The sequence below is a fragment of the Pseudonocardia autotrophica genome (genome assembly GCF_003945385.1).
GTDB classification, from domain to species: domain Bacteria; phylum Actinomycetota; class Actinomycetes; order Mycobacteriales; family Pseudonocardiaceae; genus Pseudonocardia; species Pseudonocardia autotrophica.
The window spans coordinates 1,874,858-2,336,230 of the sequence record NZ_AP018920.1 but is presented as its reverse complement, the minus strand read 5'-3'; the positions used below and the strand labels follow the sequence as shown (position 1 = coordinate 2,336,230).

General features: G+C 72.7%; 403 protein-coding genes, 1 tRNA gene and 3 rRNA genes (2 of these 407 only partly in view). 148 read left to right on the top strand and 259 right to left on the bottom strand.

Features of this window, described 5'->3' with window-relative positions; genetic code table 11:
- Window positions 1–3,295: the 5' portion of an indolepyruvate ferredoxin oxidoreductase family protein gene (locus tag Pdca_RS11015; RefSeq protein ID WP_085914260.1), read on the bottom strand. Its footprint begins 311 nt before the window's first position; only the first 3,295 of its 3,606 coding nucleotides appear in the window; the start codon lies at window positions 3,293–3,295; its stop codon lies off the left edge, out of view.
- A 153-nt stretch (window positions 3,296–3,448) separates the two neighbouring features.
- Between Pdca_RS11015 and Pdca_RS11010 the strand changes: the two genes are divergently transcribed.
- Complete coding sequence (locus tag Pdca_RS11010; RefSeq protein ID WP_085914261.1) at window positions 3,449–3,886, top strand: Lrp/AsnC family transcriptional regulator; 438 nt, start codon at window positions 3,449–3,451, stop codon at window positions 3,884–3,886.
- A gap of 211 nt (window positions 3,887–4,097) precedes the next feature.
- Here Pdca_RS11010 and Pdca_RS11005 read toward each other — a convergent pair whose 3' ends face one another.
- From Pdca_RS11005 to Pdca_RS10975, 7 genes are all read right to left on the bottom strand, one after another.
- Window positions 4,098–4,592 (bottom strand): Rv2732c family membrane protein, encoded by a 495-nt coding sequence (locus Pdca_RS11005; RefSeq protein ID WP_085914262.1) that lies wholly within the window; start codon window positions 4,590–4,592, stop codon window positions 4,098–4,100.
- A 105-nt stretch (window positions 4,593–4,697) separates the two neighbouring features.
- Window positions 4,698–5,099, bottom strand: a complete 402-nt coding sequence (locus tag Pdca_RS11000; RefSeq protein ID WP_085914263.1) for a zf-HC2 domain-containing protein — start codon at window positions 5,097–5,099, stop codon at window positions 4,698–4,700.
- A gap of 4 nt (window positions 5,100–5,103) precedes the next feature.
- Window positions 5,104–5,787, bottom strand: a complete 684-nt coding sequence (locus Pdca_RS10995; RefSeq protein WP_085914264.1) for a GntR family transcriptional regulator — start codon at window positions 5,785–5,787, stop codon at window positions 5,104–5,106.
- 14 nt (window positions 5,788–5,801) lie between these two features.
- Window positions 5,802–6,227: a VOC family protein gene (locus Pdca_RS10990; RefSeq protein WP_085914265.1), complete on the bottom strand. Its 426-nt coding sequence runs from the start codon at window positions 6,225–6,227 to the stop codon at window positions 5,802–5,804.
- Window positions 6,228–7,209: 982 nt separating this feature from the next.
- A 5S ribosomal RNA gene (gene rrf, locus Pdca_RS10985) occupies window positions 7,210–7,326 on the bottom strand.
- Between the two features lie 85 nt (window positions 7,327–7,411).
- Window positions 7,412–10,511, bottom strand: a 23S ribosomal RNA gene (locus Pdca_RS10980).
- A gap of 315 nt (window positions 10,512–10,826) precedes the next feature.
- Window positions 10,827–12,346 (bottom strand): 16S ribosomal RNA (locus Pdca_RS10975).
- Together the 16S, 23S and 5S rRNA genes form the textbook arrangement of a ribosomal RNA operon.
- Before the next feature lie 998 nt (window positions 12,347–13,344).
- Here Pdca_RS10975 and Pdca_RS10970 point away from each other — a divergent pair.
- From Pdca_RS10970 to Pdca_RS10955, 4 genes are all read left to right on the top strand, one after another.
- On the top strand, window positions 13,345–13,629 hold the full coding sequence (locus Pdca_RS10970; RefSeq protein WP_085916493.1) for a hypothetical protein: 285 nt from the start codon (window positions 13,345–13,347) through the stop codon (window positions 13,627–13,629).
- 12 nt (window positions 13,630–13,641) lie between these two features.
- Window positions 13,642–15,453 carry a glutamine--fructose-6-phosphate transaminase (isomerizing) gene (glmS, locus tag Pdca_RS10965; RefSeq protein ID WP_085916490.1) on the top strand — a complete coding sequence of 604 codons (1,812 nt, stop codon included), beginning with the start codon at window positions 13,642–13,644 and terminating at the stop codon, window positions 15,451–15,453.
- Entirely contained in the window at window positions 15,450–15,926 is a 477-nt protein-coding gene (locus Pdca_RS10960) for an MOSC domain-containing protein (protein ID WP_232021511.1), read from the top strand. The genes glmS and Pdca_RS10960 overlap by 4 nt, the downstream gene beginning before the upstream one ends.
- Window positions 15,927–16,057: 131 nt before the next feature.
- A complete protein-coding gene (locus Pdca_RS10955; RefSeq protein WP_232021510.1) occupies window positions 16,058–16,594 on the top strand; it encodes a L,D-transpeptidase in 537 nt (178 codons plus the stop codon).
- Between the two features lie 7 nt (window positions 16,595–16,601).
- On the opposite strand, the gene Pdca_RS10950 is transcribed toward Pdca_RS10955, so the two are convergent.
- On the bottom strand, window positions 16,602–16,910 hold the full coding sequence (locus Pdca_RS10950) for a hypothetical protein (RefSeq protein ID WP_085916487.1): 309 nt from the start codon (window positions 16,908–16,910) through the stop codon (window positions 16,602–16,604).
- Between the two features lie 176 nt (window positions 16,911–17,086).
- On the opposite strand from Pdca_RS10950, the gene Pdca_RS10945 reads away from it, so the two are divergent.
- The gene (locus Pdca_RS10945) at window positions 17,087–19,354 is read left to right on the top strand and encodes a WD40 repeat domain-containing protein (RefSeq protein WP_085916486.1); all 2,268 of its coding nucleotides are present in this window, start codon (window positions 17,087–17,089) and stop codon (window positions 19,352–19,354) included.
- A gap of 181 nt (window positions 19,355–19,535) precedes the next feature.
- On the opposite strand, the gene Pdca_RS10940 is transcribed toward Pdca_RS10945, so the two are convergent.
- A complete protein-coding gene (locus Pdca_RS10940) occupies window positions 19,536–21,176 on the bottom strand; it encodes a long-chain fatty acid--CoA ligase (RefSeq protein WP_085916485.1) in 1,641 nt (546 codons plus the stop codon).
- Window positions 21,177–21,506: 330 nt separating this feature from the next.
- On the opposite strand from Pdca_RS10940, the gene Pdca_RS10935 reads away from it, so the two are divergent.
- Window positions 21,507–22,175, top strand: a complete 669-nt coding sequence (locus Pdca_RS10935; protein WP_085916484.1) for an ANTAR domain-containing protein — start codon at window positions 21,507–21,509, stop codon at window positions 22,173–22,175.
- Window positions 22,176–22,179: 4 nt separating this feature from the next.
- On the opposite strand, the gene Pdca_RS10930 is transcribed toward Pdca_RS10935, so the two are convergent.
- Window positions 22,180–23,052, bottom strand: a complete 873-nt coding sequence (locus Pdca_RS10930; RefSeq protein WP_085916483.1) for a universal stress protein — start codon at window positions 23,050–23,052, stop codon at window positions 22,180–22,182.
- A gap of 183 nt (window positions 23,053–23,235) precedes the next feature.
- On the opposite strand from Pdca_RS10930, the gene Pdca_RS10925 reads away from it, so the two are divergent.
- Window positions 23,236–24,525, top strand: coding sequence for a S8 family serine peptidase (locus Pdca_RS10925; RefSeq protein WP_174824406.1), 1,290 nt, complete (start codon window positions 23,236–23,238; stop codon window positions 24,523–24,525).
- Window position 24,526: 1 nt separating this feature from the next.
- Window positions 24,527–24,736 (top strand): hypothetical protein, encoded by a 210-nt coding sequence (locus Pdca_RS10920; protein ID WP_085916481.1) that lies wholly within the window; start codon window positions 24,527–24,529, stop codon window positions 24,734–24,736.
- An 83-nt stretch (window positions 24,737–24,819) separates the two neighbouring features.
- Here the strand turns inward: Pdca_RS10920 and Pdca_RS10915 are convergent, their stop codons facing one another.
- Window positions 24,820–25,887, bottom strand: coding sequence for a Glu/Leu/Phe/Val dehydrogenase dimerization domain-containing protein (locus Pdca_RS10915; RefSeq protein WP_085916480.1), 1,068 nt, complete (start codon window positions 25,885–25,887; stop codon window positions 24,820–24,822).
- Between the two features lie 350 nt (window positions 25,888–26,237).
- On the opposite strand from Pdca_RS10915, the gene Pdca_RS10910 reads away from it, so the two are divergent.
- On the top strand, window positions 26,238–26,549 hold the full coding sequence (locus Pdca_RS10910; RefSeq protein WP_085916479.1) for a hypothetical protein: 312 nt from the start codon (window positions 26,238–26,240) through the stop codon (window positions 26,547–26,549).
- Between the two features lie 190 nt (window positions 26,550–26,739).
- On the opposite strand, the gene Pdca_RS10905 is transcribed toward Pdca_RS10910, so the two are convergent.
- The 7 genes from Pdca_RS10905 to Pdca_RS10880 all read right to left on the bottom strand — a co-directional run bounded on the left by Pdca_RS10905 (window position 26,740) and on the right by Pdca_RS10880 (window position 33,220).
- Entirely contained in the window at window positions 26,740–27,978 is a 1,239-nt protein-coding gene (locus Pdca_RS10905; RefSeq protein WP_373865547.1) for an NRAMP family divalent metal transporter, read from the bottom strand.
- Between the two features lie 137 nt (window positions 27,979–28,115).
- The gene (locus Pdca_RS10900) at window positions 28,116–29,090 is read right to left on the bottom strand and encodes a winged helix-turn-helix domain-containing protein (protein ID WP_085916478.1); all 975 of its coding nucleotides are present in this window, start codon (window positions 29,088–29,090) and stop codon (window positions 28,116–28,118) included.
- Between the two features lie 75 nt (window positions 29,091–29,165).
- Window positions 29,166–30,095, bottom strand: coding sequence for a 5-oxoprolinase subunit C family protein (locus Pdca_RS10895; RefSeq protein WP_085916477.1), 930 nt, complete (start codon window positions 30,093–30,095; stop codon window positions 29,166–29,168).
- Window positions 30,095–30,742 carry a 5-oxoprolinase subunit B family protein gene (locus Pdca_RS10890; RefSeq protein ID WP_232021509.1) on the bottom strand — a complete coding sequence of 216 codons (648 nt, stop codon included), beginning with the start codon at window positions 30,740–30,742 and terminating at the stop codon, window positions 30,095–30,097. The genes Pdca_RS10895 and Pdca_RS10890 overlap by 1 nt, the downstream gene beginning before the upstream one ends.
- A gap of 145 nt (window positions 30,743–30,887) precedes the next feature.
- Entirely contained in the window at window positions 30,888–31,826 is a 939-nt protein-coding gene (locus Pdca_RS10885) for a MinD/ParA family ATP-binding protein (protein WP_085916476.1), read from the bottom strand.
- 45 nt (window positions 31,827–31,871) lie between these two features.
- Window positions 31,872–32,018 carry a hypothetical protein gene (locus Pdca_RS35460; protein ID WP_158092354.1) on the bottom strand — a complete coding sequence of 49 codons (147 nt, stop codon included), beginning with the start codon at window positions 32,016–32,018 and terminating at the stop codon, window positions 31,872–31,874.
- A gap of 62 nt (window positions 32,019–32,080) precedes the next feature.
- On the bottom strand, window positions 32,081–33,220 hold the full coding sequence (locus Pdca_RS10880; RefSeq protein ID WP_085916475.1) for a nucleotide-binding protein: 1,140 nt from the start codon (window positions 33,218–33,220) through the stop codon (window positions 32,081–32,083).
- A 486-nt stretch (window positions 33,221–33,706) separates the two neighbouring features.
- On the opposite strand from Pdca_RS10880, the gene Pdca_RS10875 reads away from it, so the two are divergent.
- The gene (locus Pdca_RS10875) at window positions 33,707–34,645 is read left to right on the top strand and encodes a helix-turn-helix domain-containing protein (protein WP_085916474.1); all 939 of its coding nucleotides are present in this window, start codon (window positions 33,707–33,709) and stop codon (window positions 34,643–34,645) included.
- A gap of 9 nt (window positions 34,646–34,654) precedes the next feature.
- Here the strand turns inward: Pdca_RS10875 and Pdca_RS10870 are convergent, their stop codons facing one another.
- Window positions 34,655–62,545, bottom strand: a complete 27,891-nt coding sequence (locus tag Pdca_RS10870) for a hypothetical protein (RefSeq protein ID WP_125911357.1) — start codon at window positions 62,543–62,545, stop codon at window positions 34,655–34,657.
- 671 nt (window positions 62,546–63,216) lie between these two features.
- Here Pdca_RS10870 and Pdca_RS10865 point away from each other — a divergent pair.
- Both Pdca_RS10865 and Pdca_RS10860 read left to right on the top strand, forming a co-directional pair.
- Window positions 63,217–64,284, top strand: coding sequence for a hypothetical protein (locus tag Pdca_RS10865; RefSeq protein ID WP_085916117.1), 1,068 nt, complete (start codon window positions 63,217–63,219; stop codon window positions 64,282–64,284).
- Window positions 64,285–64,485: 201 nt separating this feature from the next.
- Window positions 64,486–64,758, top strand: coding sequence for a helix-turn-helix domain-containing protein (locus Pdca_RS10860; RefSeq protein WP_085916116.1), 273 nt, complete (start codon window positions 64,486–64,488; stop codon window positions 64,756–64,758).
- A gap of 9 nt (window positions 64,759–64,767) precedes the next feature.
- Here Pdca_RS10860 and Pdca_RS10855 read toward each other — a convergent pair whose 3' ends face one another.
- The 3 genes from Pdca_RS10855 to Pdca_RS10845 all read right to left on the bottom strand — a co-directional run bounded on the left by Pdca_RS10855 (window position 64,768) and on the right by Pdca_RS10845 (window position 67,014).
- On the bottom strand, window positions 64,768–65,355 hold the full coding sequence (locus Pdca_RS10855; protein ID WP_085916115.1) for a ClpP family protease: 588 nt from the start codon (window positions 65,353–65,355) through the stop codon (window positions 64,768–64,770).
- Window positions 65,352–65,960: a ClpP family protease gene (locus tag Pdca_RS10850; RefSeq protein WP_085916114.1), complete on the bottom strand. Its 609-nt coding sequence runs from the start codon at window positions 65,958–65,960 to the stop codon at window positions 65,352–65,354. The genes Pdca_RS10855 and Pdca_RS10850 overlap by 4 nt, the downstream gene beginning before the upstream one ends.
- A 175-nt stretch (window positions 65,961–66,135) precedes the next feature.
- Entirely contained in the window at window positions 66,136–67,014 is an 879-nt protein-coding gene (locus tag Pdca_RS10845) for an aldo/keto reductase family oxidoreductase (protein ID WP_085916113.1), read from the bottom strand.
- A 124-nt stretch (window positions 67,015–67,138) separates the two neighbouring features.
- Between Pdca_RS10845 and Pdca_RS10840 the strand changes: the two genes are divergently transcribed.
- Complete coding sequence (locus Pdca_RS10840) at window positions 67,139–67,633, top strand: winged helix-turn-helix transcriptional regulator (RefSeq protein ID WP_085916112.1); 495 nt, start codon at window positions 67,139–67,141, stop codon at window positions 67,631–67,633.
- 10 nt (window positions 67,634–67,643) lie between these two features.
- On the opposite strand, the gene Pdca_RS10835 is transcribed toward Pdca_RS10840, so the two are convergent.
- The 3 genes from Pdca_RS10835 to Pdca_RS10825 all read right to left on the bottom strand — a co-directional run bounded on the left by Pdca_RS10835 (window position 67,644) and on the right by Pdca_RS10825 (window position 70,225).
- Window positions 67,644–68,294 (bottom strand): LuxR C-terminal-related transcriptional regulator, encoded by a 651-nt coding sequence (locus Pdca_RS10835; protein ID WP_085916111.1) that lies wholly within the window; start codon window positions 68,292–68,294, stop codon window positions 67,644–67,646.
- Window positions 68,234–69,445: a sensor histidine kinase gene (locus Pdca_RS10830; protein WP_158092327.1), complete on the bottom strand. Its 1,212-nt coding sequence runs from the start codon at window positions 69,443–69,445 to the stop codon at window positions 68,234–68,236. Before Pdca_RS10830 ends, Pdca_RS10835 begins: the two co-directional genes overlap by 61 nt.
- A 522-nt stretch (window positions 69,446–69,967) precedes the next feature.
- Complete coding sequence (locus tag Pdca_RS10825; protein WP_085916109.1) at window positions 69,968–70,225, bottom strand: hypothetical protein; 258 nt, start codon at window positions 70,223–70,225, stop codon at window positions 69,968–69,970.
- Between the two features lie 41 nt (window positions 70,226–70,266).
- Here Pdca_RS10825 and Pdca_RS10820 point away from each other — a divergent pair, with 41 nt between their 5' ends.
- Complete coding sequence (locus tag Pdca_RS10820) at window positions 70,267–70,956, top strand: DUF899 domain-containing protein (RefSeq protein WP_085916108.1); 690 nt, start codon at window positions 70,267–70,269, stop codon at window positions 70,954–70,956.
- A 26-nt stretch (window positions 70,957–70,982) separates the two neighbouring features.
- Here the strand turns inward: Pdca_RS10820 and Pdca_RS10815 are convergent, their stop codons facing one another.
- Both Pdca_RS10815 and Pdca_RS10810 read right to left on the bottom strand, forming a co-directional pair.
- Entirely contained in the window at window positions 70,983–71,426 is a 444-nt protein-coding gene (locus Pdca_RS10815; protein WP_085916107.1) for a CBS domain-containing protein, read from the bottom strand.
- On the bottom strand, window positions 71,423–73,597 hold the full coding sequence (locus Pdca_RS10810) for a molybdopterin-containing oxidoreductase family protein (protein ID WP_085916106.1): 2,175 nt from the start codon (window positions 73,595–73,597) through the stop codon (window positions 71,423–71,425). Before Pdca_RS10810 ends, Pdca_RS10815 begins: the two co-directional genes overlap by 4 nt.
- 308 nt (window positions 73,598–73,905) lie before the next feature.
- Between Pdca_RS10810 and Pdca_RS10805 the strand changes: the two genes are divergently transcribed.
- The 3 genes from Pdca_RS10805 to Pdca_RS10795 are packed head-to-tail and all read left to right on the top strand — an operon-like array spanning window position 73,906 to window position 76,055.
- Window positions 73,906–74,259, top strand: coding sequence for a cupin domain-containing protein (locus tag Pdca_RS10805; protein WP_085916105.1), 354 nt, complete (start codon window positions 73,906–73,908; stop codon window positions 74,257–74,259).
- A gap of 9 nt (window positions 74,260–74,268) precedes the next feature.
- Window positions 74,269–75,405 (top strand): GAF domain-containing sensor histidine kinase, encoded by a 1,137-nt coding sequence (locus Pdca_RS10800; RefSeq protein ID WP_085916104.1) that lies wholly within the window; start codon window positions 74,269–74,271, stop codon window positions 75,403–75,405.
- On the top strand, window positions 75,402–76,055 hold the full coding sequence (locus Pdca_RS10795) for a response regulator (RefSeq protein ID WP_085916103.1): 654 nt from the start codon (window positions 75,402–75,404) through the stop codon (window positions 76,053–76,055). Before Pdca_RS10800 ends, Pdca_RS10795 begins: the two co-directional genes overlap by 4 nt.
- Before the next feature lie 19 nt (window positions 76,056–76,074).
- On the opposite strand, the gene Pdca_RS10790 is transcribed toward Pdca_RS10795, so the two are convergent.
- From Pdca_RS10790 to Pdca_RS10760, 7 genes are all read right to left on the bottom strand, one after another.
- Window positions 76,075–77,307 carry an alpha/beta hydrolase gene (locus Pdca_RS10790; RefSeq protein WP_085916102.1) on the bottom strand — a complete coding sequence of 411 codons (1,233 nt, stop codon included), beginning with the start codon at window positions 77,305–77,307 and terminating at the stop codon, window positions 76,075–76,077.
- Window positions 77,304–77,552, bottom strand: a complete 249-nt coding sequence (locus tag Pdca_RS10785; protein ID WP_085916101.1) for a hypothetical protein — start codon at window positions 77,550–77,552, stop codon at window positions 77,304–77,306. Before Pdca_RS10785 ends, Pdca_RS10790 begins: the two co-directional genes overlap by 4 nt.
- Window positions 77,549–78,181 (bottom strand): VOC family protein, encoded by a 633-nt coding sequence (locus tag Pdca_RS10780; protein ID WP_085916100.1) that lies wholly within the window; start codon window positions 78,179–78,181, stop codon window positions 77,549–77,551. The genes Pdca_RS10785 and Pdca_RS10780 overlap by 4 nt, the downstream gene beginning before the upstream one ends.
- A 90-nt stretch (window positions 78,182–78,271) precedes the next feature.
- Window positions 78,272–78,988 (bottom strand): TetR/AcrR family transcriptional regulator, encoded by a 717-nt coding sequence (locus Pdca_RS10775; RefSeq protein WP_085916099.1) that lies wholly within the window; start codon window positions 78,986–78,988, stop codon window positions 78,272–78,274.
- A complete protein-coding gene (locus Pdca_RS10770; RefSeq protein ID WP_085916098.1) occupies window positions 78,985–79,761 on the bottom strand; it encodes a maleate cis-trans isomerase family protein in 777 nt (258 codons plus the stop codon). Before Pdca_RS10770 ends, Pdca_RS10775 begins: the two co-directional genes overlap by 4 nt.
- Window positions 79,758–81,431 (bottom strand): (2,3-dihydroxybenzoyl)adenylate synthase, encoded by a 1,674-nt coding sequence (locus Pdca_RS10765; RefSeq protein ID WP_085916097.1) that lies wholly within the window; start codon window positions 81,429–81,431, stop codon window positions 79,758–79,760. Before Pdca_RS10765 ends, Pdca_RS10770 begins: the two co-directional genes overlap by 4 nt.
- Complete coding sequence (locus Pdca_RS10760; protein WP_085916120.1) at window positions 81,428–82,975, bottom strand: FAD-dependent monooxygenase; 1,548 nt, start codon at window positions 82,973–82,975, stop codon at window positions 81,428–81,430. The genes Pdca_RS10765 and Pdca_RS10760 overlap by 4 nt, the downstream gene beginning before the upstream one ends.
- Before the next feature lie 174 nt (window positions 82,976–83,149).
- On the opposite strand from Pdca_RS10760, the gene Pdca_RS10755 reads away from it, so the two are divergent.
- The 7 genes from Pdca_RS10755 (at window position 83,150) to Pdca_RS10725 (ending at window position 92,847) form a co-directional block, all read left to right on the top strand.
- Window positions 83,150–85,285 (top strand): hydantoinase/oxoprolinase family protein, encoded by a 2,136-nt coding sequence (locus Pdca_RS10755; protein ID WP_085916096.1) that lies wholly within the window; start codon window positions 83,150–83,152, stop codon window positions 85,283–85,285.
- Window positions 85,282–87,579 carry a hydantoinase B/oxoprolinase family protein gene (locus Pdca_RS10750; RefSeq protein ID WP_085916095.1) on the top strand — a complete coding sequence of 766 codons (2,298 nt, stop codon included), beginning with the start codon at window positions 85,282–85,284 and terminating at the stop codon, window positions 87,577–87,579. The genes Pdca_RS10755 and Pdca_RS10750 overlap by 4 nt, the downstream gene beginning before the upstream one ends.
- A gap of 89 nt (window positions 87,580–87,668) precedes the next feature.
- Complete coding sequence (locus tag Pdca_RS10745) at window positions 87,669–88,733, top strand: acyl-CoA dehydrogenase family protein (protein ID WP_232021508.1); 1,065 nt, start codon at window positions 87,669–87,671, stop codon at window positions 88,731–88,733.
- Window positions 88,733–90,019 (top strand): bifunctional PIG-L family deacetylase/class I SAM-dependent methyltransferase, encoded by a 1,287-nt coding sequence (locus tag Pdca_RS10740; RefSeq protein WP_085916094.1) that lies wholly within the window; start codon window positions 88,733–88,735, stop codon window positions 90,017–90,019. Before Pdca_RS10745 ends, Pdca_RS10740 begins: the two co-directional genes overlap by 1 nt.
- Window positions 90,016–90,762, top strand: a complete 747-nt coding sequence (locus Pdca_RS10735; protein WP_085916093.1) for a glycosyltransferase family 2 protein — start codon at window positions 90,016–90,018, stop codon at window positions 90,760–90,762. The genes Pdca_RS10740 and Pdca_RS10735 overlap by 4 nt, the downstream gene beginning before the upstream one ends.
- 81 nt (window positions 90,763–90,843) lie before the next feature.
- A complete protein-coding gene (locus Pdca_RS10730; RefSeq protein ID WP_085916092.1) occupies window positions 90,844–91,503 on the top strand; it encodes an HAD family hydrolase in 660 nt (219 codons plus the stop codon).
- 195 nt (window positions 91,504–91,698) lie between these two features.
- Window positions 91,699–92,847, top strand: a complete 1,149-nt coding sequence (locus Pdca_RS10725; protein ID WP_125911356.1) for an aromatic ring-hydroxylating oxygenase subunit alpha — start codon at window positions 91,699–91,701, stop codon at window positions 92,845–92,847.
- A gap of 313 nt (window positions 92,848–93,160) precedes the next feature.
- Here Pdca_RS10725 and Pdca_RS10720 read toward each other — a convergent pair whose 3' ends face one another.
- Both Pdca_RS10720 and Pdca_RS10715 read right to left on the bottom strand, forming a co-directional pair.
- The gene (locus Pdca_RS10720) at window positions 93,161–93,955 is read right to left on the bottom strand and encodes a class II aldolase/adducin family protein (protein WP_158092364.1); all 795 of its coding nucleotides are present in this window, start codon (window positions 93,953–93,955) and stop codon (window positions 93,161–93,163) included.
- 100 nt (window positions 93,956–94,055) lie between these two features.
- Window positions 94,056–95,063 carry a ketopantoate reductase family protein gene (locus tag Pdca_RS10715; RefSeq protein ID WP_085916582.1) on the bottom strand — a complete coding sequence of 336 codons (1,008 nt, stop codon included), beginning with the start codon at window positions 95,061–95,063 and terminating at the stop codon, window positions 94,056–94,058.
- Window positions 95,064–96,051: 988 nt separating this feature from the next.
- On the opposite strand from Pdca_RS10715, the gene Pdca_RS10710 reads away from it, so the two are divergent.
- Genes Pdca_RS10710 through Pdca_RS10690 form a run of 5 tightly spaced genes read left to right on the top strand, consistent with a single transcriptional unit; the run spans window position 96,052 to window position 102,531 of the window.
- Entirely contained in the window at window positions 96,052–97,062 is a 1,011-nt protein-coding gene (locus Pdca_RS10710; protein ID WP_085916581.1) for an ABC transporter permease, read from the top strand.
- Window positions 97,059–97,916, top strand: coding sequence for an ABC transporter permease (locus tag Pdca_RS10705; protein ID WP_085916580.1), 858 nt, complete (start codon window positions 97,059–97,061; stop codon window positions 97,914–97,916). Before Pdca_RS10710 ends, Pdca_RS10705 begins: the two co-directional genes overlap by 4 nt.
- Window positions 97,913–99,601 carry a dipeptide ABC transporter ATP-binding protein gene (locus tag Pdca_RS10700; protein ID WP_085916579.1) on the top strand — a complete coding sequence of 563 codons (1,689 nt, stop codon included), beginning with the start codon at window positions 97,913–97,915 and terminating at the stop codon, window positions 99,599–99,601. The genes Pdca_RS10705 and Pdca_RS10700 overlap by 4 nt, the downstream gene beginning before the upstream one ends.
- Entirely contained in the window at window positions 99,598–101,163 is a 1,566-nt protein-coding gene (locus tag Pdca_RS10695; RefSeq protein WP_158092363.1) for an ABC transporter substrate-binding protein, read from the top strand. Before Pdca_RS10700 ends, Pdca_RS10695 begins: the two co-directional genes overlap by 4 nt.
- 33 nt (window positions 101,164–101,196) lie before the next feature.
- The gene (locus tag Pdca_RS10690; RefSeq protein WP_085916577.1) at window positions 101,197–102,531 is read left to right on the top strand and encodes an NtaA/DmoA family FMN-dependent monooxygenase; all 1,335 of its coding nucleotides are present in this window, start codon (window positions 101,197–101,199) and stop codon (window positions 102,529–102,531) included.
- Between the two features lie 63 nt (window positions 102,532–102,594).
- Here the strand turns inward: Pdca_RS10690 and Pdca_RS10685 are convergent, their stop codons facing one another.
- The 5 genes from Pdca_RS10685 to Pdca_RS10665 all read right to left on the bottom strand — a co-directional run bounded on the left by Pdca_RS10685 (window position 102,595) and on the right by Pdca_RS10665 (window position 108,944).
- Window positions 102,595–103,824: an aminotransferase class III-fold pyridoxal phosphate-dependent enzyme gene (locus Pdca_RS10685; RefSeq protein ID WP_085916576.1), complete on the bottom strand. Its 1,230-nt coding sequence runs from the start codon at window positions 103,822–103,824 to the stop codon at window positions 102,595–102,597.
- Window positions 103,821–104,855, bottom strand: a complete 1,035-nt coding sequence (locus Pdca_RS10680; RefSeq protein WP_085916575.1) for a transketolase family protein — start codon at window positions 104,853–104,855, stop codon at window positions 103,821–103,823. The genes Pdca_RS10685 and Pdca_RS10680 overlap by 4 nt, the downstream gene beginning before the upstream one ends.
- Window positions 104,852–105,667: a transketolase gene (locus Pdca_RS10675; protein ID WP_166665931.1), complete on the bottom strand. Its 816-nt coding sequence runs from the start codon at window positions 105,665–105,667 to the stop codon at window positions 104,852–104,854. The genes Pdca_RS10680 and Pdca_RS10675 overlap by 4 nt, the downstream gene beginning before the upstream one ends.
- 62 nt (window positions 105,668–105,729) lie before the next feature.
- Window positions 105,730–107,895 carry a N,N-dimethylformamidase beta subunit family domain-containing protein gene (locus Pdca_RS10670; RefSeq protein WP_085916573.1) on the bottom strand — a complete coding sequence of 722 codons (2,166 nt, stop codon included), beginning with the start codon at window positions 107,893–107,895 and terminating at the stop codon, window positions 105,730–105,732.
- Window positions 107,892–108,944 carry an ABC transporter substrate-binding protein gene (locus tag Pdca_RS10665; protein WP_085916572.1) on the bottom strand — a complete coding sequence of 351 codons (1,053 nt, stop codon included), beginning with the start codon at window positions 108,942–108,944 and terminating at the stop codon, window positions 107,892–107,894. The genes Pdca_RS10670 and Pdca_RS10665 overlap by 4 nt, the downstream gene beginning before the upstream one ends.
- A gap of 243 nt (window positions 108,945–109,187) precedes the next feature.
- Between Pdca_RS10665 and Pdca_RS10660 the strand changes: the two genes are divergently transcribed.
- Genes Pdca_RS10660 through Pdca_RS10635 form a run of 6 tightly spaced genes read left to right on the top strand, consistent with a single transcriptional unit; the run spans window position 109,188 to window position 114,411 of the window.
- Window positions 109,188–110,120, top strand: a complete 933-nt coding sequence (locus Pdca_RS10660) for an ABC transporter permease (RefSeq protein WP_085916571.1) — start codon at window positions 109,188–109,190, stop codon at window positions 110,118–110,120.
- The gene (locus Pdca_RS10655) at window positions 110,117–110,908 is read left to right on the top strand and encodes an ABC transporter permease (RefSeq protein WP_085916570.1); all 792 of its coding nucleotides are present in this window, start codon (window positions 110,117–110,119) and stop codon (window positions 110,906–110,908) included. The genes Pdca_RS10660 and Pdca_RS10655 overlap by 4 nt, the downstream gene beginning before the upstream one ends.
- A complete protein-coding gene (locus Pdca_RS10650) occupies window positions 110,901–112,001 on the top strand; it encodes an ABC transporter ATP-binding protein (RefSeq protein WP_085916569.1) in 1,101 nt (366 codons plus the stop codon). The genes Pdca_RS10655 and Pdca_RS10650 overlap by 8 nt, the downstream gene beginning before the upstream one ends.
- Complete coding sequence (locus Pdca_RS10645; protein WP_085916568.1) at window positions 111,998–112,642, top strand: class II aldolase/adducin family protein; 645 nt, start codon at window positions 111,998–112,000, stop codon at window positions 112,640–112,642. Before Pdca_RS10650 ends, Pdca_RS10645 begins: the two co-directional genes overlap by 4 nt.
- A complete protein-coding gene (locus Pdca_RS10640; RefSeq protein ID WP_085916567.1) occupies window positions 112,639–113,634 on the top strand; it encodes a carbohydrate kinase family protein in 996 nt (331 codons plus the stop codon). Before Pdca_RS10645 ends, Pdca_RS10640 begins: the two co-directional genes overlap by 4 nt.
- Window positions 113,635–114,411 (top strand): IclR family transcriptional regulator, encoded by a 777-nt coding sequence (locus Pdca_RS10635; RefSeq protein ID WP_085916566.1) that lies wholly within the window; start codon window positions 113,635–113,637, stop codon window positions 114,409–114,411.
- Between the two features lie 117 nt (window positions 114,412–114,528).
- On the opposite strand, the gene Pdca_RS10630 is transcribed toward Pdca_RS10635, so the two are convergent.
- The gene (locus Pdca_RS10630; RefSeq protein ID WP_085916565.1) at window positions 114,529–115,479 is read right to left on the bottom strand and encodes a zinc-binding dehydrogenase; all 951 of its coding nucleotides are present in this window, start codon (window positions 115,477–115,479) and stop codon (window positions 114,529–114,531) included.
- 229 nt (window positions 115,480–115,708) lie between these two features.
- On the opposite strand from Pdca_RS10630, the gene Pdca_RS10625 reads away from it, so the two are divergent.
- The gene (locus Pdca_RS10625) at window positions 115,709–116,455 is read left to right on the top strand and encodes a MerR family transcriptional regulator (protein ID WP_085916564.1); all 747 of its coding nucleotides are present in this window, start codon (window positions 115,709–115,711) and stop codon (window positions 116,453–116,455) included.
- A 497-nt stretch (window positions 116,456–116,952) separates the two neighbouring features.
- Here the strand turns inward: Pdca_RS10625 and Pdca_RS10620 are convergent, their stop codons facing one another.
- The 5 genes from Pdca_RS10620 to Pdca_RS10600 all read right to left on the bottom strand — a co-directional run bounded on the left by Pdca_RS10620 (window position 116,953) and on the right by Pdca_RS10600 (window position 122,762).
- Window positions 116,953–117,963, bottom strand: a complete 1,011-nt coding sequence (locus tag Pdca_RS10620; RefSeq protein WP_125911267.1) for an IS3 family transposase — start codon at window positions 117,961–117,963, stop codon at window positions 116,953–116,955.
- Entirely contained in the window at window positions 117,960–118,436 is a 477-nt protein-coding gene (locus Pdca_RS36030; protein WP_179956585.1) for a transposase, read from the bottom strand. Before Pdca_RS36030 ends, Pdca_RS10620 begins: the two co-directional genes overlap by 4 nt.
- A 21-nt stretch (window positions 118,437–118,457) precedes the next feature.
- On the bottom strand, window positions 118,458–120,434 hold the full coding sequence (locus Pdca_RS10610; protein WP_232021664.1) for a DUF2357 domain-containing protein: 1,977 nt from the start codon (window positions 120,432–120,434) through the stop codon (window positions 118,458–118,460).
- 2 nt (window positions 120,435–120,436) lie between these two features.
- Window positions 120,437–122,005, bottom strand: a complete 1,569-nt coding sequence (locus tag Pdca_RS10605; RefSeq protein WP_085916040.1) for an McrB family protein — start codon at window positions 122,003–122,005, stop codon at window positions 120,437–120,439.
- A 316-nt stretch (window positions 122,006–122,321) separates the two neighbouring features.
- Window positions 122,322–122,762 carry a MarR family winged helix-turn-helix transcriptional regulator gene (locus Pdca_RS10600; protein WP_085916039.1) on the bottom strand — a complete coding sequence of 147 codons (441 nt, stop codon included), beginning with the start codon at window positions 122,760–122,762 and terminating at the stop codon, window positions 122,322–122,324.
- A 95-nt stretch (window positions 122,763–122,857) separates the two neighbouring features.
- Here Pdca_RS10600 and Pdca_RS10595 point away from each other — a divergent pair, with 95 nt between their 5' ends.
- Window positions 122,858–123,679: an SDR family NAD(P)-dependent oxidoreductase gene (locus tag Pdca_RS10595; protein ID WP_085916038.1), complete on the top strand. Its 822-nt coding sequence runs from the start codon at window positions 122,858–122,860 to the stop codon at window positions 123,677–123,679.
- Between the two features lie 68 nt (window positions 123,680–123,747).
- Here the strand turns inward: Pdca_RS10595 and Pdca_RS10590 are convergent, their stop codons facing one another.
- The 3 genes from Pdca_RS10590 to Pdca_RS10580 form a co-directional block, all read right to left on the bottom strand.
- Window positions 123,748–125,007, bottom strand: coding sequence for an acyl-CoA dehydrogenase family protein (locus tag Pdca_RS10590; protein WP_085916037.1), 1,260 nt, complete (start codon window positions 125,005–125,007; stop codon window positions 123,748–123,750).
- 103 nt (window positions 125,008–125,110) lie between these two features.
- On the bottom strand, window positions 125,111–125,560 hold the full coding sequence (locus Pdca_RS10585; RefSeq protein WP_085916036.1) for an RrF2 family transcriptional regulator: 450 nt from the start codon (window positions 125,558–125,560) through the stop codon (window positions 125,111–125,113).
- A gap of 190 nt (window positions 125,561–125,750) precedes the next feature.
- Window positions 125,751–127,058 (bottom strand): acyl-CoA dehydrogenase family protein, encoded by a 1,308-nt coding sequence (locus Pdca_RS10580; protein ID WP_232021507.1) that lies wholly within the window; start codon window positions 127,056–127,058, stop codon window positions 125,751–125,753.
- 216 nt (window positions 127,059–127,274) lie between these two features.
- Between Pdca_RS10580 and Pdca_RS10575 the strand changes: the two genes are divergently transcribed.
- The 5 genes from Pdca_RS10575 (at window position 127,275) to Pdca_RS37965 (ending at window position 131,902) form a co-directional block, all read left to right on the top strand.
- Window positions 127,275–128,027, top strand: coding sequence for an FkbM family methyltransferase (locus Pdca_RS10575; RefSeq protein WP_085916035.1), 753 nt, complete (start codon window positions 127,275–127,277; stop codon window positions 128,025–128,027).
- A gap of 29 nt (window positions 128,028–128,056) precedes the next feature.
- Window positions 128,057–130,414: a CDP-alcohol phosphatidyltransferase family protein gene (locus tag Pdca_RS10570; RefSeq protein ID WP_232021506.1), complete on the top strand. Its 2,358-nt coding sequence runs from the start codon at window positions 128,057–128,059 to the stop codon at window positions 130,412–130,414.
- Between the two features lie 97 nt (window positions 130,415–130,511).
- Window positions 130,512–131,378, top strand: coding sequence for an SAM-dependent methyltransferase (locus Pdca_RS36350; RefSeq protein ID WP_158092325.1), 867 nt, complete (start codon window positions 130,512–130,514; stop codon window positions 131,376–131,378).
- 133 nt (window positions 131,379–131,511) lie between these two features.
- The gene (locus tag Pdca_RS37970) at window positions 131,512–131,712 is read left to right on the top strand and encodes an alpha/beta hydrolase (RefSeq protein WP_158092324.1); all 201 of its coding nucleotides are present in this window, start codon (window positions 131,512–131,514) and stop codon (window positions 131,710–131,712) included.
- Window positions 131,687–131,902 carry a DUF1345 domain-containing protein gene (locus tag Pdca_RS37965; RefSeq protein WP_197719966.1) on the top strand — a complete coding sequence of 72 codons (216 nt, stop codon included), beginning with the start codon at window positions 131,687–131,689 and terminating at the stop codon, window positions 131,900–131,902. Before Pdca_RS37970 ends, Pdca_RS37965 begins: the two co-directional genes overlap by 26 nt.
- On the opposite strand, the gene Pdca_RS10555 is transcribed toward Pdca_RS37965, so the two are convergent.
- Window positions 131,862–132,311: a GNAT family N-acetyltransferase gene (locus tag Pdca_RS10555; protein ID WP_085916034.1), complete on the bottom strand. Its 450-nt coding sequence runs from the start codon at window positions 132,309–132,311 to the stop codon at window positions 131,862–131,864. The two genes, Pdca_RS37965 and Pdca_RS10555, sit on opposite strands and share 41 nt — an antisense overlap.
- Before the next feature lie 66 nt (window positions 132,312–132,377).
- On the opposite strand from Pdca_RS10555, the gene Pdca_RS37500 reads away from it, so the two are divergent.
- Together Pdca_RS37500 and Pdca_RS10545 are read left to right on the top strand one after the other, a co-directional pair.
- A complete protein-coding gene (locus tag Pdca_RS37500) occupies window positions 132,378–133,097 on the top strand; it encodes a TetR/AcrR family transcriptional regulator (RefSeq protein WP_085916033.1) in 720 nt (239 codons plus the stop codon).
- Complete coding sequence (locus Pdca_RS10545; protein ID WP_085916032.1) at window positions 133,094–134,377, top strand: DUF418 domain-containing protein; 1,284 nt, start codon at window positions 133,094–133,096, stop codon at window positions 134,375–134,377. The genes Pdca_RS37500 and Pdca_RS10545 overlap by 4 nt, the downstream gene beginning before the upstream one ends.
- A gap of 158 nt (window positions 134,378–134,535) precedes the next feature.
- Here Pdca_RS10545 and Pdca_RS10540 read toward each other — a convergent pair whose 3' ends face one another.
- Window positions 134,536–135,513, bottom strand: a complete 978-nt coding sequence (locus Pdca_RS10540) for a LysR family transcriptional regulator (protein WP_085916031.1) — start codon at window positions 135,511–135,513, stop codon at window positions 134,536–134,538.
- A 128-nt stretch (window positions 135,514–135,641) separates the two neighbouring features.
- Here Pdca_RS10540 and Pdca_RS10535 point away from each other — a divergent pair, with 128 nt between their 5' ends.
- From Pdca_RS10535 to Pdca_RS10520, 4 genes are read left to right on the top strand one after another with little or no spacing between them, the layout of a single operon-like run.
- A complete protein-coding gene (locus Pdca_RS10535) occupies window positions 135,642–136,121 on the top strand; it encodes an NAD(P)H-dependent oxidoreductase subunit E (RefSeq protein ID WP_085916030.1) in 480 nt (159 codons plus the stop codon).
- Window positions 136,118–137,743: a formate dehydrogenase beta subunit gene (locus Pdca_RS10530; protein WP_085916029.1), complete on the top strand. Its 1,626-nt coding sequence runs from the start codon at window positions 136,118–136,120 to the stop codon at window positions 137,741–137,743. The genes Pdca_RS10535 and Pdca_RS10530 overlap by 4 nt, the downstream gene beginning before the upstream one ends.
- 2 nt (window positions 137,744–137,745) lie before the next feature.
- A complete protein-coding gene (gene fdhF, locus Pdca_RS10525) occupies window positions 137,746–140,565 on the top strand; it encodes a formate dehydrogenase subunit alpha (protein ID WP_085916028.1) in 2,820 nt (939 codons plus the stop codon).
- A gap of 3 nt (window positions 140,566–140,568) precedes the next feature.
- Complete coding sequence (locus Pdca_RS10520; RefSeq protein WP_085916027.1) at window positions 140,569–140,787, top strand: formate dehydrogenase subunit delta; 219 nt, start codon at window positions 140,569–140,571, stop codon at window positions 140,785–140,787.
- Between the two features lie 162 nt (window positions 140,788–140,949).
- Here the strand turns inward: Pdca_RS10520 and Pdca_RS10515 are convergent, their stop codons facing one another.
- The 9 genes from Pdca_RS10515 to Pdca_RS10475 all read right to left on the bottom strand — a co-directional run bounded on the left by Pdca_RS10515 (window position 140,950) and on the right by Pdca_RS10475 (window position 149,662).
- Window positions 140,950–141,267 (bottom strand): hypothetical protein, encoded by a 318-nt coding sequence (locus Pdca_RS10515; protein WP_085916026.1) that lies wholly within the window; start codon window positions 141,265–141,267, stop codon window positions 140,950–140,952.
- 69 nt (window positions 141,268–141,336) lie between these two features.
- A complete protein-coding gene (locus tag Pdca_RS10510; protein WP_085916045.1) occupies window positions 141,337–142,578 on the bottom strand; it encodes a glutaminase in 1,242 nt (413 codons plus the stop codon).
- Window positions 142,578–143,003, bottom strand: a complete 426-nt coding sequence (locus tag Pdca_RS35445) for a hypothetical protein (RefSeq protein WP_085916025.1) — start codon at window positions 143,001–143,003, stop codon at window positions 142,578–142,580. Before Pdca_RS35445 ends, Pdca_RS10510 begins: the two co-directional genes overlap by 1 nt.
- 179 nt (window positions 143,004–143,182) lie before the next feature.
- A complete protein-coding gene (locus Pdca_RS10500; RefSeq protein WP_125911354.1) occupies window positions 143,183–145,144 on the bottom strand; it encodes an MmpS family transport accessory protein in 1,962 nt (653 codons plus the stop codon).
- Between the two features lie 50 nt (window positions 145,145–145,194).
- Window positions 145,195–146,019: a 3,4-dihydroxy-2-butanone-4-phosphate synthase gene (locus tag Pdca_RS10495; RefSeq protein WP_085916023.1), complete on the bottom strand. Its 825-nt coding sequence runs from the start codon at window positions 146,017–146,019 to the stop codon at window positions 145,195–145,197.
- Window positions 146,012–146,791, bottom strand: coding sequence for an enoyl-CoA hydratase/isomerase family protein (locus Pdca_RS10490; RefSeq protein ID WP_085916022.1), 780 nt, complete (start codon window positions 146,789–146,791; stop codon window positions 146,012–146,014). Before Pdca_RS10490 ends, Pdca_RS10495 begins: the two co-directional genes overlap by 8 nt.
- Entirely contained in the window at window positions 146,772–147,944 is a 1,173-nt protein-coding gene (locus Pdca_RS10485; RefSeq protein ID WP_085916021.1) for a CaiB/BaiF CoA transferase family protein, read from the bottom strand. Before Pdca_RS10485 ends, Pdca_RS10490 begins: the two co-directional genes overlap by 20 nt.
- Window positions 147,941–149,101, bottom strand: coding sequence for an LLM class flavin-dependent oxidoreductase (locus Pdca_RS10480; RefSeq protein ID WP_085916020.1), 1,161 nt, complete (start codon window positions 149,099–149,101; stop codon window positions 147,941–147,943). The genes Pdca_RS10485 and Pdca_RS10480 overlap by 4 nt, the downstream gene beginning before the upstream one ends.
- Window positions 149,102–149,149: 48 nt before the next feature.
- Window positions 149,150–149,662, bottom strand: a complete 513-nt coding sequence (locus Pdca_RS10475; protein ID WP_158092323.1) for a flavin reductase family protein — start codon at window positions 149,660–149,662, stop codon at window positions 149,150–149,152.
- A gap of 153 nt (window positions 149,663–149,815) precedes the next feature.
- Between Pdca_RS10475 and Pdca_RS10470 the strand changes: the two genes are divergently transcribed.
- Window positions 149,816–151,081 carry a PucR family transcriptional regulator gene (locus tag Pdca_RS10470; protein WP_125911353.1) on the top strand — a complete coding sequence of 422 codons (1,266 nt, stop codon included), beginning with the start codon at window positions 149,816–149,818 and terminating at the stop codon, window positions 151,079–151,081.
- Here Pdca_RS10470 and Pdca_RS10465 read toward each other — a convergent pair.
- Complete coding sequence (locus tag Pdca_RS10465; RefSeq protein WP_085916017.1) at window positions 151,044–151,955, bottom strand: LysR family transcriptional regulator; 912 nt, start codon at window positions 151,953–151,955, stop codon at window positions 151,044–151,046. The genes Pdca_RS10470 and Pdca_RS10465 overlap by 38 nt on opposite strands.
- 71 nt (window positions 151,956–152,026) lie before the next feature.
- Between Pdca_RS10465 and Pdca_RS10460 the strand changes: the two genes are divergently transcribed.
- A complete protein-coding gene (locus Pdca_RS10460) occupies window positions 152,027–153,049 on the top strand; it encodes a YeiH family protein (RefSeq protein ID WP_085916016.1) in 1,023 nt (340 codons plus the stop codon).
- A 56-nt stretch (window positions 153,050–153,105) separates the two neighbouring features.
- Here the strand turns inward: Pdca_RS10460 and Pdca_RS10455 are convergent, their stop codons facing one another.
- Window positions 153,106–154,242, bottom strand: a complete 1,137-nt coding sequence (locus Pdca_RS10455; protein WP_232021505.1) for a YbfB/YjiJ family MFS transporter — start codon at window positions 154,240–154,242, stop codon at window positions 153,106–153,108.
- Between the two features lie 113 nt (window positions 154,243–154,355).
- Window positions 154,356–155,759 carry a short-chain fatty acid transporter gene (locus tag Pdca_RS10450; protein ID WP_085916014.1) on the bottom strand — a complete coding sequence of 468 codons (1,404 nt, stop codon included), beginning with the start codon at window positions 155,757–155,759 and terminating at the stop codon, window positions 154,356–154,358.
- Between the two features lie 621 nt (window positions 155,760–156,380).
- Between Pdca_RS10450 and Pdca_RS10445 the strand changes: the two genes are divergently transcribed.
- Window positions 156,381–156,929, top strand: coding sequence for an acyl-CoA dehydrogenase family protein (locus Pdca_RS10445; protein WP_197719964.1), 549 nt, complete (start codon window positions 156,381–156,383; stop codon window positions 156,927–156,929).
- A 72-nt stretch (window positions 156,930–157,001) separates the two neighbouring features.
- Here Pdca_RS10445 and Pdca_RS10440 read toward each other — a convergent pair whose 3' ends face one another.
- Both Pdca_RS10440 and Pdca_RS10435 read right to left on the bottom strand, forming a co-directional pair.
- The gene (locus Pdca_RS10440) at window positions 157,002–157,628 is read right to left on the bottom strand and encodes a DJ-1/PfpI family protein (RefSeq protein ID WP_085916013.1); all 627 of its coding nucleotides are present in this window, start codon (window positions 157,626–157,628) and stop codon (window positions 157,002–157,004) included.
- A 122-nt stretch (window positions 157,629–157,750) separates the two neighbouring features.
- Window positions 157,751–158,350 carry a GyrI-like domain-containing protein gene (locus tag Pdca_RS10435; protein ID WP_085916012.1) on the bottom strand — a complete coding sequence of 200 codons (600 nt, stop codon included), beginning with the start codon at window positions 158,348–158,350 and terminating at the stop codon, window positions 157,751–157,753.
- Between the two features lie 140 nt (window positions 158,351–158,490).
- Here Pdca_RS10435 and Pdca_RS10430 point away from each other — a divergent pair, with 140 nt between their 5' ends.
- The 8 genes from Pdca_RS10430 to Pdca_RS10395 all read left to right on the top strand — a co-directional run bounded on the left by Pdca_RS10430 (window position 158,491) and on the right by Pdca_RS10395 (window position 165,211).
- Window positions 158,491–159,471 carry a helix-turn-helix transcriptional regulator gene (locus Pdca_RS10430; protein WP_085916011.1) on the top strand — a complete coding sequence of 327 codons (981 nt, stop codon included), beginning with the start codon at window positions 158,491–158,493 and terminating at the stop codon, window positions 159,469–159,471.
- A 199-nt stretch (window positions 159,472–159,670) separates the two neighbouring features.
- Window positions 159,671–160,015 (top strand): nucleoside triphosphate pyrophosphohydrolase family protein, encoded by a 345-nt coding sequence (locus Pdca_RS10425; RefSeq protein WP_085916010.1) that lies wholly within the window; start codon window positions 159,671–159,673, stop codon window positions 160,013–160,015.
- 157 nt (window positions 160,016–160,172) lie between these two features.
- Entirely contained in the window at window positions 160,173–161,744 is a 1,572-nt protein-coding gene (locus tag Pdca_RS10420) for an amidase (protein ID WP_085916009.1), read from the top strand.
- A gap of 85 nt (window positions 161,745–161,829) precedes the next feature.
- Window positions 161,830–162,468: a nitrile hydratase subunit alpha gene (gene nthA, locus Pdca_RS10415; RefSeq protein ID WP_085916008.1), complete on the top strand. Its 639-nt coding sequence runs from the start codon at window positions 161,830–161,832 to the stop codon at window positions 162,466–162,468.
- 19 nt (window positions 162,469–162,487) lie between these two features.
- Complete coding sequence (gene nthB / locus Pdca_RS10410) at window positions 162,488–163,123, top strand: nitrile hydratase subunit beta (RefSeq protein WP_085916007.1); 636 nt, start codon at window positions 162,488–162,490, stop codon at window positions 163,121–163,123.
- A gap of 96 nt (window positions 163,124–163,219) precedes the next feature.
- A complete protein-coding gene (locus Pdca_RS10405) occupies window positions 163,220–164,449 on the top strand; it encodes a GTP-binding protein (RefSeq protein WP_085916006.1) in 1,230 nt (409 codons plus the stop codon).
- Window positions 164,450–164,488: 39 nt separating this feature from the next.
- Window positions 164,489–164,818: an ArsR/SmtB family transcription factor gene (locus Pdca_RS10400; RefSeq protein WP_232021504.1), complete on the top strand. Its 330-nt coding sequence runs from the start codon at window positions 164,489–164,491 to the stop codon at window positions 164,816–164,818.
- Between the two features lie 105 nt (window positions 164,819–164,923).
- A complete protein-coding gene (locus Pdca_RS10395; protein ID WP_085916005.1) occupies window positions 164,924–165,211 on the top strand; it encodes a hypothetical protein in 288 nt (95 codons plus the stop codon).
- Window positions 165,212–165,499: 288 nt separating this feature from the next.
- On the opposite strand, the gene Pdca_RS10390 is transcribed toward Pdca_RS10395, so the two are convergent.
- The 21 genes from Pdca_RS10390 to Pdca_RS10290 form a co-directional block, all read right to left on the bottom strand.
- On the bottom strand, window positions 165,500–166,432 hold the full coding sequence (locus Pdca_RS10390; RefSeq protein ID WP_232021503.1) for a nucleoside hydrolase: 933 nt from the start codon (window positions 166,430–166,432) through the stop codon (window positions 165,500–165,502).
- Between the two features lie 201 nt (window positions 166,433–166,633).
- Window positions 166,634–167,671 carry a ribose-phosphate diphosphokinase gene (locus Pdca_RS10385; protein WP_232021502.1) on the bottom strand — a complete coding sequence of 346 codons (1,038 nt, stop codon included), beginning with the start codon at window positions 167,669–167,671 and terminating at the stop codon, window positions 166,634–166,636.
- Window positions 167,668–168,324, bottom strand: a complete 657-nt coding sequence (locus Pdca_RS10380) for an HAD family hydrolase (RefSeq protein WP_085916003.1) — start codon at window positions 168,322–168,324, stop codon at window positions 167,668–167,670. The genes Pdca_RS10385 and Pdca_RS10380 overlap by 4 nt, the downstream gene beginning before the upstream one ends.
- A 107-nt stretch (window positions 168,325–168,431) precedes the next feature.
- Entirely contained in the window at window positions 168,432–169,895 is a 1,464-nt protein-coding gene (locus tag Pdca_RS10375; protein ID WP_125911352.1) for a nicotinate phosphoribosyltransferase, read from the bottom strand.
- A gap of 461 nt (window positions 169,896–170,356) precedes the next feature.
- Window positions 170,357–171,292 (bottom strand): ribokinase, encoded by a 936-nt coding sequence (locus tag Pdca_RS10370; RefSeq protein WP_085915295.1) that lies wholly within the window; start codon window positions 171,290–171,292, stop codon window positions 170,357–170,359.
- Window positions 171,292–172,296 (bottom strand): LacI family DNA-binding transcriptional regulator, encoded by a 1,005-nt coding sequence (locus Pdca_RS10365; protein WP_085915294.1) that lies wholly within the window; start codon window positions 172,294–172,296, stop codon window positions 171,292–171,294. Before Pdca_RS10365 ends, Pdca_RS10370 begins: the two co-directional genes overlap by 1 nt.
- A 270-nt stretch (window positions 172,297–172,566) precedes the next feature.
- Window positions 172,567–173,349, bottom strand: a complete 783-nt coding sequence (locus Pdca_RS10360) for a glutamine amidotransferase (protein ID WP_085915293.1) — start codon at window positions 173,347–173,349, stop codon at window positions 172,567–172,569.
- Window positions 173,350–173,953: 604 nt separating this feature from the next.
- On the bottom strand, window positions 173,954–175,411 hold the full coding sequence (locus Pdca_RS10355) for an aldehyde dehydrogenase family protein (RefSeq protein ID WP_085915292.1): 1,458 nt from the start codon (window positions 175,409–175,411) through the stop codon (window positions 173,954–173,956).
- Between the two features lie 373 nt (window positions 175,412–175,784).
- A complete protein-coding gene (locus Pdca_RS10350; protein WP_085915291.1) occupies window positions 175,785–177,275 on the bottom strand; it encodes an aldehyde dehydrogenase in 1,491 nt (496 codons plus the stop codon).
- Between the two features lie 54 nt (window positions 177,276–177,329).
- A complete protein-coding gene (locus Pdca_RS10345) occupies window positions 177,330–177,656 on the bottom strand; it encodes an NIPSNAP family protein (RefSeq protein ID WP_085915290.1) in 327 nt (108 codons plus the stop codon).
- 71 nt (window positions 177,657–177,727) lie between these two features.
- Entirely contained in the window at window positions 177,728–178,819 is a 1,092-nt protein-coding gene (locus Pdca_RS10340) for an LLM class flavin-dependent oxidoreductase (RefSeq protein ID WP_085915289.1), read from the bottom strand.
- A gap of 130 nt (window positions 178,820–178,949) precedes the next feature.
- Window positions 178,950–179,135, bottom strand: a complete 186-nt coding sequence (locus tag Pdca_RS10335) for a tautomerase family protein (protein WP_085915288.1) — start codon at window positions 179,133–179,135, stop codon at window positions 178,950–178,952.
- An 89-nt stretch (window positions 179,136–179,224) separates the two neighbouring features.
- Window positions 179,225–180,517 (bottom strand): metal-dependent hydrolase family protein, encoded by a 1,293-nt coding sequence (locus Pdca_RS10330; protein ID WP_085915287.1) that lies wholly within the window; start codon window positions 180,515–180,517, stop codon window positions 179,225–179,227.
- 467 nt (window positions 180,518–180,984) lie between these two features.
- Window positions 180,985–181,953, bottom strand: coding sequence for a DUF6461 domain-containing protein (locus Pdca_RS10325; RefSeq protein ID WP_125911351.1), 969 nt, complete (start codon window positions 181,951–181,953; stop codon window positions 180,985–180,987).
- 481 nt (window positions 181,954–182,434) lie between these two features.
- Entirely contained in the window at window positions 182,435–184,486 is a 2,052-nt protein-coding gene (locus Pdca_RS10320) for an AIPR family protein (protein ID WP_085915285.1), read from the bottom strand.
- Window positions 184,487–184,599: 113 nt separating this feature from the next.
- Window positions 184,600–186,114 (bottom strand): class I SAM-dependent DNA methyltransferase, encoded by a 1,515-nt coding sequence (locus tag Pdca_RS10315; RefSeq protein ID WP_085915284.1) that lies wholly within the window; start codon window positions 186,112–186,114, stop codon window positions 184,600–184,602.
- Window positions 186,111–187,445, bottom strand: a complete 1,335-nt coding sequence (locus Pdca_RS10310; RefSeq protein WP_125911350.1) for a restriction endonuclease subunit S — start codon at window positions 187,443–187,445, stop codon at window positions 186,111–186,113. Before Pdca_RS10310 ends, Pdca_RS10315 begins: the two co-directional genes overlap by 4 nt.
- Window positions 187,442–190,918, bottom strand: coding sequence for a DEAD/DEAH box helicase family protein (locus tag Pdca_RS10305; RefSeq protein WP_125911349.1), 3,477 nt, complete (start codon window positions 190,916–190,918; stop codon window positions 187,442–187,444). Before Pdca_RS10305 ends, Pdca_RS10310 begins: the two co-directional genes overlap by 4 nt.
- Before the next feature lie 153 nt (window positions 190,919–191,071).
- Window positions 191,072–191,143 (bottom strand) — tRNA-Val (locus Pdca_RS10300).
- A 15-nt stretch (window positions 191,144–191,158) separates the two neighbouring features.
- Window positions 191,159–191,620 carry a peroxiredoxin gene (locus Pdca_RS10295; protein WP_085915281.1) on the bottom strand — a complete coding sequence of 154 codons (462 nt, stop codon included), beginning with the start codon at window positions 191,618–191,620 and terminating at the stop codon, window positions 191,159–191,161.
- A 147-nt stretch (window positions 191,621–191,767) separates the two neighbouring features.
- Window positions 191,768–192,199 carry a DUF3052 domain-containing protein gene (locus Pdca_RS10290; RefSeq protein ID WP_085915280.1) on the bottom strand — a complete coding sequence of 144 codons (432 nt, stop codon included), beginning with the start codon at window positions 192,197–192,199 and terminating at the stop codon, window positions 191,768–191,770.
- A 416-nt stretch (window positions 192,200–192,615) separates the two neighbouring features.
- Between Pdca_RS10290 and aceE the strand changes: the two genes are divergently transcribed.
- The gene (gene aceE, locus Pdca_RS10285) at window positions 192,616–195,408 is read left to right on the top strand and encodes a pyruvate dehydrogenase (acetyl-transferring), homodimeric type (RefSeq protein WP_085915305.1); all 2,793 of its coding nucleotides are present in this window, start codon (window positions 192,616–192,618) and stop codon (window positions 195,406–195,408) included.
- A 239-nt stretch (window positions 195,409–195,647) separates the two neighbouring features.
- Complete coding sequence (locus Pdca_RS10280) at window positions 195,648–195,851, top strand: cold-shock protein (protein WP_085915279.1); 204 nt, start codon at window positions 195,648–195,650, stop codon at window positions 195,849–195,851.
- A 138-nt stretch (window positions 195,852–195,989) separates the two neighbouring features.
- Here Pdca_RS10280 and Pdca_RS10275 read toward each other — a convergent pair whose 3' ends face one another.
- The gene (locus Pdca_RS10275) at window positions 195,990–196,751 is read right to left on the bottom strand and encodes a pirin family protein (protein WP_085915278.1); all 762 of its coding nucleotides are present in this window, start codon (window positions 196,749–196,751) and stop codon (window positions 195,990–195,992) included.
- A 9-nt stretch (window positions 196,752–196,760) separates the two neighbouring features.
- Here Pdca_RS10275 and Pdca_RS10270 point away from each other — a divergent pair, with 9 nt between their 5' ends.
- The 5 genes from Pdca_RS10270 to Pdca_RS10250 all read left to right on the top strand — a co-directional run bounded on the left by Pdca_RS10270 (window position 196,761) and on the right by Pdca_RS10250 (window position 201,692).
- Window positions 196,761–198,047: a PucR family transcriptional regulator gene (locus tag Pdca_RS10270; RefSeq protein ID WP_085915277.1), complete on the top strand. Its 1,287-nt coding sequence runs from the start codon at window positions 196,761–196,763 to the stop codon at window positions 198,045–198,047.
- Window positions 198,048–198,189: 142 nt separating this feature from the next.
- Window positions 198,190–199,113, top strand: coding sequence for an ACP S-malonyltransferase (locus Pdca_RS10265; RefSeq protein WP_085915276.1), 924 nt, complete (start codon window positions 198,190–198,192; stop codon window positions 199,111–199,113).
- Window positions 199,110–200,099 (top strand): beta-ketoacyl-ACP synthase III, encoded by a 990-nt coding sequence (locus tag Pdca_RS10260; protein WP_166665930.1) that lies wholly within the window; start codon window positions 199,110–199,112, stop codon window positions 200,097–200,099. Before Pdca_RS10265 ends, Pdca_RS10260 begins: the two co-directional genes overlap by 4 nt.
- Window positions 200,100–200,155: 56 nt before the next feature.
- Window positions 200,156–200,398, top strand: a complete 243-nt coding sequence (locus tag Pdca_RS10255; protein WP_010231572.1) for an acyl carrier protein — start codon at window positions 200,156–200,158, stop codon at window positions 200,396–200,398.
- A gap of 46 nt (window positions 200,399–200,444) precedes the next feature.
- Window positions 200,445–201,692 (top strand): beta-ketoacyl-[acyl-carrier-protein] synthase family protein, encoded by a 1,248-nt coding sequence (locus Pdca_RS10250; RefSeq protein ID WP_085915275.1) that lies wholly within the window; start codon window positions 200,445–200,447, stop codon window positions 201,690–201,692.
- Window positions 201,693–201,774: 82 nt separating this feature from the next.
- Here Pdca_RS10250 and Pdca_RS10245 read toward each other — a convergent pair whose 3' ends face one another.
- The 4 genes from Pdca_RS10245 to Pdca_RS10230 all read right to left on the bottom strand — a co-directional run bounded on the left by Pdca_RS10245 (window position 201,775) and on the right by Pdca_RS10230 (window position 204,886).
- Complete coding sequence (locus tag Pdca_RS10245) at window positions 201,775–202,320, bottom strand: hypothetical protein (RefSeq protein WP_085915274.1); 546 nt, start codon at window positions 202,318–202,320, stop codon at window positions 201,775–201,777.
- Between the two features lie 46 nt (window positions 202,321–202,366).
- Window positions 202,367–202,858, bottom strand: coding sequence for a DUF3145 domain-containing protein (locus tag Pdca_RS10240; protein ID WP_166665929.1), 492 nt, complete (start codon window positions 202,856–202,858; stop codon window positions 202,367–202,369).
- A 234-nt stretch (window positions 202,859–203,092) separates the two neighbouring features.
- Window positions 203,093–204,157 carry an MBL fold metallo-hydrolase gene (locus Pdca_RS10235; protein ID WP_085915272.1) on the bottom strand — a complete coding sequence of 355 codons (1,065 nt, stop codon included), beginning with the start codon at window positions 204,155–204,157 and terminating at the stop codon, window positions 203,093–203,095.
- Window positions 204,158–204,226: 69 nt separating this feature from the next.
- Window positions 204,227–204,886, bottom strand: a complete 660-nt coding sequence (locus Pdca_RS10230) for a transglutaminase-like domain-containing protein (protein WP_085915271.1) — start codon at window positions 204,884–204,886, stop codon at window positions 204,227–204,229.
- 213 nt (window positions 204,887–205,099) lie between these two features.
- On the opposite strand from Pdca_RS10230, the gene Pdca_RS10225 reads away from it, so the two are divergent.
- From Pdca_RS10225 to Pdca_RS10215, 3 genes are read left to right on the top strand one after another with little or no spacing between them, the layout of a single operon-like run.
- Complete coding sequence (locus Pdca_RS10225) at window positions 205,100–205,312, top strand: helix-turn-helix domain-containing protein (RefSeq protein WP_174824379.1); 213 nt, start codon at window positions 205,100–205,102, stop codon at window positions 205,310–205,312.
- 10 nt (window positions 205,313–205,322) lie between these two features.
- On the top strand, window positions 205,323–206,075 hold the full coding sequence (locus Pdca_RS10220) for a methyltransferase domain-containing protein (RefSeq protein ID WP_085915270.1): 753 nt from the start codon (window positions 205,323–205,325) through the stop codon (window positions 206,073–206,075).
- 36 nt (window positions 206,076–206,111) lie between these two features.
- Window positions 206,112–206,351 (top strand): hypothetical protein, encoded by a 240-nt coding sequence (locus Pdca_RS10215; protein WP_125911348.1) that lies wholly within the window; start codon window positions 206,112–206,114, stop codon window positions 206,349–206,351.
- Here the strand turns inward: Pdca_RS10215 and Pdca_RS10210 are convergent.
- Window positions 206,348–206,818 (bottom strand): NUDIX hydrolase, encoded by a 471-nt coding sequence (locus tag Pdca_RS10210; protein ID WP_085915302.1) that lies wholly within the window; start codon window positions 206,816–206,818, stop codon window positions 206,348–206,350. The two genes, Pdca_RS10215 and Pdca_RS10210, sit on opposite strands and share 4 nt — an antisense overlap.
- 110 nt (window positions 206,819–206,928) lie before the next feature.
- On the opposite strand from Pdca_RS10210, the gene Pdca_RS10205 reads away from it, so the two are divergent.
- The gene (locus tag Pdca_RS10205) at window positions 206,929–207,927 is read left to right on the top strand and encodes an alpha/beta fold hydrolase (RefSeq protein WP_125911347.1); all 999 of its coding nucleotides are present in this window, start codon (window positions 206,929–206,931) and stop codon (window positions 207,925–207,927) included.
- A 9-nt stretch (window positions 207,928–207,936) separates the two neighbouring features.
- On the opposite strand, the gene Pdca_RS35440 is transcribed toward Pdca_RS10205, so the two are convergent.
- From Pdca_RS35440 to Pdca_RS35435, 5 genes are all read right to left on the bottom strand, one after another.
- On the bottom strand, window positions 207,937–208,689 hold the full coding sequence (locus Pdca_RS35440) for a hypothetical protein (protein WP_085915268.1): 753 nt from the start codon (window positions 208,687–208,689) through the stop codon (window positions 207,937–207,939).
- 148 nt (window positions 208,690–208,837) lie between these two features.
- Window positions 208,838–211,750, bottom strand: a complete 2,913-nt coding sequence (locus tag Pdca_RS10195; RefSeq protein ID WP_166665928.1) for a vitamin B12-dependent ribonucleotide reductase — start codon at window positions 211,748–211,750, stop codon at window positions 208,838–208,840.
- 163 nt (window positions 211,751–211,913) lie between these two features.
- A complete protein-coding gene (gene nrdR, locus Pdca_RS10190) occupies window positions 211,914–212,402 on the bottom strand; it encodes a transcriptional regulator NrdR (protein WP_085915266.1) in 489 nt (162 codons plus the stop codon).
- Window positions 212,403–212,836: 434 nt separating this feature from the next.
- On the bottom strand, window positions 212,837–213,472 hold the full coding sequence (locus tag Pdca_RS10185) for a hypothetical protein (protein WP_085915265.1): 636 nt from the start codon (window positions 213,470–213,472) through the stop codon (window positions 212,837–212,839).
- A gap of 195 nt (window positions 213,473–213,667) precedes the next feature.
- Window positions 213,668–213,952, bottom strand: coding sequence for a hypothetical protein (locus Pdca_RS35435; RefSeq protein WP_158092273.1), 285 nt, complete (start codon window positions 213,950–213,952; stop codon window positions 213,668–213,670).
- 212 nt (window positions 213,953–214,164) lie between these two features.
- Between Pdca_RS35435 and lexA the strand changes: the two genes are divergently transcribed.
- On the top strand, window positions 214,165–214,899 hold the full coding sequence (lexA, locus tag Pdca_RS10175; protein WP_085915263.1) for a transcriptional repressor LexA: 735 nt from the start codon (window positions 214,165–214,167) through the stop codon (window positions 214,897–214,899).
- Between the two features lie 232 nt (window positions 214,900–215,131).
- Here lexA and Pdca_RS10170 read toward each other — a convergent pair whose 3' ends face one another.
- From Pdca_RS10170 to Pdca_RS10160, 3 genes are all read right to left on the bottom strand, one after another.
- Entirely contained in the window at window positions 215,132–216,205 is a 1,074-nt protein-coding gene (locus tag Pdca_RS10170; protein WP_125911345.1) for a hypothetical protein, read from the bottom strand.
- 101 nt (window positions 216,206–216,306) lie between these two features.
- Window positions 216,307–217,776, bottom strand: coding sequence for a GTPase HflX (gene hflX, locus Pdca_RS10165; protein WP_085915261.1), 1,470 nt, complete (start codon window positions 217,774–217,776; stop codon window positions 216,307–216,309).
- On the bottom strand, window positions 217,769–218,335 hold the full coding sequence (locus Pdca_RS10160; RefSeq protein WP_125911344.1) for an ArsR/SmtB family transcription factor: 567 nt from the start codon (window positions 218,333–218,335) through the stop codon (window positions 217,769–217,771). The genes hflX and Pdca_RS10160 overlap by 8 nt, the downstream gene beginning before the upstream one ends.
- 53 nt (window positions 218,336–218,388) lie before the next feature.
- Here Pdca_RS10160 and Pdca_RS10155 point away from each other — a divergent pair, with 53 nt between their 5' ends.
- A complete protein-coding gene (locus Pdca_RS10155; RefSeq protein WP_085915260.1) occupies window positions 218,389–219,624 on the top strand; it encodes an MFS transporter in 1,236 nt (411 codons plus the stop codon).
- Window positions 219,625–219,637: 13 nt separating this feature from the next.
- Here Pdca_RS10155 and dapF read toward each other — a convergent pair whose 3' ends face one another.
- From dapF to Pdca_RS10140, 3 genes are read right to left on the bottom strand one after another with little or no spacing between them, the layout of a single operon-like run.
- Window positions 219,638–220,510: a diaminopimelate epimerase gene (gene dapF / locus Pdca_RS10150; protein WP_085915259.1), complete on the bottom strand. Its 873-nt coding sequence runs from the start codon at window positions 220,508–220,510 to the stop codon at window positions 219,638–219,640.
- A complete protein-coding gene (miaA, locus tag Pdca_RS10145; protein ID WP_085915258.1) occupies window positions 220,507–221,442 on the bottom strand; it encodes a tRNA (adenosine(37)-N6)-dimethylallyltransferase MiaA in 936 nt (311 codons plus the stop codon). The genes dapF and miaA overlap by 4 nt, the downstream gene beginning before the upstream one ends.
- Complete coding sequence (locus Pdca_RS10140; protein WP_085915257.1) at window positions 221,439–222,140, bottom strand: class III extradiol ring-cleavage dioxygenase family protein; 702 nt, start codon at window positions 222,138–222,140, stop codon at window positions 221,439–221,441. Before Pdca_RS10140 ends, miaA begins: the two co-directional genes overlap by 4 nt.
- 407 nt (window positions 222,141–222,547) lie before the next feature.
- Here Pdca_RS10140 and Pdca_RS10135 point away from each other — a divergent pair, with 407 nt between their 5' ends.
- Window positions 222,548–223,771, top strand: coding sequence for a DUF349 domain-containing protein (locus Pdca_RS10135; protein ID WP_373865535.1), 1,224 nt, complete (start codon window positions 222,548–222,550; stop codon window positions 223,769–223,771).
- Between the two features lie 21 nt (window positions 223,772–223,792).
- Here the strand turns inward: Pdca_RS10135 and Pdca_RS10130 are convergent, their stop codons facing one another.
- Complete coding sequence (locus tag Pdca_RS10130; protein WP_085915255.1) at window positions 223,793–224,239, bottom strand: Rv2732c family membrane protein; 447 nt, start codon at window positions 224,237–224,239, stop codon at window positions 223,793–223,795.
- Window positions 224,236–225,741, bottom strand: coding sequence for a tRNA (N6-isopentenyl adenosine(37)-C2)-methylthiotransferase MiaB (gene miaB, locus Pdca_RS10125; RefSeq protein WP_085915254.1), 1,506 nt, complete (start codon window positions 225,739–225,741; stop codon window positions 224,236–224,238). The genes Pdca_RS10130 and miaB overlap by 4 nt, the downstream gene beginning before the upstream one ends.
- 63 nt (window positions 225,742–225,804) lie before the next feature.
- On the opposite strand from miaB, the gene Pdca_RS10120 reads away from it, so the two are divergent.
- Window positions 225,805–226,779 (top strand): TAXI family TRAP transporter solute-binding subunit, encoded by a 975-nt coding sequence (locus Pdca_RS10120; RefSeq protein ID WP_085915253.1) that lies wholly within the window; start codon window positions 225,805–225,807, stop codon window positions 226,777–226,779.
- Between the two features lie 65 nt (window positions 226,780–226,844).
- On the opposite strand, the gene Pdca_RS10115 is transcribed toward Pdca_RS10120, so the two are convergent.
- Together Pdca_RS10115 and Pdca_RS10110 are read right to left on the bottom strand one after the other, a co-directional pair.
- On the bottom strand, window positions 226,845–228,299 hold the full coding sequence (locus Pdca_RS10115; RefSeq protein ID WP_085915252.1) for a sensor histidine kinase: 1,455 nt from the start codon (window positions 228,297–228,299) through the stop codon (window positions 226,845–226,847).
- A gap of 4 nt (window positions 228,300–228,303) precedes the next feature.
- Entirely contained in the window at window positions 228,304–228,987 is a 684-nt protein-coding gene (locus Pdca_RS10110) for a response regulator transcription factor (RefSeq protein WP_085915300.1), read from the bottom strand.
- Window positions 228,988–229,120: 133 nt separating this feature from the next.
- On the opposite strand from Pdca_RS10110, the gene Pdca_RS10105 reads away from it, so the two are divergent.
- From Pdca_RS10105 to Pdca_RS10090, 4 genes are all read left to right on the top strand, one after another.
- Window positions 229,121–229,849 carry an amino acid ABC transporter ATP-binding protein gene (locus tag Pdca_RS10105; protein ID WP_085915251.1) on the top strand — a complete coding sequence of 243 codons (729 nt, stop codon included), beginning with the start codon at window positions 229,121–229,123 and terminating at the stop codon, window positions 229,847–229,849.
- A 60-nt stretch (window positions 229,850–229,909) separates the two neighbouring features.
- Window positions 229,910–230,794 carry a glutamate ABC transporter substrate-binding protein gene (locus Pdca_RS10100; protein WP_085915250.1) on the top strand — a complete coding sequence of 295 codons (885 nt, stop codon included), beginning with the start codon at window positions 229,910–229,912 and terminating at the stop codon, window positions 230,792–230,794.
- A gap of 78 nt (window positions 230,795–230,872) precedes the next feature.
- Window positions 230,873–231,520 carry an amino acid ABC transporter permease gene (locus tag Pdca_RS10095; RefSeq protein WP_085915249.1) on the top strand — a complete coding sequence of 216 codons (648 nt, stop codon included), beginning with the start codon at window positions 230,873–230,875 and terminating at the stop codon, window positions 231,518–231,520.
- Window positions 231,517–232,377 carry an amino acid ABC transporter permease gene (locus Pdca_RS10090; RefSeq protein WP_085915248.1) on the top strand — a complete coding sequence of 287 codons (861 nt, stop codon included), beginning with the start codon at window positions 231,517–231,519 and terminating at the stop codon, window positions 232,375–232,377. Before Pdca_RS10095 ends, Pdca_RS10090 begins: the two co-directional genes overlap by 4 nt.
- Window positions 232,378–232,386: 9 nt before the next feature.
- Here the strand turns inward: Pdca_RS10090 and Pdca_RS10085 are convergent, their stop codons facing one another.
- Genes Pdca_RS10085 through Pdca_RS10075 form a run of 3 tightly spaced genes read right to left on the bottom strand, consistent with a single transcriptional unit; the run spans window position 232,387 to window position 235,136 of the window.
- A complete protein-coding gene (locus Pdca_RS10085; protein ID WP_085915247.1) occupies window positions 232,387–233,109 on the bottom strand; it encodes an AAA family ATPase in 723 nt (240 codons plus the stop codon).
- Window positions 233,110–233,163: 54 nt separating this feature from the next.
- A complete protein-coding gene (locus tag Pdca_RS10080; protein ID WP_085915246.1) occupies window positions 233,164–233,664 on the bottom strand; it encodes an SCO family protein in 501 nt (166 codons plus the stop codon).
- Window positions 233,661–235,136 (bottom strand): linalool dehydratase/isomerase domain-containing protein, encoded by a 1,476-nt coding sequence (locus tag Pdca_RS10075; RefSeq protein ID WP_125911343.1) that lies wholly within the window; start codon window positions 235,134–235,136, stop codon window positions 233,661–233,663. Before Pdca_RS10075 ends, Pdca_RS10080 begins: the two co-directional genes overlap by 4 nt.
- Window positions 235,137–235,248: 112 nt before the next feature.
- Here Pdca_RS10075 and Pdca_RS10070 point away from each other — a divergent pair, with 112 nt between their 5' ends.
- The 3 genes from Pdca_RS10070 to Pdca_RS10060 are packed head-to-tail and all read left to right on the top strand — an operon-like array spanning window position 235,249 to window position 238,536.
- On the top strand, window positions 235,249–236,790 hold the full coding sequence (locus tag Pdca_RS10070) for a class I adenylate-forming enzyme family protein (protein WP_197719961.1): 1,542 nt from the start codon (window positions 235,249–235,251) through the stop codon (window positions 236,788–236,790).
- Window positions 236,791–236,818: 28 nt separating this feature from the next.
- Window positions 236,819–237,940, top strand: coding sequence for a GAF domain-containing sensor histidine kinase (locus Pdca_RS10065; protein WP_085915298.1), 1,122 nt, complete (start codon window positions 236,819–236,821; stop codon window positions 237,938–237,940).
- Window positions 237,934–238,536 carry a response regulator transcription factor gene (locus Pdca_RS10060; RefSeq protein ID WP_373865550.1) on the top strand — a complete coding sequence of 201 codons (603 nt, stop codon included), beginning with the start codon at window positions 237,934–237,936 and terminating at the stop codon, window positions 238,534–238,536. The genes Pdca_RS10065 and Pdca_RS10060 overlap by 7 nt, the downstream gene beginning before the upstream one ends.
- A 26-nt stretch (window positions 238,537–238,562) precedes the next feature.
- On the opposite strand, the gene Pdca_RS10055 is transcribed toward Pdca_RS10060, so the two are convergent.
- From Pdca_RS10055 to Pdca_RS10045, 3 genes are read right to left on the bottom strand one after another with little or no spacing between them, the layout of a single operon-like run.
- Window positions 238,563–240,566, bottom strand: coding sequence for a S9 family peptidase (locus Pdca_RS10055; protein WP_232021501.1), 2,004 nt, complete (start codon window positions 240,564–240,566; stop codon window positions 238,563–238,565).
- 17 nt (window positions 240,567–240,583) lie between these two features.
- Entirely contained in the window at window positions 240,584–240,922 is a 339-nt protein-coding gene (locus tag Pdca_RS10050; RefSeq protein ID WP_085915243.1) for a hypothetical protein, read from the bottom strand.
- Window positions 240,923–240,929: 7 nt separating this feature from the next.
- On the bottom strand, window positions 240,930–241,610 hold the full coding sequence (locus tag Pdca_RS10045) for an alpha/beta fold hydrolase (protein ID WP_085915242.1): 681 nt from the start codon (window positions 241,608–241,610) through the stop codon (window positions 240,930–240,932).
- A gap of 106 nt (window positions 241,611–241,716) precedes the next feature.
- On the opposite strand from Pdca_RS10045, the gene Pdca_RS10040 reads away from it, so the two are divergent.
- Window positions 241,717–241,953, top strand: a complete 237-nt coding sequence (locus tag Pdca_RS10040) for a hypothetical protein (RefSeq protein WP_085915241.1) — start codon at window positions 241,717–241,719, stop codon at window positions 241,951–241,953.
- 16 nt (window positions 241,954–241,969) lie between these two features.
- Here the strand turns inward: Pdca_RS10040 and Pdca_RS10035 are convergent, their stop codons facing one another.
- The 7 genes from Pdca_RS10035 to Pdca_RS10005 all read right to left on the bottom strand — a co-directional run bounded on the left by Pdca_RS10035 (window position 241,970) and on the right by Pdca_RS10005 (window position 250,485).
- Entirely contained in the window at window positions 241,970–242,563 is a 594-nt protein-coding gene (locus Pdca_RS10035; RefSeq protein WP_373865551.1) for an LOG family protein, read from the bottom strand.
- Window positions 242,564–242,736: 173 nt separating this feature from the next.
- Window positions 242,737–243,384: an HAD family hydrolase gene (locus Pdca_RS10030; protein WP_085915240.1), complete on the bottom strand. Its 648-nt coding sequence runs from the start codon at window positions 243,382–243,384 to the stop codon at window positions 242,737–242,739.
- A gap of 91 nt (window positions 243,385–243,475) precedes the next feature.
- Complete coding sequence (locus Pdca_RS10025) at window positions 243,476–244,939, bottom strand: nicotinate phosphoribosyltransferase (RefSeq protein WP_125911342.1); 1,464 nt, start codon at window positions 244,937–244,939, stop codon at window positions 243,476–243,478.
- A gap of 560 nt (window positions 244,940–245,499) precedes the next feature.
- A complete protein-coding gene (locus tag Pdca_RS10020; protein ID WP_232021500.1) occupies window positions 245,500–246,516 on the bottom strand; it encodes a LacI family DNA-binding transcriptional regulator in 1,017 nt (338 codons plus the stop codon).
- A gap of 419 nt (window positions 246,517–246,935) precedes the next feature.
- A complete protein-coding gene (locus Pdca_RS10015; protein ID WP_085912507.1) occupies window positions 246,936–247,712 on the bottom strand; it encodes a succinate dehydrogenase/fumarate reductase iron-sulfur subunit in 777 nt (258 codons plus the stop codon).
- Complete coding sequence (locus tag Pdca_RS10010) at window positions 247,709–249,664, bottom strand: fumarate reductase/succinate dehydrogenase flavoprotein subunit (protein ID WP_085912537.1); 1,956 nt, start codon at window positions 249,662–249,664, stop codon at window positions 247,709–247,711. Before Pdca_RS10010 ends, Pdca_RS10015 begins: the two co-directional genes overlap by 4 nt.
- A gap of 8 nt (window positions 249,665–249,672) precedes the next feature.
- Window positions 249,673–250,485, bottom strand: a complete 813-nt coding sequence (locus Pdca_RS10005; protein ID WP_085912506.1) for a hypothetical protein — start codon at window positions 250,483–250,485, stop codon at window positions 249,673–249,675.
- 288 nt (window positions 250,486–250,773) lie between these two features.
- Here Pdca_RS10005 and gdhA point away from each other — a divergent pair, with 288 nt between their 5' ends.
- The gene (gdhA, locus tag Pdca_RS10000) at window positions 250,774–252,111 is read left to right on the top strand and encodes an NADP-specific glutamate dehydrogenase (protein ID WP_085912505.1); all 1,338 of its coding nucleotides are present in this window, start codon (window positions 250,774–250,776) and stop codon (window positions 252,109–252,111) included.
- A gap of 119 nt (window positions 252,112–252,230) precedes the next feature.
- Here gdhA and Pdca_RS09995 read toward each other — a convergent pair whose 3' ends face one another.
- From Pdca_RS09995 to Pdca_RS09985, 3 genes are read right to left on the bottom strand one after another with little or no spacing between them, the layout of a single operon-like run.
- Window positions 252,231–252,980 carry a succinate dehydrogenase/fumarate reductase iron-sulfur subunit gene (locus Pdca_RS09995; protein ID WP_085912504.1) on the bottom strand — a complete coding sequence of 250 codons (750 nt, stop codon included), beginning with the start codon at window positions 252,978–252,980 and terminating at the stop codon, window positions 252,231–252,233.
- A gap of 11 nt (window positions 252,981–252,991) precedes the next feature.
- Window positions 252,992–254,989, bottom strand: a complete 1,998-nt coding sequence (locus Pdca_RS09990; RefSeq protein WP_085912503.1) for a fumarate reductase/succinate dehydrogenase flavoprotein subunit — start codon at window positions 254,987–254,989, stop codon at window positions 252,992–252,994.
- A 4-nt stretch (window positions 254,990–254,993) separates the two neighbouring features.
- Entirely contained in the window at window positions 254,994–255,704 is a 711-nt protein-coding gene (locus tag Pdca_RS09985) for a succinate dehydrogenase cytochrome b subunit (protein WP_085912536.1), read from the bottom strand.
- An 87-nt stretch (window positions 255,705–255,791) separates the two neighbouring features.
- Here Pdca_RS09985 and Pdca_RS09980 point away from each other — a divergent pair, with 87 nt between their 5' ends.
- The gene (locus tag Pdca_RS09980; RefSeq protein ID WP_085912535.1) at window positions 255,792–256,751 is read left to right on the top strand and encodes a LysR family transcriptional regulator; all 960 of its coding nucleotides are present in this window, start codon (window positions 255,792–255,794) and stop codon (window positions 256,749–256,751) included.
- A gap of 599 nt (window positions 256,752–257,350) precedes the next feature.
- Here the strand turns inward: Pdca_RS09980 and Pdca_RS37770 are convergent.
- From Pdca_RS37770 to Pdca_RS09965, 3 genes are all read right to left on the bottom strand, one after another.
- Window positions 257,351–258,475, bottom strand: coding sequence for a regulatory protein RecX (locus Pdca_RS37770; protein ID WP_125911341.1), 1,125 nt, complete (start codon window positions 258,473–258,475; stop codon window positions 257,351–257,353).
- Window positions 258,476–258,477: 2 nt separating this feature from the next.
- Window positions 258,478–259,530 carry a recombinase RecA gene (recA, locus tag Pdca_RS09970; RefSeq protein ID WP_085912501.1) on the bottom strand — a complete coding sequence of 351 codons (1,053 nt, stop codon included), beginning with the start codon at window positions 259,528–259,530 and terminating at the stop codon, window positions 258,478–258,480.
- A 254-nt stretch (window positions 259,531–259,784) separates the two neighbouring features.
- Window positions 259,785–259,973, bottom strand: a complete 189-nt coding sequence (locus Pdca_RS09965) for a DUF3046 domain-containing protein (RefSeq protein WP_373865479.1) — start codon at window positions 259,971–259,973, stop codon at window positions 259,785–259,787.
- A gap of 80 nt (window positions 259,974–260,053) precedes the next feature.
- Between Pdca_RS09965 and Pdca_RS35430 the strand changes: the two genes are divergently transcribed.
- Window positions 260,054–260,215 carry a hypothetical protein gene (locus Pdca_RS35430; RefSeq protein WP_166665926.1) on the top strand — a complete coding sequence of 54 codons (162 nt, stop codon included), beginning with the start codon at window positions 260,054–260,056 and terminating at the stop codon, window positions 260,213–260,215.
- 38 nt (window positions 260,216–260,253) lie between these two features.
- On the opposite strand, the gene Pdca_RS09960 is transcribed toward Pdca_RS35430, so the two are convergent.
- Window positions 260,254–261,504, bottom strand: a complete 1,251-nt coding sequence (locus tag Pdca_RS09960; RefSeq protein ID WP_085912534.1) for an MFS transporter — start codon at window positions 261,502–261,504, stop codon at window positions 260,254–260,256.
- Between the two features lie 83 nt (window positions 261,505–261,587).
- Here Pdca_RS09960 and Pdca_RS09955 point away from each other — a divergent pair, with 83 nt between their 5' ends.
- The 5 genes from Pdca_RS09955 to Pdca_RS09935 all read left to right on the top strand — a co-directional run bounded on the left by Pdca_RS09955 (window position 261,588) and on the right by Pdca_RS09935 (window position 270,118).
- Window positions 261,588–262,094, top strand: a complete 507-nt coding sequence (locus Pdca_RS09955; RefSeq protein WP_085912499.1) for a hypothetical protein — start codon at window positions 261,588–261,590, stop codon at window positions 262,092–262,094.
- A 60-nt stretch (window positions 262,095–262,154) separates the two neighbouring features.
- Window positions 262,155–267,038 carry an ATP-dependent helicase gene (locus tag Pdca_RS09950; protein WP_085912498.1) on the top strand — a complete coding sequence of 1,628 codons (4,884 nt, stop codon included), beginning with the start codon at window positions 262,155–262,157 and terminating at the stop codon, window positions 267,036–267,038.
- Window positions 267,039–267,185: 147 nt separating this feature from the next.
- Window positions 267,186–267,569, top strand: coding sequence for a DoxX family protein (locus Pdca_RS09945; RefSeq protein WP_085912497.1), 384 nt, complete (start codon window positions 267,186–267,188; stop codon window positions 267,567–267,569).
- Window positions 267,570–267,711: 142 nt separating this feature from the next.
- Window positions 267,712–269,205: a glycosyltransferase family 39 protein gene (locus Pdca_RS09940; RefSeq protein ID WP_085912533.1), complete on the top strand. Its 1,494-nt coding sequence runs from the start codon at window positions 267,712–267,714 to the stop codon at window positions 269,203–269,205.
- 97 nt (window positions 269,206–269,302) lie between these two features.
- Window positions 269,303–270,118, top strand: coding sequence for a DNA-formamidopyrimidine glycosylase family protein (locus Pdca_RS09935; protein ID WP_085912532.1), 816 nt, complete (start codon window positions 269,303–269,305; stop codon window positions 270,116–270,118).
- Window positions 270,119–270,306: 188 nt separating this feature from the next.
- On the opposite strand, the gene Pdca_RS09925 is transcribed toward Pdca_RS09935, so the two are convergent.
- The 4 genes from Pdca_RS09925 to Pdca_RS09910 all read right to left on the bottom strand — a co-directional run bounded on the left by Pdca_RS09925 (window position 270,307) and on the right by Pdca_RS09910 (window position 274,061).
- Complete coding sequence (locus tag Pdca_RS09925; protein WP_085912496.1) at window positions 270,307–271,158, bottom strand: PspA/IM30 family protein; 852 nt, start codon at window positions 271,156–271,158, stop codon at window positions 270,307–270,309.
- A 183-nt stretch (window positions 271,159–271,341) separates the two neighbouring features.
- Complete coding sequence (locus Pdca_RS09920) at window positions 271,342–271,722, bottom strand: helix-turn-helix domain-containing protein (RefSeq protein WP_085912495.1); 381 nt, start codon at window positions 271,720–271,722, stop codon at window positions 271,342–271,344.
- A gap of 171 nt (window positions 271,723–271,893) precedes the next feature.
- Complete coding sequence (pgsA, locus tag Pdca_RS09915) at window positions 271,894–272,502, bottom strand: CDP-diacylglycerol--glycerol-3-phosphate 3-phosphatidyltransferase (RefSeq protein ID WP_085912494.1); 609 nt, start codon at window positions 272,500–272,502, stop codon at window positions 271,894–271,896.
- Window positions 272,499–274,061 carry a MiaB/RimO family radical SAM methylthiotransferase gene (locus tag Pdca_RS09910; protein ID WP_085912493.1) on the bottom strand — a complete coding sequence of 521 codons (1,563 nt, stop codon included), beginning with the start codon at window positions 274,059–274,061 and terminating at the stop codon, window positions 272,499–272,501. Before Pdca_RS09910 ends, pgsA begins: the two co-directional genes overlap by 4 nt.
- Before the next feature lie 60 nt (window positions 274,062–274,121).
- Between Pdca_RS09910 and Pdca_RS09905 the strand changes: the two genes are divergently transcribed.
- Both Pdca_RS09905 and Pdca_RS09900 read left to right on the top strand, forming a co-directional pair.
- Window positions 274,122–274,655, top strand: coding sequence for an amino-acid N-acetyltransferase (locus Pdca_RS09905; RefSeq protein WP_232021499.1), 534 nt, complete (start codon window positions 274,122–274,124; stop codon window positions 274,653–274,655).
- A gap of 84 nt (window positions 274,656–274,739) precedes the next feature.
- Window positions 274,740–275,570 (top strand): helix-turn-helix domain-containing protein, encoded by an 831-nt coding sequence (locus Pdca_RS09900; RefSeq protein ID WP_085912492.1) that lies wholly within the window; start codon window positions 274,740–274,742, stop codon window positions 275,568–275,570.
- On the opposite strand, the gene Pdca_RS09895 is transcribed toward Pdca_RS09900, so the two are convergent.
- Window positions 275,557–276,432 carry a YceI family protein gene (locus tag Pdca_RS09895; RefSeq protein WP_232021498.1) on the bottom strand — a complete coding sequence of 292 codons (876 nt, stop codon included), beginning with the start codon at window positions 276,430–276,432 and terminating at the stop codon, window positions 275,557–275,559. The two genes, Pdca_RS09900 and Pdca_RS09895, sit on opposite strands and share 14 nt — an antisense overlap.
- A 194-nt stretch (window positions 276,433–276,626) precedes the next feature.
- Window positions 276,627–279,206: a DNA translocase FtsK gene (locus Pdca_RS09890; protein ID WP_085912490.1), complete on the bottom strand. Its 2,580-nt coding sequence runs from the start codon at window positions 279,204–279,206 to the stop codon at window positions 276,627–276,629.
- Window positions 279,207–279,850: 644 nt separating this feature from the next.
- Between Pdca_RS09890 and Pdca_RS09885 the strand changes: the two genes are divergently transcribed.
- On the top strand, window positions 279,851–281,059 hold the full coding sequence (locus Pdca_RS09885; protein WP_158092130.1) for a helix-turn-helix domain-containing protein: 1,209 nt from the start codon (window positions 279,851–279,853) through the stop codon (window positions 281,057–281,059).
- Here Pdca_RS09885 and Pdca_RS09880 read toward each other — a convergent pair.
- The 4 genes from Pdca_RS09880 to Pdca_RS09865 all read right to left on the bottom strand — a co-directional run bounded on the left by Pdca_RS09880 (window position 281,045) and on the right by Pdca_RS09865 (window position 285,405).
- A complete protein-coding gene (locus Pdca_RS09880; RefSeq protein WP_232021497.1) occupies window positions 281,045–281,848 on the bottom strand; it encodes an alpha/beta hydrolase in 804 nt (267 codons plus the stop codon). The genes Pdca_RS09885 and Pdca_RS09880 overlap by 15 nt on opposite strands.
- Before the next feature lie 75 nt (window positions 281,849–281,923).
- Window positions 281,924–283,633, bottom strand: a complete 1,710-nt coding sequence (locus Pdca_RS09875) for a ribonuclease J (protein ID WP_269462865.1) — start codon at window positions 283,631–283,633, stop codon at window positions 281,924–281,926.
- A gap of 92 nt (window positions 283,634–283,725) precedes the next feature.
- Complete coding sequence (gene dapA, locus Pdca_RS09870; RefSeq protein ID WP_085912486.1) at window positions 283,726–284,751, bottom strand: 4-hydroxy-tetrahydrodipicolinate synthase; 1,026 nt, start codon at window positions 284,749–284,751, stop codon at window positions 283,726–283,728.
- 27 nt (window positions 284,752–284,778) lie between these two features.
- Window positions 284,779–285,405, bottom strand: a complete 627-nt coding sequence (locus tag Pdca_RS09865; RefSeq protein WP_085912485.1) for a TIGR03085 family metal-binding protein — start codon at window positions 285,403–285,405, stop codon at window positions 284,779–284,781.
- A gap of 280 nt (window positions 285,406–285,685) precedes the next feature.
- On the opposite strand from Pdca_RS09865, the gene Pdca_RS09860 reads away from it, so the two are divergent.
- Together Pdca_RS09860 and Pdca_RS09855 are read left to right on the top strand one after the other, a co-directional pair.
- Window positions 285,686–286,942 carry an MFS transporter gene (locus Pdca_RS09860; RefSeq protein WP_232021496.1) on the top strand — a complete coding sequence of 419 codons (1,257 nt, stop codon included), beginning with the start codon at window positions 285,686–285,688 and terminating at the stop codon, window positions 286,940–286,942.
- A gap of 155 nt (window positions 286,943–287,097) precedes the next feature.
- Window positions 287,098–287,838, top strand: a complete 741-nt coding sequence (locus tag Pdca_RS09855) for a Crp/Fnr family transcriptional regulator (RefSeq protein WP_085912483.1) — start codon at window positions 287,098–287,100, stop codon at window positions 287,836–287,838.
- Here the strand turns inward: Pdca_RS09855 and Pdca_RS09850 are convergent.
- From Pdca_RS09850 to thyX, 4 genes are all read right to left on the bottom strand, one after another.
- The gene (locus Pdca_RS09850) at window positions 287,783–288,496 is read right to left on the bottom strand and encodes a response regulator transcription factor (protein WP_085912482.1); all 714 of its coding nucleotides are present in this window, start codon (window positions 288,494–288,496) and stop codon (window positions 287,783–287,785) included. The two genes, Pdca_RS09855 and Pdca_RS09850, sit on opposite strands and share 56 nt — an antisense overlap.
- Complete coding sequence (locus tag Pdca_RS37495) at window positions 288,487–289,710, bottom strand: sensor histidine kinase (RefSeq protein WP_197719959.1); 1,224 nt, start codon at window positions 289,708–289,710, stop codon at window positions 288,487–288,489. Before Pdca_RS37495 ends, Pdca_RS09850 begins: the two co-directional genes overlap by 10 nt.
- Entirely contained in the window at window positions 289,695–291,146 is a 1,452-nt protein-coding gene (locus Pdca_RS09840) for an alpha/beta hydrolase (RefSeq protein ID WP_085912481.1), read from the bottom strand. Before Pdca_RS09840 ends, Pdca_RS37495 begins: the two co-directional genes overlap by 16 nt.
- Window positions 291,147–291,233: 87 nt before the next feature.
- Window positions 291,234–291,998: an FAD-dependent thymidylate synthase gene (gene thyX / locus Pdca_RS09835; RefSeq protein ID WP_085912528.1), complete on the bottom strand. Its 765-nt coding sequence runs from the start codon at window positions 291,996–291,998 to the stop codon at window positions 291,234–291,236.
- An 89-nt stretch (window positions 291,999–292,087) separates the two neighbouring features.
- Here thyX and Pdca_RS09830 point away from each other — a divergent pair, with 89 nt between their 5' ends.
- Window positions 292,088–292,618, top strand: a complete 531-nt coding sequence (locus Pdca_RS09830; protein WP_085912480.1) for a toxin-antitoxin system HicB family antitoxin — start codon at window positions 292,088–292,090, stop codon at window positions 292,616–292,618.
- Window positions 292,615–293,601, top strand: a complete 987-nt coding sequence (locus Pdca_RS09825) for a DUF4097 family beta strand repeat-containing protein (RefSeq protein WP_085912479.1) — start codon at window positions 292,615–292,617, stop codon at window positions 293,599–293,601. The genes Pdca_RS09830 and Pdca_RS09825 overlap by 4 nt, the downstream gene beginning before the upstream one ends.
- A gap of 282 nt (window positions 293,602–293,883) precedes the next feature.
- Here the strand turns inward: Pdca_RS09825 and Pdca_RS09820 are convergent, their stop codons facing one another.
- Window positions 293,884–295,131, bottom strand: a complete 1,248-nt coding sequence (locus tag Pdca_RS09820; protein ID WP_085912527.1) for a winged helix-turn-helix domain-containing protein — start codon at window positions 295,129–295,131, stop codon at window positions 293,884–293,886.
- Between the two features lie 238 nt (window positions 295,132–295,369).
- Between Pdca_RS09820 and Pdca_RS09815 the strand changes: the two genes are divergently transcribed.
- Entirely contained in the window at window positions 295,370–295,900 is a 531-nt protein-coding gene (locus tag Pdca_RS09815; protein ID WP_085912478.1) for a GNAT family N-acetyltransferase, read from the top strand.
- Between the two features lie 4 nt (window positions 295,901–295,904).
- On the opposite strand, the gene dapB is transcribed toward Pdca_RS09815, so the two are convergent.
- The 6 genes from dapB to Pdca_RS09785 form a co-directional block, all read right to left on the bottom strand.
- Entirely contained in the window at window positions 295,905–296,654 is a 750-nt protein-coding gene (gene dapB / locus Pdca_RS09810; RefSeq protein WP_197719958.1) for a 4-hydroxy-tetrahydrodipicolinate reductase, read from the bottom strand.
- Between the two features lie 66 nt (window positions 296,655–296,720).
- On the bottom strand, window positions 296,721–297,200 hold the full coding sequence (locus Pdca_RS09805) for a DUF456 domain-containing protein (RefSeq protein ID WP_085912476.1): 480 nt from the start codon (window positions 297,198–297,200) through the stop codon (window positions 296,721–296,723).
- Window positions 297,201–297,301: 101 nt separating this feature from the next.
- The gene (locus Pdca_RS09800; RefSeq protein WP_179956596.1) at window positions 297,302–298,612 is read right to left on the bottom strand and encodes a M16 family metallopeptidase; all 1,311 of its coding nucleotides are present in this window, start codon (window positions 298,610–298,612) and stop codon (window positions 297,302–297,304) included.
- Between the two features lie 70 nt (window positions 298,613–298,682).
- Window positions 298,683–301,001, bottom strand: a complete 2,319-nt coding sequence (locus tag Pdca_RS09795) for a polyribonucleotide nucleotidyltransferase (RefSeq protein ID WP_085912475.1) — start codon at window positions 300,999–301,001, stop codon at window positions 298,683–298,685.
- A 266-nt stretch (window positions 301,002–301,267) separates the two neighbouring features.
- Entirely contained in the window at window positions 301,268–301,537 is a 270-nt protein-coding gene (gene rpsO, locus Pdca_RS09790) for a 30S ribosomal protein S15 (RefSeq protein WP_085912474.1), read from the bottom strand.
- A gap of 212 nt (window positions 301,538–301,749) precedes the next feature.
- On the bottom strand, window positions 301,750–302,346 hold the full coding sequence (locus tag Pdca_RS09785) for a TetR/AcrR family transcriptional regulator (protein WP_085912473.1): 597 nt from the start codon (window positions 302,344–302,346) through the stop codon (window positions 301,750–301,752).
- Window positions 302,347–302,456: 110 nt separating this feature from the next.
- Between Pdca_RS09785 and Pdca_RS09780 the strand changes: the two genes are divergently transcribed.
- On the top strand, window positions 302,457–303,461 hold the full coding sequence (locus tag Pdca_RS09780; RefSeq protein WP_085912472.1) for an ABC transporter substrate-binding protein: 1,005 nt from the start codon (window positions 302,457–302,459) through the stop codon (window positions 303,459–303,461).
- Between the two features lie 3 nt (window positions 303,462–303,464).
- Here the strand turns inward: Pdca_RS09780 and Pdca_RS09775 are convergent, their stop codons facing one another.
- The 5 genes from Pdca_RS09775 to Pdca_RS09755 form a co-directional block, all read right to left on the bottom strand.
- Window positions 303,465–304,019 carry a 2'-5' RNA ligase family protein gene (locus tag Pdca_RS09775; protein ID WP_085912525.1) on the bottom strand — a complete coding sequence of 185 codons (555 nt, stop codon included), beginning with the start codon at window positions 304,017–304,019 and terminating at the stop codon, window positions 303,465–303,467.
- An 83-nt stretch (window positions 304,020–304,102) separates the two neighbouring features.
- Entirely contained in the window at window positions 304,103–304,639 is a 537-nt protein-coding gene (locus tag Pdca_RS09770) for a hypothetical protein (RefSeq protein ID WP_085912471.1), read from the bottom strand.
- 64 nt (window positions 304,640–304,703) lie between these two features.
- Complete coding sequence (locus Pdca_RS09765) at window positions 304,704–305,666, bottom strand: bifunctional riboflavin kinase/FAD synthetase (protein ID WP_085912524.1); 963 nt, start codon at window positions 305,664–305,666, stop codon at window positions 304,704–304,706.
- A 50-nt stretch (window positions 305,667–305,716) separates the two neighbouring features.
- Window positions 305,717–306,613: a tRNA pseudouridine(55) synthase TruB gene (gene truB / locus Pdca_RS09760; protein ID WP_232021495.1), complete on the bottom strand. Its 897-nt coding sequence runs from the start codon at window positions 306,611–306,613 to the stop codon at window positions 305,717–305,719.
- A gap of 25 nt (window positions 306,614–306,638) precedes the next feature.
- Window positions 306,639–307,298 carry a response regulator transcription factor gene (locus Pdca_RS09755; protein WP_085912469.1) on the bottom strand — a complete coding sequence of 220 codons (660 nt, stop codon included), beginning with the start codon at window positions 307,296–307,298 and terminating at the stop codon, window positions 306,639–306,641.
- Between the two features lie 117 nt (window positions 307,299–307,415).
- Here Pdca_RS09755 and Pdca_RS09750 point away from each other — a divergent pair, with 117 nt between their 5' ends.
- Both Pdca_RS09750 and Pdca_RS09745 read left to right on the top strand, forming a co-directional pair.
- The gene (locus Pdca_RS09750; RefSeq protein ID WP_085912468.1) at window positions 307,416–308,891 is read left to right on the top strand and encodes a cation:dicarboxylate symporter family transporter; all 1,476 of its coding nucleotides are present in this window, start codon (window positions 307,416–307,418) and stop codon (window positions 308,889–308,891) included.
- Between the two features lie 118 nt (window positions 308,892–309,009).
- Window positions 309,010–310,692, top strand: coding sequence for a sensor histidine kinase (locus Pdca_RS09745; protein WP_158092129.1), 1,683 nt, complete (start codon window positions 309,010–309,012; stop codon window positions 310,690–310,692).
- A 41-nt stretch (window positions 310,693–310,733) separates the two neighbouring features.
- Here the strand turns inward: Pdca_RS09745 and Pdca_RS09740 are convergent, their stop codons facing one another.
- The 9 genes from Pdca_RS09740 to rimP all read right to left on the bottom strand — a co-directional run bounded on the left by Pdca_RS09740 (window position 310,734) and on the right by rimP (window position 319,933).
- A complete protein-coding gene (locus Pdca_RS09740) occupies window positions 310,734–312,098 on the bottom strand; it encodes an MATE family efflux transporter (RefSeq protein WP_085912466.1) in 1,365 nt (454 codons plus the stop codon).
- Window positions 312,099–312,101: 3 nt separating this feature from the next.
- Complete coding sequence (locus tag Pdca_RS09735; protein WP_085912465.1) at window positions 312,102–312,731, bottom strand: class I SAM-dependent methyltransferase; 630 nt, start codon at window positions 312,729–312,731, stop codon at window positions 312,102–312,104.
- A 119-nt stretch (window positions 312,732–312,850) separates the two neighbouring features.
- Window positions 312,851–313,858 carry a DHH family phosphoesterase gene (locus Pdca_RS09730; RefSeq protein WP_085912464.1) on the bottom strand — a complete coding sequence of 336 codons (1,008 nt, stop codon included), beginning with the start codon at window positions 313,856–313,858 and terminating at the stop codon, window positions 312,851–312,853.
- The gene (gene rbfA, locus Pdca_RS09725; protein ID WP_085912463.1) at window positions 313,855–314,301 is read right to left on the bottom strand and encodes a 30S ribosome-binding factor RbfA; all 447 of its coding nucleotides are present in this window, start codon (window positions 314,299–314,301) and stop codon (window positions 313,855–313,857) included. The genes Pdca_RS09730 and rbfA overlap by 4 nt, the downstream gene beginning before the upstream one ends.
- 67 nt (window positions 314,302–314,368) lie before the next feature.
- Window positions 314,369–314,665: a DUF503 domain-containing protein gene (locus Pdca_RS09720; protein ID WP_085912462.1), complete on the bottom strand. Its 297-nt coding sequence runs from the start codon at window positions 314,663–314,665 to the stop codon at window positions 314,369–314,371.
- A 76-nt stretch (window positions 314,666–314,741) separates the two neighbouring features.
- Window positions 314,742–317,765, bottom strand: coding sequence for a translation initiation factor IF-2 (infB, locus tag Pdca_RS09715; RefSeq protein WP_085912461.1), 3,024 nt, complete (start codon window positions 317,763–317,765; stop codon window positions 314,742–314,744).
- A 97-nt stretch (window positions 317,766–317,862) separates the two neighbouring features.
- Window positions 317,863–318,240 carry a YlxR family protein gene (locus Pdca_RS09710; RefSeq protein ID WP_085912460.1) on the bottom strand — a complete coding sequence of 126 codons (378 nt, stop codon included), beginning with the start codon at window positions 318,238–318,240 and terminating at the stop codon, window positions 317,863–317,865.
- 53 nt (window positions 318,241–318,293) lie between these two features.
- Window positions 318,294–319,334 carry a transcription termination factor NusA gene (nusA, locus tag Pdca_RS09705; protein WP_085912459.1) on the bottom strand — a complete coding sequence of 347 codons (1,041 nt, stop codon included), beginning with the start codon at window positions 319,332–319,334 and terminating at the stop codon, window positions 318,294–318,296.
- The gene (gene rimP / locus Pdca_RS09700) at window positions 319,331–319,933 is read right to left on the bottom strand and encodes a ribosome maturation factor RimP (RefSeq protein ID WP_232021494.1); all 603 of its coding nucleotides are present in this window, start codon (window positions 319,931–319,933) and stop codon (window positions 319,331–319,333) included. Before rimP ends, nusA begins: the two co-directional genes overlap by 4 nt.
- Before the next feature lie 273 nt (window positions 319,934–320,206).
- Between rimP and Pdca_RS09695 the strand changes: the two genes are divergently transcribed.
- The 3 genes from Pdca_RS09695 to Pdca_RS09685 all read left to right on the top strand — a co-directional run bounded on the left by Pdca_RS09695 (window position 320,207) and on the right by Pdca_RS09685 (window position 321,630).
- Complete coding sequence (locus tag Pdca_RS09695; protein WP_125911339.1) at window positions 320,207–320,689, top strand: hypothetical protein; 483 nt, start codon at window positions 320,207–320,209, stop codon at window positions 320,687–320,689.
- A gap of 25 nt (window positions 320,690–320,714) precedes the next feature.
- Window positions 320,715–321,197, top strand: a complete 483-nt coding sequence (locus tag Pdca_RS09690; RefSeq protein ID WP_085912457.1) for a ferritin-like domain-containing protein — start codon at window positions 320,715–320,717, stop codon at window positions 321,195–321,197.
- A 127-nt stretch (window positions 321,198–321,324) separates the two neighbouring features.
- The gene (locus Pdca_RS09685; RefSeq protein ID WP_085912456.1) at window positions 321,325–321,630 is read left to right on the top strand and encodes a hypothetical protein; all 306 of its coding nucleotides are present in this window, start codon (window positions 321,325–321,327) and stop codon (window positions 321,628–321,630) included.
- A gap of 55 nt (window positions 321,631–321,685) precedes the next feature.
- Here Pdca_RS09685 and Pdca_RS09680 read toward each other — a convergent pair whose 3' ends face one another.
- The gene (locus tag Pdca_RS09680; RefSeq protein WP_373865478.1) at window positions 321,686–322,753 is read right to left on the bottom strand and encodes an aminotransferase class V-fold PLP-dependent enzyme; all 1,068 of its coding nucleotides are present in this window, start codon (window positions 322,751–322,753) and stop codon (window positions 321,686–321,688) included.
- 37 nt (window positions 322,754–322,790) lie between these two features.
- Here Pdca_RS09680 and Pdca_RS09675 point away from each other — a divergent pair, with 37 nt between their 5' ends.
- Both Pdca_RS09675 and Pdca_RS09670 read left to right on the top strand, forming a co-directional pair.
- The gene (locus Pdca_RS09675) at window positions 322,791–323,201 is read left to right on the top strand and encodes a secondary thiamine-phosphate synthase enzyme YjbQ (RefSeq protein ID WP_085912455.1); all 411 of its coding nucleotides are present in this window, start codon (window positions 322,791–322,793) and stop codon (window positions 323,199–323,201) included.
- An 80-nt stretch (window positions 323,202–323,281) separates the two neighbouring features.
- Window positions 323,282–324,052: a hypothetical protein gene (locus tag Pdca_RS09670; protein WP_085912454.1), complete on the top strand. Its 771-nt coding sequence runs from the start codon at window positions 323,282–323,284 to the stop codon at window positions 324,050–324,052.
- A gap of 13 nt (window positions 324,053–324,065) precedes the next feature.
- On the opposite strand, the gene Pdca_RS09665 is transcribed toward Pdca_RS09670, so the two are convergent.
- Window positions 324,066–325,823, bottom strand: coding sequence for a proline--tRNA ligase (locus Pdca_RS09665; RefSeq protein WP_166665923.1), 1,758 nt, complete (start codon window positions 325,821–325,823; stop codon window positions 324,066–324,068).
- Window positions 325,824–326,104: 281 nt separating this feature from the next.
- On the opposite strand from Pdca_RS09665, the gene Pdca_RS09660 reads away from it, so the two are divergent.
- A complete protein-coding gene (locus Pdca_RS09660) occupies window positions 326,105–326,527 on the top strand; it encodes a PPOX class F420-dependent oxidoreductase (RefSeq protein WP_085912452.1) in 423 nt (140 codons plus the stop codon).
- An 83-nt stretch (window positions 326,528–326,610) separates the two neighbouring features.
- Here Pdca_RS09660 and metX read toward each other — a convergent pair whose 3' ends face one another.
- A complete protein-coding gene (gene metX / locus Pdca_RS09655) occupies window positions 326,611–327,747 on the bottom strand; it encodes a homoserine O-acetyltransferase MetX (protein WP_085912451.1) in 1,137 nt (378 codons plus the stop codon).
- Window positions 327,748–327,760: 13 nt separating this feature from the next.
- Window positions 327,761–329,071, bottom strand: coding sequence for a bifunctional o-acetylhomoserine/o-acetylserine sulfhydrylase (locus tag Pdca_RS09650; RefSeq protein ID WP_085912450.1), 1,311 nt, complete (start codon window positions 329,069–329,071; stop codon window positions 327,761–327,763).
- Between the two features lie 305 nt (window positions 329,072–329,376).
- Between Pdca_RS09650 and yaaA the strand changes: the two genes are divergently transcribed.
- Window positions 329,377–330,126 (top strand): peroxide stress protein YaaA, encoded by a 750-nt coding sequence (gene yaaA / locus Pdca_RS09645; RefSeq protein WP_085912449.1) that lies wholly within the window; start codon window positions 329,377–329,379, stop codon window positions 330,124–330,126.
- 104 nt (window positions 330,127–330,230) lie between these two features.
- Here the strand turns inward: yaaA and Pdca_RS09640 are convergent, their stop codons facing one another.
- The gene (locus Pdca_RS09640; protein WP_125911338.1) at window positions 330,231–330,701 is read right to left on the bottom strand and encodes a hypothetical protein; all 471 of its coding nucleotides are present in this window, start codon (window positions 330,699–330,701) and stop codon (window positions 330,231–330,233) included.
- A 700-nt stretch (window positions 330,702–331,401) separates the two neighbouring features.
- On the opposite strand from Pdca_RS09640, the gene Pdca_RS09635 reads away from it, so the two are divergent.
- A complete protein-coding gene (locus tag Pdca_RS09635) occupies window positions 331,402–332,634 on the top strand; it encodes a DEAD/DEAH box helicase (protein ID WP_197720044.1) in 1,233 nt (410 codons plus the stop codon).
- Window positions 332,635–332,773: 139 nt separating this feature from the next.
- Here the strand turns inward: Pdca_RS09635 and Pdca_RS09630 are convergent, their stop codons facing one another.
- On the bottom strand, window positions 332,774–333,406 hold the full coding sequence (locus Pdca_RS09630; protein WP_085912447.1) for a TetR/AcrR family transcriptional regulator: 633 nt from the start codon (window positions 333,404–333,406) through the stop codon (window positions 332,774–332,776).
- Between the two features lie 75 nt (window positions 333,407–333,481).
- Between Pdca_RS09630 and Pdca_RS09625 the strand changes: the two genes are divergently transcribed.
- The gene (locus Pdca_RS09625; protein ID WP_085912446.1) at window positions 333,482–334,222 is read left to right on the top strand and encodes an SDR family oxidoreductase; all 741 of its coding nucleotides are present in this window, start codon (window positions 333,482–333,484) and stop codon (window positions 334,220–334,222) included.
- Window positions 334,223–334,257: 35 nt separating this feature from the next.
- Window positions 334,258–335,157 carry an SDR family oxidoreductase gene (locus tag Pdca_RS09620; RefSeq protein WP_085912445.1) on the top strand — a complete coding sequence of 300 codons (900 nt, stop codon included), beginning with the start codon at window positions 334,258–334,260 and terminating at the stop codon, window positions 335,155–335,157.
- Between the two features lie 16 nt (window positions 335,158–335,173).
- Here Pdca_RS09620 and Pdca_RS09615 read toward each other — a convergent pair whose 3' ends face one another.
- The 3 genes from Pdca_RS09615 to Pdca_RS36780 all read right to left on the bottom strand — a co-directional run bounded on the left by Pdca_RS09615 (window position 335,174) and on the right by Pdca_RS36780 (window position 338,504).
- A complete protein-coding gene (locus tag Pdca_RS09615) occupies window positions 335,174–336,265 on the bottom strand; it encodes a Gfo/Idh/MocA family protein (RefSeq protein ID WP_085912444.1) in 1,092 nt (363 codons plus the stop codon).
- Between the two features lie 70 nt (window positions 336,266–336,335).
- Window positions 336,336–337,307, bottom strand: coding sequence for an aldo/keto reductase (locus Pdca_RS09610; RefSeq protein ID WP_085912520.1), 972 nt, complete (start codon window positions 337,305–337,307; stop codon window positions 336,336–336,338).
- Window positions 337,308–338,057: 750 nt separating this feature from the next.
- Window positions 338,058–338,504: a LapA family protein gene (locus Pdca_RS36780; protein ID WP_125911337.1), complete on the bottom strand. Its 447-nt coding sequence runs from the start codon at window positions 338,502–338,504 to the stop codon at window positions 338,058–338,060.
- Window positions 338,505–338,697: 193 nt separating this feature from the next.
- Between Pdca_RS36780 and Pdca_RS09600 the strand changes: the two genes are divergently transcribed.
- A complete protein-coding gene (locus tag Pdca_RS09600) occupies window positions 338,698–339,621 on the top strand; it encodes an SCO6745 family protein (RefSeq protein WP_125911336.1) in 924 nt (307 codons plus the stop codon).
- Window positions 339,622–339,748: 127 nt separating this feature from the next.
- On the opposite strand, the gene Pdca_RS09595 is transcribed toward Pdca_RS09600, so the two are convergent.
- Window positions 339,749–340,210 carry a GNAT family N-acetyltransferase gene (locus Pdca_RS09595; RefSeq protein ID WP_085912441.1) on the bottom strand — a complete coding sequence of 154 codons (462 nt, stop codon included), beginning with the start codon at window positions 340,208–340,210 and terminating at the stop codon, window positions 339,749–339,751.
- A 53-nt stretch (window positions 340,211–340,263) separates the two neighbouring features.
- Here Pdca_RS09595 and Pdca_RS09590 point away from each other — a divergent pair, with 53 nt between their 5' ends.
- Window positions 340,264–341,655, top strand: coding sequence for a mycothione reductase (locus Pdca_RS09590; RefSeq protein WP_085912440.1), 1,392 nt, complete (start codon window positions 340,264–340,266; stop codon window positions 341,653–341,655).
- Window positions 341,656–341,712: 57 nt separating this feature from the next.
- On the opposite strand, the gene Pdca_RS09585 is transcribed toward Pdca_RS09590, so the two are convergent.
- Window positions 341,713–342,522 (bottom strand): lysophospholipid acyltransferase family protein, encoded by an 810-nt coding sequence (locus tag Pdca_RS09585; protein ID WP_232021493.1) that lies wholly within the window; start codon window positions 342,520–342,522, stop codon window positions 341,713–341,715.
- A 311-nt stretch (window positions 342,523–342,833) separates the two neighbouring features.
- On the opposite strand from Pdca_RS09585, the gene Pdca_RS09580 reads away from it, so the two are divergent.
- The 7 genes from Pdca_RS09580 (at window position 342,834) to Pdca_RS09550 (ending at window position 349,634) form a co-directional block, all read left to right on the top strand.
- On the top strand, window positions 342,834–343,565 hold the full coding sequence (locus Pdca_RS09580; protein WP_232021492.1) for an alpha/beta fold hydrolase: 732 nt from the start codon (window positions 342,834–342,836) through the stop codon (window positions 343,563–343,565).
- 37 nt (window positions 343,566–343,602) lie between these two features.
- The gene (locus Pdca_RS09575) at window positions 343,603–344,883 is read left to right on the top strand and encodes an NAD(P)/FAD-dependent oxidoreductase (RefSeq protein ID WP_085912438.1); all 1,281 of its coding nucleotides are present in this window, start codon (window positions 343,603–343,605) and stop codon (window positions 344,881–344,883) included.
- On the top strand, window positions 344,880–345,620 hold the full coding sequence (locus tag Pdca_RS09570) for a DUF1365 domain-containing protein (RefSeq protein ID WP_085912437.1): 741 nt from the start codon (window positions 344,880–344,882) through the stop codon (window positions 345,618–345,620). Before Pdca_RS09575 ends, Pdca_RS09570 begins: the two co-directional genes overlap by 4 nt.
- 2 nt (window positions 345,621–345,622) lie before the next feature.
- On the top strand, window positions 345,623–346,918 hold the full coding sequence (locus Pdca_RS09565; protein ID WP_232021659.1) for an SAM-dependent methyltransferase: 1,296 nt from the start codon (window positions 345,623–345,625) through the stop codon (window positions 346,916–346,918).
- Window positions 346,915–348,276 (top strand): SAM-dependent methyltransferase, encoded by a 1,362-nt coding sequence (locus Pdca_RS09560; protein ID WP_085912435.1) that lies wholly within the window; start codon window positions 346,915–346,917, stop codon window positions 348,274–348,276. Before Pdca_RS09565 ends, Pdca_RS09560 begins: the two co-directional genes overlap by 4 nt.
- Complete coding sequence (locus Pdca_RS09555) at window positions 348,273–349,091, top strand: DUF1295 domain-containing protein (RefSeq protein WP_085912434.1); 819 nt, start codon at window positions 348,273–348,275, stop codon at window positions 349,089–349,091. The genes Pdca_RS09560 and Pdca_RS09555 overlap by 4 nt, the downstream gene beginning before the upstream one ends.
- Before the next feature lie 78 nt (window positions 349,092–349,169).
- Window positions 349,170–349,634, top strand: a complete 465-nt coding sequence (locus tag Pdca_RS09550; protein WP_085912433.1) for a peroxiredoxin — start codon at window positions 349,170–349,172, stop codon at window positions 349,632–349,634.
- A 128-nt stretch (window positions 349,635–349,762) separates the two neighbouring features.
- On the opposite strand, the gene map is transcribed toward Pdca_RS09550, so the two are convergent.
- From map to dxr, 8 genes are all read right to left on the bottom strand, one after another.
- Entirely contained in the window at window positions 349,763–350,620 is an 858-nt protein-coding gene (map, locus tag Pdca_RS09545) for a type I methionyl aminopeptidase (RefSeq protein ID WP_085912432.1), read from the bottom strand.
- Window positions 350,621–350,697: 77 nt separating this feature from the next.
- The gene (locus Pdca_RS09540) at window positions 350,698–351,084 is read right to left on the bottom strand and encodes a DUF3054 family protein (protein WP_232021491.1); all 387 of its coding nucleotides are present in this window, start codon (window positions 351,082–351,084) and stop codon (window positions 350,698–350,700) included.
- Window positions 351,085–351,195: 111 nt separating this feature from the next.
- A complete protein-coding gene (locus tag Pdca_RS09535; protein ID WP_158092128.1) occupies window positions 351,196–353,034 on the bottom strand; it encodes a penicillin-binding transpeptidase domain-containing protein in 1,839 nt (612 codons plus the stop codon).
- Window positions 353,035–353,112: 78 nt separating this feature from the next.
- Window positions 353,113–353,946 carry a GNAT family N-acetyltransferase gene (locus Pdca_RS09530; RefSeq protein ID WP_085912429.1) on the bottom strand — a complete coding sequence of 278 codons (834 nt, stop codon included), beginning with the start codon at window positions 353,944–353,946 and terminating at the stop codon, window positions 353,113–353,115.
- Window positions 353,947–353,975: 29 nt separating this feature from the next.
- The gene (ispG, locus tag Pdca_RS09525; protein ID WP_174824285.1) at window positions 353,976–355,124 is read right to left on the bottom strand and encodes a flavodoxin-dependent (E)-4-hydroxy-3-methylbut-2-enyl-diphosphate synthase; all 1,149 of its coding nucleotides are present in this window, start codon (window positions 355,122–355,124) and stop codon (window positions 353,976–353,978) included.
- 74 nt (window positions 355,125–355,198) lie between these two features.
- Window positions 355,199–355,687, bottom strand: a complete 489-nt coding sequence (locus Pdca_RS09520; protein ID WP_085912427.1) for a phosphatase domain-containing protein — start codon at window positions 355,685–355,687, stop codon at window positions 355,199–355,201.
- Complete coding sequence (locus tag Pdca_RS09515) at window positions 355,684–356,997, bottom strand: M50 family metallopeptidase (protein ID WP_085912426.1); 1,314 nt, start codon at window positions 356,995–356,997, stop codon at window positions 355,684–355,686. Before Pdca_RS09515 ends, Pdca_RS09520 begins: the two co-directional genes overlap by 4 nt.
- Entirely contained in the window at window positions 356,994–358,139 is a 1,146-nt protein-coding gene (dxr, locus tag Pdca_RS09510) for a 1-deoxy-D-xylulose-5-phosphate reductoisomerase (RefSeq protein ID WP_085912425.1), read from the bottom strand. The genes Pdca_RS09515 and dxr overlap by 4 nt, the downstream gene beginning before the upstream one ends.
- 77 nt (window positions 358,140–358,216) lie before the next feature.
- Here dxr and Pdca_RS09505 point away from each other — a divergent pair, with 77 nt between their 5' ends.
- From Pdca_RS09505 to Pdca_RS09495, 4 genes are read left to right on the top strand one after another with little or no spacing between them, the layout of a single operon-like run.
- Window positions 358,217–358,477 (top strand): DUF2631 domain-containing protein, encoded by a 261-nt coding sequence (locus Pdca_RS09505; protein ID WP_125911335.1) that lies wholly within the window; start codon window positions 358,217–358,219, stop codon window positions 358,475–358,477.
- A 7-nt stretch (window positions 358,478–358,484) separates the two neighbouring features.
- On the top strand, window positions 358,485–359,471 hold the full coding sequence (gene ligD, locus Pdca_RS09500) for a non-homologous end-joining DNA ligase (RefSeq protein WP_085912424.1): 987 nt from the start codon (window positions 358,485–358,487) through the stop codon (window positions 359,469–359,471).
- A gap of 9 nt (window positions 359,472–359,480) precedes the next feature.
- The gene (locus Pdca_RS35425) at window positions 359,481–359,633 is read left to right on the top strand and encodes a hypothetical protein (protein ID WP_158092127.1); all 153 of its coding nucleotides are present in this window, start codon (window positions 359,481–359,483) and stop codon (window positions 359,631–359,633) included.
- A gap of 28 nt (window positions 359,634–359,661) precedes the next feature.
- The gene (locus tag Pdca_RS09495) at window positions 359,662–359,841 is read left to right on the top strand and encodes a hypothetical protein (protein WP_085912423.1); all 180 of its coding nucleotides are present in this window, start codon (window positions 359,662–359,664) and stop codon (window positions 359,839–359,841) included.
- Between the two features lie 123 nt (window positions 359,842–359,964).
- Here the strand turns inward: Pdca_RS09495 and mug are convergent, their stop codons facing one another.
- Window positions 359,965–360,534, bottom strand: a complete 570-nt coding sequence (gene mug / locus Pdca_RS09490; protein ID WP_085912422.1) for a G/U mismatch-specific DNA glycosylase — start codon at window positions 360,532–360,534, stop codon at window positions 359,965–359,967.
- Between the two features lie 435 nt (window positions 360,535–360,969).
- Between mug and Pdca_RS09485 the strand changes: the two genes are divergently transcribed.
- Window positions 360,970–362,040: an ATP-dependent DNA ligase gene (locus tag Pdca_RS09485; protein ID WP_085912421.1), complete on the top strand. Its 1,071-nt coding sequence runs from the start codon at window positions 360,970–360,972 to the stop codon at window positions 362,038–362,040.
- Window positions 362,041–362,198: 158 nt separating this feature from the next.
- Complete coding sequence (locus Pdca_RS09480) at window positions 362,199–363,068, top strand: DUF559 domain-containing protein (RefSeq protein ID WP_085912420.1); 870 nt, start codon at window positions 362,199–362,201, stop codon at window positions 363,066–363,068.
- Between the two features lie 199 nt (window positions 363,069–363,267).
- Here the strand turns inward: Pdca_RS09480 and Pdca_RS09475 are convergent, their stop codons facing one another.
- A complete protein-coding gene (locus Pdca_RS09475) occupies window positions 363,268–364,260 on the bottom strand; it encodes a LacI family DNA-binding transcriptional regulator (RefSeq protein ID WP_174824287.1) in 993 nt (330 codons plus the stop codon).
- Window positions 364,261–364,460: 200 nt separating this feature from the next.
- On the opposite strand from Pdca_RS09475, the gene Pdca_RS09470 reads away from it, so the two are divergent.
- From Pdca_RS09470 to Pdca_RS09455, 4 genes are read left to right on the top strand one after another with little or no spacing between them, the layout of a single operon-like run.
- The gene (locus Pdca_RS09470; protein ID WP_085912418.1) at window positions 364,461–365,873 is read left to right on the top strand and encodes an ABC transporter substrate-binding protein; all 1,413 of its coding nucleotides are present in this window, start codon (window positions 364,461–364,463) and stop codon (window positions 365,871–365,873) included.
- On the top strand, window positions 365,870–366,847 hold the full coding sequence (locus tag Pdca_RS09465; RefSeq protein WP_085912417.1) for a carbohydrate ABC transporter permease: 978 nt from the start codon (window positions 365,870–365,872) through the stop codon (window positions 366,845–366,847). The genes Pdca_RS09470 and Pdca_RS09465 overlap by 4 nt, the downstream gene beginning before the upstream one ends.
- Window positions 366,847–367,719 carry a carbohydrate ABC transporter permease gene (locus tag Pdca_RS09460; RefSeq protein ID WP_085912416.1) on the top strand — a complete coding sequence of 291 codons (873 nt, stop codon included), beginning with the start codon at window positions 366,847–366,849 and terminating at the stop codon, window positions 367,717–367,719. Before Pdca_RS09465 ends, Pdca_RS09460 begins: the two co-directional genes overlap by 1 nt.
- Before the next feature lie 30 nt (window positions 367,720–367,749).
- Window positions 367,750–368,874, top strand: a complete 1,125-nt coding sequence (locus tag Pdca_RS09455) for an ABC transporter ATP-binding protein (RefSeq protein ID WP_085912415.1) — start codon at window positions 367,750–367,752, stop codon at window positions 368,872–368,874.
- Window positions 368,875–368,924: 50 nt separating this feature from the next.
- Here Pdca_RS09455 and Pdca_RS36775 read toward each other — a convergent pair whose 3' ends face one another.
- The 4 genes from Pdca_RS36775 to Pdca_RS09440 form a co-directional block, all read right to left on the bottom strand.
- Window positions 368,925–369,128: a DUF1345 domain-containing protein gene (locus Pdca_RS36775; RefSeq protein ID WP_408635071.1), complete on the bottom strand. Its 204-nt coding sequence runs from the start codon at window positions 369,126–369,128 to the stop codon at window positions 368,925–368,927.
- Window positions 369,122–369,256, bottom strand: a complete 135-nt coding sequence (locus Pdca_RS37490; protein WP_269462853.1) for a hypothetical protein — start codon at window positions 369,254–369,256, stop codon at window positions 369,122–369,124. Before Pdca_RS37490 ends, Pdca_RS36775 begins: the two co-directional genes overlap by 7 nt.
- Before the next feature lie 67 nt (window positions 369,257–369,323).
- Window positions 369,324–370,436, bottom strand: coding sequence for a dual-specificity RNA methyltransferase RlmN (rlmN, locus tag Pdca_RS09445; RefSeq protein ID WP_085912413.1), 1,113 nt, complete (start codon window positions 370,434–370,436; stop codon window positions 369,324–369,326).
- Window positions 370,437–370,468: 32 nt separating this feature from the next.
- Entirely contained in the window at window positions 370,469–371,047 is a 579-nt protein-coding gene (locus tag Pdca_RS09440; RefSeq protein WP_085912412.1) for a hypothetical protein, read from the bottom strand.
- A gap of 186 nt (window positions 371,048–371,233) precedes the next feature.
- Here Pdca_RS09440 and Pdca_RS09435 point away from each other — a divergent pair, with 186 nt between their 5' ends.
- A complete protein-coding gene (locus Pdca_RS09435) occupies window positions 371,234–371,719 on the top strand; it encodes a Rieske (2Fe-2S) protein (protein ID WP_085912411.1) in 486 nt (161 codons plus the stop codon).
- Between the two features lie 9 nt (window positions 371,720–371,728).
- On the opposite strand, the gene Pdca_RS09430 is transcribed toward Pdca_RS09435, so the two are convergent.
- The 5 genes from Pdca_RS09430 to rpsB all read right to left on the bottom strand — a co-directional run bounded on the left by Pdca_RS09430 (window position 371,729) and on the right by rpsB (window position 375,916).
- A complete protein-coding gene (locus tag Pdca_RS09430; RefSeq protein WP_085912410.1) occupies window positions 371,729–372,508 on the bottom strand; it encodes a class I SAM-dependent methyltransferase in 780 nt (259 codons plus the stop codon).
- The gene (locus Pdca_RS09425; RefSeq protein WP_085912409.1) at window positions 372,505–373,440 is read right to left on the bottom strand and encodes a phosphatidate cytidylyltransferase; all 936 of its coding nucleotides are present in this window, start codon (window positions 373,438–373,440) and stop codon (window positions 372,505–372,507) included. Before Pdca_RS09425 ends, Pdca_RS09430 begins: the two co-directional genes overlap by 4 nt.
- Before the next feature lie 6 nt (window positions 373,441–373,446).
- Complete coding sequence (gene frr / locus Pdca_RS09420) at window positions 373,447–374,004, bottom strand: ribosome recycling factor (RefSeq protein ID WP_085912408.1); 558 nt, start codon at window positions 374,002–374,004, stop codon at window positions 373,447–373,449.
- Window positions 374,005–374,107: 103 nt separating this feature from the next.
- On the bottom strand, window positions 374,108–374,923 hold the full coding sequence (tsf, locus tag Pdca_RS09415) for a translation elongation factor Ts (RefSeq protein ID WP_085912407.1): 816 nt from the start codon (window positions 374,921–374,923) through the stop codon (window positions 374,108–374,110).
- A 108-nt stretch (window positions 374,924–375,031) separates the two neighbouring features.
- Window positions 375,032–375,916, bottom strand: coding sequence for a 30S ribosomal protein S2 (gene rpsB, locus Pdca_RS09410; protein WP_085912406.1), 885 nt, complete (start codon window positions 375,914–375,916; stop codon window positions 375,032–375,034).
- A 1,052-nt stretch (window positions 375,917–376,968) separates the two neighbouring features.
- Between rpsB and Pdca_RS36770 the strand changes: the two genes are divergently transcribed.
- Entirely contained in the window at window positions 376,969–377,217 is a 249-nt protein-coding gene (locus tag Pdca_RS36770; protein WP_232021490.1) for a M23 family metallopeptidase, read from the top strand.
- 64 nt (window positions 377,218–377,281) lie between these two features.
- Here the strand turns inward: Pdca_RS36770 and Pdca_RS09400 are convergent, their stop codons facing one another.
- The 26 genes from Pdca_RS09400 to Pdca_RS09270 all read right to left on the bottom strand — a co-directional run bounded on the left by Pdca_RS09400 (window position 377,282) and on the right by Pdca_RS09270 (window position 406,414).
- Window positions 377,282–378,328: a FliA/WhiG family RNA polymerase sigma factor gene (locus Pdca_RS09400; RefSeq protein WP_232021489.1), complete on the bottom strand. Its 1,047-nt coding sequence runs from the start codon at window positions 378,326–378,328 to the stop codon at window positions 377,282–377,284.
- Window positions 378,303–379,241, bottom strand: a complete 939-nt coding sequence (locus Pdca_RS09395) for a tyrosine-type recombinase/integrase (RefSeq protein WP_085912405.1) — start codon at window positions 379,239–379,241, stop codon at window positions 378,303–378,305. Before Pdca_RS09395 ends, Pdca_RS09400 begins: the two co-directional genes overlap by 26 nt.
- Before the next feature lie 31 nt (window positions 379,242–379,272).
- The gene (dprA, locus tag Pdca_RS09390; RefSeq protein ID WP_085912404.1) at window positions 379,273–380,445 is read right to left on the bottom strand and encodes a DNA-processing protein DprA; all 1,173 of its coding nucleotides are present in this window, start codon (window positions 380,443–380,445) and stop codon (window positions 379,273–379,275) included.
- The gene (locus Pdca_RS09385) at window positions 380,442–381,962 is read right to left on the bottom strand and encodes a YifB family Mg chelatase-like AAA ATPase (protein ID WP_085912403.1); all 1,521 of its coding nucleotides are present in this window, start codon (window positions 381,960–381,962) and stop codon (window positions 380,442–380,444) included. The genes dprA and Pdca_RS09385 overlap by 4 nt, the downstream gene beginning before the upstream one ends.
- Complete coding sequence (locus Pdca_RS09380; protein ID WP_085912402.1) at window positions 381,962–382,324, bottom strand: YraN family protein; 363 nt, start codon at window positions 382,322–382,324, stop codon at window positions 381,962–381,964. Before Pdca_RS09380 ends, Pdca_RS09385 begins: the two co-directional genes overlap by 1 nt.
- A gap of 149 nt (window positions 382,325–382,473) precedes the next feature.
- A complete protein-coding gene (locus tag Pdca_RS09375) occupies window positions 382,474–382,797 on the bottom strand; it encodes a DUF2469 domain-containing protein (protein ID WP_085912401.1) in 324 nt (107 codons plus the stop codon).
- Window positions 382,794–383,597, bottom strand: a complete 804-nt coding sequence (locus tag Pdca_RS09370; RefSeq protein WP_085912516.1) for a ribonuclease HII — start codon at window positions 383,595–383,597, stop codon at window positions 382,794–382,796. The genes Pdca_RS09375 and Pdca_RS09370 overlap by 4 nt, the downstream gene beginning before the upstream one ends.
- An 89-nt stretch (window positions 383,598–383,686) precedes the next feature.
- Window positions 383,687–386,269, bottom strand: coding sequence for a signal peptidase I (lepB, locus tag Pdca_RS36765; RefSeq protein ID WP_232021488.1), 2,583 nt, complete (start codon window positions 386,267–386,269; stop codon window positions 383,687–383,689).
- A 42-nt stretch (window positions 386,270–386,311) separates the two neighbouring features.
- On the bottom strand, window positions 386,312–386,671 hold the full coding sequence (rplS, locus tag Pdca_RS09360) for a 50S ribosomal protein L19 (protein WP_085912400.1): 360 nt from the start codon (window positions 386,669–386,671) through the stop codon (window positions 386,312–386,314).
- Between the two features lie 352 nt (window positions 386,672–387,023).
- Entirely contained in the window at window positions 387,024–387,800 is a 777-nt protein-coding gene (gene trmD, locus Pdca_RS09355) for a tRNA (guanosine(37)-N1)-methyltransferase TrmD (RefSeq protein ID WP_085912399.1), read from the bottom strand.
- Between the two features lie 59 nt (window positions 387,801–387,859).
- Window positions 387,860–388,396: a Clp protease N-terminal domain-containing protein gene (locus Pdca_RS09350; RefSeq protein ID WP_085912398.1), complete on the bottom strand. Its 537-nt coding sequence runs from the start codon at window positions 388,394–388,396 to the stop codon at window positions 387,860–387,862.
- A 13-nt stretch (window positions 388,397–388,409) separates the two neighbouring features.
- Window positions 388,410–388,625: a helix-turn-helix domain-containing protein gene (locus tag Pdca_RS09345; RefSeq protein WP_085912397.1), complete on the bottom strand. Its 216-nt coding sequence runs from the start codon at window positions 388,623–388,625 to the stop codon at window positions 388,410–388,412.
- Window positions 388,626–388,729: 104 nt separating this feature from the next.
- Entirely contained in the window at window positions 388,730–389,302 is a 573-nt protein-coding gene (rimM, locus tag Pdca_RS09340; RefSeq protein WP_085912396.1) for a ribosome maturation factor RimM, read from the bottom strand.
- A complete protein-coding gene (locus Pdca_RS09335; protein WP_085912395.1) occupies window positions 389,299–389,538 on the bottom strand; it encodes an RNA-binding protein in 240 nt (79 codons plus the stop codon). Before Pdca_RS09335 ends, rimM begins: the two co-directional genes overlap by 4 nt.
- A 34-nt stretch (window positions 389,539–389,572) precedes the next feature.
- Window positions 389,573–390,070 (bottom strand): 30S ribosomal protein S16, encoded by a 498-nt coding sequence (rpsP, locus tag Pdca_RS09330; protein ID WP_085912394.1) that lies wholly within the window; start codon window positions 390,068–390,070, stop codon window positions 389,573–389,575.
- Window positions 390,071–390,218: 148 nt separating this feature from the next.
- Entirely contained in the window at window positions 390,219–391,034 is an 816-nt protein-coding gene (locus Pdca_RS09325; RefSeq protein WP_085912393.1) for a CPBP family intramembrane glutamic endopeptidase, read from the bottom strand.
- A complete protein-coding gene (locus tag Pdca_RS09320; protein WP_085912392.1) occupies window positions 391,031–392,146 on the bottom strand; it encodes an amidohydrolase family protein in 1,116 nt (371 codons plus the stop codon). Before Pdca_RS09320 ends, Pdca_RS09325 begins: the two co-directional genes overlap by 4 nt.
- A 15-nt stretch (window positions 392,147–392,161) precedes the next feature.
- On the bottom strand, window positions 392,162–393,730 hold the full coding sequence (ffh, locus tag Pdca_RS09315; protein WP_085912391.1) for a signal recognition particle protein: 1,569 nt from the start codon (window positions 393,728–393,730) through the stop codon (window positions 392,162–392,164).
- A 10-nt stretch (window positions 393,731–393,740) separates the two neighbouring features.
- On the bottom strand, window positions 393,741–394,301 hold the full coding sequence (locus tag Pdca_RS09310) for an AAA family ATPase (protein ID WP_085912390.1): 561 nt from the start codon (window positions 394,299–394,301) through the stop codon (window positions 393,741–393,743).
- Between the two features lie 1,451 nt (window positions 394,302–395,752).
- On the bottom strand, window positions 395,753–398,155 hold the full coding sequence (locus tag Pdca_RS09300; RefSeq protein ID WP_085912389.1) for a [protein-PII] uridylyltransferase: 2,403 nt from the start codon (window positions 398,153–398,155) through the stop codon (window positions 395,753–395,755).
- Window positions 398,156–398,294: 139 nt separating this feature from the next.
- A complete protein-coding gene (locus Pdca_RS09295) occupies window positions 398,295–398,633 on the bottom strand; it encodes a P-II family nitrogen regulator (protein WP_085912388.1) in 339 nt (112 codons plus the stop codon).
- Window positions 398,634–398,636: 3 nt separating this feature from the next.
- Window positions 398,637–399,902 (bottom strand): ammonium transporter, encoded by a 1,266-nt coding sequence (locus tag Pdca_RS09290; protein WP_085912514.1) that lies wholly within the window; start codon window positions 399,900–399,902, stop codon window positions 398,637–398,639.
- A 276-nt stretch (window positions 399,903–400,178) separates the two neighbouring features.
- Complete coding sequence (ftsY, locus tag Pdca_RS09285) at window positions 400,179–401,849, bottom strand: signal recognition particle-docking protein FtsY (protein WP_085912513.1); 1,671 nt, start codon at window positions 401,847–401,849, stop codon at window positions 400,179–400,181.
- Window positions 401,850–401,936: 87 nt separating this feature from the next.
- Complete coding sequence (gene smc, locus Pdca_RS09280; RefSeq protein ID WP_085912387.1) at window positions 401,937–405,530, bottom strand: chromosome segregation protein SMC; 3,594 nt, start codon at window positions 405,528–405,530, stop codon at window positions 401,937–401,939.
- Window positions 405,531–405,609: 79 nt separating this feature from the next.
- Complete coding sequence (locus tag Pdca_RS09275; RefSeq protein WP_085912512.1) at window positions 405,610–406,029, bottom strand: VOC family protein; 420 nt, start codon at window positions 406,027–406,029, stop codon at window positions 405,610–405,612.
- Between the two features lie 94 nt (window positions 406,030–406,123).
- Entirely contained in the window at window positions 406,124–406,414 is a 291-nt protein-coding gene (locus tag Pdca_RS09270) for an acylphosphatase (protein WP_085912386.1), read from the bottom strand.
- Between the two features lie 22 nt (window positions 406,415–406,436).
- On the opposite strand from Pdca_RS09270, the gene Pdca_RS36760 reads away from it, so the two are divergent.
- Complete coding sequence (locus tag Pdca_RS36760; RefSeq protein WP_232021486.1) at window positions 406,437–407,225, top strand: CAP domain-containing protein; 789 nt, start codon at window positions 406,437–406,439, stop codon at window positions 407,223–407,225.
- An 88-nt stretch (window positions 407,226–407,313) separates the two neighbouring features.
- On the opposite strand, the gene Pdca_RS09260 is transcribed toward Pdca_RS36760, so the two are convergent.
- From Pdca_RS09260 to kdpA, 5 genes are all read right to left on the bottom strand, one after another.
- A complete protein-coding gene (locus Pdca_RS09260) occupies window positions 407,314–408,009 on the bottom strand; it encodes a response regulator (protein WP_085912385.1) in 696 nt (231 codons plus the stop codon).
- The gene (locus Pdca_RS09255; protein ID WP_232021485.1) at window positions 408,006–410,537 is read right to left on the bottom strand and encodes a sensor histidine kinase; all 2,532 of its coding nucleotides are present in this window, start codon (window positions 410,535–410,537) and stop codon (window positions 408,006–408,008) included. Before Pdca_RS09255 ends, Pdca_RS09260 begins: the two co-directional genes overlap by 4 nt.
- Window positions 410,534–411,193: a potassium-transporting ATPase subunit C gene (locus tag Pdca_RS09250; RefSeq protein WP_085912384.1), complete on the bottom strand. Its 660-nt coding sequence runs from the start codon at window positions 411,191–411,193 to the stop codon at window positions 410,534–410,536. Before Pdca_RS09250 ends, Pdca_RS09255 begins: the two co-directional genes overlap by 4 nt.
- A gap of 3 nt (window positions 411,194–411,196) precedes the next feature.
- The gene (gene kdpB, locus Pdca_RS09245; protein WP_232021655.1) at window positions 411,197–413,260 is read right to left on the bottom strand and encodes a potassium-transporting ATPase subunit KdpB; all 2,064 of its coding nucleotides are present in this window, start codon (window positions 413,258–413,260) and stop codon (window positions 411,197–411,199) included.
- 86 nt (window positions 413,261–413,346) lie between these two features.
- A complete protein-coding gene (gene kdpA, locus Pdca_RS09240; protein ID WP_085912383.1) occupies window positions 413,347–415,017 on the bottom strand; it encodes a potassium-transporting ATPase subunit KdpA in 1,671 nt (556 codons plus the stop codon).
- A 393-nt stretch (window positions 415,018–415,410) separates the two neighbouring features.
- On the opposite strand from kdpA, the gene Pdca_RS09230 reads away from it, so the two are divergent.
- A complete protein-coding gene (locus tag Pdca_RS09230) occupies window positions 415,411–416,460 on the top strand; it encodes a magnesium and cobalt transport protein CorA (RefSeq protein ID WP_085912382.1) in 1,050 nt (349 codons plus the stop codon).
- 42 nt (window positions 416,461–416,502) lie between these two features.
- Here the strand turns inward: Pdca_RS09230 and Pdca_RS09225 are convergent, their stop codons facing one another.
- The 7 genes from Pdca_RS09225 to Pdca_RS09195 all read right to left on the bottom strand — a co-directional run bounded on the left by Pdca_RS09225 (window position 416,503) and on the right by Pdca_RS09195 (window position 421,603).
- Window positions 416,503–417,735, bottom strand: coding sequence for an HAAS signaling domain-containing protein (locus Pdca_RS09225; protein ID WP_085912381.1), 1,233 nt, complete (start codon window positions 417,733–417,735; stop codon window positions 416,503–416,505).
- Window positions 417,735–418,052 (bottom strand): PadR family transcriptional regulator, encoded by a 318-nt coding sequence (locus tag Pdca_RS09220; RefSeq protein WP_085912380.1) that lies wholly within the window; start codon window positions 418,050–418,052, stop codon window positions 417,735–417,737. The genes Pdca_RS09225 and Pdca_RS09220 overlap by 1 nt, the downstream gene beginning before the upstream one ends.
- Before the next feature lie 123 nt (window positions 418,053–418,175).
- Window positions 418,176–419,057 carry a bifunctional DNA-formamidopyrimidine glycosylase/DNA-(apurinic or apyrimidinic site) lyase gene (gene mutM / locus Pdca_RS09215; RefSeq protein WP_085912379.1) on the bottom strand — a complete coding sequence of 294 codons (882 nt, stop codon included), beginning with the start codon at window positions 419,055–419,057 and terminating at the stop codon, window positions 418,176–418,178.
- Window positions 419,058–419,068: 11 nt separating this feature from the next.
- Window positions 419,069–419,839 carry a ribonuclease III gene (rnc, locus tag Pdca_RS09210; RefSeq protein ID WP_085912378.1) on the bottom strand — a complete coding sequence of 257 codons (771 nt, stop codon included), beginning with the start codon at window positions 419,837–419,839 and terminating at the stop codon, window positions 419,069–419,071.
- Window positions 419,840–419,849: 10 nt separating this feature from the next.
- Window positions 419,850–420,032, bottom strand: coding sequence for a 50S ribosomal protein L32 (gene rpmF, locus Pdca_RS09205; protein ID WP_085912377.1), 183 nt, complete (start codon window positions 420,030–420,032; stop codon window positions 419,850–419,852).
- 71 nt (window positions 420,033–420,103) lie between these two features.
- On the bottom strand, window positions 420,104–420,691 hold the full coding sequence (locus Pdca_RS09200; RefSeq protein ID WP_085912376.1) for a YceD family protein: 588 nt from the start codon (window positions 420,689–420,691) through the stop codon (window positions 420,104–420,106).
- 132 nt (window positions 420,692–420,823) lie between these two features.
- Entirely contained in the window at window positions 420,824–421,603 is a 780-nt protein-coding gene (locus tag Pdca_RS09195) for an AraC family transcriptional regulator (protein WP_085912375.1), read from the bottom strand.
- A gap of 66 nt (window positions 421,604–421,669) precedes the next feature.
- On the opposite strand from Pdca_RS09195, the gene Pdca_RS09190 reads away from it, so the two are divergent.
- Window positions 421,670–422,173, top strand: coding sequence for a VOC family protein (locus Pdca_RS09190; RefSeq protein WP_085912509.1), 504 nt, complete (start codon window positions 421,670–421,672; stop codon window positions 422,171–422,173).
- A 49-nt stretch (window positions 422,174–422,222) separates the two neighbouring features.
- On the opposite strand, the gene Pdca_RS09185 is transcribed toward Pdca_RS09190, so the two are convergent.
- From Pdca_RS09185 to Pdca_RS09150, 8 genes are all read right to left on the bottom strand, one after another.
- Window positions 422,223–422,984, bottom strand: a complete 762-nt coding sequence (locus Pdca_RS09185) for a DivIVA domain-containing protein (RefSeq protein ID WP_085912374.1) — start codon at window positions 422,982–422,984, stop codon at window positions 422,223–422,225.
- A 109-nt stretch (window positions 422,985–423,093) separates the two neighbouring features.
- Entirely contained in the window at window positions 423,094–423,579 is a 486-nt protein-coding gene (coaD, locus tag Pdca_RS09180) for a pantetheine-phosphate adenylyltransferase (RefSeq protein ID WP_085912373.1), read from the bottom strand.
- A 29-nt stretch (window positions 423,580–423,608) separates the two neighbouring features.
- Window positions 423,609–424,343 (bottom strand): GntR family transcriptional regulator, encoded by a 735-nt coding sequence (locus Pdca_RS09175; RefSeq protein ID WP_085912372.1) that lies wholly within the window; start codon window positions 424,341–424,343, stop codon window positions 423,609–423,611.
- Between the two features lie 58 nt (window positions 424,344–424,401).
- The gene (locus Pdca_RS09170) at window positions 424,402–425,193 is read right to left on the bottom strand and encodes a glucosamine-6-phosphate deaminase (RefSeq protein WP_085912371.1); all 792 of its coding nucleotides are present in this window, start codon (window positions 425,191–425,193) and stop codon (window positions 424,402–424,404) included.
- A gap of 21 nt (window positions 425,194–425,214) precedes the next feature.
- Window positions 425,215–426,423, bottom strand: coding sequence for an N-acetylglucosamine-6-phosphate deacetylase (locus Pdca_RS09165; RefSeq protein ID WP_085912370.1), 1,209 nt, complete (start codon window positions 426,421–426,423; stop codon window positions 425,215–425,217).
- Entirely contained in the window at window positions 426,423–428,105 is a 1,683-nt protein-coding gene (locus tag Pdca_RS09160; RefSeq protein WP_085912369.1) for a putative PEP-binding protein, read from the bottom strand. Before Pdca_RS09160 ends, Pdca_RS09165 begins: the two co-directional genes overlap by 1 nt.
- Entirely contained in the window at window positions 428,102–428,368 is a 267-nt protein-coding gene (locus Pdca_RS09155) for an HPr family phosphocarrier protein (RefSeq protein WP_085912368.1), read from the bottom strand. The genes Pdca_RS09160 and Pdca_RS09155 overlap by 4 nt, the downstream gene beginning before the upstream one ends.
- 26 nt (window positions 428,369–428,394) lie before the next feature.
- Window positions 428,395–429,810: a PTS transporter subunit EIIC gene (locus tag Pdca_RS09150; RefSeq protein ID WP_085912367.1), complete on the bottom strand. Its 1,416-nt coding sequence runs from the start codon at window positions 429,808–429,810 to the stop codon at window positions 428,395–428,397.
- 156 nt (window positions 429,811–429,966) lie between these two features.
- Here Pdca_RS09150 and Pdca_RS09145 point away from each other — a divergent pair, with 156 nt between their 5' ends.
- Genes Pdca_RS09145 through Pdca_RS09135 form a run of 3 tightly spaced genes read left to right on the top strand, consistent with a single transcriptional unit; the run spans window position 429,967 to window position 431,305 of the window.
- Window positions 429,967–430,197 (top strand): PTS sugar transporter subunit IIB, encoded by a 231-nt coding sequence (locus tag Pdca_RS09145; RefSeq protein WP_085912366.1) that lies wholly within the window; start codon window positions 429,967–429,969, stop codon window positions 430,195–430,197.
- Window positions 430,194–430,652, top strand: coding sequence for a PTS sugar transporter subunit IIA (locus Pdca_RS09140; protein ID WP_085912365.1), 459 nt, complete (start codon window positions 430,194–430,196; stop codon window positions 430,650–430,652). The genes Pdca_RS09145 and Pdca_RS09140 overlap by 4 nt, the downstream gene beginning before the upstream one ends.
- A complete protein-coding gene (locus tag Pdca_RS09135) occupies window positions 430,649–431,305 on the top strand; it encodes an HAD family hydrolase (protein WP_158092126.1) in 657 nt (218 codons plus the stop codon). The genes Pdca_RS09140 and Pdca_RS09135 overlap by 4 nt, the downstream gene beginning before the upstream one ends.
- Here Pdca_RS09135 and rsmD read toward each other — a convergent pair.
- Window positions 431,290–431,847: a 16S rRNA (guanine(966)-N(2))-methyltransferase RsmD gene (rsmD, locus tag Pdca_RS09130; RefSeq protein ID WP_085912363.1), complete on the bottom strand. Its 558-nt coding sequence runs from the start codon at window positions 431,845–431,847 to the stop codon at window positions 431,290–431,292. The genes Pdca_RS09135 and rsmD overlap by 16 nt on opposite strands.
- A gap of 78 nt (window positions 431,848–431,925) precedes the next feature.
- Window positions 431,926–435,312, bottom strand: a complete 3,387-nt coding sequence (locus Pdca_RS09125) for a pyruvate carboxylase (protein ID WP_085912362.1) — start codon at window positions 435,310–435,312, stop codon at window positions 431,926–431,928.
- A gap of 185 nt (window positions 435,313–435,497) precedes the next feature.
- On the opposite strand from Pdca_RS09125, the gene Pdca_RS09120 reads away from it, so the two are divergent.
- On the top strand, window positions 435,498–436,343 hold the full coding sequence (locus tag Pdca_RS09120) for a hypothetical protein (RefSeq protein ID WP_085915705.1): 846 nt from the start codon (window positions 435,498–435,500) through the stop codon (window positions 436,341–436,343).
- Between the two features lie 92 nt (window positions 436,344–436,435).
- Here the strand turns inward: Pdca_RS09120 and recG are convergent, their stop codons facing one another.
- Complete coding sequence (gene recG, locus Pdca_RS09115) at window positions 436,436–438,610, bottom strand: ATP-dependent DNA helicase RecG (RefSeq protein ID WP_085915704.1); 2,175 nt, start codon at window positions 438,608–438,610, stop codon at window positions 436,436–436,438.
- Window positions 438,611–440,437, bottom strand: coding sequence for a DAK2 domain-containing protein (locus Pdca_RS09110; protein WP_085915703.1), 1,827 nt, complete (start codon window positions 440,435–440,437; stop codon window positions 438,611–438,613). It abuts the gene before it with no gap.
- A gap of 162 nt (window positions 440,438–440,599) precedes the next feature.
- On the opposite strand from Pdca_RS09110, the gene rpmB reads away from it, so the two are divergent.
- Window positions 440,600–440,791 carry a 50S ribosomal protein L28 gene (rpmB, locus tag Pdca_RS09105; RefSeq protein WP_085915702.1) on the top strand — a complete coding sequence of 64 codons (192 nt, stop codon included), beginning with the start codon at window positions 440,600–440,602 and terminating at the stop codon, window positions 440,789–440,791.
- Window positions 440,792–440,890: 99 nt separating this feature from the next.
- Here the strand turns inward: rpmB and Pdca_RS09100 are convergent, their stop codons facing one another.
- The 5 genes from Pdca_RS09100 to Pdca_RS09080 form a co-directional block, all read right to left on the bottom strand.
- Window positions 440,891–441,490 carry a DUF1707 SHOCT-like domain-containing protein gene (locus Pdca_RS09100; RefSeq protein ID WP_232021484.1) on the bottom strand — a complete coding sequence of 200 codons (600 nt, stop codon included), beginning with the start codon at window positions 441,488–441,490 and terminating at the stop codon, window positions 440,891–440,893.
- A gap of 104 nt (window positions 441,491–441,594) precedes the next feature.
- Window positions 441,595–442,005 carry a hypothetical protein gene (locus Pdca_RS09095; RefSeq protein ID WP_232021483.1) on the bottom strand — a complete coding sequence of 137 codons (411 nt, stop codon included), beginning with the start codon at window positions 442,003–442,005 and terminating at the stop codon, window positions 441,595–441,597.
- 71 nt (window positions 442,006–442,076) lie between these two features.
- A complete protein-coding gene (locus Pdca_RS09090) occupies window positions 442,077–442,718 on the bottom strand; it encodes a DUF3558 family protein (protein ID WP_085915701.1) in 642 nt (213 codons plus the stop codon).
- Entirely contained in the window at window positions 442,678–443,358 is a 681-nt protein-coding gene (locus Pdca_RS09085; RefSeq protein WP_085915700.1) for a uracil-DNA glycosylase, read from the bottom strand. The genes Pdca_RS09090 and Pdca_RS09085 overlap by 41 nt, the downstream gene beginning before the upstream one ends.
- Complete coding sequence (locus tag Pdca_RS09080; protein ID WP_085915699.1) at window positions 443,358–443,882, bottom strand: gamma carbonic anhydrase family protein; 525 nt, start codon at window positions 443,880–443,882, stop codon at window positions 443,358–443,360. The genes Pdca_RS09085 and Pdca_RS09080 overlap by 1 nt, the downstream gene beginning before the upstream one ends.
- A 182-nt stretch (window positions 443,883–444,064) precedes the next feature.
- On the opposite strand from Pdca_RS09080, the gene mbhE (Pdca_RS09075) reads away from it, so the two are divergent.
- Genes mbhE (Pdca_RS09075) through mnhG (Pdca_RS09050) form a run of 6 tightly spaced genes read left to right on the top strand, consistent with a single transcriptional unit; the run spans window position 444,065 to window position 449,783 of the window.
- Window positions 444,065–446,926, top strand: a complete 2,862-nt coding sequence (gene mbhE / locus Pdca_RS09075; RefSeq protein ID WP_085915698.1) for a hydrogen gas-evolving membrane-bound hydrogenase subunit E — start codon at window positions 444,065–444,067, stop codon at window positions 446,924–446,926.
- A complete protein-coding gene (locus Pdca_RS09070; RefSeq protein WP_085915697.1) occupies window positions 446,923–447,228 on the top strand; it encodes a sodium:proton antiporter in 306 nt (101 codons plus the stop codon). Before mbhE (Pdca_RS09075) ends, Pdca_RS09070 begins: the two co-directional genes overlap by 4 nt.
- Window positions 447,225–448,751, top strand: a complete 1,527-nt coding sequence (locus tag Pdca_RS09065; RefSeq protein WP_085915696.1) for a monovalent cation/H+ antiporter subunit D family protein — start codon at window positions 447,225–447,227, stop codon at window positions 448,749–448,751. The genes Pdca_RS09070 and Pdca_RS09065 overlap by 4 nt, the downstream gene beginning before the upstream one ends.
- Window positions 448,748–449,131, top strand: coding sequence for a Na+/H+ antiporter subunit E (locus tag Pdca_RS09060; RefSeq protein ID WP_085915695.1), 384 nt, complete (start codon window positions 448,748–448,750; stop codon window positions 449,129–449,131). The genes Pdca_RS09065 and Pdca_RS09060 overlap by 4 nt, the downstream gene beginning before the upstream one ends.
- Window positions 449,128–449,391 carry an MrpF/PhaF family protein gene (locus Pdca_RS09055; protein ID WP_232021482.1) on the top strand — a complete coding sequence of 88 codons (264 nt, stop codon included), beginning with the start codon at window positions 449,128–449,130 and terminating at the stop codon, window positions 449,389–449,391. Before Pdca_RS09060 ends, Pdca_RS09055 begins: the two co-directional genes overlap by 4 nt.
- Complete coding sequence (mnhG, locus tag Pdca_RS09050) at window positions 449,388–449,783, top strand: monovalent cation/H(+) antiporter subunit G (protein ID WP_197719957.1); 396 nt, start codon at window positions 449,388–449,390, stop codon at window positions 449,781–449,783. Before Pdca_RS09055 ends, mnhG (Pdca_RS09050) begins: the two co-directional genes overlap by 4 nt.
- Here mnhG (Pdca_RS09050) and mnhG (Pdca_RS09045) read toward each other — a convergent pair.
- The 10 genes from mnhG (Pdca_RS09045) to Pdca_RS09000 all read right to left on the bottom strand — a co-directional run bounded on the left by mnhG (Pdca_RS09045) (window position 449,681) and on the right by Pdca_RS09000 (window position 460,880).
- A complete protein-coding gene (gene mnhG, locus Pdca_RS09045; protein ID WP_085915694.1) occupies window positions 449,681–450,172 on the bottom strand; it encodes a monovalent cation/H(+) antiporter subunit G in 492 nt (163 codons plus the stop codon). The two genes, mnhG (Pdca_RS09050) and mnhG (Pdca_RS09045), sit on opposite strands and share 103 nt — an antisense overlap.
- A complete protein-coding gene (locus Pdca_RS09040) occupies window positions 450,154–450,420 on the bottom strand; it encodes an MrpF/PhaF family protein (protein WP_085915693.1) in 267 nt (88 codons plus the stop codon). The genes mnhG (Pdca_RS09045) and Pdca_RS09040 overlap by 19 nt, the downstream gene beginning before the upstream one ends.
- On the bottom strand, window positions 450,417–451,598 hold the full coding sequence (locus Pdca_RS09035) for a Na+/H+ antiporter subunit E (protein ID WP_085915692.1): 1,182 nt from the start codon (window positions 451,596–451,598) through the stop codon (window positions 450,417–450,419). The genes Pdca_RS09040 and Pdca_RS09035 overlap by 4 nt, the downstream gene beginning before the upstream one ends.
- The gene (locus Pdca_RS09030) at window positions 451,595–453,286 is read right to left on the bottom strand and encodes a Na+/H+ antiporter subunit D (RefSeq protein WP_269462850.1); all 1,692 of its coding nucleotides are present in this window, start codon (window positions 453,284–453,286) and stop codon (window positions 451,595–451,597) included. The genes Pdca_RS09035 and Pdca_RS09030 overlap by 4 nt, the downstream gene beginning before the upstream one ends.
- Complete coding sequence (locus Pdca_RS09025; RefSeq protein ID WP_085915691.1) at window positions 453,283–453,735, bottom strand: Na(+)/H(+) antiporter subunit C; 453 nt, start codon at window positions 453,733–453,735, stop codon at window positions 453,283–453,285. Before Pdca_RS09025 ends, Pdca_RS09030 begins: the two co-directional genes overlap by 4 nt.
- Before the next feature lie 2 nt (window positions 453,736–453,737).
- A complete protein-coding gene (locus Pdca_RS09020) occupies window positions 453,738–454,352 on the bottom strand; it encodes an MnhB domain-containing protein (RefSeq protein WP_085915690.1) in 615 nt (204 codons plus the stop codon).
- On the bottom strand, window positions 454,349–456,739 hold the full coding sequence (gene mbhE / locus Pdca_RS09015) for a hydrogen gas-evolving membrane-bound hydrogenase subunit E (RefSeq protein ID WP_232021481.1): 2,391 nt from the start codon (window positions 456,737–456,739) through the stop codon (window positions 454,349–454,351). Before mbhE (Pdca_RS09015) ends, Pdca_RS09020 begins: the two co-directional genes overlap by 4 nt.
- Window positions 456,740–456,895: 156 nt before the next feature.
- Window positions 456,896–457,384, bottom strand: a complete 489-nt coding sequence (locus Pdca_RS09010) for a GNAT family N-acetyltransferase (RefSeq protein WP_232021480.1) — start codon at window positions 457,382–457,384, stop codon at window positions 456,896–456,898.
- A gap of 93 nt (window positions 457,385–457,477) precedes the next feature.
- Window positions 457,478–458,638, bottom strand: a complete 1,161-nt coding sequence (locus Pdca_RS09005; protein WP_085915688.1) for an MFS transporter — start codon at window positions 458,636–458,638, stop codon at window positions 457,478–457,480.
- A 94-nt stretch (window positions 458,639–458,732) separates the two neighbouring features.
- Complete coding sequence (locus Pdca_RS09000) at window positions 458,733–460,880, bottom strand: malate synthase G (protein WP_085915687.1); 2,148 nt, start codon at window positions 460,878–460,880, stop codon at window positions 458,733–458,735.
- A gap of 180 nt (window positions 460,881–461,060) precedes the next feature.
- Here Pdca_RS09000 and Pdca_RS08995 point away from each other — a divergent pair, with 180 nt between their 5' ends.
- On the top strand, window positions 461,061–461,373 hold the 5' portion of the coding sequence (locus Pdca_RS08995; protein WP_085915707.1) for an FAD-binding oxidoreductase. Its footprint extends 1,136 nt past the window's final position; only the first 313 of its 1,449 coding nucleotides appear in the window; it begins with the start codon at window positions 461,061–461,063; its stop codon lies off the right edge, out of view.

Here is a 461,373-nt window from a genome sequence, read left to right as displayed (position 1 = left end):
CGTAGCCGAAGACGTCCAGCGCAGTCCCGCGCAGCCGCCGCGCCGCACGCAGCGCCCGGAACGCCGGGCCCGCCACCCGGCCGTCGAGCCGGATCTTGCGGTGCATCCCCATCGCCCGCAGCACCGGCGGGTGCAGCATGACCGTCACCCGGGCGTCCGAACCGTAGGTCTCCTCCCGGCGGGCGACCTCGACCGGGTCCAGGTGCAGCCGGGCGACCTCGTACTCGTCCTTGTAGGCCATCAGCGTGTGCAGTCCGCGGGCGTAGGCGAGCGCGATCCGGTCGCCGCCGACGTCGCCCGCGCGGGCGGTGGCGATCGCGGCGACCCGGCGGACCTCCTCCGCGTAGCGGGCCGCGTACCCGGCGTCCTGGTAGCCGGTGAGATCGGCGATCCGGGTGGCGAGCACGGCCTCGAGATCGGTCCCCGCGGCGACCGACGCGGCGAGCACCGCGGAATCGGCGTCGACGGCTACGGTGGCCCGCTGCGGCCCGGCCAGCGCGGCCCGCACGGCCGCGGCGTCGATCGCGGCGGCGCGGCCCCAGCGGAACGCGGTCAGCGTCCGCTCGACCGCGGCGCCGTTCACCCGGATCGCTGCCTCGATCGCCTGCTCCGACACCGGCAGCACGCCGTGCTGGAAAGCGGCGCCGAGCAGCAGCATGTTGGCCGGGAGATGATCGTCGAACAGCGCCTCGGAGATCGTCTGGGCGTCGACCGCCAGCAGGTCACGGGTGCTCCGCGCGATCTTGTCGACGGCGTCGTCGGTGGATCCGGGCAGCACGACCCGGCCGGTGATCATCGCCGCGGTCGGCACCAGCGAGGTGTTGACGACGGCCACCGTGTGCCCGGGCCGCGCGACCGACAGGTTGGCGTCGGTGGCTGCGCCGACCAGGTCCATCCCGATCAGCACGTCGGCGGTGCCCCGCGAGGCGCGCAGGATCCCGTCCACCGGCTCCTTGGAGATGCGGACGTCGGAGACGACCGGACCGCCCTTCTGGGCGAGGCCGACCTGTTCCAGCCCGGCCGCGCACAGCCCGTCGAGGTGGGCCGCCATCTGCAGCACCGCCGAGGCGGTGACGACGCCGGTGCCGCCGATCCCGGGCATCCGGATCAGGGTGGAGTCGGCGCCGACCCTCGGCTCCGGGTCGGTCAGGGTGACCGGCAGCGCCGGGATCTCCCGCTTGCGCGGGGTCCCCGGCTCCACCATCAGGAACGACGGGCAGTCGCCCTTGAGACAGGACAGGTCGGAGTTGCACGAGGGCTGGTGGATCCGGGTCTTGCGGCCGAACTCGGTGTCCACCGGCAGTACCGACAGGCAGGTCGACTTGTCGCCGCAGTCCCCGCAGCCCTCGCACACCCGCTCGTTGATCACGACCTTCTCGGCCGGGGTGGGGAGCTTGCCGCGCTTGCGCATCCGGCGCTCCTCGGCGGCACACCGGTCGTCGTGGATCAGGACGGTGACGCCGTCGAGCGCCCCGAGCTCCGCCTCGGCGGCGGGCAGGTCGTCGCGGTGCCGCAGCGAGGCGATCGGATCGAGGGTGATCCCGCGGTAGCGGGCCGGCTCGTCGGTGGTCACGACGATCCGCCGCACCCCCTCCAGCGCGAGCGAGCGGGTGATCTCGGGGACGCCCATCCGCCCCTCGGCGCGCTGCCCGCCGGTCATCGCGACGGCATCGTTGTAGAGCAGCTTGTAGGTCATCGTCACGCCGGCCGCGACCGCCGCGCGGATCGCCAACGAACCGGAGTGGTGGAAGGTCCCGTCCCCGAGGTTCTGCACCAGGGTGCGGTCGTCGGTGAACGGGGCCAGCCCGAACCACTGGGCGCCCTCGCCGCCCATCTGGGTCAGCCCGATCTGCCTGCCGCGGTGCCCGCCGTCCAGCGCGATCATCGCGTGGCAGCCGATCCCGACGCCGACCAGCGTGTCGTCGGAGGTGCGGGTCGAGGTGTTGTGCGGGCAGCCGGAGCAGAAGTACGGCGTGCGGGCGCCCAGGTCACCGGCCTTGGCCAGGCCCAGCTCGATCCGGGACGGACGCGGCGGCGCGAGCGCGTCGAGATGGGCTCGGGCGGGGCCGGGCAGCTCCGCACCGACCGCGGTGAGCCGGGCCGCGACGGCGCGGGCGACGTCCTCGGCGGACAGCTGACCGCGGGCGGTCAGCAGCGGCCGCTGCCGGTCGTCGCGCCGGCCGGTGATCACCGGCTGCTGCGCGCGGCCGTAGAGGGCGTCGCGCAGGTGCCCCTCCAGGAACGGGACCTTGTCCTCGACGACGAGCACCTCGGCGAGCCCGTCGGTCAGCGCCGCGAGGGCGTCGCGGTCGATCGGGAACGGCATCGCGAGCCGGATCAGCCGGATGCCGAGCGCATCGAGGTCTCCCTCGCCGAGCCCGAGATCGTCCAGCGCACGGAGCACGGTGGCGTATCCGGTCCCGGATGCGAGCACACCCAGCCGGGCCCGCCGGGCATCGAAGGTGATGCGGTTCAGTCCGGTCTCGCGGGCGTACTGGCGGGCCAGGTCGAGACGCCGGGTGAGCTGGTCGTGCTCGGCCTCCACCGCGGCCGGGCCGACCATGGCGCCGGCCTGGGCCCGGTCGGTGGCGGGCGGGTGCGGGATCCCGAGCAACTCGGGGCGCAGCGCCCCGAGATCGACGGTGGACGACGCGTCGGCGACGTCCGCGATGATCTTCAGTCCGGTCCAGAGGCCGGTGGCCCGGGACAGTGCGACGGCGTGCAGCCCGAACTCGACGACCTCGGACACCGAGCCGGGTGCGAGCAACGGCAGGTTCAGGCTCTGCGCGATCGGCTCGCAGGAGCTGGGCACGGTGGACGACTTGCAGGACGGGTCGTCGCCGATGATCGCGACCGCGCCGCCGAGCCGGGCGGTGCCGGCGAGGTTGCCGTGCCGGATGGCGTCCGCGGCCCGGTCCAGTCCGGGGTTCTTGCCGTACCAGTAGCCGACGACGCCGTCGTACCGTCGCCCCGGGACGGCGTCGAGCAGCTGGGTGCCGGCGACGGCGGTCGCGGCGAGCTCCTCGTTGAGCCCCGGCCGGAACACGATCCGGGCCGGGTCGAGGTGCCGTGCGGCGCGGCCGAGTTCGGCATCGAGGGTGCCCAGCGGGGATCCCTGGTAGCCGGAGACGAACGACGCCGTGTCCAGCCCGCGGGCCGCGTCCAGGCGGGCCTGCTCCAGGGTGAGCCGGACGAGGGCCTGGATGCCGGTCATCGGGGCACGGCCGCGGTCGGAGACGTACTTGTCGTCGAGCACGGTGGTGGTGGCGGTGCGGGCGTCGATCGGGCCGTTCATGGGGCGCGGCTCCTCGGTGAGTCGGGTGCGGCTGCGACCAGGACAACGTGACCGCAGCCACCCGCGCAACGTCCGACGCAGAACTCGCGCCGCAGACGCAATGGATACGCTCTGCCGGACCGATCAGCGGAGTTCTGTTGCACAGGAGGCAGCATGCAGGAGCTCGACGACATCGATCACACGCTGCTGCGGCTGCTGCACGAGGACGGGCGCCGGACCTTCGCCGACATGGCCGCGACGGTCGGCCTGTCGACCGCTGCGGTGAAGCGGCGGGTGGACCGGATGCGGGAGTCCGGGGTGATCACCGGGTTCACCGTGCAGGTCGACCACAAGAAGCTCGGCTGGGCGGTGGAGGCGTTCAGCGAGATCCGCTACGCGGGGACGGCGAGCATCTCCGACATCGTCGACTCGGCGGCCCGTCAGCCGGAGGTGCAGGCCGTGTACACGCTTGCCGGGGATCTGGACGCGCTGGTGCAGGTCCGGGTCCGCGATCTGGCGCACCTGCAGGAGGTGATCGACCGGATCCGGCGCAGCGGGACGGTCACCGGAACCCGGACGCTGATGGTGCTGGGGCGGTGGACCCGAGGCTGATCCGGGTAGGGACCGTGCAGGTCGGTGCTGCCCAGCTGGGCGCTGCTCAGGTCGACGCTGCTCGGGTCGACGCTGCTCGGACCGGCACCGCATGGATCGGCGCTGCTCGGGCCGGTGCTGCTCGGATCGGCACCGCTCAGGTCCGTACTGCCCGACTCGGCGCCGCTCAGGTCCGTACTGCCCAGCTCGGCACCGCTCAGCTCGGCACCACTCAGGCGGGGCGGACGGTCGCCGCGCGCGGGCCCGCCGCGACGACGATCCACGCCCAGGTGACGAACAGGACGCTGATCGCGAGCACCGTCACCACCAGGCCCGGGCCGATGTCGGCGCCGGCGGCCGTCTGCCGGGACCAGACCGCCCACAGCCCGGACAGCGCCGCGATCCCGCAGACCGTGGCCGCGGTCCAGGCGAGCGGCCAGTGACGGGTGAACAGGGCGAGCGCCGAGGCGACCAGGCCGACCACGACGGCGATGGTGAACAGCCGGGGCAACGGACCCATGTCGACGTGCCCGGTGAGTATCTGCCAGCCGTCGGCCCGGACCGACCACGGCATCAGCAGCGACGCCGACACCGCTGCGACCGCTGCTCCCACGACGACGGCCGCCGGGCCCGGGTCGATCCAGCGCTCGACCCGCCACGCGATCCGGGTCAGCTCGTCGGACAGCTCCGGTGCCGCCACGGTGCGGGAGGTGCGCCGCTCGCTCATCCGGTCCTCTCCTGTGCACCGCGGGTCGGTTGTGGGGAGAAGGGTACGGCCGCCGGACCCCCGCCGTCAGCACCCACCCTCGACCGATCCGGGGCGTACGGACGGTCAGGCCGCCCGGGTGCTGCACCGGCAGGCGGAGCCCTGCTGGCAGCCGCAGCCGCAGGTGGCCGGGCAACCGCAGGCCGACCGGGGCGCCGCTGCGGCTTCCGGCTGCGGTGTCGCGCAGCAGCCTCCGCTGTGGCAGGTCAGCTCCGGGACCGCCGGGGCCACGGGCTCCGGCGGATCGGGCTCCACGATGCCCAGTGAGGCCAGCAGCGGGGTCACGACGTCCGGCACGTCGCCGGCCGGCCGCACCCGGCTGAGGCGGGTCACCCGGTCAGCGCTCGCGGCGTAACGGCGGCACGCGTCGCACCCGAGCAGGTGCGCATCGGCGCCCGCCTGCTCGTCCGCGGTGGCCTCGCCGTCGAGGGACGCGGACACCACGTCGCGGCACTGCTGACAGTCCATACCCTCACTGTCGTACACGGGGGCCGTTCGGTTCCATCCGACCCCCGTCCGGTGGAACGCGGCGTGGTCGCAGATCCTCGATGTGCGTTGCGAGCGCGTCCCGCAGTGCTGCGCCGTCACGCCGCTCGAGCAGGTCGAGGAGCCGGTCGTGTTCGTCGGCGAGGCCGAGCATGTGCTCGCGTCCGGTCGGCACCCCCTGGCGTGCCAGCCGGACGAACGCGCCGAGCCGGCCGAGCAGCAACGACAGGGTCGGCATCCGGGCGAGTCCGGCGAGGTCGCGGTGGAACTCCTCGTCCAGCGTCAGGAACGCCTCGACGTCACCGCGGCCCGCGATCCGCCGCTGCCGGTGCACCGCGGCGCGCAGCGCGTCGATCTCCTGCTCCTCGTGCACCTCGCACGCCTCGACGGCGGCCGTCCCCTCCAACGCGACGCGCAGCAGGGCGACCTCCCGCACCCGGGCACCGTCGCGTATGTCGGACAGCTCGACGACCTGCATCTGCCGTCGCGGACCGGTGTCGAGCAGGCCTTCGCTCTGCAGCCTGCGCAGCGCCTCCCGGACCGGCGTCCGGGACGCGCCGAACGTCGCGGCGAGCTCCATCTCGTCGAGCAACGCGCCCTGCTCGCGCCGCCCGGCCAGGATGTCGTCGCGCAGCGCGTGATGGATGACGTCGGCCTTCGTCGGTGGCATCGGATGCGCCCGGGTTACGTCGCGAAGATCTGGGACTCGTCGGCGAACGCCTTGAACTCCAGGTTGTTGCCCGCCGGATCGGTCAGGAACATCGTCCACTGCTCCCCCGGCTCGCCTGCGAAGCGCTGGTACGGCTCGATGACGAACCGGGTTCCGGCCGCCCGCAGGCGTTCCGCGAGCTCGTGGAACGCGGGGACCGGGAGCACGAGACCGAAATGCGGGACCGGCACGTCGTGCCCGTCGACCGGATTGTGCGCCGGTGGAGTCGCCCGGGGTGCGACGTGCGTGACGACCTGGTGCCCGTGGAAGTTCCAGTCGACCCAGCTCTGCGACGAGCGCCCCTCGGGCAGGCCCAGCACCTCACCGTAGAACCGGCGGGCCGCAGCGAGATCGTCCACCGGGACGGCGAGGTGGAAACACGGACGGACTTCGGTACTCATGGAGACCTCTCAGGACGACGACAACAGCCCAAGCATACAAGACCTCAATATGTATACATACAGGTCCGTACGTGCCGAGGACGCCGCCCACGCACCGGCCGCCGCCGACGGCCGAACAGGAGCAGACCCAACCGCGCCCAGGCCCGGACCACCCATCGCTCCTCGACAGTCACACCAGTGCTGTCCGCCTGGCCGTCCAGGACTCTGGTGTACCTCTCGGAACATCCGCCCCCGCAGGGATCCCCGCGGACGGGCACACATCTGGTGCGCACCAGCGCCCACCAGGGCGTGCACCGGGGCGGGCACCGGGGCAGCAGCCGCGCGCGGGCCCGAACTCGGGCATGTAACTGGCCGGCAGGCGCGCGGGCCCGCATCCGGGCGTGCGCCTGCGCACCGGGTCTGTTGTGGTCCCAGCGGCTGCGCTGCGACCTGGCCGCTCTGCCGTATCGCGACCGTGTCACCGGCGTCGGCCGGGTCGGCGTCGACACGCTGCCTCGTCCCCGCGCCTCCGACTTACGCACCGCGCACCGCGCACCGCGCACCGCGCACCGGTCGACCGTCACACCAGTGCAGTCCACGGGGCGTCTCACGACCCTGGCGTAGCCCTCGGAACTCCCGGCCACGTGGGACGCCCGTCCACTGACGGCCGCACCCCCGGGCGCCCACCGACACACACGCACTGGGGGGGAGCGCGCTGGGAGCGCACTGGCGAGCCGGCGCATCGGCGCATCGGCGCATCGGCGCATCGGGCGGGCATCCCCATACCGGGTGCGCACTCCGCGAGCATCAGGCCGACACCGTGCGGCCATCCGGGCGGGCCCTGCGCGGGCACCACGCGCGCAGCGGGCGAACACCGCATGGGCATCGGGCGCACATCCGAGCGGGCAACTACGCCCACACCCGGGCCGGTCAGCATAAAAAAGGCCTGGAAATGCGGAAATGCCCCGGACCGAAGTCCGGGGCATCCCCTACACATGTTGAATGTCGGCAGCGACCTACTCTCCCACACCCTGTCGAGTGCAGTACCATCGGCGCGGAAAGGCTTAGCTACCGGGTTCGGAATGGGACCGGGCGTTTCCCTAACGCTATGACCACCGACAACACTATCAACTTCTCTTCAACCCACCACACAACCAAAACTGGTTGTGGGCTCAGGGTCACACAGTGGATGCGAACAAAATGTTGTGAGCAAGCCCTCGGCCTATTAGTACCGGTCAACTCCACCCCTCACAGGGCTTCCATCTCCGGCCTATCAACCCAGTCATCTCCTGGGAGCCTTACCCACTCAAGGTGGTAGGAGACCTCATCTTGGAACAGGCTTCCCGCTTAGATGCCTTCAGCGGTTATCCCTCCCGAACATAGCCAACCAGCCGTGCCCCTGGCGGGACAACTGGCACACCAGAGGTTCGTCCGTCCCGGTCCTCTCGTACTAGGGACAGCCTTCCTCAAATCTCCAACGCGCGCGGCGGATAGGGACCGAACTGTCTCACGACGTTCTAAACCCAGCTCGCGTACCGCTTTAATGGGCGAACAGCCCAACCCTTGGGACCTACTCCAGCCCCAGGATGCGACGAGCCGACATCGAGGTGCCAAACCATGCCGTCGATATGGACTCTTGGGCAAGATCAGCCTGTTATCCCCGGGGTACCTTTTATCCGTTGAGCGACACCCCTTCCACAAGGTGGTGCCGGATCACTAGTCCCGACTTTCGTCCCTGCTCGACCCGTCAGTCTCACAGTCAAGCTCCCTTGTGCACTTACACTCAACACCTGATTGCCAACCAGGCTGAGGGAACCTTTGGGCGCCTCCGTTACTCTTTGGGAGGCAACCGCCCCAGTTAAACTACCCACCAGGCACTGTCCCTGAACCAGATCATGGCCCGAGGTTGAGACACCCAATTCGACCAGAGTGGTATTTCAACAACGACTCCACACCCACTAGCGTGAACGCTTCACAGTCTCCCACCTATCCTACACAAGCCGAACCGAGCATCAATACCAAGCTATAGTAAAGGTCCCGGGGTCTTTCCGTCCTGCCGCGCGTAACGAGCATCTTTACTCGTAGTGCAATTTCGCCGAGTCTGTGGTCGAGACAGCGCCCAAGTCGTTACGCCATTCGTGCAGGTCGGAACTTACCCGACAAGGAATTTCGCTACCTTAGGATGGTTATAGTTACCACCGCCGTTTACTGGCGCTTAAATTCTCCGCTTCGCCCCGAAGGACTAACAGGTCCTCTTAACGTTCCAGCACCGGGCAGGCGTCAGTCCGTATACATCGTCTTGCGACTTCGCACGGACCTGTGTTTTTAGTAAACAGTCGCTTGGGCCTGGTCTCTGCGACCACCCACCCCTAGCCTGCAAGAGGCCTCAAGGCAGATGGCCCTCCTTCTCCCGAAGTTACGGAGGCATTTTGCCGAATTCCTTAACCACAGTTCTCTCGATCGCCTCGGTATTCTCTACCTGACCACCTGTGTCGGTTTGGGGTACGGGCCGCAACAGCACTCGCTAGAGGCTTTTCTCGACAGCATGGGATCACCCTCTTCGCCTCAATCGGCTACGCATCACCTCTCACCCTTCACGATCCCCCGGATTTACCTAGGAAATCAGGCTACAGGCTTACACCACGACAACCACCGCGTGGCGGAGCTACCCTCCTGCGTCACCCCATCACTTGCCTACTACCAGATCGGATCCCACGCTCCCCCACAAACACAACTCCCGAAGGAGCCGAGGTGGGTTCGGATGGTTAGCATCACCAGATTCAGCATGGACGCACTATCACGAGCACGGGAATATCAACCCGTTGTCCATCGACTACGCCTGACGGCCTCGCCTTAGGTCCCGGCTCACCCTGGGCGGAACAACCTGGCCCAGGAACCCTTGGTCATCCGGCGGCAGAGATTCTCACTCTGCATTCGCTACTCATGCCTGCATTCTCACTCCCACACCCTCCACCCGTCAATCACTCCCGGGCTTCACCAGATGCAGGACGCTCCCCTACCCAACAACACTCTACGTGTCATTGCCACGGCTTCGGCGGTGCGCTTGAGCCCCGCTACATTGTCGGCGCAGGACCACTTGACCAGTGAGCTATTACGCACTCTTTCAAGGGTGGCTGCTTCTAAGCCAACCTCCTGGTTGTCCGGGCGATCCCACATCCTTTCCCACTTAGCGCACGCTTAGGGGCCTTAGCCGGTGATCTGGGCTGTTTCCCTCTCGACCACGAAGCTTATCCCCCGCAGTCTCACTGCCGCGCTCTCACTCACCGGCATTCGGAGTTTGGCTGACTTCGGTAAGCTTGTCGGCCCCCTAGGCCATCCAGTGCTCTACCTCCGGTGAGAAACACACGACGCTGCACCTAAATGCATTTCGGGGAGAACCAGCTATCACGAAGTTTGATTGGCCTTTCACCCCTACCCACAGCTCATCCCCCAGGTTTTCAACCCTGGTGGGTTCGGGCCTCCACGACGTCTTACCGACGCTTCACCCTGGCCATGGGTAGATCACTCCGCTTCGGGTCTACACCCCGCGACTCCACCGCCCTATTCGGACTCGCTTTCGCTACGGCTACCCCACACAGGTTAACCTCGCCACGAAGCATAACTCGCAGGCTCATTCTTCAAAAGGCACGCCATCACCCTGCCCCACAAAGAGACTTCAGGCTCTGACGGCTTGTAAGCACACGGTTTCAGGTACTATTTCACTCCCCTCCCGGGGTACTTTTCACCTTTCCCTCACGGTACTTGTCCGCTATCGGTCATCAGGTAGTATTTAGGCTTGACGGGTGGTCCCGCCAGATTCACAGCGAATTTCACGGGCTCGCTGCTACTCGGGAACAACATTCATGACAGACACTGCATTTTCGCGTACGGGGCTCTCACCCACTCCGGCGACCCTTCCCAGAAGTCTTCCGCTAACACAGCACCACATCATCCCACCCTCGGCAGAAGGTGAACAACACGTCCCAACAACCCCGCACCCGCAACACCTGCCGGCTTGACACGGACACGGTTTAGCCTCTTCCGCTTTCGCTCGCCACTACTCACGGAATCACTATTGTTTTCTCTTCCTGTGGGTACTGAGATGTTTCACTTCCCCACGTTCCCTCCACGCACCCTATGAATTCAGGTACGGGTAACACCCCATGACGGGTGCTGGGTTTCCCCATTCGGACACCCTCGGATCACAGCTCGGTTGACAGCTCCCCGAGGCCTATCGCGGCCTCCCACGTCCTTCATCGGCTCCTGATGCCCAGGCATCCACCATGTGCTCTTAACAACTTGACCACAACAAGATGCTCGCATCCACTATGCAACACTCAACCCACAACCACACCAACCCGGACAGCAACCACCACACCCCACACAAGGAACGCGTTAGGAAACCACCAGACGGACGGCCAGAAGACAACACCCAACCGGATGTCCCCTCAGGACCCAACAGTGTGCCGAACTCAGCCTTGACGCCTCATGTTCCACCCAGACACACCCCGGAACACGAACGGCCCCGACAGGCATGATCTCGAATAAGGAACCAACACAATCCACACAAAACAACGTGCGTAAAACGTTGGCGCCTCACCACTCGGTGAGACTCCTTAGAAAGGAGGTGATCCAGCCGCACCTTCCGGTACGGCTACCTTGTTACGACTTCGTCCCAATCGCCAGTCCCACCTTCGACAGCTCCCTCCACAAGGGTTGGGCCGCCGGCTTCGGGTGTTACCAACTTTCGTGACGTGACGGGCGGTGTGTACAAGGCCCGGGAACGTATTCACCGCAGCGTTGCTGATCTGCGATTACTAGCGACTCCAACTTCACGGGGTCGAGTTGCAGACCCCGATCCGAACTGAGACTCACTTTAAGGGATTCGCTCCACCTCACGGTCTCGCAGCCCTCTGTATGAGCCATTGTAGCATGTGTGAAGCCCTGGACATAAGGGGCATGATGACTTGACGTCATCCCCACCTTCCTCCGAGTTGACCCCGGCAGTCTCCCATGAGTCCCCACCATTACGTGCTGGCAACATGGAACAAGGGTTGCGCTCGTTGCGGGACTTAACCCAACATCTCACGACACGAGCTGACGACAGCCATGCACCACCTGCACACAGGCCACAAGGGAAACGACATCTCTGCCGCGGTCCTGTGCATGTCAAACCCAGGTAAGGTTCTTCGCGTTGCATCGAATTAATCCACATGCTCCGCCGCTTGTGCGGGCCCCCGTCAATTCCTTTGAGTTTTAGCCTTGCGGCCGTACTCCCCAGGCGGGGCGCTTAATGCGTTAGCTGCGGCACAGAAACCGTGGAATGGTCCCCACACCTAGCGCCCAACGTTTACGGCGTGGACTACCAGGGTATCTAATCCTGTTCGCTCCCCACGCTTTCGCTCCTCAGCGTCAGTATCGGCCCAGAGACCCGCCTTCGCCACCGGTGTTCCTCCTGATATCTGCGCATTTCACCGCTACACCAGGAATTCCAGTCTCCCCTGCCGAACTCAAGTGATGCCCGTATCGACCGCACGCTCAGAGTTAAGCCCCAAGTTTTCACGATCGACGCGACACACCGCCTACGAGCTCTTTACGCCCAATAATTCCGGACAACGCTCGCACCCTACGTGTTACCGCGGCTGCTGGCACGTAGTTGGCCGGTGCTTCTTCTCCAGGTACCGTCAATTGCTCTTCGTCCCTGGCGAAAGAGGTTTACAACCCGAAGGCCGTCATCCCCCACGCGGCGTCGCTGCGTCAGGCTTCCGCCCATTGCGCAATATTCCCCACTGCTGCCTCCCGTAGGAGTCTGGGCCGTGTCTCAGTCCCAGTGTGGCCGGTCGCCCTCTCAGGCCGGCTACCCGTCACCGCCTTGGTAGGCCATCACCCCACCAACAAGCTGATAGGCCGCGGGCCCATCCCCCACCGAAAAAACTTTCCACACGAAGACATGCATCAACGTGTCCTATCCGGTATTAGACCCAGTTTCCCGGGCTTATCCCAGAGTGGAGGGCAGGTCACCCACGTGTTACTCACCCGTTCGCCGCTCGTGTACCCCCGAAAGGGCCTTACCGCTCGACTTGCATGTGTTAAGCACGCCGCCAGCGTTCGTCCTGAGCCAGGATCAAACTCTCCAACAAAACCCTGACAAACACCATGACCAGCCGACGGGATCGACCAGCCACAGCCAAACAAACTGGCATAAAAACGCCAAAACTATATAAATAGCTCGACACACTGTTGAGTTCTCAAAAGACACCCGCACCACACCACCGGCCTCACAACCGGATCCGAAGGCGGATCGCCTTGACCCCACCACCATAAACACCCGAGAAAATCGGACATCCACCGGGGGGATCTCTGTGGCCAGCGGGCCTGTTGACCGGGCTCTCAGGCCCGTTCTGTCCGGCTCACTCGCTGACCTGGATAAAGTTACAGCAGCCCTCAGGGCACGCGAACAGGGGGGTCTGTTTTCGGTGTCGTCGCAGGTCACGGGCCGTTTCGAGCGCTGCCCGGCGTGATCGTCCGGTGCGACGGCGCGACCGGGTGGGCGGCGGTGTCGGGCCGAGACACCGTCGAAACGGTGCTCCGGCGAGCTGACGCCTCGCCGCGCGAGTGCCTCCGCGGTCGGTTGTCCCGTCGGGCGGTTGTCCCGTCGGGTGGATGTCGCGTCGGGTGGATGTCGCGTCGGGTGGATGTCGCGTCGGGTGGATGTCGCGTCGGGTGGATGTCACCGCGTCGTCGCCTCACCGTGTGGGTGCCCCGTCGCGTGGTACCCCGTCAACCGGATGCCTCGTCGGACTGTGGCCTGGAGCCGGCGCCCCTCCCCCGGCGACAGCTCGCCCCCACCCCGTGGCGATCGGACGCCCTGCGGGGCCTGCTCCTCCCGCACCCGATGGGCCACCGCCACGCACCTCGCCCCGGCACCCGCCCGGTGCGCGACCCCGGGTTCGCCGACGCACACCACTCGTTCCGGCACCGCCTCCGTCCGGCGGCGCACCGAGCGGAGTGGGCCCACACACCCCGCCGCGGGTGCCGCGGCGAGTGTCATCGGATCTCGGGGCGAGTCACTCAGGCGGGCGTTCCGCTTCGTGTCGGGCCCATCCTTGCCCGGATCCGGGCAGGAATGTGGCCGTCGATGCCTCGGACAGTCAGGATCGGGGCCGTGGATCCGGATCTCGTGCGACACGTCGTTGCGACGACCGGTCTACCGCGGGAGGTCGCGGCGCGTGTCGTCGCCGATGTCGTCGCGCACTTCGCCGAGACCACCGAGCAGTTCGTCCGGCGCAAGCACCGCGAGCTGCAGGCCCGTGGGCTGCGCAACGACGAGATCTGGCCCCGGATCGGTGCCGAGCTCGGCACCCGGGTGGTCGCGCCCGGCGAGGTCTCGGCGCGCCGCCTGCGCAGGATCGTCTACGGCTGAGGAGGACGTCGCATGTGCGGCATCGTGGGTTACGTCGGGTCGCGGGAGGCCGCCGTCGTACTGCTGGACGGTCTGGCGCGACTGGAGTACCGGGGTTACGACTCGGCGGGTCTCGCGCTCGTGCACCGGCGGAAGGTGACGGTGCGGCGCACCGCGGGCCGGGTCGAGGACCTGCGGGACCTCCTGGGCGAGAACCCACCCCGCGGGCGGACCGGCATCGCGCACACCCGCTGGGCGACCCATGGCGAGCCCAGCGACCGCAACGCGCATCCGCACACCGATACGTCCGGCCGGATCGCCGTGGTGCACAACGGGATCATCGAGAACGCCGATGCGCTGCGCAGCGCACTGACCGCGCGCGGTGTGGCGCTCGCGTCGGATACCGACAGCGAGGTGCTCCCCCATCTCGTCGCGGAGGCCCTGGAGGCGGGTGCCGGGTCGCTCGCCGAGGCCGTCCGCGCCGCGCTGGCTCAGGTCGAGGGGACCTACGGCCTGGTGGTGCTCGACGCCCGGGCGCCCGACGAGCTGGTCGTCGCCCGCAACGGGAGCCCGATCGTGCTGGGCCTCGGCGACGGCGAGATGGTCGTCGCGTCGGACCTGGCCGCCGTCGTGCGGCACACCCGGCAGGTCGTGTTCCTCGACGACGGCGAGCTGGTCACCGTCCGCGCCGACGGTATCGAGGGCTCGACCCGCATCGCGCCCACCACGGTCGACGCCGACACCGGTGACTACGCGCTCGGCGGGCATCCCGACTTCCTCGCCAAGGAGATCGCCGAGCAGCCCGACGCGGTCCGGCGCGCGCTGGCCGGGCGGCTCGACACCCGTTTCGCCACCACCCGGCTCGGTGGCCTGGAGCTGGATCCTAGGGACCTGCGCGGGGTGCGCCGGGTGCTGTTCCTCGGCTGCGGCTCCGCCTACTACGCCGGCGAGATCGGCGCCGGACTGGTCGAGGAGCTCGCCCGGATCCCGGCGGCGGCCGAGCCGGCGGGCGAGTTCCGGTACCGGAACCCGGTCGTCGACCCGGACTGTCTCTACGTCGCGGTCAGCCAGTCCGGCGAGACGGCCGACACCCTCGCCTCGGTGCAGGAGCTGCGCCGCAAGGGCGGCCGGGTGATCGGCGCGGTGAACGTGATCGGGTCGGCGATCGCCCGCGAGTGCGGGAACGGGATCTTCCTGCACTCCGGACCCGAGGTGTCGGTCGCCTCGACCAAGGCCGTCACCAACATGGCGGTGTCGTTCGCGATGCTCGCCGTCCTGCTCGGGCGGGTGCGCGACCTGTCCGTCGCCGACGGCCGCCGGCTGGTCGAGGGTCTGCAGTCACTCCCCGGGCACATCGCCGAAATCCTGGAACGGGACGGCGAGATCGCCGAGATCGCGAAGCGGCACGCCGGCGCGTCGTCGATGTTCTTCGTCGGCCGCACCCGCTGCCGCCCGGTCGCCCGGGAGGGCGCGCAGAAGCTCAAGGAGATCTCCTACATCCACGCGGAGGCCTACCCGGCGTCCGAGCTGAAGCACGGCCCGCTCGCGCTGGTCACCCCGGAGATGCCGAGCGTCGTCCTGGTCCCCGACGACGAGCTGCTCGCCAAGAACGTCGGCACCATCGAGCAGATCCGTGCCCGCGGCGGCCCGGTCGTCGCGGTGACCGACGCGGAGCTCCCGGACGGGCTCGCCGACGACGTCCTGCGGGTGCCGCGGACCGAACCGGAGCTGGCGCCGATCCTGCTCGCCGTGCCGTTGCAGCTGTTCGCCCGTCATCTCGCCGTCGCGCTGGGCCGCGACGTCGACAAGCCGCGCAACCTGGCGAAGTCGGTGACCGTCGAGTGAGCCCGGACGGGCCGATGCGGGTCGCCGCCGTGCACGTCGCACCGGAGCGGGGCGCGCCGATGCGCGCGGTCGAGCAGGTCGAGGCATTCGCCGGGCAGGGCCTCGCCGGCGACCGGTACCTCGGCACCCGGCACCGGCACGTCACGGTGCAGAGCCGCACCGAGCTCGACGCCGCCGCCGAAGCGCTCGGCGCGCCGGTCGAACCCGGCCGCACCCGGCGCAACATCACCGTCGACCGGGGTGCGATCCCCACCGAGCCGGGCACCCGGATCGTCGTGGGCGGGCCGGACGGTGTGCTGCTGGAGGTGGTCCGCCGCGCCGCACCGTGCCGGGTGATGGAGACGGCGGTCGGGCCGGGAGCGCGACGCGCGCTGCACGACCGGGGCGGTGCCGTCTGCCGGGTGCTCACGTCGGGCACCATCGCGCCCGGGGACCCGGTCACGGTCGCCCGCACCGGCATCACCCGTTCGTGAGTCAACCGCGGCACCGGTCGCGGCGTCCTCCGTCACGGAGGACGAGCTCGCGCGTTGAACACGTTCGAGGGACCACGATCAGGGGAGCTGCACAGGTGCGAAGCAGGACGGTACGCCGGGTCAGGAGCACGGTGGCGGTGCTGGCCGGGACCGTCGTGCTCGCCGGGGTCGCGACGGCGGGTGTCGCGATGGCCGGCGCGGAGGCCGAGAGCAGCGACGTCGCGCGCCAGGTGCACACCGAGAAGCAGGTCGCGGGAACCCCCTGCTCGGTCTCCGCACGGGCCTGCGTCGACCTGGAGTCGCAGCAGGCGTGGCTGATCACGAACGGCGAGATCACCCGCGGCCCGGTCCCGATCGCGTCCGGCGGGGCGGGCCAGGAGACACCGATCGGCCACTCGTTCCGGGTGTACCGCAAGGAGGCCGACCATCGCAGTGGCGAGTTCGAGGCGCCCGGTGGCGGCCCGGCGCCCATGCCGTGGTCGGTCTTCTTCGCCGACGGCGGCATCGCGTTCCACGGTGGTGACCGCGACCGGGCGTCGGCGGGCTGCGTGAAGCTCGACACCGCGCAGGCACGCGCGTTCTTCGACGATCTGCAGGTCGGCGACAAGGTCCAGGTGCTCGACGCCGCGACCGAGCGGGCCGAGCGGGAGAAGCTCGCCGCCGTCTGACGGCCGGCTACCGGCGGCCGAGCCGCCGCGCGTTGCTCCGTACCGCGGCCCGGATCGGCGCCAGCGCCCTGGCCGCTGTCGCCGGCCCGGGCACCGAGGTCCCGGCGATGACCGCGGCCCGGGAGAACGCATCGAGCTTCTCGGTCCACATCCGGGTGATCTCGCGCCGCTCCCGGGGCCCCGGCGGCCAGCCGCCGACGACCAGCTGCGCGGTTCGCTGCGCGATCACCACCGGCGAGGTGACCGCGATCCCGGCGAGCGCGAGCCAGGGGGCGACGAGCGCGCCGGCGGTGCCGGCACGAGAGGTACGAGCCATGAGCCGGACGGTAGACCTGCCCCCCGACATCGTCCGATCGTGGCGCAACGGTCCGCCGGTCACCGAGTGATCACGACCGGTCACCGCCGGTCGGTCCGCGACACCCCCTTCCTCGTTAACGATGCCTCGCGGGGCTCCGACACGGAACCGACCACGACCCCGGGGAGGACCACCGCATGCCCGTCGAGACGTTCTGGGACGGCCTGGAGCGGCGCATCGCCACCGGTGACGCGCTGTCCGGCGGCCTCGAGGGGCTGAACCCGCCGCCTGGCGTGACGCCCGAGGCGCTGCGCCGGATCCTGGATCTGGAGGCGCACCACCTGCGCGATCCCGATCTCGCGGGCCGGCCGGCGGCACTGCCCCAGCAGCTGCTCGCCCGGGCGGTCGCCACCGGGGAGAGCGCGCTGGCCGGTGCCGCCCGGAAGCGGATCGACGCGCGCGGGCTGCTGGTGCTGGCCACCCGGTGGCGGACCCGGCCCGCGTCGGCCGCCCTGCGGCGGATCCTCGACGGCCACGGCGACGCCGTCACCGGACTGATCCTCGAACCGGGTGGCCGGCTGCTCTCGGTGGACGCGTCCGGATCCGTACTCGCCTGGGACACCGGCACCGGGCTGCCCGCCGGGACCGATCCGGTCGCGGGTGCCTGCGGTCCCCGGCCCGCGCTCTCCTCTCCCCCGGTCCGCGCGCTCGCCGTCTCCGACGACGGCGGGTTGATCGCGGTGGCACAGGCCGGTGACGTGGTCCGGGTGCTGGCCGGGCACGGCGCCGAGGTCGGCACACTGACCGCGTCCGGGGATCTCGAGGTGCTCACCTTCGCCTGCACGGCCGCCGGGGCGACCCGGCTGGCCGGCGGCGCAGCCGACGGCACCGTCCGGATCTGGGACGTGATCGACGGTACGGCGGTGGCGAACGGTGCTGCGGTCACGATCCGCGAGGGGCACACCGGCCCGGTCCGGGCGCTCGTCGCCGGCGGGCCCGGCACGATCGTGTCCGGCGGTGCCGACGGCGCGCTGCGGGCGTGGGACGTCGCGTCCGGCGCCCTGCTCGCCGGGCTGGAGGGTGACGCCCCGGTCACCGGGCTCGCCCGCAGCGGGGCCGCCGAGCTGCTGGTCACCACCGCCGACGGTGGTGTGCACCTGCTCGATCTGGTCGCGGGCGTCCCGCAGGGGCCCGAACGGCTCGGCGGGGGGACCTCCGCGACGGCGGCCGCCGCGGCCGGGACCGGGAGCGCGCTCGTCGCCCGTGCCGACGGCGTCGTCGAGCTCTGGCGGACCGGTGCCGACGAGGAGGCAGCGCCGGTGCTGCTGGCCGGGCACGGCTCCGCCGTCCGCGCCGCCGCACTGGGTGCCGACGGGACGACCGCAGCAACCGGCGACGACCACGGCCGGATCCTGGTGTGGGACACCACCGGGGTCGTCGACCGCGGGGACCGGCCGGGGCTGCCCGCCGAGGTCGGGGCGATCGCCGTCGCCGGGGATCTCGTCGTGTCCGCCGCCCGCGACGCCGGGCTGCTGCTGGCCCGCGACCGGCACACCGGTGACGAGCGCTGGCGGTGCTCGACCGGCGCCGAGCACGTGTGGTCGGACACCGGCGGGACGCGGCTGTTCACCGTCGCCGACGGGTCCGCCGGCCGGATCGACGAGCGGCACGCGGCCACCGGCGTGCGGGCCGGATCGGTGGGAGTGAAGGGGACCGTGCTGACCGGGCGGGGCACGCTCGTCGTGCTCGGCGGCACCGGTCAGGAGGCCGATCGGGTCGCCGTCGCCGACGCCCGCACCGGCCGGGAGTTCCGCTCCGTTCAGCTGCCCGCCCCGGCGCGCCGGGCCGCGCTCACACCCGGCGGAAGCACCGTGCTGCTCGGCTCCGACACCGCCCTCACGGTGTGGCACACCGCGTCCGGTGAACTGCAGCAGGTTCCGCTGCCCGGCTCGCAGCTGGTCGGCGTCGCGATCGACGACGACGGATGCCACGCGGTCGCCGCGGACGCGAACGGCCGGGTGCACGCCTGGGCGATCGGGGCCGCCACGGTGACCACGGTGCGGGCCGATCCGGTGCTGCTGCGGGCGGTGACCGGGATGGCCGGGCACCGGGCCGTCACCGCGGGCTCCGGCGGGAGCGTCCTGCTGTGGGACCTGACCCGCCCCGGTGTGCTCGGCCGGGCCCCGCTGGACGCCCCGCTCACCGCGGTCGCCGCGATCGCCGGGCAGATCGCGGTCGGCGACGCCTGCGGTGACACGCACTGCCTGGACGTGCTGGAAGGCGCGCCGCTTCCGGCGGGCACGATCCCGGAGCAGGGCCCCGGCGCGTCCGGCCGGTCCGCGATCCCCGGGCCGCGGGCGGCCGACGCCGAGCCGTCGGAGAGCGAGCTCCCCGAGAGCAGCGCCGGGGACGCGGAGCCGGGCACCGGCCGGACCCCGCTGCTCCGCAGGTTGCTGCGGAGCTGAGCCGTCCGGGCCGGCGGGGCCTGCTCCGGTGGCGCGCCATGATCCCTGTTTCGGGAGCGTGGCGTGCCCGTAGGCGCACCGACACTCCCGAAACAGGGATCATGAACGCCGGGTCACGGTGGCACCGCACGACGCCGGTCGATCCCGGCCCCTACCGCGGGGCCGGGATCCGGTCAGGCGCCTATCGGGCGTCCGGGGCGGTGACCTGGTAACCGCCGAACTTTTCCCGCAGCGTCTTCTTCGAGAACTTGCCGACGCTCGTCTTGGGCACCTCGTCGATGAACTCGACGGCATCGGGCAGCCACCACTTGGCTACCCGCCCGGCCAGGAACTCGATCAGCTCGTCGGCGGTGAGCTGCTCACCGCCCTTCACCACGACGCAGGCCAGCGGGCGTTCCACCCACTTCTCGTGCGCCACCGCGATGACCGCCGCCTCGGCGACCTTCGGGTGCGCCATGATCTCGTTCTCCAGATCCACCGAGCTGATCCACTCGCCGCCGGACTTCACCAGGTCCTTGGTGCGGTCGACGAGCTTGACGTAGCCGAGCCGGTCGACCACGGCGACGTCGCCGGTGCGCAGCCAGCCGTCGTCGGTGAACTGGCCACCACCGCCCTCACCGCCGTAGTACTCCTTGGCGATCCACGGCCCGGCCGCCTGCACCTCGCCGGTCGCGACGCCGTCCCACGGCTGCTCCTCGCCGGTCTCCGGATCGGCGATCCGCAGCTCCACCAGCGGGACGGCCGGGCCCTGCTGCGCCCGCACATCGGCCTTCCCGTCGTCGGAGAGCCCGTCGTGCTCGGCGCGCAGCACCCCCAGTGCCGCCAGCGGGGACGTCTCGGTCATCCCCCAGCCCTGCAGCACCGGCAGCCCGATCGCCTCCCGGAAGCCCTCGGACAGCGACTTCGGCACCGCCGAGCCGCCGCACAGGACCGTCCGCAGCGAGGACACGTCGTACTCGGACAGCTTGGGGAGCAGCCCCATCCAGATCGTCGGGACGCCGGCCGCGAGCGTCACCCGGTGTTCGGCGATCAGCGAGAGGATCGCGTCCGGCGTCATCCCCGGCCCGGGCAGCACCAGCGACGAACCGGCCAGCAGACAGCCGTAGGGCAGGCCCCAGGCGTTGGCGTGGAACATCGGCACGACGGGCAGCACGACGTCGCGCTCGCAGAGCCCGAGCCCGTCGGCGAACAGGGTCGCCAGCGAGTGCAGCAGCGTGGACCGGTGCGAGTAGACGACGCCCTTCGGGTTCCCGGTCGTGCCCGAGGTGTAGCACATCGCGGCGGCGGTGTTCTCGTCCTCGACGACGAACCGGCCGGTGACCGGCTCCGCCGCGGCCAGCAGCTCCTCGTAGTCGGACACCCGGGGGTCGTCCGGGATCTCCGGGCCGGCCCCGTCGTCGATGACGACCACGTGCCGCACCGTCTCCAGCCGGTCGATGTGCTGCCAGAACAGCCCCAGCAGCGACCGCTCGACGAAGACCACCTCGTCGCCCGCGTGGTTGGCGACGTAGACCAGCTGATCGGGGAACAGCCGCAGATTCAGCGTGTGCAGCACCCGCCCCGTGCACGGCACCGCCAGATAGAGCTCCAGGTGCCGTGTGGTGTTCCAGCAGAACGTGCCGACCCGGCCGTCCGGCGAGATCCCGAGCGTGTCGAGTACCGCGGCCAGCCTGCGGACCCGGACGGCCCAGTCGGCGATCGTGGTCGTCTCCGTCGTCCCCGCTGGTGTCGCGGTGATCAGTTCCTTGTGCCCGAAGTACTGCTCCGCACGGTGGAAGACGTGCGGCAGCGTGAGCGGGCGGTCCTGCATCAGTCCGAGCATCGGTGCTCCTGGAGCCGTGGTGTCCGGTGAGGTGGGTCACGACGAGGCTACCGTCGCCCCGGCGGTACACCGGAGATTCCCGGCAATCCGTACGGCGTATCCGCGGTCGGCATGCGGCGCAACGGGGATGCCGCCGCGCCGGGTCCGGATCCGGTGTCCTAATGTCCTACGGGTGCGCACCGGCCGATCCGGCCGTGAGTGCCACGGAAGGGTCGAGAAGCCGGCCCGGCGTTCCCCACGGGGAACTGTTCGCGTACGCACGGAAGTGCCGCGGACCGCGCCGGGCGGCAGCCGCCGACCGGATGCCGTCCGCGGTGGCGGAGGTCGGAGATGCTCACCGGATCCTCGGGCACACAGCTCCTGCGCGGCTGCGGCGACGACCCCGCGTTCCGCGCCACCCGTTCGCCCTATCTGGTCCTCGACCCGGATCTGCGGATCGTCGCCGCGAACCCGGCGTACTGCACGGCCACCTTCCGCACGCCCGAGGAGCTGGCCGGACGCCCGGTGTTCGAGGTGTTCCCGGACAACCCGGATCTCCCCGGCGCCGACGGCGTCACGAACCTGACGGCATCGCTGGAGCAGGTGCTGCGGTTCGGCAGGCGCGACCGGATGGTGGTCCAGCGCTACGACGTGCGGATGCCGGCCGGTGACGACGGGTTCGTCGAACGGGTGTGGCTGCCGGTCAACTCACCGCTGCGCTGCCCCGACGGCCGGGTGATCGGCGTGCTGCACCACGTCGAGGACGTGACCGAGGTACTGGCCGCCGGATCGGGTGCCGAGATCGCCGGAGCCGCGCTCCGGTCGCTGGCGGAGGAGAACGCCTCGCTGCGTGACCGCTTCGCCCGGCACACGAGCATCGAGCAGGCCAAGGGGGTGCTGATGGCGAGCCGCCGCTGTACCGCGGACGAGGCGTTCCACCTGCTCCGCAAGCTCTCCCACGACACCAACACCAAGCTGTACACGGTCGCCGAGATGCTGCTCGCGGAGCAGGCCGGGTAGCCGGTCAGCCGCGGACGACCAGCACCGGGCACTGCGCGTGCCGCAGCACGGCCTGCCCGACCGAGCCGAGCACCAGCCCGGCGAGCCCGCCGCGGCCCCGGGACCCGACGACGACCAGACCGGCGTCGGCCGAGTGCTCGACGAGTGCGTGGGCCGGCCGGTCCCGCACGACGATGCGCTCCACCTCGACGTCGGGGAACGTGGCGGACCATCCGGCCAGACGCTCGGCGAGCAGTGCCCGCTCCTCGGTCTCCCACGCCTGGTGATCGATCAGGACGGCGACCGCCGGATCGACGACGACGTCGGACCAGGCGTGCAGCGCGCGCAGCGGCACCGACCGCCGGGACGCCTCGGCGAACCCGGTCCCGACGGCCGCCTCACCCGCCGGTGACCCGTCCACCCCGAGCAGCACCGGCAGGCCGGAGCCGGGCTTCCGGTCGCCGCGCACCACCAGTACCGGCGAGTCGCCGTGCGCGGCGAGGGACACCGCGACCGAGCCGACCAGCAGGCCGGTGAAGCCGCCCAGCCCGCGGCTGCCCACCACGGTGAGCACCGCCGAGCGGGACTCGTCGGTGAGGACCTGCGCCGGGTAGCCGGTCCGCAGCTCGGAGTCGATCTCGATGCCCGGCGCCGCACCGGCGGCCACCTCGGTGGACAGCTCCAGGGTCGCGCGCAGGGAGGCCGAGACCTGCTCCAGGTAGGCGGCGGTCAGTCCCATGTCGTGCCGCGGGGCGGCGGGCAGCGGGGAGAACACGGCGACCAGGCGCAGCGGCACGTTCCGGGAGGCCGCCTCGGCGGCCGCCCACCGGACCGCGTCGAGTGCGGACTCCGATCCGTCGACACCGACGACGACCGGGCCGATGTGCTGTGCGGCCATGCTCCCGCTCCTCCCCCGGCGACCGGTCGTGTCCGGTCCGCCCGATGTCCAGGATGGCACCGCGGGCGCGGTCGGGGCCCGGGCCGTCCGGCCCCGGCGGGCAGGACCGACGGCCCCGTCCGGATGCCCGGAGTGCACCGTTGCGGCACGATGAGTGACTCCACGTCGATCGTCGGAGGCACCATGACCGAACCCCGCCCGACCGATACCGACCGCCCCGGAGCGACCTTCACCGGCCGCTACCTGCTCGTGCTCGGCGACGATCTGCTCGGTGACGACGACACCGCGGCCCGGACGTGTGTGCGGGAGCTGACCGGGCAGGCCGAGATCACGAGCAGCCGCGACGCGCTGCCACTGGCCCCGTCGGGCTTCCACCCGACGCTGCTCGCCCGGCTCGGGGTCGCGGTCGCCGAGCTCGACCCGGACCGGCTGCGGGCCGCCCGCGCCGACCGGCGCCTGCTCGCCGTCGAACCGGAACGCGTGCAGCGCACACTGGGCACCGGTCCGGCCGGCGGGCTGTCCGCCGAGTACCTGCGCGGGTTCGCCGACGCCGCCACCTTCCTGCGTGACCGGGCGGTCGCCGCCGGCACCACCGACGCACCGGCACCCGCCCGGTTCGGTGACACCGACCAGCTGACCTGGGGGCTGCAGGCCACCGGGGTCGACGCGGTGCCCGAGACCGGGGCCGGGATCGGCGTCGCCGTGCTCGACACCGGACTCGATCTGGACCATCCCGACTTCGCGGGCCGCGACATCGAGTCCCGCTCGTTCGTCGACGGCCAGCAGGTCCAGGACGTCAAGGGGCACGGCACGCACTGCGCCGGCACCGCGTGCGGGCCGCTCACACCGGGCTCCGGCCGCCGCTACGGCATCGCGTACGAGTCCCGGATCCTGATCGGGAAGGTCCTCGGCGACGACGGCGCCGGCGCCGACGCCGGGATCCTCGAAGGCATCGAGTGGGCCATCACCAGCGGCGCGCAGATCATCTCGATGTCGCTCGGCGTCGATCTCGACGAGGTCTCCGCCGCCTACGAGAACGCGGGCCGACGGGCTCTCGACGCCGGGGTGCTGATCATCGCCGCGGCCGGGAACAACGCCGAGCGTTCGGCCGGGGACGCCGGCTTCGTCGGTGTCCCGGCGAACAGCCCGTCGATCATGGCGGTCGGCGCGGTGGACGCAGCGCTGGCGATCGCCGACTTCTCCGCGGCGAGCTCCGCGGTGGACGGCGGGCAGGTCGACATCGCCGGCCCCGGGGTCGACGTCCACTCGTCGTGGCCGATGCCGCAGCGCACCGAGTCGACCTCCGGGACCTCGATGGCCGCCCCGCACGTTGCCGGGATCGCCGCACTGCTGTCCCAGCGGACCGGTGCCCGGGGCCGGGACCTGTGGACCGGGCTCACCCAGGCGGCGCAGCGGCTCCCGCTGCCCTCCGGTGACGTCGGCGCGGGGCTCGTCCGCGCATCGGGGAGCTGAGATGGCCAGGGTGCTGGTGTCGGTGGGCCGGGGGTACTCGGCGGACGAGGTGGCAGCCACCTGCACGGCGGCCGGGTTGCGGGTGGAGAAGGTGCTGCACGCGGTCGGTGTCGTCATCGGGACCTGCGACGACGAGCACCCGCCGGACCTGGCCGGGCTGCCCGGCGTCGGCTCGGTGGAGCCGGACGGCGAGGTACACCTCGACCGGTGACCGGTGACCGGTGACCGGTGGTGGCGGGGATGGCGGTGGAGCGCCGCTTCCGATCGGCGGTCGTGCCGCTCCACCACCGGTGCTCACACCAGGGCGGGGAACGCCGGGCGGGCCGCGGCCCGGGCGGCCAGCCGGGCCCGGGCCAGCTCGTGCGCGACGGTGACGGTGTCGGTCCCCCGCCGGTCCGCGTCGTCCAGGATCCGGACCGCGGTGGCGCCGATCGCCCGGATCTTGCCGGCGATCTCGTCGTCGAGCCCGGGGCCGCCGCCGAGCACCTCGGCCTCGCACACGATCACACCGCCCGCGTTGGCGACGAAGTCCGGGACGTAGTCCACGCCGCGCCCGGCCAGCGTCACCGCGAGCGCCGGATCGGCGAGCGGGTTGTTCGCGCCCGGGACGATCGCGCGGGCCCGCAGCGCGTCGAGCACCACCGGGGTGAGCACTCCACCGGCCGCGCACGGGCACAGCACATCGACGTCGGCGGCGAGGATCTCGCCGACCGGCACCGCGACCGCACCTGCGGTGTCCCGGGCGGCCCGCACCCGGTCGTCGTCGACATCGGCGACCAGCACCTCGGCTCCGGCCGCACGCAGCATGCCGGCCAGCGACGACCCGACCTTGCCCAGTCCCTGCACGGCGACCCGGCGCCCGGCGAGGCCGTCGTGACCGGCCCGCTCCAGGGTCGCCCCGATCGCCCGCAGCACACCGCGGGCGGTGAACGGTGACGGGTCCCGCCGGCTGGACACCACCGGCACGTCCTTCGCCAGAACCTCCATGTCGGACGCGTCGGTGCCCATGTCGGCCCCCGGGACGTAGCGCCCGCCCAGCGAGGCGACGTGCCGGGCGTACACCGGCAGGAACGCCGCCTTGTTCGCCGGCGTGGGCTCGGCGTCGATCACGCTCTTGCCGCCGCCGAGCTCCAGCCCGGCCAGCGCGGACTTGTAGGTCATGGCGCGGGCGAGTGCCATCGCGTCCCGGACGGCGTCGTCGAGCGACGGGTACGCGCGCATCCGCACCCCGCCCAGCGACGGGCCCATCGTGGTGTCGTGGATCGCGACCGCCGAGCGGATCCCGGACTCCGGGTCCCGCACGACGGTCAGCTGTTCGAAGTCGTCGGCGTCGAAGGTCGTGAGGGTGTCGGGGAAGCTCATGGACTCTCCACGGGGCGGCGGCAGCGGCGGCCCGGATCGGGACCGTCCGCACCAGTGCACTGCCGGCCCGGACAGCGAAGCAAGATCCGAAACCGATCAGGCCGATCACACGCAAAGAAAGTCGACCACAGATGATATCAGCGTTCGATTATTGTGTGATCTGGAGTCATTCGGTATCGGGAGCCTTATCGGGTCGACGGGAGTCGTCACAGCGCCTACCGTGGTCGGCGATCGCACGGGCCGTCATCCGGCCCGATTGCCGGTCGCGCAGGGCGCCGCCCCGCGACCCGCCCGGCGCCGTTCGCACCACAGGACGGCGCGACCGGGCACCACCCTTCAACGAATCGATCATGACCGTGCACGCCTCACTGCTCCATCCCTACGACCCCTCCGTCGGTGACTCCTCCGTCCGTGACTCCTCCGTCCGTGACTCCTCCGTCCGTGACGCAGTCGACCGGCTCACCGTCGAGTTCGCCGGACATCTCCCCGCCTCGCTCGTCGAACACGTCGTGCGGGGCTCCCGCGACGATCTCGACTCCGTCCCCACCCTCGCCCTGCCCGAGATGGTGGAGCGATTGGCCCGGCAGCGGCTGATCGAGCGGGGCGACCAGGCCGAGATTCACCCGGCCACCGCGCCTCAGCGGCTCGCCGCGCGGAGCTGACGGACCACCACCGACATCCGGTCGAGACCGGATGCGGGGTCCTGCCGGTCCTCGTCGATCTCGCCGAGGACCGCCCGGACACCCGTGCAGCCGCGCCCGGACGTAGCGGTGCAGGCGCTCCACACCGACCGGGGCCGACAACGGCGACGACCGCCCTCGTCGCCGGGGCTCGGCCGGGACCGGGTTCGGCTCAGGACCAGAGACTGCTCAGGCCGAGCACCGCCTGCCAGCCGATGACGATCGTGATCAGCCAGGCGAGCACCCCGATGGCGAGCAGCCAGCGCGGGTACCGGTAGCCACCGAGCAGGTCACGGCGCCGCCAGGCCACCCAGAGCACGACCGTGAAGCCGAACGGGAGGATCAGCCCGTTGAACGCCCCGGCGAAGATCAGCAGCGTGACCGGGGTCGTGCCCGCGATCAGGAAGATGATCGCGCTGACCGAGATGAAGCCCGCGGTGAGCAGGGTCCTGGTGCGGGCCGGCGTGCTCGGGGAGGTCAGGAACGACACCGAGGTGTAGGCGGCGCCGATCACCGAGGAGATCCCGGCGGCCCAGAGGATCATGCCGAACAGCCGGACGCCGATCTCACCGGCGGCCGCGCCGAACGCCGTCGCCGCCGGGTTGTCGGTCGCGAGGTCCACGCCGGTCGTGACGACACCGAGCACCGCCAGGAACAGCACCACCCGCATCACCGCGGTCACCAGGATCCCGTGCACCGAGCTGCGCGTCACCTGCCCCACGTTCTCCGGGCCGGTCAGGCCGGTGTCGAGCATCCGATGTGCGCCGGCGTAGGTGATGTAGCCGCCGACGGTGCCACCGATCAGCGTCGTGATCACCAGGAAGTCGATCCGCTCCGGAAGCACCGTGTTGCGCAGTGCCTCACCCACCGGCGGGCCGGACACGATCGCCACGTAGGTGGTCAGGATGATCATCATGACGCCGAGGACGATCATGATCCGGTCCAGCGCGACGCCGGCCCGGCGGATCACGAAGACCGCGATGGCGATCGCCGCGGACACCGCGCCGCCGATCGCGGTGTCCAGTCCCAGCATCGCGTCCAGGCCGAGGCCGGCACCGGCGACGTTGCCGATGTTGAACACCAGGCCACCGGTCACGACCAGCACCGTCAGCACCCAGCCCGCCCCCGGCGCGACCTTGTTCGCCAGCACGTGCGCCCGGAGCCGGGACACCCCGATCACCCGCCAGACGTTCATCTGGACTGCGATGTCGACCAGGATCGACACCAGGATCGCGAAGGCGAACGCGGCGCCGAGCTGCGCGGTGAAGGTGGTGGTCTGGGTGATGAAGCCGGGCCCGATCGCGCTCGTCGCCATCAGGAAGATCGCGCCGAGCAGGGCGCTGCGGGTGCCCGGCCCCGGCTTCGCCGCCGGTGCGACCACCGAGGGCTCCCGGATCTGGTCTTCGCTCACTGTGTCCTCCTGATCGGTCCACCGGGAAACGCCCGGGCCGCAAGTCTTGTGGATCGTCCTACAATCCTTCAATCCGATCGGTGCATCCTTTGCGATACTCCGAAACGGACGCGACCGGCGGATCGGCCCGAGGCGCCTCACGCGCGATCGAGGACCCCGTAGAGATCGAGCAGCGCATCCCCGCGCGGGGTGCGCTGCACCCAGATCCGACGACCGTCCCGGCGCCGCCGGACCAGGCCCGCGGCCTCGAGCGCGCCGACCTGATGGGTCGCGGTCGCCGGAGCGGTGTTCATCAGCCCGGCGATCTCGGACATCGAACGTTCGACGCGGAGCCGGCCGAGCAGGTCGGCCCTGGTCGGGGTGAGCAGCGATCCGAGCCCGCCCGCGTCCCGCTGGTCCGCCGCGGGCCGGGCCCCGGACGGCGCGGCGAACCACAGCGCGTCGTCCCGTTCCAGGTTGCACAGGGCGACCGGGAGCCCGCTGAGCAACGGCGCCAGCACGACGACCCGCCGGCCCGACTCGACCGTCACCGCATCCGGGTCCGGGATCTCCAGCCAGCCGTCGGCCGCCCGGGCACCGCGGAACATCTCGGAGAGTGCCACGTCGACGGCCCCGCGCGACGCGGCCACGCCGAGTCGCTCGGCCTCGCGCTCACGCAGGTCCGCCTGCCGTGTCCAGAGCGGTTCGACGCGCTCCCAGATCGCCTGCAGGCCGTCCGCGAGATCACCGGCCCAGCCGGACAGCGATCCCTCCAACCGTTGCCAGCGGGTGGGCAACCGGCCGGAGAAGGTCCGGACCAGGTCGTCGCGCAACTCGCGATCGGACATCCCGCGCAGCCGGTCCAGCTCGTCGCCCACCCGGATCGGCCGGCCCGGCGTGCCGGGACCGACACAGTCGGGAGCCAGCGATCCGTCGGTCGGTATCAGCCGGGCGACCGCCCTGACCTCCGGTTCCCGGAGCACACCCAGCAGCCGGGATGCGCCGGTCCGGCGTCCCGCCCTGCGGTCCCGGACGCCGGCACAGGCCACCGCGAGCACGCTGCTGTAGGGATCGGCGACGACCCGGACGGCGACGTCGTCGCCGAGCCGGATCCGGGTGATCGGTCCTCGCACCTTCTCCTCCGGGGGGTGGAATCACGAGCGAACCGCCCTCGCCGGCTACCCGGACGAGGAGACGGCGCCCAGGGGTCAGCGGGTCGGCCAGAACCGGATCCGCTGCCCCGGCCTGGCCTGCGCGGCCAGATCGACGTCGCGGTCGGCCAGCACCGCGGCCACCGGGTATCCACCGGTGACCGGATGGTCGACGAGGAACACGATGGGCAGCCCGGACGCCGGGACCTGCACGCTCCCGCGCACCACGCCCTCGCTGGGCAGCTCCGTGGAGGCCAGCACCGGCCGGCGCTCCATCGGCGGCCCGCTCAGGCGCATACCCACCCGGTTGGTCTCGTTGCCGACCTCCCAGTCGGTGCGGAACAGCCGGTGCATCGACTCCTCGGTGAACCAGTCGTGCCGCGGGCCGGGCATCGCCCGCAGCGTCAGCACCCCGGCGCCGGGCGCGCTGACCGGTGCTCCGTCCAGGCTGGGCACGCCGTCGGCGGGCTCCGGCCCGACCGGAAGCAGCGAGCCGCCCGAGAGCGGGTCGGGCCCCAGCCCGGCGAGCACATCGGTGGAGCGACTGCCCAGGACGGGATCGACGTCGACGCCACCGCGCAGCGCCAGATAGGACCGCAGCCCGTGCACCGGAGGACCCAGCCGGAGCTCGTCCCCGTCGGCGAGCACGATCGGACGCAGCGCTCCCGCCGGGCGGACATCACCTCCCCGGCGGACCGTGACGGGGGTGCTCGCACCGGTGACCGCGACCGTCACGACACCCTGTGCGCGGATCCACAGACCGCCGAAGGTGACCTCGACGGCCGCGGCCTCCTCGGGATTACCGACCAGCCGGTTCGCCAACCGGAACGACGTGCGGTCGGCCGCGCCGGAGACACCGACGCCGAGCGTGCCCAGACCGGGGCGACCGGCGTCCTGGACCGTCGCCAGCGGACCGGTCGCCAGCACCAGTACGCCGCGCGCACCGGCCGTACCCGGGGCGTCCGCCACCACCGCGGGAGCCACCATCACGGCCGGCCGACCGGGACGAACCGGACCCGGGCACCGGGCACCAGCAGCGCGGGCGGCCTCCGGTCGAGATCCCAGACCCGCAGGTCGGTACGCCCGATCAGCTGCCACCCGCCGGGTGACTCCCGCGGATAGACCCCGCTGTACCGCCCGGCGAGCGCGATCGAACCCGGCGGGACCGCCGTCCGGGGCACCGCCCGCCGGGGTACGTCGAACCAGTCGTCGCCGCCGGCGAGGTAGCCGAACCCGGGCGCGAACCCCACGAAGGCGACCACCCAGACCCGGTTGGCGTGCAGGGCGACGACCTCGTCCGGGGTGCGGCCGAGCAGCTCGGCGACGGCGGGGAGGTCCGCACCGTCGTACACGGCGGGGATCTCGACCGGGTCCGACGACGTCCCGACCGGGATCCCGACCGCGGTGCCGAGCCCGCGGATGTGCTGCTCGACCGCCCGGAGATCGGTGCCGGGCCGCACCCGGACCAGGACGCTGCACGCGGCGGGCACGAGATCGAGCACGCCGGACGGCGGGGCGGCCCGGAGTGCGGCGTGCAGGTCCAACGCCGCATCGAGATCACCGACCTCGACCAGTAACGCGGCATCACCGCACGGCCGGATCATCGGGTCGGGGGCGACCGTGGAAGCGGTCATGACGTCCTCCTGGGCATCGCGCCGGCAGCGTGGCGATCCCGTCGCGTCCGGCGTTGGATCGCTCAACGTAGGATTGTTGAACAATCCTGTGCGCGGGTCAACGCTCTTTCGTCATCGGGCGGGTGCAGGTTCGGGGCGGGGCCGGTCAGCGGGTCGCGAAGTCGTCGGAGACCGACGCGGCGATCCGCAGGAACGCCTCCCGGGTGGGCTCCCGAAGCAGGTCGAGGTCGATCCGTCCGCCTGCCGCCAGGTGCGGATCGGACGGGACCGAGTGCACGGCCCGGCAGCGCTGGGCGAAGTGGTCGTGGATCTTCTCGGCGTCGACCTCGTGGCTGGCCCGGTCCTGGGAGAGCACGACGATCGCGTTCTCGGCGTGTTCGCGGTGCCCGTGCGCGGCCAGCCAGTCCAGTGTCTTCCCGGCCCGGCTCGCGCCGTCCACGGTCGGCGCCCCCACCACCACGACGGTGTCGGCCAGTTCGAGGGTGCCCTCCATCGCCGAGTGCACCAGCCCGGTGCCCGAGTCCGTCAGCAGGATGTTGCAGAAGCGCGAGAGGACCGTCGAGATCCGGGTGTACTCCTCCCGGTTGAATCCCTCGCTCATCGCCGGGTCCTGGTCGCTCGCCAGGACCTGCAGGCGTCCCGCCAGGCTGGTGTAGCGACTCATCTCGGTGAGCGAGTCGATGTCGTCGATCTTCTCCAGCATCTGCCGGACGGTGATCGACGTCTCGCCGGTGAGCCGGTCGGCCAGCGTGCCGGCGTCCGGGTTGGCGTCCAGGGCGACCACCCGGTCCCCGCGGTGCTCGGCCAGCGTCAGCCCCAGGCAGGCCGTCACGGTCGTCTTCCCGATCCCGCCCTTGATCGAGGTGACCGCGATCCGGTGGGCGCCCGGGAGCTGGCGGCCGATCCGGCGCAGCAGCACGTTCCGCCCCGCCTCGTCCTCGCTGATCCCGGGGTTGTAGCGGCCGCCGGTGGCCTCGTAGAGCACCTTGCGCCAGCCCCGGCGCGGCCGTTCGGCGGTGCGCCGCATCAGCGAGTCGTGGGTGATCTCGTCGGGGCCGGCCTGCCCCTCGCCGTGGTCGGTCATCAGGTCTCCTCAGGTGCCCGGCAGGGCGGTGGATGTCGGGGCGGATCAGGCCGGGTCGGGCAGCGGCCCGAGATCGGGCAGCGGGGTCATGTCCGGGGTGGTGACCAGCAGCGAGGCGAGGAGCGCCAGGACCAGCACGATCATCGCGAGCAGCACCAGCACCCGCCACCTCCGCCGGTGGAGCATCGTCACCGGCCGGTCGTCGGACGGCCGCCTCCGGTAGCCGCGCCCGGAACGTCTCGATCGGCGCGCGCTCATCCGGACGACCCGCCCGTCCTGCTCCGGGCCACCTCCAGGACGTGCGCGGCCAGCTCGAGGAACCGGTCGCGGGTGGACTCGGCGAGCCGCTCGTACTCGATCGGCCCGCCCGATCTCAGATGCGGGTCGTAGGAGATCTCCAGCGGGCCGCGGGCCCGCCGCGCGAAGTGCGACCGGACCAGCTCCGCGGATACGTCCGGACGCCGGTCGCAGGTCAGCACGACGAGCGCGTCACCGGGGCGGTCGGTCGTCCCGGAGTCGGCGAGCCAGCGCAGCGTCGTCGACGCCCGGCTGGCGTCGTCCACCGCGAACGACCCGACCACGACGACGGCGTCCGCCGCCGCAGCGGCGGCGGACGCCGCCCCGTGCCGCACGCTCGGCCCGCAGTCGGCGACGACGACGTCGAAGAACCGCGCCAGGTGCGCGTCGACCCTCCGATAGTCCTCGACACCGAAGCCGACGTCGTCGGCCTCGTCGGTGGAGCCGATCACGGTCAGCCGCCCGGAGGTGCCGCTCGCGGCGACCAGCTCGCCGAAGGTCTCGACCCGGGCACGCCCGGCCAGCTGTTCCCGGGCGCCGGGAACCGACCCGGTCAGCCGTTCGGCGAGGGTGCCGGGGTCCGGCGCGACGTCCAGCGCCGCGATCCGGTCCCCCCGGTGCTCGGCCAGCGTCAGCCCGAGCCCCGCGGCCACCGTCGTCTTACCGACACCGCCCTTGACCGACAGCACGGCCACCCGGACGGGCCCCCGCACCGGGACCGCGACCCGTTCCCGGAGTTCGGCACGGCGACTCTCCGCGTCCTGGCCGGGGTCCCGGTCCAGCCAGTCCCCCAGCGGTCGCGCGGCCGGGAGGACGGAGGGGGCGCGGCCACCGGCCGGGCGGACCAGCGAGTCGTGGCTCAGCTCGGCGGTGGTGCGGTCGGGCGGACCGGTCGACCGGTCCGGCGGGTGTCCGCGGGCTGGGGTGCCCCCGTCGCCGGGCCCGCCGTCCCGCCCACGCCGGGCGTGCGCGGACCGCAACCGGCGGGCCGCCGCCCGGTGCTCGGGAGTGCAGTACAGCCGCGCGGACCGGTTCTCGGCCTGCGCCACACGGGCGCCGCACCCGGGCAGGGCGCACACCCGCTGCACGGTGTCCATGATCGGTCCTCCCCCATCGTGATCCCCGGCCGTCGCGGCGAGCCCTCCGTGCCGGTGCGCCGTGCACGGCGCAGCCGCCGGCGGTGGCGTCCCGCGGCGGACAGGTCCCCGTGCACCGCACGGCAGGCGGCTCGTCCCCCGATCCGCCGCCACCCGGTGTATTGCCGAGCGAAACAGCGCGGACGGCCCGTTGTCTTGCGCCGGTGCGCAGTGGACTGGCGCGAATGCGCACTGCACGGATCGGCTCGGTGATCCACCCGGTGGCGACGCCGTCGACGAGCCCGGCCGGGGTACCCGTCGGACCGCCCGCGCCGGCCCCTGCCGGATGGGGCCGTCGTGAACTTTGGACGGGTTCGAAGCATTCAGGATGCTGGCTACGATCGCCGTGATCACCGGCACTCCGGCGCATCCGGGCAGCGTCCGCGCGCCGGCGTCCGGGAGCCGGCCACCGCCGTCCGGCGGCTGCTACCTGTGGGGGTGGGACCGATGTACCGGATCGACAGCCTGACCACCAGCACCGACCGCCGGCGGCAGCGGGCCGAGAAGGACGCGTGGCGCGAGTGGTGCAATCACGTGCACGGCGCGATCGACGTCGGCCTCGGCACGGACCACTACAACGGTGCGGTCACCCGGCAGCAGACGTCGCGGTACCAGCTGGTCAGCTGGCGGGCGGACACCGAGCGCCTGACCCGGCACCGCCGTCACGTCCGGGCGGACCCACGCGGGGTGTTCGAGTTCGTCGTCCCGCTCCGGGGATCGCTCTACCTCGGTGAGGACGAGCCCGGCGCCACGACCCTCGCCCCGGGGTCGATCGCCATGGTGCCGATCGACCAGCGGCTCAGCTTCGCGCACGGCGACGGCTCGGTGGCCCTGTCCATGATCGTGCCGTACGAGCGCGTCGAGCACCGGTTCGGCCTGCCCGTCGCCGCCGGCATCATCCGATCCGACAGCGGCATCGCGAAGGTCGGCCGCGACCTCCTCGTCGGGCTGGTCCGGCAGCGCGACTCGCTGACAGCGGCCGACTTCGACACGGCCTGCGAGCACGCGACCGACCTCATCTGCCGGGGCCTGAGCGGGGACCCCCAGCCGGTGGACGCGGCCGGTACCGACCTGATCCACGAGCAGGTGCTGCGCTACGTCCGCGAGCACGCGACGGATCCCCAGCTCACCGTCCGCTCGCTGGCCGTGGCACTGGGCTGGTCACGCCGGCACATCCAGGCCGTGCTCGCCCGCCGGGGGACGACCGCCATCGACCTGATCCGCAACGAGCGGCTCGACCTGGCACGGTCCAGGCTGGCGAGCCCACGCTTCGCCGGGCGGACCATCGCCTCGATCGCGCACTCGGTCGGCTTCACCTCCCCCAGCGCGTTCAGCCACGCGTTCCGGCAGCGTTTCGGCTGCCCGCCGCGCGACGTCCGCCGCTGACCGGGGCGCTCACCCGCCGTTCCCGTCGATCCGGTGCGGCACGCCGCCCGGGTCGGGCGCGACCGCCGGCGGCGCCGAGACGAACAGCAGACCGGCCGCGACCCCGAGCACCAGCACGGCCCGGGCGACCCGGCGGACCGGGCCGGGCATCGCCGGGCGGGCCACGACCCGGGCCGGGTGCCGCAGCAGGTGCCGCACCGTGGCCGACGACGACCCGAACAGCCGGGCGATCTCACGAACGGTCAGCCCGGCCGCGTGCGCGGCGGTCACCGCCCGGTGACGTTCCCGCGTCAGGTCGGCGGGCAGCTGCCGCAGGACCGCCAGACGCTCCCAGTCCCGCCAGAGCCGGACCGTGTCGACGAGCAGACCGGAGTGCACGACGTAGCGGTCACCGGCGGCGACTACGTCGTACCAGACGTCGGTGGGCCGGTACGGCAACGGGAGCACCGCCTCGCTGGTCCGGCGGAACCGGACGTGGTTCCCGATCGCGACCCTCAGCTCGGCCAGTGCCGCCGGGGTCGTGAGCAGCCGCCGGGCCAGTACGACCGGGAGCTGCGGCAGCGCGCGCAGCCACCGCCCGAGATCGGGTGCCGGGTGACGCGCGCGCACCCCGGCACCGGTCAGCCCGCCGACACCGACACCGACCGTGAGCAGGCCGGCCCCGACCGCCACCGCGGTCCCGGCCGGTGCCGCGCCCGCCCACGCCGCGGCCCCGGCCGCGACAGTGCCTGTGCCCACCAGCGCGGCCCCCGTGGCGTGCCGGGCCAACGCGGTCGCCACCGCGGTACCGGCCGACCGGAACCACCTGAGCGCCACCACCGCGGCCACGACACCGAGGACCCCACCGGTCAGCAGCGGCGCCGGGTGAGCCGCCACGACGTCACCGACCGCGAGCACGAGCAGCACCAGCGACCCGCCCTGCGCGACCGTCGCGAGCGCGACCCGCTCGGCGAACCGCTGCCGCAGCGATGGTGTCGTGACCCGCTCGACCAGCCTCGCCGACAGGCCAGGGCCTGCCGCCCCCAGCGCCGTGCGCAGGTAGAACACGGCGATCGCGGTGTAGCCGGGGACCAGCAGTGCCGTGCCCACCCACTGCAGGACCGACCCGTCGACCGGGTACACCGCCCCGGGCGTGGCCAGGTACGCCGTGAGGTGCAGGGCCAGCTGCCAGATGTACACCCCGTACATCGCCGCCGCCGACAGCAGCAGGACCGCCGTCGCCCGGCGGACGACGCGACCAGCCACGACCGACGCCCACCGATCGGCGAGCACGGTGCCCGCGACCTCCGGCGGGACCGGCCGCGCAGCACCGTCCGGGTCCACAGCCGGCGAGCCGCTCCCGGCGGGTCCGGGCGGGGCGGCGGTCACCGCCGAGGGAGCGGTGCCCGCCGTGCGCCGCACCCGGTGCAGCGTCACCTCCGTCACCAGGGCGGCGATCCCGACCAGCGCGGCCGCGGCGAACGGACCGGTCACCACCGTGCCGAGCACCGTCCCGCCCACGACCGCGGCCAGTACGGCTCCGGCCGCGGGCACGACCGGAACCCGCGCGATCCGCACCGGGGCCGCCTCCGCCGTCCGGACCGCCTCCGCGGTCTCCACCCACCGGACCGCCTCCGCGGTCTCCACCCACCGGACCGCCTCCGCGGTCGACGCCACCACGACGGTCAGCGCCGAGGCCACGACCGCTCCGGCCCACAGCGGAAGATCCCCTCCCGTGACCACCTCGTGCACGACACCCGGGCCCCGGCCGACCAGCATCGACACCGACCCGAAGAGCACCAGGCCGACCACCGTCCGTACGTCCGGGAGCCACGACCGCACGAGCACACCGGCGCGCACACGCAGCAGGTCGACCGGGCGGAGCGGGCGTTCCCAGCCGCGGAACCGGTAGGAGAGCGCCCACGCCGCGCCGAGCACCGGTCCCGCCGCGGTTCCCAGCACCTGTGGCCACGACACCCCGGCGGCCCACGCCGCCACCGATCCCGCCGTCGAGGCCGGCACGCCCACCGCCGACGCCCCGATGGCGGTCATCGCCGACGACAGCACCCACGACAGCACCCACGACAGCGCTGACGAGAGCTCCGACAACAGCGCCGCATCGCCGCCGAGGCCGAGTGCCGTCACCGGGCCGAGCACCGCTGTGACACCGACGACGGCACCGAGCAGGGTACCGACCGTTGCCCGCCCGGCGTCGGCTCCCGGTCCGGCCCGGCCGTCCTCCTCCGTCCGGCTCGCGGGGCCGGCCACCTCGCCGTACCGGTCGGCGGCGGACGCGGTGGACCGCATCACGACCACCCCACGGCCGGCAGGTCCGCCGCCGTGGTGTGCCTCGGCCAGCCGGGCCACGGCCGCTGCGAGCAGCGGTGCGGGTAGCGCCCGCGCCGGGCCGTAGGGGTCGGTGGACAGGTGTATGCCGACGAGGCGGTCACCGTGCAACACCGGGCCACCGGAGTCACCGGGACCGGTCGGCACCCCCGGCCCGGTCCCCCGCCAGGGCCCGACCCGGATCCGGCGCTGCCCACCCCAACGGCCGACCTGCAGGACCGGGGTGTGCTCGGCCGGCGCGACGGCGGCGGGGACCACGATCTCCGGTCCGTCACCGGGGCCGTGCAGGTCGGCCAGGCCGGGCACGACCAGCAGGGCCACGTCGACGGTGCCGCGGTAGCCGACGCCCTCGAGTCCGGAGAGGCCGGCCGCCCGCAGCAGGGCCGGGGCCTGCTCGGGCCGCAGCGAGTACACCCGGGTGACCGGCAGTCCCGGCCCGCTCTCCCCGGTCACGCGCAGATCGGGGAAGGGGCGCGACGTGCCCTCGGCCAGGTGCAACGCGGTCAGGACTAGTTCGGGACCGATCCGCACCCCGGAGCCCCGGGCCGCCACGTTGACCACCCGGACCTCGGCGCCGACCCGCTCGGCGGCGCCGGGGGCCGGGTCCGTGGCCGGCCCGGCGTACGCGTTGTCGAGGCGGTGCCGGCCGTCGCGGTCGCGACGCAGCACGAACTCCATCCCGGCCTGCGTCGCGGCCCGGGTGCCGGGCAGCGGCCGGGAGTGCACGAGGTAGAGATCTTCGGTGACCCGTCGGGGAGCGCCGTGGACGCCGTCGGCCCACCCGGTCGCCACCAGGGGCAGCACCGGTGTGGGGTGCACCGGGCCGTCCCAGTCCGGCGGAGCCGCCCAGCCGGCGTTGACCGCGCCGAGCCGCTCCAGCGCCGTCACCGCCCGGCCACCGGCACGCTTCGACGACGCCATACCGACGATCTCCAGGCCGGGTCCGCCCGGTCGGTCGACGACGAGTTCCAGCCGGCCCCCGCGGACCCGAGGAACGAACCCGGCACGCACGACAGCCGGGTCGAGCTCCCACACCCAGCGGCCGTCGGTACCCAGCCACGGGTGCCTGCGGACGATCCCCGCCAGCCAGAGCACATCGACTCCGAGCAGCCCCACCAGCTCGACGGCCTCGGCCACACCGCGGCGCCTGTCGAGGATCTCCTCGACGACCCGCCCGGCCAGGACCCGCCCGTACGCGTCCCGGTCGTCCGGCAGCGGCCCGGACGGTGCGGTCCCGTCCCAGCCGGCCAGCGCACCCCGCAGCCACCGGTCCCGCCGCCCGGCGGGTATCCCGGCCGCGACGTCGGCGTCGATCGCCAGCAGGGTCGACGACCGCACCCATCCCAGTCCCTCGGTCATCGTGATGCTCCGGGAGCGCCCGGCCACCACGGCCCGCCCGTCGAGCCCGTCGAGCAGCACCATGCGCCACAACTCGACCGGGAGCTCGGTGCGCGACAGCCCCGCCCAGGCCGCCAGCTCCGCGCGCCCGAACCGGGCCAGGACCGGTGACCCGGCCAGCGCCGCGACGACCGCCTCGCTGAACGGGCCGTGGGGCACCGGCCCGTCCTCGGTCACCAGCTGTCCGTGCGCGCGCAGCCCCAGCTCCGTACGCCGGTAGCCGCCCAGCAGATCCGGCTCGTGTCCGTGCGGCGCACCCACCGGTGCGGCCCTGCGCCTGCGGGCGTCCTCGAAATGCCGAAGCAGCTCCGCCGCGTGCGCACCGTCCTGGGCGCGGCGGCGGCCACGGGCCCGGTCGGTGCCGTAGGCCAGCGCCGCATGCACCCACAGCGTCGACAACGAACCGTCACGCAGGTATCCGGAGATCTCGGCCAGCCGTGCCCTGGTCAGCACGATCTCGCCGTCCCACACCGCCAGGACCAACCGGTCCACCAGCTCCAGTCGCGCGGCACCCCGCAGGCTCTGCGGTGCCTGCTGTGTCTGCTGTGTCTGCTGTGTCTGCTGTGTTGTCAGTGCCAGCAGCAGTGTCGCGTCGTCGACCACCCGCACCGGCGCCCCGCCCGGCCGCACGGGCAACGCCCCCGACTCCAGCCGCGGCGCGTGCACCACACCCACCGCCAGCGCCGCCTGCAACGACAGCTGCCCCGCGACGTCGTCGTCGCCCGGCCCGCCGGGAAGCACCAGCCGATCCGCCGGATCGGTCGGGTCGCGGGGCAGCGCTCCCAGCACACCGGTGGCGGCCAGGCCGGCGGCGCCCCACATCGCGAACCCGGCCCCCGACGCCGCCGCGGCGCCGGCCGCGACCGCCGGTGCCGCCGCCACCAGCAGCGCGGCGGCCGCGCCCCCCAGCACGACCGCGGCGCGAGCGATCCAGCGGCCGGGACCGGCCCGCAGCACACCGGCCCGCAGCACACCGGCCGCGGCGCCGTCCGGGACCGCGGCACCGGTGAGACGGGCGATCGTGTGCGGCCCCAGTCCCGCCCTGGCCGCGGCCACGAGCAGCCGCCGCTGCTGCTCCTGCGCCGCGACGAGCCGGGAGCCGGCGGCCTCCTGGGCGTGGCGCGCCTGCTCACCCAGCCGCCACACCGCGTCGGAGATCGCCTCGGCCAGCTCCGCGGCGGTGTGACCGGGCCGGGCGAGCACCCGGATGACCTCGACCGGAAGCACCACGCCACCGGGCACCGGCCCGGCCGGTGCGTCCCGGACGGTGTCGGCCGGGCCGGGCAGGCGCGCAACCAGCACCGCCTCCGCCGCCGACGGTGACAATCCCGCCTCGACCAGCCGCCATCCCAGCCCCGGCACCCATCCGCGGGCCGGCGCCTGCGCCGCCGACACCGTCGCGGCCCCGGCCACCGCGGCGCGTGCATCGTCGAGAACCGTTCCGGTCCGGATCCACCGCGTCCGGAGCCACACCCGCGCCCGGTGCCGGCGCAGCAGCGGCCCCGGGACGGCTCCCCGCGCGAGCGCACGGACCACGTCCCGCACGCCCGCCCACCGGTGGGCCCGCCCGGTCACCGGTGGAGCCCGAGGCCCACCCGCACCGCCCCGGCGCCACATCCCGGCGATCACCACCGCCGTGAACGCCCCGGCCAGCACGATGAGCACCGGCAGATCCCCGGCCAGATACAGGGCCCCGTAGAGCGCGACCGAGCCTGCGCCGGCGACGCCGACCGCCCTGGCCACCCGCGGCGACGGGACGTAGCCGGTGGACCGGGACGCCCGCCACGACGTCCACAGCGTGTGCATCGCCTGCCCGCCGAACCCGGCGAAGGTCGCCACCACGGGCCAGAACAGTGGCCCCTCCGGCACCGTGCCGGGCTGGGTGAACGCCGCGAACACCATCACCGGGATCGCCGCGACCATCGTCGCGGCCCCCACCAGGTCGGCGCGGGCCAGCGCGCGCTCCCAGCCCGCCCCGGCACCGCGCGGCCGGCTCCCGTCGTCCCACAGGTCGGTCGCGGTCCGGCTCAACGAGGTCACGATGGTGACGCTGACCAGCGCGAACATGCCGGAGATCGTCCGGTCCACGCCCGTGCGGGCCAGGTCGAGCGCTCCGTGGACCTGCTGGGGAAGGTTCACCGTCACCGTCGCCGCGATCAACATCGCACGCGCCGTCGCCGCTCGCCGCTGCTGCGACAGCCACGACTCGAACGCGTAGAAGGTCCCGCGGATCTGAAACGCGGCCAGTCCCGCGGCAGCCGGCAGCGTCTGGATCAGCGTCCCGCCGGTCCCGAGCAGCACCCCGGAACCCCCGGCCGTCCAGACCAGCCCGGTGGTCGTGGCGCCCGCCCACGTCGCAAGCCGTCTCCAGAGCCGCGCCCCGGTGACGACCCGATCCCGGGCCACCGTCGCCCACCACTGCGGGGTCCACTCCAGCGGCCAGCGCTCCCACAGCCCGGCCGTCGCCGGACCGGCCCCGAGCACCGGCCGGAGACCCGTTCCGACCGCGAGGTGCTCCAGCACCACCACCGACAGCACCCGAGCACTCCCGGCCCCGCGCGACAGCCGCCCCGGGGCAGCCTCCACGGCCCTGCCCGCCGCAGCAACGCCCGCCGTGCCGGCCCTGCCCGCCGCGCCGACGAAGGCGCCGACCACCCTGCCCGCCGCTGTACCGGCGACAGTGCCGACCGCCGTGCCGACCGCGGTACGGATCGTGGCCGCCGCGGCGCGGGCTGAGCCCTGGACGCTCCGGGCGAGCCGGGTGAGTCGGGCGAGCACGCCGGGGGGCACCATCAGCACCCCGGCCAGCGCCGTGGCGGGCACCGCACCTGCGCTGACGCCGGCCGCGACGGCGCCCGCGACCAGGACCCCGCCGGTGACGAGCACCGTCGTCGTCCACCGGCTCCGGGGACGGTCCGGGCCGGAGCGGGCCACCCGTTCCGCCGGTGCCGTGGCCGACGCCGGTGCCGCACCGCCCGTCGTGGGCTGCTCAGCCGCACCGGGCCGCAGTCCCTGCCGCAGCAGCTCGCGCTGCCCGCGGGTCCAGGACACCCCGGCCCGGTCGGCCAGCCGGGAGACCAGCTGCCGCCCGGTCATGCCGGTCGGACGGCGAACGCCATCGAACACCCAGCCCGCCTCGGCCGGGGACAGCGCACCGTCCCCGAGGGCCCGCACCAGGTCGGCACGGACCCGCACCGGGACTCCCCCGGCTCGCAGCCGGTCGAGCCCGCCCGCGAATCGCCAGGGCGTCGTCGCGGCCCGCGGGAGCCCGGTGAGCGCGTCGGCCAGCACCTGCAGCGGCACCCCGGCGGCGTGCAGCCGGTCCAGCTCACCGACCAGCACCGACACCGGGTGCCCCTCGGCCCGCAGCCCGATGATCACCGAGGCCAGCACCTCGGCCGGGCTCCCCGCGCCCCCGGCGGTCCGGTACAGGCCGATGAGCATCCCGGCCGGGACGCCCGCCAGACGCAGAACCTCCAACGGCTCCAGGGCTTCCCGGCCGCCCGGTGCGGCACGCGACACCCCACCGGGGGCGCGCCCGGGTGCGGTGACCGGGCGAGCACCCGCCTGCGCACCGGGCAGGTGCCCGCCCGCCACCGCGGCCGGATGCGCAGCGTGGGCTCCGCGCCCGGAACCCAAGTCCGGCAGGTCGGCGGGCCCGCTGCGGCCGCCCGCGGCGGCGCGCACCGGTGGCTGCCACCCGGACTCCCGTCCCGGGACGAGACCGAACCCACCGGTCGTGCTGCGCACGGTGAACCAGGTCCCGGGCTGCAGCGGGTCCGGCACGTCGCTCGAACGGATCCGGGCCAACGCCTCGCGCAGCGCCTCGCGGTCCCCGCGCGACCAGCGCAGCCCGTGCCGGTCGGCCAGCCCGGTCACGGCCTGCCGGGCGCTCGCCCGGCCGGGACGCGGCGCACCGTCGAACAGCCAGGCCGCCACGGACGGCGCGAGTGCGCCGCCCGCCCGGAGCCGGACGAGATCGACCAGGACCCGCTCCGAGACACCGGCCGCCCACAGGTTCCGGACGCCATCGCCCAGCTCACGCACCGCCGGGTGGCCCCCGGCGTGCTCGCGCAGCGCGGCGAGCACCCGGGCGGGCAGCCCGTCCGCACGCAGGGCGGCCAGCAGCGCCTCGGCCTCGGCACCGGCCCGCTGCGGGCGGGGCTGCACACGCTCCCGCGAACGATCCCGGTGCGGACCCGCAGGCGATGTGCGGACCGGGCCGCTGGCGCCGGCCGCGGGGTCGAGCGCGCTCGGCGGGCCGCGGATCCGCCTGCTGCGCCAGGTGTCGAGCTTCGAGAGGGCCACGTTCAGCACGAGCAGCGCCGCGCCTCCGGCCAGGACCTCGGCGCCGTGCGCGGGCAACAGGTGCACCAGCCCGTAGCCGAACAGCCCGAGACCGAGCCCGACGTTGGCACCCGCGCCGAAGCGGGGTGCGGGCCTGCCGAGGTCGAGCTCGATGGTGGCGCCCAGCTGGGTCAGGTAGAGCGCCGACCCGGCGATCAGCAGCCCGGGCAGCACGGCCACACCGCCGCCGAGGACGACCAGCACCCCACCGGCCGCGGCCAGCGGCATGGCCCCCAGGTGTACCGCCTTGCGCAGGAACGGATGCTGGCTGACGTCGACCCCGGCCCAGCCCCACGCCATCGCCGGCAACGCCTGGACCAGGAAGAACCCGGTCACCCCGACGAACACCCAGCTCGTCGCGGCGGCCAGCAGCGTGCTCGCGGCCAGCGCCGCGGGGACCAGGTAGCCGACGTTGAGCAGGTAGGTGAGGGCCTGCAGGGTGTTGAGGACCTTGCCCTGCAGGCCGGCGGCCGGGCCGAGGCCCTGCAGCGAGGGCGCCTGCACGCCCAGCGCGACGCTGGCCTTGTCGATGTACTGGGAGAACACCGTCAACGCCAGCTGCCGGCGGCTCTGCGCGGACTCGGTCAGCCTGGTGTGCCACAACCTGGTCGCCGCGTGCTCGAAGTCGTTCGTCACCCGCTCGAAGGCGGCCCACTGCTCGTCGGTGACCAGCCGGTCCAGCGCGGCGTACTTGCGCATCACCCCGGTCAGCACCCGGATCGTGTCCGGATAGGACTGGCTGCGCTCCATGATCGATTCCATGAGCACGCGCAGCAGCTGGATGTAGAGACCACGATGGGTGGTCATGACCCCGCGCAGTGACGTCGCCGCATAGTGCAGCGGTGCGGGCACCGAGAACAGCACCGCCCAGCCCCAGCCCAGCCCCGCACCGGCCACCGCCGCGGCGAGCCCGGTCAGCACCAGGCCCGCGCGCAGCGTCGTCCGCCTGGCCAACGCCGCGCGACCGCGGTCGTCCTGAACCTGCTCCAGCTCCGTCCGCTGGACCTGGTCGAGGACCCACGTCCGGCCGCCGGGGTCGAGGAGCGCGCGACCCGCCTCGTGGGCGGCCACCAACGCCTCGACCTGGTAGGGCAGGCCGGCATCGTCGACCAGGCCGAGCTCGGCGGTGTCGCTCGCCCGGGCCAGACCGCTGCGCCGCCGCTGCGCCGCCTTCGCCTGCGCCCTGTCGGAGGCGATCCTCGTCCGCTGCACCTGCAGCGCATGGCGCAGCAGCTGCCACCGCAGCCGCTTCCCGCCGGCGACCGGCGGGGTGACCGCGTTGTACCAGCCGACCGCCTCACGCGCCTGACGCCCGGCCGCGCCCTCGGCCTCCCACCAGCGTCCCGGATCGGGCAGGCCCGCCTCGCGCCGCGCCCCCGTGATCGGGCCGGGCTGCTCCAGCGCGTACCGCCGCATCCACTGCTCGACCAGGGCATTGCGGGCCGGGCTCAGCGCCGCCGCCCGCCAGCGCGCGAACTCCGGGTCGCGGTTCTGGGCGTATGCCCACCGCCACACGTCGGCCTGCGCGGCCAGCAGGCGTCGCTCCAGGTTCGCGTGCCGCACGTCGTGATAGGCCTCGACGCCGACCTCGGAGCGGATCAGCCGGAAGATCGGCTCCATGTCCTTGGCCCACCGGGAGTACTGGGCCAGGCTCTGCGCGAACACCGCGTCCGAGCCGCCGTGCAGCCGCCGGTGGTGCGCCCCCACCAGCTCGACGAAGCGGCCGGTGACGGTGCTCTCCGTCAGCAGGTGCCGGACCAGGTCGTTCCACGAGATGTCGAAGTCGACGTGGGCGAACCGCGGGTCCCGCAGCACCCCGTCGATCACACCGAGGTGCTCCGTCGTCATCGTCGTGTACTTGCCCACCCCCAGGTGCGCCAGCGTGATCCGGGCCTTCGGGTACTCGGCCAGCAGGTTCAGCAGCGGCATCCCGAAGCGCTCGTCCGGGGCCGCCTCCCCCATCCGCGCGTTCGACAGGATCCGGGCCAGCCCGAAGTCGTTGTGCAGCACCACCAGGAAGCCGAGCTCCTCGGCGGCGGCGAGCAGCTCACGCAGGTGCGGGTTGTAGATGTCGAGAGCACGCTGCCGGTCGGCCGGGAGCAGCCCGTCCGAGGCCCGGCGCTGACCGGCCGCGACCAGCCCGGTGCGGATGTCGTCGACGTGGGCCACCAGCGTCTGCACCAGGTGGGCCGCGACCCGGCGGGGATCGGACCGGTCCCCGGCCAGGACCTCCACCAGGCCCGCGGGCAGGACGGCCGCGACCTCTGCGCGGTCCGGGCCCTGCAGTGCGCTCCGCAGCAGCCCCGCCGCGGTGACCAGCCGCTCGACCTGCGCCATCCACTCCGGGTTGATCGTCCAGATCCCCTGCTGCGACAGCATCGTGCGGACGATCTCCTTGGCGATCGTCGTCTCCCCGATCATCGTGACCTCGTCGGGGTTGAGCGCCGCCAGCAGCCGCAGGTAGTTCTGCGCACCCGGGATGTCCATCCGGGCGCCCACCGAGCCCATCACCGCCCGCCACCGCAGGTTCGGGGGGAGGGAGCGCACCGCGTCGAGCAGCAGGACGTCCTGCAGCTGGCCCGCCATCTGCAGCATCGGCGCGTGGTAGAGCAGGGCCGGCCCCAGCGCAGCCTGCACCGCGTAGTAGTTGGTCGCACCGGCCGGAGCGAAGCCCTTGCCCCGCTGCGGGATCGCGTGGAAGGTGATCACGCCCTGGATTCCGGCGGCGACCAGGGCGTTCAGCAGGGACTCGACCTGGCCCTGCACTCCGCGAGCCGCGTCGTAGGCGATCGGGTGGTAGTGCCCGTCGGCCATGTCGAACATCGCCAGCCGCTCCGAGCCGATCAGCGCCGTCAGCTCGCCGTCGACGGCGACGCCGATCAGCTCGCCGCCACCGGCGTAGTAGTCGTCCAGCCAGGTCCGCGACACCAGGCGTCCGTCCGGAAGCAGCAGCGGCAGGTCCGCCGACCCCCGCGCCCAGACCGCCACGGTCTTCTCCCGCACGGCGTCGACCCGGCGCAGCCGCAGGGTCGGATCCGGCTCCCAGCGCCCCACGATCTGGGCGACCCGGTCGGATGCCGACTCCGTGCCGTACACCGCACGGGCGATGATCCGGTGCGGTAGCCCACCCGCGGCCGCCGCCGTGACGGCCGGGCGCAGCGCGGTGTCCCAGGCGATCCGGGCATCGTCACGAGTCCTCGTCGCCCGTCGCAGCTGCCGGTTCGCGGCGTCCAGCCCATCCGTCGCCGGGGCGTGACCGGCATCGGCCATCGCCCACAGCCCACCTGCGGCCGCCTCGAACGCGTCGAGTGCGACGGTGCGCTCCGCCAGGGATGCGGCCAGCTCCGTCTCGGCACGCTGCCAGGCGTTCCACCGCTCCCGGTGCGTGTCCCGCTCAGTGCGCAGCACCCGCCCCGCACCACGCAGCCCGGCAAGGCCCAGCCCTGGTGGGCCGCGGATCGGATCGGCCGAGCGGTTCCGCCGGCCGGGGCCGTCCTGCGCCGGACCGGGCTGCACGTCTCCCGCATCGGAGCCGGCCTGCGGCACGCCGGGCCCGCCACCGGCCGGCTCCGGAGCGGGCGCGCCCCGGGCGACCGCGCGGGCCTCGGCCACCGTCCATCCCGTCAGTACCGCCGCAGCGGCAGCCGGGACGCCCAGGGCGCTCGCAGCCCGCACCGCGAGCTCCAGCTCGCCGCGATGGGTCCGCACCGCGCCCGGCCACGCGGCCCGCAACCGGTCGCGTTCCTGCACCGCACGCGCCCGGGTGGCACGCAGCTCCACCAGCCGCCGCTCGACCAGCTCCAGGTCCCGGGTGAAGCTGCGGTGCCGGTCCGGGGCGTAGCCCAGCGCGCGGGGGCTGTCGGCGAACACTCCGGAGCCCGTGCCCGCGCCCTCGGCGACGGCATCCACCCACACCCGCGACACGTGGATCCCCCGGTCGGCCAGTGCCCCGACGATCCGGTCGCGGTGTGCCTCGGTGCGCAGCGCCTCCGGTCCCCGCAGCGCGGCCTCGGCCGGGTTCAGCAGCCACTGCACCGACTGCCCGAGCAGCACCTCGAACTCCCGGGTGTAGAACCGGGCGTCGTCATCGGCGGCGGCGACCGCCGACCGCGCCCGTTCCAGCTCGGCCCGCGAGTGCTCGACGACCTGCCGCAGCCGGTCGGCGACCGGGACCGACGTCGAGAGGACCCGCGCCCACGGCACCGCCACGGTGACCGCGGCGACCACCGTCGCCCAGGGCAGGGCGCCGGTCGGCAGGTTCTGCCACCACGTCAGCCCCTGCTCCACCGACGGCGTCGCGACGGCGGGTGTCGTCGCTGCCGAGTGGGCCGGGGCAGCCTGCATCCCCACGAGCGCTGTGAGCGCGCCGCCCAGCACGATCGCGCCGCGCAGCACGGCGGCGTTCCGCGACGACCCGCGGGCCCCACCACGGTCCTCGGCGAATGCCGGCGTGCGCAGGACGTCGACGGCCTGCTCCACCGTGGCCGCGTCCCAGTCGACGCCGTGTCGCCCGGCCCACGCCGCCACCCGCATCCGGGCCCGGTCGAGGTCGTCGCCACGGGCGCCGCGCACCAGGGCACGCAGCTGCGCGCCGAGCCGGCGCGCCTGCGCCGGATCGGACCAGGCCGGCCGCAGCGTCAGGTCCGTCACCCACGCCGGAGGGGCACCCGTCGTCACCGGGAACACACCCCACAACCGGTGCACGAACGACGACGCCGCAGTGGCCGATCCGGCCCGGCCACGCCGGTGCGTCGCAGACTGCCGGTGCAGCACCACGCTCTGATACCAGCGCGACCGCAGCTCCGCGCGGCGGTCCCGTGCCTGCGCCGATGCCTCGCTCACCTCGGCCAGCGACGCCGCGACCGACTCCGCCACCGCCCGCGCCCGGTCCGCCTCGCGCCCGGCCTGCTCGGCGAGCTCGATCTGCCGGCGCGCATCGGGCTCGCGGCTCCAGCTCACGTGCCGGCCGCGGTGGGCCTCCGGCCGGGAGAGCCTGCTGTGCAGCGGCGCCACCAGCGCCTGCAACCGCTGGTACCGCGACCGGAGCTCGCCGGCCCGGACCGCCCGGCGGTCCCGGTCGGCCGCCAGCCTGTCACCCAGCTGCTCCAGCGCCGCGACCTGCGGGTCGAGCCGATACGACTCGGCCCACCAGGCCACCAGCTGCTGCTGCTGCGCACGCGAGAGCCAGGTCGGCGTCGCCGCCACCACGGGCCGGGCGTCCCGATCCCGGGCGGCGGCCTCCCGGGCCTGCTCCAGCCGATCCGACACCGCCACCGACACCGCCGACGGCGCCTGCCCGGTCCGGTACCCGGCGTAGGCGTCCGCGGACTCCAGCACGTCACGCTGCAGGGCGGAGAGCTCCTGCTCCTGCGCGGCGCGTGCACGCATCCCCTCCGCGGCAGCCCGCAACCGCTCGGCCTCGATCCGTGCGGTCACCGCCCGCGCAGGGGAGGTCGTGACCAGCTCGGCCACGGCCGACGCCTCTTCTGCCCGCCGCTGCGCTTCCGTGGCCGAACGTCGCAGCTCGAGCGCCCGCGCGCGGTGATCCTCCATCCGCTGCCGCACGGCATCGGCCCGGGAACGCCATCCCGAACGGTCGGCCTCCCGCGCCGCCGCCGCCTCTGCGGTCAGCGCCTCCAGCCGACGGCGCAGCTCGGTCTCGGTCCCGGCCCAGTTCTCGATCAGCTCCATCGCCACCGCGGCCTGATCACGCTGGAACGGCTCCGCCAGTGCCACACCGCCGAAACCGGCCAGCATCTCGCGGGCACCGCCCGCATGGCCGTCGCGGTGCAGCTGCAGAGCTCGCTGCACCACGTCGGCCGCCACACCGCGCGTCTGCGGGCCGGTCAGCACCGACAACGACGGCGGCGCCGGCAGGTCGCCGCGCCGGGACGCCTCGGTCAGCTCGGCCCAGTCGCGCGCCTGCTCGGGCGTGAGTACCGCCCGCGGCGCGAAGGAGCCGCTGTGCAAGGCCGTCGCCGTCGCGCCCAGCAGCGCCGCCTCCCGATCGGCCGACCAGCCCGCGCGCAGCCCGTGCTGTGCGGCGAACCACCGCACCCGCCCGACCGCGCTCGCCTGCGACGCCGGGTTCAGCCCCGACGAACCCACGTACAGGTGCGCCAGATCGGCCAGGCTCGTCGAACCGGCCCGCATCCGCGACGCGACCGTGTCACGGACGTGCCCGGCGGGCAGCCCCCGCAGCAGCTGCTCACCGACCACCGCCTGCCGGGTCTCGGCACGCTGCTGCGCGTGGGCCCGGTAGAGATCGCCGATGTGATCATCGTGGCGACCACGCGAGGACTCCGCGAGCGGAGCCGTGAGCGCCAACGCCTCGGCGACCGCGCCGTGCACACCGCTGCGCGGCCTCGTCCGCCCCCCGGACGAGCCCTCTTCGACCCGCCGCTGCTCCATCGGACGCAACGCAATGGTCGGTGGCTCGGCGGCCGTACGCACCGGGTCGTCGTCACCGGCCGTGGTGGCCTGCCCGGGCCCGGCCGGAACCACCGGCGGCTTCCCGGTGGCGCCCTCGCCGGGCCCGCCGGCGCGTGCTCCCCCGGGCAGCACGGTCGCGGCGTCGCTGTTCGCGGGCGCGGCGCGGCCCGGTCCGGTGCCACCCACCGGCGCCCGCTCACCGGCACCGGACGTCCCGGCGCCCGGTGCTGCCCCCTGCCCGCTCCCAGCGGGCTTGGGCTGGGCACCGGCCGTCGCCGGTCCACCCGTGGCCTCGGCGGCCGCGACGCTGCGCGACCCCGGCATCTCCACGGCGCGGACCACCCCGGTCGGAGCCATCGCACCCGTCGGGGCGGCCTGCGGCCCGCCGACGGTCAGCGCCAGTGCCAGGCGCCCTGCCTGGAGCCTGCGATACGCCCAGCTCACCGGCTGCCGGGTCCACCCGAACCTCGTGCCGAACCGCTGCGCCGGGGTGAACCGGTACGGCGCCTTCGACCCCGCCGCACCGTTCGTCCTGCCCGAGACGCCGGCATGCGGCGCGCCACTCGGGCGCCACCCCGTCTCACCGGTTCGCGGCGACGGGCTCGTCGAGTTCCTGCCCTGGATCAGGGCCGGTGTCCTCGGCCCGGAGGTGTTCACCGGCCGGGGCCCACCGGGCGCCGGCCGGAAACCCGACCCGGCGGGCTTCATCGCCGGAACGGACCCGGGCAGACCACGGCCGGCATCGACCGAGTTCGGCCGGGCACCGCCGAGGCCCTTGCCCCAGCCCCCGACCTTGACCGGGATGGTCAGGTCACCACTGCGGAGCGTCCCCTCGGCCCCCACGGCAGGGGTGCGCGGTCCGGTCGGCGCCGGAGCCTCGGGCAGCGAGCCCCCGGCGGGCCGTCCTGGCGCGGTGCGACGGGCCGCCAACGCCGCCCCCGCCCGCGACATCGCGAAGGGCATGCCGAGCATGGACCACGACAACACGGTGTCACCCCACGCCCTGGCCTTCCGACCGGTCGAGTACCGGTCGTCGGTGGTGATCGCCCAGGTCTGTCGGGTCTGGTCGGCCGCGGCCACCCCGAAGACGGTCATGCCGCCCCGGAAGCCGACGGTGGCAGGCGTGGACGAAACCACTCCTGTTCCCCGGTTGCCGATGGCCATCGCTCGTGGCCCGAGCTTCGACGCGATCGCTCCCCCTCCGATCAGGCCGGAGCCGGCGAGCTGGAACCACGCCGACCGTGCGACCGGAGAACCGAGGCCGAGGCTCTGCTCGTGCAGGCGACGTTCGATGAGGGTGTGGCCGGCGTCGCCGATGCTGTAGGCGAGCGTCCCGTAGAGGACCACCGCGCCGACCGCCGCGGTGCCGCCGGTGCCGACCGTCACGGCGGCTGCGCCCGCCACCGTCGCCCCCATGAGGACGTAGCCCCTGGACTTCTCCCAGGTGCTGTAGTTGCGGCCCTTCGCGGTCGTGAGCTCCGACCCCGCCGGATCGGCCCAGTCCGTCGTGGTGAGGATCCGGCTGCTGTCGTCGTAGATGTCGTTGTGGTCGAGGAAGTCCTCACGGCTGTCGTAGACGCCGCCGTCGCGGTCGACGTAGCGCCGGTCGGCACCCTGTCCGGTCGCATAGACCGGGTCACCTTCGTAGACCTTGCCGTCCTCGCCCTCCACCATGATCCGGATCCGGTACGCCTCGGAGCCGACCTTCTCGCGGGCCGCCGAGGGGATCTCGTCGAGCTCGTCCCCGGTCAGCTTCTGCTGCTCCCGGTAGGGGGCCAGGAACGTCTCGAGGCCTTGCGCCGCGACCTCGGCGCGGCGATCCGGGACCGAGCGACCGAGCGCGGCGTTCCCATCGATGAGTGCCCGCTTCATGCGGTCGTCCACGGCGTCGACCAGCGGCCGCTGTTCCACCGAACGAGTGGCCAGGTACACGTCGGGACGACCGCTGGAGGGCAGCGCGAGATCTCCCAGGTGGCTGAACCGGGGCCGGGAGCCGTGGTCGCGGGCGATCGTGTCGTAGGTGTTTCCGATCGTGCGGTCCAGCGGTTCGAGGTGCTTCTCCGCGATCTCCTGCTGGACGGGGTCGCCGGAGGCGAGCATGTCCGCATGCAGATCGGAGACCTCGACCTGCAGGTCGTCCCACTGCTGCAGGCGCGGCTTCAGGTTCCCGATCCCGTCGACCGCAGCCCGATCGTGGGCACGCAACGTGTCCCTGTCGGCCAGCCGCTCGCCGCCGAGCCCGCGCGTGACCTTCTGGGTCTCGTCGATCCGGGACCGCACTTCCCCGATCGCGTGCACCTCCTCATCGAGGGCCTTCTCCCGGCGATCGAAGGCGGCGATCTCCGACGGGGAGGAGCCTCCTGCCTTGTTGCGCGCCGTGATGTCGCGGTTCAGGTCGGCTTCGGCCTCCGCCAGCGCCTTCTCCCGTGGGATCAGCGTCATCCCCGCGATCCGGGCCCCGGCCGCCCGGTCGCGCTGGGCGGGGGTCGGCGTCCGGATCGGGTCGCCTCCCGCGTCCAGCCCGAGTCCGGCCAGGCCCTCGGCGGAGGTGGGCAGACCCGGCTTCCTGCCGATGGTGCTCTCGTCGTGGCTCATCGTGCCGCGCGGATACATCCCGCTGATCCCGTCGATGAGCCGACGCTCACGGTCCATCGCGGCGTCGTGCTTCGCGGCCTTGTCGATCGTCTTCAGGTGCGGAGCGATCTCGCTGCGGGACATGCCGTTCGCGCGTGCCTCGGAGAGCGCCTCGATGGCCTTCTTCAGCCCGGGCACCTGCTCGTCCATCGCGTCGGCGCGAGTCTGCAGCGAGCTGAGGGTGCGACCGACCTCCAGGATCGCGCTGCTCTCCTGCTTGTCGGTGAGGGCAGGAAGCTGCTCCTGGTACTCCCGGTACCTCTGCGGGTCCTCCTTCTTCAACTCGTCCAGCGCCGGCAGGTCCAGCGGAGGCAGTGGATCCCCCGGCTGGACGTCGTCGCGCCCGAGGTGCTCGGCGAGCGCCCGGTCGACGCCGGTGTCCTGTGCGGGACGCGTGTAGTCGGGATCGAGGCCCGGCATCCAGCTCGGGTCCGGGTCGGCGATCCAGCCCAGCTCCTTCAGATCGGCCGAGGCCACGCACTGCTGCTTGCTCGCCCGGCAGCCGAATCCGGTGTTGGTCTCGATCGTCACGCCGTCGTCGTTCTTCCGGCGGACCGGGTGCAGCAGGTAGCCCTCGCCCTTCAGGAACCGGCCGTCGGCAAGTCTGCTGTGGCAACCCTCCCCGCGGCAGACGGTGCCGCCCCCGGGCCCGTAGTCCATGCCGATCTCGCAGCCGCCCCTGATCGAGCAGCGAGCCGAGTTGCCGTAGGGGTCCACCCAGCCGGACTCGGCCTCCGGGTCCGTCCCGGCGTACATGTTGTGGCCGATGCTGAACTGGGCCGTGTCGTCCGAGGTCTGGCCCTTGCGGACCAGCAGCGGTTCGCTGATCGTGCAGTTCGCACATGCCCCGGGCTGCGCCGCCCAGGTCGGCCGGGTGTGGTCGCAGTCGCCCACGCACTCGGCGGAGCCACCGTTTCCGTCCCCGTCCGGGGTGACGACGCTCAACCGGTCCTGCGCCCCGATCAGCCGGGACTGGGCGATGTTGTAGTGGCCCTCCAGGGCGGCCGCTTCGGCCGGGTCCACGTCCAGCGTCGCGATGCGGGCACCGCGGGTCTGCTCGAAGCGGAAGCCCTCGTGCAGGGAGATGCTGCCCGAGTCGCCCTCGGCGATGCGGTACGAACCCGACGAACCGTCCGCTCCCCGGGTCCGGATGCGGGTGATCTCGTCGCCGCGCCCGACCGCGGCCCTCCCGTCGGCCGTGACGACGTCACCCTCGGCCGAGGTGAAGACGCCCGCACCCTGGAAGTCGATCTGTCCCGGACTTCCGTCCCGGCCGCGGTCGATGATCTCGGCCCAGTCACCCTTCGCGTCCAGCTCGTCGGCGCCGGGCTTGCCCGTGATGTTCCTGTCCGAACCACCGGAGCGGGTGCACGGTCCCTCGCACCGGGTCCGGGCGCCCTGCCCGGACGGGCCGGCCATCCGGAACGTGCTCGGCGGGGCGGCGGCGTCACCCGTCCCGTGGAAAACGGTCGTCTTCCCGGTGCGCCCGTCGACGGTCCGCCCCGTGCCCTCGACCCAGCCGCTGGTGTTCCCCTTCCGGTCGGTGTTGAGTCCGGCCCCGCCGCTGCCGGCGGCCTCGTGGACCCCGCTGCCGCTCTTGCCGCCGTCGGTGCGACCGCCGGTGACCGGAACGGAGACGTGGTGCGGGTTGTCGCGGTCGGGGTCGTACCCGGCGACCGGGTGGTCCTCGGCGTTCGTGTCGCTGTCCGGGTCGCCGGTGGTGAGCTCCGCACCCGCCTTGCACGGGGTCGGGCAGGTCGTGCTCCGGCCCTTGTCACCGGCTTCCTTGACGCCGAGCAGGATGTCGCCGTTCTCGTCCTTGTAGGAGACGGCGCCTTCCTCGTCCTTGCCGAGGTCCTCGAAGTCGACGATGTCCCCGTCGCTGTTGACGACCTTCCCGGGCGGGAGCTCCTTCCCCGGTGCGTTCCTGCTCTCCTTCTTGCTCTCCTCGACGCGCGGCCGGACCAGTTGCGGGGCCGTCACGACGAATGCGCTGGGGCCGCCGGCGAGCGCGGTGAACCGGTCCACGTCGCCGTAGGCCTGCGCACCGCCGCTGCCCCCCGGGCCCGCGACCGCCCAGGCGACGACGCCACAGCCCGCGCCGGTGCTGACGCAGCGGCCGGCCCCGGCCGCCGTCCAGTACCCGCCGGGGGCGTCGTAGCTGGCGGGGGTCTCGGCCGTGCGGTCACTGGTCGCGGCCTGGGCCTCGCCGTAGCGGCTGCAGGAGGCGGGGTTCGAGCAGCCCAGCTGAGTACCTGCGTCGACCGAACCGTCGGGGTTCTCGACCACGTAGGCGTGGGCGGAGACCCACCCTCCGGAGCTGCCACGCCCGGACAGGCCGCCGGAGTCCGATGCCCGCGCGTGAGCCCACGAGGTGCCCGGTCCCCGAGCCGGGTCGCCCGCGACGTCCGATGCCGAGACGCTCCAGTGGCCGCTGCAGGCGGTCCCCGCCGAGCCGGCGCAGGAGATGGCGGCGTCGGCGTAGTTGCCGGTGCCTGCGGCGCTCGCCGAGACCATCGTCCATCCGGAACCGGTGGCCCCGGATCCGTGCCCGCGCACCCGGGCCTCGGCGCCCGGCGCCGACGCGCTGCCGCTCGCGGAGTAGCGGTAGCTGCAGCCCGAGCCCGGGCTGCCCGCGCACTCCGCACCTGCCGTCGCCGTATCCGGCGCTGCCTGCGCGAACGCCGCGGTGGCACACCAGCCGCCACCGGAGCCGGCCGAGGTACCACAGCGGGCTGACGCATCGGCCCGATGTCCCGCCACAGCATCCGACGCCGACGACGACGCCGAGTACGAGTGCCGGCAGCCGGAGCCCGTCGAGCCCGCACACTCGGCACCTGCCGTCGCCGCACCCGGCGCTGCCTGCGCGAACGCCGCGGTGGCACACCATCCGCCACCCGAACCGGCCGAAGCACCACAGCGGGCTGACGCATCGGCCCGATGTCCCGCCACAGCATCCGACGCCGACGACGACGCCGAGTACGAGTGCCGGCAGGTGGAGCCCGTCGTGCCGGCGCACGAGGCCGACACCTGTGCGGCACCGGGCGCGGCGCCGGCCTGCCCGCTGCTGCGGCAGGCACCGTCACCGCCGGCCACGCACGACGAGCTCGTGCGGGCACGGTTCGGCCCGTCGACGGCGACGGCCCGGGTGCGGGTGCGGCAACCGTCCCCACTGCACTCGGCCATCAGCTCCGCGTTGTCCGCCGCGGCGGCACCACCGGTCGCGGCCTGGCAGCCGGACCCGGTGCATCGGGCGTTCGCCACACCGTGCGCGATCCCCGGTGCGGCGCGGACGGTCCCGGCGCGGCTGTCCGCGGCGAGCGTGCCGGGGTCGTCGGTGGACACGGTGATACTCCGCGCGTCGACCGGACAGTCCCCGGCGCCGGACTCGCACGCTCCGGACGCGGACGCGGTCGTCGTGCCCATCGGTGTCGCCCCGCCGGCGAGCCCGACCGAGCCACCGGAGCCGACCACCGCCCGGCAGTCCCGCGCGCCGGCGGCGCAGGTGGTCGAGGACGTCGCGAGGCTGACCGCGGCCGCGTCGCCCGAGGTGTCGGGCACCGTGATCGCGTCGACGGCCTCCTGCGCCTGCCGGGCCTGCGCGGCGGCGAGGCGAGCGGCGGCCCGGTCGGTGGCACGTCCCGACGCGTCGGCGGTCTTCTTCGCCTGCTCGGCCTTCGTCTGCGCGGCACGGGCGGTGCGGTCGGCGGCGGCCAGCTCCTGGCCGGCCCGGGCCGCGCCGATCGCGGCGGCCGCGTCCCCACCCGGTACCGACGCCGAGGCGGTGTCGGCGGCGGCATCGGCGCGGCAGGAGACGTCGGGGCAGTCCACCATCGCCGAGGCGTCGGTGCTGCCGGACAGGGTCTCGCGCGCCACCGGGTCGGTCGTCGCCGACGCACCTGCCTGCACCGCGCATCCGGTCTCGCCGGGTGTGCAGGTGGCGCGGGAGCGGGAGTCCGACGCCGCGGCCCCGTCCGGGGTGGCGGTCCGGGAGTGGGCACCGACGGTGGCGGTGCACCCGGCGCCGGCGCATTCACCGGTCGCGGCGGACTCGCTCAGGGCGGCCGGGGCGTTCGTCACCCGTGCCCGGGCGAGCTTCTCGGCGGCGGTGGCCGAGGTGTCGGCCGCGGTCGCCTGCCGGGTCGCGGTCGCGGCGGCCTCGTCCGCGGTCGTCCGCGCGGTGACGGCCTCGCGGCGTTCCCGGGCGCTCGCGCCGGGGTCGTCGGCGATCCGGCGGGCGTGCTCGGTGGCGGCCTGTGCGTCGTCGTCGGCCTGTCGTGCCCGGTCCTGGGCGGTGTCGGCGGCCTCGCGGGCCTGCTGCGCGGCGTCACGTCGCTGCAGGACGATCACGTCCGCGACGACCTGCCCGCTGCCCGCGGTGGAGGTGCTGGTACCCCGGCACGCGGGGCCGGATGTGGTGCAGGTGCTGTTCGAGGAGCTCTGGTCGGCCGGGGGGCCGCGCGCGCCCTGCGTGTCGACCGCGCGGCCCGGGTCCTCGGTGCCCGACGCCGCGCTGCGCACGGTGCCACGGCAGCCGCCCGCGTTCCCGGCGCAGTCGAGGGTGGCCGAGGCGTTCGTCCACGCCGAGGCACCCGACACGCTCGGCGACACGTTCGCGCCCGCCCCCGGCGAGCCCGCCGGCGGCACCGCGGGCGGCTGCTCCTGCCCCTGCCCGGCGCCACGCTCCCCGGCGGGACCCTGCTCGCTCTGGCTGCTGCTCTGACTGTTGCGGACGACGGCGTTGGTGCTGGACTGCCCCTCGACCAGCGGCGCGATCACCGACGCGTCCGGGCCCGCCGAACCACCCGAGTTCGACAACGCGCGGCAGCCGTCGGCGGCGCCGTCGCAGGAGCCGCTGCCGTGCGAGCCACGGCCGCGATCACCGTCGGAGCCCGAGGCGGCGCTGCGGACGGTGCCGTCGCACACGGTGCCGGGGGCGCACTCCAGGGCCGCACCGGACGCCGACGCCGCCGACGCGCCGGCCCGCTGCGCCGCGGGGGTCTGCGACGGGTCCTCGGACAGGCTGCGCGCCGCACCCGGACCGGTCGAGGCGACCGAGATCGTCTGCGGGGCACAGCCGCCACCGGTACCCGAGCACGACGCCCGGCCGTTGGTGGTCTTCAGCGCGCCCGTGGCCGGGTCGTGGCTGGTCGCGGTGCTGGTCGCGGTCCCGGAGCACGGCGTGCCGGGTGCGCACTCCACCCGCGCCGACGACGTCGAGACCGCCGACGGACCGCTGCCCGCCTGCTGCCCGGGCAGGGTGTGCTCCGGCGCGGTCGAGCCCTGCGAACGGGTCTCGGCGCCGCAGCCGCCACCGGTCACGGTGCAGGTGGCACCGCCGGTGCTGGTCTTCGCCCGTCCGTCGTCGACACTCGCGTCGGCGGCGCCGACCTTGCTGGTGACCGCGCCCGAGCAGGTCCGGTCGCCGGTGGCGCAGTCGGCCGAGCCGGTCGCATCCGCGGAGCTGACCAGCTGCGCGGTGATGACGCCGGGCAGCACCCGCATGCCGGTCTGCGCGACCGAGTTCTGGGTGCACTCGCCGCCGGTGGTCGTGCACGACGCCGATCCGGTCGCGGTCTTCGTCGTCGCGGCCGTGATCCGGCCGGTCTGCGGGTCGGTCACCCGGTCCCCGGCGCCGGCGCTGCGGGTCGAGGACGTCCCCTTCCCGGTGCAGCCCTGCGTACCGGCCGTGCAGTCCACACTCGACGACGCCCGGCTCACCGTGTCGGCGCCGTCGGTGCCGACAGTGGTGATGCCGTTCTGCTGCGGGGTCGTCGCGTCCGAGGAGCTGCCGGCGGTGCAGCGGCCCGCGTCGACGGTGCAGTCCGCGGTACCCGACGTCGTCCGGCTCACCGGCGCGCTGCTCGCCGTGGTCTCGGTCTTGTTCTTGGTCTCGGTCTTGTTCTTGGTCTCGGTCTTGTTCTTGGTCTCGGTCTTGTTCTTGGTCTCGGTCTTGTTCTTGGTCGCCGGGTCGGCCTCGGTCGTGACCGGGCGCTCACCGGCGGCCTTCGTGGTGGCACGCCCGGTGCCGGTGCAGTCCTCCCGGCCGGTGCAGTCGATCACCGCGTCGGCCTGGCTGCGGCCGGGGCGGTCCGTACCGGTCGCACCGAACCACCCCTGGCCGACGGCCGGCTCGCCCGGCAGCGACGCGCTGCGTGCCTGGCAGCCGCCACCGGTGATCTCACAGCGGGCGGAGCCCTCGGTGGATCCCGTCACCGGCGCGTCAGCCGCCGCCTTCGTGGTGGCCGCCTTCCTCGCTGCCTCCGCCGACGCCGCCTCCGTGGTGGCCGCCTTCGCCGACGCGGCCTTCGTGGTGGCTGCCTCGGTGGCGGCGGGGGTGGTCTCGACGTGGCCGTCGGTGTCGACGACCGCCCGGCCGCTGCATCCCTGCTCGGCGGCGCACTGCACCGCGCCCTCGGCGCGGGCCGGGGTCCAGGCGTCTCCCGGCGACGCGGTGACCCGCAGCCCACAACCCTGCTCGTCGGCGGTGCAACGCGCCGACGCCGACGCCGAACGCTCCGTCTCGCTGCCCCGGTCCGTGCCGGTCGCCGCACGGTCCGCGGCCTGCTCCGCCGACACCTGCCCTGCGCAACCGTCACCGGTGCAGGTCGCCGTCGCCCCGCGGGCGTCCACGGTGGAACCGAGCCGGCAGTCGCCGTCCGCGATGTCGCAGGCGGCGTTCGCCGCGGTCTTCGCGGTCTCGGCCTCGTCGTGGGCGGCTCGGGTGGCACAACGCGGGTCGGACCCGGCGAGGGTGCAGGACGCCGAGACCTCGTACTCCCCCGCACCGGCGGTGACCCCGCAGGACGAGACGCCGCGCAGTGCGCGGCAGTCCCGCACGTCATCGGTGTCTCCTCCGGCACGGAGGTGCTGCGCGGTGTCCGGATCACGGTCGGCGCCACGGTCGCCCTCGCGGCCACGACCGACCCCGGAGTCACGGTCACCGTCGCGGTCGGCGCCGGAGTCGCGGGCACCGTCGCGGTCCGCGCCGGCGTCACGGGCACCGTCGCGGTCCGCGCCGGCGTCACGGGCACCGTCGCGGTCGGCACCGGAGTCGCGCTCGGCACCGGTGCCCGAGCCGGCGTTCGCGCCGGAGCCGGAGCTGCCGGGGGCGAGCTCGCCTGCGGCGCGGGCGGCACACGATCCGAACGCCCCGCTGGTCGTGCATCCCGCGGCGGTGTCGCCGTCGAGATCCACCCCGGTGTCGTGACCGGTCGCCTCGGCCAGACGGTCGGTGTCGTCGTAGACCTCGCGAGCCCGCTCGTCACGGGCGGCCTCGGCCTCGTCGAGGCGGGCCTGGCTCAGGGTGCCGTCCGTCACCTGCTTGCGCTGGGCGGCGAGCTTCTTGTCCGTGGAGCTGAGCTCACGGTGTCCCTCGACCACGTCGTCGACCAGGGCGGCGCGCTCGGGCGAGAGCATCGCGGCGTCGTCGTCGACCCGCTGCTCCAGCCGGCGCTGCTCGGCCTCGGCCTCGGTGTAGGTTGCCTTCTTCGCGTCCCCGGAGGAGACCTTCTTCTTCGTCGCCGCGAGATCCTTGCGGCCCTGCTCGACATCCAGCCGGCCGTCGAGCACACGCTCGGTCTGCTCGGGGGAATCGTCGACGTACCGGCCATCGGGGAACCAGCCCCGGAACGGAGGACCACGGCTGTCGCGCGTCAGCTCGTCACGACCGTCCCGCGAGTCCCCGTCGCCGCAGCCGTGGCCGGCACAGCCCAGCCCGGCACGGGCCCGGGGGGACTCCCCGAGCAGGTCGGTCGCGGGGCCGTCGACACCGGAGTCGTCGCGATCCGAACCCGGCGACACCCGGTCGGGCTCCTCGTTCCGCTGCGCGAGCAGCGCATCGGGCACCCGGTGATGACCGGACTGCTCCCGCGCGCCCTCCGGCCGGTCACCGAGGTTCGCCGACAGGATCCGCTCCGCCAGCCGCAGCCCGGCGTCCACCGCACCCTGCGCGATATCGATCACCGCGTCGGCCGCCGCGGCCCCGTGCCGCTCGGCCACCGCGCCGGCCCGCTCGAACGCCTGGTCCGCTGCCGCGCGGGCCTGCGCCAGCCCTTCCCGGATCGCGCGCACCGACTCATCGGTGCTCGCTCCGGAGCGGTCGGCGTCGCCGTGGGCGTTCTGGACCGCGCCGCGCACGAGCTCACGCTGCTCGCCGTACTCGCCGGAGCCCCTGCCGTCACGCCCGGCCCGGTCGCCCTCTCGCTCGACCCGGTCACCGTCGGCGTTCCGGTACCGATCGGCCCGGTCGCCGTTCCGGTCCCGGTCGGCCCGGCCCCGGTCGGCCCGGCCCCGCTCGGCTCGGTCCCAGTCGGCCCGGTCCCAGTCGGCCCGGTCCCAGTCGGCCCGGCCCCAGTCCCGGTCGGACCAGCCACGGTCGGACGCCTCGGACCAGTCACGGCCGGTCCGGCCAGAGCCGTCCCCTCCGCGGTCTGCCCGGTCGACTGCGTGGCGGACACGATCCGCCCGGTCGACGGCGTCCCGGAGGTGGAACCACTGCGCACCGTCCAGATCGAGCACCGAGGACATGGCACGACCGGCGTGCCGTTCGATCGCCCACTCCCACCGGGAAGCGTCGAACCCGGCCGCACGCAGTTCCTTCAGAATCCGCTCACCTGCTGAGCGGTTACCGGCGTCGGACACACCGGCGGTGTGCCCGTCAGCCGTGCTCTCGTCGAGGGCCCGCTGGATCCGGGCCTCCGCGTGCCGCCCGACACCGTCGAGCACCGCCGCGACACCGTCGGCCGTGTGCGGCCCGCGGTCGAGGATCGCGCGCTGGACCGCTGCGGTCAGCTCGGTCTCCAGCCGCGTGCCGGCCATCGTCGCGCCCTCGGTCGCCCGCTCGACGCTCTTCTCGAGTCGGGCCACGGCCTCCTCCGACAGCCCTCCGGCGCGTGCACTCTCGATCAGCTCGGCTGTGTCCGGCGCCCGCTCCCGACCAGCCCGCACCGCGTCGCCGGTCGTCCGCTCGACGTCCTTCGCGAGCCGCGCCACGATGTCCGCGGAGATGCCCTCGGTCGTCACACCATCGATCAGCTCGCCCTTCGCGAGTTCCCGACCGGCCCGCACCGCATCCTCGACCGCCCGCTCGACGCCTCGCTCGATCCGCGCGATCGCGCCCTCGGGCAGCCCCGCTGCAGCGGTGCGGTCGATCAGTTCGGCGGCACGGTGCGTGGCAGCCCGCGTCGCCTCGTCAGCAGCGCGGGTCCACTCGTCGGCCCGGCCGTCACGGTCGAGCGCCGACTCCACGATCCGCCCGGTCAGCTCCAGCGCCCGCTTCGACGCGGCGCTCTGCTCGTCGTGCCCGCCGTGCTGCCGCTGTGCCGTGACAGCCCGCTCGACGCTCTGTGACACCTGCTGCGACGCGTGCTCCACCGACTTCCGCGCCTCGGCGGTGATCCGTCCGCCGTCCGCCACGCCGGCGGCACCCGCGGCATCGGAGGCACGCTCACGGTCTCCGCCGGAGACGCGCTCGATCACCCGCCGGAGCACCTCGTCGCGAAGCTCGGTGGCTCGGTCCCGGGTCGCCTCGGCCGAGTTCTTCTCGCCGGCAGCGCTCGCGTGCCGCGTCTCGTCGCGCTCGCCGGTCACCGTCACGCCGCCGGAGACCGCGCGCTCGGCATCCCGTCGAGCCTCGGCCAGCGCCTCCGCGGTGACCGAGTCGCCGGCCTTCAGTGCACTCGCGACCGCGTCGCGCACAGCAGTGGCCGTGGCGCCGTCGCTCCCGCCAGAGGTCTTCCGCTCGATCCGCTCGATCGTGTCAGCGGTCTTCTTCGCCGCCCGCTCCTGCTTCTCGGCGACCTTCTTCTCGATCCGATCGGTCTTGTCGGCGACCTTCTTCTCGACCCGATCGATCGTGTCAGCGACCTTCTTCTCCGACGTGCCGCCGGACCGCTTCTCCGACGTGCCGTCCGAGTTTCTGCCCGACTCACCGGCAGACTTCTTCCCGGACTCGCCGCCGGGCTTCTCGGCCGCCTTGCCGCCGGACTTCTTACCCGACTCGCCGCCGGGCTTCTTCGTCGACTTGCTGTCCGACTTCTTCTCGGCCTTGACGTCGGACGTGGTTGTCGACTTGCCGTCGGACCGCTTGTCCGAGTCGCCCGCCGAATTCTTCTCCGACTTGCCGGGCGACTTCTCACCGGACTCAGCGCCGGACTTCTTCGTCGACTTGCCGTCCGACTTCTTCTCGGCCTTGGCGTTCGACTTCTTGTCCGACTTGCCGCCGGCGTCACCGGACTTCTTGCCGGACCCGCCGTCCGAGTTTTTGTCCGACTTCGCACCGGGATCACCGGACTTCTTTCCGGTATCGCCGTCCGACTTCTTGCCCGATTCTTCGCCGGACTTGCCGGACTTCGTCGATTCGCCCGACTCCGCCGATTCGCCGTTCGGCTTCTCGTCAGACTTCTCGCCAGACTTTCCGTCCGACTTCTTGTCCGAACTGCTCTCCGACTTGCCGTCGGACTTCTTGTCGGACTTTCCGTCGGACTTCTTTTCCGACTCCGACTTGCCGGTCGACTTTTCATCGGACTTCTTCGAGTCCGACTTCTTGGCCGAGTCGCCGTCCGGCTTCTTCTCGTCACTCCCGGAGTCGCCGGAGTCCGATGCCAGCCGCTCGATCTCCACCGAACGAACGGGCTCCGCGGGAGCCAGCAGCCAGGCGGTCGCGACCCCACCCAGAACCACTGCCGCCACGAGGGTCGCACGCAGCACGATCGACAGCAGGACACCGAGGCGTCCCCTGCCGATCATGTCCGTGCGACCCATCGGACTCACTCCACTTCTGCAACGAGTTGACGCCGGCGATGACCGCCGGCCCGTGCCCGAGACCGGGCAACATCTGGGACTCCGATAGAAGAACTGCAGGTCACAGACCCGCAGTGAGCAGATCCGGCCAACCGCGGTCAACCTCACGCAGGGGCCGGGGCGCCGCCGACACACAACGGGGCCACGCTCCACAGACCGGTTCCTGCACGCGAATCGTCAGCATGCGATCACCGAACTGCAGACTGGACGCTACGACGTCCGGCGCGCCGCGTCAGCACACTTCCACGATCTTCTGAACGACCCGCCGCAACGGCTCGCCGACCGATCCCCTTCGCCCCGCACCGGCACCCGCACCGGTCGCGGCCCCGGTGGCGGTGGCCGGTGCATCCCGGGCGCTTCCGCCGCGGGTCCGCGGCCCGGAGCACGAGCTCGAGAGCTTCACCGGCGGCCTGAAGCCTGAACCCGGAACCGCCGCCGACCGCCACCCGTTTCGGCGCGCACGCCGGTGGAGAACAGTGGATCCGGTCGACTACCGTCGAACGCGTTCGCATTCGAACTGTGCCGACACCGCGCTCGCGGCTCCATCTCAGGGCACGAACCCACGCGTTCCACACAGGCCCCGGAATCCATCGGCGAGCGCATCGGTGTCGACCCGCACCCACGGAGGAACGATGACCATCCACGACGCCCCGGCCGCTCTCCTGGTCGGCAGCGTGAACCTCGACAACGCGGACGAGGTATTCGACACGGTCGGCAGACATCTCGGCGGGCTCATCCGTTCGGTGCCGGACGGGGAGACCGGCGATCGACTCGGATGGGTCATGTGGCAGTGCGACCGGCTCCGCCGGATCCCGGAACTCGACGTCGTCCAGGCACTGGAATTCACGAGCCCCGGAACCGGCCGGGTGGAGACGACGACATTCCTCGCCCCGGCCGACGGCGTCGATCTACGGGATGTCCGGCTCGGCCCACTGGGTTACGCCGACCACGCCCTCCGGTCGTATCGGAGCTTCGTGGCGGCGAAGCGTTCCGGCGCGCTCCCGGACGAGGTCCGATTCCAGGTCAGTCTCCCCACGCCGATGATGCTCGCGATGCTGTTCCCCGGGCACCGGGCCGATGCGCTCCCCCTGTTCGAGAAGGAACTGGCATCGGAGCTGATCCGGATCGCGCAGACCGTTCCGCACGACGAGCTCGCCATCCAATGGGACATCGCGGGCGAGACCCAGCACGCCGAGATGCTGCGGTGGCACAGTTCCGGTTGGACCGGCGAGCGATGGCCCATCGACGACGCGGTCGACTCGATCGCACTCGTCTCCGCGTTCGTACCGGACGCTTCGACCCTCGGGGTCCACCTCTGTTACGGCGACGCGGGCGGTGCCCATCTGATCGAGCCGATCGACACCTCCGCGATGGTCGATCTGGCCGGCAGGCTCCTGCGGAATGTGTCGCGACGGATCGACTGGGTGCACATGCCGGTTCCGCTGGAGCGCGACGACGAGGACTACGTCGCCCCGCTGGCGGACCTGCACCTGCCCCCGGCGACGACGCTCCATCTCGGGCTGGTCCACCGCGAGGACGGCGTCGACGGAGCCCGCAGACGGGCCCGGTCCGCGGCCCGTGTCGTCGACCGTTTCGGCGTCGCCACCGAGTGCGGCATGGGCCGGGAGAAGGCCGCGGACATCCCGGGTCTGCTCGACATCCACCGGATCGTCGCGGCCGACGGGCACCCGCGCGGCTGACGCGTCCGCACCCGGCGCACGCTCAGCGCGCCGTGGTCGCCGACCCGGCCCCGCCGCCGTCGGAGGAGGTCTCCGGGTGATCGTCACGTGGTGGAGGATCGGCGCCACCACCGGCACCGATCCTCCACCGGCCGGTGATCACCCGTCCGCTCTGAGCGGAACGACGGCCGCCACCGGCCGTACCCCGCCTAGGCTCCGGCGATGACCCCCGAACCGCTGTGGCGGCATCTGCTCGGCGACCAGCTCCGGTCGATCCGCCACCGGCGTGGCGACACGCTGGAGGAGACCGCGCGGCGGGCCGGGATCTCGCCGCAGTACCTCTCCGAGATCGAGCGCGGGCGCAAGGAACCGTCCAGCGAGATGATCGCCGCGGTCGCCGGGGCACTGGGGCTGACACTGGCCGAGCTGATCCGCGCCGTCGCCGGGAACCTGCGCGGGCCGACCTGCCGGGCGGGGTACGCACTGGCGGCATGAGCACCGGGCTCATCGGTCCTCCAGCACGATGTCGAGCAGCCCGTACTCCCGCGCCGCGGCCGCGGTGAAGATCCGGTCGTGGTCGGTGTCGGCGCGCAGCGTCTGCACGCTCTGCCCGGTGTGCCGGGACAGGATCGACTCGATGTCGGCCCGGATCCGGACGAGCTCGTCGGCCTGCAGGATCAGATCCGGGATCGTCCCGCGGCCCTGCGCGGCGGGCTGGTGCAGGATCACCCGCGCGTGCGGCAGCGCGGCCCGCTTCCCCTCGGCGCCCGCGGCGAGCAGCACCGCGCCGACCGCGACGGCCTGCCCGACACAGGTCGTGGCGACCGCCGGGCGGATGTGCCGCATCGTGTCGTAGATCGCGAGCATCGCGCTCGGGTCGCCGCTGTCGCAGTTGACGTAGAGCTGGATGTCACGCTCCGGGTCGTCGGCCTCCAGGTAGAGCAGCTGGGCGATCAGCGCGTTGGCGACACCGGAGTCGATCCCGGTGCCGAGGTAGACGACCCGCTCGGTGAGCAGGTGCGAGTAGACGTCCATGATCCGCTCGCCGCGCGGGCTCCGGTCGATGACGTTCGGGATGGTGTAGCTGCTCATCGGACGCTCCCGAAGCCGGCGGGCTGGGAACTGCGGCGCGGTGTGATCTCGTCGAACCGGGAGACGACGGCGTCGACGAAGCCGTACTCCAGTGCCTCGGTGGCGGAGTACCAACGGTCGTGCAGCGAGTCGGTGAAGATCCGCTCGATCGGCTGCCCGGTGTCCTCGGCGATCAGCCCGAGCACGGTGTCCCGGGTGTGCCGCAGGTCGTCGGCCTGCAGTTCGATGTCGACCGCGGTGCCGCCGATCCCGGCCGAGCCCTGGTGCATCAGGACCCGCGAGTGCGGCAGCGCCCGGCGTTTGCCGGGGGCTCCCGAGGACAGCAGGAACTGCCCGGCGCTGTAGGCGATCCCGAGCACGAGCGTCGACACGTCGCACGGGACCAGCCGGATGATGTCGCGCAGCGCCAGCATCGCCGGGACCGAACCGCCCGGCGAGTGGATCCAGAGCGCGATGTCGGCGTCCGGATCCGTCGCGCCGAGCGTGATCAGCTGGGTGCTGAGCAGGGTGCCGTTGTCGTCGTCCAGCGGGCCGTCGAGCACGAGGACGCGCTGCTCGAACAGCTCACGGCGGGCCCGCTCGTCGAACAGTGGGGTGTCGGTCATGGACCCACCGTGCCGAGCGCGGCCGCCCGGCGGTCGCGATTCTGCCGACAGCAGCTTCGCCCACGGCACAACTGCAGCTCAGAGCCCCGGTCCGGGACCGTGCGTCCGGTCGGCGGGCCGCAGGGCGGGAACCTTCAGCCGGTACCGGGAGACCGCGCCGTCGCGGCCCATCGGGTCACGGCCTGCGGCCGATCCGGTCCAGCTCGGCCAGGTCCTGCTCGGAGAGCTCGGTCCCGGCACCGGCGGCGTTCTCCCGCAGGTGCGCCACCGACGACGTGCCGGGGATCAGCAGGATGTTCGGCGAGCGCTGCAGCAGCCAGGCCAGCGCGACCGCGATCGGCGTGCCGCCGCGGCGTGCGGCCACACCGGCGAGCAGCGACGACTGCAGCGGGGTGAACCCGCCCAGCGGGAAGAACGGCACGTAGGCGATGCCGGCGGCGGCGAGCTCGTCGATCAGCTCGTCGTCGTGCCGGTGGGCGAGGTTGTACATGTTCTGCACGCACACGACCGGTGCGATGGCCCGTGCTTCGGCGACCTGCTCGGGGGTCGCGTTGCTGACGCCCAGCTGCCGGATCAGGCCCTGGCGCTGCAGCTCGGCGAGTATTCCGAACGCCTCGGCGAGCGAGCCGGGGCGGGGCCCCTCGGCGTCACCGAGCCGGAGGTTCACCAGGTCGAGGGTGTCGACGCCGAGGCTGCGCAGGTTCTCGGTGACGGCACGGCGCAGCGACTCCGGGTCGCGGGCGGGCGGCCAGCCACCCTGCGCGTCGCGGGTCGCGCCGACCTTGGTCGCGATGTGCAGTGGCCCGGGATACGGGTGCAGCGCCTCGCGGATCAGCTCGTTGGTGACGCGCGGCCCGTAGGCGTCGCTGGTGTCGATATGGGTGATGCCGAGCTCGACGGCCTCGCGCAGCACGGCCAGCGCACCGTCGTGATCGGCGGGTGGGCCCATCACCCAGGGGCCGGCGAGCTGCATGGCGCCGTAGCCGAACCGGGTGACGGTCAGGTCGCCCAGTTCCCAGGTGCCACCGGGGAGTGCGGTGGAGAGCGTGCTCATCGTGCGTCCTCTCGTCGTGCGGGCTGGCGCCGGTCGGCGCCCTGCTTCACGATGGGCGGGTTACTCACTGATGGGAAGCAGGCACCTCGAAGTGCGTAGGGCACCCGAGGGAAAGTGGGACGGGATGGCCACGACGACGGCGGCGGAACAGCGGGCACAGGCCAAGGCGGAGTACGACGCCTTCCTGGCGGTGTGTCCCAGCAGGCAGCTGCTCGACCGGATCTCCGACAAGTGGGTCACGCTGATCCTCTGCGCGCTCGGCAGCGGCGAGCCGCTCGATCAGCACAGCGGCGAGCCGCTCGATCAGCACAGCGGCGAGCCGCACGGACAACACAGCGGCGAGCCGATCGATCAGCACAGCGGACCGCGGCCGATGCGCTACTCCGAGCTGTCCCGGCGGCTGGCCGGGGTCAGCCAGAAGATGCTCACCCAGACGCTGCGGTCACTGGAGCGCGACGGCCTGCTCACCCGCACCGCGACGGCAACCGTGCCGGTGACCGTCACCTACGAGCTCACCGACCTGGGCATGTCCCTGCACGAGACGATGCGTGGTCTCAGGGCCTGGGCCGAGACGCACATGGACGATGTACTCGCCCACCGCGCGAGCCACGAGGGCTGAGCCCGGCGGTTCACCCCCGGTGCTCCAGGTAGGCGAGTACGGCGAGCACCCGCCGGTTGTCGTCCTCCCCGGGGGCCAGGCCGAGCTTGTCGAAGATGCTCGCGCTGTGCTTGCTGACGGCTTTCTGGCTGACCGCCATCCGGGCGGCGATCCCGGCGTTCGTCCGGCCCTCGGCCATCAGCGCCAGTACCTCGGCCTCCCGGGCGGTGAGCCGGTGCAGCGGATCGTCGCGGGTCCGCGGGGCGAGCAGCTGTGCGATCACCTCCGGATCGATCGCGGTGCCGCCGGCGGCGACGGTGCGGACCGCCTCGACGAACCGGCCGACGTCCATCACCCGGTCCTTGAGCAGGTACCCGATCCCGCCGCTGCCGTCGGCCAGCAGGTCGCGCGCGTAGAGCGGCTCGACGTGCTGGGACAGCACCAGTACCGGCAGGCCGGGTGTGCGGGCGCGGGCCGCGATCGCCGCGCGCAGCCCCTCGTCGGTGAACGAGGGCGGCAGCCGGACGTCGACCACCGCCACGTCGAACACGTGCCGGGCCAGCGCGTCGACCAGCAGCGGGCCGGTGCCCACGGCGTCCACCACCTCGACACCGTGTGCGGTCAGGAGACGGACGATCCCGTCCCGGAGGAGGGCGAGATCCTCGGCGACGACGGCTCGCACGGCACCTCCATCCGGATCTCGGTCGGTCCCCCGCCGGGGCTGGTGATCTCGACCCGGCCGTCGAGCGCGCCGAGCCGGGTGCGGATGCCGTCCAGGCCGCCGCCGGGGGTGGCCGCAGCGCCACCGGTGCCGTCGTCGACGAGGCCGGCGTGCACCGCGCCGTCGGAGTGGCACAGGGTGAGCCGGGCGTGCTCCGCCCCGGAGTGCCGGTTGACGTTGGTGAGTGCCTCGGCGAGCGCGAAGTACACCGCGGTCTCGACGGTCGGCGCGAGCGCGGGTACGTCGACGTGCTGCTCGACCGGCACCCGGGAACGCAGGCAGAGTGCGCGGACCGCGTCGGCGAGTCCGCGTTCGGCGAGCACCGGCGGCCGGATCCCGCGCACGGTGGTCCGCAGCTCCTGCAGGGCCTGGGTGAGGGTGCGTTCGGCCTCGGCCAGCAGCTCGTCGGCCCGTGCCGGGTCGGCACGCAGCACCGAGCGGGCCAGGCCGATCGTCATCCCGGTGGCGACGACGTGCGCCTGGGTGCCGTCGTGCAGGTCCCGCTCGACCCGGCGGATCAGCGCATCCTGTGCCTCGACGGTCTCGGTACGCGACCGGGCGAGCTCGGCCACCCGGTGCGCGAGCAGCTCGTCCGGACGGGCGCCGAGCAGCCGGCGCGACATCCCGGCCAGCAGCAGGCAGATCGGGTGCATCGCCAGCAGCGGCGGGACCAGCAGCGCGTACCCCGGCAGGAGGAGCACCGGGGCCGCGCTCCCGACCATCAGGCTCGCGGACATCAGCACGACGCAGACCAGCAGCACGACGGTGACCGCCGCGACCGTCTCCCACGCCAGCCAGCCCAGCTGACGCCGGAAGGTGCGGCGGCGCTGCGTCCGCAGGAACCGGTGGCGCGACGGCGGCTCGTCGATCCCGGGATCGGCGTCGGGCGGCTCGTCGATCCCGGTCCCCAGCATCGTGCCGGCCCACCGGCGTTCGGCCCCGGCCAACCGGCCGACCAGCTCGCGCGTGCCTCGCAGCACCGGCACGCCCAGGCCCAGTACCGGCAGCAGCACCACCCCGATCAGGAGCAGGACCAGTAGCAGCGCAGCCGCGACACCGGACAGGACCAGCCTGCCGATCCCGGCCAGCCCGGTCCCGATCCGCCACAGCACGGGTCCATCGTGGCCCACGACGGCCCCCGGCGGGGTGGAGGAAACTCCACCCCGGCCGGGGTCGCAGCGCCCTCCCGTGGGCCGCGGCCGCGGCCGACGCTCGGATCATGAACGGAACGACCGCACGACACCGGGCAGGACGACCGTGACCGGGTTGCTGGAAACGTTGCTGGAAACGCTGGTGGAGACACTGCCCGGCCCGCTGCTGCTGGTGGTCCTGGCCGCAGCGCTGACCGTGGAGGCCGGCCTGCTCGCCGGGGTCCTGGTGCCCGGGACCGCGCTGGCCCTCGGGGCGGGCGCGCTCGCCGCGCCGCTGGGGCTGGGCCTGCCGTCGGTCTGCGCGGCCGCCGCCACCGGCGCGGTGCTGGGCGGGCAGCTCGGGTATCGGCTCGGCAGGCGGCGAACGGGGCGTCCGGCCCCGTTCGCCGGGACCGGGAGGGTCCCGTTCGGTCTCTGGACGCGGGCCGCCGGTGCGCTGCGCCGCCGTCCGCTCGCCGCGGTCGCCGCCGGGCAGTGGCTCTCCTACGGCCGGATCGTCGTGCCGCGGACCGCCGGCTGGGCGGCGGCCACCCCGGCCGGCCGGTTCACGGTCGTCCAGTCGGTGTCCGCGACGACCTGGGCGACCACCCTGACCACGATCGGCCACCAGGCCGGGGAGGCGGCGCGGGACGGCGTCGCGCTCGCACTCGGGGTACCGGCGCTCGTCGTGGTCGCCGGGGTGGCCGCGGTGGCCGCGCTGCGGTCGCGGCGGCGGCGACCGATGAGTCCGGCGGGCGGCACCGGTCCACCCGGTGAACAGCCCACGACCGAAGGGACCCACCATGCCCGAGAACGCCCTGCCGCCCGTGGTCGACTCCGAGACGTGGCAGCGCGAGCTCGCCGCGCTGCGGGTGCGGGAGAAGGCCGCCACCCGCGAGCTCGACGCGATCGCCGCGCAGCGCCGCCGGCTGCCGATGGTGCAGATGCCCGGCTACGTCCTCGACGGCGCCGACGGCCCGGTCCGGCTCGCCGACGTCTTCGACGGCCGGACCCAGCTGGTCGTCTACCACCACATGTGGCATCCGGGCGCGCAGTGGCAGTGCGGCGGCTGCACCGGGTTCACCTCGCAGTTCACCCGGCTGGAGTTCCTCGCGAACCTCGACGCCCGGTTCGTGATCGTCACCCAGGGACCGATCGACGAGGCGCTGGGCTACGCCGAGCGGGTCGGGAACACGATGACCTGGTACTCCACCGCGAACAGCCCGTTCGGTGCCGATGTCGGTGCCCCGTCCGGCGGTGGGTTCGCGGTGAACGTGTTCCTGCGCGACGGGGACACGGTCTACCGGACCTGGCACACCGACGGGCGCGGCACCGAACAGCTCTCCTACACGTTCCCGCTGGTCGATCTGCTCCCCTACGGGCGGCAGGAGCAGTGGCAGGACTCGCCGCAGGGCTGGCCGCAGTCGCCGGCCTACCACTGGTGGCCCGACTCGCCGGACATCGCGGCGGCCTACGGCGGCGCCCGTACCTGACCCCGGCCGGGCGCCGCCGGACACCGTCAGGGCGGACGTCCGGCGGTGCCGGCCGCCGACCGGGACCGGACGTCGTCGGCCGAGCAGAATCCCCGGCCCGATCGCTTGAGGCACAACAGGCCGAGCAGCCGCGCACCGTCGTCGACCACGGCCAGCCTGCGGATCCGGTGGCGCCGCATGTGTTCGAACACGGTGTCGAGGTCCGCGCCCGGGCCGACGGCGCGCCCCGCCAGCGCGCCGAGTCCGGCCGCGACCGCCCCGCCGCCGGCTGCGGTCGCCGGCAGGTCGGCCCGTACGAGCACGGCGATCAGGATGCCGCGGTCGACGACGAGCAGGGCGTGCACGTGCTCGTCGTCGAACATCCGCCGGGCGGCGGCGACCGTGGTGCCGGGCGGGCACACCTTCGGGTCCCGCAGCATCCGTTCGGCGACGGTCGGCGCGTGCACCGCGACCGGATCGGCGAGCGTCATCCCGCGACGGGATCGGTGGCCTTCACCACCTCGACGAGGTTGTCGGAGTACACCCCCGCGTTCCCGAGCTCGTTGTGCCGGTCCAGGGTGATGGTGTTGACCGTGCTGCCGGACGCCTTGTCCTGCCAGTGCCCCACGTTCGCCATCACGAGGCCGGGGAGCACGATGTCCTCGACCACGGCCGGCCCGTGGAACTCCCCGCGGTCGTTGAACACCCGCACCGGATCGCCGGTGGCGATGTCGCGTTCGGCCGCGTCGTCGGGATGGATCCACACCCGCTGCTCACCCTGCACGTCCTGCTTGTCCGCGGCGTTCGCGTACTGGCTGTTGAGGAAGGCGTGCGGCTTCGGCGACACGATCGACAACGGGTACCGCTGCGCCAGCTCCGGGTTCGAGTCGGCCGACTCGAACGGCGGGACGTAGTCCGGCAACGGATCCAGGTACCCGCCGGGCTGGAACGCCTCGTACATCGACCGCCACACCGGCACCACGAAGTTCCCGCCCTCGGCCAGCGACGACCGGAACTCGCACTTGCCCGACGGGGTCGGGAAGTTTCCCTCGGCGTGCGGGGCGCGCTCGTGCGGCAGCCCCACGTTCAGCCGCGCCCAGCCGGTCTCGACCAGCGAGTCGTAGGTGATGCCCTGCAGCGCAGGAGCGTCCCAGTCGTGGAAGTCGCGCAGCATCTGCTCGTCGGTGCGGTCCCAGTAGTCGTCGGTGAAGCCCATCGTCGCGGCGAGCCTGCGGAACAGCTCCGAGTTCGGGACGCACTCCCCCGGCGGCGCGATCGCCGGCTGGTTGAGCGAGATGTACAGGTGTCCCCAGGTCACCATGATGTCGAGCTGCTCGGCCTGCATGGTCGCCGGCAGCACGAGATCGGCGAACTTCGCGGTGTCGTTGACGAAGTGGTCGCTGACCACGGTGAACAGGTCCTCGCGGGCGAGACCCGCCATCGTCTTGGCCTGCGCGGGGCCCTGCGAGACCGGGTTGGAGTTGTAGACGAACAGCGACTTGATCGGCGGATCGAGCTCCATCTCGCCGGTCAGCGCCATGCCGAGGTCCAGCTCGTTGATCACCCGGGTGCCCTCGGGGATCCACTCCGGCATGCAGATCTTGTCGAAGCGCGTGGGGAACTCCCAGATCGGCATCTCCATGGTGCCGCCGCCGACGTGCCGCCAGGCCCCGACCAGGGCCGGCAGGCAGGTGATCGCGCGGATCGCCTGGCCGCCGCCGCGGCTGCGCTCGATCGCGACGCCCTGCCGGATCGCGGCCGGCTGGGCGGTGGCGTACTCGCGGGCCAGCGTGCGGACGTCGTCGGCGGGGATCCCGGTGATCTCCTCGACCCGCTCGGGCGGGTACTGCGCGGCCCGCTCGGCGAGCTCGGCGAAGCCGACGGTGTAGCGCTCGACGTAGTCGGTGTCCACCAGGCCCTGCGCGACGATCTCGTGGATCATCCCCATCGCCAGCGCACCGTCGGTGCCCGGCCGGATCGGGATGTGCCAGTCGGCCTGCCGGGCGGTGCGGGTCCGCACCGGGTCGATCACCACGATCTTCGCCCCGTGGTTCTTGCGGGCCTGGAGCAGGAACGGCCAGCCGTGCAGGTTCGTGCTGGTCATGTTCATGCCCCAGACGATGATGTAGCGCGAGTGCGCCATCGACTCGACGTCCAGGCCACCGGTTCCGCCGACCGTCATGTGCCAGGCGGTCGACGATCCGGACTCGCAGTAGGTCTTCTCCGCGACGCTCGACCCGAGCCGGTTGAAGAACGCGTCGCCCGATGTCAGGCCGTTGATCACACCCTGGTGTCCCAGATAGGCGTGCGGCATGATCGCCTGGCTGCCGTATCCGGCGATGATCTCGGTCCACCGGTCCCGGATCTCGGCCAGCGCCTCGTCCCAGGTGATCCGTTCGAACTCCCCCGCGCCCTTCGGCCCGACCCGGCGCATCGGGTGCAGCAGCCGGTCGGACTGGTAGTGGTGCTCCGGGAAGTTCTTGAGCTTCACGCACAGCCCGCCGCGGGTCATCGGGTGGTCGGGATCGCCCTTCACGTCGACGAGCCGGCCGTCCTCGACGTGGAAGAACATCGCGCAGGTGTCGGGGCAGTCGTGCGGGCACGCCCCGCGGACGACGGTCTCGTCGGTTCGTGTGGTGCCGGATTCCGGGGCGAGCGTCATGGTGGGACCTCCGCGTCAGGGATTCCTCGGGAACTCAAGTCACGCAGCGGCCCATGACTGCACCATTGCGCATCTGTAACGCCCTGTAAATTGCCGTCGGCGGCCCGGTCGAACTATCCGCAACTGCAGATACCGACGAATAACCGGGCGGATCACATGCGTTTCATGGCCGTAAACCATGCAGTTCGGAGCCGCATCGGCGTCGAGTATCGGCATTTGCAGCTGTCCGCTCGCTCGGATCCGGGATAACGTCGAACCCTGCCGCAATGCACACTTTCCGCTCAGCACAGAAATGAGGCATCGGGATCATGACTCCGATCCGGACCGACGAGTACACCCGCTCCACCGCGACCGCACAGGACTGGGAGCCCTTCGTGGTCGGCGGGGAGGCGATCGGCGAGGTGCACTGGATCCGCACCGAGGGTGCCGAGGGCGCCACGCTGCACGTCGGGCTGTGGCGGTCCGAGCCGCAGAGCTTCCCCTATCCCTTCACCGCCGACGAGACCATCCATGCGCTCGACGGCGAGCTGGTGATCGATCTGGTCGACAGCGGTGAGCAGGTGGTGCTCAAGCCCGGCGACATCGCTTCCTTCACCAAGGGCACGAAGTCGACGTGGACGGTGACCGAGCCCTTCCGGAAGCTGTTCGTGATCAGCGGCTGAGAACCCGTCGTGTGCTACACGGTCAAGTCCATCGAGGACGTCCGCAGGCTGGTACTGGCGACCAGGGGGCTCTCCGGCCTGGCGAACGGGCCGACCCTGGTCACCAGGGCCTGCCGGCGGATGTTCGAGCTGGTGGACGCCGACGTGACCGCGATCGCGCTCGACGACGGCACCGGCACCCTGGTGCTGCGTTCGGTGGAGGGGGCCGCACTGCCCGACGTCCGGCTCCCCACCGGCACCGGGCTGGGCTGGCGGGCACTGGCCCGGTCGATGCCGGTGACCACCGGTGACTGCGGCACCGAACCACCGGACGATCTCGTCACCGCACTCGCCGCGGCCGGGATCCGTGGGCTCGCCGCCGTCCCGCTGACCTTCGGCGACAGCGTCCTCGGCGTGCTGTTCGCCGGGGCCCGGGGGCGCCGGATCGCGCCGCGCACGACACTGCTGATGACCGAGTTCGGCGCATCGCTGGCCCCGTTGCTGGTCACCGCGCTGCGGGCCGACCGGGCGGGCCGGCTCGCGGTGGAGGAGGAGCGGCAGCGGATCGCCCAGCAGCTGCACGACACCGCCGGCCAGCTGCTCTTCCAGATCTCGATGTCGGCCAAGGAGATCCAGCTCTGCGCCTGGACCGACCCGGATGGCGCAGCGGGTGCGGCCCGGCACATCGAGAGCACCGCCGCGCAGGCGTCGAGCCACCTGCGGGAGGCCATGCACAGCCTGCTCCCGGCCGTCGACGCCCTGCCCGTCACGCTGCGCCGGGACGCCGCGGCCTTCGCCGCGCGCACCGGTATCGCCGCCGAGGTCGTCACCCTCGGAAGCCCGTCGCACGCGGGCGCCGAGCGGGAGGCCGTGCTGGTCTCGGTGCTGCGGGAGGGACTGCACAACGTCGAGAAGCACGCCGGGGCGGGAGCGGTCCTGATCTCGCTGGTGTACCAGTCGCACCAGGTCACGCTCGCGCTCTCGGACGACGGCAAGGGCCTGCCCGAGGGCTTCGCCCTCAACCCGCTACCGGGCCGCTCACCCGGACTCGGGATCCCCGGCCTCCTGCAACGGGCCGCCGGCGCCGGCGGGGCGCTGCGGATGGACCGCAACGACGACGGCGGTACCAGCCTGCGGGTGTCACTGCCGCTCGTGGAGCCGGCGTGAGCCCCGGCGCCGGCATCCACCGCCGGTCGGTGCTGATCGCCGACGACCATCCCCTCGTCGCCCACGGGATCGAGCGGGTCCTCGCCGGGGACGAGTTCGACGTCGTGGCCGCCTGTCACTCGGGGGCCGAGACCCTGGCGGTCGCCCGGCGGCTGCGGCCCGAGCTGGTGCTGCTCGACGTCCGGCTCGGCGACATGAACGGCGCCGACGTGTGCCGCGGGCTCGGCGACCAGGTGCCCGGTGCGAAGGTCGTCGTCCTCACCGCGTTCGGCGACACCGACAACCTCCGCCGCTGCCTGGAGTCCGGTGCGGCGGGAGTCCTCCTCAAGGGCACCCTCGACCTGGACCTGACCGCGGCCCTGCACGACGTCGCCCGCGGCCGGATGGTGATCGATCCCGGGATCGCCCGCGCACTGGAGACGGCGAGCGGGATCCTCGCTCCGGACGGCCGGACCGTCCCCCCGCTGCGCCCGCGCGAGCTGGAGGTGCTGCGCCTGATGGCGGCCGGGACCACCACCAGGGACATCGCCGCCGAGCTGGAGCTCAGCCTCAACACCATCCGCACCTACACCCAGTCGCTGATGACCAAGCTGAACGCGCACACCCGCGTGCAGGCCGTCGTGTTCGCCCAGCAGATGCAGCTGATCTGAGGCGTGCGGCGCAGCTCGGTCAGCCGAACCGCTCCGCCAGCCAGTCGACGATCCGGCCCGCGGCCAGCTCGTTGCCGGTGGGCTCGCCCTCGGCCACGGCGCCACCGAAGTGCAGACCCCGCACGGCGGTGACGGTCCGGTCGGCGGCACCCAGTGCACCGGCCATCCGGCGCGAGTCCGCCGGGAACGCGGCCTGGTCCCCGGTGAGCTCGACGAACAGCGTGGGTGCCACCACCCCCGGGGCGCACCGGACGAAGTCGGCGTTCGAGCTCAGCCCGGACCACGTCGACAGCCACGCCTCGGGCGTGGTGAGCCTGCCGAAGCCGACCTGGCCGTAGTTGATCAGATCCGGCCGGCGGCCGAACAGCGAGCCGTACGGCCGGTCGCTCGGGTCGAGCGACAGATCGACGGTGCGCGGATCGGCGTCGGTCCGGAACACGGTGATCACCTTCGGCGCGAGCGAGCGGCGCCGGTCGATCGCCGAACCGGTACGCCGGAACGCGCTGCGCGCCTCGCCGGTGCGGGCCAGGTGCGCGCGGGCCACGGCGTCGATCCGGGTGACCCGGTCACGTTGCGCGGCGCGATAGCGGGCCAGGAACTCCGGGTCGTACGACGAGCTCGCCGGCGGTTCGGCGAACCCGTTGGCCGGGTCGTAGGGATCGAGCTCGGGCACCACCGAGAGCGGATCGGACTCGTCGGCGACCGAGGGATCGATGCAGCCCAGCAGCAGGGCGCCCTGCCCGGGATGCGGTGCGAGGAAGACCGCGGCGTCCGGGACCGGCATCGGCGCCCCGGCCAGGTCGACCGGGCGTCCGCCGGGGGTGGTGGCGATCCGCCGGTCCGGCGCCAGGCCCGCCTGCTCGTGGTAGAAGGCGTACAGCGTGCCGCCGCCGGAGTGCCCGAGCGTCACGACCGCGTCGAACCCGCGCTCGCGCAGGAACACCGTGCCCGCGGCGACGTCGAGCAGAGCCTGCTCGTGCACCAGGGTGAGGTCGTTGTTGACCGAACGGGTCTGCTGGGTCCACACCGCGACCCGGGCCTGCAACAGCAGCGGGACCAGCGGATGGTGCGTGAGGTCCTGGCGGGGGTGCATCAGGCACAGCACGGTGCGCGCGCCGGGCACCGTGGCCAGCACCCCGCGGACGGTCGCGCCGTCGTGCGTGGTCAGCTCGTGCACGGTGCTGACGGTGCGCTCCGGGCGGCAGCCGGGTTCCAGGTACCGGCCGGCGCCGAGCCGGGTGCTGCCGGTCATGCCGGTGTCACCCGCAGCGCGTCCTTGTCGTGCTGGACGACCCGGCTGTCCGCCGGCACCCCGGCGATGCAGGAGTACCAGACGGCGTGCCGGCACCCGGTGGCCCGGCGGTCGATCACGATGTCCCGCTCGGACCGGAGCTCGAAATACGGTCCGATCCGGTCGACGGTGACCTCCGGATCGGCTGCGGCAACCTTCGCCACCGCGGTGTTCTCCGGAACGTCGAGCACGTAGAGGACGGTCATCGCGGCGCAGCCTCCCAGTCCGCGGCCCGCTCGACGATCAGCTCGGCCTTGCGCGCCATCAGCTTGCCGAAGCTCGGCTCCGGGGCGTCGACGACGTCGAGCAGCGCGTCGATGGTCAGGTTCGCGTCCAGGTCCTCCTGCGGCGTGACCGGCCGCATCGCCCGGGTGATCTCGAAGAAGTAGCCGTTGGGGTCGTGGGTGTAGATCGACTCGATGGTCTCGTGCTGGATCTGCATCTGCACCGGCCACTCGCTGTCGTCGAGCCGGCGCCGGTACTCCAGCAGATCGGCCTCGTTCTCGACGTGGATGGCCAGGTGCCGGGAGCGCACGAAGAACTCCGGGACCTCGGCGCCGAAGCGGGCGTAGACGTCGCCCTTCGCACCCGCCGCGCCGCCGACCGACGGATCGGTGCCGAAGTAGTAGAAGAACGCGATCCGGTCGTCGTTGCCGATGTCGAAGAAGAAGTGGATGAAGTCCGGATGCTGTTCGGGACCCCAGCCCGCCGCGCAGATCGAGTGCACCACCGGGAAACCGAGGACGTCCCGGTAGAAGCGCACCGTCGCTGCCGGATCGAAGGTCGGGAACGCGACGTGGTCGACGCCCCGCACCCGATGGTCCAGCTCGGTCATGTCCTACCTCCGTCGTGCTGCGTTCGCCTCTCACATCGAGGCTACGCAGGCGTCAACGACTGCGTCAACAGTTTGACGAGGTAGATGAACTCAGCCGTCGAGGAGTCGTTCCAGGTGGTCGAGGTCCTGCCGGAGCAACTTCAGCGCCGCTGCCGGGCCGTCACCGTCCGGGACCCGGTCGTCGGCCCGTTGCAGCGCGCCGACCGCCATGTCAGCCAGCCCCTCGGCGACCGCCGCCGGATCGTCGCGGCCACCCGGGTGGAACCACCAGGCCACCCAGTTGCACATGCCCAGCACGCCCAGCGCGGCGAGCCGCGGATCGACCGGGCGGAACCGGCCGGCCCGCACGCCCTCGTCGACCACCCCGGAGACCGCGGCGAGCACGGCGCGCCGGCTCGCCGTGTAGGCCTCGGTGAGCTCCTCGGGCAGCTCCGCCTCCGAGCGGATCAGCAGCCGGAACCGTTCGGGCTGCCGGGTCTGGCGCGCCACCAGCACCGACACCATCCCGCGCAACTTCTGCACCGGATCGGTGCCCGGGCGCTCGACGACCTCCGCGATGTCGGCCAGCGGACCCTCGGTGACCTCGGTGACCAGCTTGGCGAGCAGCTCGTCCTTGCTGCGGACGTAGTAGTACAGCGCGGGCCGGGTGATCCCGAGTGCGTCAGCGATGTCCTGCAGGCTGGTGCCTGCGAACCCGCGCTCGGCGAACAACCGGGTGGCGTGCTCGTAGATCTCGTTCTCCACGAGCTCGCGGCGCGCGGTGTTCGCCCGGGCGCCGCCTGACCTGCGGGGAGCACTGGCACTCATGGCGCCCGATCGTAGAGGTGGGGTGCACCGCCCACCGGATCGAGCAGGCTCCCGGCGCCCGGCAGCACCGGCGGTTCCCCGAGTGCGCGCAGCAGCGAGTAGGCACCCGCCGTCGCCGCCGAGAGCACCGGCAGGCCGAACTCCCGCTCGGCCGGCGCGACCAGATCCAGCGACGGCATCTGGACGCAGGCCGAGATCACCAGGGCGTCGGCGGTGGAGCGGTCCAGGCCGCGGGCGGCGGCCAGCACCCGCTCGCCCGGGATCGCACCGACCGCGGCGTTGTCACCGACCTCCAGCGCCGCGAAGTCGGCGACCTCGAACCCCTCGGCCTCCAGGTACCCGACGACCTGCTCGGCCAGTGGCCGCAGGTACGGCGTCACCAGCACGATCCGGCGGGCGCCGAGCGCGCTCAGCGCCTCGACCAGTGCCCCCGCGCTGGACCGCACGGCGGGGCTCTGCCCGGCCGCGGCCAGCTGCTCGGTGACGGCGGACTCGGCCCGCCGGTGCTCCCCCGGCCCCTGCGCCATCAACGCGACCAGGCAGGCGTAGAGCAGGGCGTCGACACCGGCGTCGGCCAGCTCGTCGATGCAGCGCTCGCGCTGCGCGTTCATCGCCCGCAGCTCCTCCGGGGAGACGGTGTGCATGCGCATCCGGCTGGAGTGGAAGGAGAACCGGGCGGTGGAGTGCCGGGCCAGCAGGGCCGGGATCTCGGTCTCCACGGTGACGTTCGAGCTCGGGACGACGAGCCCGATCCGGCGGACGGCGGTGGTCATGCGGTCTCCTCCGTTGCCACGATCGCGACGATCTCGGCATGCAGGCGCTTCTTGTCGGTCTTGCCCACGCCGGTGCGCGGGATCTCGGGCCGGTGCTCGATCCGCTCCGGCCACTTGAAGGTGGCCACGCCGAGCCCCGCGAAGTGCGCACGCACCTGGTCGAGGGTCAGCTCCTCGCCGTCCACGACGACGTAGGCGCAGGTCCGCTCACCGAGCCTGCGGTCGGGCATCGCGACCACGGCGGCCGCGCGGATCCGCGGGTGACGCAGCAGGAGCAGCTCGATCTCCTCGGCATTGATCTTCTCGCCGCCGCGGTTGATGACGTCCTTGATGCGCCCCTCGATCGAGACGAACCGATCGCCGTCGATCGTGCGCAGCGCCGCGAGATCACCGGTGCGGTAGAAGCCGTCGGAGGTGAAGGCGCGCCCGTTGTGCTCCGGCGCGGCCAGGTAGCCGGGCAGTGTGTAGGGGCCGCGACAGCACAGCTCGCCGGTCCCGCCGTCGGCCACCGGGTCCTCGGTGCCGGGTTCGAGGATCCGGATCTCGTCGTGCGGGGACAGCGGCGTACCGACCGTCTCCGCCCTGGCCGCGCGCGGCGCGCCGGGCCGGGTGGTGAGGAACAGCCCCTCCCCCATCCCGAACAGCTGGCCCGACCACAGCCCGAGCTCCTCCAGCCGGTCGAACAGCGCGGGCGGCACCTTGGATCCGGACAGCACGACCTGCTCCAGTGCGACCGCGGCGCCGGCGAACCCGGGATGGTCGACCGCACCGAAGTGGCCGTGCCCGAACAGCACGTGGGTGACCCGCTCGTCCGCCATCAGCGGGAGCGACACATCGAGATCGGGCGGCCCGAGCACCAGCGCGGCGCCGACGCTGTGCGGACCGTGCACGGCGCAGACCACACCGGCGTTGTGGATCACCGGGATGAGGTGCGCGACCCGGGTGTCCGGGGTCCAGCCCCAGGACTCCGCGTAGGCCGCGGCATTGTACCAGTACTCGGCGTGCCGGCGCGGGATCACCTTGGGCACCCCGGTGGTGCCGCCGGAGAGCTGCAGGACGGCGACGTCGTCGGGATCGATCCGGTCCTGGATCCCGGCGACCAGCTCCCGGGCCGCCGACGGATCGGTCACCGCGAGCGCGTCCAGCCCGGTCCCGCGCGGATCGTCACCGATGACCAGCAGGTATCGCAGGGTGGGGTGGTCGAGGGCCTGCTCGACGGCGAACCCGGCCAGGTCGAATTTTCCGCCGGCCTCGACCAGGTGCGCGACCGCACCGACCCGCCTGCTGATCTCGCCGATCTCGTGCGCCCGGTGCGCGGCCAGTGTCGCCACCGGCACCAGGCCCGCCTTGAGCACCGCGTACCAGGCGACGACGGCGGCCGCGGTGTTGTGCACCTGGAACAGCACCGGATCGCCGGGCTCCAGCCCGGTCCGCAGAAGCCCGGCCGCGATCAGGTCGCTGCGCCGGTCCAGCTCGCGATAGCTGAGGCGCGCGCCGGGCGCCACCACCGCGTCCCGGTCCGGGTGCGCGAGCGCGACCCGGTGCAGCTCCTGCGGGATCGTCGCGGTGCCCCACAACCCGGCAGCCCGGTAGGCACCGGCGCGCTCCGGGTCGAAGCCGACCAGTGCCCCGCCCCAGCGGGCGGTGCCGCCGCCCCGGTGCACGCTCATGCCGGCTCCTCGATCGGGTTCACCAGGTCGGTCCGGCCGGACACCAGCGCGGCGGCGAGATCGTCGCGCAGTCCGGCGGGCGCGTCCACCACGACCAGCCCGCCGACCTCGGTACGGATCCGCTCGGCCAGGTCGAGCCGGGTGAGCACGGACGGCCGGTCGCCGTCACCGGTGAGCCGGAAGCCGACCGCGCCGCGGGCACGTGCCGCGCGGGCGTCGTCGAGCAGCGCGTCGCCCGGTGCGTCCCACGGGTCGGTGAGGGCGACCTCGACCGGATGCAGGGCGGTTCCCGGCGGCGCGGCGCGGGACCCGAGATCGAGGTCGTCGTGGCGCAGCGGCTGGTCCAGCACCCGGTCGGTGACCGGCCGGCCGTCGTCGGGCACCGGGGGGCTGCCGGACTCCGCCGCGTAACCCGCGACTGCGCGGCCGACGACGTCCGGGGCGGTCTCGGCGAACCGGTCCAGCGGCACGTTCCCGGCCCGGGTCATGTACGCCACCATCAGCCGGTCCACCGGGAGATGGGTACGCGCGGGGAACGACTCCCACCACAGCCTGCTGCGCCGGGCGAGCTCCTGCAGCCGTTCCACCGCTGGCCGGCGGACCGACTCGTACCGGGCGAACGCGGCGGTCGGGTCGTCCGCCCCGGCCAGCGCCTCGACCAGGCCGATCGCGTCCTCCATCGCCAGCTTGGTGCCCGAGCCGATGGAGAAGTGCGCGGTGTGCGCGGCGTCGCCGAGCAGCGCGACCCGGCCCGCGGTCCACCGTGCACAGTGCACGGTCCGGAAGCGCAGCCAGCGGGTGCGGTTGCCGATCAGCCGATGCCCGCGCAGCTGCCCGGCGAAGGCCTGCTCCAGGTAGCGCAGCGAGGTCTCGTCGGAACCGTCCGGCGGGGTGGCCGCGGTGGACACGTCGAACCCGGCCCGCCGCCAGGTCGCCTCGTCGGTCTCGACCAGGAACGTGCTCCGCCCGCCCGAGTACGGGTAGGCGTGCGTGACGAAGGTGCCGTGCTCGGTGGTCTGCGGGGCGAAGACGGCGTCGGGCATCGCGAACTCGGCGCCGCCCCACAGGTAGAGGCCGCGGCCCAGCCCGACGTCCTCGCCGAACGGGCCCTCGCGCCGGGTCACGCTGTTCACCCCGTCGGCGGCGACGACCAGATCGGCGTCGAGGTCGTCGACGCCGCGGCGGGCCCCGAACTCCAGCTCGACGCCGGCCTTCTCCGCGTGCCGCTGCAGGATCGCGAGCAGCTCGGTGCGGGCGATCCCGACCAGCCGGTCGTTGTGCACCCGCGCGATCGCCCCGCCGACCTGCATCGTCATGTCGTGCCGGTGCCCGGCGGAGACGATGTCGCGCAGGCTGTCCGGGTCAGCCGCGGCGAGCTTGCGCTGGGTACCCGCGGCGAGTCCGACGCCGAACCCGAAGGTCGCGTCGGCCGGGCCCTGCTCGTGCACGACCACCTCGCACGACGGATGTGCCAGCTTCACCAGTCGTGCGGTGTAGAGGCCGCCCGGCCCTCCGCCCAGCACCGCGACTCGGCGTAACTGCATCACGACCTCCCGACGTTCTGACATGTACGTCGAGTATTCGACGATACGGCAAGGCTCTCGTCAAGCCTTGCGCTCATCTCGATCGTTGAATAACCTACGCCTCCGTCAGCACCGCGACGCCCTGTGGCCCCGGCCCGGCGTCCGCGGCCCCCACCACGCGAAGGAGCGTGAGTCATGGCCTACGTCATCGGCGTGGACGTGGGCGGCACGTTCACCGATGCCGTCCTCGACGACGACCGCGGGGACGGCACGGCGACCGTGCTCGCCGCGAAGTCCCCGTCCACCCCGCCCGACTACTCCCGCGGTGTGCTGGACGTGCTGACGCTGCTCGCCGAGCAGCTGGGCCGGACGCTGCCGGAGATGCTGGCCGACACCCACCACATCGCACACGGCACGACGTCCTCGCTGAACGCGCTGGTGATGCGGGACGTGCCACCGGTCGGCTTCCTGACCACCCGCGGGCACCGGGACTCGATCTACATCATGAACGTCGAGGGCCGGTACCTCGGCCGGTCCCCGCACGAGCTGCAGAACGTACTCGGCCAGGCCAAGGACCACCACCTGATCCCGAAGCGGCACGCGCTGGAGGTGACCGAGCGGATCGACCGGGACGGCAACGTCGTCGTCGCGCTCGACGAGGACGGCGCCCGGGCCGCGATCCGGGCCCTGCTCGACGACGGGGTCCGCGCGATCGCGATCTCGCTGCTGTGGTCGTTCCGCAACCCGGTGCACGAGCAGCGGCTGCGCGAGCTGGTCGCCGAACAGGACCCGGACCTCTTCGTCGCGCTGTCGTCGGAGGTCAGCCCGCGGATCCGGGAGTTCGCCCGCAACGCCACCACGATCATGAGCACCCAGATCGGTCCCGGCCTGCGCGACTACCTGCACACCCTGGAGACCGCCCTGCGCGAGAACGACCTCGCGGGCCCGCTGCTGGTGATGCAGTCCAACGGTGGCGCGATCGCCGCCGCGCAGGCCCCCGCCTCGGCGATCAGCACGGTCGGGTCGGTGCTCACCGGCGGCGTCGTCGGGTCGGTCGCGCTGGGCCGCAGGCTCGGCCACCGCAACATCATCGCCACCGACGTCGGGGGCACCACGTTCCTGGCCGGGCTGGTCGTCGACGGCGAGCCGGTCCGCGACACCACCACGATCATCAATCACCACCCCGTCAACGTCCCCACGCTGCGGGTGGAGGCGATCGGCTCCGGCGGCGGCGCCATCGCCTGGCTCGACGCCGGACAGAACCTGCGGATCGGGCCGGCCAGCGCACAGGCCGTCCCCGGACCGGCCTGCTACGGCAACGGCGGCACCGAACCGACCAACACCGACGCCAACCTGGTGCTCGGCATCCTGCCCGAGCGGGGCCTGCTCGGCGGCCGCAAGCCGCTCTCGCTGGAACTCGCCCGGGCCGCGATCGAGACCCGGATCGCCAAACCCCTCGGGCTCACCGTCGAACAGGCCGCCGCGGCCATCTACACCGTGCAGAACGCGCAGACCGGTGACCTGCTGCGCAAGACCGTCGTCGAGGCCGGGCACGATCCCCGTGACTTCGTGGTCTATGCCTTCGGCGGTGCCGGACCCGCGCACTGCGCCGGTTACGCCGCCGAGGTCGGGGCCGCGGAGGTCGTCGTCCCGCTCGGGCCGGTGGCGTCGGCGTTCTCCGCGTTCGGACTGGCCTCCTCGGACATCGTGCTCGCCGCGGAGCTCTCCGATCCGCTGTCGGTTCCGTTCGATCCGCAGCGGGCCGAGCGGAACTTCGCCGAGCTGGAGGCGAAGGTGCGCGACGGCCTGGCCCGCCAGGGCCTGAGCTTCGACCGGGTGGAGCTGCACCGCGAGATCGACATGCGGTACACGATGCAGCTGGCCGAGGTCACCGCCCCGGTCGCGGACGGGCAGCTGGACACCGCCGCGGTCGAGGCCGCCGCCGCCGCATTCGAGCAGCGCTATGCCGAGCGGTTCGGCGCCGACGCCGGATTCCGCGAGGCCGGCATCCAGGCCATCACGTTCCGGGTCCGTGGCGTCGGGGTGTTGGAGTTCAGCCCGGACCTGCCCGAGCTCGAACCGGCCGCGTCGACCGATCCGGCCGAGGCCAGGACCGGGAGCAGGCCGGTGCAGCTGGACGCCCGGATCGGCTACGTCGAGACCGACGTCTACGACTACCGCGCGCTGCGGGCCGGGCACGTGTTGCCCGGTCCGGCGATCGTCGAGGTCCCGACGACCACCGTGGTCGTGCCCGGGGGGACCACCGGCACCGTCGACCGTCTCGGCGGTCTCACCATCCGCACCACCGCCCCGGCAGGGAGCTCCTCATGACCATGCCCGTCCCCGGCTCCGAGGCGTTCTCGAGCCGCCCCGTCGATCCCGAGGAGCTGGCCCGCTCGCTGCCCTCGGCGCTGCCGACGCACACCGTGACCGACGAGCAGGTCGAGGCGCTCGATCCGCTCACCTACGAGGTGATCCGGCACCGGCTCTGGTCGGTCACCGACGAGATGGGCGAGGCGCTCAAGCGCATGTCCGGCTCGCCCATCGTCACCGACGCCAACGACTTCGACTTCGCCATCTCCGACGAGCTGGGCCAGGAGGTCCAGGTCGGCCTCTACAACACGATGCTGGTCGGCGCGGTCGACCTGGCCATCTACTGGACACTGCGCAACCGGGCCGACAATCCCGGTATCGAGTCCGGCGACATGTTCCTGTGCAACGACCCGTGGGTCGGCGGCGGCCTGCACCAGAACGACGTGATCGTCTTCCAGCCGGTCTTCCACGACGGGAAGCTCTTCGCCTGGACCAGTGCGATCGCCCACCAGCCGGACCTGGGCGGCGTCGGGCTCGGCTCCTTCTCCCCCGCCGCGCAGGACGTGTTCTCCGAGTCGCTGCCCACCCCACCGGTCAAGATCGTCCGAGACGGGCGGCTGCAGCGCGACGTCGCCGACGTGTGGGTCCGCCGATCCCGGGTACCGATGCTGGTCGGCCTGGACCTGCGGGCCAAGATCGGCGCCAACAACGTCGGCGCCGAACGCCTGCACGCACTCATCGCGCAGTACGGCGCGGACACCGTCAAGGCCGTGATGAAGCGGATGATGTCCGACGCCGAGTCCCGGCTGCGCGGCAAGCTCGCCGGACTGCCCGACGGCAGCTGGTCGGCGACCGGCTACCAGGACCAGTCACACGAGGGCGACCGGAACCTGCACAAGATCACCCTCACCACCACCAAGACCGGTGACCACCTCAGCTTCGACTTCACCGGCACCGACCCGCAGGCCGGCGTCATCAACTGCACCTACGCCGGCATGCGCGGCGGCGTGATGCTCGCGCTGCTGCCGATCCTGGCCGGAGACATCCCGTGGTCGGCGGGCGGACTGATGCGCTGCTTCGACCTGGTCACCGAGGAAGGAACGATCAACAACGCGACCTTCCCCGCCGCGGTCGGGCGGGGCCCGATCGGGCCGGCCTGGCTGACCGGCAGCCTGGTCGCCGAGTGCCTGTCCCAGATGCTCGACCGGGACCTGGAGCTCGGCAAGAACGTGCAGGCCACCTGCTGCGGCACCTGGGACACCGCCGTCATCGCCGGGCTCGACGAGCGCGGCGAGCAGCCCGCCCCGTTCCTGTCGATCATCATGGAACCGATGGCCGGCGGCTACGGCGCCCGCCCGCACGCCGACGGGATGGACACCGGCGGCCTGTTCTGCATCCCGATGGGGCGGATCCCGGACGTCGAGATGACCGAGTTCCTCTATCCCGTGCTGACCCTGTGGCGGCGCGAGGAACCCGACACCGGCGGGCCCGGCCGGCAGCGCGGCGGGGTCGGCGCCTCGGTGGCGCTGACCCCGCACGGCACCAGTGTCCCGATGGGCCTGGTGCTGGCGTCGGCGGGCAAGGCGGTGGCGCAGAACGTCGGCCTCGCCGGCGGGTACCCCGGCAACAGCGGTCTCGACGTCGTCGCCCGCGGCGCCACGGTCGCCGAGCTGTTCGCGGCCGGCCGGATGCCCACCGAGCTCTCGGAGGTGTCCGACACCCTGGAGCCCGGCCAGAACTACGCGTCGAGCTACCTGGCGCCCGGCGAGGTCTTCGCGATGACCTGGCAGGGCGGTGGCGGCTACGGCGATCCGCTCGCCCGCGATCCCGGGGCGGTCACCCGTGACCTGCGCGAGCTGCGGGTCACCGCGGACGGCGCCCGCGAGGTGTACGGCGTGGTGGTCGACGCGGCCGGACGCGTCGATCCCGCCGCCACCGACACCGAGCGGGAACGACAGCGCGCGCAGCGCCGGTCCCGCTCCCGGGTGGAGGGGACGCCCGCCGGGACGGTCGATCTGGCCGGGGCCCGCCGGCTCGACGACAACCTCGTCGAGACCACCGGCGGGACGATCGCCTGCCGGCACTGCGCCGAGGGGCTCGGCACCGGCGACGGGCCGCTCGCGGTCGGGGTGCACGAGGGTCCCGGGCGCGACGCCGGTCCGCAGATGCTCGCCGACCCGGCCGACTACGTCGACGCACCGATCGTGTTCCGGCAGTACAGCTGCCCGTCGTGCTGGACGGCGCTGTACTCGGCGGTCGTGCCGGCCGACCATCCGGACACCCGGGCCACCCTGGGCCGGGCCACCGCCTGAGCCCGGGCCCGGTCCGGGGCCGCGCGGCCCTGCTCTGCTCCGATCGGCCGTCCGGGTTTGGACCGCTGATCAGCGGTCATCCACCGCTGGTGACCGCTGCCCCCGAACCCGCCCCGTCCTGCGTCGCCGACCGTGCCCCGCGCAGCGGCGGGATCCTCGATCCCGTGCCCGCCCCGGACGGTGCGCCGCAACCGCTCCCGGCGGCAGTGGGGACGGTGTTCGCCACCGCCGTCGACGCGGGCACGCTGGACCTGCCGCTGCCCGGATCCGGAGCGACGGCCGACCGGTGGGCCCGGCTGGCCCGGCTCGGTCGCCGGGATCTGTCGGTCGGACGGCTCGCGGAGGGCCACGCCGATGCGGTCGCGATCCTCGCCGGACACGACCGGATCGCCCGCCCCGGCGCCCGGTACGGGGTGTGGGCGTCCCGGGCCGGTGGCGGCGCCCGGATCGGGTCCGGCGCCGGCGGCCTGCGGTTGGCCGGCACCGTCCGATTCTGCTCGGGCACCCACCTGCTGGACCGGGCACTCGTGGTCGCCGGCACGGGCGCCACCGGCACCCGGATGGTGGAGCTCGACCTGCACGACCCGCGGATCGAACGCCGGGGCGGTGCGTGGCGGGCGGCCGGGATGGCGGCCGCCGACACCCAGGACGTCGTGCTGCACGACGTGCCGGTGCCGCCGGAGGCCGTCGTCGGCGGCCCGGACGCCTACACCCGCCGTCCCGGCTTCGCGCACGGCGGGGCCGGTGTCGCGGCGGTCTGGCTGGGTGGTGCCGCGGGGATCGTCGACGAGGTCGCGGGCGGCCTGTGCCCCCGGTCGCGCCACGGGGAGCGCGACCCGCACCGGCTCGCCGGGTTCGGCGGGATGCACGCCGCCGTCGCGGGTGCCGACGCGCTGCTGCGGGTCACCGCGGAGTGCATCGACGCCGCCCCGGACGACCCGCACGCGGTCGCGGTCGCGACCGTGCGGGCGGCCGTCGAACGGGCCTGCCGCACGGTGCTCGACGCCGCGCCGGAGTGCGCCGGGGTCGGCGCGCTCGCCGGATCCGACGGGTTCGCCGCGCGGCTCGCCGACCTGCAGGTCTACCTGCGCCAGCACCACGGCGACCGGGATCGCGCCGAGCTGGGCGGGCTCGTCCTCGACGGTGGTGCCTGATGCGGCCACGGCACGCCGCGCACGTCTGGGAGGACGCCGCCGACAGCCTCGCGCAGCGCGATCTGGCCCCGTCCGGGTTCCGGCGGCTGGTCGTGGTGTGCGCCCATCCCGACGACGAGACGCTCGGTGCCGCCGGGCTGCTCCGCGCGGTCGCGGCGGCCGGCGGCACCGTGCAGGTCGTGCTGGCCAGCGACGGCGAGGCGGCGCTGCCCGAGGTCGCCGGCACGGACCGAGCGGCGCTGGCCGGCACCCGGCTACGCGAACTGGCCGACGCGCTCGCCGCGCTGGAGGTCCCGGCGACCGTGCACCGGCTCGGGATGCCCGACTCCGCGCTACGCACCGACGAGCTGACCGCGGCCCTGACGCCGCTGCTGGCCGACGCCGACGCCTGGATCTCGCCGTGGCGCGAGGACCCGCATCCCGATCACGCCGCCGTCGGGCGGGCCTGCGCCGCGGCCGCGCCGGTGTCCGCGCACGGCTTCGGCTTCCCGATCTGGGCACGTACCCGGTTCGACCCCACCGATCCGGTCGTCCCCTGGGACCGGGCGTACCGGCTGCGGCTGTCCGCGGCGGACCGCGCGGCGAAGCACCGCGCGCTCGACGCGTACGTCTCGCAGCGCACCGTCCCACCCGGCGGGGACCGCCCGGTGCTGTCCGAGGCGACCCTCGCGCACTTCCTGGGCAGCCGGGAGATCTACTTCCGGGAGCCGCCCGCCGACGGTGCGCCACCCGAGCTGTTCGCCGCTCTCTACCGCGACGCCGCGGATCCCTGGGATGTCCGGACCTCCTGGTACGAGCGCCGCAAGCGGGCCGTGCTGCTCGCCGCGCTGCCCCGGGAACGCTACGAGCTGGCCGCCGAGCCCGGCTGCGGGCTGGGCGAGCTGACCCGCGAGCTGGCCGGGCGCTGCGACCGGCTGGTGGCCACCGACGTCGTCGACGAGGCGGTCGCGGTCACCGCGCAGCGGGTCGCCGACCTGCCGGCGGCCCGGGTGTTCCGCTCCGATGTGGATGATCCGCGGGCACTGCCGGACGGTGTCGGTCTCGTCGTGCTCTCCGAGCTGCTCTACTACCTGCCCGCGGAGCGGATCGGCGCCGTGCTCGACCGGGCCGCGGCGGCGCTGCGCCCCGGCGGCGACCTGGTGGTGGCGCACTGGCGGCAGTGGCCGGCCGAGGCCCCGGCCGACGGCGCCGCCGTGCACCGCGGGATCGTCGGCGACGACCGGTTCACCCCGCTCGTCGAGCATCTCGACGAGGACTTCCTGCTGCACGTGGTGCGCCGCCGGTGAGGCCGATCGAGGCCGTCGGGGTGCTGGTGCCCGCGCACGACGAGTCGGCGGCGGTCGGCGCCTGCGTCCGGTCCGTGCTCACCGCCCTGGACGCAGTCCCCGGGCTGCGGGTGCGGGCGCTGTGCGTGCTGGCCGACCGGTGCTCGGACGACACCGCGGCCCGCGCCCGGGACGCGATCGCCCGGCATCCGGCCGCGGCACGGGTGCGGCACGCCGTCCTGGAGACCGGCCGGGACGACCCGCCGGCCCCGGTGGGCGCGGTCCGCACCCGTGCCGCGGCCGCACTGCTCGGGCAGCTCGACCGGCCCGGCGCCGAGCACGGCCGGACCTGGCTGCTCAGCACCGACGCCGACTGCACGGTCGGGCCGGGCTGGGTGCGCGGTCACCTGGTCCGCGCCGACGACGGCGCCGACGCCGTGATCGGCGGGGTGGTGCTCGATCTCCCCGGCTTCCCGGTCCCGCCCGGTGAGCCACCACCGCCGGACCGCCCGGTGTACGCCGCGAACCTGGGGGTGCGGGCGAGCTCGTTCACCGGGGTGGGCGGCTTCCCGGCGATCGACAGCGGCGAGGACCACGGGATCGTCGCCCGGCTGCGGGCGGCCGGGTACCGGGTGCTGCCCGGCCCGGTGGGCGACGTCCGCACCAGCGCGAGAACCAGTGGGCGGGCCCGCGGCGGGCTGGCCGACCTGCTGGCGCGGCACGCGGGTGTCGAGCACCCGGGCGCGGACCGGCCGGTGGCATGAACGCCCCCGGCGCCACAGCCGAGCCGCTGCTCGTCGGCGGGGGCAGGGAGTGGACCGGCGCGGGCCGGGTACCCCGTTCGGATGACCACGCCCGACACCGCGGTGATCGACGTCGACGGCACTCTCGTCGACACCAACTACCACCACACGATCGCCTGGTCCCGCGCATTGCGGCGGTTCGACCGGGCGGTGCCGCTCTGGCGGCTGCACCGCGCGGTCGGCATGGGCGGCGACCAGCTCGTCCCGGCCGTCGCCGGGGACCGCTTCGAGGCCGAGCACGGCGACGACGCCCGTGCGGCGTGGAAGGAGGAGTTCGAGCCGCTGCTGCCCGAGGTGCGGCCGCTGGCGGGCGCCCGCGAGCTGCTCACCGACCTCTCCGAAGGGTTCGGTCTGACGGTGGTGCTGGCCAGCTCGGGCGCCCCCGAACACGTCGAGGCCTACCTGGAGCTGTTCGACGGCCGATCGCTCGCCCGGGAGTGTCTGACCGGTGACGACGTGACCCGCACCAAGCCCGATCGGGAGCTCTTCCGGGTGGCGGTCCGCCGGGTCGCGGGATCGGCCGCCTTCGTCGTCGGGGACTCGGTGTGGGACGTGCGCGCCGCGGTCGCGGCCGGATACCCGGCGTATGCGGTGCGCACCGGAGGTTTCGGCGACGACGAGCTGCGCGAGGCAGGGGCCCGCGAGATCCACTCCTCGCTCGACGAGCTGCGGCAGGTGATCCCGCGGGTGCTGCGCGGGTGACGCCGGCGCCGGGCTGACTGCCTGGCCGCCTGTCGGGCCGATGACGTGACGCAACGTCTCTCTTGACAGTCCCCCACCTCACGCGGTCCCATTTTGGTGCGTAGTGCACGTCGAGTTGCGCGCTTCGCAACAATAATCGGTACGGGCTGCGCGGCCCGGCGCCGGCATCCACCTCCTGCACGAGGAGCACCGCCCATGACGACCGGTGAGCTGCCGACCCCCGTCGAGCAGGAGCGTGGTCTCCCGCCGAGCCTGCGGGAGACCCTGGCCGGCCATTACTACACCGATCCGCAGATCTTCCGCGCCGAGCAGGACCGGATCTTCCACACCGGCTGGTTCTGCGCCGTACTCGCCACCGACCTCGAACGACCCGGCCAGTACGAAACCGTCCAGATCGGACGGGAAAGCGTCATCATCACCCGCCGCCGCGACGGCCGGATCGCCGCCCACCTCAACATCTGCCGACACCGCGGCGCCCGACTCTGCACCCAGGACAAGGGCGAGGTCCGACGCTCCTTCCAATGCCCCTACCACGCCTGGACCTACGACCTCGACGGCTCACTCATCGCCGCCCCCAACCTCAACGCGATGCCCGACATCGACAAAACCGACTACAGCCTGCACCGGGTACACACCCGCGAATGGCTCGGCTACATCTGGCTCTGCCTCGCCGAAACCCCACCCTCGTTCGACGACACCGTCATCGCCGACGTCACCACCCGACTCGGATCACCCGACGCCATCGTCGGCTACGACATCGCCAACCTCCGCCTCGGCCGCCGCATCACCTACGACGTCGCCGCGAACTGGAAACAGATCGTCGAGAACTTCATGGAGTGCTACCACTGCGCCACGATCCACCCCGAACTCACCGAAGTACTCCCCGAGTTCGCCGACGGCCTCGCCGCCCAGTACTTCGTCGGCCACGGCGCCGCCTTCGGCAACGACGTCGAAGGATTCACCATCGACGGCTCAGCAGGCCTGCCCCGCATCCCCGGCGTCACCCACGACCAGGACCGCCGCTACTACGCCATCACCGTCCGACCCCAGGTCTTCATCAACCTCGTCCCCGACCACGTCGTGTTCCACCGGATGTTCCCCCTCGCACCCGACCGCACCCTCGTCCACTGCGACTGGCTCTACCTACCCGAGGTCATCGACTCCGGCACCGACATCGACCACTCCGTCGAACTGTTCCACCGCGTCAACCAACAGGACTTCGACGCCTGCGAACGCTGCCAACTCGGCATGGACTCCTGGTCGTATCAGAAGGGCGGCGTCCTGGTCCCCAGCGAGCACCACATCGGCGAGTTCCACGACTGGGTCCGCGGCCACATCGGCTGACGACCGGGCTGTTCGGCGAACGCCGACATCGGTGCCGCCGGGGCACCGCTGCCGCCCCGGGTGAGTCGGATGCGCCGGCCGGACCGGGCCCGCAGGGCCGGCGGCCCGACCGGACCCGCAGGGCCGGTGGCCGGTGGCCGGGCCGCGCCCGCGGGGCAGCAGGCCTGACCGGGTGGCGCGGACCGGTGGTCCGCTACAGCTGGATTCGCTCACCACGTGAGCGAATCCGGACCGAAGGGACCCGGGCGCCCGGACCCCGACGTCCGGCCCCGGCCAGCCCAGCTCCGGGGATCGTCACCCCGGATCCGTTCGATCAGCCGAGGAGATCGGGCTCGTCGTGCAGGATCTGCCGCAGGTACGGCTGGTAGTGCTGCTCGGCCAGCTCCGGTGTCAGCGTCCACTTCGGGAGCAGTGCCGCCTCGATCGGCTCGCCGTGCCCGGCGGCGGCGAGCTGCAGCGCCGACGCGGCGGCCCGCTCGGCGGCGATGAAGTAGAAGGCCGCCTCGGCGAGCGAGCGGCCGACGGTGATGAACCCGTGTCCGCGCTGGATCAGCAGCCGAGCGGTCGGGCCGAGTGAGTCGGCGGTGGTGGCGCGCCCCTGCCCGGTCCGGCCGAAGTCCTCGTGCACGGCCTGCAGGCCGTGCAGCAGTGCGGCGTCGGTGGTCAGCGGTTCGAGCACCCTGGGCGAGGACGACCAGGTGAACCCGGCGGGTGAGTGCACGTGCACCACGGCCACCGCGTCGGCGCGGGCGGAGTGCAGCACGTGCTGGCTCGCGAACCCGGAGACGACGGCCCCCGGCGGACCGGCGACGATCTCTCCGGAGCCCTCGACCAGGAGCAGGTCCGAGACCCGCACCCGGCCGAACGGCACCTGCCACGGGTTGGCCCAGAACAGGTCGTCGGAGCCGGGATCGCGGACGGTGAGATGACCGTTGAACCCGAACTCGTAGCCGAGCCGGGCGAACAGCCGCAGTGTCGCGGCCAGTACGACCTTGCGATCCCTGCGGTCGGCCTCGACCGGGTCGGGCACCGGCCCGGACGCCGGCGTGGATACCGGCGTAGGCACCGGTGTGGTTGCGGACGTGGTGGGATCGACGACGACGGTCACGGTTTCCTCCGATGTGGACGTTCGGGTGGTCGTGCGCGGACGCACGGGTTCAGGCACCGGCGCGGCGCACAGGTTCAGGCACCGGCGCGGGAGTACGGGGTCAGACGGCGGCGGGGGCGTCGAGCCCGGGCAGCAGTTCCAGCAGGTCGGCGGTGGGCAGCGATCCCGCGGGCGTCCGCTCCCGTACCGCCCGCTGCAGGCGGGCTGCCACGGCGGTGTTCCGTGGCGCCGGGACACCGTGCAGCCGGGCGAGCAGGATGATCTCCCCGTTCAGGAAGTCGGTCTCCGGGGACACCCCGCGGGCCAGGCTCTGCCAGGTCGACCGGCCGCCTGCCGGGCGGTCCGGGATCGGGGCGGGCGCGAACGCTTTCAGGTCCAGCGTGGTCTCGGCCCGCAGGTCGGCCGGATCGATGCCGGCGGCCCGGTAGACCTCGCGGGCCTCGGCCTGCAGCGCGGCGGCCGCGGCGTCGCGGAGCGGGCCGGCTTCGTAGAGTGCGTCGAGCGCGTTGCCGAGGATCGGCAGCAGTTTGCCCGCCTTCCAGCGGCCGATGTCGTCGACCGGCTCGACGAGATGGCGGGCGGAGCGCAGCTCCTCGGCGACCGCGGCCAGTCGTGGGTCCCGGCCGGCGGGGAACCGGCCGATCCACAGCACCCCGACGGCCGGTGCGGCGGGCACCGCGATCTCGCCCGGCGTCACGAACTCCGACGGCGACCAGGAGACGGCGGCCCACACCGTCGCGAACCGGCGCAGCGCCACCCGCTCGGTGTCCAGGCCGTTCTGCAGGGTGATCACCGGCAGCACCTCGGCGGCGGCCCGGTCCCCGACCGGCTGCCACGCCCACCCGGCGAGCGCCGACTCTGCGTCCTGGGTCTTGGTGGCGAGCACCAGCACGTCGCCGGGGCCCAGCTCGATCTCGCCGGGCCCGCCGATCGTCGGCACCGGCACCTGCCGTTCCCCGTCCGGGCGGACGTAGCGCAGACCGTCACGGCGCAGGATCGCACCGTGCTCGCCACGGGCGACCAGCACGACCGGGCGGCCGGCGAGGTGCAGCTCGGCGGCCAGGGTCGCCCCCACCGCACCCGCACCGATCACGACGTAGCGGCTCATCGGACACCTCTCCGGTGCGGCGCGGGTGCGGGCGGAGGTGGCGCTGCGGCATGCATGGGGTGCGGTCCTTCCGGGACGGCGGGCAGCTCCCGGGCAGGCGCGGATGATCCGGCGGAGCGCGGGACTGTCGGGAGGGTGCGGGCAGGGCGGGCGAGGCGGGGCGGGCAGAGGTCACCGGCGAGGCGGGCGGGCAGAGGTCACCGACGAGGCGGGCGGACAGAGGTCACCGACCGGGCGGGCCGAGGTCACCGGCGACGCGGGCGGGCAACGACGGTGCGGCCGGCTCGACGGTGACTCCGGCACCCCCGACTCCCTGGCTCACGGCTGAGACGGACGGGCCGAGGAACCGGCTGAGGCAGGTAGGCCGAGGAGACGGCTCACGGAGGGTCGGTCAGCGGGCCGGACAGGCCGCCGAGCACACCGTGCCGTGGTCGACGACCCGGCGGCGGACGAGCCGCAGTCCCGCGACGGCGACGGGACGGCTCCCGGCCGGTCGGACGGAGGGGGTGCGCGGCATGACACCGACCCAAGCCGATCGGGGCCGCCGGTGTCCAACGACGAATCGCCATCGGGATCGATCACCGATGCGGATCGATGCTGATGCCGATCCGTCGTTGGACACGGAACGCGCAGCTCAGCACACTGGTCCCGTGCCGACGTCACCCGGATCAGCGACGCCCCAGTGCGGGGCGTCCGCCGGCGGGCGCGGCGTCCTCACCCGTCGCCGGGTGATCGACCACGGCACGGTGAACTCGGCGAGCTGTCTCGGCCGCTGAGTCCCCCGACTCCCGCCGATCCCGAGCCCGGCACTCCGGGTCCGGTGACGCCGCACCCGCGTCGCCGCCGGATCCGCACATCCGCGTGACATCCCCGCCGCTCCGCCCTGCGCGGACCGCGCCTCCTGCCCGTACTCCTGCCCGTGGCCCGCCGCGGCGCCGGGAGTGCGCGAGCGGCGGTGGTTGCCACGCGCCCACCCCGAGGAACCGCCATGACCGCCGTCCTGTCCCCCACCGGACCACCGGGCCCACCAGCCGGTGCCCCGCCCTCCCCGGCACGTCCGGCACGTCCGCGCTGGCCGTTGTCCGCGCGCTACGTGCTCAGCAGGCTCCTCAACGCGGTGCTCGCGGTCTGGGCCGTGCTGACCATCGTGTTCTTCGCGATGCACATGACCGGCAACCCGGCGAGCCTGCTGCTGCCGATCGACGCGAGCGAGGAGGAGATCGCCCGGCTCACCGCGGCACTCGGGTTCGCCGATCCGCTCCCCGAGCAGTACCTGCGCTTCCTCGGCCAGGTGCTGACCGGGCAGTTCCCCGCCTCGATCCGGCACGGCGGCGATCCGGTCGCGCTCGTCCTGGAACGACTGCCCGCCACCCTGCTCCTCGGCACCTGGGGCATGATCATCGGCGCGTCGCTCGGGCTGGCCGCGGGTGCCGTCGCGACGTTCGGGCGCAACCGGCGGCTGCGGCGGGTGCCGATCAGCGTGCTGACCGCGCTGGAGGCGGTGCCCAGCTTCTTCCTCGGCATCGTGCTGATCGCGGTGTTCAGCATCGCGCTGTCGGTGCTGCCGCTGCGCGGCGCCGGGACGCCGGCCCATCTGGTGCTGCCTGCGGTCGTCATCGGGCTGGCACTCGCCGCGCCGGTGGCCCGGGTGTTCCGGACCTCGCTGCAGGAGAGCACCGGCGCCGAGCACGTCCGGCTGGCCGAGGCCAAGGGGATCGGACGGGCGCAGGTGGTGTTGCGCCACATCGTGGTCAACGCGCTCGCGCCGGTGCTCAACGTGCTCGGTGTGCAGGCGGGTGTGGTGCTCGGCGGTGCCGTCGTCACCGAGGCGGTGTTCGGCTGGCCGGGCGTCGGCCAGCTGGCGACCAGCGCGATCGACAGCCGGGACTTCCCGGTCGTCCTCGCCTGCGTCGCCCTGATCGCCTTCGGGTTCGTGCTGGTCAACCTGCTCGTCGACCTGGCGGCTGCGATCCTCGACCCCCGCGGAGGCCGTCGATGAGCACCCTCGCCGTGACCCCCCGGCGCCGTGCCGGGCGCACCGGATCGCTGCTCGCCGGCAGCTTCCTCGGGGCGATGCTGCTGGCCGTCGTGTTCGCCGGGGTGATCTTCCCCGAGGGCTACGACGCGCAGGACGTGACCCGCCGCTTCGCCGAGCCCACCTGGTTCGGCCCGCTGCCGCTGGGTACCGACGAGCTGGGCCGCGACCTGCTCGCGCGCGTCCTCTACGGCGGCCGGCCGGCACTCGGCATCAGCGCCGTCGCCGCCGTCCTGGCGACCGTCCTGGGCGCCGCCGCCGCACTGGGCGCCACCCTCGGCGGGCGCCCGTGGGACGGGATCATCGGCCGGATCGCCGACGTGCAGCTGGCCGTCCCGACGATCCTGATCGCACTGGTCGTGCTCTCCTTCTCCGGCTCGGGCACGATCCCGCTGATCGGGGTGCTGACCGTCGGCAGCTGGGTGCTGACCTTCCGGATCCTGCGCGCCCAGCTGGCCGCCGTGGTCGCGCTGCCCTACATCGAGGCGGCCCGGCTGGCCGGGGCGCAGGGGCCCACCCTGCTGCGCAGGCACGTGCTCCCGGCTGCCGCGCCGCTGGCCGTCGTCGCGCTGACACTCAACTTCTCCACCGCGCTGGTCCTGGAGTCGAGCCTGGGCTACCTCGGGCTCGGCATCGCGCCGCCGCGACCGGACTGGGGGCAGATCGTCGCCTCCGGGCAGGCCCAGCTCGCGGGGGCCTGGTGGATCTCCATCGTGCCCGGCGCATTCCTGGTCGCGACCGTCGTCAGCATCCAGATCGTCGGCGACCGGATCGCCGATCTACTCACCCTCCCCGGCTCCCAGGACGGCACCCGATGACCCTCTCCCGTCCCCTCACCGCCGCCTCCGAGGATCTCCCGGAGGCAGCCCCGCCGCTGGTCTCGGTGCGCGGGCTGCGGATCGCCACGACCGGCGGGGCCCCGCTGGTGCACGGTGTCGATCTCGATCTCGACGCGGGCACGACACTCGGCATCGTCGGCGAGTCCGGCTCCGGGAAGACTCTGACCGCGATGGCCGTGGCGGGTCTGCTGCCGCGCGGCGTCGTCGTCACCGGCGGGCGGATCGCCGTCGACGGCCGTGACGTCACCGTCCGCTCCCCCGCCGAGCGCCGCGGGCTGTTGCGCGACACGTTCGGCGTGGTCTTCCAGAATCCCGCGGTCTCGTTGAACCCGCGGCTGACGATCGGTCGGCAGCTGCGCGAGGCGCTGCCCGACGCCGACCGGCGCAACCGCGGACGGGCCTGGCGCCGCTCACTGGAGCTGCTCGAGCACGTCGGCGTCGGGCGCGCGGCACAGCGTCTGCGCGCCTATCCGCACGAGCTGTCCGGAGGTCTCAACCAGCGGGTCGTGATCGCCACCGCGATCGCCCGCAGTCCGCGCGTGCTGGTCGCCGACGAAGCCACCACCGCACTCGACGTCAGCGTCCAGCAGCAGGTGCTGGACCTGCTCGACCGGCTGCGCGACGAGCTGCGGCTGGGTGTGGTGCTGGTCAGCCACGACATCGGGGTGATCGCCGACCGAGCCGGCCGGGTCGTCGTCATGCAGGGCGGTGAGGTCGTCGAGCACGGTGGCACCGGCGACGTACTGGACCGGCCACGCGACGGCTACACCCGCCGGTTGCTCGCCGCGGTCCCGCGGCTCGACACGCCGTCGCCCGCCGGGCCACCCGCCGACGCACCGGTGCTGCTGTCCGGCCACGATCTGGTGCGCGACTTCCCGGTCGCGGGCGGGCGCGGCGCCCGGCTGCGCGCGGTCGACCACGTCGACATCACGCTGCGGGCCGGCCAGGCGCTGGGCGTGGTCGGCGAGTCCGGTTCGGGCAAGTCGACGCTGGCCCGCATCCTGGTCGGGATCGATCCGGGCCATCACGGCACGCTCACCGCGTTCGGTGAGCAGGTCACCGGCCGGGTCCCGGCGCGACGGCGGATGCTTCGCCGCGTCCAGTACGTCTTCCAGGACCCGTACGCCGCGCTCGACCCGCGCCAGACGGTCGCCGAGAGCATCGCCGAGCCGATCGAGCTGGCCGGCACCCGGGACCGGCGCGGCCGGGTTCCCGGACGGGTCGCCGAGCTGCTCGACGACGTGCAGCTGGCCCGCGATCTCGGCACCCGCCTTCCGCACGAGCTCTCCGGCGGGCAGCGGCAGCGGGTCGTCATCGCCAGGGCACTCGCTCTGGAACCGGACGTCCTGATCGCCGACGAGCCGGTCTCCGCGCTGGATCTCTCGGTGCAGGCCGGGATCCTGGACCTGCTCACCCGGCTGCGCGCCGAGCGTGACCTCACCTATCTCGTCATCTCGCACGATCTCGCGGTCGTGCGCGGCCTCTGCACCGACGTCCTGGTGCTGCACGACGGCGTCGGGATCGAGCAGGGCCCGACCGATGCCATCTTCACGGCGCCGACCGCCGACTACACCCGCCGGCTGCTCGACGCCGTCCCCGGCCGTTCCCGGCAGCGCTCCTCATCCGTGCCCCACCCCGCCACCCCCCGGAAGGACAACCCGTGAGCCCCCGCCCCGTCCCCCGATCCCGCGCGACACTCCGCACCGTCGCCGCCGCCGTGCTGGCGGCGACCTCGCTGGCCCTCACCGCGTGCGGGGCGGTCACCTCCGGTACGACGGCCGGCAGCGAGCAGGACTCGTCGCTGGTGATCGGCATCTCCCGCAAGCTCACCTCGATCGACCCCGCCGAGGGCGGATCGATCGACGGTGACGCCACCCTCGCCCGGGCGATCTACTCCGGCCTCACCTACTACGACCCCGAGCTCCAGCTGCGCGGTGAGCTGGCCGAGAGCTGGACCCAGGACGACGACACGCACTGGACCTTCGTCCTGCGCGAGGGCGTCACCTGGTCCGACGGCAGCCCGTTCACCGCCGAGCAGGTCGTCCGGAACTTCGAGCGGTTCCTCGACCCGGAGTCCACGCTCGGCAACGCAGCCGCGATCCGGGCGATCATCAGCGGGGTCACCGCCCCCGACGACGGCACCGTCGTCATCGAGACGAACGGCCCGTTCATCGACCTGCCGGACCGGCTCGCGCACTTCTTCCTGGTCAATCCCGACTTCCTGCAGGCCCACCCGGACGAGCTGGTCGCGCTGGGCACCGGGCCCTACGTGCTGGAATCGGTGGACCTGGAGAACGGCGCCGTGCTGACCCGCAACCCGAGCTACTTCGGAGAGGCTCCGGAGTGGGAGCGCGTCGAGTACCGCGTCCTGGAGACCGAGGCCGCCCGGGTGCAGGCCGCGCAGGCCGAGGAGATCGACGTCGCGATCCAGTACGAGCCCGCCAGCCTGGAGCTGTTCGCCGACAGCGACGTCTACGCCACCGGCAACCAGTGGTCCAGCTGGAACAACACGCTCCGGATCAACGAGAACGTCGCCCCGCTCGACGACGCCCGGGTCCGGCAGGCACTGAACTACGCGATCGACAAGCAGGCCCTGATCCGCGACGTCGTCGGTGCCGACGTCGAGCCGCTGGCCGGGCAGGTGCTCTCCGACCCCTACGACCGGGTCAATCCCGATCTGGAGGCCTACCCCTACGACCCGGAGCGGGCCCGGCAGCTGCTCGCGGAGGCGGGGCACGCCGACGGCATCACCATCGAGCTCGGCCTGTCCACCGGCAGCTACGTCGCGCAGGACCCGGTGTCGCAGGCGATCGCACGCCAGCTCGGCGAGGTCGGGATCACCGTCGAGATCACCAACCAGTCGTTCCCGAACTGGGTGGAGCGCACCCGCAGCGCCGACGACGCCCCGGCGCTCTACTACATCGGCTACACCTCCGGGTACCGGGCGCCCGCCGAGCGGCTCCGGATCTACACCTCGGGCAACGGCCAGAGCCACTACTCCCCGCCGGACGCGGTCTACGACGACCTGGTCACCCGGGTGACCGCGGCGACCACCCCCGAGCAGCAGCAGGACCTGGTGAACCAGGCGACCGCGCACTACCGGGAGCAGGCGCACGCGGTCTTCCTGTGGCCGCAGCCGCTCACCTACGTCGTCCGCAAGGACCTGGAGTGGACCCCGCGCCCCGAGCACTGGCTCGTGCCGCAGGAGTTCCGGTCCCGGTCCTGAACCGGCACCACCCGAGCGAGAGGCGGAGCCATCATGACCAGTACCGGAGACGATCGCGTCGCGCGTGGCGAGCAGCTGGTGCTCGCCACGCTGATCGGCGGCGTCGGGAACCATGCCGGCGCCTGGCGGCGCCCGAACAGCAGGGTCGAGGAGAAGTACGACCTGCGGCTGTTCACCGATCTCGTCGGCCGCGCCGAGGCCGCGAAGCTGCACGCGGTGTTCCTCGCCGACGGACTGCGGCTGGAGACCGACACCCTGCGCAGCCAGCCCTTCGCCGGGCTGGAACCGGTCACCCTGCTCAGTGCGCTGGCGGCGGTGACCAGCCGGATCGGGCTGATCGGGAGCATCTCGACGACGTTCTCCGAGCCCTACACCGTGGCCCGGCAGCTGGCCTCGCTCGATCACATCTCGAACGGCCGGGCCGGCTGGAACCTGGTGACCTCGGCATGGGGTGAGGAGAACTACGGGCGGTCGCTGCCCCCGCACGACGAGCGCTACGAACGGGGCGCCGAGTTCGCCGAGGTGCTGTTCGCGCTGTTCGACAGCTGGGCCGCCGATGCGATCACCGTCGACCGGGCCACCGGGGTCTACGCCGACCCGGCGAAGGTCCGGGCGATCGACCACGTCGGGAAGCACTTCGACGTGCGCGGGCCGCTCAACGTGGCCCGCCCGCCGCAGGGCCGCCCGGTGGTCGCGCAGGCCGGGTCGTCGGAGATCGGGCAGGACGTCGCGGCCCGGTTCGCCGACGTCGTGTTCACCACCGGCCGCACCACCGACGAGGACAGCAGGCGCTTCTACCGGTCGTTGAAGGACCGGGTCGCCGCCACCGGCCGCGACCCGGGATCGGTGAAGATCCTGCCCGGGGTCTCGCCGATCATCGGGCGGACCGAGACCGAGGCGAAGGCCGTCGAGCGGGAGCTCAACGGCTTCATCGATCTCGTCTCCGGGCGGGCGAAGCTGTCCCGCCAGCTGGCCGGCGTCGATCTCGACGATCTCGAGCTCGACGAGCCGGTCCCGCTGGAGCGGCTGCCGCAGGAGTCCCAGGTGCAGGGGCGGCGGTCCCGGTTCGGGGTCTACCGGGCCCTCGTCGAGGACGGCTGGACGCTGCGCAGGCTGATCCACTGGGAGGTCGCCTCCGCCGGGCACCACGTCCCGGTCGGGTCGTCCGAGCAGATCGCGGAGCTGCTGCTGCGCCGGTTCGAGGCGGGCGCGGCCGACGGGTTCGTGCTGCTGCCCTCGTACGTGCCGGAGGGGTTCACGCTGCTCACCGACGAGGTCGTGCCGATCCTGCAGGAACGCGGGGCGTTCCAGACCGAGTACGCGCACGAGACGCTGCGCGGGAACCTCGGGATCGGGCCGGTGGCCTGAGCGCACCGACGGGGATGCGCCGGGATCCGCTCATCTCGTGAGCGGATCCCGGCCCGCCCTCGCTCAGCGGAGCGCGGCGAACGCCCCGTCGGTGCGCTGCAGGATGTCGTCGATCACCTCGTCGGTGTGCGCCGCCGACAGGAACCAGTTGTGCCACGGGTGCAGGTACACGCCCCGCAGGGCGGCCGCCTCCGCCCAGGCCGTCGCCAGCCGGAAGTTCTCGTCACCGGTGAACGACAGCATCGGCATCTGCACCGGCCCGCTCTGGTGGATCCCGAACCCGTGCGTCAGCGCCTGCGCCGCCAAGCCGTCGCGCAGCCGCTGCCCGGCCCGCTCCATGACGGGGAGGGCCTCGCCGCGGCGCAGCTCGGTCAGGGTGGCGAGGCCGGCGGCCAGCGGCACGGCCCCGGTCCAGAACGATCCGGTCACGTAGATCGAGCCGACCGCGTCGCGCAGCGCGTCGGAGCCGGTGACGGCGCCGAGGGGCTGGCCGTTGGCCAGCGGCTTCGAGTAGGCCGCCAGATCGGGCCGCACCCCGAGCGGTTCCCAGCTGCCGCCCAGGTCCAGCCGGTGGGTGCAGCGGACGTCGTCGAGCACCAGTACCGCGCCGGTCCGGTCGGCGAGCGTCCGCAGTCCGCGGGCGAACGCCGGGTCCACCAGCTCCTGGTCCCGCTTGACGTCGTGCCGCATCGGGCAGACGACGATCGCCGCGAGATCGTCGCCGGCCTCGGCGGCCGCCGCCTCGGCCGAACCGAGGTCGTTGTACTCGTAGTGGATCAGATGGGCCTGGTCGGACTCGGTGATCCCCTCACCGCGCAGCGCGCACCACGGTACGGCGCCGTGATAGGCACCGCGAGCGACCAGTACCTTGCGACGGCCGGTCGCCGCACGCGCGGTGGTCACGCAGGTGGTGACCGCATCGCTCCCGTTCTTGCAGAACAGCGCCCAGTCCGCCGACGGGATCGTGTCGACCAGCAGCTCGGCGTACTCGACGGCGACCGGGCTGGTCCCGTCGAGGCAGTCGCCGTGCCGCAGCTGCTCGGTGATCGCCGCGGTCACCGTGGGATGGCCGTGCCCGAGGATCATCGGGCCCCAGCTGCACATCAGGTCGAGGTACTCCCGGCCGTCCGCGTCGACCACCGTGGCCCCGTTGCCGGAGACCATGAACTGCGGGTGCGCCGCGCTGAAGGCCGCGACGTTCATGTGCCCGTACATGCCTCCGGGGATGACCTGGCGGGCCCGGTCGCGCAGTGCGCGTTCACCGGCGCCGAGGGTCGGCTGGACGGCGGTCATGCGTTCCTCCGGGTTCGGGTGTCGAGCAGTTCACGGGCGACGGCGGCGATGCCGTCGCCGTCGAGCCGGTAGTGCGCGTAGAGGGCGGCCGGCGGGCCCACCGGGACGTGTTCGTCGGGCACACCGTGCCGGCGCAACGGCACGGCCAGGCCCGCGTCGGACAGCGACTCGGCCACCGCCGATCCGAGCCCGCCGGTCACGTTGGCCTCCTCCACGGTGAGCAGTGCCCCGGTCTCCCGGGCCGCGGCGGCCAGCGCGGCGTGGTCCAGCGGGGAGACCGTCCACATGTCCAGCACCCGCACGGAGTGGCCGTCGGCGGCGAGCTGATCGGCCGCGACGAGCGCCGGGTGCACCGTCGAGCCGGTCGCGACGACGGTCAGGTCGCTGCCCTCGCGCACCAGCTCGGCGCGGCCGAGCTGCAGGTCGGGCACCTCGGGGTACACCTCGGGATCCCGGCCGCGGCCCAGCCGCAGGTACATGGCGCCCTCGTGGTCGAGGGAGAGCCGCAGCAGCGCACGCAGATGGTTGGCGTCGGTGGCGCACACGACGGTGAGGTCGGCGATGCAGCGCATCATCGCGAGGTCCTCGAGGCTGTGGTGGCTGGTGCCGTAGAACCCCATCGACATGCCGGAGTGGTGGCCGACCACCCGCACCGGCAGGTTCGGGTAGGCGCAGTCGGTCCGGATCTGCTCGGCACACAGCAGCGCCGCGAACGAGCCGAAGGTCGCCGCGAACGGCACGAGCCCCGAGGCCGCCATCCCGGCGGCCACGGTCACCATGTTCTTCTCCGCGATCCCGACGTTGACGAACCGGTCGGGATGGCGCAGGGCGAAGTCGGTCGCCCGGTTGGAGCGGCCGAGATCGGCGGTGAGCACCACGATCCGCGGATCGTCGTCGGCGAGCACGCCGAGCTCCTCGCCGAAGACGAACGCCGGGATCGCCCGGGTGTCGGTTCCGTCGGTCGAGCGGGAGTCGGCGAATCCGACCGCCGCCGTGCCGTTGAAGATCTCCGACTGGTCCTGTGCGGTCACCGGTTCAGCTCCGTCATCACGTCGTCGAAGTCGGCACCGGCCAGGTTGCCGACGTGCCAGTCCGGGCTCAGCTCCATCCGGGCCACGCCCTTGCCCTTGACCGTGTCGGCCACGATCAGCTGGGGCCGGTCACCGCCTCGGCCGGGCAGCGCCGCGAACGTGGCCCGCAGCACGTCGAGATCGTGGCCGTCGACGCGGTGGGTGTCCCAGCCGAAGGCGGCGAATCGCTCCTCGACCGGCTCGGCGGGCATGATGTCGGCGACGAACCCGTCGATACCCAGCTGGTTGTTGTCGACCACGGCGACGAGATCGCCCAGCCCGAAGTGCGCAGCGGCCATCGCGGCCTCCCAGATCTGGCCCTCGGCCAGCTCGCCGTCGCCGAGCAGGCACCAGGTGCGGTGGTCGCTGCCGGCGTGCCGGCCTGCCCAGGCCATGCCGACCCCGATCGACAGACCGTGGCCCAACGATCCGGAGGAGAAGTCGATCCCCGGGATCCGCTTCATGTCCGGGTGGTCGCCGAACGCGCTGCCCAGCCGGGTGTAGTCGTCGAGCAGTTCGGGATCGAAGTAGCCGAGATCGGCCAGCACCGGGTAGAGCCCGATCGCCGCGTGCCCCTTGCTCATGACGAACCGGTCGCGATCGGCCCAGTCCGGCCGGGCCGGGTCGATCCGCAGCTCCGAGTAGTAGAGCGCGGCGAGGATCTCGGCACAGGAGAACACGGCGCTGTAGTGCCCGGCGCCGGCGATCCGGGTCAGCCGCACGGTCTCGGTGCGCACGAACAGCGCACGGTCGGCCAGACGTTGCGTCGGCACCGGTGCGGGCGTGGGCGTGGGTGTGGGCACGGGAGGTCCCCCTCGGTGATGGCCGGCGCCGGTCACGACAGGACCTCGCCGGGTGTGTCGCGGAACCGGTCGAGCACGTTGCCCGTGATCCGCGCGGTGTCGTTGTCGCCGTCGTCATGGGTCATCGCGGTGGACCAGCCGATCGAGCCCACCGAGAACACCGCGCCGCCGCCGGGGCGTCCGAACAGGACGACGTCGGCCCGGACCTTCGGGTGCACCCCCGGTGGTGCGGCCGCGTAGCCGTGGTCGATCTCCTCGGGCACCAGCGCGATCCGCTCGGAGTGCCCCACCGACGAGGCCAGCACGACCGCGTCCGCCGGGGTGCCGAGTGCGGTGTCCGCGCGGTCGAACTCGTCGGCGGCGGCACCGCCGAGGCCGGGGCCGACGTCGCCGAAGATCTCCCCGGTATCGGCCCGTACGCCGTCGAAGGCCCACGCCACCCGCGGGTCGTCGCTCTCCCCGGTACGCCGGTACCCGTATCCGCGGTCGAAACCCTGGGCGGTGAAGCCGACCCCCACCAGCGTGTTCGGGGCGCGGCCGCGCATCCGCCACAGGCCGCCCGGTTCGCCGGTCGCCGCCAGGTGCTCCTCACCGGGTGCCGACACCCACGTCGCGACGCCGGCGTGCCCGCGGCGGATCTCGATCGCGTCGCCGGGGCCGCGGTGCCGGGCGGTGACCTGGTAGAAACCGTTGCCGCCCAGGTACATCAGCCGGCCACCGGAGCCGGTGTAGTCCGCGTAGGCGTCGAGCATCGCGGCCGAGCAGTACTCCGGGTGCGCCCCGGTGAGCACGACGCGGTAGTGCCGGAGCAGGTCGGCCCCGTGGGCGTCGATCTCGTCGTCGGTGACGACCGCGTAGTGCTCGCCCCGCCGATCCAGCCAGTCGAGCAACAGCAGATCCTGGGCGTAGTGCCGGAACCCGCGGGTGGTCGGCGTGTAGTAGTCGGGGCGGATGTTCACGATCGGCCGCAGCCGCGACGAATAGCAGACCCCGCTGCCGTCGTCGTGGGTGTCGTAGAGCGACCGGCCGAACTCGGGATGCGCGACGAGCCAGCGATCGCGCTCGTCGATCCCGCGGTTCTCGCCGTAGATGCCCAGCCGCTCGGTCTCGAACTCGGCGTAGGTCCGCCAGTTCGCGTACGCGAGGTAGGTCCAGGTCGGCAGCACCACCAGGGTCGGCGCGACGTGCCGGCGGGGAGTGACGACGACCGGGATCCGGTCGACGTCGTCGCCGGCGGTGAGCTTGAGCGCGTACACCCCGCTCGCCAGGTCGTCGGGCACCGCCCAGGTGAGGTCGGTGTCCCAGCCCGCGTCCGCCAGGTCGTCCTCGTGCAGGTGCACGGCGTCGAACTCGGCGGGCGCGGCCCGGAAATCGCGTTCGGCGCCGGTCCAGAACGGGCCCGGCACGCCGCGGGCCGGAAGATGGTGCACCGTCCCGCCCGCGGTCAGCCCGCCACGGTCGGGCACCGTGGTTCCGCCGGGATCGGCGGCGAGATCCAGTGCGCTGGTCGTGGCGGGATCGAGCAGGGTGAGCGGATCGGCCCCGCCGGCGAGCTGCCGGGTCACCGCGGGCTCCCACGCGGTGGACACCACGGGGCGGGCGACCGCGCCGTCGAAGGTCCGGCCGGGCCCGGCCGGCCGGGACCCGTCGGAGCCGATCAGCACCGGCCCGGTCGCGGTCACCGGTTCCGCGGTCCCCTGCACGGCCACCATCGGCGCGTCCGGCGGGTACACCTCCAGTCGCGCGGTGCCGTCGGCGCCGAGGGTCGCGGCGGCGAACGCCCACCGGTGCGCGATCGTGCCGGCCGGTGCCCGCAGGACGGTCCGGTCGGAGACCCGCAGCGAGATCTCACCGTCCGCGGCGGCAAGGGTGACGGCTCCGACGGTCAGCAACGGTCGCGCCCGGGTGCCGGGCCGGGTCGGGCGGAACCAGAGTGCGATTCCGAGACCGGGCTCGGTGCGCTGCGCGGACGCCGACACGTAGGAGCCCGACGTGGTGTGCTGGATGCGCCCCGGGACGGTTCCCGGGAGGTCGTGCGGCACCGGCTCCTCGACGAGCGGACGGTCGTGCCGGTCCCCTCCCCCGCGGCGCAGCCGGACCAGCTCCGGGACGAGCTCGGGATGGTCGGTGGAGCAGCGGAACCCGATCTCGTCGCCCGCGGTCACCGACAACCGGTCGGCGTAGCCGACGATCCTCATCGGTTCACCCAGTCCGTCCAGCGCCGGGTGGCCTCGTCGAGGTTCTCGGCCCACCAGGCGTCGTCGCGGACCACGGTGCTGCCAGCCGACTGCGGGCCGTCCACGAACTCCGCGATCCCCGGGTCCGAGCTCGGCGCCGCCGTCGAGTTCGAGGGGCCGTAGGGCATCCGGTTCGCGATCGCCTCCTGGTTCTGCTGCCCGATCAGGCTGTTGATCAGCTGGTAGGCCTGCTCCTGGTGGGGCGCACCCTTGACGATCGTCAGGACGTCGAAGTACTTCAGCGGCTGGTTCCAGACGACGTCGATCGGCGCGCCGGCGGCCTTCGCGTCGTAGGCGCGGCCGGGCCAGGCCAGCATCATGTCGACCTCGCCGGACTCCAGTGCCTGGGTCTGCTGGGCTCCGGTGTCGAAGAACCGCACCGAGTCCCGGATCCCGTCCAGCGTGGCGAAGGCACGGTCGTAGTCCAGCGGGTACAGCTGGTCGCCGGGCACTCCGTCGGCGAGCAGCGCGGCCTCCATGCCGGCGTCCTTGGCGTAGTTCATGATCCCCCGCGCGCCGGGGTACGCCGCGGGATCGAAGAAGTCCGCCCAGCTCGTGGGCGGGTTGTCGCCGTAGGTCTCGGTGTTGTAGACGAGCAGGAACGAGGAGTTGAGCACCGGGACGCCGCAGGGGGACATCTGGTCCGGGTCGAGGCCCTCGGTGTCGACGCGGTCGAAGTCGATCTCCTCGAACAGCGTCCCGCAGCGCCCCTGGGCGATGTAGGGCGCGGAGTAGAAGACGTCCCAGGTGGGGGCGCCGGCCTGCACCATCGCGGTCAGCTTCGCCTCGTTGTTCGGCGACTCCTCGGCGACCGTCACCCCCTCGGCCTCCAGCTCGACGTAGGCGTTGGCCGCGAAGACCTCGGCCAGCGCGCCGCCGGTGTTGGCGAAGACGACGGTCGATCCGTCCCCGGCGGCCGAGGACCCGACCTGTCCGAAGCAGCCCGTTGCGGTGAGCCCGACGACGGACGCCAGTGCGGCAACGGTGAGGGCACTGCGGCGGATTCGCATTCGATCACCTCTGGATTCGACGACGCGTTTCGTATTCTGAAACAACGTTCACAATGCAGAAAGCATGGAGGGTCGGACGGATCGCCGTCAAGACGCACCCGGATTGCCCCGCGCAGGTGTTTCGGCTGCATTACAGGCGATCGACGCCCTTGACATCATCGCCGGGACTGAGCACGGTTACGTTCCACTTCGTGAAACGCGATCCATAGTCCGCGACATGTCGGCCGACCGAGAGGGACCCCGATGGCCGTGACCACGCCCTCGACACGGACACCCCGGACCCCACCCGATCCGGGTCGGGACCGCCGTGGCCGGCCCCGGTGGGCGGCCGGGCGGCTGATATTGCTCGCCGCGCTCCCCGCACTCCTGGTGCTGCTGATCTTCTTCGTGGTCCCCGCGGTGCGACTGCTCTGGCTCTCGGTCACCACGCCGGAACCCGGGCTGGGCAACTACGCCGCGATCGTCGCCGACGACGTCACCCTCACCGTCGTGCTGCGCACGCTCGGCACGGCGGCGATCGTCACGGTGGTCTGCGTGCTGGTCGCCTACCCGTACGCCTACCTGATGACGATCGTGACGCGCAGGTGGCGGGCGCTGCTGCTGGCCGTCGTGCTCATCCCGTTCTGGACATCGCTGATGGCGCGCACCTTCGCCTGGGTGGTGTTGTTGCAGGACAACGGGATCGTTAACCAGCTGTTGACCGTGGCCGGGGTGGGGCCGGTCCGCATGCTCGGCACGACCACCGGCGTCGCGCTGGCCATGGCGCAGGTGATGCTCCCGTTCGTGGTGCTGCCGGTGTACACCGCGATGCGCGGCATCGACCGCAGGCTGGTGGCCGCCGCACAGTCGCTGGGGGCCCGCCCGGCGGTGGCCTTCGCACGGGTGTACCTGCCGCTGTCGTTCCCCGGCGTCGCCGCCGGAGCGACGCTGGTGATGGTGCTCTCGCTGGGCTTCTACGTGACCCCGGCCCTGGTCGGGTCACCGCAGCAGTCGATGCTGGCCCAGTTCATCTCGGTCCAGGTGAACCAGCTGGTGAACTTCGGGGCGGCCGGTGCGCTGGCCGTGACGTTGCTGCTGGTCACGCTGCTGCTGCTCGGCGCGGTGCAGGTGCTCACCCGGACCAGGGGCGGCCGCGGCGGCGGCATCAGCAGCGGCGTCGCCGGGGGTGTGTCATGACCGACGGTGTGTTGTTGCGGCGTACCCTCGCCGTGCTCGGCGTCCTGGTGGGGATCTGGCTCGTCGTCCCGACCCTGATCGTCGTGCCGATCAGCTTCTCCGGCGAGAACAGCTTCGCGTTCCCGCCGTCGTCCTGGGGTGTCGGGCACTACGTGCGGTTCTTCACCGAGCGGAGCTGGCTGAACTCGCTGCTGGTGTCCCTGCAGCTCGCGCTGATCGTCACGGTGGTGGCGACCGTGCTCGGTACCGCCGCATCGGTCGCGCTGGCGCGCAGCCGGTTCCGGGCCAAGCGGGCGCTGGACGGGCTGTTCCTGGCGCCGCTGATCGTGCCCGGCATCGTGGTCGCGGTCGCGCTGTACGCGACCTTCCTCGGCTGGGGCCTGATCGGCACGCCCACCGGCTTCGTGCTGGCCCACACCGTCCTGGCGCTGCCGTTCGTCGTGGTCAACGTGACGGCCGCCCTCAGTGCGGTCGATCCGGTACTGGAACGGGCCGCGGCGGGCCTGGGCGCGTCGTCCTGGGCGACCTTCCGCCAGGTGACCTTCCCGATCATCCGGCCCGGGGTGGGCGCCGGTGCCCTGTTCGCCTTCGTCACCTCGTTCGACGAGGTGGTGGTCTCCCTGTTCATCCAGTCGCCGCAGTTGCAGACCCTGCCGGTGCGGATGTTCACGTCGGTGACCAACGAGGTCGACCCCACCATCGCGGCCGCGTCCACGGTCGTGCTCGTCGTGTCCACCGTCCTGCTCGGCCTCGCCGGGCTCACCCGCAGGAGGTCATCCCGTGTCTGACCAGGCCGGTGGCGCCGGCATCGACGTCGAAGCGCTCACCAAGACCTACCGCGGGGCCTCGGCCCCGGCCGTGGCCGGCATCGACCTGCAGATCCGGGCCGGCGAGTTCATGACGTTGCTCGGCCCGAGCGGATCGGGCAAGACGACCACGCTCAACATGATCGCCGGGTTCGAGGAGGTCACCTCCGGGCGGATCCTGCTCGACGGCGACGACATCGCCCGGCTCCCACCACACAAGCGCGGCCTGGGCATGGTCTTCCAGAACTACGCGCTGTTCCCGCACATGACCGCGGCGGACAACATCGCCTTCCCGCTGCGGCAGCGCCGGGTCCCCCGGGCCGAGATCGCGCAACGGGTGCGGGAGGCGCTGGCGCTGGTGCATCTCGAGGGGCACGGGGACCGTCTTCCCGGGCAGCTCTCCGGCGGCCAGCAGCAGCGGGTCGCGCTGGCCAGGGCGGTGGTGTTCTCCCCCCGCGTGCTGCTGCTCGACGAGCCGCTCGGCGCGCTGGACAAGAAGCTGCGCGAGTCGCTGCAGCTGCAGATCTCCCGGCTGCACTCGGAGCTGGGCATCACGTTCGTGTTCGTCACCCACGACCAGGAGGAGGCGCTGGCGCTCTCCGACCGGATCGCGGTCTTCCGCGACGGGCACATCGAACAGGTCGGCACGCCGTCGGAGCTGTACGAGAGCCCGGCGACGCACTTCGTCGCCACCTTCCTCGGCGACTCGAACGTCTTCACCGGGACCGCACGCGACGGCCTGCTCGACACCGGTTCCGCCACCCTGCACTGCACCGGCCCGGACGGCCCGTCGTCGCTGGTCGTGCGCCCGGAGCGGATGCGGATCAGCACCGGCGACGAGCACCGGGCGACCGGCACGAACCAGCTCTCCGCCACCGTCACCGACGTCGTCTACCAGGGGGCCTTCCGGCGTGTGCTGGTCCGGTTCGACGACGGCGGCCAGGGCATGGTTCGCGACGCGACCTCGGAGACCGCGGTCGCCGCGGGCGACCGGGTGGCGCTGTGCTGGCCGGCCGGGGCCGGTGTCCTGCTGCCCGACGGGCAGGCCACTGCCGACACCGCGAGCATCGGATGAACGGGCCGTCGGCCACCGGCGGGATCGACGCCGCCCGCGCCGCCGTGGCCCGCGCCGGGCTCTCGATGGTCGCCGAAGGGCTGGTCACCGGGACCGCGGGCAACGTGAGCATGCGGGTCGGTGACCTGGTGGCGATCACGCCGTCGGGGATCGCCTACGACCGGATCGGCCCGGATGACGTGTGCGTGGTCGATCTCGACGGCGAGCCGGTCGAGTGCCCGCACAGCCCGTCGTCGGAGACGCCCTTGCACCTGCTGGTGTACCGCGGCACGGACGCCGGGGCCGTCGTGCACCATCACGGCCTGCACAGCGTCGCGGTCTCCCTGCTGCACGACGTGCTCCCGGCCGTGCACTATTACGTGGGCCGGCTCGGCGGCCCGCCCCGGGTCGCCGCGTACGCCACCTACGGCACTCCGGAGCTGGCCGACGCGGTGGGCGCCGCGCTGGTCGACCGCTCGGCGGCGCTGATGCGCAACCACGGCGCGGTCGCCTACGGGGCGACGCTGGAGGAGGCGGCCGATCGGGCCGGGCTGATCGAGTGGCTGTGCCGGCTCTACATCGTCGCGGCGTCGGTCGGGACGCCGCACACCCTGGACGAACGGGATCTCGCCGCGGTGGCGGCACGGAGGGCGGCACGGTGAGGATCGTCTGTCTCGGCGCACACATCCTCGATGTACTGGGCCGGCCGGTCGTGGACATCCCACCGGGTCAGGGGCGGCGGGTCCTCGACGAGATCCGGGTGACCGCCGCCGGGACCGCCGGGGGCACCGCCGTCGACCTCGCCAAGCTCGGTGCCGAGGTGACCGGCATCGGCCCGATCGGCGACGACGTGTCCGGCAGGCTGCTCCGCGAGCTGCTCGGTGAGCACGGCGTCGACACCAGCGGGCTGGCCGTCCGGGCCGGGCAGGCCACGCCGTCGACGATCCTGCCGGTACGCCCGAACGGTGAACGGCCCGCCCTGCACGCCCCGGGGGCGATGGGCCGGCTCACCCTCGCCGACGTCGATCTCGATCTGGTCGCCGCCGCCGACGTCCTGCACGTCGGCGGCCCGGACGTGCTCGGGGACTTCACCGTCGACGGGCTGCCGACCGTCCTGCGGCACGCCCGCGCGCACGCCACGACGGTCTCGATGGATCTGCTCAGCGTCGGCCGCGACGGGCTGTTCGACGAGCTCGCGACGCTGTGGCCGCTGGTCGACCACTTCCTGCCCAACGACGACCAGCTGCGCTCCCTCATCGGCACCGACGACCTGGTCGACGCAGCCGGGACCGTCCGGCGGGCGGGCACCGGCACGGTCATCGTGACCTGCGGCGCCGACGGTGCCCTGGTGTGCTCCGGCGACGGCACCACCCGGGTCCCCGCGCACGAGGTGGCGGTGATCGACACGACCGGCTGCGGGGACGCGTTCACCGCAGGCTTCCTCGTGGGCCGGCTGCGCGGAGAGTCCCTCCTCGACGCGGCCCGGCTCGGGACGGCCGCCGCCGCCCAGGTCGCCCAGGGGCTGGGCTCCGACGCCGGGATCCGCGACCTGCCCTCCACGCTGGCCCTGCGCGACGCCCACGGCACCGCAAGCGGCACCGCGGACGGTAGGGTCCGCCCGTCCGGGACGGCGTCGGGCGCGGAGGTCGGCTGAATGTCGGAGAAGGCCCCGTCCACCGGTGAACCGGTCCGGGTGTTGGTCAAGGCGATGTCGGTGCTCGACCTGCTGGCCGAGGAGTCCGAGCCGATCAGCCTCGGCGAGATCGCCGGCCGGCTCGATCTCAACAAGAGCACCTGTTACCGGATCCTGCACACGCTCGCCGCGGGCGACTTCGTCGAGCGCTCCTCCCCCGGCACCTACCGGCTGGGGATCGGCGCGTTCCGCATCGGCAGCGCCATGGCCCGCCGGATGGGGGTCCGCGAGCGGGCGCTGCCCGCCATGCAGGAGCTGTACCGCGCCACCGGCGAGACCATCTTCCTGCTGATCCCGCGCGGCGACGAGGCGGTCTGCGTCGAACGCCTCGACGGTCGTTACGCGGCCACCCACATACTGCGGGTCGGTGGGGCACTGCCGCTGCACAGGGGCGCCGGCCCGCGGTTGCTGCTCGCCTCGCTGCCCGACGACCAGGTCGAGACCTATCTGCGCGGGCTGATGGTCCCGACCTCGTCGCGGCACACCTCCCCCACCGCGCTGCGTGACCAGGTCGCGCAGATCCGGTCGGCGGGCTACGCCATGAGCGAGGACGACGTCGAGGTCGGCGTCCGCGCGCTCAGCGGGGCGGTCCGCGACCACGAGGACCACGTCGTGGCGGCACTCAGCATCAGCGGGCTCACGGCACACCTGCCCGACTCGGAGCTCGACCGGCTGCTGGACCTGTTGCGGGCCGCGACCGCGGCCGCGTCGCAGGCGCTGGGGTACCGGTCCGGCTGAGCCCGCACGGCCGCTCCGGTGTCACGGACCCCGCCGGCACCGCAGGGTCGGTGCCGGTCCGGGCCCGGATCCGCCGGTCGGCGGGTCTGCCGGTCGGCGGGTCAGCGGGTCAGCGGGTCAGCCCAGGTCGACGACGGCCTTGCCGTGCAGCGTCCGGCCGAGCAGCGCCGTCACGGCGTCCCCGGCGTCGTCGAGCCCACCCCGCCAGGCCGGTTCGGCGTCGAGCGCCCCGGAGCCGACCTGCCCGGCCAGCCAGGTGAGATCGGGCCCGAAGTCACCCGTGGCCCCGAGGAAGAAGGTGACGACCGACCGGTCGTGCCCGCCGTCGTTGCCGAACAGGTCGCCGAAGCCGAACGCTTCGCCCTCCCCCGACGAGTGCCCGACCGCGACCAGCGTGCCGTGCTCGCGCAGCGCCCGGAACGCCTCGACCAGCACCCGGCCGCCGACCTGGTCGAGGACACCGTCGACCGGCTCGGACAGCGCACCGGGACCGGGCAGCACCTCGTCGGCGCCGAGTGCGCGCAGCGCGTCGCCGTGCGCGGCCGGGTCCGACGTGGTTGCGACGACGTGCGCGCCTGCGCGGCTCGCCAGCTGGACCGCGAACCGTCCGACACCGCCGGACGCGCCGGTGACCAGGATCCGGCGGCCGAGCAGCGGACCGATCCGGCGCAGCGCCCGCAGTGCGGTGAGCCCCGCGACCGGCAGCGTGCTCGCGGCACCGAGATCCACACCGGACGGGACGACACCCAGCAACACGACCGGCACCGCGCGCAGCTCGGCGACCGCCCCGACCAGGCCGAACGTGACGACCGGGGTGCCCACCGGCGGGCCGGAGCCGTCCGTGGCGGCCTGCTGCACGGTCCCGGCCGCGTCCGAGCCCAGCACGGTCTCCTCCGGCGGGCGGTCCATGCCGGCCGGCACCGCGCCCGCGGCGAGGGCGACCTCGCCGAAGTTGAGCGACGCCGCCCGCACCCGGACCAGCACCTCGCCAGGGCCGGGCACCGGATCTGCGGTCTCCCCGACCCGCAGGCCGGTCTCGGCGGAACGGTCGAACAACAACGCGCGCATGGGTTCCCTCCGCTGCGGCCGGCTCCCGCGATCCGGCTCCCCATCGAGGGAACACCCGGCCGTGGCGGCACGGTCAAGTCCGGGCCGCGGCGATCTGCACCACATTCCGGAATCAGCCCCGGTGGTCACGCCTTCACACGTGGTGACGGGCCGGGGTTGTCCGGTCCGTGCCGTAACGGCACGATCTCGGACGGAACCGCAGTGTGCGAGATCCGGGGAGAGGTGGGGCATGGCCTGGAGCACTCGTGAGATCGCCGAGCTCGCAGGCACCAGCCTGCGGGCGGTGCGGCACTACCACGAGGTCGGCCTGCTGGCGGAGCCCGAGCGGCGCTCCAACGGCTACAAGCAGTACGGCGTCGCGCACCTGGTGCGGGTGCTGCGCATCAAGCGGCTCACCGACCTCGGTTTCTCGCTCGCCCAGATCGCCGCCATGGGCGACGCCGACGACCACCCCGAGGAGGCCCTGCGCACCCTCGACTCGGAGCTCGCCGAGACCATCGAGCGGCTGCAGCGGATCCGTGCCGAGCTCGGCACGATCATGCGCGACGGCACCCCGACCGACCTGCCGTCGGACTTCGCGCCGGCCACGGCGCAGGCGGAGCTGTCCGAGACCGACCGATCGCTGATGGTCGTGATGACCAGGGTGCTGGGCCCGCAGAGCCTGCAGGCCTACGCGGACATGCTGCAGGACCTACCGCCGGACCCGAACGCGGACGCCTTCGAGAACCTGCCCGAGGACGCCGACGAGCAGACCCGCCAGGACCTCGCCGAGCGGATGGTGCCCTACGTCCGCGACCTGCACGCGGCGCACCCGTCGCTGGAGCAGCAGATGCACGACGACGCACCACGCGGGGCAAGTTTCGCCTCCCGGACGATGGGGGCCGCGATGCGGGACCTCTACAACCCGGCCCAGGTCGACGTCATGGCGCGGCTCGGGATGCTGTTGCGGGAGGAGCCGGCGGGCGACCGGGAGTGACGAATCGTGGCTCGCACCGCCCGGCCGCAACAAGGGTGCCGCCCGCTCTCCGACAACGATCCTGCAGAGAGAGACGACGATCCTGCGGAGAGAGTGGTGTGCAGGTCCCCGTAGCGCCCGTCCGGGAGGTCACCGGCCAGCTGAGCTCGAGCCGCTGCGCAGGACATCCCACCAGGTGACGGCGATCGGAGCGCCCGGGCGGTGTGCCTTCGGCAGGAGCCACCGGATGTCGAGCGAGTCCAGCCAGTTCGGCACATCCGGTACCGGCGTCAGATCGGTGACGAAGTAGAGGCTCCCCCGCGGATCCGGATAGCCCCACCGGAGGAGGTCCGCCTGGTCGGCGGCCCGCCACGTTCCCACCCGTGCCAGGCGGACACATCGCAGACCTGCGTCACCGTTGCCGTAGAGCAGGACGAGGGAGGCGCTGAGCTCTCGGCTCCCCAACGTGACAGCACCGGCACGGTCGGTAGCTGTCAAGTCAACTGAGACAGTTGATCTTACTGAGTTGGCTGTAGGACGGGTTGATTGATCCACGCCTGCTCGGGCAGGCGCGGCGGGCTGGGCCGGCGACTGAATCGCTCGGGATACTGGGCGTGTGCGCGGTCGAGGACGGTCTGACGCTGAGCCCGGACCTCGGTCGCGGTGTCGAAGTGGATCGACGCCGGGGTGTGCATGCCGATGCCGGAGTGCCGATGCTCGTGGTTGTAGTGCTCGAAGAACCGCTCGCAGAACGCGCGGGCATCAGCGAGCGAGCCGAACCGGTCCGGGAAGTCCGGCACGTACTTCAGCGTCTTGAACTGCGCCTCGGAGAACGGGTTGTCATTCGAGCACTGCGGCCGGGAATGTGACCGGCAGATACCGAGATCGACCATCAGCTCCGATACCGGTTTCGAGGTCATCGACCCGCCCCGGTCGGCATGAATCGTCTGCGGGATGACGTGGTTGCGGGCGACTGCGTCGGCGAGGAAATCCTTCGCCACGACGGCATCCTCAGCGTTCGCGGCGAGCCATCCGACTACGTAGCGGGAGAAGATGTCGAGCACCACATACAGCTTGTACCACTCGCCCTTCCGCGGGCCCTTCAGCGCGGTGATGTCCCACGACCACACCTCGCTCGGGCCATGAGCGACCAGCTCCGGGCGCACCCGCGGCGGATGCGTGGCCTGGGCGCGCCGTTCCCGGTTCTGACCCGCTGCGCGGGCGATCCGGTACATGCTCGACTGCGAGCACCACCACCGGCCCTCGTCGAGCTCCCGGGCCCACACCTGCGGAATGGCCAGATCCCGGTAGTCCTCGGAGTTCAGCAGCGCGAGCACGGCGGCACGCTCGTCGTCGGTGATCGTCGAGGGCGGGAGCCGGCGCGCACGGTGCGGGCCGTGCAGCGGCCCGAGCGTCACCCCCGCCGGGTCGGCGCGGCGGTAGTGCGTGGCCCGCGACCGACCGGTCAACGCGCACGCCGCCTTGATCGACACCTCAGCGGCGCGCAACTCGGTGAACGCGCCGTTCAACGCCGCTTCCGCGGCGCCGGTGGTTCCTGGTCGTCCGCGCTCTCGGACAGCTGCTCCAAGAGCGCGTGCGCTTTTCCCATGATGTCCAACGCGGTCCGCGTCTTCGTCAGGTCGGATTCGAGTTTCGCGTTCCGGGCCCGGAGCCGTTCCAACTCGGCCGCCTCCGCCGACCGCTTCGGACGTTTCGCCGACCGCCTCGAATCGGCTACGCCCTCCAGCGCGCCGACGTCCCGGGCCCGGGTCCACTCGATCACGTGCGACGAATACAGGCCCTCCCGGCGCAGGACCGCGCCCTTCTCACCGTTCGGCGCGTTCTCATACTCCGCGACGATCGCCAGCTTGTATTCCGCGCTGAACGACCTACGCGACGGACGCGGCGACGGACCACCAGCCGACCGCGGACCCGACGACGACGCCGTCGACCCGCTGCTGCCGGCCCCCGCACCGCGACGCTCCTCCGATGACACGAGCACCAGGATCTCCGATCACGCCCTCTACTGTGAACCGCTGACTTCAACCTGTCTCAGGTGATCTTGGCAGAGAGGGCGGTCGCCAGCACGCACGTTGTACAGACCGGTGTCCTCGATCCATCCGCGGTGCGCATCCCCACGCACATACCCGAGCAAGACTCCGGTATCGGCCGGCGGTCGTTCGAGGAACGACGCCGGCGCGAGCCCGCGCGGAGCGGCATGGTTGCGCTGACGCACCGAGGCTGTCCAGAACCGGTCCCGCTCGTCGTCGCTCGCCTGGTCGCTCACGTGCTCGATGACGCTGTCCACGAACTGCTCAAGTTCCTGGGCCCCGAACGCGCCCAGCGGACCCGGTCGGAGCGGAAACGCTCCGAGCCCCGGGAGCAGCTCCCAGTACCGGCTCACCTGTACCGGCACATCGCCCGGGTAGAGCACGTAGGCGCCCGCCGTACGGTGGATAGCGTCCCGGTAGGCGTGCATCTTGAGCAGGTCCTCACGCTTGCTCCGAGCGACTGTCTCGGCCCGCTCCTCCTCGGCCGCGGCCTGCGCCTCCACCGTCTCCTCGGCCACCGACAGCTGCTCCACCAGGCGATCAACGCGGTACTTCGCATCGAAATGAACCCAGACATCGAGTTCGGCGTCACCGGGGACCGCGGTCAGCGGACGAACCCGGAGCGAGCAGTCAGGGCGCATCGCACGGGTCCAGGAGCCGTCCGCCGAGTGAGAACCGTGCACGACCGAGAAGTGGCGGTTGAAGTACAGCTCGACGGCGAGCCGGCGCCCGCCCCGATCGAGCGTCCAGCTAATCGCCGAGGCCTGTCCCGAGCGGAGGGTCAGCGCCAGGCCGTCACCAACCGCGGTGAACGCATGCGCGGTCTTCGAGGCCCCGCAGACCCGCCCCACCGCGTCGGCGAGTGCGAGGAAACACCAGAACTCGTAGAGCGTCGCGATGTTCCGCTGAGAGGCGCTGAAGAGATCGTCGAGGCCAGCGTCCTCAAACGACAGCGCGACACCGGTCTCCACCAGCGCAAACGTGCGGAAGATGTCGCGGTAGCCGTAGCGTCTCAGGAGTACCTGGTTGCTTGTCGGCAATGCGGCGAGCGGGCCCACCTCGCGGAAGACCGGGTTCGAGAGTAGCTCGTCGAGCTGCTCGATCACGTCCCGAGCTGCGTCGCGGCCCCGCCGCACCGGGCCGGGATCGAGATCTGTCGCGACACCCAGGACGTCGAGGAGCTGATCGGCGATGCCGCGCCAGTGCTCCAGCGCATACTTCACGAATCGATTCGGCAGCGTATCCACTGTGGATTCATGGCGCTGGACGGGCATACGCGAGGGGATCGACGGGATCCCGGCCCGCTGTCCCGCAGGCCAGGAACGACGTGCTCCCGGCGCGGTGATCGCACGGCCGGCGGCGGACCCACGCGGGAATCCACTCCCGGCGGGCCGGTGCTCGACCTCGACCTCCCAGCCGTGGTGTGGCTGATGAACGACCCGGCCTGATGCCGCCGCGAAGTCGTCGGAGGCGAGCCTGCTCTGAAGCACGGCGAAGCGTTGATAGAGCAGCTCGGCCGACGCGTCGCCTGAGGAAAAGTCCTGTGTGGTCGGGGCGAATCCCTGTAGTACTGCCTCCGCCGCGTGCTCGGCGATGTCGTCGAGCATCTGTCGGTACTGCTCAGGCTGGGCGAAGGTGGCGGGAACGACGTGCACGTCCCCGTGCAGTGTGGTCGCACCGGCCCTCAGCGCGAACCGGAGCCGGCCAACTGACTGCCCGGGACGGATCCGACCGGTGCGCCCACTGCCGTCGTCCGGCTCGACCAGCTCACCCGGTTCGAGACGGACATCGCCCGGCACGCCGTCAACGCGGTACCGGTACGTCGCGCTCTCGCGCAGCGCAAGCCGGCCCGAGCGCGCGACCAGCGCCCGGCCACGTGGCAGCGCCGTGATGACAATGCGCGCGGCGCCGCCACCCGAGAGTGGGATGCGGAGTTCGTCTGGCTCCATCGTCACCCGGTGAAGCTGACGAACTGGTTGGCGCGCACCGCGGTCAACATCCGGGAGACCTTGCGCGACGTCGCCGGCAGCCGCGGCGACTCCTGGCCCGCGACGTCAAGTAGCGCTGTGAGCATCGGCTCGACGATCCGCCGAGAACCGTGCACCTTCGGCAGCAGCTTCTGCATCACGATCAGGTCGAGGACGCGGTCAACGTCGGTGTCGCCGGCGGCTGCGTAGAAGGCAGCGAACCGGATCGCCTCGTAGAAGGTGCGGTGGCCGAACTCGAGATCAGCTGCGGCAAGGATCCCGTGCAGGCTCCGGAGCGCGTCGACGATCGCAGGCTGGTCGGGGTGCGGGTGGACGCGATGCCAGTCGTCGTCCTCGGCGAGATCGCAGAACGCGCGGAGCAGCACATCGGGAGCCGGTGCTGCGCTCACCGGGCGTCCACGGCTCGGATCGAGAGCGTCGGCATCGACCCGGAACTCGAAGGTCGAGGCTCGGTCGAGAACCTTCGGCGAGAACATGTAGGTCGTCTCGTCGACGTTGACGGTGCCCACCACGACCAGGTTCCGCGGGAGCGGGAGCTTCTCCGAGCTCCGCGCCCGCCAGCTGCCGTCTGCTTCGTCGCGCACGAGATCGGGTAGCAGGGGCTTGCGTGACTCCACCCCGGACAAGAAATCCGCGAAGTAGCGCTCGACGTGCGCCAGGTTCATCTCGTCGAGAATCAGCAGATACGGGCGGGTCGAGTCGTCGGCAGCCCGCAGGATGAACTCCAGTGACTCCGGCACGAACCAGATCGACCGGCCGGCACTGGCGCTGCGCAATGCATCCTCGTAGCCGAACACTGCTTCCGGGCCGGTCCAGTCCGGACGTACCGGAACGACCAGGTGACGAGGGCGGCCGTGATCATCGCGCCCCCACCACTCGCCGAGCCGCATCGCCAGCTGCGTCTTTCCCGATCCGGACAGCCCGGTGAGGATCGCGAACGGTTTGGCCAGCAGTCCAGCCAGGAACGACGGCACGAGTGCCTCGGCCGCGGGGAACGTCAGCCGGGACGTCTCGACGGCCGCGGCGAAGCCGCTGAAGATCTCGCGAGGCTGCACGGTCTCGGCAAGCAGGTCGGCGGTATCGGGAGCCGCAACCTCGGGGAGCGCCTCCCGGATCTCGGGGAAGTGCCCGGCAAGGTCGGCAGCGAGCTTCTCGTCGACGGGGAACAGGTACCCCTGCTGGACCGAGCCGATCCGAGTGAAGGGCCCGCCGCGGCCGGCGCGGAGTGGCTCTGGAATTGCCGCGAGCGCGATCGGCTCGTTGAGATCGCGATACCGAGTTCGGACGGTCCGGCCTTCATTCGCCCAGGCATCGGTGTTCAACGGGTTGGCTGCGCGCTCCGACGGTCCTTCCGCGACGCTGGTCGCGCGGAGGTAGCCGTTGCTGTAGTGCAGGATGACGTCCCCCGCGGCGACCCGATCCAGGGTCTCCCAGTGGTGCTGCGGGCGGCCAGACTTGCTGAGCAGGGGCGCCCAGATGAACTCGCCCGCCCGCTCGGGGCCGAACGTGTCGCCCTGGTTGACCCACCACACGGACGGCGGGTCGTCCGGTGCTGATGTCGTGCTGTCCGGCTGGATGATTGGTCCTCCGAGATGAGTCGGAAACGTCGACGGCGATCGCTGCCCGCCGCGTCACAGACGCTATCGCGCCCGACGCGGGCAAACATCAACTAACTTGTCCAGCCAGCTACCCATGGCAGTCGACGTGGTTCACCACGCGGCGCCCATGCCGAGCCGATGGGCCAGCTCGGCAGCGGTCTACGGGGCGCTCAGCCGGGCACGCCCTACCCCTCCTCCATCGACCGGGCGCCGGCGAGGGCCTCAGCGCCCCACCGGCCGGCACCGCATCTCAGGACACCGAAGCCTCATCTGCCGCGGTGTCGAGTGCCGCGCGGAGGATTTCGACCAGCTGAGCGAGGTGTTCTTCTCCGAGATGCGCGAGGGGGCTGGCCTCGAGTGCGGCCTTGATGACCACTGCCCGCACGCGCAGGCCTTCAGGGGTCAACGAGACGAGCCGCGAACGACGGTCCGCAGGATCCACAACCCGTTCCACCAGACCACGGTCGGCGAGCTGGGTGGTGACGAAGGTCAGGTTCGGGGCGTTGCAGTACAAGCGCTGGGCCATCGTCTTCATCGACGGCGGCTTCTCGTCCGGATCGATCGCCCACAGAGCCTGAGCAGTCGCCCCGGTGAGCCGATGCTCGGCCAGGACGGCGTCCAGCCGCACGCTCGTCTGCGCGACCAGCGACTGGCTGGCAACCACTGCCGTTTCGAGAAGGCGACGCGTCATGACCGCAGCCTACCCACTTGCTTCGATGCTCGAAGGAACATATGGTTCGAGACTCGAAGCATCGCTACGGGTTGGACCCCCGGAAAGGCCTCCTCATGCACTCGTTCGCCGGAACCACCGCACTGATCACCGGCTCCTCGAAGGGAATCGGCCAGGCATACGCACATCAACTGGCCTCCCGCGGGGCCGACCTCGTTCTCGTGGCACGCTCGGCCGAAGCGCTCGAGATGCTTGCCGCACAACTGCGCGAGACCCACCAGACCCGGGTCGTCGTTCTGCCGGTCGACCTGTTCGACCGTGCGGCACCGCAGGCGATCGCGAACACCCTCGCCGAGCACGGCATCGAGATCGATCTGCTCATCAACAACGCAGGCATGGGCGCGGTCGGCCCGTTCCTGCCCCGCCCGCTGACACCCAATGTCGACTCGGTGGACCTGAACATCACCGCGCTCATCGGCCTTGTCCACAGCATCGGAGCCGGCATGCTGGAGCGTGGCCGCGGCGGGATTATCAACGTCGCCTCGGTGGCCGCCTTCCAGCCCATGCCCTTCCAAGCCAGCTACGGCGCGACCAAGGCGTTCGTGTTGTCGTTCACCGAGGCCATCGCCGAGGAACTTCGCGGCACCGATATCCGCGTGATGGCCGTCCACCCCGGCCCCGTCGAAACCAGCTTCTTCGACACCACGACCGCGACCCTGAACCCCAAGGCCGTATCTCCTGAGCGCATCGCAGCGAAATCCCTCGACGACTTCGCCCACGGCCGAGCGATCTCGTTTCCCGGCGGTCGCTCCGACCGCGCCATCGCCTTCATCTCCCGCCTGATCAGCCGCAACCGGATGGCGCGCCTCAGCGGCAACGTCAACCGCAGAGCAGGTCACGACCACGTCCGCGACATCGCGTCTCCGACAACCGGCTGACCGCGGCACCCGCCCTCCCGAGGCCCACGACGCCGGCTGCTCGGATCATGGCCACCAAGGTGTCGTTGTCATCGCAGGGTCCCGTCGTCGACGAAGGTGTCCGGCCCGAGCCCCCGACCGGTCATCTCCCCCCAGGCCCGCCGGCGCTGCATCCCCAGGTTCCCGGCGTCGTAGAGGGAGAACACCGCCGCCTCCCGGTAGTACCGGGCAAGCGGGAACTTCCGGTCGAGCGCATTCACCCCGACCACCCGCATGCAGTCGTTGACGACGCCCTGCATGGACTCGCTGCAGTAGGTCTTGTTCATCCCGCCGAGCGCCTGGCCCTCGCCGGGATGGCGGTCCATGTAGTGCGCCGCCTTCCAGGCGAAGTAGCGGGCGGCCTCGATCCGGGCGGCGATGTCGGTCAGCAGGTAGCCGACGGCCTGGTGCGCAATGATCGGGACCGAGCCGCCGCCGGTGTAGGTCCGGGCCCAGTCGAGGGTGAACTCGTACGCCCCGCGGGCCAGGCCGACCGCGGCGATCGCGGCGATCGGGCCGGACCAGGTGAAACTCCGGTTGATCAGCAGGTCGCCCTCGCCGACGGCGAGCACGTTCTCCTCGGGGACCCGCGCCCCGCGGAAGGTCATCGTCACGTTCTGGCAGGTGCGGTGCGCCATGGTGTCGATCACCTCGTAGTCGACACCGTCGGTCCCGCGCTCGACCAGGATCGCGCTCAGCGCACCGGTGCCGCCCGCGTTGCGGTCGGTCCGCACCACGCAGAGCGTGACGTCGGCGCCGCGCAGGTCCCAGCCGCCGGCGTTGCACGGCCAGTGCTTCTCGCCGTGCAGCACGTACTCGCCGTTGGCGCGATCGTGGTCGGCGACGACCTGGATCCCGCCGCGCGGGCTGGGGTCGTCGAAGTTGGCCGTCCCACCGCGCTCGCTCACGGCGAAACCGGCGAGGAAGCCGACATCGGCGGGATCGGTCGCCCGGCGCAGCCACCGGTCGCGCTGGATCTCGGTTCCCCACCACAGGATCGGCATCAGCGCCAGGCCGTTGACCAGCAGCACGGTGGGGAAGCCGGGATCGACCGCGCACAGTTCCTCGACGACGAGCAGGAAGTCGACCGTGGACGCACCCCCGCCGCCGTACTCCCGGGGCAGGAACATCGTGCTCAGCCCGGACGCGACGGCCTGCTCGTAGACCGGCTTCATCAGGCGGAACGCCTCCTGCGGGTCCGGGTGAGCGTCGGCCCGCTCGGCCACCGGGCGCAGCACCTCGCGGGCGAACTCGCGCGCCGCGTATTTCAGCGCGCGCTGCTGCGCCGTCAGCTCGAAGTCGACAGCCATCCGTGTACCTCCTCGCCGAACCGATGCCGTGCCGGACAGAGCCGCAGAACAGGCTGCGAACCGGGCCGGGACAGCTGGACGAGCCGGTCGGACGAGCGCCGTCTCAGCCGCCGCCGGCGTTCTGGATCATGCCGAGGGCGCCGCGCAGTCCCTGGTCGTTGCCGGCGATGTCCTCGATGCTCGAGGCGTCCAGCACCTCGAAGTAGGCGTCCAGCGCCTGGGCGAAGACGTTCCGCGCCCCGCAGACACCGGCGATCCGGCAGTAGCGGGCCGGCCCCAGGCACTCGACGACCGCGAAGTCGTTCTCCATCGTGCGCATCACCTCGCCGACGGTGATGGTGGCCGGGTCGCGCACCAGGCGCACCCCGCCCCCGCGGCCGCGGCTGGTCTCCACCAGCCCGGCTCCGGCGAGCCGCTGGACGACCTTGTCCAGGTGGTTGCGCGACACCCGGTGCGCCGCGGACATCTCGCCGACCGAGCCGCGCCGTCCCGGTGCCACCCGCAGGTAGAGCAGGACGCGCAGCGCGAAGTCCGCATGACTGGTGTGCCTCATCGTGGCGCCGCTCCCGTCGCTGCACTGGCGCCTCGAACGGTACCCGCTCCCCGGCGAACCCCCCGGGCCGACACCGCCGTCGCCGACCCACGCCGATCCACACCGCCACCGGCCGGGCCGGGCGCTTCGGTCCGGCTCGGACCGGCGGCAGTGTCGATCAGCAGTCCATCAGCAGTGCATCAGCGGCGGGTCAGGGAACCAGCGTCCCGATGCCCTCGTGCTCCTTACCGAACTTCACGTACTCGTCCTCCATGATCGCCCGCGGGTTGTACAGCGGATCGGCGAGGATGCCGTGCACCCGGCGGCGCTGCATCCCCATGTTGCCGCCGTCGTAGATCGGCAGGACGGCCGCCTCGCGCAGGATCTTCCCGAACCCGTTCTGCATCTCCAGGCTGTTCACCCCGACGATCTGCATGCACTTGTAGACGCAGTCGAACATCAGCTCGGTGACCTGGATCTTGTTCATTGCACCGACGAGTTCGGCGTGCTGGTCGTGCTTGTCCAGGTAGTCCGCGGCCCGCCAGGAGAAGGCACGGGCCATCTCGATCTTCGAGGCGACGTCGCCGAGGACGTACCCGACGTTCTGGAATCCGATGATCGGGCGCAGCGCGCCCGCGGTGTTGCCCTTCGCGAAGTCCAGCGCCATCTCGAACGCGGCCCGGGCCATCCCGACCGCCGCGATCGCCGCGACCGGTCCGGACCAGGCGAAGTTGCGGTTGATGACGAGATCGCCGTTGCCCTCGGCACCGGGCAGCAGGTTCGCCACCGGGATCCGGGCGTTGTCGAAGACGATCTCGGCGTTGGACGCCAACCGGTGTCCGATCTTGTCGAGATGCCGGTAGGTGACACCCGGTGTGTCCCGCTCCAGGACGAGCGCCGACAGTCCCTCGGTACCACCCTTCTCCGAGTCGGTGCGGACGATCAGCGTTCCTGCGTTCACCCCGCGCTCGTCCCACCCGGCCGACGACGGCCAGTACTTCCGCCCGTTGACGACGAAGTGGTCGCCGTCGCGCACGGCGGTCAGCCCGACGCCGGCCGGGCGCGGCAGCGGGATGTCGAAGTTCGCCGTACCCGACGGGTTGCCGGGGGGCTCGCTGGCGGTCCAGCCGCCCAGGTACTCACCACTCGGGTCGGACGTCGCCGCGCGCAGGAACCGCTCCTTCTGCTCCTCGGTCCCGTACCAGGCGACCGGCATGAGCCCGAGGCCGTTACACAGGACCGTGCACGCGAAACCGGGATCCACGACGCAGATTTCCTCCGCCGCAACCACCAGATCGACGCAGGAGACCCCACCTCCGCCGTAGGCCTCCGGGAGCATGCACATGGCGATCCCGGCGCGGTACGCCTCGACGTAGGCGGGCTTGGTCAGCTGGAAGCCCTTGAGCGGGTCCGGCTCCGCGTCGGCGGCCTCGACCACGGGCTTCAGCACGTTCTCGGCGAAGGCTCGGACGTCGTACTGCAGCTTCTTCTGCTGGTCGGACATCGTGAAGTTGATCATCAGGACCTCTCCGGGTCGAGCAGGACAGGGAAGGAGTGCACCCACGGACCGGTCACCGGCCCCGCTCCACGGGCAGCGAGGAGAGCATCCAGAACCGGTGTTTCAGATACTTGTTTTGTGAGTTACAGCACCATAACGAGTGCGCCGATACCCGGCAATCCGCCGAATCGCGCAGCGCCGCGCCCCGCCGGGCCGCCCCGACTACCCTCGGCCGGCGTGCTGACCCGCGCCTTCGGAATCGCCCGCTCACTCGCGATGTACCACGGCATCCCCGGGCGGCAGCGCCGGATGCGCGCGTTCTACGCGCCGTTCCTGGGGCCCGGCGATCTCGCCTTCGACGTCGGCGCACACGCCGGCAACCGGGTGCGCGCCTGGCGTGCGCTCGGCGCCCGGGTGGTCGCCGTCGAGCCCCAGCCCGACTTCGTCCGCCTGCTGCATCTGTTCTTCGGCCGCGACGACGGCGTGACCGTGCTGCCCACCGCGCTCGGCGCCCGGCCCGGCACCGCCCGGCTCGGGATCTCCCGGGCCACACCCACCGTGTCCTCGATGTCGCAGGACTGGCGCAGCACCGTCGCCGACGACACCGGCTTCGCCCGGGTCCGCTGGGAGGACTCGGTGCCGGTGCCGGTCACCACGCTCGACGAGCTCATCGCCACGCACGGGACACCCGCCTTCTGCAAGATCGACGTCGAGGGGTTCGAGGCCGACGTCCTCGCCGGGCTGTCCCGGCCGCTGCCCGCCCTGTCGTTCGAATATCTGCCCGCCGCGCACGACGCCGCGCTGGCCGCACTGGCCCGCGTCGAGTCGCTCGGGCGCTACCTCTACCGCTACTCCCCCGTCGAGACGATGCAGTGGGACCGCACCGCCGGTGGGCGCTGGCTGGACGCCGGCGAGCTCGTCGCGCTGCTCGACCGCCGTCGCCCGCTGGGCCGCTCCGGCGACGTCTACGCCCGGGCCGCCCCTGGGTGATCGTCCGGACTCGGGCATCCTTGACGGTCGTGATTCCCCGACTCCCCCGGGCCCTCGCCACCGCGCCGGTCGCCCGGCAGCTGGTGGCCGGTGCCGCGCTGCTGGCCGTCGTGCTGGCGCTGCTCGCGGCGTTCACCGAGGTCGGGGTGGTGCGCGCGGTGCTCGGCGTGGTCCTCGCCGTGCCGGCGGCGGCGCTGCTGATCCGGGCCGCCCGGCGCGCCCAGGAGCTGACGCTGGGCCCGGCCGGGGTGGTGACCCTTGCCCGCGGCGCGCTGGTGGTCGCGGTCGCCACGCTGGTCGGTCTCGACGGTGCCGGGCAGGTCGCGCTGGTGTCGCTGGCGCTGGTCGCGTTCGGGCTCGACGCGGTCGACGGGATCGTCGCCCGCCGGACCGGCACCGCGACCGAGCTGGGCGCCCGCTTCGACATGGAGACCGACGCGCTGCTGCTGCTGGTGCTGTCGGTGCACGTCGCGGTGGCGTCGCACCTCTGGTGGGCACCGGCACTGGGGTTGTTGCGCTACGCCTTCGTCGGCGCCGCCCGGGTACTGCCGTGGCTGCGCGGGACGCTGCCGGTGCGCCGCTCGGCGAAGGCGGTCGCCGCACTGCAGGGCGTGGTGCTGATCGTCGCCGCGGCCGGGCTGCTGCCCGGCACGGTCGGACACGCGGTGCTCGCGCTCGCGCTGGCGGCGCTGCTCTGGTCGTTCGGGATGTCGGTGGTCTGGCTGTGGCGCGCGGCCGACGAGCACCCGGTCCGGTGGCGGGCGGCCGGCGCCGCACTGCTCAGCACGGTCTGCGCGGCGCTGGTCGGCGTCATCCTGGTGCTGCCGAGCGATCCGGTGAGCATGGTGCCCGCGGCGTTCCTGCGGCTGCCGATCGAGGTCGTGCTCGGCGTCGCGGTACTGGCGCTGCTGTCCGGGCGGACCCGCCGGATCACCGCCGCCGTGGCCGGGCTGGTGCTCGCCGTCGTCGGGCTGCTGAAGCTGTTCGACCTCGGGTTCGTGATCTTCCTGGACCGCCCGTTCGATCCGGTGTCGGACTGGGTGCTGCTCGGCAACGCGCAGGAGTTCCTGCGCGGGACCCTCGGCTCCGCCGGAGCGGTGTTCGCCGCCGTGCTCGCCGCGGTGCTGGCGGTCGGCCTGCTGGTGGCGACGGCACGGGCCGTCGTCCGGCTCGGTGGCCTCGCCGCCCGGCACCGGCGGATCGCGCTGCCCGGTGCGGCGCTGCTCGGGACGGTCTGGCTGGTGGTGTGGGCGGTCGCCGGGGCGCAGCTGGTGCCCGGCGTCCCGGTCGCCGCCGCCGACGGCGTCATCCAGCTGCGCGACCGGGCCGTCCAGATCCCGGCCTCGATCGCCGATCAGCGGGCCTTCGCCGCCGAGATCGCCGACGACGCCTATGCCGACGTCCCCGACGACCAGCTGCTCGGCGCGCTGCGCGGCAAGGACGTCGTGTTCGCCGTCGTCGAGAGCTACGGGCGCACCGCGCTGGAGGACCCGGAGATGGCGCCGCGCACCACCGCGCTGCTCGACGACGGGGACCGCCGCCTCGACGCCGCCGGGTTCGCCTCCCGCAGCGGGTTCCTGACGTCCCCGATCAGCGGCGGCGGCAGCTGGCTGGCGCACGCGACGCTGTTCTCCGGCCTCCGGATCGACGACCAGCGCCGGCACGACGCGCTCGTCACCTCGGACCGGCTGACCCTGATCCGGGCGTTCCGCGACGCCGGTTGGGAGACGACCGCCGTGATGCCCGGGACGACGCGGGCCTGGCCGGAGGCCGACTTCTACGGGCACCAGCGGGTGCACGCCCTCGACGGGCTGGGCTACCAGGGACCGCCGTTCAGCTGGTCCCCGATGCCCGACCAGTACGCCATGTCGGCCTTCTCCCGCCTCGAACACGACCGCACCGACCGCGGGCCGCTGCTGGCCGAGATCGCACTGACCTCCAGCCACGCACCGTGGACACCGGTGCCGCCGATGCTGCCGTGGGACGAGATCGGCGACGGCTCCGTCTACGCCCCGTACGCCGGCGACCAACGGACCTTCGAGTCCATCTTCGCCGGGGACCCGGACGCGATCCGGCAGGACTACCTCGACTCGACCGAGTACTCCCTGGAGACCGTGCTCGGCTGGATCGAACGGTCCGGCGACGACGATCTCGTGGTCGTCGTGCTCGGGGACCACCAGCCCGCCTCGGTGGTCACCGGGCCGGAGGCGAGCCGGGACGTCCCGGTATCGGTCGTCACCCGGGACCGGGAGGTGCTCGACCTGATCGCCGGCTGGGACTGGTCGGACGGGCTGCGCCCGCCGCCCGCGGCGCCGGTCTGGCCGATGGAGGAGTTCCGCGACCGCTTCCTCGACGCGTTCGGCCCGGCCGGCCCCGCCGGGCGGTGAACATGCGGCACGCCGCGTACGTGTACACCGGCGGAGGCCCGCGACGACCCGGAGGAGACGCCTTGCCCAGCACCACCGCCCGGGCCGAGAGCCCCGCATGAGCGTCCCGCTGCAGGGGGCAGCCGGATCGCAGAGCTGCCCGCCCGACTGGCTGGCGCTGCGCGAGCCGGCCGACTCCGACGCCCGATCCACCGCGCTCGCCGAGGCGCTGAGCGACGCGCTGCCGCCCGGTCCGCTGCTGGTGCGCGACCTCGGCTGCGGCACCGGCTCGATGGCCCGCTGGCTCGCGCCGCGGCTCGCGGCACCGCCCGGCGACCGGCCGGGCCGACCGGATCAGCCGAGCCGGCCGGACCAGCACTGGATGCTGCACGACCGCGACGCCGATCTGCTCCGCCACGCGGTCGCCGGGCTCCCCGACGGTGTCACCGGCGCAGCGGCACCCGGCGACCTGACCGCGCTGGACGCCGCAGCCCTCGCCGGGACCTCGCTGGTCACCGCGTCGGCATTGCTCGACATGCTGACCGCCGAGGAGATCGACCGACTGGCCGAGGCGTGCACCCGCGCCGGCGTCCCGGCCCTGCTGACGCTGTCGGTGAGCGGCCGGGTGTGCTTCGATCCGCCCGATCCGCTGGACGGCGAGTTCGCCGCCGCGTTCGACGACCACCAGCGGCGCGAGACCGGCGGCCGGCGCCTGCTCGGCCCGGACGCGGCCACCGTCGCCGCCGAGGCGTTGCGCCGTCGCGGCGCCCTGGTCCGGACCGCCGACGCGCCGTGGCGGCTCGGGCCCGACCGGCCGGACCTGCTGCGTGAGTGGCTGGCCGGCTGGCTGGACGCGGCCTGCGCGCAGCGCCCGGAGCTGCACGCGGCCGCCGGGCCCTACCGGGACCGCAGGCACCGGGAGATCGCCGCGGGAGCGCTGGCCGTCACCGTGGGCCACACGGACCTGCTGGCGCTGCCGGGCTGACCAGCGGATCACCCGGCCCGGCCGGCCTTGCTCCGGCGCAACCGGCGCAGGACGTCGATCTGCGCCGGGTTGTAGACGTCCCGGAATCCTGGTTGCCCCCTTCCCACCACGCACGGCGAATCCACTGCTCATCGTGGGCAGCCGGTACGACCCGGCAACCTCGCTGCGCAACGCCGAAGAGCCGGCCGGGCAGTTACCGGACGCCGGACTGCTGGTCGTGGACGAGTGGGGGCACCGCGTCGCTCCAGCAGCACAGCGGGTGTGTCGACGACACCGTCACCGGCTACCTGCTCGACGTCACGGTCGGGGTGAGCACCTCGTTCGGGACCGGTGACGTCACCGTGACGACCCGCGAGATGCGGCGGACCGTCGTGGCGCACAGCGTCCTCGCCTTTGTGTTCACCACGCTGATCCTCGCCGTCACGGTCTCCGCCGTCGCCACCCTGATGCGTCCCGGCTCACGATCGCCCACTCGCACCCCGATCATCGCGTCCGCACGCCCTCCGGACAGGAGTCCCAGGTGACGAACACCGAGCGGTCGTCGATGTCGGCGCCGAGCGACCGATAGGTGGCGAGCGCCGCGACGTTGTCCCGCTCGGTCCCGGTCCACATGCCGGCGCAGCCCCGGCGGAGGGCTTCCTCCCCCAGCGCACGCAGCAGCGCCGCGGCCACTCCGCGGCGCCGCCACCGGGCATCCACCGCGAGCTCGTAGACGAACATCTCGGGGTCGCCGTCGGGATGCCGCATCTCGATCCCGGACACGAAACCGATGCCGGACCCGTCGGCAACACGGGCGAGCAGCAGGACGTGTCCCGCACGTCGCAGGAAGTCCTGCGCACCGGCGGGCCGCACCGGGTGGTCGAACAGGAATGAGTTCTCGACGAGTAAGGCGGGTTCGTCCACCCGCTCCACGGTCCACGGGCCGTCGGCCATCAGCCGCTCCTTCCGATCGGGGCACCGGCCTTGCTCAAATCTGACCGGTCGTGCTAATTCTAATCCATGCGGTCAGAAAAAAGTCCAAGCGGCCAGAAGCGTCGGTCGGCGATCGAGGACGTCCGTCGTGCGCAGATCATCGAGAGCGCCGTCGCGATGTTCGCTGAGCTCGGCTACGCGGGCGCCTCGCTGGCCCGGATCGCCGAGCACGCAGGTATCAGCAAGGGCGTGATCGCCTACCACTTCGCCGGCCGGGACAACCTGGTCGAGCAGCTCGTCGAGCACGTGTACGCGGAGATCACCGAGCTCGTCGTGCCGCACATCGAGCAGGAGTCGACGGTGGTGGGCCGACTGCGCGCCCGCATCCTGGGCGTCGGCGCCTACGTCCGCACACACCGGGCCGAGATGGTCGCCCTGGCCGAGATCCTCAACAACCTCCGGGACGCCGATGGCCGCCTGCGCTACGGCAACGAGTTCAACGAGTCGCTCTACCGCGGCATGGAGGAGATGTTCCGGGCCGGCCAGGAGTCCGGCGAACTGCGCAGCTTCGACGCCCGCGTGATGGCGGTGACCGTCCAGGCCGCCATCGACGCGATGGTCGACTACGCCCACACCTATCCCGATCACGACGTCGACACACACGCCGCCGAGCTGGCCGACCTGTTCGAGCAGGCCGTCAGTGCCGACAGGGCCGACAGGGCCGACGGGGCCGACGGGGCCGACGGGGCCGACGGGGCCGACGGGGCCGACGGCACGACACCGCAGCACCACGGGGGGACACCATGACAACCGACCACACACATCCACCGGCAACCGCGGGCCCGGCCGGGCTCACCGGCCGGATACCCGCGCCGGACATCGCCCGGGGGGTCATGCTGCTGCTGATCGTCCTGGCGAACACGCCCTACTACCTCTACGGACGGCCACACGGCGGGATGGGCGCGCACCCGGTGGACGGATCGGTCGTGGACCGGGTCGTCCAGGCCGTTCTGATCACCACGGTCGATCTGCGGGTCTACCCGATGTTCGCGTTCCTGTTCGGCTACGGCCTGGTGATGATCCTGCGGCGGCAGCAGGCGGCCGGGCTCTCCGACGACGAGGCCCGACGACTGCTGCGCCGCCGGAACCTGCTTCTGGTCGCCTTCGGTGCCGTGCACGCGCTGCTGCTCTGGGGCGGCGACGTCCTGGGTGCCTACGGTCTGTGCGGACTGGCCCTGGTGTGGCTGTTCCTCCGCCGGTCCGACCGCACACTCCTGGTCTGGGCGGGGATCGGCACCGGCCTGCTCGCGCTGCTCGCGGTCCTCTCGGCGCTCGAGGGGCTCGCCGTGCTGGCCGGATTGCAGGAGCCGAACGACGTGGGCGCCACGGTCACCGTCCTGGCGCGGGCGAGCGTGTCCGATCCCGATCTCCTCGGCGCCGCGCTCGCGCGGATGACGATGTGGCCGATCCAGGTCCTGCTGATCCAGGGACTCGTCGGGATGGTCGTTCCGGTATCGATCCTGCTGGGGTTCTGGGCCGCCCGCCATCGTGTGCTGGATCGACCGTGGGAGCACCGCCGGCTGCTGTGGATCACCGCCGTCGGCGGGATCACGATCGGTTGGCTCGCCGGTCTGCCGTTCGCGCTGACGCACATCGGTGTGCTCGACACGATGGCCCCGGCGCTCTCGTCGTTCGCCGTGCCGCAGATGCTCGCCGGGCTTGCCTGCGGCCTCGGTTACGTCGCTGCATTCGGATTGATCGGCGACCGCCTCGCCGGCCGGCCGCTCGGACCGCTCGGCGGCGCGCTGACCGCCGTCGGGAAACGGTCGCTGACCTGCTACCTGGCGCAGTCGCTGCTGTGCGCCCCGCTGCTCGCGGCCTGGGGCCTGGGCCTCGGAGGGATCCTGGGCAGCGCGCAGACCGCCGCGTTCGCGATCGGGGTCTGGCTGCTCACCGTGCTGTACGCGGTCGTCGCGGAGCGGCGTGGCGCGCCCGGCCCGGCCGAGGCGCTGCTCCGCCGGCTGACCTACGGCCCGCCCACGGCGGCCCCCACCGCGACACCCACTGCGGCCCCCACCGACGGCTGAGCCCCGACGACCCCGGTCACGATCCGCACGGGTTCCCGTCGTTCGCACGGCATCGGATCCCGTGCGGATCACGGAAACCCGTGCGGATCACGGCAACCCATGCCGACCACGGGAACCCCGGCAGTCCACTCCGGGACATCCGCTGTCGCGACGGCCGACTAGGAGCCGTCCGCGACCGGAACGGCGCCGCGTGATCGGCCGGACCCGGTCACCACCGCGACCGACCGGTCCAGCTCGGCGGCGACATCGAGGCCGCCGACGATCTCGAGCAGCGCGTTCGCCGCGATGGAGTTCGGCTGCCTGCCCGGGATCACGATGCCCACCGCAGGCCGCGGGCTCGGCTCAGCCAGCGGGATCGTGGTCATCCCCTCCGGGATGCCGAACGCGTGCAGCCAGGTGTGCGCGATGATGCTGGAACAGGCACCGCCCGCGGCGTGCGCGTACAGGCCGTCCACCGTGTTCGTCTCGACGGCCGGGACGAGCCGGGTGCCCGCCGCGGCGGCCGCGTGGTCCAGGATCCGCCGGTTCTGCATGCTGGTGTCGAGCATGCACAGCGGCAGCGCCGCGACGTCGCTCCAGCGCACCGTCTGCTGCCCGGCCCGGGGCCCGTCGGCGGGGGTGAGCAGCAGGTAGTGCTCGCGGTAGAGCGGGACGGCAGCGGTGGCCTCCGGGGTGTGCGGGTCGAGGTAGGTCAGCCCGACGTCGATCTCGAACTCCTCCAGCCTGCGGAGGATCTCGGTCGACGACAGCGCCTCGATCCGCACACCCGCCTGCGGATGCCGCTGCCGGAACGGCGTGGTCACCAGCGGGCTCGGCGGCACCGCGGTCGGAATCGCCCCGATCCGCAGGGTGCTGGTCAGCTCGTCGCGCATCCGGTCGAGCTCGCTCCGGAGCCCGTCGCGCTCGGCGAGGATCCGGTGCGCCCACGCCACGACCCGCCGTCCCTCGTCGGTGAATCCGGCGAACCGGCGGCCGCGCTGCACGATCGTGACACCGAGCTCGCGCTCCAGCTTCCGGATCGCCGCGGACAGCGCCGGCTGGCTGACGTGGCTGGCCGCGGCCGCCCGGCCGAAGTGCTGCTCGCGAGCCAGCGCCACCACGTACTCCAGCTGGCGGATCAGGATGTCGGGCGGCATCGCAGGAGTCTAACCAGCTGTGATCGACGCTGTTTATCATCGGATCGACAGGTCGAGTCACCGGACCCTTGTCGTTGCGGCGCCCTCTTGACAACGTGTGAGGAGCATCACCGGCGATGGGGAGGCACATGTCTGACGTGGCACTGGACACCGGACGGGCCGCAGCCGTCCGGGAGATCGCCGCGGGCCTGAAGGACGAGCGCGGCGCCCTCATGCCGATCCTGCACCGGGTGGTCGAGGAGATCGGCTACCTCACGCACGAGGACACCACGGTGATCGCCGAGGTGCTGAACCTCTCCGAGGCCGAGGTGCACGGCGTCGCCACGTTCTACAAGGACTTCCGGCGCACCCCGGCCGCGCAGTGCGTCGTGCAGATCTGCCGGGCCGAGGCCTGCCAGGCGGTCGGCGCGAACGAGCTCGTCGAGCACGCCATCAGCACCCTCGGCATCGCGATGGACGCCCGCGCCGACGACGGCACCTACGAGCTGGAGCAGATCTTCTGCCTCGGCAACTGCGCGCTCGGCCCCGCCGTCACCGTCGACGGCAGGCTGCACGGCCGGGTCACCCCCGACCGGTTCGACGCGATCCTCCCGGAGGTGACCCGATGAGCGCCCCGGTGACGGTGTACGTCCCCGCCGACTCGGCGGCCCGCTCGGTCGGCGCCGACGAGGTCGCTGACGCGCTCGCCACCGCAGCCGCCGACGCCGGGCGCGACATCCGGATCGTCCGCAACGGCTCGCGCGGCATGCTGTGGCTGGAGCCGCTGGTCGAGGTCGAGACCGCCGAGGGCCGGGTGGCCTACGGACCGGTGGACGCCGCCGACGTCGGCGAGCTGGTCGGTGCCGGGCTGCTCGACGGCGCGCCGACCCGGCTGAGCCACGGCCGCACCGCGCAGATCGACTGGCTGGCCTCCCAGCAGCGGGTCACCTTCCGTCGGGTCGGTGTGATCGACCCGTTGAGCGTCGAGGACTACGTCCGGCACGGCGGCTTCGCCGGCCTGACCCGGGCGCTGGAGATGTCCCCCGCCGACGTCGTCACCGCCGTCACCGAGTCCGGCCTGCGCGGCCGCGGCGGCGCGGGATTCCCCGCCGGGATCAAGTGGAAGACCGTGCACGACGCCCCCGCCGAGCTGAAGTTCATCTGCGCGAACGCCGACGAGGGCGACTCCGGCACGTTCGCCGACCGGATGCTGATGGAGGGTGACCCGTTCACCCTGATCGAGGGCATGACCATCGCCGCACACGCGGTGGGCGCCACCGAGGGCTACATCTACCTGCGTTCGGAGTATCCGGACGCGGTCGCCACGATGCGCCAGGCCATCGAGATCGCCTACTCCCGCGGCTGGCTGGGCGAGCGGATCGCCGGCAGCGAGCTGTCGTTCGACCTGTTCGTCCGGGTCGGCGCGGGCGCCTACATCTGCGGCGAGGAAACCTCGATGCTGGAGAGCCTCGAGGGCAGGCGCGGCACGGTGCGCGCGAAACCGCCGATCCCCGCGCTGGAAGGGCTGTTCGGGCAACCGACGGTCGTCAACAACGTACTGACCCTCGGTTCCGTCCCGATGATCATGGCGGACGGCCCGGCCGCCTACCAGGAGCTGGGCATCGAACGGTCCCGCGGCACCCAGGTCTTCCAGCTCGCCGGCAACGTGCGCCGGGGCGGGATCGTGGAGACCGCGTTCGGCATCACGCTCGGCGAACTGGTCGAGGGCTACGGCGGCGGCAGCGGCTCCGGCCGGCCGGTGCGCGCCGTGCAGGTCGGCGGGCCGCTGGGCGCCTACCTCCCGACCGACCGTTTCGACCTGCCGATGGACTACGAGGGGTTCGCCGCGGCGAACGCGATGATCGGGCACGGCGGGGTGGTGGTGTTCGACGACACCGTCGACATGGCCCGGCAGGCCCGGTTCGCGATGGAGTTCTGCGCGATCGAGTCCTGCGGCAAGTGCACGCCGTGCCGGGTCGGTGCGGTGCGCGGCGTCGAGACCATCGACAAGATCATCGGCGGGGTCGACCGGGAACGGAACCTGATCCTGCTGGACAGCCTGTGCGACACCATGACCAAGGGCTCGCTGTGCGCGATGGGCGGCCTCACGCCGATGCCGGTGCGCAGCGCCGTGCAGGACTTCGCCGAGGACTTCGACCGGCCCCCGGTACAGACGGGGCTGCCGGTCCCGGACAAGTTCGCCGCCGACACGGCCGCCCGCAATGCGGCGCTGATGGGCACGGAGGAGTAGCCATGGCCCTGCTCAAGGAGACCGACTACGGCACGCCCGCCCGCACCTCGGACACCACGGTGGCCGTCGAGATCGACGGGCACGCCGTCGAGGTGCCCGCCGGCACCTCGGTGATGCGCGCGGCCGCCGAGGCGGGCATCCAGATCCCGAAGCTGTGCGCCTCGGACTCGCTCGAACCGTTCGGCTCGTGCCGGCTGTGCCTGGTCGAGGTCGAAGGCGGGAAGGGCACCCCGGCCAGCTGCACCACCCCCTGCGCCGACGGCATGGTCGTCGCCACCCAGACCCCGCAGCTGGAGGACCTGCGCCGCGGGGTGATGGAGCTCTACATCTCCGACCACCCGCTGGACTGCCTGACCTGCCCGGCCAACGGCGACTGCGAGCTGCAGGACATGGCGGGTGTGGTCGGGCTGCGCGACGTCCGCTACGGCTACGAGGGCGCGAACCACCTCGACGAGGCCAAGGACACGTCCAACCCGTACTTCGACTACGACCCCAGCAAGTGCATCGCCTGCTCGCGCTGCGTGCGCGCCTGCGACGAGGTGCAGGGGACCCTCGCGCTCACCCTGGAGGGCCGGGGCTTCGACAGCCGGATCGTGCCCGGTGGCGCACCGGACTTCCTGTCGTCGGAGTGCGTCTCCTGCGGCGCGTGCGTGCAGGCCTGCCCCACGTCGACGCTGCAGGAGAAGTCGGTCGTCGACCTCGGCATGCCGAACCGGACGGTGCTCACCACCTGCGCCTACTGCGGTGTCGGCTGCTCGTTCAAGGCCGAGCTGCGCGGCGACCAGCTGGTCCGGATGGTGCCGCACAAGGACGGCGGCGCCAACGAGGGGCACAGCTGTGTGAAGGGGCGCTTCGCGTTCGGCTACGCCGACCATCCCGACCGGCAGCTGTCCCCGATGATCCGCGACTCGATCGACGACGAGTGGCGGGTGGTCGACTGGGACACCGCGCTCGGCGAGGTCGCCCGCCGGTTCTCCGCCATCCGCAACGAACTCGGTCAGAGCGCGATCGGCGGGATCACCTCCTCGCGGACGACGAACGAGGAGGTCTACGCGGTCCAGAAGATGGTCCGCGGGGCGTTCGGCAACAACAACGTCGACACCTGCGCGCGGGTCTGCCACTCCCCCACCGGCTACGGGCTCAACCAGACGTTCGGCACCTCGGCCGGTACCCAGACGTTCGCCTCGGTCGAGCACAGCGACGTGCTGCTGGTCATCGGCGCCAACCCGACCGACGCGCACCCGGTGTTCGCCTCCCGGATGAAGCGCCGGCTGCGCGCGGGGGCGAAGCTGATCGTCGCCGATCCGCGCCGGATCGATCTGGTCCGCTCCCCGCACATCGAGGCCGCGCACCACCTGCAGCTGCAGCCGGGTACCAACGTCGCGCTGGTCAACGCGATGGCGCACGTCGTGGTGACCGAGGGGCTGATGGACCAGGAGTTCCTGGACTCGCGCTGCGAGGGCGTCGAGGAGTACGTGGAGTTCATCGCGTCGCCGGAGCACTCACCGGAGATCCTGGAGGAGGTGATCGGTGTCGCCGCCGAGGACGTCCGGGCGGCGGCCCGGCTGTTCGCCACCGGTGGCAACGGCGCGATCTACTACGGCCTCGGCGTCACCGAGCACTCGCAGGGCTCGACGATGGTGATGGGCATGGCCAACCTGGCGATGCTGACCGGCAACATCGGCCGCGAGGGTGTCGGGGTGAACCCGCTGCGCGGCCAGAACAACGTGCAGGGCTCCTGCGACATGGGGTCGTTCCCGCACGAGCTGCCCGGCTACCGGCACATCGGCACCGAGTCGGTGCGCGACATCTACGAGCAGCTGTGGGGCACCACCCTCGATCCGCACCCCGGCCTGCGGATTCCGAACATGTTCGACGCCGCCGTGCGGGGCACCTTCCGCGGGCTGTTCGTGCAGGGCGAGGACATCGCGCAGTCCGACCCGAACACCCGGCACGTCGAGGCGGCGCTCACCGCGCTGGACTGCCTCGTCGTGCAGGATCTGTTCCTCAACGAGACGGCCCGGTTCGCCCACGTCTTCCTGCCGGGGACGTCCTTCCTGGAGAAGGACGGCACCTTCACCAACGCCGAGCGGCGGATCAACCGGGTCCGGCCGACGACCGCACCGCGCACCGGCAAGCACGAGTGGCAGGTGGTCAGCGAGATCGCCGGCCTGATGGGCTTCGACATGGGCTGGGACAACTCGGCCGACATCATGGACGAGATCGCCGCGACCACCCCGACGTTCGCCGGGGTCAGCCATCGCTACCTCGACGAGGTCGGCTCGGTGCAGTGGCCGTGCAACGACAACGCCCCGCTGGGGACGCCGATCATGCACGTGGACGGCTTCGCCCGCGGCAAGGGCAAGCTCATGACGACGTCCTACGTGCCGACCCTGGAGCGCAGCACGCGGCGCTACCCGCTGATCCTGACCACCGGCCGGATCCTCAGCCAGTACAACGTGGGCGCCCAGACCCGGCGCACCGCGAACTCGTCCTGGCACGCCGAGGACCTGCTGGAGATCCACCCGCACGACGCGGAGGACCGCGGGATCTCCGACGGCGAGTTCGTCGAGATCAGCTCCCGGGTCGGTTCGACACGGCTGCGGGCCCGCCTGTCGGACCGGATGCCGGTCGGTGTCGTCTACACGACGTTCCACCATCCGGTCTCCGGGGCGAACGTGGTCACCACCGAGAACTCGGACTGGGCCACGAACTGCCCGGAGTACAAGGTCACCGCGGTGCAGGTCGCGCTGCGCGTGGAGGCCGGGGCCGAGACCGAGGGCTCCGGGCAGGCCGCCGCCGTCGTCGTGGCGGGTGACTAGGCCGTGTCCGGGACCACCACACCCGAGCTGCGGATGGTGCACGAGATCGCCCGGCAGTTCGCCGACCGGCCGGCCACCGAGTCGGTCGAGACGATCGCCGCGCACCTGCGCAAGTTCTGGGCGCCGGCGATGATCACCAACCTGATCGAGGACGCGGACCGGGGTGCGGACCTGGACCCGCTGGTGGCGGGGGTCGTCGCGGAGCTGCGCCCCGCGGGGTGATCGGTCGAGCCGGGCCGGAGCACGGGGCTGGACTGCCGGGACGGACCGCGGAGCCGGACCCCGGGCTGGACCGTGGGGTCAGACCGCGGGAGACCGCTCACCAGGTGAGCGGTTCTCCGCGGGCCCCGGCCATCCGTCGGTGCTCCGGCCGCGGGTGCATGGTCAGTGCTCGTACCGCGGGCGCACGGCCCGCCACGCCTCGACCGCGTCGCTCACCCGCTGCCGGTGCGTCGCCGTCAGGTCCCGCTCCCGGTACGGCGATCGGCTCCCCCGGGCCAGCGGCGCGCTGTCCTGGATCGCGTCGGCGAGCCGGTGCAGGTAGTCGCGGCCCTGCTCGCACAGATCCCGGGTCTCGGTGTCGTCGAGCGCGACGAGCACCGAGTAGCCGACCGGACCGTGGTTGCAGTGCACGTCGAGATGCAGCAGGCCGTCGTCGTCGAGCAGGAACCAGTGGTGCGGCTCGTGATCGACGACGTGCATCGGACGATCGAACCACGGACCGGGGGCCGCAGGTCGCCGAGCACGCCGTGGGCGCGGGAGCGCGGCCGGTCAGGTCCGCAGCTGCGCCCGCGTCCCGTCGCCGAGATCCGGGTCCGGGAGCACCCCGTCCGGATCGATGACGGCGACGGTGTGCCCGTCCAGGGTGAGCCGCCGCAGGCCCTCCAGCGTCATCCGGCGTCCGACGTCGGAGAACCGGTCGACCCGGGAGAGGTCCAGCACGACCTCCGGGGTACTGATCGGTTCGGTGGCCAGCCGGTCCAGCACCGCCTCCGCCCCGGAGAACTGCACGGCCCCCTGGAGCGCGACGACGGTCGCGTCGCCGTCCACCCGGGTTCCGCGCAGCACCGTCGAGCCGTAGGGCTCGGCCTCCATCAGGTGCATGCCCATGTCGCGGGACAGCCGCTCGCAGATCGCGACGCCGCGCACGCTGTTGCCGTGCGCGTCCAGCCGCGGGGACACGGTGGCGAGCCCGAGCTGGCCGGGCAGCGCGCCGAGCATCCCGCCCGCGACGCCGCTCTTCGCCGGGATGCCGACCCGGACCAGCCAGTCCCCCGCGCCGTCGTACATGCCGGAACCGGCCATCACCGACATCGTCCGGCGGGCGACGGCGGCGGGCAGCACCCGTCGTCCGGTCACCGGGTGGACGCCCGCGTTCGCCAGCGTCGCCCCCATCATCGCCAGGTCGCGGACGGTCACGTTCACCGCGCACTGGCGGGTGTAGCCGTCGACGACCTCGGCGGCCGGCTCGCTGAGCACCCGGTAGTTGCGGAGCATGTGCGCGATCGCGAGATTGCGGTCGGCGGTGTCCAGCTCGGACCGGTACACCGACTCGTCGACGGTGAGCCGCCGCCCGGCGAGCTCGGAGAAGAAGTCCACGACCCGCTCGACGCGGGCGGCGCCGGTCGCGTCCGGCCCCACCAGCAGGTGGTGCACGGCGATCGCGCCGGCGTTGATCATCGGGTTCTTCGGGCGGTGCGTCCCGCCCTCCAGGGACAGTTCGTCGAACGCCTCGCCGGACGGTTCGACGCCGACCGTCGCGTCCACCACCTCGGTGCCGCGGTCGGTGAGCGCGGCGGCGTAGGCGAACGGCTTGGAGATCGACTGGATGGAGAACTCGACGTCGGCGTCGCCGGCCGCGTACGTGCGCCCGGCGACCGTCGTCACCGCGACGCCGAGCACCTCCGGATCGGCGTCGGCCAGGTCGGGGATGTAGTCGGCGACCCGGCCGGAGCGGTCGGCGACGACACCGTCGAGAACCTCGGCCAGGTAGTCGGGGACGGGGGTGCGCATCAGCCGCCGCCCCCGCCGGCCGCGGCGTTCTGCTGCTTCTCCCACATCGAGAGCACGACCGCGACCACGAACAGCTGCACCGGCAGGCTCAGCCCCGGGAGCTCGGCCTCGGCGCCGCCGCGCCACCAGCTCAGTCTGCGGACCGAGCCGAGTGTCTGATCGCCCTCGACCAGCAGCTGCTCGGAGCTCCACATCGAGGCCCGCCGGAACCGGTAGGAGCGACCGTCGGCGGTGACCGTCCAGTGCTTGCGGGCGACCCGCTCGGCCGTGGCGACCACCGCGTCCGGGCCGCCGGGGCCGCCGGTCATCGTGTAGGTGCTGCCCCAGATGTTCGCCCCGACCTGGTAGTCGGCACCGTCGACCGTCATCCGTCCGCCGGAGCGCCACCAGCGCGAGCTGAACGTGCTGACCGGGACACCGTCCACACTGAACGCGTACGCACTACGAAACGGGCTGGTTTTCTCGGCGCGCAACACGTTCGGTATCGAACCACCGGCCACGGCCGGAGCACCAGCGGACGCGCCACCGGGCGGTGCCCCGGACGCGCCGCAGCACGGCGGCGGCCGCCGTCAGCAGTTGTCGCCGTCAGCAGTCGCCGCCGCCGTCAGCGATTACCGCTGCAGGACACCGCGGAGAAGTTGCCCTCCGCCGACTCCTCGGAGATGACGGCGCCGTCGACGAGGATCCGGCAGGAGATCTCACCGGACCCACCGGTGGCACTGACCGAGTAGTCGGTGGGCTCGTCGGCCGCGGGTGAGGTCCGGTCCCACGGCAGGTCCGCGCCGGTGACCTGGGTGACCGACGTCCCCCGGCCGACGGTGATCGTGTCCGCCGTCCCGGATCCGGTCACCTCGAAGGTGACCTCGGCCGCCGCGGGCTCCGCGGCGGCATCGACGGCCGGAGCGGCGCCGGGCTGCTCGCCGTCGGTGGCCGGCGCGGACGCGACCGTGCCCGACGCGGCCGTGCCCTCGGTCCGTGTGCCCCCGGGCCCCTCGTCCGAGCCACCGAAGCCACCGAAGCCGCCGAAGACGGCGAACCCGGCCAGTACGGCGGCGGTGCCGGCCGTGACGGCGCCCGCCACCCACGGCCAGCGCCGCCGGCGGGCCGGGACGACGTCGTTCCGTCCGGTGGACCGGCTGTCCCGGCGCCGGGGTCCGCCGTCCGCTCGGGTCACGGCCGGGGCGTCGGGAGGGATCGGGGCCGGGCTCAGGCCCGGCAACAGCTCGGTGTCGGGCGCCGGGCTCCGGACCGTTCCGTCCTCCGGGCCGGCGGGCCCGTGAGCATCCGGGACGTAACCGGGGTCGCCGATCAGGTACCCGGTCTCCTCCTGGCCCGGCCCGGGGACACCGGTGAGGTACCCGGTCTCCTCGTGGTCGAACGCGGGCTCCACCTGGCCGTAGCCGGGGGCACCGGTGTCGTACCCGGGCACCTCCTGGCCGTACCCGGCACCGCCGGCGACGTACCCCCGATCGTCCGGGAAGGCCGCGGGGCGACCGCGACGGTGCCCGTGGTCGTGGTCGTGGTCGTGGTCGTCCGGGTCGTACTCGGCGCGGCCGGTGACGTATCGCGGATCGTGGCGTCCGGGCCCGGCCGCGGGGTGTCCGGCCGCCTCCCGGCCGGGGACACCGTCCGTGCCCCGGAGGGCCTCCGGGCGGTGCCGCCGGTCCGGCTCGGCCACGACGTCGCGGTACTCGGCCCGGTCGGCACGGCCGTGCCGGGTGGCCAGGGTGTCGTCGCTGTCGAACGGGTACCGGTCGTCGACCGGGTATCCGTCCTCGTACTCGTCCGGGTATGCGTCCGCGCCGTGCCGTCCACCGGTGTGGATGCCCGCGGCGGGCCGGATCGCGTCGTCGTCATCGGCGCGACGGCGCCCGCCACGCTGAGCCCGGCCGGGACGCTCGGCGACGGGCGGGATCGTCTCCGCCGAACGCCGTCCGGACCGGCGCGGGGCGGGCGGGACCACGTCCGGTACCGGCGGGATCGTCTCGGCCGAACGCCGTCCTGCCGGGCGCGCGGCGGGCGAGATCGCGTCGGCCGAACGCCGCCCCGCCGAGCGCGGGTCAGGCGCGATCGCGTCGGCCGAACGCCGCCCCGCCGAGCGCGAGTCGGGCGAGATCGTCTCGGCCGAACGCCGCCCCGTCGGGCGCGGGGTGGGCGGGATCGTGTCCGGCGCGGGCTGCTCCGGCGCGCGGCGACGCCCGCGCCGTGGCCCGATGTCGTCCCGGCCGTTCCGGTCGTTCCGGTCGTTCCGGTCGCCCCGGGCATTCCGCGGCCGGACGATCTCGTAACGCTCAGTGATCGCGCTCAGTAGCGACGACACGTCGACCGCGGAGTCCGACCGGCGGCCACCGGTCAGGGCCGAGTGGCCCGGGTGCCCCTGGTCCGACGGGAAAACGACCCCGGCGGCGAGGTCCTCGGGCGAGAGATACCGGTCGGGCGCTCCGGCGTCGTCGTCCGATCGGTCGATGACCTCGACCGACCGACGCCGGCCACGTCGTGGCGTCGGAGACTGCTCGTCGTCGAGCACCCAACGACCCCGCTCCGGGTCCCACATCGGTCCTGACACGACGCCCCCCTCGGTTGCCGTACCGGTTCAACGATGCGGCCGCGCCCCGGTTACGGAACGCGGTCGACGGGCGAGGGGTCGGGCATCGTTCGGCGGTGCGACCGGTCCCGTTCGGCCGTACCGGTGAGTGATCGTTCGACCACCCTCCGCGACAGCCCCGGCCGATGTGCGCGGGAGGGGGCGGCCCGGGGATCGCCACCGAGCCCGGTGCGCCGCGGCTGTCCCGCCCGGGCGTGCGCCGTGTCCATGACCGTGAGCACCGATCGTCCGGCGATCACCGGCTCGATCCCGGCCGGGACCCGGGACGTCGCCAGCCGCGCGGTCCTGGCGACGAACAATGCCTCCTCCACGCCGGCGAGCCGGCGGGGATCGCTGCTGCTCACGAGGTGGCCGTACGCCGCAACCGGCTCCATCCCCGCCCGGCGGACGAGCTCGACCGCGTGCGCGACCCGCCCCCGGGCTCCGTCGGCCACCTGGACGGTCATCACGTGTCCGGGCCGGACGATGCTCTCCGGCCGGGACCCCGGATCGGCGAGCGCCCGGAAGGTCGTGGCGCGAGCACCGGCCGAGATCCCGGTGCCGGTCCCGACCGCGTCGACCGAGATCCCGAACCGGGTCCCGTCGTCCTCGCCGCGCTCGTCGACGGGCGACATCGGGATCCGGAGCCGCCGCACCGTCGTGGCCGGCATCGCCGCACAGAGGAACCCGCAGGTCATCCGGATCATGCGGCCCACCGAACCGGTGTCCGCCGTCCGGCCCGCGAGCACCAGCAGGGCCACGTCCGCCACCGGGTCCACGACCAGCACCGGCTCACCGTCGGCCAGCGCGGCGACCGCGCAGGGGCCGGTCGGCGGAACCTCGATCCGGTCAGCCACTGCTCGTCCCCAGGTAGGCGGCGAGGCGGTCGCGGAGCCCGGGGCGGGTCAGCGAGGCGACGAGCGCGTCCATGTCGGACGCGTCCTCGATCGCCGACGCCGGATCGGTCCGGTCGAGCGCTGCCGCCAGCGCGGTCGTGTCGATGCCGGTCGTCGAGCGCACCAGCCGGAGCGCCTCCCGGTTCTGCTCCTCGCGAGCCAGCACCTCCGTCGCGAGCCCGTGCCGGTGTGCGGTCACGGCGTCGATCTCGCGGGACTCCGACAGCCAGGTCCGCGCGGTACCCGTGCCGACGACCGCCGCGAGGTGCCGGGTCCCGAGCACGACGCCGAATCCGAGGCCGGGGAACCTCAGCGTCGTGCCCGGGTCGACGAGGCGGTGGGTGCAGGACGCGACGATGTCGGCCCCGGCGCCGACCGCCTTGCCGCCGACACAGGCGATCGTCAGGTAGCGGGACCGGCGCAGCCGCCGCAGCAGCTGCTCGATCCGGACGAACCGCCGCAGCAGGTCGCCGTCGCTCTGCTCGAGTGCCTGCGACATGTCGAACCCGGCACAGAAGTGCCTGCCGGATCCGTTGACGACCACCCCGCGGGCCCGGCGCTCGTCCGCGACGTCCAGTGCGGCGTGCAGTTCCTCGACGGTCGATGCGTCGAGCGCGTTCGCCCGCCGGGGCCTGTCGATCGAGACCGTGACGACCTCGGCGTCGTACTCGACCCGGACCCTCGGCTCGCCCCCGGCATCCGCGGGCTGGTTCTCACGCACGGGGGTGCTCATGGATCCACTCCTTCAGCACCTCGTCGTGGTGTTCGTCGAGGCGTGGCGGGGCCCCCATCTCCGCAGTGTGGCCGGACACCGCCACCGGGAAGGCGACACCGCTCGTCGCGACCCCGTTGGGCAGCGGCAGCGGCCGGACCAGGTTCATGGCCTCGACGTGCGGGTCGGCCAGGATCTCGGAGAAGGTGTTGATCGGCGCGCAGGGCACCCCGGCGTCCTCGAACGCGGCGAGCCAGTCGGCGGCGTCACGCGATCGCAGCCGCCCGTCCACGTCCGCGGTGAGCGCGTCCTGGTTGCGGGCCCGCAGCTCCTGGGTCAGGTAGCGCGGGTCGTCGACGAGTTCCGCCATGCCGACGACGTCGCAGAACCGCCGCCACAGGTCGCTGTTCCCCGCGGCGACCACGAAGCTCTTGTCCGCGGCCCGGAACGCCCGGTAGGGCGCGTTGCGCGGATGCGCCGAGCCGAGCCGGCCCGGGTCGCGTCCCGTCCCGAAGTACTCGCTGGTCTGCAGCGCCGAGATCCCGAGCAGGGTGCCCAGCATCGAACAGTCGATGTGCGCGCCCACGCCGGTCTGCGAGGCACGCCGGACGGCGGCGGTGATGGTGTAGGCCGCGTAGAGACCGGCCACGAAGTCCCCGACCGGGACCCCGCACTTGACCGGTTCGCCGTCGGCCTCGCCGGTGACGCTCATCAGTCCGGAGACGGCCTGGACCGTCACGTCGAAGGCCCCGTGCCGCGCGTAGGGCCCGGTCTGCCCGTACCCGGAGATCGAGCAGTAGACGACGGCCGGGTTGACCTCGGCGAGGGCGTCGTAGCCGAGCCCCAGCCGATCGAGGACGCCGGCGCGGTAGTTCTCGACGACGACGTCGGAATGCCGCACCAGATCGAGGACGGTGTCGCGGTCCGCCGCGTCCTTCAGATCGAGCGCGATGCTGCGCTTGTTCCGGTTGACCGAGGCGAAGTTGCCGCTGTACCGGTCGTCGTCCTGCTCGCCCATCAGCGGTGGCCACAACCGCATCCCGTCGCCCTCGCCCCGCCGCTCGATCTTCACGACGTCCGCACCCAGGTCGGCGAGCAGTGAACCGGCGAACGGGCCCGCGGCGATCTGGCCGAACTCCAGGACGCGCAGGCCGTCGAGCGGAGCCCCGTTCATCGGGCCGGACCCTCGCGCAGCCCGGCCTCGATCATCAACGGGATCACCCGCTCGCCGAAGAGCTGCAGGTCCGGCAGGTAGTCGAAGAAGTTGACCTGCATGCCGTCGCAGCCGGCGTCATGCAGCTTCTGGAACCATTCGACGATCTGTTCGGGCGTACCCACCAGGTGCACGTTACCGCCGACCACCCACTGCTTCCGGCTGTGCCCGCGCCAGGACCTGTTGTCACCACCGGTGAAGGCGGCGACGAAGTTGTCGGCGGCAACCGTGTCCTCGTTGTCGAGGATCGCCTGGTAGGCGGCCCAGGCCTCCTCCTCGGTCTCCCGGCAGATGACGTGCGGGTTGATCACGGTGCGGACCTCCCGCCCGCGGGCCCTGGCCAGGTCCTTGATCTTCTTGTTGTGCGCGGGCAGGGACTCGACCGCCTGGTGCGGGTCCGCACCGCCCGGGCTCGTGATGAAGATCAGGTCCGAGAACTCGGCGGCGTAGTCCAGCCCGGCCGACGACGACGCCGCGTTGACCAGGACCGGGCGGCCGTGCATCGGCTTCGGGAGGATGTGCGCATCGGTCATCGACCAGTGCTTCCCGTTCAGCGTGACGTTGTCGTCGCTGGCCCAGAGGGTCTTCATCATCTCGGTGAACTCGGCCGCCATGGAGTACCGCAGGTCGTGCTCGATCGGTTCCAGGCCGAACATCCGGTACTCACTGGGCTTGTAGCCGGTGACCACGTTGAGGCCCCAGCGCCCGCCGGAGATGTGGTCGATGCAGGCGCCGTACTTCGCCAGGTGCACCGGGTGCCAGCCGTAGAGGACGTGCACGGTGCTGATCAGCATGATCCGGGACGTCTCGGCCGCGAGCGCCGCCGAACTGATCAGCGGATCGAGTTCGTGCTCCCGGAAATGCGAACTACCACCGTATCCACCCTTGCCGAGCCATTGCCCGAGACCGAAGGCGAGATCGAATCCGTATCGTTCGGCCTCCTTCGTGCACATACTGTTGTACTCGTACGACCACGAGGTGTCGCGAGGGGCCGTCGACGGGCTCCACGCTCCTTCCTGCAGTGGCAGGAAGAGCCCGAGGATCAGCTTGTTCCGCATGGCCTCGCCGAGCGGTGAGCTCGCGTCGACTACCGATTCCACTTCTGCGCCTCTCGTCATGTCTGGTCCTTTCGATACACGCCTCGTCCCGGGATCATCGGGCGGCTTTCATGCGGCGAGGCTGCGGCTGCGCCCCCGGAAGAACACGAGCGGATCACCGTCGGCGTGGGCCGCCCGGTGGACGCGGCCGATGAAGATCGTGTGATCGCCGGTGACGTGCGAGTCCTCGACCGAGCACTCGAACCGGCCCAGGGAGCCCTCGAGTACCGGCGAGCCGAGGCACCCACTGCGGAACGGCGATCGCTGGAACTTGTCGTCGGCCCGGCCGGAGAACGTGGAGCACAGCTCCCGGCCCCGCTCGTCGTCGGAGAGGATGTTGATGGCGAAGCTGCCCGACCGCTCGATCGCGACACGCGTACGGGACGTCTCGGCGAGCGAGATCAGCATCAACGGCGGCTGCAGACTCAGGCTCATGACCGCATTCGCCGCACATCCGTGCGGAACGCCGTCGACAGCACAGGTGATGATCGTGATTCCGGTCGCGAAAGTCCCCGCGACCTCCCGGAGAATTCTCGGGTCGACCCCGGCATCCGACGGGACCGAACGGAGCGATTCCGACACGTTTGACACATCTCCTCCCCTGCATCGGCGAGTACGACCGCGAACGAACCGCGATTATCGGAGCAGTAACGGTCCGCGCGATTGTGATGTAGATTTCCAGCCCCAGAGGGTCGGTGTCATCGGAGACATCGCACGATCCGGAAGGCGGCGGTTGTGACGACATCTCAACAGGACCCGGCAGGAGATTTTGAGAGCATCGGTCGCTATGTCACCAGGACGATCTGCGACGAGAACGTCGACTACTCGGTGCTCGACACCTCCGTACTGGCCGACGTCGTCGAGACCAACGTGCACAACGCCCGGATCTACACCCACGCGATCCTCGACCGCCGCAAGCCGACCAGCGACGATCTGGCCGCGCTGGCCGCAGCAGCACGCCGGCGGGTCCACCAGGGCGTCACCCTGGAGGCGATGCTGCGGGCGTACCGGATCGGGGCCCGGGCGATGTGGGCCGATCTCAGCACCCGGCGGCCGGACATCGACCAGTCGGTGCTGACCGACTGGACGCTGCGCTACATCGACTGGGTCAGCAGCGAGGCCGAGCGGGCCTACCTGCGCGAACGGGATCAGCTGGTCGACTCCCGCCACGAGACGATCCGGCTGCTGATCTCACGGCTGATCGAGGACGACTTCCCGTCGCCCCGGGATCGGGACGACGCGGCGCGCACCCTGGGTCTGGACTCGTCGGCACCGCACGTGGCCGTCCTCATCGGACCGACCGGCGGCAGCGGAGGCTCCGTCGACGAGCTGCTCCAGGCGGTGCAGCAGGAGATCCGCCGGGCCGTCCCGGGAGCGGTGGCGGTACTGCTGCGCCGCGGCACGGTCGTGGTCGTTCCCGGCACCGGCACCACCGGGATCGAGCAGGCCGTCCGTCGATGCGTGACCCGGGTGACCGACCGGGCGGGGATCATCAGCGCCGGGGTGGGGCGCCCCGCCACCAGCCTCGCGGGGCTCGGGACCGCGGTCCACGAGGCCGAGCGGGCCAAGGCCCTGGGCGAGATCCTGCAACCCGACGGCTGGGTCCACCGGTACGAGGAGATGAGCTTCTTCGATCTCTTCCGGCACGGCGACCCGGTGGACTCGTTCGTCGAGACGGTCCTCGGGGATCATCTCGACGGCGCCGAGAGCACCGGTCGGATCGACGTCATCAGGACCCTCTACGTCTACTTCACCGTCGGGATGAACCGCCGGGTCGCGGCGTCGCGGCTGGGGATCCACCCCAACACCCTCGACTACCGCCTGCGGCAGGCCTCCAAGACCGCGGGCGTCGACCTGACCTCGTCCGAGAACTCGTTCCGGTACCAGCTGGCGGTCCGGCTGCTGCCCATCTGCTCGTCGAGCTCGCGCCTGTACGACCGGATCGGCCCGGCCGGAACGCGGCTCACCGACGACCGGACGAGGACCGCAGAGCGCACCTGATCAGGGCTTCCGCGGGCGCCGGCGGAGTCGCCGTCGATGGCCACACCGCGCGCAGGACCCGGGTGAGGTCGATCCCGTCGGTCGGCACCTCGACGAGCACCCCGGCGGCGAGATCCGCGGCGACGATCAGCTCGCTCAGCACGGCAGGCCCGCCGGCGTCGAGGACGGTGCTGCGGATCGCCGCGCTGGAGCCCAGCTCCAGCAGCGGCGCCACCAGCCGCGATCCTGCCCGGCTCGCCGCGTGCTCGAGGGTCTCCCGGGTGCCCGATCCCCGTTCCCGGCTGATCACCGGTGTCGCGGCCAGCTCGGTCACGTCGACCGGCCGGCGGCGACGGGCCCACGGATGCCGCCGGGACACCACCAGGACCAGCCGGTCACGGGCGACGACCCGCGAACGCAGCCCCTTGATCATGGTGGGTGACTCGATGAAGCCCACGTCGACGAGCTGGTCGCGGGTCAGCTCACAGACCCGCATCGAGTTCATCACCTGCAGCCCGACGTGCAGCTCCGGCAGCGACCTGCGCAGCTTCCCCAGCCATCCGGGGAGCAGATGCTCGGCGACGGTCAGGCTCGCCGCGACGGTGAGCTGCCCCGCGGCCTCGCGCCGCAGAGCCTCCACCCCGTCGGTCAGCACCGTCAGCTCGTCGAGGACCCGGCCGGCCCATCCGGTGACGAGCTCACCGGCGTCGGTCAGTGCCGACCCGCGGCGGCTGCGATCGAGCAGCCGCACCCCCAGCTCGCGTTCGAGCGCCGTGATCCGCTTGCTGACGGCCGGCTGGCTGACACCCGCGTCGTGCGCCGCCGCGCCGATGCTGCCTCGCTTCGCCACCTGCACCAGGAGCTGCAGCGATGACACGTCGGGGAGCCTTTCCATTCCCACATGTTATGACGTGCCAGGGTTTCCGGGGCTACCGCGTGGTCCGGTGGCGGTCGAGTGTTCTGGTCATGACTGCATCGGATCCATCGACGGAGCTGAGTGGTCGCCTCCTCCCGACCTCGCGGCGCCTGTTGCCGGGGCTGGCCCTCATCGCCGCCGGCACCGCAGTCGCCTGGGGGGTCAACTCGGCACTGCCGGCGGTCAGCGCGCTCACCGCCGCGGTCGTCCTCGGGGTGATCGCCGGGCAGTGGCTCCCCGAGTCGACCCGCACCGGCATCGGGTGGGCGACGAAGCGATTCCTCCGGGTCGGGGTCGTGCTGCTGGGGCTCCAACTCGGTCTGGCACAGGTCTTCGGACTCGGTATCGGCATCGTCGCCGCCGTCGTGGCCACCGTGCTGATCACGTTCGTCGGCACCCTGGCACTGGGGCGCCTGCTCGGTGTGTCACGCGGTCTGTCCCTGATGGTGGCGACGGGTTTCTCGATCTGCGGGGCGTCGGCCATCGCCGCGATGGACAGCGTCACCGACACCAGACGGGAGGACGTCGCGACGGGCGTCGCACTGGTGACGCTCTACGGCAGTGCCGCCATCGCCCTGGTCCCGCTGCTGGGGACGACCTTCGGGCTCGGCCCGGAGGGGCTCGGATCCTGGGCCGGGCTCAGCGTCCACGAGGTCGCACAGGTGGTGGCCGCGGCGTCGCCCGCCGGGGCGGCAGCGGTGTCGATCGCGGTGATCGTCAAGCTGACCCGCGTCGTGTTGCTCGCACCGATGGTGGCCGGGGTCGGCCTCGTCGAGCGGCGCCGTCGCGACGTGGTCGCCGGGAAGCGGCCCCCGTTGATCCCGCTGTTCGTGCTCGGGTTCCTGGCCATGATGCTCGTCCGCAGTTCGGGACACGTCCCCGCATCGGTTCTGACCGTGGTTCAGGTGGTGACGACCCTGCTGTTCGCGGCGGCGCTGTTCGGGTTGGGCACCGGTGTGCGGCTCGGGCAGCTCGTCCGTTCCGGTGGCCGCGGCCTGATCCTCGGCGCCCTGTCCACGGTTCTGATCGCGGCCGTCGGTTACGGCTCACTCGCACTCGTGGGTGCCCTCTGATCGGGGCCGTCGCCCACCGGCGGTACCCGGCGCACACGATCGTCCCCGACGAGCAGTCAGCTCCGCCGGCTCCGGGGGCCGTCCTCCCGGCACAGCTGCACCGCGACCAGGGCGGCCACCGTGACGAAGCCGGCCCCGACGAGCAGCGCCGCCCCGTAGCCGCGGTCGAGCACCGGCAGCACCGACAACGGACCGAGGATCTGCCCGACGCTGTACCCGGTCGTGAGCAGCGGCATCGCGACGGCCACCCCGGTGCTGTCCCCGATCCGGGCGGCCATCCCGGTGATGGCCAGGAAGGTCCCGCCGAACAGGACGGCGCCGGTGACCGCCATGACCGGTATCGGCCACAGGGCGGGCAGCGCGATACCGACCGCCTGGAGCATCAGGGCCGCCACCAGCAGCAGTGGCAGCCGCACGCCCTGGCCGAGGCGGGTCCACAGCACCGTCGACACCGCCGCGGCGATCCCGACGATCGCCCACACCCCGCTGCCGGCGCCCGCGGTCCCGACCGAGGCGATCATCGCGGGCAGGAAGGTGCCGGCGATGATGTAGCCCAGCCCTTCCAGCGAGTAGACGACGAGCAGCACGACGAACACGCGCCGCCGTCCGGAGCAGCCGTCCGGCACCGGCGAGGACTCCGGGGCGGCGGCGGGGCCCGGGACGCGCACCGACCAGGCCACCGCCGCGAGGACGCCGGCCAGTGCGGCCGACAGGTACCACGCGTTCGTCCAGGAGGCGGAGTCCGGCAACACGTGCAGGACGCCGCCGGACAGGGCGATCCCGGCGCCCACGCCTCCGACGCCCCAGCCCAGCAGGTACCCGGACTCCCCGCGCAGGGCCCGTGCCATCGACGACACGGCGATCACGAAGACCACCGCGCTCGCCGTGCCGCCCAGGGTCCGCAGGGCGATCCAGAGCTCGGGTGCGGCGGTCAGCGGCATCAGCGCCAGCGAGGCCACGACGACCACGAGCCCACCGCGCAGCGTCCGGCGTGACCACAACAGTCCCGGCACCACGACGCCCGCGAGCGCCCCGGCCAGGTACCCGGCGTAGTTGCTCGTCGCCAGCACGGCGCCGAGCTCGTCCGAGAGCCCGGCCTGCGCGTGCATGATCGGCAGGATCGGCGTGTAGACGAACCGGCCGACCCCCATCGCCCCCGCCAGGGCAGCGGCCATCTGCAGGGCGAAGAGCACCGGGCGGTCCGACGGCGACGACCTGGACCGTCGAGCGATCATGCCCGGCCTCTCCGGTGCCGGGCCGGGCCCGGCACCCGGGCGACATGGTGCCGGGCCGTCATCGCGCCACCTCACATACCGAACAGCGGGGGCAGGAAGGTGATGCCCAGCCCGAAGATGACGATCCCCACGAACATGATCACGGCCGTGTAGCCGAGGATGTCGCGGGCCTTGAGCCCGGTGAGGCCGAGCAGCGGGAGCGCCCAGAACGGCTGCAGCATGTTCGTCACCTGGTCGCCGTACTGGTGTGCCATCACGACGACACCACTCGACACCCCCAGCGAACGGCCTGCCTCGATCAGGATGGGCCCCTGCACCGCCCACTGGCCACCCGCGGACGGGATCAGGAAGTTGACGACCGCGGCGCTCATGAACGCGAGCAGCGGGAACGTCGACGGCGTCGAGACCTGGAGCATGCCCCGCGCGATCATGTCGACGAGCCCGGATCCGGCCAGCATGCCGAGCATGCCGGCGTAGAACGGGAACTGGACGACGATCCCGCCGATCGAGCTCAGGGCCCCGGTGATCGCCCGGACGTAGGCCATCGGCGTGCGGTACAGCACGAGACCGATCATCAGGAAGATGAAGTTGACCATGTTGATGTCCAGCGAGAAGTTCGACGTGATCAGCAGGTACCCCACGTACATCGTCCCGGCCGCCACGATCGGGACGATCACCCACGGGCTGTGCTCGAGCCGCCGGACCAGGTAACCGGGCTCGCTGCGGGTCCGCTTCAGCTCGGCCGTCGTGATCGCCGTTCCGCCCCCGCCCCCGCCCCCGCCGCCGTAGGTCCCGGTCCCCCCGTCGAGGTCGGACTCGATACCGACCGACCGCTCCGGTGGCGGCGTCATGCCGCGCAGGACGAACGGGACCACCGCCAGGTAGATCGCGACGAGGATCAGGTTGTACGGCGACAGAATGGTCTGCGACAGCGGCACGATGCCGATGACGTCCTGCAGGAAGTGGCCCTCGGTGTTGACCAGCAGCGCGGCAGTCGACGAGAAGCCGGCCGAGTGGATGCTCAGCCCCATGTACCCGGCGGCCACGGCGAGCGCGTAGTGCACCCGGATGCCGCGCGATGCGGCACTGCGCACCACCGCGATCGCCATCACCGCGCCGACGACCAGACCCAGGCCCCAGTTCAGGAAGCCGGCGATCAGCGAGCTCAGGGCGATCAGGAAGATGGCCTGGCGGGCGTTCTGAGGTCGAGCCGCGATGCGCTCCAGGACCCGCTTCAGGATCGGCGACTGAGCCAGGACGTACCCGGTCAGCAGCACCAAACTCATCTGCATCATGAAATCGAGCAGGCTCCAGAAGCCCTCGTACCAGTAGTCGATCATCTCGATCGGCCCTGTCGAAGTGAACAGGACTCCCGCCAGATACACCGAAAGGGAGAGCACGATCGCGAAGATGAACGCGTCGGGCATCAGCCGGGTCACCAGACCCGACGACGCTCTTCCCAACTTCTGCAGCATGCGATTTCTCCTCGCCGGGCGCGGTGGACACGGCCTTTCAGGGCGTCGATCCACCTCATCGTCCGATCACGTATCCTGTCCACAACACGCAGATCCGCTGTCGTGGCGACATTCCTGAAGTTGCCACCGGCGAACCCGTACGGCGCGTCCACCGACCCGCCGGGACATGCTCATCGAGCGGGTCGAACCCCTGCTCACCAGCGATCACACCACGGGCGGCAGGTACCGGACACACCGGCGAACATCGCAGGATCGACTACGGTGTCGCTAATTCCCCTGGTGTCCCGGGCCTTCTCCCGGGTTCGTTCGCCTGCATATTCGGTACTCCGCTCGGACAGACGATTCCAGGCCATCGCGCACGATGTCATCGTGGACATCACACCATCTGGCGAGCGGCACTTGTGACGACGTCGCAACTTCGGGCGGCCACCACTGCGACAACGGCCTCGGCCGGGAAGCCCGCGCCGTAGGGCGTCGTGATCTCGTCATCCTGTCGCCGGCGGGACGGCGGCAGCCGGGCGGGCCCGGGCGGAAGACAGCGAGCCCGCCGGCGCCGATCTCATCGCCGTCGTCTGCCGGACCGACCGCGCGACCAACTCCCCGCGGATCGAATTCCGCGACGTGCGGGTACCGGTGGGCAACATGATCGGGCAGCCCGGCGACGGCATGGAGATCGTGAAGAGCGTGTTCTCCTGGACGTGCGCGCCGATCGGAGCCGCCTGCGTCGGGCGGATGCGGGCGGCGTTCGACTACGCCTACGAGTTCGCCAGGACCGACACCCGCTCCGGCCCGCACCTGGTCATCGAGTACCAGAACGCCGGCTACATGCTCGCCGACATCAAGATCCGGATCGAAGCGGCGCGTTACCTGTCCTGGAAGGCCGCCGACCACTTCGACAAGACCGGCGGCAAGGACCGCGAGCTCGCCAACATCACCAAGGTCTACGCCTCGGAACAGTCGGTCCAGGTCGTCTACGACGCCATGCGGCTGGTCGGCGTCGACGCCTACACCGACAAGACCCCGATCAGCGGCATCATGCAGGACGTCCTGTGCTTCCCGGTCTACGACGGCGGGAACATGGGCGTCCGGCGCCGGCAGCTGCACGAGATGCTGATGCAGCCCTCCTACGACCCGCTCGCCCTCGCGGAGAACCGGCTGTCCCTGGGCTGACCGGCAGAGTCGTACAGGTCCGGCCGTCACTCCGCACGTGAGACGGTACGGCTCGAGGTGACGACGGTGCCGCTACCTCGCCAGCGCCGCCCGGGCCCGCTCCACCACCGACTCCGGGGCGACATCGAGGGATCCGGCCGCGTAGGGCGGCTCGGGGGCGTACTCGATGATCAGCTGGACCATCTGGGCCACGTCGTCACCGGCGATCCTTCCCGCCAGCATGAGTGACATGTCGATCCCCGCGGAGACCCCGGCGCCGCTGACGTAGTGGCCGTCGACGACCACGCGGTCGTGCACGGGGATCGCGCCGAACCGCGCGAGAACCTCCATCGCCGCCCAGTGCGTCGTCGCCCGCCGGCCCCGCAGCAAGCCGGCCGCGGCGAGGATCGGCGCGCCCGTGCACACCGACGTGGTCCACGTGCTCGTGCGGTCCACGGCGCGGAGCCACTCGTGCAGCTTCCCGTCGTCGAGCTGTAGACGCGATCCCGGACCGCCGCCGACCAGGACGATGTCGGGGTTCGTCACCTCGTCCAGCGTCGCTTCCGGGCTGACCACGAGGCTCCGCTGATCGTTGCGGACCAGACCGGGATCCTCGGCGACGAAGACGACCTCCGCACCGGGCAGCCGCCCGAGGACCTCGTAGGGCCCGACCACGTCGAGCGCGGTGAAGTCCGGATAGAGAACGATGGCGATCTGCACGACGGGGCTCCTTCGAGCGCTGGTGGACCTGCCGGCCCCAGGCTGCCACCGCACACTTCCCGCCAGCAATGACGAGGCGCGCCGTGCCGCCTCGGCCCGGGGCGCCGCACCGGGCTCCGTGATCACCCCACCGGATCGCGCAGGATGGTGCGCAGCTGCTCCTGCGGGGTGCTCGCGGTGAACGGGTCCAGGTGGATCTCATGATGCGCGCCGACCCGTCGTAGCCCGTGCCCCGCGGCCGAGGCCCCCAGCCGCGCGAGCGTGTCGATCTCGTCGGCGAACCGCCCGTGGTGCATGACCTGCACGACCAGCCGATCGGGCAGGTCGAACAGCTCCACCTGCTCGCCGTCGCCGTGGGTCGCCCGGAGGGCCGCGCCGAACTCCTGCCCGGTGGTCGACGGGTCGATCTGCGCCAGGACCCGGTACTCGAGCATGTCGAGCGGGTTGACCCAGTAGAAGTCCGCGATCCCGACCGGCACCGCGTCGCCGGGGTACCAGTACAGGAGCTCTACGACGTCCGCCGCCTCGGCCACCTGCCGGGCAGGGGGCAGCGCGCCGACGATCGCGCGGACGAGCTCCTTCTTCCGGTAGAAGGCCTCGGTACCGGGCCGGCCCCGCCCTCGGATCGAGACGAAGGTGGTGTGCGGGGCCCGAACCAGCTCCGGCTCGTCCGCGGCACCGAGATGGGGCGTGCGCGGCACGGTCGTGGGATCGGCGCTCATGGCTCTCCTTCTTCCTGCGTACCGCCACCGGTGATGACGGGGTCCGAGCTGCCGCCGGCCTCCGGCGGCGGACCGCGACGCGACCCTACGCACGGTTCCGGACGGTTCCTGTCCGGGATCGACACCTATGCTCCGTCGTTGTGCTCAGCGCCTCGCACCGCCTGCTCCAGCTGCTCTCGGTGCTCTCGACCCGGCCGGAGTGGACCGGGGCCGAGCTCGCCGCCCGGCTCGATGTCCACGAGCGGACCGTCCGCCGTGACGTCGTCAAGCTCCGTGAGCTCGGGTACGGCGTCGAGGCGGTGACGGGACCGCTGGGCGGCTACCGCCTCGGGGCCGGCTCGCAGATGCCACCGCTCAACCTCGACGACGACGAGGCGCTCGCCACCGCCGTCGCACTGCGCCGGTTGGCCTGGGAGCACCCCGACGGCGAAGGGCAGTCGGCGCTGACCGCCCTGCTGAAGCTGCAGCGATCGCTGCCGCGCAGGGCGGCGGAGTCGCTCGGGCGCTTCGACTCCGTGATCACCCGGGCCGGTGGGCTACCGGAGGCGCACGGCGAGGTGGCTCTCCCGGTTCTGACCGCACTCGCCGCCGCCTGCCGAGCGCGCGATCGCATCCGGTTCCGCTACCGGGATCGCCGCGGCAACGACGGCCGGCGTGCGGTGGAGCCCGCGGGCCTGGTCCGTACCGCGCACCGGTGGTACCTGGCCGCGTGGGATCTCGACCGGGACGACTGGCGCGTCTTCCGCGCGGACCGCATCACCGACGTCGCCGTGACCGGGCCGGCCGGGCCGCCACGGCGGGAGGTGGACGCCACCGCGCTCGTCGAGGCCGCGATCACCAGCACCCCCTACGAGGTCTACGCCGACGTCGAGCTCCACCGCCCGGTCGACGAGGTCCGTGCACTCGTTCCGGCCACGATCGCCTCGCACGTCCCGGACGGTCCACACCGGACCGCAACTAGGCTCGGCGGTCCCGATGCGCGGTGGATCGCCGACTACCTCGTCCGGCTCGGGGTGCCGTTCCGAGTGCTCGGTCCGGCCGAGGTACGGGAGCTCGTGGTCACCCGGTTGCAGGATCTGTTGACCCTCCAGGCTTCCGCTGCGGCCGACGATCCGGGGTGAGTCGGACCGGCGCGGACACCCGCGGCGGCCCGGTCCGGCCCGATGCTCCGCGCGCCCGGCTCGGGCACCGGAAGCCGGTCCGGCCACGGCGGGCCGGCAGAACATCGTGACGCGGCCGACAGCGCCGACGGCCGGATTCCGGCCGGTTCCTGTCCGGGTAGCGGCCTACCGTCGCGCTCCCGGAACATCAGGAGGAACCATGACCGACGAGACCGGCCTGATCGACGCCCGCACCCGTGCCCGCGAGGTGCGGGCGCTCTACGAACAGCTCGAACAGCGACTGCTGGGCCGCACCTGGACACTGCCGGAGCTGGCGGTCGGGTTCACCAACGATGCGGCCTACGTCGGCCGGCTCGCGCTGGCCGCGGAGCGCACCTGGGACATCGACGGCGACACCGACGCCGAGCTGCACCACAAGCTGGCCGAGTGCCTGTGGTGGGTGTTCGTGCTGGCCGACCGGCTCGGCGTCGACGCCCCCGAGGCCTACGCGTCCACGATGGACCGGATCGGCGCGGACCTGAGCCGGGCGGTGGCCGCCGGCTGACCGGGCCCGCGGTGGCGCTGCCGGATCCCTCGACCCGGCTCATCTCCGACCGGCGGACGACCTCGTCACGTCCTCGTCAACACGTCAAAACCTGTTGACATGTTGGGCTGTCGCTCATAGGTTCGTCGGCATTCCCGGATGTGAGGAGCACCTCCCGATGGCGATTCCGCCCCCCGACGCCGAGCAGCTCGCAGCGATTAACTCCCAGCACGCGTTCGGGCTGTCCGAGGCCGAGCTCGCCGAGTTCGGACCCGCGGTCACCGCGACCCTGAGCGCCCCGGACCGGGTCGAGGAGCTCTACCGGGCATCCGCCCCACACACCCCCGAACGCGACTGGTCCGAACCCGCCGACAACCCACTAGGCGGCTGGTACGTCACCACCTCGATACCCCCCACCACCGACGGCCCACTCACCGGACGAACCGTCGCCCTCAAGGACAACATCGCCCTGGCCGGGGTCCCGATGACCAACGGATCCGCCACCGTCGAAGGATTCATCCCCCGCCGCGACGCCACCGTCGCCACCCGGCTGCTCGCCGCCGGCGCCACCATCACCGGCAAAGCCGTCTGCGAAGACCTCTGCTTCTCCGGCGCCAGCTTCACCTCCCGCCCCTGGCCGGTACGCAACCCCTGGGACCTCACCCGCGTCGCCGGCGGCTCCTCCAGCGGCAGCGCCGCACTCGTCGCCGCCGGCACCGTCGACCTGGCCATCGGCGGCGACCAGGGCGGATCGATCCGCATCCCCAGCGCCTTCTGCGGCACCGTCGGACACAAACCCACCCACGGCCTGGTCCCCTACACCGGCGCCTTCCCCATCGAAGCCACCATCGACCACCTCGGACCGATCACCCGCACCGTCACCGACGCCGCACTCATGCTCGGCGTCCTCGCCGGCATCGACGGCCTCGACGCCCGCCAACCCAGCTCCCTGGACCCGATCGACTACCTCGCGGCACTCCAGACCCCCACCACCGGACTCCGGATCGGGATCGTCACCGAAGGCTTCGCCCGCCCCGAATCCGATCTCGCCGTCGACGACACCGTGCACGCCGCGATCACCGCCCTCACCCGGGCCGGCCTGACCGCAGAACAGGTCTCCATCCCCTGGCACCTCGACGGCATGGCGATCTGGAACGTCATCGCCACCGAAGGCGCCGCCCACCAGATGATCAGCGGCAACGCCTACGGCATGAACTACCCCGGCCTCTACGACCCCGAACTCATCGCCCACTACGCACGCCAACGCCGCACCCGCGGCGCCGAACTGTCCAAAACCGTCAAACTCGTCGGACTCTCCGGCAGCTACACCGCAGAACACGGTGGCGGCTCCTACTACGCCATGGCCCGCAACCTCGCCCTCGACCTGCGCGCCGCCTACGACCACGCCCTGAACAGCTACGACGTGCTCGTCATGCCCACCCTGCCCTACACCGCACCCGAACTGATCGGCCTCGACGCCGACCTCGACACCTACCTGCCCACCGCACTCGGGATGGTCGGTAACTGCGCCCCGTTCGACGTCACCGGACACCCCGCCGCCAGCGTGCCCGCCGGACTCGTCAACGGCCTGCCCACCGGTCTGATGATCATCGGCCGGCGCTTCGACGACGCCACCGTGCTGCGCGTCGCGCACACCTTCGAGCAGGCCGTCGGCGGCTTCCCCGGCCCGCCTGCCCACGCCGCTGCGGTCGGCGCAGCCCGATCGTCCCTGTCCGGCGTCGGGAGGTGAGGCCGAACCCGTCACCCCCGCGAGCCGGGCTCGCACCCCATCTCCCCGCCGAACGAGTACCGACGACGATCCCGAAGGAGCACACGTGACGCTCGCCGCCCACCAGAACCGCACCGGCCTGCCCGAGCAGGCCCCCGCCGACGACCGAGCCTGGGCGCTGAAGAACGCGCTGGAGGCCAAGGGGCTCATCCCCGCCGGCTTCAACGAGGGCTGGAAGAAGACCTTCGAGGAGGACTACACCCCACGCCGGGGTGCCGAGCTCGTCGCCCGGGCGTGGACCGATCCCGAGTTCCGCGAGCTGCTGCTCTCCGACGGGACCGCGGCCGTCGCCCGGTACGGCTACCTCGGCGCCCAGGGCGAGTACATCCGCGCCCTGGCCGACACCCCCACGGTCAAGAACGTCATCGTCTGTTCACTGTGCTCGTGCACCGCCTGGCCGATCCTGGGCCTGCCGCCCACCTGGTACAAGGGCTTCGAGTACCGCGCACGCGTGGTGCGCGAGCCCCGCAGGGTGCTGGCGGAGCTGGGCACGACGATCCCCGACGACGTCGAGATCAAGGTCTACGACACCACCGCCGAGACCCGGTACATGGTCCTGCCGATGCGGCCCGCGGGGACCGAGGGCTGGGACGCCGAGCGACTGGCGAACATCGTCACCAAGGACTGTCTGATCGGTGTCGCGCTGCCATCGGCCGACGTGGTCGTCGAGCACCCCAACACCTGAGCGAACGGAGGACACCCCCATGGACGGCGTTCACGACCTCGCGGGCAAGCAGGGCTTCGGTCCGGTTCCGCACACCGCCAACGGCCCGATCGGCGACACCTTCAAGTACGACTGGGAGCACCTGGGCTACAGCCTGCTGTTCCTCGGCGTGACCAACGGTTACTTCACCCTCGACGAGGTACGCCACGCGGTCGAGCGGATCGAGCCGAAGCACTACCTGACCACCCCGTACTACGAGCGCTACATCATCGGTGCGGCGACGCTCATGGTCGAGAAGGGCGTGCTCACCCACGACGAACTGGAGGCCGCGACCGGCGGGCCCTTCCCGCTCGCGCTCCCGGTGACCTCACCCGGTCGTCCGGCCCGGGAGAACCGGGAGACGTTCGAGGTCGGCGACAAGGTCCGGGTGACCGGCGACCACTTCGCCGGGCACGTCCGCTACCCGGCGTTCTGCCGGGGCAAGGTCGGCACGGTGCAGCACCGCACCGGTATGACCTGGCCGTTCCCCGACGCCGCCGGTCACGGTCGCAGTGACGGCGGCGCGGAGCCGAGCTACCACGTCGAGTTCGACGGCGCGGAGCTCTTCGGCGACGACACCGATGCCGGTGCGGTGGTCGTCGACCTGTTCGAGGGCTACCTCGAGCGCGTCGCCTGACCCACCGTTCCCCTCCGGGCGGGCCCGCACCGACGGGCCCGCCCGGCCGTCCGACCCCACCACCACGGTCGCCGGCCGGCGACGAGAGGACCGACGATGACCGACACCCGCCTTCCCGTCACCGTCCTGTCAGGCTTCCTCGGAGCGGGCAAGACCACCCTGCTCAACCACGTGCTGAACAACCGCGACGGCCGCCGGGTCGCGGTGATCGTCAACGACATGAGCGAGATCAACATCGACGGCTCGGAGATCGCCCGCGAGGTCGAGCTCAGCCGTTCCGAGGAACGCCTGGTCGAGATGACCAACGGGTGCATCTGCTGCACCCTGCGCGACGACCTGCTCGGCGAGATCACCCGCCTCGCGCGGGAGGGGCGGTTCGACTACCTCCTGATCGAGTCCTCCGGCATCTCCGAGCCGCTCCCGGTCGCGGAGACGTTCACCTTCGTCGACCCCGCCGGTGGCGCGCTCGACGACATCGCCCGGCTCGACACCATGGTCACCGTCGTCGACGGCGTGAACTTCCTGCGGGACTTCCGGGCCGGCCGCCGGGTGGACGCCGACTCCCCCGACGACCGTCGTGACCTCTCCGATCTGCTGGTCGACCAGGTCGAGTTCGCCGATGTCATCCTGATCAGCAAGACCGATCTGATGCTCGACGGGCAGGTCGCCGAGCTCACCGAGATCCTGCGCCGGCTCAACGCCGTCGCCGAGATCATCCCGATGTCCGAGGGCCGTGCGCCGCTGGACCGCATCCTGGACACGGGGCTGTTCTCCCTCGAACGCGCCGCCACCGCACCCGGCTGGCTGCAGGAGATCAACGGCGAACACGTCCCGGAGACCGAGGAGTACGGCGTCGCCTCGCACCTGTACCGGGCCCGCGCACCGTTCCACCCGGAACGCCTGCACGACGTCCTCACCCGGGAATGGACCAACGGGCGGCTGCTCCGGGCGAAGGGCTACTTCTGGAACGCCGCCCGGATCACCGACATCGGCAGCATCTCCCAAGCCGGTCACCTCATCCGGCACGGCTACATCGGCCACTGGTGGCGGTTCCTGCCCGCCGAGGTCTGGCCGCAGGACTACCGCCGCGAGGCGATCACCGCGAACTGGGACGACACCGTCGGCGACTGCCGCCAGGAGCTGGTCTTCATCGGCCAGGGGATCGACCGCGACACGCTGTTCGCCGAGCTGGACGCCTGCCTGCTGACCGACGCCGAGATCGGCCTCGGGCCCGACGGCTGGGACGCACTGCCCGACCCGCTCGGTACCGGCGAGATCGACGTCGCCGCCGCGGCGGGAGCCGGACGACTCCCTGCCGGGCTCTGACATGGCGCCGGTCCGGTGACCGCCGCCGAGGATCGGGCGGTGGGCGTGGCCTTCGACGCGCTCGCCGACCCCACCCGCCGGAACATCCTCTGCATGCTGACCGACGGTGCGGAGTGCTCCGCGGGTGAGATCGCGACCCAGGCGCCGGCCGTCACCCGCACCACCGTGTCCGCGCACCTGCGGATCCTGCGCACCGCCGGGCTCGTCAACGAACGACGGGCCGGCCGGAACCGCTACTACTCGCTCGACGCCGACGGGCCGGCGGGCACCGTGATGACCACCCTCGACCGGATCTTCGGCTCCGCCTCGCCCGCACCGGAGCCGAGCGGTCCGGGACCGGCCGCGCGCGAGCGGGGCGACCGGCCGTGAGGTTCGCAGCACGAACCCCGTCGTCGGTGCAGGCTCCGACTACCGGGGGCGAACCCGTCCGCTCACACACCCCCCGGCGACGGCCCAGCCGGTTAACCTCGGCCCATGAGCGCCAAGGCCGACTCCCGGCTCGCCGAGTTCCTGCGACGGGTGCTGGCGGCCGGCAACGACACCACACCGGCCGAGGTGGTCTTCGGGCCGGGTGAGGTGACGGAGCTGCAGGAGTCGATGGCGCAGCAGTTCGCGGCCGACGTCCGCGAGCTCGGCTACGTCGAGCCGGTCGGCGGAGCCGAGGGCGATCCGGGCCGGGTGCAGCTCACCGAACAGGGACGCGCTTGGCTGGACGACTACGACGGCCGGTCGCGGACGCTGCACCCGCGGTTCTCCTCGTAGACCGGCTCGCGGCTCTCTCCTTCGTTCGGCACGCCGCGCACCGGTGCGGGGTTCCGGGGACGTCACGCCCGGGACCCGACCGCGGGAGCTGCTTCCGGATCCGGCAGCGCTGCCCAGAAGTTCTTCAGGGCTTCGGCGACCGGCGCTCGCCCGCGTCATGGGCAGGGCAGACGAACCATCCGTGTCCCGCGCATGGAGCGACAGTTGTTGCGGTCGTCGCGGACCCGCTCGGCGGCTTCTGTGGATCTCGCGGAAGGGCCCTTCCGCTACCGGCCGGACGGGAGACCGTCACCGCATGGCGGAGATACGCCGTAGCGACTCGGTGAGCACCGTCGCCGAATCCACCTCGAGCGCGACGTCCACGCTCGGACCAACACCGGTCCCGGATGTGGTCCTGCCTCGTTCCGGCCCCAGCGTGCAGTCCACGCTGATCGGCTGCGGAGTGACCGCCAGCGTCCCCGGGGCGACGACCTCGATCATCGCCAGCATGTCGTGCAGAACGACGGCGTCCTGACCGTATCGCTCACGGAACACCTCCCGGTACAGGTCGGCGGTCCGAACCAGCGTGGCACACCGCGGCCCCGCCGAGGAAAGCATGTCCAGCCATTCCGCACCCGCCCAGCAACTCATGGTCATGTCGAGCGGAACGAGCGTGACCGGAACCTCCGACTGCGCCAGCACGCGGTGGGCGGCCTCCGGATCGGCATAGATGTTGAACTCACCGGCACCGCGCGTGTTCCCCAGTCCGAGCGAACCGCCCATGGCGACGATGCGCCCGATCTTCGGCGCCAGTTCCGGATGGATCGCCAGGAGCAGTGCGATGTTGGTCATGGGGCCGAGGACGGCGATCGTGACCGGTATGGGTGACCGGCGGAGGATCTCGGCCTTGACGGAGAGGGCGGTGTGCTGCCCGATCGCGTCGACGTTCGGGTAGTCGCGGGAGCGGAGACCGAGACCGTCCTCGCCGTGCCAGTCGGGGGCGACCTCGGCCTGCTCATGGATGAGGGGGCGGGCCGCTCCGGGCGCCGTCGGAACGTCCGCCCGTCCGGCGAGAGCCAGGATGCGCTGCACGTTGGCGGCGGTCCTGGCGAGCGACACGTTGCCGTAGGTGGCGGTCACCGCAAGAATCTCGACCTCGGGGCTGTGCAGGGCCAACGCAATGGCGAAGGCATCGTCCACGCCGGGGTCGGTGTCGATGATCAGTGGGATTCGTTCGGCCACTCCGGCTCCTTCGTCACCGCCGTCAACGCTTCGTGTGTCTCATCGAGCAATCGCAGCGGCACCCCGGCGATCTGCTCTCCACGACTTGATTCCCGCCCGGCCCAGTTCCCGCCTACTCGTCGGCAGAACACCGGCAGTGGCGCGAACTGCTCGTCGCACCCGACGGCGATGGCGCGACACACCGGACATCCGACCATTCACCTAGAACGCGTGGTTCTTTCCACCGAAGACCTCACTGACCGAGTCGTCGGTGAATATGCGGCGAATGGAATTGGCAAGCAGTGGCGCACACGAGATCACGTGGACGTTGTCCGGCGCCCCGGGCCGGAGCGGGATCGTGTCGGTGACGACGATGCGCTCGAACGGTGCCGATCGTAGGTTCTCGAACGCCCGGCCACTGAACACGGCATGCGTCGCAGCGGCGAACACTCGCGAAGCACCGGCTTCCATCACCGCCTCGCCTGCCGCGCGAAGCGTGCCCGCGGTGTCGATCATGTCGTCGACGACGATCGCGGTCTTTCCCGCTACGTCACCGATGACGTGTCCGATCTCGGCGACCTGCTGCTCCGGCCGATCCTTGTCCAGGATTGCCAGGTCAGCGCCGATCCTGATGGCGAACTGCTTGTTGAGCTTGACCCGGCCGGCGTCCGGAGCGACGACCACCAGCTCGCCGTCGAGCTCCGCGAAGTGATCCGCCAGCATCATCAGCGCGGTCATGTGGTCGATCGGGCGCTGTGAGAACCCTTGCAGCTGCCCGGCGTGCAGATCCATCGTCAGGACGCGATCGACGCCGGCCGACTCGAGCATCCGCGCGACAAGTCGTGCGGAGATCGGCTCACGCGGCGCCGACTTCTTGTCCTGTCTCGAATACCCGTACCACGGGGTCACCGCGATGACCCGGTGCGCACTCGCACCGACCGCGGCGTCGATCATCACAAGCAGTTCGACCAGTGAGTCGTTGGCGTTCAACCCCTCGTCGGGATTGCCACACATCGGCTGGATCAGGAAGACATCGGCACCGCGGATCGACTCGTTGAACCGGCAATACACCTCGCCGTTGGAGAAGGTCTTCAACGTGACCGGCCCGAGATCGACCCCGAGCTGACCGCTGATCTCCTTGGCAAGGGCCGGATTCGACCGCCCGCCGAACAGCATGAGTCGCTTACTGTACCCGAGCGGCAGACTGGTCGGTGTGGAGGACGGTGAAAAGGAACCGGTCCGGTTCTTCTCGGTGGTCATGACACGGACTCCGAACGAATAGTGGTGGACTGCTCCAACAGGGAGCGCCCCAGGGTGTAGGCCGCACGGATGTCGTCGCCGTCGTAGACGACAGCCGCGCTGGACCGCAACGATTCCTGACAGTTCACCCCGACGGTGTTGTGCAGATGCTCGAACAACAGCACGTCGGAGGTGGAGTCGCCGTAGGCGACACAGCGGGACTCACAGACGCCCAGTTCGGCCAGCACCGACCGGGTGATGTCGACCTTGTGTCGAGCGGTCAGCAGCGACCACTGGTCGGGACTCATGTGCGGGCCGACCAGCGAGCCGAAGGTCCGATGAGCCCCCCACCCCCGTAGCCGGCCGACGAAGAAGTGCGGCGACTGCGAGATGACGATGCTGTGTTCGCCACGGCGGTCGATGTCGGCGAACACCTCCCGGACTCCTGCGATCCAGCCGGCGTTGTCGAACGCCTCGTCGATGTCCGACTCGGTCGCTGTCGACCAGAGCGGAAGCATCTGCTCCCAGAAGCCGGTCTCGGTGATCTCACCCCGGACCCAGCCGGCCTCGATCGCGTTCGCCTCGTCGAACGTTCCGAGGTGGCGCGAGAGCTCAACCGAGGCGGCCCCGTGAAGCAGCGTGCCGTCCATGTCGAACACGTGAAGGCCGGTCATGAGTGGCAGGACTCCCTGATGATCGTCATGCGAGATGGACCGATGGGCGGTTCGGGCCGCGGCCGGAGGTACCGGACCGCCCGCGGCCCGAAACCGGATGGGGTGCCTCAGGCCGGGATCGTGGCGGCCCGACCGGCAGACGTGGTCCGCAACTGACCGACGTGCTCGATGTAGTACTCCTCCGGGACCTCACGCTCGGCGTTCGCGATCACCTCGGTGAAGTCCCACTTCTTGAGCAGCTTGCCGTCACGGAACATCGGCTGCAGCACGTTCTCCGACTCCGGGATCGAACCCTTCGGAACCGTGGTGTAAGTACCGTTCTCATACTTGAGGGCCAGCCGACCGGCCTTGGACACCTTGAACCCGGCACCCGTCGGCGACTTGGCGATGTCACGCCACTCACCGTTCACCCGCACCGCAGAAGCCTTCTGACCGAAGTTCATCGTGTCCCGATTCCAATGCTGCAACAGACCACCACCCATCCCGAACACCGCATTGTCCGCAGCCAGACCACGACGCTCCAGCTCCATGTAGACCTGCGGAAGACTGTGGAAGTTCACACCGTCACCCTGCACCACCCGGACGAACGGCGGGAGGATCTTGAACCCCTTGCTGTTCGTCTCGTAACCGAACGCGTCCATCAGCCACTCGGTGGTATCCGCGGTGACCTGCACGATGTCTCCGGAATCGGGCCGCACACCGACCAGACCGGGGAAGTTGCGGACCTCCTCCTTCAGTTCGCCACCGATGATGTTCTTCACGCAGTGCTCGTGGTCATAGGTGTCGGTCAGCAGCAGGACACCACCGGCGTTACCCGCATAGACCTCGAGCATGTTGCGCAGCGCCTCGGTCTCGTGCGCGCGACCCCACGCACAGAACCCGGCGTGCTCGGAATTCGGCACCGAGTTCGACACCTTGCCCGCGTTGTAGAACCGCTTCGCCGCCAGGATCCCGGGAACCGTGTCACTCTGATCAAAATTCACCAGATGCGCCAACCCACCCAACGCCGCCGACTGCTGCGAACTCACCCCACGAGCACCGTAATCATGCAGAATATTACGAAGCAACTGCGGATTATCCGAAGTACGCGCCAACGCCTCCTTGATCACCATCTTCGACAACCAACTCACCGTACCGATCGTCGTCGGATACCACACCGCACGCAACAACGCCGTCTCGAAGAAACTCGTCGCCCAGAAATACTTCGGATCCGTGTTGATCAACTGAACCAACACATTACGAGCCGGCAGCACGATACCCTCCGGGACCGCCTCGATCTCCACCGGCAGATACCCGCCATGATCATTCAGGATCCCCAACCAGTTCTCCCGGTTGAAATGCATCCCCTGCTCACGCACCACGAACTCGGCCTCATCGATGTCCTCGAGCGTGACCGGCCGCATCAGACACTCCCGCAGATACGCCTGCAGACCCACGAACTGCGTCACCGGCCACGCCCCACCACGCGACTCGATGTAACTCGACACGTACTCCGTACCCGGCGGATAGAGCGGATAGTGACAGTGCTTGTAGTTGTCGGTGTTGATGATCAGGTTGTCCAGGTAGCCCATCAGGTAGCTCGCCTTCCACGTGAGTCGGTTCTACTGAGAGAGCGCGGTGCCCGCGACTGGGCAGTGAGCTCGACTGACATGCGTGACCTCGTGACGGCCACATCCTGAGAGCCCTGAGGGCGGACTGCATGGCCACCCGATCTGGAGACTCGCAGGGTCACTATGTTATCGATTCTACTGTGATCGTCAACTCATCGACCGGAGAAAGTTCCCCACGTTTGCCGGGCCGGCGATCGCCCCCGATCGGAGTGCACCCTTCCGGTTCAGCATCGATGCACGTCAGAGGCGCAAACTCGAAGCTTGGTCGACGCCGGACCGAGAGCCTGAAGCCTAGCCTGCACTGCAGGCAAGCATGATGCATCTCAGGTAAAGAAACGTTTCTATCGAGATTGAAGTCCTCCGACGATTGCCGGAGGGCGGTGCGATGGTTCAAGACTGCGTCGAAGGGCAGGGATACCGGGTCAGAGCCCGGCGCGGGCGGCGTCGATCTCTCCGTCCGTCGGCATCCCGGCACGGGCGCCGAGCATCGCCACCGAGAGGGCGGCGGCCGCATTGGCGTCGGCGACCGCGGCGCGGAGCGCGGTGCCTCGGGCCAGCCTCGCGGCGAGAACTCCGTTGAAGGTGTCGCCGGCCCCGGTCGTGTCCCGGACCGTCGCGGGGAGCGGGGGGACACGCTCGGCATCACCGGTCGCGGTGACCAGCAGAGATCCTTCGGCGCCGAGAGTCGTCACGACCGGTGCGCGGGACCGCGAGGCCAAGGCGCGTGCCCGGACGACAGCCTGCTCGATCGTCCGGTCGGCTCCGGCGAGCTCGGACGGCGTGAGCGCCGCGAGCTCACCTCTGTTCGGGGTCAGGATCGCTCCGGATCCGACCAGCTGGTGGACGACGGGGGTGACCGGAGCGGGATTGAGCAGGCAAGGCACGCCGGCTGCGATGGCGAGTTCGACGGCGACGGCGACGGCGCGGTCCGGAATCTCCGTCGAGACGAGGAGACAGCCGGTCTCGGGGAGACTCGCGCTGACAGCCTCGTGCACGTGCTCGACCGAGAGCGCACTGTTGGCGCCGCCACCCACCGCGATCTGGTTCTCGCCGTTCTCGTCCACGACGATCAGCGCGACACCGGTCGGACAGCGGGTTATCACCTCGACGTTGTCGACGATCACCCCGTCGGCCCGCAGCTCCGCCAGCGCACTGCGACCGAGATCGTCGTCTCCGACTGCGCCGATATAGGTCACGGTCGCCCCGGCCCGAGAGGCGGCGACGGCGGCGTTCGCCCCCTTCCCGCCGCCGTGGCGTTCGACACCGGGACCCACCACGGTCTCCCCCGCCGAGGGCAGCGTGGGGGCGGTGACGACCATGTCGACGTTCACCGCCCCGACGACGAGAACTCCGGGCATCACGTTTCCTCCTCCGGCGGACAGACCGAGTCGCGGAGCTCGACCGACACCGGAAGCGGTGAGATCGGCCCGACGGGTCTGCCCTCGAGTGTGTCGAGCAGTACGGTCCCGGCCTGGAATCCCATGTCGTGTGCCGGTTGGCGCACGCTGGTCAGGCTGGGAGTCAGCAACGAGGAGAAGGGGAGGTCGTCGAAACCGACGATACTGACGTCCTCGGGTACACGAAGGCCGACGTCACGACACGCCTCGACCGCGCCGATCGCCATCAGGTCGTTCGCGCACAACAGAGCGGTCGGCCGCGGCCCGCCGGTCTCGCAGAGCGCCTTGCGCGCGAGCTTGGATCCCGACGCCTGCCGGTAGTCCCCATTGAGGACGACCACCTGGTCCGGGTCGATCCCGGCACCCGCGAAGGCCTCCCGATAGCCCGCGAGCCGCTGCTGTGACGTCCACAGTGCAGGAGGCCCTCCGATGACCGCGAGCCGGCGATGTCCCTGCTCGAGGACATGGGCAGCCACCTCACGGGCGCCCCGCCGGGAGTCACAGACGATGGTGGGCAGTTCCAGGCCCGGGAGCTGTTCGTCGACCAGCACCACCGGTCCGGTGCGCGCCAGCTCGTAGAGCGGTGCGGGCGCGGTTCCGGTACCGGACAGATAGACCACGCCGTCGACTCGCTGGCTGCGCAACAGCCGGGTCTGGTCCTCTTCCGGTTGATGGCCGGCGTCCGGTACCACCAGGACGACCAGGACGTCACGAGACGACGCGGCTCGCTGCACACCTTCGGTCACCATCGCGAAGAACTGGTTGGCCAGTTCCGGGACGACCATTCCGATCGTCGATGCCGACCGCCGCTTGAGGTTGCGGGCGGATTCGTTGGGCGAGTACTCGAGTACGCGGATCGCATCGAGCACACGGTTCCGCCGATCCGGCGCCACCGGTCCGCTGTCATTGAGGACATAGCTCACGGTGCTGACCGAAACGCCGGCATGCCGAGCAACGTCCTTCATGGTCGGCCGACGGCGTCCTGACATCCCGTTCCACTCCCTCTGGTCTCCTGTGCGTACCGATTCGAGCGAACACGTGGACGCGGCGGCGGGGGCCGGCCTGCCGGGATCAGCGGCGGGGCGAGCCCGGACCGCTCGACTTTCCGGGGCCCGGCGTGGCGCAGTCATCGTCCCACGCCGGATGCCCGGCCCGTATCGGACATCCAGCAGCGAGGCACCCGACGCCATCCGATTTCCGCCCTCGGAGCGGGCGATGGAACGTGTCCGGACCGATCAGCGTGCCCGGTGACCGGCCCAGTTCATAATCCCTTCCCACAGTTTCTGGTAATGGGCCCAGCCGACGAACTCAGGCGGCGCCCAGTGCGGAGCCAGATCCGACGCGAATGCGACTGTCCGGCCGTCGCCCGACTGTCCGGCCACCAACAACGGATCCCCGGCCGCCGATCGGGCGATCGTGGTCGCCTCGGGCCGCGGGATGAGCTTGTTGTAGCCGAGAAGCATCGGCCAGTCGGCCGGAGTGCCCCCGAGAGCCGGGTGATCCGGATGGTCGAACTCCGCCTTGATGCCCTCGGAGGCCTCGATCCGGTCGTCGTGATCGAGCACGGTGACCGGCAGGACCGGCGCCAACGGGCTCATGCCGTAGCGAGCCCGACCGTCGATCCCGCTGAAGGACATGTATCCCCCGACCATCACCAGGCCACCACCACCGCGGGTCCAGTCCGCGAGCACAGCGAGCTTGTTGGCGCTGCGTTCCGAGCGCAGGAACGTCTCGTCCGGCAGCAGGAACGAGTTCGAGCCGACGTCGGACAGCACGACCACGTCGAACTGATCGAGTTCCTCGGCCGACCGCGGAAAGCGCGCCGAGATCTCGTGGGCCCGCACGTAGGTCACGGCGAACCCGGACCGTTCCAGAGCGGCCAGGAACTCACCGGCGCCCTCTTCGTACTCGGTGGTGTGGAACTGGTCGAACCCCTTCAGGTGAGTCGTGTGCTTGATCCACGACTCACCCGCGACGAGTACCCGCAGGGCGGAGGTCTCGGTCGATGCAGCACTCACAGCAGTCGGTCTCCTACGTGAAAGGCGGTGTCCGGAGTTTCCGGGCCGCCGGGGTGGTGATCTCGCACAGGTGCCCTACGCGCCGCAGGTCCGCAGCACCTTCCGTGGAAGGACACACGGCAACTTGATTCGTTTCTATCATATCTCTGGTCAGCGGAGCTGAGTCAAGGGCGTCGGCACCCAGTCATCGACACCCCGCCCTGGTGCCGGATTGCCGCACACCATGCGTTCATCCCGTCACTGATCCACTGTCTCCAGCTTTCACCAGCGCAGCTGGCAGGCAAGCACGATGAACGACACGCCCGGATCGAGGCGCCGAGCCCGACGTCCGCACGACGATCGAAGACGCCCTCTCGGCCGAAACTGCCATGAGAAAGCATTCTATCCTGGCGCCTGAAGGTGCGCGGCGGCCGCGAATCCGTCTCCCGGTGCCGGGCCACGTCCACGGTGCTTGCCGAGCTGATCACGGGACCGATGGGTACGCGGCTCGACGCCGAGCGCGGGCCCCGTCGACTGCGGGCCGAGTCCCTTCCGGTCCGAGCCGGAGGGCGTGCAGCCGTGCTCGATGCAGGGTTCGACGGGATGCCGGTCCATGGTGGACGGTTCACAGACTCACCTCAGAGAACACGAGCAGCCGTGGCTCCGTGTAGTCCTCCATCGCGGCCCGCACTCCCTCACGCCCGATCCCGGACTCCTTGACTCCCCCGTACGGCATCTGCTCGGCGCGGAACGTGGGGATGTCACCGACGATGACACCGCCGACCTCCAGCTCCCGGTGCGCGCGGAAGGCCGTCTGGATGTCATGGGTGAAGACGCCGGCCTGCAGGCCGAACCGCGAGTCGTCCAGCGCCCGCAGGCCTTCGTCGACACCATCGACCGGCGTCACGGTCACGACCGGCCCGAAGACCTCGTCCCGGCAGATCCGCGACTGCGGAGGAGCGTCGATGAGCACGGTCGGCGAGACCAGCACGCCCTCGACCTCTCCGCCGGTGACCACACGTGCTCCGCCGGCAACGGCGTCGTCGATCCATTCCTTGACCCGCTCGGCGGCGGCCCGGTTGATCAGCGGACCGACCGTGGTCGTGGGCGACCACGGGTCCCCCACCACGAGGTGCTCGATCTCGTCGACCAGCAGAGGCAGGAAACGCTCGTGGAGCGCCTGGTCGACCAGGACGCGCTGCACCGAGATGCAGGACTGGCCCCCCTGCGAGTTGGCACCGATCGCGATCCGCCGGGCCGCTCGCCGGAGGTCGGTGTCCGAAGACCAATCCGGGCAGATCAGCACCCCGGCGTTGCCGCCGAGCTCCAGCGTGACGTGCTTGCGGGGTACCGCGTCCCGGATGGCCCAGCCCACCGGGCCGGAACCGGTGAACGACACCACCGGCATCCGTGGATCGGCCACGAGCTCGGCCGCCGTGTCGTCGTCGACCGTGAGCACCGAGAACGCACCCTCCGGCAGCCCGCTGCCGGCCAGTATCTCCCCCAGCAGCAGCGCGCTGAGCGGGGTCTTCGGCGCCGGCTTGAGCACGATCGGTGCGCCCACCGCCAGGGCCGGGGCGACCTTGTGGGCGGCCAGGTTCACCGGGAAGTTGAACGGCGTGATGCCCAGGACCGGGCCTCTGGGGAACCTGCGGTGCAGCGCCAGGCGTTCCTCCCCGGAGGGTTCGCTGTCCAGGCGCTGCAGCTCACCCGACCAGCGCACGGCTTCCTCCGCCGCCCACCGGAAGGTGGAGGCCGCCCGCTGCACCTCGGTCCGCGACCAGCTGATCGGTTTGCCGCTCTCCCTGGTGATCGCCGCCGCGACCTCGACCGTGCGGTCGAGCAGACCCGCCGCGACCCGGTGCAGGGCATCAGCGCGACGGTGGACGGGAACGGCCGGCAGAGTGCCTCGCGCATGGTGGGCCAGCTGCACCGCCTGCTCCACCTGCTCGGCATCGGCGAGGCCGACCTCGGCCACGAGCTTGCCGGTCCACGGCTCGTGCACCGGCAGGGTCGCGGCACCGGTCACCGGCCGTCCGCCGATCCAGGAGCCGGCCCGCCGGACGGGCGTGCCGGCGGTCATGCCGGCCCGCGTCCGGCAGACCGGGCACCGCTGCCGGCGCGCTCGCCGGATGAGGCGCCGCCGTCCGCGTCGGTGACCGACGCCCGTCCCGCGACCGCGCCGGTCCCGGAACAGAGCGAGCGATGGCCTCCGGCAGGTGTGCTGTGGGGCGGTGGACGGTGGTGGAGGATGACGACGTCGTACACCGTTGACTTCCGATCAGGCCGTGGGCGGTCAGGGACTCGAGGATCGGGACGGGGTACCGGCGTGAGACGACACCGGTGCCGGATGACCGGATGGCGATCGGGCTCGTGCTCGGACTGCTGCACCGCCCGGCGCTCTCGGGAGGGCCCGGCAGGTGCACCGGCCCGGGCTGCGACGTCGCGGCGATCGATCACCCGCCGGAACCCGCCGGCCGCTCGTCGAAGACCATCGTCTTGTTCTCCAGGTAGGCCTGAAGTCCGGCGACGCCACCTTCACGACCGATACCGGACTGCTTGAATCCACCGAACCCGATGCCGAAGTCCGCACGATTGTCGTTGTGTCCGACGGTCCCCGAGCGCAGTTGCACACCGACCGCCCGCGCCCGATCCGCGTCCGGGGTGAACACCGAGGCGTTGAGGCCGTAGATCGAGTCGTTGGCGATCCGGACGGCGTCCTGCTCGTCCTTCGCCGGGATCACCGTCAGCACCGGACCGAAGATCTCCTCCTGCGCGATCCGCCACGAGTTGTCCACCTTGCCGAACACCGTCGGTTCGACAAACCACCCGCGCTCGATGCCGACCGGCCGTCCGCCGCCGGCAGCCAGCACCGCACCCTCGCTCAGGCCGATCTCGACGTAGCCTTCGACCCGCTGCCTCTGACGTCGCGTGGCGAGGGGGCCCATCTGCACATCGGCGTCGAACGGATCTCCGACCCGGACCTGCGAGAACCTCGCAGCGAGGGACTCGACCATCGCATCGTGCCGATTCCGGGAGACGATGATGCGGGTGAGCGACCCGCAGATCTGACCGGTGAGGAAGCACTCCGCCCCGGCGAGGACCGCTGCGGCCTCGGCGATGTCCGCGTCGTCGAGCACGATCGCGGCGGACTTGCCGCCGAGCTCGAGCGAACAGCGGCCGACCCGCTCCGCCATGATCCCGGCGATCGCCTTTCCGGCGGCGGTCGATCCGGTGAAGGCCACCTTGTCGACCCGAGGGTCGCGAACCAGGGTCTCGGAGACCTCGCGGTCGGCGGTGACCACGTTCAGCACACCGTCGGGCAACCCGACCCGCTCGGCGATCTCCGCCATGACGAGTGCGGCGCCCGGCGCCTCGGGCGAGGCCTTGAGGACTACCGTGCAACCAGCCAGCAGGGCCGGGGCGAGCTTGTACGCGATCAGGGTCATCGGCACGTTCCACGGGACGATGGCACCCACCACGCCGACCGGTTCGCGCCGGATCAGACCGAAGCTGCCGCCACCGGTGGGAGCGACCGGTTCTTCGAAGGCGAACGATCCCGCGAGATCGGCGTAGTAGGAGTACGCCTCAGACACCTCGGCCATCGCGGATCTCGCAGCTCCGACGAGGATCCCCGACTCCCGCGGCCAGATCTGGGCGACGTCCTCCGTGCGTTCCTCGACCGCCGTACCGATCGCGCGGAGGAACTCGGCCCGCTCTGCGTGCGTCAGACGCGGCCACGGACCGACGTCGAAAGCCGAGCGCGCCGCGCCGACCGCGGCGGCGATGTCGGCGTTCCGCGCCTCCGCCACGCTGAAATAGACCTGCTCGGTGGCCGGGTCGATGACGTCGATCGTGTCCGAGGACGTCGGCTCGACCCACCGGCCACCGATGTAGAACTTGTCCGGCCGCTCGACGGGTACGGTGCCGGCGTTCGTGGCGCCCATGGGTGTCCTTCCTGTCTCCGTGCGGTCCTGCACGGGTCACCGATCAGTCCGAGTTCATGCGTCACTGAAGGGGCTGGGGTCCACCAGGCGGCGACGGATCGACTGGTGGAGAGGGCCGTCGGCCTCGTAGGTGCTCAGCGCGTCGGCCCAGTCGTCGTCGCCGAGGAAGGCGGTCCACTTCGCATCGAGCTCGGCCAGGTCCGAGAACTGCAACACATAGACCAGCTCGTTGAAGGAGTTGTCACCGAACGACGTCCGGCCGACGCTGACGACCTTCATCCCGTGCCTGTCGAACAATGGCAGGGTCACCTCGCGAAAGAGCTTGATAATCGCGGGCAGGCGCCCCGGAACAGCGACGTACTCGCGAACCTCGTAGATCACCTTGCAGCCACTCCTCTCTTCACGAAAAACGGACTCGCGGCAGCTTCGCGACAACTACCTGGCGATCGATATCAACGGAAGGCAGGGAGCACCTCCTTCGCCATCATCTCCATGTTCTCGATGACCGCCTCGATCGGCATGCCCACCGCGACCAGGCAAGCGAGGTGATCGACACCGAGCTTCTCGTAGCCCTTGAACCTCTCGATCATCCGATCAGGAGTGGTCAGCACCGGATCTGCATACTTCTCATACAGATCCTCCGTCGAGAAACGGTACTGCTCGGGCTTCATGCGACCGGCCGTGACGAATTCGCGATCGCGCTTCTCACCCAGACCGCGAGCAGCCAGTCGCTCCTCCCGGGAGCCCGTGGTGCCCTCGCCCTTGACGAGCGACATGTAATAGTTGTACTCGTTGACGAAATCGTCGAAGTAGCGTGTGGCCTCTGCCTCCGTGCGACCGACCCAGGTGTGTCGGAGCGCCATCACCTCACCCCGGGGCCGTCCGCTCTCGGCAACGGCGTCGTTGTAGCTCTGGAGGAGCGCCTCGAAATCACCGTGTGGCTCGAAGCTGCCGTAGTTCGGCGCCGTGATGAGATTGAGGCCCTGCTGACCGACCTTGCGGGCGCCGTCGACGCTCTGCGAGGCCACCCACAGGTCGGGGTGCGGCTTCGTCGCCGGTTTCGGCACGAGTGTCGTCGACGGAAAGGAGAAGTACTTTCCGTCGTACTCGACCTCGTCCTCCACCCACAGCCGCCTGATGATCTCCAGCGACTCCTCGTACATGGCGCGTGCCTCGGCGGGGTTCACCCCGATGCGGTCCAGCGTGTAGCGGCTGCCGCCACGGGCGACGCCCACCCCCACACGTCCGGGTGCGAGGTGGTCGAGCAGGCTGATCTCGGAGGCGATGAGCAAGGGATTATACGCCGGCAGAACCACCACACCCGGCACGATGCGCAGGCGCTTCGTACGCGCAGCGGCCACCGCGGCGAAGGTCAGCGCCGAAGGATTCGCCACATAGTTCTGGAACTGGTTCTCGTTGATGGTGATGCCCTCGAAGCCGAGGTCTTCTGCTGCATCAACGATACTGAGCATGTCATTCAGCAGGTCCGACCAGGGTCGGCTCATGTCCGGATAGAAGAACGGTGCGGTCACCCAGAACTTCATTGCCACTTCGCACTCCTTGAATTGCCGTGAGCCGGGTGCTCACTCAACCCGGCTGCGGACTGCGGCGGGATCATCGCCGCGTGCCGTGGAACTCGACTCGACCGGCAGCGTCGATGTGACGCTCACGCGATCACCCCATCAGCTTTCCACCGTGTCCCCACCGGGAACGCGGCACGCTGTGCAGGATGACCGTGCTGTCGGCTCCGGCCTCTCCGATGACGGAGGTGACTGCTTCGGTGATCGCCTCGACCATCCGTGCACTGAATTCATCGTCCTGAAACCGCTCGGCGAAGAAGCTGGCTTCGATGTAGGGCATGCTGATTGCACTCCTTCTTCATGAAACTCTGGTGCTGTCGGCGCGGTCTTCGGGCTCGTCGAGACGGCGACGACGACGCCCTGGCGGATTCACGAGGGCTGCCGAACTCCGCGCACTCCGTCGATGTCCAGCACGTCCGAGGTGGCGCGCAGATGATCGGACAGATCGCGGCCACTCCGCACGACGTGTTTGATGTTGGCCACCTGCCCAAGGACTCCGATATCGGCCAGCACGTCGCCGGCGACGACGACGGCGTCGCCGGCGCCACCTTCCCTCAGAACCCCGAGATCCGGCCGGTCCAGGAGCGCGGCCGCATTCACGGTGGCCGTGGCCAGGGCTTCGTCGGTGGTCATTCCGTACCGGACGTAGAGCTCCAGCTCCCGCGCGTGAGCCCCGAACGGGCAGAGCGTCCCCGAGGAGTCGGTGCCCATCACGATGCGCACGCCGGCCCGGCGAGCCAGCTCGAAGGACTCGATGGTGCGGTCGTGGGCGTCACGCAGTGCCTCCACACCCGCCGCGGTCAGGCCGCGGGCGGTTCCTTCGCGCTGACACCAGTCGTTGAAGGCCATGGTCGGCACCAGGAACGTGCCACGCCGAGCCATCTCGCTCGCGGTGTCCTGGTCCAGGTACGAACCGTGCTCGATGCTGTCGACACCGGCCTCGAGGCTGCGCCGGATGCCTTCGATCGAGAGCGCGTGCGCTGCGACTCGCAGGTCCAGGTCGTGTGCCTCGTCCACGATCGCCGCCAGCTCGGCGACGCTGTAGTTCGGCCAATGCGGCTGCTCACCGCGCGACATGCCACCGCTGGCCATCACCTTGATGAAGTCGGCCCCCTCGCGGGCCTGGAGTCGCACGATCTTGCGACACTCCTCGACGCCGTCAGCGGTGTCCCACTGCTGCCGCGGGGTGTACGGCGGATAGAAGAGATCGCCGTGACCGTTCGTCATGGTGATCCACCAGGGAGACACCACCAACCGCGGTCCGACCGCCAACCCGCACTCGACGAAGTCACGCAGCTCGATCTCACCGACGTCGCGATGCCCCATGACTCGCAGGGAGGTGAAGCCGGCGGCGAGCGCCCGGTGCGCGTTCCGCAACCCGTGCAGCAGTTTTCCCGGCCTGCTGACCTGGCCACGGAACACATCGCCGGCGACGACGTGATCGTGATCGGAGTTGGTCGTGAGGTGCACGTGGGCGTCGATCAGACCGGGCAGCACGGTGCAGCCGGTGGCGTCGACGCGCGGCGTCCCCTCCGGCACGGCGATGCCCCCGGCGCGCCCCGCGTAGACCACCGTTCCACCACGGATGTAGACGAGCGCGTCCCGATGATGCTCATGGGGACCAGCCCAGAGAAGACCGCCCTCGATGGCGATGTCGTTCATGGAGCCTCCTGGTCCTCACCTGCGACACGGACGGGTCCGCCGGCCGCTGTGGAACCGCCGGAGCGGCCGGCGGACCCGTCGCACCATCGCGCTGCCGGACACCTCGCAGAGTCGATACGGGGCGCCTCGAGCGAGAGTACTATAGAATCGTTTCCGTCTCTAGCAAGAGTTGCAGAGCCCATCGCGGCCCCCGCGTGAGGGGAGTCTAGCCACACCGGACGTAGCACTACAAGTGCTCGTTGTCGCCGGATCCTGAGCAAGCCCTGATCCCGCAGCGTCGACGAAATGACGTTCACGGCAGTGGTTTTCTGCAATCGTTTCTTGTCACCTGGAGCGATGGTCGAGTGTGGCGGGCCTCGGACCTCGACGGACGTCTGAGCCTCTCGGCCACCGTCCGTCCCCGGTAACCGAGCGTTCGCACGCGCGCTCGATGCACCGGCCGAGGGTTCTCCGCGCCTGACCAGGGCTCAGGTCGTCCCGTGCACCTCCACGGCACGACGCAGGAGCTCGTCGGTCACGGGCAGGGCGTAGCGGGCGTGTGAACGCACCTGCAGCACCGCGTTGAACGCGTCGGGATTCGTCGCCTCGTGCAGCACCGCCCACCCGACGACGTGCGCACCGGAACTCAGCGTCGATGCTCGCGCACCCAGCTCGGCCTGCGGGGTCAGCTCGCGACGGGCGATCGACTCGCCTGCGGCCGGGTCGTCGGCCAACAGCCCGGTCTCGCGACACACGCGCTCCGCAAGGTCCCAGGCCAGCCCGCGCAGGTCCGCGTCGGGCAACGCCCCCACCTCGGCCAGGTGCTCCCCCAGCATCGTCGCGGCCAGGTCTCGACGTGCCCGGAGGTCGCCCCCGGCGCTGGACGGGTAGTGGTCGTCGCGCCACGGCAGGATCCGATGTGCGCGATCCGCGTTCAGAATCGCCTCCACGTCCGCCCGCTCGATCAGTCGTCCGGTGAACCAGGCGGCCGCAACCAGCGCCTGCTCGCGCTGCGTCTTCCAGTCCGAGAAATCGAGGCCGGCGACGGTCTCGGCAACCACCCGGTTCCCGCCGGTCTCGATCGGCCGCCATCCGTAGTCGGTCGTCGACGACAGCACCCTGCCGTGCTCGGCGAACGACAACGCCTGCACAGCGTTGACGTTCCAGAACACCGACGCCGCACGGCCCGCGGCCGAGACGCGTCGCAGAGTCGGCCCCGCGGAGCCCTGCCACCCGTTGTCCTCGAACGCCAGAACCGTCCCGCCACCGAGATCAGCCACCGCCACCCACGGGTCGATCGAGAACTCGTTGATGATCTCGCCCATCGGCTCCGACTCGTGCTGTGCGCTGAACGCGTCCAGCACCTGCACCCGCGTCAGACCCGTGCACACCGTCAGAGTGGCAGCCTCGCTGATCAGCGACCTACTGATCCACTGCCCGCCTGGTCCGTCGCTCACCCGAGCATCATCCCGCCACTTCGGTGGGATATCGAAGCACGGCGGGTCGAACAGCAGCTACCGGAATGGTCCGAGCCGGCGGGCCGCCCCCACTGACGGCCCGCGACGACATTCTCGGTATGACCGGGCGACCACAGTAGAAGCAGAACCGTCCGCCAAGCCGAGAGCACTGCCGGCCTCCGGGCGGCCGGAATGCATCCGGCCGCCGATCCCCAGGCGCGGGCGGCGGCGGGGCGCCACTATCTCGACATCGTCCTGAACGGGATCCGGGCCCGCTGAGCATCGGGTCCGACGGCGCGCGCAGGGGCATCGACAACATCCCCGCTTCCTCTATCCCTCCCAACTTGACGCGGCGGCGTCGACGGGCGCTGGCCTCGGACACGTACAACGCCTCGTTCGACATCAGGAAGGCGACCACGCTGGACACGTGGACGACGACCACATTCGGTTGTGTCGACGTTGGCGCTCAGAGAGCGCCGCGTCACGACTCGCCCGATCGGACGGCCTCGGCGATGTCGACGAGGATCCGGCCATCCTCGGTCTGCCAATGCCGTGTGCCCTGGACGGCTTTGACGACGATGCCGACCTCGCTGATCATGTCCATGACCAGCTTGCTCGGGGAGTAGTACCGGCCGTCCGCCGCCCATAACAGCGGACTTCCACGCCGGTTGACCCAGGTTGCGATACCCCGGCGTGGATCAGCGTCGATCCATCGCCCGAACGCTTCGATCTGCCGTGATGTGCGGGGTACGAAACGCAGCGGTGTGCCGTCGGGCAACGTTCCTGCGTCGACCAGCACCGTCACGGCGTTCGGCCTTCGTGTCACCCGCTCCTTGCGGGCGGCAGTGCTGTACTGGGCAGGCAGGTCCACGGGGCCGGACCCGGACCGCAAATGATCGAGCGCCGTCGCGGCCAGGTCGACGCACCGATCGCCGTCGCCCATGATCGCTGGGATCGCGGAATGCGGCGAGTAGTGGGTGTCGATGGTGACGGTGAGCAGATCGACGAGTTCGCCGACCTTCGCCAGAAGTGCGGGCCAGGCAGGTCGATCAGGATCAGCACCGCCGTCGTCTGCGGCATACCGGAGCAGTACGTGCGCGATGAGGTACCGCGCGGTCGCCACCACCCGCAGCGCGCGCCCTTCCCGACCCGCTTCTTCGGCCTGCAGGCGGGCGGCTACCTCCCGGAGGAACCCGACGAGCAGCCATGCCCGCTCCGCTGAGGGTGCCCGCCGGAACAGCGTGGAGTAGGTCCCCTGGTCTCCGCGTTCCCACATGGCCGCGCCCTGCTGAGCACGTGCCACGTGCCGGGCGTCGGGATCGGCGCAGGCCAATGCATTGGCGACGTCGACGACCGAGCAGCCGTGCGCGGGTTCTGGTTCCGGTTCGCCGCGCTTGACCACGTAGGTCTTGCCCAGCGTCAGGGCGAAGTCCTGCCGCAGGGTCGCCTGGACAGGATCAAGAGCAACGAAATCACGGGCGACCACCTGGTTCTGGGTGTTGGTCGCCTCCGTCACCTGGGCCGCGAACCCGGGTGGGCACGCGTCGAGGGTGATGAGTCGAACCCATACCCGTGCGTTCGCCACGACGTCGGGATCCTCGCGGGCGACCTCGTGGATCGACGAGACGGTCTGCGCACCATTAACGACGTTCGCCCCGCTCAGCTCGAACTTACCGAACGCCCGGCTTCCACCGGCGAAGGCCTTGGTCAGCGACGCGCACAGGATGGTGATCCCATTGTTGAGATACCAGAACGACTCCGGCGCGGTGCGTAACGTGGACCGGATTCCCTGGTTGACGTCCGTGAGGTCTAGGGACCCTCGGATGTTGCGACCGAAGAGACGCTCACCTGCAGCTGCGTACCATTCAGCGATCTCGGATGCCGCGACCGAGCCGTAGTACGCGGGGAACGGTTCTGGTAGGTACCCCCACTGCTCCAGCGTCAACGCCAGATCCGCCGCGGCTGTGTCGGCGCCGCGCCGCACGACCTCATATATCTCGGCGAAGTTGAGCACGACGAGATCTGCCATCGGGTGCAGGTCGTTGACCCCAGCGAGGAACTTGTCGAACTCCGCGCGCAACACAGGTGCCGGCTGCTGCTTGCCGAAGAGGACCAGCACGAGGGTAACCCGGACCCCGGGATTGTTCATAGCCCGGTCGAGACCGTCCCGCACTCGATCGAGGTGATCGCAGAACTCGGTATACTCGCCGTCCTGCAGCATCTCGACCCCGCGGAGGAACTTCAGCGTCGAGCTCATGTCGATGCCGCCGGTGCCCTGATCACTCCACTTGGTCTGCAGGAGCCACACTCTGTTGTGGTCGGCCGACACAGCGACGCCGTCGACACCCTGGTCGTCGAAGCAATCGATGACCCCGGCCGCCGCATCGGCCGCGCTACACCCGGTCAGATCTTGGATGGCGAGAGCGGTCAGCGCCCGGGACCGGAAGACATTGTCCCGATCGGGGCCGGGAGGGAACACCACGCCATCCATGTCGATCAGCTCGCCGTAGGTGAGCTGAAGATGCCGGATCACGTGCCGTGCTTGCGGCGGAACGGACTTGACGATGATCGGTCACCTCCGACAACGACTTGATCTACCAGCCTACGGTGCACGTTCGGTCTCTGAGAGCCGCTGCGGAGACTGTTTCACGGTTCCTGAGTGTTCCCCTCGCGCTCCGTCGCCGCGAGCTGCAGCGCGTCGGCGACGGCGGCGAACTCGGTGAGGGCGACCTGGAGGTCCTCGACGATCTCCTGCGCCAGCACGTCCGGCGGCGGAAGCTCCTCGGTGTCGTTGTCGGACAGCCAGGTGATGTCGAGGTTGACCTTGTCACGGGCTACGAGCTCGTCGTAGGTGAAGCGCCGGAAGCGGTCGGACTCCTCGCGGCGGTGGTACCGGTCGACGAAGTCGTCGAGGTGATGGGCGGCCAGCTTGTTCTGGCGCAGCGTGAAGTGCTGGCTCGTGCGCAGGTCGTACACCCACAGCTCCGAGGTCCACGGAGTCTCCGGGCGGGCCCGCTTCGCGTCAAAAAACAGCACATTCGCCTTGACGCCACCAGCGTAGAAGATCCCGGTGGGCAGTCGTAGCAGGGTGTGCACGTTGCAGTCGGTGAGTAGGCGACGGCGCAGCGTTTCACCCGCACCGCCCTCGAACAGCACGTTGTCGGGCACGACCACGGCGGCCCGACCGTCGATCTTGAGCTGCAGGGCGATGTGCTGCACAAAGTTGAGCTGCTTGTTGCTGGTGGTGACCCAGAAGTCGCTGCGGTCGTAACCGGCGTCCTCGCGGGTCACCTTGCCGAACTCGTCGACGGAGCTGAACCCGGACTTGCGCCCGAACGGCGGGTTCGCTAGCACCAGGCTGGCTCGCTCGTCGGCGCGCGGTGGGCGGGCCAACGCGTCACGCACGTCGATCTGAGCCTTCCCGGCGGACTCGCCGATGCCGTGCAGCAGCAGGTTCATCTGCGCCAGTCGCGCCGTGCCGTGCACCAGCTCGACCCCGGAGATGCCGAGGCCCCGCAGGTGCCCTGCCTCTTCGGCAGTGAGGTCCTTGGTGTGGTGGCGCTGGATGTAGTCGTGCGCGGCGAGCAGGAAGCCACCGGTGCCGCAAGCGGGGTCGGCAATCGTGTCGTCCGGCCGGGGCTGCACGCACCGCACCATGGCGTCGATCAGCGGGCGCGGGGTGAAGTACTGGCCGGCACCGGACTTGACGTCCTCGGCGCCCTTCTCCAACAGCGCCTCGTAGGCATCGCCCTTGATGTCGACGCCGGTGAGCGACCAGTTCACCTTGTCGACCAAGTCGACGATTAACCGCCGCAACGTCGCCGGGTCGCGGATTTTGTTCTCCGCGCTCTGGTAGATCAGCCCCAGTGCCGTTTCGGGGTGTTCTCCGAGCTTCTCCAGGATCTTCTCGTACTGCTGCTTCAGTTCCTTCGCGTCGGCGTCGAGCAGCGTCTGCCAGCTCAGTTGCTTCGGCACGATCTGCGCGCCGCCGCCGAACGCCGTCCGTCCGGCGCGTTCCTCGGCCATCTTCAGGAACAGCAGCAACGTGAGCTGGTCGACGTAGTCGATCGTGGACACGCCATCGTGGCGCAGTACGTGGCAGTAGCTCCACAGCTTGTCGACGAGCTGCTTCGCCTCGGCCGCGGTCTTCGGCACGGTCACTTCGCGGTGCTCCTACTACGTCGAGACTTCGGTTGCGCGGCTCGTTCGGCGCGGATGCGCTCCAGCAGCACCGACGCCGGCTCGTCGCGCGGGTCCTGCGGGGCCAGACGACCGGCGAACGCCTCGGCGAGAAGGGAGCGACGGAGCTGCTCAGCTCGGCGAGCGGCAAGATCGATGGAGGTGCCGAGTCGGTCGATCTCACGCAGACGCTCCGTCGTCTCGGCAACGACTCGAGCTTGGGTCTCCAACGTCGGGATCGGGAACTCCACCGATTTGAAACGAGTTGCCGAAAGATGCGCGATGTTCGTGGTGATTCTGACTTCCTTCACGAACCGACCGGCGTGCATGTGACGACGGAACACCAGCAGCGCCCACTCGGGGAGGACGTCCGGACCGGCCCGGAAACGCAACAGGCTGTTAGTGAACGCATACTTTCCGGGTTCGCCGCGGTACATGGCTGGGCGGCCGAGGTATTCCGGGCTCTGGCCCTCGTTCAGCAGAACGTCACCGGGCTTGAGCTCGAAACGGGCGAACGTCTCAGGCGGAAAATTCATAGACTTAACGTCGCCGAGATCTATACGATCCTCGAAGACGTTCGCCACACGCAGGTAAGGGCGCATGTCCGAGCCAGAATGCCAGTCCGGATGGCGTTGACGACCGAGGTCTACTTGACCAGCCTGGTCGACCGTGGACTTCAATCCTTCTGCATCATCGACAGCGCACATTAGTGTCTGCCGCTTCAGCGCCTGACCTGCGGAGCCGGACTCCGCAAGAATTTTTATTCCTGCGTCGAGACGTGACAGATGCGATTCGAGCGTAGCGACGAGGCGATTCTGCTCAGCTATGGGAGGGACTGGGATTGGGATTCCGCGGATCTGGGCCAAACCCAAGCGGGGTCGACCAACACCCTTGATTTCACCTCTTGCGCGCTCCTTAGTTGCTGGCGCCTGCAGCGCGTACAGAACCCATCGGGAGTCTACGACCTGGCTAAGTCGAACCCGAATACAGTCAGCTTTAACTATGGCACGGTGATCGATCTTCGGAACAAGACAGGCACGAGGGGGGTCTTCCCCTAGTGAAGCGACGAGGAGGTCACCCTCGCGCGCCTCATGCGCTCGCAGGTTCTCGAAATGATCTAAGCTGATGTAAGCCTGTTCGTCACGAAAGTGGCCGTCGCCGATGTTCTGTAGGCGAAAGACCCGCGCACCCGAGCTAGTGTAGTGAGTCGACTTCAGATTCGATCCAAAAGGTCCGTCTGTTATCGCTCGTTCTTCTGGTCCTGCAAGCTCGCCGAGCGTCGCCCATTCCCACCCCGTGGGCAGATCGCTCACGCGGGGAGTTCCTGGTTCAGTTCCTGCAACACGTCCTCCGCGCGGTCGTCACCGAAGTCGCGGACGAAGCCATCGATGCCGCCGCGAGTGGTGAACGGTACGCCGTCGAGATCGTGCGGTGTCACGTGGAGGCGGTTGGCGATGGTGATCGCGATGGTGTCGATCCACCAGTGCTGGTCGAGGGTGAAGGTGGTGCCCTGCTGCTCCTGGCGGGCGATCCAGTTGGCGAGGTTGTCCTCCACCGTGCTGCGGTGCGGGCGCAGGTCGGTGTCGAGGCCAAGTTCGTAGCGCAGGATGGCCATCAGCTCCGGCACGCCCTTGCGGCCCCCGTTGCCCTGGGCGACGCCGAGTTTCTGGTAGGCGCGCCAGAGTACGTCGGGGGTCCAGCGGTGCGGTGGGTCCTTGATCTTCGCGGCGAGCTGGGTGAGCGAGCGGTAGACGGTGGCCGGATCGCCGCTCGGGTCGTCGAAGGCGATGCGCAGGGCGGTGATCTCGTCACGATGCTCGTGCATGTATGCCCGCCAGTCCTCGACGGTCCGCTCGGCGGTGTCGCTGTTCATGAGCTTGGCCTCGACGGAGAGCACCTCGTCGATGGTGTGCTCGTCGTAGGGCAGGTCGTACTTGCGCCGGATGGTGACGATGCGCGCGCGCAGCTCGGGGTGCTCGGCGAGGGTCCGGACGGCGTCGAGCACGATCTGGCGTTGCTGGTCCTGCCCACCGGCCTGCAACGCCGCCTCCTGGGCGTCGGCGTCGGTGGCGCGCTCGATCTCCTGCGCGATCTGTTGCACGGTGGCTCCTCCGGCGAGGTCGGCCAGCTCGGCGCGTTCGGCGGGGGTGATCTGTTTGTCCAGCGCGGTGAGCCTGGAGCTGAGGGCAGCGGCCTCGTCGACGTCGATGCCCTGGCTGGCGGCCTTGGCAAGCAGCCGTTCCAGGCTGACCTGACGTTGCGTGGCCGGCTGGAGGGGTTTCGCGTCGACCAGCGGGGAGTCGGTGACCCCGACCGGGTCCACGAGTAGAAACTTCTCCTTCGCGCGCGCGTCGGGGGTGACCCGCTGGAACTCGTCGGCGTCGACGGTCCGGGCGCCGCGGCCCTTCATCTGCTCGAAGTACGTCGCGCTGGAGACCCCGCGCAGGAAGATCACGGCTTCGAGGGGCTTCACGTCGGTGCCGGTGGCGATCATGTCGACGGTGACGGCCACCCGGAACGCCGCGTCGTTGCGGAAGTCCGAGATCAGCTGTTCCGGGTTGTCGGCCCGGTAGGTGATCTTCGCGCAGAACCGGGCGTCACCGCCGAAGATCTCCCGGACGATCTCGACGATGTCGTCGGCGTGCTGGTCGGTCTTGGCGAAGATCAGTGTCTTCGGGACGTGGGTGCGCTGCGGAAAGTACTGCGGCCAGTCATCGTGGAACTGCTGGATCACCTTGCGGATCTGGCTCGGGTTCATCACGGTGCGCCCGATCGCGTCGGCGCGGTAGTCGAGTTCGGTGTCGAGCTGCTCGTAGCGTTCCTCGCGGGTGTGCAGGTCGACGATCCGGACCGGCACGTTGGCCGGGATGCTGCCGCCCTGCTCGCCGACCACGGTCCGGACCCGCATCACGTCGAAGTCGACGTTGACGCCGTCGGCGACGGCCTGGCGGTAGGTGTACTGGCTGACCAGATTCTCGTGGAAGAACCCGAACGTCTGCGCGACCGGGGTAGCGGTCAGACCGACGAGGTGGGCGTCGAAGTACTCGAGCACCGCCCGCCACCGGCCGTAGATCGAACGGTGGCATTCGTCGACGATGACCAGGTCGAACGACTCCGGCGGGATGGCCGGGTTGTACTCGACCTCGACCGCGTCGTCGATCTCGTAGGTGTCCCGGTCGTCGGCCTCGGTGACCTCCTCGCCGCGCAGCATCGCGTACATGCGTTGCACGGTGCTGATCACAACGTGAGTGGAGTCCAGGACGATCCCGCTGCGCAGCCGCTGCACGTTGTAGAGAGCGCTGAACGGCGTACCGTCATCGGGTATGCGGTAGTTCGCGAACTCAGTCTCGGTCTGGCGGCCCAGGTTGTTGCGGTCGACGAGGAACAGCACCTTGCGGGCGCCGGCGTGGCGCAGCAACCGGTGCGTCTGGGTGACCATCGTGAACGTCTTGCCCGCGCCGGTGGCCATCTGGATCAACGCGCGGGGCCGGTCGTCGGCGAGCGAGGTCTCCAAGCCCGTGATCGCCTCGATCTGGGCCGGCCGCAGGCCGCCGGTGTTCAGGTCGGGCAGTTGCTGCAGCCGTGCGCGCAGGGTCGGCGCGTCGGGCCGGTCGTCGGCGGAGCGCATCCAGCGGGCGAGGGTCGAGGGCTGATGGAAGGAGAACACCCGCCGCGGCCGAGCGATCGGGTCGAGTGTATTGGTGAACCGGGTGTCGACGCCGGTGGACTCGTACCGGAACGGCAGCGGGGTGCGCCAGGCCGCGAGCCGCTGGCCGGTGTCCAGATCCGCCGCGTATCGGGCGGTTTGGCAGTCGACCCCGCCCAGGCCGGTGCCCTGCCGCTTGGCCTCGATGGCGCCGACCAGCTTGGTGTCCACGTAGAGCAGGTAGTCGGCGCGACCGTCGCCGGTCGGTACCTCGCGGACGGCGACGCCCTGCGCTGCGTGCACGTTCGTGTCGACGCGGTCCTGCACCACCCAGCCCGCCGCGGCGAGCATCCGGTCGATGATCCTCCGCGTCGCGGCCTCGGTGAGGCGCGGCCTGCTCGCCACCGTCGACTGCTCGACGAACTGATCGCGCAGCGCCGCGTCGATCGGCGCGGCAGACTCGGCGCGGGTGGTGAGCTGCTGCTGCAGGGTCGCGACGGTGCCCATCAACTGCTCGACGAGCGCCTTCAGCTCCGCCTGGTCCGCCACGGCCCGAGTGACGGCCGCAGTTGCCTCGGCCTGCGCTGCGGCTTCCGCCGCCGCCATCTCCCGATGCTCCGTGACCGAGGTCTTCATTTCGACGAGCTCAGCCCGGTAGGCCGCGAGCAGTGCGAACAGCTCCTCGTGTGCCGGTGGTGTGCTTGCCGGTTGCGGAGGGACGAAGTCCGCGACGTCGTCGCCACCGGTCACCGTGCGGTGGAACCAGACGCCCAACTCGTAGCAGGCACGGACCTGCAAGAGCGCATCTCGCTGCCGGTCGTACCCCTCGTGCACGGCCTTGTTGCCGACCTGTCGCACCCCGTCGAACCAGTGCCGCACCCGCTGGGTGATGAAGCCCTGATCACTCAGCACCTTGACGCGCAAGTGCTGCTTTTCGGGCATCTTCGGCAGCCCGAACTGGACGAACGCCTGCTCGGTCAGCGCCTCGCCGAACTGCCGGCACTTGATCATCGCGGTGTTCGGGTCGGTGTAGACGGCCGCCTCGGCCGCGGCCCCGTGCACGAGCAGTAGCGGCTCGTGAACCAACAGGTGGCCGAAGTTCGGGGCTCGAGAGGCCAGCAGCCCCAGCTTCGAATCCACCGCCACTACGGGCCTCCAACGTCCATCCCCAGCGCGCAACTTCAAGATCGCTCAGCGTGGCGGTGATATTACTCGAATCGTGGCCCCGGAGTGGGCCGTCGCGCTGCTGGCCCGGCTTACCGGTGTGATCGCGAGACTTACTGCTCAGATGGGTGGGCGCGGCAGGGTTCGAACCTGCGACCGCTCGGGTGTAAACCGAGTGCTCTCCCGCTGAGCTACGCGCCCGGGACGGACACAGTTTCACATGGCCCCGAGCACCCTTCGCCACCCGTCCGGGTCCCGCGGCTCCCCCGGCTGGTTCACCTCGGCGAACGACACCCGCCCGTCCGGGAGCACCAGGAACGTCCCGCGCAGGGCCATCCCCTTGTCCGCGTTGAACACCCCGTACTGCGACGCGACCGCCCCGTGCGGCCAGAAGTCCGACAGCAACGGGAACGAGAATCCCGCCGAGCCCGCCCAGGCCGCCAGCGCGAAGGTCGGATCGCAGGAGACGGCCAGGATCTGGACCCGGTCGTTCTGGAACGTGTCCAGGGAGTCCTGCACCGCCTCCAGCTCGCCACCGCAGATGCCGGAGAACGCGAACGGGTAGAACACGATCAGTGCACTACGACCGCTGTCGAGCACCGAGTCGAGCGACACCGGCTGCCGCTGCGCGTCGGGCAGGGTGAAGCCGGGCGCCGTCCGTCCGATCTCCGGGGCCACCGGGGCACCCTATCGGGAGCCCGGTCCCCCGGGACATCGGGTGACGAGGCCCGGACCCTCCTGCACCGGGTGGGCACGATCCTGTCCCGCCTCGGCGCGGCTGACCGGGCCGAGGCGGTGCGGATCGTGTCGGAACGCCGTCGCTACCTAGCGTTTCCCCTTGCCCTGCTTCGGCGGGACCAGCTTCGACCCCACCCAGTCCTCGCCGAGTGTGGCGTTGCTCGTCTGCGACAACCCCGCTGTGGGGGCCGCCTCGGCGATCTCGGACGGTTGGAGATGGCCGTCACGGCCGGTCTTGGGCGTCAGCACCCAGACCACTCCGTCGTCGGCCAGTGGAGTACGGGCGTCGACCAGTGTGTCGACCAGATCGCCGTCCCCATCGCGGAACCACAGGAGGACGACATCGATGACCTCCTGGGCATCCTCGTCCAGCAGTTCCTCACCGATGATCGCTTCGACGGCCTCCCTGACCTGCTCGTCGACGTCGGTGTCGTACCCCAGCTCCTGGACGATCTGGCCCGGCTCGACGCCGAGCTTCCCCGCGATGTCGGACGCACCGGCATCTGCCGCGGTCACCACTCGTTCCCCTTTCACGCTGCTCACGCAGTCCATCGTTCTCGGTTCCGCGCGTCGGCGCCACCGTTGACACGAAATCGGATGCGGCATCCGAACACGTCGGCGGGACCCGGCGCAACCGGCTGTCACCGGTTGGGAAGCCGGGAGCCGGTGCCGCGCACGTCACCTCACCGTCCGTTCAGTTACGTCGGAGTAGTACCTATCCTCGCCCGGACGTCCCGCGACACGTCCCCGTCCACGGGGACGCTGAGTTTCGGGCCCGCGCCGGAACAGGCACGATGGGTGGTGGACACGCCCGTCGCACCGGCCGGCAGAACCGCACCTGCCCCCGACGACCCGGGAACCGGTGCGGCGAGCGGACGTGAGGAATGCAGGGCCGGGCGGACCCCGGCCACCGACTGATCAGGCAGGGAGAACCCTTGACCGCGCAGAGCAGCAGGGCGGGCAGCACCGACGGCGCAGAGCCACGCCGCGTCAACGTGATCCGGGGCGGGCTGTCGGCCCACCTGCCGGACATCGACCCGGAGGAGACGGCCGAATGGCTGGAGTCCTTCGACGCGGTCCTCGACAACGCCGGTCGTCAGCGCGCCCGCTACCTGATGCTGACGATGCTGCAGCGTGCGCGCGAGAAGCACGTCGGTGTCCCCTCGCTGACCACCACCGACTACGTCAACACCATCCCGACCGACCACGAGCCGTGGTTCCCGGGCGACGAGGACGTCGAGCGGACCTACCGCCGCTGGCTGCGCTGGAACGCCGCGATGACCGTGCACCGCGCGCAGCGGCCGGGCATCGGTGTCGGTGGCCACATCTCGTCCTACGCGTCGTCGTCGACCCTCTACGAGGTCGGCTTCAACCACTTCTTCCGCGGCAAGGAGCACCCCGGCGGGGGTGACCAGATCTACATCCAGGGGCACGCCTCCCCCGGCATCTACGCCCGCGCGTTCCTCGAAGGCCGGCTGTCCGAGGACCGGCTCGACGGGTTCCGCCAGGAGCTCAGCCACGGCGGCAAGGGCGCCGGGCTGCCGTCGTACCCGCACCCGCGGCTGATGCCGGACTTCTGGGAGTTCCCCACGGTCTCGATGGGCATCGGCCCGATGAACGCGATCATGCAGGCGCGGTTCAACCGCTACCTCGGCGACCGCGGCTTCTCGAACACCGACGACCAGCACGTGTGGGCGTTCCTGGGCGACGGCGAGATGGACGAGCCGGAGTCGCGCGGCATGATCCACGTCGCGGCGAACGAGGGCCTCGACAACCTGACCTTCGTCGTGAACTGCAACCTGCAGCGCCTCGACGGCCCGGTCCGCGGCAACGGCAAGATCATCCAGGAGCTGGAGGCGTTCTTCCGGGGCGCCGGCTGGAACGTCATCAAGGTCATCTGGGGCCGCGAGTGGGACTCGCTGCTGCACGCCGACCGGGACGGCGCCCTGATCAACCTGATGAACACCACGCCGGACGGCGACTACCAGACCTACAAGGCCAATGACGGCGCCTACGTCCGCGACCACTTCTTCGGCCGCGACCCGCGCACCAAGGCCCTGGTGGACCCGATGTCGGACGCCGAGATCTGGAATCTCAAGCGCGGCGGCCACGACTACCGCAAGGTGCACGCCGCCTATGCCGCGGCGACCGCGCACCACGGCCAGCCGACCGTCATCCTGGCCAAGACGATCAAGGGTTACGGCCTCGGCACGCACTTCGCGGGCCGCAACGCCACCCACCAGATGAAGAAGCTGACGCTCGACGACCTCAAGCAGTTCCGGGACGAGCAGCGCATCCCGATCTCGGACTCCCAGCTCGAGGCCGACCCGTACCTGCCGCCGTACTACCACCCCGGCGACGGCGACCCGGCGATCCAGTACCTCAAGGAGCGGCGCCGCCAGCTGGGCGGCCCGCTGCCCTCGCGGCGCACCACCTCGAAGCCGCTGGTGCTGCCCGGCGACAAGGTCTACGACTTCATCAAGAAGGGCTCGGGCAAGCAGGAGGTCGCCACCACGATGGCGTTCGTCCGGCTGCTCCGCGAGCTGATCAAGGACAAGGAGATCGGCGACCGTTTCGTCCCGATCATCCCGGACGAGGCCCGTACCTTCGGTATGGACTCGATGTTCCCGACCCAGAAGATCTACAACCCGCAGGGCCAGAACTACACCTCGGTCGACGCCGAGCTGATGCTGGCCTACAAGGAGTCCGAGCAGGGCCAGATCCTGCACGAGGGCATCAACGAGGCGGGCTCGGTCGGGTCCTTCACCGCCGCCGGGACGTCGTACGCCACGCACGGCGAGCCGATGATCCCGGTCTACGTCTTCTACTCGATGTTCGGCTTCCAGCGGACCGGTGACTCGATCTGGGCCGCCGCGGACCAGATGGCCCGCGGGTTCCTGGTCGGCGCCACCGCCGGGCGCACCACTCTGACCGGGGAGGGCCTGCAGCACAACGACGGCCACTCGCTGCTGATCGCCGCGACCAACCCGGCCGTGGTCGCCTACGACCCGGCGTTCTCCTTCGAGGTCGCACACATCGTGCAGGACGGGCTGCGCCGGATGGTCGGCGAGGACCCGGAGAACGTCATCTACTACCTGACGGTCTACAACGAGCCCTACGTCCAGCCCGCCCAGCCCGAGAACCTGGACACCGACGGGGTGCTGCGCGGCATGTACCGCTACGCGGCCGCCCCCGAGGGCAGCGGGCCCGTGGTGCGGCTGCTCGCCTCCGGCGTCTCGGTGCCGTGGGCGCTCACCGCGCAGCAGCTGCTGGCCGACGAGTGGGACGTGCGCGCCGAGGTCTGGTCGGTCACCTCGTGGGGCGAGCTGCGCCGCGACGGCGTCGACGCCGAGCACCGCAACCTGCTCGCCCCCGGCGACGACCCGGTCGTGCCCTACGTGACGACGAAGCTCGGCGAGGGCGACCACGCCGACGCGCCCGTGGTCGCGGTGTCGGACTGGATGCGGGCCGTGCCCGACCAGATCCGGCAGTGGTCCCCGGCGCCGTTCCTGTCGCTGGGCACCGACGGGTTCGGCCTGTCCGACACCCGGCCCGCGGTGCGGCGGCACTTCGCCGTCGACGCCGAGTCGATCGTGGTCGGCGCGCTGTCCGCGCTGGCCGCGCAGGGGCAGATCAAGGTGGAGACCGCGGCCGAGGCCGCGGCCGGCTACAAGATCGACGACCCGCGGGCGGCCGGACCGCAGACCAGCGACTCCGGCTCCGCCTGACCACGAGCCCGTATCGACGGCCCGTCACACCCCGCCCGGGGTGCGACGGGCCGTTCGATGTCGGTGACCGATTTTCGCCCCTCCCCGGGCGGCGCAGATCACGATAAGCTCCGCGCGACGGTGCGTGTGGTGATCACTCGTCGCCCGGCAGCACCGTCCTGACCAGGGCGTGGACCGTGTGCGTCGCTGGCCGGCGGCCCGGGACGAGGTGTCCCGGGCCGATGAACGAGGGAGCGGGAATGGCAGAGGGCACCGTCAAGTGGTTCAACAGCGAGAAGGGCTACGGCTTCCTCGCACCGGACGGTGGTGGCGCGGACGTGTTCGTGCACTACTCGGCGATCCAGACGAACGGCTACAAGACGCTCGACGAGGGTCAGCGGGTCGCGTTCGACATCGAGCAGGGACAGAAGGGGCCGCAGGCCAGCGCCGTCACGCCGCTCTGAGCGGCCGCCACGGAGCGCGCCACCGGTAGCCGGGGCGCCCCACGCCGCACGTCCGGCCCGGGACACGACCCCGGGCCGTGACACAGGCTGCCCGCAGCGCCGGGCAGCGCGGCCCGGGAGCGGCTCGGCCGGGGAAGCTCAGTAACCCAGCGCTCCGTGCATCTCCCACACCAGGATCTCGGCCCCGTCCGGGCCGGCGGTGATCCGTCGGCCACCGCCGTCGTCGACGATCCTGGCCACGTCACCGGTCCCCAGCGGACCGGTGCCGGTCGCGGTCGTCACCGCCTCCAGACCGGCGCTCCCCCGCGCGACGAAGGCGTGCAGGTAGGGCGCCGCGGGCAGCCGCGCGCCGGCCCCCGGCGTCAGCCGCAGCACCGTGAGCGCCGCGTCACGCTGGCGCAGCGCGAGCAGCGAGGTGCCGCGATGCCGCGCGAGCCCGGACGCCAGCACCACCGGTTCCCCGGTCCCGGGCACGTCCCGGACCTCGTACTCCGGGGTACCGCCCGGCTCGTCCGGCACCACCCACATCTGCACGAACCGGGCACCGACCGCTGGGGTCGCGTGCTCGGAGTGCCGCACCCCGGAGCCCGCGCCGAGCCGCTGGACCTGCCCGGGCGCGACCCGCTCGGCCCGGCCGCTGCCGGTGTCCCGGTGCTCCAGCTCCCCCTCCAGCACCCAGGTGACGATCTCGGTGTCGCGATGCGGGTGCTCGTCGTAGCCCCGCCCGGGCAGCACCCGGTCCTCGTTGTGCAACAGGAGCAACCCGAAGTGTGTGTTCGACGGGTCGTAGTGCGCGCCGGCGGAGAAGCTGTGCCGGGAGTCCAGCCAACCGGTCCGGGTGCGGAATCGTTCGCCGGCGCGGTGCAGGGTGACGCGCGGGTCGTGCTCTGCGGTGCTCATCGTCGTGTCATGCTGCCCGACGTGCGCCACCCTCCGATCGCGGCCGCGACGTTGCGCCGCCTCGAACTGGCATCCGCGCCGCTGGCGGCCGCCTGCCTCGCCGAGATGGAGCGCACCCGTCCCTGGTTCGCCGAGCTGCCCGCCGACCAGCGGGCCGGGGTCGCGCTGGTCACCCAGACCGGCGTCGCGAACTTCGTGTCCTGGCTGCGCGAACCGGACCGCACCACCCCGCTCACCGCCGAGGCGTTCCGGACGGCGCCGCGCGACCTGGCCCGGCGGATCAGCCTCCGGCAGACCGTGGAGCTGGTGCGGATCGCCGCGGACGTGTTCGAGGAGCACCTGCCGCCGCTCGCCGGGGACGCGGCCGAGCAGCACGAGCTGACCGAGGCGGTGCTGCGCTTCGGCCGCGAGATCGCGTTCGCCGCCGCGACCGTCTACGCCGGCGCCGCCGAGTCCCGCGGCGCCTGGGACGCCCGGTTGGAGGCCCTGGTCGTCGACGCGGTGCTGCGCGGCGACGACGACGGCGCACTCGTGTCGCGGGCCGCGGCGCTCGGCTGGAACCCGGCGGCGCCGGTGCACTGCCTGGTCGGCAGCGCCCCCGGAAGCGGATCGGAGTCGCCGCAACTCATCGTGGAGCTGCGCAAGCTCGCCGCCCGCCTGCACCACGACGTGCTCGTGGGGGTCCAGGGGCGCAGGCTGGTCGTGCTGCTGCACCCCACCGGCCGGGTCGCCCCCGAGGGGACCGGGCCGGTGCTCACCGAGATCGCCGCCCGGTTCGGGGCCGGCCCGGTCGTGGCCGGAGCACCGAGCCCCGATCTCGCCGGCGCCGGGGCATCGGTCGCCGAGGCGCTCGCCGGGCTCGCCGCCGCCCCCGGTTATCCCGACGCACCCCGCCCGGTCGCGACCCGCGACCTGCTCCCCGAACGCGCGCTGTGCGGCGATCCGACGGCCCGGCGGCGGCTCGCAGAGGACGTCCTCGCCCCGCTGCACGACGCCGGCGGCGAGCTCCTGCGCACGCTCGCCGCCTATCTGGAGGGGGGCGCGAGCCTGGAGGGCTGTGCCCGGGCGCTCTACGTGCATCCGAACACCGTCCGCTACCGGCTGCGCCGGATCGCGGAGCTGGTCGGCCTCTCCCCGACCGAGCCGCGGCAGGCGTTCGTGCTGCGCACGGCACTCGTCGCGGACCGCACCGCGCGGGTCCGGGAGAGCGTGTCCGGTACCGAGCCGCTCACCCCGCTCGACAACGCGCGTCCGACCGGGATCGACTCCACAGCACCAGCCGAGGTGTTGTCGTGAACCCTACAAACACAACCCCGTACGGACCGGTAACGAGGGCTCGGTCACACTCCTCTTTTAGAGGATTCCTCCAAGAACGGTGGGCCGAAGTTCGTCGTAACCGGTATCCCGCCGCCGACCCCATGAGGTGTGTGATGTCCCGGTGATCGCCCTGCTCGCGCCCGGCCAGGGGGCCCAGACCCCCGGCATGCTCGCTCCGTGGCTGGCGGACCCCGCCGCCGAGAAGCTCGTCGCGGGCTGGTCCGACGCGGTCGGCCTCGACCTGGTCCGGCTGGGCACCACCGCGGACGCGGCGGAGATCACCGACACCGCGGTCACCCAGCCGCTGATCGTCAGCCTCGGGCTGCTCGCCGCGCGGCGGCTGCGCGAGACGGTGGAGCTGCCCGAGGACACCGTCGTGGCGGGCCACTCGATCGGCGAGCTCACCGCCTACGCGATCGCGGGCGTCCTCGACGACGACGCCGCCGTCGCACTGGCCGGGGTACGGGGCCGGGAGATGGCAGCGGCCTGCGCCGTCGCCCCCACCTCGATGGCCGCCGTGCTCGGCGGCGACCCGGACGTCGTGCTGGCCCGCCTCGCCGAGCTCGGCCTGGACCCGGCCAACCGCAACGGCGCCGGCCAGATCGTCGCCGCGGGGGCGAAGGAGGCGATCACCGAGCTGGTCGCCGGGCCGCCGGAGGGCGCCCGGGTCAAGGAGCTCCCGGTCGCCGGGGCCTTCCACACCGCTCACATGGAGCCCGCCAGGGCCGCGCTGGCCGAGCACGCGTCGGCGGTCGCGGTCGCGGACCCCCGGCTGACCCTGCTCTCCAACGCCGACGGCGACGTCGTCGACTCCGGCACCGAGGCACTCGACCGGCTGGTCGCCCAGGTGACCCGCCCGGTCCGCTGGGACTCCTGCATGGAGACCCTGGCCGCCCGCTCGGTCGGTGCGACCCTGGAGCTGCCCCCGGGCGCGACGCTGACCGGCCTGGTCAAGCGGGCGATCAAGGGCACCCCCACACTCGCGCTCAAGACACCCGAGCAGATCGACGCCGCCGCACAACTGATCGAGGAGCACCGGAAGTGACTCGGATCCGCCTGGCAGCCCCGACCGTCGGCGCGCGCGTCCTGGGCCTGGGCAGTGCCCAGCCCGAGCACGTCGTCACCAACGACGACCTGGCGAAGCGCGTCGAGACCGACGACGCGTGGATCCGGTCCCGGGTCGGCATCGCCGAGCGCCGGATCGCCGACGAGGCGACCTCGCTGCCCGACATGGCCGTCGACGCCGGACACGCCGCGCTCAAGGACGCCGGGATGGAGCCGGCCGGGCTGGGCGCGGTGATCGTCGCCACCTGCACGATGCCCAATCCCATCCCGAACGCCGCCGCCCAGGTCGCCACCCGGCTCGGCGCGAACGGGGTCCCCGCCTTCGACCTGAACGCAGCCTGCGCCGGTTTCTCCTACGCGCTCGGCGTCGCCGCCGACATGGTCCGCGGCGGGAGCGTCCCGAACGCACTGGTGATCGGTGTCGAGAAGCTCTCCGACTGGATGGACTGGGACGACCGCTCGACCAGCATCATCTTCGCCGATGGCGCCGGCGCCGCACTGATCGGACCGGCCACCGAGCAGGACGGCGTCGGTGTCGGACCGGTCAGCTGGGGCAGCTCCGGTGACCGGTCCGATGCGATCCGGATCCTCGGCGACACGACGAACAAGCTGCACCAGGAGGGCCAGGCGGTCTTCCGCTGGGCCACCACCGCGGTCGCGCCGGTGGCACTGGACGCGATCGAACGGGCCGGGTTGACCCCGGCCGACATCGACGTGCTGATCCCGCACCAGGCGAACCTGCGGATCGTCGAGGCGATCGCCCGCAAGCTGCGTTCGAAGGGTGCCCGCGACGATCTCGTCGTCGCCGACGACATCGTGCACTCCGGCAACACCTCGTCCGCGTCGATCCCGCTGGCGCTGGACCACATGCGCACCGCCGGCCGGGTACGGTCCGGCGACGTGCTGCTCCTCGTAGGCTTCGGCGCAGGGCTCTCCTACGCCGGGCAGGTCGTCGTCTGTCCGTGAGACGGCCTGGCACGATCCCGTACGACCCACCCCCACCCATCGGAGGAGAACCGAACGTGGCTGACAACGCTGAGATCCTGTCCGGGCTTGCCGAGATCGTCGAGGAGGTCGCCGGCATCGACACCGCCGAGGTGACCCCGGAGAAGTCCTTCGTCGACGACCTGGACATCGACTCGCTGTCCATGGTGGAGATCGCCGTGCAGGCCGAGGACAAGTTCGGCGCGAAGATCCCGGACGACCAGCTGGCCGAGCTGAAGACCGTCGGCGACGCCGTCGACTTCATCGCCAAGCACCAGTGAGCCGTACCGGCGAGCGCTCGTGTCTCGTCGGGGAAAAGGAGACGTCATGACCGACGGAGTGGTCGTCACCGGTTTCGGGGCCACCACCCCGCTCGGCGGGGACGCCGCCTCCACCTGGGAGGCACTGCTCGCCGGGAAGTCCGGCGTGAGCACCGTCGAGGCGGAGTGGACCGAACGCTTCGACCTCCCGGTGCAGATCGCTGCCCAGCTCGCGGTCGAGCCCTCCGAGGTCATCCCGCGGGTGCAGGCCCGCCGGATGGACCGCTGCGAGCAGGTCGCGATGGTCGCCGCCAAGGAGGCCTGGGCACACTCCGGTCTCGGCGCGATCCCCGGTGAGGACGGCGCAGCCGTGGAGGCCGAGCGTCTGGCCGTCGTGATCGGGGCCGGCATCGGGGGTGCGCCGACGCTGCTCGCGCAGGACGACCTGCTCGAGGAGCACGGCCTGCGCAAGGTCTCGCCGCTCACCGTGCCGATGCTGATGCCCAACGGGCCGGCCGCGATGGTCAGCCTGGAGTACAAGGCCAAGGGCGGGGCGCACTCCCCCGCGTCGGCCTGCGCGACCGGAGCCGAGGCGCTCGCCTGGGCCTACCGGCTGCTGCGGGCAGGCGAGGTCGACGTGGTGCTGGCCGGCGGTGCCGAGTCCTGCATCGTGCCGATCACCGTGGCCGGGTTCGTCCAGGCCCGGACCCTGTCCACCCGTAACGACGACCCGGAGCGCGCCTCCCGGCCGTTCGACACCGGGCGCGACGGGTTCGTCCTCGGCGAGGGCTCCGGCGTGCTGGTGCTCGAGCGGGAGGAGTTCGCGAAGGCCCGCGGAGCGACCGTGCACGGCAGGCTCGCCGGGATCGGGATGACCTCGGACGCCTATCACATCACCGGGCCCGACCCGGAGGGCGAGGGCCAGGTCCGCGCCATGCGCAAGGCCGTCGCGAGCGCCGGGCTGGAGGCCTCCGACGTCACCCACGTCAACTGCCACGCCACCTCCACGGTGGTCGGCGACGTCGGTGAGTCGGTGGCCGTGCGCAAGGCGCTCGGTGACCACCCGGTGCTCACCGCGCCGAAGTCGGCGCTGGGTCACCTGGTCGGCGGCGCGGGTGCGGTCGAGGGGATCATCTCGCTGCTGTCGGTGCGCGACGACATCATCCCGGCCACCCTCAACCTCGAGGACAAGGACCCGAAGGTCGAGCTCGACGTGGTCGCCGGGGAGCCCCGGAAGACCACCGTCGACGCGGCCCTGAACAACTCGTTCGGGTTCGGCGGGCACAACGCCTCGCTGCTGTTCACGAAGGCCTGACCCGCAGCACGTCGACGGCGGCGGTCCCGGCTCGTCCGGGGCCGCCGCCGTCGCGTTGTTGCGCCCGGGCGGGATCGGCGGATCAGCAGGGCGCGCCGAGCACCCCGCCCGCGTCACCGACCAGCATCCTCGGCGGAGACCCCGCCATCGGGTAGGCGGCCTGCCAGCAGATCCGGCCGACCTGCAGCCCCGGCGGGCCGTCGGACGGGTCCTGGACGCTGACGAAGCGCACCAGCGCCACCACCCCGCCACCCGGCGCCGGATCGATCCGGTCCACCCGGATGGTGCCGTCGACGGTGGACCCGATGCCGTCGAGCCAGTTCTCCCGCGGCTGCTGCTCGGCCCGCTCCGGGCTGACGACACGCGTCCACGTCTCGTAGTCGCGGCTGTTGACCGCGTTGAAGTAGAGCTGGACCTGTTCGAGCACCAGCCGCGCCGCCGGATGGCTCGCCGCGCCGGCGCTGATCGTCACCGTCTGATCCCCGGCGCCGTCGTCCGGAAGGCGCGGCGCCGCCGCGGCCGGCGCGGTACCGCGCGGGGCGGCACCGGCCGCCGTCCACGCCGTGCCGCCGACCGCGACCAGCGCCACCACCAGCCCGGCGGCCACGGCCGCGGCCCGGACACTCATCCCTGGCTCCTGCACACGTCGAACAGTGTGCCGGGCCCGGATGCGGTCAGCCGACCCGGTGGTTCAGCCAGGTCACCGCGGCGCCGTCGCCGGCGAAGCGGAAGGACTCGAGCTCGTCGTCCCATGCGGTACCGAGCAGCTGGTCCAGCCGCCGGGACAGCCCGGTGCCACCGTTCTCCGCCATCACCGCCCGCAGCTGGTCCTCGGGCAGCACGACGTCACCGTTCGCGCTGGTGCGGCCGTGCCACATCCCGAGCCCCGGCACGTGCATGAACCGCTCGCCGTCCATCCCCGGGCTGGGCTCCTCCGTCACCTCGAACCGCAACATCGACCAGGCCCGCAACGCGCTCGCGAGCGCGGACCCGCTTCCGGCAGGACCGCTCCACGAGCATTCCGCCCGCATCTGCCCGGACGCGACCGGCTGCGCGGACCACTCGAGGGAGACCCGCGTTCCGAGAACGCCCGAAAGCGCCCACTCGACGTGCGGACAGACCGCAGTCGGCGACGAGTGGACGAACACCACTCCGCGTGTGCTCACTGCCAACCTCCGCTGTCGTCGACGAGGATCGTCTTCCCCTACGTCCTCGAGACGGTGCGGTGTGCGGCGCGTGCATGCGTGCGCTGGTGTCGTGTGCTGCGTGTGGGGTTGAGGTGACCTCCGGTACTGATGGGGACTCAGGTGCTGCCACTGTGCCGCATTCCGGCTCCGGCGGCCACCCCGACACGTCCTCCGGGTGAACGATCACCGGCGTGTCGCGGACCGCCGCGCGGATCAGGCGGTGTAGGTGGCGAGCGTCGCACCGGTCTGCGGGTCGGGCGCCTCGGTGCGCACCAGCTCGCCGAGATCGGCGAGCACGTCGAGGTGCGCCACGGTCTCGAGCACCGCCAGCATCCGGTTGAACAGATCCATGTCGTCGAACCGGTGCTCGCGGCGGGTCCAGCGCAGCACCCGGGCCACGTCCTGCGCGGTCGGGTTTCCCGCCACGACCGCGTCCCGGCACTGCGCGAGCCGGACATCGTGGTGCGCCAGCAGCTCCTCGACGCGGGCGTGCACCCGGCCGCCCACCGGTCCGTGCGCGGGCAGCAGCGCGGCATCCGGCCGGGACCGGACCAGCCGCAGCGAGTCCAGGAACTGACCGAGCGGACTGGCCACCGGAGCCGGCTGCAGCCCGATCGACGGGGTGATCCGGGGCAGCACGTGGTCACCGGCGAACAGCAGCTCGTGCGCCTCGTCGGCGAAGACGAGATGGCCACGGGTGTGGCCCGGGGTCTCGATCGCGGTCAGCAGCCGGGTGTCCGCCTGCTCCCCGAGCGTGATCACGGCCCGGTCGGCGATCCACTCGTCCGGCGGCTGCCACTCCTCGGGGACGGGCCGGGGCCACGGGCCGCCGCGGCCGATCTCCTCGACCAGCTCCACCGCACCGCAACGCAGCAGCCGGGTCCGGTCGGGCTCGCGGTCAGTGTCGGCGACAACCGCCATGTTCGGCTGCTCCCCCGCGCCGAGCAGCACCCGGGCGCCGTACTCACGGCGCAGCACCGAGGCCAGCGTGTAGTGGTCGCGGTGTGCGTGCGTGATGAGGAACCGGCGGACGTCACCGAGCCCGGAGCCGAGCGCCGCGAGGGACTTCGCCAGCAGGTCCCTGGCCTCGTCGATGGCCCATCCGGAGTCGACCAGGGTCCAGCCGTCCGCGTCGGCCACCGCGTAGACGTTGACCGCCCGCAGGCCGTCGTTCGGCAGTGGCAGCGGGATCCGGTAGACGCCGGGGGCGCTGCGGAACACCCCCGTCTCCGTCCAGTCGCCACTCGGGTCGTCGTCGGTCACGGTCGGGAGGCTCACCCCAGCACGATAGATCGTGTGCAGTGCTATCGGGATCAGCGGGCCATCGGGATCAGCGGGCCATCGGGATCAGCGGGTGAAGGCGTCCCGGCCGGTCGACGGTGTCGCGAACATCGACTCGCCGTAGAGCTCCCGGAAGGTGGCGAGGATGTCGACCAGCGGGAGATCGTGGAAGGTGCCGCGGTCGTGCTCGTAGCTCATGTAGCGCGCACCGGAGCCGTCGAACTCGTGCATCAGTGCGTCCGCGGTGCCGTCGAACGCGATCGGCTCCACGCCGAAGCGGGCGCACAACTCGGCGTTGAACGCGGGCGTCGCCTTGACCCACCGGCCGTCCAGCCAGAGTGCGCTGTAGCCGTGCCAGGCGAACAGGTCGGCGCCGCCCATCCGGTCGCGCAGTCGTGGCGTGTTGAGGTGGTTGCGGACGTCGGCGAACCCGATCCGGGCCGGGATCCCGGCCGCGCGGGCGGCGGCGGTGAGCAGCACCGCCTTCGGCACGCACCAGGCCGCCGGACGCTCGGCGACCCGGCTCGCCCGGTAGTCGTCGGGATCGGTGACCACTCCGAACGGGTCGTACCAGATGCCGTCGCGGACGGCGTCGAACAACGCCACCGCACGGCCGACGGGTCCGTCGCATCCGGCCGTGATCCGCTCGGCGTACGCGCGCACGACGGGCGCGTCGGAGTCGGCGAACCAGCCGGGTGCCAGATCGAGCTCGGTCGGACCGGACATGTGGTGCTCCCTTCGACGTGATCCCGTCTCGCACGAGAAATATCACCATACGTGCACATCTGGTGACGCTGCGACGATAACGCTCACCGAGTACACCCGAGGGTGGGACACGTTCACACCCGGAGGGGGCCGAGATCCGCGCTACCGTCCCTGCGTTCGGTGATCACGATGGTCGGGGCCCGTTGGGGGCCCGGCCCGAGGAGGGGCGCAACGATGGGGGCAGGGATCCCGGAGCAACGATCCGGGCAGGACGCGCCGTTCCTCACCGTGGCCGAGGTGGCCGAGCGGATGCGGGTGTCGCGGATGACGGTGTACCGGCTGGTGCACTCCGGTGAGCTGCCGGCGGTGCGGTTCGGCCGTTCGTTCCGGGTGCCCCCGGGCTCGGTCGAGTCGTTGATCGAGTCGGCCCGCTACACGGGGAGCTGAGGCGGGCCCGATGCTGCCGACCGACGCCGCGAGCGCTCGGCGGGTGGCCGGCACCTACGACACGGCCGAGGCCGCCGTCGAGCGCGAGCGGACGCTCGCCCTGCTGGCCGCGCGGCCGGGCGAGCGGGTGCTCGTGGTCGGGAGCGGCCCCGGGCAGCTCCTCTCCGAGCTGGCCGACGTGGTCGGACCGGGCGTGCACGGGATCGACCCGGACCCGGTGATGGTGACCCTGGCCCGGCGCCGCTGCCACACCCGTGCCGTCGTCGAACAGCGAGCGCTGCACGGGCCGGGTTCGCTGCCGGACGGACCGTTCGACGCCGTCGCCTGCCTGCAGGTGCTGGAGTTCCTGCCCGATCCCGGGCCGGCACCGGCCGAGCTGCGCCGGGTGCTGCGTCCCGGCGGGCGGCTGCTGGTGCTCGACACCGACTGGACGTCGCTGCACTGGCCGGGCCCCGGGCAGGACCGGCACCACCGGATCCGGGACGCCTGGTGCAGCACCGTGCCGCGGCCACGGCTGCCGCACGAGCTGGGGCCGATGCTGCGCGCCGCCGGGTTCACCGACGAGTGGTCCGAGCGGGCGCCGATGCGCGGACCGGCGTCGCACGGCTACGGGGCAACCCTGCGCGAGATGGTCGCCGCCGCGGCCCCCGGCCGGTGCGGGCTGAGCCGGGCCGACGTCGACGCCTGGGCGGCCGCGGTCGCGGCCTGCGGCGACGAGCCGTTCTCGGTGGACCGGTGGTTCCTCGGCGCCACCGCGGCCTGAGGCGGGCGCCGTCGCGCTCGGGCATCATCGTCGGGCGTGAGCACAGCGTCGCAGGGCCCGGTTCCCGTCCGCGTGCGGATCGGGCGGCAGCCCGATCACCTCCGGTGGTTCCGGGTGGTCCCACGCACCGGTGAGTGGATCAACTTCGCGCCGCCGGGCATGCCGCGCGACGACTACGAGGTCGACTGGGTCCTGCACTGGGCGATCGACCCGGACGACGGCGAGCAGCCCGAGGTCACGATCGAGATCCAGCTGGTCGAGCCGGACGGGCTCTAGGCGAAACCGTGGCTGCGGATCGCGGCCGGGCCGCCCTCGCGCAGCGCGTCGAGCACCGCCCGCTCGTGCGGGACCGTCGCTGCAGGCAGCGCAGCCAGCCCGAACCACTCCAGCCCGGCCGTCTTCCCGGTCTCCGCCGCGTGCGGCTCACCGGCCCAGCGGCGGCAGGTGAAGAAGAAGTCGACCCGCTCGTCGACCGGCCTGCCGTTGCCGTGTGTGCGGTGCACCGCGGTGAGCGGGACCAGGTCGGCCGGGTCGATCGTGACGCCGAGCTCCTCGCGGGCCTCGCGGACCGCGGCACCCAGCGGGTCCTCGCCCAGCTCGACGTGACCGGCCGCGGCGGCCGCCCAGTGGTCGTCCATGTAGCCGGTGTTCGCCCGCAGTTGCAGCAGCACCTCGGTGCGCTCACCCGCGCCGCGCAGCAGGAGCACGTAGGACGCCGGGACCACCTGGTAGCGATCGGTCACCACCCGACCCTAGGCCGTGCCGCCCCGGGCCGGTCGCCCGGTGGGGTGCTCCCCCACGCACGATCCGCCGCTGCAACACCGGGGTAATGCGACGGCACTACCGTCGCCGGATGGCGGTCCACACCTCCCGGCGGATCCGGGTCGACGACCGGCTGGGTGTCGTGCCGCCCCGGGGCTCGGAGCTGCGGTTCCGGACCGTGCACGGCTACCGGCGGGCGTTCCGGGTCGCCGGGTCCGGCCCCGCGGTCGTCCTGGTGCACGGCATCGGTGACAGCTCCGCGACCTGGGAGGCCGTGCTCCCCGCGCTCGCCCGCAGACATCTGGTGATCGCGCCCGACCTGCTCGGGCACGGCAACTCGGAGAAACCGCGGGCCGACTACTCGGTGGCCGCCTACGCCAACGGAATCCGCGACCTGCTCGGTGTGCTGGGCATCGGGCGGGCCACCCTGGTCGGGCACTCGCTCGGCGGCGGCGTGGCCATGCAGTTCGCCTACCAGTTCCCGGAGCGGACCGAACGCCTCGTGCTCGTCGGCACCGGCGGGGCGGGTCCGGACGTCACACCGCTGCTGCGCGCGGTGAGCATGCCCGGCGCGCAGGCGCTGCTCGCCGCGCTGCAGCTGCCGCCGGTGCGCTGGCAGGCCGGCCTGATGATCGACGCACTCCGGTTGCTCGGAACCGATCTCGGGCGGGACGCCGACGACCTGCTCCGGGTGATCGACGCGCTGCCCGACGCCACCGCCCGGGCAGCGTTCATCCGGACCCTGCGCGCGGTCGTCGACTGGCGCGGTCAGGTCGTGACCATGCTCGACCGCTGCTACCTCACCCGCGGGATGCCGACGATGCTCGTGTGGGGTGAGCGCGACGCGGTGGTGCCCGTCGAGCACGCCTACACCGCGCACCGGGCGATGCCGGGCAGCCGATTGGAGATCTTCGGCGACACCGGGCACTTCCCGTTCCACTCCGATCCGGCCCGTTTCGTCGGGCTGCTGGAGGAGTTCCTCTCCTCGACCGAGCCCGCGCGCTGGAGTCCCGAGCAGTGGCGGCAGCTGCTGCGCTGCCCGGGGCCCGCCCCGTCGGGGACCCGCCCGGGACCGGTCTCGGCGACCTGAGGACCGGGTTCAGGGGAGCACGCCGAGCCACTGCGCTGCGCAGCCCGGGCAGACCCCGGTCGCCGGATCGGTGCGGTGCACCTGGCGCAGGCAGACGACGCAGTGCACGAGACGGCGGCGGGCCCGGCGGACCAGCCCGTCCCGGATCTCGCGCACCAGCAGCATCCCGTCGCTCTCCGGGTCGGTGCAGCCGTCGATCCCCGGGATCTCCTGGACGTCGGCCGGATCGAACCCACCGGCCCCCGATCCCGGCTCGGGCCGGGCGAGCAGCGGCGGTCCCGGCGGCACGATCGCGAGCATCAGCTGCGCGGGCTCCCCCGCCAGGAACCACTCGACGGGCTCCGGCTCGGCGCCGGGCGGTGTCAGTCCCGCGGAACGCAGATCCGTGTCGGTCCAGCCACCGGCCCGCAGATCGGCGGGGCTCAACCCGAAGTGCCGCAAACCGTCCACCGGCAGATCGAGCTCGGTCAGCTCGGCCGGGGACGGCACGCCCACGTACATCCGGCCGCGGCCGTCCGCCCGGTCCCCGCTCGCCGCGGTCGTCTGCGGCCCGGTGCGGGGGCCGGCACCGGCGCCGTCAATGTCATCAGCCCCTGCACCGGCGCCGGCGCCGTTAGTGTCACCGTCACCGGCACCACCGGCATCGGCGCCAGCACCAGCACCGTCACCGGCGGCCCGGCGCCAGGGGGCGCCGAGCACCAGGGCGACGATCCTCGGGTCGGTCCGGAGCCGGTCGGCGATCTCCGCGGTCCGGTCGTGCACGGCTACCCTCTTCTCGCTCGTGAGCGGGCCGGTCGCGGCCCGGCCGCCCGGCCCACCCGGACGGGCCCGGTGGCTGCGGCCCGGCACACCGGCCCGGAACGCGCCTCGGGGCGGCACCGGAGTCCGGTACCGCCCCGAGGGTGGAGCGTCAGCTGCAGCCGCTGGTGGAGCCGCAGCCCTCGCAGAGGTAGCAGGATCCGGCGGGCCGCATCTTCGTCCCGCAGGTCATGCACAGCGGGGCGTCGGCGGCCTTGCCCAGCCGCAGCTCGAGCAGCTCGGTGGAGCTGCCGACCTCGGCCGGGGCCGGCTCGACGGCCGGGTCCTTCTTCTCGACGGTGGTCGGCACCGAGGAGCGAAACTCGTCGAGGTCGAGCTTCTCCCCGTTCGAGCCGTACTCGCTCTCGACCTGGGCCGACCGCTCGTCCGAGGAGAAGATGCCCAGCTGGACCCGCTTCTCGTAGGGCAGGTGGTCCAGCGCGAGCCTGCGGAACAGGTAGTCGAGCACCGAGGTGGCGATCCGGACGTCCGGGTCGTCGGTCATGCCGGCGGGCTCGAAGCGCAGGTTCGAGAACTTCGAGACGTAGAACTCCAGCGGGATCCCGTACTGCAGGCCGACCGAGATCGACATGGAGAACGCGTCCATCACGCCGGCCAGGGTGGAGCCCTGCTTGCCGAGCTTCACGAAGATCTCGCCGAGGCCGTCGTCCGGGTAGGAGCCCGCGGTCAGGTAGCCCTCGGCGCCGCCGACGGTGAACGACACGGTCTCGCTGGGCCGCTTCTTCGGCAGCCGCTTGCGGATCGGCCGCTGCTCGACGACCGTCACCTTCTCGACCTCGGCGGTGTCACCGGAGGCCTTCTTGTCGCCGCCCTTGCCCGCGGACAGCGGCTGGCCGACCTTGCAGTTGTCGCGGTAGATCGCCAGGGCCTTGAGGCCGAGCCGCCACCCCTCGAGGTAGATCCGCTCGACGTCCTCCACGGTGGCCCGCTCGGGCATGTTCACCGTCTTGGAGATCGCGCCGGACAGGAACGGCTGCGCGGCGGCCATCATCCGGACGTGCCCCATCGGGGCGATGGTCCGATCACCCATCGCGCAGTCGAACACCTCGTAGTGCTCGGGCTTCATCCCCGGGGCGTCGATCACGTGGCCGTGCTCGGCGACGTACTCGACGATGGCCTCGGCCTGCTCGGCCTGGTAACCGAGGTTGTCCAGTGCCCGGCGCACGGACTGGTTGACGATCTGCATCGAGCCGCCGCCGACCAGCTTCTTGAACTTGACCAGCGCCAGGTCCGGCTCGATGCCGGTCGTGTCGCAGTCCATCATCAGGCCGATCGTGCCGGTCGGGGCCAGCACGGACGCCTGCGCGTTGCGCCAGCCGTTCGCCTCGCCGATCTCCTGGCACTGCTTCCAGGTCTGGGACGCGAGCTGCTGCACCGGGTTGGACGCCGGGAAGCTGCGGATCCCGTCGTTCGCCGCGGCGTGCTTACGGACGACCCGCTGGTGGGCCTGGGCGTTGCGGGCGTAGCCCTCGTACGGGCCGACGACCCCGGCGAGCTCGGCGGAGCGCTTGTAGGCGGCGCCGGTCATCAGCGAGGTGATCGCCCCGGCCAGCGCGCGACCGCCCTCGGAGTCGTAGGCGTGCCCGGTCGCCATCAGCAGCGCGCCCAGGTTCGCGTAGCCGATGCCCAGCTGGCGGAAGCGCCGCGTGGTGTCGGCGATCGGGTCGGTCGGGAAGTCCGCGAAGCAGATCGAGATGTCCATCGCGGTGATGATCAGCTCGACGGCCTTCGCGAAGGTCTCGGCGTCGAACCGGTCGTCGGCGTCGAGGAACTTCAGCAGGTTCAGCGACGCGAGATTGCAGCTGGAGTTGTCCAGGTGCATGTACTCCGAGCACGGGTTGGACGCGCTGATCCGGCCCGACTCGGGCGTGGTGTGCCAGTCGTTGATCGTGCCGTCGTACTGGATGCCGGGGTCGGCGCAGTTCCAGGCCGCCTCGGCGATGCCGCGGAAGAGCTTCCGGGCGTCGGTCCGGTCGATGATCTCGCCGGTCATCCGGGCGCGGAGGCCGAAGTCGGTGCCCTCCTCGACGGCGCGCATGAACTCGTCGGTCACCCGGACCGAGTTGTTCGCGTTCTGGTACTGCACCGACGTGATGTCGGAACCGCCCAGGTCCATGTCGAACCCGGCGTCGCGCAGCACCCGGACCTTGGCCTCCTCCTTGGCCTTGGTCTCGACGAACTCCTCGATGTCGGGGTGGTCGACGTCGAGGACGACCATCTTCGCGGCCCGGCGGGTCGCGCCGCCCGACTTGATGGTGCCCGCGGAGGCGTCCGCGCCACGCATGAAGGAGACCGGGCCGGAGGCGGTGCCGCCGGAGGACAGCAGCTCCTTCGACGAGCGGATGCGGGAGAGGTTCAGGCCGGCACCGGAGCCGCCCTTGAAGATCAGGCCCTCCTCCCGGTACCAGTTCAGGATCGACTCCATCGTGTCGTCGACCGAGAGGATGAAGCAGGCGCTGACCTGCTGCGGGCTCGCGGTGCCCACGTTGAACCAGACCGGTGAGTTGAAGCTGAACACCTGGTGCAGCAGCATCCAGGTCAGCTCGTGATCGAAGATCTCGGCGTCGGCCTCGGTGGCGAAGTAGCCGTGCTCGACCCCGGCCCGCCGGTAGGTGCCGACGACCCGGTCGATGAGCTGGCGCAGGCTCGACTCGCGGGTCTCGCTGCCCACCGCACCACGGAAGTACTTGCTGGTGACGATGTTGGTGGCGTTCACCGACCAGGCGCGCGGGAACTCGACGCCGCGCTGCTCGAAGTTGATCGTGCCGTCGCGCCAGTTCGTCATGACGACGTCCCGGCGCTCCCACTCGACCTGCTCGTACGGGTGCACACCCTCGGTCGTGAAGACCCGCTGCACGGCGAGGCCGGAGCGCCGCCGGGCGCCGGCCTTCGCGCGGCCGCGCGCCTTGCCCGGCGCCTCGCCGTCCTGTGCCGTGTTGTGCGCCGTGTTCTGAGCCGTGCTGCTCCCGGTGTCTGTCGCCGGGCCCCCGACCGTGTCGGTCATGAACTGCCTCCGCATCCGACTGTCCTCTCCCGCGCGCTGGGGTGCGCGGGCACCCGAGACGGTGCTGGGACACCGCCCCCGTACCCGGTCCGGCCGGTCCGATCCGGTCCGGCACCGGCGGCTGCGCCCCCTGCGCGCCCGCTCCGGTGCCGTCCGATCGGCATCAGCCGTCCCGGTTGCCGGCTCCGTCGTCGGCTGCTTCCCCGGCAGCCGCCGAACGGAGGTCGGCGATCTCCTTCTCGAAGTCCTCGATCGAGGAGAAGGATCGGTAGACGCTCGCGAACCGCAGGTACGCGACCTCGTCGAGCTCGCGCAGCGGCCCGAGGATCGCCAGCCCCACCTCGTGGCTGGGAATCTCGGCAGCCCCACGGGCGCGCACAGTCTCCTCGACCCGGTGGGCGAGCTGCTGCAGGTCGTCCTCGTCGACCGGCCGGCCCTGACACGCCCGTCGAACCCCGCTGACCACCTTCTGCCGGCTGAAGGGTTCGCTCACCCCGCTGCGCTTGACGACGGCGAGCACGGTCTCCTCGACCGTGGTGAACCGGCGCCCGCAGGCGGTGCAGGACCGGCGGCGGCGGGTGCAGGTCCCGTCGTCGGCGGTCCGGGAGTCGATCACCCGGGAATCCGGGTGGCGGCAGAACGGGCAACGCACGTCGGCACTCCCCTTCTCCCGTGACCCGGCGGGAACTCTCCGCCTCGCACCGCGGCGAACCGCGGTGCCAGCTCCCCCAACCAGTGGGAGAACGACACCAATGTAACCCCTACATATTGGGGTGCGCCATCCCCGGGTCCGGTACGGCGCCGAGCTTCGCCCGATCGGGAACGAGGGTCGCACACCGCTCTCGCAGGGCCTTCGGAGTGCACCGATCATGAACATGCGCATCAGCCCTGATCAGCGCGTGTGGCGCACACCGGGGGCCCACCGGGCGCCCCGGGAGGGCCGCGACGGACGGTGGCCCGGTTCGGGGACACGCCATCCCGGCGCGCCGGGCGGCGAGACTCCTGTCACGCGCAGCGACCTCTGCCCGGCGCGCAAGGACCCCCGAGCCCCGGCGGACACGTCGACACCCGGCGCCGCAGCACCTCTCAGCCGCCGGCCGGAGCCGTCGCCACCGGCCCCGGTGAGGGGGCGGCCTCGCTGTTCCATCCGGCGGCCGCATCCCCGATCAGCCCCAGGAGCACGACGACCGTGGCCGAGCAGAGCACCGTGGCGATCCCGGCCAGCAGTCGCTCGCCGCGCGAGCGTGGCCGCAGAGCCGGACGTGCCCGGCGGGTGGGGGTCACACAGCGGCGATGCCGCGGGCGCGCCGTCCGCAGTGCCACCGCCGGCGCCGCAGCCGACGCGAGCGCGCCCGGCCGTCGCGGCGCGGGCGCAGCGGCTCGTCCCGGTGTGACCGATGGGGCCAGTGGGGCCGGCTCCTGCACCGACGGCGGCCGGACCGGAGCCACGGTGCTGCCCTCGGCGGGCTCGCGCACGACGCCGCCGGACGGCACGGACGCCCCGGGAACGACCCCGGGCAGGGCCCACCGGACTGCGGCGCGGGCCGCGGCGGACCCGCGGGCCGGACGCGTGGCCCCTGCGCACGGCACCGCACGGGCGGATCCCGGCCGCTCCCGCAACCTGGTGGACACCGACCGCTGCCGCACCCCGGCGGCCGCTGCCCGGCCCGTCCCGCCGGCCCGTGGTTGCCGCGCCACCTCACGCACGTCGAGCTCCTGCATGGCTCCTCCTGCTCATCGAGGACCACCCGCCTGTTCCGGCGGAACGGTCACCGTCGACGGCGGCCACACCCGGCCGCGCGCCGTGCCCGATCCGGCCGGCCCTTCCCCGGGACCGGTCGAACGGACGTGCGAGCTGTCTAACACCGGACCCCGACAGAAATCGGATCGCCGCTGCTCAGCCCGCCCCGGCCGGGTTCAGTCGCCCGCCGGGCCCACGACGCCGACCGGCGGTGGCGACGCCGACACGGCCGCCGAGATCTCGGCGAGCAGGCCCAGCCCGACGACCGCCGTCGCCGAGGCGAGCCCGATCCCCAGACCCGCTGCGGCGCGCCGCAGCACGCCACCCGCCGGCTGCACCGGCCGTGCCGCCGGTGCCACCCGTGCCGCCGGTGCCACCTGCGCCGCCGGTGCCGACCGGACCGGCCGGAACTCCGCCGGTCGCCGCGTGCCCGACGGCCGGATCTCGGTCACCACACCCATGCCGCTCGCCCTTTCTGCCCGAACGGGCGCCCGCCTCGGACACCCGGCCACTCGAATCGAATCGATGTTCGATCGAACGCCTGTGCGAGTTTGTACCACCGGTGCCCGACGGAATCCACGACACGCGGGCGGTGAACTTCGAACGCATGTTTGGCGGACCGGCCGAAGGCGGCTAGTGTTCGTGCCGGTACATCCTCGAGGAGGCGAATGCGATGGCAGCGGACGAGTCCGGAGGCGGTGCGTCCCCCGGGCGGGGTTCCGCCAACGTCCGGGAGTTCCCCGAGCCCCCGGCCGACACACGCGGTCTGACCCCGCGACAGCGGAAGGTCCTGGCGGTGATCCGGGACTGGGTGGACCGTTACGGCTACCCGCCGAGCGTGCGGGAGATCGGCGACGCGGTGGGGCTCACCTCCACGTCGTCGGTGCACCACCAGTTGCGGACCTTGGAGCGCAAGGGTTTCCTGCGCAGGGATCCGAACCGCACCCGTGCGGTCGACGTGCGCAGCCCCGAGCAGGTCGGCGCAGGCGACGGAACCGACGCCGACACCGAGGCCAGCCGCTCGGAGCGGCCCGCTCCGGCGTTCGTGCCGCTGATCGGCGACATCGCCGCCGGTGGCCCGATCCTGGCCGAGCAGGCCGTGCAGGACGTGTTCCCACTCCCCCGGGAGATCGTCGGGGAGGGCACGCTCTTCCTGCTGAACGTCAAGGGTGACTCGATGGTCAACGCGGCGATCACCGACGGGGACTGGGTCGTCGTCCGGCAGCAGCCGGTCGCGGAGCAGGGCGAGGTGGTCGCGGCGATGATCGACGGCGAGGCCACGGTGAAGACGTTCCGCCGCAAGGACGGTCACATCTGGCTGATGCCGGCCAACGACGCCTACGAGCCAATCCCCGGGGACGACGCGTCGATCCTCGGCCGGGTCGTCGCGGTGCTGCGCCGCCTCTGATCATGCGCCGACTCCGATCATGCGCGGCCTGCGGGTTGCGCCGTCGCTGACCCGCGCCGCCGCTGATCGGCGTCGCTGCTGACCCGTGGTGCCGCTGATCTGCGCCACTCTTGATCGGCGCCACCTCTGACCTGCGCCACTTCTGACCTGCGCTGCCGCTGACCGCGCTGCTTCTGATCCGCGCCACCCTTGATCTGCGCCGCCTCCGATCCGCAGCCCGGGGGCGGCGCGGTCAGCGTCTGCGGCGGCCGTGCAGCGCCATCGCCCCCACACCGGCGAGCAGCACACCGACGACCACCGCCATTCCGGCGACGGCGGGCAGCCACGGTGGGAAGGAGCGGGCGTCGGGCGCCTCTGCGGGCTGTGCCCGGACCGGCGCCGCCGGTGCCGTGGCCGCGGCGACCGCGCCGGGGACCGTCCGGATACCCGCCGGTGCCAGTCCCCGCGTCTCGGTGCCGGAGTGCAGCGCCCCGCGGCCGTCCAGGGCGACCGCCTCGCCCTGTGCTTCGCCGGGCAACGGCACCTGCAACGGCGCCCCGCGCAGCGCCTCGACCAGGACGTCCCCGGTCACCGGGCCGTCGGGCAGCGGGAACAGCCACGCGTCGGTGTAGGTCCGCAGCGCCGCGGCCCGTCCGCCATCCGCGTCCGGCGGCCCCACGGCGCCGCCGGTGATCGTGCGGGTACCGATCGCCCCCAGCGGTCCACCGGCGGTCGCCGAGTACGGCAGGACGACGTCGGTGACCCGTTCCAGCTCCAGCGGCCGTCCCTCGGCGAGCGGTTCCGCGGGGCGGTACAGCCCGGCCGCACCGGAGGTCTTGTCCACGATCAGCGGGGTCCCGTCGTCGGCGACGAGCACCGCCTCGGCGTCCCGCGGGCCGTCCGGGTAGACGAGGTCGTAGGTACGGGGCGGCCTGTCGACCGGCAGCACGACCAGGCGCACCGACTCGCGGCGTGCCGTGTTGTCCCCGATGTCGGCGAGCCAGAGATCGCCGTCCGGTGAACGGCCGAGGTCCTCGACGTCGGTGACCCGCACCGGTGCGCTCCGCTCCCCCGTCACCGCGCAGCCGGCCGGATCGAGGGTGAACACCTGCGCGGTGCCGCCACCGTCGACGATCGCGTGGTAGCGCTGTGGCCGCTCCCCCGGCGCCCCCTCGGTGACGAGTCCGGAGAGTTCGGCCAGCCGCGGGTCGTCGATGGTGCACACCGGCTGCGGCTCGGCGACCGGCGGCGCTGCGGCCGACGGCCCCGGCACGGCACGCGCCTGCGCCGCCGCGGACGGTGTCGCGGCAGCCGCGGTGGCGGGCACCAGGCCGAGTGTCGCAGCCACCAGCGGCGCCGCGACCCGCCGGAACACCACCCGGGCACGACCGCCCGGTGCGCTCCGGGACCCGGCCGGGACCGCCCGGGTCAGCGCCCCGCCGCCGTCGCCGGCAGGTCGGGATCGGCGTCGGCGCCGGCCGGCCCACCGGCGATCGCGAACGCCAGTACCGCGGTGCCCAGCTCCGGCCCGACCCGGGCGCGGACCCGGGTGCCCTCGGGGGTGTGCTCCTCGGACAGCACCTCGCCCTCGTCGTGCAGGCGGGCGACCAGCGCGCCCTCGGTGTAGGGCAGCAGCAGGTCGACGTCGTACTCCGGGCGCGGCAGCAGATCGGCGATCCGCCCCCGGAGCAGGTCGATGCCGTCACCCCGGTGCGCGGAGACGAACACCGCATCGGGCTGCGCGTGCCGGAGCCGCGCGAGGGCCAGGTCGCCGGCGGCGTCGGCCTTGTTGATCACGAGGAGCTCGGTCGGCATGCTGCCGCCCTGCTCCTCGCCGATCTCGACCAGGACCTCGCGCACCGCGGCGATCTGGTCGTCGGGCAGCGGATCGGAGCCGTCGACCACGTGCACCAGCAGATCGGCCTGCGCGGCCTCCTCGAGCGTCGACCGGAATGCCTCGATCAGCTGGTGCGGCAGGTGCCGGACGAAGCCGACGGTGTCGGTCAGGGTGTAGGTCCGCCCGTCCGCCGTCTCGGTCCGGCGGGTGGTCGGGTCCAGGGTCGCGAACAGTGCGTCATCGACCAGCACGCCGGCGTCGGTGAGCTGGTTGAGCAGACTCGACTTGCCGGCGTTGGTGTAGCCGACGATCGCGACCGAGGGGACCTCGTTGCGCTTGCGGTTGCCGCGCTGGGTCGCCCGGACCTGGCGCATCGCGGCGATCTCCCGGCGCAGCTTCGACATGCGCGCGCGGATGCGGCGGCGGTCGAGCTCGATCTTCGTCTCACCGGGGCCACGGCCGCCGATCCCGACGCCGCCCGCGGCACGGCCACCGACCTGCCGGGACAGCGCCTCACCCCAGCCGCGGAGCCGGGGCAGCAGGTACGACAGCTGGGCCAGCTCGACCTGCGCCTTCCCGTCCCGCGAGCGGGCGTGCTGGGCGAAGATGTCGAGGATCAGCGCGGTCCGGTCGATCACCTTGACCTTGAGCCGCTCCTCGAGCTGGCGGAGCTGACCGGGCGACAGCTCGCCGTCGCAGATCACCGTGTCGGCCTCGGCCGCGCGGACCGCGAGGCCGAGCTCGTCGACCTTGCCGGAGCCGATGAAGGTCGCCGGGTCGGGCGTCGACCGGCGCTGCACCAGACCGTCAAGCACCTCGGAGCCCGCGGTCTCGGCGAGCCGGGCCAGCTCGGCCAGCGAGGCCTCGGCCCGCTCGGCGGATCCCTCGGTCCAGACTCCGACCAGCACCACCCGTTCCAGGCGCAGGCGGCGGTACTCGACCTCGGTGACGTCGGTGAGCTCGGTGGACAGGCCGCCGATGCGGCGGAGCGACGAGCGCTCCTCGAGTTCGAGTTCACCGGTGGACGGGCTGGCGGGCACGGGCGTGTGGGCTTCAGTCATCTTGCTTCCGAGTGTCCCACGTTCCGGGAGCCGCTGTCCGGTCCGTTTCGCCGGGCGGGTCGCCCGGGTAGAGCGCCAGGTACACCGCGAGCGGCTCGGCGCCCGGCACGACCGGCTCGGCGACGTAACGCTCCAGCAGCTCGTCGAGCTCCGCCCGCAGCGCCGCGACCCGCGCCGGTGGCAGCCGCAGCACCAGCCGGGTCTGTTCCAGCGCCGCCGGGCCGACATCGGCGACCTCGCCGAGGAACGCCTCCAGTCCGGCCTCGGCCACCGGTTCGTGATCGCCCGCGCCGTCGAGTGACCAGGACAGCCCGGTGCTCCGGTACGGGATCTCCCGGGAGCCGCGGGCGCCGCGCCGGGCCGGCTGGGCCGCCAGGAAACCGTTGGCCACCAGCCTGCGGACGTGGTGCAGCGTCGTCGCGGGATCGCGGCCGAGCCGGGCGGCGAGCTCGGCGTTGGTCAGCGCGTCCACGTGGGTCAGCCGGATGATCCGCAGCCGGACCGCCGAGGACAGCGCGGCGATCTCGGACTCGGTGGCGGACCGGCGGGCATCGGGCACCGCCGCAGGGTAACTGATTGGCACTTTCCAATCAGTCGGAGCATTCTCGGTCCATGGCCCGATCCCCGACCGGCTCGCTGTGGCGGCACCGGGACTTCCTGCTGTTGTGGGGCGGGGAGACCGCGAGCCAGGTCGGCACCCGGATCGGTCAGCTGGCGGCGCCGCTGCTCGCGGCCACCGCGCTCGGCGCGACACCGTGGCAGATGGGGCTGCTCACCGCCGCGCAGACCGCCGGGTTCCTGCTGATCGGGCTGCTCGCCGGCGTCGTGCTCGACCGGGTGCGGCGGGTGCCGGTGATGGTGGCCGCCGATCTGATCCGGTTCGCACTGCTCGTCACGGTGCCGCTCGCCTGGTGGTTCGAGGTGCTGGGGTTCGGCCACCTGCTGCTGGTGACCTTCCTGGCAGGTCTGGCGACGGTGTTCTTCGACATCGCCTACCAGTCGGTGCTGCCGTCCCTGGTCGGCCGGGAGCACCTGGTGGAGGGCAACGGCAAGCTGGAGTCGACGCGGGCGGCCGCCGAGGCAGGCGGGCCCGCGCTCGGCGGTGCACTGGTGCACCTCGTCGGCGGGGCGGCCACGATCGGCGGGCAGGCGCTCGGCTACCTGATGTCGGCGGCCGCGATCGCCCGGATCCGGACCGTGGAGCCGGCGCCGGTCCCCACCCGGCCGACGGTGCGGGCCGAGATCGCCGAGGGGCTCCGGTTCGTGCTGGGACACCCGCTGCTGCGACCGATCGTGCTGTGTACCGCCTGGGCGAACCTGGCCGGCGGGATGATCCTCGCGGTCCTCGTGCTGTTCCTGGTCGGGGACCTGGGGCTGTCCGAGGTGGGGGTCGGGATCGCGGTGGCCGTCATCGGCGTCGGTGGGCTCGCCGGCGCGGCCACCGCCGGAGCGTGGACGAGACGGCTGGGGCAGGCCCGCACGATCGTCGTCTCGCTGCTCGTGACGACGCCGCTCGCGCTGCTGATCCCGCTCGGCGGGCCGGGCCCGCTGCTCCTGCTGACCGCGGTCGGCCTGTTCGCCGACGGGTACGGCGGTGTCGTCTACAACGTGGCGCAGGTCAGCTTCCGGCAGGCGATCTGCCCGGACCGGCTGCTCGGGCGGATGAACGCCAGCGTCCGCTTCCTGGTGTGGGGGACGCTCCCGGTCGGCGGTCTGCTCGGGGGCGCGCTGGGCGAACTCCTCGGTCCTCGCGGGGCGCTGCTGGTCGCGTGCTGCGCGCTGGCGCTGTCACCGCTGCCGGTGCTGCTCTCCCCGCTGCGCCGGCTGCGGGACCTCCCCGCAGGGTGACGGCCCGCACGGCTCAGGCCGGGGAGTCCCACCAGTCGCGGTCCAGCTCCCCGGTGGCGAGCAGCACCGCGGGACCGTGCAGCACGGTGGCACCGGTGCGGGTGTCCGATCCGGCCTCGACGGTGACCCGCAGCTCCCCGCCGGGGGTGTCGACCCGCACGTCACCCGCGGCGTGCCCGGCGGCGCGCAGCGCGGCGACGACCGCGGCGACCGTCCCGGTCCCGCAGGCCCTGGTCTCCCCCACGCCGCGCTCGTGCACCCGCATCCGGATCCGGCCGCCGTCGGCGGGACCGTCGAGCGGGGTCAGGAACTCGACGTTGACGCCGTGCGGGAACACCTCCGGATCGTGCAGCGGGGCCCGGGTGAGGTCCAGCGCGTCCGGGTCGGCGGAGACGACGCAGGCCAGGTGCGGATTGCCGACGTCGAGCACCAGGCCGTCGAACCGGGCCGTCCCGCTGGTGGCGACCGATGCCGGACCGATCGTGACCGGCCCCATCTGCACCGAGACGCCGGCCGCGGAGACGGTGGCGGTGCGCACGCCGGCCCGGGTGCCGATCGCGCCGCCGCCGGGCGCCCAGCCGCGGTCGTGCAGGTACCGGGCGAAGACCCGGACACCGTTGCCGCACATCTCGGCGATCGACCCGTCGCCGTTGCGGTAGTCCATGAACCACTCGACACCCGGGACCGGCTCGGGGACCGTCTCGTCGCCGGCCAGCTTCGCCCAGCGCACCACCCGCAGCACGCCGTCGGCGCCGAGACCGCGGTGCCGGTCGCAGAGTGCCGCGACCCGCTCCGGTGTCAGGTCGAGGGCGGCATCCGGGTCGGGCAGCACCACGAAGTCGTTCTGCGTGCCGTGCCCCTTGGTGAACGCGATGCCGCCGGTCATGGCACCAGCCTACGAGCCAGCACCGACAGCGCGTCCGCGGCCGGATCGGGGCCCGCCCCGTCGATCCAGTGGATGCGCCGGTCCCGGCGGAACCAGGACCGCTGGCGGCGTACGAACCGCCGGGTCGCGCGCACCGTCTCGTCGCGCACGCGTTCCCGCTCGTCCGGGCCGAGCTCCGGGCCCGCCCGGTCGAACGCCTCGAGAACCTGCCGGTAGCCCAGCGCCCGGGACGCGGTCCGGCCCTGCGCGAGCCCGGCGGGGAGCAGCCCCCGGGTCTCGTCGACCAGTCCGTCGTCGAGCATCCGGTCCACCCGCCGGGCGACCCGTTCGTCGAGCTCGTCGACGCCGCGATCGACGCCGAGCAGCACGGCCCCGTAGCGCGGCACACCGGTGGTGGGCAGGGTCGCCCGGAACGGGCGCCCGGTCAGCGCGATCACCTCCAGCGCCCGGACGATCCGGCGCCCGTTCGACGGCAGTACCTCGGCCGCGGCCGCCGGGTCCAGCTCGGCCAGCCGCCGGTGCAGTGCGTCCGGCCCGCGCCGGTCCAGCTCGTCCTGCAGCTCCGCGCGCAGGTCCGGATCGGTGCCCGGGAACTCCAGCTCGTCGAGCACCGCCTGCACGTACAGCCCGGAGCCACCGACGAGGACCGGGGTGCGCCCGGCGGCCCGCAGCCGCTCGATCACCGCCCTGGCCTCGCGCTGGTAGGCGGCGACCGATGCCGACTCGCCGACGTCGAGCACGTCGAGCTGGTGGTGCGGGACACCGCGGCGCTCGGCCGGGGTCAGCTTCGCGGTGCCGATGTCCAGGCCCCGGTAGAGCTGCATGGCGTCGGCGTTGATCACCTCGCCGCCGAGCGCGAGCGCGATCTCCAGCCCGAGATCGGACTTGCCGGTGGCGGTCGGACCGACGACCGCGACCAGGTCCGGCGTCACGCGGGCTCCCAGAGCGCCACGTGGTAGGCGACGCCGTAGGGCGCGCCGGTGTAGCGGTGCGTCGCGGTCCAGATCCGGCCGGCCGCGGCACCGGACAGCACCTGCCACGGTGCGCGTCCGGCAGCCCAGAGCTCCGCGGCCACCGCCGGATCCAGTCCGGCGAGCGCGTCCGGGTCGGCCCGGTCGAGTGCGTCGGCGACGGCGGCGTCGAACGGCTCGGCGCGCTCGTCGAACCCGCCGGGGGCGCCCGTCGTGTGCTTGGCGGACCCGTCGCCGACGACCAGCAGGCCGGTGCCGCGCCCGGCCAGCTCCCGGCCCAGCGCGAGACAGTCCGCGAGCGCGGCATCCGGCGCGACGAGTTCACCGCGGACCTCCCGCACCCCTGAACCGGCGACCGCCCAGCCGGCGACCAGCAGCGGCAGCGGCAGCTCGGCCCCCTCGTCCGGCCCGTCGGTACCGGGCAGCGCGACCGGCACGTCGCGGCCGTACCCGGCGAACGTCCCCCGGGCGCCGGGGGCCACCGAACGCCGCCCGGCCGGATCCGCCCCGACCGCGATCCACTCCGGGGCGAGGGCCGCGAGCGCCGCGGCGACCGTCCGGACCGCGACCCGGACCGCATCGGTCCCGGTGGCGGCGTCCCCGCTCAGCTCCGGGACGAGCAGCGGCGGCTGGGGGATGACGGCGATCGCGGCGGGCACGGCGTCCGAGCCTAACGACCCGCCCCGGGACCGCCGTCCGTGGGCGGTGTCGTCGCCGTGTCGCCACCGGGCGGGGGCTCTGCGGTTCCCCCGGAGGCGGTTCACCTGCTTGAATCGCGTCTCCGACCTCTCGCCGCGGCGAGGAGTTCGGCGCGCGTACGGCCCCGCCCGGACACGGACGGGGCGCCCGCCGGTGATCCGGTGGGCCGAACGAGGAGGACACACCGGTGCCCGAGACCAACGCCGCCACACCCGGACGCCCGGGCCCGCCCCCCGCCGGGCCCACCCCGAAACCGGGCCCCCGCCCCGGTCCGCCGCCCGGCGCCCGTCCGGGGCCACCCCCCGGCGCGACCGCGAAACCCGCCGCCGCACCGACACCGGCGCCGCCTGCTGCACAGCCCTCCCCGGTGCCGTCCGCATCGGCGGATCCGGGCCGCTGGGGCCGCGCCGACGACGACGGCACCATCCACCTGATCACCCCGGACGGTGACCGGGTGGTCGGCTCCTACCAGGCCGGACCGCCCGCCGAGGGCCTGGAGCACTACGCGAAGCGGTTCGACGCCCAGGTCACCGAGACCGAGGTGCTGGCCGCCCGGATCGCCGGCGGCGGGGACCCGAAGGCGTCGCTGACCGCGCTGCAGACGCTGCGCGACGGGCTCGACGACGCCCCGGTCGTCGGTGACGTCGCCACCCTGCGCTCCCGGCTCGACGAGCTCGTCGGACGCGCCGAGGAGGGCGTCGCCGCGGCCCGCGAGCAGCGCGATCGGGCCCGGTCGGACGCGGTGGCCCGGAAGGAGTCGCTGGCCGTCGAGGCGGAGAAACTCGCCGAGGACTCGACGCAGTGGAAGCAGGCAGGGGATCGCTTCAAGGCGATCCTCGACGAGTGGCGCACCGTCAAGGGCGTCGACCGCAAGACCGACGAGCAGCTGTGGCGCCGCTACTCCAAGGCACGCGAGGTGTTCAACCGCCGCCGCGGATCACACTTCGCCGACCTCGACCGGCAGCGGGTGACCGCCAAGGACCGCAAGGAGGAGCTCGTCGCGCAGGCGGAGTCGCTGGCCGACTCCGACGAGTGGTCGTCGACGGCCGCCGTCTACCGGGACCTGATGGCCGAGTGGAAGGCCGCCGGGCGGGCGCACCGCGAGGCCGACGACACGCTGTGGGCCCGGTTCCGCGGCGCACAGGACCGGTTCTTCGCCCGGCGCAACGAGCACTTCGCCGCCCGCGACTCCGAGTTCGCCGCGAACGCCGAGGCGAAGAAGGCACTGCTCACCGAGGCCGAGAAGATCGACCTGTCGGATCCGGACACCGCCCGGGCCGCGCTGCGCGGCGTGCAGGAGCGGTGGGAGGAGATCGGCAAGGTCCCGCGCGACGACATCCGCACCCTGGAGGGCAGGCTGCGCGGGATCGAGGAGAAGGTCGCCGAGGCCGCGGACGCGAAGTGGCGCCGGACCGACCCGGAGGCCCAGGCCAGGGTCGAGCAGTTCCGGGCCAGGGTCGAACAGTTCGAGGCGCAGGCGGAGAAGGCCGAGGCCGCCGGTGACCGCAGGCGCGCCGAGCAGGCCCGCGCCCAGGCCACCCAGTGGCGGGAGTGGCTGGACGCGGCCGAGCAGTCGGTCAACGACCGCTGAGCGCGGTGGGCGGGGGCCCGCTCACGTGCGCGCGAGCGCGGCCCCGGCCCACACGAAGGTCAGCACCACGACCGCGAGCACCCCCAGGACCAGCCCGATGCCGGGCCCGGGCGCGGCGCCGGTCTGCAGCGACCAGATCGCCCACATCCCGGTCACCGAGGTGATGCCGGAGCCGAACGCGGCCAGCCACGCCAGCACCCACAGCCGGGTCAGCAGCGCCGCCACCGAGACGACGATCGCGAACGTCGTCATGGTGTAGGAGAAGAACGTCGGGAAGGGGCCGCCCGCGTCGGTGGCCATGACCTGCCAGCCGGGCGCCCCGGCCACCCACGGCAGCAGCAGCGAGGCGACCGCGGCCACCACGCCCACGGCGACCACCATCGCCCGCGTACCGGGGTCGATCCGGCGCATCGCGGCACGACCGACGCCGTCGATCTCCGCGCGGGTCTGCGGGGACACGTCGCTCATCGGGAACCTCCGGAGGTGGTGGCGGGGACCCCGCAGCCGGTGTCCGGCGCAGGCTCCGCGGCGGGCTTGCCGAACACCGGCAACCCCAGTGTGGTGGGTGCACCGGCGGGACGGGTGCCGGCCTCGGCCGCGTCGCCGGCCCGGGTGCGACGGTGGGTCAGTACGCCGCCGTCGGCGACGAGATGGTGCGGTGCCCCGCGGTCGATCACGACGGTGACCACGTCGCCCGGCCGGATCCCGGACGTCGCGCCGGGGGCGAAGTGCACCAGCCGCCCGTCCCGGGCCCGGCCGGTGAGCCGCCGGGTCGCGCCGTCCTTGCGGCCCTCGCCGCTGGACACCAGCAGCTCCACCTCGCGACCCTCCTGCGCGCGGTTCTCCGCCCAGGAGATCTCCTCCTGCAGCGCGACGAGCCGCTCGTAGCGCTCCTGGACGACCTGCTTGGGCAGCTGGTCGTCCATGTCCGCGGCGGGGGTGCCGGGCCGGGTCGAGTACTGGAAGGTGAAGGCCTGCGAGAACCGGGCCTCCCGCACCACGTCGAGGGTGTCGGTGAAGTCCCGCTCGGTCTCGCCGGGGAAGCCGACGATGATGTCGGTGGAGATCGCGGCGTGCGGGATCGACTCGCGCACCTCGGCGAGGATCCGCAGGAACCGCGACGACCGGTAGGAGCGGCGCATCCGGCGCAGCACGTCGTCCGAGCCGGACTGCAGCGGCATGTGCAGCTGCGGGCAGACGTTCGGCGTCTGCGCCATCGCGGCGATCACGTCGGAGGTGAAGTCGCGCGGGTGCGGGCTGGTGAAGCGGACCCGTTCCAGGCCCTCGACCTCGCCGCAGGCCCGCAGCAGCTTCGCGAACGCGCCGCGACCGGCCTCGCCGCCGAACTCCGAGCCGTAGGCGTTCACGTTCTGCCCGAGCAGGGTCACCTCCAGCACCCCGTCGGCGGCGAGCGCGGAGATTTCGGCGAGCACGTCACCGGGGCGGCGGTCGCGCTCCTTGCCGCGCAGCGACGGCACGATGCAGAACGTGCAGGTGTTGTTGCAGCCGACCGAGATCGACACCCAGCCGGCGTAGGCCGACTCGCGCCGCGCCGGCAGCGTCGACGGGAACACCTCGAGCGACTCGGCGATCTCGACCTGCGCGGCCTCGTTGTGCCGGGCCCGGTCCAGCAGGGTGGGCAGCGCGTGCACGTTGTGCGTGCCGAACACGACGTCCACCCACGGCGCCTTCCGGGTGATCGTCTCGCGGTCCTTCTGCGCGAGGCACCCGCCGACGGCGATCTGCATGTCCGGATCGGCCAGCTTGCGCGGCCGCAGGTGCCCGAGGTTGCCGTAGAGCTTGTTGTCCGCGTTCTCCCGGACCGCACAGGTGTTGAACACGACGACGTCGGCGGTGTCGGGATCCTCGGCCCGGGTGTACCCGGCGCCCTCCAGGAGCCCCGCCATCCGCTCGGAGTCGTGCACGTTCATCTGACACCCGTAGGTGCGCACGGTGTAGCTGCGGCTCACCCCTGCGAGGGTAGGCGTCACCCCGGCCCACCTGCTGCCCGGGGTTTCGCCGAAGATGGACGCGTGACCCCGAGGCCCGATGTCCTCTCCCGGCGCGCGCTGCTGCACACCGGGCTCGCCGCGGGCGTCCTGCTCGGGGCCGGAGGCGCCTGCACCGGCGGGGCGCCGCCGCCGGAGCTGGTGATCGCCGGTGGGGTGCAGCCGGGCGTCTACATCAACCTGGCCCGCGCGCTCGCCGGGATCTGGCAGGAACGGCTGGGCCTCGACCGGGCACCGCGGGTGCTCAACACCGCGGGCAGCGGGCAGAACATGCGGCTGCTGACCGGTGGCGGCGCGACGGTGACGATCAGCCAGGTCGACGTGGCCGCCGACGTCGCCGCCGATGTCGGGCCGGGCGGGGCGAACGAGCCGATGGCGCTGGCCCGGCTCTACGACGACGTCACGCACGTCGTCGCCCGCCGGGACTCCGGCCTCGCCCGGCTGTCGGACCTGCGCGGACGACGGGTGTCGATCGGTCCGGACGGCAGCGGCTACCAGGCGATCGCGATCCGGCTGCTGCGCGCGGCCGGGCTCGGCGTCGACCAGCTCGGTGACTCCGCCGAGCTGGGCCTCCCGGAGGCCGTCACGGCGCTGCGGGAGGGCCGGATCGACGCCTTCTTCTGGTCCGGCGGAGTCCCCACCGACGGGATCCGGGAACTCGCCGCCGACACCCCGATCCGGCTCCTGGAGCTGGGCGACGCACTCGACCGCACCCGCGAGGAGTTCCCGGTGTACTCGCTGGCGACGGTACCGGCGAACACCTACGGCCTGCCCGGCCCGGTGTCCTGCCTGTCGGTGCGCAACGCCCTGCTGGTCACCGCCGCGATGCCGGACGAACTCGCCGAGGCGCTGATCCGGGCGGCGATCGACGCCCAGCCGCGGGTCGCCGAGGCCAGCCCGGCCGCGATCACGATCGACTCCCGGTCGGCGATCGGCACCCAGCCGATCCCGCTGCACCCGGGAGCGCTCCGGTTCTACCGCTACACCAAGGGCTACTGACACACCAAGAGTGACTGCCACACCAAGGGCTACCGCTACACCGAGGGCTACTGCTGCACCGAGGGCTACTGGGCCGCTGCCCCGGCGCCACCGGGCGGGCGCCGGGCGGGCGGGTCCAGCCAGATCGCCACCCGCAGGCCGCCGCCGTGCGCCGGGTCCAGCACCAGCACCCCGCCGGCCGCGGCCGCGGTGCGGGCGGCGATCGCCAGGCCCAGTCCGCTGCCCTCCAGGTTGACCTGGCCGGGGGCCCGCCAGAACCGGTCGGTGGCCCGGGCCCGGTCCTCCGCGGGCATCCCCGGCCCGGCGTCGACCACGCTCACCCCGACCCGCCCGGCCGCCCGCAGCGTCTCCACCCGCACCCGTCCGCCGGACGGGGTGTACTTCAGAGCGTTGTCGAGCACCGCGTCGAGCACCGTCTCCAGCCCGGCCGGGTCGATCCGGGCGCGCAGCCCGAGCGGTCCGCCGCGGAGCAGCTCGACGCCGGTGTGCTCGGCCAGCGGCCGCCAGTTCTCCACCCGGTCGTCGACGACGGCGTCGAGCTCGGTGACCGCGTCCGGATCGCCGGTCTCGGCCGCCCGCTCCGCCCGCGCCAGCGCGAGCAGGCCGTCCAGCACCCGGGACAGCCGCTCGGCCTCCTCCATCGCCGCGAGATGGTCGTCGGCCGCGCCGGGCGCCACCGCGCCGTCCAGGTTGGACAGCCGCAGGCGCAGCGCGGTGAGCGGGTTGCGGAGCTGGTGCGACGCGTCGGCGACGAACGCCCGCTGGCCTGCGATCGCCTCCCGCACGGTGGTCGACATCCGGTCGAACGAGCCGGCCAGCGAGCGCAGCTCGGGCGGCCCGGTCCGCCGGGTCGGCTGTTCCGGCGGACCGCCGGCGAGCACCGCGGTGCCGATCCGGTCCATCGCCTCGTCCAGCCTGCGGACCGGGCGCAGCACCCACGCGGTGAGCGGCAGCGCGACCAGCGTCCCGGCCAGCAGCGCGAGCACCGCCGCGCCCGCGATCACCGACCAGGTGCGGACCTGCGCGGCGCGCAACGCGCCGGTCGGTGACACCGTCATCGCGGCCCCGACCACCTCGCCGTCGACGAGTACCGGCTCGGCCAGCACGATCGGCGCGGTGTCCCAGGGCATGAGCAGCGGGTAGGCCGTCGACGCCGACCGGCGCCCGGCCAGCGCCACCGTCAGACGCTCGGTCGGCTCGCCGGCGAGCTCGGGCAGCCGCTCCGACGGACGGGAGGCGGCGAGCAGCTCACCGGAGCGGTCGAACGCGAGCACGGCGACCCCGTACACCTCGTCGTAGCGGGTGATCTCGGCGGCGAACGCCGTCGTGGCCGAGCGGCCCTGCGGCGACTCGATCAGCGCCCGCTGCGCCGCGGAGGCGAACGAGATGGTGTCGGTGAGCCGGTCGGTGAAGACCTCCTCCTGGGTGCGCTGCGAGTCGGTGAGCGCCAGCGGCACCCCGAGCCCCACGGCGAGCAGGCCGACGAGCACCAGGACCACCAGCAGCAACCGGCTCCGCACCGGGTCAGTCCTCGGTCGCGGCGAACCGGTAGCCGACGCCGCGCACGGTCCGGATCAGCTCCGGGCGGCCGAGCTTGGTGCGCAGCGTGGCGACGTGCACGTCGAGGGTCCGGTTCGCCCCGGCCCAGCCCCGGCCCCACACCTCGGAGACGATCTGCGCGCGGGTGCAGACCGCGCCGTCGGCGCGCGCGAGCAGCGCGAGCACCTGGAACTCCTTGCGGGTGAGCACGACCTCCCGTCCGGCCACGGTGACCTCGTGCCGCTCCGGGTCGAGGTGCACGTCGCCGACCGTCACCGGAGAAGCACCGGCCGGTGTCACGGTGCCGTCGGCGCCGACCTTGCGGCGGCGCTGCACGGCGTGCACCCGGGCGACGAGCTCGCCGATGTCGTAGGGCTTGACGAGGTAGTCGTCGGCGCCGGTGTGCAGCCCGGCGATCCGGTCGGACACCTCGCCGCGGGCCGTCACGATCAGTACCGGGACCTCGCTGACCGCCCGGATCGCCCGGCAGACGTCGAGCCCGTCGGAGTCGGGCAGGCCGAGATCGAGCAGCACGACGTCCACCCCGTCGAGATGCTCGACGACGCCGCGGCCGTGGTCGAGCCGGGTCGTGGTCATGCCGTGCCGATGCAGCGCAGGGCGCAGCGCGGCGGCGACCCGGTCGTCGTCCTCGATCAACAGGATGTGCACCCGCGACACCCCTTCCGTTACGTGGCCGAGACCCTAAAGCTTCCTCAAGGTGGTGGACTCACCTGTCCGTTCCGTCCAGGCTCTCGCCATGTCCGGAGGCAGCATGAGCAGCACGCCCGCGTCCAGCACCCCTATGGTCCGGATGACCGGGGTGCAGAAGCACTTCGGCGACCTCCACGTGCTTCGCGACATCGAGCTCGAGGTCGCGCGGGGCGAGGTCGTGGTCGTGCTCGGCCCGTCCGGATCCGGCAAGTCCACACTCTGCCGGACGATCAACCGGCTGGAGCCGATCGACACCGGAACCATCGAGATCGACGGCACCGCGCTGCCCGCCGAGGGCAAGGCGCTGGCCGGTCTGCGGGCCGATGTCGGCATGGTGTTCCAGTCGTTCAACCTGTTCGCGCACAAGACGATCCTCGACAACGTCACGCTCGGGCCGCTGAAGGTCCGGAAGGTGTCGAAGGCCGAGGCCGAGAAGACGGCGCTGGCATTGCTGGAGCGGGTCGGGATCGCCAACCAGAAGGACAAGTTCCCGGCGCAGCTCTCCGGTGGTCAGCAGCAGCGGGCCGCGATCGCCCGGGCGCTGGCGATGAAGCCGAAGGTCATGCTGTTCGACGAGCCCACCTCCGCGCTCGACCCGGAGATGGTCAACGAGGTGCTCGACACGATGACCTCGCTGGCGTCGGAGGGCATGACGATGGTCGTGGTGACCCACGAGATGGGCTTCGCCCGCCGGGCAGCGCACCGGGTGGTCTTCATGAGCGACGGCGAGATCGTCGAGGACTCCACGCCCGACGACTTCTTCTCGCACCCGCGCAGCGACCGCGCGAAGGACTTCCTGGGCAAGATCCTCAGCCACTGAGGCGCCCGCGCCGCGGATCCGCGGCATCCGAACACCGTTCCCGAACGAGTGGAGACCCCCATGAAGAGATCCCGCATGCTGGTGGCGGCCGCACTGGCCTCCGCACTGGTGCTGGCCGGCTGCGGCCAGGAAGGCGCGCCGGGCGCCCAGGATTCCGGCTACGAGCCGACCGTCGCGGAGAACGTGACGGTCGAGGGATCGCCCACCTTCGACGCGATCACGCAGCGTGGCCGCGTGGTCATCGGTGTCCGTGACGACCAGCCGGGCCTCGGCTTCCGGGACGCCACCACCGGTGACTTCTCCGGCTTCGACGTCGAGATGGCCCGGATGGTCGCCGGCGGCCTCGGCTTCGGCCCGGACCAGATCGACTACCGGGTGGTGCCGTCCGCGGCGCGCGAGGACGTCATCGAGCGCGGCGAGATCGACTACATGGTCGGCACCTACACGATCAACGACAACCGCAAGCAGCGCGTCGGCTTCGCCGGCCCGTACTACGTCGCCGGGCAGAGCCTGCTGGTCCGCGCCGACGACACCGAGATCACCGGCCCGGAGACGCTGCAGGGCAAGGCCGTCTGCTCGGTCACCGGTTCGACCCCGATCCAGCGGGTGCGCGACGACGGCCTCACCGACCAGATCGTCGAGTTCCAGACCTACTCGCAGTGCGTGGACCAGCTGCAGAACAACCAGGTCGACGCCGTCACCACCGACGACGCGATCCTGCTGGGCTTCGCCTCGCAGAACCCCGAGCAGCTGAAGGTCGTCGGCGACACGTTCTCCGACGAGCCCTACGGCATCGGCGTCCCGCGTGACGACACCGCGTTCCGCAACAAGGTCAACGACCTGCTGCAGGCCGCCGACGACGACGGCACCTGGCAGACCATCTACGACGGCACGCTGGGCGTCTCGGGCACCCCGGGTACCCCGCCCGCGATCGACCGCTACTGAGTCACCGGTGCACGGCTCGGTCCCGGTGCGGCCGCACCGGGACCGAGCCGTCTCGGCTGAGAGAAGGAAGGCTCCTCGGTGAACGTCCTTCTGGACAATCTGGACGTGTACATACGCGGGTTCGGGGGCACTCTCGGGCTCTTCGTGGTGGCCGCGATCGGATCGCTGCTCCTCGGCACGCTGATCGCCGGTATGCGGGTGAGCCCGGTACCGGTCCTGCGCGGCTTCGGGACGGCCTACGTGACGATCCTGAGGAACACGCCACTCACCCTGGTGCTGTTCTTCTTCGCCTTCGCCTACCCGCGTCTCGATCTCGTGGACCTGTCCTTCTTCACACTCGCCAGCATCGGGTTGACGCTCTACACCGCGGCCTTCGTGTGCGAGGTCGTCCGTTCCGGGATCAACACGGTCCCGGTCGGACAGGCCGAGGCATCCCGGGCGCTGGGGTTCACCTTCACCCAGATCCTGGGTCAGGTGGTGCTCCCGCAGGCGATGCGCGCAACCGTGCCGCCGATGACGAACGTGCAGATCGCGTTGCTGAAGAACACCACGATCGCCGCCGGTTTCGCCGTGTTCAACGCGGGCGGCATCTACCAGACGCTGTCCGAGCGCGGCTACAACGTGCTCGTCGGCCTGCTCTGGGTCGCCCTGTTCTTCGTCATCCTGGTGGCGCCCCTGACCTGGATGCAGCGCAGTCTCGACGCCCGATGGGGGGTCTCCCGATGAGCTCGGTCCTCTACGACGTACCCGGTCCGGTCGCACGGGCACGGAACCGGATCCTCGGTGTGGTCGGAGTCGCGGCGATCGGGACCGTGATCGGCCTGGTCCTCTACCGGTTCTACGCGACCGGTCAGTTCGCGCCACGGATGTGGGAGTGGATCACCTACATCGAGATCCAGTACCGGATCCTCGAAGCGCTCTGGAACACCGTGCGGGCGTTCGCGGTCGCGGCCGTCCTGTCCGTCGTCTTCGGTGCGCTGTTCGCCGCCGGCCGGCTGTCGGACCACTCCTGGCTGCGGGTGCCGTCGACGGCGATCGTGGAGTTCTTCCGAGCGGTCCCCCTGCTCATCCTGATCTTCATCCTCTACTTCGGCCTCGACCAGGGCATCGGTATCCAGATCTCCGCGTTCTGGGCCGTCGTGCTCGGCCTGATGCTCTACAACGGCTCGGTGCTGGCCGAGGTGTTCCGCGCGGGGATCAACGCGGTGCCCCGGGGACAGAGCGAGGCCGCGTACGCGCTCGGGATGCGCAAGACCCGGGTGATGTCGTCGGTCCTGCTCCCGCAGGGGGTGCGGTCGATGCTGCCGACCATCCTGTCCCAGCTCGTCGTCGTGCTGAAGGACACCGCGCTGGGCTTCCTGATCCTCTACGAGGAGCTGCTCCTGGTGGCGCGCCAGCTGGGCAGCCAGGGCCAGCTGGGATCGCCGATCCTGCAGGTCGCACTCGTGATCGCGGTGATCTACATCGGGCTCTGCCTGATCCTGTCCGGCATCTCCCGGCTGGTGGAGAAGCGGCTCACCAGGGGGCCGGTCGCGCCGAAGACCACCGACACCGGGCAGGTCGGTGGCGCCGGAGTGCTCTGAGCCGCCGGGTCACCCCAGGTGCCGCAGGAACGCCTGCGGATCGTCCAGGAACGCCCGGGTGAGGCTGACCGGGGCGGCGTCGTCGTAGGAGACCCTGCGGACGCCGTCCCCGGTGAGCTCCAGGATGTTCGCGCCGGGCAGCGCGAGCAGCACCGGCGAGTGGGTGGCGACGATGAACTGGCTGCCCTGCGCGGTCAGGTCCACCATCCGCTGCAGCACCGCCAGGGCGCCGGTCAGCGACAGCGCCGCCTCCGGCTCGTCGAGCAGGTAGAGCCCGCGCGGCCCGAACCGGTGGGTGAGCAGCGCGATGAACGACTCGCCGTGCGAGCGCTCGTGCCCGGACCCGCCGTAGGCCTCGGTGAGCCCGCCACCGAGGCGTTCCACCTCGGTGGCGACGTTGTAGTACGACTCGGCGCGCAGGAAGAAGCTGTTCCGCTCGCGGCCCGGCCGGCGCGCCACCCGGAGGTGCCCGCCGAGCTCGGACTCGCTGGCCCGGGTGGCGAACCGGAACGATCGCGACCCGCCCTCCGCGTTCAGCCCGAGCCCCACCGCCATGGCCTCGACCAGCGTGGACTTGCCGGAGCCGTTCTCCCCGACCAGGAACGTGACCCCCGGCCCGAACAGCACCGGATTGCTGCGCAGCCACCGGACCACCGGAAGATCGAACGGATAACCCTGCTCCGGTGTCTCCGGATCGAGACCGACCCGTGCGACGAAGTGCCCTGCCCCCACCGTCCACACGCTAGTGCCCGCGCGGGTTGCGACGCCGCCCCTGCCCTGCCGCCCCTACCCCGCCGGTTCGAGCAGGCCGATCAGGTCGTCGCGCAACACCGGGCCGTCCACCGTGTCGGCCCAGTGCCGGGCGGGCCTGCCCTCGGGATCGAGGAGATAGGTGATCGCGGTGTGCGCGACGTCGTACCCCTCCGGGGCGGCGCGGCGCCGGGTGAAGATCCGGAACGAGCTCTTCGCCGCCTCGACCTGCGCGGTGGTCCCGGTGAGCCCGGTGAACCGCGGATGGGATCCCGCCAGGAAGGCCTTCAGCACCTCCGGCGAGTCCCGCTCCGGATCGACCGTGATGTAGAGCGGCACCAGCGCATCGGCCCCGGCGACGGCGTCGACCTCGTCGAGCACCCCGCTGAGCTTGGCCAGTGCCCGTGGGCAGACCACCCGGCACCCGGTGAACCCGAACTGGACGAGCTGCCACCGGCCCCGGTAGCTGGCCTCGGTGACGGCACGGTCGTCGTGGTCGACCAGCGTGTAGGTGGCCCGGATCGGTGGGGCGCTCACGAGACGACCAGATCGACCGCCGGCCCGTCCGGCACCTCGAGGACGAGGCCCTCGCCGGTCCACCGGCCGGTCACCTCGGTACCGCCGAGGCCGACCCGGGCGCCGGGCGCCACCCTGCCCAGGGTGACGGTCCCGCCACCGGGGAGCGCACGATCACGGCGCAGCCTGCCGTGCAGCACCCCGTCGACGACCTCGGCCCGGCTGACCTCGATATCGCGCTCCACCTCGACGATCGCCGGCAGCGCGTGCTGCTCGGGGCCCCACGGCTCGTTGTAGAGCCCCCACAGGCCGTCCGGCACGTTGAGCCGGGCGTACCCGAGCAGCACGTTGCCGGTCAGCGGTTCCATCCCGGTCCGGTTGCCATCGGCGTCGGTCGGCTCGTCGTGGCGGGGGTAGTACAGCCCGCCGTCGCGCCAGCTGGGGTTCATGTGCCGGTCGGTGTAGGCCAGCAGCGCCCGGAGGGTTTCCCGGTCCCCCATCTCGGACGCCCAGACGGTGACCCAGCCGGTGTCGCAGGTGTCGGCGACCACCTGCTGTCCCATCACGACCGACGGCGGCGCCGACCGGACCGTGAGCGTGTCGCCGGCCGCCGGGACGACCAGCTCGGCGAGCTGGCGCGGATAGTGCTCCCGCACGAAGTCGCGGTTCCAGGTGTTCATCAGCGCCCCGCACCAGGCGTCCACCCAGGGAGCGACGCCCGCGTTCGGTGCGACGACCCGGCTGTCCTCGAAGACCATCGTGTTGTAGTGCCCCGCCTCGTCGAGACGTCCGAAGTCGGCCCAGGCCCGCTCGTAGCCGGCGACCACCTCCTCGGCACGGGCACCGCCGTTGATCAGGTCCTGCATCCGGAATCCGAGGATCGCGGGCTGGTTGCAGATCTGGAAGACGCAGTTCGGCTCGCAGGCCACGCCGAGATAGCCGTTCTCCACCATCTGCCAGTAGATGTGGTCGCTCAGCGAGTCCCGGTCGTAGGAGAAGTGCTTCTCCGGGCCGCCCCAGAAGTACGACCAGTGCCGGAACGCGAGGGAGTCGGGTGCGGCGAACCGGTCGTCGGCGAAGAGGTAGTCGTGCAGCAACGCACTGGACTGCACGTAGGCCGAGTACATGATGTTGTCCCGGACCACCGGATCCCACTGCTCGGCGAGCTGGTCGCCGAGATGGGCGTTGAACACGGCGCCGCCCCGGGAGACGTCGCGCCAGTACATCCACACCTCGGGCATCAGCAGCTTGTCGATCAGCCGCTGGATCGTCGGCCGGAACACCCCGGGAGCGGCCGGCAGCCGGTGCCGGTGCGCCAGCGCCAGGCCGTAGATCATGTAGGTGAGCTGGAAGCGGAAGGCCCCGAAGTCGTCCTGCCCGTCCGCCCGGCCCTGCATCAGCGACCAGTCGTTGGGCAGTTGCCGGGACAGGTTGTCCCAGTGCCGCAGGTGGCCGAGCTGCTCGCGGTCCAGGATCGACACCGTTGTCGTCATGGCCGACGACGCTACGCAGACGACGGTGCGCCGCCACACCCGTTCGGGGGTGCCGGGGCACGCGGTCATGAGGTGTGCTCACCGACCACATCGACAGAGAGGTCAGGTGACCGTGAACGGTCCAGGCGACATCCTGCCCGCTGCGGCGGCGCGGTTCGGGGACAAGGCTGCGCTGATCACGGCGACCCGCACGCTCGGCTACGCCGAGCTCGACCACCTCAGCGACCGGGTCGCGGCGTGGCTGATCGGGCGCGGGGTACGGCCCGGGCGGCCGGTCTCGCTCTACGCGCAGAACCGCTGGGAGTGGGTGGTGGCCTACCACGGCGCGCTCAAGGCGGGCGCGGTCGTGAACCCGGTCAACGTGATGCTCACCCCGTCCGAGCTCGCGTTCGTGCTCCGGGACTGCGCCGCCGCGGTGGTGTTCACCAGCGCCGAGCACGCCGCGACGCTCGTCGAGCTGACCCGTGATCTCCCGGAGCTGACGAACGTGGTGGCGTTCGGCCCGGCCGCGGGCACCGGTGACCCCGCGACCGACGGCGTCACCGGTTTCGACGAGGTGATCGGGTACCCGGGCGACGCACCGGCGGTGACGCCCGATCCCGACTCCCCCTCCACCATCGGCTACACCTCGGGCACCACCGGCCATCCGAAGGGCGCCGTGCAGAGCCACCGGGCGGTCCTGACGAACTGCGCCGCGACCGCGACCATGCACGGCAGGCGGGAGGACGACGTCGTCGTCACCGCGCTCCCCGCACCGCACGTGTACGGCAACGTCGTGATCAACGGGACGTTCCTGGCCGGGGGCACCGTGGTGCTGATGGAGCGGTTCACCCCGCAGGACACCCTGCGGTTGATCGCCGAGCACCGGGCGACGCTGTTCGAGGGGGTTCCGGCGATGTACGCGATGCTGCTCGCCGATCCGGCCACCTCCGACGCCGACCTGAGCTCGCTGACCCGCTGCACGGTGGGCGGCCAGACCATCCCGGTCAGCACGATCGAACGCTGGGAGCAGCGCTCCGGGGCGCCACTGATCGAGCTCTGGGGGATGACCGAGATCGCCGGGCTCGGCACCACGCACGCCGTGCACGCGCCCCGGGTCCCGGGCTCCATCGGCGTCTCGCTGCCCGGGGTGCAGGTGCGGATCGCCGATCTCGAGGACTCCGCCCGGGACGCCCCGTTCGACGTCCCCGGGGAGCTGATGGTGCGCGGCCCGATCGTGATGCTCGGCTACCACGGCAATCCGGAGGCCACCGCCGAGGCGATCGAACCGGACGGCTGGCTGCACACCGGCGACGTGGCGTCGATGAGCCCGAGCGGTCACGTGTTCATCGTCGACCGCCGCAAGGACATGATCATCACCGGTGGCTACAACGTGTACCCGGCGGAGCTGGAGCGGGTGCTCGCCGGCCACCCGGCGGTGGCCATGGTCGCGGTCGGCCCGGTGCCCGATCCCGTCCGCGGTGAGCTGGCCTGCGCCTACGTGGTCCGGACGAGCGGAGCGGAGCCGACCGAGGACGAGCTGATCGCCTGGGCCGGTGAGCGGCTGGCCGCCTACAAGCGGCCGCGGCTCGTCCGGTTCGTCGACGACCTCCCGAAGACCTCGACCGGGAAGATCATGCGCCGGGAGCTGATCACCCGGTTCGACGGTGACTGAGGACGAGGGACAGCGTTCAATGGGCGGCATGGGCATCGTGTCCGCTCTCGGCCCCGTCGCCGATGCGCACGGCGGTCTGGTCGAGCTGCTGGACCGCCGGGCGGCGATGCGCGCGGCGCTGGAGGAGCTCGCCGCGGACGGGGACGTCTCGTGGATCGCCGAGCCGCTGGCCGGGGCGGGGCCCGACGACGCGTACCTGATCCTCGGGCAGATCCGCGGCGACCGCACCGAGCTGCTCCGGGGCCTGCGGGTCCCGCTCGGTCACGGCCTGACCGGGAAGGTCTACGGCACCGGCAGCCCGGCGTCGGTGGACGACTACCTCAGGGCCAAGGGCATCACGCACACCTTCGACGCGCACATCGAGGCCGAGTCGGTCCGCAGGCTGCTCGCCGTCCCGGTCAGCAGGCACGGGCGCACGCACGGCGTGATCGCCGTCGGGGCCCGCTCGGACGGGACTTTCGGCGACCGGGCGGTGGCCCGGGTCCGCGCGGTCGCCGACGAGGCAGCGCTGGCCGTCGCGGTCGCCGAGCGCAGCAGGCTCGCCCGCGAGGTCGCCGTGCACGAGGAGCGGAGCAGGCTCGCCGCCGAACTGCACGACAGCGTCGGTGCACTGCTGTTCGCGATCGGATCCGGGGTGGCCGGCCTGGCCGAGAACGCGGGCGACGATCCCGAGCTGGCGGCCCGGCTGGACCGGCTCCGCAGGCAGGCCGACGAGGCGTCGACGGCGCTGCGCGACTCGCTGCGCACGCTGCGGGCCTCCCCGGCCGCGCTCGCCCTGTCGGTGGCGCTGCGGGCCGACTGCGCCGCCTTCTCCGACCGGACCGGGATCCCGGCGGAGCTCGTCGTTCTCGACGACCCGCCGGTTCTGACCCCGGACCGGACCGAGGTCGTGGTGACCGCCGTACGCGAGTCGCTGCTGAACATCGAGAAGCACGCGCGGGCGTCCGCGGTGGTCGTCACCGCCGGGCTGCGGCCGGGCGGCGGGATCGTCGTCGCGGTGACCGACGACGGCGTCGGGTTGCCGGCCGACCACCAGCCGGGGCTGGGCCTGTCGAGCAGCGCCGACGCCGCGGGGCGGCTCGGCGGGAGCGTCCGGATCACCACCGAGCCCGACGGCGGCGCCACCTGGCGGATCGAGCTGCCGTGCTGAGCACACCGGGTATCCGGGTGCTCATCGTCGACGACCATCCCGTGGTCCGGGACGGGGTCATCACGCAGCTCGCCCGGCATCCCGACATCAGGGTGGTCGGGCACGCCGGCGACGGCGCCGAGGCGGTCCGGTCGACGGCGCGACTGCGGCCGGACGTGGTGCTGCTGGACCTGCGGCTGCCCGACGGCCTGGCGGTCGACGTCGTCCCCCGGCTGCGGACGGCCGCCCCGGCGGCCCGGGTCCTGCTGTTCACCGCCTTCCCCGAGCACGCGGCCGTCGGGCCGTCACTGGCGGCGGGCGCCTGCGGGCTCGTCGTGAAGGACGCCTCCGGCACGACGCTGCGGGACGCGTTGCGGGAGGTCGCCCGCACCGGCAGCTACCGGGCCCCGCAGCTCGCCGCCGCCGCGCCGGTCACCGCCCGGGAGTACGACGTGCTGCGGCTGGTGGCGTCGGGCCACACCAACGCCGAGATCGCCACCGCGCTCACGCTCTCACCGAACACCGTGAAGACCTACCTGCAGAACGTGATGCAGAAGCTCGGGGCACGCAACCGGGCGCAGGTGATCACGAACGCCCGCGCGCACGGCCTGCTCTGAGCCCTCCGGACCGGCACCGCTCCAGGTCAGAGGTTCGCGATCTCGACCGGCTCGATGCCCTCCGCCGCCGGCAGCTCGAATCCGAAGATCCGTGCGTAGAACGCCAGCTCCGCGTCGAGCGCCCGGCGGATGTTCTCCGCCTTCCGGAACCCGTGCTGCTCACCGGAGAACAGCAGGTAGGCCACCGGGACCCCGCGGGAACGCAGCGCCTCGACGATCATCTCGGACTGGTTGGGCGGGACGATCGCGTCCTCGTCGCCCTGCAGCACGATCAGCGGGGTGGAGAACTTCCCGACGTGGGTGAGCGGCGAACGCTCGGTGTAGACGTCGCGGGCCTGCGGGTAGGGCCCGACCAGGCCGTCGAGGTAGCGGGACTCGAACTTGTGCGTCTCCTGGGCGAGCGCCTCCAGGTCGGCGACGCCGAAGTGATCGGCCCCTGCGGAGAACGGGGTGTCGTCACGGGCCAGCGCGGCGAGCGTGGTGAAGCCGCCCGCCGAGCCGCCGCGGATCGCGAGCCGGGCCGGATCGACCCGCCCCGTGTCGGCGAGTGCGCGGGCCGCGGCCAGGCAGTCGGCGACGTCGACGATCCCCCAGGCACCCTTGAGCTCCTCCCGGTAGGCGCGGCCGTAACCGGTGGAGCCGCCGTAGTCGACGTCGACGACCCCGAACCCGCGGCTCGTCCAGTACTGGACGCCGACGTTGAGCACCGGCACCGCCGAGCCGGTCGGGCCGCCGTGGATCACCACCAGCAGCGGGGGCAGCTCCCCCTCGGGTGCGTCGTGCGCGCCGAGCGGCGGGTAGTAGAGCCCGTAACCGGTGCGCGGATCCCCCGCCCGGTCGGTCGAGCGGAATCGGATCGACTCGGGCACCGAGATCGTCTCCGGGTGCAGGCCGAGATCGCGCGGCGGGCGCAGGACCTGCGTCCCGACCGCGCCGGGCTCGCCTGCCGCCGCGGGTGCCGGGACGACCCGGTGCACCCCGGGCTCCGCCGTCGGGCTCCCGGCGACGCACACGACGGCGTGCGGCCCGTCCGCGCGCACCGAACCGATCACCGAGAACGGGGTCTCCAGCTCGGTGATCGTCCCGCTCGTCTCGCGCACCACGAGCGCATCGAACCCGTTCGACGAGCGCGCGAAGACGATCCGGCCGTCGTCGAGGAAGGTGTAGCGCGACCCGCCGAGCGCCCAGCCGGGGACGCCGATCTCGGCGTCGATCCGGATCAGCGACTCGATGTCGTGGCCGGGCAGCCAGCGGTAGAGGTTCCACCAGCCGGTGCGGTCGGACAGGAAGGTCAGGGAGCCGTCGGGCTGCCACTGCGGTTCGGTGACCGACTCCCCCGGCCCGCCCGCGACGACCGTGTCGGTGCCGGTGGCGAGCTCGCGGACGGTCAGCTCGACGTCGTCCCAGGGCATCGAGGGGTGGTTCCAGGACAGCCAGGCCAGGGTGGTCGCGTCCGGTGAGATCCGGGGCGCCGCGACGAAATCCGGGCCGGTGACCAGCACCCGGGGCTCCGACGGTGCGTGCGCGTCGAGCCGGACGATCTCGTTGACGACCTCGGTCGCCGGGCAGCCCGCCGAGGGGTGGTGCTCGCGGACCGCGACCAGCCAGGAGCCGTCCGGGGCGACGTCTCCGTCGGCGTAGCGGTCGCCGCGCGGCACCGCCGGCTCCGGGGTCAGCGGCACCGGATCGGCGCCGTCGTCGCGGCGGTACAACCGCTGATCGGCCCACTCGACGTAGAAGACGGTGCCGGGGCTGCCGCCGTGCAGCCACCACGCCCCGCCGCCGTACTCGTGCACGGCGGTGCGCGCGTTGGCCCCGGCGGGCAGCAGGTCCGTGCGGGTGCCGTCGTCGGCGCGGCGCACCAGCTGCACCCGGCCGCCCTCGGCGGCCCGGCCCTCGGCCCACACCACCCCGGTGCCCTCGGTACCCGGCGCGCCGTCCGGCCGGACATCGCCGAGCCGCACCGCGGCCGTCACCACCAGCTCGGACGTGACCGGTGTCGGCCACGACCCGTACCCCGAGATCGTCACGCCGACCACGCTAGTCGTCACCCGGCCGCGCGGCGGGCGGTGGCCGCCTCGCGCAGCAGCCGCACCGCGAGCGGCAGCGCTCCGGGGCGCAGCACCGGGGCGAGGCCGAGCACCCCGCGCATGCCGACCCACCAGCGGACCTGTCCGTCGGTGCGGAGCACGCCGACCGCCGGTGCCCGGCAGGCGGCGACCGCGGCCGGCAGGTTCGGGTAGATCTCGGCGAGCCGCGGCTCCCGGCAGGACCGGGCCCGCACCCGCACGGTCACGCAGCCGGGCAGCTCGCGGGCGATCCGGGAGCAGGGCGCGCAGGTCGCGTCGTGCACGAGCACCAGCTCCCGGATCCGCGTGCGCGCCATCCGGGCATCATCCCGCCGTGAGCACACCGGCCAGCGCGACGGGGTGCGACAGCATCGGATGGTGCGATCCGGTGATCATCTCGGGGACGACGCCGCGCAGCCGGCGGGCCAGCACGGTCCGCACGAACGCCGGCGGGAACAGCTTGTCCTCCCGGCACAGCAGGAACCGGGTGCGCACCGACGGCCAGCCCTCGCGCGGCCAGGGCTGCTCGAACGCGGTGCCGGACTGGTCCCGCTCGTGCTGCAGCGCCTCGTTCGCGATCTCCTCCGGGACGTCGTGGTAGTAGAGCGCCACGACGTCGTCGGGATCGCGGCCGTCGCGGGCGAGCTGGTCGGCGAACGCGGCGCGGTGCCCGGTCGCCGCCCACCAGTCCGATCCGGACTCCCCCGGCGCCGGCACCATCGCGGTGACCAGCACCAGCTCGCGGACCTCGATCCGGTCGCACACCAGCGGCGCGGTGAACCCGCCGAACGAGTGCCCGACGACGACCAGGTCGTCCGGGTCGGGGCCGTCGGCCCGCACCGCGGTGACCACGGCGTCGGCGTAGTCCTCCAGGTGGGCGCCGTCGTCGTCACAGGGCAGCTCGACGGGCAGCGCCCGGTGTCCGCGCGCGGTGAGCGCGCGGGCCAGTGGACCCCAGTACCAGCTGTCGGTCCCGGCACCGGGGACCAGCGCGAACGTCGTCATGGTCCTCCGACCGGCCGGGGCAGCACAACTCATCGGTGGCTCTCGTCGCGGCTGCCGCCCGGCAGTCTGCCCGGTACCGTCGGACCTCCGTCACCGAGGAGTCGCGATGACCGATCCCGATCAGCAGCCCGTCACCCAGCACCGGACCGACTACACCGACGACGGTGTGCCCACCTTCGAGTTCGTCCGCGACCGGATCGAGGGCCGGGCCGCGACGGCGGCCGCCGCGGAGGAGCTCGCCGGCGACGACGGGAAGGCGCAGGAGGCCCAGGACGCGTTCGCCGACCGGGAGCGCAAGGCCGCCGACCGGCTGGCGGAGATCCGCCGCTCGATGGGCGGCTGAGACCGGGGCGAGCGGCTCAGCCGTCGTCGCCGACCGGTTGCCAGCGCCGGTCCGTCGGGGCGCTCGCAGCCCGCAGCTCGGCGAGCAGGGTCTCCGGATCGGGCCCGGAGCGGACGAGCGCGCGGTCCGCGGCCCGCAGGAACCCCTCGGCGACGGCATGGTCGAAGAAGGCCAGCAGGTCCCGGTAGTAGCCGGCGGTGTCGAGCAGCCCGACCGGTTTGGCGTGCAGACCCAGCTGCGACCAGGTCAGTGCCTCGGCGAACTCCTCGAGTGTGCCGATCCCGCCGGGCAACGTGACGAACCCGTCGGACAGCTCGGCCATCATCGCCTTCCGCTCGTGCATCGATCCGACGACGTGCAGCTCGGTCAGCCCGTCGTGCGCGATCTCGCCGGCCAGCTGATGCTCCGGGATCACCCCGACCACCCGGCCGCCACGCTCCAGCGCCGCGTCGGCGAGCTCACCCATCGTCCCGACGCTCGCGCCGCCGTAGACCAGCCCGATGCCCGCGTCGGCGAGCAGCGCGCCGAGCCGGCGGGCGGCCGCGACGTATTCCGGAACTCGTCCGGGATTGGAACCGCAGAAGACGCAGAGTGTGCTGATCGAGGTCATCGGTCCGCCTCCAGGAGGGCGTTCGGAACGGGTGGTCGTCGCCGGGGAGCTCGCCGCCCGAGCTGTCGGTGCGGATCCGGCGGGCGGAGCCGGCGAGCGGGGGTGCCGGGCGGCGCCTCGGGGTTCGGCGGGGTACAGCGGGATCGTGTCGGTGCCGTCGACGCCCGGCGAGATCACGGGCCGGACCCGGTCGCGGCCCGCTCCAGCAGCTGCCTGCCCAGCGCATAGGCGCCGCGCAGGTCGTCTCCGGTGAAGCAGACCGACGCCCTGGCCCGCACCTCGTCGTTGCAGTTCACGCCGACGGTGTTCGGGAGCCGGTCGAACAGCAGCAGGTCCGAGGTGGAGTCTCCGTAGGCGACGCAGTCGCGCTCCTGGAGTCCGAGCTCGTCGAGCAGGCCGGTGGTGATGTCGACCTTGTGCTGCAGGGTCAGCAGCCCGTCCTCGGCGACCGCTGCGCCGGGTTCGACGGCCGACCCATAGGTCCGGTGTGCTCCCCAGCCGGTCAGCCGTCGGACGAAGAAGTGCGGGGACTGGGAGATGACGGCGACCATCTCACCACGGCCGCGGATGTCGGCGAACACCTCGGGCACGCCGTCCAGCCAGGCCGAGGACCGGAACGCCGCGTCGATCCGGTCCTCTGAGACGTCGCGCCACAAGGGCAGCATCCGCTCCCAGAAGGTCACCGATCCGATCTCGCCGCGGCCCCATTCCTGCTCGATGCGGTCGGCCGCCTCGAACCGGCCGAGGTGGCGGGACAGCTCCACCGATGCCGCACCACGCAGCAGGGTCCCGTCCATGTCGAACACGTGCAGCCGCTTCATCGCTGTTGCTCTCCAGGTCGTTCTGTGCGCCGGTCCGTGCGTGACCGCACCGGAGCGCGACGGGGCCCGCCGCGCTCCGGTACCGGCCGGGTCAGGCGATGGCGGCGGTCACGGCCGTCTCGTCCGACACCGTCCGCATCAGGCCGACGTGTCCGATGTAGTACTCCTCCGGCACGTCCCGCTCGGCGTTCGCGATCACCTCGGTGAAGTCCCACTTCTTGAGCAGCTTGCCGTCACGGAACACCGGCTGCAGCACGTTCTCCGACTCCGGGATCGAACCCTTCGGAACCGTGGTGTAAGTACCGTTCTCATACTTGAGGGCCAGCCGACCGGCCTTGGAGGCCTTGAACCCGGCACCGGTCGGCGACTTGGCGATGTCACGCCACTCACCGTTCACCCGCACCGCAGAAGCCTTCTGACCGAAGTTCATCGTGTCCCGATTCCAGTGCTGCAACAGACCACCACCCATCCCGAACACCGCATTGTCCGCAGCCAGACCACGACGCTCCAGCTCCATGTAGACCTGCGGAAGACTGTGGAAGTTCACACCGTCACCCTGCACCACCCGGACGAACGGCGGGAGGATCTTGAACCCCTTGCTGTTCGTCTCGTAACCGAACGACTCCATCAGCCACTCGGTGGTGTCCGCGGTGACCTGCACGATGTCTCCGGAATCGGGCCGCACACCGACCAGACCGGGGAAGTTGCGGACCTCCTCCCTCAGCTCCACGCCGATGATCTTCTTGACACAGTGCTCGTGGTCGTAGGTGTCGGTCAGCAGCAGCGCGCAGCCCTCCGGGGCGAACACCTGCAGCATGTTGCGCAGGGCGTCGGCCTCGTGCTCCCGCCCCCATGCGCAGAACCCGGCGTGCTCGGAGTTCGGACCGGAGTTCGAGACCTTGCCGGCGTTGTAGAACCGCTTCGCCGCCAGGATCCCGGGAACCGTGTCACTCTGATCGAAATTCACCAGATGCGCCAACCCACCCAACGCCGCCGACTGCTGCGAACTCACCCCACGAGCACCGTAATCATGCAGAATATTACGAAGCAACTGCGGATTGTCCGAAGTACGCGCCAACGCCTCCTTGATCACCATCTTCGACAACCAACTCACCGTACCGATCGTCGTCGGATACCACACCGCACGCAACAACGCCGTCTCGAAGAAACTCGTCGCCCAGAAATACTTCGGATCCGTGTTGATCAACTGAACCAACACATTACGAGCCGGCAGCACGATACCCTCCGGGACCGCCTCGATCTCCACCGGCAGATACCCGCCATGATCATTCAGGATCCCCAACCAGTTCTCCCGGTTGAAATGCATCCCCTGCTCACGCACCACGAACTCGGCCTCATCGATGTCCTCGAGCGTGACCGGCCGCATCAGACACTCCCGCAGATACGCCTGCAGACCCACGAACTGCGTCACCGGCCACGCCCCACCACGCGACTCGATGTAACTCGACACGTACTCCGTACCCGGCGGATAGAGCGGATAGTGACAGTGCTTGTAGTTGTCGGTGTTGATGATCAGGTTGTCCAGGTAGCCCATCGGGTCCGTCTCACCTTCTATGAGAGTCGTTTCTACCGACCAGCCGCGCCGATGACTCGAATGCGACCGCCTGTCGTGCCGAGCGCCCTGCCGAGCGCCGTCGTTCGCGCGGGAGAACCGCTGACCCGCGCGGGACTGCAGCCTCGCCCATGCACCTGAGCGGCCACCAGATGACGAGGGCAGATTACACACGACTGTAACGATTCTAGTGTGACCGTCAACCCATCTGACGAGCCCGAGCCGTCCGAGATGACAGGTCAGGCCAACCGAAGTCGGGCACCCCGGGGCGCCTCGCATGTCGTAAGCACTGGTGAAGAGGCCGCGGCCACAGCCGCCCGAGCCTGGTCGCACGTACCGACCCGCGCCGGAGTGGGCCGTGCACGAGTCCCAACAACTCCTGAACCATGAACGTTTCTAGTTCTGCTGAGCTCTCCAGCGGGCGAGGTGCTTCCCGGACCCGCGGGTGTGGCCGGCCGCCGGTCGACGTGCCGCCGCAGATGCCATCGGCCGGCGCCGTCGCGACATCCGTCCCGCACGCCGCGACCTCGGCCGGCGCGGCCTCACCTCGGAGGTCGCACGCTCTCGCGGATCTGGATCGTGACCGGGAGCTGCTCGTCGACGGTCTCGCTCTCGCCGTCGATCAGCCGGAACAGCGCCATCGCCGCGCGGTAGCCCATCTCGTGTGCCGGCTGGCGCACGCTGGTCAGCTTCGGCGTGAGCATCCGCGAGACCGGGAGGTCGTCGAACCCGGCCACGCTGATGTCGCGCGGAACCGACAGACCGTGCCCGGTGAGCCGCTCGATCGCCCCGATGGCCATCAGGTCGTTCGCGCACAGCAGCGCCGTCGGCCGCTCGGCCTCGGGCAGCGCGAGCAATGTGTCCGCCGCCGCGGCGCCCGACTCCTCCCGGTAGTCACCGGGATACACCGGGACGGAGTCCGGGTCGATCCCGGCCCAGGCGAAGGCCTCCCGGTAGCCGGCGAGACGCTGCTGCGCCGTCCACAGCGCGGGTGGGCCGCCGACCACGGCGAGCCGCCGGTGCCCCTGATCCAGGACGTACGTCGCGACCTCACGCGCACCGCGCCGGGAGTCGCAGATGACCGCGGGCAGGTCGCGGCCGGGGATCTGCTCGTCGACCAGCACGACCGGGCCGGAGCGGGCCAGATCGTAGATCGACGCGGGCATCGATCCGGTGCCCGACAGGTAGATCACCCCGTCGACACGCTGGCTGCGCAGCAGCTTCGCCTGCTTCTCCTCGGCCGCCTCGGTCCCATCCGGGACGATCAGCACGACCAGCACGTCGAGCGACGACGCGGCCCGCTGTACCCCCTCGGTGACCAGGGCGAAGAACTGGTTGGTCAGGTCGGGCACGACCATCGCCACGGTGGAGGCGGAGCGACGCTTGAGACTGCGGGCCGACTGGTTGGGCGAGTAGTCCAGCAGCCGGATCGCGTCCAGCACCCGGTTGCGGCGCTCCTGCGCGACCGGCCCGCTGTCGTTGAGCACGTAGCTCACCGTGCTGACCGAGACGTTCGCGTGTTCGGCGACGTCCTTCATCGTGGGGCGGCGGCGCGACACGACCTGGACCTCCTGTGTACGAGCTCCGGCCGCCCAGCCGAGCACCGACGGCCCACGGATCCCGGTCGTGCGCCCACCCCACGAGCTCGGGGGGTGCCCGGTGCGGTGCCGGGTCCGAGGTGAAGGCGACGGAACGGCCCGAACCGGCCGGATCGACGACCAGGAGCGGATTCTCGCCGACGGAGGCGACCTGTCGTCGCGTCCGGTTCGGCGATCACGCGATTGTAGCCGAGCAGCGGCCCCCGGCCGGGTGGGGTTCGATCCGCCTCCGTCACGGTCCAGCGGCCCGCCGCGCCCTACCCGACGAGGCGGGTCCGGCCCACCGGTGGGGCAGGTGGTCCGGCTGCACACCGCGGCCCCCGGACGAGGACGTCCGGGGGCCGCGGATCGGATGCCGATCGGTCACCCGCCGGACCGGGTCAGGAGTCCTTGCGGCGGAAGATCTTGTCCCCCAGCCAGACGAGCGGATCGTACTTGCGGTCGACCGCCCGTTCCTTCATCGGGATCAACGCGTTGTCGGTGATCTTGATGTGCTCGGGGCAGACCTCGGTGCAGCACTTGGTGATGTTGCAGAAGCCCAGACCGTGCTCCTCCTGCGCCTCGGCGGCCCGGTTGCCGTGCGCGTCGAGCGGGTGCATGTCCAGCTCGGCCACCCGCATCAGGTAGCGCGGACCGGCGAACGCCTCCTTGTTCTCCTCGTGGTCGCGGACCACGTGGCAGGTGTTCTGGCACAGGTAGCACTCGATGCACTTGCGGAACTCCTGGCTCCGCTCGACGTCGATCTGCTGCATCCGGTACTCCCCCGGCTCCAGCCCCTCCGGCGGGGTGAACGAGGGGATCTCCCGGGCCTTCGTGTAGTTGAACGACACGTCGGTCACCAGGTCCCGGATCACCGGGAAGGTCCGCAGCGGCGTGACCGTCACGACCTCGTCCACGGCGAAGGTGTTCATCCGGGTCATGCAGAGCAGCCGGGGCCGGCCGTTGATCTCCGCCGAGCAGGATCCGCACTTGCCGGCCTTGCAGTTCCAGCGCACGGCGAGATCGTTCGCCTCGGTGGCCTGCAGCCGGTGGATGATGTCGAGGACGACCTCGCCCTCGTTCACCTCGACCGGGTAGTCGACGAGCTCGCCCTTGGTGTCGTCGCCACGCCAGACGCGGAAGTGCTGGAGGTGGGTGCCCTTCTCCGTGCTGGTCATGCCTGGCCCTCCCCGGAACCGGAGCCGGCGCCGGCGCCGGCGCGGTGGCCGCCCAGCTCGTCACCGGTGTAGTACTTCTTCAGCTCGTCGAGCTCGAACAGGTCGAACAGGTCCGGCCGCATCGGGATCTGCTCCTGGCGGGTGAGCTCGATCCCGTCCTCCCCCAGCGCACTGCAGACCAGCAGCAGGTGCCGCCAGTCCGAGTCCATCACCGGGAAGTCGTCGCGGGTGTGCCCGCCGCGGGACTCCTGGCGCTCCAGCGCCGCCTTCCCGGTGCACAGCGCGACGAGCAGCATGTTGCGCAGGTCCAGGGCCAGGTGCCAGCCCGGGTTGAACCGCCGGTGTCCCTCCACCGAGACGGTGCGGGTGCGGGTGGCGATGTCCTCGAGCTTCTTCAGGGCGAGCTCCATCTCCTCGCCCTTGCGGATGATCCCGACGAGCTCGTGCATCGTCTTCTGCAGCTCCTGCTGCACGACGAACGGGTTCTCCCCGCCCTCGGCGGCGCTGGAGAACGGCAGCATCGCCCGCTCCAGCGCGGCGGCGACGTCGGCCTCGGCCACGGCGGGCCGGCCCGCGTCGGCGTGCTGCGCGGCGTGCAGTCCGGCGCGACGGCCGAACACCAGCAGGTCCGACAGCGAGTTGCCGCCGAGCCGGTTCGAACCGTGCATGCCGCCCGCGACCTCGCCCGCGGCGAACAGGCCGGGAACCTTCGACATCGCGGTGTCCGGCTCGACCTCGACGCCGCCCATCACGTAGTGACAGGTCGGGCCGACCTCCATCGGCTCGGAGGTGATGTCGACGTCGGCCAGCTCCTTGAACTGGTGATGCATCGACGGCAGCCGCTTGAGGATCTCCTCGGGCTTGAGCCGGGTCGACACGTCGAGGAACACCCCACCGTGCTCGGTCCCGCGCCCGGCCTTGACCTCGGAGTTGATCGCCCGGGCCACCTCGTCGCGGGGCAGCAGCTCCGGTGGGCGCCGGTTGTTGTCCGGATCGGTGTACCAGCGGTCGCCCTCCTCCTCGGAGGTGGCGTACTGCTCCTTGAACACGTCCGGCACGTACTCGAACATGAACCGCTTGCCGTCGGTGTTGCGCAGCACCCCGCCGTCACCGCGGACCGACTCGGTGACCAGCAGGCCACGCACCGACGGCGGCCACACCATGCCCGTCGGGTGGAACTGCAGGAACTCCATGTTGATCAGCGTCGCGCCGGCGCGCAGGGCCAGCGCGTGCCCGTCGCCGGTGTACTCCCAGGAGTTCGAGGTGACCGAGTAGCTCTTCCCGACCCCACCGGTTGCCAGCACGATCGCCGGTGCGTCGAACCGGACGAACCGGCCGTCGTTGCGGAAGTAACCGAAGCAGCCGGCGATCGCCGGTCGACCGTCCGGGACACCCGGGCCCGGGCTGGTGGTGAACAGCTCGGTGATCGTGCACTCGTGGAAGACCCGGATCCGGGACTCGTAGTCGCCGGTCTCGGCGAAGTCCTCCTGCTGCAGCGAGACGACCTTCTGCTGCAGGGTGCGGATCAGCTCCAGGCCGGTGCGGTCACCGACGTGCGCGAGCCGCGGGTAGGTGTGCCCGCCGAAGTTGCGCTGGCTGATCTTCCCGTCCTCGGTGCGGTCGAACAGCGCGCCGTAGGTCTCCAGCTCCCAGACCCGGTCCGGGGCCTCGGTGGCGTGCAGCTCGGCCATCCGCCAGTTGTTCAGGAACTTGCCGCCGCGCATCGTGTCCCGGAAGTGCACCGACCAGTTGTCGTTCGGGTTGGCGTTGCCCATCGACGCCGCGCAGCCGCCCTCGGCCATCACGGTGTGCGCCTTGCCGAACAGCGACTTGGAGATGATCGCGGTGCGCTTGCCCTGCAGCCGGGCCTCGATCGCGGCACGCAGGCCGGCGCCGCCGGCCCCGATCACCACGACGTCGTACTCGTGACGTTCGATCTGCTCGTCGGTCATGTTCGAGTTCACCCCACGATCCGCAGGTCGGTGATCCAGCCGGCGGAGACGGCCATGACGTAGAAGTCGGTCAGCGCGAGGCTGGCCAGGGTCGCCCAGGCGTAGGCCATGTGCCGGGTGTTGAGCTTCGAGACCCAGCCCCACAACTTGTAGCGGACCGGGTGCTTCGAGAAGTGGTTCAACCGGCCACCGACCACGCTGCGGCAGGAGTGGCAGGACAGCGTGTAGCCGAACAGCAGGACGACGTTCGCGACCAGGATGATGTTGCCCAGCCCCAGCCCGAAACCACCACCGGGCTTGCTGAACGCCGCTACGGCGTCGTAGGCGTTGATCAGGGTGATCAGGCCGGCGATGTAGAAGAAGTAGCGGTGCGCGTTCTGCAGCAGCAGCGGGAACCGGGTCTCTCCGGTGTAGCGCTTGTGCGGCTCGGCGACCGCGCAGGCCGGCGGGGACAGCCAGAACGCCCGGTAGTACGCCTTGCGGTAGTAGTAGCAGGTCAGCCGGAACAACAGCAGGAACGGCAGCGAGACCGCCGCGTAGGGCAGCCACCAGACGTCCGGCGTGAACTGCCCGAAGTGCGACGCCTCCGGGATGCAGCCCACCGAGACACACGGCGAGTAGAACGGCGTCAGGTAGCCGTACTCCTCGACGTAGTAGTACTGCTGCATGAACGCCCGTACGGTCGCGTAGGCGACCCACGCCACGAAGGCGACGAACGTCGCGAGCGGTGGCAGCCACCAACGGTCGGTGCGCAACGTGCGCGCGGCGATCGTGGCCCGGCCTGCACCGGGGCTGCCGCTGGTGTCAGTGGTGGATGACACGCGCGGGGACTCCTGTCGTCTCGCGGCACCGCGGCCCGAACGGGTCCCGGACACGGCGCCGTGTCCTCTGTCGTCGTCACACGAGGAGCGTGACTGGCCAGAGAGTACGACGCAGCTCACATGTGATCTACGTCGACCTCGTGATGGACCCCCGTATCGAGACGTGCCTCACAGTACTGGGGCACTCATCGACTGTGACCGAGTCTTCGCCGCGTTACATCCTCGTCAATGTTCTGATGGCGGGCGGGCCGCGGCGGACGCGGTTCGGGAGGAGCGCAGGTTAAACCGATGCACGCCACACTGGAGTCGATCCACCAGCGGGTACTGGACCGCAATCCCGGGGAGTCCGAGTTCCACCAGGCCGTCCGGGAGGTGCTCGAGAGCATCGGCCCCGCGGTGGACAAGCACCCGGAGTACGCCCAGGCGCGGATAGTCGAGCGGATCTGCGAGCCCGAGCGACAGATCATCTTCCGGGTGCCGTGGGAGGACGACGACGGTGACATCCACATCAACCGTGGGTTCCGGGTGGAGTTCAACAGCGCGCTCGGGCCGTTCAAGGGCGGACTGCGCTTCCACCCGACGGTGCTGCTGGGGACCGTCAAGTTCCTCGGCTTCGAGCAGATCTTCAAGAACGCGCTGACCGGGCTGCCGATCGGCGGCGCCAAGGGTGGCTCGGACTTCGATCCGCGCGGCCGGTCGGACCGCGAGGTCATGCGCTTCTGCCAGAGCTTCATGACCGAGCTGCACCGCCACCTCGGCGAGTACACCGACGTCCCGGCCGGTGACATGGGTGTCGGTGCCCGGGAGCTCGGCTTCCTGTTCGGCCAGTACAAGCGGATCACCAACCGCTACGAGTCCGGCGTGCTCACCGGCAAGGCGCTGTCCTTCGGCGGCGCCCAGGTCCGCCGGGAGGCGACCGGCTACGGCTGCACCTACTTCGCGCAACGGGCCCTGGAGCTGCGCGGGGACTCCCTGGAGGGCAAGGACGTCGTCGTCTCCGGCTCCGGGAACGTCGCCGTGTACGCCGTGGAGAAGGTGCACCAGCTCGGCGGCCGGGTGGTGGCCGTGTCCGACTCCGGCGGCGTCGTGCACGACCCCAAGGGCATCGATCTCGAGGTGCTCAAGGACCTCAAGGAGGTCCGCCGGGAACGGATCAGCGGCTACACCGATCGGATCGGGCACGCCGAGTTCTCGTCGACCCGGTCGATCTGGGACGTTCCCTGCCAGGTCGCGCTGCCCTCGGCCACCCAGAACGAGCTGGACGCCGACGGGGCCCGCGCACTGGCCAAGGGCGGCTGTCTGCTCGTCGCCGAGGGCGCGAACATGCCGACCACCCCGGACGCGGTGCGGGTGCTGCGCGAGGCCGGCGTGGTCTTCGCGCCGGGCAAGGCCGCCAACGCCGGTGGGGTCGCCGCATCCGCGCTGGAGATGCAGCAGAACGCCTCGCGCGACTCGTGGAGCTTCGAGTACTCGGAGGACCGGCTGCGCGAGATCATGACCGATGTGCACGACCGCTGTCACGACACCGCGGCCGAGTACGGCTGTCCCGGTGACTACGTGGCCGGTGCGAACATCGCCGGTTACGCCCGGGTCGCCGAGGCGATGCTGGCGCTCGGGCTGATCTGAGCACGGCCGCTCCGGCCCCCCGACGACGACGCCCCCGGTGCGCCTGCGTGCAGGCGTACCGGGGGCGGGTGCGAACCGGCGCCCGGGCGCGGTACTCGTGCCGCGCCCGGGCGGGCGTCTCACTTCCTGCGGCCACCCACGGTCGCGCCGAGGTAGTCCCGGTTGAGCTGCGAGATCACGTCGAGCGGGATCTCCTTCGGGCAGGCCACCGCGCAGGCACCGGTGTTGGTGCAGCCGCCGAAGCCGGCGTCCTCGTGCATCTCGACCATGTTGACGACCCGGTCGTAACGCTCCGGCTGGCCCTGCGGCAGCTCCCCCAGGTGGGTCAGCTTGGCCCCCAGGAACAGCGACGCCGATCCGTTCGGGCACGCCGCAACGCAGGCACCGCAGCCGATGCAGTTCGCCGCCGCGAACGAGCGGTCGGCGTGCGCCTTGGGCACCGCGTTCGCGTTCGCCTCGGGTGCCGAACCGGTGTTCACCGAGACGTACCCACCGGCCTGGATGATCTTGTCGAAGGCACCGCGGTCGACGATCAGGTCCTTGATCACCGGGAACGAGCCGGACCGGAACGGCTCGACGACGATGGTGTCGCCGTCGTTGTAGTGCCGCATGTGCAGCTGGCAGGTGGTGGTCGCCCGCTGCGGGCCGTGCGGCTGGCCGTCGATCACCATGCTGCAGGCACCGCAGATGCCCTCACGGCAGTCGTGGTCGAACGCGACCGGCTCGTCGCCGGACAGGATCAGCCGCTCGTTGAGCACGTCGAGCATCTCGAGGAACGACATGTCCTCGTCGGCGTCGACCTCGTAGGTGGAGAGGCGGCCCTTGTCGACCGAGTCGCGCTGCCGCCAGACCTTCAGAGTCAGTTTCACGTCTGCTCGCCTTACTTGTAGCTGCGCTGGGTCGGGTGCACGTACTCGAAGACGAGCTCCTCCTTGCGCAGGACCGGCGCCTGCCCACGGCCGGTGTACTCCCAGGCCGAGGTGAAGGAGAAGTTCTCGTCGTCGCGCTGTGCCTCGCCGTCGTCGGTCTGGCTCTCACCACGGAAGTGGCCGCCGCAGGACTCGCGACGCACCAGCGCGTCCAGGCACATGAGCTCACCGAGCTCGAGGAAGTCGGCCACCCGGCCGGCCTTCTCCAGGCTCTGGTTCAGCTCGGCGCCGGTACCGGGCACCTTGACGTTGTTCCAGAACTCGCGGCGCAGCTCGGGGATCCGGTCCAGCGCCTTGCGCAGTCCCTCCTCGGTCCGCTCCATGCCGCAGTAGTCCCACATGATCTGGCCGAGCTCACGGTGGAACGAGTCGACCGTGCGGGTGCCGTTGATCGACAGGAACGTGTCGATCCGGTCGGTCACCGACTTCACGGCCTCGACGACCTCGGGGGCGTCGTCCGGCACCGGATCCAGGTTGTGCTTGGCGATGTAGTCGCCGATGGTCACCGGGAGCACGAAGTAGCCGTCCGCCAGGCCCTGCATGAGTGCCGAGGCGCCCAGCCGGTTCGCGCCGTGGTCGGAGAAGTTGGCCTCGCCGCCGATGTAGAGCCCCGGGACGGTGGACTGCAGGTCGTAGTCGACCCAGAGGCCGCCCATCGTGTAGTGCACGGCGGGGTAGATCCGCATCGGGACCTCGTACGGGTTCTCCCCGGTGATCCGCTCGTACATCTCGAAGAGGTTGCCGTACTTGGCCTCGACGGCCTTGCGACCGAGCCGGGCGATGGCGTCGGCGAAGTCCAGGTAGACACCGAGCCCGCCCGGTCCGACGCCGCGCTTCTCGTCGCAGACCTCCTTGGCGGCCCGGGACGCGATGTCGCGGGGCACCAGGTTCCCGAACGCCGGGTACTTGCGCTCCAGGAAGTAGTCGCGCTCGGCTTCCGGGATCTCGTTCGGGCCACGGTCGTCGCCGAGCCGCTTCGGCACCCAGACCCGGCCGTCGTTGCGCAGCGACTCCGACATCAGGGTCAGCTTCGACTGGTGGTCACCCGAGACCGGGATGCAGGTCGGGTGGATCTGGGTGAAGCAGGGGTTCGCGAACAGCGCGCCCTTGCGGTGCGCCCGCCAGGACGCGGTCACGTTGCAGCCCTTGGCGTTCGTCGACAGGTAGAAGACGTTGCCGTAGCCACCGGAGGCGAGCACCACCGCGTCCGCGGTGTGCACCTGGATCTCGCCGGAGACCATGTCCCGGGCGACGATTCCGCGCGCCCGGCCCTCGACGACGATCAGCTCCAGCATCTCGTGCCGGGCGAACATCTCGACGGTGCCGGCCTGCACCTGGCGCTCGAGCGCCTGGTAGGCGCCGATCAACAGCTGCTGGCCGGTCTGTCCGCGGGCGTAGAAGGTGCGGGAGACCTGCACGCCACCGAACGACCGGGTGTCGAGCAGGCCGCCGTAGTCACGGGCGAACGGGACGCCCTGCGCAACGCACTGGTCGATGATCTGGCGGCTGATCTCGGCGAGCCGGTGCACGTTCGACTCGCGGGCGCGGAAGTCGCCGCCCTTGACCGTGTCGTAGAACAGCCGGTACACGCTGTCGCCGTCGTTGCGGTAGTTCTTCGCCGCGTTGATGCCACCCTGCGCGGCGATCGAGTGCGCGCGCCGCGGGCTGTCCTGGTAGCAGAACGTCTTGACCTGGTACCCGGCCTCGCCGAGCGTGGCGGATGCGGCGCCACCGGCCAGGCCGGACCCGACGACGATGACCTTCTTGGACCGCTTGTTCGCCGGGTTGACGAGCTTCACGCCGAACCGGCGGCGCTCCCAGCGGGTCTCGATCGGGCCGGACGGGACCGCCTTGTCGACGACCGGCTCGCCGACCGTGTAGTCGGCGTAGAGGCCCGATCCGCTGTCGTTGCTCTCGTGGTGGGTGGGGGCGTCAGTGTTGTCAGGCATGGATTCAGACCACTCCGAACGTGACGGCGAGGGGCACCGAGATGAACCCCAGGGTGAGCACGACGGCGAACGCCGTGGCCACCGTCTTGATGGTGTGCTCCCGGCTGTTGCTGGACCATCCGAGCGTCTGCATGCCGGAGAAGATGCCGTGCCGGACGTGCAGCCCGAGCGCGACGACGGCGGCGATGTAGAACAGCGTGATGTACCAGCGGTCCGGGGCGAACCCGGCGCTGATGTTGTTGTAGGCCTCGAGGTGCACGCCGTTCGGGTTGGCGACACCCACCGTGAGGTCGAGGATGTGGTAGATGACGAACAGCACGATGATCACGCCGCCCCAGCGCATGGTGCGGGCCGCGTAGCTGCCCTTCACCTTGTGCGAGCCGCCGGCGTACTTGATCGGTCGCGCCCGCCGCGCGCGCAGGGTCAGCACGGTGGCCGCCCAGATGTGCGCGATCGCCGAGACCAGCAGGACCACCCGGACGATCCACAGCATGCCGCCGTAGGGCAGTGCGGGCTCGAGCAGCGTGCGGAGCCAGGCCGCGTACTCATCGATCGACTCGGGACCGAAGAAGATCTTCAGGTTGCCGATCATGTGCAGGACGACGTAGAGCAGCAGGAAGACCCCGCTCACCGCCATCACGAATTTCAGGAACGCACTGGGCGTTCGCGGACGCCGGGGCTCGGCTGCGCCGCCCGCCCGGGACTTGTCGGACATCGTGACCACAGCGACCAGTGGACATAGCAACACCCGTGGCCGTCCAATGCATCAAAGGGCCTGCTGCCATAGCCGTAGGCTATGCACGTGACACTTCAGCAGCTCATGTACTTCGTCGCTCTGGCGGACGTGCGCAGCTTCACTCGGGCGGCCGACCAGGTCGGTGTTGCGCAGCCCACTCTCAGCAGGTCGCTGCGGGCGCTGGAGCAGGAGTTGGGCGCCTCGCTGATCAACCGCGGGGCGTCGGTGACGCTGACGCCGGCCGGCGAGGTGGTGCTGCCACTGGCCCGGCGGATACTGGCCGACTCCGACATGGTGCGCACCACGGTCGCCGAGATGGTGGGGTTGCGCAGCGGCCGGGTCCGGGTCGGCGCGACGCCGTCGCTGTGCATCGGAGTGCTGTCGGACGTGCTGCGGGTGTTCCACGCGCGGCACCCGGAGATCCACGTCGAGCTGGCCGAGGACGGTTCGCAGCCGCTGGAGACCTCGCTGGTCCGCAACGAGCTCGACATCGCACTCGTGATCGTCCCTCCGGACGGGGTGGATCCGGCCCTGCACAGTGCCCCGCTGCTGCGCGAGCGGCTGTCGGTCGCATCCCCGCGCGCCCGGCGTCCGCTGACCCCCCGCCGGACGATCTCGGTCCCCGAGCTGGCCAAGCACGATCTGGTGATGGTCCGGAAGGGCTACGACCTGAGGGAGGTGACCCTGCGGGCGTACGCGGTGGCCGGGGTGACCCCGCGGATCGCGGTGGAAGGTGGCCAGATGGACGCGGTGCTGCGGATGGTCGAGGCCGGCACCGGGGTGGCGGTGGTGCCGGATCTGGTGTTCATCGGGCGGCCGCGACTACGCAGGACGGTGCTGACCCCGGCCCTGCACCGGACCGTGGCGCTGGCCCGCCGCGCGGACATCGCACCGACGCCGGCCGTGACGGCCTTCGCGGACATCCTGCTGGAGCACATGTCCGACACCTCGGCCTCGCTGCGGTCGGGGACGAACGACGTCCAGGTCCTGCACCGGCACCGGACCGGCCGGGAGCTGCTGGGGTGACGCCGGGCCGGCCCTCCGGCGGCGACTGGCCGGGCAGGGGTGGATACCGGCCGGGCGGGTGGTCGCCGGCCGAGCAGGGGTGGTTGCCGGCCGAGCAAGGGTGTACCCCTGTCGAACATCCGCTCACCAGGTGAGCGGTTTCTGCGTGCACCCCTCTCCGTGCCCGATCCGGCCCGGCTTGGCACAGCACGGCTTGGCACAGCGCGGCTTGGCACGGCGCGGCTTGGCACGGCACGGCCCGCCAGCCACCTCCGGCGGTGAGTGGGCCGGCCGTGCGCCACGCCTCTGCCCACGCGCCCCGCGCCACGCGCCCGCGATGCGCGGCCCGCGCCCGGCGGGCCCACGCCAGAAGGCCCACATCGTCCCGGGCCGGAGGTCTCCTGATGCAAGAACCGCTCATCTGGTGAGCGGATGCACCAGACCCCCTGCCGAGCCGACGGGCAGCCACGAGCGTGCGCCCCCGCGCCGCGCCTCCGCCCGCACGCACCGCCCGGCTTCGGAACGGGCCCGGCCACGCCGGGTCGGTCATCGGGCCGGGCTACACCGGTCAGTCGTCGGACGAGGTCTCGCCGGTCAGTCGTCGGGCGGGGTCTCGCCGGTCAGTCGTCGGGCGGGGTCTCGCCGAGCTCGTCGGCGTCCGCACCGGCGGCGGCGATCTCCTCCTTCACGACGCCGTACGCGACGCCCCCGCCGTATCCCTTGCGGGCGAGCATCCCGACGAGCTTGCGCGCGGTGGACTGGCGTTGCTCCCGGGTGCCGACGGGCAGGCTGCGCAGGCGGCGCACGACCAGTTCGCGGGCGCGGTCCCGCTCGGAGTCGTCGTCGATCTCGGTGAGTGCCTCGTCGGCGACGTCCCGGTCGATCCCCTTGCGGTGCAGCTCCAGTGCGATCGCCCGCTTGCCCAGCCCGCGGTGCCGGTGCCGGGAACGAACCCACTGGTCGGCGAACGCCTTGTCGTCGACCAGTCCGACCTCGTCGAAGCGCTCGAGCACCCGATGTGCGACCTCGTCGGCGATCTCCTTGCGGCGCAGTGCATCACCGAGCTCCTTGACCGAGCGGGCCCGGTCGGTGAGCAGCCGGAGGCAGATCTCCTTGGCGCGGGCCTCCTGCTCGGCCGGGGTCTCCACTCCCCCGGATGCGGACTCGTCGCCCGATCCACCGTTGCGACGACGCCGGGCACCGGAACCGTCGATCCGTGAGTCGCTGCCGCCCGAGCTGTCGGAGCGGGAGCCGCCGCCACCGGAACCGTCAGCGCGGGAGCGGCGGGCACCGCGCGTTCCCGACCGGCGCCCGGGCTCGTCGTCGAACGTGGCGATCCGGGGCGCATCCACACCGGCTGCACCGGTTTCCCCGTCTTCGCTCAGCTCCTCGAACGACACGACCCGCCCGGCCTCGTCGGCACCCGCCGGACGGCCCGGTCCGGGGCCGACGGGATCGGCGATCGGGTCGGCAGCCGGCCCGGCCGTCGGATCGGTGGCCCGACCACCGTTCGGGTCGGCAGCCGGATCGGCTGTCAGGTCGCCAGCCGGATCGGCGGTCGGGTCGACGAGCCGCACGGCCACGGCCGGGCCGGTGTCGTCTCCCGACGAGGCGTCGACCGTGCGGTCCGTGACCGCCGCGTCGCCGAACAGCTCGTCGAGCGAGACGGTGCGGGCCCGGCCGGTCTCCGCTCCGTCGGAGCCGGACGGGCCGCCGTCGGGAGACGCCTCGTGCTCGCCGGGCACGCTCAGAAGTCGACCGGGGCCGGGAGGGCCTCGACCGGTGTCTCCTGATCGGCGTCGAGGACCGCGCCGATGCCGAGCTTCTCCTTGATGCGCTTCTCGACCTCGGCGGCGACGTCCGGGTTCTCCTTGAGGAACTTCCGGGCGTTCTCCTTGCCCTGCCCCATCTGGTCGCCCTCGTAGGTGTACCAGGCACCGGACTTGCGGATGATCCCCTGCTCGACGCCCACGTCGATCAGCGAGCCCTCCTTGCTGATCCCGATGCCGTAGAGCACGTCGAACTCGGCCTGCTTGAAGGGCGGGGCCACCTTGTTCTTCACGACCTTGACCCTGGTCCGGCTGCCGACCATGTCGGTGCCGTCCTTCAGGGTCTCGATCCGGCGGATGTCCATCCGGACGGAGGCGTAGAACTTCAGCGCCTTACCGCCGGTCGTGGTCTCCGGGGACCCGAACATCACGCCGATCTTCTCGCGCAGCTGGTTGATGAAGATCATCGTGGTGCCCGAGCTGCTCAGCGCACCGGTGATCTTCCGCAGCGCCTGGCTCATCAGCCTGGCCTGCAGACCGACGTGGCTGTCGCCCATCTCGCCCTCGATCTCGGCGCGCGGCACGAGCGCGGCCACCGAGTCGATGACGATGAGATCCAGCGCACCGGAGCGGATCAGCATGTCCGCGATCTCCAGCGCCTGCTCGCCGGTGTCGGGCTGGGAGACGAGCAGCTCGTCGGTGTTCACCCCGAGCGCCTTGGCGTACTCCGGGTCCAGCGCGTGCTCGGCGTCGATGAACGCCGCCACGCCGCCCGAGGCCTGCGCGTTCGCCACCGCGTGCAGGGCGACCGTGGTCTTACCGCTGGACTCCGGGCCGTAGATCTCGATCACGCGGCCGCGCGGGATCCCGCCGACCCCGAGCGCCACGTCGAGCGCGATGGAGCCGGTGGAGATGGCACTGACCGGCGCGCGCGTCTGGTCACCCAGACGCATCACCGATCCCTTGCCGTGGTTCTTCTCGATCTGGGCGAGGGCGAGTTCGAGCGCCTTCTCGCGGTCCGGAGTGGACATCTCTTGACTCCTCGCTGATGTGCGATCGGGGCCTGCTGTTGTCTTTCGGGGAGGCACACCGCAACGGTATGGGGTACCCCCGACAGTTTCGGCGGCCGGATCGGCACCTGTGGACAACTCGCCGGGAAACCGCCGCTGTCTCCCGTCCGGGACGCTAGCCGAACACGCGTTCGATCCGACACGGCGACACGCCGACCGGGCGCCCCCGGGAGCCGAACGGTCACCCGGCGTCGCGGCCGATCCGGCCCGCGCGCTCAGCGACGCGCGACCGGCACCTCGTAGGCCTCGCAGACCGCGCGCCACACCCGGCGCAGATCGATCCCCGAGTCGATCGCCTGTTCCACGGTCAGCCCGCCGAGCTCGGCGAACACGTGGTCTCGGGACAGTGACGAGGCCCGTACCGCCCCGAACTCGTCGTCCATCAGTCCCCGGAAATGACTCATCCGCACACCGCCGAGGGTAGCCCGCAGCGCGTGTCGCGGTTCCCGCCCGTGATCGACCGTCCGTCGGTACGATGCGAGTTATGTCCGGACTGCTTGCCGCCGCGCCCGTCGACGTCGCCGACGACGTTCTCGCGACGACCGGCATCGGATCGCCGCTGGCCTGGCAGATCGTGTCGCTGCTGGCCCTGCTCTCCGCGCTGGTCCTGCTGCTCCGCTGGTGGAACGAGCAGCGCAAGCGCTGATCCGCCGCCGGACCGCAGCCGAATCGCAGCCGAGTCGCTCAGCCCGCGACCGGCCGCCGCGTCGCGCGCAGCACCACCAGCAGGTACGGCACGGTCAGCACCGCGGCGACGATCCCGAGCACCGCGTAGGACCCGACCGTCACCAGCACTCCGGCCGCCACACCGGCGGCCGCCCCGGCCAGGTTCATCGCCACGTCGACCGAGCCCTGCACCCGCGGCCGGTCGGTGACCGGTAGTGCGGACGTCAGCAGCGCGGACCCGCCGACCAGAGCTGCCGACCAGCCCAGACCGAGCAGCACCAGGCCGGCGGTCAGCATCCCGGTCGCCGTCGGCGCGGCCGACGCGCAGAGCACCGCCGCCGCGACCAGTGTCACCGTCGCACCGGCCAGCACCACCGTGGCGCCGAGCCGGTCGGCCAGCCACCCGAACACCGGGCTCAACGCGTACATCCCGGCGATGTGCATGCTGATCACGAACCCGACCACGGTCAGTGCCGCACCGCCGTGATCCATGTGCACCGGCGTCATCGACATCAGCCCGACCATCACCGCGTGCCCCAGCACGATCCCGGCCGCCCCGACCAGCGCCGGCCGGGAACCGCGCAGCACGGTCCACACCGGTGCCCCGGCCCGGCCGGGACCGGCCCCCGGCGCCGGGGTGCCTGCCAGCTCGCGCGCCCGGGCCAGCGGATCGGGGCGCAGACCGATCCAGCTGACGAGCAGGGCGCAGCCGAACGCCGCCACGCACAGCAGGTACGGGCCGGCCGCCGGTTCCAGGCCCAGCCCGGCGGCGACGTCCTGCAGCGGGCCGAGCAGGTTCGGGCCGGCGACCGCGCCGACCGTCGTCGCCCAGACGACCAGGGCGAGCGCCCGCCCGGCCCGATCCGGCGCCGCCAGGTCGGTCGCGGCGTAGCGGGCCGCCAGTCCGACCGCCGTCCCGGATCCCATCAGCACCAGTGACACCAGCAGCACCGGCGCCGCGCCGGCCGCCGTCCCGATCACCGCACCGATCGCCCCCACCAGCGCGATCAGGTATCCCCAGGTCAGTGCGGGCCGACGACCGTGCCGCTGCGCGATCCGCGCCACCAGCGCGGCGGCACCGGCGGCGCCCAGCACGATCGCGGTCGACGCCAGTCCGCCCACCGTCGGCGAGCCCGTCAGCCGGGCGGCGACCAGCGGGCTCACCGCGATCGACGTCGCCACCGCCGTCCCGCCGAGCACCTGACCGATGGCGAGCACGGCCAGCAGCCGGGGCTGCGCGGGATCCTGCACGGACGATGTCGCGGTCACGCCGGGATGCTGCCCCGCGCCGACGGCGGACGCCAGCCCGATAGGCTCCGCGCCCGACCGGAACGACGGGAAGGACGGCACCGATGGCGCGGACCAAGGACGAGACCGGCATCGAGGACGCCTACCGGCTGGTGTCGGACGTCCTCGAGGGAGCCGTCCGCGAGACCCTCGCCGAGCCGGGCCCGGAACCCGCCCGGTTCGCCGTCCGGCAGCTGACAGCGGTCGACGACGAGCTGCCCGACGAGGCGACCCCGCCGGGCTGGTCACTGGCCTTCCTGGTGCTCGCCGACTGGTTCGACGCGGCCCGCACCGCCCTCGCCGACGACGAGGAGCGCGCCGAGCGCGCACTGGGCTGGGTCTCCGAGCACCTCGGACGCCGGTTCGCCGCACGCGCCCGCTACACGATCACCCCGCTGGTCGATCCCGCGAACGCGCGGGAGACCTCGCTCTACGTCGAGGCGCTCGGCGAGGACTTCCTCCCGACCATGGTCTGGACGGTCGCCGGGCTGGCCGCCGCGTATCCCGGCCAGGGCTCCGACGACGCCCGGATCTGGCCCAGGGCACTCGCCGACGACGCCCGCAACGGCTGAATCCGCTGCTCGGAGCGGGTTCGACGGGAAACTGTCGGTGCCCGCCCGCATGATGGTCGGGTGAGCGCACTCGACGGCTTCTCCCCCGCCACCCGCCAGTGGTTCGAGGGGGCGTTCGCCGCGCCCACCGCCGCGCAGGAGGGTGCCTGGGCCGCCGCCCAGCACGGGCGCAACGCGCTGGTCGTCGCCCCCACCGGCTCGGGCAAGACCCTCGCCGCGTTCCTGTGGGCGCTCGACCGGCTGGCCGCCGAGCCGGCACCGGAGGAGCCGCGGCACCGCTGCCGGGTGCTCTACGTGTCACCGCTCAAGGCGCTCGCCGTCGACGTCCAGCGCAACCTGCGTTCCCCGCTGACCGGTATCCGGCAGGCGGCGCAGCGGCTCGGCGATCCGGTGCCCGACATCACCGTCGGGATGCGCACCGGCGACACCCCGGCCGACGAGCGACGGCAGTTCGCCCGCACCCCGCCGGATGTCCTGGTCACCACGCCCGAGTCACTGTTCCTGCTGCTCACCTCGGCCGCCCGGGAATCGCTGCGCGGCGTCTCGACGGTCATCCTGGACGAGGTGCACGCGGTGGCTGGCACCAAGCGCGGTGCGCACCTGGCGCTGTCGCTGGAGCGGCTCGAGGAGATCACCTCGGCCTCCCCGCAGCGGATCGGACTGTCCGCGACGGTCCGCCCGGTGGACGAGGTGTCGACCTTCCTGTCCGGTACTCGTCCGGTGCAGGTCGTGCAGCCGAGCACCCCCAAGACGATCACGGTCGAGGTCCAGGTACCCGTCCCGGATCTCGCCGCGCTCGACGAGCGGCCCGCGCCGGGCAGCACCGACGAGGAGGTCGTCGGCTCCGCGGCGGGCACCGCGCAGCGACCTTCGATCTGGCCTGCGGTCGAGGAGCGGCTGCTCGACCTGGTCCGCTCGCACCGCTCGACGATCGTGTTCAGCAACTCGCGCCGGCTGGCCGAGCGGCTGACCTCACGGCTCAACGAACTGGCGGCCGAGCAGGCGGCCGCCGAAGAAGGTGCAGCATCGGCGGACGACGGGCCCGCCGGGAACCCGGCCTTCCCGGCCGAGGCGGTCGGGCAGTCCGGGGTCGGTGGCGGCGCGGCGCCGACGGTGGCCAGGGCCCACCACGGATCGATGTCACGCGACCAGCGCACCCTGGTCGAGGAGGAACTGAAGTCCGGTCTGCTGCCCTGCGTGGTCGCGACGTCCAGCCTGGAGCTCGGGATCGACATGGGCGCCGTCGATCTGGTGGTGCAGGTCGAGGCGCCGCCGTCGGTGGCGTCCGGCCTGCAGCGGGTCGGCCGGGCCGGGCACCAGGTCGGGGCGGTGTCCGAGGGCGTGGTGTTCCCGAAGTTCCGCGGGGACCTGGTGTCCTGTGCCGTCGTCGCCGAGCGGATGACCACCGGATCCATCGAGTCGACGCGCTACCCGCGCAACCCGCTCGACGTGCTGGCCCAGCAGATCGTGGCGATGGTGGCGATGGAGCCGTGGGCGCTGTCCGACCTGGCGGCCACGGTCCGCCGGGCGGCACCGTTCGCGGCGCTGCCGGACTCCGCGCTGCACGCGGTGCTCGACATGCTCGCCGGGCGGTACCCGTCGGAGGAGTTCGGTGAGCTGCGCGCCCGGATCACCTGGGACCGGGTGACCGACGAGCTGCGTGGCCGCCCCGGTGCGCAGCGGCTCGCGGTGACCTCCGGCGGCACCATCCCGGACCGCGGCCTGTTCACCGTGATGACACCGGGCGGCGCCGACGGCGCGGGTTCCCGGGTCGGCGAGCTCGACGAGGAGATGGTCTACGAATCCCGGGTCGGGGACACGTTCCTGCTCGGGACGTCCTCGTGGCGGGTCGAGGACATCACGCACGACCGGGTGATCGTCACCCCGGCACCCGGGGTGCCCGCCCGGATGCCGTTCTGGAAGGGCGAGTCGATCGGCAGGCCGCTGGAGCTGGGCCGGGCGGTCGGCGCGTTCGTCCGGGAGATGTCCGGGCTCACCGAGCAGGCGGCCCGCGAACGGGCCGCCGCGGCCGGGCTGGACGAGTGGGCACGGGACAACCTGCTCTCCTACCTGCGCGAGCAGCGGGAGGCGACCCGGCACGTCCCGAGCGACCGGACGATCCTGGTCGAGCGGTTCCGCGACGAGCTGGGCGACTGGCGGCTGGTCGTGCACTCCCCGTTCGGTGCCCAGGTCAACGGCCCGTGGGCACTTGCGATCGCGGCCCGGATGCGCGAGCGGCGGGGAGTCGAGGTGAGCGCCTCCGGGGCCGACGACGGCATCGTCCTCCGCCTGCCGGACGCCGTCGACGAGTCCGGTTCCGAGGTCGTCCCCGGCGCGGAGGACGTGCTGCTCGAACCGGGCGAGATCGAGCAGATCGTGGTGGCCGAGCTGGGGGGTTCGGCGTTGTACGCGTCCCGGTTCCGGGAGTGTGCGGCGCGGGCGCTGCTGCTCCCCCGCCGGGATCCGCGGCGGCGCAGCCCGCTGTGGCAGCAGCGGCAGCGCTCGGCTCAGCTGTTGTCGGTCGCCGGGAAGTTCGAGCAGTTCCCGATCACCCTCGAGGCGATGCGGGAGTGCGTACAGGACGTCTACGACCTCCCCGGCCTGCGCGAGCTGATGGGCGACATCGGCTCCCGGAAGGTCTCGGTCGCCGAGATCGAGACGTCACAGCCGTCGCCGTTCGCACGCAGCCTGCTCTTCGGCTATGTCGGGATGTTCCTCTACGAGGCCGATGCCCCGCTGGCCGAGCGCCGGGCGGCCGCGCTGTCGCTGGACTCGACGCTGCTCTCCGAGCTGCTCGGCTCGGAGGCGATCCGCGAGCTGCTCGATCCCGAGGTGCTGACCGAGGTCGAGGCAGCCCTGCAGCGCACCGCCCCGGATCGGCACGCCCGCGACGTCGAGGGCGCCGCCGACCTGCTCCGCTTCGTCGGGGACCTGTCCGCCGACAACGGGCGGGCCCGCGGGGTCGATCCCGGCTGGTTCGCCGAGCTGGAGGGCGCGCGGCGGGCGCTACGGGTGCGGATCGCCGGCGAGGAGCGGTTCATCGCGATCGAGGACGCCGGCCGGATCCGGGACGCGCTCGGCGCGGCGCTCCCGGTCGGGGTGCCGGAGGCGTTCACCGAACCGGTCGCCGATCCGGTGGGTGACCTGGTGCTGCGCTACGCCCGCACGCACGGCCCGTTCACCGCGGGCGAGTGCGCGGCGCGATTCGGGCTCGGCGTCGCCGTGGTCGCCGGGGTGCTGGACCGGCTGACCGGGACCGGGCGGCTGGTGAAGGGTGAGCTGCGGCCGCAGGCGTCGGTCCCCGCGGGGGTGCGCAGCGAGACCGAGTACTGCGACGCGGAGGTCCTGCGCCGGCTGCGGCGGGCCTCGCTGGCGAAGCTGCGCCACGAGGTGGAACCGGTCGAGCCGCGCGCGCTGGGCCGATTCCTGCCGGCCTGGCAGGGCGTGCAGGTACGTTCCGGGTCCGAGCGCCGGGGCCGGGTCCGCAGGGCCCCCGGCGCCGAGGACGTGCTCGGCGTGGTGGAGCAGCTGGCCGGCGCCCCGCTCCCGGCGAGCGCGGTGGAGTCGCTGATCCTGCCCGCCCGGCTGCCCGGGTACACCCCGGCGCTGCTGGACGAGCTGACCGCGGCGGGCGAGGTCACCTGGGCCGGTTGCGGGGCGCTGGCCGGGCAGGACGGCTGGCTGGCGCTGGCCCCCACCGACGTCGCGGACCTGCTGCTGCCCGCCCCCGACCTGGACCAGGCGGGCACGCCGCTGCACGCCGCCGTGCTGTCCGCGCTCGGGCTGTCCGATCCGGCGGCGCTGACCGACCCGGATCTCGCCGCGGCGCAGGGCGGCGGGGCGCTGTTCTTCCGCGAGCTCGCCACCCGGACCGGCCAGGCGCTGACCGGGCAGGGCGAGGACGCCCCGTCCGACGACGACATGGTCGCCGCGCTCTGGGACCTGGTCTGGGCCGGCGCACTGACCAACGACACCCTCGGCCCGTTGCGGGCCAGGCTGTCCGGCAGCGGGAACCGGCGCGGTGCGGCCGGGCGGTCGGGTGCGGCGCACCGCACCGCACGCCGGGCGCCGCGCGGGCGGTACGCCCAGCTGCGGGCCGGGCGGCCGTCGATGCCGAGCCGGGCCGGGCCGCCGTCGGTGGGGGGCCGTTGGTCGGTCGCCGTCGCCCGGGAGGCGGACCCGACCCGGCGGGCGCACGCGGCGGCGGAGTCGTTCCTGGAACGGCACGGGGTGCTGACCCGGGGCGCGCTCGGCACCGAGCGGGTCACCGGCGGGTTCGCCGGGGTCTACAAGGTACTGCGGGCGATGGAGGAGTCCGGGCGGTGCCGGCGCGGCTACATCGTCGAGGGACTGGGCGCCGCGCAGTTCGCGGTGCCGGGGGCGATCGACCGGGTCCGGGCGCTCGCCGCGTCCGGCGGTGGTGGCGGGCCGGCCGCCGATACGGGGGGCGGGTCGCGCGACGAGATCCCGGAGGACCTGCTGCGTTCCGGCGCGTTCGCCGGAGCCGGCCGGTACGACGAGTTCGACGGCGGTGCGGGCGCCCGGTCCTCCCCTGTCCAGGACGCCTGGCGGTCGCTGTCCCGGGTCGTCCTGGCGGCGGCCGATCCGGCGCAGCCCTACGGTGCCGCGCTGGCGTGGCCGGACACCGCAGGCGACACCCGGCACCGCCCGGGCCGCAAGGCCGGTGCCCTGGTCGCACTGGTCGACGGGGTCCCCGCGCTCTACGTGGAGCGCGGCGGCCGCTCACTGCTGTCGTTCACCACCGAGCGCGACGAGCTGCGTGCCGCCGCCGAGGTTCTGGCCGGCGCGGTGCACGAGGGCTGGCTCGGGTCGCTCGCCGTGGAGCGCGCCGACGGGCAGGACTCGCTGGCCTCCGAGCTGTCCGAGGTGCTCACCGAGGCCGGGTTCCGGGTGACGCCGAAGGGTTTGCGGTTGCGGGCCTGAGAGCAGGCCTGCGGGCCGGGCGGCGGGCCGGGCGGGGCGGGTGCGCGGCGGCCCGACTCCGGCCCGTCCCGGGCTGCCGGTCCACGCCCTCCCGGGGCCGGGCCATCCCGGGCTGCCGGTCCGCACCCTCCCTGCGACGATCACCGGATGATCCGTCGCTCCCCCGATCGCACCGCGTACGCGCTGGCCGGTCTGCTCGGCACCGCCGCCGTCCTGCACGTCGTGCGTCCCGAGCCGTTCGACTCGATCGTGCCGGAGCGGCTGCCCGGCACGCCCCGGTTCTGGACCTACGCCTCCGGCGCTGCCGAGGGCGCGGTGGCGGCAGCGGTCGCGCATCCGCGGACCCGGCGGATCGGGGGGTACGCGGCGGCGGGGCTGTTCGCCGCGGTCTTCCCGGCGAACGTCTCGATGGCGCTGCGCTGGCAGCGCAAGCCGCCGCTGTACCGGGCGATCGCCTGGGTCCGGCTCCCGCTGCAGATCCCGCTGGTGTGGTGGGCACTGCGGGTCGCCCGCCCCGACCGGGACCGCTGAGCCGATCGACCAAAGTCGGGTCGAGGCGCAACGTTCGCCCGGCGACCGCCGACGGATGCCCGCAGCGCCGGCGTCGTCATCCGGTGTGGACTGGCTCCCGCCGGGGGACGACGTCCGGCGCACGTCCGCGGAGGGGGCATCCATGACGGCGGTACTGCGGTCCGGTCCGGACACCGGCACGGCGGAGGTACCGCGGCTCGCCCGGTGGCCGGTCGGCCTCATCGCGGGGGCGGTGGCGGCCGTCCACCTGATCGCCGGGGCCCTCGGGCGCGGCTACTGGTTCGACGAGGCGCTGATGCTCGCCATCGGCCGTCACCACCTGGACTGGGGCTCGGCCGATCAGCCGCCGGGCGCGCCGCTGCTCGCCTGGCTCGCCGACACGGTCGCACCCGGGTCGCTCGCGGTGCTGCGGATCGCGCCGTCGCTGGCGACCGCGGCGGCCGTCGTCGTCGCCGCGCTGATCGCCCGCGAGCTGGGCGGGGACCGGCGCGCCCAGACTCTCACCGCGCTGGCCCAGGCCACCGGGATCTGGGTGACGTTGGTCGGGCACTGGCTGACGCCTTACACCCTGGAGCCGCTCGGCTGGCTGCTCCTGGTGTGGCTGGTGGTGCGCTGGATGCGGTTGCGCGACGACCGGTTGTTGCTCGCGCTGGGTCCGGTCCTGGGTCTGTCCGGTCAGGTCAAGTTCCAGGTGCTGCTGTTCGCGGTGGTGCTGCTGCTCGCGGTGCTCGCCGTCGGCCCCCGGGATCTGCTGCGCCGGCCCGCACTGTGGGTGTCCGCGGTCGTCGGCGCCCTGATCGTCGCGCCCACGCTGCTCTGGCAGGCGGCACACGACTGGCCGCAGCTGCGGATGGGGGCGGTGGTCACGGCCGAGGCGGAGTCGCTCTACGGCGGCCGGCCGGGTGTCGCGCTGGGGCTGCTCTGTTTGGCCGGGGTGACCGGGCTGGTGCTCGTCGTGGCCGGGCTGGTGTTCGCCGTGCGCGATCCCCGGCTGCGTCGCTACGGGTTCCTCGCGCTCACCTTCGGTGCGCTCTGGTTGCTGTTCGTGATCATGGCGGGCCGGCCGTACTACCTGAACGGGCTGCACGGCGTGATCGCCGCGCTGGGCGCGGTCGGCTTCCAGCACCGGCGCGAGGCCGGGCACCGGCGGTGGTCGTGGACGGTGTGGCCCGGGGCGGTGCTGTCGGTGCTGGCCGCCGCGGTGACCGTCCCGGTCGCCGCGCAGCTGGCCGCGCCCGGGGTGCAGGACGGCCTGATCGCCACCGTCCGGCAGGTCTGGACCGAGATGCCCGCCGAGCAGCGGGATCGGACGGTGGTGCTCACCGAGTCCTACATCCTGGCGTCCTTCCTGGACACCGCGCCGCCGGGCACCGAGCTGCCGCCGGTGCACAGCGGGAGCCGCAGTTACGGCTACCTCGATGCGCCGCCGGACGACCACGGCAGCGTGATCTTCGTCGGGGAGCGTCCGGAACAGATCGCACCGGCGATCACCGGGCTGCGCCGGGCCGGAGCCTCGGAACTCGGGGACACCCTGATGCCGCCGGGCACACCCGGCATCCCGGTGTGGACCGGCGAGGGCCTGGCGCGCCCCTGGTCGCAGGCGTGGCCGGAGCTGCGGACGCTCGACGTCGGCTGACCGCTCGGGTGATCGTCACCCGGTGGTGGTCCGGTGCCATCGGTGGCACCGGATCACCACGCGGCAGCGATCACCGCTGCGGCGTAGCGTCGTCCGGGTGCCCGAGGGAGACACCGTGTACCTGGCCGGGAAGCGGATGCACGCCGCACTGGCCGGGCACGAGCTCCTCCGCGGGGAGCTCCGCCATCCGCGCCTGGTCGAGCACGATCTCGCCGGGCTGACCGTGACCGGTGTCGTCCCGGTCGGCAAGCACCTGTTCACCAGGCTCGCCGACGGCCGCAGCCTGCACAGCCACTTCCGGATGGACGGCTCCTGGCACCTCTACCGGCCCGGGATGCGGTGGCAGCGCGCGGCGCACCAGGCCCGCGCGGTCCTGGAGACCGCCGAGCGGGTTGCCGTCGGGTTCGCGCTGCACGATCTGGAGCTCCTGCCCACCGCCGACGAGCACACGCTGGTCGGGCATCTCGGCCCGGATCTGCTCGACCCGGACTGGGACGACGCGCACGCCGACGAAGCGCTGCGCCGGCTGGACGCCCGCGGGAACCACGAGCTGGGTCTCGCGCTGCTCGAACAGCGGGTGATGGCCGGCCTGGGCAACCTCTACCGCAACGAGATCTGCTTCCTGCTCGGTGTGACGCCGTGGGTGCCGGTGCGAGCGGTCCCCGACCTGCCGGGGGTGATCGCGCTGTCCCGGCGGCTCCTGTCGTCGAACAAGGACCGCCCGGAGCAGACGACCACCGGTTCGCTCGCCGCGGGCGAGGCGCACTGGGTGTTCGAACGCCCGGGGCGGCCCTGCCGCCGCTGCCGCGCCCGGATCCGCACCGCGGATCAGGGTGAGCCGCCCTACGCCCGGGTCACCTACTGGTGCCCGCGCTGCCAGCGCGGCCCCGCACCCCGCAGCACCCGCCGCTGACCCGCGGCTCGCACCCCGTCGCGCCGCCCGCCGACCCGCGGCCCCACGGCCGCACACCCCTTCGTGTCGCCACACACCTGTTGCAGCGGGTGTGCGGCGACGCCACGGGGTGTGTCGTGGCCCTGCCTGAGCCGGAACGCGCGAACGCCCCGCCTCCGGGGCCGGGGCGGGGCGTTCGATGCTGCAGCTCAGGCGGTGCCGGGCTGATTCTGCTGCTGGGCCGGGTTCGGCTGCTGGGCCGGCGCGGGCGAGGACGGCAGCTGCTGGGTGCTCTGCTCCCCCTGCCCGACCTGCGGCGCCTGCTCCCCCGCGATCGGAGCCCCGGACAGCGACGCCCGGATCTGCTCCAGCCGGGACGCGCCCGCCATGTCGGTGGTCGACTGCTGGACCTCCAGCATCCGGCCCTGTACCGAGTTCTGGGCCAGCTCCGCCGAGCCGAGGGCGTTCGCGTACCGCTTCTCGATCTTGTCGCGGACCTCGTCCAGGGACGGGGCGTTGCGCGGCGCCGACAGCTCGCTCATCTGGCGCAGCGAGTTCGCCGCCTGCTCCTGCATCTTCGCCTGCTCGAGCTGGCTGAGCAGCTTGGTCCGCTCGGCGATCTTCTGCTGCAGCACCATCGAGTTCCGCTCGACGGCCTGCTTGGCCTGCTCGGCGGCACCGATCGACTGGTCGTGCAGGGTCTTGAGGTCCTCGACACCCTGCTCGGCCGTCACCAGCTGGGTGGCGAAGGTCTGCGCCGACTGCTCGTACTGCTGAGCCTTCTGCTCGTCGCCCTGGGACCGCGCCTGGTCGGCAAGGACCAGTGCCTGCTTGGCCGAGGACTGCAGCTTCTCGATCTCCCCGAGCTGCCGGTTCAGCTTCATCTCCAGCTGCCGCTGGTTGCCGATGACCGCCGCGGCCTGCTGGGACAGCTGCTGGTGCTGCCGCTGGGCGTCCTCGATGGCCTGCTGGATCTGCACCTTCGGGTCCGCGTACTCGTCGACCTTCGACGAGAACAGGGCCATCAGATAGCTCCAGGCCTTGGTGAATCCGTTGGCCATCTCTCCGCCTACCTCCGGGTGGGGCTCGCTCACGACCGTGCCCGCTCCGCGGCGGGCGCACCGGACCGTGCCGACCCCGCGTTCCCCCCGGCGGTCGGCACTGGCGCTCCGGCCCTCTCCATCCTGGCACCGCTGCCAGTAAGCGCGCACCCTACCGTGACGAGCGCGTGGTCACGCGGCGGATCATGCCGCCGACGCGACCGGACCGCCGGACGACGCCGGAACGGCCGGTCCGGCACCGGGGCGCCCGGCCAGCCGCAGCTCGGCGTGCCGCTGCCCGATCGGGACCAGCACGTCGTCGTCGGTGCGGCCGTGCTCCACGCCCGCCGTGTGCAGATCGGTGTTCATCTCGCGAACGACCGAGGTCAGCAGGTCGGCGACGGTGATCCCGAGTGCCTCACAGATCGCCGCCAGCAGCTCGCTGGAGGGCTCTTTGCGGCCGCGCTCGACCTCGGAGAGATACCCGAGGCTGACCCGAGCGCCCCGGGAGATGTCGCGCAGCGTGCGCCGGCGCGCGTTCCGCGCGCGTCGCAGACCACTGCCGATCGCTTCCCGAAGCAGCATGTGCCCTCCTCGACTCCGACCGGGCCGGCACCGCGGTGTCGGCCCGGTGCAAATCACCGTACCGACTCGCCGCACCGATCGGCGCGGCCGAACCCGGGTGTCCCTGTCCGCCCACGGCGAACACGGCCCGTCCGGCACAACGCCGGGATACCCGCCGGTAGTCCCGCCCGTTCAGGCGTTCGCCCGGACCGCCTTCAGCACGTAGTCGATCCCGGTGCCCACGGTGAGCGCCAGCGCCACCACCAGCACCGTCCACTGCACGGCCAGCACCGCGGTGAGCGCCTCCGGGAACAGCAGCGGCAGCGGCAGCAGGAACAGCCCGATCGCGAACGTCTGCGCGACCGTCTTCGCCTTGCCGCCCCGGCTGGCCGGGATGACCCCGCGCCGGATCACCAGGAACCGCAGCACCGTGATCCCGATCTCCCGGCCGAGGATCACGATCGTCACCCACCACGGGACGACGCCCAGCATCGACAGCCCGACCAGCGCGGCCCCGGTGAGCGCCTTGTCGGCGATCGGATCCGCGAGCGCCCCGAACCAGGTGACCAGCCCGCGACTGCGCGCCAGCTGGCCGTCCAGCCGGTCGGTGAGCGCGGCGACCACGAACACGGTGAACGCGGTCATCCGCCAGAACGTGTCCTCGCCGCCCTCGACGAACAGCGCCGCCACGAACACCGGGACCAGCAGCAGCCGCAGGCAGGTCAGCGCGTTCGCGATGTTCAGCAGCGGCGCCTGACCACCGACCGGGACGGTGCCCCCGGTCGGCTGCGGGGAGCTCATCCGGTACCTGCCACGAGGGCCGCGGCCAGATCGGCCGGTGCGCCCGCGGGGAGCAGCTCCACCGTCTCCACGAGCAGGTCGACACCCTCGGTGTCGAGTACCCGGCACCGCACCAGGTCACCGGGACGCAGCGAGCCGGGCTCCGGTCCGCCGTCGGCGGCGGCCACCACGTAGGACTCGCCGTCGGCGTCCGGCCCCTGGTGCGCGGCCCGCCCGGTGATCTCCGGCTCGTCGGCGTCCGGGTCGTCGGCATCGGCGGACCGCTCGATCAGCAGGACGACCTCGGAGCCGATGCGCTCCTCCGCCCGCTGCACCATCAGGTCGTCGACGAGCTCGGAGATCCGGGCGACCCTGGCCTGCACCTGCCCCGGGTCGAGCTTGCCGTCGTAGCCCTCGGCCTCGGTGCCGTCCTCGTCGGAGTAGCCGAACACGCCGACCGCGTCCAGCCGGGCGCCGATCAGGAACGCCTCCAACTCGGCCAGGTCCTCCTCCGTCTCGCCGGGGAACCCGACGATCACGTTGGAGCGGATCCCGGCCTCCGGCGCGAGCTCGCGAATCCGCTCGCACAGGTCCAGGAAGTCGGTGCGCGACCCGAACCGGCGCATCCGGCGCAGCACCGGCGCACTGGCGTGCTGGAACGAGAGGTCGAAGTACGGCGCGATACCCGGCGTCGTCGCGATCGCGGCGATCAGGTCCGGGCGCATCTCGGCCGGCTGCAGGTAGGACACCCGGACCCGGCTGATCCCCTCGATCGAGCCGAGCCGAGGCAGCAGATCGACCAGCGCGCGGGTACCGCCGGGCAGGTCCTTGCCGTACGACGTCGAGTTCTCGCTGACCAGGACCAGCTCCCGGACCCCGTCGGTCGCCAGCCACGCCGCCTCGCCGAGCACGTCGGCCGGGGCGCGGGAGACGAAGCTGCCGCGGAACGACGGGATCGCGCAGAAGGCGCAGCGCCGGTCGCAGCCCGAGGCGAGCTTCAGCGACGCGACCGGGCCGCCGGTGAGCCGGGTGCGGCCCGATCCCGTGGCCCCCATCCGCGATCCTGCGCCGCTCACTGCTGATATGTCGGGCACCCAGTCGTGACCCGGCACCGACACGTCGGCGGTAGCCGCGGGCCGCTCCACCGGCGAGATCGGCAGCAGGGTGCGCCGGTCGACCGGGACGTGCGGGGCCGGGGCGTGCCCGCCGAGGACGTCGGCGAGCCGATCGGCGAGCTCCGGGTAGGCGTCGAACCCGAGGACGGCATCCGCCTCCGGCAGGTCGGCGGCCAGCTCGGCGCCGTAGCGCTCGGCCAGGCACCCGACCGCGACCACCTTCGCGCCGGCCGGGCGGGCCACGTCGGACGCCGCGAGCACGGTGTCGATCGAGTCCTTCTTCGCCTGCTCGACGAAACCGCAGGTGTTCACGAGGATGACGTCCGGCGAGCCGGCCTCGGCGTCGACCAGCTCCCAGCCCGAGCCGACCAGTCGGCCGGCGAGCTCCTCGGAGTCGACCTCGTTGCGCGCGCAACCCAGGGTCAGCAGGGCGGCGCGCCGGGGCGCGTTCTCGGGGGAAGCCACGGCCTCCAGGGTAGACGGCGGGGCCCACGGCCCCCGGCCCGGCGTCTAGGCTCCTCGTCCGTGCCCGACGCACGTGAGCCCCACCTGCCCGATCCCGGCCCGGTCGTGACGGTCCGGCGTGCCCGTACCCCGGACGTCCGGGTGATCCGCGAGCTGGTCGACGAGTACGCCGGACGCGTGCTGCTCGCCAAGGAGACGGTCACCCTCTACGAGGCCGTCCCCGAGTTCCTGGTGGCCGAGCTGGACGGGCAGGTCGTCGGCTGCGGGGCGCTGCACGTGCTCTGGGAGGACCTCGGTGAGATCCGCACGGTGGCGGTGTCGCCGTCGGTGCTGGGCCGCGGGGTCGGGCACCGGATCGTCGACGCGCTGATCGACGGGGCCCGAGACCTGGGCCTGCGGCGACTGTTCGTGCTGACCTTCGAGAAGCAGTTCTTCGCCCGGCACGGGTTCTCCGAGATCGACGGGACGCCGGTGTCGACGGAGGTGTTCGCCGCCATGCTGCGTTCCTACGACGCGGGTGTCGCCGAGTTCCTCGATCTCGCGCACGTCAAGCCGAACACCCTGGGCAACGTGCGGATGCTGCTGACCCTGTGACACCGACGCCGTGACGCCGGCGCTGTGCAGCCCGCTGAGGCGCCGGCCCTGTGCCCCGGTGCGGATCCGGCGATACTGGAGCGCATGACGGAACGGCCCGGAGCCGGGCGGTGGCGGACCTCGGCCGCGCTGCGCCCGCTGGTCGCGGAGTTCTGGGTGTGGCGCACGGCGGGCGGCCCGCCCGGCACCCACCAGGGCGTGCCCGGCGGCCACCTGACCGTCATCCTCTGCATCGACGGCGACGTCGAGCTGCTGCGCAAACCCGATCCCGGCCGTGGGCCGGGCCGGTTCACCGCGTCCGCGGCCGGACTGCACGCCGTTCCCGCGGTGATCGCGACGGGCGCCCCCCAGGCCGGGCTGCAGCTCCCGCTGACCTGGCGGGGTGCCCGCACGCTGCTCGGGCTGCCCGCGGCGGAGCTCGCCGGTGACGTCATCGATCTCGCGGAGCTGTGGCCGGACACCGGTTCGCTGCTCGACCGGCTGCACGCGGCCCCGACCTGGGCCACGCGATGCGCCCTGCTCGACGCGCACCTGTGCCGGCTGGCCGCGCGGCGGACCGCCGCGGACGGGCCGCCGGCCGAGATCGGGCGGGCCTGGGACCGGCTGGTGGCCTCCGGCGGAACCGCGAGGGTCACCGAGCTCGCCGCCGACGTCGGCTGGTCGGCCCGCCACCTCGGCGACCGGCTGCGCCGCGAGACCGGGCTGGGCACCAAGACCGCGGCCCGGGTGATCCGCTTCGAGCGGGCCTGCACACTCCTCCGCTCGGCCGACCGGCCCGCGCTCACCGACGTCGCGGCCGACTGCGGATTCGCCGACCAGCAACACCTGGCGCGGGAGTTCCGGGCGCTCGCCGGGACGACCGCGGGCGCCTGGCTCGCCGAGCGGGTGTCCGGACTGTCGGTCAGCCCTGCCTGATCGCCTGCACGTCGAGCTCGATCTCGATCGTCGAGCCCACCACCGGCAGTCCCTTGGTGATCATCTGCTGCCAGTTCAGGGTGAAGTGCTCGCGGTGCAGCTGGGTGGTCGCGACGGCGCCGACCCGGTCGCCGTTCCATTCGGCCGAGCCGAGGAACGTGGTGTCCAGCGACACGTCGCTGGTCAGGCCGTGCAGCGTGAGGTCGCCGTCGACCGTCCAGCGGTTCCCCCCGCGCTGCACGAACCGCATGCTGGAGAAGCGGAGCTCGGGAAAGCGCTCGACGTCGAGGAAGTCGGCGGAGCGCAGGTGGGTGTCCCGGGCCTCGACGTTGGTGTCCACGCTCGCCGCGTCGATCACCACGTCGACCGAGGACTCCTCGAACGGCTCGGCGATCCGGATCTGGCCGTGGAACCGGTTGAACCGGCCGTACACCTTGGACAGTCCGATGTGCCGGGCCACGAACCGGACCGAACTGTGGTCGCTGTCGATCCGGAACACACCGGGCTCCGGCGGGCGCAGCGCCGGGTCCTCGCCGAGGACCATCACACCCATCTCGGCGTGCGAGCCCCAGGACACCTCGACCACGTCGCTCATCGGCTGGTAGCCGCCCGCCTCGACGCGGACCCGGTACCGGCCGGGCATCAGCGAGGCCGCGTACCGGCCGAACGGGTCGGTCTCCAGGTGCGCGACCCGGCGGTCGGCGGCGTCGAGCACCGAGACCTCGCTGGCGGGCAGCGCACCGCCCTGGCCGTCCCGGACCTGCCCGGAGAGCACGCCGCCGGTGAGCGGGATCGGGACGAGGGCGTGCCGGTCGGTCGTTCCCCGAGCCGGACGACGACGGTCCTTCTTCCTCCAGAACACCGGAAGACCTCCTCCGCCCGAGTGGGCAGGCCGACGGGAAGGCCACCGAACGATGGCCACCGCTGTCACTGTGACACGGATGAGACCGTCTCGTTAACCGACTCCCGCGAAAGAGTGGTTACGCTTGGTGTTCGTCACAGCACCGTGGGACAGAAGATCGCCACGCTGCGTTCAACCCGTCACTCGTCGTCGCGTCACTCGTCGTCGTTGACCTCTGCGCCGTCGGCCGTCCCGCCGCCGCGGATCAGGTAGAGCGCGTTCTCCAGCTCGTCCGGCTTCACGAGCACGTCCCGGGCCTTGGAGCCCTCGGACGGGCCCACGATGTTGCGGGTCTCCAGCAGGTCCATCAGCCGGCCGGCCTTGGCGAAACCGACCCGCAGCTTGCGCTGCAGCATCGACGTCGAGCCGAACTGCGAGCTGACGATCAGCTCGGTGGCCTGCAGCAGCAGGTCGAGATCGTCGCCGATGTCGGCGTCGATCTCCTTCGCCTCGCCGGCCTTCTGCGCCGTGACACCCTCGGTGTAGCTCGGCTCGGCCTGCTCCTTGGTGAAGGCGACGACCTTGGCGATCTCGTCGTCGTCGACGAACGCGCCCTGCATGCGGACCGGCTTTCCCGCGCCCATCGGCAGGTAGAGCGAGTCACCCATGCCGATCAGCTTCTCGGCGCCGGGCTGGTCGAGGATGACCCGCGAGTCGGTGAGCGACGACGTCGCGAACGCCAGTCTGGAGGGCACGTTCGTCTTGATCAGGCCGGTGACGACGTCGACCGAGGGCCGCTGCGTGGCCAGGATCAGGTGGATGCCCGCGGCCCGGGCCTTCTGGGTGATCCGGACGATCGCGTCCTCGACGTCGCGCGGCGCCGTCATCATGAGGTCGGCGAGCTCGTCGACGATGCACATGATGTACGGGTAGGGCCGGTACACCCGCTCCGATCCGGGCGGCGCGGTGATCTCGCCGGAGCGGACCTTGCGGTTGAAGTCGTCGACGTGCCGGACCCGGTTGGCCTGCATGTCCTGGTAGCGCTGCTCCATCTCCTCGACCAGCCAGGCCAGCGCGGCGGCCGCCTTCTTCGGCTGGGTGATGATGGGCGTGATCAGGTGCGGGATGCCCTCGTAGGGCGTCAGCTCGACCATCTTCGGGTCGATCAGGATCATCCGGACCTCGTCCGGGGTGGCTCGGCTGAGCAGCGAGACCAGCATCGAGTTGACGAAGCTGGACTTACCGGAGCCGGTCGAGCCCGCGACCAGCAGGTGCGGCATCTTCGCCAGGTTGGCGACCAGGTAGTGACCCTCGATGTCCTTGCCCAGCCCGATACCCATCGGGTGCTGCTCGTTGCGCGCCGACCCCGAGCGCAGGACGTCGCCGAGCCGGACCATCTCCCGGTCGGTGTTGGGCACCTCGATGCCGACCGCGGACTTGCCGGGGATCGGCGCGAGCAGCCGGACGTTGTCGTTGGCGACCGCGTAGGCGAGGTTGCGCTGCAGCTGGGTGATCTTCTCGACCTTCACCGCGGGGCCGAGCTCGATCTCGTAGCGGGTGACCGTCGGGCCGCGGGTGAAGCCGGTGACCTGGGCGTCGATGTTGAACTGGTCCAGCACGCCGCTGATCGCCTCGATCATGGCGTCGTTCGCGGAGCTGCGGGACTTCGGCGGCGGGCCGGACTCGAGCACGTCGGCGGGCGGCAGCACGTACTCGGTCTCGCCGACCGGCTCGCGGATCGCCATCGAGAGCTGCTCGCCCTCGGTCGGCGGCGGCTCCTCGGCGGGCGGGGTCTCGACGACCGGCTTGCGCGGCGCCTTCTTCGCGGCCGCTGCCGGCCGGGCATCGGCCGGGGCAGCCGGGACGTCGGCCGGGGCGCCGGGGACGTCGGCGTCCACCGGGGTGGGGGTGTGCTCGCCGTCCTCGGCCCGGAACGCGTCCGCCTCGCTGGCCTGCTGCCTGCGCCGCGACGGCCTGCGGCGGGGGGCCGGCTTCGTGCCGTCGAGGTCGGCCTCGGCGACGGCGTCGGCGACCGTGCGCGGGGCGCCGTCGGCGTTCTCGCTCTCCTGCTCGTCCTCGGGCGGCAGCTGCCCGGTGAGCCTGCGGAACCGGTCGGGCAGCTCGCGGACCGGGATCCCGGTGACCAGCAGCAGCGCGTACAGGGTGAGCAGGATCAGCACCGGGACGGCCGTCCACACGGTCAGCCCGGCTTCCAGCGGGGTACCCGCGACGTAGCCGATCGCGCCACCGGCGCCGCGCCAGGCGTCCGGCTCGGCGGGTCCGCCGCGGGCCAGGTGCACCAGGCCGAGCACGCCGAGCGCGAGCAGCAGGCTGCCCGCGACGATCCGCGGCCGGGCCTCCGGGTGCGCGGGCGTCGTCACCAGCACGACGCCGATCCCGAGCAGGATCAGCGGGAGCAGCACCGACGCCACACCGACGACGGCCTGAACGACGAAGGTGAACCAGTAGCCGACCGAGCCGCCGGCCTGCCACCAGAGCCCGGCGGCGGCGATCACCGCGAGCACCAGCATCGCGAAGCCGAGGCCGTCGCGGCGGTGCGCGGGATCGATGTCGCGGGTGCGCCCGACGGCGCGCCCGGACGCCCGGAAGGTCTTGGCGACGCCCCGGCCGACCGCGTCGATCGACCGGTCGATCAGGTCGGGGCCCTGGCGTTTCGCCGGCGCCCGGCGGGTGGCCGGCTTGCGGCGGGTGGACGCGCGCGACCCGGACCGCCCCGAGCCACGGCCCGCGGCCGCCGCCGTGCTGGTCCTGCCGGTGCCGGTACGTCCTGCCATGTCACCCACGGTAGCCCGTCACGATGATCGAACCGGGGACCGACGCGGGGGCCGGCCGTCCCGACGACCACGCACCCACCACCGTGGAGGCCATTGCCCGGGCGATGCGGCCGGGCCCGACCGGAGTATCCGGCGGCCGATGCGCGTCCGCGGGACGGTCCGGACGGCCGGCGGGTCGTGGAGCTGTTCCCGGCACCGGCAGCACCGTGGCCGCGGAGCGCACGCCAGAGCTGCTGGGAGCACCGAGCGACCGCACACCGTCCGAACTCCGGAACCGGCAGGTGCGCAGCGGTTCCGATCGAGGTCCGCGACCAGGACGAGATGATCGGCGACGTCGTCTCCGCACGTCACCCACAGAGCACCGACCAGAGGGGTTCCCGTCACCACCCCACCCCCGGCTCTGTCGAGACGGTGTAATCCCTGTACATCGACGCTCCCTCGGTCGTTCCGTCCTGTCCCGACAGGAATCGGAGCAGCCGGTCCCGGCCGCGTGACAGGTGGCAACACGCCGGCCGGCGTTGTTGCCACCCGCCCGGCCCTCGTTCGTCTGCGTGGCGCCGTGACCGGGCGCGATGCCGCCCCGCCGCACGAGCGGGGTCGCTACGATCAGCTGCTCCGGCTGCCATGACGAGCGGAGAGCGTGCATGCACGAGCATCCCGAGGACGGGCTCGCGCACGCCATCCGAGCCGCACGGCGCACCGCACGGATCTCGCAGGCCGAGCTGGCGAACCTCGCCGGATTCTCCCGTGAGTACGTCTCCCGATCCGAACGGCCCTCGGCCGGGCTGGCCTCGCGCGAACTCGTGTCCGCCATCGACGCGGCACTCGGGTGCGGTGGTGATCTCGTCGCCCTCCGGGCACGGCTGCACGCCGACCGAGTAGCACGCCGCCGCGCCCCGGGCGAGTGCGCGAACGGGGCGACCGCCGAGGTGGCGCCCGGAAGCGACCGGTTCGGCGACCCGGTCGAGGTCGAGGTCGAGCCCGATTCGGCGAGCACCGAGCTCGTGGCGATCCAGCACGCGGCCCAGGTGACCGGGCCGGACCTGACGCTGTCCGCGACGGTGGACCTGGTCGGGCGGATCGATGCGGGGCTGACCCGGTACCGCTCGGGCAGCGACCGTGACCGGCTGCTCCGCTCCGGGGCGCTCGTCGCGGAGTATGCCGGTTTCGTGTGTCGCGATGCGGGCCTCGCCATCCGATGTCTCTTCTGGCACGACCGGGCCATGGAGTACGCGCTGCGCGCAGGCGACACGTCGATCCAGGCCTACGTCCTGCTGCGGAAGTCCCAGGCGGCCTACGACCGGCGCGACGCCCATCGGCTCGCGGACCTGGCCCTTGCGGCCGAACGCGTGGGGACCTCGGCGACACCGTCGCTGCGGGCCGAGATCATCCAGCAGCGGGCTCGTGGCGAGGCGATGCTGGGTGCCGGCATCGACCGGGTCAACAGCCTGCTCGACCGGGCTGCTCACCTCAGGGCGACCGGGCTGCACGACCAGGATGCCGCGCCCGGACCGGCACTGTTCGACATCCAGGTCGCGCTGTGCTGGAGCGAGTCAGGACGGCCGCGACACGCCGTACGACGCTTCGGCGAGGTCGACACACTCGGCATGAGCACCCGGGACAGGGCGTACGTCTCGATCCTGTCGGCGCGGTCCCTGGCCCTGTCCGGAGAGCCCGACGAGGCGGCGAGCGTCACGACGGCTGCGCTTCCGGTGGCGGCTGCGGCCGGCTCGCGCCGCAGTGTGCTGGAGGCGTGCGGTGTGTTGGAGGCGCTGAAGCCGTGGCGCTCCCGACAGCCGGTGTACGAGCTGGCCTTGGCCGTGCGCTCGGCGCGGGAACTACTCGACAGCTGACCAGGCCGCGATGTGCGCGGTGACCTCGGACTGCCAGGACCGGGTCCTCGGATCCGCGTAGCCGGGGTCGTCGGGCACGGCGATGCCGTGCTGGGCGCCGTCCAGCTCCACGAGCCGGTGCGGGCCGGTCAGCGCCCGGGCAGCCCGCCGGGAGGACTCGATCGGGATGAACGTGTCGGCGGTGCCGTGCACGATCAGGGTCGGCACGGAGAGCGTCGGCAGCTCCGCCCTGACGTCCCACCAGAAGACCTCGTTGAGCAGCGCCGGCCCGAGCCGGAAGGTCGGCGAATGCGCCAGATAACCGTTCTCCTGCAGGGACCTGGCGCCGGCGTCACCGAGGCGGTCGGCATGCCACTCGGGCTTCTGATCGACGAACCGGGCCTTGTAGTCGAGCAGCGGGTTGAGCAGGACCAGACGATCGACACGGTCCGGCCGGCGGGCCGTGAACACGGCGCAGACACCGCCGGAGAAGCTCGCCCCGACCACTCCGACCCGTTCGACGGGCAACCGGCCGGCGAGTTCGTCCGCCGCCGCCGATACGTCGTTGCCCACACCGGCGAGGGTCAGATCCTCCAACCGCCCGCCACTCTGCCCGTGGCCACGGAGATCGAACCGGAGCGAGGCGATCCCTGCCTCACCCAGGCCGTCGGCCAGGCGATCGAAGAAGCCGCCCTCGTGCCGGTCGACCCCGCCGCCGTGCACCAGCACGATCCCCCGGTGGGCTCCCGCCGGCAGCACCAGGTCCGCTGCCAGCCGGGTGCCGTCGAGTGAGCGGAACGAGTGGCGCACGCCGCGACGTCCTCTCAGCTCACCTGCTCGGGACCGGCCGCGCCGCGTACGGCGACGACCGGCCCCGCGATGGTCTCAGACCGCGATGACCGTCGGCACGATCATCGGACGACGGCGGTAGGTGTCGGCCACCCAGCGCCCGACGACCCGGCGCACGCCCTGCGCGATCCGGTGCGGATCGCCGATGCCCTCGTTCTCCAGCCGGGACAGCTCGTCCTCCACCAGTGGCTGGACGGCGTCGAGGGCCTTCGGGTCGTCGGAGAACCCGCGGCCGGACAGGGTCGGGCGGGACAGCGCCCGGCCGGTCTTCTGATCGATCGCGATGGTGATCGCGATGAAGCCACCCTCGCCCAGGGTCAGCCGGTCGCCCAGCGTCGTCTCGCCGATGTCGCCGACGGCGAGGCCGTCGACGTAGACCTGGCCGACCTCGACCCGCCCGGCGATCGCGGCCCGGCCGTCGACCAGGTCGACGACGACGCCGTTCTCGGCGATCACCACCGACTCCTCCGGCACACCGGTCTTCACCGCCAGTGCGGCGTTGGCGCGCAGGTGCCGCCACTCGCCGTGCACCGGCATCACGTTCGACGGGCGCACCGCGTTGTAGAGGAACAGCAGCTCGCCCGCCGGGGCGTGCCCGGAGACGTGCACCTTGGCGTTGCCCTGGTGGACGACGGTCGCGCCGAGCCGGGTCAGTCCGTTGATCACGCCGAACACGGCGGTCTCGTTGCCGGGGATCAGCGAGCTGGCGAGGATGATCGTGTCGTCCGGCCGAATGACGATGCTGCGGTGGTCGCCGCGGGCCATCCGGGACAGCGCGGCGAGCGGCTCGCCCTGCGACCCGGTCGAGACGAGCACCAGCTTCTCGTCGGGCAGCCGCATCGCCTCGTCGATGTCGACGAGCAGCCCGTCCGGGATGTTCAGCAGTGAGTGCTCGTCGGCGAGCCCCATGTTGCGGACCATCGACCGGCCGGTCAGGCAGACCTTGCGGCCGTGCGCGTGCGCCGCGTCGAGCACCTGCTGGACCCGGTGCACGTGGCTGGCGAAACAGGCCAGGATGATCCGGGACGGGGCCCGGCGGACCAGGTCGGCGATCACCGGGCCGATCTCGGTCTCCGGTGTCACGAAGCCCGGGACCTCGGCGTTGGTGGAGTCGACCAGGAACAGGTCGACGCCCTCCTCGCCGAGCCGGGAGAAGCCGGCCAGGTCGGTCAGCCGGCCGTCCAGCGGGAGCTGGTCGAGCTTGATGTCGCCGGTGTGCAGCAGCAGCCCGGCCGGCGTGCGGATCGCGACCGCGATGGCGTCCGGGATGGAGTGGTTGACCGCGAAGTACTCGCAGTCCCAGTTGCCGTGCCGGACCCGGTCGCCCTCCTTGACCTCCCGCAGGTGCGGGGTCAGGCGGTGCTCCTTGCACTTGGCCGCGACCAGTGCGAGCGTGAACCGGGAGCCGATGACCGGCAGGTCCGGGCGCATCCGGAGCAGCCACGGGACGGCACCGATGTGGTCCTCGTGGCCGTGCGTCAGCACCAGGGCGTCGATGTCGTCGAGGCGGTCCTCGATCGCCCGGAAGTCGGGCAGGATCAGGTCGACGCCGGGCGAGTCGTCGGACGGGAACAGCACGCCGCAGTCGACGACGAGCAGCCGGCCCTCGTACTCGAAGACCGTCATGTTCCGGCCGACCTCGCCGATGCCGCCGAGGGCGAAGGTGCGCAGCCCACCCTTGGCCAGCGCCGGCGGCGCCGCGACCGGCAGCTCGGGCCGGTCGATCTTCTCGGGCGGGGCGCTCAGGGACCGCCCGGGGCGGTTCCGGCGGTCGTTGCGCTGGGGACTCACAGGGTTTCGTGCCTCACAGGATCGTGTGTACGGGGACGACGCCGGGATCAGCGGTGGTACGCGACCTCGGCGCCGATGTCGGTGGCGGTACGCCCGCCCAATGCGCCGTGTCCGGGCTCGTAGGCGCTGGTCCCGGGCCGGGACTGCGGGTCGAGGGCGACCCCGGCGACCGCGAGGTCACCGGCGATCGCGGCGGTCTGCTCCTCGGTGGCCGGCGGCAGCGGGAGCCGGGTGTCGCCGACGTCGATGCCGCGCAGCCGCAGTGCGGTCTTGGCGAACACCGCGCCGCCGACCCGGCCCATCGCGCGGATGACCGGGAGCATCGCGTAGTGCAGCGCGCGGGCCCGCTGGTGCTCGCCCGCGTGGTAGGCGTCGATCATCGCCCGGAGCCGGTCGGCGACGACGTGCCCGATCACGCTCACGAACCCGACAGCGCCGACCGAGAGCCACGGCAGGTTCACCGGGTCGTCGCCCGAGTAGTACGCCAACGTGGTCGTGGCGAGCACCTCGGTGCCGACCCGCAGGTCGTTGCGCGCATCCTTGACCGCGACGATGCGCGGGTGCTGGGCGAGCCGCTGGAAGGTCTCGACGTCGATCCCGATCACGCTGCGCGGCGGGATGTCGTAGAGCATCACCGGCAGCTCGGAGGCGTCGGCGACGGCGGTGAAGTGCGCGAGCAGGCCCTCCTGCGGCGGCCGCGAGTAGTACGGCGTCACCACCAGCAGGCCGTGCGCACCGGCCCGCTCGGCGCCGCGGGCCAGCTCGATCGAGTGCGCGGTGTCGTAGGTGCCGGCACCGCTGACGATCGTCGCCCGGTCCCCCACCGCCGAGACGACGGCGCGGATCAGCTCGGACTTCTCCCGGTCCGAGGTCGTCGGCCCCTCACCGGTGGTGCCGTTGACGACCAGCCCGTCGTTGCCCAGGTCCACCAGGTGGGTGGCCAGCTCCTCGGCTTTCGCCAGGTCGAGTTCCCCGTCCGCGTCGAACGGTGTCACCATCGCGGTGAGGACCTCACCGAACGGGCGACGGGGCGGGTGCTGTCCCGCCGGGGTCGTCTGGGAACCGGACTCCATGGGGGTTGACGGTACCGGGTTGCGAGCTCACATCCCGCGGGGCGCGGCCCGGTAGGCCTCGATGTCGGCGGGCAGGCCCTCCAGCTCGACCCGGGCGGCGTCCCTGCCGAAGGCGTGCAGCACCAGCTCCGACGGTGTGCCGACCACCGTCACCAGGCCGTATCCGGTCGCGACGACCTGCTGGGCACCCTCCGGGCGGCGCAGCACGATGCCGACCGGGCTGCGCCGGAACAGCAGCTTCGACTGCGCGGAGAGCAGCGTCCACAGCTGGCCGTCCAGCTCGGGACCGGCCGGGCGCGGCTCCCAGCCGGGCTCGCCGCGGCGCAGGTCCTCGTGATGCACGAAGAACTCGGCACCGTTGGCGATCTCGTCGACCTTCCCGACCCGGAACGGCGACCAGGCGGGCGGGCCCTTGCGCAGGTCGTCGATCATGTTCGGCCATGCCTCGCCGCTGTAGGCGGCCATCGCCCGGTCGGTGACCGAGGACAGTGCCGAGACCACGATGCCCGCCGCGTTCCAGGGTTGCCGTTCCCGGACCAGCAGGTGGGTGAGCAGGTCGCGGGCGTTCCAGCCCTCGCAGAGGGTCGGGCGGTCCGGGCCGGAACGCTCGAACTCGGCGCAGATGGCGGCACGTTCGTCGATCGCGAGGCTCACCGCGCCCACCGTAGTGCGCACCGGCGGTCCCCGCCGCACACGCGCCGAACGGTGGACGGACGGGCGAACGGTCGACAAATGGTTGGTCCACCGACACGTTTTTGTAGCGAGTGATACAGATCGCATCCGGACGGATCCGCATACTCCCGACAACCCGAACGGCGGACGCCCGGCCCGTCCTGTGTCAGCCGGTCCCCAACGGAGAGGACCCCCACCCGTGACGCACGCCGCCTCCTCGCAGGCACGACCGAGGTCGATGCGCAGGATCGCCCTCGCCAGCATGACCGGCACGGTCATCGAGTTCTACGACTTCTTCATCTACGGCACCGCCGCGGCGCTGGTGTTCAACCAGGTCTTCTTCCCCGAGCTCGGGGCGGCGGCGGGCACCGCGCTGGCGCTCGCGACGTTCGGCGTCGCGTTCGTCGCCCGCCCGTTCGGCTCGATCCTGTTCGGGCACTTCGGTGACCGGCTCGGACGCAAGGGCACGCTGGTCACGACGCTGCTGCTGATGGGCTTCTCGACGCTGGCCATCGGCCTGCTGCCCACCACCGGCATGATCGGCGTGCTGGCGCCGATCCTGCTGGTGATCCTGCGCATCCTGCAGGGCCTCGCGGTCGGCGGCGAGTGGGCCGGGGCGACCCTGCTCACCGCCGAGAACGCCCCCACCAAGGCCCGTGGCAAGTACGCGCTGTACCCGCAGCTCGGACCGTCGGTGGCGTTCGCGCTCGCCTCGGCCACCTTCCTGGTCACCGCGCTGACCATGAGCAACGAGGCATTCGTCGCCTGGGGCTGGCGCATCCCGTTCATCGGCTCGGTGCTGCTGGTCGCGGTCGGCCTCTACGTCCGGCTCGCACTGGAGGAGACGTCCACGTTCAAGGAGTCGAAGTCGGCCACCACCGGACGACGGCTGCCGATCACCGAGGTGTTCACCAGCCGTCCGGCCGCGGTGTTCCTCGGCGCCGGCTCGACCACCGCGGTCTTCGCCTTCTTCTACATCGGCGTGACCTACCTGACCAGCTACGGCACCCAGGAGCTGGGGCTGAGCAGGCCGACCGTGCTCGCCATGGGCATCGTGGGCGGCACCATGTTCGCACTGACGACGATCGCGTCGGCGATCCTGTCCGACCGGGTCGGGCGGCGGAAGATGGTCGTCATCGGCAACATCGCGTCGGTGGCCGCCGGTGTGATCGTCTTCCCGATCATCGACATCGGCACCGCGTGGTCGTTCGGGCTCGGGATCTCCATCGTGCTCGGCGTCGTCGGCATCGCCTACGGCCCGATCGGCGCCCAGCTGCCGGAGCTGTTCCCCACCCGCTTCCGCTACACCGGCGCCGGGATCGCCTACAACCTCGCCGGCGTGCTCGGCGGTGGTGTGGTGCCGCTGATCGCGGCGGCGGTGGTGCCGCTCTACGGCAGCCTGGCGATCGGCCTGCTGCTGGCCTCGGTCTCGCTGCTCAGCCTGGGCTGCACGCTCGCGCTCCCGCAGACCGACGCCGACTCCTTCAGCAACGAGGACGCCCGCCTGGCCGCCACCTGAACCGTTGCACCGCGTCAACGCCGGCCCGCTACCCGCGAAAGTGGGTAGCGGGCCGGACCACGCCTTTCCCCGTACTCGGACACCCGGCTACCGTCCGGGCGATCGCGCGGGAGCGACAGCCGGTCGCATCCCGTCGCGGACGGAGGTGGGGACGCGTGGCCGTCGAAGCGGTGAGCAGTGCGGAACCGCGGGCACTGCCCGCGGACATCGGTCCCGACGATCCCCCGGTGTCGCCGTTCCTCAGCGCGCCGATGACCGAACTCACCGAACGGATCGCCGCCCTCGGCACGCCGCGCGACTACTCCCGCGGCGAACACGTCTACCGGCAGGGCGAGCTGTCCACCCGGTTCCATCTCGTGCTGTCCGGCCGGGTGCGGATCTACCTGCACCGCCCGGACGGCACCGAACGGTCGCTGGCCTATGCCGAGACCGGTGCCACCCTCGGCGAGGCCGCCAGTGTCGACGGGCGGCCGCGGCACCTCGCCGCGACCTGCACCCGGCACTCGCGGATCGTCTCCGTCACCCGGGACGCGTTGCTCACCGCCGCCCGCAGCTCACCCGAACTGCTGCTGGAGATCACCCGGCGGATCGCCTACAAGCAGCGGCTGATGCAGCTGCACGTGCTGATCGAGGGCCTGCCCGCCCGGGAACGGGTGATCCTGCTGCTCGGCCACCTGGTCGAGGCCTACGGCGAGGTCGCGCTGGACACCACGACCCGATTGTCGATCCGCCCCGCCGTCGACGAACTGGCCCTGCTCGTCGGGCTGACCAGGGTCACGATGAGCCGGGAACTGTCCCGGCTCATCGCCGAGGGCCTGGTCGCCAAGGAGGGCCGCGGGATCATCGTGCGCGACCTGCCCGACCTGCGGCGCCGGGTGCACGCGGTACTGGCGTGACCGGGCGGTCCGCGGCCCGGTCCAGGTAGGCGAGCACGGCCAGCACCCGGCGGTGCACCGCCTGGCCGTGCGGCAGCTCCAGCTTCGCCAGGATGCTGCCGATGTGTTTCTCCACCGACACCAGGGCCAGCACCAGCCGGTCGGCGATCGCCTGGTTCGACAGTCCCTGCGCCATCAGGCCGAGCACCTCGTGCTCGCGCGCGGTGAGCGCGGTCAGCGGCCCGCTGCGCCGCCCCCGGTTCAGCAACTGGGCGACGACCTCCGGGTCCATCGCGGTGCCGCCGGCGGCGACCCGCTGCAGGGCGTCGAGGAAGTCGTCCAGCTCCCCGATCCGGTCCTTGAGCAGGTACCCGACGCCCCCGGCGCCGTCCGAGAGCAGCTCGGCCGCGTAGCCGGCCTCGACGTACTGGGACAGGATCAGCACCGGTTCACCCGGGTGCTGCCCGCGCAGCCGGATCGCGGCCCGCAGTCCCTCGTCGGAGAAGCCCGGTGGCAGCCGCACGTCGGCGATCGTGACGTCCGGCCGGTGTTCGGCAACGGCCTCGATCAGGGAGTCGGCGTCGGCCACCGCCGCCACCACCTCGTGCCCCTCGGCCTCCAGGATGCGGGTGATCCCCTCCCGCAGCAGTACCAGGTCCTCGGCCAGCACTATCCGCACGGCAGCTCCGCCCGCACCGTCGTCGGCCCGCCGGGCGGGCTGGTCACGCCCAGCGTGCCATCGAGCGCCTCCACCCGGTAGCGCAGACCGGTCAGCCCCGGCCCGCCCGGGTCGGCCCCGCCGCGGCCGTCGTCGGCGATCTCGATCCGCAGGCTGTCCGGGCCGCGGGAGGTCCGGACCCGGCAGTGCGTGGCCCCGGCGTGTTTGGCCGCGTTCGCTAGTGCCTCCGCCGCGACGAAGTACGCCGCCGTCTCGACCGCGGGTGCGGTCCGCCCGCCGGCCGCCCGGTCCAGGTCGACCGGCAGGGCGCAGTCCTCGGCGAGTGCGCTCAGCGCGGCGTCCAGGCCGCGGTCGGTCAGCACCGGCGGGAGTATGCCGCGCACCAGCCTGCGCAGCTCGGCCAGTGCGGCCCCGGCGGTGTCGACCGCGCCGGACAGCTCGGCCCGGGCCCGGTCGGCCTCGGGCCCCAGCGGGCGCAGCGACCGGCCCAGCGCGGCGAGCTGCATGGTCAGCGCGACCAGCCGGGCCTGCGCACCGTCGTGCAGGTTCTGCTCGATCCGGCGCAGCTCCGCGGTCTGGGCGTCCACCGCCCGCGCCCGGCCGGCCAGCACCTGCGCCATCCGGTCCGCGCCGCCGCACAGCCAGGACTGCGCGGCCCGGGCCTGGGCCGCGGCCAGTACCCGGACCAGCAGCACGGCCGACACCAGCAGCCCGGCCGCCGTCACCCGGACCGCCCATCCCGGCCCGGCGGGCAGCGCGAGACCGCCGGGCAGTGCCGCGTCCACCCGTCCCCAGTGACCGTCGAGCAGGCCGGACACGGCGAGCGCGCCGGGCACCGCGACGGCCACGGCGCTCATCGGACCGGACCCGGCGAGCAGCAGCAGGTGGCGCCACCGGTCGGCGTCCAGCGGTCCCAGCAGGGCTGCGGCGACCTGCCGGAGCCGGCCGGTCGGTGAGCCCGGCCGGGGCGCCGGGACCGCTACCCCCATCAGCCGCAGCCGCGCCCGTTCGGCCGCCTGCACCAGCCGCACCGTGGCGATCACCGGCAGCAGCACGAGCAGCCCGAGCAGGTTCGTCAGCGACGACACCACGAGCACGCCCAGCCCCAGCAGCCACAAGCCCAGCACCGCCCCGACGAGCAGGAACACCAGTTCGCGCGGGACCGGGACGAGCCATCGGCGGAGCGTGGCGAGCCCGGTCACGGCCGGGCCCACTGCGTCTGCTCGGACGCGCAGGACGCCCCGGTCGCGGGCAGCTCGCCGTCGAGGAGGTAGCGGTGCACGGCGTCCCGGACACAGCGGTTGTCCGGCTGCCCCAGGTAGACGGCGTGCGTGAAGCCGTGGACGGCCAGCACCGCGCCCGGGCCGAGTGCCTCGGCCACCCGGTGTGCCCCGGCCAGGTGCGTGGTCGGGTCCAGCGTGCTGTTCACGACCAGGGCCGGCGGGGCGTCCGGTGCGTCGAGCGGGCCCGGCGGGTTCGTCCCGGGCAGCGGCCAGCCCCCGCACCGCCAGTCCTCGAGCGCCGGGGCCGGCCCGGTCCGCGGGGCGAGCTCCGCCGGCCCGGTCCGCCCGGCGACCAGGGCCGCGTAGTCGTCCGGGAGCGGGAAGTCGGCGCAGTTGGTGAGCTGCCCGGCGTCCATGCCACCACCGGCCGGGGCGTGGCGCATCGGTGCGGCCAGCGGGCCGGCATCGCCGTTCCGGGCGGCGAGCAGCGCGGCGGCGTAGCCCCGCGGGTCCGTCTCCGCCATCGACGGCGCGGCCATCCGGATCTCGTCGGCGCGCAGCGCCGGTCCGCCCTCCACGGGCAGCGGGGCGCGGGCGACGACGTCGTCCCACAGCTGCAACGGGTCCTCCCCCGGCGCGCACTCCGGGTCCTCGGCGCAGCGGGCCGCGAACCGGTCGAGCAGCGCATCGCCGGCCACCGCCCGGTCGATCCGGTCGCGCTCGGCGGGCGCGCTGTGGTCGACGACGCTGTCCAGGTAGAGCGCGGTGAGCCGGTCGCCGTACCGCTGCGCGTAGGCCTGTCCGAAGACGGTGCCGTAGGAGTTGCCGAAGAATGCGATCCGGTCCTCGCCGAGTGCCGCCCGGATGTCGTCGACGTCGTCGGCGACGTCCGCCGCGCTCACGTGTTCGACCAGCTCCGGATGCCCGGCCCGGCAGGACTCGGCGTACCGGGCCTGGTGCTCCCGGTGCTCGGCGAAGGCCTCCGGGGAGTCGAGCACCGCGATCGGCGGCGCCAGGTCCGGATCGCAGGTCCCGGCGCTCGCGCCGTAGCCGCGGGAGTCGAAGGTGACCACGTCGAACCACTGCCTCAGCTCGGCCACCCCGGCCCGGTGCCGCGGGTCGAGCAGCACCTGGCGTGCCGGGGCCGGCCCGCCGACGTGCAGGACGAGGGTCCCCCGGCGCTGATCGGGATCAGCGGCCGGCATCCGGACCACCGCGAGGTCGATCGCCGGCCCGTCCGGGTCGGCCCGGTCCACCGGCACGGTCACGCCCGCGCACTGCACGGCGGCGTCGTCGTCCGCGCACGGTTCCCAGGACGTGATCGGCGGCCGAGCCGGATCCGCAGGCGGTTCCGGGGCGGTCGAGCAGGCGGCGAGCGCGCCCAGCGCGGCGACGCCGAGCAGCGCGGTGAGACGGTGGCGGATCATGGTTGTCGATCCTGCGCACCGGATGCTCCCCGCACATCGCAGCGACCCGTGCTTCCGGGGTATGGCCCACCATGCCCCGAGGGTCGGTCAGCCCTCGCTGACCAGTGGGCTGGACGCGATCTCGGTGCCGTCCTCGAGGGTCTGGATCTCGAAGTCGGCGAAGACGTTGGGCACCTCGCGCTGCAGCTGACGCAGGCACTCCACGGCGAGCTCACGGATCTCGACGTCGGCGTGCTCGGAGGCGCGCATCGCGACGAAGTGCCGCCAGGCGCGGTAGTTCCCGGTGACCACGATCCGGGTCTCGGTCGCGTTCGGCAGCACCGAGCGGGCGGCCTGGCGGGCCTGCTTGCGCCGCAGGGTCCCGTTCGGGACGTCGGCGAACCGCTTCTCCAGCCCCTCGAGGAGCTTCTCGTAGGACGCCAGCGCGTCCGCCGACGCCTGCTGGAACAGCTCGTGCAGCTCCGGGTCGTCGGCGATGACGTCCGGCTCGACCATCGCCGCATCCCGCTCCGGGACGTAGCGCTGGGAGAGCTGGGAGTAGGAGAAGTGCCGGTGCCGGATCAGCTCGTGGGTCAGCGAGCGGGAGATCCCGGTCAGGTAGAAGCTGACGCTGCCGTGCTCGAGCACCGAGAGGTGCCCGACCTCGAGGATGTGCCGGATGTAGCCGGCGTTGGTCGCCGTCTTCGGGTTCGGCTTCTTCCACGACTGGTAGCAGGCCCGGCCGGCGAACTCGGCGAGCGCCTGGCCGCCGTCGGCGTCGGTGGACCACGGCACGTCCGCCGGCGGGAGGAACTCGGTCTTCGCCACCAGCTGAACGCTGAGCGGAACGGTCTGCGGCGCGGTCTCCGACATGCCGACGAGGGTAACCACGGCCGCATGATGACGTCACCGGTGACAGCAACTCCTCGACACGACGTCATCGATGGCGTCATAGTGGTGTCATGGACCTCACGCCGTACGTCGCGCAGCTGCGCGACGACCTCGCCGCCGCGGCGGCAGCGGGTGACGAGCAGACCCGCCGCACGGCGGCACTGCTCGGCACCGCGATCGAGCCCGCCGCCCGCCTGGCGATCATGAACGCACTCTCCGACCTCGCCTCCGAGGCGACCGCCGCACTCGGCGACCGCTCCGTGGAGGTCCGGCTGCACGGCCGGGAGGTCCGGGTGTCGGTGTCCGGCGCGCCGGACACCGACACGCCTGCCCCCGACACCGGCAGCAGCGCCGGCGGCGCCGGGGGCACGGACGGGCCCGGCTCCCCCTTCCTCGGCGACGCGGGTGACATCAGCCGGGTCACGCTGCGCATCGTCGAACAGATCAAGGCGCAGGCCGAGCAGGCCGCGCAGTCACAGGGCGTCTCGCTGAACACCTGGGTCTCCCAGGCCGTGCAGGGTGCGCTCGCCGGCGCCGAGGGGCGGGCCCGCGGGCGCGACCCGCGCGACGGCCGCAACCTCCGAGGATGGGTGCAGGGATGACCGACGAGCAGAACGTCCCGGATCCGGTGGCCGAGGACACCCGCCGCGAGCGGTGGGACAGCGCGGGCCCGGCCGAGCTGGAGATCACCATCGGCGGCGGACGGGTGCGCATCGACCTGGTCGAGGACGCGTCCGAGGTCACCGTCGAGGTCACCACGGACCGCGGCGGCGCCCCCTGGTCGGGCGGTCTCGGCGGGCTCCTCGACTGGATCGGGTCGTCGATGGGCGGGAACTCCCCGGCCGGTGGCGCGGGCTGGTCCGGCCGCGGGTTCGATCCGATCGTCGGCGCGCCGTGGGAACGCTCCGGCGACCCGTCGGCCGATGCCCTCGAGGCCGTGACGATCGAGTGGTCCGAGACGGGCAGGCGGCTGGTCGTGCGCGGCCCGGAGGAGCCGGCGCTGAGCGCTGTCCCGCTGATCGTCACGGTGTCCGCCCCGGCGGCGTCGCGGCCCGCCGTGCGCACCGGCGCCGCGGCCGTCGAGGTGACCGGGCGGGCGTCCTGGGCGGCGGTGCGTACCGGCTCCGGGACGGCCCGGCTGGCCGAGGTGACCGGCGAGGCCGACATCACCACCGGATCCGGCGGGATCGACCTCGGTTCGTGCGGCGGGCGGGCGCAGCTGCGCACCGGCAGCGGCGAGATCGAGGCCGGATCGATCGGCGGGCCGTCCCGGGTGCGGACCGGCAGCGGGGACATCCGGCTCGGCGAGCTCACCGGCGACCTGGAGGTGCGCAGCGGCTCCGGCGACGTGGTGATCTCCGACGCCGTCTCCGGTGACGTCCGGCTGAGCACCGGATCGGGCAACGTGCGGGTGGGCGTGCACTCCGGCGTCGCCGCCGAGCTGGACCTGTCCACCGGGTCCGGCCGGGCACGCAGCGAGCTGGAGGTGCACGACGGCGCCCCCGGCGAGCGGGCGGTGCGGCTCTCCGGGCGCACCGGCAGCGGAGACGTGCTGGTCACCCGGGCGGCGACGATCGCGGCCTGAGCCGGCGGCCGCGCTTCGCAGGGCACGATCGCGCGACGACGGGCGGCCCCCACTCGACCGGACGGCCGAGGCGGGGCCGCCCGAGCACGACACGGCAGCAGACCCGGCCCGGCTACCCGGGCGGGCTGCTCGGCTGCCGAGCGGGGGTGGGGCTGCTGGACTGTCGCGTCGCACTCGGACAGGCGGCTCGGCAGCCAGGCCGCGCACGGACGGGCTGCTCGGCTGTCGCGCCGCGCTCTGGCGGACTGCCGCGCCGCGCCCGGGATCCCGCCGGGGATCCGATCAGCCGGCTCGCAGGGCGCTGCGCAGCGCTGCGGCGAGATCGCCCCGCTCCCCCACCTCGACGCCGTCGAGCCCGAGCCAGCAGGCCATCGTCGTCAGCTCGGCGGCCAGCTCGGCCGCGATCCGGGACTCCGGCAGGCCCCGGCCCGGCTCCGCGAACGCACCCGGCACCCGCAGCACCCCGGCCACCCGGTCGGCCTTGAGATCCACCCGCCCGACCAGCGCGCCGTCGAGCAGGAACGGAAAGACGTAGTAGCCGTACTCCCGCTTGGCCTCGGGCACGTAGATCTCGATCCGATAGCGGAAGCCGAAGATCCGCTCGGCGCGGTCGCGCTCCCACACCAGCGGATCGAACGGGCTCAGCAGCGCCCGCCCGGACACCGCGCGCGGGACCGTCGCCGACGGGCTCCGGTAGGCCGGGCGCGCCCAGCCCCGGACCGCGACCGGCTCCAGCTCCCCCGCCTCGACCAGTTCGGCGATCGCGGTGCGGGTGCGCTCCGGGCCCAGCCGGTAGTAGTCGCGCAGGTCGGTCTCGGTGCCGATGCCGAGCGCGGCGGCGGACTTCGCGACGAGTGCGCGGGCCGCGTCGGCCGGGTCCGGCGGCGGGGCGGCGAACACCTCCGGCGGGAGGACCCGCTCCGGGAGGTCGTAGCGGCGCTCGAAGTGCCGCCGGGTACCCACGGCCAGCTCACCGACCGCGAACAGGTACTCGCAGACCTGCTTCACCTCGGACCGCTCCCACCAGGTGGCACCGGGCGGACGGGGCCGCACGTCACCGGCCCGCCCCTCGGGCGCGAGCGCCTTCTCGATCGCACCGGCTCCGATCGGGCCGCGCTCGGCGACGACGGCCCGGATGTCGCCGGCCAGTGTCGGGTGCCGCTCCAGCAGCGGTGCGTAGTGCTTCCACCATCGGCGGGGCAGTGTCTTGTGCCCGAGCAGCGGCCAGTCGGTGACCGGGACCAGGCTCGCCTCGTGCGCCCACGTCTCGGCGAGCAGCCGGGGCCGGCGGGCCGAGGGCGACCAGGCCGCATCGTCGAGCAGGGCTGGCGGATAGTCGCCGAGCCTGCTGAACAGCGGCATGTAGTGCGAGCGCACCGCCACGTTCACCGAGTCCAGCTGCAGCAGCTTGATCCGGTCCAGCACCCGCTGCAGGTGCCGCCGGGTGACCGGCCCGGACGGCCGGGGGTCGGTGAACCCCTGGGCCGCGAGAAAGGTCCGCCGGGCCACGTCCCCCGAGATCGTCCGCACGACGCCGATGCTGCCACGGCCCCCCGACAATCCCGGCGCGGCCGCCACCCGCTGCCGGGCTCCCGCCGCCCGCTGCTGCTGCCCGCTGCGGCTGCCCGCCGCCCGTTGCCCGCCGCCGGCTGCCCGCAGACCGTTGCCCGCCGCCGGCTGCCCACCGTCCGCTGCCCGCCGTCCGTTGCCGAACGGTCCCCGGAACCCGCTGTGCACCCGCCGGGCGGGCACCGGTAGGCATGGACCCATGGCCACCGCGACCGTCCGCCCCGCCACCGATGACGACGTCGACGCCATCATGGGCATCCAGGACCGCACCTGGCGTACCGCGTACGCCGGGCTGCTGCCCGAGGAGGCGTTCGCGAGCCTCACCTCGGACGCCGCGCGCAGTCACTGGACCGACGCGGTGCACGCCGGCGACGGCTTCCACCTGCTGGTCGCGCTGGAGGGCGACGAGATCGTCGGGTTCGCCGCCGCCGCCCGCTACGCCGGCGCAGGCGACCTGTCGATCGCCGAGGTCTCGGCGCTGCTGGTGGAGCCCCGCTGGGGGCGCCGCGGGCACGGCGGCCGGCTGCTCGCCACCGCCGCCACCGCGCTGCGCGCCGCGGGCGAGCAGACCGGCCGGGTCTGGGTGCCGGAGGCCGACGCGGCGTCCCGCGGGTTCTACGCGCGCGCCGGCTGGGAGCCCGACGGCGCCGTCCGCACCCTGGACACCGGCACCGGCACCATCCGGGAGATCCGGATGGCCGGGACCCTGGACCTGCGCCTGGTCGAGTAGCGCCTCAGGCCAGGCCGAGCAGCGGCTCGAGCCCGATCGTCAGCCCCGGCCGGTCACGCACCGCGCGCACGGCCAGCAGCACGCCCGGCATGAACGACGTCCGGTTCATCGAGTCGTGCCGCAGCGTGAGGACCTCGCCGTCGGTGCCCAGGATGACCTCCTGGTGCGCGATCAGGCCGGGCATCCGGACGGCGTGCACGTGCACCCCGTCGACGACGGCGCCGCGGGCCCCACCGGGGTCGGTGGTGGTGGCGTCCGGGACCGGGCCGAGCCCGGCGTCGGCACGGGCGGCGGCGACCACGGACGCGGTACGCGCGGCGGTGCCGGACGGGGCGTCGACCTTGCCCGGATGGTGCAGCTCGACGATCTCGGCGGAGTCGAAGAACCGCGCCGCCTGCGCCGCGAAGTGCATCATCAGCACCGCGCCGACCCCGAAGTTCGGGGCGACCAGCACGCTGCCGGAGCCGCGCTCGTCGAGCAGCGCGCGCACCTCGTCGAACCTCGCCCCGTCGAACCCGCTGGTCCCGACGACCGGCGCGACGCCCCGCCCGAGGCACTCCCGGATGTTGTCCAGCGCCGCACCGGGGTGGGTGAAGTCGACGGCGACGTCGGCACCGTCCAGCCCGGACAGGTCGTCACCGGCGTCGAGGGCGGCCACCAGCTCGGTGTCCGGCGCCTGCTCCACCGCCCGGCAGACCTCGCTGCCCATCCGGCCCTTCGCGCCGAGCACCGCCACCCGGATCGTCCCGCTCACCAGCACACCCCGTTCCGCCGTCGTCGTGACCGGGCGAGTCTAGTTCCCCGGATCGGCCGGCCCCGATCAGCCGGCGACCAGACCACCGATCCACACGGCGGTCGCGAGCATCCCGGCGGCGAGCTCGATCAGGATGCTCCATCCGACGGCGGTGAGCGCCTCGCGGGCCGATCGCCAGGCCGTCGTCGCATCCGGCAGCCGGACCAGCTCGGCCAGCCACACACCCAGCACGAAGCCGATGAACAGGCCGATCACCGGGATCACGAAGAAGCCGATGACGCCGAGCAGCAGGCCGGCCAGCAGCGTCCGGGTCGGCACCCCGGACGCCTTGAGCCGCCGCCCCGGCAGCAGGTACTTGGCGACCTGCCCGACGATCGTCACCGCGACCGCGATGCCCAGCACCCACCAGCCGACCGCGTCGCCACGGGGCACCGCCCAGACCGCCACACCGCCGATGATCAGCAGCGGGCCGGGCAGCACCGGAAGCACGATCCCGGCCAGCCCGACGGCGATCATCAACCCGGCCAGTACCGCGAGCCCCGTCATGCGCTCAGCCTGCCAGACCGGCGGATCCCGCCCGCCGCGAGCGCGGCGTCACGCAACGATCGGCACGGCCGCGGCGGACTCCGGTCCGCCACGGCGCTCACTCACAGGTCGCGCAGCGACGCCGGGAGCTCGTCCACCTCGTCGAACGGCCCGACGACGGCAGCGGTGAGCGGCTGCTCCAGCAGCTCGGCGGCGACGGTCGCCACCTCCTCCGCGGTGACCGCGGTGATCCGGGCGAGGCTGTCCCCCACCGACCGCTGCCGGCCGTGGTCGAGCTCGGCCCGGCCCAGCCGGTTCATCCGGGACGCGGTGTCCTCGCAGCCCAGTACGAGGCCGCCGCGCAGTGACCCCTTGGCCCGGGCCACCTCGGCGTCGGTCAGACCGTCGGCGGCGACCTCGCCGAGCACGTCCCGCACCACGGCGACGACCTCGCCGAGGCGCTCGGGGGCGCACCCGGCATACACCGAGAGCGCGCCGGCGTCGGCGTACCGCGCGGTCGACGAGTACACCTGGTAGGCCAGTCCGCGCTGCTCGCGCACCTGCTGGAACAGCCGCGACGACAGGCCACCGCCGAGGGCGGCGTTCAGCACCGCCAGCACCGGCCTGGCGTGCGCGAGCCGGCCCTCGGTCGGGACGCCGAGCATCACGTGCGCCTGCTCGGACTCGTCGGGCTGCAGCCCGAGCGCCCCGGTGCGGTCCGGTCGCACCCCGGTCGAGGTGCGCGGCGGGACCGCCCGGGCGGAGGCCTGCGCGCGGCTCGCGGAGGCCAGCGCGGCCCCGACGAGTTCGACGATCCGGTCGTGCTCCAGGTTCCCGGCCGCGGCGACGACCATCCGCGGCGTCGTGTACTCGCCCTGCCAGAACGTGTGCAGGGTGTCCCGGCTCATCGCCCGGATCGACTCCTCGGAGCCGATCACCGGGCGGCCGAGCGGGTGGTCACCGAACAGGGTCTGGTCGAACAGGTCGCCGAGCAGGTCCTCCGGGTCGTCGTCGCGCATCGAGATCTCCTCGAGCACGACGCCCCGTTCCAGCTCGACGTCGGTGTGCGCGAGCTCGGCGTCGGTGACCACGTCGGCCAGCAGATCGACCGCCAGCGCGACGTCGGTGTCGAGCACGTGCGCGTAGTAGCAGGTGTGCTCCTTGGCGGTGAACGCGTTCAGCTCACCGCCGACCGCGTCCATCTCCTCGGCGATCCCGGCCGCGGTACGCCGCCGGGTGCCCTTGAAGAGCAGGTGCTCCAGGAAGTGCGCGGCCCCGGCCTGGGCCGGTGACTCGTCGACCGAGCCGATCCCGATCCAGATGCCGAGTGCGACCGAGCGGACACCGGGGACCGACTCGGTCACCAGCCGGACCCCGCCGGGCAGCTCGCTGCGCCGGACGCTCTCCGGCGGTCCACCGATGTCGGTGCTCACGCGGGCGGCGGCCCGGGAACCCTCGGGTCCCCGGGCCGCCGTCACGTCACCGTTCTTCTCGGCCAACTGATCAGCTCTGGTCCGCCGTGGCCTCGGCCGGCTCGTCGGCAGCGGCGTCGGCCGGAGCGTCCGCCCCGTCGGCCGCGGCAGCGCCGTCCTCCTGCACCGGCACCAGGCTGATCTTGCCCCGGTTGTCGATGTCGGTGACCTCGACGCGCAGCTTGTCGCCGACCTTGCAGACGTCCTCGACCTTGCTGATCCGCTTCCCGTTGCCGAGCTTCGAGATGTGGACCAGGCCGTCCTTGCCGGGGACCAGCGAGACGAAGGCACCGAACGCGGCGGCCTTGACCACCGTGCCCAGGAACCGCTCGCCGACCTTCGGCAGCTGCGGGTTGGCGATCGCGTTGATCATGCCGATCGCCTCCTCCGCGGAGGGGCCGTCGTTCGCGCCGACGTAGATCGTGCCGTCGTCCTCGATCGAGATGTCGGCGCCGGTCTTCTCGGTGATCGAGTTGATCATCTTGCCCTTCGGGCCGATGACCTCGCCGATCTTGTCGACCGGGACCTTCACCGCGGTGACCCGCGGCGCGTACTTGCTCATCTCGTCCGGGCCGTCGATGGCCTCGCCGATCACCTCGAGGATGGTCAGGCGGGCGTCCTTGGCCTGGCTCAGCGCGGCGGCCAGCACCTCGGAGGGGATGCCGTCGAGCTTGGTGTCGAGCTGGAGCGCGGTGACGAACTCCTTGGTGCCGGCGACCTTGAAGTCCATGTCGCCGAACGCGTCCTCGGCGCCCAGGATGTCGGTCAGCGCCACGTACTTCGTCTCGGGCTGCCCGGCTGCGTTCTCAACCTGGTCGGACACCAGGCCCATCGCGATGCCCGCGACCGGCGCCTTCAGCGGCACACCGGCGTTGAGCAGCGACATCGTGGACGCGCAGACCGAGCCCATCGAGGTCGAGCCGTTCGAGCCCAGCGCCTCGGAGACCTGCCGGATCGCGTAGGGGAACTCGTCGCGGTTCGGCAGGACCGGGAGCAGCGCCCGCTCCGCCAGCGCGCCGTGCCCGATCTCGCGGCGCTTCGGCGAGCCGACCCGGCCGGTCTCACCGGTCGAGTACGGCGGGAAGTTGTAGTGGTGCAGGTAGCGCTTGCGCGTCTCCGGCCCCAGCTGGTCGATCTGCTGCTCCATGCGCAGCATGTTCAGCGTGGTGACGCCCATGATCTGGGTCTCGCCACGCTCGAACAGCGCCGAGCCGTGCGCCCGCGGGACGACCTCGACCTCGGCCGAGAGCGGCCGGATGTCGGTCAGGCCGCGGCCGTCGATCCGGACCTGGTCGGTCAGGATCCGGCGGCGGATCAGCTTCTTGTTCAGGGCGCGGAACGCGTTGCCCAGCTCGGACTCGCGGCCGACGAAGCGCTCGCCGAGCTTGTCCAGCACCGACGCCTTGATCTCGTCGGTGCGGGTCTCGCGCTCCTGCTTGCCGGCGATGGTCAGCGCCTGCGCCAGCTCCTGCTCGACGGCCTCGGAGACCGCCTCGAAGGCGTCCGGCTGGTAGGCCGGGAACACCGGGTACTCGCCGGTCGGCTTGGCCGCGACGTCGGCCAGCGCCTGCTGTGCGGCGCAGAGGCTCTTGATGAACGGCTTGGCCGCCTCGAGACCGTCCGCGACGACCTCCTCGGTCGGCGCGGTGGCGCCGCCGGCGACCAGCTCGATCGTCCGGACGGTGGCCTCGGCCTCGACCATCATGATCGCTACGTCCGCCGAGTCACCGTCACCGACGGTGCGGCCCGCGACGACCATGTCGAACGCGGCGCGCTCGAGCTGGTCGTGGGTCGGGAACGCGACCCACTGCGAGGTCGGCGACGCGTCGGTTCCGTCGCCCGCGATCAGGGCGACACGGACGCCGCCGACCGGGCCGGAGAACGGCAGGCCGGCGAGCTGGGTGGATGCCGACGCGGCGTTGATCGCCACGACGTCGTACGGGTCCTTCGGGTCGAGCGACATGACCGTCACGACGACCTGGATCTCGTTGCGCAGACCGTCCACGAAGGACGGGCGCAGCGGGCGGTCGATGAGGCGGCAGGTCAGGATCGCGTCGGTGCCCGGGCGGCCCTCGCGGCGGAAGAACGAGCCGGGGATCCGGCCCGCGGCGTACATCCGCTCCTCGACGTCGACCGTCAGCGGGAAGAAGTCGAACTGGTCCTTCGGCCGCTTCGAGGCGGTCGTGGCGGACAGCAGCATGGTCTCGTCGTCGAGGTAGGCGACGACGGATCCGGCGGCCTGCCGGGCGAGCCGGCCGGCCTCGAACCGGACGGTGCGGGTGCCGTAGGCACCGTTGTCGATGACGGCGGTGCTCTCGTGCACGCCGTCCTCTGAGATGACGTCAGTCATACGGGGAAGTCTCTCCTCGTCGTTGGGAGTGTTTCTCTGCCTCCCACCACCGACGACGTCCGGCTCGATCCCCTGCTGGGCCGGTCTTCGATCGAAGCCCCCGGCAACTCCTGCTCCCGGGAGCCACTACCGAGGACCGGCGGATGTCCGGTCGTCTCGTGGCGGGACTGTTCAGTTGTGGTGCGGCACCGGCGACCCGTGATCGGTCACGGTCTCCGATGCGAATCGACCCGGCACCGGATTCCGGTGCCGGGTCGGTCGGCGGGTCAGCGGCGCAGACCCAGCTTCTCGATCAGTGCGCGGTAGCGCGCGACGTCGACCGCACGCAGGTACTTGAGCAGCCGGCGACGACGACCGACCAGCAGCAGCAGGCCGCGCCGGCTGTGGTGGTCGTGCTTGTGCTGCTTCAGGTGCTCGGTCAGGCCGATGATGCGCTGCGTCAGCAGCGCCACCTGGGCCTCGGGGGACCCGGTGTCGGTGGCGTGGGTGCCGTACTTCTCGAGCGTGCTCTTCTTGTCGGCCGTGGACAGTGCCACTGCAACTCCTTCATCGTGTCGACGGTCCGTGTGGCCGTACCGCCTCGGACCACGCGACACCGAGTCGTCCCGGAGTGATCTCGAGAGTCTTCGGAGCCGGAGCCCGGCGGCAGGTAGTCGGTCGCGGCCGCCACGGACTGCAGCCGGACCCACGTGAAACGGTACCAGCGACCCACTTCCCGGCCGCTCCCGACCCGCGCGGGCCGGGAGCCTCAGCGGGCCAGCCGGGCGGCCAGGCCGTCCAGGACGATCCCCAGCTTGGCCGGGTAGGCCCCGCGCGGGGAGGCGATCAGCGCGCGCATGCCGGGATCGTCGCGCCAGGCCCGGTCCTGCGCCGTCCGGTCGAGGCCGTCGAGGGCGGCCGCGGTGTCCAGTGCCAGGTCGGCCACCATGTCCAGGGCCACCAGCGCGTCCGCCGCGGTGAATCCCTGCCGTTCGAGATCCGCCCGGATCCGCCCGACCTCGGCGACGACCGCGGCCGGTGGCGCCGGCAAGCTCCTGATCAGCGCGGCCGCGCCCGGCCGGCGCCCGGCCAGGTCCCAGAACGTGTCCCCCCACGCGGTGAGCAGCTCCCGCCAGCCCGCACCGGTCCCGGGCCAGCGGGCCTCGCGGGCGAGCCGGTCGGCGGCCGCGGCGACCAGGTCGTGCCGGTCGCGCACGTGCCCGTAGAGCGTCGAGTGATGCACCCCCAGGTGCGCGGCGACGGCCGTGAGAGTGAGCGAGCCCGGACCGACCTCCAGCGCGGCGACGGCGATCCGGTCCCGGTCGACGACCGCTGGCCGGCCGCGGCGACGCCCGGGAGGAGGCATGCCGCCATCGTCGCACGGCAGCCGGTTGACCTCGCGACATATTTTCCCACAGACTGTGAGTTAGCTGAGCCTCACTTCATCATCGGCTCCCCGAACCGAGGATCGGACCCATGCGCCCCCTCCCCCGCGCGGCCGCCGCGCTCGCCCTCCTGCTGCTCGCCGGATGCTCGGGCGGGACCGTCGCCGCAGAGCCGCAACCCGGCGGCACGCGGACCGTCGCCCACGAGCGCGGCACCGTCGAGGTCCCGGCCGACGCCCGGTCGGTCGTCGCGCTCGACGAGTACGCCGGGCTCAACCTGCTCACCGTCGGCATCCGACCGGCTGCCGTGTTCGGTGGCCTCTCCTCCGAGCTCGGTACGACCGTCCTGGGGGATGCCGGGGTCGGCGTCACCCCCGCCCCGACGATGATCACCAGCCCGGATCTCGAGGCGATCGCCGCGACCGGGCCGGACGTCATCGTCCTGACCTCGCCGGGATCGCTGCTCGACACCACCTACCCGCAGCTCTCCGCCATCGCCCCGACCGTCGTGCTTCCGTTCGAGGGCGACTGGCGGGAGCCGGTCCGGGTCGCCGGGGCCGCGTTCGGCGCCGAGGACCGGGCCGGGGCCGTCGTCGGCGTCCTGGAGGACCGGCTGGCGGAGTTGCGCGAGGCGACCGGGCGGCAGCCGCTGCAGCTGTCGGTGCTCGGATCGTTCCAGGACATGCTCTACTCCCCGGCGCCGGCGAACCCCGGTTCCCGGCTCGTCGCCGACGCCGGCATCACCCGGCCGGAGGCGGAGCTCGCGGCGGCCGCCGGGGCCTCGGCCTCGACGATCCCGGTGTCCGCCGAGATGCTCCCCGCGCACGACGCGGACGCCGTCGTCGTGCTCGGCGGGTCGATCTACGATTCCGAGGCGGTCACCGGACTGCCCACCTTCGCCGCCCTGCACGCGGCCCGAGCCGGGCGGACCACCGTCGCGGTCGGCGAGATGTGGGCGGGCGGCACGGCGCTGGCGACCTGGTGGGTGCTCGACGACCTCACCACCCTGACCGGCGGCGGTCTCACGCTCGGCACCGTCGACGACGGGCCGGCCAGGGCAGCGGCACTACAGGCGGCGGCGGACGACGCGAGCTGATCCTCACCGGCCCAGCGGGACCCGGTGCACCGTGCGGTACACCGGGCCACCGGACCCCGGGCCGTTCACCGGGCCCGGGTCACTGCGAACCAGCAGCGCCTCGGCGGGCGTCCACCACGGCCCCGGCCCCGGCCCCAGCCCCAGCCCCGGCACCGGCACCGGCACCGGCACCGGCTCCGGCTCCGGCTCCGGGGCGGCCGCCCGGTCCGCGGTGCGGGAGCGGCGGGCCAGCGTCAGGTGCGCCCGGAACCGCGCCGGATCCGCACCGGCGCGGGCGGCGAGATCGAGCAGGGCGTCCGCCGGCTGCACACCCACCCACAGCACGCCGGGGAAACGGCCGATCCCGGCGAGCCGCAGCCGGGGCGCCGGCGCCCCGGCCAGTGCCGCATCGAGTGCCTCGGCGCGCCGCACCGGGTCGTCCTCGCCGTGGAAGCAGAGCGTGATGTGCAGGTTCTCCGGCCGGACCGGCCGCCATCCGCCCTCCGACGGCACGGCGGGTGCCACCCGCAGCGCCGCGAGGACCGGGGCCGGTGGCCACAGCGCGGTGAACAGCCGCATCGCCACTCCATGATCGTCACCTCGTGGTGCTCCGGTGCCGTCGACGGCACCGAACCTCCACCGGACGACGATCGTCGCATCGCTCAGCGCCGGGACGCGGCCCGCCGCAGCACCTCGGCGAGCTCCGGGAACGACGTCGCCAGCGCCGCCGCCGCGGCGATCAGCCGGGCCGGGCCGATCACCCCGCGCAGCGCGTCCTCCGGGTGCGGGACGACCGGTCTCCGGGGTTCCCGCGGCGGCGGCACCGCGGCCTGCACCGGCTCACCACCGCAGGAGCAGACACCGTCGGCACCCCACGGGGTCGCCCCGGCCCGGATCTGTTCCAGCAGCCCGGCCACCTCGTCGGGCGGCACCGGTCCCCGGCAGACCCGCCGGTCCAGCGCCACCATCCGGCTCAGCACGGCCGGATCCCCGATCTTCACCCGGCGTGCGCCGGACAGCTGGCTGAGCATCGCGGGGCTCAGCCCCAGCGCCGACGCGAGCCGGGCCTGGGTGATCCGCAGCCCGGAGGTCAACCGGTGCACCCTCTCCCCCAGCGGCTCGCCGTAGAGCTCACGTTGCCGGGCGCGGTTCTCCGCCAGCAGGTCGCGATCGGGCCGGTCGGCCGGGAGCTCGTCCATGCCCCGATCCTCGGCCCGGCACCGGCCGTCCCGGACCGGTTCGAGCCGAACAGGGGACTTCCACTCAACCCTGCTCGTCGTCCGGGCCGAGCGCGTCGCCGGAGGCGGTGAGGATCCGCCGGGTCCGCGCCACGTCCTCACCCATCCGGGCGATCAGCGGCTCGACGCCGTCGAAGTACTCCTGCCCGCGCAGCCGGGCGACGAACTCGACACCGACCTCGTGGCCGTAGAAGTTCTCGTCGACGTCGAGCACGTAGGCCTCGACGGTGCGCACCCGGCCGGAGAACGTCGGGTTGGTGCCGACCGAGATCGCGGTCATCAGCCGGCGCTCACCGATCCGGAACCAGCCCGCGTAGACGCCGTCCGCGGGGATCGCGGTGTGCGGCGGGCAGGCCACGTTCGCGGTGGGGAAGCCCAGGTCACGGCCGCGTTTGTGACCGTGCACGATCACCCCGTCCACCCGGTGCCAGCGGCCCAGCGCGTGCGCCGCGTCTCTCACGTCCCCGGCGTCGATGCAGGAGCGGATGTAGGTGGAGGAGAAGGTCACGTCGTTCTCCGAGATGAGATCCAGTGCGTCGCAGGAGAAACCGAACCGGCGGCCCAGCTCGTCCAGCGCCGTGACGTCGCCGGCCGCCCGGTGACCGAAGGTGAAGTTGCTGCCGACGACGACGACCGCGGCATGCAGCCGATCGACCAGGATCTCGTGCACGAACCCGGCGGGATCGGTCCGGGAGAGCTGCTCGGTGAACGGGATGACGCAGAAGACGTCGGCGCCGCGCTCGGCCACCAGCTCCGCGCGCCGGTCCAGGGTGGACAGCCGCGCCGGGTGGGTACCCGGCCTGATCAGCTCCGCCGGATGCGGGTCGAAGGTCACCACGACCGCGGGGAGACCGCGCTCGCGGGCCCGTTGCACGGCACGATCGATCAACTCACGGTGCCCGCGGTGCACCCCGTCGAACACACCGATGGTGACGACGCACCGCCCCCAGCCGGGCGGGACGGCCTCCAGACCACGCCAGCGCTGCACGGTCGCGAGCCTACGGAACCGCTCCGCCGCGCACCGCACCGGCGCCGCGTTCAGCCCGCCGGTGCCAGCACCACCACCGGACGGGCGGAGCTGCCGCGGTCGGCCATCAGCGCGAGCGCGGCACCGTCCGGGCCGAACACGCCGTAGGTGCCGGGGAGCCCGGCGGCGGGCAGCGACCGGCCGATCCGGACGTCGGTGGCGGCCGCGTCGTCGACGTCGACCCGCGGGAACGCCGTCGCCACCGCGGCGGCGAGATCGAGCGACAGCCCTGGCGTCGCGGCCAGTTCCTCGACGGTGCGGGCGTGCTCCAGAGTGAAGGGCCCGACCCGGGTCCGGCGCAGCGCCGTGAGGTGCCCGCCGACCCCGAGCGCGGCGCCGAGATCGCGGGCGAGTGCCCGCACGTAGGTACCCGAGGAGCACTCGACGGCGACGTCGAGATCGAGGAACGGCCCGTCCCGGCGCAGCGCCAGCAGGTCGAACGCCGACACGGTCACCGGCCGCGCCGGGATCACCACGGTCTCGCCGTCGCGCACCCGCTGGTAGGCCCGCTTGCCGTCGATCTTGACCGCGGACACCGCGCTCGGGACCTGCTCGATGTCACCGGTCAGCCGCGCCATCTCCGTGCGGACGTCGTCGTCGCCGGCATCGACCGGGACCGGCTCGCCGAGCGGCTCGCCCTCGGCGTCGTCGGTGCCGGTGGCGATCCCCAGCCGGACGGTCGCGGTGTAGGCCTTGGTGTCCAGCGACAGGTGGCCGAGCAGCTTGGTCGCCCGCTCGATCCCGACCACCAGCACACCGGTCGCCATCGGGTCCAGGGTGCCCGCGTGCCCGACCTTGCGGGTGCCCATGATCCGGCGCAGCTTCCCGACGACGTCGTGACTGGTCGGGCCCCGGTCCTTGTCGACGATCACGAGGCCGGGCGGCGGGGGCGGGTCACGGGGTGGCACGGGCGCCGATCGTAGGAGCAGGCACTCAGAGCGCCAGCCGGTACCCGACCCCGCGGACCGTCAGCACCACGTCGCGGTCGCCGAGCTTGGACCGCAGCGACGCCACGTGCGCCTCCATGGTGCGGGCCGCGGAGGCGTCCGCGATCCCCCAGACCTGCTCGAGCAACTCGGTGCGCGGCAGCACCGCCCCCTCCCGGCGGGCGAGCGCGGCCAGCAGGTCGAACTCCTTGCGGGTGAGCGCGATCTCGGCACCGCCGGCGGTGACCGCCCGCCGGTCCAGGTCGACGACCACATCCCCCACGGTCACCGTGGCCGCGACCGCCGCCCCGGTGGCGCGCCGGAGCACGGCGTCGATCCGGGCCAGCAGCTCCTCGGTGGAGATCGGCTTCACCAGGTAGTCGTCGGCGCCCGAGCGCAGGCCCTGCACCCGGGCCGCGACGTCGCCGCGGCCGGTGATGGCCAGGATCGGCACCCGGGAGCGCTCCCGGATCTCCCGGCAGACACCGAGGCCGTCGCGGTCGGGCAGTCCCATGTCGAGCAGCACGACGTCCGGTTCCCGCTCGGCGACCGCGGCCAGTGCCGCGCTCCCGCTGCCGACCAGCTCGGTCGGGAACCCGTGCCCGACCAGGGTGCGACGCAGCGCGTCACCCAGGAGCGGGTCGTCCTCGACCAGGAGTACGCGCACGTCACCAGCGTAGCCCTGCTTCCTCAAGGGTTCCTCAAGCCCGGTGCCCGTTCCGTTGCAGCGGAACACGGTCCGCCCGCAGGGTGCTCACACCGAACGAGGTCGAGGAGGACCGACATGGCCGAGGTTGGCACTGCAGCCGGCTCACCCGGGCAGGGGGGCGGTACCGCCGGCGCCCCCACCCGTCAGAAGAAGAAGGTCTACACCCAGCTCTGGTTCTGGGTGATCATCGGCATCGTGGGCGGGGCCCTGCTGGGGTGGCTCTTCCCCGAGATCGGCCTCCAGGTCAAGTGGCTCGCCGACGCCTTCATCCAGATGATCAAGGTCATCGTCGGACCGGTCATCTTCTGCACCGTGGTCGTCGGCATCGCCTCGATCGGCAACCTGGCCCGGGCCGGCGGGCTCGCCGCACGGGCCCTGATCTACTTCATGATCGCCACGGCGGTGGCGCTGACGATCGGGCTGCTCGCCGCCAACATCTTCGCGCCGGGCACCGGATTCACCGGGTCCCCGTCCGCGGCCGACCTGGCCAAGGCCACCGGGCAGATCGAGTCGGGCTCGGAGTCGGGTCAGGGCGGTCTGGTCGGCTTCCTGCTCGACGACGTCCTGCCGACCAGCTTCCTCGCACCGTTCGTCGACAACGAGGTGCTGCGGGTCCTGGTGCTGGCGATCCTGACCGCCTGCGCGGTCTCCGCGCTGGCCCCGGCGATGCGCGAGCGGGTCGTCGGCTCGATCGACGCGATCGCCAAGGTGATCTTCGGGATCATCAAGCTGATCATGTGGGCGGCTCCGGTCGCGGCCTTCGGCGGCATGGCCTACACCGTGGCCGCCTTCGGTGCCGGGTCACTGGGCAACCTGTTGCAGCTGATGGCCGTGTTCTGGGGCACCTGCCTGTTCTTCGTGGTGGTGATCCTCGGGGCCGTGTCCGCGGTGGCAGGCTTCAACATCTTCAAGGTCATCCGGCTGATCAAGGACGAGCTGCTGATCATCGTCGGCACCTCGTCGTCGGAGTCGGTGCTGCCCCGGCTGCTCACCAAGCTGCAGGCGGCCGGCGCCTCCAAGCAGACCGTCGGCATGGTCATCCCGACCGGCTACTCGTTCAACCTCGACGGCACCTGCATCTACCTGACCCTGGGCGCGCTGTTCATCGCCCAGGCCGGCGGGGTCACGCTGCCGGTCGGCCTGCAGATCGGGCTCGCCCTGCTCATGGTGCTGACGTCCAAGGGCGCGGCGGGCGTCACCGGCGCCGGGCTGATCACGCTGTCCGCGTCGCTGCAGGCCTTCGGCGGGGACTTCTTCACCCCGGAGGCGATCGCGATCGGCATCGCGGTGATCATCGGCATCGACCGTGTCATGTCCGAGGGCCGCGCACTCACCAACTGCATCGGCAACGTCGTCGCGACCCTGGTCATCGCCCGCTGGAACGGCGAGCTGGACCGCGAGCGGCTCGCCGCGGTGCTCGACGACCCCTCGCTCGTCGAGGAGGCGATGGCGGCCGAGCACGGCGGCCGGGCAGATGCGGAGCTGGCCGAGAAGGCCGAGGAGGCCGGCGACGACCCGGCCCGCAAGGCGAACGTCGGCGCCCCGGCCTGAGCCGGTTCCCGGCCGGATCATCCTCATGACGGTCGAACCCCCGCGGCGCGCAGACCCCGCCCGCGGGGGTTCGCGCGTTCCGGGCGCCGCCGGGCCACCACGGTGGCAGGCTGGGCAGGTGCGCCGGCCGTTCCGCTCCCCCAGCACCCCGCTGCGGCGGTCCCGGCTGGTGCGCCGGCTGTTCGTGCTGCAGGTCGTGACGGTGCTGCTGACCGTCGGAGGGCTGACCACGCTCGGCGTCATCGGAGCCCGGGAGCTGGAGCACGACGCCGCGGCCCGGCTCACCACCGCCACCGCCCTGAGCCTGGCCGCCGACCCCGAGGTCCTCGACGCGCTGCGGGCCGGCGGCGACGTCGATGCGCTGTCCGCCCGGCTGCAGCCGGTCGCCGAACGGATCAGGATCGCGACCGGCACCAGCTTCATCGTCGTCATGTCCCCCGGCGGGGTCCGCTACAGCCACTACGACCCGTCCCGGATCGGCGGTCTCTACCAGGGCAACATCGCCCCGGCGCTGGCCGGGCGCACCGACACCGAGATCTACCCCGGCACGCTGGGCCCCTCGGTCCGCACCGTCACACCGGTCGTCCTCGACGACCGGCTCACCGCGGTCGTCTCGGTCGGCGTGCTGCAGACCCGGATCTCCGATCTCGCGCTGCGCTGGCTGCCCGCGATCGCCGTGGCCGCCGGGGCCGCGCTGCTGCTCGGGCTCGGGCTGGCCGTGCTGCTGGCCCGCCGGCTGCGCCGCCAGACGCTGGGTCTCGAACCGGAGGACATCACCGCGGCCTACACCCATCACGAGGCGGTGCTGCACGCCGTCGGTGAGGGCCTGCTGGTCGTCGACGTGCGCGGTCGCATCGTGGTGCTCAACGCCGAGGCGGGACGCCTGCTGGCACCGGCCGACGCCGGGGACGCCACATCCGGGCTCCTGCTCGGCGAACTCGGCCTGGACCCGGCGGTGGAGGCCGTCCTCACCCGTGGCCTGCACACCGACCTGCACGACGAGCCGGCACTGGCAGGTGAGCGGGTGCTGCTGGTCAACTGCCGGACGGCCGGGCCGGCTGCCGGCCAGGGGACCCGGGTGTTCACCGTGCGGGACCGCACCGAGCTCGTCGACGCGCTGCGTCAGCGGGACGACGCTCGCGACAAGGTGGCGGCCCTGTCGGGCCAGGCCCACGAATTCGCGAACCGGATGCAGACCGTGCTGACCCTGATCGAGCTCGGCGACACCCACGACGCCGCGGCGGCCGGGTCCTCGGCGATGGCCCGCACCCGCGGACCGGGCGCGGAGGTGGTGGCGGAGGTGTCCGACCCGGTCCTCGCCGCGTTGCTCGCCGACAAGGCCTGGGCCGCAGCCGAGGTCGACGTGAGCTTCTCGGTGCACGATCGCTGCGACCCGGATCTGATCCCCGACGGACGGCTGCCGTTCACGCCCGACGACCTGGTCTCGCTGACCGGGAACCTCGTCGACAACGCGCTGGAGGCCGCCGCAGCCGGCGGCGACCGCACCGTCGGCGTCGTGATCCGCACCCTCGGTACCGAGGTCCTCCTCGAGGTCGCCGATTCCGGGCCGGGGGTGTCCCCGGATGTCGCGCAGGAGCTGTTCACCTTCGGCTTCAGTACCCGGGGCGAGCCCGGCGGGCGACCGCGCGGCATCGGCCTGGCCCTGGTCGACCGGATCACCCGCCGGCTCGGGGGTTCGGTTCGGGTCGCCGCGCGGCCCACCGGCTCCGGATCGCTCTTCGTCGTCCGGCTGCCCCTGCCGACGCGAGCCCCGGCCGGGGCCGGGGATCGGTCCGCGTAGGCGTAGGGGCTGTGGCTGCGGTCCCGGCAGCGGCGCCGGGATCAGGCCCGGACCGCGCCCGGCACCGCCCACCGCCCGGAGTACGTGCGCCACCCCACCGCCACCAACCGGATCAGCATGAACGCGGCGAGCCCCGTCCAGATCCCGACCAGCCCCCAGCCGAACACCAGCGACAGCCAGATCAGCGGCAGGAACCCGCCGAGCGCGGCCAGCAGCGTCGTCGTACGCAGGAAGGCGGCGTCCCCGGCGCCGAGCAGCACCCCGTCGAGCGCGAAGACGACCCCGGCGATCGGCTGCAGCGCGGTGAAGAACCACCAGGCGGCCGGGATCGTCGCGAGCACCAGCGCGTCGGTGGTGAACACCCCCGGCAGCACCGGGTACAGCGCGGCGAACACCACCGCGAAGACGCACCCGAGCAACAGGCCGTAGCGGGTCACCCGGGCGGCGACGGCCCGGGCCCGCACGGTGTCGGCGGCGGTGCGGGCGGCACCCAGGGCCGACCCGACGAGCGCCTGGGCGGCGATCGCGACGGCGTCGAGCACCAGCGCCTGGAACACCCACAGCTGCAGCACGATCTGGTGCGCCGCGACGGCGCCCGCCCCGAACCGGGCGGCGACGGCGGTGGCGGACAGGAAGCAGGCCTGGAATCCGAGCGAGCGGATCACCAGGTCGCGGCCCATCGTCGCCTGGGCGCGCAGTACCGCGGTGTCGGGGGCGAGCCGGATCGGGTCGGACGCGGGGGCCCGGCGCCGCTCGACGGCCAGCGCCCACAGGAAGAACGACGCCGACACCGTCTGCGCGATCACGTTCGCGACCGCCGAGCCCTCCAGTCCCCACCCGTCCCAGTCACCGGCGCCGTGCACCAGGAACGGGCAGAGCACCGCGGACAGCGCGTTCCCGGCGATCACGTAGCGCATCGGGCGCACGGTGTCCTGCACGCCGCGCATCCAGCCGTTCCCGGCGAGGGTGATCAGCACCATCGGGGCGCCGAACAGCGCGATCCGCAGCCAGTTCGCCGCGCCGTCGGCGATCTCACCGCTGCCGGCGAGCGCCCGGGTGACGGGCTCCGCGACCAGCTGCCCGAGCCCGATGACGAGCAGCCCGACGGCGACCGCCAGCCAGGTCGCCTGCATCCCCTCGGTGACCGCAGCGGACCGGCGGCCGGCGCCGTAGAAACGCGACGCGCGGGCCGTCGTCCCGTAGGACAGGAACGTCAGCTGTGTGGTGACCTGCGCGAACAACACCCCCGCGACGGCCAGCCCGGCGAGCGGAACCGCCCCGAGCCGCCCGACGACGGCGGTGTCGACCAGCAGGTACAGCGGTTCGGCCGCCAGTACCGGGAGCGCCGGGACGGCCAGCCGCAGGATGTCCCGGGCCCCGCCGGGGGTACGGGTGGTGCCACTCACCGGTCAGCGACTGGGGCGGCGGCAGATGAAGCAGAACGCCGGTGGGACGTTGCGCCACACCGTCCGGGTCGTGACGACCTCGTCGAAGGTGTCCTGCAGCGTCGCCCGGAACCGGCGGGCCGAGCGCATCGGCAGGGTGTGCGAGTAGGCGAACGTGGTGAACGCGCCGTGCTCCCCGATCACGTCGACGACCTGCCCGAGGATCTCCTGCTGCCCCGCCTGGTCGAACAGCGACCAGGGCAGACCGGAGACGACCGCATCGACCTGCTCGATGCCGCGCTCGGCCAGCAGCTCACCGAGCTTGCGGGCGTCGCCGTTGACGACCTCGACGTCGGGGTGCCGGCGCTGCAGGTAGCGGGCCATTCCCGGATCGAGCTCGACGGCGAGATGCCGACCCTCCGGCGACAGCCGGCGGGCCACCTCCGCGGTCACCGCCCCGGTACCGGGCCCCAGCTCGACGACGACGGGGGTGCCGTGCCCGGGGGCGACCCTGGCCAGCTTCTCGGACAGGCGTCGTGAGCTCGGCCAGACGGCACCGACCCGCACCGGGTTGCGGACCCATGCACCGAGGAACTCCCGCCACCCGCTGCTGTCTCCGTGGCCGTCCGGGGCCGGAACGGGCTGCGAACTCACACGAACCTCCTGAGGTGATCGGCCGATACGCTACGGCGCGCAGGCGCGGCCCGGCGGACCGCCCCGCTTCCTACCGCGCCCGGATGACGCTGCGGTGTACCCCGGTTGGCCGGACCTGCTCAGCCGGACGCGCTGTCCAGCTCGGCACGCAGCAGCGCGAGCAGCTCCTCGCGCGTGCCGTCGCGTTCGAAACCGGCAGCGGCCGCGTGGCCGCCGCCACCGAGCGCCGTCGCCACCCGGGACAGGTCCGGGGATCCGTTGCCGCGCAACGACACCGACCACATGTGCTGATCGGTCTCGGTGAGCAGCGCCGCCACCCCGTCGCCCGCCGTGGCGAGCAGCTGCCCGACCACGGTCGCGGTCTGGTCCCGGAACCGGGTGGCGGTCGCGACGTCGACCGCCGCCCACACCAGGCCGGCGCCGCCGGCCGCGGAGGGCTCCAGCCGGGCCCCGGCCAGTACGGCCGCCTGGGCCGCCAGCCAGCCGAACGGGCGGGTCCCGGTGAGCTCACGCATCAGCCCGCGGGGTTCGGCACCGGCGTCGACCAGCTCGGCGCCCAGGCGCAACGCGTCCGAACCGCCCCAGCGGAACCCGCCGGTGTCGGTGTAGAGCCCGGCGAACAGGGCGCGGGAGAGCACCGGATCGAGTTCGGCGCCCAGCTCGGTCAGGACGGCCCGGATCAGCAGCACCGTGGCCGGGGCCGCCGGATCGACCAGGTGCCGGGTGGCGAACCCGGTGAACGACGCGTGGTGGTCAATGGCCAGCGAGCTCCCGGCGGTGTCCAGCCGGTCGGCCAGGTCACCGAGCCGCTGCGCCGACGACACGTCGCAGGACACCAGCAGCTCGGGTGCCGCCGGCGCCTCGGACGACGGGACGACCAGGCCGTCGGGATCGAGCGCCCCGAGGCTCACCGGCACCGGCTCCGGCCCGCCGAAGGACACCGTGACCGGCACTCCGGCCCGACGCAGGGCGGTGGCCAGCGCGATCGCGCTGCCCGCGGCGTCGGCGTCCGGCCGGACGTGCCCGACGACGAGCACGTCCCGTGCTGCCCGCAGCACCCGCGCGGCCCCGGCCGGATCGACCGGTCCGGGGCCGGGCAGGGACTCGTCCGAGCCGGGTGCGTTCACTCCGACTCGGCGTCGCGCGGGGCCCGGTAGGGATCCGGATCGCCGGCCGGCGACGCCGACGCGGCCAGCCTCGCGACCTCGGCGTCAGAGGCGCGGGTCTGCGCCAGCAGCTCCTCCATCCGGCGGGCCTCGTCCGGCACCTGGTCCAGGATGAAGGCGAGGCTGGGGGTGTGCCGGACCCCGGTCTGCTGACCGACCCGGCTGCGCAGGACGCCGTTCGCGCTGTCCAGCGCGGCGGCGGCCCCCGCGGTGTCCGGGGCCTCGTCCAGCGAGGCCCCCATCACCGTGTAGTAGACGGTCGCCTCACGCAGATCCCCGGTGACCCGGGTGTCGGTGATCGTCACCATCGACAGCCGAGGGTCCTTCACCTCGTGCTCCAGAGCCTCCGCGACGATCTGCGAGATCCGCTTGGCGAGCTTGCGTGCGCGCGCCTGGTCGACCATGTCGTGCTCCTTCCACCAGCTTTCCGCGGCAGAGTCTATGCGCGGCCGCGGAATCCGCGCCGCGTGCTCAGTTCTCGTCGTCCGGACCGTAGAGCCGGGTCCTGGCCGACAGCAGTTCCAGTTCGGGGCGGGCGGCAACGAGCCGCTCGCACCGTTCCAGCAGGACACGTGCGTGCGCCGCATCGGCGGAGACGCAGCTGATCCCGATCAGCGCCCTGCGGTACAGGTCCTGGTGGCCCGCCTCGGCGGCCGCCACCTCGAACCTGCGCAGCTCGGCCAGCAGCGGGCGTACCGCCGACCGCTTCTGCCTCAGCGACCGGACGTCGCCGAGCAGCACGTCGCACTCCAGCGCACCGACGTACATCGGACCTCCCGGGTGACGGGCGGGAAACAGGCGGGGCGGCCGGTGAACACCGACCGCCCCGCCTGACTGACCTCGATCAGGTCCGCGGCTTCTCCCGCATCTCGAACGTCTCGATGACGTCGTCGACCTTGATGTCGGAGTAGCTGCCCAGCGTCAGACCGCACTCGTAGCCCTCGCGGACCTCGACCACGTCGTCCTTGAACCGACGCAGCGAGGAGACCGGGAGGTTCTCGTGGATCACCCGCGAGTCGCGCAGCAGGCGCGCCCGGGCGTTCCGGCGGATCTCCCCGGACTGCACGAGGCAACCGGCGATCGTGCCGAACTTGGAGGACTTGTAGACCTCGCGGACGTCCGCGCGGCCCAGCTCGACCTCTTCGTACTCCGGCTTGAGCATGCCCTTGAGGGCCGCCTCGATCTCGTCGATCGCCTGGTAGATCACCGAGTAGTAGCGGATCTCGACGCCCTCGCGGTTGGCCAGCTCGGTGGCCTTGCCCTCGGCACGGACGTTGAAGCCCATGACGATGACGTTGTCCGCGATGGCGAGGTTGATGTCGCCCTCGGTGATACCGCCGACGCCGCGGTGGATGACCCGCAGCTCGACCTCTTCACCCACGTCCAGCTTCATCAGGGCTTCCTCGAGCGCCTCGACGGTGCCCGAGTTGTCACCCTTGATGATCAGGTTGAGGGTGTTGGTCTCCTTCAGCGCGGCGTCCAGGTCCTCCAGGCTGACGCGCTTGCGACGGGACGCCAGCTCGGCGTTCCGCTCGCGGGCCCGCCGCCGGTCGGCGATCTGGCGCGCCACCCGGTCCTCGTCGACGACGAGGAACGTGTCGCCCGCACCCGGGACCGACGTCAGACCGATGACCTGCACCGGACGCGACGGGAGCGCCTCGGTGACGTCCGCGCCGTGCTCGTCGATCATCCGCCGGACGCGCCCGGAGGCGTCGCCCGCGACGACCGAGTCGCCGACCCGGAGCGTTCCGCGCTGGACCAGCACCGTGGCCACCGGGCCACGGCCGCGGTCCAGGTGCCCCTCGATGGTGACGCCCTGGGCGTCCATGTCGGGGTTGGCACGCAGGTCGAGCGCGGCGTCGGCGGTCAGCAGGATCGCCTCGAGCAGGGCCTCGATGTTGGTGCCCTGCTTCGCGGAGATCTCCACGAACATGGTGTCGCCGCCGTACTCCTCGGCCACCAGGTTGTACTCGGTCAGCTGCTGACGGATCTTGTCCGGGTTCGCACCCTCGACGTCGATCTTGTTGACCGCGACCACGATCGGCAGGCCTGCCGCCTGGGCGTGGTTGATCGACTCGACGGTCTGCGGCATCACACCGTCGTCCGCCGCCACCACGATGACCGCGATGTCGGTGGACTTCGCACCACGGGCACGCATGGCGGTGAACGCCTCGTGACCCGGGGTGTCGATGAAGGTGATGAGCCGCTCCTCACCCTCCAGCTCCGCCGGCACCTGGTACGCGCCGATGTGCTGGGTGATGCCGCCTGCCTCGCCCTCGCGGACGTTGGCCTTGCGGACCGTGTCCAGCAGGCGCGTCTTGCCGTGGTCGACGTGACCCATGACGGTGACCACCGGCGGGCGGGCCGCCAGCGCGTCCTCGTCGCCGAGGTCGCCGAACTCGATGTCGAACGACTCGAGCAGCTCGCGGTCCTCCTCCTCGGGGGACACGACCTGAACCCGGTAGTTCATCTCCTGGCCGAGCAGCTCCAGGATCTCGTCCGAGACCGATGCCGTCGCGGTGACCATCTCGCCGAGGTGGAACAACACCTGGACCAGCGATGCCGGGTTGGCGTTGATCTTGTCGGCGAAGTCGGTCAGCGAGGCGCCACGCGGCAGCCGGATCGTCTCGCCACTGCCCTTGGGCAGACGGACGCCGCCCACCGAGGGCGCGGCCATCGAGTCGAATTCCTGCCGCTTCTGACGCTTCGACTTGCGGCCACGCCGGGCGGGACCGCCGGGACGGCCGAACGCACCCGCGGCACCGCCGCGGCCACGAGCACCGCCACCACCGGGACGACCGCGGAAGCCACCACCGGCGGGAGGCCCACCGGGACCGCCGCCACCGGGACGGAAACCGCCGCCGCCACCGCCACCGGGACCACCACGTCCGCCACCGGGACCGCCGCGACCGCCACCGGGGCCGCCACCAGGTCCACCACGGCCGCCACCGGGGCCGCCACGGCCACCGGCACCGGGCCTGCCGGCCGCCGGACGCGCGGGCATCATGCCCGGGTTCGGACGCGGCGGCATGCTGTTCGGAGTCGGGCGCGGGCCACCGGCACCGGGGGCACCGCCACCGGGACGCGGCGGACGCGGCGGGGCCTCACCGGAGCGCGCGGCCGGCGCCGCGGCGCCACCGCCGCCCTGCTGACCACCCTGCTGCGGCGCAGCCGGACGCGGGCCGGGCTTGGGCGAGCCCTGGCCGACACCGAACGGGTTGTTGCCGACCCGCGGCTGGCGCGGACCGGGCTTCGGCTGGCGGGCACCCGCCTCGCCACCACCCTGGCGCGGACCGCCCTGGCCCTCGCCGGGACGACCCTGCGGAGCCTGCCGGGGGCCGGGCCGCGGGCCCGGCGCAGCGGGACGCGTGCCGGACGGAGCCGGGGTCTCGGCGGCCGGAGCCTGCGGACCGGGCTTCGGCGCGGCCGGACCGGGCCGGGGCGCGTCGGACTGCGCCGCCGGCTGTGCGGGACGTGCCGCCGGCGTGTCCTGGGCCGGGGTCGGCGCCGGAGCCACCGGACCGGGGCGCGGGCCGGGCTTCGGAGCCGGGCCCGGGGTCGGGCCGGGCTTCGGCGCACTCGGGCGGGACGGCGACGGAGCGCCGGAACCACCACGCGGCGCGGCGGCACCGGGGCCACCGGCGCGCGGACGACCGGCACCGGGGGCGCCGGAACCGCGGCGCTGACCGCCACCGGAGTTGGCACCGCCTGCGGCCATCGCGTCGCGCAGCTTGCGCACGACCGGGGCCTCGACGGTGGATGAGGGGGACTTCACGTACTCCCCGAGGTCCTGCAGCTTGCTGAGGACCTGCTTACTGCTGATTCCGAGCTCTTTTGCGAGCTCGTGCACGCGGGCCTTGCCTGCCACTGCTCTCCTTGTCCTGACCGGAGGCCGGGCGGCAGCATCCCGCTCGACCTCGAACCTAGTGTCGAAGCACGATCATGGTGCGATCTTCACTGCTGGCTCATGACTGGTCGACCTTGCTTTCTTCCGATGACGGGCCGGGGAGGCTCCCCGACCCCTGCTGATCCTGTATCCGGAGCCGTACGGCCGTGGCGTCCAGTGGAGCTCGGACGCGCAACGCCCGACTGAACGCCGAGCGGCGCTCGGCCCGGTCGAGGCACCCCGTCTCGGGGTGCAACCAGGCACCCCGGCCGGGGAGGCGGCGATCCGGATCCGGGACGACATGTCCGTTCTCCGCGACCACTCGCAACAGTGTCTCGGCCCGTTCCCGGGTCCGGCACCCCACGCACGTCCTGATCGGTATCGACCGGGGGCGTGCAGGCGACGGACCGCGGCCGCGGACCGCCTGTGAGTGTAGCGCAGAGGACCGATCGGGCATTCCCTCGCCCGTCTCCGCCGTGCCGACCGCGACCTGCCCCGCCCGCTTCCCGGCTACGACAGCTCCTCGACCGGGTCACCGCCGGGGCCGACCGGGTCGCGCGGGTCGGCATCGCTCCGGATGTCGATCTTCCAGCCGGTCAGCCGGGCGGCCAGGCGGGCGTTCTGCCCCTCCTTGCCGATCGCCAGCGACAGCTGGAAGTCCGGGACGACGACGCGGGCGATCCGGGCGCGCTCGTCCAGCACGGTGACCGAGACCACCTTGGACGGCGAGAGCGCGTTGCCGACGAACTCGGCGGGGTCCTCGGACCAGTCGATGATGTCGATCTTCTCGCCGGCCAGCTCGGCCATCACGCCGCGGACGCGGGCGCCCATCGGACCGATGCAGGCGCCCTTCGCGTTGAGCCCCTGGCGGGTGGAGCGGACCGCGATCTTCGAGCGGAAGCCGGCCTCCCGGGCCACCGAGACGATCTCGACCGTCCCGTCCACCAGTTCCGGGACCTCCAGCGCGAACAGCTTGCGCACCAGGTTCGGGTGGGTGCGGGACAGCGTGATCGAGGTTCCGCGGGGACCGCGGTGCACGCCGATCACGAAACAGCGGATCCGGTCACCGTGCCGGTAGACCTCACCGGGCACCTGCTCGGCCGCGGGCAGCACGGCCTCCGTGCCCCCGGACCCGCCGAGCGCGACGACCACCATGCCGCGGGCGTTCGCCCGGGCGTCGCGCTGCACGACGCCGGCGACGATCTCGCCCTCCTTGGTGGCGAACTCGCCGTAGGTGCGCTCGTGCTCGGCGTCCCGCAGGCGCTGCACGATCACCTGGCGGGCGGTGGTCGCGGCGACCCGGCCGAAACCGTCCGGGGTGTCGTCGAACTCGGGACCGGGGGTGCCGTCCTCGGCCCGGTCGGCGGAGTCCCGGGCCATCACCCGGACGACCCCGGACTTGCGGTCGATCTCCACCCGGGCGTCCGGGTGGTGGCCGTCGGTGTGCTTGTACGCGGTCAGCAACGCCGTCTCGATGGCGTCGAGCACCGTCTCGAAGGGGATCTCCTTGTCCCGCTCGATGGCCCGCAGCGCGGGGATGTCGACGTTCACCGGTTCTCCTCGTTCGCGCTGTCCGTGCTCTCGTCGCTGCTGTTGCTGTCGCTGCTGTCGTCGCTGCTGCTGTCGTCCGCGCCCAGCAGCGCGGCCTCGGCGGCCGGGGCGGCCTTGAACTCCACCTGCACCTGGGCGTTCTCCACCTCGGTGTAGGCGAGCTCGCGCAGCTCGGGCTTACGGCCCGGCAGTGCGACCTCGACCCGGTCGTCACCGGCCCGGCCGATCCTGGCCTCCAGGGTGTCCCCGCCGACCAGGGTGATCCGGGCCAGGCGCAGGAAGTTCCGCTGCCAGTGCCGGGGACGGGTGAGCGGCCGGTCCACCCCGGGCGAGGTCACCTCGAGGGTGTACGAGCCCTCGATGAGGTGCTCGTGCGGGTCCAGCTCGGCGGCCGCGGCCCGGCTGAGCCGGGCGATCACGTCCAGGTCGATGCCGGTCGCCGAGGAGCTCTCGGGCAGGTCGACGACCAGCTTCACGGCGTGCCGCCTCCCGGCGGTACGGACCTCGACGGCGTCGATCTCCAGCCCGGCCTCCAGGACCAGGGGCTCGAGCACTCCGCGCAGCTGGTCTTCCAGCGCTGCGGGGTCCGGACTGCGCATCGGGTGACTCTCCTCGTGATCGCGTCGATCGGCGGCCGTCGGGTGCCGATCCGGCCCACCGCCGCGACCGCAGCCGGACGACCCCGCTGCGCGGCGTGTCTCGGGCACGGCACCGTCCGACTCGGGCGGACGTGGACGACAGCAGGGGACGGCCGATGAGCCTAGCGCGTTCGATCGGGGCGCCCGCGGTCGCGGTGCCGCGCCGGATCCCCCGATCCGTACTCACCCGGTCGGTGACGAGCGGGCACACCTCGGCTGGCAGCATGACTGTTCGTGAGGGACCGGAGACGTGCGGTGGCGGGTGTGGCCGGGCCGGCGCTCAACCGGCGCCAGGTGCTGATGTCGGCGGCCGCGGTCGTCGCGCTGCCCCCGGTGCTCGCGGCCTGCTCCCCCGGCACCGACCGGCGGGCCGACGCGAGCGAGGCGCTGCTGGCGATGGCCGACGCCGCCCGGCGGGACGCCGCGCTGGCGGCCGCCGCCGTGACCTCGGATCCGGCGCTGGCCGGCCGGCTGGAGCCGCTGCGCGCGGCCCGGCTGGAGCACGCCGCCGCGCTGGATCAGGCCGGCGGGCGCCCGCCCGGATCGGCACCGGTCCCCGCGACGCCGCCGTCCGCCGACGTCGTCGCGGTCCGCGACTCGGTCGACGGGTCCGCACGCACCGCGGGCGAGGTGGTCATCGAGGCGTCCGCCCAGCAGGCGGGCCTGGTCGCCGAGGTCGCCGCCTGCTGCGCCGCCTACGTGGTGGTGTTGCAGTGAGCCGCACGAGCGCAGGAGGTACCCCGTGAGCCCGCGTCGCGCGCCCGCCCAGGACGACGGCGCCGAGCAGCCCTCGGCCCAGGTCGCGAAGGAGGCGCTGCAGCGTTCGCTGGCCGGTGAGCACGCCGCGATCTGGGCGTACTCGACGGCGCTGGCGTTCCTCCCGCCGGAGACCGCGACCCGGGCCAGGACCGAGCTCGAGGCGCACCGGACCCTGCGCCGCGAGGTCAGCGAGGCACTCACCGAGCTGGGCGAGCGGCCGGTGTCGGCCCAGCCCGCCTACACCCCGCCGCAGCCGGTCGTCGACGAGCTGTCGGCGAGCGCGCTGCTGGTCACCGCGGAGACCGACACCGCGGCGGCGTGGCGTTCACTGGTCGAGCGGGCGCCCAGCCGCGAGATGCGGGAGGCCGGGCTCACCCGGATGATCGAGTCCACCGTGCGGTGCGCGTTCTGGCGCGGCGCGACCGAGCAGAGCCCGGCGATCCCGGTGTTCCCCGGCCGCGGCTGACCGACGAGCCGGTGCTCCGGGCGAACCGTCCGGACGTGCTCCGTTCGGCCGTGCTGTTACGTTCGTTCGGTCCAGCAGTCCACAACGGATGGCACACGACCCTCGAGCCCGGCAGGAGCGCGACGACATGACCACCCCGGCCAGGACCTTCTCCCGGATCGCCGCCGGAGCCGCGGCGCTCGCACTCGGCGGCGGGCTGCTCCTCACCCCCGCGATCGCCACCGCGGCCGAGCCGCCCCCCAACATCGACGACGGCCGCGACCACGGCCTCATCCCGCTGCCGCCCCGCCAGGCGCCGGAGCCCGGCTCCGACTCCGGCGAGGCCCAGTTCCAGGACGTCGTGGGTCCCGCACTCGACGCCTGCAGCGCGCGCTACCCGGTCTGCACCCCGGCCAGCGGCGCCTGGGACGTCATGACCGGCGCCTACCCGTGATCGGCTCTCCGGGCCGCTGAGCCACCGCCCGGCCCGGCAGCACCGGTGGCGGGCCTCAGCCCGTGCGCAGCGCCGACGCGGCGAGTTCCACGTCGTCGATGGTGTTCGTCAGGTGGAACGCCAGCCGGGCCGCTCCGCCCCGCACCGCGGCGGAGATCCCGGCCCGGGCCAGGCGCTCGGCTGCGCCGTCGGTCCGGACCGCGACGATCGCCGAACCGCGGGCCGGCATGTCCAGCCGCTCCCGCAGCGCGTCGGCGAGCCCGGCGCAGTGCGCCCGCAGCTGCTGCGGATCGAGCGAGGCCAGCCAGGGCACGGTGACGGCGGCCCCGACGTGGGCCCACCACACCGGCGCCTCCTCGGCGCCGGCCGGCCCGGGCCGGGCGGCGGGATCGGGGGTGTAGAGCCCGTCGCCCCAGCGGTCCCGGGTGCCGTACCAGCCCGCGCCGGACCGGACGACCTCCGGCCAGCGACCGCCCGGCCCGTCCACCCAGGACGGTCGCTGGGCCAGCCAGGCGGCACCGCGCGGAGCGAGCAGCCACTTGTAGCCGGCCCCGGCCACGGCGTCCGCCCGGTCGAGCCGCAGCGGCAGCCATCCCGCGGCCTGCGTCACGTCGAGCAGCAGCCGGAAGCCGGAGCGCTCCCGGGCGGCGAACAGTCCGTCGAGATCGGCGATCCGGCCGTCCGCGGACTGCACCACCGACACCGCGACGAGATCGTGCTCCGCGGCGTGCCCGGCCAGCTCGTCGAGCGGCACCTCGCGCACCCGGACGCCTCGGTGCGCCTGCAGCGCGAACGGCCGGGTCACGCTGGAGAACTCACCCTGCGCCACCAGTACCCGGGTTCCGTCCGGGACGGCCGTCGCGAGCGGCCCGATCAAGCCGGACACCGTCGCGCCCTGGGCGACGTCGGCGACCGGTACCCCGGTGATCGCGGCGAACCCGGCCCGGGCGGTCTCCACCGCGTCGTCGAAGTCCCGGGGCGACGACGTGCCACCGGCCCACGCCCGGACCGCATCGGTGACCGCGGTGGACGCGTCCAGCGGCGGGACACCGATGCTCGCTGTGTTGAGGTAGCCGGGACGGCGCGGCAGCTCGCGCCCGAAGACCGTCATCGTGCGTTCCACGCTGCCCGAGCCTATCCGTGGTCCTAGGGTCCGGAGGGTGCACAGTGAGCTGATCGAGATCCGGACCGGTTCCGAGGAGACCGTGGTCGACCTGACGACCCGGATCGAGCGTTTCCTGACCGACGCGGGCGCCGGCGACGGGCTGCTCAACATCTTCGTCCCGCACGCCACCGCCGGGATCGCCGTCATCGAGACGGGAGCGGGCAGCGACACCGACCTGCTCGCCCGGCTGCGCGAGCTGCTGCCCGCCGACGACCGCTGGCTGCACCGGCACGGCAGCGCCGGGCACGGACGGGACCACGTACTACCCGCGTTCGTACCGCCCTCCACGACGATCCCGGTGATCGGGGGGCGGCCCGCGCTCGGGACCTGGCAGTCGGTCTGCCTGGTCGACACCAACATCGACAACCCGACCCGGTCGGTTCGGCTGTCGCTGTTGCAGGGATGACACCGACCGCCGGACGCCCGGGTACGGCCGCCCGGCGGGGACCCGTCCCGGGCCGATGCCCTCGGCCGTAGGCTTCGCCGGTGAACTCCGGCCGGACGTCGACGAACAGCCGTCCGGGTACGGCATCGCAGGCCCACCCGGGCGAGCCCGATCCCCCCGCCGGCGCACGCCGGCTCCGGCCGGTGCTGGCCGCGCTGGTCGCGGTGCTGCTCGTGGCGGGCACGGTCGCCGCACTGACCGGGGTCGGTGACACGCCCGCGGAACCGGCGGCGGCGCCACCGGCCGGTCGGGCCGACGCGCCGCCGGACACGTTCGTCGTGACGCCGCCGCAGGGCTGGACGTCGGTCTCCGCACCGGCGGCCCCGCTGGACGTGTTCGGGGTGCCGTTCACCCGTCTCACCGAGGTGCCGCCGTTCGCGGCCGGGGAGTGCCCGGCCGATCCGGCGCCGCGCGGGGTGGCCGCGACCGCGCTGGTCGCGGTCCCGGCCGGGACGAGCGTGGCCGAGGCCGCCCAGGCGTTCGCCCGCGGTGCGGGCGAGGCCGCCTACGCCGGTGCCACCCCGCAGGTCGCGGTCGGTCCGGCCGGACCGCGTCCCGGGCCGGACGACGCCGAGGACGGCGTGTGGGTCGAGGCGACGGTGCGCACCGACGGGACCGCCGCCGGCCGGCCCGGCTGCCGGGCCACCGACGGCACCGTCGGGGTGCTCGCGGTGCCGCGCACCCAGGCCAGGGACGGCTCGACCGGGGTGGCGATGCTGCTCGTCGCCGCGGACGTCGGCGGCGGGCCGGGCGACCCGGTGAGCCGGGACGCGCCCGGCGAGCTCGCGTCGTCGGCGACCCGCCCGGGCTGATCCCGGCGCCCGGTCAGACCCCGCGGACGATCCCGGCGACGTGCTCGGCGGCGCCGTCGCGGGCGATCTCGGTCCGCTCGCCGCTCGCCCGGTCCTTCAGCTCGACCTTCCCGTCGGCCAGCCCGCGCCCGACGACCACGATCGTCGGCACCCCGACCAGCTCCGCGTCGGCGAACTTCACGCCCGGCGACGCCTTGCGGTCGTCCAGGATCACGTCCAGGCCCTGGCGCTCCAGCTCGGCGGCGATCTCCTCGCCGCCGGCCAGCAGCTCCGCGGACTTGCCCGCGACGACGACGTGCACGTCGTAGGGCGCGACCGCGCGCGGCCAGACCAGTCCGTGCTCGTCGTGGCTCTGCTCGGCGATCACCGCGACCAGCCGGGACACCCCGACGCCGTAGGAGCCCATCGTGATCCGGACCGGCTTCGAGTCCGGGCCGAGCGCGTCGAGCCCGAACGCGTCGGCGTACTTGCGGCCGAGCTGGAAGATGTGCCCGATCTCGATGCCGCGGGCGGCCTCCAGCACGCCCTCGCCGCCGGGCGAGGGATCACCGGCGCGCACCTCGGCCGCCTCGATCGTGCCGTCCGGGGTGAAGTCCCGCCCGCAGACCAGGTCGACGACGTGGTGGTCGGCCTTGTCGGCGCCGGTCACCCACGCGGTGCCGCTGACGATCCGCGGATCGACGAGGAAGCGCACGCCGTTCGCGGCGAGCGCGCCCGGGCCGATGTAGCCCTTCACCAGGAACGGGTTGCGGGCGAAGTCGGCCTCCTCGAGCAGCTCGACCTGGGCCGGTTCGAGGGACGCCTCGAGCCGCTTCATGTCGACCTCGCGGTCGCCGGGCACACCGACGCCGAGCAGCTCCCAGTCCGTCGCGCCCGGCTGCCTGATCTTGACCAGGACGTTCTTCAGGGTGTCGGCCGCGGTGAAGGTCCGGCCGGCGCTGCTCTCGGGGTGGGCGTTCAGGAAGTCGACCAGGGCGGCGATGGTCGGCGTGTCCGGCGTGTGGTGCACCTGCGCGACGGGCAGCCCCTCCAGCGGGATCTGCGGGGGCGCGGGTGTGGTCACGGCCTCGACGTTCGCCGCGTACCCGCCGGGCCCGCGGACGAAGGTGTCCTCGCCGGTCGCGGACTCCGCCAGGAACTCCTCGGACGCCGATCCGCCCATCGCGCCGGACGTCGCCGCCACGATCACGTAGTTCAGGCCGAGCCGGTCGAACATCCGGACGTAGGTGTCACGGTGCCGCTGGTAGGACTCGGCCAGACCCTCGTCGGTCAGGTCGAACGAGTAGGAGTCCTTCATCAGGAACTCGCGGCCGCGCAGGATGCCCGCACGGGGCCGTTCCTCGTCGCGGTACTTGTTCTGGATCTGGTAGAGCACGACCGGGAAGTCCTTGTAGGACGAGTACTCGCCCTTCACCGCGAGCGTGAACAGCTCCTCGTGGGTGGGCCCGAGCAGGTAGTCCGAACCCTTGCGGTCCTTGAGCCGGAACAGGTTCGGGCCGTACTCGGTCCACCGGTTCGTCGTCTCGTACGGCTCGCGCGGCAGCAGCGCCGGGAACTGGATCTCCTGGCCGCCCATGGCGTCCATCTCCTCGCGCACGACGGCCTCGATGCGGCGGAGCACCTTGAGACCGAGCGGCAGCCAGGAGTAGACGCCCGGGGCGACGCGACGGACATAGCCGGCGCGGACCAGCAGCTTGTGGCTGGGCACCTCCGCGTCGGCCGGGTCCTCACGCAGGGTGCGCAGGAACAGCGACGACATCCGGGTCAACACCCGCAGCAGCGTAGCGACGACCCCGGGGGTGCTTCACCCCGGTTCTCCTCCGCAGCCGCACAGGCTCGCCGCGTCCGTACGGGATCGACGCGTGCGGACGGGCTCGTCCCGGCCGCACTGGCTCGCCGCAGCCGCACAGGCTCGGCGTGACCACACGGGATCGCCGCAGCCGCACGGGATCGTTGCATTCGCACGGGATCGGAACCCGTGCGGACGACACGAACCCGTGCGGACCCGTCGTGCGGGGGAACACGCCGGGTCGGGGACCCGTTGACCGGGGTATGGGCGAGGAACAGCACGAGCTGCTCGAGAAGGCGAAACAGGGCACGCTGGCGACGATCAAGCGCAGCGGGATGCCGCAGCTGTCCCCCGTGACACCGCACTACGACCGGGCGGCCGGGACGATCCGGATCTCGATGACCGAGGGCCGCGCGAAGACCGCGAACCTGCGCCGCGACCCGCGCGCCGCGCTCAGCGTGGAGAGCGCCGACGGCCGGGCCTGGGCGACCGCCGAGGGCCCGGTCGAGCTCATCGGCCCGGACGACTCCCCCGACGGCCCGGCGGTGCAGGCGCTCGTCGACTGGTACCGGGACGCGGCGGGCGAGCACCCGGACTGGGACGAGTACCGCGAGGTCATGGTCCGGGACCGGCGGATCCTCATGACGATGCGGGTGCAGCGCGTCTACGGCGAGAACCTGGGCTGAGCGTGCCGCGACGGGTGCGGCCACCGGCCCCGCCCGTCGTCGCACCCGCGCTGTACAGCCGCGGTGTGCACCGGCTCAGTCCCTCAGACCGTCTCGTCCAGGAGCTCGCCGAGCAGCCGGGCCACCGTCGGCGTCTCGACCAGGAACCCGTCGTGGCCGTACGGCGAGTCGATCACCTTGAGCGGGTCGGCGTGCGGGATCCCCGCGGCCAGCTCCTCCTGCTCGGCGAGCGGGTAGAGCCGGTCCGAGGTCACCCCCGCCACGTAGGTCCTGGCCCGCACCCGGGCCAGCGCCGGGGCGACCCCACCGCGGTCCCGGCCGACGTCGTGGTGGTTCATCGCCTGGGTCAGCCGCACGTAGGACGCGGCGTCGAACCGGTGCACCAGCTTCTCCGCGTGGTGGTCCAGGTAGGACTCGACGGCGTAGCGGCCGCCGTCGAACGGGTCCTCGGTGTCCTGCGGGTCCCGGCCGAACCGGGTCGCCAGCTCGTAGCCGGACCGGTAGCTCAGGTGCGCGATCCGGCGGGCGATGCCGAGCCCACGCCATGGTCCCTCGGGCAGCTGGTGGTAGTCACCGCCGTGCCAGTGCGGGTCGGAGCGGATCGCCTCGATCTGCGGACTCGCCCAGCCGATCTGGTCCGCCGACGACGCCGCGGGCCCGGCCAGCAGGAACAGCCTGCGCACCCGGTCCGGCTCGGTCGCCGCCCACTCCAGCGAGCGCATCGACCCCATCGAGCCGCCGATCACGCAGGCGAACGCGTCGATGCCCAGCGCGTCGGCGAGGTACTGCTCGGCGGCCACCGTGTCCCGCACGGTGACCACCGGGAACCTGCTCCCCCAGGTGCGGCCGTCCGGCGCCGTCGACGCCGGCCCGGTGCTGCCCTGGCAGCCGCCGACCGCATTCGGCGCGACGACGAACCAGCGCGCCGGGTCCAGCGGGCCGCCCGGCTCGATCAGCCCGGGCCACCAGCCCGCCGTCGGGTGCCCCGGGCCGGCGGGCCCCTCCAGGTGCGTGTCACCGGTCAGGGCGTGCAGCACCAGGACGGCGTTCGAGCCGTCCGGGGCGAGCTCGCCCCAGGTCTCGTACGACAGCCGCACGGCGGGCAGCTCGCCGCCCGCCTCCAGTTTCAGTGGTGCTGGCAGGTCGAGGAACCGACGGCGTCCGGGGTCGTCCCCCTCCCGCCACGCACCGGTGGCGGGAGGGAGCGGCTTGTCTCTCACATCCAACAGGAGATCAGGCACCCTTCGACGCGCGGAAACCGGCGTCCAGGTCCGCCTTGATGTCCTCGATTCCCTCCAGGCCGACCGACAGCCGGACCAGGCCCGGCGTGACCCCGGAGGCCAGCTGCTCCTCGGCGGCCAGCTGGCTGTGCGTGGTGGACGCCGGGTGGATCACCAGGCTGCGGACGTCGCCGATGTTGGCGAGGTGGCTGTGCAGCTCGAGCGCGTCGACGAACTTCTTGCCCGCCTCCACACCGCCCTGCAGCTCGAACGCGACGATGGCGCCGCCACCGGTCGGCAGGTACCGCTGCTGGGCGGCGTGCCACGGCGAGGACGCCAGGCCCGCGTAGTGCACCTTCTCCACCTCGTCGCGCTGCTCCAGCCACTCGGCCAGCGCCTGGGCGTTCGCGTTGTGCCGCTCCATCCGCAGCGACAGCGTCTCGATGCCCTGCAGGATCAGCCAGGCGTTCTGCGGGGAGATCGCCGGGCCGAGGTCGCGCAGCAGCTGCACGCGGGCCTTGATGATGTAGGCGATCGGGCCGACGGCGTCGGTGAACACCGCGCCGTGGTAGCTCGGGTCCGGGCTGGTCAGGCCCGGGAAGCGCTCGGCGTTGCCGACCCAGTCGAACTGCCCGGAGTCGACGATGATGCCGCCGACCGAGGTCCCGTGGCCGCCGAGGAACTTCGTCAGCGAGTGGGTGACGATGTCCGCGCCGTGCTCGATCGGGCGCACCCCGTACGGCGTCGGGACGGTGTTGTCCACGATCAGCGGCACCCCGGCGGCGTGCGCGACATCGGCGACCCCGCGGATGTCGAGCACGTTGCCCCGCGGGTTGCCCAGCGTCTCGCCGTAGAGCGCCTTGGTGTTCGGCCGGATCGCGGCCTTCCACTCCTCGAGGTCGTCGGGGTCGTCGACGAACGTGACCTCGATCCCCATCTTCGGGAACGTGTAGTGGAACTGGTTGTAGGTGCCGCCGTAGAGCGAGGCGCTGGAGACGATGTGGTCCCCGGCCTCGGCGATGTTCTGGATCGCGAGCGCCTGCGCGGCCTGCCCGGACGCGACTGCCAGCGCCGCGGCGCCACCCTCCAGCGCGGCGACGCGCTGCTCCAGGACGTCCTGGGTCGGGTTCATGATCCGGGTGTAGATGTTGCCGAACTCGGCGAGCCCGAACAGGTTCGCGGCGTGCTCGGTGTCACGGAAGACGTAGGACGTCGTCTGGTAGATCGGGGTCGCCCGGGCACCGGTGGTCGGGTCGGGGGCGGCGCCGGCGTGCACCTGCTTGGTCTCGAACGACCAGGATGCGGTCTTCTCGGGGTCGGTCATGAGGGAATCTCCTCGGTATCGGCCGACGCCGTCGGCGGTCGGATGCCGGTCCGTCTGGGACCGGGCGGCGTGCGCCTGCGGCGTCGGCGGTCGGGTCGGCGGAGGAACGCGGCCGGTGCGTCTGACGCACCGGCCGGATCGAGCACGAGGTCAGCGACAGGGGCGACAGGTCGCGCTCGTGATCCGCATGCAGTCGACGTGGAGGCGCGCCACGAGGCAGGTCACGCCCGGAAACCTAGTCCGGTACTCCGTCCGGCACAACGCCCCGGTCGGGCGGCTCGGTGGCCCGTCTAGGGTGGCGAGCCGTGCTCGTGCTGCTGCCGCCCTCCGAGACCAAGCGCCCCGGTGGGGACGGTGCCCCGCCCGACCTCGCCGCGCTGTCCCACGACGCCGATCTGGGAACGCTCCGCAAGGAGCTGTGCGACGAGCTGGTCGCGCTCGCCGCGGATCGTCCCGCCGCCCGGGCCGCGCTCGGCGTCTCGCCGCGGCAGGACGCCGAGATCGAACGCAACGCCGCACTGTGGACGTCGCCGACGCTGCCGGCACTGGACCGCTACACCGGGGTGCTCTACGACGCGCTCGACGCCGGCTCGCTGACCCGGGCGACCCGGGACCGTGCCCGGGCCCGGCTGGCGGTCTGCTCGGCGCTGTTCGGGTTGCTCGGCGCCGACGACCCGATCCCGGCCTACCGGCTCTCGGCGGGGTCGAAGCTGCCCGGCTCGGGGACGCTCGCCGCGCGCTGGCGGCCGGTGCTCGATCCGCTGCTGGGCCGGATCTCCGAGGGCGAGCTGGTGGTCGATCTGCGCTCCGGGGGCTACGCGGCGCTGGGCGCGGTGCCGGGTGCGGTGACGGTGAACGTGCTGGCCGAGCGCGCCGACGGTTCACGGTCGGTGGTCAGCCATCACAACAAGGCACACAAGGGCGGGCTGGCGCGGCTGCTGGCGACCTCGCGGGCCGAGCCGGCGGACGCCACCGCCGTCGCCCGGATCGCTCGCCGGGCCGGGCACACCGTGGAACGCACCGGGGACCACCTGGACCTGGTGATCCCGGCCTGATCCGGGCCCGCCCCGGGCTCGATCCCGGCCCCATCCCCGGGCCCGACCCAGGCCGATCCCCGGGCCTGATCCCGGCCTGGCCTCCGGGCCCGATCAGCGCCCGATCAGCCGAGTGCGCTGAGCGCGCCGAGCGCGAGTGCACCGAAGGCCACTCCCCAGACGACCACGGTGATCGCCTGCCAGATGATCACCTGCTGCCGGTTCAGACCGGCCGCGACCATCGCGAACGGGGTGATCGAGATCGCCATCAGGGTCGGGGCGGCGAGCGAGGCGATCGGCACCCCGTAGCGGTCGACCCGGGCCAGCAGCTTGCGGCGCCGATCGCTCTGCGGCTTCGCACCACCCTTCGTGATCCCCCGGCGCGCCCGGTCCCCCAGCCACACCGCGGCGGCCAGCGCGATCAGGTTGCCGATCACCGCAGCCCCCACCGCGAGCACCACCGGCATCCCGGCCACCACCCCGATCCCGGCACCCACGTAGGACTCCAGGAACGGCACGATCCCGATCACCAGCACGGCGAGCACCTGGACCACCGGGTGCAGGGTGTCGACGAAGACGTTCAGCTGCTCGATCATGTCCATGATCCTGCCGGTCCGCCCGATCGCCCGGAACGTCCGGTTGTCACCCGTCCACCGCGGCGTTGCACGGGACAGCAGTGACAGATGTCAGATGTCCCACGGCACCGCCGGACTCAGGCCGCGCCGCGGCGCGTACCCTGATGTCACGAGTGCCCGGCCACCCAGCTGCCGGGCCGAGCTTTCCCATCACGGAGCGCGCGCCGCGAGGACGCCCAGCCGCGCCCGGGCCCGTCGGCCGAGCACCCGTTCAGCGAGGTCTCCGCAAGACGTGCCACGTCACGCGAGGAGACCTGTGACCAGGCCCCAGTTCCGCCCGCCGTCGTCCGACGCGGGTCAGTCCACCGATGGACGGCCGTCCCGCCGCCGGGCCACCCGGCCCGCCGGGTCCGCCGCATCGGCGACCCCCTCCGCCGACCGGCCCCGTGGCGACCGCGCCGCGGCCGGCGGCGAGCGCCCCGGCCGTGCCGCACCCGCCCGGGCCGCCCGCGGCACCGGCCGGCGCGCCGACACCGAGCACCCGCGCGGCCCTCGTACCGAGGGCAACCGCGGCCGCGCCGCGGACACCACGGCCCGGGCCGGGGGCCCGAGCCGGCGGCGTCGCGGCAAGGGTTCCGGAGCCCCGCAGCAGGCCCGCGGGCAGGCCGCACCGAGCACCACCGGCACCGCCGACGTCCAGTGGACGACCCCCGAGTCGGGCATGCCGTCGTTCGCCGAGCTCGGACTGCCCGAGGGCCTGGTGAAGGCGCTCGCCGACGAGGGCTTCACCGCGCCGTTCCCGGTGCAGGCGGCCACCCTGCCGGACACCCTGGCCGGGCGCGACCTGCTCGGCCGCGGCCAGACCGGCTCCGGCAAGACACTCGCCTTCGGGCTGGCGCTGCTCGCCCGGCTCGCCGGCGACCGGGCCCGCTCCCGGGCACCGCTCGGGCTGGTGCTGGTGCCGACCCGTGAGCTCGCGGCCCAGGTCGTCGATGTCCTCACCCCGCTGGCCGGTCCGGTGAACCTGCGGCTCGCCACGATCGTCGGCGGGCTGTCGATGTCCAAGCAGGTCGCCGAGCTGCGGCGTGGGGTCGATCTGCTCGTCGCCACCCCGGGACGGCTCACCGACCACCTCCAGCAGGGCACCTGCGATCTGTCCGAGGTCACCGTCACCGCGCTCGACGAGGCGGACCGGATGGCCGACATGGGCTTCCTGCCGCAGGTCCGCTCGATCCTGGACCGCACCCCGTCCGACGGTCAGCGGCTGCTGTTCTCCGCGACCCTGGACGGCGACGTCGATGCGCTCGTCCGCCGGTACCTCACCGATCCGGTCACCCGGTCGGTCGCCCCGGCCACCGCGAGCGTCGACACGATGGAGCACCACGTGCTCGTCGTCGGCTCCGACGACCGGGCCCGGGTGATCGCCGAGATCGCCGCCCGGGAGGGCCGCACGATCATGTTCGTACGCACCAAGCACGGTGCCGACCGGATGGTGCGCGTGCTGCGCCGCCAGGGCGTCGCAGCCGGGCCGCTGCACGGCGGACGCTCGCAGAACCAGCGCAACCGCGCCCTCGACGACTTCCGCTCCGGTGCGGTGCCGGTGCTGGTCGCGACCGACGTCGCCGCCCGCGGCATCCACATCGACGACGTCGGCCTGGTGGTACACGTCGACCCGCCCGCCGACCCCAAGGCGTATCTGCACCGCGCCGGGCGGACCGCCCGGGCCGGTGAGGACGGCGTGGTCGTCACGCTGTCCACTCCGGAGCAGAAGGCCGAGGTCGACACGCTCACCCGGCAGGCCGGGGTGAAGCCCGAGGTCGCACGGGTCGGGCCGGGACATCCGGACCTGGTCCGGGTCACCGGGTCGCGGGAGCCCTCGGGCGAGCCGATCCCGACCCCGCGCAGCCAGCAGCCCGCACCGGCCAAGGGCCGTGGGCGGGGCAGGCGCCGCTAGGGCACCGCGTCGGTCCGGGCCGGCCGCGGACCCGCTCCGAGCGGGTCCGCGGTGACAACGCCTGCTTCTCGCGCGCGATCCGCCGGCACCTGCGCGAGCGGCGCATCGGCACGGTCGTCCCGGAACCGTCCGATCGATATCAGGCAGGCTCCCCCGCGCCGACCCGGATCCCGGACATCAGGTTGCGCACGAGCGCGTCGGTGAAGTCGATGGTCAACGGCTGGTCGGGGATGAGCAGCCGGTGGTACCCGGCGCCCCACAGCTGGTCGACGACGATCTCCGGGTCGACGTCGGCCCGGATCTGCCCGCGCTGCCGGGCCCGGGTGAGCGCCTCGACGGCGAGCGCGCGCCGGGGACCGGAGTACACCGCTCGGAAGGCGGCAGCCAGCTCCGGATCGGTCTGCGCCTGACCGACCAGCTCGGCCACCGCCCGGCCGGCCGGGCCGCGCAGCACCGCGACGAACGACCGCAGCTGGTCACGCAGGTCCGCCTCGATGTCCCCGGTGTCCGGGAACGCCAGCTGCTCGGTCACGGCGTGGGTGTAGCCGTCGAGCGCCAGCGCACCCTTCGAGGGCCACCACTTGTAGAGGGTCACCTTGCTGGCCCCGGACCGCGCGGCGACCCGCTCGATGGTGAAGGCCGCCATGCCCTCCGCGAGCAGGATCTCCCCCGCTGCGTCGAGGATCTCCCGTCGCACCTGCTCGGCGGGCCTGCGGCCGCGGCCACGCCGGGCGGGCCCGGGATCGGGACTGTGGTTCAGGTCACCCGTCATGAAGTGGACTCTCCGTTCATATCTTGCTTATATGTACCCATCGTACATAACAGCGAGACGTCCGAGGAGGACCCCATGGCTCGCCCCACCACCCGCACCGCGATCGTGACCGGCGGCTCCGGCGGCATCGGCCGTGCCGTCGCCGAGCGACTCGCCGCCGACGGCTACGCGGTCGTCGTGCACTACTCCGGCAACGAGCGGCGTGCCGCCGAGACCGTCGAGGCGATCACCGGCGAGGGCGGGACCGCCGTCGCAACCCGCGCCGACGTCGCCGACGAGAACCAGGTCGTGGCGCTGTTCGACAGCACCGAGCGCCGGTTCGGCGGCGTCGACGCGGTGGTGCACACCGCCGGGATCATGGAGCTCGCCCCGCTCGCCGAGACCGAGTTCGACATGCTCGACCGGATGCTGCGCACCAACGTCCGCGGCACCCTGGCGGTGGCCCGGGAGGCCGCGCGGCGCGTCCGGGGCGGCGGTGCGATCGTCACCTTCTCCTCGACGGTCGTCCGGCTCGCGCTGCCCACCTACGCCGGCTACGCGGCGACCAAGGGCGCCGTCGAGGCGATGACGCTGATCCTGGCCAGGGAGCTGCGCGGGCGCGACATCACCGTGAACGCGGTCGCACCCGGCCCCACCGCGACCCCGCTGTTCCTCGACGGCAAGGACGAGGCGACCGTCTCCCGGCTCGCCGCGCAGTCCCCGCTCGAGCGACTGGGCACGCCCGTGGACATCGCCGGCGCCGTCTCGTTCCTGACCGGCCCCGACGGCCGCTGGATCAACGGCCAGGTGCTGGCCCCCAACGGCGGCGCCGCCTGACCTCACCCACCGCAACCACCGGGAGCTGATGGCCCGTGTCCGAACAGAAGACCATCCTGATCACCGGTGCCGGATCCGGCTTCGGCGCATTGTCCGCACGCGCGCTCGCGAGCGCAGGCCACACCGTCTACGCCGCCATGCGTGACACACACGGCCGCAACGCCGACCGGGTGGCCGATGCCGCCCGGTGGGCCGCCGACAACGACGCCGACCTGCGCACCGTCGAGCTCGACGTGCTGTCCCAGGAGTCCGCCGACGCCGCACTGGAGACCGTCCACCGCGAGCGCGGCCGGCTCGACGTCCTGGTGCACAACGCCGGCCACATGGTGACCGGCCCCACCGAGGCGTTCACCCCCGACGAGATCGCCGCCGTGTACGACACGAACGTGCTGGGCACCCAGCGCGTCAACCGCGCCGCGCTGCCCCGCATGCGTGCACGCGGCGGCTGCCTCGTCCTGTGGGTCGGCTCCACCTCGACCCGCGGCGGCACCCCGCCGAACCTGGCGCCGTACTTCGCGGCGAAGGCCGCGATGGATTCCCTCGCCGTGTCCTACGCCGCCGAGCTCGCCCGGTTCGACATCGAGACCACCATCCTCGTGCCGGGTTCGTTCACCAGCGGCACCAACCACTTCGCGACCGGCGGGCATCCCGCCGACCGGGCCACCGCCGACGCCTACGAGGCCCGCTACCCGGGACTGGTCGACCAGGTCGGCGAGCGGCTGGCGGAAATGGCCCCGGCCGATGCCGACGTCGCGCAGGTCGCCGAGGCCGTGGTCCGGATCGTCGGCACCGCGCACGGCTCCCGGCCGTTCCGGGTGCACGTCGATCCGGTCGACGACGGGTCGGAGGAGGTCTCCGACATCGCCGACCGGGTGCGTGCGCGGTTCCTCGACCGGATCGGGTTCGGGGATCTGCTGCACCCGCACGCGTCCTGAACCGCCCGGACCCGATCTACTGCCGGATCCCGGTCCTCGCGGCCTCCGCCACCCGCGCGACGAGCCGGCTGTTGTGCGCGGCGTGCCGGAACCCGGGCGTCCGATGTGTCCCCTCGGTGAGGTCGCGCGCCAGGCTCGCGTACACCTCGCCCACGTTGATCGACGCGCCGGTCCAGATCTCGGCGGCGGTCGGGCCCGTGCCCGAGGCGACCGGCAGGTCGGGTGCGGCGAACTCGACGTCGGAGCTCAACGTGAGGTCACCGACCTGGACCCCGGCGGGGTGGTTCCCGGTGAGCATCAGCCGGCCCGCTGTGCCGCGGACTTCCAGCCGGAACTCCGCTTCCTGTACCGGCACGCCGGCCAGCACCTGCACACTGACGGGGGCACCCGATCCCGTCTTCACGACGGCGTCGAGGTGGTCGGGCACCTCGCGGACGGTGGTCGCGCCGGTGTCGGCGAGCGCCACCTCGGGCCAGAGCAGCTCGGTGCGGGCATCGACCTCGGTGATGTCACCGAGCACCGCCTCGACCACGTCGAGGACGTGCGCCGCGGCGATCTGCAGCAGGCCGGCACCGGCCTCCGCCTTGTCGAAGTACTCGTAGGCGCTCGCCGACTCCGGGCCGTTCCCGAACGTCGTGGCGGTGACACGCGCCGAGAGCAACCGGCCCAGCCGGCCCTCGGCGACGATCCCGGCAGCCCGCCGGACCGACGGGTTGTGCCTGCCCTGCAAGCCGATCGCGGTGTGCAGCGGACCGACCGCGGCGGCCATCTCCTCGGTCTCGGCCACGGAGGTGCCCAGCGGGGACTCCGAGTAGAGTGCCTTGCCCGCGGCGAGGGCGGCGAGCACCAGATCCCGATGGGCCGGGACCTTGACGGCCACGGTGACCAGGTCGATCGCCGGGTCGGCGATGAGCTCGAACGGGTCGGCGAACCAGCGGCCGGCACCGAAGACCTCGGCCGCACCACGCGCGCTCTCCGCCCGCCGGGTGGCCACCGCCGCCAGCTCGAACTGCGGTTGCGCTGCGAGCGCGGGCACGTGTGCGGCACCTGCCCAGCTCGCCTTCGTGTCGGCCCCGATGATGCCGACGCGGATCGGATGGTGCGTCACGGTGTTCGGCTCCGTTCGTGTGCTGCCGGCCGCCGACGGTGTGTCGGGCGGCCCCTTGTCTGCGGCGTGCTCATCGGTCGATGGACGCCATGTCGGACTCCCGATGGCGGTCGCCAGAGGCCGGAACCAGCTCGTCGAGCCGGGCGAGCTGCGCAGCGGTGAGCCGGACCTCGTCCGCCGCACAGTTCTCCGCGAGCCGCTCGACACGCGTCGTACCAGGAATGGGAGCGACCCCCTCCCCCTGCGCGAGCAACCAGGCCAACGCGACCTGCGCCGCCGTCACACCGGCGTCACTCGCAACCGCCCGCACCCCGTCCACGATGCGTAGATTGCGCGTGAGATTGCCCCCGGTGAACCGCGGATTCGTGCGACGCCAGTCGGTCTCGTCCAGACCATCCAGGGAGCGGATGCCGCCGGTGAGAAATCCGTGCCCGAGCGGTGCATAGGGAACCAACCCGATCCCCAGCTCGCGCAGCGTGGGCAGCACGTCGGTCTCGACATCGCGGGTCCAGAGCGAGTACTCGGTCTGCACGGCGGCCACCGGGTGGACCGCATGCGCCCGACGGATCGTCCCCGCCGCAGCCTCCGAGAGCCCGATATGGCGCACCTTCCCCTGCGCCACCAACTCACCCAGCGCGCCGACCGTCTCCTCGATCGGCGTGTCCGGATCCACCCGGTGCTGGTAGTAGAGGTCGACATAGTCGGTTCCGAGCCGACGCAGCGACCCCTCCAGCGCGGCACGCACGTTCGCGGACGTGCCGTCCGGAACGGACCGGCCGGCATGCGAGATCATGCCGAACTTCGAGGCGAGCACGACCCGCTCACGGCGACCGCGCACAGCACGCCCGAGCAACTCCTCGTTGACGAACGGCCCATACCCCTCCGCCGTATCCAGATGCGTGACACCGAGATCGATCGCACGATGAACCGCGCGGACCGACTCGGCCTCATCCCGACCAGCACCGGTATAGAACCCCGACATCCCCATCACCCCCAGGCCGATCCGCGAGACCTCGAGACCCCCCAGCGACGTGCTCCGCATCTGCTCTTCCCTCCGGACGAACACCCTCGAACTTGATACTTCAACATGTACGCCCACGGACTTGAAGTGTCAACAAGTCGATTGGTGTCTCGTCGCCGGAGGGTTGGGGTCGGAATCGCTGGATCCAGGCGTTCCGCCCGCAAGGCGCCGGACGAGCCCGGTACCGGAGGTACTCGGCTCATTCGGCAACGCCGCGAGCGGGCGGCCGGGCCGCCGAGTTCGGCCCTGAACGTTCTGCGACGGAGCACCAGCATGCACTCGTGACGGACACGGCGAAGCAGGGCGAGGCGACCCCGGCGACCCGGTGGCTGAACGACGACGAGCTCCGGGCCCGGCCCGGCCAACTCGGCTGTCATGATCAGTCTGCCGGCCGCTCTGAACGCACGGTTGGCGTCGAACGCGGCTTCGCACGATGACATGGCCTGGCGACCCGCTACGACGCGCTCGCCCCGGCCTACCACGCGAAGGCGATCGTCACCTGGTCCCGGGGATCAGGAGACACGCTGGTCCCGGCCGGTCCCGGCGACGGGACACCGAACGCAGGACACGCGACACGGAACCGGCCGCGGCGGTCACCGCCGCGGCCGGTTCTCAGTAGTTGCGGGCCTCGGTGTTTCCCGGCCACGGCGCCTCCGAGCCACAGCGCTCCGGAGCTCGGTGCTTCCGGAGCCCAGTGTTTCCGGCGCCCAGTGCTTCCGGAGCCCAGTGCTTCCGGAGCTCAGTGCTTCCGGCGCCCAGTGTTTGCGGAGCTCAGTGCTTCCGGGCCTCGCGGCGCAGCTGGATGATCCGGCCGGTCCCCGGGACCGCGACCAGCAGGATCCCGGCGATCGCCGCGAACAGCAGCGCCACGCCGGTCGGCAGGGTGCCGCTCAGCCACAGGAAGTTGATCACCACCGGCGTCGTGTTCTGCACGATGAAGATCAGCAGGAAGATCAGCACGACGGCGGAGAGGATCAGCGTCGCCCACAGACCGCCGGTGCGGCTGTGCGGGATCGAGCGACGCACCGTCGTGCTGTCGTCGCCCGCGGGCTGCGGCTCCCCGGTCGGCACGGCCACGGTCGGCTGCTCGGACGGCTCGATCTCGGTCGAGGGCTCCGGGACCCGCAATGCGGGATGGGTCTCCGGATCCGCGGTGGGGTCCTCCGGCCCGACCCGGCCCCATGCGGGCCGATCCCCGCCCCGTCGGTCGTCGCTCACGTACACCCTCCACGATCGTCTCCGGCCCGGGAGTATCGCCCACCACCGGCCGCGACCGCCCGGCGGCGCGCGGGCGGCGGCACGCCGATCGGGTGGGTCATCCGTTGTATCGTGCGCGACCGAACCGTGCCGGGCCCGTCCGGTACGGCCGCTGCCGTACGGCACTGTCGCCGTCCGTCGTGAGGAGCGCCCCGTGGACCACGCCGAGGCCGTCAGGCTGTTCTTCGCCGCCACTCCCGAGGGAATCGGCACGCCCGGCCCGGTGCGCGGCGGCGGACCGGCCCGGGCGCTGCGCGACGCGCTGGAGCCGGTCGCCATGCACGACGTGTGGGCCCGAGCGGTGGGCGACGCGGCCGCGGAGTACGGCCACGACTTCTTCTCCGCCTACGTGACCGGCCGGGCCGGCCCGCTCGGCGCCGACGCGCCACCGCAGCTCGTCGCCGCCACGTTCGCCGTGTTCGAGCCCGGCTTCGTCGGCGAGACCTGGATCCGTGGCCGCTCGCTGCTACCGGTGTCGGAGCACCTGCGGATCCGGGACGCGGCGACCGCGGCGAGCCTGGCCGGGATCCTCGGCGACGACCCGGAGATCGACTCGACCGCCACCGTCCTGGAACGCGCCGTCGACGCCGTGTCCGGCGCCGGGCGGCCGCTGTTCTCCGCGCTGCGTGCCCGTCCCCGCCCCACCGAACCGGCCGGGCGGCTGTGGCGGGCCGCCGACCTGGTCCGCGAGCACCGCGGCGACGGCCACCTCGCCGCCGCCGTCGCGGCCGGGCTGGACCCGGTCCGGATGGGCATTCTGGCCGAGCTGTGGGTGGGCTACCCGCTGGGCGAGTACTCCGGCACCCGGGCCTGGCCGGAGGAGCCGGCCGCCGAGGGCGCCCGCCGGCTCGCCGCCGACGGCCTGATCACCGGCACCGGCCAGGACACCGCCCTCACCGACGCCGGACGCGCGTTCCGGGCCGCCGTCGAGGACGCCACCGACGCCGCCCAGGCCGATCTGGTCGCCGCACTGGGCGACGACCTGCCGTCGGTCACCGAGCGGCTCGACCGCTGGTCCGACGCCTGCGTCGAGGCCGGCGCCTTCCCGCCGGACGTCCGCAAGCGGGCCGCGGGCTGAGTACGGAGCACGCCTCCCGGTGGCAGCTCCCGATCCCGTGCTGCGCCGTCGACTCGAGCCGGGATCACCGTCCCCGCCGCGCCGCCGGGCGAGGTGGGGCCGCCGCGGGTCCGCCCGGACCGGCGAGTCAGCCCCTGGCCATCGGGACGTGCGGGATCCCGTCCTCCACGAACGACTCCCCCGCGACGACGAAGCCGTGCCGCGCGTAGAAGGCCTCCTGCGCCTGCTGGGCGTCCAGCACGCACTGCCGGTCGCCGACCTCGGCCAGCGCCGCGTCCATCAGCCGGTGCCCGAGGCCCCTGCCGCGAGCGTCGAGCCGGGTGCAGACCCGGCCGATCCGGTAACCGCCGCCGGGCTCCTTCAGCAGCCGGAGGGTGGCGAGGATCTCGACGGTGCCGCCGCGGTCGGCGGCCAGCCAGTAGTGCCGGGTCCGCTGTTCCAGGTCGCGGCCGTCGAGCTCCTGGTAGGGACATTCCTGCTCGACGACGAACACCTCGGTGCGCAGCGCGAGCAGCGCGTACAGCGTTCCGGTGTCGAGATCGGACGCCCAGCTGCGGCGCACCGTGGCGCCCTGCGTGTGCACGGTCACCGGCCCTGGGTACCAGACGGCCCGGCCGCAGCGGAAGCGGTTAGCCTCGCGGTGTGTCCCACCACGATCTGGTCGTCATCGGCACCGGCTCCGGCAACACCTTCCTCGACGAGCGGTTCGCCGGGCTGGACGTGGCGCTGGTCGAACACGGGGTGTTCGGCGGCACCTGCCTGAACGTCGGCTGCATCCCCACCAAGATGTACGTCTACGCCGCCGACGTCGCCGAGACCGTCCGGCACGCGCACACCTACGGCGTCGACGCGAGCGTCGACAAGATCCGCTGGACCGACATCCGGGACCGGGTGTTCGGCCGGATCGACCCGATCTCCGCCGGCGGCCGGGAGTACCGGGTGGAGCGCAGCCCGAACGTCACCGTGTACTTCGGGCACGCCCGGTTCACCGGTGAGCGCGAGCTCGCCGTCGACCGGACCGACGGCTCGGGCACCGACGTCGTCACCGCGGACCGGGTGGTGCTCGCCGCAGGCTCGCGGCCCACCGTCCCGGCCGCGATCGAGGCCTCCGGGGTGCCGTTCGAGACGTCGGACACCGTGATGCGGATCGACGCCGTCCCGCGGCGGCTCGCGATCGTGGGCAGCGGCTTCATCGGCAGCGAGTTCGCCCACGTGTTCTCCGCACTCGGCGCCGAGGTCACCGTGATCGCCCGCGGCCCGCGGCTGCTGCGCCACCTCGACGACACGCTCTCCGAGCGCTTCACCGAGATCGCCGCGGCCCGCTGGGACTGCCGGCTCGGGCGGCAGGTGACCGCGCTGTCCGGCGACGGGTCCGGCGGGAGCGGCGAGGTGACGATCACCCTCGACGACGGCTCCGAGGTCGTCGCCGACACCCTGCTGGTCGCGACCGGGCGGATCCCCAACGGGGACCGGATGGATCTCGACCGGGCCGGGATCACGATGCACGCCGACGGCCGGGTCGCCGTCGACGAGTTCCAGCGCAGCGTCTCCGCCGAGAACGTGTGGGCGCTCGGCGACGTCAGCTCGCCGCACCAGCTCAAGCACGTCGCCAACCACGAGGCGAAGATCGTCGGGCACAACCTGAGCCACCCGTCCGAGCTGCGTGCGACGAACCACGATCTCGTCCCGTCGGCGGTGTTCACCGAGCCGCAGATCGCCTCGGTCGGGCTCACCGAGACCGAGGCCCGTGAGCAGGGGCTCGACGTCACGGTGAAGGTGCAGAACTACGGCGACGTCGCCTACGGCTGGGCGATGGAGGACCGCACCGGCCTCTGCAAGATAGTCGCGGAGAAGGGCACCGGGCGGCTGCTCGGTGCGCACATCCTGGGCCCGCAGGCGTCCACCCTGATCCAGCAGCTGATCCAGGCGATGGTGTTCGGGCAGGACGCGCGGGCGCTGGCCACCGAGCAGTACTGGATCCACCCGGCGCTGCCCGAGGTCGTCGAGAACGCCCTGCTGGGCCTGGAGATCTAGGCCCGGCCCAGCCCCGACCCGGGTCCGGGTCCGGGTGCGGGAGCCGCGGCGGCGCGGTCAGCTCGCCGCGCGCTCGGCCGGGCCCACCGGATCCCCCGGGGTCTCGCCGCGGTCGACCTGCTCCGGGTCGAACGGCGTGGCCGGGCGGGTCTCGTCGCGCATCCCCTCGAGCAGCGTGGTGACCTCGTCCATGATCTTCTTCGTGGCGGCGTCCAGGGTGCTGCGGGTCAGCGGCCGCCCCTCGAACTCCGACAGGTCGACGGGCGGGCCGAGCGCGATGCCGATCCGCTTGCGCGGGCGGAAGCTCGGCCGTCCCTCGGCGGGCAGGAAGTCCTGGGTGCCCCAGTTCGCCATCGGGATCACCGGGGCGCCGGAGCGCAGCGCGATCCGGGCGACGCCGTTCTTCGGCTTCATCGGCCAGCCGGCCGGGTCGGCGGTGTAGGTGCCCTCCGGATAGACGGCGACGATCTCGCCCCGCTCCAGCGCGTCGATCGCACCGGCGAACGACTCGGTCGCCCGCTTCGACGCCCGGTACACCGGGATGTGCCCGCCCCCGCCGAGCACCCACTTCACCACCGGCACGCTCCACAGCTCCGACTTGGCCATGAACCGCGGCATCCGGCCGTGCGTGGTGCCGAACGCGATGTCGAAGATCGGGTCGGAGAACGAGACGTGATTGGCCACCAGCAGCGCGCCCCCGGTGCGCGGCAGGTGCTCGCCGCCCCGCCAGCCCAGCCGGGTGCCCCACAGCACGAACGGCCAGATCACCGCGATCGCCAGACCGAACCAGAATCCCGACCCGCGGTGCCGCCGCCGCAGCGTGGCCGCGATCCGCTGCCGCACCGTCAGCTCCGGTGGCATGCCCATCGTTGCGCTCCTCGTAGTCGGTGTCCCCTGCTGATCCGGCCGTGCCGGGGACGCCCCCTCATCCTCGTCGCTGTCCGGCCGCCGGATCCACCGGGTACGACCCGCCGATCATCACCGGCCCGGCCCGCCGGCGCGTCCGTGCTTGCACGGAGCCGGCCCGCCCCGGCCGGTGACCTGCGGCCGCCATCCCACCGAGTCGCCGGGGCCGCGGTCCACCGCCGCCGGTGTGATGCCGGTCCCAACGACCGGGCCACGACCGCCGCCCCGGACGAACCACCGGTGAACCCGCACCCGTCCCCGTGAGGTGAGCAGTGCCCGACCCGATGCCCTGGCTGGAGACCGCAGGCCGGACACATCCGGCCCCGGCCGGTGTCGTCCTCGTCGCCCACGGCGGGCGGGCGCACTCCACCGCACCGGCCCGGCGGCGCGGGCTGGCCTACCGCCGGATGCCGCCGTTCGCACGCGCCGTGGAACGGGCCGGGCGGGAGCACCGCACCGGGCTGGGCTCCGGGATCGCCACGCATCTGCTCCGCTACCGGGTCCGCGGCTGGAACGGCCCCGCGATGGACGCCCTGCGCGATGTGCAGTGGGCCGTTCGCGAGCTCACCGACCGCCACCCCGGACGTCCGGTCGTGCTGGTCGGGCACTCGATGGGCGGGCGCGCCGTGCTGGGCGCCGCGGGCGCTGCCGGTGTGGTCGCGGTCTGCGGTCTCGCGCCGTGGCTGGACGACACCGATCCGGTCGCCCAGCTCGCCGGGCGGGCGGTGCTGATCGCGCACGGCGACCGGGAACGGATGACGGACCCGGCGGCGTCGTACGCCTACGCGCTGCGGGCCCGCGAGGTCACCGACCGGGTCGCGCGCTTCGACGTGCACGGCGACGGGCACGCGATGCTCCGCCGGGCCGCCGACTGGACGTCGCTGGTGTCCCGGTTCGTACTCGGTGAGCTCGGGGCCGAACCCCGGGACCCGGTCATCTCGAATGCCATGACAGAACCCGCGCCCGCCGGGCTGCGGGTCGCGCTGGAACCGGCACGCCGTTGAGCCGCCGGTGCACCCCGACAGCAGGAGGAGCGAGACGATGACCGGTCGGCCGACCGTCGCGGTGGTGGGCAGCGGAGTGTCCGGCCTGACCGCCGCGCACCTTCTCGCCGCCACCCACGACGTCACCCTCTACGAGGCCGACGCCCGGCCCGGTGGGCACGCGCACACCCACGAGCTCACCACCTCCGACGGCGGGATCACCGCCGTCGACACCGGCTTCATCGTGCACAACGACCGGACCTACCCGAACCTGCTCCGGCTCTTCGGCGAGCTCGGCGTCGCCACCCAGGACTCCGACATGTCGATGTCGGTCCGGTGCGACGGCTGCGGGCTGGAGTACGCCGGGGCACGCCGGATCGGTGGGCTGTTCCCGCGGGCGTCGAACCTGGTCCGGCCGCAGTACCTGCGGATGCTCGGTGAGGTGACCCGCTTCCACCGGCACGCCCGGCGGGTGCTGCACGACGACATGGCCGGCGACGTCACGCTCGGGGCGTTCCTGGCGATCGGTGGCTACTCCCGCTACTTCGTCGACCACTTCATGATCCCGGTCGTCTCCTGCGTGTGGTCGGCCGGTGCGGCGCTCTCGCTGGACTACCCGGCCCGGTACCTGTTCACCTTCCTCGACCACCACGGGATGCTCGCGATCGGCGGATCCCCGCAGTGGCGCACCGTCACCGGTGGCTCACGGTCGTATGTGGAGCAGATCGTCAAGCAGCTCCCGGCCGTCCGGACCTCCACCCCGGTGCGGTCGGTGCTGCGCACTCCGGCCGGCGCCGAGATCCGGGACGACGCCGACGGGCTCGCCGGGTTCGACAAGGTGGTCGTCGCCACCCACCCGGACCAGGCGCTGCGCATCCTCGGCGACGACGCCACCGCCGACGAGCGGGCGGTGCTCGGCTCGTTCGGCTACTCCCGCAACGAGACCTGGCTGCACCACGACACCTCGCTGCTCCCGCGGGCCGCGGGCGCGCGGGCGTCCTGGAACTACCTCAAGCCGGCCTGCTCCCCCACCGCGGACGCACCGGTCCTGGTCAGCTACGACATGAACCGATTGATGCGGCTCACCGATCCCGACGACTGGGTCGTCACCCTCGGCGCGGCGGGCCGGGTCGATCCGGCCACCGTCGTCGCCCGGATGACCTACGAGCACCCGGTCTACACGCCGGCCTCGGTGGCCGCGCAGCGCCGGCTGCCGGAGCTGAACACCCCGGTCACCGCGTTCGCGGGTGCCTACCACGGCTGGGGCTTCCACGAGGACGGCTGCGCGTCGGGTGTGCGGGCCGCCCGCGCGCTGGGCGTCGAGTGGGGCGCCCGATGAACCCGGCCCCCGCGATCTACGACGCGCAGGTCCGGCACGCCCGGCACCGCGACGTCCACACCACCTTCGCCCACCGGATCCACCTCTGGCTGGTCGACCTGGACGAGCTGCCCGAGCTGCCGTTCTGGCTGCGCCCGTTCGCCCGGTTCCGGGCCGCCGATCACGTCGGCGATCCGGAGCTGAGCATCCGGGCCAACATCGGGAACCTGCTCGCCGGGTACGGGATCGACCTCACCGGCGGCCGGGTGCTGATGCTCGCGCACGCCCGGGAACTGGGGCACGTGTTCAACCCGATCTCGGTGTTCTGGTGCCATCGCGCCGACGGCAGCCTCGCCTGCGTCGTCGCGGAGGTGCACAACACCTACGGCGGGCGGCACTGCTATCTGCTCCGGCCCGACGAGCACGGGCGGGCCCACGCCGACAAGGAGTTCTACGTCTCGCCGTTCCTGGAGACGCGGGGCTACTACACGATGCATCTCCCGCTGCCCGGCGACCGGCTCGCCGTCGCCGTCACCCTGCACCAGGACGGGCGTCCCGCACTGACCGCCACGCTGGCCGGCACCCGCCGGCCGGCGGGCACCCGCGAGATCGTCCGCGCGCTGCTGCGCAGGCCGTTCGTCACCCGTCGCACGTCACTGCTCATCCGGCTGCACGGCATCGCGCTGTGGCTGCGCCGGCTACCGGTCGTGCCACGGCCACCCGCATCAGACCGCTCCGAGGAAGGTGTCTCCCGATGACCATGCAGCACGAGCTGCCGGTGCCCGCACCGGCTCGGAACGCCCGGCGCCGCACGCACGCCGTGCCGCGCCCGAACGAGGGCGTCTGGCCCGGGCTGGCGACCCCGCCGGTCGCCCCGGTCAAGGCCCGGATCGCCGAGTCGTTGTTCCGCAACGCGGTGCGCAGCCTGCCGGTCCGGGTGGTGCTGCCCGGCGGCGAGCGGATCGGCGCCGGCGGCCCGGACAGCCCGGTCATGCGGATCGAGCGGCCCGCCGCGTTCTTCGCCCGGCTCGGCGCCAACTCCAAGATCGGCTTCGGCGAGTCCTACATGGTCGGCGACTGGACGACCACCGACCTGCCCGGCCTGCTGACGCCGTTCGCGGCCCGGTTGTCGACGCTGGTCCCGCCCACTCTGCAACGGCTCGGGCGGCGGTTCGCCGAGGCCCGGCAGCCGTCCGAGGAGGTCAACTCGCTGGAGGGCTCCCGGGAGAACATCCACCGCCACTACGACCTGTCCAACGAGCTGTTCGCGCTGTTCCTCGACGAGACCATGTCCTACTCGTCGGGCTGGTTCGCCGACGGCTCGGACGATCTGGTGCTCGCCCAGCAGCGCAAGATGGACGGCGTCCTGGACATGGCGGGCGTGCGGGACGGGATGCACGTGCTGGAGATCGGGACCGGCTGGGGCGGGCTCGCGGTGCGGGCCGCGCAGCGCGGTGCCCGGGTGACCACCCTGACGATCTCGCAGGAGCAGAAGGATCTCGCCGAGCAGCGGATCGCCGAGGCCGGCGTCGCCGACCGGGTGCAGGTGCTGCTGCGCGACTACCGGGAGGCACGCGGCTCCTACGACGCGGTCGTCTCGGTCGAGATGGTCGAGGCGGTCGGTGAGGACTACTGGCCCACCTATTTCGCCGCGCTCGACCGGCTGCTCGCCCCCGGCGGCCGGGTCGGCCTGCAGTCGATCACGATGCCGCACGAGCGGATGGTCGTCTCCAAGGACGACTACACCTGGATCCACAAGTACGTCTTCCCCGGCGGCCTGATCCCATCGGTCACCTCGATCGAGCAGAACCTGGCCGCCGACACCGGCCTGCGGATCGCCGAGCGGCGCAGCCTCGGCTACGACTACGCCCGCACCCTGGGGCACTGGCGGGAGAGCTTCCTGGACCGCTGGGAGGACGTCGCCGCGCTCGGGTTCGACGAGACCTTCCGCCGGATGTGGGAGTTCTACCTCGGCTACTGCGAGGCGGGCTTCCGGGTCGGCTACCTCGACGTCGTGCAGTTCTCGCTGCAGCGCCGCCCGGGAGCGTCCTCGTGAGCGCCACCCCCGCGGCCCGGCTCGCCGCACTGCTGGAGGACGTGCTCGGTGCCCCGCTCCCGGTCCGGCTGCGGGCCTGGGACGGCAGCGAGGCCGGTCACCGGGGCACCGCCGACGACCCGCACCCGCCGACCGTGATCGTGCACCGGCGCCGCGCGCTGCGCAGGCTGCTGTGGGCACCGGGTGAGCTCGGCCTGGCCCGCGCGTTCGTCTCCGGCGATCTGTCGGTCGACGGCGACGTCGCGGACGGGCTGTCCCGGTTCTGGGCGATCGCCCGTCCCGGCACCGGCGCGCTGCGGCCCTCGGCGCGCCAGAAGCTGGGCGCGCTGCGCACCGCCGCCCGGCTGGGCGCGATCGGGCCGCCGCCGAAGCCGCCCGCCTCGGAGGCGCGGATCGGTGGCCGGCTGCACACCCGTCGTCGTGACCGGGACGCGATCAGCCACCACTACGACCTGTCCAACGAGTTCTACGCCTTCCTGCTCGATCCGCAGATGGCGTACTCCTGCGGCTACTGGACCCGTGACGAGGGCCCCGACTACGGCCTGGTCGACGCCCAGCGCGACAAGCTGGACCTGATCTGCCGCAAGCTCGGCCTCGGGCCCGGGATGCGGCTGCTCGACGTCGGCTGCGGCTGGGCCTCGCTGCTGGTGCACGCCGCCGAGCACTACGGCGTGCACGCCACCGGTGTCACGCTGTCCGCGCAGCAGCGCGACTACGGCGTCGAACGGGTCCGCCGGGCCGGGCTGGCCGAGCGGGTGGAGATCCGGCTGCAGGACTACCGGGCCGTACCCGCCGAGCAGTTCGACGCGGTCGCCTCGATCGAGATGGGCGAGCACGTCGGGCAGGAGAACTACGGCGTCTACGCCGAGCAGCTGCACCGTCTGCTGCGCCCGCACGGACGCCTGCTGCTGCAGCAGATGTCGCGCGGAGCGGCCGGGGCGAACACCGCACCGGGTGGCGGCGCCTTCATGGAGTCCTACGTGGCGCCGGACATGTACATGCGCCCGCTCGGCGAGACCCTCGGGTTCCTGGAGCGGGCCGGGCACGAGATCGTCGACGTGCACTCGCTGCGCGAGCACTACGTCTGGACCGTGCGGCCCTGGCTGGACACGCTGCAGCGGCACCGGGAGACCGCGACCCGGATGATCGGCGAGGAACAGTGGCGGATCTGGCTGCTGTACCTGGCCGGTGCGGCGCTGGCGTTCGAGGAGAACCGGATGGGTGTGCACCAGATCCTGGCCGTACGCCCCGGCTCGGACGGCACGTCCGGGTTGCCGCGCAGCCGCACCGGCATCGTCGGTCTCGATCCGGCGGTGGACGCGGCGCCCACCGGCTCCGGGCAGGTCACGCTCCGGTGAGCCCGTACCCCTGGGCGGCCTGGGGCGCGAACCTCGGGATCACCGCGGTCGCGGTGATCGGGTTGGCGCTGCTCGCGTACACGATCGGCGTGCGGCGCGGGCGGCACGACGGCGCCGACATCGTCTGGGGTCTCGGGTTCGTGCTGATCGCGCTGGTCACCGCGGTGTCCGCGACGGTGCTCGATCCCGCCGGCCCGGCCTGGCGGCGCTGGCTGGTGGTGCTGCTCGTGGCGCTGTGGGGCGGGCGGCTGGCCTGGCACATCGCCCGTCGCAACCGCGGCCGCGGTGAGGACCGGCGCTATGTCGAGCTGCTCGCCACGGCACCGGGCAGCGCGTTCCGCAAGATCTACCTGACCCAGTGCGCGGTGATGTGGGTCGTGTCGCTGCCGGTGCAGCTCGCCGCCTACGGCGCGATCGGCGGCTGGGGTGTCGCGGTGACGGTGCTCGGTGTGCTCGTGTGGGCGGCCGGGTTCGGCTTCGAGGCCGTCGGCGACGCGCAGCTCGCCCGGTTCACCGCCGATCCCGGCAACCGCGGCGCCGTGCTCGACACCGGCCTGTGGCGCTTCACCCGGCATCCGAACTACTTCGGCGACGCCTGTGTCTGGTGGGGGCTGGGCATCATCGCGCTGCACCACCCGGCCGGGCTGATCGGCCTCGTCGGCGTCGCGGCGATCACCGTGAACCTGGTCCGCGGCACCGGCGCGGCCCTGCTGGAACGCGACATCGCCGAGCGCCGGCCCGGCTACGCCGACTACGTCCGCCGGACCAGCGGGTTCCTCCCGCTTCCGCCGCGGGCGGCGAACCGCGCGGGATGAGAAGCTGATGATCATCGAACCGGAGACCCCCGCCGGAACGAACACGGGGTGATCCCCCACCCGCTACGAGGAGACACCATGGCCGTCGGCGAGCTCGCGACCGACTTCGAACTGCAGGACGAGACCGGCACCCCGCGGAGGCTGAGCGCGCTGCTCGCCGACGGGCCGGTGGTGCTCTTCTTCTACCCCGCCGCGATGACGAGCGGCTGCACCCAGGAGGCCTGCCACTTCCGGGACCTGTCCGCGGAGTTCGCCGAGCTGGGCGCGCAGCCCGTCGGGATCTCCAGCGACCGGGTCGACAAACAGGGCATGTTCGCCGCCGCCAACGCGCTGTCGTTCCCGCTGCTGTCCGACGCCGACCACACCGTGGCGAAGTCGTTCGGGGCGTGGCGGGCCTGGCTGCCGGGCAACTTCCACACCCGCCGGCGCACCTTCGTGATCGACACCGACCGCCGGATCCTCGCCGAGATCGGCTCCGAGACCGCGATGACCCGGCACGCCGACGACGCGCTCGCGGCGCTGCGGCAGCGCCCCGCCGCCTGAGGCCCGGCCGAACTGCACGTTCGGACGGACGCCGTCCGGTCGACGCGGCCCGCCGCCCGAGCTCACACCCCTTCGCCCCGGTTCGCACCCGCTGCGTGGGGTGTGAACCGGGGCGACGGGGTGTGAGCTCAGGGCAGGGTGAGGATCTCCGCGCCGTCGTCGGTGACGACGATCGTGTGCTCGAACTGCGCGACCCACGACTTGTCCTGGGTGACGACGGTCCAGTCGTCGTCCCAGGTGTCGTGGTCGATCCCGCCGAGGGTGATCATCGGCTCGATGGTGAAGGTCATCCCCGGCTCGAGGACGGTGTGCACGTCGGGCTGGTCGTAGTGCAGCACGACCAGCCCGGAGTGGAACTCGTGGGCGATGCCGTGCCCGGTGAAGTCGCGGACGACGCCGTAGCCGAAGCGCTTCGCGTAGGACTCGATGACCCGCCCGACGACGTTCAACTCGCGGCCCGGGCGGACCGCCTTGATCGCCCGCATGGTGGCCTCGCGGGTGCGCTCGACCAGCAGCCGCGGCTCCTCCGCGACGTCCCCGGCCAGGAACGTGGCGTTGGTGTCACCGTGCACGCCGCCGATGAAGGCGGTGACGTCGACGTTCACGATGTCGCCGTCGTTGATCACGGTGGTGTCCGGGATGCCGTGGCAGATGACCTCGTTGAGGCTGGTGCAGCAGGACTTGGGGAAGCCGCGGTAGCCCAGCGTCGACGGGTAGGCGTCCGAGTCGATCAGGAACTCGTGGACCACCCGGTCGATCTCGTCGGTGGTGATGCCGGGCCGGACCGTCTCCCCCGCCAGCCGCAGCGCCTCCGCGGCGACCTTGCCGGCGTGCCGCATGAGCTCGATCGTCTCGGGGGTCTGCACGTCGCCGCGCCGGCTGCGTGCCGGGGAGGACTTGCCCACGTACTCGGGCCGCGGGATGTGCGCCGGCACCTCACGGATCGGGGTCGGTGTGCCGGGGACGAGCAACGTGCGCGTGGCCATGCGTTCCATGGTATGCCTCGTCCCGCCGTCCCGGCCGGGCCGCGGGGTGTGACCCCGGGACGGCTCGCCCGGCCCGGTCAGCCGTGCGACGGCTCGCGTGGCCCGCGCAGCCGGGCCACCGTCCCGGACAGTCCGCGCCAGCCGAGCAGCAGCACCGCCAGCGACACCACGGCGACGACCGCGAACGACAGCGGCAGCCGCCCGAGGAACCCCAGCCGCAGCAGGAACCCGATCCCCGCGGTCAGCGCCAGCACCACGAACCCGGCCTGCAGCGATGCCGGCGAGGCCCGCACCCACGGGGTGGCCCAGGCGACCGCGGCACCGATCAGGAACGGCAGCGCGGTCCCGGCGAGGCCGATCAGGCTGTCCGCCTCGGCGTGACTGATCCGGCCGACGGCGGCGAACACCACGACCGCGACCAGGTCGGCGGCGAGCGCCAGGGCGGGGATCCGGCTCGGATGCACGCCGACCAGGGTAGGCGGCGGGGCAAGAGCGTTCCCCCGGCGGTGATCGCGGATCCGGAACCGGAACGTCCGCCCGGCGAACGTCCCGGTTCCCGATTCGTGATCAGCAGGTCAGCGGGGCACCCCGGCCAGGAACCGTGCCGACAGCCCCACCGCCGGGCCGGACGAGCCGCCGTCCACGATCAGCGTCGCGAACGCCAGGTCGCCGCGGTAGCCGGTGAACCAGCCGTGCGCGCGGTTGGTCCCGTCCGGCCCCGCGTACTCGGCGGTCCCGGTCTTGCCGAACACCTCGCCCTGCCCGTTCGCGGCGGTCGCGGTCCCGGAGGTGACGACGGCCCGCATCATCGGACGGAGCTGGTCGAGCACGGCCGGATCCGGCGTGCCGGGGGCGACCGTCGCCTCCGTCGGGAGGCCGCGGATCAGTGTCGGGGTGACCGGAGCCCCGTGCTCGATCGTCGCCGACACCATCGCCATCCCGAACGGGGACGCCAGCACGTCGCCCTGCCCGATGCCGTCGACGGACCGCTGCAGATCGTCGGTGGCGGCGTCGACCGAGCCGGTGATCGTCGTCATCCCCGGGATCGTCCAGTCCGCGCCGAAGCCGAGCGCGCGGCCCGCCTCGGGCAGGCCCTCCGGCGGCAGGCCGAGCGCGAGCCGGGAGAACGTCGTGTTGCAGGACCGGGCGAACGCCTGCTGCAACGGGACCGTGCCCAGCGCGAACGAGTCCTCGTTGGGAAGGGTACGGCCGTCGATCACGGTGCTGCCGGGGCACTCCACCGGCGACTGCGGGGTCAGGTTCTCGGCGGGCATCGCCCCGTAGGCGGTGACCATCTTGAAGGTGGACCCGGGCGGGTAGCGCCCGGTGAGCGCGAGCGCACCGTCCCGGTCCGCCGCGGCGTTCTGCGCGACGGCCAGCACCGCCCCCGTCGACGGCCGGATCGCGACGATCATCGCCTGCCGCGACTCGCCGTCCACGGCGCCCTGTGCGGCCTCCTGCACGGTGCGGTCCAGCTCCAGGGTGACCGGCGCCCCCGGCGTCGGCGGTGCTCCCACCAGCGACGACGCCGTGGCACCGTCGGGACCGACCGCGTCGACCGACCAGCCGGGGGTACCACCGGCGGCCCGGTCGATCTCGGTCCGCGCACCCTGGATCACCTGGCCGGCGAATCCGGAGTCCGGCGGCAGCAGCCGGGTCGAGCGGACGAACCGCACGCCGGGCAGGTCCTCGATCCGCTCGCGGACCCGCTCGTAGTCGGGTTCGCGCAGCACGGCGGCGGTGTACGCCTGACCCTCCGGGGTGTTGTTCGCCCCGTCGGTGATGCTGCGCGCGGTGATCGCCGGGTCGATCCCGCCCAGTGCCGGGCCGAGTGCCGACGCCGTCTGCGCGAGGTCACCCTGCCTGGGGTCCAGGGTGATCGAGACGACCGGGACGGGCGCGAGCAGGGTCGCCCCGGACGCGTCGAGCACCGGTGCGGGCTCGGCGTTCACGGTGCGGTTGACCGGGCGCTGCCCGTCGCCCAGGCCGGGGGCGAACGCCGCCGGGGACCAGTCGACCGCCCAGCCGGTGTCGTTCGTGGCCGTCTCCGGGGCGGCGAGCAGCGGCAGCTCCAGGGTGTAGGTCCAGCGACGGCCCTGGCCGAGGTCCCAGTCGACCTCGACGGTGGAGGTGGCCCGGTCGTCGTCGGTGCGGGTACCGGTGACCCGGGCCGTCATCGACGTGGCACCCAGATCGGTGCCGGCCCGCTCCAGGTACACCGCGGCGCCCTGCGGGTCGCTGGTCAGCGCGGCCGCGGTGGACACGTCGCCGGCCGCCCATGCGGTGGTGTAGCGCTGGGCGGCGGTGCCTGCCCCGTCCCACGGGCGGAGCAGTGCGATGACCACCCCGGCCGTTGCCAGGACGGCGATCACGACGGCGAGCACGACCGGTCTGTTCCGCAGGGAGCGCAGCACGATCGCCGAGTATGACGGGCCCGGGATCACGCCGGGATGACGGCTCCGCTCACCGCGCGCGAGGGTCCGGGCCGAGGCTCAGAACAGGACCGTGGCGAACTGCGCGACCTGGGCGAACCCGACCCGCCGGTACGCGGCGCGGGCCGGCGAGTTGAACGCGTTGACGTAGAGGCTCGCGCAGCGACCCATCGCTCCCAGCGCCACCGCGACCGATGCGGTGCCCGAGGTGCCGAAGCCGTGTCCGCGCCACGCCGGGTGCACCCAGACCCCCTGGATCTGACCGACCTGCCGGGACAACGCGCCGATCTCGGCTTTGAACACGACCTCACCGTCCTGGAACCGGGCGAACGCCCGGCCGGAGGTGATCAGCTCGGCGACCCGGGCGCGGTAGCCGGCACCGCCGTCGCCGTCGCGCGGGTCGACGCCGACCTCCTCGGTGAACATCGCGACCGCGGCCGGCAGGTAGCGGTCCAGCTCGTCGATCCGGACCGGCCGCACGTGCGGATCCGGCGGGACGGCCGGCATGCCGGTGAGCGTCATCAGCGGCTGGTCCGGGCGGACCTCGCGGGCCGGGCCCCAGACCGATGACAGCTCGTCCCACATGGGCAGCACCAGCTCGGCGCGGCCGACCAGCGACGAGCAGGCCCGGCCGGCGCGGCGGGCCCGGTCGGCGAACGCACGCAACGCGGCTCGCTCACCGCGCAGCGGCACGAGGTTCGCCCCGGAGAAACAGAGACCCTCCGCCGGGCCGCCGTGTGACCACAGCTCACCGCCGAGCCGCCACGGATCCAGGCCGACCGCCTCGACCCGCGCCGCGACCATGCAGGCGGCGACGGGGTCGGCGTCGAGCACATCGTGCACCCCGGAGCGGTGACGATCGTCGAGAAGCCGTGCACCGGCCACCCTCAGCACGTGACTCATGATGCCACGCCGCTCGACGATCAGCCGACCGTCACCTGCGGTTCGCCCGGGACGGCCTCACCCATCTCCTCGGCGAGCCGCATGGCCTCCTCGATCAGGGTCTCCACGATCTTGTGCTCGGGGACGGTCTTGATGACCTCGCCCTTGACGAAGATCTGGCCCTTGCCGTTGCCCGACGCGACGCCGAGATCGGCCTCGCGGGCCTCGCCCGGCCCGTTCACCACGCAGCCCATGACGGCGACGCGCAGCGGGACCTCCATGCCCGTCAGACCGGCGGTGACCTCGTCGGCGAGGGTGTAGACGTCGACCTGGGCGCGCCCGCAGGACGGGCAGGACACGATCTCGAGCTTGCGCGGACGCAGGTTCAGCGACTCCAGGATCTGCTGACCGACCTTGATCTCCTCGACCGGCGGCGCGGACAGCGAGACCCGGATGGTGTCGCCGATCCCCTGGCGCAGCAGAGCGCCGAACGCGACGGCGGACTTGATCGTGCCCTGGAACGCCGGGCCGGCCTCGGTGACGCCCAGGTGCAGCGGGTAGTCGCACTGCTCGGCGAGCAGCTCGTAGGCGCGCACCATGACGACCGGGTCGTTGTGCTTGACCGAGATCTTGATGTCGTGGAAGTCGTGCTCGGCGAACAGGCCCGCCTCCCACATGGCCGACTCGGCGAGCGCCTCGGGCGTCGCCTTGCCGTACTTCTCCATCAGCCGCTTGTCCAGCGAGCCCGCGTTGACCCCGATCCGGATCGGGGTGCCGTGGTCCTTCGCGGCCTGGGCGATCTCCTTCACCTGGTCGTCGAACTTGCGGATGTTGCCCGGGTTGACCCGGACGGCCGCACAGCCCGCCTCGATCGCGGCGAAGACGTACTTCGGCTGGAAGTGGATGTCGGCGATCACCGGGATCTGCGACTTCGCCGCGATCGCGGGGAGTGCCTCGGCGTCGTCGGCGGACGGGCAGGCGACCCGGACGATGTCGCAGCCGGACGCGGTCAGCTCGGCGATCTGCTGCAGCGTCGCGTTGATGTCGGAGGTCAGGGTGGTCGTCATCGACTGCACGGAGATCGGGTGCTCGGAGCCGACCCCGACCTGACCGACCTGCAGCTGACGGGTCCTGCGGCGCGGGGCAAGGGTCGGCGCGGGCGCGGACGGCATACCCAGGGAAACGCTCACGATCGCCACTATCCCATCGCTGCGGCCGGGCCGCCGTTCCCGGTGAGCGGACGCACGCCGCGCGGCCGGCCGTGTCAGGTGCGGCCGTGCTTCTCCTGGGCGTCCTGCAGCGTCGACGAGTGCGGCAGCCAGGTGGCGAGCTCGACCGGCCAGCCGTCGTCGGCCAGCACCCGCACGACGGCCGGATCGTCGTCGATGATCATCGCGATCTCCCGCTCACGGACCAGGCGGCGCAGCACCTCGCGCTTGACGTAGCGGGCCGGCCGGTGGTCGTCGTCGGGCCGCATGTACAGCGGGCCGGTGGCCAGGCCGAACCCGGCCAGCCAGTCCTCGGTGAGCCGGCGGTTCCGCTCCGGGCGCCCGGTCAGGTAGACGACGTCGTAGCGCTCCAGCGCCGCCTCCAGCCGCTGCGCACCCTCCTCGAGCAGCGGATCGGCGTGCGCGGCGGCGAAGAACTTCTCCCACCGGTGTACGTCGAGGAAGTGCAGCCGGTGCGAGACGTCGGCCAGCACGCCGTCGATGTCGAACACCGCAAGCGGCCGGAGGCTGTGCTCGGCGCTCATCCGAAGAACGGCACGGGGTTGACGATGTCGGCGATCGCGAGGATCAGCGAGAAGCCGAGGAAGACGAGGACGAATACATAGGCCACCGGGAGGAGCCGGGCCGCGTCGACCGGACCGGGGTCCGGTCTCCCCAGCGCACGCGCGGTGTTCCGCTTGATCGATTCCCAGATCGCCGGGACGATCTGCCCGCCGTCCAGCGGCGGGATCGGCAGCAGGTTGAGCAGGAACAGCGAGATGTTCACCGCCGCCAGGAGCCCGAGGAACAGTGATACGTCCTGCTGCCAGGGCACGTTTTCCTGGGCGAGGATCTCACCGCCGATACGGGAGACCCCGACGACCCCGACCGGGCTGTCCGGCTCGCGCTCCTCACCGAGGAACGCGGCACCGAAGACGGCGGGGACGCGTTCCGGGATCTTGGTGATCGCCTCGCCGGTGCGGACGATCATGGACCCGATCTCGGTCGCCACGGTGCCGGGCCCCTGCCGGACGTAGTCGGGCAACAGCGATACCCCGATGAAGCCCGCGGTCACGGTGCGCGTCGAGTCCTGGAAGTCCTGCACCTCGTTGTCGATGATGTTCACCGATGTGGTGACCCGCACACCGTCGCGGTCGACGACGATCGGCGTCGGGCCCGAAGCGACCCGGATCGCCTCACGCAGCTGCTGGCCCTGCGCCTCTTCGATGGCCCGGCCCGCGAAGCTCACGACCCGGTCGCCGGGGAGCAGCCCGGCGCCGGCTGCGGGGGTGGGCGGCGCGTCCACCGGGCACTGTTCGACCTCCTGTGTCGCGGCGACACTCGCCGGGACGACACACTCGCTGACGTCCCGGATGCGGGTGCCGTCGGTCGCCTGCCCGACTCCCATCAGCAGGACCGCGAACAGCCCGACCGCCAGGATCAGATTCATGAACGGCCCGGCGAACATCACGACGATCCGCTTCCACGGCGACCGGGTCCAGAACTGCCGGTCGGCGTCCTCGGGCAGCACGTCCAGCCGGGACTGCGCCCTGGCGTCGTCCATCAGGCCCTGGAACGGGCCGGTGCGCCGGCTGCGGCCGAGCGTCTTCCCGGGCGCCGGGGGCAGCATCCCGATCATCCGGACGTAGCCGCCGAGCGGGATCGCCTTGATCCCGTACTCGGTCTCGCCGCGCTTCACCGACCAGATCGTGCGGCCGAAGCCGACCATGAACTCGGGGACCTTGATCCCGAACCAGCGGGCGGTGGCGAAGTGCCCCAGCTCGTGCCAGGCGATCGAAATCAGCAGCCCGACGAAGAAGATCGCGATCCCGACGATCGTCCAGAAGATGGTCACGAACCCGCCTTCTCCCTCGCATGGGCGCGGGCCCATTCCTCCGCCGCCAGCACGTCCGTAACGGTAGCCGGGTCACCCGTCCAGGTGTCGGCCGCCTCCAGGACCTCGGCGAGCAGATCGGTGATCCCGAGGTAGCCGATCCGGCCGCGCACGAACGCCTCGACCAGCTCCTCGTTCGCCGCGTTCAGCACCGCGGGCAGGCAGCCCCCCGCGGTCCCGGCGGCGCGGGCCAGCCGCACTCCGGGGAACGCGTCGTCGTCGAGGGGCTCGAAGGTCCAGCTCTGCGCGGTGTCCCAGCGGCACGGCGCCGAGGCGCCGGCGATGCGGTCCGGCCAGCCCAGCGCCAGCGCGATCGGCAGCCGCATGTCCGGCGGCGACGCCTGGGCCATCGTCGAGCCGTCGGCGAAGGTGACCATCGAGTGCACGATCGACTGCGGGTGCACGGTGACGTCGATCCGGTCGTAGGGCACCCCGAACAGCAGGTGCGCCTCGATCACCTCGAGGCCCTTGTTCACCAGCGTCGCCGAGTTGATCGTGACGACCGGGCCCATCGCCCAGGTCGGGTGCTGCAACGCCTGCTCGACGGTGACGCCGGCGAGCGAGTCCCTGGTGCGGCCGCGGAACGGCCCGCCGGACGCGGTCAGCACCAGCCGATCCACCTCGGCGACCCGCTCGCCACGCAGGCACTGCGCCAGCGCCGAGTGCTCGGAGTCGACCGGCACGATCTGCCCGGGTTCGGCCGCGGCGAGCACCAGCGGACCACCGGCGACCAGCGACTCCTTGTTCGCCAGCGCCAGCCGGGCGCCGGTGGCGAGCGCGGCCAGGGTCGGGCCGAGGCCGCGGGAGCCGGTGATGCCGTTCAGCACGATGTCGGCGCCGCAGGCGGTGACCAGCTCGGTCGCGGCGTCCGGGCCGTCGAGCACCTCGACGCCCGGCAACTCCTCCCGCAGCCGGGCCGCCGCCGAGGCGGACGCGACCGCGACCCGCCCGACGCGGTGCGCGCGGACCTGGGACACCAGCAGGTCCACGTCCGATCCGCCCGCGGCCAGCCCGGAGACGGTGAACCCACCGGCCCGGGTGATCACATCGAGGGCCTGGGTGCCGATCGAACCGGTGCTGCCCACCACGACGAGTGACTTCATCACTGCCCATCATCCCCGGTGCGGTCGCTGTGCGACGATGGCCCCGGTCTGCGGCGGGACGTAACAGGAGGAAGCACGTGGCGAGCAACACACGCGAGGTCGCGATCCGGTCGGGCGTCGATCCCGACATGGAGCCCTCGGTCGACTGGGGCTGGCACCAGAACTTCAGCAAGGGGATCCCGATCGCCGCGGGGCTCTCCGGCATCATCCTGCTGCTGTTCACGATCGGGCACCCGATCAGCTGGACCGAGTTCCTGTTCATGGCGGTGCCCGCCGCCGTCTGCCTGGTCGGCGCCGTCGCGTACCCGATGTACAAGCGCCGCAGCTGGCGCCGCTGACACCACCGTGGCCACCGATGCGGGTGCGCCGGTCGAGCTGACGATCGGCGACCGCGTCGTGCGGCTCTCCAGCCCGGACCGGGTCTACTTCCCGGCCCGCGGCGAGACCAAGCTGGATCTGGCCCGGTATTACATCTCGGTCGGCGAGGGCGTCGTCCGCGCACTGCGTGACCGGCCCTGCATGCTGCACCGCTTCCCCACCGGCGTCACCGGGGAGAAGGTGCACCAGAAGCGGCTGCCGCGCGGCGCCCCCAGCTGGGTGCGCACGGTCCGCGTGCACTTCCCGCGGTACAACCGCACCGCCGACGAGCTGTGCGTCGCCCATCCGGCCGACGTGGTCTGGGCGGTGCAGATGTCCACCGTGGAGTTCCATCCGTGGAACTCGCGGGCGGCCGACGTCGAGTCCCCCGACGAGTGGCGGATCGACCTGGACCCGATGCCGTCCTCGTCCTGGGCGGACGTCCGCCGGGTCGCACGCGTGGTGCACGAGGTGCTCGACGAGGTGGGCGCGACCGGGTACCCGAAGACATCCGGCGGCACCGGGCTGCACGTGTACGTGCGGATTCCGCCCGATCACGGGTTCGCCGACGTCCGCCGGGCCGCGCACGCGTTCGCCCGCGAGGTCGGCCGGCGCTGCGACCGCGTGGACCTGTCCTGGTGGCGCAAGGACCGGGACCCGTCGAAGATCTTCGTCGACTACAACCAGAACGCCCGCGACCACACCATCGCCTGTGCCTACTCGGTGCGCGGCACCCCGGACGCGCGGGTGTCGGCGCCGGTCCGCTGGGACGAGATCGACGACTGCGAGCCCGGCGACTTCACCATCGCGTCGATGCCGGCCCGCTATGCCGAGCTCGGCGACCTGCACGCCGGCATCGATGACGCGACGTTCGCGATCGATCCGCTGCTGGAGTGGGCCGACCGGGACGCCCGCGACGGCACCCCGGCACCCGACGAGTCCGATCTGCCCGATCTCGACCGCCCGGGCACCTAGGGTCGCGGCATGGAGAACCAGGGACTCGCCTGGGGCATCGCGTGGGGGCTGCTCGCCGGGGCCGCCCTCGCGGTGGTGTTCGACAACTGGTTGCTCCCCGGGGTCGGCATGATGCTGGGCATCCTGATCGGGATGATGGTCGACCGGCGCGGCTCCTCCTGATCCGCACCGCGAACAGGAGGGACCGCGGATGGACGACGAGTACCGCCGCAACCAGCTGCACCGGCTCGGCTACGGCATCGGCGGTGGGCTGGTGGCCGGGGCCGCCGTCTGGACGCTGACCGACACCTGGTGGTGGGTGCCGGTGTTCCTGGTCGTCGGGTTCGGAGTGGGGCTGTTCCTGCGCGCGACGACGCCGCCCGCGGCCTGACCGCGTTCGCGCCACCCGCCGCCCGGCCGCGCTCGTGCTGCCGGCTCCTCACGGCGTTCGCGCAGCCTGCCTCCTGCGAACCGGCCACCCGCCGTGCTCGCGCCACCCTGCTCCGGGCCACGCTCACCCGCTCTGCTTCCGGCTGCGTTCGCGCAGCCTGCCGAACTCGGCGGCCATCGCGGCGCGGCTCCAGTGCGCGTTCAGCCCGGACGGGTTGGGCAGCACCCACACCCCGGTCCCGCCGAGGCCCTCCGGCTGCTCGCCGACCCGCGCGTCCCGGTGGCCGAAAGCGGTCCGGTAGGCGCCGATCCCGACCACCGCCAGCCACGCCGGACGGTGCCGCGCCACCAGCTCGCGCAGCCGTCCGCCGCCCTCGACCAGTTCCTCGGCCGTGAGCTCGTCGGCACGGGCGGTGGCCCGCGGTGCCATGTTCGTGATGCCCAGGCCCAGCCCGGCGAGCTCGCCCTGCTCGTCGGGACGCAGCAGGCGCGGGGTGAACCCGGAGTCGTGCAGCACCGGCCAGAACCGGTTCCCGGGCCGCGCGAAGTGGTGGCCGGTGGCCGCCGACAGCAGTCCCGGGTTGATCCCGCAGAACAGCACCCGCAGCGCCGGATCGCCGGGACCGGGCAGGACGTCGGGGATCGTCCGGTCGCGGGCGCGGTCCAGCTCGGCCCGGCTCGGGGTGGCCGTCACAGCGGCCCGGGTCGGCCCAGCGGGAACGAGCCCAGCAGCAACCGGCGCAGCGGGAACCGGCCCGGCAGCGCCCGGCCCGGCAGCGCCCAGCTCAGCAGCGCCCGGCTCAGCAGCGCCCGGCTCGGCAGCGCTCGGCTCGGCAGCGCTCGACCCAGCAGCGCCCGACTCAGTGGGAACCGGCTCGCCAGGCCCCGGCTCGGCGGGACCGCGATCGGTGCGGTCGAGGCGTCCCATCAGGGCAGTCCAGCACGCCACCGATCAGTTCGCGCCGCCGGACCGGTCCACCCGGGTGGATGCACCGCTGTGTCGTCGCACCGCTGTGTCGTCGCACCGCTGTGTCGTCGCACCACCGTGCCGTCGCACCACCGTGCCGTCGCACCACCGTGCCGTCCGCGCCACCGTGCCAACCCGCCCTGCTGAGAGGAGACTGCCGCCGTGGACCTGCCCGTGATGCCCCCGGTGAAGCCGATGCTGGCCAAGCCCGCGCCGTCGATCCCGCCGGACCGGCTCTACGAGCCGAAGTGGGACGGCTTCCGGTCGATCGTCTTCCGGGACGGCGACGAGATCGAGATCGGCTCCCGCAACGAGCGCCCGCTGACCCGCTACTTCCCCGAGGTCGTGGAGGCGGTACGGGCGAACCTCCCGCCGCGGGCGGTGATCGACGGAGAGATCGTCGTCGTCGACCGGGCGAACAACACCCTCGACTTCGAGGCGCTGCAGCAGCGGATCCATCCGGCGGCCAGCCGGGTCACGCTGCTCTCGACGGAGACGCCCGCGTCGTTCGTCGCGTTCGACCTGCTCGCGCTCGGCGACACCGACCTCACCGATCGTCCGTTCGCGCAGCGGCGCGCACTGCTCGAGGAGGCGCTGGCGCCGGCGGCCCCGCCGGTGCACGTCACCCCGATCACCTCGGACACCGGCACCGCGCAGCGCTGGTTCGAGCGGTTCGAGGGAGCCGGCCTGGACGGGCTGATCGCGAAGGACCCGCAGGGCGTCTACCAGCCCGACAAGCGGGTGCTGACGAAGATCAAGCACGAACGCACCGCGGACTGCGTGCTCGCCGGGTACCGGGTGCACAAATCCGGGCCGGACGCCGTCGGCTCGCTGCTGCTCGGCCTGCACGACGAGCGCGGGGTGCTGGTGTCGGTCGGTGTGGTCGGCGCGTTCCCGATGGCGCGCCGGCGCGAGCTGATGACCGAGCTGGCCCCGCTGATCACCGACTTCGACTCGCACCCGTGGGCCTGGGCGAAGCAGCTGGAGGGCGAGCGCACCCCGCGCAAGTCCGAGGGCAGCCGGTGGAACGCGGGCAAGGACCTGTCGTTCGTGCCGCTGCGCCCGGAGCGGGTGGTCGAGGTGCGCTACGACTACATGGAGGGCGTCCGGTTCCGGCACACCACCCAGTTCGTGCGGTGGCGCCCGGACCGCGATCCGGCGTCCTGCACCTACGAACAGCTGGAGCGCCCGGTGCGCTTCGACCTGGGCGAGGTGCTGGCCGGGCGCGGCTGATCCCGTTTCATGATCCCTGTTTCGGGAGTTCCGGTGTTCCCATCGCGCTCCAGGACTCCCGAAACAGGGATCATGGTCGGCGCTGCGGATCTTTGCGGCGGCGAACCGGTTCCGCCGAACCCGCCCCTCCCCCGACGCGTGCGAGCAGGCTCCCGCGGATGCGGTTCCAGGACGTCCTGCGCCGGCAGCACGGCGTGATCACCCGAGCCCAGGCCCGGGCCTGCGGAATGTCCCCGGCCCTGGTCCGGCGCCGGATCACGCGCGGCGAGCTCATCGAGGTCTACCCGGGGGTGCTGTGCTCGACGGCGCACCGGGCGACCAGCCGGATGCTGGTCACCGCGGCCGCACGCTGGGCGGGCCCACACGGCGTGCTCGACGGCGTCGCCGCGGCGATCGTGCACCGGATGCTGCCGCGGCAGCCCGATCGCTCCCGTCCGGTGGGGGTGACCGTGCCGCACCGCGTCCGGCGGACCGTGCCCGACGGGATCCGGCTGCGCCGCCGCGATCTCGCCCCGGCCGACCGGGTCACCCGCGACGGTGCCGGCGTCACCTCCCCCGGGCTCACCGCCCTGGAGACCGCCGCGACGCTCCCGGACGGTGCCGCCTTCCTGGACCGGGTGCTGCAGCGCGGGCTCCCGTTCGCCGAGCTGCTCGCCGCGCACGACCGCAACATCGGCGCCGCCGGGCTGCCGCGCGCCCGATCGCTGCTGGTGGAGGCCGCGGACCGGGCCGACTCACGGGCCGAACGACGGCTGATCAGGCACCTGCGGAGAGCCGGCATCACCGGGTTCGAGCGCGGGTTGCCGTTCGGGCCGTGGTTCGTGGACGTCGCGTTCCCGCGCAAGCGGCTCGCCGTCGAGGTGGACGGCTGGGCGTTCCACTCCGATCCCGAGCGGTTCCGCACCGACCGTCGCAAGCAGAACGCACTGGTCGAGGCCGGTTGGACCGTGCTGCGCTTCACCTGGCACGACATCCGGGACCGGCCGGAGCAGACGGTGGCCCGGATCCGGCGCGCGCTCGGACCATGATCCCTGTCTTGGGAGTATCGGTGCGCGAATCACGCTCCGGCACTCCCACAACAGGGATCATGGTCGGCGCCCCCGCACACCACGGCGCACCCGCACACCACCGCGCACCCGCGCTCCGGGACACCAGCGCCGCGCGGCCGGGGCCGCGGCACCCCGCGCCCCAGCGAGGCGCCGGCGCACCACCGCTCTCAGGGCGCGATCATGCTCGGCCGTCCCACCCGCAGCCGCAGGAGTCCCGGTGTACGAAGCGGGTCGGCAGCCGCACCGACCGGGGATCGGCGTCGGGCTCGGTCATCCTGCGCAGCAGCAGCCGCACCGCCTCCCGGCCGATCTCGGCGAAGGACTGCGCGACGACGGTCAGGCGCGGGCTGAACGCGTCCGCCCACGGGAAGTCGTCGAACGCGGCCAGCGCGACGTCGCCGGGGATCCGCAGTCCGACGTCGTGTGCGGCCTGGACCGCGCCGATCGTCATCGCGTTGTTTCCGGTGACCAGCGCGGCGGGCCGGTCCGGGCGGGCGAGCAGCTCGCCGACCGCCCGGCGGGCCGGTTCGGCCTCCGAGTGGCCCTCGACGACCAGCGAGTAGTCCAGTCCGGCGCGTTGCAGGCCGAGCCGGTACCCGTCCAGCCGCTCCACGGTGGTGGCCAGCCCGGCGTGCCCGGCGACGAAGCCGATCCGGGTGTTCCCGGCCGACACGAGATGCTCGACGAGCCGGGCCACCGGCTCGACGTTCTCGGTGCCGACCTCGTCGTACCCGCCGCCGAGCATCCGGTCCACGAGCACGGTCGGCACCTTCTGCGTCGCCAGCGCGGACAGCGTGCCCGCCGAGTCCGCGGACGGGGCGAGCAGCACCCCGTCGACCCGGCTGCGCAGCCGGGCCACGGCGGTCGCCTCGTAGCCGGGATCGTCGTGCGGGTCGGTGAGCAGCAGCGTGTACCCGGCCGCGGCGGACTCGTCCTCCACCGCGTGCAGCAGCTCCCCCAGGTACGGATTGGAGATCGCGGACAGTGCGAGCCCCAGCGTGCGGGTGCGGGCGGTGGCCAGTGATCGGGCTGCCGCGTTCGGTGTGTACTGCACCTGTTCCATCGCCGCCAGCACCTGCCGACGGGTGTCCTCCCGGACCGGTCTGGTGCCGTTGAGGACGTGCGAGACGGTCGCGGTGGATACCCCGGCGAGCCGGGCGACCTCGGCCATGGTCGCGATCGTGCACCTCCGGTAACGGTTCGACCGCTTGATAAAGGCAAGCGCTTGCGCAAGCGGTTACTTCGCGCATACCGTACACGAGTCCGCCGAACGGACGTGTGCAGAATCACACACTTCAGCAGCAGTCCAACAGCCCTCGACGACGAGGAGAGCGCCGTGAGGAACGGCCGAGCCGAACGGAACCAGTCGCCGTGACCCCCGGGACCACAACCCGCCGCCGCCGACGGCCCGCCGTCGCCGCCGCGCTGCTCGCCGTCGCATCGCTGATTATCTCCGGCTGCGCTGGCGCGGGTGCACTGGGGCTGCCGGAGGGCGCACGCGTGGTGACGATCGCGATCGTCTCCAACCCCCAGATGGAGGACGCGATCGCGCTGACTCCGCGCTTCGAGGCCGAGAATCCGGACATCCGGCTCCGCTTCGTGAGCCTGTCCGAGAACGAGGCCCGCGCGAAGATCACCGCATCGGTCGCCACCGGCGGCGACGAGTTCGACGCAGTGATGATCAGCAACTACGAGACCCCGCAGTGGGCCGAGAACGGCTGGCTGGTCGATCTCGACCCGCTGATGGCCGACACCCCCGGCTACGACCAGGACGACTTCACCCCGAGCATCCGGGACGCGCTCTCCGGCCCCGACGGCCACCAGTACTCGGTGCCCTTCTACGGCGAGTCGTCGTTCCTGATGTACCGCAAGGACCTGTTCGCCGAGGCCGGGCTGACCATGCCCGAGCAGCCGACCTGGCCGCAGGTCGCCGAGTTCGCCGACCGGCTCACCGACCGGGACCAGAACCGCTCCGGGATCTGCCTGCGCGGGCTGCCCGGCTGGGGCGAGGTGATGGCCCCGCTGGACACCGTGATCAACGCCTTCGGCGGCCGCTGGTTCGACGAGCAGTGGAACGCGCAGCTGACCTCGCCCGAGGTCCGTCAGGCCGTCCAGTTCTACGTCGACATGGTGCGTGAGAACGGCATCCCGGGCTCCGCCCAGGCCGGCTTCTCCGAGTGCGGCACCCAGTTCAGCCAGGGCAACGCCGCGATGTGGTATGACGCGACCGTCGCCGCAGGCCTGGTGGAGAACCCCGAGGAGTCCCAGGTCGTCGGTGACGTCGGCTACGCGCCGGCCCCGGTCGGCGACGACGGCCGTCCGTCCGGCTGGCTCTACTCGTGGGCGCTGGCCATCCCGCAGACCACCGCGGACAAGGGCCCGGAGCAGGTCGACGCGACCTGGAAGTTCCTGTCCTGGATGACCTCGAAGCCCTACCAGCAGCTGGTCGGCGAGGAGTTCGGCTGGACCTCGGTGCCCCCGGGCGCCCGCCAGTCGACCTACGACATCCCCGAGTACATCGAGGCGTCAGCCGCGTACGCGCCGCAGACCCAGCAGGCGATCACCGACGCCGACCAGGAGAACCCGACCCGCAACCCGGTCCCCTACACCGGCGTGCAGTTCCTCGCGATCCCGGAGTTCCAGGACCTCGGCACCCGGGTCAGCCAGCAGATCTCCGCCGCGATCGCCGGTCAGCAGACCGTCGACGAGGCACTCGAGCAGGCCCAGAACTATGCCGAGACCGTCGGCGAGACCTACCAGGAGCAGGAGGGGGTGAACCCGTGAGCACCTCGGAGACGAGCACGCCACGCGGCGCTACGGCCGCCGTCGCCGATCCGGCGACGACGCCGTCGAAGCCCGAGCGGCCCGCGGTCGGGCCCGGCTCGCGCCGGGACGGCTGGATCCGGCGCGGCCCGCTGCTGCCGGCACTGATCTTCACGATCGTCGTCACGCAGCTGCCCTTCCTGTTCACGATCTACTACTCGACGCAGTCGTGGAACCTGGTCAACCCGGGCAGCCAGCGGTTCGTCGGCTTCGACAACTACCTGACGGTGTTCACCGACTCGCAGTTCCGCGGGGTCGCGCTGAACTCGATCGTCCTCACCCTGGGCTCCGTGCTGATCGCGGTGGTCCTGGGGCTGGCGATCGCGCTGCTGCTCAACCGCTCGTTCCCGGGCCGCGGCCTGATCCGCACGCTGATCATCACGCCGTTCCTCATCACCCCGGTGGCCGGCGCGCTGATCTGGCAGACGGTCATGTTCGACCCCACCTACGGCCTGGTGAACTTCGTGCTCGGGCCGTTCGGGGCCGGCACCACCGACTGGATCTCCAGCTACCCGCGGGCCGCGGTGATCGTCGCCCTGGTGTGGCAGTGGACGCCGTTCATGATGCTGCTGCTGCTGGCAGGGCTCGGCTCGCAGCCGCCCGAGGTCGTCGAGGCGGCCCGGATGGACGGGGCGGGCGGCTTCGCGGTGTTCCGCGAGGTCACGCTGCCGCACCTGCGCCGGTTCATCGAGCTGGGCGTGGTGCTCGGCGCGATCTACCTGGTGAACACCTTCGACACGATCTACATGATGACCCAGGGCGGCCCGGGGACGGCGAGTGCGAACCTGCCGTTCTACATCTACCAGCGGGCCTTCCTGGGCTTCGACATCGGCGAGTCGGCCGCGATGGGTGTGGTGACCGTGATCGCGACGATCATCGTCGCCACGCTGGCCCTGCGCCTGATCTTCCGTAGCTTCTCCACCGAGGAGGCGTGATGACCGCGGTCTCCGACGACACCCGCACGACGCCGGACACGGACACGCCCGCCCGGCCGAAGGGCCGGCTCACCGGCACCCTGCTGACGGTGCTGGCCTGGATCGTCGGCATCGGGTTCTTCTTCCCGGTGCTGTGGATGGTGCTGACCGCCTTCAAGCAGGAGCGCGACGCCTACACCGATCCGCCGACCCTGTTCTTCACCCCGACCCTGGACCAGTTCGCCGGGGTCTTCGGCGGTGGGGTCACCCCCTACCTGCTCAACTCGCTGTTCGCGACGCTCATGTCGACGGCGCTGGTGCTGCTGCTCGGCACGCCGGCGGCGTTCGCGCTGAGCCTGCGCCGGGTCAAGCGCACCCAGGACGTCCTGTTCTTCTTCATCTCGACCAAGATGCTGCCGATCGTCGCGGCGATCGTCCCGATCTACGTCGCGGTGAACTTCATCGGCGCGCTGGACAACATCTGGACCCTCGTCGTGCTCTACACCGCGATGAACCTGCCGATCGCGGTGTGGATGATGCGCTCGTTCTTCCTCGAGGTGCCCAAGGAGCTCCTGGAGGCGGCGAGCATGGACGGCGCCTCGCTGTGGCGCTCGCTGCGCGAGGTCGTGCTGCCGATCATCTCGCCCGGCATGGCCGCGACGGCGCTGATCTGCATGATCTTCAGCTGGAACGAGTTCTTCTTCGCGGTGAACCTGACCGCGTCCCAGGCCGCGACCGTCCCGGTCTACCTGGTCGGGTTCATCACCTCCGAGGGCCTGTACTTCGCGAGCCTGTGCGCCGCCGCGACCGTGGCCGCGCTGCCGGTGGTCATCATCGGCTGGGTTGCACAGAACAAGCTGGTCCAGGGCCTGTCCTTCGGAGCCGTCAAGTGATCGAGTCGCAGAAGCAGAGGGAGGCCCGCCGTGGCTGACGTGGTGTTCGACCAGGCGAGCCGGATCTACACCCCCGGAGCGAAGCCGGCGGTCGATCGGCTGGACCTGACCGTGAAGGACGGCGAGTTCGTCGTCCTGGTGGGGCCGTCCGGTTCCGGGAAGTCGACCGCGCTGCGGATGCTGGCCGGGCTCGAGGAGATCGACGGCGGGGCCATCCGGATCGACGGCGAGAACATGGTCGGGGTGGCGTCGAAGGACCGGGACATCGCGATGGTGTTCCAGAACTACGCGTTGTACCCGAACAAGACGGTCGGCGAGAACATGGCGTTCCCGCTGAAGATGGCCGGGCTGGACAAGGACGCGCGGGCGACGAAGGTCCGGGAGGCGGCCGCGATCCTCGGGCTCACCGACTACCTCGACCGCAAGCCGCGGGCGCTGTCCGGTGGGCAGCGGCAGCGGGTCGCGATGGGCCGGGCGATCGTCCGCGAGCCGCGGGTGTTCCTGATGGACGAGCCGCTGTCCAACCTGGATGCCAAGATGCGGGTCTCGACGCGTACCGAGATCGCCGCGCTGCAGCGCAGGCTCGGCGTGACCACCGTCTACGTCACCCACGACCAGGTCGAGGCGATGACGATGGGCGACCGGGTCGCGCTGCTCGCGGACGGCAAGCTGCAGCAGTTCGCCACCCCCGCCGACCTCTACGACCGGCCGGACAACGCGTTCGTCGCGGGCTTCATCGGCTCGCCGGCGATGAACCTGTTCACGGTGCCCGTCACCGAGCGCGGTGTGCGGCTGGCCGGGCACGAGATCGGGCTGCCGCAGGACGTGCGGTCGACGATCGGTGCCCAGCAGCTCAGCACGGTGACCCTCGGCATCCGGCCCGAGCAGTGGAGCGTCTCCTCCGACGGTGGGGAGGGCATCCCGGCCCGGGTCGACGTCGTCGAGGAGCTGGGTTCGGACGCCTACCTCTACGGCACCCTCGCCGAGTCGTCCGGGGACCTGTCCGCCACCGCGTCGCTGACCGGCTCGAAGGACGACGCGGTCGTCGTCCGGACCGGGGGCCGGTCCGGGGCGCGCCGCGGTGACCGGGTGGCGCTGACGCCGTCGGTGGAGGGGCTGCACCTGTTCCACCCCGAGACCGGCGCCCGCCTGTAGCCGTATCCCGCCCGGCGGCACGGGAGTGCCGCCGGGCGGAGCCCAGGGGGTCAGCGGCCGCTGATCACGCCGATCGCGATCGCGAGGATCGCGGCGTTGTAGAGGAACGCCGGCACGCTGTGGGCGAGGAACCGGAGCCGCACGGCCGAGCCGTTGCTCTGCACGTCGGAGACGTTGAACGAAGTGCCGACGCCGAACGAGAAGTAGGCGACGTCGACCAGCGTCGGCCGGTCGGTGCCGGGGAAGATCAGGATCCGCTCCGGCAGCGCCGCGTAGGCGCGGGCGTACCGCTCGGCGTAGCCGAGGTGCAGGATCGCCAGGCCAGCAGCACCGGGGCGAACTCGATCACCCGCGAGGTGATCAGGGACAGGCGTGCGGTCACGAACCGTTCCTCGTCGGATTCCGGACCGGACACCCGTAGCCCTGCGACGACCCCCGGTCGCCCGGCCTCACCCGCCCGAGTGGGAGGCGGCGAGCTGACCGCAGGCCGCGTCGATCTCCTGGCCGCGGGTGTCCCGCACGGTGCAGGCGACACCGGCGGCGCGCACCCGGCGCACGAACTCCTCCTCGACCGGCTTCGGCGAGGCGTCCCACTCGCTGCCCGGGGTCGGGTTGAGCGGGATCAGGTTGACGTGCACCCGGGAGGTGCCGATCCGCTGCCGGAGCAGCTTCCCGAGCAGGTCCGCCCGCCACGGCTGGTCGTTGACGTCCCGGATCAGCGCGTACTCGATCGACACCCGGCGGCCGGTGGTCGTGGCGTAGCGGCGGGCGGCGTCGAGCACCTCGCCGACCTTCCACCGGTTGTTGACCGGCACCAGGGTGTCGCGCAGCTCGTCGTCCGGGCAGTGCAGGGAGACCGCCAGGGTGACCGGGATGCCCTCCTCGCGGAGCCGGTCGATCGCCGGGACCAGCCCGACCGTCGACACGGTGACGCCACGCGCCGAGATGCCGAACCCGTCCGGGGCGGGTGAGGTGATCCGGCGGACGGCCGCGACGACCCGCTTGTAGTTCGCCAGCGGCTCGCCCATACCCATGAACACGACGTTCGAGAGCCGGGTGGGCTCGTCGAGCACGCCGTCCCGGGCGTCCGCGGCGGCCCTGCGCACCTGGTCGACGATCTCGGCGGTGGACAGGTTGCGCTGCAGCCCGCCCTGGCCGGTCGCGCAGAACGGGCAGGCCATTCCGCAGCCCGCCTGGCTGGAGATGCAGACGGTCGCCCGGTCCGGGTAACGCATCAGCACCATCTCGGCGAGCACGCCGTCGTGGCCGCGCCACAGCGTCTTGCGGGTGGCGCCGCCGTCGCAGGCCTTCTCGGTGAGCGGGGTGACCAGCGGCGGCAGCAGCGCCCCGAGCTTCTCGCGCGCGTCGGCGTTGAGATCGGTCATCGCCTCGACGTCGGCGGTCAGCCGGCCGAAGTAGTGCCGGGCCAGCTGGTCGAGGCGGAACTTCGGCACCCCGACATCGGAGGCGGCCGCTGCCCGTTCCGCCGGATCGAGATCGGCAAGATGGCGGGGCGGCGTGCCGCGGCGGGGGGCGTCGAAGACGAGCGGGAGACTGGACATGGCACCCACCAGTGTGCCAGCCCGCAGGATCCCTAGCGCAGGCCGGGGATCCGCAGGTTGAAGCGCCGGGCGAGGTCCTCCAGGATTCCCAGCCTGCGCAGCGCCGCCACCCACAGCACGATGCCCGCGCCGAGCCCGATCACCGGCTGCGACGAGCCGGTGCCCTGGCCGGTCCAGGTCAGTGCCAGGAACGCACCGAAGGCGGCGATCAGCAGCACCAGCGCCCCGGTGGCGACCAGGCTGCGCTCCTCCAGCACGGTGGACGCCTGGATCAGCAGGACCCCGACCAGCGCCGCGGACAGCGCGATCGAGACCTCCCGGTAGCCGACCAGCCCGAGCAGCGCCGGCATCAGCACGAGGCCCGCGACGCCGATCACGATCAGCCGCTGCATCCGGCGCTTGCGCTCGGGATGCAGGGTGACGGCCATCGCCGCGTTGCGGCGCCGGACGACCCACATGTAGGCGGCGAGGAACAGGCCGAGCGCGACGAGCACGGTGCCGAACCCGCTGTCCAGCCCGCCTGCGCCGACCGTCCAGGCCAGGGTGCCAAGGACGATCTCCAGGCTCGGGGCCGGCACACCGAGCAAGGGCTGACGCGTGGTGTACGGCATGGGTCCACGGTAGCGAGACCGGTCGCCCGTTCGCCGCCACTCCCCCACCCTCGGTGAGCGGTCCGGCTTGACGCTCACCCCACCGCAAACCGGACATCGTGGGACGCTGACCGCACGGGTGGGTCCCGAACCCCGCCCGGCACACCACCACCGCCGGCCCCGATCCGGCACGCGCCGAGGAGCACGATGACCCACCCCCGGAAGACAACCCGCACCGTCGACGAGGACGCCCCGCGCACCGGCGGGATCGGCCGGCGCGCAGTGTTCGCCGGCGCCGGCGCCGGCGTCGCCGCGATCGGCGCGGTCGCGGCCTGCGGCGGCGGCAGCACGACGACCGAGGACACCGGCGGGCAGCAGCAGACCGGGGACGTGCCCGACGGCGCCCCGGGCACCGAGCTCGGACCGGCCTCGGAGGTCCCGGTCGGCGGCGGAATGATCTACTCGGACGAGCAGATCGTGGTCACCCAGCCCACCGAGGGCGAGTTCACCGGCCTGTCCTCGATCTGCCCGCACCAGGGCTGCTCGATCGGCTCGGTGGGCGGTGGCGTGATCATCTGCCCGTGTCACGACAGCCGGTTCGGACTCGACGGCGCCGTGCTGCAGGGCCCGGCTCAGCAGCCGCTGGAGTCGCGCCCGGTGACCGTCGCCGACGGGTCGATCACGCTCGCGTAGGCCCCCCGATCAGGGCAGGACGAGTCCGGCCGGTCGGCGCCGGGTGTGCACCCGGTAGCCGACCCGGATCGTCAGCCCGGCGACGTCGTCGATCGCCCGGCGGGCCGTGCGCTTCGAGAACTCGATGCGCAGCACCTCCTCCAGGTCCGAGCGCCGCTCGAAGCGCCAGGTCGCCACGACCCGGCGCAGCGCGAACCCGTGCCGGGCGAAGAACCGGTCCACCGCGGGCGGGTCGTACCGGGGCAGCTCGGCCCGCAGCCAGTTCCCGTAGGGCCGGGACGTGAAGTCCAGGTCGACGACGGCGAGCACCCCGCCCGGCCGCAGCACCCGCTGCGCCTCGGCCAGCCCCGGCTCGCAGCCCGGCCCGAAGAAGTAGGCGGTGCGGGCGTGCACCACGTCGGCGGACGCGTCCGGCAGCGGCAGCGACTCCGCGCCGGCCTCGTGCACGGTGATCCGGTCGTCCCCGGCGCAGCGGCGGCGCGCCCGCTCCACCAGCGGCGGATGCGGCTCGACGCCGGTGACGGTGGACGCGCCGCCGGCGAAGCCGGTCACGGTGGACATGTCGCCGGCGAAACGGGGCAGGTGGAAGCCGTCGCCGCAGCCGACGTCCACGACGTCGAGCCCGGCCCAGCCACCGGTCTGTTCCTGCAGGGCCGACCAGAGCGCGCCGTCGGCGTCCTGCGCCTGGTTCTCGATCTCGTAGATCTCCGGCCAGTTCCAGATGTTCGGGCTCGGGATCGCCGGGCCCGGCCGCGGCTGCCCGCCGAAGCCGGTGTAGCTGCGGCTCACGCGACGGGGACGACGAGCCCGAGCACCGCCCAGGCGACGAACGCGGTGGGCAGCAGCGAGTCCAGCCGGTCCATCAGACCACCGTGCCCCGGCAGCAGCGTGCCCATGTCCTTGATGCCGAGGTCGCGCTTGACCAGCGACTCCACCAGGTCGCCCAGGGTGGCGGTGGCGACCAGCAGCGCCCCGACCAGGGTGCCCCAGTACCAGGGGACGCCGAAGAACAGCGCCACGCACAGCGAACCGGCGATCATCCCGGCGATCTGCGAACCGGCGAAGCCCTCCCAGGACTTCTTCGGGCTGATCGTGGGCGCCATCGGGTGCCTGCCGGCGACCACCCCGGCGGCGTAGCCGCCGACGTCGGAGGCGATCACGCAGAGCAGGAAGGTCAGTACCCGGCCGACGCCCTCCGGGGCGACCGTCAGCTGGACCGCGAAGGCGACCAGCAGCGGGACGTAGACCAGGACGAACAGCGACGCCCCGATGTCGCGGACGAAGTGCGCCGCACCCGCGCGCATCCGCCAGATCAGGCAGCCCAGGACGGTCCCGGTGAGCGCGATCGCGACGCCGTGCAGGCCGAACGGCCAGGACAGCCACACGACGGCCTGCCCGCCGACCAGCAGCACCGGCAGCGAGACCTCGATCCCGGCGCCGCGGCGCAGCGCGCCGGCCAGCTCCCAGGTGCCGATCGCGGTGACCGCGGCCAGCAGCAGGACGAACCCCTCGGCGACGATCAGCAGGCTGAGTAGGATGACGGCGCCCAGCCCGACACCGACCGCGATCGCGGCGATCAGGTTGCGGCCGAGCCGGGATCGCTTGTAGCCCTTCATCCCGCGTACGAGCTTGGGATCGCCGGGCGTCGCCGGGACTCCGGCCGGTGCCTCGCCGGGCAGGTCGGAGGTCACGGGGACGGCGGCGTCGGAAGAGGGGGTCACCGGGCGTCAGACCTCGAGGAGCTCGGCTTCCTTGTTCTTCACCAGCTCGTCGACCTGCGCGACGTACCGGTCGGTGAGGCTCTGCAGCTCCTTCTCGGCGCGCACGACCTCGTCCTCACCCGCCTCGCCGTCCCGCTGGATGCGGTGCAGCTCGTCCATCGCCTTACGGCGCAGACCGCGCACGACGACGCGGGCGTCCTCACCCTTGCCGCGGGCGACCTTGACCATGTCGCGGCGGCGTTCCTCGGACAGCGCGGGGATGATCACCCGGATGATCTGTCCGTCGTTGCTGGGGTTCACGCCGAGATCGGACTCGGCGATCGCCTTCTCCATCGCCTTGAGCTGGCTGGCGTCGTAGGGCTTGATGACGGCCATCCGGGCCTCCGGGATGGAGACCGACGCGAGCTGGTTCAGCGGGGTCGCGGCGCCGTAGTAGTCGACGACGAGCCGGGAGAACATGTTCGGGGTCGCCCGGCCGGTACGCACGGACGTCAGGTCGTCCCGCGCGACGGTGACGGCCTTCTCCATCTTCTCCTCGACGTCGAAGAGCGTTTCGTCGATCACGGTTGCTTCACCCCGGCCTGTCGTACTCGCTGTTCCCACATCGATCCTCTCACCTCCGACCCGGGCGGCGCGTACCGCACCGCCCGGGCGGGGTGAAGCCGGATCAGTCCTGGCCGACCTCGAAGCGGACGAAGTCCTTGACCGTCAGGCCCGCCTCCTCGGCGACCGCCTTGACGGACTTCTTCGGGTCGAGCACGGACGCCTGCTCGAGGAGCACGATGTCCTTGAAGAAGCCGTTCACCCGGCCCTCGACGATCCGCGGCAGCACCTGCTCGGGCTTGCCCTCCTCGCGGGCGGTGGCCTCGGCGATGCGCTTCTCGTTCTCGACGAGGTCGCCGGGGACCTGCTCGCGGGTGGTGTACTGCGGACGCGCGGCGGCGACGTGCATCGCCAGGCTGCGGGCCGCCTCGTCGTCGCCGCCCTCGTAGGACAGCACCACGCCGATACCAGGGGGCAGGTCGGTCGAACGCTTGTGCAGGTAGACGGCGGTCGGGCCGTCGACGTTCACGAAGCGCTTGAGCTCGAACTTCTCGCCGATCCGGGCGGAGAGCTCCTGGACGGCCTCGCCGACCGTCCGGTCGTCGAGCTTCGCCTCGGCCAGCCCGGCCAGGTCGGCCGGCTTCTGCTCGACGGCGGCCTTCAGGATCTTGTCGGCCAGCGTGATGAAGTCGTCGGACTTGGCGACGAAGTCGGTCTCGCAGTCCAGCTCGACCATGATGCCGCCCTGGGCGACGACCAGGCCGTTGGCCGTGGCGCGCTCGGCGCGCTTGCCGACATCCTTCGCACCCTTGATGCGCAGGAGCTCGACGGCCTTGTCGAAGTCGCCCTCGGACTCCTCCAGGGCCTTCTTGCAGTCCATCATCCCGGAGCCGGTCAGCTCCCGGAGCCGCTTGACGTCGGCGGCGGTGTAGTTCGCCATCAGGTGTCTCTCGTCCTCTGGGTCGTGACGGGAATGGATCGCCTGGGAATCACCGGCAACGGCACCGGGGATCGGGCCCGGTGGCGACCGGGCCCGATCCCCGTGCGGTCAGTTCTGCGTGCCGTTGCTGGAGGTGGCGGGCGCGGTCGCGGCGGCGGCACCGTCGCCACCGGTCGCCGCGGCACCGTCGCTGCCCGCGGCCGCGATGGCGGCACCGTCGGTGCCGACCTCGGCACCGGCCAGCACGTCCTGCTCCCACTCGGCCAGCGGCTGCTCGGCCGGGGCCTCGCTCTCGCCGCGGCGGGCGCCACGGGCGACCAGGCCGTCGGCCGCCGCCTTCGCGATCACCTTGGTGAGCAGCGCGGCGGAGCGGATCGCGTCGTCGTTGCCCGGGATCGGGAAGTCGACCTCGTCCGGGTCACAGTTGGTGTCCAGGATGGAGACGACCGGGATCTTGAGCTTCCGGGCCTCGCCGACGGCGATGTGCTCCTTCTTGGTGTCCACGATCCAGACCGCGGACGGGACCTTGGACATGTCGCGAATACCGCCGAGGGTCTTCTCGAGCTTGTCCTTCTCCCGGGTCAGGGTGAGGATCTCGCGCTTGGAGCGACCCTCGAACCCACCGGTCTGCTCCATCGCCTCGAGCTCCTTGAGGCGCTGCAGACGCTTGTGCACGGTCTGGAAGTTCGTGAGCATGCCGCCCAGCCAGCGCTGGTTCACGTAGGGCATGTTGACCCGGCCGGCCTCGTCGGCGATGGCCTCCTGGGCCTGCTTCTTGGTGCCGACGAACATGATCGTCCCGCCGTGCGCGACGGTCTCGCGCACGAACTCGTAGGCGCGGTCGATGTACGACAGCGTCTGCTGGAGGTCGATGATGTAGATGCCGTTGCGCTCGGTGAGGATGTAGCGCTTCATCTTCGGGTTCCAGCGACGGGTCTGGTGCCCGAAGTGCACGCCGCTGTCGAGCAGCTGCTTCATGGTGACGACGGCCATGGCCTGCGTTCACCTCTCGGATCGGGCGCGGCGGATGCCGCGCGTGCGGTTCACTGCGGGACCACCGGTAGGTGGACCGCCCTGGCGCCCGCGGCGGGACCGGACCCGGTTCCCGTCCGCCGAGTGAACTCGACGATCGGGTCGCAGGACCGCCCGGCCTCCGCTCCCGGCGCCGTACCCTGCAGGGATTCTGCAGAGTTGGCGAACCGGGCACGCGGGCGCGCGAAGTCACCACACAGAGCGTGGTGCGGGTACCACTGTACGCCCGGCCCGTCCGGCCGGTCGCGGCGGAGCCCGTTCACCCCTGCACGGTCGCCGTCGTGCTGCCTCCCACCGCGCGGATCGCGGCCCTCACCGGCGGATCGGCGGCGCTCGTGGGTCATCCACAGGTACCGGATCCATCCACAGATCGACGGTTCGGCGGTGCGGGTGCCGCGGGTGGTCGCAGGCTCGTGGGGTGCATTCGACAGCGGTGTTCGCGGGGCTTCCGTCCGGCCGTTCGTGGCGTTGTTCGGCGGGGCTGCGCAGGTGCGGTGGGTGGCGTCCGCGGGGCGTGTGTGCGCGCCGGGCGCTCCGGGTGCTCACGGTCGGCGTGGCCGTCGTCGTCACGCTGGCCGCCGTGATCGGGCCCCGGCCCGCCTGGGCCGGGCCTCCCGAGGAGGCCGGTGTCCGCTCGGTGCGGGTGGTGGCACCGGACCGAGCCGATCCCCCGGCTCCTCCGCAGGCCGATCCCCCGGAACCGCTACCCGTCCCGGGGGCCGATCTCGCGGCACCTCCGGCCCCGACGGCTGCGGCCGAGCCGCCGGTGCCGTCCCCGCCGGTCCCCCCGACCGCGCCACCCCGGCCCCCGGGAGCCGGGATCCCGGCCCCCGGGGCGCGGTACTCCTGGCCGCTGCATCCACCCCCGGCGGTCACCGGAGCGTTCCGGCAACCCACGTTCCGCTACGGCCCCGGGCACCGGGGCGCCGATCTGGCGGCCGGGGCGGGGCAGGCCGTGCGCCGCCCGGGAGGGGACGGTCGCGTTCGCCGGGCCGGTCGCGGGGCGCGGGGTCGTGTCGGTCGACCATCCCGACGGCCTGCGGAGCACCTACGAGCCGGTGACGGCCACCGTGACCGCCGGTTCCGCCGTCACCGCCGGCGATCCGCTCGGGGTGCTGCAGGCCGGTCATCCCGGCTGCCCGGTGGCGGCCTGCCTGCACTGGGGAGTGCGGCGCGACCGGCTCGATCATCTCGATCCGCTGGTGTTGCTGCGCCCGCCGGGGGTCCGGTTGTTGCCCTGGGAGGGCGCGGCCCCCGGGTGACCCGCCTGGCCGGACGGACCCGTGCCGACAGACCCGTGCGGACAGACCCGTGCCGGCCGGCCGGTCAGCCGGCGATCGCGTGCGCCATCCGGCCACGCAGCCGCGTGATCATCCGGGAGTGCAGCTGACACACCCGGGACTCGGTGATCCCGAGCAGGGCGCCGATCTCGGCGAGCGTCAGGTTCTGCAGGTAGTACAGCTCCAGAACGATCCGGTCCCGCTCACCGAGCTGGGCGATCGCCGCTCGCAGCTCCTGCGAGGTCTCCCGGCGGACCACCACGGCAACCGGATCCCCGGAGTCGTCACCGACCAGGACGGACAGCCCGTCCTGGCCCGGCATCGCGTTCTCCGCCAGGTCCTCGGCACTGACCAGGTGCCGGGGCCGGACCGCGTGCCGCAGCTCCCGCACACCGATGCCCAGCTCGGCCGCGAGCTCCCGGTCGGTCGCCGGCCGTCCCGCCCTGGACTGCAGGACGTCCCTGGCGCGCTCGACCTCCCGGACCCGGGCCCGCACCGTCCGCGGCACCCAGTCCTGGGCGCGCAGCTCGTCGAGCATCGCGCCGCGTATCCGCTGGGCCGCGTAACCCTCGAAACGAGCCCCGCGGACCGGGTCGAACCGGTCGATCGCATCCATCAGGCCGAACGTGCCCGCCTGCATCAGGTCGGACAGCTCGATCGAGGCGGGCAGCCGCACCGCGAGCTTCGTCCCGACCCCCCGGACCAGCCGGCCGTGGCACTCCACGAGCCGGCGCCGCACGTCCGGGCACCGGTGCGCGAGGAACGCCCGCCACAGCGGCACCTCCCCCGCGTCGACGGTCTCGATCAGGTGATCCCGTGCGGACCCGGGCGTGTCGGCCGCCGCCGCACCGCCGCCCGGGACCAGCGCCATCCGCCCGTGGGCAGCGGCCCGGACCGGCCCGGGGCCGGTGCGCCCGGCGCGGGAGCGCACCGGTTCGCGCGGGGGCGGTTCGGGGACGGCTGCCAGGGTGCTGTACGGCGCCGGCGCACCGTCCACGCCCCGGTCGAGGGCCGGCGCGGGGGCGCCGGGGAACGCAGGGGGCCGGACGGACGCCGGGAGAGGCGCCTCACGCCCGAGGGTGGGCCTGGTCATGAACCACCTTCAGCCGATCAACGGTCACGTGTGTGTAGAGCTGTGTCGTTGACAGCGTAGCGTGACCAAGCAACTCCTGTACGTAACGAAGGTCGGCTCCGCCCTCCAGGAGATGCGTGGCTGCGGCGTGCCGCAGCCCGTGCGGCCCGACGTCGGTGGCGCCCGGCACGGCCTGCATCGCGCGGTGCACGACCGTGCGCGCCACCCGCGGATCGAGCCGCCCGCCCCGCACCCCGAGCAGGAGCGCCGCAGGCGAGGCCGGCGTCGCCAGCGCGGGCCGGCCGTGTTCGAGCCAGCGGCGCACCGCCCGCCCCGCCGGGACACCGAACACGACCGTCCGTTCACGATCGCCCTTGCCCCTGACCCGCAGGGTGCGGCCGGGTTCGTCGACCCGGTCCAGATCCAGGCCACAGAGCTCGGCGACCCGGATCCCGGTCCCGTAGAGCAGTTCGAGGACCAGCAGGTCGCGCAGCGCCTCCGGATGGTCCTCGGTCGCTCCGGAGATCGCCGCGTCGAGGACGGCGGCCGCCTCGTCGGCGGCCGGGACCTCGGGCAGCACCGTGACCGCACCCGGCGAGCCGAGCCGGGCGGCCGGGTCGTGGGTGAGGCGCCCGGTCCGGACCGCCCAGGCACAGAACGTCCGGGCGGCGGCCGTGCGACGGGCCACGGTGGCCCGCCCGGCACCGGCGGCGTGCGTCGCGGCCAGCCGCCTGCGCAGGTGCTCCAGATCCAGCGCCCCGAGTCCGGGAAGGTCGCGCAGCAGATCGGTGAGATCGGAGCGGTACCCGCGCACGGTGTGCGGCGACCGGCCGCGCTCGTGCAGCAGGTGCCCGGTGAAGGCCGCCAGTACGGCGGAGACCTCCGGGGCGAGGCCGTCGTCGGGGTCGGCCGCGCCGGTCCGTGTGCTCGCCATGCACGGACGGTGCGCGCCCCGGGGTGCCCGGTCAAGGACCGCTCCGGCGCGCCGGACGCTGCCAGAGCCCCTGGTGGTACTCGGCGAGGCCGCGCTCCTCCAGCTCGACCAGCGCGATCCGCACCGAGTCCGGCGCGACGCCCGCGATCTCGCCGATCCGGCGGGCGGGCCACGCCGCACGGGCCGGGAGCGCGTCGTGCACCGCGAGCGTCCCGGGGGCGAGCCCGTCGGTGGGGCGCCGCTCGGCGACCCGCTCCGGCGCGAGGTCGATGCCGAGCCTGCCGATGATCTCCAGGACGTCTTCGGGGCGGCCGACCAGCTCCGCCTGCCTGCTGCGGATCATCTCGTGGCAGCCGACCGACATCGCCGAGGTCACCGGGCCCGGCAGCGCCATGAGCGGACGTCCGAGGGCCAGCGAGTCCGACGCCGTCCGCTTCGAACCGCTGCGGGTGCCCGCCTCGACCACCAGGCAGCCCGCCCCCAACGCCGCGAGCAGCCGGTTCCGGACCAGGAAGCGGAGCCTGCCCGGGGTGGTGCCGGGCGGGTACTCGGTGAGGACCAGGCCGGTGGCCGCGATCCGCTCGATCAGCCCGGCGTGCGCAGCCGGATAGACCCGGTCCGGGCCGCAGGCCAGCACCGCGACCGTCCGGCCACCCGCCGACAGCGCTCCGCGGTGCGCCGCGGCGTCGATGCCGAACGCGGCACCGGAGAACACCGCGACGCCGTTGCGGGCCAGCACCGAGGCGAAGTCGGCGGCGGCGTGCAGGCCGTACCGGGTCGCGTCCCTGGCCCCGACGACCGTCACCGACCGGTCCGCCAGGGCGGAGGGATCGCCGGGGCCCCGGGCCCACAGCGCCACCGGTGGCGCGAGATCGGCCCGCCGGGCGTTGCCGAACGCCGCGAACTGCCAGCCCGGCCACTGCGGGTCCTCCGGCACCAGCAGCCGGGCCCCGGCCGCCGCGGCATCCGCGAGGTCGGCCTCGGAGGTGTCGGTGTCGCGGCGGGCCGCCGCCCGCTCCAGCAGCGCCTCGGGCACCGCACCCCGGCGCAACCGGTCCGCGGCCTCGACCGGGCCGTGCTGTTCGATCAGCCGCACCAGATCCCGGCTCGGCGGCTCGACCGTGCGCAGCAGATAGGCGCGTGCCCGGATGATCTCCTCGGGGACCGCCGCGGCGCGCGGGGCGGGCGCAGCCGGCGGGATCATGCGGCACCCCGGTCCCGGAAGTAGAGCGCGGCGTCGACGTCGGCGCGGTCGGGTCGACCGGCGCCGGAGAGATCGGCCAGGGTCCAAGCCACTCGCATCGCCCGATCGACGCCACGCGCGCTGAGCTCCCCCGCCTCCAGCCGTGCCTCCAGCGAGGCCAGCACCGTGGGCGGCAACCGGAACCGGGACCGCAGCACGGTGCCGGGTACCTCCGCGTTGCACCGCCAGCCGTCGGCCGACCAGCGCTCGACGGCGGTCGCGCGCGCCTCGAGCACCCGGGCCCGGACGGTCGCGGTGTCCTCGCCGCGTTCCTCGGCCGCCGACAGCACCGTCACCGGGGACATCTGCACCCGCAGGTCCACCCGGTCCAGCAGCGGCCCGGACAGCCGGGACAGGTAGCGACGGCGGACATCGGACCGGCAGCGGCAGTCCCGGTCGACCGGTGGCGCGCACGGGCACGGATTGGCGGCCAGCACCAGCTGGAAACGCGCCGGGTAGCGCACCGTCCCGTCGGCGCGGGACAATCGCACCTCCCCCTCCTCCAGCGGGGTCCGCAGCGAGTCCAGCGCGGTCGCCGGCCAGTGCGGGCACTCGTCGAGGAAGAGCACCCCCCGATGGGCCAATGACACCGCACCCGGCCGCGCCACCCCGCTGCCGCCGCCGAGCAGCGCCGCGACCGACGCCGAGTGGTGCGGCGCCACGAACGGCGCGAGCACGCTCAACGGTGCGGACTCCCCGAGCCGCCCGGCGACCGAGCGGATCGCGGCCAGCTGCAACGCCTCGGACCGGCCCAGTTCGGGGAGCAGGCCGACGATCCGCTGGGCCAGCATCGTCTTGCCGGTCCCGGGGGGACCGACCATCAGCAGGTGGTGCCCGCCGGCCGCGGCGATCTCCAGCGCCCGCCGCGCGTCATCCTGCCCGAGCACGTCGGACAGCTCCGGCGCCGCGGCGCCGGGGGCCGGATCGGACGCGCCGGCGGCGGGCAGCCGGTCCAGCTCACGGGTACCCGCCGCCCAGTCGAGCACGTCGGCGAGCCGGTCGGCACAGCGCGCGTCGAGGCCGTCGACCAACGACGCCTCGGCGAGCACCGCGCGGGGCACGACCGCCCGGACCATTCCCGCATCCCGGGCGGCGAGCAGGCACGGCAGCACACCGCGCACCGGCCGCAGCCGGCCGTCGAGTGCCAGCTCACCGAGCAGCGCGGTGCCACGCAGCCGGTCGGGCGGGATCGCCCCGGTGGCGGCCAGTACTCCGCAGGCCAGCGCCACGTCGAAGCGCGAGCCGGTCTTGCGCAGGGTCGCCGGGGACAGCGCCAGGACGATCCGCTCGTTCGGCCAGGCCCGCCCGGAGTGCACCACCGCCGACCGCACCCGGTCCTTGGCCTCCTGCAGCGACGCATCCGGCAGCCCGACCAGGTGCACCCCGGGGATCCCGCCACCGACCACGGTCTCGATCTCGACCGGGACACCGTCGACCCCGTGCAGGGCGACCGACCACACCCGCGCCGGCGGGCCCATCAGAACGCGCCCGGGTAGTGCACCAGCGTCGCGGGCCCGCCCGGCGGCATCAGCACGGCGACGACGTCGAACCGCAGCTCCAGCCAGGGCAGGCGATGGGCGGCCATCCACTCGTGCGCGAGACCCCTGATCCGCCGGATCTTGTGCGCGGTGATCGCCTCGGCGGGCTCGCCGAACCGGGTGCCGGAGCGGGTCTTCACCTCGCAGACGACGAGCCGGCGTTCCCGGTCGGTCGCCACGATGTCGAGCTCGCCCGCCCGGCACCGCCAGTTGCGGGACAGCACGACCATTCCGTGTTCCCGCTGTAGGTACTCGGCGGCGGTGTCCTCACCGCGGCGGCCGAGCTCGTCCTTCGCAGCCATGCGTCCACGATCGGGGCACGCAGGTGCGCTGCACCCACCGATCGCGAACCTGTGGATGGATCGGGCACCTGTGGATCGGCACCGGGGACCGCGGCCCCGCGGTCACCCCTGCCCTCGCGGGCGCGGTCCGGCGCCGGCGGGTGCGGGGCTCAGCCCGGGAACGCCTCGTCGCCCGGCAGCCGCAGGTCGGGGGTGTCCAGCTCCTCGATGTTGACGTCCTTGAACGTCACCACCCGCACGTTCTTCACGAACCGCGCGGGCCGGTACATGTCCCACACCCACGCGTCGGACATGCGCACCTCGAAGTACACCTCGCCGTCGGCGTTGCGCGGCGCGACGTCCACCGAGTTGGCCAGGTAGAACCTGCGCTCCGTCTCCACCACGTAGGAGAACTGGGCGACGATGTCGCGGTACTCCTTGTAGAGCGTGAGCTCCATCTCGGTCTCGTACTTCTCGAGATCCTCGGCGCTCACCGGCCCGCTCCTCCTGTGACGATCTCCATCGGCTCCCATCGAGTCGGATCCGCCTCCTCGGCGGCTCCGTCCACCCCCTCAGGGACCTCCTCGTTCCCTTCAGGGACCTCCTCATTGTGGACCAGCCCGATCGGGGCCCCGCGCCCGGCCACCGCGGCGACGTTCGCGAACGAGAACCGATGCTCCGCACACGGTCCGTGCTCGTACAGTGCCGCCTCGTGATCGGGGGTGTTGTAGCCCTTGTGCACGGCGAACCCGTACCGGTCGTGCACGGCGTCGAGCTCGGTCATGATGCGGTCCCGGGTGACCTTCGCCAGCACCGACGCGGCCGCGATACAGGCCGCGACCTGGTCGCCCTTCGGCACCGCGAGGGCCGGGCGGCCGAACCCGCGCACGGCGAAACCGTCAGTCAGCACGTACCCGGGGGGTGCGACGGTGAGCCCGGCGACCGCCCGCCGCATCCCCTCGATGTTCGCGACGTGCACGCCGCGCCGGTCGACCTCCGCCGGCGGGACGACGATCACCGCCCGGTCGACGGCCCGCCCGGTGATCCGGCCGAACCAGTACTCCCGGGCCGACGGCGTCAGCAGCTTGGAGTCGGTGAGCCCGTCGAGCGCCTTCGCGTCGCCGGGGCGCAGCACGCACGCCGCGATCACCAGCGGCCCCGCGCTCGCACCGCGACCCGCCTCGTCCACCCCAGCGACCGGGCCGAGGCCGTATCGCTGCAGCACCGACTGCAACGTCCAGCTCCCGGCGTCGCGGACCACGGCACGCGGCGGACGCAGCCCGTCGGGCAGCACCCGGGGCGGGCGTCGCCGGGCCGGTCGGGCGCGACGGGTCGCCGCGGCCGGTCGGGCTCGGTGCGGGGGAACCGGCACGGTGCTCCCGGTCAGGATCTCCGGCGCCACCCCGACGGGGGGCGCACTGCGGGCAGGAACCGCTCGGCCTCGGCGCGGGCCCGCAACATGCGACGCCGGCCGAGTGCGAACGGCAGGGCCCCCATCATGCCGAGGGCCAGCGGGAGACCGTCGGGCAGCCCCGGTGCCGCGGACGCGGTGGCGGTCTGCGGATTGGCCGAGCCGAGCCAGCCGAACCGGTCGAACGGCAGCACGATCAGCCGTGCCTTGCCGATGACGTTCCCGTCCGGGATCGGTCCGTGCCCGGCCGCCCGGGAGTCGGCCGAGTTGTTCCGGGAGTCGCCCATCATCCAGTACTCGCCCTCGGGCACCGTCACCGGTCCGAACGGGATCTGCCGGGCCGGACCGGCCTCCGGCAGGTAGTAGACGTAGGGCTCCTCCAGGGGCTGGCCGTCCACCATGACCTGGTTCAACGCGTCGCAGCAGGCCACCGTCTGGCCGCCGACCGCGATCACCCGCTTGACGAAGTCCTTCTCGTCCGGCGGGGCGAAACCGACGAGCGAGCCGACCGTCTCCAGCCCGCGCAGGATCGGGTTGGTCGATCCGCCGCCGGTGGAGGTCTCGGCGCTCCAGCCCTCCGTTCCCCGGAAGACCACGATGTCACCCGGCGACACGTCGGTGAAGTTGTACGTCACCTTGTCGACGAGCACCCGGTCGTTCGTGCAGCCGGGGCAGCCGTGCAGGGTCGTTTCCATCGACCCGGACGGGATCACGTAGACCTTCGCCAGGAACGTCTGGATCAGCACCGTCAGCAGCAGCGCGACACCGGCGAGCAGCAACAGCTCCTTCCAGAACGCGAGCTGGCGCTTCTCCCCGTCCTCACCCTGCGTCGCCTTCGACCGGCCGGTGAGCGCGGCGATCCGGCCGGCGATCCCGACCGCGGGCACGCCGTGCCGCCCCGAGCGCGGGGAGTTCGTGCTCTCGGCAGCGGCGTCGTCGGGCTGCTCGTCGGGATCCGGCTCGTCGGACGGCTCGGGCGCATCCGGGACCGGACGGCCGGCCCTGCGCCGGCGCGGCTCCGACTCGAACGCCTCGGCATCATCGGGCGGGGTGAACTCGTCGTCGGCGGGCGGTGCGCCCCGGGGCGGGGCGGGCGTGCCGCCGAACACCGTGGTCTCCTCCGGCGGCAGCGGGCTGCGCGGGAGCGGGGCGGAGGGCATCCGGCCGGACGGTGGCCCCTGCGGGCGGACCGGCGGTGCGACGGCACCGTCCGGGCCGATCGCTGTGCGGGGGGCGACCGGGCCGGGAGCGTGCTCGGGGCCTGCCGGACGACGTCGCGGGGCGCCCTCGTAACCGGTGGGGACGCCGGGCTCGCCACCGTGCCGTCCGCCGGACGGGCCGGGACGGAGCGTGCCGTCACGACCGGCGTCACGGCGCCGGACCGGGCCATCGGGTGTATGTGGCGGGGGGCCGTCGAACGCCGCGGGACGGGCGTATCCGCCGTCCGCGCGGCCGGCCGGCCGGGCGTGACCGTTCTCCCGACCGACCGGACGGGCGTGACCGTTGTCGTGGCCCGGACCGGCGGCCGGATCGAACCCGCGCTCGGCGGCGGGGTCGATCCAGCTGCCGTTCGCGGGGCCGCCGTGCCTGCCCGGTGCGTCGGGCGGCCGGTGACCGCCGCGCGGCTCCGCACCCGGGGACCGCGGCGGAGCTCCGGCCGGTCCCGCAGCACGGCGGTGGCCGCCGGTGCGCCCCGGGCGGAGTTCGTCGCTCTCCGGCGGGCGGACGCGACCGGAGCGGAACTCGTCGGCCTCCGGCGGGCGGAGGTGGCCGGAGCGGGGGTCGTCGGCCTCCGGCGGCCGGAAGTGGCCCGAGCGGGGCTCGGCGCCCTCGCGCGGGCGGAACCGGCCGGAGCGGGGGTCGTCGGTCTCGGGACGGGCCCGGCGGGACCGGAGTTCGCCGCCGTCGGCGCGATGCGCGCGGGGCTCGTCGCCGTCGTCCTGGCGGGGCCGGCCGGCCGGCGGCCAGGAACGGTCCTCGGCCCGCCTGCGGCCGCCGGACCCGTTGCTCTCGCCCTCGCTCAACCGTCCGGCGTAGCGGGCCCGCAGCGAGTCGGGGCCGTCGGTCACGGCCCCGTTGGCCCCGGGCGGGCCGCCGCGGCCGGGGGCGCGCGGCGGCACGTACCCGTTGTGCGAACCGTGCCCCTCCGGGGCGCTGTGTCCCGGCTGGTGTCCGTTGGCGTACCCGTCGGGATCCGGCGCGGCGACTCCGTTGCTCCCGGATCCGTGCCGGCCGCGGTGCTCACCGGCAACGGTGCCGTACCCGTTGCGGTAGCGGCCGGGCATGTCGCGGTCGTCCTCCGGCTCGGGCTCGGCGTGCCGGGTGCGCACCCCGTACGAGGCGGGCTCGGCCGGATCGTCCTCCGACCGGGGCGGCACGCCGTGCTGCAGCGCAGCACCCAGGAGCCAGTCCTGTTCGGAACCCGCCCCACCCGGTGCGTCCGCGGGCGGCGGGGCCTCGGGGGCCCGTCGCCGACCGGGGCGCTCGGGGGAATCGCTGCCGCGATACCGCCGGGGGCGGGCCCGGCGGTCATCGGGGAGCTCGGGGAAGGCCACGGTTCGAGATTACGTCACCCGCCCGTCACGACGGGGTGACGGTCAGGACGCGGACGGGGCCTGACGACGCTCCTTGATCTTCGCGGCCTTGCCGCGCAGGTCACGGAGGTAGTACAGCTTCGCCCGGCGAACGTCACCGCGGGTCGCGACCTCGATCTTGTCGATGTTCGGCGTGTGCACCGGGAAGGTGCGCTCCACGCCGACCCCGAACGAGATCTTGCGGACGGTGAAGGTCTCCCGGGAGCCGGCGCCGTGCCGGCGGATGACCACACCCTGGAAGACCTGGGTACGGGTCCGGCTGCCCTCGATGACCTTCACGTGCACCTTGAGCGTGTCCCCGGGCCGGAAGTTCGGGATGTCGGAGCGCAGGTTCTGCGCCTCCAGAGCGTCCAGGGTGTTCATGTCGACGGTCCGTCCCTCGTGTGTCGTGCGTATTCGTGCAGGTCGTGCGGTGCCATCCGGTCCGTTCCGGGTCTGTCCCCGGGCCACCCGGGCGCTCCACACCTCGTCGGCGGGACGCTCGTCCGGGTGGCGGGCTCCGGCACGGCCCGCGCGGCGCACGATCCTCTCGACCGGCGCGCACCACCGTCACCGGGCACCGCACGCGGCGCTGGCAACCCGTCCATAGTGCCAGACGGGCCGATCGGCCCGGACACCCGGTGCGCGGGTGCGGCCCGGAGGGCCCCCCGGAGGCCCGGACGCGATCCCGGCCGGCGCCGGGCGGTCGTCCGGATCGCCGGACGACCGGGTGGCCTCAGCGCTCGTTCGGGTCGCCCTCGTCGACGGCTCGGCCGGCGGCCAGCACCGCGCGGTCGGCGGCGTCGAGCGCGTCCGGCGGGAGGGCGTCGAGCAGGTCGGGCCGGCGGTCGCGGGTCCGTTCGAGTGCACGGTCCCGGCGCCAGCGGGCGATCGCGGCATGGTTGCCGCCACGCAGGACGTCCGGCACGGCGAGCTCGCGCCAGGTCTCCGGACGGGTGTAGGAGGGCCCTTCGAGGAGCCCGTCGGAGAACGAGTCCTCGGCCGCCGACCGCGGGTTCCCGAGCACCCCGGGCAGCAGCCGCGCGACCGCCTCGACCATCACCAGCACCGCGACCTCGCCGCCGACGAGCACGTAGTCGCCGATCGAGACCTCGTCGACCTCGATCCCCCGGGCCCTGGCGTCGAGCAGCACCCGCTCGTCGATGCCCTCGTAGCGGCCGCAGGCGAACACCAGCCGCTGCTCGTCGGCCCAGGCCCGCGCGGTGGTCTGGGTGAACGGGCGTCCGGCCGGGGTCGGCACCACCAGCCGGGCCGGTTGTGGACCGGCCGGCAGCACCTCGTCGAGCGCCTCACCCCACACCTGCGGGCGCATCACCATCCCGGGACCACCGCCGTACGGGGCGTCGTCGACGGCCTGGTGCACGTCGTGCGTCCAGCGGCGCAGGTCGTGTACCGCGATCTCCAGCAGGCCGCGCTCGACGGCCCGCCCCAGCAGCGCCTCGCGCAGCGGGTCCAGGTAGGCCGGGAAGATGGTGACGACGTCGATCCGCACGCGGCGGATCGTCGCAGGCCGCCGGTCCCGCTCCCCGGGGGAGGTCGTACCCGGGACGCTCAGCCCGCCCGGCGACCGCGCCGCTCGGACACCGCGCGGCGCATCCCGTCCAGGGTGACACCGTGCGCGGCCAGCACCCGGGACGCCGCGTGCTCGGGATGCAGCAGCCCGAGCAGCACGTGTTCGGTACCGATGTGCCGGTCGCCCAGCTGGACCGCCTCACGCAGCGCGAGCTCCAGGGACTTCTTCGACGCCTTCTCGAACGGGATGTGCCCGGCGAACCACCGTCGGCCGCGGGTGCGATCCAGCGCGCCGGGGCCGAACGACTCCTCGGCGGCCCGGCGCACCTCGTCGAGGTCGATGCCGAGCGTGGCCAGAGCCGCCGCGTCGCCGGTCTCCCCGGCGGCGAGTCCGCGGTCGACCACCGCGATGTCCATCCCCGCGGTGCTCAACAGCTCCTCCCCCGGCGAACCGGGGCAGCGCAGGATCCCGAGCAGCAGGTGCTCCGGGCCGATCTGCCCGGCACCGCGCTCCCGCGCCTGCTCCTGAGCGATGACCACGGCCCGACGGGCCGGGTCGGTGAACCTCTCGAACATGGTCGTCTCCCCTCTACAGGCCGAGCCGGCGGTACTTCTTGTGCACCGCCTGCCGGCTGATCTGCAACGCCTCGGCGATCTGCTGCCAGGACCAGCCCCGGTCACGGGCGTTGGTCACCTGGAGCTCCTCCAGGGACTCCTGCAGCCCACGCAGGGCGGCCACCGCCGCCAGACCGATGGACGGGTCCTTGCTGGACGCCGCCGCCGCCACCGCCGTCGCATCACTCATGACTGTCAACATAGGTTGACGATCGGCCGCTGTCAACTCTGGTTGACATCACGAGTACGAAAGAGGGCCCGGCGGCGCGATGCCACCGGGCCCGTGCGGGAAGTTCAGTCCTCGACCGGGTCGAGCAGTCCGTCCGGCGGATCGAGCACCACGCGTCCGCCCTCGAGATCCACGGTCGGGACGATGGCGCCGACGAACGGCACCAGCGCGTCGTGCCCGGCCGGGCGCCGGACGACGAGCAACGAACCACCCGGCCCGTGCACCACGTCGACCACGGTCCCCGCACCGGTGCCGTCGGTCAGCTCGGCCCGCAGGCCGGTGAGCTGATGGACGTGGAACTCTTCCGGATCGGCCGGGGTGTCCAGCTCGGCGGTCGGGAGCAGCAGCTGCACACCGCGCAGCGCCTCCGCCCCGTCCCGGTCGCCGACCCCGTCGAACAGGACCAGCCAGCGCCCGGAGTGCGGGCGGGCGGACGACACCGTCAGAGTTGCCGGGCCGGTGCCGCTACGCCGGACGGCCCGCAGCACCGATCCCGGTGCGAACCGGTCGATCGGCGAGTCGGTCCGGGCGTCGACGACGACCTCGCCGCGCAGCCCGTGTACACGTACGACGACGCCGACCAGGACCTCCGCAGAGGCCCGGCCGGCGTCGGTGTCGTGCGGGACGGGACCCGTCACCGGTCGGTGTCGACCACGTCGACCCGGACGCCCCGGCCGCCCACGCCGCCGATGACGTTGCGCAGCGCGGTGGCGGTCCGGCCACCACGGCCGATCACCTTGCCCAGGTCGTCCGGGTGCACGCGGACCTCGATGATCCGGCCGCGCCGCCCGGTGACCAGCTCCACCCGGACGTCCTCGGGGTGGTCGACGATGCCGCGCACGAGATGCTCGAGCGCGTCCGCGAGGACGCTCATGCAGTCACCCCCGCGCTAGCCGCGCCCCGCCGGATCACGACTCGGCGGCAGGCGCGTCGGCGTCCTTGGTGGCGTCGACGACGTCGTCGCTCTTCGTGGCGGCCTCGGCCGGGGCGGCGTCGGCGGTCTTGCCGACCCGCTCGTTGCCACCCTTCTTCTTCGGCGTGGTGGCCGCGGTCGACGGCTCGTCGTTCGCCTCGGCCAGCGCCTGCTGGAACCGGGCGAGCTTGTCGACCTTCTCCGGCTGCGGCTTGAGGGTGCCCTCGGTGCCCGGCAGGCCCTTGAACTTCTGCCAGTCGCCGGTGATCTCCAGCAGGTTCTGCACCGACTCGGTCGGCTGCGCGCCGACACCCAGCCAGTACTGCGCCCGCTGCGAGTCGATCTCGATCAGGCTCGGCTCGTTCTTCGGGTGGTACTTGCCGATCGTCTCGATGGCCCGACCGTTGCGGCGCGTACGGGAGTCCGCGACGACGACGCGGTAGTACGGCTGACGGATCTTGCCCAGACGCATCAGCTTGATCTTGACGGCCACGCTGTGTTGCTCCTCGCGAATATCGTGTCGTGCTGCGATGAGTCAGCTGGTGCTCGCGTGGGGTACGGGCTCGCTCACTCGAAGGTCATCGGCCGTGGCAGGTAGAGGGCCGGCCACGGACCCGACCGGTCATTCTGCCAGACCGCACTCAGACCTCGGGCAGCGCCCCGACCAGCATGAGGGCCAGCATCAGGCCGGGCAGGAAGTTGTTCACCGCGTGCGCCACGATGCTGGCGGTGATCCGGCCGGTGAGGATGCGCGCGATCCCCAGCGGCAGCGCCACCACGAACAGCAGCGGCGCCCGCAGGAACTCCAGGTGCGCGACGGCGAACGCCAGCGTGGTGATCACGAAGACCACCCAGCGATTGGTGATCCACTTCGCGACCGCGTTCCAGAGCAGCCCGCGGTAGACGATCTCCTCGCAGACCGGGGCGATCACCACCACCCCGAACATCACGGCGAGCGCGATCGGCCAGGTCGCGGTGATGCCCTCGAACGCCACCCCGACCGAGGTCGTCAGGTCCGGGCCGACCAGGTACAGGTAGAGCGCCGCGGCCGGAACGGTGACGAACAACCCGGCGATGCCGAGCAGCAGTCCGACGCCGACGTCCTCCCAGCGGAACCGCAGGCCCAGGTCGATCGCCGGGCCGTCACCCCGCCAGATCGTCCACAGGATGCAGGTCAGGGCGGCCAGCATCGTCGGCACCGCGATCGCCACCAGCACCCCTGCGGCGGAGCCGACGCCGACCGTCCAGGCCATCGCCGCCGATGCGCCCAGGAACACGACCTCGACGACCACGAAGGCCCAGAGACCCCAGCGCACCCGCGGGGTCGGTGACGGGCTCAGCCCGAACGGCCCGATCGGCGGCTCCGGGTTCGGCGGCGGGCCTGCACCGATCGGCCCGGCATGCGGTGCGCCCGGGCCGGGGCCGTACTGGCCCGGCGACCCGGGCGTGAAGCTCATGCCCCCACAGATACCCGACGGCCCCGGATCACGACCACCGACGGGTCCCGGAGCACGCCGAGGTCGTCGCGCGGATCACGGTCGTAGACGACGAGATCGGCGGGCGCCCCCGGGGCCGGACCGGCCGGACGGCCCAGCCAGGCCCGTGCCGACCAGCTGGCGGCGCCGATCGGATCGGGATGCCCGGCACGGGCCAGCTCGGCGATCTCGTCGGCGATCCGGCCGTGCCGGATGCCGCCGCCCGCGTCGGTGCCCGCGTACACCGGAACCCCGGCCTCGATCGCCCGGCCGACGGTCTCCCAGGCGTGTGCGTGCAGGTCCCGCATGTGCCCGGCGTAGCGCGGGTAGCGGGTGGCCTGCTCGGCGATCGACGGGAACGTCTCCACGTTGATCAGCGTCGGGACCAGCGCGGTCCCCCGGCGGGCCATCTCGGAGATCAGGTCGTCGGTCAGGCCGGTGCCGTGCTCGATGCAGTCGATCCCGGCGCCGATCAGCCCGGGGAGCGCGTCGGTGCCGAAGACGTGCGCGGTGACCCGGGCACCCATCTCGTGCGCGGCGCCGATGGCCTCGGCGAGCACCTCGTCCGGCCAGAGCGGCGCGAGATCGGCGCCGTCACCCAGACCCCGGTCGATCCAGTCGCCGACCAGCTTCACCCAGCCGTCGCCGCGGGCGGCCTGGGTACGGACCTCGTCGACGAGCAGTCGCGGGTCGTCCAGCTCGGCGGCCAGGCCCGGGATGTAGCGCTTGGGCCGGGCCACGTGCCGGCCGGCCCGGATGATCTCCGGAAGGTCGTCGCGGAGCTGCAGGGCCGAGGTGTCCACCGGCGAACCGCAGTCCCGGATCAGCAGCGTGCCCGCGTCCCGGTCGGTGCGCGCCTGATCGGCGCACTCCTCCAGGTCCGCGATCGGCCCGCTGGGGCCCAGACCGACGTGACAGTGCGCGTCGACCAGGCCGGGGACGATCCAGCCGTCGGTGGTCAGGTCCTCCGCGCCGGGCAGCGGCTCCGGGCTGATCCGCCCGGAGCCGTCCACGTACAGATCGGCACCCTGCGCGCCGTCCGGGCCCAGCAGTGTTCCGCGCAGCCGCCACCCCGCGGCAGGAAGATCCGACATGGCCCGGAGGCTACGTCACTTCTTCTTTCCGAAGTTCAGCTTGGACGGGTCGAAACCGGGCGGCAGCGAGTCCATCGACCCGAGGCCGGGCGGCAGCTGCTGCAGGGTCGGCGGCAGGTTCGACAGGTCCGGTGCGCCCTGCGCTGCCCGGTTCGCCGGGTTGCCGCTGCGCCGGCCCTTCTTGGCCTGCCTGGCCTTGCGCGGGTTCTTCGGGATCTTCTTCGTCGCGCTCCGCCCGCCACCGCCGAGACCGAACTGGCCGGCCATCTGCTTCATCATCTTGCGGGCCTCGAAGAACCGGTTGACCAGGTCGTTCACGTCCGAGACCGTGGTGCCCGAGCCGTTCGCGATACGCACCCGGCGGGACGCGTTGATGACCTTGGGGTCGTCCCGCTCGGCGGGCGTCATGCTCCGGATGATGGCCTGCAGCCGGTCGATCTGCCGGTCGTCGACCTGATCCAGCGCGGCCTTCATCTGCCCCTGGTTGGCGCCCGGGAGCATGTTCAGGATGTTGCCGATCGGGCCCATCTTGCGCAGCTGCAGCATCTGCTGGAGGAAGTCCTCCAGGGACAGCTCACCGGAGCTGATCTTCTGCGCGGCGGCGGCCGACTGCTCGGCGTCGAAGTACTGCTCGGCCTGCTCGATCAGGGTGAGCAGGTCGCCCATCCCGAGGATGCGCGAAGACATCCGGTCCGGGTGGAAGACGTCGAAGTCCTCGAGCTTCTCACCGTTGGACGCGAACAGGATCGGCTGCCCGGTGACCTCGCGGACGCTCAGCGCGGCACCGCCGCGGGCGTCGCCGTCGAGCTTGGTCAGCACGACGCCGGTGAACCCGACACCGTCCCGGAAGGCCTCGGCGGTGGCCACTGCGTCCTGACCGATCATCGCGTCGACGACGAACAGGACCTCGTCGGGCTGCACCGCCGTCCGGATGTCGGACGCCTGACGCATCAGCTCCTCGTCGACGCCGAGCCGGCCCGCGGTGTCGACGACGACCACGTCGTACTGTTTGTCGCGAGCGTGCGCGATGCCGTCGCGGGCGACGCCGACCGGATCGCCGGGGCCCTGGGGCAGCTCGCCGGAGCCGGTGGCGCCCGGGTGCGGCGCGAACGTCGGCACCCCGGCCCGCTCGCCGACGATCTGCAGCTGGTTGACCGCGTTGGGCCGTTGCAGGTCGCAGGCCACCAGCAGCGGCGTGTGCCCCTGCCCCTTGAGCCAGCGGGCCAGCTTGCCCGCCAGGGTGGTCTTACCGGCACCCTGCAGGCCGGCCAGCATGATGACGGTCGGCGGTTCCTTGGCGAGGTTCAGCCGCCGGGTCTCGCCGCCGAGGATCCCCACGAGTTCCTCGTTGACGATCTTGACGACCTGCTGGGCCGGGTTGAGGGCCTGTGAGACCTCCGCACCCTTGGCCCGCTCCTTGACCCGGTTGATGAACTGGCGGACCACCGGCAGGGCGACATCCGCCTCCAGCAGGGCGATCCGGATCTCGCGCGCGGTGGCGTCGATGTCGGCGTCGGACAGCCGGCCCTTGCCGCGGAGGTCACGCAGCGTGGATCCGAGCCGCTCGGAGAGGGAGTCGAACACCCTTACCAGCCTACTTGGCCAGTGCCAGGCCGTGGCGGGCGCCGGAGCGATCCGCGATGCGGACCGATTCCCAGCCCCGTTCGCGGCCCGCGCGCAGCCGCTCGGAGGCCTCCCGGGCGCGCTCGACATGTACCGCGAACTGCCGCCTGCGGACCACCCGGCCGCGCGCATGCTGACCGGCCATCGCCTGGTCGGAGGGCACATCGAGCCACAGCAGGTGCGGTGCCCGACGCGACGCCCTCGCCAGCGCTCGTACCGCCGTGCGGACCGCGGGCGAGGTCGCCGGCAGGTGCACCACCACGGTCTCGGTCCGGCCCGCGCAGGCCAGCACGACGCCGGTCCGGTGCGCCAGGTGGGTGAGCCAGCGGTACGACCCGTACGGCATCGCGGCGGGGAGCCGGCGCGCCAGGGCCGCGCGGGCGGCGCCGGAGTCGAGCACCCGGACACCCGCCGGTGCCGTCATCGCCGCCAGCAGGGTGGACTTCCCGGCTCCGGGCAGGCCTGCGACCAGCAGCAGGGTCCGGCCGGAGAGCCGGACGACGAGCGGATCGACGAAATGCGCAGGGCCCATGCACCGCGCAACGGTCGGCCTGTGCGGATCGTTCCATCACGAACACAGCGTGTCGGCCCGGATGCGCGGGATCGCCGCGTTCGCCGGCGATCGTCGGTGTTCGCACGGGATCGACGCTTCGGGCGCGGTTCTGCTTCGGGAGCGGTCCTGCCGGATCGTCGCGCGGGCGCCGTTCGTGCCGGGCGTCACGCGCGCCTCGGTCGCGCCGGGCGTCGCAGGGGCTCCGGCCGTGCGGGGCGTCGCGCGGGGCTCCGGCCATGCCGGGCATCACGCCGAGATCCGGCCGTATGGGGCGTCGAGCCTGGCCGATTCGCACGGGTTCGCTGCGTTCGCACGGGCTCCGATCCCGTGCGGATGCGACGATCCCGTGCGAACCCGCGTAGGTGCTCGCGATCGGCCGGAAGCGAGCTCGGCCAGCCGCGGTGCGCCGCCCCGTGGGCGGTGCGCGGCCCGTGGGCGGTGCGCGGCCCGTGGGCGGTGCGTGCGCACCGATCGACGCATCGGCTCCGTCCGCCCGGCCCCCGGTCCCACCGGTCGTCGCGTGGGCTAACGGCGTGCGGGGTCGTCACACGGCCTGTTCGCACCGGGCGCCGAGCAGGCTCCGGTCATGCGGGTCACCGCGCCAGGCCGATTCGCGCGCAGGTGCTCGCACGCGGCGCGAAGAGCGCTCGGACAGGCCGCTGCGGCACGCGGCCCTGTGGGCGGTGTGCGGGCGCTGGACCGTCGCATCGACTCCGGTCACCTTGCTCCGTTCGCGCCGGTCATCGCACGGGCTCCGGTCGTGCGGGCTCCGGTCGTGCGGCCGGCGCGCCGGGCCGATTCGCACGGGATCGTCGCATCCGCACGGGATCGGAAGCCGTGCGAACACCACGAACCCGTGCGAACCCGTGCGAGCCGCGAGCGACGGGGCGACCGCGCAGGCGATCGGCCGTGGCGCGGGCGACGCGAGCGGAGGCGTGGGCAGCGGGCGGTGGTACGGACAGCGGGCGGTGGTACGGGCAGGGCCGCGCGAGCCCCGGCGGACCCGCGCGGCCGGTGGCGCAGCCGCTCACCGGACCGGCTCCGCGACCGGCGCGGGCGCAACCGGCCGCCCGGCGGGGCGGGGCGAACTCGCCCGCGGGGCGAGCGCACCCACGGGCGCAAGCTCACCCACGGAGGCAAGCGCACCCACGGGCGCGAACTCACCCACGGAGGCAAGCGCACCCACGGGCGCGAACTCACCCACGGAGGCAAGCGCACCCACGGGCGCGAACTCACCCACGGAGGCAAGCGCACCCACGGGCGCGAACTCACCCACGGAGGCAAGCGCACCCACGGGCGCGAACTCACCCACGGAGGCAAGCGCACCCACGGGCGCGAACTCACCCACGGAGGCAAGCGCACCCACGGGCGCGAACTCACCCACGGAGGCAAGCGCACCCACGGAGGCAAGCTCCGCCGCGGGCGCGAGCTCAGGCTCGGGGGCGTGCGACTGCGGCGGCGAGCACCGCGCGCTCGATCTCCCGGCGGGCCGCCCGCTCCGGCGCCCCGGCGATCCCGAACGAGTCGACGATCGAGGCGCCGAGCGTCTCCACCCGGGCCCACACCAGGTCGACCCCGGTCCGTTCCAGGGCCGCGGTGACGTGGTGCAGCAGCCCGATCCGGTCGGTGCCGCGCAGCTCCAGGACGACCGCGCCGCTGGCCTCGTCGTCGAACCAGAGCACCCGCGGCGGCGCTGTCCGCTCCACCTCCGGGGTGGACGGGGCGTAGTCGCGTTCCTTGCGGGCCAGTGCCTCGGGCAGCGCCAGCGAACCGCCCCGCACCCGGATCAGGTCGGAGCGGACGAGCGCGGGATCCGGTAGGCCGCCGAATCGCGGCGTCACCGCGAACGTGAGCACCGCGACCGCCCCGGTGTCGTCGGCCGCGGTGATCGCGACGTCCGCGGTGTGCACCTGCAACGAGTGCAGTGCGACCACACCGGCGGCCGCGGAGAGCGCACCGCGTCCGTCCGGCAGCGCGACCGCCACCGTCGCGACGTCGTCCCCGGTGGAGAACCGGACCTGCGGCACACCGTCCTCGGCGACCGCCTCGATCATCTCCTTGTACGCCGGGTCCGGCGGGCCCGGCTCGACGAAGGGTCGCCCGTCGAGTGCGCTCAGGCAGCGTCCGGACAGCCCCTGGATCAGGGTGCGCCGCCACGGGCTCCACACACCGGGCCCGGTCCCCAACGAGTCCGCCTCGGCGAGCGCGTCGAGCAGCTCGACCAGTACCGCGACCCGCTCGTCGTCGCCGCCGACCGCCGACCGCAGGGTGTCCAGCACCCGGGTCACCGTCGCCGGGTCCTCCGGGTCACGCCGGGTGGCGGTGTGCGGGAGCAGCAGATGGTGGCGGACCATCGCGGCGAGCAGCTCGACGTCGGATCCGCGCATCCCCAGCCGCTCGCCGATCTGGCGGACCAGGGACTCCCCCACCACCGAGTGGTCGCCGCCGCGGCCCTTGCCGATGTCGTGCAGCAGCGCACCGACCAGCAGCAGGTCCGGGCGGGACACCCGGGTGGTCAGCCGGGCGGCCTGCACGCAGACCTCGACCAGGTGCCGGTCGACCGTCCAGACGTGCGTGCGGTCGCGCGGGGGCAGGTCACGCACCGCACCCCACTCCGGAAACAGCCGCCCCCACAGCCCGGTCCGGTCCAGCGACTCGATCACGTCGACCATCGCCTGCCCGGTGCCGAGCAGCGCGAGCAGCTCCGCGAGCGCCGCCCGCGGCCACGGTGTGCGCAGCTCCGGTGCGGTGTCGGCGAGCCGGGTCAGGGTTCCGGCCGAGATCGGCAGCCCGGTGCGGGCGGCGGTGGCCGCGACCCGCAACACCAGGGCCGGGTCCTTCGCGGCCGAGGCGTCGCGGGCCAGGCCGACCTCACCCCCGTGCTCGACGACGCCGGAGTCCAGCGGGCGGCGGACGGGTGCCCGGCGCAACGCGGCCAGCCCGCGGCGGGGCAGCGCGTTGCGTGCCTGGCGCAGGCCGACCTCCGCGCCGAAGGCCACCGCGCGGGCCGCCCCGGACAGCGCGCGGGCCAGGTCGAAACGGTCGCCGACGTCGGCGAAGCCGACGCTCGCGGCGATCTCGTCGGCGTCCTGGGCGCGCAGCACGTCGCGGGCACGCCCGGAGCGCCGGTGCAGCTCGGTACGCACGTTCAGCAGCAGGGTGCGGGCCTCCATCACCTCGCTGGACGGACGGTCGACCAGCTGGGCGGTGGCCAGCGCGTCGATCAGCTGGATGTCGCGCAGGCCGCCGTGACCGTTCTTCAGGTCCGGTTCGATCCGGTGTGCGACGTCGCCGTTGCGCCGCCAGCGCTCCGTGGTGGTGTCCACGATCTCGTCGAACCGGTTCCGGATCCCGGCCCGCCAGGCCTGCCGGACGGCGTCGCGGACCTTGCCCGACAACGTGCCGTCGCCCCCGATGTGCCGCGCCTCCAGCAGGCCGAGCGCGGCCCGCAGATCGGTGGTCGCGACCTGCACGGCCTGGCCCGGGGTGCGGACCGAGTGGTCCAGCCCGATGCCGGCGTCCCACAGCGGGTACCAGAGCTGCTCGGCGAGCGTCTCGATCCCCTTGCGTCCGTCGTGCAGCAGCACCAGATCGAGATCGGAGTACGGACAGAGATCGCGCCGGCCCAGCGCTCCGACGGCGACCAGGGCGACCCCGCCGCCGTCGCCACCGAAGCCGAGCGTCGCGCACCGTGACGAGAGCCAGAAATCGTGCAGATCGACCAGCGCGGCCCGCAACGCCTCCGGGCCGTGGTGGTGCCGGCCGTTGGACTCCAGGAGCACCGACTTGGCCTTGACCAGGTCCGCCGCCTCACCCGACCCGAGGACCGTCATCGCCCCGCGCCACCCGCTTTCTGCTCGTTCGGCCACCGGTCGCCTCGATTGCGCCGGTATGTCCGGTTCGAGTCCGGACAGCGGACGGGCCCGCCGCAACCCCGTGGGGTGCGACGGGCCCGCCCGATGAGATCCGATCTCAGATCGCGTCGGTTCCGCGCTCACCGGTGCGGACCCGCACGACGGTCTCGACCGCGGTCACCCAGACCTTCCCGTCACCGATCTTGCCGGTGCGGGCGGCCTCGACGACCGCGTCGACGACCTTGTCCAGCAGGGCGTCGTCCACGACGACCTCGACCCGCACCTTGGGCACGAAGTCGACCGAGTACTCGGCGCCCCGGTAGACCTCGGTGTGGCCCTTCTGCCGGCCGTAGCCCTGGACCTCGCTGATCGTCAGTCCCAGCACGCCGATCTGCTCGAGCGCACCCTTGACGTCCTCGAGGACGAACGGCTTGACGATCGCTGTCACGAGCTTCATGGGTCAGGCCTCCTGCTTCGCCGGGGTGGTGGGCGCCGCCGCGGCCGGGGGCTTCGGGGCGGAGCCGAGTCCACCGCCGCCGCGCAGGCCGGACAGCTCGTAGCCGGTCTCGGCGTGCTCGGCCTCGTCGATGCCGGCCTGCTCCGACTCGTCCTCGACCCGCAGGCCGATCGTGAACTTCACGATGTAGACGATGATCGTGGTGACGATGGCGCAGTAGACGATGGTGGCCAGTGCGGCGACCGCCTGGATACCCAGCTGCGACACGCCGCCACCGTAGAACAGACCGTCGGTCGCGTCCGGCGCCACCGCGGTGCCGAAGAAGCCGATGGCCAGGGTGCCCCAGAGGCCGGAGACGAAGTGGACGCCGACGACGTCGAACGAGTCGTCGTAGCCCAGCTTGTACTTCAGGCCCACCGCGTAGGCGCTCAGCGCACCGGCGACCGCACCGACGACCAGCGCACCCAGCGGGGAGACCGCAGCGGCGGCCGGGGTGATGGCGACCAGACCGGCCACGATGCCGGAGGCGGCACCCAGCGAGGTGGCCTTGCCGTAGCGCAGCTTCTCGACGATCAGCCAGCCGAGAATGGCGGCGGCGGTCGCGGCGATCGTGTTGACGAAGGCGAAGCCCGCGGCCCAGTCGGCCGCACCGGCGGAACCGGCGTTGAAGCCGAACCAGCCGAACCAGAGGATGCCGGCACCGAGCATGACCATGGTCAGGTTGTGCGGGCGGGCGGCCTCACGCGGCCAGCTGCGGCGCTTGCCCATGATGATGCAGAGCACCAGGGCGGCGACACCGGCGTTGATGTGCACCGCGGTACCACCGGCGAAGTCCAGCGCGCCGAGACTGGTGGCGATCCAGCCCTGGTCGAGGTCGAAGACCCAGTGCGCGACCGGGAAGTAGACCAGGGTGACCCAGAGGCCGGAGAACAGCATCCAGGCGCCGAACTTCATCCGATCCGCCGCCGCACCGGCGATCAGCGCGGTGGTGAGGATCGCGAACATCGCCTGGAATCCGACGATTGCCAGCTCGGGAACCAGCTCGGACGCCTCGTCGTTCTCCAGGATGGAGGTCAGACCGAAGTAGGTGCCCGGGTTACCGAGCAGCCCTCCGCCGATGTCCGCACCGAAGACCATCGAGTAGCCGTACAGGATCCACAGGACGCCGACGAGGCCCAGCGCACTGAACACCATCATCATCATGTTCAGGACGCTCTTCGAGCCTGCCTGGCCGCCGTAGAACAGCGCCAGTCCTGGCGTCATGAGCATCACGAACGCGGCACACGTCAAGATCCACGCGGTGTCGCCGCTGTTGAGACCTTCCACTGGTTAACCCTCCCAGGTCTGTCATGACTGACTGGGCGGGAAGCATGGTCAGGGCGTGTTTCGCGATCGATCCTCACGCGTTTCGCAGGCGTTAACAGAGGCCCTGGACTCATGACGCTTCGGTTACGCAACTGGATGCCCCACTCGAACTGTCGCCCGAAAGGTCCAGTTTGTGAGGCTCCGCACGGAGTAGTGGACTACTCCGTTGCGGAGCTCGGATCAATTCAGCAACGCGTCGACGAACGCCTTCGGCTCGAACGGCGCGAGATCGTCCGGCCCCTCGCCGAGGCCCACCAGCTTCACCGGGACGCCGAGCTCGCGCTGGACCCGGAACACGATCCCGCCCTTGGCGGTGCCGTCCAGCTTGGTGAGCGCGATCCCGGTGACGTCGACGACCTCGCCGAACACCCGGGCCTGGGTGAGCCCGTTCTGACCGGTCGTCGCGTCCAGCACGAGCAGCACCTCGTCGACCCGGGCCTGCTTCTCCACCACCCGCTTGACCTTGCCCAGCTCGTCCATCAGGCCGGTCTTGGTGTGCAGGCGGCCCGCGGTGTCGAGCAGGACGGCGTCGACGGCGTCGGAGGTACCCCGTTTGACGGCCTCGAACGCCACCGACGCCGGGTCGGCGCCCTCCGCCCCGCGTACGACGCCGGCCCCGGAGCGCTCGCCCCAGGTCACCAGCTGCTCGGCGGCCGCGGCCCGGAACGTGTCCGCGGCACCGAGGGTGACCCGGCGGCCCCCGGCGACCAGCACGCGGGCGAGCTTGCCGGTGGTGGTGGTCTTGCCGGTGCCGTTCACCCCGACGACGAGCAGCACCGCCGGGCGACCGTCGTGCGGCAGCGCGTGCACCGACCGGTTCTGGCCGGTGTCGAGCGCCTCGACGAGCACGTCGTGCAGGGTCTGGCGGACCTGCTCGGCGGTGCGCACACCGCGGGTGGCGAGCTGCTCGCGCAGCCGCTCGGTGATCTCCGCGGTCATCTCCGGGCCGAGATCGGCCTGGAGCAGGGTGGCCTCGACGTCCTCCCACGACTCGTCGTCCAGGTCACCGGCGCCGAGCAGGCCGAGCAGGCTCTGCCCGAGACCGGACCGGGAACGCGACAGCCTGCCGCGCAGGCGGCCGATCCGGCCCTCGGCGGGGGCGATCTCCTCGGCCGGCGCCGTGGGGGCCACCGGTGCCGCCGGATCCGCGGCGGGCGCCGGGGTGCCGGTGGTGCTGCCGGGATCGGCGTCCGGCCGGGCGACCGGCTCGGTCGGGGCGGTCCCGGGCGCCGGGAGCTGCTCGGTGACCGCTGCACCGGCCGACCCGACCGGCGCACCGGGCGCGGCGTCCGGGCGGGTGAGCTGCCGGGTCTCCGGGTCCTTGCTGGCCTCGGCCGTATCGATCACCCGGCTGCCCGCACCGGCGCCGGGGTCCCCCGGCCGCGCGGTCGCGGGCTCGGTCCGGACGGTCGGGCCGCTCGGCGCCCGCCCCGAGGTGACCGGCGGTGCGGTGCTGACCGGGATCCCGCCGGGCGGCGTCCGGGCCTCGGTGGCGCCACCGACGACCGGTGTGCCACCGGGCGGTGTGCGCACCTCGTCGGCGGTGGGGCCCTCGTCGGCGCCCGGACGGGCCGCGCCGCCGGCGTCGGCCGCCCCGTCAGCGCCGTCAGCGCCGTCACCGGGGCGCTCGGGTGCCGTGGCCGTGCCCGAGGCGAAGTCGAACCCGCCACCGGCCTGGTAGCTGCCTCCTGCCCGCGGTGGTTCCCGGTCGGTCTCGAGCTCGGGCGTCGACTCGTCGTCGGAGCGCAGACTGATCCGCCGCCTCCGGGAGATCAGCACCCCGACGAGGACGGCGATCAGCAGCACGGCGACGACGACCGCGACGACGATCCAGATGGTCTGCGTGGTCACCCGCACAACCCTGCCACGCCCGGGTTCCGGGCCGCGCGCGACACCGGGACGCGTCGCGGCCCCGGTCGCCGGCGCCCCGTCGTGGAACTAGGAGGCGGGCCGCAACCGCTGCGAGATGACCTGGGTGATGCCGTCACCGCGCATGGAGACGCCGTAGAGCGCGTCGGCGACCTCCATCGTCGGCTTCTGGTGGGTGATGACGATCAGCTGGCTGGCCGCGCGGAGCTCCTCCAGCAGCGAGATCAGCCTGCGGAGGTTGACGTCGTCGAGGGCTGCCTCGATCTCGTCGAGCACGTAGAACGGCGACGGCCGCGCCCGGAAGATCGCGACCAGCAGCGCCATCGCGGTCAGCGAGCGCTCACCGCCGGAGAGCAGCGACAGCCGCTTCACCTTCTTGCCCGGCGGCCGGGCCTCGACCTCGATACCGGTGGTCAGCATGTCCTCCGGGTCGGTCAGGACGAGCCGGCCGTCGCCCCCGGGGAACAGCGTCGCGAAGACGATCTCGAACTCCCTGGCCACGTCGTGGTAGGCGGTCGTGAAGACCTGCAGGATCTTGTCGTCCACCTCGCGGACCACGGTCAGCAGGTCGCGGCGGGTGTTCTTGAGGTCCTCGAGCTGGGTGGACAGGAACCGGTAGCGCTCCTCGAGCGCCGCGAACTCCTCCAGCGCGAGCGGATTGACCTTGCCCAGCTGGGCGAGGTCCTTCTCGGCCCGCTTGAGCCTGCGTTCCTGGGTGGCCCGGTCGAACGGCACCGGCGGCGGCGCCGACACCTGCTCGCCCCGCTCGCGGGCCGCCTCGTACTCGGCGGTCTCGGCCTCCGACGCCGGAACCGGCACGTCCGGCCCGTACTCGCCGACCAGGTCGTCGATCCCGATGCCGTGGTCGGCGAGCACCCGCTCGGTCAGCTGCTCGAGGCGCATCCGGGTCTGCTGACGCACCATCTCGTCGCGGTGCACGGCGTCGGTCAGCTTCTCCAGCAGCGCGGTCAGCCGGGTCGTGGCGTCCCGGGCCTCGCGGTGCGCCCGGTCGCGGTCGGCGCGGGCGGCCTGGATCTCGTCGCGCTCCGCGGCCGCGGCCGCCAGCGAGACCTCGATCCGCGACACCGCCAGCTCTCCCGCGTCGACGACCAGGCGCGCGATCTCCCCGGCCCGTTCCCGCTCCTGCGCCGCCGCCGCGGCCCGGGCCCTGGCCTGGCGCTCGGCCTGCGCCTGCCGGCGCAGCGACTCGGCCCGGCCGGCGATCGCACTGGCCCGTTCCTCGGCGGTGCGCAGCGCCAGCCGGCACTCGACCTCCTCCGAGCGGACCTCCTCGACGCGCTCGGCGGCCTCGTCGCGCAGCTCGGTGTCCGGCTCGTCGTCGACCGGGACGTCCTCGGCGATCGACAGCTGGTGCTCGGCGGCCTCCAGCTCGATCAGCGACTCGGAGCGGCGGGCCTCCACCGCGTCGCGCCGTTCGCGCAGCCGCTGCGCCTCGGCACCGGCCGAGGTGACGACCTGCTCCAGCCGGCCGAGCTGGGCGGCCGCGGCGGAGCGCCGCTTCTCCGCCTCCGCGACCGCCGACCGGGCCTGCTGCAGGTCCGCTGCCCTGGCCTGCTCCTCGGCGCGGGCGCCCTCGGCGGTCGGCCGCAGCGACTCCAGCTCGGAGTCCACCCGGTCCCGCTCGGCGACCGCGTCGTCCACCGCGGCCTGCAGCTGCAGCGCGCCCTCCCCCGCACCGGCGCCGCCGCGGGCGGCGTGCGCGGTCAGCAGGTCGCCGTCGGTGGTGACGGCGGTCAGCCCGGGCCGGGCGGCCAGCGCGGCCGCCGCGGAGTCCAGGTCGTCGACCACGACGACGTCGCGCAGCAGCGCCGCGAGCGCCGCACCGAGCGCGGGCGGGGCGGTGACGAACCCGGCGGCCCAGCGGCCCGCGGGCGGATCGCCGTCGGGCACCGCGATCCGGGCCGGCGGCCCGTCGGCGGCACCGTCACCGCCGACCAGCAGCGCCGCCCGGCCGGAGTCCCCGGTGCGCAGGGCGCGCAGCGCCGCGGCGGCCGACGGGACCGATGCGACCGCGACCCCCTCGGCGACCTCGCCCAGCGCGGCCGCCACCGCGGCCCGCCCGGCCGGTTCGACGACGACGAGCTCGGCGACCGCGCCCAGCAGCCCGTCCGGCGCGGAATCCAACAGGGCACCGGTGCCGTCCCGGCGGACCAGGCCGACTCCGAGCGCATCCACCCGGGCCCGCCAGTGCGCCCGGCGCTGTTCGGCGTCGCGCTCGGCCCGCACCAGCTCCGCGACCCGCTCGGCGGCCGCCCGGTGCGCCGCCTCGGCCTGCTCGACGCGGACGGCGAGCGCGTCCTCGCCGTCGCCGGACTCGATGCCCAGCTCCTCCCGGGCCGATTCCAGCTCGGCCCGCGCCGCCTCGGTGCGCCCGGCGGCCTCGGTGAGTGCCTCGGACAGCCGCTCGATCTCCTCGGCCGTCGCGGCCGCCCCCGAGCGCAGCGCGTCGGCCTTGCCGGCGAGGGTCGCGATGCCGGCCCGGCGGTCGGCGAGCGCGCGGACCGCCGCCATGTGCTCGCGCTCGGCGGCGGCGAGGGTGCGTTCGCGTTCCGCCTTCTCCGCGATCACCTCGTCGAGCCGGCGGCGGGCCTGCGCGACCGCGTCGACCAGCTCCTCCTCCTGCTCGGCGATCGCGTCGGCCTCGGCCTCGGTCTCGTCCGGGTCCCGGCCGGGGGTGCGTTCGGCAGCCTCCGAGGACGTGAGGTGCCGGACCCGTTCCTGGGCGAGCCGGACCGTGCCGCGCAGCCGCTCGGCCAGCGCGGAGAGCTGGTACCAGGTGTCCTGGGCCGCGGCGAGACGCGGTGCGTCCTGCGCGAGGGCTGCCGCCAGCTCCTGCTCGCTCTCCCGGGCCCCGGTGAGCTGCTCCTCGACCTCGGCGCGGCGCCGCCGGGCCTGCTCCTGGCCCGCCTCCTCGCGGGCGACCTCGCCCTGCAGGGTGACGAGATCGTCGGCGGAGAGCCGGAGCCGGGCGTCGCGCAGCTCGGTCTGCACCGACTGCGCCCGGCGCGCGATCTCGGCCTGCCTGCCCAGCGGCTTGAGCTGGCGGCGCAGCTCGGCGGTGAGGTCGGTGAGCCGGGTCAGATTGGCCTGCATCGCATCGAGCTTCCGCAGCGCCTTCTCCTTGCGCTTGCGGTGCTTGAGGACCCCGGCCGCCTCCTCGATGTAGGCGCGCCGGTCCTCCGGCTTGGACTGCAGCACACCGTCGAGCTGCCCCTGCCCGACGATCACGTGCATCTCCCGGCCGATGCCCGAGTCGGACAGCAGCTCCTGCACGTCCAGCAGCCGGGCTCGGGAGCCGTTGATCTCGTACTCGCCCGCCCCGTCGCGGAACATCCGCCGGGTCACCGAGACCTCGGAGTAGTCGATCGGCAGCGCCCCGTCGCTGTTGTCGATCGTCAGCGTCACCTCGGCGCGGCCCAGCGGCGCCCGCCCCGAGGTGCCGGCGAAGATGACGTCCTCCATCTTGCCGCCGCGCAGCGCCTTGGCGCCCTGCTCGCCGAGCACCCAGCTGATCGCGTCGACCACGTTGGACTTGCCCGACCCGTTGGGCCCGACCACACAGGTGATCCCCGGCTCCAGACGCAGCGTGGTGGCCGAGGCGAAGGACTTGAAGCCCTTCATCGTCAGCGTCTTCAGGTGCACGGGTGCGGTCTCCAGCTGCGGGGGAAGCGTCAGGCTACCGGGGGCGGGCCGGCATTCCCGGGGGACCCGCCCGGCACGCTCAGGCCGCCGGCGACGCCGCGTTCACCACCCAGCGCACCCCGAACCGGTCGGTGACCTGACCGAACACGTCTCCCCACATCTGCTTCTCGAACGGCACGTCGACGACGCCGCCCTCGGCGAGCGCGCCGAACCAGCCACCCAGACGAGCGAGATCGTCACCGGAGACGCTGATCGAGACGCCGGCCGGATCGGCCCCGATCGGCCGATCCGGGTCGCCGTCGGACGCCATCAGCACGAAACCGTCGGGCGTCTGCAGGTGGGAGTGCATCACCCCGTCGGGCGGCGGCACCGGCCCCTCGGCGCCCATGTCACCGAAGGTCATGATGCTCAGCTCCCCGCCGAACACCGAGCGGTAGAACTCCATCGCCTGCCGGGAGGTGTTGTCGAAGTGCAGGTACGGGTTCATCGAGACGGCCATGGTGCTCCCCTTCGAGTCGGTGTGCACCGTTGTAGACCCCGGCACCGACAAGAACTCGTCGGTCGGCGCCGCACCGTGGGCGCCGGGGCCCGGTTCACGCCTCGGTGAAGCCCTCGAACGCGCCGCCCGGCTCGCCCCACTGCTCGGCCACCGAGGTCACCCGGCCCGGGGTGTCCGGGCCGCGGAGCAGCGCCAGCAGCTGCTCACAGGCGTCGCGGTCACCCTCCGCCGTCACCGCGACCCGCCCGTCGCGGAGGTTCCTGGCCTGCCCGACGAGTCCCAGCTCCAGCGCCCGGGAGCGGGTCCACCAGCGGAAACCGACCCCCTGCACGGTCCCCTGGACCCACGCGATGAGCCGAACGGCCGAATCTGTACTGCTACTCACAGTACTGGTACGTTACGCGACCGTGACAAGATCACGTTCACCGCGCGCCGCCAGGGCGATGCTCGGCGGGGTGGGTGCGGGCGCCGTGCTGGCCATGGCCGCTCCGCTGACACCGCTCGGTGGCACGCTGCCCGGCCCGGCAGGCGCGATCGAGGAGACGGTCCCGCTGCGCCCGGCCGGCGCGGCGACGGCCACTCTTCCCACCGCCGGGCCCGGCCCCACCGACACCGCGCCGCCGCCGGCGCTGCTCGCCGCGCGCGCGGCGAGGGAGGCCTTCGCGGGCTCCCCCGCCGACCCGGGCGCCCCGGCCAGGGCCGCGGTCGCCGCGGCGCAGGCGCACCGGGCCGCGCTCGACGCCGCCCCCCGGCCCGGGGCCGATGCGGGCGGGGATGCGGGCCGGGACGCGGCCCGGGACGCCGGCCGCCCGGCACCGTCCACGGCCGGGCTCAGCGGCCAGCTCGCCCTGGTCGTGGAGCTCACCAACGTCGAGCGGGCGGCCGCGGGCTGCAGCGCGCTGCGGGTGGATCCGCGGATCAACGCGGCCGCGCAGGGGCACAGCGAGGACATGGCCGCGAACGGCTACTTCTCGCACGACAGCCGGGACGGCCGGGACTTCGCCGACCGGATGACCGCGGCCGGTCATCCCTCCCCCGGCGCGGAGAACATCGCCGCCGGACAGCCGGACGCGGCCACCGTCGTCGCGGACTGGATGGCCTCGCCCGGGCACCGGAAGAACATCCTCGACTGCTCGCTGTCGACGATCGGGGTCGGGCTGGCCGGCGGCTACTGGACACAGAACTTCGGGCGCTGAGTACTTCGGCCGCTGAGCACGTCGGGCGCTGGATGCTTCGGGCGCCGAGAATCTCGGGCGCGGCGAACGTCGGCGCGGACCCGAGGGCTCAGCCCTCGAACCGGTAGCCCATCCCGGCCTCGGTGATCAGGTACCGCGGGCGGGCCGGCACCGGTTCGAGCTTGCGCCGCAGCTGGGCCAGGTAGACCCGCAGGTAGTGGGTCTCGGTGTCGTAGCGCGGGCCCCACACCTCGTGCAGCACCTGCCGCTGGCCGACGAGCTTGCCGCGGTGCCGCACCAGGAGCTCGAGGATCCCCCACTCGGTGGGTGTCAGGTGCACCTCGTCGCCGCCGGCCCGCAGCACCGTCTTCGCCGCCAGGTCGACCGTGAAGTCGTCGGTCGTGACCACCGCCTCCCCGTCGACCGACGACACCGCCGCCCGCCGCACCGCGGCCCGCAGCCGGGCCAGCAGCTCCGCCATGCCGAACGGCTTCGTGACGTAGTCGTCGGCACCGGCGTCGAGCGCCCGGACCTTGTCCGAGGAGTCGGCGCGGGCCGACAGCACCACGATCGGGACGGTGCTCCAGCCGCGCAGCCCGGCGATCACCTCGGTGCCCTCCAGGTCGGGCAGCCCGAGATCGAGGACGACGACGTCCGGATGCCCGTCCGCGGCCGCCCGCAGCGCGGCCGAACCGTCCGCGGCGACGGTCACCGTGTAGCCGTGCGCGGTCAGGTTGATCCGCAGCGCACGCAGGATCTGCGGGTCGTCGTCGACGACCAGCACCCGGGTCCCCCGCCCGCTCACCGGTGCGCCCCGGCAGGCGCCACCGGCAGCGAGACGACGACGGTGAGCCCGCCGCCGGGGGTGTCCTCCGCGGTCAGCTCGCCGTCCATCACGGCGGTCAGCCCGCGGGCCACCGACAGCCCCAGCCCGAGCCCGGCGGCGGCGTCGCGGTCACCGAGCCGCTGGAACGCGGCGAACAGCTCGCCCCACCGGCGGTGCGGGACGCCGGGGCCGCGATCGACGACCCGCAGCTCCACCCGGTCGTCGTACGCGCTGGCCCGCAGTACGACGTCCGGCTCGGCCCCGTCCGCCGCGCCGTGCCGTATCGCGTTGTCGATCACGTTGGCCACCACCCGTTCCAGCAGTCCTGCGTCCGCGAGCACGTCCGGGGCGTCCTCACGGATCTCGATCCGCACCCGCTCGGCGCCCTCGACACCGAGCAGCGCGCAGGCCGCGACCTCGCCGTAGCCGACCGGGGCCAGCAGCGGTGTCACCGCACCGGCGGCGAGCCGGGAGGAGTCCAGCAGGTTCCCCACCAGCCCGGTCAACCGGTCCACGGATTCCTCGACGGTCGCGAGCAGCTCGGCCCGGTCGGCGACCGACAGCGGCAGCGACGGATCCCGCAGGCTCCCGGCGGCTGCTTTGATCGAGGTCAGCGGGCTGCGCAGATCGTGTCCGACGGCCGACAGCAGTGCCCCGCGGGTCTCGTTGATCGCCGCCCGGCGCTCGGCGGCGGCGGCGCCGGCCGCGGCCCGCTCACCGCGCAGCGCGAGCAGCGCCTGCCCACCGACCGTCTCCAGCAGCCGCCGGTCCGATGCCGGCAGCGCCCGCCCGGTGCCGACCAGGTGCGTCCCCTCCTCGACGACGACGTCGACGTCGGCCAGCTCCGGACGCGCGCACTCGTCCGGGCCGGACACCGCGACCGTCGACCAGGTCCGGTCCGGCCGGCGTTCCAGCAGCGCCGCGGAGCGCAGGCCGAAGGTCTCCCGGAGCTGGGTCAGCAGCCGCGGCAGCGGATCGGCGCCGGTCAGCACCGTCCGCGCGAACGCGGCGAGCAACGTCGCCTCGGCCCGGGCCCTGGCGGCCTGCTCGGCACCTCGCGCCGCCCGGTCCACCACCAGCGCGACCAGCACACCGACCAGCAGCATGGTCACGATGCTGACCAGGTTGCCGGTGCTCGCCAGGGCCACCGAGTACAGCGGCGGATAGTGGAACCAGCTCAGCAACGCCCCACCGAGCACGGCCGCCAGCAGAGCGGGGCCCAGGCCGCCGACCAGCGCGGCGAACACGGTCGCGAGCAGGTAGAGCATCGCGTCGGTGGTCACGTCGATCCGGTCCGCCGATGCCACCGCCCCGACGACGGTCACCACGGCGGGGCCGAGCACGGCGAGCACCCAGCCCGGTACCCGCCGTGACAGCGGCAGCGCGGCGCGCAGCCCGGGCAGCCTCAGCGCCCGGCCCGCCGCGTCGTGGGTGACCATGTGCACGTCGATCGGCCCCGATTCCTGGACCACCCTGGCCGCGATCCCCGGATCGAACAGCCGGGCCAGTCTGGTCCGGCGCGACGTCCCGAGCACCAGCTGGGTCGCGTTCACGCCGCGCACGAAGTCGAGCAGCGCCCGTAACACGGAGTCCGCGCCACCGTCGCCGACGGCGGTGTGGAAGGTGGCGCCGACGTCCGCGGCGAGCGTGCGGAGCCGGTCCACCGCCGCCGGTGCCGCCGGGGCCAGCCCGTCGCCGCGCAGCACGTGCACCGCGTGCAGGTCGGCCAGGCCGGCCCGTTTCGCGATCCGCGCGGCGCGGCGCAGTACCGTCTCCGACTCCGGCCCGCCGGTGAGCGCGACCACCACCCGCTCCCGGGTCTCCCAGACGTCGGTGACCTGCTCCGCGACCCGCTGCCTGCGCAGCGCGACGTCGACCTCGTCGGCCACCCAGCGCAGCGCGAGCTCGCGCAGCGCGATCAGGTTCGGCAGCCGGAAGTAGTGCGCCAGTGCCGCGTCGACCTGCGCAGCCGGATAGACGTTGCCGTGAGCCAGGCGCCGGCGCAGCGCCTCCGGGGTGATGTCGACCAGCTCCAGCTGCCCGGCCCGGCGGACCACCTCGTCGGGCACCGTCTCCCGCTGCCGGACCCCGGTGATGGTGTGCACGACGTCGCCGAGCGACTCCAGGTGCTGGACGTTCACCGTGGACAGGACGTCGATCCCGGCGTCGAGCAGGACCTCCACGTCCTGCCAGCGCTTGGCGTGCCGCGAACCCGGCGCGTTGGTGTGCGCCAGCTCGTCGACCAGCACGACCTGTGGTCCGCGGGCGAGCACCGCGTCGAGATCGAGCTCCTCGAGCACCGTCCCGGCGTGCTCCACGCGACGGCGCGGCAGCACCTCCAGGCCCGCCAGCAGCGCGGAGGTCCGCTCCCGGCCGTGCGTCTCGACGATCCCGACGACGACGTCGGTGCCCCGGTCGCGCCGCCGGTGCGCCTCGGCGAGCATCGCGAACGTCTTGCCCACCCCGGGCGCCGCCCCGAGGTGGATCCGCAGCTCACCCCTGTTCACGGCACCATTCTGGCGACCGGCGCCCCCGGCCCGGAATCCCCGGTCCCGGCGGCGTCCTGCACTGCGGCGTTCAGTTCGGGGACGTTCACCCGCGGCTCGCCGAGCACCCCGAACGTGCGGCCGTCGGTAGCACGGGCGACCAGCCCGGTCACCACCTCGGGCGTCAGCCCGGTGACCCGGGCGACCCGGGGCACCTGCAGCGCGGCATAACCGGGGCTGATGTCCGGGTCCAGCCCGGACGCCGACGCCGTCACCGCATCGACCGGGACCGCCGCCGGATCGGTCCCCTCCCGGGCAGCGATCAGCTCCCGGCGACGGGTCACGTCGGCCAGCAGCTTCTCGTCGAAGCCACCGGCGTTGGATCCGCCGGACGTCGCGGTGTCGGCCGGGCCCAGCACGTCCGCCGACGAGGCGGACGGCCGGGTGTGGAACCACGGATCGGCCGCCGGATCGGCGGCCACCGGGTCGATCCCGATCAGTGCCGATCCGGTGGGCCCACCGGCGCCGGGCAGCAGCGACCCCTCGGCGGCCGTGACGAGCCCGGGCAGCTGGGCGACCGCCCAGATCCCGAGCGGATAGACGACGCCGCAGAGCAGCGTCATGACCAGCAGCAGCCGCAGACCGGCCGCGGTCTGCCTGCGCAGCACGGCGAACACCGTTCACACCCCCGGGATCAGTCGGACGACGAGATCGATCAGGGCGATGCCGACGAACGGCGTGAGCACCCCACCGATCCCGTAGACGAGCAGGTTGCGGCGCAGCAGCGCGGCCGCCGACGACGGCCGGTACCGCACACCGCGCAACGCCAGCGGGATCAGCGCCACGATCACCAGCGCGTTGAAGATCACCGCGGAGAGCACCGCGGACTGCGGCGTGGCCAGCCCCATCACGTCGAGCGCCCCCAGCGGGGGGTACAGCGCGGCGAACATCGCGGGCAGGATCGCGAAGTACTTGGCCAGGTCGTTGGCCACCGAGAAGGTGGTCAGCGCACCCCGGGTGATCAGCAGCTGCTTGCCGATCTCGACGATGTCGACGAGCTTGGTCGGGTCCGAGTCGAGATCGACCATGTTCCCGGCCTCCTTCGCCGCCGCCGTCCCGGTGTTCATCGCGACACCGACGTCGGCCTGGGCGAGTGCCGGGGCGTCGTTGGTGCCGTCGCCGGTCATCGCGACCAGGCGCCCGCCGGACTGCTCGCGCCGGATCAGCGCGAGCTTGTCCTCCGGGGTGGCCTCGGCGAGGTGCTCGTCGACGCCGGCCCGCGCGGCGATCACCGCCGCGGTGCGCGGGTTGTCCCCGGTGACCATGACGGTGCGGACCCCCATCGCACGCAGCTCGGCGAACCGCTCGGCGATCCCCGGTTTGACGACGTCGGACAGCTCGACGACGCCCAGCAGCCGGGCCTCCCCGCCCTCGACCGCGCCGCCGCCGGGGTCGGTCGCCACCACCAGCGGCGTGCCGCCGGCATCGGAGACCGTCTCCACCAGCCGGTCCACCTCCGCCCGGTCACCGGCGCCGCACGCCCACTCCAGGACCGCACCGGCGGCGCCCTTGCGCACCGCGACGCCGTCGAGGTCGATGCCCGACATCCGGGTCCGTGCGCTGAACGGCACCGCCGTGGCGAGCGCCTCGGCGGCGTCCGCACCGGCCGGCAGGCCGTACCCGGACGCGCACAGCTCGACGATGCTGCGACCCTCCGGGGTCGGGTCGGCCAGGCTCGCCAGCCGGGCCGCGGCGGCCAGCTCATCGGGGGTGGTCCCGCCGACCGGGTGCAGCGCGGTCGCCCGCCGGTTGCCGTGGGTGACGGTGCCGGTCTTGTCCAGCAGCAGGGTGTCGACGTCGCCGGCGGCCTCCACGGCCCGCCCCGACGTGGCGAGCACGCCCCGCCGTACCAGCCGGTCCATGCCGGCGATGCCGATCGCGGACAGCAGCGCACCGATCGTCGTCGGGATCAGGCAGACCAGCAGTGCGGTCAGCACGACGAGCGGGACCCGTTCGCCGGCGTACGCGCTCATCGGGGCGATCGCGACGACCGCGAGCAGCAGCACGATCGTCAGGGCGCTGAGCAGCACGCCCAGCGCGATCTCGTTCGGCGTCCTGGCCCGGGACGCCCCCTCGACCAGCGCGATCATCCGGTCGACGACGGTCTCGCCGGGCCGCGTCGTGATCCGGACGACGATCCGGTCGGACAGCACGGTGGTGCCACCGGTGACCGCGCTGCGGTCCCCGCCGGCCTCCCGGATCACCGGGGCCGACTCACCGGTCACCGCGGACTCGTCGACCGAGGCGACACCGTGCACGACGTCGCCGTCGCCGGGCACCGTCTCCCCCGCCTCGACGACGACCAGATCGCCCACCCGCAGCTCGGAGGCCGGGACCGGTGTCACGGGGGCAGCGGTACCGGGACCAGTAGCGGGACCAGTACCGGGATCAGTATTGAGATCAGTGCCGTGCGGCAGCCGCTGTGCCACGGTGTCGCGCCGCGCGGCCCGCAGCGACGCGGCCTGGGCCCGGCCTCGGCCCTCGGCGACGGCCTCGGCCAGGTTGGCGAACAGCACCGTGAACCACAGCCAGAGTGCGACGAGCACCGCGAACACGCTCGGTCCGGTGATCGCGAGCCCGGTGACCAGCACCGCGCCCGTCCACACCACGAGCAGCACCGGGTTGCGGGCCTGCACCCGCGGGTCGAGCTTGCGCACCGCCTCCACCGCGGCCGCCCGCCACACCCCCGCGGTATCGGCGCCCGTTCCCCGGAGCGGGCGTCCCGTGGCGCGGGAGGCCGGCGCCGACACCCGGGAACGCGTCCAGCCGGTCACGACAGCGCCTCGGCGATCGGGCCCAGGGCGAGTGCCGGGAGGAACGTCAGCGCCGACACCAGCAGCACCGTCCCGCCGAGCAGCCCGCAGAACAGCGGACCGTCGGTGGGCAGTGTCCCCGCACCGGCGGGCACCCGTTGCCGCACGGCCAGCGAGCCGGCCAGGCAGAGCACCGCCAGGATCGGCAGGAACCGGCCGAGCAGCATCGCCACCCCGAGTCCGGCCTGCATGAAGTCGCCGGTAGCGGTGAGCCCGGCGAACGCCGAGCCGTTGTTGTTCGCCGCCGAGGCCCAGGCGTAGAGCAGCTCGGTGAAACCGTGCGGGCCCGCGTCGCCCGGTGCGCCGGCGGTGACCGCGGGCAGCGCGACCGTCAGTCCGGTCCCGATCAGCACCAGTGCCGGCATCACCAGCACCGACACCGCGGCACAGGTGATCTCCCGGCGGCCGAGCTTCTTGCCCAGGTACTCCGGGGTGCGTCCGACCATCTGCCCGGCGATGAACACCGCGACCACCGCCATCACCAGGATCCCGTAGAGCCCCGCGCCGACCCCGCCCGGCGCGACCTCGCCGAGCAGCATGTTCAGCAGCACGATCCCGCCCCCGGCGCCGGTCATGCTGTCGTGCATGGCATTCACCGCGCCGGTGGACGTCCCGGTGGTGGACACCGCGAACAGCACCGACCCGGCGATCCCGAAGCGGGTCTCCTTGCCCTCCAGCGCGCCACCGGCGGCGAGCGCCGCGGGCCCGTTCGGGTGCAGCTCGGCGAACCAGGCGGCGCCGAGGAACAGCAGCCACAGCCCGGTCGCGACGGCGAGCAGCACGACGCCCTCGCGGACCCGCCCGACCAGCACGCCGAACGTGCGGGTGAGCGCCACCGGGATCACCAGCATCAGGTAGATCTCGATCAGGTCGGACAGCGGGGTCGGGTTCTCGAACGGGTGCGCCGAGTTCGCGTTGAAGATCCCGCCGCCGTTCGTGCCGAGCAGCTTCACCTCCTCCTGGGACGCGGCGGGCGCCAGCGGGACGGTGTGCACCGATCCGTCCGGCCCGGTCACCTCGATCCCGGAGCGCAGCGACTGCACGACACCGGTGGCGACCAGTACGACGGCGGCGACCGCGGCCAGCGGCAGCAGGATCCGGACGGTCCCGCGGGTCACGTCCACCCACACGTTGCCGATCCGCCCGTCGCCGCCGGTCGCGGTGAAGCCACGCACCAGCGCGATCGCCACCGCCATCCCGACCGCGGCGGACAGCACGTTCTGCACGGTCAGGCCGAGCATCGCCACGGTGTGCCCGAGCACCTGTTCGGGGACGTAGGACTGCCAGTTCGTGTTCGTCGTGAACGACACCGCGGTGTTGAACGCCATCGCGGGCGCGACGGTGGCCGAGCCGTCGGTACCGCGTCCGAATCCCAGCGGCAGCACCGGCTGCAGCCGCTGGAACAGGTACAGCAGCAGCACCGAGACCAGGGAGAGGCCGAGCACCCCGGCGGCGTAGGTCGTCCAGCGCTGGCCGGAGCCCGGATCGACCCGGCAGAGCCGGTAGATCACCCGTTCGGCCCGTCCGTGCCGGGTGTCGGTGTAGACCCGCGCCATCCGGTCGCCCAACGGCTTCCAGCTCGCGGCGAGCAACGCCAGCAGGACGGCCACCTGCGCCACGCCGGCCATCAGGAACGCTCCGGGCGCAGCAGCGCGACCACCAGGCGGACGAGCAGCGCCAGCGCCGCGAGCCCCGCCACGACATCGGCGATCACAGCGTGTCCATCCCGTGCAGTGCGAGCGCCAGGACGGCGAAGCACGCCACCACCAGCGCGAGCCAGGCCACGTCGGCCACGATTCCCCTCCTCCGGTCCGCACCGGAACGTCCGGTACGGCCGGTGCGAGATCGTGCGCGCCGTCGGGCCGCCGGCGGCCGCCCCGACGGTGATCCTGACGGTCCGCCGGCCCGCGTTGACGCCTCCTTGACGGCGTCGTGCCGTGGGTCACGTGCGGGGGCCGTTGCGGCGGGGAACCACTCGCTACCCTCGGCGGGGCGAGGAGTCCGGGGAGGTCGCAGAGAGCATGTCGGTGATCGACAACGCGGTGTACGTGGACGGGCGGCGCGCCGCGGCGCCGTCGTCGGTGGACGGAGCGCTCGCGGAGCTGCACCGCTGTCGCCGTGACCAGCGCGTCGAGTCGCCCGGCGGCTTCTGCTGGATCGGGATGCTCCGCCCGGACGACGACGAGATCCGGGAGGTCGCGAAGGAGTTCGACCTGCACTCGCTCGCCGTCGAGGACACCGTGAACGCCCACCAGCGCCCGAAGATGGAGCGCTACGGCGACACCGAGTTCATCGTGCTCCGGCCGGCCCGCTACGTCGACCGCGACGAGACCGTGCAGATCGGCGAGGTGCACCTTTTCCTCGGCCCGGACTTCGTGATCACCGTGCGGCACGCCGTCGAACCGGAGCTGGCCGAGGTCCGCGAGCGGCTGGAGAGCCACCCGGATCTGCTCGCACACGGCCCGATGGCCGTGCTCTACGCCGTCCTGGACCGGGTGGTGGACGACTACGCACCCGTCCTCGACGGCCTGCAGGACGACATCGACCAGATCGAGGAGCAGGTTTTCCAGGGCGATCCGCAGGTCTCCCGGCGGATCTACCAGCTCACCCGCGAGGTGATCGCGTTCCAGCGGGCGGTCGAGCCGCTGCAGGAGATCTTCGTCGAGCTGCGCGGCCGGTTCGCCAAGTCCGGCGAGACCCCGGATCTGGAGCTGCGCCGGGCGATGCGCGACGTGATCGACCACGCCACCCGGGTCCGGGAACGGGTGGAGGGCTTCCGCGACCTGCTGGGCAACATCCTCACCGTCAACGCGACGCTCGTCGCGCAGCGGCAGAACGAGGAGATGACCCGGTTGACCGAGGCCGGGTTCGCGCAGAACGAGCAGATGAAGAAGGTGTCGTCCTGGGCGGCGATCCTGTTCGCGCCCAGCCTGATCGCCGGTATCTACGGGATGAACTTCGACAACATGCCCGAGCTGCACTGGGCCTTCGGCTACCCGATGGCGTTCGGCATGATGATCGCGCTCGCGCTGATCCTCTACACGATGTTCCGGCGCAACGGCTGGTTGTAGCCGTGAGCCGGGCACGCACCCCCGTGCGCGCCCGGCCCGGCCTCAGCCGGTCGGCCCCTGCTCCGGTGCGGATTCCGGCGCGGGTGCCGGAGCGGACCCCGGTGCCGGCGCCGGCGCGGACCCCGGTGCCGATGCCGGCGTGGACTCCGGTGCCGGCTGCGCGGATGCGGATGCCCCGTCGGGGACGGTGACGATCATCGGCTCCGGCGCGGTGGTCACGCACTCACCGGTGGCCGGATCAGGCGTCCGGTCCCCGCGCGGGTACGGAACCGGCTCGGCCGGTGTGTCGAAGCCGGATCCGTCGGCCGGGGTGCAGCCGATGTCCTGCACGCTCAGCGGGCGGCCGTCCTGGTCGAACAGGTACACCTCGGACAGCGGGCGGCCCTGCGCGTCGAACGGGCGGACATCGGTCACCGTCTCGCCGTCCAGGAGCAGCCCCGGCATGGCCGAGGACTCCTGGTAGCCACCCCACGGCGGCGTCGCGAGGGCGTACAGCGCCCCCACCAGCGCGCCGGCGACGAAGGCGTTCACCGGCACGACGATCCACAGCAGCCGCCGGTCGGCTCGGGTGCGGGCCCCCAGCGCGAACGACAGCGGCAGCGCGAGCAGCCCCAGCAACGTCCCGACCACCAGCGCCGTCATGCCCTGCCCGGTGAACAGGAACGCGACCGTGCCACCCGCGATCAGAGCCCGCAGCACCCACCAGCCCGGCTGCAGCCCGGCGAGCAGCGCCGGGACGTCGACCCGGCCACCCCGGGGCGAGGCATCCGCCTCATCCGGGCCGGTCCGCAGCCCACGGTTCAGCGCGGCCACCGAGGGCAGTGCCGCGGCCGGCGACTGTCGCGGGCCGTCACGGAGTACCGCCAGCAGCCCGATCAGGGCCACCAGCAGCCCGAGGGCCAGCCCCAGCACGCCGGACGGGACCACCAGCCCGCCGGTGCCGGCGAGCAGGGCGCCCACCACCAGCGCCACCACCGCGAACCGGACGGATCCGCGGCCCCGCTGCACCGGGGTCTCCGGTACGGCACCGAACCCGGCGGCCGCCCGCAGCTCCGCCGCGTACGCCTCGGGAGTCCCGAGCCGCTGGTGCACCGCGGCGCGGTCGTAGCCATCACCGAGCTCCGCGGCCAACTCCGCCAGGTGCCCGCGGGCGTCCTCGACGATCTCCTCGACCTCACCGTCGGGCAGGTCGGTCAGCGCGGACCGCAGCCCGGCCAGGTACTCGGCGGTCGTCGTGTCCTGGATCAGGATCGTCGGGTCATCCGTCTCGGCCATCACGCGCCCACCAGCCCGTTCATCGTGGTGGCGAACCCGCGCCACCGTTCCGTCGTCTCCCGCAGCCGTTCCCGGCCCGGTTCGTTGATCGCGTAGTACTTCCGGTGCGGCCCCTCTTCGCTCGGCACCACGTACGACGTGAGCAGCCCGGCTCCGTAGAGCCGGCGCAGCGTGCCGTAGACCGAGGCGTCACCGACCTCGGTGAGCCCGGCCCCGCGCAGTGCTCGAACGACCTCGTAGCCGTAGCCGTCGGCTCGCTCGAGCACGGCCAGTACCGCGAGATCGAGTACGCCCTTCAACAACTGGCTGGTGTCCATCGCCCCCCTCTTCCGTTCCCCCTAGTACTACGTTATCCACAGTAGCGTGGAGCGCGTTGCACCGGGGTCGGGTGGTCGCCGTCGGCGTGCCGCAGGGAGCGGCACCGGGGGTGTCGACGCCCGTCAGGTGCGGCGGAGCCTCGGCGCGGGCTGGCAGCGCGGGCAGGTGAAGGACGACCGGTTCATGAAGTGGTCCCGGCGGATCGGGGTGCCGCAGCGGCGGCAGGCCCGGTCGGCCCGCCCGTAGACGTTCAACGAGCGGTCGAAGTAGCCCGAGGCCCCGTTGACGTTGACGTAGAGCGCATCGAACGACGTCCCGCCCTGCGCGAGCGCCTCGCTCATCACGGTGCTCGCGGCATCGAGCACGGCGTGCCCCTGGGCGCGGGTCATCCGGTCGGTCGGCCGCACCCCGTGCAGCCGGGCCCGCCAGAGCGCCTCGTCGGCGTAGATGTTCCCGATCCCGGACACCACCGTCTGGTCCAGCAGCGCCCGCTTGACCTCGGTCCGCCTGCGGCGCAGCGCCGCCACCGCGTCGTCGACGGAGAACGCCGGATCCATCGGGTCGCGGGCGATGTGCGCGACCGGTTCCGGGACCAGCCCGCCACCGGACGCCGGTCGCAGCGGGTGCACCGACAGCCCGCCGAACGTGCGCTGATCGACGAACCGCAGCTCGGGGCCGTCGTCGTCGAACCGGATCCGCACCCGCAGGTGCTTCTCGTCGGGCCGGCCGGGATCGGCGACCAGCATCTGCCCGCTCATCCCGAGATGTGCGAGCAACGCGTCGTCGCCGGGTTCGGCGGTGTCGAGCTCCAGCCAGAGGTACTTCCCACGGCGGGACGCCGCCCGCAGGGTGCGCCCGCCCAGCCGGCCGGTGAAGTCGTCCGGCCCGGTCGGGTGTCTGCGGACGGCCCGCGGGTGCAGGACCTCGACGCCGGCGATCCGGCGGTCCAGCACGTGATCGGCCAGTCCGCGCCGGACGACCTCGACCTCGGGCAGCTCGGGCACGGCGCGCGCGGCTAGAGCGTCGAGCCGGAGCTCTGCTCGGCCGACAGCGCCCGCCAGGCGAGCTCCGCGGCCTTCTGCTCGGCTTCCTTCTTGGTGCGCCCGGCACCGGTCCCGAGGTCCCGCCCGGCGACGACGGCGGTCGCGGTGAACACCTTCAGGTGATCCGGGCCCTCCTCGTCGATCCGGTACTCGGGAACGCCGTAGCCACCGGCCGCGGTCAGCTCCTGCAGGCTGGTCTTCCAGTCCAGGCCCGCGCCGAGCAGCGGCGCGCTGCGCAGCAGGTCGTCGAACAGCCGGTGGATCAGCTCCCGGGACGACTCCAGGCCGTGCTGGATGTAGACCGCACCGAGCAGTGCCTCGGTGGCGTCGGCCAGGATGCTGGCCTTGGTCCGGCCGCCGGTCAGCTCCTCGCCGCGGCCCAGGAACAGATACGCCCCGAGACCGAGCCGGGTGCCGTCGATGCCGACGCGCCCCTCCGGAGCGGGCAGCACGGCCGCCACACCGGCCAGCGCGTGCATGTTCACCACACTGGCCCGCAGCTTCGCGAGCTGACCCTCCGGCAGGTCCGGATGGTCCCGGTAGAGCCGCTCGGTGATCACGATGGAGAGCACCGAGTCGCCGAGGAACTCCAGCCGCTCGTTGGTCGGCAGGCCACCGTGCTCGTAGGCGTAGGAGCGGTGCGTGAGCGCGAGGATCAGTAGCTCTTCGTCCAGCTCGACACCGAGCGCGGACAGCAGAGGAGACCGGTCCGTCACCGGACCGGTCACGCTCTTCTCGCCCACCTCAGGCGTGTCAGGCCGGACGGGTGACCTGCCGGCCGTCGTACTGACCGCAGGTCGGGCAGGCGATGTGCTGCAGCTTCGGCTCCCGGCACGCGCGGTTCGAGCAGGCGACCAGGTTCGGTGCAGTGGCCTTCCACTGCGACCGGCGAGCCCGCGTGTTGGACCGCGACATCCGGCGCTTGGGGACGGCCATGATGACACTCCTCGGTTCTGAAACGTTCAGTCTGTCGGCGCACCGGGATCGGGCCTGCGAGAGGCACCGGATCACTCGGTGGAGGGCAGGCGCTCACGGAGCGCCGCCCAACGAGGATCCAGTCTCTCATGCCCGTGATCCGGCGCGAGATCGGCCCACCGCTCGCCGCAGCCCTCGCAGAGGCCGGGGCAGTCCTGCGTGCACAGCGGTGCCATCGGCAGGTCGGTGACCAGTGCGTCCCGCACGGTCTGGAGGAGATCGACCCGCTCGTCGACCAGCCGCGGGATCTCGTCGGCGTCGGTGGTCTCCTCGGTGACCGAGTCGGGATAGGCGAACAGCTCACCGAACCCGACCACGACGTCGTCGGACAGCGGGTCCAGGCATCGGGAGCACTCGCCCTCGAGCCGCGCCGCCGCGGTGCCCGAGACGTAGACGCCCTCGGTCACCGACTCCAGCGAGACGTCGAGCTCGACGTCCGATCCGTCCGGGACGGAGATCACGCCGACCAGCCCGATCGCCTCGTCACCCGATGGGGCGGGGACCGTCCGCGTGACGGTGCGTTGTGTTCCCGGGCGGCGGGCCAGCTCGCGGGTGCTGACGACCCACGGGTTGTCGTCGGGGCGGGCGGGGCGGGATCCGGGGATGCGCTGCGTGCTCATGTCCGGGACCAGGGTACGCGGCATCGAGCGGCGGGACCGCCGGGACCGGGCCGGGCCGCCGCCGTGTCGCCCCGGCCGCGGCTGACGGGCCCCGCGTGGGCCACCCGCGCCGACGCCGCCGGGGTCCGGCGATCATCGTCCGGCGCGGGCTGCGCGCCGGGTCGCCCCGGGCGTCTCCCCCACCACGGCGCGATAGCGGCGGGTGAAGTGCGCCTGGTCGGCGTAGCCGAGATCGGCGGCCAGCGCGGCCAGGTCGGTGTCCGGGTCGACCCGCAGCGCGGTGGCCGCGTGCTGCAGCCTGCGGCACTCGATCAGCCACAGCGGGGTCAGCCCGATGTGGCTGCGGACCAGCCGTTCCAGGGTCCGGAGCGGGACACCGAGCTCCTCGGCGAGCTGGTCGGCGCGGACGACGTCGGTGCGTTCCTCGGCCAGCGCGCAGGCCCGGTTCACCAGGCGTCCGGCGTCGCCGATCCGGGAGGCGGCCGGGGCGAGCCACCGGCGCAGCGCCTCGGCGACCGCCCGGTCCGGGTCGGCCGCGTCGTGCACCGCGGCGCTCAGCACCGCGACCGGAGCGCCGGGTGACGGCTCGGACGACCCGCGCAGCGCCGCCGCCGGGGTCGCGCTGAGCAGCGGCGTCGCGGCCGGGCGCAGCAGTACCCCCACCACCCAGGACCGGCCGGTCAGCTCCCGGACGTCGACGACCCTCCGCGGCCCGTGCAGATACGCCCCGGCCGGTCCGGTGACCAGGTTGAACGCCGGGTACTGCAGCACCCGCTGCGGGCGCGTGCACCCGGGCGGCACGTCCCAGCGGGCGACCCAGGCCCACCGGACGAGCTCGTCGAGACCGATCGGGAACCGGCTCAGCGCGACGTCCGGCCCGCCGGGGTTCAGATGGCCGCGGGACTCGACCACGGCCGTCCTCCCGGGCTGTCGCGAATGTTCAAGAACCGGGCCCGGGGCCCCGGGCAGGCTCGGCCCATGAGCACCGACACCGACACTCTCGCCGCCACCGGTGAGCACACCACCGCCGGCCTGCCGCACGTGCGCACCTCACTGAGCCCGCACCTGGTCGCCTCCCCCGCCCGGGAGGCCATCGAACTGTACTGCGCGGCGTTCGGCGCGCGGAGCGTCTCGGTGACCGGGATGGGCGAGCTGATCGCGCACGCCGAGCTGGAGCTGGCCCGCGGCCGGTTCACCGTCAGCGACCCGATGCCCGGCTACGGCCTGGTCGCCGCCGAACCCGGCGACCACCCCGTGGGCATGTCGCTGGCGGTCTACGTCCCCGACGTGGACGCCGCCGTCCGGGTGCTCGCCGACGCCGGCGGCACCGTGCGGGAGCAGCCGACGAACTTCGTGTCCGGGGACCGGTTCGCCTCGGTCGTCGACCCGTACGGCATCCGCTGGTCCGTGATGTGCCGGGTGGAGGATCTGTCCCCCGAGCAGAGCGATGCCCGCGTCGCCCGGTGGGCGCGCTCCCAGTGACGGACCCGGCCGGTGCCGGTGCCGGCGATCGGCACTCCCCCGGTCCCGGTCAGTCGATCAGGTCCATCCCGGTGCCGGTGCGGCCGTTCGGCGGGTACCCGGGCGCCTCGTGGCCGTAGCCGTAGCCACCGCCCTGGCCGCGCCAGAGCTGGCTGCGCCCCCGGCCGACGACGCCGAGCGCGTTGTTCAGGGTGGCCTCCAGCTCCCCGAGCGTGGTGTCGACGTACTCGTCGCACTCGCGGCGGAGCCGGTCCGACTCGGCGTGTGCGGTGTCGACGATCCGGCCGGACTCGGCGTGCGCGGCCCGGACGACCTCGGTCTGGGCGACCAGCCGGGTCTGCTCGTTCTGGCCGTCGGCCAGCAGCCGGTCGTGCGCGGCGCGTCCGGCGTGGGTCATCCGCTCGGCCTCGTCGCGGGCCCGGTCGGTGAGCTCGGCGTACTGCCGGCGCCCCTCCGCGACCGCCCGCTCGGCCTCGTGCCGGGCCTCGGCGAGGGTCCGGGCGGCCTCCTCCTGGGCCTCCGACACGAGCCGCTCGGCCTCGGTGCGCGCGTTCTGCAGCGTCTCCTCGGCCTCGGAGTTCGCCGCGGACCGGGTCTCCTCGGCCTCGCGTTCGGCCTCGGAGACCACCTCGTCGCGACGGTCGAGGACGTCCTGGGCGTCGTCCATCTCGCCCGGGATCGCCTCGCGGACGTCGTCGAGCAGCTCCAGCACGTCGCCGCGCGGGACGACGCAGTTCGACGTCATCGGGACGCTGCGAGCGTCCTCGACGATCGTCACCAGCGCATCCAGCGACTCGAAGACCCGGTACACGCGGGGGATCATCGCACCGGCAACCGGTACGGCGCGTTATTACCCGCCCCTCGCGCGTGTCAAGTTCCGGAAGGATGACCCCCACACAGACGAACGCGAAGCGTCCGGCTCAACCCTGCAACCGTTCGACCAGCCGGGTGTGCACGCTGGGCGGCAGGAACGGCGTCACGTCGCCGCCGCCGCGCGCGACCTCCTTGACCAGCGAGCTGGAGACGTACACCTGACCGGGCGCGCCGGGCAGGAACATCGTCTCGACGCCGGTGAGGTGCCGGTTCATGTGCGCCATCGGCAGCTCGTAGTCGTAGTCGGTCGCCCCGCGCAGGCCCTTCACCAGTGCCTGCGCCCCGCGCTCCCGGCAGTAGTCCACGACCAGCCCGGAGAACGACTCCACCCGGACCTGCGGAAGATCCGCGGTGATCTCGGTGAGCATCTGCACCCGCTCGTCGATCTCGAACATCCCCTGCTTGCGGGGGTTCACCAGGATCGCGACGAACACCTCGTCGAACAGCGCGGCGGTGCGCGCGATCACGTCGAGGTGACCGACCGTCGGCGGGTCGTAGGAACCGGGGCACACCGCGCGGCGCACGTCGGGCATGCGGCGGAACCTATCAGCCGGTGATCACCTCAGGTCCACTCGCGGTCCAGCGACATGTGCAGCTCGTAGCGGTCGCCGCGGTAGCGCGAGACGGAGTACTCGACCACCCGGCCACCGGAGGACGCCGTCCGGTCGAACACCAGGATCGGCTCCCGGGGGGCGATCCCCAGCAGCACGGCCGAGGCCTCGTCCGCCTGGCGGGCGGCGACGCTCTGCTCGGCCCGGTCGATCGGCAGCTCGTAGTGCTCCAGCAGGATCGCGTATATCGAGTGGCTCAGGTCGTGCCGATCCAGGCCGGGGGCCAGCTCGGCGTCGTACCACGCGTCGTCGATCGACATCGGGACCCCGTCGGCGACCCGCAGCCGGCGCACCCGGTAGCAGCGCTGGTCCGGCCCCAGGCCCAGCGCCTTCGCCGCCTCCGGCGACGGCGGGGTGTGCGTCACCTCGAGCACCACGGTGGTCGGGGTCAGCCCGAGCCTGCGCATGTCGTCGTGGAACGAGGCCAGGTGCAGCCGGGAGCGCGCGGTCCGCGCCGCCACGTAGGTGCCCTTGCCGCGGACCCGGGTGAGCAGGCCGTCGCGTTCGAGCTGCCCGACGGCGGCCCGCACGGTGACCCGGCTGACCCCGTGATCGAGACACAGCCGGCGCTCGCTCGGGAACGGGTCGCCGGGGGCGAAGTCGCGGGCGATCGCGTCGGTCAGCAGGGTGCGGAGCTGTTCGTGCTTGGGCACGACGCCGTCCCCGATCCGGACTGCGCGGGTCATCGACCGTCCCTTCCTCGCGTCGCCGGCGGGTGCGCTCCGGCGGCGGCGGTCCCCGGCATCAACGGTAGCCGCGGACCGGGGTGCCCGTCCGGCACACCCTGCCGGACGAACCTGCCGGTCGGTCCGGATCGAGCCCGGCCGCGGCGGCCGGGTCCAGGACCACCGTGCAGTGCGGATGGCGCTGCAGCAGGGAGGCCGGCAGCGCGGTGGTGACCGGGCCGTGCACCGCGGCCGCGACCGCCGGGGCCTTGTCCGGTCCGGTCGCGACCAGCACCAGGTGCGCCGCTCGGCCGATCGTGCCCATCCCCTGGGTGAGGACGCGGTGCGGCACGTCCTGCAGCCGGTCGAAGAAGCGGGCGTTGTCGGTCCGGGTGCGCTCGGTCAGCGCCACCACCCGGGTCGTCGAGCCGGGTGCCGACCCGGGCTCGTTGAACCCGACGTGGCCGTTCCGGCCGATGCCGAGGATCTGCACGTCGATCGGACCGGCGGCGGTCAGCAGCCGCTCGTAGTCGGCGGCGGCCGCCGCGGGGTCGCTCGCGGTGCCGTCCGGCGCGTGCACCGCGGCCGGGTCGATGTCGAGATGGTCGGTCAGCTCGCGGCGGATCACCTGCCGATAGGCCTGCGGATGGTCGCGGGGCAGCCCCAGGTACTCGTCGAGCAGGAACGCGCGGGCCGCGCGGAACGACAGACCGTCGCGGCGGTGCCGCCGGACCAGCTCGGCGTAGGCCGGCAGCGGTGAGCTGCCGGTCGCCAGTCCCAGGTTCACCGGTCCGCCCGCCGCGCCGGTCAGGGCGTCGGCGACGGCGTCGGCGACCGCCGCACCGCAGGCGGCGGGATCGGGAAGGACCATGACGTCCACGTTCGGTGCCTCTCAGCTCGAAGATCGCTCGGGACGGCCGGCGACGCTCGCCCCGCGCCGCAGCACCTGGATCGGGCGCAGCCCGGCATCGGTGACCAGCACGTCCGCCCGGTATCCCGGGGCCAGCGAGCCGATCTCGTGGCCGAGCCCGAGCAGCCGGGCCGGAGTACGGGTGGCGGCGGGCACCGCCGTCGCGAGCGGGACCCGGCTCTGCGTCACGGTGCTGCGCAGGACGTCGATCATCCGGGCCGTGCCACCGGCGATCGGCCGCGCGGCACCGGATGTCGCCGCGTCCGGCGCTGCCAGGCGGGCCACCCGGTCGGTGACCCGGACGTCCATCGCGCCGAGCCGGTACCGGCCGTCCGGCATCCCGGCCGCCGCCATCGCGTCGGTGACCAGCGCGATCCGGTCGGGGCCGACGAGATCGAACACGGCGGACACGGTGTCCGGGGACAGATGGACGCCGTCGGCGATCAGCTCGACGATCAGCTCGCCGCGGGCCGCCGCCGCCAGGCAGGCCGTGACCGGGCCCGGGGCGCGGTGGTGCACCGGGGGCATCGCGTTGAACAGGTGGGTCGCGCTGATCGGCGCACCACCGGCCCGTTCGATCGCGACGGCGGTGCTGCGGGCGTCGGCGTCGGTGTGCCCGATGCTCGGCAGCGCCCCGTACTCGGCGAGCACCGCGAGCAGCTGCGAGTACTGCGGGGTCTCCGGGGCCAGCGTCATCGACACGACGGTGCCGCCTGCGGTGGCCAGCAGCTTCTCCAGCAACACCGGGTCGCCGGGGACGATCGCGGTGGGATCGTGCGCCCCGCACCGGGCCACCGCCAGGAACGGGCCCTCCAGGTGGATCCCGGCCAGCTCCCCCGCGCCGACCAGCGGGCCGAGCAGCTCCAGCCGGTCGGCCAGCGTCGCGGCCGGTGCGGACACCAGGCTGGCCAGCATCGTGGTGGTGCCGTGCTCCCGGTGGTGCGCGACGGCGGCCGCCACCCCCTCGGCGGAGGCGTCCGGGAAGCCGTGCCCGGCGGCCCCGTGGCAGTGCACGTCGACCAGGCCCGGCAGCAACAGCCGATCGCTCGGCGGCGGCAGCAGACCGGGTGGACCGTCCCACGCCCCGGCCGGGCCGACCGAGACGATCCGGTCACCGGTGATCGCGACGACCGTGTCCGGGAGCGTGCGCCCGTCGGTCACGACGGTGCCCCGCAGCAGGCGTTCGGCCATCACGTCCGGTCCAGGAACGCCGCGACGGCCGCGCGGGCGCCCGCCGCGTCGGTGGCGGAGCGGGCCAGGTCGGCGGCCCGGCGGCAGGTGTCCCGGTCGTGCCGGGCCAGCTCGGCCGCCACCGCGTCGCGGGCCGGGGGCGCCGTGGACAGGCTGGTGGCACCCAGCCCGACCAGCACCACGGCGAGCTGCGGATCGGCGGCCGCCTCACCGCACACGCCGACCGGTGTCCCGGTGGCCCGGCCGGCCTCCCCGACCAGGCCGACCAGGTCGAGCAGCGCGGGCTGCCACGGATCGAGCAGGTCGCCGAGCGAGCCGATCGTCCGGTCGGCGGCCATCACGTACTGGCCGAGGTCGTTGGTGCCGATGCTGACGAAGTCGACGGCCGCGCACAGCTCCCGGGCCCGCAGCGCCGCGGCCGGCACCTCGACCATCGCCCCGGCCCGGGCCGCACCGGCCGCCCTGGCGAGCCCGGCGAACCGGGCCGCCTCGTCCGCGGTGGCGACCATCGGTGCCATCACGTCGATCTCCCGCCCGGCCCGCTCGGCGGCCTCGCCGATCGCGTGCAGCTGCTCGGCGAGCATCTGCGGGTACCCGGCCGCGGTGCGCAGCCCGCGCACCCCGAGTGCCGGATTGGCCTCGTCACCCAGCGGCAGGAACGGCAGCGGCTTGTCCGAGCCCGCGTCCAGGGTCCGGACGACGACCCGCCGGGAACCGAAGGCGCGCAGGATCCGGGTCAGCTGGTCGCGCTGCTCGGTGCGGGTCGGCGCGGTCGTGCGGTCCAGGAACAGGAACTCGGTGCGCAGCAGCCCGATCCCCTCCGATCCGCCCGCGGCGGCGGCCAGCGCCTGCGCCTCGGTGCCGATGTTGCTCAGCAGCGGCACCGCGATCCCGTCCGCGGTGCGACCGGGACCGGTCGCCGCCGCCGGCCCGGCCGCCCGGCGGCCGACCGCCAGGACCCGCGCCGCGGGGGGCGGATCGGGCTGCACCACACCGGTTCCACCGTCGAGCAGCACGATCGTGCCGGGATCGACGAATGCGGCCTGCGCGCAGCCGACGACCGCGGGCAGCCCCAGCGCGCGGGCGATGATCGCGGTGTGGCTGGTAGGGCCACCCTGCTCGGTGAGCAGCGCGACGACGTCGCTGCCGGCCAGTGCCGCGGTGTCCGCCGGGGAGAGGTCGGGCGCGGTGAGCACCACCGGGTGCCCGGGGGCCGGGAGGCCCGGCGGCGGCACGTCGAGCAGATGGGCGACCGTCCGGTGTCCGACGTCGCGGACGTCGGTGGCGCGTTCGGCGAGGTACCCGCCCAGCCCGGCGAGCCGGGTGCAGACCTCCTCGACGGCGAGGGTCACCGCGTGCGCGGTCGGCGTCCCGGCCCGCACCCGGTCGTGCGCGGCGGCGGCGAGCGTCGGGTCGAGCGCCATCGCCGCGGTCGCCTCCAGCACGCCCGCCGCGGCCGGGTCCGCGGTGCCGGTCCGCCGGTGCAGGTCGGCCGCTACGGCCTCCAGCGCGGCGTCGATCCGCGCGCACTCGATCCCGGTGTCGGCGCCGACCGGATCCGCGGATGAGGTGGCGGGTGGCGGGGCGAGCCGGGCCAGCGGTGCGCAGACCACCCCCGGGCTCACCCCGCGGCCGGCGAGGACCCCGGCGGCCGCGTCCACCGGGTGCGATGCCGTCGTCATGCGTCGAGATCGGACTCGAGCAGGCCGACCAGCCCGTCCAGTGCCGCCTCGGCCCCGTCACCGTCGGCGGTGAGCACGACCTCGTCGCCGTGCCCGACGCCCAGGGTGAGCACGTTCAGCACGCTGCGCGCGTCGACCGGATCCCCGCCACGCACGGCGATGGTCACCGGTACGCCGGTGGCACCGGCAGCCTTGGCGAAGAGCGCCGCCGGGCGGGCGTGCAGGCCCACCTCGGACGCGACGACTGCGGTACGGGAGTGCATCTCGTTCTCCTAGCGGTGGGAGGGACTCAGGATCCGGTGCTGCCGCCGGGACGGGCGTCCGGGCCGGTGTCCGGGGCGGTGTCCGGGCCGGCGCCCCGGGCGGTGTCGGTGGCACCGGAGCCGGTGGCGCCGGAGGCCGGGGTGCCGGGATCGGCGGAGCCGGACCGCTCGCCGCGGGCCGGACCGGCGGGCGCCGTGGCGACCGGCGCACCCTCGGTGCCCTCGTTCTGCTCCTCGTCCTCCCGGCCGGGGGTGCGCAGGTTCCAGCGCCGGATCACGAACCGGAACAGCAGGTAGTAGACGGCGGCGTAGACCAGGCCGATCGGGATCAGCCACAGCGGCCGGGTGGACTGACCGAAGTTCAGCACGTAGTCGATCGCGCCGGCGGAGAAGGTGAACCCGCTGTGGATGTCGAGCGCGTTGACCAGTGCCAGCGAGGTGCCGGTGAGCAGTGCGTGGATCAGGTAGAGCGGCCAGGCCACGTAGACGAAGGCGTACTCCAGCGGCTCGGTGATCCCGGTGACGAAGGAGGTCAGCGCCACCGACACCATGATCCCGCCGACCAGCTTGCGCCGCTCCGGGCGGGCCTCGTGCCAGATCGCCAGCGCGGCGGCGGGCAGCGCGAACATCATGATCGGGAAGAAGCCGGTCATGAAGACCCCCGCGGTGGGGTCGCCCGCGAAGAACCGGTTGAGGTCGCCGTGCGCGCCCTCGAAGTCGCCGATGATGAACCAGACCACCGAGTTGACGATGTGGTGCAGGCCCAGCGGCAGCAGCAGCCGGTTGACCACGCCGAACACCCCACCGCCGACGACGGCGTTCGCCGCGACCGCGTCACCGAGCCCGGTCAGCCCGGCGTTGAAGATCGGGTAGATCAGGCTCAGCAGGGCGGCGATCACCATCATCGCCCCGGCGGTCAGGATCGGCACCAGCCGTCTGCCGTTGAAGAAGCCGAGGAAGGTCGGCAGCGTCGTCCGGTGGAAGCGCTGCCAGAGCAGGGCCGCCGTGAGCCCGGCGACGATGCCGCCGAGCACCCCGAAGTTGACGACGGCCTGCTCGCCGTCGGAGTCGAGCACCCCGGGCAGGACCATCGGGCTCATCGCGGTGAAGACGCCGTCCAGCACCAGGTAGCCGACCAGCGCCGCGAGCGCCGTGGAGCCGTCGGCCTTGCGGGCCCAGCCGATCGCGATGCCCAGCGCGAAGATCATCGGGAGGTTGTCGAACAGCGCGCCACCGGCGGCGGCGAGCACCTCCGCGGGCCGTTCGAGCCCGGGGACGCCGCCGAGCAGGTCGTCCTGACCCAGTCGCAGCAGCAGACCGGCGGCCGGCAGCACCGCGATCGGCAGCATCAGGCTGCGGCCGAGTCGCTGCAGGCCGGCGAGTGCGGCTCGCCGCTTCACCGGTTCCGGTGCGGAGGTCGACGGAGAGGTCACAGCGCTCATGGCAACGCGCTCCTCGGTTCGTTTCGGGACCGTCCGGCGTTGTGGCGAAACCGGCAGCAGCGGTACGGTCTGGTTATAACCAGTGAGAGTGACGGCAGGTCAGACCGCTGTCAAGATACTGGTTACTACCAGTTCCATCCGGCAGAGGAGCCGAACATGAGCAAAGCCGACGAGATCGTCGCGGGCCTCGGCGGGGCCACCAACATCACCGACCTGGAGGCCTGCATCACCCGCCTGCGGACCGAGGTCGACGATCCCTCGCTCGTCGACGACGCGGCGCTGCGGGCCGCCGGGGCGCACGGCGTCGTCCGCTCCGGGACGGTCGTCCAGGTGGTGGTGGGCCCGGAGGCCGACAACCTCTGCGACGACATCCGGGACCTGCTGTGACGATCACCGTCGGCGCGCCGGTGGACGGCACCGTCGTCGGTCTGGCCGAGGTGCCCGACGACGTCTTCCGGCAGGAGATGGTCGGCGCGGGCACCGCGGTCGAGCCGCCGACCGGCGCCGACCGGGCGGTGGTGCTGGCGCCGGTGGCCGGGACGCTGTCCACGCTGCACCCGCACGCGTTCGTCGTCGGGACGGCCGACGGGACCGGTGTCCTGGTGCACGTCGGGATCGACACCGTCGACCTGCGGGGCGCGCCGTTCACGCTGCACGCCGCGCGCGGCGACGTCGTCGAACGGGGTGCGCCGGTGCTGACCGTCGACCTCGCCGCGGTCCGGGCCGCCGGCCGCGCCGTGACCTGCCCGGTGGTCGTCCTGGACGCCCCCGCCGGGTCGGTGCGGGCACCGACCGGCGAGCCGGTGCGGGCCGGGGCCGAGTTGTTCGTCTGGGCCCGGTGAGCGCCGCGCCGGCCCCGGGCGCGCCGATCGTGTTCGATCTCGACGGCACCCTGGTGCTCAGCGAGCACATCCACCGGCAGACCTGGTTCCGCTTCTTCGACGACTGGGGCGCCCGGATCGACGAGGACACCTACCGGAACCGGTTCGTCGGCCGGCGCGCGGCCGACGCGCTGCCCGAGGTCGACGGCCCCTGGCGGGACACTCCGCTCGAGGAGCTCGTCGGTGAGCTGGCCGAGCACTCGACCGGGCTCGCCGAGCAGGTCCGGCCCGTCCCGGGGGCCACCGCTCTGCTCACCGCACTGGCCGGGCGCGGTCACCGGCTCGCGGTGGTGACCAGCGCGCGCCGGAAGTACGCCGAGCGGGTCCTCGATCGGGTCCTCGGCGCCGCGCCGCTGGTCGGGTTCCTGGTGACGGCCGGGGACGTGACCCGCGGCAAACCCGACCCGGAGGGCTACCTCACCGCCTGCCGGCGGCTCGCCGCCGACCCGGGCGACTGCTGGGCGTTCGAGGACTCCCCGGCCGGGGTGAGCGCACTGGTCGCGGCCGGGATCGGGACGATCGTCGGGGTCTGCAGCACCGCGACGCCCGCGGAGCTGGTCGCCGCCGGGGCCCACCGGACCGTCCCCGATCTGCGGGCTCAGGCCCCGGTGTAGTGCGCCCGGTGCAGCATCGTGTCCCCGTACCGGCGTGACCGGCCGGGTTCCAGGCCGTCCGGCCAGCCGAACCCGCCGGCCGCCTTCGCCCGCTCGACCACCACCGTCGCATCGGGCGCCAGCCAGCCGTTGGCCGCCGCGCGGGTGAGCCAGTCCGCGATCTCGGCGTCGCCGACCGCGTAGGGCGGATCGAGGAACATCACGTCGAACGGGCGGGGGGCCGGCCCGCCGAGCGCGGTACCCGCGCCCGCGGCGATCACCCGGCCGCCGAGCCCGACGGTCGCCAGATTGCGGCGCAGCACCCCGGCGGCACGGCGGTCGGACTCGACGAACACCGCGTCCGCGGCGCCGCGGGACAGCGCCTCCAGCCCGAGTGCCCCGGATCCGGCGCACACGTCGAGCACGGCGGCCCCGTCCAGCCCGGGATCGTGCTCCAGCGCGGAGAACAGCGCCTCCCGGACCCGGTCCGAGGTCGGCCGGGTCCCGGACGCCGGCACGGCGAGCCTGCGACCACCGGCCCGGCCCGCGATCAGCCTCGTCATCCCCCCATGATCCCCGTCCCGGGAGCGGCCGGTGCACCGGTGGGCACCGGCGCTCCCAGGACACGGATCATGGTCGGGTCACTCCAGCTCCACCAGCAGGTCGCCGCCCTCGACCTGGGTGACCTCACCGATCGCGAGCCGCTTCACGGTCCCGCCGGAGTGCGCGGTGATCGAGGCCTCCATCTTCATCGCCTCGATGGTCGCGACGGTCTGCCCTGCGTCGACCCGGTCGCCCTCGCCGACCTGCAGCGTGACGACCCCGGCGAACGGGGCGGCGACGTGGTTGTCGTTGCCCTTCTCCGCCTTCTCCGCCGCCTTGACCTCGGTCGCGACCGACTGGTCGCGCACCGCGACCGGCCGGATCTGCCCGTTCAGCGTCGCGAGCAGGGTGCGGTAGCCGCGCGCGTCGGGCTCGGAGACCGCCTCCAGCTCGATCAGCAGGGTGACTCCCGGCTCCAGCTCCACGGTGTGCTCGAGGTCCTCCTCCAGCCCGTAGAAGAAGTCCTTCGAGCTGAGCACCGAGGTGTTGCCGAACTGCTCGCGGTGCGCGTCGAACTCCTTCGTAGGACCGGGGAACAGCAGTCTGTTCAGCGTCCGGCGCCGCTCGTCACGCAGCCCGCGCCGGTCGTCGATGCTGAGCTCGGCCTTCGCCGCCTCCGGGCTGCGGCCCTCCAGCGCGCGGGTCCGGAACGGCTCCGGCCAGCCGCCGGGGGGCTCCCCCAGCTCGCCGCGCAGGAACCCGATCACCGAGTCCGGCACATCGAACGACGACGGGTCCTTCTCGAAGTCCGCGGGCTCCACCCCGGCACCGACCAGGTGCAGGGCCAGGTCACCGACGACCTTCGACGACGGCGTCACCTTCACCAGCCGGCCCAGCATCCGGTCGGCGGCCGCGTAGCAGTCCTCGATCAGCTCGAACCGGTCGCCCAGGCCGAGCGCGATCGCCTGCTGGCGCAGGTTGGACAGCTGCCCGCCGGGGATCTCGTGGTGGTAGACCCGCCCGGTCGGCGAGGCCAGACCGGACTCGAACGGCGCGTAGACCTTGCGCACCGCCTCCCAGTACGGCTCCATGTCCCCCACGGCCTGCAGCGACAGCCCGGTCGCCCGGTCGGTGTGGTCGGTGGCCGCGACCAGCGCCGACAGCGACGGCTGGCTGGTCGTGCCCGCCATCGAGGCGACCGCGCCGTCGACGGCGTCCACACCCGCGTCGATCGCCGCGACCAGCGTCGCCAGCTGGCCGCCCGCGGTGTCGTGGGTGTGCAGGTGCACCGGCAGGTCGAACCGGTCGCGCAGCGCGCTCACCAGGGTCCTGGCCGCCGGCGGGCGCAGCAGACCGGCCATGTCCTTGATCGCCAGCACGTGCGCGCCGGCGTCGACGATCTGCTCGGCCAGCCGCAGGTAGTAGTCGAGGGTGTAGAGCTCCTCCGCCGGGTCGGACAGGTCGGCGGTGTAGCACAGCGCCACCTCGGCCAGCGCCGTCCCGGTGTTGCGGACGGCGTCGATGGCCGGGCGCATCTGGGAGACGTCGTTGAGCGCGTCGAAGATCCGGAAGATGTCCATCCCGGTCTCGGCTGCCTCGGCGACGAACGCGTCGGTCACCTCCGTCGGGTAGGGCGTGTAGCCGACGGTGTTGCGCCCGCGCAGCAGCATCTGGGTGCAGATGTTCGGCGCCGCGGCCTTGACCGCGGCGAGCCGCTCCCACGGGTCCTCGGCCAGGAACCGCAGCGCGACGTCGTAGGTCGCGCCGCCCCAGCACTCCAGCGACAGCAGCTGCGGCATCGTGCGCGCCACGTACGGCGCGACGGCCAGCAGGTCACGGGTCCGCACCCGGGTCGCGAGCAGCGACTGGTGGGCGTCGCGGAACGTCGTGTCGGTGACGGCGACCGCGGTCTGCTCGCGCAGCCGGGCCGCGAACCGCTCCGGCCCGAGCTCGCGCAGCAGCTGCGCCGAGCCGTCCGGGGCCGGGGCGTCGAGCAGGGACGGGTCCAGCTGCGGCAGCTTGTCGACCGGCTCGACGACGATCGGGCGGCGCCCGTTCGGCTGGTTCACCGTGACGTCGCCCAGGTACTGCAGGATCCGCGAGCCGCGGTCGGCCGAGGGCCGGGCCCGCAGCAGGTGCGGGCGCTCCTCGATGAAGCTGGTGGTGACCCGCCCCTCCCGGAAGTCCGGGTCGTCGAGCACGGCGGCGAGGAACGGCAGGTTGGTCGCGACGCCGCGGATCCGGAACTCGGCGATCGCCCGCCGGGCCCGGCGGGCAGCGTTGGCGAAGTCGTGCCCGTGGCAGGTCAGCTTCACCAGCATCGAGTCGAAGTGCGCCGAGACCTCGGCGCCGACGTGCACGGTGCCGCCGTCCAGGCGCACGCCGGGCCCGCCCGGGGAGCGGTACACCGAGATCGTGCCGACGTCGGGCCGGAACTCGTTCGCCGGGTCCTCGGTGGTGATCCGGGTCTGCATCGCGGTGCCGGTGAGCGTGATGTGGTCCTGGGTGAGCCGCAGCTCGGGCAGCGTCCGCCCGGACGCGATCCGCAGCTGGGCGATGACCAGGTCGCGATCGGTGACCTGCTCGGTCACCGTGTGCTCGACCTGGATCCGCGGGTTCATCTCGATGAAGTGGTGCTGCCCGCGCTCGTCGAGCAGGAACTCCACGGTGCCCGCGTTGACGTAGCCGATCTGCCGGGCGAAGTTGACCGCGTCGGCGCAGATCCGGTCCCGCAGCTCCGGGTCGAGGTTCGGTGCCGGGGCGATCTCGACGACCTTCTGGTGCCGGCGCTGCACCGAGCAGTCCCGCTCGAACAGGTGCACGACGTTGCCGTCGGCGTCGGCCAGGATCTGGACCTCGATGTGCCGCGGGTTCACCACGGCCTGCTCCAGGAAGACCGTCGGGTCGCCGAACGCGGACTCGGCCTCGCGCATCGCGGCCTCGATGGCCTCGCGCAGCCCGGACGGCTCCTGGACCCGCCGCATGCCGCGGCCACCACCACCGGCGACGGCCTTGACGAACACCGGGAAGTCGATGCCCTCCGCGGCCGCGACGAGCTCGTCGACGTCCGAGGACGGATCCGACGACTCCAGCACCGGAACCCCGGCCTCGCGGGCCGCGGCCACCGCCCGGAACTTGTTGCCGGTCAGGTGCAGCACGTCGGTCGGCGGGCCGACGAAGGTGATGCCGGCGTCTGCACAGGCCCGGGCCAGGTCGGGATTCTCCGACATGAACCCGTAGCCGGGATAGACGGCGTCGGCACCCGCCTTCTTCGCGGCCCGGATGACCTCGTCGACCGACAGATAGGCGCGCACCGGGTGACCGGGCTCACCGATCTGGTACGACTCGTCGGCCTTCGCGCGGTGCAACGAGTTGCGGTCCTCGTGCGGGAAGACGGCGACGGTCGCGACACCCAGCTCGAACGCCGCCCGGAACGCTCGGATCGCGATCTCACCCCGGTTGGCCACCAACACCTTGCGGAACATCGATTTCCTCACTTCTCCTCATCCGCCCGGCGGTGCGGGGTTCCCGGACACCGGACGCATGATCCTGACACGTGGAACGGGCCCTCGACCACCGCGGGGAACCATCTGCCCAGGTCCGCCAGGGCCGGTGCGGGCCACCCGTCCGGCCCGCACCGGAGCCGCGCGCGTTCCGGTACCAAGGAGGGATGACACGCAGCACGCACGGCGGTCACTCCGGTCCCGTCCCGTGGGACGGTGGTGGCCGGGCCGCCCGGCACGCGGCCCTGCACGAGCGCCGGCGGGCGATGCGAGCACACCGTGGCGACAGACGGCCCGCCCGGCCGCTGGCACGGGTCGCAGCGGGTGCCGGCGTACTGATCCTGGCGGGGACGGTGGTGGTGGGCGTGGGAGTGGTGATCGCGGTGATCGCCCAGGTGCTGCTGGTCCTGCTGGTCGGGATGGTGGCGCTGGGAGTGCACGGCCTGCTGCGCAACGCGGCACGGCAGCGGGCCGCCGCCGCACCGCCGCTCGCCGCGGGCGCCGGAGCCGCCGTCACCGCGGAACAGGCGTGGCGCCGCGCCCGCGCCGACTTCCAGCGGCTGCGCGCCGAGTTCCTGGAACACGAAACCGATCCGATGGCGGTACTGCGCCGCCCCGCGCTGTCCGATGTCGCGGTGCCCAGCACCGCCCGGTTCGTCGATGCGTTCTCCGCGGCGCAGGCACTCGACACCGACGGATACCCCGGCGAGCCCTACGGCGCCTCCTACCTGCGCGCCGTCGAGGCGGCCCGCCGGGCCTGGCGGGCCGCCGTCGAAGCGGCCGACCGGATCCGGCTCTCCGGCCTCTCACCCGAGGAGCGACGCACCGTGGAACGCGTGGTCAAGCTACTGACCACGGCCCGCGACTCCGACTCCGAGCCGGAGCGGCTCGCCGCCTACGCGCGGGCCCGCAGCGAACTCGACCGGCTCGACCGGGCCGGGATCGTGCACCTGCCGACACCGGCCAGGGCCCAGCTGGACGCCCGCGCCCGCGGCGAGCTGCCCGGGGCCTGATCAGGCCGTGCCGAGGGGCCCGATCAGGCCGTGCCGAGGGGCCTGATCAGGCCTTGCCGAGGGGCCTGATCAGGCCTTGCCGAGGGGCCTGATCAGGCCTTGTCGAGATAGGCGGCGCGTTCCTCGTCGCCGAGGGTCTCCCCCACCAGCGCCAGCAACCGTGGGTGCCCGGCCAGGCCGGGATCGCGCTCCACCAGGTCCTGGGCGTAGAGCTGCGCCTTCGCGATGACCTCCTCGTGCCGCAGCAGCGACAGCAGCTTCAACCCGGACCGGGCGCCGGACTGGCTGGCGCCCAGCACATCACCCTCCCGGCGCAGCTCCAGGTCGAGCCGGGCCAGCTCGAAACCGTCGGTGGTGCCGGCGACCGCGTCGAGCCGCTCCCGGGCGGTGGTGGCGGCGGGCATCTCGGTGACCAGCAGGCACAGCCCCGGCGCGCTGCCCCGGCCGACCCGCCCGCGCAGCTGGTGCAGCTGGGACAGGCCGAACCGGTCGGCGTCGAGCAGCACGATGCCGGTCGCGTTCGGCACGTCGACACCGACCTCGATCACCGTGGTCGCGACCAGCACGTCGAGCTCGGCACGCTCGAAGGAGCGCATCACCGCGTCCTTCTCGTCGGGCGGGAGCTTGCCGTGCAGGATCCCGACCCGCAGCCCGGCGAGCTTCTCGGTGATCATCGGCGCGATGTCGAGGACGGCCAGCGGTGGCCGCCGCTCGGGCTCGCCCTCCTCCGGTGGCGGCTCGTCGAGCTCGGGATCGCCCTTCTCGACGTCGCCGACCCGCGGGCACACCACGTAGCACTGGTGCCCGGCGTCGACCTCCTCCCGGATCCGCTGCCAGACCCGCTCGATCCACTGCGGGTGCTCGGCGAGCGGGACGACGGTCGTCGCCACCGGGGACCGGCCGCGCGGCATCCCCTTCAGCTCGGACACCGACAGATCGCCGTAGACGGTCATCGCGACCGTCCGCGGGATCGGCGTGGCCGTCATCACCAGCATGTGCGGCGCACGCTCGCCGCGAGCGCGCAGCGCGTCACGCTGCTCGACCCCGAACCGGTGCTGCTCGTCGACGACGACCAGACCGAGATCGGCGAAGCCGACAGCATCCTGGATGAGGGCGTGCGTGCCGACGACGATCCCGGCCGCACCGGACTGCGCGTCGAGCATGGCCTGCCGCTTGGCCTTCGTGCTCATCGATCCGGTGAGCAGCGTGACGGCGGTGGCGTTGTCGGCGCCGTCCAGCTCGCCGCCCCGGCCGAGCGGGCCGAGCATCGCGCGCAGTGAGCGGGCGTGCTGGGCGGCGAGCACCTCGGTGGGGGCGAGCATCGCGGCCTGCGCGCCCGCGTCGACCACCTGCAGCATCGCGCGCAGCGCGACGATCGTCTTGCCGGCGCCGACGTCGCCCTGCACCAACCGGTTCATCGGGTGTTCCCCGGCGAGATCGGCGGCGATCTCGGTGCCGACCGAGAGCTGTCCGTCGGTCAGCGGGAACGGCAGGTCGGCGTCGAACGCGTCGAGCAGGCCACCCGCGGTACGCGGGCAGGCCGGGGCGGGCCGGCTCACCGCGTCCTGCCGGCGCAGGGCCAGTGCCAGTTGTACGCCGAGTGCTTCGTCCCAGACCAGCCGGTGCCGGGCGGCGTGGATGTCGGCCTCGGACTCGGGCACGTGGATCCGGCGCAGCGCGCGGCCCAGCTCGGGCAGCTTCTCCCGGCGGCGCAACTCCTCGGGCAGCGGGTCGGTCGGGTCGTCGATCTGCTCCAGGGTCTGCCGGATCGACCGCGCGATCTCCTGCGAGGTGACCTTGGAGTTCGCCGGGTAGACCGACAGGAAGGGACGCAGCGCGTCGGTCTCGTCGAGCGCCTCGAACTGCGGGTGGGTCAGCTGCAGGCGCTGGTTGAACACCCCGACCTTGCCCGAGAACACCGCGCGCACGCCCGGCTTGACGAACTGGCGGACCTTGTAGGGGCTGAAGAACGTGCAGTCGAGCTGACCGCCCTTCTCGTCCCGGATGACGACCTGCAGCATCTGCCCGTTGCGCCGGCGCATGTCGCGCAACGTCGCCTTCTCCACCTGCGCGATCAGCGTCGCGTGCTCACCGGCGACCAGCCCGGCGATGTCGGTCAGCCTGCCCCGGTCGACGTGCCGGCGCGGGTAGTGCCGCAGCAGATCACCGACGGTCTCCAGGCCGAGCGGTGCCAGCGCATCGGCCGCCTTCTTCCCGAGCGGCCCGGTCAGCCTGCTGTCCAGGTCGAAGGTCTGCACGCCCTCCATCTACTCCACCCCCAGCACCAGCGGGAAGTCGTGCTGGTCGCCCCGGTGCACCAGCACGTCCACCTCCGGATGGGTGCGGCGCAGGTCCTCGGCGAGCCGGTCGCCCAGCACGTCGTCGGCTGCCGAGCCGAGCAGCACGGTCACCAGTTCCCCACCCGGTGTGAGCATGCGATGAGCCAACCACAGGGCACCGACAGCGAGATCGGGGGCGATCAGCACCACCTCGCCGTCGGAGATCCCGAGCACCTCCCCCGGCCGGCACCGCCCGGCCCAGGTGAGCGCCTCCGCCTCGGCGATCTGCAGGCCGCCGGTGCGCGTCCCGGCGGCGGCCTCCGCCATCCCGACGACGTCGTCGGGTGCCCGGCGGTCCGGGTCGTGCACGGCCAGCGCGGCCAGCCCCTGCAACACCGACACGGTCGGGACGACGACGGCGTCGATCCCCTCCCCGCGGACCCGCTCGACGGCCGTCTCGGCCACGGTCCGGCGGTGCGGTGCGCACGGCAGCACGGCGACGTGTCCGGCGCCGGTCGCCCGGATGGCGGCGAGCACGTCGTCCAGCACCGGATCGGGATCGGCGGTCAGGACGTCCGCACCGGCCGCCCGGGCGAGCGCACCGGCCCCGGAGCTCTCGATCATGAGCAGCACGGCGCGGTCCCGGGTCCGGGCCGGGGTGGGCAGCGCCTCGATCCGGATGGACGACGGCCGCCCCGCCGCCAGCCCGGCCTCGACCGCGGCCCCGGCGTCGATGGTGTGCACGTGCACCAGCCAGCCGCGCGCGCCGTCCCCGGCGATGCCGACCGAGTCGCCCAGCTCGCCGAGCCGGGTCCGGAGCGAAGCGAGCGCGTCCGGTCCGGGATCGTCGAGCAGGTAGGTGACCTCGTAGGCGGGCTGCGGGTGGGTGGGTTGCGGGTGGGTGGGTTGCGGGTGGGTGGGTTGCGGGTGGGTGGGTTGCGGACCCGGTCCGACGCCCCCACCCGATCCGACTCTCGCGCCCGGCCCGGCGGCAGCGCCCGACCCGACGTGTGCTCCCGAACCCGGGTCCGGAGGCCGGCCGAGGGTGCCCTCCGGGACCGGTTCCGGGGTTCCCCCGGCGGCGGCCACCAGCGCGTCGAAGACGACGACCAGGCCGAGGCCGCCGGCGTCGACCACCCCGGCCCGGTCCAGCTCCGCGGGCCGGCCGCTCACTCGCGCCAGCGCAGCGCGCGCCGCCCGGGCGGCCACCGCAGCGACCTCCACCAGAGCGCCCTCGACAGCCCCCGCCCCGCCGTCATCCGCACGGGTTCGCTGCGTTCGCACGGGATCGGACCCCGTGCGAACGACGGGATCCCGTGCGAACCGGGCCGGCGCCTCCGCCATCGCGGCGACCTTCTCGGCGGCGGCCGATGCGGCGGCCTCCAGGACCGTGAGGGCGGTTCCGGATCGGGGCACCGAGACGGCGGCGGTGGCGAGGGCCGCGGCCCGGCGCAGTGCCCCGGACAGCAGCTCCGCCGCGGTGCGCGCACGCGCTGCCACACCGGCGCCCTGCTCGCCGCGCGTCGTGGCCAGCTCCTCGGCCAGGCCGCGGAACAGCTGGGACAGGATCAGCCCGGAGTTCCCGCGCGCCCCGCGCACCGCCGCCGCGGCCAGTGCCGCCGCCGCCCGCGCCGGGCCGCCCTCCAGCGGCGCGGACGCCGCCGCGCGCGCCGTGAGCAGCAGGTTCGATCCGGTGTCGTGGTCGGCGACCGGGAACACGTTGATCCGGTCGATCTCGGCCCGGCCCGCGGTCAGCCGCTCGGCGGCCGCGTCGATCCAGCGGCGCAGCAACGCGGAGTCGAACGGCGGGGCCACGCCCCTCAGCGTAGGTGCGCGGCCCGGCACCGACATCCCTGGCGGGCCCCCGCGGAGGTCGCTGCACACGGATGGCTAGACTGGATCGCCGAGCCCCGGTACGTCCGGGCTCTGCGCACTGTCTTACTTTGCACTGTCTCCAACCTTCAAGGAGTGTCCGACGTGGCTGCCGTCTGCGACGTCTGTGGCAAGGGTCCGGGCTTCGGCATGTCCGTCTCGCACTCTCACCGCCGCACCCACCGCCGCTGGAACCCGAACATCCAGACCGTGCGGGCCGCGATCAGCGGGGGCAACCGCCGCCGGATCAACGCCTGCACCTCGTGCCTGAAGGCCGGGAAGGTCACCCGCGTCTGACGCGTGGTGCCGCGCGAGAACCGATACCTCGACAGGCCCGGACCCGATATGGGTCCGGGCCTGTCGACGTACCGGGGGGCGCGACGTACCGGGGGTCGCTCAGCCCATCACGGCCTTCCACCAACCCTTGCGTGAGCCGCGGACGGTCAACGAGCCCATCCCGACCTTGCCGTGCACCACGATGTGCGGCCCGGAGCCGCCGGGCGTCGACGGCACCTTCGTCTTGACCTCGCCCCACGATCCGGAGACGGCGTCCACGTCGGCGCTGCCGCCCTCCGGGAGCACGAGCACGATCTCGCCCATCCCGGTCGACACCTCGATGTCGATGCGCGGCGGGACCTGTCGCACCTCGGACAGGTCCAGGTGGATGGTGCCCATGCTGGTGGTCAGCTTCATCGCTGCGGGGACCTGCCAGTCCCCCGTGCGCTTCACCGTGCCGGCGCCGGTGCGCAGGTGCACCCGGTCGGCCCCGTCGGCCGGGCGGACGAGCTCACCGGTCCGCGGGGCGACCAGCTCCGATCCGGGCAGATCGGCCAGCGGCGGGCGCAGCTCGCTCGCGGTGCGCGCGGCGTAGACGGCGTCGAGCCGCTCCTCCAGCTCGGTGAGGGTGATCCGGCCCTCGCCGAGCGCGTCGTGCAACCGCTTGGCAGCGGCTTCGCGGTCGGCGTCGGATATGCGCATCTCCCCCGGATCGTTCACACCGACCAGCCTAATGCCCTCCCAGGGAAGCTCCGGCACACCCGTTGCCCACGCCGCACACCCGTTGCAGCGGGTGTGCGGCGTGGTCGAGGGGTGTGCGCCGGTCACTGTCCGGTCGGCCTGCTCCATGATCCGGCGGCGAGCTCCGGTGACAGTGCTGGGAGCTCGTCCCTGGCCCGCTCGAACTCGCCCCGGATCATGTCGTCGGTGTGGCCGTACTCGCGCGCCGCGCGCCGCAGCCGCTCGGTCGCCTCGGTCAGCTCCCGGTGGTGCGCCCACTGGGCGTCGAGCATGCCGTTGATCTTGTACTGGAAGGAGGCCCGCGCGTCCAGCGACACCGGATCGCCACCGACCGCCTCGATGCTGCGCAACCAGTTCGAGGCGTCCAGCAGCAGCCGCATGCGCTCGGCCTGTGCGGCCAGCAGCCCGTGCACCGCCAGCACATTGCCGATCGAGATCTGACTCATCAGTCCGTCCGACGCCGTGCCGACCGGCTGCTTCGCCTCGATGTCCATCGGCCGGACGCTACGCAGCACATCCCCGACAGGAACCCGAATCCGGTGCGGGGTTCACACCCGCGAACCGCTCACGGGGTGAGCGTTCTCGCGGTACCGAGGGCATCCACCCCCAGCCGCTCCGCCTCCCGGCAGGTTTCGTCGATCGACGGCGTCGATCCGTCCGGCTTCAGGCCGATCACCTGGACCTGGAGCCGCATGACCCGGCCGTCGGCCGCGTCGACGACGAGCTCACACATCGGCGACGTGTTCTCCCGCACCATGTTCCGGACCGCGCCGTAGCCCGCGATCACCCGCACTTGCGAACCGGGGCCGCCGACCGCACTCGCGGCGTCGACCGGCATCATCTGCGCGCTGTAGCTGAAGTCGGCCGTCCAGCTGTTACCCCAGCCGCAGGCGTAGGTCGTGTCCCCGCCCACCACGGGCTCGGCGTAGTTGCGGTCCTCCGGCGTCAGACCGCGGCTCGCGAGCTGCTCGGGCGTCAACACCCGGCACGGGTCGATGGCCATCACCTCGATCGGCTGCGGCCGCGGCGGGAACGGATCGGACGGCCCCTCGGCAGCCGCCGAACACCCCACCAGCATCGAACCTGCCACCGCGAGAATCCCGAGGTGACACCGCACGTCGATCATCTTGCCTCCCGCAACGGAGGCTAGCGGGCCGGCGCCTCGGTCAGGGCAGCTTCCAGTCGACGGGATCGCCGCCGATCTCATCGAGCAGGTCGTTGGCCCGGGTGAACGGCCGGGAGCCGAAGAAGCCCCGGTCCGCCGACATCGGGCTGGGGTGCGCCGACTCGATCATCGGCACGTCCTCCAGCAGCGGGGCGAGGTTGCGGGCGTCACGCCCCCAGAGGATCGCCACCATCGGCTCGGCGTCCCGCGCGACCAGCGCCCGGATGGCCTGCTCGGTGATCTCCTCCCAGCCCTTGTTGCGGTGCGATCCGGGTTCGCCCGGTGCGACGGTGAGGCAGCGGTTGAGCAGCAGCACGCCCTGCTCGGTCCACGGCGTCAGGTCTCCGGTGGACGGCGCCGGGTGCCCGAGGTCCTCGCAGTACTCGCGGTAGATGTTCTGCAGCGAGCGCGGCAGCGGCCGGGTCTCCGGCGCCACCGAGAACGACAGGCCCACCGCGTGTCCCGGCGTCGGGTACGGGTCCTGGCCGACGATCAGCACCCGCACCTGGTCGAACGGCTGCTGGAACGCGCGCAGCACGTTCGCACCGGCCGGCAGGTAGCGGCGGCCGGCGGCGATCTCAGCGCGCAGGAACCCGCCCATCGCCGTCACCGTCTCGGCGACCGGTTCGAGGGCCTGCGCCCAGCCCGCCTCGACGACCTCGTGCAGCGGCTTCGCAGCCATCAGCCCTCCAGCTTCCGCAGCTGAGCGCGGAACCGGTGCCCGCGATCGACGTAGGACTCCACCGAGTGCCGCCAGCGGTCCGCGGGCACCTCGTAGCCCTCGCGCACCCGGGCCGGGACCCCGAGTGCCATCCGGTGGGCGGGAACCTCCGCGTTCGGCGAGACGACCGCACCCGCCGCGACCACGGCCCCCTCCCCGATCCGGGAGCCGTTCAGCACCACCGAGCCGGACGAGATCAGCGCCCGGTTCCCGATCGTGGACGCCTCGATGTGCACGTTGTGCCCGACCGTCACCTCGTCGCCGATGATCGTCGGCTCGCGCAGCGTGGTGTGGATGATCGAGCCGTCCTGGATGCTGGTGCGCGCACCCACCTCGATCCGGCCGTCGTCGCCGCGCAGCACCGCCGTCGGCCAGACCGTCGACTCCGGCCCGAGGGTCACGTTGCCGATCACCACCGCGTCCGGGTGGACGTAGGCGGTGGGGTGGATGTCCGGTTCGGCGTCACCGAGCGCGTACAGAGGCACACCGCGAGCCTACGATCGCCGCCGGGCCCGCCACGCCGGGGGCCCGCGATGCGCCGCGTAACCCAGCGGAGTGTCCGTCCCGGCCGGTTGGGAAACGTCGCGAGTGGGTACGAGCCGGACGTGTTCTCGATCAGGGCGCTGCAGGCGCGCATCCCCGGACCGCGGACGGAGGCCGTCGCCCGGTGCTCCCGCTGATCGTCCTCGGCGGTTCGGTCCTGCTGGCACTGACCGCCCCGCTGCTCACGCGCCTGTTCGGCCGCAACGCGGGCTACCCGCTGGCGGCGGGCCTCGCCGCCCTCGGGGTGTACGCCAACACCTCGGCCGGCGCGATCGTCGACGGCGAGGTGCTCACCGCGTCCTACGACTGGATGCCCACCCTCGGTGTCGCCTTCGGCGTGCGGATGGACGGCCTGTCACTGCTGTTCGTGACGATCGTGCTGGGTGTCGGCGCGCTCGTCATGGCCTACAGCGCGCGCTACATGGGCGACGACTATCCGGCCGGGACGGTCTACGGGCTGCTCACCGGCTTCGCCGCCGCGATGATCGGCCTGGTCACCGCGAACGACCTGGTGCTGCTCTACGTGTTCTGGGAGATCACCACCGTCCTGTCGTTCCTGCTGATCAACACCGCCGGGCCGCGGGCGGCGCTGCCGGCCGGCCGGGCGCTGGTGGTCACGGCGCTGGGCGGCTTCGCGCTGCTCGGCGCGGTCGTGATGATCGGCGTGGCGGCCGGGACGACCGATCTCGGTGTGATCGTCGGGAACCCCGAGACGGTGCTCGCCAGCCCGCTCGCGATACCGGCCGCCGCCCTGCTGATCCTGGCCGCGGCGACCAAGTCCGCCCAGCTGCCGTTCACGTTCTGGCTGCCCGGCGCGATGGTCGCGATGACCCCGATCAGCGCCTACCTGCACGCCGCGACGATGGTGAAGGCCGGCATCTACCTGCTGATGCGGTTCTCCCCGGTCTACGTCCCGACGACGGCGTGGTCGATGGTGCTCGTCCCGCTCGGTCTGCTGACCGCCGTGGTCGGGGCGGTGCTGGCGCTGCGCGAGCACGACCTGAAGGCGATCCTCGCCCAGTCCACGGTCAGCCAGCTCGGCCTGCTGACGGCGGCGATCGGCGTCGGTACCTCCTACGCGCTGTCCGCGGCGGTGCTGCACACCTTCGCGCACGCACTCTTCAAGGCGACCCTGTTCATGCTGGTCGGGATCATCGACAAGGAGGCGGGCAGCCGCGACGTCCGTGAGCTCGGCGGGCTGCGGACGGTCATGCCGATCACCGCGACGCTCACCGGTATCGCGGCGCTGTCGATGGCCGGCGTCCCACCGCTGATCGGGTTCGTCTCCAAGGAGACGCTCTACGAGGGCTTCCTGGAGGCCGACTTCGCGCCGGGCGCCGGGCCGATCGCCGCGGTGACGGCCGTGATCGCCTCCGCGCTGACGTTCGCCTACAGCGCCCGGATCGTCTACGGCGCGTTCGGCGGCACGCTGACCCAGCCCGACCTGTACGAGCCGCCGAAGGCGTTCCTCGCCCCGGCCGCGGTGGCCGCGGCACTCGGGCTGGCGCTCGGGCTCGGCGTCGGTGTGCTGAACCCGCTCACCGACCGCGCCACCACCGATCTCTACCCCGGCGCCGAGCCGGCGACGTTCGCGCTGTGGCACGGCGTGAACACGGCGCTGGTGCTGTCACTGGTGACGTTCGCGGCCGGCTACGCGCTGTTCCACTGGCGGGACCGGGTGGACGCGCTGCTGCAACGGATGTGGGTGCCCGACGGCTCCGCGGTGTACGACCGGATCCGGGCCCGACTGATCGAGTTCGGTGGGCTGGTCGGCCGGCCCGACGTCGATCCTGCACCGGCCGCCGTGCTGGCCCGCCCGGTGCTGCTGCTGCCGGTGCTCGCCGTCGTCGCCGGGATCGGGCTCCCGGCGCTGCCCGGTTATCCCGGGCCCGCCGTGCAGGGCCTGGACTGGCTGGTCGTCGTGCTGGTCCTGGCAACCGTGGCCGGTGCCGCCGTCACCAGCTCGGTGCTGGCCGCGCTGGCGCTGACCGGGTTCGCCGGGCTGGCGACGGCGCTGTGGCTGCTGCTCGCCGGCGCACCGGACGTCGCGCTGACCCTGCTGCTGGTCGAGGTGCTGACCACCGTGGTGGCGGTGCTGGTGCTGCGCGGGCGCCGGGAGGGGCTGCAGCGGCCTGCGCGGCTGCGCGCGGGCCCAGCGGCGCTCACCGCGCTCGCCGCCGGGCTCTCGCTCGGCGCGGCCACCTTCGTGCTGACCGGACGCCGTCCGCCGTCCGAGGTCGGCGGGTACTTCCTGGACACCGCGCAGGAGGCCACCGGCGGCACGAACGTCGTCAACACGATCCTCGTCGACTTCCGCGGGATGGACACCTTCGGCGAGGCCGTCGTCGTCGGCGCCGCCGCGCTGGGGCTGCTCGTCCTGCTCCGGCGCACCAGCGACGACGACCGCGGCAGCGCCGACCACAGCGCCGGCCACAGCGCCGACAGCAGTGCCGACAGCAGTGGGGACAGCGGGGGCAGCAGCGGCGGGGACACCGGCGGGGACGCGGCGCCGCCGCGGCTGTTCGCCCGCGACGGGCCGGCCGACACCATCGTGATGCGGGTCGGGAGCCGGGTGCTGTTCCCGGTGATGCTCGCGCTGTCGCTGTTCCTGCTGTGGCGCGGGCACGACGAGCCGGGCGGCGGGTTCATCTCGTCGCTGGTCGGCGGGGTCGCGGTGCTGTTCCTGCGGCTCGCGCACCGCGGCGACGCCTGGGCGATGCGGCTGCGCCCGGAACCGCTCGTCGGCAGCGGGCTGCTGCTCAGCCTGTTGACCGGGCTCGCGGTCTACCCGCTCGGGCTGCCGTTCCTGGCGCCGGTGTACCTGCCCGGCGAGGTGCTGCTGTCGTCGTTCGTCTTCGACCTGGGGATCTATCTGATGGTGGTGGGGCTGATGGTGGCCGCGGTCGACCGGATCGGCGGCCGGACGCGGGTCGGGCCGGTGCTCTCCCGCCGGCACCGGACCACGCCGGAGGTGACCGACCGGTGACCGCCGCGATCATCGTCACGGTGCTCGTCGCCGGGGGCGTCTTCCTGATCCTGCAGCGTGAGCTGCTGCGCGTGGTCCTCGGGTTCATCCTGCTCGGCCACGGGGTCAACGTCCTGATCATCTCGGCGGGCGGGATGTACCACCGGCAGCCGCCGCTGCTCGGCCAGCAGGATCGGGCGGCCATGGCGGACCCGTTGCCGCAGGCCTTCGTGCTGACCGCCATCGTGATCGCCTTCGCGATCACGGTCTATCTGCTCGCCCTGCTCAAGGCCGGCGACTCCGCAGGGGGTGATCGACCGTGACCGGGCTCGAGGCACTCGTCATCGCGCCGATCGCGATCCCACTGTTCGCCGGCGGGCTGCTGATCCTCCTCGCGGTCCGGCTGCCGGTGCTCGCGCGTCGCGCGGTCGCGTTCACCGCGGTCGCCGCGTGCACCGCCGTCGCCGGGTACCTGCTCGCCGTCACCGCCGACGGCACCGTGGTCGTGCAGCGGCTCGGCGGCTGGCCCGACGGCATCGCGATCCCGCTCGCCGCCGACGCCTTCGGTGCGGTGATGCTCCTGGTCACCGGGGTGCTGGGGCTCGCATGCCTGGCGTTCGCCGCGCTCGACGGCGGCGGGCCGGGCGGTCTCGAGGCCAGCGATCGCACCCGCGCGTTCCTCCCCCAGACGATGCTGCTGCTGGCCGGGGTGAACGGCGCCTACCTGACCGCGGACCTGTTCAACCTGTTCGTGTTCATCGAGGTCATGCTGGTCCCCAGCTACGTGCTGATCGCGACCGGCCGCAATCCGGAGCGGGTCGCCGCCGCGCGGCTGTATCTGACGGTGAATCTGCTCGCCTCCACCGTGTTCCTGGCCGGGCTGGGCCTGGTCTACGGCGTCGCGGGCACCGTGCAGCTCGGTGACCTCGCCGGTGCCGCCGTCAGCGATCCGCGGGTGGCCGCCGCGACCGCGGTCGTCCTGCTCGCGCTGTCGGTGAAGGCGGCGCTGGTGCCGCTGCACAACTGGCTGCCGCGGGCGTACTCGGTCGCCCCGGCCGCGGTCACCGTGCTGTTCTCCGGCCTGCTCACGAAGGTCGGTGTCTACGCGCTGTTCCGGATCTACGCCGTCGTCTACGACGGGGACCCGCGGTTCCTGCCCGTGATCCTGGTGGCCGCACTGCTCACCATGGTCGTCGGCGTGCTCGCCGCGGTCGGCGCCGGCGGGATCCGCCAGATCCTGACCTTCCACATGGTCAGCCAGCTCGGCTACATCGTGCTCGGGCTGGCGATCTTCACCCCGGTCGGGCTGGCCGCCGCGATCTACTTCATGGTGCAGTACGTGCTGGTCAAGGCAGCGCTGCTGATGGTCGCCGGTGCGGTCGAACGGCACGTCGGCACCGGCGAACTCAGCCGGCTCGGCGGACTCGCCGCACACAGCCCGGTGGCCGCGGTGGCCTTCGCCGTCTCGGCGCTGTCGCTGGCCGGGATCCCCCCGCTGTCCGGGTTCGTCGGGAAGCTCGCACTGGTCCTCGGCGCCGTGGACGCACGGCTGGTCGCCGCCGCACTCGTCGCGATCGGAGTCAGCGTGTTCACCCTGCTCTCCATGCTCAAGATCTGGAACGGCGTGTTCTGGGGCGGCGACGCGCCGGCCCCCGAACCGGCGGGCGGTGCCGGCACGGTCGTCGCGCTGCGGGTCCCGGTCCGCGCCGCGGCACCCGCGCTGGTGCTGGGCGGGCTGAGCCTGCTGCTCGGCCTGGCCGCCGAACCGCTGCTCGCAGTGTCGACGGCCGCCGCGAACGGGCTCGTCGACACCACCGGCTACGCCGGGGCGGTGGGTGCCCCGTGACCGGCCGCACGCGCGCCCCCGGCGGCGGCAGGCCGGCGGCCGCGGCGCACTTCCTGGTCTGGTTCACCGGGGAGTTCTTCCGGGCCAACGCGGTCGTGCTCCGCGAGGTACTCACCCCGGGACACACCATCGACCCGGCGATCGTCCGGGTCCGGCTGCGGTCCCGCAGCATGGTCGAGATCGCCTCGATCATGAGCCTGATCAGCCTGACCCCGGGCACCCTGGCGCTGAATCTGACCACCGGCTCGCGCAGTCCGGAGCTGATCGTGCACGGCATGCACGCGACCGACCCGGAGCAGCTCCGCGCCAGCGTGCAGGAGATGGAGGACCGGCTGCTCGCCTTCCTGCGCCGGCCCGCCCCCGAGGAGGACGACGCGTGACCGCCACCCTGCTGCTCGACGCCGGGCTCGGTGTACTCGGGCTGAGCCTGCTCGTCGCGGTGTACCGCGTCCTGCGCGGCCCGACCGACGCCGACCGGGGCCTCGCCGTGGACTACGGCTTCGTGGTCGTCGTCGGGCTCGTCGCGCTGCTCGCGCTGCGGCTCGGGTCGACCGCGATGCTCGATCTCGTCGTCGTCGCGACCCTGGTCGGGTTCCTGACCACGGTCGCGGTGGCCCGGCTGGTCTGGGCGAGCTCGTGAGCGCGCCGGACGTGCTCACCGGCGGCCCGGTGCAGAACGCGATCGGTGGGACGATCGTCGCCCTCGGAGTGCTGCTGATCGCCTCCGGGGCGATCGGGATGCTGCGGCTGCCCGACATCTACAACCGCACGAACGCCGTCACCAAGGCCGCCGGGCTGGGCATCGTGGCGTTGCTCGTCGGCGTCGCCGTGCTGGTGCCCGAGCCCGACGTGCTGATCACGCTCGGCGTGGCGGTGGCGCTGCAGCTGTTCACGATCCCGATCGCGAGCTTCGCGATCGGGCACGCGGCCTACCGGTCGGACGTTCCGTCGACGCCGTCGACACTGCGTGAGGACGCGCCGCCAGCCTCCGAGACCGGCTCGCCGTCGGCTGCGGACGACCGGGACTGCTGAGCGGGCGCCGAGGTCCGCATCGCGCGGGCGTCGGCGTCCATCTGCTCGCCCAGGTCGTCCACCACCAGCGAGTCCCGGTCGATCGCGCCGCTGCGGTACGCCGAGCGGCCGACCACCTGGGAGATCACCGGTGCGGTGAGCACCTGGAACAGCACGACGAGCACCAGTGTGGAGGAGTTCTCGAACTCCAGCTGCACCGCGACGCCGAGCAGGATCAGCAGCAATCCCAGCGTCTGCGGCTTGGTCGTCGCCTGCAGCCGTGCGGGCAGGTCCGGCAGCCGGACCAGGCCGAGCGCCCCGAACAGGCAGGACAGGCCGCCGGCCAGCATCAGCACGGCCGACAGCACGGCGGACACGTCGACGTCGCCGATCACCGGTGTCGCTCCCATCGTTCGACGAGCCGGGCCGCGGTCACCGAGCCGACCAGCGCGATCAGCGCCACGGCGGCGAGCAGCGGGATGTTCGATCCGTCCGAGTAGATCGCGGCGTACACCGCGGCGGCGGCCACGATGAGCACGACGAACACGTCCAGGGCCGCGATCCGGTCCAGGGTGGTCGGGCCCTGCAGCAGCCGCCACAGCGTCAGCATCGCCGCGATGGTCAGCATGGCGAGGACCAGTGCGTAGACGACGGTCACTCCGGTCCCCTCCCCGGCTCACGGCCTGCGGTCACGGCCTCCATCGCCGTCCGGCAGCGCTGCACGTCCTGGTCGCTGCCGACGGCGTCGATCACGCGCATCTGCAGCAGCATCATGTCGCTGCAGACCCGCTCCACCGAGCCCGGCCGGTGCAGGCCGAGCGCGTAGACGTACCAGCGCCGGCGGCGGCGGTCGATCTGCAGGGTGAAGCTGCCCGGGGTGAGCGCGCAGGCCGCGACGATCGTCGTCGTGGTGCGGTCGGAGCTGCTGCACAGCGGCAGCCCGATGATCCCGGACCGGGCACGGGGTCCGTGCAGCAGCGTCACCGAGCTGACCCGGACACCGGAGACGACCAGGTCCCGGATCAGGAACCCGATCAGCCGCAGCAGTTTCAGCGGGCGGATCGGCAGCCGCTCCGGCAGCACCGGCAGCGGGAAGATCACCGTCACCAGCAGGCCCACGATCAGGCCCCCGATGATCGCCATCGGCGTCAGGCTGCCCCACAGCAGCACCCACACCAGTGCGAGTGCGAGTACCTGCGGGATCCGGCGGCGCCAGTTGCCCGGTCGCGCCGTCCCGGCCATCGGCTCGGACGTCGTGTCGGGCACCGGCGGGGGGACCGAGGCCGGGGTGCGGCCGTCGGTGTCCTGGCCGGTCTCGGCCTCCGACGCCGCCCGCTCCCGGCCGGCCTCCGCGGCTCCGCCCGGTGCGTCCACCTCGCCGTTCCCGGCGCTGCCGGTCGCGCCATCGACGCCCGTTCCGCCGGTGGCCGCTCCGTCGGCGCCCGATCCGCCGGTAGCCGCTCCAGCAGTGGCCGCTCGGCCGGTAGCGACTCCGCCGGTGGCCGCTCGCGCAGTGGCCACTCCGTCGGTGGCAGCTCCGTCGGTAGTCGCTCCGTCGGTGGCCACTCCGTCGGTAGTCGCTCCGTCGGTAGTCGCTCCGTCGGTAGTCGCTCCGTCGGTGGCCACTCCCCCGGCGTCCGCTCCGTCGGTGGTGGTCGCCCCGTTCGTGGCTGCTCCCGTCGTCGTGTTGCCGGGTGGTTCCGTGTCGGTCTCGGCCACCGTCACTCCCAGCTCGGCCTCGACGGCCTCCGGCCCGACCAGCGCATCCGCCGCACCGGTGTCCCGAGGCGTCTCGTCTCCGGCGCGTCCGCCGGACGTCGTGCCGTCGCCGCTCACGGGGTCACCTCCGTGCCCGCGCCGGGAAGCTCGGCGAGCGCCGTGCCACCGGCACCGTCGTCCGTCCCAGCGTCCGCGGCGCCGGCGTCCGCGGCACCGGCCCCTGTGTCACCGGCGTCCTCGGCACCGGCCCCTGTGTCACCGGCCGGGATCACCGCGACCGGCTCCAGCACGGCGCTGCGGTAGGTGTCGCGGCCGTACAGGTCCTCACCGGCCCGCGCGGTGATCCCGGACAGCGGGCCCGCGAACAGCGCGATCACGATGCTGACCACGACCAGCGAGGACGCACCGACGTACATCCCGCGGGCGCTGCGCGCGGTCCCGACGACGAGCTCGTCGTTCGGGTCGTTGTCGACCAGCGGCTCCTTCGGCGTCCCCCAGAACACCCGGACCCAGACCCGGGCGACCGCGTACAGCGTCAGCAGGCTGGCGACCACGACGAAGGCGGCGACGATCTCGCTGGCCAGCCCGCCACCGGCGCCGGCCTGCAGCAACGCCAGCTTCGCGACGAAGCCCGACGTCGGCGGCAACCCGGCCAGCGTGATCGCCGGGATGGCGAACAGCACCGCCAGATGCGGCGCGGTCTGCGCGAGCCCGCCCATCTGACTGATCGACACCGTCCCGGTCCGCCGGGTGATCAGACCACTGACCAGGAACAACGTCGCCTGGACGGTGATGTGGTGGACCACGTACAACGCGGTACCGGCGATCCCCTCCGGCGTCCAGACCGCCATCCCGAACAGCATGAAACCGATGTGGCTGACCAGTAGGAACGACAGCAGCCGGTTCAGGTCGTCCTGCGCGATGGCGCCGAGCGCGCCGACCACCATCGTCATGGCCGCGATGACCAGCAGCAGCATCGACGGGTCGTCCTGCGGGAACACCAGCGTCTGGGTGCGCAGCAGGGCGTAGATGCCGACCTTGGTCAGCAGCCCGGCGAACAGCGCGGTGACCGGGGCGGGCGCGTTCGGGTAGCTGTCGGGCAGCCAGAAGTGCAGCGGCACGATCGCCGCCTTGATCCCGAACACGACGACCAGCACCAGCGCCAGCACCGTCTGCAGCCCGTCGGGCAGCAGCTCCATCCGGCCGGCGAGATCGGCCAGGTTGACCGTGCCGGTCGCGGCGTAGACGAACCCGACCGCGGTCAGGAACAGCAACGACGACGTCAGCGAGACGATCACGTAGGTCATCCCGGACCGGATCCGGGACGCCGAGGTCCGCCGCGTGATCAGCACGTACGACGACGCCAGCATGATCTCGAACGCGACGAACAGGGTGAACAGGTCGCCGGTCAGATAGGCCAGCGAGACACCCGTCGAGAGCAGCAGGAAGATCGGGTGGAAGGTCGTGCTGGCCGTCTCCCGGCCGTAGTCGGAGATCCGCTGGTCGATCGCGTACACCAGCACCGCGAGGGTGACCAGCGACGAGATCAGCAGCAGCAGCGCCGACATCCGGTCCGCGACCAGCGCGATGCCCATCGGCGCCGGCCAGCCACCGAGCTCGGCGACGACCGGGCCGTTGCGGTCCGCGGCCACCAGCAGGATCCCCGCGACGACGCAGACGATGGCGAGGGTCACCACGCCGATCACCCGCTGCAGCGAGGCATGGCGTCCGACGATCACGCTGGCGGCGGCTCCCAGCATGGGGAGCAGCACCGGGAACGCGACCAGTGCCTGGAGCAGGGTCACTTGCGGCCCTCCTCGAGCTCGTGCGAGTCGGCGGTGTCCTCCGGGGAGCTCTCGGTCTCCGCCGCGGTGCCCTCCTCCATGGCGCCGTCCGGCTTCTGACGGGCCGCGATCCGGCGGTCCTCGACGTCGTCCTGGACCTCGTCGTGACCGACCAGCACCCACGACCGGTAGCCGAGGGCGAGCAGATAGGTGGTCAGCGCGAAGGTGATCACGATGGCGGTCAGTGCGAGGGCCTGCGGAAGCGGGTCGCTGATCTCGTCGAGGCCGACGGCGTCCAGGATCGGGGCCCGCCCGGGCGGCCCGCCCGCCAGCTGCAGCAACAGGTTGGCGCCGTGCCCGACGACCACGATGCCGATCAGGATCCGCATCAGGGACCGCTGCATGAGCAGGTAGAAACCGACCGAGTAGAGCACGGCGAGCACCAGCGCCATGCTCAGGTTGATGGTCATGTTCATCGGTCACCGCCGAGATCGCGACCCGGCGGGTCCTCGCCGGCCTCGCGGGCGTCCCGGGCGATGCCGGAGCCGAGCGAGCGGAGCAGGTCCAGCACCACGCCGATGATGAGCAGGTACACGCCGACGTCGAGCAGCAGGCTGGTGACGATGTCGAGGTAGCCGAAGTCGCCGAAGGTGATCGTCCACTTGGTGGACTCCAGTACGGCGCCGCCCCAGAGCACCGGCGCGAGCCCGGTGAGCACGGCGATCGTCAGGCCGGTCCCGACCACGACCGGCGGCCGGATCCGGAACTTCGATCCCAGGTTGTCGTCGCCGCCGGCGATGTGCCGGAGCACGAAGGCGAGCCCCGCGACCAGGCCGCCGGAGAACCCGCCGCCGGGGCCGTAGTGGCCCTCGAACAGCAGGAACACCGAGAACACCAGGACGGTGGGGAACAGCAGCCGGGCGGCCGCCTCCAGCACCAGGGTCCGCTCGCGGGTGTCCGGGCAGTGGCCGGGCAGCATCCACTGGCCGGTGGGCTCGTCCCAGCGGGCCCAGGACTCGTCGCCGACCGGTGCCGAGCCGGCGGGTTCCGTCGCCGGGAGCGCCGATGCCTCACGTGAGGTGGTCATCCCATCACCTCCTGCTCGTGCTTCGGAGACCCGGACCCGCTCGTCACGACCTGGCCGCCCTTCCTCTTGTCGTAGCGGGTGGCCAGCACCAGGCTGGCCGTCCCGGCGGCACAGATCAGCAGGATCGTGATCTCGCCGATGGTGTCCAGCGCGCGGAAGTCGACCAGGATCGCACTGATCAGGTTGGTGGCACCCGCCTCCGGCGCCGACGCGACGAAGTCGGCGGTGGTCGCGGGCGGCTGCACCCGGGCGCCGGAGAAGATCACGGCCAGCCCGGCGACCAGGACACCGCCGACCGACGCCACGATCGCCTTCGGCAACCGCACCCGGCGCTCGGTGTCCGGCTCGTCGAAGTGCGCGGGCAGCCGCCGGAGCACGAACACGAACGCGACCAGGGTGAGCGTCTCCACCAGGAACTGGGCGAGCGCGAGGTCCGGGGCGCCGTCGATGACGAACAGCCCACCGATGCCGTAGCCCACCGCGCCGACCAGCAGCACCGCGGTGAAGCGGCGGCGGGCCCGGCACAGCGCGATCGCCGCGACGATCACCATCAGCCCGACCGGGACCTGCATGATCGAGTGGTAGGCGCTCTGGTCCTGCGGCAGCACCCCGCCCATCACCAGCGCGGGGGCCGGCAGCGCGATCAGGGTGACCAGGATGAAGCCCAGGTAGACCGGGAGCGAACCGATCTGCAGGCGGCCGGTGACGGTGATCGCGGCACGCTCCATGCCGGTCACCACCGACTCGTAGCCGCGCTGCGCGGAGAGCCCGTGCAGCACCACCCGCTCGGTCAGCGCCGAGCCGTACCGGTGCAGCAGCAGACCGCCTGCCACGGCGATCGCGGAGAACAGCAGCGCGACGCCGAAGCCGTGCCACAGTGCGAGCTCGTACTGCGTGGCGTAGGCGTCGCCGAGCGAGGGCAGCGGACGGGCGTAGGCGGCCGCCAGCTGCTGGACCGCGGGTGCGGCGATTCCGGCGGCGAGCCCGGTGAGCGCGCACAGCCAGGCCGGCCCGGACAGGCCGAGCGGGACCGGGTCCCCGCCGGTGGGCTGCAGGCCCTTGGTCGCGAACGCGCCCCACAGGAAGCGCGCGGTGTAGGCGACGGTCAGCAGCGAGCCGGTCAGCAGGCCGATCGCGACGATCCAGCCGCGTATCCCGCCCTCCAGCACGAACGCCTCGTAGGCGGCCTCCTTGCCGACGAACCCGAGCGTCGGCGGCAGGCCCGCCATCGACAGGCCGGCCAGCCCCCCGAGCACCGCGAGCCCGCGGCGCCGTCGGCCCAGCCCGCAGAGCTCACGCAGGTCACGCGTGCCACAGGCTTTGTCGATCGCGCCGACCACCATGAACAGCGGGGCCTTGAACAGACCGTGCGCGAGCAGCATCGTGATGCCGGCCAGCGCCGCGACCCGCGAGCCCGCACCGAACAGGACCATCAGGAAGCCGAGCTGGCTGACCGTGCCGAAGGCCAGCAGCCGCTTGAGGTCTGTCTGGCGCAACGCGCGCCAGCCGCCGAGCAGCATCGTCGCCAGGCCCAGCACGACGATCGGTACCCACCACACCGCGTACCCCGAGAAGGCGGGCCCGAGCCGGGCGACCAGCACGACGCCGGCCTTCACCATCGAGGCGGCGTGCAGGTAGGCCGAGATCGGGGTGGGGGCGGCCATCGCGTACGGCAGCCACGGGTGGAACGGCAGCTGCGCGGACTTGGTCAGCGCCCCGAGCAGGATCAGCACCAGTGCGAAGCCGAGCGCGACGGGCTGGTCGGCGGCGAGGGTCCCGGCGTTCGCCGCCGCGGTGATCTCCGGGATCGAGTAGGTCCCGGCGAGCTGGCCGAGCAGCACGATGCCCAGCAGCATCGCGAGCCCGCCGAAGACGGTGACGAGCAGTGCCTGCACCGCCGCACGCCGGTTCTCCCGGTACTGGCCGCCCTGCCCGACGAGCAGGAACGACGTCAGCGACGTCAGCTCCCAGAACACGTAGAGGGTCAGCAGGTCGTCGGCCAGCACCAGGCCGAGCATCATCCCGGCGAAGGTGACCAGCAGCGCCGCCGATCGCGCGGCGTCGGTCGAGCGCGGGCCGAAATACCAGGCCGCGTAGATCAGGATCAGGGCGCCCACACCGGACACCAGCACGATCATCGCCAGTGCCAGCGCGTCCAGCCGCAGGCTGAGCGAGAGGCCCAGCTCGGGCGCCCAGGCGAGCTCGTCGGTCACCCCCGTACCGAGCGCGGCCGGGGCTTGCCACATCGCCCACACGAGTGTGGCCGAGAGCAGGGCAGCACCGGCCGCGAAGGCCAGCCGCCGGTTGTACCGGGCGAGTGCGGGGAGGCACAACGCCAGGACGATATGGGCGGCCACAACGGCGAGCACCGACACCTCCTGGGTCACGGGGTCGTTCGGACGGGCGGTCAGTTCACTCGCGTCCCAGTCGGGCCGGGGAGCGGCTCCGGTACCGGAGAGCCGGCGGCCGGCAAGGACACGGCAGCGGAGCCGCCGTCATCCTATCGGAGCAACCGGACGTTTCGCCCGCCACCGTACCGGGGCTCACTCCCGCAGGGGCTTGCCGAAACACCGTGAATGGTGATCGTCCCGATATGTGCCGAACCTCCCGATCGGGTGGTAGCCGCACGCCCGGTACAGCGACATCGCATCGGGTTGGGCGGTTCCGGTCTCCAGGATCATCCGCCGGCGCCCGGCGTCCGCCGCGGTGCGTTCGAGCTCTGCGAGCAGTGTGCGGGCGTGCCCGGATCCGCGCGCGGCGGGCACGACGTACATCCGTTTGATCTCGGCGTCGCCGTCCCGGAGCACCGGGTCCTCGTCGGTGGCGTCGACCGGCCGCCAGGCTCCGGTCGCGACCGGAGCACCGCCGGGGTCGTAGCCGATCAGATATCTGCCGCGCGGGGCGCTGAACTGTTCCGGGACGAGGACGGTCACGTCGCCGTCGCCGTAGACCTCACGGTAGTAGGCCTGGATGTCGTCGTTCAGTCGCACCGCGTCCGGGTGGTCCAGGGCACAGACACGCAGTTCGAGCACGGGGCCATCATCGCCGCCGTCCATGATCCGCGTTTCGGGAGTGCTCGTGCCGCTCCGGCGCACCGGAACTCCCGAGACGCGGATCATGGACCCTCACACCCCGACCAGCTCCCGCGCAGGCCGCCCGGCACCACGCCACACCAGCCCCAGGCACAGCGCCTGCAACAGGGCCACCCCCAGCAGCAGCACCGGATACCCGCCCGGCACCCACGAGAGCGCCGACAGCGCCACCGGCAGCAGGAACCCGAGATAGGTGACGGAGTAGAAGACGGCGGTCAGCCCGGCGAGCTCCCCGGGTGCGGCGATCCGCTGCACCTGCTGGAGCCCGGACAGCAGCACGAACCCGTATCCGGCACCGAGCAGCGCCGCGGCGGCGAACGCCGCAGGCAGCGACGCGGTCGCGGCCACCAGCATGGTCACCAGCGTCCCGCCGATCACCAGCACCAGCCCGGCGCGGGTCGTCGCCTGCTCCCCGTACTTGCGCTCGACGGTGCGGGCGAACGACTGCGCCGCGAACCCGACGGCCAGGCTGACCGTGGTGAGACCGGTCGCCACCAGCAGGCCGTGCCCACCGGAGGAGGGAGCCAGCAGCGCGGGCTGCACGGCGTAGGACAGCGCGACCGCGCCGAACACCCACGGCGCCGCGGGCAGCACCAGCCGGACGAAGCGCGGATCGGTCACCGAGGGCACCCGCAGCTCGCGCCACAGCGGTCCGCCCGCGCCGGGGCGAACCGTCTCGGGCGCGCGCAGCAGCCCGGCCAGCACCGGGACCATGATCAGCACGTGCACCGCGTAGGGCAGCTCCATCGGCCACGGCGCGTACTGCGCGAGCAGCCCGCCGACCAGCGGGCCCGCTCCGAACCCGAGCGTGATCGCCAGCGCGGCGCGGCGGGCCCCACCCTCGGCGGACAGCTCCTTCACCCAGGTCGTGGCCACCGCCATCGCGACGCCCATGCTCACACCGAACAGCAGCCGACCGGCGTAGAGCAGCGGCTCGGCGGCGCCGCCGAACGCCAGCACGACCGACGCGGGCACCGCCAGCACCGCTGCCGGGAGCAGCACCCGGCGGCGGCCCCACCGCTGGGATGCGGGACCGCTCAGCAGCAGCCCGGGCACCAGCCCGAGCACGTAGATCCCGAAGAAGGCGGCCACCGCCGTCGACGAGTAATGACCCTGCTCGCGGTAGGCCACCATCAGCGGGCTGAACTGGTTGGCGCCGTAACCGACGCCGAACAGCACGGCCGCGGGGCGCACCCAGGGCGCGGGGCGGTTCAGGGGACTCTCCTCCTCACACGCGTCGGCGCCCCCGGACCTCGGGTCCGGGGGCGCCGACGATGACGCGGAACGATCAGGCGTTGCTCTTGGCCCGCTGCCGCCAGCGGGTCAGCGTGCGCTCGGTGTAGCCGTTCGGCTCGGTCGCGCCGGTGAGCACCAGCTCCAGCGCGGCCTGGAAGGACTCGCTGCCGGCCGGGTCCTCGGCCATCGGGGGGTAGCCCGGCTCGCCGGCGTTCTGCTCGTCGACGACCGCGGCCATCCGGGCGAACGTCTCCCGCACGGTCTTCTCGTCCACTATGCCGTGTGCCAACCAGTTGGCGACCAGCTGGGCCGAGATCCGCAGCGTGGCGCGGTCCTCCATCAGCCCGACGCCCGCCAGGTCCGGAACGGTCGAACAGCCGATGCCCATTCCCACCCAGCGCACGACGTAGCCGAGGATCGACTGCGCGTTCGTCTCCAGCTCGTGGGCGACTGCGTCGGCCGACAGCGACGCCGGGTCGGCCAGCGGCAGCTCCAGCAGCTTCCGCCGCGGTGCGACCGGGCGCGCGGTGATCCCGGACTGCACCTCGTGCACGTCGACCCGCAGGTAGTGCAGCGCGTGCAGGGTGGCGGCGGTCGGCGAGGGCACCCAGGCGCAGTTCGCGCCGGCCTTCGGGTGACCGATCTTCTGCTCGATCATCTCGGCCATCGCGGCCGGCTTGGCCCACATGCCCTTGCCGACCTGGGCGCGGTGCGAGAACCCGGCGGCGAGTGCGACGTCGACGTTGCGGTCCTCGTAGGTCTGCAGCCAGGTGGTCGACTTCATGTCGCCCTTGGGCAGCACCGGGCCGGCCTGGAAGCAGGTGTGGATCTCGTCACCGGTCCGGTCCAGGAACCCGGTGTTGACGAAGATGACCCGCTCGCGCGCCTCGGCGATGCAGGCACCGAGGTTCACGGTGGTCCGCTTCTCCTCGTCCATGATGCCGATCTTGAGAGTGTTCGGGCTCAGCCCGAGCGCCTCCTCCACCGCCGCGAACAGCTCGACGGTCAGCGCGACCTCCTCGGGACCGTGCTGCTTGGGCTTGACGATGTAGACGCTGCCCGCCCGCGAGTTGGTGTGCGGGCCCTTGTGCTGCAGGTCGTAGAGCCCGGCGACGGCGGAGACGAGCGCGTCCAGCACACCCTCGGCGATCTCGTCGCCCTGCGCGGTCAGCACCGCGCTGGTGGTCATGTGGTGGCCGCAGTTGCGGACCAGCATCAGCGAGCGGCCGGGCAGGGTCAGCGCCGAGCCGTCCGGCGCGGTGTACTCGCGGTCCGGGTTGACCCGCCGGGTGACGGTCCGGCCGCCCTTGTCGAACTCGGCGACCAGGTCGCCGGTGAGCAGACCCAGCCAGGTGCGGTACGCGGCCGACTTGTCCTCGCCGTCGACGGTCGCGACCGAGTCCTCGAGATCGACGATGGTGGTGACGGCCGACTCCAGCACGACGTCGGCGACGCCGGCGTGGTGCTGGCGCCCGACCCGGGCCGTCGGGTCGATGCTCAGCTCCAGGTGCAGGCCGTTGCGGGCGAGCAGCACGGCGCCGCGACCGTCGGCGTCGGTGGCCCGGTACCCGGCGAACTGCGCGGGATCGGCGAGCACGACCGGCCCGTCCGCGGTGTCGGCGACCAGCCCGTCGGGGGCGGCGCGGTAGGCGCTCACCCCGGCGTGGCTGCCACGGGCCAGCGGGAACAGCTCGTCGAGCAGCTCGTCGGCGGCGGCGATGACCTGGGCGCCGCGCTGCTCGTCGTACCCGGCGGCGAGCTCACCCTGCTGTGGGAGCGCGTCGGTGCCGTAGAAGGCGTCGAACAGCGAGCCCCAGCGGGCGTTCGCGGCGTTCAGCGCGTAGCGCGGCACGGTCGACGGGACGACCAGCTGCGGGCCGGGGATCTCGGCGATCTCCGGGTCGACCCGGTCCACGCTGATCGCGGGCGAGGCGTCCGGGAGCAGGTAGCCCAGCTCGGTCAGGAACGCCTCGTAGTCCTCGACCGTGCCGGCACCGTTCTCCCGGTGCCAGGTGTCGATGCGGGACTGGAGGTCGTCCCGGCGGGCGAGCGCGTCGGCGATCTTGGGCGCGAAGCGCTCCTGCAGCCGCGCCAGGGTCGACCAGAACGACTCGGCGGTGAGACCCACCTCGGACAGGAGCTCGTCCTCGACGAACGCGCGCAGGTGCGGATCGACCTGCAGCCCGGAGCTGTCGGCCATCTGTGACCACCCTCTCTACATGTGCCTGGGACTGGCTGCATTTCTACCAGTGGACTATCTTTTCCGCATCATGAAAGTGACGCGGCACGCGGTGCGTCTCCGACCGACGTACCCTCGCGTGAGCCCGACCACGCTCGGCACGCAGCCGGAGGGAGCACAGTGACCGCTTCAGAGACGTCTCTGGACCCGCGCATCCGCAGCGAGTTCGTGACACTGCTCGGCGCCGCCGACGTGATCGACGACCCGATCCGTACCCGCACCTACGAGTGCGACGGACTGACCAGCAGCCGGGTCGTCCCGGAGCTGGTGCTGCTCCCCCGCACCGCCGACGACGTCGCCGGATGCGTCCGGATCTGCGCGCGGCACCGCATCCCGTTCGTCGCGCGCGGCGCCGGGACCGGGCTCTCCGGCGGCGCGCTGCCGGTGGCCCGCGGCGTCGTCATCGGGCTGAACCGGCTCAACCGGGTGCTCGAGGTCGATCCGGACAACCGGC

Coding starts and splice junctions, on each gene's coding strand:
- Pdca_RS09295 (WP_085912388.1), bottom strand. CDS start 398,633: ATGAAGCTCGTGACAGCGATCGTCAAGCCGTTCGTCCTCGAGGACGTC.
- Pdca_RS09585 (WP_232021493.1), bottom strand. CDS start 342,522: ATGGGCATGCCACCGGAGCTGACGGTGCGGCAGCGGATCGCGGCCACG.
- Pdca_RS09925 (WP_085912496.1), bottom strand. CDS start 271,158: ATGGCCAACGGATTCACCAAGGCCTGGAGCTATCTGATGGCCCTGTTC.
- Pdca_RS10715 (WP_085916582.1), bottom strand. CDS start 95,063: ATGAGCCGCTACGTCGTGATCGGTGCGGGTGCGGTGGGGGCGACCCTG.
- Pdca_RS09630 (WP_085912447.1), bottom strand. CDS start 333,406: ATGACGGGTGACCTGAACCACAGTCCCGATCCCGGGCCCGCCCGGCGT.
- Pdca_RS10845 (WP_085916113.1), bottom strand. CDS start 67,014: ATGAGCACGCTCTCCACCGCACTCCCCGGTGGCACCTGGGAACTGGGC.
- Pdca_RS37500 (WP_085916033.1), top strand. CDS start 132,378: ATGCGGTCAGAAAAAAGTCCAAGCGGCCAGAAGCGTCGGTCGGCGATC.
- gdhA (WP_085912505.1), top strand. CDS start 250,774: ATGCACGCCACACTGGAGTCGATCCACCAGCGGGTACTGGACCGCAAT.
- rsmD (WP_085912363.1), bottom strand. CDS start 431,847: ATGACGAGGCTGATCGCGGGCCGGGCCGGTGGTCGCAGGCTCGCCGTG.
- dapA (WP_085912486.1), bottom strand. CDS start 284,751: ATGGAGTCCGGTTCCCAGACGACCCCGGCGGGACAGCACCCGCCCCGT.
- Pdca_RS09230 (WP_085912382.1), top strand. CDS start 415,411: ATGTCGGTGATCGACAACGCGGTGTACGTGGACGGGCGGCGCGCCGCG.
- Pdca_RS10460 (WP_085916016.1), top strand. CDS start 152,027: ATGACTGCATCGGATCCATCGACGGAGCTGAGTGGTCGCCTCCTCCCG.
- Pdca_RS10045 (WP_085915242.1), bottom strand. CDS start 241,610: ATGACGACGTTCGCGCTGGTCCCCGGTGCCGGGACCGACAGCTGGTAC.
- Pdca_RS10555 (WP_085916034.1), bottom strand. CDS start 132,311: ATGGCCGACGGCCCGTGGACCGTGGAGCGGGTGGACGAACCCGCCTTA.
- Pdca_RS09955 (WP_085912499.1), top strand. CDS start 261,588: ATGGCGCGGACCAAGGACGAGACCGGCATCGAGGACGCCTACCGGCTG.
- Pdca_RS10580 (WP_232021507.1), bottom strand. CDS start 127,058: ATGATCAACTTCACGATGTCCGACCAGCAGAAGAAGCTGCAGTACGAC.
- Pdca_RS10770 (WP_085916098.1), bottom strand. CDS start 79,761: ATGACCACCGCCGTCCGCCGGATCGGGCTCGTCGTCCCGAGCTCGAAC.
- Pdca_RS10380 (WP_085916003.1), bottom strand. CDS start 168,324: ATGACCGGCCTTCACGTGTTCGACATGGACGGCACGCTGCTTCACGGG.
- Pdca_RS09815 (WP_085912478.1), top strand. CDS start 295,370: ATGGCCACCGCGACCGTCCGCCCCGCCACCGATGACGACGTCGACGCC.
- Pdca_RS10065 (WP_085915298.1), top strand. CDS start 236,819: ATGGGCATCGTGTCCGCTCTCGGCCCCGTCGCCGATGCGCACGGCGGT.
- Pdca_RS10810 (WP_085916106.1), bottom strand. CDS start 73,597: ATGACGCTCGCCCCGGAATCCGGCACCACACGAACCGACGAGACCGTC.
- Pdca_RS10595 (WP_085916038.1), top strand. CDS start 122,858: ATGCACTCGTTCGCCGGAACCACCGCACTGATCACCGGCTCCTCGAAG.
- Pdca_RS09220 (WP_085912380.1), bottom strand. CDS start 418,052: ATGGACACCAGCCAGTTGTTGAAGGGCGTACTCGATCTCGCGGTACTG.
- Pdca_RS09785 (WP_085912473.1), bottom strand. CDS start 302,346: ATGCCTCCTCCCGGGCGTCGCCGCGGCCGGCCAGCGGTCGTCGACCGG.
- dapF (WP_085915259.1), bottom strand. CDS start 220,510: ATGACCGGCGGCATCGCGTTCACCAAGGGGCACGGCACGCAGAACGAC.
- rpmF (WP_085912377.1), bottom strand. CDS start 420,032: ATGGCCGTCCCCAAGCGCCGGATGTCGCGGTCCAACACGCGGGCTCGC.
- Pdca_RS10395 (WP_085916005.1), top strand. CDS start 164,924: ATGAGCGCCAAGGCCGACTCCCGGCTCGCCGAGTTCCTGCGACGGGTG.
- Pdca_RS09120 (WP_085915705.1), top strand. CDS start 435,498: ATGACACGCAGCACGCACGGCGGTCACTCCGGTCCCGTCCCGTGGGAC.
- Pdca_RS09440 (WP_085912412.1), bottom strand. CDS start 371,047: ATGCCGTACACCACGCGTCAGCCCTTGCTCGGTGTGCCGGCCCCGAGC.
- Pdca_RS10700 (WP_085916579.1), top strand. CDS start 97,913: ATGACCCTCTCCCGTCCCCTCACCGCCGCCTCCGAGGATCTCCCGGAG.
- Pdca_RS11000 (WP_085914263.1), bottom strand. CDS start 5,099: ATGGACTGTCAGCAGTGCCGCGACGTGGTGTCCGCGTCCCTCGACGGC.
- Pdca_RS09720 (WP_085912462.1), bottom strand. CDS start 314,665: ATGTACGTCGGTGCGCTGGAGTGCGACGTGCTGCTCGGCGACGTCCGG.
- Pdca_RS09495 (WP_085912423.1), top strand. CDS start 359,662: ATGGACGACGAGTACCGCCGCAACCAGCTGCACCGGCTCGGCTACGGC.
- Pdca_RS10925 (WP_174824406.1), top strand. CDS start 23,236: ATGACCGAACCCCGCCCGACCGATACCGACCGCCCCGGAGCGACCTTC.
- Pdca_RS10420 (WP_085916009.1), top strand. CDS start 160,173: ATGGCGATTCCGCCCCCCGACGCCGAGCAGCTCGCAGCGATTAACTCC.
- Pdca_RS09650 (WP_085912450.1), bottom strand. CDS start 329,071: ATGACCGACCCCGAGAAGACCGCATCCTGGTCGTTCGAGACCAAGCAG.
- Pdca_RS10245 (WP_085915274.1), bottom strand. CDS start 202,320: ATGAGTGTCCGGGCCGCGGCCGTGGCCGCCGGGCTGGTGGTGGCGCTG.
- Pdca_RS10880 (WP_085916475.1), bottom strand. CDS start 33,220: ATGGACACCGTGCAGCGGGTGTGCGCCCTGCCCGGGTGCGGCGCCCGT.
- Pdca_RS09885 (WP_158092130.1), top strand. CDS start 279,851: ATGCACGAGCATCCCGAGGACGGGCTCGCGCACGCCATCCGAGCCGCA.
- Pdca_RS10950 (WP_085916487.1), bottom strand. CDS start 16,910: ATGGCTCGTACCTCTCGTGCCGGCACCGCCGGCGCGCTCGTCGCCCCC.
- Pdca_RS10815 (WP_085916107.1), bottom strand. CDS start 71,426: ATGACGCTCGCCGATCCGGTCGCGGTGCACGCGCCGACCGTCGCCGAA.
- Pdca_RS09345 (WP_085912397.1), bottom strand. CDS start 388,625: ATGAGTGATGCGACGGCGGTGGCGGCGGCGGCGTCCAGCAAGGACCCG.
- Pdca_RS09945 (WP_085912497.1), top strand. CDS start 267,186: ATGATCCGTCGCTCCCCCGATCGCACCGCGTACGCGCTGGCCGGTCTG.
- Pdca_RS09155 (WP_085912368.1), bottom strand. CDS start 428,368: ATGCACTCCCGTACCGCAGTCGTCGCGTCCGAGGTGGGCCTGCACGCC.
- Pdca_RS10850 (WP_085916114.1), bottom strand. CDS start 65,960: ATGACCGACACCCCACTGTTCGACGAGCGGGCCCGCCGTGAGCTGTTC.
- Pdca_RS09825 (WP_085912479.1), top strand. CDS start 292,615: ATGACCGACGAGCAGAACGTCCCGGATCCGGTGGCCGAGGACACCCGC.
- Pdca_RS10130 (WP_085915255.1), bottom strand. CDS start 224,239: ATGAGCGACGTGTCCCCGCAGACCCGCGCGGAGATCGACGGCGTCGGT.
- Pdca_RS09400 (WP_232021489.1), bottom strand. CDS start 378,328: ATGACCAGGCCCACCCTCGGGCGTGAGGCGCCTCTCCCGGCGTCCGTC.
- Pdca_RS10535 (WP_085916030.1), top strand. CDS start 135,642: ATGTCTGACGTGGCACTGGACACCGGACGGGCCGCAGCCGTCCGGGAG.
- Pdca_RS10685 (WP_085916576.1), bottom strand. CDS start 103,824: ATGACCGCCGTCCAGCCGACCCTCGGCGCCGGTGAACGCGCACTGCGC.
- rpsB (WP_085912406.1), bottom strand. CDS start 375,916: ATGGCCGTCGTCACCATGAAGCAGCTGCTCGACAGCGGCGTGCACTTC.
- Pdca_RS09750 (WP_085912468.1), top strand. CDS start 307,416: ATGGCCGAGGTTGGCACTGCAGCCGGCTCACCCGGGCAGGGGGGCGGT.
- Pdca_RS09480 (WP_085912420.1), top strand. CDS start 362,199: ATGCGGTTCCAGGACGTCCTGCGCCGGCAGCACGGCGTGATCACCCGA.
- Pdca_RS10405 (WP_085916006.1), top strand. CDS start 163,220: ATGACCGACACCCGCCTTCCCGTCACCGTCCTGTCAGGCTTCCTCGGA.
- Pdca_RS10875 (WP_085916474.1), top strand. CDS start 33,707: ATGTACCGGATCGACAGCCTGACCACCAGCACCGACCGCCGGCGGCAG.
- Pdca_RS10895 (WP_085916477.1), bottom strand. CDS start 30,095: ATGGTGGCTCCCGCGGTGGTGGCGGACGCCCCGGGTACGGCCGGTGCG.
- Pdca_RS10740 (WP_085916094.1), top strand. CDS start 88,733: ATGCGGCCACGGCACGCCGCGCACGTCTGGGAGGACGCCGCCGACAGC.
- Pdca_RS10765 (WP_085916097.1), bottom strand. CDS start 81,431: ATGAGCGTGCACCGGGGCGGCGGCACCGCCCGCTGGGGCGGGGCACTG.
- Pdca_RS10010 (WP_085912537.1), bottom strand. CDS start 249,664: ATGACCGACGAGCAGATCGAACGTCACGAGTACGACGTCGTGGTGATC.
- Pdca_RS09685 (WP_085912456.1), top strand. CDS start 321,325: ATGACCACCCCGGCCAGGACCTTCTCCCGGATCGCCGCCGGAGCCGCG.
- Pdca_RS09840 (WP_085912481.1), bottom strand. CDS start 291,146: ATGATCCGCCACCGTCTCACCGCGCTGCTCGGCGTCGCCGCGCTGGGC.
- tsf (WP_085912407.1), bottom strand. CDS start 374,923: ATGGCGAACTACACCGCCGCCGACGTCAAGCGGCTCCGGGAGCTGACC.
- Pdca_RS09570 (WP_085912437.1), top strand. CDS start 344,880: ATGAACCCGGCCCCCGCGATCTACGACGCGCAGGTCCGGCACGCCCGG.
- Pdca_RS10155 (WP_085915260.1), top strand. CDS start 218,389: ATGGCCCGATCCCCGACCGGCTCGCTGTGGCGGCACCGGGACTTCCTG.
- Pdca_RS09900 (WP_085912492.1), top strand. CDS start 274,740: ATGACGGAACGGCCCGGAGCCGGGCGGTGGCGGACCTCGGCCGCGCTG.
- dxr (WP_085912425.1), bottom strand. CDS start 358,139: ATGAAGTCACTCGTCGTGGTGGGCAGCACCGGTTCGATCGGCACCCAG.
- Pdca_RS10030 (WP_085915240.1), bottom strand. CDS start 243,384: ATGAAGCGGCTGCACGTGTTCGACATGGACGGGACCCTGCTGCGTGGT.
- Pdca_RS10545 (WP_085916032.1), top strand. CDS start 133,094: ATGACAACCGACCACACACATCCACCGGCAACCGCGGGCCCGGCCGGG.
- Pdca_RS09890 (WP_085912490.1), bottom strand. CDS start 279,206: ATGGCAGGACGTACCGGCACCGGCAGGACCAGCACGGCGGCGGCCGCG.
- pgsA (WP_085912494.1), bottom strand. CDS start 272,502: ATGAGCTCCCCGCAGCCGACCGGGGGCACCGTCCCGGTCGGTGGTCAG.
- Pdca_RS09860 (WP_232021496.1), top strand. CDS start 285,686: ATGACCGGCACGGTCATCGAGTTCTACGACTTCTTCATCTACGGCACC.
- Pdca_RS10710 (WP_085916581.1), top strand. CDS start 96,052: ATGACCGCCGTCCTGTCCCCCACCGGACCACCGGGCCCACCAGCCGGT.
- Pdca_RS10465 (WP_085916017.1), bottom strand. CDS start 151,955: ATGGAAAGGCTCCCCGACGTGTCATCGCTGCAGCTCCTGGTGCAGGTG.
- Pdca_RS10995 (WP_085914264.1), bottom strand. CDS start 5,787: ATGCCACCGACGAAGGCCGACGTCATCCATCACGCGCTGCGCGACGAC.
- Pdca_RS09710 (WP_085912460.1), bottom strand. CDS start 318,240: ATGCCCGATCGGTCCTCTGCGCTACACTCACAGGCGGTCCGCGGCCGC.
- Pdca_RS10025 (WP_125911342.1), bottom strand. CDS start 244,939: ATGGGCTACCTGGACAACCTGATCATCAACACCGACAACTACAAGCAC.
- Pdca_RS10610 (WP_232021664.1), bottom strand. CDS start 120,434: ATGGAGCCAGACGAACTCCGCATCCCACTCTCGGGTGGCGGCGCCGCG.
- Pdca_RS10775 (WP_085916099.1), bottom strand. CDS start 78,988: ATGAGTGCCAGTGCTCCCCGCAGGTCAGGCGGCGCCCGGGCGAACACC.
- Pdca_RS10885 (WP_085916476.1), bottom strand. CDS start 31,826: ATGACCGACCACGGCGAGGGGCAGGCCGGCCCCGACGAGATCACCCAC.
- Pdca_RS10935 (WP_085916484.1), top strand. CDS start 21,507: ATGCTCACCGGATCCTCGGGCACACAGCTCCTGCGCGGCTGCGGCGAC.
- Pdca_RS09460 (WP_085912416.1), top strand. CDS start 366,847: ATGACCGCGGTCTCCGACGACACCCGCACGACGCCGGACACGGACACG.
- Pdca_RS10585 (WP_085916036.1), bottom strand. CDS start 125,560: ATGAGGCACACCAGTCATGCGGACTTCGCGCTGCGCGTCCTGCTCTAC.
- Pdca_RS10660 (WP_085916571.1), top strand. CDS start 109,188: ATGGCCGTGACCACGCCCTCGACACGGACACCCCGGACCCCACCCGAT.
- Pdca_RS10840 (WP_085916112.1), top strand. CDS start 67,139: ATGGCCACGACGACGGCGGCGGAACAGCGGGCACAGGCCAAGGCGGAG.
- Pdca_RS09520 (WP_085912427.1), bottom strand. CDS start 355,687: ATGAGCGCCGAGCACAGCCTCCGGCCGCTTGCGGTGTTCGACATCGAC.
- Pdca_RS09475 (WP_174824287.1), bottom strand. CDS start 364,260: ATGGCCGAGGTCGCCCGGCTCGCCGGGGTATCCACCGCGACCGTCTCG.
- Pdca_RS09160 (WP_085912369.1), bottom strand. CDS start 428,105: ATGACGACGGCATCGCACCCGGTGGACGCGGCCGCCGGGGTCCTCGCC.
- Pdca_RS09190 (WP_085912509.1), top strand. CDS start 421,670: ATGAGCACCGACACCGACACTCTCGCCGCCACCGGTGAGCACACCACC.
- Pdca_RS10340 (WP_085915289.1), bottom strand. CDS start 178,819: ATGAAGTTCTGGGTGACCGCACCGTTCTTCTATCCGGACATGAGCCGA.
- Pdca_RS09125 (WP_085912362.1), bottom strand. CDS start 435,312: ATGTTCCGCAAGGTGTTGGTGGCCAACCGGGGTGAGATCGCGATCCGA.
- Pdca_RS10630 (WP_085916565.1), bottom strand. CDS start 115,479: ATGCGCGCGTTGTTGTTCGACCGTTCCGCCGAGACCGGCCTGCGGGTC.
- Pdca_RS10590 (WP_085916037.1), bottom strand. CDS start 125,007: ATGGCTGTCGACTTCGAGCTGACGGCGCAGCAGCGCGCGCTGAAATAC.
- Pdca_RS09310 (WP_085912390.1), bottom strand. CDS start 394,301: ATGGGCCCTGCGCATTTCGTCGATCCGCTCGTCGTCCGGCTCTCCGGC.
- dprA (WP_085912404.1), bottom strand. CDS start 380,445: ATGATCCCGCCGGCTGCGCCCGCCCCGCGCGCCGCGGCGGTCCCCGAG.
- Pdca_RS10930 (WP_085916483.1), bottom strand. CDS start 23,052: ATGGCCGCACAGCACATCGGCCCGGTCGTCGTCGGTGTCGACGGATCG.
- Pdca_RS10040 (WP_085915241.1), top strand. CDS start 241,717: ATGACCGATCCCGATCAGCAGCCCGTCACCCAGCACCGGACCGACTAC.
- Pdca_RS09985 (WP_085912536.1), bottom strand. CDS start 255,704: ATGTCCGACAAGTCCCGGGCGGGCGGCGCAGCCGAGCCCCGGCGTCCG.
- Pdca_RS10690 (WP_085916577.1), top strand. CDS start 101,197: ATGACCAGTACCGGAGACGATCGCGTCGCGCGTGGCGAGCAGCTGGTG.
- Pdca_RS10910 (WP_085916479.1), top strand. CDS start 26,238: ATGACCGTGCACGCCTCACTGCTCCATCCCTACGACCCCTCCGTCGGT.
- Pdca_RS09225 (WP_085912381.1), bottom strand. CDS start 417,735: ATGGCCGAGACGGATGACCCGACGATCCTGATCCAGGACACGACGACC.
- Pdca_RS10435 (WP_085916012.1), bottom strand. CDS start 158,350: ATGAGCGCCGATCCCACGACCGTGCCGCGCACGCCCCATCTCGGTGCC.
- Pdca_RS10670 (WP_085916573.1), bottom strand. CDS start 107,895: ATGAGGATCGTCGGCTACGCCGACCGGTTGTCGGTGACCGCGGGCGAC.
- Pdca_RS09200 (WP_085912376.1), bottom strand. CDS start 420,691: ATGAGCACGCAGCGCATCCCCGGATCCCGCCCCGCCCGCCCCGACGAC.
- rplS (WP_085912400.1), bottom strand. CDS start 386,671: ATGAACACCCTGGACGCTCTGGAGGCGCAGAACCTGCGCTCCGACATC.
- Pdca_RS09275 (WP_085912512.1), bottom strand. CDS start 406,029: ATGGCCGTCTCGATGAACCCGTACCTGCACTTCGACAACACCTCCCGG.
- Pdca_RS10915 (WP_085916480.1), bottom strand. CDS start 25,887: ATGAGCTTCCCCGACACCCTCACGACCTTCGACGCCGACGACTTCGAA.
- Pdca_RS10540 (WP_085916031.1), bottom strand. CDS start 135,513: ATGCCGCCCGACATCCTGATCCGCCAGCTGGAGTACGTGGTGGCGCTG.
- Pdca_RS10230 (WP_085915271.1), bottom strand. CDS start 204,886: ATGTCCGGTCCGACCGAGCTCGATCTGGCACCCGGCTGGTTCGCCGAC.
- Pdca_RS10805 (WP_085916105.1), top strand. CDS start 73,906: ATGACTCCGATCCGGACCGACGAGTACACCCGCTCCACCGCGACCGCA.
- Pdca_RS09660 (WP_085912452.1), top strand. CDS start 326,105: ATGGGCGAGGAACAGCACGAGCTGCTCGAGAAGGCGAAACAGGGCACG.
- Pdca_RS10970 (WP_085916493.1), top strand. CDS start 13,345: ATGCCTCGGACAGTCAGGATCGGGGCCGTGGATCCGGATCTCGTGCGA.
- rimP (WP_232021494.1), bottom strand. CDS start 319,933: ATGCGCAGTCCGGACCCCGCAGCGCTGGAAGACCAGCTGCGCGGAGTG.
- Pdca_RS10490 (WP_085916022.1), bottom strand. CDS start 146,791: ATGAGCACCCCCGTGCGTGAGAACCAGCCCGCGGATGCCGGGGGCGAG.
- Pdca_RS10275 (WP_085915278.1), bottom strand. CDS start 196,751: ATGAGCACCGCAGAGCACGACCCGCGCGTCACCCTGCACCGCGCCGGC.
- Pdca_RS09610 (WP_085912520.1), bottom strand. CDS start 337,307: ATGCGGAGCACGTCGCTGGGGGGTCTCGAGGTCTCGCGGATCGGCCTG.
- thyX (WP_085912528.1), bottom strand. CDS start 291,998: ATGTCGGAGACCGCGCCGCAGACCGTTCCGCTCAGCGTTCAGCTGGTG.
- Pdca_RS10350 (WP_085915291.1), bottom strand. CDS start 177,275: ATGGGCGCCACGAACGCCGGCACCGTACCCGTCGAGCGGCCGGACAAG.
- Pdca_RS10355 (WP_085915292.1), bottom strand. CDS start 175,411: ATGACCGCCGGCACGCCCGTCCGGCGGGCCGGCTCCTGGATCGGCGGA.
- Pdca_RS09025 (WP_085915691.1), bottom strand. CDS start 453,735: ATGACCATCAACCTGAGCATGGCGCTGGTGCTCGCCGTGCTCTACTCG.
- Pdca_RS10780 (WP_085916100.1), bottom strand. CDS start 78,181: ATGACCGAGCTGGACCATCGGGTGCGGGGCGTCGACCACGTCGCGTTC.
- Pdca_RS10330 (WP_085915287.1), bottom strand. CDS start 180,517: ATGAACGACATCGCCATCGAGGGCGGTCTTCTCTGGGCTGGTCCCCAT.
- Pdca_RS10485 (WP_085916021.1), bottom strand. CDS start 147,944: ATGAACGGGGCTCCGCTCGACGGCCTGCGCGTCCTGGAGTTCGGCCAG.
- glmS (WP_085916490.1), top strand. CDS start 13,642: ATGTGCGGCATCGTGGGTTACGTCGGGTCGCGGGAGGCCGCCGTCGTA.
- lexA (WP_085915263.1), top strand. CDS start 214,165: ATGGCAGCGGACGAGTCCGGAGGCGGTGCGTCCCCCGGGCGGGGTTCC.
- Pdca_RS09090 (WP_085915701.1), bottom strand. CDS start 442,718: ATGAGATCGGCGGCGATCCCGTCGACTGGAAGCTGCCCTGACCGAGGC.
- recG (WP_085915704.1), bottom strand. CDS start 438,610: ATGGAGGGCGTGCAGACCTTCGACCTGGACAGCAGGCTGACCGGGCCG.
- Pdca_RS10515 (WP_085916026.1), bottom strand. CDS start 141,267: ATGCACGTCGTCGATCACGAGCCGCACCACTGGTTCCTGCTCGACGAC.
- Pdca_RS09020 (WP_085915690.1), bottom strand. CDS start 454,352: ATGACCACCTCACGTGAGGCATCGGCGCTCCCGGCGACGGAACCCGCC.
- Pdca_RS10050 (WP_085915243.1), bottom strand. CDS start 240,922: ATGGCGCGCACGCGGATCCGGGAGCTGGTGCTCGTGCACGACGCGACC.
- Pdca_RS09395 (WP_085912405.1), bottom strand. CDS start 379,241: ATGGCGAGCACACGGACCGGCGCGGCCGACCCCGACGACGGCCTCGCC.
- Pdca_RS10865 (WP_085916117.1), top strand. CDS start 63,217: ATGACCATCCACGACGCCCCGGCCGCTCTCCTGGTCGGCAGCGTGAAC.
- Pdca_RS09145 (WP_085912366.1), top strand. CDS start 429,967: ATGAGCAAAGCCGACGAGATCGTCGCGGGCCTCGGCGGGGCCACCAAC.
- Pdca_RS10870 (WP_125911357.1), bottom strand. CDS start 62,545: ATGGGTCGCACGGACATGATCGGCAGGGGACGCCTCGGTGTCCTGCTG.
- Pdca_RS09325 (WP_085912393.1), bottom strand. CDS start 391,034: ATGAGCTTCACGCCCGGGTCGCCGGGCCAGTACGGCCCCGGCCCGGGC.
- Pdca_RS09165 (WP_085912370.1), bottom strand. CDS start 426,423: ATGGCCGAACGCCTGCTGCGGGGCACCGTCGTGACCGACGGGCGCACG.
- Pdca_RS10820 (WP_085916108.1), top strand. CDS start 70,267: ATGCCCGAGAACGCCCTGCCGCCCGTGGTCGACTCCGAGACGTGGCAG.
- Pdca_RS09770 (WP_085912471.1), bottom strand. CDS start 304,639: ATGGACGAGCTCCCGGCCGACCGGCCCGATCGCGACCTGCTGGCGGAG.
- fdhF (WP_085916028.1), top strand. CDS start 137,746: ATGGCCCTGCTCAAGGAGACCGACTACGGCACGCCCGCCCGCACCTCG.
- map (WP_085912432.1), bottom strand. CDS start 350,620: ATGGCCACGCGCACGTTGCTCGTCCCCGGCACACCGACCCCGATCCGT.
- Pdca_RS09320 (WP_085912392.1), bottom strand. CDS start 392,146: ATGTCGGATCTTCCTGCCGCGGGGTGGCGGCTGCGCGGAACACTGCTG.
- Pdca_RS10760 (WP_085916120.1), bottom strand. CDS start 82,975: ATGCAGTTACGCCGAGTCGCGGTGCTGGGCGGAGGGCCGGGCGGCCTC.
- Pdca_RS09775 (WP_085912525.1), bottom strand. CDS start 304,019: ATGCGGCTGTTCACCGCGCTGTGGCCACCGGCCCCGGTCCTCGCGGCG.
- Pdca_RS09175 (WP_085912372.1), bottom strand. CDS start 424,343: ATGACCCGCGCAGTCCGGATCGGGGACGGCGTCGTGCCCAAGCACGAA.
- Pdca_RS09805 (WP_085912476.1), bottom strand. CDS start 297,200: ATGACGGGGCTCGCGGTACTGGCCGGGTTGATGATCGCCGTCGGGCTG.
- Pdca_RS09575 (WP_085912438.1), top strand. CDS start 343,603: ATGACCGGTCGGCCGACCGTCGCGGTGGTGGGCAGCGGAGTGTCCGGC.
- Pdca_RS10100 (WP_085915250.1), top strand. CDS start 229,910: ATGAAGAGATCCCGCATGCTGGTGGCGGCCGCACTGGCCTCCGCACTG.
- Pdca_RS10185 (WP_085915265.1), bottom strand. CDS start 213,472: ATGCAGGAGCTCGACGTGCGTGAGGTGGCGCGGCAACCACGGGCCGGC.
- Pdca_RS10705 (WP_085916580.1), top strand. CDS start 97,059: ATGAGCACCCTCGCCGTGACCCCCCGGCGCCGTGCCGGGCGCACCGGA.
- Pdca_RS09780 (WP_085912472.1), top strand. CDS start 302,457: ATGCGCCCCCTCCCCCGCGCGGCCGCCGCGCTCGCCCTCCTGCTGCTC.
- Pdca_RS10105 (WP_085915251.1), top strand. CDS start 229,121: ATGGTCCGGATGACCGGGGTGCAGAAGCACTTCGGCGACCTCCACGTG.
- Pdca_RS10225 (WP_174824379.1), top strand. CDS start 205,100: ATGGGGGCAGGGATCCCGGAGCAACGATCCGGGCAGGACGCGCCGTTC.
- Pdca_RS10750 (WP_085916095.1), top strand. CDS start 85,282: ATGACCATGCCCGTCCCCGGCTCCGAGGCGTTCTCGAGCCGCCCCGTC.
- Pdca_RS35425 (WP_158092127.1), top strand. CDS start 359,481: ATGGAGAACCAGGGACTCGCCTGGGGCATCGCGTGGGGGCTGCTCGCC.
- Pdca_RS10280 (WP_085915279.1), top strand. CDS start 195,648: ATGGCAGAGGGCACCGTCAAGTGGTTCAACAGCGAGAAGGGCTACGGC.
- Pdca_RS10075 (WP_125911343.1), bottom strand. CDS start 235,136: ATGACGACAACGGTGTCGATCCTGGACCGCGAGCAGCTCGGCCACCTG.
- Pdca_RS10855 (WP_085916115.1), bottom strand. CDS start 65,355: ATGAGCAGCTACACCATCCCGAACGTCATCGACCGGAGCCCGCGCGGC.
- Pdca_RS10625 (WP_085916564.1), top strand. CDS start 115,709: ATGGCCTGGAGCACTCGTGAGATCGCCGAGCTCGCAGGCACCAGCCTG.
- Pdca_RS10220 (WP_085915270.1), top strand. CDS start 205,323: ATGCTGCCGACCGACGCCGCGAGCGCTCGGCGGGTGGCCGGCACCTAC.
- Pdca_RS10945 (WP_085916486.1), top strand. CDS start 17,087: ATGCCCGTCGAGACGTTCTGGGACGGCCTGGAGCGGCGCATCGCCACC.
- Pdca_RS10655 (WP_085916570.1), top strand. CDS start 110,117: ATGACCGACGGTGTGTTGTTGCGGCGTACCCTCGCCGTGCTCGGCGTC.
- Pdca_RS10375 (WP_125911352.1), bottom strand. CDS start 169,895: ATGGGCTACCTGGACAACCTGATCATCAACACCGACAACTACAAGCAC.
- Pdca_RS10385 (WP_232021502.1), bottom strand. CDS start 167,671: ATGACCACCGAGAAGAACCGGACCGGTTCCTTTTCACCGTCCTCCACA.
- Pdca_RS10530 (WP_085916029.1), top strand. CDS start 136,118: ATGAGCGCCCCGGTGACGGTGTACGTCCCCGCCGACTCGGCGGCCCGC.
- Pdca_RS10425 (WP_085916010.1), top strand. CDS start 159,671: ATGACCGACGAGACCGGCCTGATCGACGCCCGCACCCGTGCCCGCGAG.
- Pdca_RS35435 (WP_158092273.1), bottom strand. CDS start 213,952: ATGGGTGTGGTGACCGAGATCCGGCCGTCGGGCACGCGGCGACCGGCG.
- mnhG (WP_085915694.1), bottom strand. CDS start 450,172: ATGGGAGCGACACCGGTGATCGGCGACGTCGACGTGTCCGCCGTGCTG.
- Pdca_RS10090 (WP_085915248.1), top strand. CDS start 231,517: ATGAGCTCGGTCCTCTACGACGTACCCGGTCCGGTCGCACGGGCACGG.
- Pdca_RS10015 (WP_085912507.1), bottom strand. CDS start 247,712: ATGACCAGCACGGAGAAGGGCACCCACCTCCAGCACTTCCGCGTCTGG.
- Pdca_RS10940 (WP_085916485.1), bottom strand. CDS start 21,176: ATGCTCGGACTGATGCAGGACCGCCCGCTCACGCTGCCGCACGTCTTC.
- Pdca_RS11010 (WP_085914261.1), top strand. CDS start 3,449: ATGCAGGAGCTCGACGACATCGATCACACGCTGCTGCGGCTGCTGCAC.
- Pdca_RS10860 (WP_085916116.1), top strand. CDS start 64,486: ATGACCCCCGAACCGCTGTGGCGGCATCTGCTCGGCGACCAGCTCCGG.
- Pdca_RS10755 (WP_085916096.1), top strand. CDS start 83,150: ATGGCCTACGTCATCGGCGTGGACGTGGGCGGCACGTTCACCGATGCC.
- Pdca_RS09290 (WP_085912514.1), bottom strand. CDS start 399,902: ATGCTCATGACGCCAGGACTGGCGCTGTTCTACGGCGGCCAGGCAGGC.
- Pdca_RS09965 (WP_373865479.1), bottom strand. CDS start 259,973: ATGAGTCATTTCCGGGGACTGATGGACGACGAGTTCGGGGCGGTACGG.
- Pdca_RS10450 (WP_085916014.1), bottom strand. CDS start 155,759: ATGCTGCAGAAGTTGGGAAGAGCGTCGTCGGGTCTGGTGACCCGGCTG.
- Pdca_RS09795 (WP_085912475.1), bottom strand. CDS start 301,001: ATGACTGACGTCATCTCAGAGGACGGCGTGCACGAGAGCACCGCCGTC.
- Pdca_RS09095 (WP_232021483.1), bottom strand. CDS start 442,005: ATGGACATCGAGGCGAAGCAGCCGGTCGGCACGGCGTCGGACGGACTG.
- Pdca_RS09170 (WP_085912371.1), bottom strand. CDS start 425,193: ATGGTCCTTCCCGATCCCGCCGCCTGCGGTGCGGCGGTCGCCGACGCC.
- Pdca_RS10370 (WP_085915295.1), bottom strand. CDS start 171,292: ATGCCCGGAGTTCTCGTCGTCGGGGCGGTGAACGTCGACATGGTCGTC.
- Pdca_RS10365 (WP_085915294.1), bottom strand. CDS start 172,296: ATGAAGGACGTTGCTCGGCATGCCGGCGTTTCGGTCAGCACCGTGAGC.
- coaD (WP_085912373.1), bottom strand. CDS start 423,579: ATGCCCGACGTGCGCCGCGCGGTGTGCCCCGGTTCCTACGACCCGCCG.
- Pdca_RS10510 (WP_085916045.1), bottom strand. CDS start 142,578: ATGCGCACCCCCGTCCCCGACTACCTGGCCGAGGTTCTCGACGGTGTC.
- Pdca_RS10195 (WP_166665928.1), bottom strand. CDS start 211,750: ATGACCGACACGGTCGGGGGCCCGGCGACAGACACCGGGAGCAGCACG.
- Pdca_RS10270 (WP_085915277.1), top strand. CDS start 196,761: ATGCTGCCCGACGTGCGCCACCCTCCGATCGCGGCCGCGACGTTGCGC.
- recA (WP_085912501.1), bottom strand. CDS start 259,530: ATGTCCACTCCGGACCGCGAGAAGGCGCTCGAACTCGCCCTCGCCCAG.
- Pdca_RS10725 (WP_125911356.1), top strand. CDS start 91,699: ATGACGACCGGTGAGCTGCCGACCCCCGTCGAGCAGGAGCGTGGTCTC.
- Pdca_RS10645 (WP_085916568.1), top strand. CDS start 111,998: ATGAACGGGCCGTCGGCCACCGGCGGGATCGACGCCGCCCGCGCCGCC.
- nthB (WP_085916007.1), top strand. CDS start 162,488: ATGGACGGCGTTCACGACCTCGCGGGCAAGCAGGGCTTCGGTCCGGTT.
- hflX (WP_085915261.1), bottom strand. CDS start 217,776: ATGACTGAAGCCCACACGCCCGTGCCCGCCAGCCCGTCCACCGGTGAA.
- Pdca_RS10480 (WP_085916020.1), bottom strand. CDS start 149,101: ATGACGAGAGGCGCAGAAGTGGAATCGGTAGTCGACGCGAGCTCACCG.
- kdpA (WP_085912383.1), bottom strand. CDS start 415,017: ATGGCCGGCGTGGCGCAGGTGGCCGTCCTGCTGGCGTTGCTCGCCGCG.
- Pdca_RS09625 (WP_085912446.1), top strand. CDS start 333,482: ATGGCTCGCCCCACCACCCGCACCGCGATCGTGACCGGCGGCTCCGGC.
- Pdca_RS11005 (WP_085914262.1), bottom strand. CDS start 4,592: ATGAGCGAGCGGCGCACCTCCCGCACCGTGGCGGCACCGGAGCTGTCC.
- Pdca_RS09380 (WP_085912402.1), bottom strand. CDS start 382,324: ATGGCTGCGAAGGACGAGCTCGGCCGCCGCGGTGAGGACACCGCCGCC.
- Pdca_RS10205 (WP_125911347.1), top strand. CDS start 206,929: ATGGCGGTCCACACCTCCCGGCGGATCCGGGTCGACGACCGGCTGGGT.
- Pdca_RS10250 (WP_085915275.1), top strand. CDS start 200,445: ATGACCGACGGAGTGGTCGTCACCGGTTTCGGGGCCACCACCCCGCTC.
- Pdca_RS10035 (WP_373865551.1), bottom strand. CDS start 242,563: ATGACCTCGATCAGCACACTCTGCGTCTTCTGCGGTTCCAATCCCGGA.
- Pdca_RS09550 (WP_085912433.1), top strand. CDS start 349,170: ATGGCCGTCGGCGAGCTCGCGACCGACTTCGAACTGCAGGACGAGACC.
- Pdca_RS09830 (WP_085912480.1), top strand. CDS start 292,088: ATGGACCTCACGCCGTACGTCGCGCAGCTGCGCGACGACCTCGCCGCC.
- Pdca_RS10665 (WP_085916572.1), bottom strand. CDS start 108,944: ATGCGAATCCGCCGCAGTGCCCTCACCGTTGCCGCACTGGCGTCCGTC.
- Pdca_RS09920 (WP_085912495.1), bottom strand. CDS start 271,722: ATGCTGCTTCGGGAAGCGATCGGCAGTGGTCTGCGACGCGCGCGGAAC.
- Pdca_RS09335 (WP_085912395.1), bottom strand. CDS start 389,538: ATGAGCGTCCTCGCGGACGCGCTCGAGCATCTCGTGCGCGGCATCGTC.
- Pdca_RS09990 (WP_085912503.1), bottom strand. CDS start 254,989: ATGCCTGACAACACTGACGCCCCCACCCACCACGAGAGCAACGACAGC.
- Pdca_RS36350 (WP_158092325.1), top strand. CDS start 130,512: ATGAGCGTCCCGCTGCAGGGGGCAGCCGGATCGCAGAGCTGCCCGCCC.
- Pdca_RS10990 (WP_085914265.1), bottom strand. CDS start 6,227: ATGAGTACCGAAGTCCGTCCGTGTTTCCACCTCGCCGTCCCGGTGGAC.
- Pdca_RS09940 (WP_085912533.1), top strand. CDS start 267,712: ATGACGGCGGTACTGCGGTCCGGTCCGGACACCGGCACGGCGGAGGTA.
- rbfA (WP_085912463.1), bottom strand. CDS start 314,301: ATGGTCGACCAGGCGCGCGCACGCAAGCTCGCCAAGCGGATCTCGCAG.
- Pdca_RS10890 (WP_232021509.1), bottom strand. CDS start 30,742: ATGACCGCTTCCACGGTCGCCCCCGACCCGATGATCCGGCCGTGCGGT.
- Pdca_RS10920 (WP_085916481.1), top strand. CDS start 24,527: ATGGCCAGGGTGCTGGTGTCGGTGGGCCGGGGGTACTCGGCGGACGAG.
- Pdca_RS10635 (WP_085916566.1), top strand. CDS start 113,635: ATGTCGGAGAAGGCCCCGTCCACCGGTGAACCGGTCCGGGTGTTGGTC.
- Pdca_RS35430 (WP_166665926.1), top strand. CDS start 260,054: ATGTCCGGACTGCTTGCCGCCGCGCCCGTCGACGTCGCCGACGACGTT.
- Pdca_RS10790 (WP_085916102.1), bottom strand. CDS start 77,307: ATGACCGGCAGCACCCGGCTCGGCGCCGGCCGGTACCTGGAACCCGGC.
- Pdca_RS09435 (WP_085912411.1), top strand. CDS start 371,234: ATGACCCACCCCCGGAAGACAACCCGCACCGTCGACGAGGACGCCCCG.
- Pdca_RS09300 (WP_085912389.1), bottom strand. CDS start 398,155: ATGACGGTCCTCGGGTCGGGTGAGGCGGCGGACCTGGTCAAGGCCAAG.
- Pdca_RS10600 (WP_085916039.1), bottom strand. CDS start 122,762: ATGACGCGTCGCCTTCTCGAAACGGCAGTGGTTGCCAGCCAGTCGCTG.
- rlmN (WP_085912413.1), bottom strand. CDS start 370,436: ATGTCCAGTCTCCCGCTCGTCTTCGACGCCCCCCGCCGCGGCACGCCG.
- Pdca_RS09635 (WP_197720044.1), top strand. CDS start 331,402: ATGCCGTCGTTCGCCGAGCTCGGACTGCCCGAGGGCCTGGTGAAGGCG.
- Pdca_RS09385 (WP_085912403.1), bottom strand. CDS start 381,962: ATGGGCCCGCCGGCGCGGGTGTGGTCGGTCGCCCTGCACGGGGTCGAC.
- Pdca_RS09150 (WP_085912367.1), bottom strand. CDS start 429,810: ATGAGCGCTGTGACCTCTCCGTCGACCTCCGCACCGGAACCGGTGAAG.
- Pdca_RS10335 (WP_085915288.1), bottom strand. CDS start 179,135: ATGCCCTACATCGAAGCCAGCTTCTTCGCCGAGCGGTTTCAGGACGAT.
- Pdca_RS09565 (WP_232021659.1), top strand. CDS start 345,623: ATGCAGCACGAGCTGCCGGTGCCCGCACCGGCTCGGAACGCCCGGCGC.
- Pdca_RS09000 (WP_085915687.1), bottom strand. CDS start 460,880: ATGGCCGACAGCTCCGGGCTGCAGGTCGATCCGCACCTGCGCGCGTTC.
- Pdca_RS09085 (WP_085915700.1), bottom strand. CDS start 443,358: ATGGCTGCGAAGCCGCTGCACGAGGTCGTCGAGGCGGGCTGGGCGCAG.
- Pdca_RS10730 (WP_085916092.1), top strand. CDS start 90,844: ATGACCACGCCCGACACCGCGGTGATCGACGTCGACGGCACTCTCGTC.
- Pdca_RS10785 (WP_085916101.1), bottom strand. CDS start 77,552: ATGACCGTCCTCTACGTGCTCGACGTTCCGGAGAACACCGCGGTGGCG.
- Pdca_RS09350 (WP_085912398.1), bottom strand. CDS start 388,396: ATGTTCGAGAGGTTCACCGACCCGGCCCGTCGGGCCGTGGTCATCGCT.
- Pdca_RS09640 (WP_125911338.1), bottom strand. CDS start 330,701: ATGATCGAGCAGCTGAACGTCTTCGTCGACACCCTGCACCCGGTGGTC.